At 53.1% G+C, this 461373-nt stretch carries 355 protein-coding genes, 5 tRNA genes, 14 pseudogenes, 1 riboswitch and 2 other annotated features (2 of these 377 running past the window's edge); of the genes and pseudogenes, 182 read left to right on the top strand and 192 right to left on the bottom strand.

Features of this window, described 5'->3' with window-relative positions:
* Positions 1-315 carry the beginning of a radical SAM protein gene (locus EH207_RS11535; RefSeq protein ID WP_137714113.1) on the bottom strand. 909 nt of this gene lie to the left of the window's left edge, so 315 of the gene's 1224 nt are visible here — the first part of the coding sequence; it begins with the start codon at positions 313-315; its stop codon lies off the left edge, out of view.
* Positions 316-723: 408 nt separating this feature from the next.
* On the opposite strand from EH207_RS11535, the gene EH207_RS11530 reads away from it, so the two are divergent.
* Positions 724-1965 carry an MFS transporter gene (locus EH207_RS11530; protein WP_137714112.1) on the top strand — a complete coding sequence of 414 codons (1242 nt, stop codon included), beginning with the start codon at positions 724-726 and terminating at the stop codon, positions 1963-1965.
* Between the two features lie 521 nt (positions 1966-2486).
* Here the strand turns inward: EH207_RS11530 and EH207_RS18520 are convergent.
* From EH207_RS18520 to EH207_RS11520, 4 genes are all read right to left on the bottom strand, one after another.
* A complete protein-coding gene (locus EH207_RS18520) occupies positions 2487-2792 on the bottom strand; it encodes a pyridoxal-phosphate dependent enzyme (RefSeq protein ID WP_281279123.1) in 306 nt (101 codons plus the stop codon).
* Entirely contained in the window at positions 2702-3040 is a 339-nt protein-coding gene (locus EH207_RS18515; RefSeq protein WP_281279122.1) for a pyridoxal-phosphate dependent enzyme, read from the bottom strand. Before EH207_RS18515 ends, EH207_RS18520 begins: the two co-directional genes overlap by 91 nt.
* 9 nt (positions 3041-3049) lie before the next feature.
* Positions 3050-3208: a hypothetical protein gene (locus EH207_RS18395; RefSeq protein WP_246048883.1), complete on the bottom strand. Its 159-nt coding sequence runs from the start codon at positions 3206-3208 to the stop codon at positions 3050-3052.
* A gap of 114 nt (positions 3209-3322) precedes the next feature.
* Entirely contained in the window at positions 3323-3733 is a 411-nt protein-coding gene (locus EH207_RS11520; RefSeq protein ID WP_246048882.1) for a zinc-binding dehydrogenase, read from the bottom strand.
* A gap of 65 nt (positions 3734-3798) precedes the next feature.
* Here EH207_RS11520 and istA (EH207_RS11515) point away from each other — a divergent pair, with 65 nt between their 5' ends.
* On the top strand, positions 3799-4971 hold the full coding sequence (istA, locus tag EH207_RS11515) for an IS21 family transposase (RefSeq protein WP_009113448.1): 1173 nt from the start codon (positions 3799-3801) through the stop codon (positions 4969-4971).
* Complete coding sequence (gene istB / locus EH207_RS11510) at positions 4971-5765, top strand: IS21-like element helper ATPase IstB (protein WP_137712891.1); 795 nt, start codon at positions 4971-4973, stop codon at positions 5763-5765. The genes istA (EH207_RS11515) and istB (EH207_RS11510) overlap by 1 nt, the downstream gene beginning before the upstream one ends.
* A 67-nt stretch (positions 5766-5832) precedes the next feature.
* Here the strand turns inward: istB (EH207_RS11510) and EH207_RS11505 are convergent.
* Positions 5833-5973, bottom strand: a pseudogene (locus EH207_RS11505) (zinc-binding dehydrogenase); the annotation flags it as partial.
* Positions 5974-6346: 373 nt separating this feature from the next.
* Here EH207_RS11505 and EH207_RS11500 point away from each other — a divergent pair.
* Positions 6347-6831 (top strand): annotated as a pseudogene (locus EH207_RS11500) (ArdC-like ssDNA-binding domain-containing protein); the annotation flags it as partial.
* Positions 6832-6870: 39 nt separating this feature from the next.
* Here EH207_RS11500 and EH207_RS11495 read toward each other — a convergent pair.
* Together EH207_RS11495 and EH207_RS11490 are read right to left on the bottom strand one after the other, a co-directional pair.
* A pseudogene (locus tag EH207_RS11495) lies at positions 6871-7236 on the bottom strand (Arm DNA-binding domain-containing protein); the annotation flags it as partial.
* Positions 7237-7398: 162 nt separating this feature from the next.
* Positions 7399-7474, bottom strand: a tRNA-Asn gene (locus tag EH207_RS11490).
* A 535-nt stretch (positions 7475-8009) separates the two neighbouring features.
* Here EH207_RS11490 and EH207_RS11485 point away from each other — a divergent pair.
* Positions 8010-8213 (top strand): annotated as a pseudogene (locus tag EH207_RS11485) (LysR substrate-binding domain-containing protein); the annotation flags it as partial.
* A gap of 91 nt (positions 8214-8304) precedes the next feature.
* Here EH207_RS11485 and EH207_RS11480 read toward each other — a convergent pair.
* Complete coding sequence (locus tag EH207_RS11480) at positions 8305-9606, bottom strand: dicarboxylate/amino acid:cation symporter (protein ID WP_137714110.1); 1302 nt, start codon at positions 9604-9606, stop codon at positions 8305-8307.
* 869 nt (positions 9607-10475) lie between these two features.
* On the opposite strand from EH207_RS11480, the gene flhA reads away from it, so the two are divergent.
* Complete coding sequence (flhA, locus tag EH207_RS11475) at positions 10476-12647, top strand: formate hydrogenlyase transcriptional activator FlhA (protein WP_137714109.1); 2172 nt, start codon at positions 10476-10478, stop codon at positions 12645-12647.
* A 36-nt stretch (positions 12648-12683) separates the two neighbouring features.
* On the opposite strand, the gene fdhF is transcribed toward flhA, so the two are convergent.
* Complete coding sequence (fdhF, locus tag EH207_RS11470; RefSeq protein ID WP_137714108.1) at positions 12684-14834, bottom strand: formate dehydrogenase subunit alpha; 2151 nt, start codon at positions 14832-14834, stop codon at positions 12684-12686.
* A gap of 39 nt (positions 14835-14873) precedes the next feature.
* Complete coding sequence (locus EH207_RS11465; RefSeq protein ID WP_137714107.1) at positions 14874-15416, bottom strand: 4Fe-4S binding protein; 543 nt, start codon at positions 15414-15416, stop codon at positions 14874-14876.
* Positions 15417-16069: 653 nt separating this feature from the next.
* On the opposite strand from EH207_RS11465, the gene EH207_RS11460 reads away from it, so the two are divergent.
* Positions 16070-17746: a methyl-accepting chemotaxis protein gene (locus EH207_RS11460; protein ID WP_137714106.1), complete on the top strand. Its 1677-nt coding sequence runs from the start codon at positions 16070-16072 to the stop codon at positions 17744-17746.
* Positions 17747-17781: 35 nt separating this feature from the next.
* Here the strand turns inward: EH207_RS11460 and hycI are convergent, their stop codons facing one another.
* Genes hycI through EH207_RS11405 form a run of 11 tightly spaced genes read right to left on the bottom strand, consistent with a single transcriptional unit; the run spans position 17782 to position 29113 of the window.
* Complete coding sequence (gene hycI, locus EH207_RS11455; protein WP_137714105.1) at positions 17782-18258, bottom strand: hydrogenase maturation peptidase HycI; 477 nt, start codon at positions 18256-18258, stop codon at positions 17782-17784.
* Positions 18251-18691 carry a formate hydrogenlyase maturation HycH family protein gene (locus tag EH207_RS11450; RefSeq protein ID WP_137714104.1) on the bottom strand — a complete coding sequence of 147 codons (441 nt, stop codon included), beginning with the start codon at positions 18689-18691 and terminating at the stop codon, positions 18251-18253. Before EH207_RS11450 ends, hycI begins: the two co-directional genes overlap by 8 nt.
* Entirely contained in the window at positions 18688-19479 is a 792-nt protein-coding gene (locus EH207_RS11445; RefSeq protein ID WP_137714103.1) for an NADH-quinone oxidoreductase subunit B family protein, read from the bottom strand. Before EH207_RS11445 ends, EH207_RS11450 begins: the two co-directional genes overlap by 4 nt.
* Positions 19476-20060: a hydrogenase 4 subunit H gene (hyfH, locus tag EH207_RS11440; RefSeq protein ID WP_137714102.1), complete on the bottom strand. Its 585-nt coding sequence runs from the start codon at positions 20058-20060 to the stop codon at positions 19476-19478. The genes EH207_RS11445 and hyfH overlap by 4 nt, the downstream gene beginning before the upstream one ends.
* Before the next feature lie 11 nt (positions 20061-20071).
* Positions 20072-21811 (bottom strand): hydrogenase large subunit, encoded by a 1740-nt coding sequence (locus EH207_RS11435; RefSeq protein WP_137714101.1) that lies wholly within the window; start codon positions 21809-21811, stop codon positions 20072-20074.
* Entirely contained in the window at positions 21804-23372 is a 1569-nt protein-coding gene (locus EH207_RS11430) for a hydrogenase 4 subunit F (RefSeq protein WP_137714100.1), read from the bottom strand. The genes EH207_RS11435 and EH207_RS11430 overlap by 8 nt, the downstream gene beginning before the upstream one ends.
* A 5-nt stretch (positions 23373-23377) precedes the next feature.
* Complete coding sequence (gene hyfE, locus EH207_RS11425; protein ID WP_137714099.1) at positions 23378-24028, bottom strand: hydrogenase 4 membrane subunit; 651 nt, start codon at positions 24026-24028, stop codon at positions 23378-23380.
* Between the two features lie 9 nt (positions 24029-24037).
* Positions 24038-25492 carry a hydrogenase 4 subunit D gene (locus EH207_RS11420; RefSeq protein ID WP_137714098.1) on the bottom strand — a complete coding sequence of 485 codons (1455 nt, stop codon included), beginning with the start codon at positions 25490-25492 and terminating at the stop codon, positions 24038-24040.
* Between the two features lie 15 nt (positions 25493-25507).
* Entirely contained in the window at positions 25508-26485 is a 978-nt protein-coding gene (locus EH207_RS11415) for a respiratory chain complex I subunit 1 family protein (protein WP_137715333.1), read from the bottom strand.
* 10 nt (positions 26486-26495) lie between these two features.
* A complete protein-coding gene (gene hyfB / locus EH207_RS11410; protein ID WP_137714097.1) occupies positions 26496-28514 on the bottom strand; it encodes a hydrogenase 4 subunit B in 2019 nt (672 codons plus the stop codon).
* Positions 28511-29113 carry a 4Fe-4S dicluster domain-containing protein gene (locus EH207_RS11405; RefSeq protein WP_137714096.1) on the bottom strand — a complete coding sequence of 201 codons (603 nt, stop codon included), beginning with the start codon at positions 29111-29113 and terminating at the stop codon, positions 28511-28513. Before EH207_RS11405 ends, hyfB begins: the two co-directional genes overlap by 4 nt.
* A gap of 414 nt (positions 29114-29527) precedes the next feature.
* Here EH207_RS11405 and hybG point away from each other — a divergent pair, with 414 nt between their 5' ends.
* The 12 genes from hybG (at position 29528) to cbl (ending at position 49322) form a co-directional block, all read left to right on the top strand.
* Complete coding sequence (hybG, locus tag EH207_RS11400; protein WP_137714095.1) at positions 29528-29797, top strand: hydrogenase maturation factor HybG; 270 nt, start codon at positions 29528-29530, stop codon at positions 29795-29797.
* 88 nt (positions 29798-29885) lie between these two features.
* On the top strand, positions 29886-31799 hold the full coding sequence (locus tag EH207_RS11395) for an FTR1 family protein (RefSeq protein ID WP_137714094.1): 1914 nt from the start codon (positions 29886-29888) through the stop codon (positions 31797-31799).
* A gap of 119 nt (positions 31800-31918) precedes the next feature.
* Positions 31919-32446 (top strand): iron transporter, encoded by a 528-nt coding sequence (locus tag EH207_RS11390; protein WP_137714093.1) that lies wholly within the window; start codon positions 31919-31921, stop codon positions 32444-32446.
* A 179-nt stretch (positions 32447-32625) separates the two neighbouring features.
* The gene (locus EH207_RS11385; RefSeq protein ID WP_137714092.1) at positions 32626-34023 is read left to right on the top strand and encodes a Fe-S-containing protein; all 1398 of its coding nucleotides are present in this window, start codon (positions 32626-32628) and stop codon (positions 34021-34023) included.
* Positions 34024-34025: 2 nt separating this feature from the next.
* Positions 34026-35315 carry an ABC transporter permease gene (locus tag EH207_RS11380; RefSeq protein ID WP_137714091.1) on the top strand — a complete coding sequence of 430 codons (1290 nt, stop codon included), beginning with the start codon at positions 34026-34028 and terminating at the stop codon, positions 35313-35315.
* A 16-nt stretch (positions 35316-35331) separates the two neighbouring features.
* Entirely contained in the window at positions 35332-36444 is a 1113-nt protein-coding gene (locus EH207_RS11375) for an ABC transporter permease (RefSeq protein ID WP_175413730.1), read from the top strand.
* A 3-nt stretch (positions 36445-36447) separates the two neighbouring features.
* Positions 36448-37167 (top strand): ABC transporter ATP-binding protein, encoded by a 720-nt coding sequence (locus tag EH207_RS11370; RefSeq protein WP_137714090.1) that lies wholly within the window; start codon positions 36448-36450, stop codon positions 37165-37167.
* Positions 37154-37648, top strand: coding sequence for a TlpA family protein disulfide reductase (locus EH207_RS11365; protein ID WP_137714089.1), 495 nt, complete (start codon positions 37154-37156; stop codon positions 37646-37648). Before EH207_RS11370 ends, EH207_RS11365 begins: the two co-directional genes overlap by 14 nt.
* Positions 37649-38479: 831 nt before the next feature.
* Positions 38480-39424 carry an AEC family transporter gene (locus tag EH207_RS11360; protein WP_137714088.1) on the top strand — a complete coding sequence of 315 codons (945 nt, stop codon included), beginning with the start codon at positions 38480-38482 and terminating at the stop codon, positions 39422-39424.
* A 395-nt stretch (positions 39425-39819) separates the two neighbouring features.
* Entirely contained in the window at positions 39820-46287 is a 6468-nt protein-coding gene (locus EH207_RS11355) for a non-ribosomal peptide synthetase (protein ID WP_137714087.1), read from the top strand.
* Between the two features lie 105 nt (positions 46288-46392).
* Complete coding sequence (locus tag EH207_RS11350; RefSeq protein ID WP_137714086.1) at positions 46393-47757, top strand: MATE family efflux transporter; 1365 nt, start codon at positions 46393-46395, stop codon at positions 47755-47757.
* 611 nt (positions 47758-48368) lie between these two features.
* Positions 48369-49322 carry an HTH-type transcriptional regulator Cbl gene (gene cbl, locus EH207_RS11345; RefSeq protein ID WP_137714085.1) on the top strand — a complete coding sequence of 318 codons (954 nt, stop codon included), beginning with the start codon at positions 48369-48371 and terminating at the stop codon, positions 49320-49322.
* 96 nt (positions 49323-49418) lie between these two features.
* On the opposite strand, the gene EH207_RS11340 is transcribed toward cbl, so the two are convergent.
* The 4 genes from EH207_RS11340 to EH207_RS11325 all read right to left on the bottom strand — a co-directional run bounded on the left by EH207_RS11340 (position 49419) and on the right by EH207_RS11325 (position 53433).
* Complete coding sequence (locus EH207_RS11340) at positions 49419-50528, bottom strand: iron-containing alcohol dehydrogenase family protein (RefSeq protein WP_137714084.1); 1110 nt, start codon at positions 50526-50528, stop codon at positions 49419-49421.
* 121 nt (positions 50529-50649) lie between these two features.
* Positions 50650-51516, bottom strand: a complete 867-nt coding sequence (locus EH207_RS11335) for an ABC transporter permease (RefSeq protein ID WP_137714083.1) — start codon at positions 51514-51516, stop codon at positions 50650-50652.
* Entirely contained in the window at positions 51476-52342 is an 867-nt protein-coding gene (locus EH207_RS11330; RefSeq protein ID WP_137714082.1) for an ABC transporter ATP-binding protein, read from the bottom strand. The genes EH207_RS11335 and EH207_RS11330 overlap by 41 nt, the downstream gene beginning before the upstream one ends.
* 68 nt (positions 52343-52410) lie before the next feature.
* The gene (locus EH207_RS11325; RefSeq protein WP_137714081.1) at positions 52411-53433 is read right to left on the bottom strand and encodes an ABC transporter substrate-binding protein; all 1023 of its coding nucleotides are present in this window, start codon (positions 53431-53433) and stop codon (positions 52411-52413) included.
* A gap of 338 nt (positions 53434-53771) precedes the next feature.
* Here EH207_RS11325 and EH207_RS11320 point away from each other — a divergent pair, with 338 nt between their 5' ends.
* From EH207_RS11320 to cuyB, 3 genes are all read left to right on the top strand, one after another.
* Positions 53772-54794: a malate/lactate/ureidoglycolate dehydrogenase gene (locus EH207_RS11320; RefSeq protein ID WP_137714080.1), complete on the top strand. Its 1023-nt coding sequence runs from the start codon at positions 53772-53774 to the stop codon at positions 54792-54794.
* Between the two features lie 243 nt (positions 54795-55037).
* Positions 55038-56051 carry a D-cysteate sulfo-lyase gene (gene cuyA, locus EH207_RS11315; protein WP_137714079.1) on the top strand — a complete coding sequence of 338 codons (1014 nt, stop codon included), beginning with the start codon at positions 55038-55040 and terminating at the stop codon, positions 56049-56051.
* Positions 56048-56791 (top strand): cysteate racemase, encoded by a 744-nt coding sequence (gene cuyB, locus EH207_RS11310; protein ID WP_137714078.1) that lies wholly within the window; start codon positions 56048-56050, stop codon positions 56789-56791. The genes cuyA and cuyB overlap by 4 nt, the downstream gene beginning before the upstream one ends.
* A gap of 46 nt (positions 56792-56837) precedes the next feature.
* Here cuyB and EH207_RS11305 read toward each other — a convergent pair whose 3' ends face one another.
* The 4 genes from EH207_RS11305 to EH207_RS11290 all read right to left on the bottom strand — a co-directional run bounded on the left by EH207_RS11305 (position 56838) and on the right by EH207_RS11290 (position 63483).
* Positions 56838-58178 carry an anaerobic C4-dicarboxylate transporter gene (locus tag EH207_RS11305; RefSeq protein ID WP_137714077.1) on the bottom strand — a complete coding sequence of 447 codons (1341 nt, stop codon included), beginning with the start codon at positions 58176-58178 and terminating at the stop codon, positions 56838-56840.
* A 740-nt stretch (positions 58179-58918) separates the two neighbouring features.
* Positions 58919-60274 carry a TolC family outer membrane protein gene (locus EH207_RS11300; protein WP_137714076.1) on the bottom strand — a complete coding sequence of 452 codons (1356 nt, stop codon included), beginning with the start codon at positions 60272-60274 and terminating at the stop codon, positions 58919-58921.
* A gap of 2 nt (positions 60275-60276) precedes the next feature.
* Positions 60277-61635, bottom strand: coding sequence for an HlyD family type I secretion periplasmic adaptor subunit (locus EH207_RS11295; RefSeq protein WP_137714075.1), 1359 nt, complete (start codon positions 61633-61635; stop codon positions 60277-60279).
* A 24-nt stretch (positions 61636-61659) separates the two neighbouring features.
* Positions 61660-63483: a type I secretion system permease/ATPase gene (locus tag EH207_RS11290; RefSeq protein ID WP_137714074.1), complete on the bottom strand. Its 1824-nt coding sequence runs from the start codon at positions 63481-63483 to the stop codon at positions 61660-61662.
* Between EH207_RS11290 and EH207_RS18145 the strand changes: the two genes are divergently transcribed.
* The gene (locus EH207_RS18145; RefSeq protein ID WP_175413669.1) at positions 63482-63631 is read left to right on the top strand and encodes a hypothetical protein; all 150 of its coding nucleotides are present in this window, start codon (positions 63482-63484) and stop codon (positions 63629-63631) included. The genes EH207_RS11290 and EH207_RS18145 overlap by 2 nt on opposite strands.
* Before the next feature lie 8 nt (positions 63632-63639).
* On the opposite strand, the gene EH207_RS11285 is transcribed toward EH207_RS18145, so the two are convergent.
* The 4 genes from EH207_RS11285 to EH207_RS11270 form a co-directional block, all read right to left on the bottom strand.
* The gene (locus EH207_RS11285) at positions 63640-64257 is read right to left on the bottom strand and encodes a heme acquisition protein HasA (RefSeq protein WP_137714073.1); all 618 of its coding nucleotides are present in this window, start codon (positions 64255-64257) and stop codon (positions 63640-63642) included.
* 130 nt (positions 64258-64387) lie between these two features.
* Positions 64388-67078 (bottom strand): TonB-dependent receptor, encoded by a 2691-nt coding sequence (locus tag EH207_RS11280; protein WP_137714072.1) that lies wholly within the window; start codon positions 67076-67078, stop codon positions 64388-64390.
* Between the two features lie 265 nt (positions 67079-67343).
* Complete coding sequence (locus EH207_RS11275) at positions 67344-68279, bottom strand: FecR family protein (protein WP_137714071.1); 936 nt, start codon at positions 68277-68279, stop codon at positions 67344-67346.
* Positions 68280-68360: 81 nt separating this feature from the next.
* Positions 68361-68870 (bottom strand): RNA polymerase sigma factor, encoded by a 510-nt coding sequence (locus tag EH207_RS11270; protein ID WP_137714070.1) that lies wholly within the window; start codon positions 68868-68870, stop codon positions 68361-68363.
* A gap of 172 nt (positions 68871-69042) precedes the next feature.
* Between EH207_RS11270 and EH207_RS11265 the strand changes: the two genes are divergently transcribed.
* From EH207_RS11265 to proP, 4 genes are all read left to right on the top strand, one after another.
* Positions 69043-69225 carry a hypothetical protein gene (locus EH207_RS11265; protein WP_137714069.1) on the top strand — a complete coding sequence of 61 codons (183 nt, stop codon included), beginning with the start codon at positions 69043-69045 and terminating at the stop codon, positions 69223-69225.
* A 109-nt stretch (positions 69226-69334) separates the two neighbouring features.
* The gene (gene patD / locus EH207_RS11260; RefSeq protein WP_137714068.1) at positions 69335-70759 is read left to right on the top strand and encodes an aminobutyraldehyde dehydrogenase; all 1425 of its coding nucleotides are present in this window, start codon (positions 69335-69337) and stop codon (positions 70757-70759) included.
* Positions 70760-71156: 397 nt separating this feature from the next.
* Complete coding sequence (gene ygjG / locus EH207_RS11255; protein WP_217496085.1) at positions 71157-72563, top strand: putrescine aminotransferase; 1407 nt, start codon at positions 71157-71159, stop codon at positions 72561-72563.
* Between the two features lie 483 nt (positions 72564-73046).
* Positions 73047-74519: a glycine betaine/L-proline transporter ProP gene (gene proP, locus EH207_RS11250; RefSeq protein ID WP_425456727.1), complete on the top strand. Its 1473-nt coding sequence runs from the start codon at positions 73047-73049 to the stop codon at positions 74517-74519.
* A gap of 41 nt (positions 74520-74560) precedes the next feature.
* Here the strand turns inward: proP and EH207_RS11245 are convergent, their stop codons facing one another.
* From EH207_RS11245 to EH207_RS11220, 6 genes are all read right to left on the bottom strand, one after another.
* Complete coding sequence (locus EH207_RS11245; RefSeq protein ID WP_137714065.1) at positions 74561-76021, bottom strand: AMP nucleosidase; 1461 nt, start codon at positions 76019-76021, stop codon at positions 74561-74563.
* A gap of 163 nt (positions 76022-76184) precedes the next feature.
* Positions 76185-77429, bottom strand: a complete 1245-nt coding sequence (locus tag EH207_RS11240; protein WP_137714064.1) for an MDR family MFS transporter — start codon at positions 77427-77429, stop codon at positions 76185-76187.
* Between the two features lie 261 nt (positions 77430-77690).
* Entirely contained in the window at positions 77691-79307 is a 1617-nt protein-coding gene (locus tag EH207_RS11235) for an ABC transporter ATP-binding protein (protein ID WP_137714063.1), read from the bottom strand.
* A gap of 11 nt (positions 79308-79318) precedes the next feature.
* Positions 79319-80152 carry an ABC transporter permease gene (locus EH207_RS11230; RefSeq protein WP_137714062.1) on the bottom strand — a complete coding sequence of 278 codons (834 nt, stop codon included), beginning with the start codon at positions 80150-80152 and terminating at the stop codon, positions 79319-79321.
* 6 nt (positions 80153-80158) lie between these two features.
* A complete protein-coding gene (locus EH207_RS11225; protein ID WP_137714061.1) occupies positions 80159-81142 on the bottom strand; it encodes an ABC transporter permease in 984 nt (327 codons plus the stop codon).
* Between the two features lie 5 nt (positions 81143-81147).
* Complete coding sequence (locus EH207_RS11220; RefSeq protein ID WP_137714060.1) at positions 81148-82779, bottom strand: ABC transporter substrate-binding protein; 1632 nt, start codon at positions 82777-82779, stop codon at positions 81148-81150.
* Between the two features lie 285 nt (positions 82780-83064).
* On the opposite strand from EH207_RS11220, the gene EH207_RS11215 reads away from it, so the two are divergent.
* The 3 genes from EH207_RS11215 to EH207_RS11205 all read left to right on the top strand — a co-directional run bounded on the left by EH207_RS11215 (position 83065) and on the right by EH207_RS11205 (position 85621).
* A complete protein-coding gene (locus EH207_RS11215) occupies positions 83065-83826 on the top strand; it encodes a VOC family protein (RefSeq protein ID WP_137714059.1) in 762 nt (253 codons plus the stop codon).
* Between the two features lie 47 nt (positions 83827-83873).
* Positions 83874-84677 (top strand): pyrroline-5-carboxylate reductase family protein, encoded by an 804-nt coding sequence (locus tag EH207_RS11210; protein WP_137714058.1) that lies wholly within the window; start codon positions 83874-83876, stop codon positions 84675-84677.
* 293 nt (positions 84678-84970) lie between these two features.
* A complete protein-coding gene (locus EH207_RS11205; RefSeq protein ID WP_137714057.1) occupies positions 84971-85621 on the top strand; it encodes an acyl-homoserine-lactone synthase in 651 nt (216 codons plus the stop codon).
* Here EH207_RS11205 and EH207_RS11200 read toward each other — a convergent pair.
* On the bottom strand, positions 85602-86336 hold the full coding sequence (locus EH207_RS11200; RefSeq protein ID WP_137714056.1) for a helix-turn-helix transcriptional regulator: 735 nt from the start codon (positions 86334-86336) through the stop codon (positions 85602-85604). The genes EH207_RS11205 and EH207_RS11200 overlap by 20 nt on opposite strands.
* 823 nt (positions 86337-87159) lie before the next feature.
* Positions 87160-89355: a catalase/peroxidase HPI gene (katG, locus tag EH207_RS11195; protein WP_137714055.1), complete on the bottom strand. Its 2196-nt coding sequence runs from the start codon at positions 89353-89355 to the stop codon at positions 87160-87162.
* A gap of 470 nt (positions 89356-89825) precedes the next feature.
* Between katG and EH207_RS11190 the strand changes: the two genes are divergently transcribed.
* The 6 genes and pseudogenes from EH207_RS11190 to EH207_RS18620 form a co-directional block, all read left to right on the top strand.
* Positions 89826-90392 carry an RBBP9/YdeN family alpha/beta hydrolase gene (locus EH207_RS11190; protein ID WP_137714054.1) on the top strand — a complete coding sequence of 189 codons (567 nt, stop codon included), beginning with the start codon at positions 89826-89828 and terminating at the stop codon, positions 90390-90392.
* Positions 90393-90869: 477 nt separating this feature from the next.
* Positions 90870-91868 (top strand): Fe2+-enterobactin ABC transporter substrate-binding protein, encoded by a 999-nt coding sequence (fepB, locus tag EH207_RS11185; protein ID WP_246048880.1) that lies wholly within the window; start codon positions 90870-90872, stop codon positions 91866-91868.
* Between the two features lie 30 nt (positions 91869-91898).
* Positions 91899-92939 (top strand): FecCD family ABC transporter permease, encoded by a 1041-nt coding sequence (locus EH207_RS11180; RefSeq protein ID WP_137714053.1) that lies wholly within the window; start codon positions 91899-91901, stop codon positions 92937-92939.
* Positions 92936-93991 carry a FecCD family ABC transporter permease gene (locus EH207_RS11175; RefSeq protein WP_137714052.1) on the top strand — a complete coding sequence of 352 codons (1056 nt, stop codon included), beginning with the start codon at positions 92936-92938 and terminating at the stop codon, positions 93989-93991. The genes EH207_RS11180 and EH207_RS11175 overlap by 4 nt, the downstream gene beginning before the upstream one ends.
* 140 nt (positions 93992-94131) lie before the next feature.
* Positions 94132-94950, top strand: coding sequence for an ABC transporter ATP-binding protein (locus EH207_RS11170; protein ID WP_137714051.1), 819 nt, complete (start codon positions 94132-94134; stop codon positions 94948-94950).
* A 587-nt stretch (positions 94951-95537) separates the two neighbouring features.
* Positions 95538-96127: pseudogene (locus EH207_RS18620) on the top strand (NAD(P)-dependent oxidoreductase); the annotation flags it as partial.
* A gap of 54 nt (positions 96128-96181) precedes the next feature.
* On the opposite strand, the gene EH207_RS11155 reads toward EH207_RS18620, so the two are convergent.
* From EH207_RS11155 to EH207_RS11145, 3 genes are all read right to left on the bottom strand, one after another.
* On the bottom strand, positions 96182-97849 hold the full coding sequence (locus EH207_RS11155; RefSeq protein ID WP_137714049.1) for a cyclic peptide export ABC transporter: 1668 nt from the start codon (positions 97847-97849) through the stop codon (positions 96182-96184).
* A 189-nt stretch (positions 97850-98038) separates the two neighbouring features.
* Positions 98039-115828 carry a non-ribosomal peptide synthetase gene (locus EH207_RS11150; protein WP_137714048.1) on the bottom strand — a complete coding sequence of 5930 codons (17790 nt, stop codon included), beginning with the start codon at positions 115826-115828 and terminating at the stop codon, positions 98039-98041.
* On the bottom strand, positions 115821-141611 hold the full coding sequence (locus EH207_RS11145; protein ID WP_137714047.1) for a non-ribosomal peptide synthase/polyketide synthase: 25791 nt from the start codon (positions 141609-141611) through the stop codon (positions 115821-115823). The genes EH207_RS11150 and EH207_RS11145 overlap by 8 nt, the downstream gene beginning before the upstream one ends.
* Positions 141612-142043: 432 nt before the next feature.
* On the opposite strand from EH207_RS11145, the pseudogene EH207_RS11140 reads away from it, so the two are divergent.
* A pseudogene (locus EH207_RS11140) lies at positions 142044-142145 on the top strand (transposase); the annotation flags it as partial.
* Positions 142146-142445: 300 nt separating this feature from the next.
* Positions 142446-143407 (top strand): annotated as a pseudogene (locus tag EH207_RS11130) (transposase).
* Positions 142755-142871, top strand: a sequence feature (AL1L pseudoknot). (Overlaps the previous pseudogene by 117 nt.)
* A gap of 42 nt (positions 143408-143449) precedes the next feature.
* Here the strand turns inward: EH207_RS11130 and EH207_RS11125 are convergent.
* Positions 143450-143918, bottom strand: a pseudogene (locus EH207_RS11125) (Y-family DNA polymerase); the annotation flags it as partial.
* A 151-nt stretch (positions 143919-144069) separates the two neighbouring features.
* On the opposite strand from EH207_RS11125, the gene xopJ reads away from it, so the two are divergent.
* A complete protein-coding gene (gene xopJ, locus EH207_RS11120; protein ID WP_137714046.1) occupies positions 144070-145158 on the top strand; it encodes a YopJ family type III secretion system effector XopJ in 1089 nt (362 codons plus the stop codon).
* Positions 145159-145256: 98 nt separating this feature from the next.
* Here the strand turns inward: xopJ and EH207_RS18385 are convergent, their stop codons facing one another.
* Positions 145257-145556, bottom strand: a complete 300-nt coding sequence (locus EH207_RS18385) for a hypothetical protein (RefSeq protein ID WP_246048878.1) — start codon at positions 145554-145556, stop codon at positions 145257-145259.
* Positions 145557-145679: 123 nt separating this feature from the next.
* On the opposite strand from EH207_RS18385, the gene istA (EH207_RS11110) reads away from it, so the two are divergent.
* From istA (EH207_RS11110) to EH207_RS11100, 3 genes and pseudogenes are all read left to right on the top strand, one after another.
* Positions 145680-146852 (top strand): IS21 family transposase, encoded by a 1173-nt coding sequence (gene istA, locus EH207_RS11110; protein ID WP_009113448.1) that lies wholly within the window; start codon positions 145680-145682, stop codon positions 146850-146852.
* Positions 146852-147646 (top strand): IS21-like element helper ATPase IstB, encoded by a 795-nt coding sequence (gene istB, locus EH207_RS11105; protein WP_137712891.1) that lies wholly within the window; start codon positions 146852-146854, stop codon positions 147644-147646. The genes istA (EH207_RS11110) and istB (EH207_RS11105) overlap by 1 nt, the downstream gene beginning before the upstream one ends.
* A gap of 57 nt (positions 147647-147703) precedes the next feature.
* Positions 147704-148021, top strand: a pseudogene (locus EH207_RS11100) (zincin-like metallopeptidase domain-containing protein); the annotation flags it as partial.
* A gap of 210 nt (positions 148022-148231) precedes the next feature.
* Here EH207_RS11100 and mobC read toward each other — a convergent pair.
* Both mobC and EH207_RS11085 read right to left on the bottom strand, forming a co-directional pair.
* Positions 148232-148960 carry a MobC family replication-relaxation protein gene (mobC, locus tag EH207_RS11090; protein ID WP_137714044.1) on the bottom strand — a complete coding sequence of 243 codons (729 nt, stop codon included), beginning with the start codon at positions 148958-148960 and terminating at the stop codon, positions 148232-148234.
* An 8-nt stretch (positions 148961-148968) separates the two neighbouring features.
* Positions 148969-150831, bottom strand: a complete 1863-nt coding sequence (locus EH207_RS11085; RefSeq protein ID WP_137714043.1) for a type IV secretory system conjugative DNA transfer family protein — start codon at positions 150829-150831, stop codon at positions 148969-148971.
* Between the two features lie 977 nt (positions 150832-151808).
* Between EH207_RS11085 and EH207_RS11080 the strand changes: the two genes are divergently transcribed.
* On the top strand, positions 151809-152414 hold the full coding sequence (locus EH207_RS11080; protein ID WP_137713201.1) for a LysE family translocator: 606 nt from the start codon (positions 151809-151811) through the stop codon (positions 152412-152414).
* 2 nt (positions 152415-152416) lie between these two features.
* Positions 152417-153043 (top strand): LysE family translocator, encoded by a 627-nt coding sequence (locus EH207_RS11075; protein WP_137713202.1) that lies wholly within the window; start codon positions 152417-152419, stop codon positions 153041-153043.
* Between the two features lie 130 nt (positions 153044-153173).
* Here EH207_RS11075 and EH207_RS11070 read toward each other — a convergent pair whose 3' ends face one another.
* The gene (locus EH207_RS11070; protein WP_137713203.1) at positions 153174-153512 is read right to left on the bottom strand and encodes a MerR family transcriptional regulator; all 339 of its coding nucleotides are present in this window, start codon (positions 153510-153512) and stop codon (positions 153174-153176) included.
* A 76-nt stretch (positions 153513-153588) separates the two neighbouring features.
* Here EH207_RS11070 and EH207_RS11065 point away from each other — a divergent pair, with 76 nt between their 5' ends.
* Positions 153589-153960, top strand: coding sequence for an EthD domain-containing protein (locus EH207_RS11065; protein WP_137713204.1), 372 nt, complete (start codon positions 153589-153591; stop codon positions 153958-153960).
* Positions 153961-154024: 64 nt separating this feature from the next.
* Here EH207_RS11065 and EH207_RS11060 read toward each other — a convergent pair whose 3' ends face one another.
* The 32 genes from EH207_RS11060 to mtfA form a co-directional block, all read right to left on the bottom strand.
* Positions 154025-154330, bottom strand: a complete 306-nt coding sequence (locus EH207_RS11060; protein ID WP_137713205.1) for a TrbM/KikA/MpfK family conjugal transfer protein — start codon at positions 154328-154330, stop codon at positions 154025-154027.
* 65 nt (positions 154331-154395) lie between these two features.
* Positions 154396-154800 carry a cag pathogenicity island Cag12 family protein gene (locus EH207_RS11055; protein WP_137713206.1) on the bottom strand — a complete coding sequence of 135 codons (405 nt, stop codon included), beginning with the start codon at positions 154798-154800 and terminating at the stop codon, positions 154396-154398.
* Complete coding sequence (gene virB11, locus EH207_RS11050) at positions 154784-155812, bottom strand: P-type DNA transfer ATPase VirB11 (protein ID WP_137713207.1); 1029 nt, start codon at positions 155810-155812, stop codon at positions 154784-154786. Before virB11 ends, EH207_RS11055 begins: the two co-directional genes overlap by 17 nt.
* Positions 155802-157037, bottom strand: coding sequence for a VirB10/TraB/TrbI family type IV secretion system protein (virB10, locus tag EH207_RS11045; protein ID WP_137713208.1), 1236 nt, complete (start codon positions 157035-157037; stop codon positions 155802-155804). The genes virB11 and virB10 overlap by 11 nt, the downstream gene beginning before the upstream one ends.
* Entirely contained in the window at positions 157034-157927 is an 894-nt protein-coding gene (gene virB9, locus EH207_RS11040; RefSeq protein ID WP_246048877.1) for a P-type conjugative transfer protein VirB9, read from the bottom strand. Before virB9 ends, virB10 begins: the two co-directional genes overlap by 4 nt.
* Complete coding sequence (locus tag EH207_RS11035) at positions 157924-158607, bottom strand: VirB8 family type IV secretion system protein (RefSeq protein ID WP_009113433.1); 684 nt, start codon at positions 158605-158607, stop codon at positions 157924-157926. Before EH207_RS11035 ends, virB9 begins: the two co-directional genes overlap by 4 nt.
* On the bottom strand, positions 158594-158740 hold the full coding sequence (locus EH207_RS18140; RefSeq protein ID WP_009113432.1) for a hypothetical protein: 147 nt from the start codon (positions 158738-158740) through the stop codon (positions 158594-158596). The genes EH207_RS11035 and EH207_RS18140 overlap by 14 nt, the downstream gene beginning before the upstream one ends.
* An 86-nt stretch (positions 158741-158826) precedes the next feature.
* Positions 158827-159855, bottom strand: coding sequence for a TrbL/VirB6 family protein (locus EH207_RS11030; RefSeq protein WP_137714042.1), 1029 nt, complete (start codon positions 159853-159855; stop codon positions 158827-158829).
* An 11-nt stretch (positions 159856-159866) separates the two neighbouring features.
* Positions 159867-160091 (bottom strand): EexN family lipoprotein, encoded by a 225-nt coding sequence (locus tag EH207_RS11025; protein WP_137714041.1) that lies wholly within the window; start codon positions 160089-160091, stop codon positions 159867-159869.
* A 10-nt stretch (positions 160092-160101) separates the two neighbouring features.
* A complete protein-coding gene (locus tag EH207_RS11020; protein WP_137714040.1) occupies positions 160102-160818 on the bottom strand; it encodes a TrbJ/VirB5 family protein in 717 nt (238 codons plus the stop codon).
* 12 nt (positions 160819-160830) lie between these two features.
* Positions 160831-163578: a VirB4 family type IV secretion/conjugal transfer ATPase gene (locus EH207_RS11015; protein ID WP_137714039.1), complete on the bottom strand. Its 2748-nt coding sequence runs from the start codon at positions 163576-163578 to the stop codon at positions 160831-160833.
* 9 nt (positions 163579-163587) lie between these two features.
* Complete coding sequence (locus EH207_RS11010; protein WP_137713212.1) at positions 163588-163869, bottom strand: TrbC/VirB2 family protein; 282 nt, start codon at positions 163867-163869, stop codon at positions 163588-163590.
* Positions 163866-164531, bottom strand: a complete 666-nt coding sequence (locus EH207_RS11005; protein ID WP_137713213.1) for a lytic transglycosylase domain-containing protein — start codon at positions 164529-164531, stop codon at positions 163866-163868. Before EH207_RS11005 ends, EH207_RS11010 begins: the two co-directional genes overlap by 4 nt.
* Before the next feature lie 57 nt (positions 164532-164588).
* Positions 164589-164810 (bottom strand): hypothetical protein, encoded by a 222-nt coding sequence (locus tag EH207_RS11000; RefSeq protein ID WP_137713214.1) that lies wholly within the window; start codon positions 164808-164810, stop codon positions 164589-164591.
* Positions 164811-165250: 440 nt separating this feature from the next.
* Positions 165251-165460: a TraR/DksA family transcriptional regulator gene (locus EH207_RS10995; RefSeq protein ID WP_121554687.1), complete on the bottom strand. Its 210-nt coding sequence runs from the start codon at positions 165458-165460 to the stop codon at positions 165251-165253.
* Positions 165450-166034 carry a DUF2857 domain-containing protein gene (locus EH207_RS10990; RefSeq protein ID WP_175413652.1) on the bottom strand — a complete coding sequence of 195 codons (585 nt, stop codon included), beginning with the start codon at positions 166032-166034 and terminating at the stop codon, positions 165450-165452. The genes EH207_RS10995 and EH207_RS10990 overlap by 11 nt, the downstream gene beginning before the upstream one ends.
* A gap of 16 nt (positions 166035-166050) precedes the next feature.
* Positions 166051-166245 carry an AlpA family transcriptional regulator gene (locus EH207_RS10985; protein ID WP_009113423.1) on the bottom strand — a complete coding sequence of 65 codons (195 nt, stop codon included), beginning with the start codon at positions 166243-166245 and terminating at the stop codon, positions 166051-166053.
* A gap of 133 nt (positions 166246-166378) precedes the next feature.
* Positions 166379-167305: a hypothetical protein gene (locus EH207_RS10980; RefSeq protein ID WP_137714038.1), complete on the bottom strand. Its 927-nt coding sequence runs from the start codon at positions 167303-167305 to the stop codon at positions 166379-166381.
* Between the two features lie 269 nt (positions 167306-167574).
* The gene (locus tag EH207_RS10975; RefSeq protein ID WP_137714037.1) at positions 167575-168762 is read right to left on the bottom strand and encodes an MFS transporter; all 1188 of its coding nucleotides are present in this window, start codon (positions 168760-168762) and stop codon (positions 167575-167577) included.
* Positions 168759-169991, bottom strand: a complete 1233-nt coding sequence (locus EH207_RS10970; RefSeq protein ID WP_137714036.1) for an ATP-grasp domain-containing protein — start codon at positions 169989-169991, stop codon at positions 168759-168761. The genes EH207_RS10975 and EH207_RS10970 overlap by 4 nt, the downstream gene beginning before the upstream one ends.
* A 46-nt stretch (positions 169992-170037) precedes the next feature.
* Positions 170038-170490 carry an FAD-binding oxidoreductase gene (locus tag EH207_RS10965; protein ID WP_246048876.1) on the bottom strand — a complete coding sequence of 151 codons (453 nt, stop codon included), beginning with the start codon at positions 170488-170490 and terminating at the stop codon, positions 170038-170040.
* A gap of 51 nt (positions 170491-170541) precedes the next feature.
* Positions 170542-171336, bottom strand: a complete 795-nt coding sequence (gene istB / locus EH207_RS10960; RefSeq protein ID WP_009113449.1) for an IS21-like element helper ATPase IstB — start codon at positions 171334-171336, stop codon at positions 170542-170544.
* On the bottom strand, positions 171336-172508 hold the full coding sequence (gene istA, locus EH207_RS10955; protein WP_009113448.1) for an IS21 family transposase: 1173 nt from the start codon (positions 172506-172508) through the stop codon (positions 171336-171338). Before istA (EH207_RS10955) ends, istB (EH207_RS10960) begins: the two co-directional genes overlap by 1 nt.
* A gap of 73 nt (positions 172509-172581) precedes the next feature.
* Complete coding sequence (locus EH207_RS10950) at positions 172582-173523, bottom strand: FAD-binding oxidoreductase (RefSeq protein WP_246048875.1); 942 nt, start codon at positions 173521-173523, stop codon at positions 172582-172584.
* Positions 173524-173566: 43 nt separating this feature from the next.
* The gene (locus EH207_RS10945; protein WP_217496084.1) at positions 173567-174571 is read right to left on the bottom strand and encodes a hypothetical protein; all 1005 of its coding nucleotides are present in this window, start codon (positions 174569-174571) and stop codon (positions 173567-173569) included.
* A gap of 62 nt (positions 174572-174633) precedes the next feature.
* Entirely contained in the window at positions 174634-175359 is a 726-nt protein-coding gene (locus tag EH207_RS10940; protein ID WP_137714035.1) for an alanyl-tRNA editing protein, read from the bottom strand.
* A gap of 68 nt (positions 175360-175427) precedes the next feature.
* On the bottom strand, positions 175428-176501 hold the full coding sequence (locus EH207_RS10935; RefSeq protein WP_137714034.1) for a pyridoxal phosphate-dependent aminotransferase: 1074 nt from the start codon (positions 176499-176501) through the stop codon (positions 175428-175430).
* Entirely contained in the window at positions 176501-178084 is a 1584-nt protein-coding gene (locus tag EH207_RS10930) for a phenylalanine aminomutase (D-beta-phenylalanine forming) (protein ID WP_137714033.1), read from the bottom strand. The genes EH207_RS10935 and EH207_RS10930 overlap by 1 nt, the downstream gene beginning before the upstream one ends.
* 26 nt (positions 178085-178110) lie before the next feature.
* Entirely contained in the window at positions 178111-179121 is a 1011-nt protein-coding gene (locus tag EH207_RS10925) for a TauD/TfdA family dioxygenase (protein WP_137714032.1), read from the bottom strand.
* Between the two features lie 411 nt (positions 179122-179532).
* Positions 179533-180795: a tyrosine-type recombinase/integrase gene (locus EH207_RS10920; RefSeq protein ID WP_137714031.1), complete on the bottom strand. Its 1263-nt coding sequence runs from the start codon at positions 180793-180795 to the stop codon at positions 179533-179535.
* A gap of 162 nt (positions 180796-180957) precedes the next feature.
* Positions 180958-181033 (bottom strand) — tRNA-Asn (locus tag EH207_RS10915).
* A gap of 108 nt (positions 181034-181141) precedes the next feature.
* Entirely contained in the window at positions 181142-181939 is a 798-nt protein-coding gene (mtfA, locus tag EH207_RS10910; protein ID WP_137714030.1) for a DgsA anti-repressor MtfA, read from the bottom strand.
* A gap of 94 nt (positions 181940-182033) precedes the next feature.
* Here mtfA and EH207_RS10905 point away from each other — a divergent pair.
* The 3 genes from EH207_RS10905 to EH207_RS10895 all read left to right on the top strand — a co-directional run bounded on the left by EH207_RS10905 (position 182034) and on the right by EH207_RS10895 (position 183038).
* Positions 182034-182123, top strand: a tRNA-Ser gene (locus EH207_RS10905).
* 179 nt (positions 182124-182302) lie between these two features.
* Positions 182303-182470, top strand: coding sequence for a YqaE/Pmp3 family membrane protein (locus tag EH207_RS10900; RefSeq protein WP_137714029.1), 168 nt, complete (start codon positions 182303-182305; stop codon positions 182468-182470).
* A gap of 322 nt (positions 182471-182792) precedes the next feature.
* Positions 182793-183038 (top strand): antibiotic biosynthesis monooxygenase family protein, encoded by a 246-nt coding sequence (locus EH207_RS10895; protein WP_175413668.1) that lies wholly within the window; start codon positions 182793-182795, stop codon positions 183036-183038.
* A gap of 61 nt (positions 183039-183099) precedes the next feature.
* Here EH207_RS10895 and EH207_RS10890 read toward each other — a convergent pair whose 3' ends face one another.
* A complete protein-coding gene (locus tag EH207_RS10890) occupies positions 183100-184608 on the bottom strand; it encodes a sensor domain-containing diguanylate cyclase (protein WP_246048874.1) in 1509 nt (502 codons plus the stop codon).
* A 241-nt stretch (positions 184609-184849) separates the two neighbouring features.
* On the opposite strand from EH207_RS10890, the gene EH207_RS10885 reads away from it, so the two are divergent.
* Positions 184850-185758, top strand: coding sequence for a lipid kinase (locus tag EH207_RS10885; protein WP_137714028.1), 909 nt, complete (start codon positions 184850-184852; stop codon positions 185756-185758).
* Positions 185759-185885: 127 nt separating this feature from the next.
* On the opposite strand, the gene EH207_RS10880 is transcribed toward EH207_RS10885, so the two are convergent.
* The 4 genes from EH207_RS10880 to moeA form a co-directional block, all read right to left on the bottom strand.
* Complete coding sequence (locus EH207_RS10880; RefSeq protein ID WP_137714027.1) at positions 185886-186485, bottom strand: nitroreductase family protein; 600 nt, start codon at positions 186483-186485, stop codon at positions 185886-185888.
* Between the two features lie 136 nt (positions 186486-186621).
* On the bottom strand, positions 186622-187017 hold the full coding sequence (locus tag EH207_RS10875) for an acyl-CoA thioesterase (protein ID WP_137714026.1): 396 nt from the start codon (positions 187015-187017) through the stop codon (positions 186622-186624).
* Between the two features lie 128 nt (positions 187018-187145).
* A complete protein-coding gene (moeB, locus tag EH207_RS10870) occupies positions 187146-187898 on the bottom strand; it encodes a molybdopterin-synthase adenylyltransferase MoeB (protein ID WP_137714025.1) in 753 nt (250 codons plus the stop codon).
* A gap of 2 nt (positions 187899-187900) precedes the next feature.
* Positions 187901-189136, bottom strand: coding sequence for a molybdopterin molybdotransferase MoeA (gene moeA / locus EH207_RS10865; RefSeq protein ID WP_137714024.1), 1236 nt, complete (start codon positions 189134-189136; stop codon positions 187901-187903).
* A gap of 430 nt (positions 189137-189566) precedes the next feature.
* Between moeA and EH207_RS10860 the strand changes: the two genes are divergently transcribed.
* The 4 genes from EH207_RS10860 to gsiD all read left to right on the top strand — a co-directional run bounded on the left by EH207_RS10860 (position 189567) and on the right by gsiD (position 194960).
* The gene (locus EH207_RS10860; RefSeq protein ID WP_137714023.1) at positions 189567-191468 is read left to right on the top strand and encodes a dipeptide ABC transporter ATP-binding protein; all 1902 of its coding nucleotides are present in this window, start codon (positions 189567-189569) and stop codon (positions 191466-191468) included.
* 33 nt (positions 191469-191501) lie between these two features.
* Entirely contained in the window at positions 191502-193040 is a 1539-nt protein-coding gene (gene gsiB / locus EH207_RS10855; RefSeq protein ID WP_377805050.1) for a glutathione ABC transporter substrate-binding protein GsiB, read from the top strand.
* Between the two features lie 84 nt (positions 193041-193124).
* Positions 193125-194045, top strand: coding sequence for a glutathione ABC transporter permease GsiC (gene gsiC, locus EH207_RS10850; RefSeq protein ID WP_137714021.1), 921 nt, complete (start codon positions 193125-193127; stop codon positions 194043-194045).
* 9 nt (positions 194046-194054) lie between these two features.
* The gene (gsiD, locus tag EH207_RS10845; protein WP_137714020.1) at positions 194055-194960 is read left to right on the top strand and encodes a glutathione ABC transporter permease GsiD; all 906 of its coding nucleotides are present in this window, start codon (positions 194055-194057) and stop codon (positions 194958-194960) included.
* A gap of 54 nt (positions 194961-195014) precedes the next feature.
* Here gsiD and EH207_RS10840 read toward each other — a convergent pair whose 3' ends face one another.
* From EH207_RS10840 to bioA, 5 genes are all read right to left on the bottom strand, one after another.
* A complete protein-coding gene (locus EH207_RS10840; protein ID WP_137714019.1) occupies positions 195015-196712 on the bottom strand; it encodes an NAD-dependent malic enzyme in 1698 nt (565 codons plus the stop codon).
* Positions 196713-196888: 176 nt separating this feature from the next.
* Positions 196889-197779, bottom strand: a complete 891-nt coding sequence (gene cdd, locus EH207_RS10835; protein WP_137714018.1) for a cytidine deaminase — start codon at positions 197777-197779, stop codon at positions 196889-196891.
* A 142-nt stretch (positions 197780-197921) separates the two neighbouring features.
* Entirely contained in the window at positions 197922-198620 is a 699-nt protein-coding gene (locus tag EH207_RS10830) for a CidB/LrgB family autolysis modulator (protein WP_137714017.1), read from the bottom strand.
* Complete coding sequence (locus EH207_RS10825; protein WP_137714016.1) at positions 198620-199027, bottom strand: CidA/LrgA family protein; 408 nt, start codon at positions 199025-199027, stop codon at positions 198620-198622. The genes EH207_RS10830 and EH207_RS10825 overlap by 1 nt, the downstream gene beginning before the upstream one ends.
* A gap of 110 nt (positions 199028-199137) precedes the next feature.
* Positions 199138-200433: an adenosylmethionine--8-amino-7-oxononanoate transaminase gene (gene bioA, locus EH207_RS10820; protein ID WP_137715328.1), complete on the bottom strand. Its 1296-nt coding sequence runs from the start codon at positions 200431-200433 to the stop codon at positions 199138-199140.
* A gap of 96 nt (positions 200434-200529) precedes the next feature.
* On the opposite strand from bioA, the gene bioB reads away from it, so the two are divergent.
* From bioB to uvrB, 5 genes are all read left to right on the top strand, one after another.
* Entirely contained in the window at positions 200530-201567 is a 1038-nt protein-coding gene (bioB, locus tag EH207_RS10815; RefSeq protein WP_137714015.1) for a biotin synthase BioB, read from the top strand.
* Positions 201568-201618: 51 nt separating this feature from the next.
* On the top strand, positions 201619-202767 hold the full coding sequence (bioF, locus tag EH207_RS10810; protein ID WP_137714014.1) for an 8-amino-7-oxononanoate synthase: 1149 nt from the start codon (positions 201619-201621) through the stop codon (positions 202765-202767).
* Positions 202757-203518, top strand: coding sequence for a malonyl-ACP O-methyltransferase BioC (gene bioC / locus EH207_RS10805; protein WP_137715327.1), 762 nt, complete (start codon positions 202757-202759; stop codon positions 203516-203518). Before bioF ends, bioC begins: the two co-directional genes overlap by 11 nt.
* A complete protein-coding gene (bioD, locus tag EH207_RS10800; protein WP_137714013.1) occupies positions 203511-204188 on the top strand; it encodes a dethiobiotin synthase in 678 nt (225 codons plus the stop codon). Before bioC ends, bioD begins: the two co-directional genes overlap by 8 nt.
* Positions 204189-204906: 718 nt before the next feature.
* A complete protein-coding gene (uvrB, locus tag EH207_RS10795) occupies positions 204907-206919 on the top strand; it encodes an excinuclease ABC subunit UvrB (RefSeq protein WP_137714012.1) in 2013 nt (670 codons plus the stop codon).
* Between the two features lie 145 nt (positions 206920-207064).
* Here the strand turns inward: uvrB and EH207_RS10790 are convergent, their stop codons facing one another.
* Positions 207065-207973, bottom strand: coding sequence for a gluconeogenesis factor YvcK family protein (locus EH207_RS10790; protein ID WP_137714011.1), 909 nt, complete (start codon positions 207971-207973; stop codon positions 207065-207067).
* 302 nt (positions 207974-208275) lie between these two features.
* A riboswitch (molybdenum cofactor riboswitch) is annotated at positions 208276-208424 on the top strand.
* Between EH207_RS10790 and moaA the strand changes: the two genes are divergently transcribed.
* From moaA to EH207_RS10760, 6 genes are all read left to right on the top strand, one after another.
* Complete coding sequence (gene moaA / locus EH207_RS10785) at positions 208415-209401, top strand: GTP 3',8-cyclase MoaA (RefSeq protein WP_137714010.1); 987 nt, start codon at positions 208415-208417, stop codon at positions 209399-209401. It overlaps the preceding riboswitch by 10 nt.
* Before the next feature lie 34 nt (positions 209402-209435).
* Positions 209436-209948, top strand: coding sequence for a molybdenum cofactor biosynthesis protein B (moaB, locus tag EH207_RS10780; RefSeq protein WP_137714009.1), 513 nt, complete (start codon positions 209436-209438; stop codon positions 209946-209948).
* An 8-nt stretch (positions 209949-209956) separates the two neighbouring features.
* The gene (gene moaC, locus EH207_RS10775) at positions 209957-210439 is read left to right on the top strand and encodes a cyclic pyranopterin monophosphate synthase MoaC (RefSeq protein ID WP_137714008.1); all 483 of its coding nucleotides are present in this window, start codon (positions 209957-209959) and stop codon (positions 210437-210439) included.
* The gene (gene moaD, locus EH207_RS10770; RefSeq protein ID WP_137714007.1) at positions 210436-210681 is read left to right on the top strand and encodes a molybdopterin synthase sulfur carrier subunit; all 246 of its coding nucleotides are present in this window, start codon (positions 210436-210438) and stop codon (positions 210679-210681) included. Before moaC ends, moaD begins: the two co-directional genes overlap by 4 nt.
* 2 nt (positions 210682-210683) lie before the next feature.
* Entirely contained in the window at positions 210684-211136 is a 453-nt protein-coding gene (gene moaE, locus EH207_RS10765) for a molybdopterin synthase catalytic subunit MoaE (RefSeq protein ID WP_137714006.1), read from the top strand.
* Positions 211137-211232: 96 nt separating this feature from the next.
* Positions 211233-211943, top strand: a complete 711-nt coding sequence (locus EH207_RS10760) for a Bax inhibitor-1/YccA family protein (RefSeq protein ID WP_137714005.1) — start codon at positions 211233-211235, stop codon at positions 211941-211943.
* On the opposite strand, the gene EH207_RS18615 is transcribed toward EH207_RS10760, so the two are convergent.
* Positions 211897-212307, bottom strand: coding sequence for a TetR family transcriptional regulator (locus EH207_RS18615; RefSeq protein ID WP_137714004.1), 411 nt, complete (start codon positions 212305-212307; stop codon positions 211897-211899). The genes EH207_RS10760 and EH207_RS18615 overlap by 47 nt on opposite strands.
* Positions 212308-212635: 328 nt before the next feature.
* Between EH207_RS18615 and rhlE the strand changes: the two genes are divergently transcribed.
* A complete protein-coding gene (rhlE, locus tag EH207_RS10750) occupies positions 212636-214003 on the top strand; it encodes an ATP-dependent RNA helicase RhlE (RefSeq protein WP_137714003.1) in 1368 nt (455 codons plus the stop codon).
* A gap of 60 nt (positions 214004-214063) precedes the next feature.
* Here the strand turns inward: rhlE and EH207_RS10745 are convergent, their stop codons facing one another.
* Complete coding sequence (locus EH207_RS10745; RefSeq protein ID WP_137714002.1) at positions 214064-214963, bottom strand: DMT family transporter; 900 nt, start codon at positions 214961-214963, stop codon at positions 214064-214066.
* 113 nt (positions 214964-215076) lie between these two features.
* Between EH207_RS10745 and EH207_RS10740 the strand changes: the two genes are divergently transcribed.
* Positions 215077-215952: a helix-turn-helix domain-containing protein gene (locus EH207_RS10740; RefSeq protein ID WP_137714001.1), complete on the top strand. Its 876-nt coding sequence runs from the start codon at positions 215077-215079 to the stop codon at positions 215950-215952.
* Between the two features lie 129 nt (positions 215953-216081).
* Positions 216082-216414, top strand: coding sequence for a YegP family protein (locus tag EH207_RS10735; protein ID WP_137714000.1), 333 nt, complete (start codon positions 216082-216084; stop codon positions 216412-216414).
* Between the two features lie 53 nt (positions 216415-216467).
* On the opposite strand, the gene EH207_RS10730 is transcribed toward EH207_RS10735, so the two are convergent.
* Positions 216468-217139 carry an epoxyqueuosine reductase QueH gene (locus EH207_RS10730; protein WP_137713999.1) on the bottom strand — a complete coding sequence of 224 codons (672 nt, stop codon included), beginning with the start codon at positions 217137-217139 and terminating at the stop codon, positions 216468-216470.
* A 216-nt stretch (positions 217140-217355) separates the two neighbouring features.
* On the opposite strand from EH207_RS10730, the gene dusC reads away from it, so the two are divergent.
* The 4 genes from dusC to EH207_RS10710 all read left to right on the top strand — a co-directional run bounded on the left by dusC (position 217356) and on the right by EH207_RS10710 (position 221544).
* Positions 217356-218294 (top strand): tRNA dihydrouridine(16) synthase DusC, encoded by a 939-nt coding sequence (gene dusC / locus EH207_RS10725; RefSeq protein ID WP_137713998.1) that lies wholly within the window; start codon positions 217356-217358, stop codon positions 218292-218294.
* A gap of 305 nt (positions 218295-218599) precedes the next feature.
* Positions 218600-219139, top strand: a complete 540-nt coding sequence (gene cyaB / locus EH207_RS10720; RefSeq protein WP_137713997.1) for a class IV adenylate cyclase — start codon at positions 218600-218602, stop codon at positions 219137-219139.
* Between the two features lie 508 nt (positions 219140-219647).
* Positions 219648-221057, top strand: a complete 1410-nt coding sequence (locus EH207_RS10715) for a flavocytochrome c (RefSeq protein WP_137713996.1) — start codon at positions 219648-219650, stop codon at positions 221055-221057.
* Between the two features lie 136 nt (positions 221058-221193).
* Entirely contained in the window at positions 221194-221544 is a 351-nt protein-coding gene (locus EH207_RS10710) for an FMN-binding protein (RefSeq protein WP_137713995.1), read from the top strand.
* A 157-nt stretch (positions 221545-221701) separates the two neighbouring features.
* On the opposite strand, the gene EH207_RS10705 is transcribed toward EH207_RS10710, so the two are convergent.
* Positions 221702-222610, bottom strand: a complete 909-nt coding sequence (locus EH207_RS10705; RefSeq protein WP_137713994.1) for a hypothetical protein — start codon at positions 222608-222610, stop codon at positions 221702-221704.
* A 376-nt stretch (positions 222611-222986) separates the two neighbouring features.
* Here EH207_RS10705 and EH207_RS18375 point away from each other — a divergent pair.
* Positions 222987-223138: pseudogene (locus tag EH207_RS18375) on the top strand (ABC transporter substrate-binding protein); the annotation flags it as partial.
* Between the two features lie 175 nt (positions 223139-223313).
* On the top strand, positions 223314-224261 hold the full coding sequence (gene pbpG / locus EH207_RS10695; RefSeq protein WP_137713993.1) for a D-alanyl-D-alanine endopeptidase: 948 nt from the start codon (positions 223314-223316) through the stop codon (positions 224259-224261).
* A 100-nt stretch (positions 224262-224361) separates the two neighbouring features.
* Here the strand turns inward: pbpG and EH207_RS10690 are convergent, their stop codons facing one another.
* A complete protein-coding gene (locus EH207_RS10690) occupies positions 224362-225048 on the bottom strand; it encodes a glutathione S-transferase family protein (RefSeq protein WP_137713992.1) in 687 nt (228 codons plus the stop codon).
* A gap of 292 nt (positions 225049-225340) precedes the next feature.
* Here EH207_RS10690 and bglX point away from each other — a divergent pair, with 292 nt between their 5' ends.
* Together bglX and idi are read left to right on the top strand one after the other, a co-directional pair.
* Positions 225341-227647, top strand: a complete 2307-nt coding sequence (bglX, locus tag EH207_RS10685; protein ID WP_137713991.1) for a beta-glucosidase BglX — start codon at positions 225341-225343, stop codon at positions 227645-227647.
* Between the two features lie 154 nt (positions 227648-227801).
* Positions 227802-228347, top strand: coding sequence for an isopentenyl-diphosphate Delta-isomerase (gene idi / locus EH207_RS10680; RefSeq protein WP_137713990.1), 546 nt, complete (start codon positions 227802-227804; stop codon positions 228345-228347).
* Positions 228348-228382: 35 nt separating this feature from the next.
* Here idi and EH207_RS18370 read toward each other — a convergent pair whose 3' ends face one another.
* Positions 228383-228490, bottom strand: coding sequence for a hypothetical protein (locus EH207_RS18370; protein ID WP_246048873.1), 108 nt, complete (start codon positions 228488-228490; stop codon positions 228383-228385).
* Positions 228491-228626: 136 nt separating this feature from the next.
* Between EH207_RS18370 and dinG the strand changes: the two genes are divergently transcribed.
* From dinG to EH207_RS10660, 3 genes are all read left to right on the top strand, one after another.
* Positions 228627-230726 carry an ATP-dependent DNA helicase DinG gene (dinG, locus tag EH207_RS10675; RefSeq protein WP_137713989.1) on the top strand — a complete coding sequence of 700 codons (2100 nt, stop codon included), beginning with the start codon at positions 228627-228629 and terminating at the stop codon, positions 230724-230726.
* A gap of 261 nt (positions 230727-230987) precedes the next feature.
* Positions 230988-231956: a DNA-binding protein YbiB gene (ybiB, locus tag EH207_RS10665; RefSeq protein ID WP_137713987.1), complete on the top strand. Its 969-nt coding sequence runs from the start codon at positions 230988-230990 to the stop codon at positions 231954-231956.
* Positions 231957-232017: 61 nt separating this feature from the next.
* A complete protein-coding gene (locus EH207_RS10660) occupies positions 232018-233877 on the top strand; it encodes a M3 family metallopeptidase (protein WP_137713986.1) in 1860 nt (619 codons plus the stop codon).
* Positions 233878-233920: 43 nt separating this feature from the next.
* On the opposite strand, the gene glnQ is transcribed toward EH207_RS10660, so the two are convergent.
* The 5 genes from glnQ to rhtA all read right to left on the bottom strand — a co-directional run bounded on the left by glnQ (position 233921) and on the right by rhtA (position 238474).
* Positions 233921-234643: a glutamine ABC transporter ATP-binding protein GlnQ gene (gene glnQ / locus EH207_RS10655; RefSeq protein WP_137713985.1), complete on the bottom strand. Its 723-nt coding sequence runs from the start codon at positions 234641-234643 to the stop codon at positions 233921-233923.
* Complete coding sequence (glnP, locus tag EH207_RS10650; RefSeq protein WP_137713984.1) at positions 234640-235299, bottom strand: glutamine ABC transporter permease GlnP; 660 nt, start codon at positions 235297-235299, stop codon at positions 234640-234642. The genes glnQ and glnP overlap by 4 nt, the downstream gene beginning before the upstream one ends.
* A gap of 212 nt (positions 235300-235511) precedes the next feature.
* On the bottom strand, positions 235512-236261 hold the full coding sequence (gene glnH / locus EH207_RS10645; RefSeq protein ID WP_137713983.1) for a glutamine ABC transporter substrate-binding protein GlnH: 750 nt from the start codon (positions 236259-236261) through the stop codon (positions 235512-235514).
* Between the two features lie 427 nt (positions 236262-236688).
* Positions 236689-237192: a DNA starvation/stationary phase protection protein Dps gene (gene dps, locus EH207_RS10640; protein WP_137713982.1), complete on the bottom strand. Its 504-nt coding sequence runs from the start codon at positions 237190-237192 to the stop codon at positions 236689-236691.
* Between the two features lie 391 nt (positions 237193-237583).
* Complete coding sequence (rhtA, locus tag EH207_RS10635; protein ID WP_137715326.1) at positions 237584-238474, bottom strand: threonine/homoserine exporter RhtA; 891 nt, start codon at positions 238472-238474, stop codon at positions 237584-237586.
* A gap of 391 nt (positions 238475-238865) precedes the next feature.
* On the opposite strand from rhtA, the gene ompX reads away from it, so the two are divergent.
* Positions 238866-239381, top strand: a complete 516-nt coding sequence (gene ompX, locus EH207_RS10630) for an outer membrane protein OmpX (RefSeq protein ID WP_137713981.1) — start codon at positions 238866-238868, stop codon at positions 239379-239381.
* 117 nt (positions 239382-239498) lie between these two features.
* Here ompX and EH207_RS10625 read toward each other — a convergent pair whose 3' ends face one another.
* Positions 239499-240917, bottom strand: a complete 1419-nt coding sequence (locus EH207_RS10625; protein ID WP_137713980.1) for an EmmdR/YeeO family multidrug/toxin efflux MATE transporter — start codon at positions 240915-240917, stop codon at positions 239499-239501.
* Positions 240918-241135: 218 nt separating this feature from the next.
* Between EH207_RS10625 and EH207_RS10620 the strand changes: the two genes are divergently transcribed.
* Positions 241136-241672, top strand: a complete 537-nt coding sequence (locus tag EH207_RS10620; protein WP_137713979.1) for a rhodanese family protein — start codon at positions 241136-241138, stop codon at positions 241670-241672.
* Between the two features lie 290 nt (positions 241673-241962).
* On the opposite strand, the gene EH207_RS10615 is transcribed toward EH207_RS10620, so the two are convergent.
* The 5 genes from EH207_RS10615 to EH207_RS10585 form a co-directional block, all read right to left on the bottom strand.
* Positions 241963-242397, bottom strand: coding sequence for a type II toxin-antitoxin system HicB family antitoxin (locus EH207_RS10615; protein ID WP_137713978.1), 435 nt, complete (start codon positions 242395-242397; stop codon positions 241963-241965).
* 886 nt (positions 242398-243283) lie between these two features.
* A complete protein-coding gene (locus EH207_RS10600) occupies positions 243284-243529 on the bottom strand; it encodes a CopG family ribbon-helix-helix protein (RefSeq protein WP_137713977.1) in 246 nt (81 codons plus the stop codon).
* Positions 243530-243831: 302 nt separating this feature from the next.
* Positions 243832-243908: transfer RNA gene (locus EH207_RS10595), tRNA-Pro, on the bottom strand.
* 78 nt (positions 243909-243986) lie between these two features.
* A complete protein-coding gene (gene yejM, locus EH207_RS10590; protein WP_137713976.1) occupies positions 243987-245726 on the bottom strand; it encodes an LPS biosynthesis-modulating metalloenzyme YejM in 1740 nt (579 codons plus the stop codon).
* A 14-nt stretch (positions 245727-245740) separates the two neighbouring features.
* Complete coding sequence (locus EH207_RS10585) at positions 245741-245971, bottom strand: YejL family protein (protein WP_137713975.1); 231 nt, start codon at positions 245969-245971, stop codon at positions 245741-245743.
* Between the two features lie 185 nt (positions 245972-246156).
* Here EH207_RS10585 and yejK point away from each other — a divergent pair, with 185 nt between their 5' ends.
* The gene (gene yejK / locus EH207_RS10580; protein ID WP_137713974.1) at positions 246157-247167 is read left to right on the top strand and encodes a nucleoid-associated protein YejK; all 1011 of its coding nucleotides are present in this window, start codon (positions 246157-246159) and stop codon (positions 247165-247167) included.
* Between the two features lie 125 nt (positions 247168-247292).
* Here the strand turns inward: yejK and rplY are convergent, their stop codons facing one another.
* The 3 genes from rplY to EH207_RS10565 all read right to left on the bottom strand — a co-directional run bounded on the left by rplY (position 247293) and on the right by EH207_RS10565 (position 249767).
* Positions 247293-247577, bottom strand: coding sequence for a 50S ribosomal protein L25 (rplY, locus tag EH207_RS10575; protein ID WP_137713973.1), 285 nt, complete (start codon positions 247575-247577; stop codon positions 247293-247295).
* Between the two features lie 186 nt (positions 247578-247763).
* Positions 247764-249524: a DNA repair helicase RadD gene (gene radD / locus EH207_RS10570; RefSeq protein ID WP_137713972.1), complete on the bottom strand. Its 1761-nt coding sequence runs from the start codon at positions 249522-249524 to the stop codon at positions 247764-247766.
* Positions 249525-249527: 3 nt separating this feature from the next.
* Positions 249528-249767 carry a YecH family metal-binding protein gene (locus tag EH207_RS10565; RefSeq protein ID WP_137713971.1) on the bottom strand — a complete coding sequence of 80 codons (240 nt, stop codon included), beginning with the start codon at positions 249765-249767 and terminating at the stop codon, positions 249528-249530.
* Positions 249768-250029: 262 nt separating this feature from the next.
* Here EH207_RS10565 and rsuA point away from each other — a divergent pair, with 262 nt between their 5' ends.
* Positions 250030-250722, top strand: coding sequence for a 16S rRNA pseudouridine(516) synthase RsuA (gene rsuA / locus EH207_RS10560; protein ID WP_137713970.1), 693 nt, complete (start codon positions 250030-250032; stop codon positions 250720-250722).
* A 446-nt stretch (positions 250723-251168) separates the two neighbouring features.
* Positions 251169-251513 carry a YejG family protein gene (locus EH207_RS10555; protein WP_137713969.1) on the top strand — a complete coding sequence of 115 codons (345 nt, stop codon included), beginning with the start codon at positions 251169-251171 and terminating at the stop codon, positions 251511-251513.
* A 108-nt stretch (positions 251514-251621) separates the two neighbouring features.
* Here the strand turns inward: EH207_RS10555 and yejF are convergent, their stop codons facing one another.
* The 7 genes from yejF to yeiP form a co-directional block, all read right to left on the bottom strand.
* Positions 251622-253214, bottom strand: a complete 1593-nt coding sequence (gene yejF / locus EH207_RS10550) for a microcin C ABC transporter ATP-binding protein YejF (RefSeq protein WP_137713968.1) — start codon at positions 253212-253214, stop codon at positions 251622-251624.
* Between the two features lies 1 nt (position 253215).
* A complete protein-coding gene (locus tag EH207_RS10545; RefSeq protein ID WP_137713967.1) occupies positions 253216-254241 on the bottom strand; it encodes an ABC transporter permease in 1026 nt (341 codons plus the stop codon).
* Positions 254238-255335 carry a microcin C ABC transporter permease YejB gene (locus EH207_RS10540; protein WP_137713966.1) on the bottom strand — a complete coding sequence of 366 codons (1098 nt, stop codon included), beginning with the start codon at positions 255333-255335 and terminating at the stop codon, positions 254238-254240. The genes EH207_RS10545 and EH207_RS10540 overlap by 4 nt, the downstream gene beginning before the upstream one ends.
* A 9-nt stretch (positions 255336-255344) precedes the next feature.
* Positions 255345-257153, bottom strand: a complete 1809-nt coding sequence (locus EH207_RS10535; RefSeq protein WP_137713965.1) for an extracellular solute-binding protein — start codon at positions 257151-257153, stop codon at positions 255345-255347.
* A gap of 318 nt (positions 257154-257471) precedes the next feature.
* Complete coding sequence (mepS, locus tag EH207_RS10530) at positions 257472-258053, bottom strand: bifunctional murein DD-endopeptidase/murein LD-carboxypeptidase (protein WP_137713964.1); 582 nt, start codon at positions 258051-258053, stop codon at positions 257472-257474.
* Between the two features lie 382 nt (positions 258054-258435).
* Positions 258436-259419: a CobW family GTP-binding protein gene (locus EH207_RS10525; RefSeq protein ID WP_137715325.1), complete on the bottom strand. Its 984-nt coding sequence runs from the start codon at positions 259417-259419 to the stop codon at positions 258436-258438.
* 149 nt (positions 259420-259568) lie between these two features.
* The gene (gene yeiP, locus EH207_RS10520; protein ID WP_137713963.1) at positions 259569-260141 is read right to left on the bottom strand and encodes an elongation factor P-like protein YeiP; all 573 of its coding nucleotides are present in this window, start codon (positions 260139-260141) and stop codon (positions 259569-259571) included.
* A gap of 158 nt (positions 260142-260299) precedes the next feature.
* Here yeiP and EH207_RS10515 point away from each other — a divergent pair, with 158 nt between their 5' ends.
* The gene (locus EH207_RS10515; RefSeq protein ID WP_137713962.1) at positions 260300-260554 is read left to right on the top strand and encodes a YkgJ family cysteine cluster protein; all 255 of its coding nucleotides are present in this window, start codon (positions 260300-260302) and stop codon (positions 260552-260554) included.
* 21 nt (positions 260555-260575) lie between these two features.
* On the opposite strand, the gene EH207_RS10510 is transcribed toward EH207_RS10515, so the two are convergent.
* Complete coding sequence (locus tag EH207_RS10510) at positions 260576-261754, bottom strand: sugar efflux transporter (RefSeq protein WP_137713961.1); 1179 nt, start codon at positions 261752-261754, stop codon at positions 260576-260578.
* A 335-nt stretch (positions 261755-262089) separates the two neighbouring features.
* On the opposite strand from EH207_RS10510, the gene fruB reads away from it, so the two are divergent.
* From fruB to fruA, 3 genes are read left to right on the top strand one after another with little or no spacing between them, the layout of a single operon-like run.
* Entirely contained in the window at positions 262090-263223 is a 1134-nt protein-coding gene (gene fruB, locus EH207_RS10505) for a fused PTS fructose transporter subunit IIA/HPr protein (protein WP_137713960.1), read from the top strand.
* A complete protein-coding gene (gene fruK / locus EH207_RS10500) occupies positions 263220-264158 on the top strand; it encodes a 1-phosphofructokinase (RefSeq protein ID WP_137713959.1) in 939 nt (312 codons plus the stop codon). The genes fruB and fruK overlap by 4 nt, the downstream gene beginning before the upstream one ends.
* Before the next feature lie 16 nt (positions 264159-264174).
* On the top strand, positions 264175-265860 hold the full coding sequence (gene fruA / locus EH207_RS10495; protein WP_137713958.1) for a PTS fructose transporter subunit IIBC: 1686 nt from the start codon (positions 264175-264177) through the stop codon (positions 265858-265860).
* 76 nt (positions 265861-265936) lie between these two features.
* Here fruA and nfo read toward each other — a convergent pair whose 3' ends face one another.
* Both nfo and EH207_RS10485 read right to left on the bottom strand, forming a co-directional pair.
* On the bottom strand, positions 265937-266776 hold the full coding sequence (gene nfo / locus EH207_RS10490) for a deoxyribonuclease IV (RefSeq protein ID WP_137713957.1): 840 nt from the start codon (positions 266774-266776) through the stop codon (positions 265937-265939).
* A gap of 79 nt (positions 266777-266855) precedes the next feature.
* Positions 266856-267932 carry a YeiH family protein gene (locus tag EH207_RS10485; RefSeq protein WP_137713956.1) on the bottom strand — a complete coding sequence of 359 codons (1077 nt, stop codon included), beginning with the start codon at positions 267930-267932 and terminating at the stop codon, positions 266856-266858.
* Positions 267933-268048: 116 nt separating this feature from the next.
* Between EH207_RS10485 and yieE the strand changes: the two genes are divergently transcribed.
* From yieE to EH207_RS10465, 4 genes are all read left to right on the top strand, one after another.
* On the top strand, positions 268049-268921 hold the full coding sequence (gene yieE, locus EH207_RS10480; protein WP_137713955.1) for a DNA-binding transcriptional regulator YeiE: 873 nt from the start codon (positions 268049-268051) through the stop codon (positions 268919-268921).
* 142 nt (positions 268922-269063) lie between these two features.
* Complete coding sequence (locus EH207_RS10475; RefSeq protein ID WP_137713954.1) at positions 269064-270539, top strand: amino acid permease; 1476 nt, start codon at positions 269064-269066, stop codon at positions 270537-270539.
* Positions 270540-270870: 331 nt separating this feature from the next.
* Positions 270871-272985 carry a TonB-dependent receptor domain-containing protein gene (locus EH207_RS10470; RefSeq protein ID WP_246048872.1) on the top strand — a complete coding sequence of 705 codons (2115 nt, stop codon included), beginning with the start codon at positions 270871-270873 and terminating at the stop codon, positions 272983-272985.
* 587 nt (positions 272986-273572) lie between these two features.
* Positions 273573-274535 carry a 2-hydroxyacid dehydrogenase gene (locus EH207_RS10465; RefSeq protein ID WP_137713953.1) on the top strand — a complete coding sequence of 321 codons (963 nt, stop codon included), beginning with the start codon at positions 273573-273575 and terminating at the stop codon, positions 274533-274535.
* Between the two features lie 307 nt (positions 274536-274842).
* Here the strand turns inward: EH207_RS10465 and EH207_RS10460 are convergent, their stop codons facing one another.
* Entirely contained in the window at positions 274843-275763 is a 921-nt protein-coding gene (locus tag EH207_RS10460) for an ABC transporter permease (RefSeq protein ID WP_246048970.1), read from the bottom strand.
* Between the two features lie 71 nt (positions 275764-275834).
* Complete coding sequence (locus EH207_RS10455; protein ID WP_137713951.1) at positions 275835-277349, bottom strand: sugar ABC transporter ATP-binding protein; 1515 nt, start codon at positions 277347-277349, stop codon at positions 275835-275837.
* A gap of 266 nt (positions 277350-277615) precedes the next feature.
* Between EH207_RS10455 and EH207_RS10450 the strand changes: the two genes are divergently transcribed.
* Complete coding sequence (locus EH207_RS10450) at positions 277616-278704, top strand: oxidoreductase (protein ID WP_137713950.1); 1089 nt, start codon at positions 277616-277618, stop codon at positions 278702-278704.
* 39 nt (positions 278705-278743) lie between these two features.
* Here the strand turns inward: EH207_RS10450 and EH207_RS10445 are convergent, their stop codons facing one another.
* The 5 genes from EH207_RS10445 to ptrR all read right to left on the bottom strand — a co-directional run bounded on the left by EH207_RS10445 (position 278744) and on the right by ptrR (position 282550).
* Entirely contained in the window at positions 278744-278956 is a 213-nt protein-coding gene (locus tag EH207_RS10445; protein WP_137713949.1) for a KTSC domain-containing protein, read from the bottom strand.
* Positions 278957-279187: 231 nt separating this feature from the next.
* Positions 279188-279322: a hypothetical protein gene (locus tag EH207_RS18365; RefSeq protein ID WP_246048870.1), complete on the bottom strand. Its 135-nt coding sequence runs from the start codon at positions 279320-279322 to the stop codon at positions 279188-279190.
* A 276-nt stretch (positions 279323-279598) separates the two neighbouring features.
* Positions 279599-280435 carry an S-formylglutathione hydrolase gene (gene fghA, locus EH207_RS10435; RefSeq protein ID WP_137715323.1) on the bottom strand — a complete coding sequence of 279 codons (837 nt, stop codon included), beginning with the start codon at positions 280433-280435 and terminating at the stop codon, positions 279599-279601.
* Between the two features lie 50 nt (positions 280436-280485).
* The gene (locus EH207_RS10430; RefSeq protein WP_137713948.1) at positions 280486-281607 is read right to left on the bottom strand and encodes an S-(hydroxymethyl)glutathione dehydrogenase/class III alcohol dehydrogenase; all 1122 of its coding nucleotides are present in this window, start codon (positions 281605-281607) and stop codon (positions 280486-280488) included.
* 76 nt (positions 281608-281683) lie between these two features.
* Positions 281684-282550, bottom strand: coding sequence for a putrescine utilization regulator PtrR (ptrR, locus tag EH207_RS10425; protein WP_137713947.1), 867 nt, complete (start codon positions 282548-282550; stop codon positions 281684-281686).
* Between the two features lie 866 nt (positions 282551-283416).
* On the opposite strand from ptrR, the gene EH207_RS10420 reads away from it, so the two are divergent.
* The 3 genes from EH207_RS10420 to yeiB all read left to right on the top strand — a co-directional run bounded on the left by EH207_RS10420 (position 283417) and on the right by yeiB (position 287401).
* Positions 283417-285099 carry a methyl-accepting chemotaxis protein gene (locus tag EH207_RS10420; protein ID WP_137713946.1) on the top strand — a complete coding sequence of 561 codons (1683 nt, stop codon included), beginning with the start codon at positions 283417-283419 and terminating at the stop codon, positions 285097-285099.
* A 262-nt stretch (positions 285100-285361) separates the two neighbouring features.
* Complete coding sequence (gene folE / locus EH207_RS10415) at positions 285362-286024, top strand: GTP cyclohydrolase I FolE (protein WP_137713945.1); 663 nt, start codon at positions 285362-285364, stop codon at positions 286022-286024.
* Between the two features lie 213 nt (positions 286025-286237).
* Positions 286238-287401, top strand: a complete 1164-nt coding sequence (yeiB, locus tag EH207_RS10410) for a DUF418 domain-containing protein YeiB (RefSeq protein ID WP_137713944.1) — start codon at positions 286238-286240, stop codon at positions 287399-287401.
* Here yeiB and sanA read toward each other — a convergent pair.
* Positions 287398-288168: an outer membrane permeability protein SanA gene (gene sanA, locus EH207_RS10405; protein WP_137713943.1), complete on the bottom strand. Its 771-nt coding sequence runs from the start codon at positions 288166-288168 to the stop codon at positions 287398-287400. The genes yeiB and sanA overlap by 4 nt on opposite strands.
* Positions 288169-288359: 191 nt before the next feature.
* Positions 288360-289667: a 30S ribosomal protein S12 methylthiotransferase RimO gene (gene rimO / locus EH207_RS10400; protein WP_137713942.1), complete on the bottom strand. Its 1308-nt coding sequence runs from the start codon at positions 289665-289667 to the stop codon at positions 288360-288362.
* Between the two features lie 327 nt (positions 289668-289994).
* Here rimO and EH207_RS10395 point away from each other — a divergent pair, with 327 nt between their 5' ends.
* The 4 genes from EH207_RS10395 to EH207_RS10380 all read left to right on the top strand — a co-directional run bounded on the left by EH207_RS10395 (position 289995) and on the right by EH207_RS10380 (position 294084).
* Complete coding sequence (locus tag EH207_RS10395; protein WP_137713941.1) at positions 289995-290840, top strand: MetQ/NlpA family ABC transporter substrate-binding protein; 846 nt, start codon at positions 289995-289997, stop codon at positions 290838-290840.
* Between the two features lie 97 nt (positions 290841-290937).
* Positions 290938-291954 (top strand): methionine ABC transporter ATP-binding protein, encoded by a 1017-nt coding sequence (locus tag EH207_RS10390; RefSeq protein ID WP_137713940.1) that lies wholly within the window; start codon positions 290938-290940, stop codon positions 291952-291954.
* Positions 291947-292606: a methionine ABC transporter permease gene (locus EH207_RS10385; RefSeq protein ID WP_137713939.1), complete on the top strand. Its 660-nt coding sequence runs from the start codon at positions 291947-291949 to the stop codon at positions 292604-292606. The genes EH207_RS10390 and EH207_RS10385 overlap by 8 nt, the downstream gene beginning before the upstream one ends.
* A 272-nt stretch (positions 292607-292878) precedes the next feature.
* Positions 292879-294084, top strand: a complete 1206-nt coding sequence (locus EH207_RS10380; RefSeq protein WP_137713938.1) for a serine hydrolase — start codon at positions 292879-292881, stop codon at positions 294082-294084.
* On the opposite strand, the gene deoR is transcribed toward EH207_RS10380, so the two are convergent.
* On the bottom strand, positions 294081-294854 hold the full coding sequence (gene deoR, locus EH207_RS10375) for a DNA-binding transcriptional repressor DeoR (protein WP_137713937.1): 774 nt from the start codon (positions 294852-294854) through the stop codon (positions 294081-294083). The genes EH207_RS10380 and deoR overlap by 4 nt on opposite strands.
* 163 nt (positions 294855-295017) lie before the next feature.
* On the opposite strand from deoR, the gene EH207_RS18135 reads away from it, so the two are divergent.
* Positions 295018-295200: a hypothetical protein gene (locus EH207_RS18135; protein WP_175413666.1), complete on the top strand. Its 183-nt coding sequence runs from the start codon at positions 295018-295020 to the stop codon at positions 295198-295200.
* A 10-nt stretch (positions 295201-295210) separates the two neighbouring features.
* On the opposite strand, the gene EH207_RS10370 is transcribed toward EH207_RS18135, so the two are convergent.
* On the bottom strand, positions 295211-296899 hold the full coding sequence (locus tag EH207_RS10370) for an aspartate:alanine antiporter (protein WP_137713936.1): 1689 nt from the start codon (positions 296897-296899) through the stop codon (positions 295211-295213).
* A 468-nt stretch (positions 296900-297367) separates the two neighbouring features.
* Between EH207_RS10370 and EH207_RS10365 the strand changes: the two genes are divergently transcribed.
* A complete protein-coding gene (locus tag EH207_RS10365) occupies positions 297368-297760 on the top strand; it encodes an inner membrane protein YbjM (RefSeq protein ID WP_137713935.1) in 393 nt (130 codons plus the stop codon).
* Between the two features lie 64 nt (positions 297761-297824).
* Here EH207_RS10365 and EH207_RS10360 read toward each other — a convergent pair whose 3' ends face one another.
* Positions 297825-298094: a GrxA family glutaredoxin gene (locus tag EH207_RS10360; RefSeq protein ID WP_137713934.1), complete on the bottom strand. Its 270-nt coding sequence runs from the start codon at positions 298092-298094 to the stop codon at positions 297825-297827.
* A 306-nt stretch (positions 298095-298400) separates the two neighbouring features.
* On the opposite strand from EH207_RS10360, the gene nfsA reads away from it, so the two are divergent.
* The 8 genes from nfsA (at position 298401) to EH207_RS10320 (ending at position 305921) form a co-directional block, all read left to right on the top strand.
* Positions 298401-299120 carry an oxygen-insensitive NADPH nitroreductase gene (gene nfsA, locus EH207_RS10355; protein WP_137713933.1) on the top strand — a complete coding sequence of 240 codons (720 nt, stop codon included), beginning with the start codon at positions 298401-298403 and terminating at the stop codon, positions 299118-299120.
* Positions 299121-299136: 16 nt separating this feature from the next.
* Positions 299137-300048 carry a 30S ribosomal protein S6--L-glutamate ligase gene (gene rimK, locus EH207_RS10350; protein WP_137713932.1) on the top strand — a complete coding sequence of 304 codons (912 nt, stop codon included), beginning with the start codon at positions 299137-299139 and terminating at the stop codon, positions 300046-300048.
* A 140-nt stretch (positions 300049-300188) separates the two neighbouring features.
* A complete protein-coding gene (locus EH207_RS10345) occupies positions 300189-300668 on the top strand; it encodes a type III secretion system chaperone family protein (protein ID WP_137713931.1) in 480 nt (159 codons plus the stop codon).
* Positions 300669-301046: 378 nt separating this feature from the next.
* The gene (potF, locus tag EH207_RS10340; RefSeq protein WP_137713930.1) at positions 301047-302156 is read left to right on the top strand and encodes a spermidine/putrescine ABC transporter substrate-binding protein PotF; all 1110 of its coding nucleotides are present in this window, start codon (positions 301047-301049) and stop codon (positions 302154-302156) included.
* A 151-nt stretch (positions 302157-302307) separates the two neighbouring features.
* Complete coding sequence (gene potG, locus EH207_RS10335) at positions 302308-303441, top strand: putrescine ABC transporter ATP-binding subunit PotG (RefSeq protein ID WP_137713929.1); 1134 nt, start codon at positions 302308-302310, stop codon at positions 303439-303441.
* 20 nt (positions 303442-303461) lie between these two features.
* Entirely contained in the window at positions 303462-304442 is a 981-nt protein-coding gene (potH, locus tag EH207_RS10330) for a putrescine ABC transporter permease PotH (protein ID WP_137715322.1), read from the top strand.
* A complete protein-coding gene (gene potI, locus EH207_RS10325) occupies positions 304439-305284 on the top strand; it encodes a putrescine ABC transporter permease PotI (RefSeq protein ID WP_137713928.1) in 846 nt (281 codons plus the stop codon). The genes potH and potI overlap by 4 nt, the downstream gene beginning before the upstream one ends.
* A gap of 184 nt (positions 305285-305468) precedes the next feature.
* Positions 305469-305921, top strand: a complete 453-nt coding sequence (locus EH207_RS10320) for a YbjO family protein (RefSeq protein ID WP_137713927.1) — start codon at positions 305469-305471, stop codon at positions 305919-305921.
* 122 nt (positions 305922-306043) lie between these two features.
* Here the strand turns inward: EH207_RS10320 and artM are convergent, their stop codons facing one another.
* Genes artM through artP form a run of 4 tightly spaced genes read right to left on the bottom strand, consistent with a single transcriptional unit; the run spans position 306044 to position 308920 of the window.
* Positions 306044-306712 carry an arginine ABC transporter permease ArtM gene (gene artM, locus EH207_RS10315; RefSeq protein ID WP_137713926.1) on the bottom strand — a complete coding sequence of 223 codons (669 nt, stop codon included), beginning with the start codon at positions 306710-306712 and terminating at the stop codon, positions 306044-306046.
* Positions 306712-307428 carry an arginine ABC transporter permease ArtQ gene (artQ, locus tag EH207_RS10310; RefSeq protein ID WP_137713925.1) on the bottom strand — a complete coding sequence of 239 codons (717 nt, stop codon included), beginning with the start codon at positions 307426-307428 and terminating at the stop codon, positions 306712-306714. The genes artM and artQ overlap by 1 nt, the downstream gene beginning before the upstream one ends.
* Positions 307425-308171: an arginine ABC transporter substrate-binding protein gene (gene artJ / locus EH207_RS10305; protein ID WP_137713924.1), complete on the bottom strand. Its 747-nt coding sequence runs from the start codon at positions 308169-308171 to the stop codon at positions 307425-307427. Before artJ ends, artQ begins: the two co-directional genes overlap by 4 nt.
* A 20-nt stretch (positions 308172-308191) precedes the next feature.
* Positions 308192-308920, bottom strand: a complete 729-nt coding sequence (artP, locus tag EH207_RS10300; protein ID WP_137713923.1) for an arginine ABC transporter ATP-binding protein ArtP — start codon at positions 308918-308920, stop codon at positions 308192-308194.
* 146 nt (positions 308921-309066) lie between these two features.
* Here artP and EH207_RS10295 point away from each other — a divergent pair, with 146 nt between their 5' ends.
* A complete protein-coding gene (locus EH207_RS10295; protein WP_137713922.1) occupies positions 309067-309390 on the top strand; it encodes a heavy metal-binding domain-containing protein in 324 nt (107 codons plus the stop codon).
* 50 nt (positions 309391-309440) lie between these two features.
* Positions 309441-310271, top strand: a complete 831-nt coding sequence (locus EH207_RS10290) for an N-acetylmuramoyl-L-alanine amidase (RefSeq protein WP_137713921.1) — start codon at positions 309441-309443, stop codon at positions 310269-310271.
* Between the two features lie 60 nt (positions 310272-310331).
* Here the strand turns inward: EH207_RS10290 and EH207_RS10285 are convergent, their stop codons facing one another.
* On the bottom strand, positions 310332-311231 hold the full coding sequence (locus EH207_RS10285; RefSeq protein WP_137715321.1) for a LysO family transporter: 900 nt from the start codon (positions 311229-311231) through the stop codon (positions 310332-310334).
* 175 nt (positions 311232-311406) lie between these two features.
* Between EH207_RS10285 and EH207_RS10280 the strand changes: the two genes are divergently transcribed.
* Positions 311407-313074: an ATP-dependent endonuclease gene (locus EH207_RS10280; RefSeq protein ID WP_137713920.1), complete on the top strand. Its 1668-nt coding sequence runs from the start codon at positions 311407-311409 to the stop codon at positions 313072-313074.
* A gap of 114 nt (positions 313075-313188) precedes the next feature.
* Here the strand turns inward: EH207_RS10280 and cspD are convergent, their stop codons facing one another.
* Positions 313189-313410, bottom strand: coding sequence for a cold shock-like protein CspD (gene cspD, locus EH207_RS10275; RefSeq protein WP_137713919.1), 222 nt, complete (start codon positions 313408-313410; stop codon positions 313189-313191).
* A gap of 349 nt (positions 313411-313759) precedes the next feature.
* Between cspD and clpS the strand changes: the two genes are divergently transcribed.
* Together clpS and clpA are read left to right on the top strand one after the other, a co-directional pair.
* On the top strand, positions 313760-314080 hold the full coding sequence (gene clpS, locus EH207_RS10270; protein WP_137713918.1) for an ATP-dependent Clp protease adapter ClpS: 321 nt from the start codon (positions 313760-313762) through the stop codon (positions 314078-314080).
* A gap of 29 nt (positions 314081-314109) precedes the next feature.
* The gene (gene clpA, locus EH207_RS10265) at positions 314110-316389 is read left to right on the top strand and encodes an ATP-dependent Clp protease ATP-binding subunit ClpA (RefSeq protein WP_137713917.1); all 2280 of its coding nucleotides are present in this window, start codon (positions 314110-314112) and stop codon (positions 316387-316389) included.
* A gap of 177 nt (positions 316390-316566) precedes the next feature.
* Here clpA and infA read toward each other — a convergent pair whose 3' ends face one another.
* The 5 genes from infA to trxB form a co-directional block, all read right to left on the bottom strand.
* Positions 316567-316785, bottom strand: coding sequence for a translation initiation factor IF-1 (gene infA / locus EH207_RS10260; protein ID WP_002211347.1), 219 nt, complete (start codon positions 316783-316785; stop codon positions 316567-316569).
* A gap of 110 nt (positions 316786-316895) precedes the next feature.
* Positions 316896-317606 (bottom strand): leucyl/phenylalanyl-tRNA--protein transferase, encoded by a 711-nt coding sequence (gene aat, locus EH207_RS10255; RefSeq protein ID WP_137713916.1) that lies wholly within the window; start codon positions 317604-317606, stop codon positions 316896-316898.
* Positions 317607-317646: 40 nt separating this feature from the next.
* The gene (gene cydC, locus EH207_RS10250) at positions 317647-319377 is read right to left on the bottom strand and encodes a heme ABC transporter ATP-binding protein/permease CydC (protein ID WP_137715320.1); all 1731 of its coding nucleotides are present in this window, start codon (positions 319375-319377) and stop codon (positions 317647-317649) included.
* Between the two features lie 31 nt (positions 319378-319408).
* Positions 319409-321175 (bottom strand): heme ABC transporter permease/ATP-binding protein CydD, encoded by a 1767-nt coding sequence (gene cydD / locus EH207_RS10245; RefSeq protein ID WP_137713915.1) that lies wholly within the window; start codon positions 321173-321175, stop codon positions 319409-319411.
* Between the two features lie 240 nt (positions 321176-321415).
* Entirely contained in the window at positions 321416-322378 is a 963-nt protein-coding gene (gene trxB / locus EH207_RS10240; RefSeq protein WP_137713914.1) for a thioredoxin-disulfide reductase, read from the bottom strand.
* A 528-nt stretch (positions 322379-322906) separates the two neighbouring features.
* Between trxB and lrp the strand changes: the two genes are divergently transcribed.
* The 6 genes from lrp to EH207_RS10210 all read left to right on the top strand — a co-directional run bounded on the left by lrp (position 322907) and on the right by EH207_RS10210 (position 331585).
* Positions 322907-323401 (top strand): leucine-responsive transcriptional regulator Lrp, encoded by a 495-nt coding sequence (gene lrp, locus EH207_RS10235; RefSeq protein WP_010277211.1) that lies wholly within the window; start codon positions 322907-322909, stop codon positions 323399-323401.
* A gap of 115 nt (positions 323402-323516) precedes the next feature.
* Positions 323517-326576, top strand: coding sequence for a DNA translocase FtsK 4TM domain-containing protein (locus EH207_RS10230; RefSeq protein ID WP_137713913.1), 3060 nt, complete (start codon positions 323517-323519; stop codon positions 326574-326576).
* A 179-nt stretch (positions 326577-326755) separates the two neighbouring features.
* Positions 326756-327367 (top strand): outer membrane lipoprotein periplasmic chaperone LolA, encoded by a 612-nt coding sequence (gene lolA, locus EH207_RS10225; protein WP_137715319.1) that lies wholly within the window; start codon positions 326756-326758, stop codon positions 327365-327367.
* A 7-nt stretch (positions 327368-327374) separates the two neighbouring features.
* Positions 327375-328718, top strand: a complete 1344-nt coding sequence (locus EH207_RS10220) for a replication-associated recombination protein A (RefSeq protein ID WP_137713912.1) — start codon at positions 327375-327377, stop codon at positions 328716-328718.
* Between the two features lie 106 nt (positions 328719-328824).
* The gene (gene serS, locus EH207_RS10215) at positions 328825-330120 is read left to right on the top strand and encodes a serine--tRNA ligase (protein WP_137713911.1); all 1296 of its coding nucleotides are present in this window, start codon (positions 328825-328827) and stop codon (positions 330118-330120) included.
* A 313-nt stretch (positions 330121-330433) separates the two neighbouring features.
* A complete protein-coding gene (locus EH207_RS10210) occupies positions 330434-331585 on the top strand; it encodes an MFS transporter (RefSeq protein ID WP_137713910.1) in 1152 nt (383 codons plus the stop codon).
* A gap of 6 nt (positions 331586-331591) precedes the next feature.
* Here EH207_RS10210 and EH207_RS10205 read toward each other — a convergent pair whose 3' ends face one another.
* Positions 331592-332512 carry a LysR family transcriptional regulator gene (locus EH207_RS10205; RefSeq protein ID WP_137713909.1) on the bottom strand — a complete coding sequence of 307 codons (921 nt, stop codon included), beginning with the start codon at positions 332510-332512 and terminating at the stop codon, positions 331592-331594.
* Positions 332513-332782: 270 nt separating this feature from the next.
* Between EH207_RS10205 and EH207_RS10200 the strand changes: the two genes are divergently transcribed.
* Genes EH207_RS10200 through EH207_RS10190 form a run of 3 tightly spaced genes read left to right on the top strand, consistent with a single transcriptional unit; the run spans position 332783 to position 336879 of the window.
* Positions 332783-334087, top strand: a complete 1305-nt coding sequence (locus tag EH207_RS10200) for a cytosine permease (protein ID WP_137713908.1) — start codon at positions 332783-332785, stop codon at positions 334085-334087.
* A 46-nt stretch (positions 334088-334133) separates the two neighbouring features.
* Complete coding sequence (locus tag EH207_RS10195; RefSeq protein WP_137713907.1) at positions 334134-335243, top strand: S-methyl thiohydantoin desulfurase family protein; 1110 nt, start codon at positions 334134-334136, stop codon at positions 335241-335243.
* Between the two features lie 28 nt (positions 335244-335271).
* Positions 335272-336879 carry a hydantoinase/oxoprolinase N-terminal domain-containing protein gene (locus EH207_RS10190; RefSeq protein ID WP_137713906.1) on the top strand — a complete coding sequence of 536 codons (1608 nt, stop codon included), beginning with the start codon at positions 335272-335274 and terminating at the stop codon, positions 336877-336879.
* 13 nt (positions 336880-336892) lie between these two features.
* Here the strand turns inward: EH207_RS10190 and pflA are convergent, their stop codons facing one another.
* The 4 genes from pflA to ycaO form a co-directional block, all read right to left on the bottom strand.
* Complete coding sequence (pflA, locus tag EH207_RS10185) at positions 336893-337633, bottom strand: pyruvate formate lyase 1-activating protein (protein WP_137713905.1); 741 nt, start codon at positions 337631-337633, stop codon at positions 336893-336895.
* Between the two features lie 352 nt (positions 337634-337985).
* On the bottom strand, positions 337986-340268 hold the full coding sequence (gene pflB, locus EH207_RS10180) for a formate C-acetyltransferase (RefSeq protein WP_137713904.1): 2283 nt from the start codon (positions 340266-340268) through the stop codon (positions 337986-337988).
* A 57-nt stretch (positions 340269-340325) separates the two neighbouring features.
* Positions 340326-341183, bottom strand: a complete 858-nt coding sequence (focA, locus tag EH207_RS10175; protein WP_137713903.1) for a formate transporter FocA — start codon at positions 341181-341183, stop codon at positions 340326-340328.
* A 467-nt stretch (positions 341184-341650) separates the two neighbouring features.
* On the bottom strand, positions 341651-343414 hold the full coding sequence (ycaO, locus tag EH207_RS10170) for a 30S ribosomal protein S12 methylthiotransferase accessory factor YcaO (RefSeq protein WP_137713902.1): 1764 nt from the start codon (positions 343412-343414) through the stop codon (positions 341651-341653).
* Between the two features lie 293 nt (positions 343415-343707).
* On the opposite strand from ycaO, the gene serC reads away from it, so the two are divergent.
* The 6 genes and pseudogenes from serC to tnpA all read left to right on the top strand — a co-directional run.
* Positions 343708-344796: a 3-phosphoserine/phosphohydroxythreonine transaminase gene (serC, locus tag EH207_RS10165; protein ID WP_137713901.1), complete on the top strand. Its 1089-nt coding sequence runs from the start codon at positions 343708-343710 to the stop codon at positions 344794-344796.
* A 91-nt stretch (positions 344797-344887) separates the two neighbouring features.
* Positions 344888-346177, top strand: coding sequence for a 3-phosphoshikimate 1-carboxyvinyltransferase (gene aroA / locus EH207_RS10160; RefSeq protein WP_137713900.1), 1290 nt, complete (start codon positions 344888-344890; stop codon positions 346175-346177).
* A 178-nt stretch (positions 346178-346355) separates the two neighbouring features.
* On the top strand, positions 346356-347033 hold the full coding sequence (gene cmk / locus EH207_RS10155; protein WP_137713899.1) for a (d)CMP kinase: 678 nt from the start codon (positions 346356-346358) through the stop codon (positions 347031-347033).
* Positions 347034-347151: 118 nt separating this feature from the next.
* On the top strand, positions 347152-348828 hold the full coding sequence (gene rpsA, locus EH207_RS10150) for a 30S ribosomal protein S1 (protein ID WP_137713898.1): 1677 nt from the start codon (positions 347152-347154) through the stop codon (positions 348826-348828).
* Between the two features lie 88 nt (positions 348829-348916).
* The gene (ihfB, locus tag EH207_RS10145) at positions 348917-349201 is read left to right on the top strand and encodes an integration host factor subunit beta (protein WP_121576156.1); all 285 of its coding nucleotides are present in this window, start codon (positions 348917-348919) and stop codon (positions 349199-349201) included.
* A 102-nt stretch (positions 349202-349303) separates the two neighbouring features.
* Positions 349304-349613: pseudogene (gene tnpA / locus EH207_RS10140) on the top strand (IS200/IS605 family transposase); the annotation flags it as partial.
* 156 nt (positions 349614-349769) lie between these two features.
* On the opposite strand, the gene EH207_RS10135 reads toward tnpA, so the two are convergent.
* From EH207_RS10135 to hisL, 15 genes are all read right to left on the bottom strand, one after another.
* Positions 349770-350417: an aspartate/glutamate racemase family protein gene (locus tag EH207_RS10135; protein ID WP_137713897.1), complete on the bottom strand. Its 648-nt coding sequence runs from the start codon at positions 350415-350417 to the stop codon at positions 349770-349772.
* 55 nt (positions 350418-350472) lie between these two features.
* Positions 350473-351168, bottom strand: coding sequence for a dipeptidase PepE (gene pepE / locus EH207_RS10130; RefSeq protein WP_137713896.1), 696 nt, complete (start codon positions 351166-351168; stop codon positions 350473-350475).
* A 19-nt stretch (positions 351169-351187) separates the two neighbouring features.
* The gene (locus EH207_RS10125) at positions 351188-351868 is read right to left on the bottom strand and encodes an AroM family protein (RefSeq protein WP_137713895.1); all 681 of its coding nucleotides are present in this window, start codon (positions 351866-351868) and stop codon (positions 351188-351190) included.
* Positions 351869-351881: 13 nt separating this feature from the next.
* The gene (locus EH207_RS10120; protein WP_137713894.1) at positions 351882-352811 is read right to left on the bottom strand and encodes a DUF1177 domain-containing protein; all 930 of its coding nucleotides are present in this window, start codon (positions 352809-352811) and stop codon (positions 351882-351884) included.
* Positions 352812-352880: 69 nt separating this feature from the next.
* Positions 352881-354503 (bottom strand): OPT/YSL family transporter, encoded by a 1623-nt coding sequence (locus EH207_RS10115; protein ID WP_137713893.1) that lies wholly within the window; start codon positions 354501-354503, stop codon positions 352881-352883.
* A gap of 61 nt (positions 354504-354564) precedes the next feature.
* Positions 354565-355308, bottom strand: a complete 744-nt coding sequence (locus EH207_RS10110) for an IclR family transcriptional regulator (RefSeq protein WP_137713892.1) — start codon at positions 355306-355308, stop codon at positions 354565-354567.
* A gap of 326 nt (positions 355309-355634) precedes the next feature.
* The gene (hisIE, locus tag EH207_RS10105; protein WP_425456726.1) at positions 355635-356201 is read right to left on the bottom strand and encodes a bifunctional phosphoribosyl-AMP cyclohydrolase/phosphoribosyl-ATP diphosphatase HisIE; all 567 of its coding nucleotides are present in this window, start codon (positions 356199-356201) and stop codon (positions 355635-355637) included.
* A gap of 44 nt (positions 356202-356245) precedes the next feature.
* Positions 356246-357022, bottom strand: a complete 777-nt coding sequence (gene hisF, locus EH207_RS10100) for an imidazole glycerol phosphate synthase subunit HisF (RefSeq protein WP_137713890.1) — start codon at positions 357020-357022, stop codon at positions 356246-356248.
* Positions 357004-357741 carry a 1-(5-phosphoribosyl)-5-[(5-phosphoribosylamino)methylideneamino]imidazole-4-carboxamide isomerase gene (gene hisA / locus EH207_RS10095; protein WP_137713889.1) on the bottom strand — a complete coding sequence of 246 codons (738 nt, stop codon included), beginning with the start codon at positions 357739-357741 and terminating at the stop codon, positions 357004-357006. Before hisA ends, hisF begins: the two co-directional genes overlap by 19 nt.
* 6 nt (positions 357742-357747) lie before the next feature.
* Positions 357748-358338, bottom strand: coding sequence for an imidazole glycerol phosphate synthase subunit HisH (gene hisH / locus EH207_RS10090; protein WP_137713888.1), 591 nt, complete (start codon positions 358336-358338; stop codon positions 357748-357750).
* A complete protein-coding gene (gene hisB / locus EH207_RS10085) occupies positions 358338-359405 on the bottom strand; it encodes a bifunctional histidinol-phosphatase/imidazoleglycerol-phosphate dehydratase HisB (RefSeq protein ID WP_137713887.1) in 1068 nt (355 codons plus the stop codon). The genes hisH and hisB overlap by 1 nt, the downstream gene beginning before the upstream one ends.
* Positions 359406-359421: 16 nt before the next feature.
* Positions 359422-360492, bottom strand: a complete 1071-nt coding sequence (gene hisC, locus EH207_RS10080) for a histidinol-phosphate transaminase (RefSeq protein WP_137713886.1) — start codon at positions 360490-360492, stop codon at positions 359422-359424.
* Positions 360489-361841, bottom strand: coding sequence for a histidinol dehydrogenase (gene hisD / locus EH207_RS10075; RefSeq protein WP_377804960.1), 1353 nt, complete (start codon positions 361839-361841; stop codon positions 360489-360491). Before hisD ends, hisC begins: the two co-directional genes overlap by 4 nt.
* 5 nt (positions 361842-361846) lie before the next feature.
* Positions 361847-362746 carry an ATP phosphoribosyltransferase gene (gene hisG, locus EH207_RS10070; RefSeq protein ID WP_137713884.1) on the bottom strand — a complete coding sequence of 300 codons (900 nt, stop codon included), beginning with the start codon at positions 362744-362746 and terminating at the stop codon, positions 361847-361849.
* A 53-nt stretch (positions 362747-362799) separates the two neighbouring features.
* Positions 362800-362920, bottom strand: a sequence feature (His leader region).
* A complete protein-coding gene (gene hisL, locus EH207_RS10065) occupies positions 362896-362943 on the bottom strand; it encodes a his operon leader peptide (RefSeq protein WP_116362349.1) in 48 nt (15 codons plus the stop codon). Its footprint overlaps the feature before it by 25 nt.
* Positions 362944-363125: 182 nt before the next feature.
* On the opposite strand from hisL, the gene EH207_RS10060 reads away from it, so the two are divergent.
* Both EH207_RS10060 and EH207_RS10055 read left to right on the top strand, forming a co-directional pair.
* On the top strand, positions 363126-363953 hold the full coding sequence (locus EH207_RS10060; RefSeq protein WP_137715318.1) for an SDR family oxidoreductase: 828 nt from the start codon (positions 363126-363128) through the stop codon (positions 363951-363953).
* A gap of 140 nt (positions 363954-364093) precedes the next feature.
* The gene (locus tag EH207_RS10055; RefSeq protein WP_137713883.1) at positions 364094-364849 is read left to right on the top strand and encodes a flagellar brake protein; all 756 of its coding nucleotides are present in this window, start codon (positions 364094-364096) and stop codon (positions 364847-364849) included.
* A 95-nt stretch (positions 364850-364944) separates the two neighbouring features.
* Here EH207_RS10055 and sbcB read toward each other — a convergent pair whose 3' ends face one another.
* The gene (gene sbcB / locus EH207_RS10050; RefSeq protein WP_137713882.1) at positions 364945-366372 is read right to left on the bottom strand and encodes an exodeoxyribonuclease I; all 1428 of its coding nucleotides are present in this window, start codon (positions 366370-366372) and stop codon (positions 364945-364947) included.
* Between the two features lie 243 nt (positions 366373-366615).
* Between sbcB and EH207_RS10045 the strand changes: the two genes are divergently transcribed.
* The 5 genes from EH207_RS10045 to tmaR all read left to right on the top strand — a co-directional run bounded on the left by EH207_RS10045 (position 366616) and on the right by tmaR (position 370743).
* The gene (locus tag EH207_RS10045) at positions 366616-367563 is read left to right on the top strand and encodes a siderophore ABC transporter substrate-binding protein (RefSeq protein ID WP_137713881.1); all 948 of its coding nucleotides are present in this window, start codon (positions 366616-366618) and stop codon (positions 367561-367563) included.
* A gap of 21 nt (positions 367564-367584) precedes the next feature.
* Positions 367585-368544, top strand: coding sequence for an ABC transporter permease (locus tag EH207_RS10040; RefSeq protein ID WP_137713880.1), 960 nt, complete (start codon positions 367585-367587; stop codon positions 368542-368544).
* A complete protein-coding gene (locus tag EH207_RS10035; protein WP_137713879.1) occupies positions 368534-369541 on the top strand; it encodes an iron chelate uptake ABC transporter family permease subunit in 1008 nt (335 codons plus the stop codon). The genes EH207_RS10040 and EH207_RS10035 overlap by 11 nt, the downstream gene beginning before the upstream one ends.
* Entirely contained in the window at positions 369538-370296 is a 759-nt protein-coding gene (locus EH207_RS10030; protein WP_137713878.1) for an iron ABC transporter ATP-binding protein, read from the top strand. Before EH207_RS10035 ends, EH207_RS10030 begins: the two co-directional genes overlap by 4 nt.
* A gap of 129 nt (positions 370297-370425) precedes the next feature.
* The gene (gene tmaR, locus EH207_RS10025) at positions 370426-370743 is read left to right on the top strand and encodes a PTS system regulator TmaR (protein ID WP_137713877.1); all 318 of its coding nucleotides are present in this window, start codon (positions 370426-370428) and stop codon (positions 370741-370743) included.
* Between the two features lie 44 nt (positions 370744-370787).
* On the opposite strand, the gene EH207_RS10020 is transcribed toward tmaR, so the two are convergent.
* Entirely contained in the window at positions 370788-371000 is a 213-nt protein-coding gene (locus tag EH207_RS10020) for a hypothetical protein (RefSeq protein ID WP_137713876.1), read from the bottom strand.
* Positions 371001-371049: 49 nt separating this feature from the next.
* Between EH207_RS10020 and EH207_RS10015 the strand changes: the two genes are divergently transcribed.
* From EH207_RS10015 to EH207_RS09990, 6 genes and pseudogenes are all read left to right on the top strand, one after another.
* A complete protein-coding gene (locus EH207_RS10015) occupies positions 371050-373332 on the top strand; it encodes a ComEC family protein (protein ID WP_175413665.1) in 2283 nt (760 codons plus the stop codon).
* A 38-nt stretch (positions 373333-373370) separates the two neighbouring features.
* Positions 373371-375119, top strand: coding sequence for a lipid A ABC transporter ATP-binding protein/permease MsbA (gene msbA, locus EH207_RS10010; RefSeq protein ID WP_137713875.1), 1749 nt, complete (start codon positions 373371-373373; stop codon positions 375117-375119).
* Entirely contained in the window at positions 375116-376102 is a 987-nt protein-coding gene (lpxK, locus tag EH207_RS10005; RefSeq protein ID WP_137713874.1) for a tetraacyldisaccharide 4'-kinase, read from the top strand. The genes msbA and lpxK overlap by 4 nt, the downstream gene beginning before the upstream one ends.
* A 78-nt stretch (positions 376103-376180) precedes the next feature.
* Positions 376181-376363 carry a Trm112 family protein gene (locus tag EH207_RS10000; protein ID WP_137713873.1) on the top strand — a complete coding sequence of 61 codons (183 nt, stop codon included), beginning with the start codon at positions 376181-376183 and terminating at the stop codon, positions 376361-376363.
* Positions 376360-377112: a 3-deoxy-manno-octulosonate cytidylyltransferase gene (gene kdsB, locus EH207_RS09995; protein WP_137713872.1), complete on the top strand. Its 753-nt coding sequence runs from the start codon at positions 376360-376362 to the stop codon at positions 377110-377112. Before EH207_RS10000 ends, kdsB begins: the two co-directional genes overlap by 4 nt.
* Before the next feature lie 345 nt (positions 377113-377457).
* Positions 377458-377871 (top strand): annotated as a pseudogene (locus EH207_RS09990) (transposase); the annotation flags it as partial.
* A gap of 243 nt (positions 377872-378114) precedes the next feature.
* Here EH207_RS09990 and EH207_RS09985 read toward each other — a convergent pair.
* Positions 378115-378501, bottom strand: coding sequence for a hypothetical protein (locus tag EH207_RS09985; RefSeq protein WP_246048869.1), 387 nt, complete (start codon positions 378499-378501; stop codon positions 378115-378117).
* Positions 378502-379121: 620 nt separating this feature from the next.
* Here EH207_RS09985 and EH207_RS09980 point away from each other — a divergent pair.
* The gene (locus tag EH207_RS09980) at positions 379122-380015 is read left to right on the top strand and encodes a YcbJ family phosphotransferase (RefSeq protein WP_137713870.1); all 894 of its coding nucleotides are present in this window, start codon (positions 379122-379124) and stop codon (positions 380013-380015) included.
* Positions 380016-380028: 13 nt separating this feature from the next.
* Here the strand turns inward: EH207_RS09980 and elyC are convergent, their stop codons facing one another.
* Positions 380029-380805: an envelope biogenesis factor ElyC gene (gene elyC / locus EH207_RS09975; protein ID WP_137713869.1), complete on the bottom strand. Its 777-nt coding sequence runs from the start codon at positions 380803-380805 to the stop codon at positions 380029-380031.
* 170 nt (positions 380806-380975) lie between these two features.
* On the opposite strand from elyC, the gene cmoM reads away from it, so the two are divergent.
* From cmoM to EH207_RS09940, 7 genes are all read left to right on the top strand, one after another.
* The gene (gene cmoM / locus EH207_RS09970) at positions 380976-381761 is read left to right on the top strand and encodes a tRNA uridine 5-oxyacetic acid(34) methyltransferase CmoM (protein ID WP_137713868.1); all 786 of its coding nucleotides are present in this window, start codon (positions 380976-380978) and stop codon (positions 381759-381761) included.
* Positions 381758-383083: a chromosome partition protein MukF gene (mukF, locus tag EH207_RS09965; RefSeq protein ID WP_137713867.1), complete on the top strand. Its 1326-nt coding sequence runs from the start codon at positions 381758-381760 to the stop codon at positions 383081-383083. Before cmoM ends, mukF begins: the two co-directional genes overlap by 4 nt.
* On the top strand, positions 383064-383792 hold the full coding sequence (gene mukE / locus EH207_RS09960; RefSeq protein ID WP_137713866.1) for a chromosome partition protein MukE: 729 nt from the start codon (positions 383064-383066) through the stop codon (positions 383790-383792). The genes mukF and mukE overlap by 20 nt, the downstream gene beginning before the upstream one ends.
* Entirely contained in the window at positions 383789-388228 is a 4440-nt protein-coding gene (mukB, locus tag EH207_RS09955; protein WP_137713865.1) for a chromosome partition protein MukB, read from the top strand. Before mukE ends, mukB begins: the two co-directional genes overlap by 4 nt.
* A gap of 669 nt (positions 388229-388897) precedes the next feature.
* The gene (locus tag EH207_RS09950) at positions 388898-389704 is read left to right on the top strand and encodes an SDR family NAD(P)-dependent oxidoreductase (protein WP_217496083.1); all 807 of its coding nucleotides are present in this window, start codon (positions 388898-388900) and stop codon (positions 389702-389704) included.
* 22 nt (positions 389705-389726) lie between these two features.
* Positions 389727-390632, top strand: coding sequence for an alpha/beta hydrolase (locus EH207_RS09945; RefSeq protein ID WP_137713864.1), 906 nt, complete (start codon positions 389727-389729; stop codon positions 390630-390632).
* A gap of 59 nt (positions 390633-390691) precedes the next feature.
* Positions 390692-391507, top strand: coding sequence for an SDR family NAD(P)-dependent oxidoreductase (locus EH207_RS09940; protein ID WP_137713863.1), 816 nt, complete (start codon positions 390692-390694; stop codon positions 391505-391507).
* 475 nt (positions 391508-391982) lie between these two features.
* Here the strand turns inward: EH207_RS09940 and EH207_RS18360 are convergent.
* Positions 391983-392480 (bottom strand): annotated as a pseudogene (locus tag EH207_RS18360) (transposase); the annotation flags it as partial.
* Between the two features lie 275 nt (positions 392481-392755).
* On the opposite strand from EH207_RS18360, the gene ldtD reads away from it, so the two are divergent.
* The 3 genes from ldtD (at position 392756) to EH207_RS09920 (ending at position 396010) form a co-directional block, all read left to right on the top strand.
* On the top strand, positions 392756-394513 hold the full coding sequence (ldtD, locus tag EH207_RS09930; protein ID WP_483995147.1) for a L,D-transpeptidase: 1758 nt from the start codon (positions 392756-392758) through the stop codon (positions 394511-394513).
* A 178-nt stretch (positions 394514-394691) separates the two neighbouring features.
* Complete coding sequence (gene mepK / locus EH207_RS09925; RefSeq protein ID WP_137713860.1) at positions 394692-395240, top strand: peptidoglycan L,D-endopeptidase MepK; 549 nt, start codon at positions 394692-394694, stop codon at positions 395238-395240.
* Positions 395241-395365: 125 nt separating this feature from the next.
* Complete coding sequence (locus EH207_RS09920; RefSeq protein ID WP_137713859.1) at positions 395366-396010, top strand: MBL fold metallo-hydrolase; 645 nt, start codon at positions 395366-395368, stop codon at positions 396008-396010.
* 76 nt (positions 396011-396086) lie between these two features.
* On the opposite strand, the gene EH207_RS09915 is transcribed toward EH207_RS09920, so the two are convergent.
* The 4 genes from EH207_RS09915 to pncB form a co-directional block, all read right to left on the bottom strand.
* Complete coding sequence (locus EH207_RS09915; protein ID WP_137713858.1) at positions 396087-397277, bottom strand: amino acid aminotransferase; 1191 nt, start codon at positions 397275-397277, stop codon at positions 396087-396089.
* 245 nt (positions 397278-397522) lie between these two features.
* Positions 397523-398599, bottom strand: a complete 1077-nt coding sequence (locus EH207_RS09910; RefSeq protein WP_281279168.1) for a porin — start codon at positions 398597-398599, stop codon at positions 397523-397525.
* 295 nt (positions 398600-398894) lie between these two features.
* A complete protein-coding gene (gene asnS / locus EH207_RS09905) occupies positions 398895-400295 on the bottom strand; it encodes an asparagine--tRNA ligase (protein WP_137713857.1) in 1401 nt (466 codons plus the stop codon).
* 179 nt (positions 400296-400474) lie between these two features.
* Positions 400475-401680: a nicotinate phosphoribosyltransferase gene (gene pncB / locus EH207_RS09900; RefSeq protein ID WP_137713856.1), complete on the bottom strand. Its 1206-nt coding sequence runs from the start codon at positions 401678-401680 to the stop codon at positions 400475-400477.
* Between the two features lie 211 nt (positions 401681-401891).
* Here pncB and pepN point away from each other — a divergent pair, with 211 nt between their 5' ends.
* The 3 genes from pepN (at position 401892) to EH207_RS09885 (ending at position 406457) form a co-directional block, all read left to right on the top strand.
* A complete protein-coding gene (pepN, locus tag EH207_RS09895) occupies positions 401892-404507 on the top strand; it encodes an aminopeptidase N (protein WP_137713855.1) in 2616 nt (871 codons plus the stop codon).
* A gap of 187 nt (positions 404508-404694) precedes the next feature.
* On the top strand, positions 404695-405705 hold the full coding sequence (gene pyrD, locus EH207_RS09890) for a quinone-dependent dihydroorotate dehydrogenase (RefSeq protein WP_137713854.1): 1011 nt from the start codon (positions 404695-404697) through the stop codon (positions 405703-405705).
* 182 nt (positions 405706-405887) lie between these two features.
* Positions 405888-406457 (top strand): cell division protein ZapC, encoded by a 570-nt coding sequence (locus tag EH207_RS09885; protein WP_137713853.1) that lies wholly within the window; start codon positions 405888-405890, stop codon positions 406455-406457.
* A 21-nt stretch (positions 406458-406478) separates the two neighbouring features.
* On the opposite strand, the gene EH207_RS09880 is transcribed toward EH207_RS09885, so the two are convergent.
* Positions 406479-407582: a YcbX family protein gene (locus EH207_RS09880; RefSeq protein WP_137713852.1), complete on the bottom strand. Its 1104-nt coding sequence runs from the start codon at positions 407580-407582 to the stop codon at positions 406479-406481.
* Between the two features lie 112 nt (positions 407583-407694).
* Here EH207_RS09880 and rlmKL point away from each other — a divergent pair, with 112 nt between their 5' ends.
* The 5 genes from rlmKL (at position 407695) to pqiC (ending at position 415270) form a co-directional block, all read left to right on the top strand.
* Positions 407695-409812 carry a bifunctional 23S rRNA (guanine(2069)-N(7))-methyltransferase RlmK/23S rRNA (guanine(2445)-N(2))-methyltransferase RlmL gene (rlmKL, locus tag EH207_RS09875; protein ID WP_137713851.1) on the top strand — a complete coding sequence of 706 codons (2118 nt, stop codon included), beginning with the start codon at positions 407695-407697 and terminating at the stop codon, positions 409810-409812.
* A gap of 3 nt (positions 409813-409815) precedes the next feature.
* A complete protein-coding gene (locus EH207_RS09870) occupies positions 409816-411729 on the top strand; it encodes an ABC transporter ATP-binding protein (RefSeq protein ID WP_137713850.1) in 1914 nt (637 codons plus the stop codon).
* A gap of 106 nt (positions 411730-411835) precedes the next feature.
* Positions 411836-413074: a membrane integrity-associated transporter subunit PqiA gene (gene pqiA / locus EH207_RS09865; RefSeq protein WP_246048968.1), complete on the top strand. Its 1239-nt coding sequence runs from the start codon at positions 411836-411838 to the stop codon at positions 413072-413074.
* Positions 413061-414704 carry an intermembrane transport protein PqiB gene (gene pqiB / locus EH207_RS09860; protein WP_137713848.1) on the top strand — a complete coding sequence of 548 codons (1644 nt, stop codon included), beginning with the start codon at positions 413061-413063 and terminating at the stop codon, positions 414702-414704. The genes pqiA and pqiB overlap by 14 nt, the downstream gene beginning before the upstream one ends.
* Positions 414701-415270 (top strand): membrane integrity-associated transporter subunit PqiC, encoded by a 570-nt coding sequence (gene pqiC / locus EH207_RS09855; RefSeq protein WP_137713847.1) that lies wholly within the window; start codon positions 414701-414703, stop codon positions 415268-415270. Before pqiB ends, pqiC begins: the two co-directional genes overlap by 4 nt.
* Here pqiC and EH207_RS09850 read toward each other — a convergent pair.
* Positions 415267-415452, bottom strand: coding sequence for a hypothetical protein (locus tag EH207_RS09850; protein WP_137713846.1), 186 nt, complete (start codon positions 415450-415452; stop codon positions 415267-415269). The two genes, pqiC and EH207_RS09850, sit on opposite strands and share 4 nt — an antisense overlap.
* Before the next feature lie 68 nt (positions 415453-415520).
* On the opposite strand from EH207_RS09850, the gene rmf reads away from it, so the two are divergent.
* Complete coding sequence (rmf, locus tag EH207_RS09845; protein WP_137713845.1) at positions 415521-415691, top strand: ribosome modulation factor; 171 nt, start codon at positions 415521-415523, stop codon at positions 415689-415691.
* Positions 415692-415828: 137 nt separating this feature from the next.
* Here the strand turns inward: rmf and EH207_RS09840 are convergent.
* Positions 415829-415918: transfer RNA gene (locus EH207_RS09840), tRNA-Ser, on the bottom strand.
* Positions 415919-416107: 189 nt separating this feature from the next.
* On the opposite strand from EH207_RS09840, the pseudogene EH207_RS09835 reads away from it, so the two are divergent.
* Positions 416108-416332, top strand: a pseudogene (locus EH207_RS09835) (phosphatase); the annotation flags it as partial.
* Positions 416333-416375: 43 nt separating this feature from the next.
* Positions 416376-416948: a TorD/DmsD family molecular chaperone gene (locus EH207_RS09830; protein ID WP_137713844.1), complete on the top strand. Its 573-nt coding sequence runs from the start codon at positions 416376-416378 to the stop codon at positions 416946-416948.
* Between the two features lie 67 nt (positions 416949-417015).
* Here EH207_RS09830 and EH207_RS09825 read toward each other — a convergent pair whose 3' ends face one another.
* From EH207_RS09825 to mdtH, 3 genes are all read right to left on the bottom strand, one after another.
* The gene (locus tag EH207_RS09825) at positions 417016-417579 is read right to left on the bottom strand and encodes a lipoprotein (RefSeq protein WP_137713843.1); all 564 of its coding nucleotides are present in this window, start codon (positions 417577-417579) and stop codon (positions 417016-417018) included.
* A 194-nt stretch (positions 417580-417773) separates the two neighbouring features.
* Positions 417774-418421 (bottom strand): glutaredoxin 2, encoded by a 648-nt coding sequence (grxB, locus tag EH207_RS09820; protein WP_137713842.1) that lies wholly within the window; start codon positions 418419-418421, stop codon positions 417774-417776.
* Between the two features lie 227 nt (positions 418422-418648).
* A complete protein-coding gene (gene mdtH, locus EH207_RS09815) occupies positions 418649-419854 on the bottom strand; it encodes a multidrug efflux MFS transporter MdtH (RefSeq protein ID WP_137713841.1) in 1206 nt (401 codons plus the stop codon).
* 309 nt (positions 419855-420163) lie between these two features.
* On the opposite strand from mdtH, the gene rimJ reads away from it, so the two are divergent.
* Both rimJ and murJ read left to right on the top strand, forming a co-directional pair.
* Positions 420164-420742, top strand: a complete 579-nt coding sequence (rimJ, locus tag EH207_RS09810) for a ribosomal protein S5-alanine N-acetyltransferase (protein WP_137713840.1) — start codon at positions 420164-420166, stop codon at positions 420740-420742.
* Between the two features lie 305 nt (positions 420743-421047).
* Complete coding sequence (gene murJ, locus EH207_RS09805; protein ID WP_137713839.1) at positions 421048-422586, top strand: murein biosynthesis integral membrane protein MurJ; 1539 nt, start codon at positions 421048-421050, stop codon at positions 422584-422586.
* Between the two features lie 95 nt (positions 422587-422681).
* Here murJ and argS read toward each other — a convergent pair whose 3' ends face one another.
* Positions 422682-424412 (bottom strand): arginine--tRNA ligase, encoded by a 1731-nt coding sequence (argS, locus tag EH207_RS09800; RefSeq protein ID WP_137713838.1) that lies wholly within the window; start codon positions 424410-424412, stop codon positions 422682-422684.
* A 625-nt stretch (positions 424413-425037) separates the two neighbouring features.
* On the opposite strand from argS, the gene EH207_RS09790 reads away from it, so the two are divergent.
* Positions 425038-425583, top strand: coding sequence for a VOC family protein (locus EH207_RS09790; protein ID WP_137713836.1), 546 nt, complete (start codon positions 425038-425040; stop codon positions 425581-425583).
* A 218-nt stretch (positions 425584-425801) separates the two neighbouring features.
* Positions 425802-426563 carry a copper homeostasis protein CutC gene (gene cutC, locus EH207_RS09785; protein ID WP_137713835.1) on the top strand — a complete coding sequence of 254 codons (762 nt, stop codon included), beginning with the start codon at positions 425802-425804 and terminating at the stop codon, positions 426561-426563.
* Between the two features lie 113 nt (positions 426564-426676).
* On the opposite strand, the gene cmoB is transcribed toward cutC, so the two are convergent.
* The 4 genes from cmoB to EH207_RS09765 all read right to left on the bottom strand — a co-directional run bounded on the left by cmoB (position 426677) and on the right by EH207_RS09765 (position 429909).
* On the bottom strand, positions 426677-427648 hold the full coding sequence (gene cmoB, locus EH207_RS09780) for a tRNA 5-methoxyuridine(34)/uridine 5-oxyacetic acid(34) synthase CmoB (protein WP_137713834.1): 972 nt from the start codon (positions 427646-427648) through the stop codon (positions 426677-426679).
* Entirely contained in the window at positions 427645-428388 is a 744-nt protein-coding gene (gene cmoA / locus EH207_RS09775; protein WP_137715314.1) for a carboxy-S-adenosyl-L-methionine synthase CmoA, read from the bottom strand. Before cmoA ends, cmoB begins: the two co-directional genes overlap by 4 nt.
* 189 nt (positions 428389-428577) lie before the next feature.
* On the bottom strand, positions 428578-428973 hold the full coding sequence (locus tag EH207_RS09770) for an MAPEG family protein (protein ID WP_137713833.1): 396 nt from the start codon (positions 428971-428973) through the stop codon (positions 428578-428580).
* Positions 428974-429093: 120 nt separating this feature from the next.
* Positions 429094-429909 (bottom strand): DUF72 domain-containing protein, encoded by an 816-nt coding sequence (locus EH207_RS09765; protein ID WP_137713832.1) that lies wholly within the window; start codon positions 429907-429909, stop codon positions 429094-429096.
* Between the two features lie 731 nt (positions 429910-430640).
* Between EH207_RS09765 and lpxL the strand changes: the two genes are divergently transcribed.
* Both lpxL and EH207_RS09755 read left to right on the top strand, forming a co-directional pair.
* Positions 430641-431564, top strand: coding sequence for an LpxL/LpxP family Kdo(2)-lipid IV(A) lauroyl/palmitoleoyl acyltransferase (gene lpxL, locus EH207_RS09760; RefSeq protein WP_137713831.1), 924 nt, complete (start codon positions 430641-430643; stop codon positions 431562-431564).
* A gap of 261 nt (positions 431565-431825) precedes the next feature.
* Entirely contained in the window at positions 431826-440471 is an 8646-nt protein-coding gene (locus EH207_RS09755; protein WP_137713830.1) for a glycoside hydrolase family 94 protein, read from the top strand.
* A gap of 125 nt (positions 440472-440596) precedes the next feature.
* Here the strand turns inward: EH207_RS09755 and EH207_RS09750 are convergent, their stop codons facing one another.
* Entirely contained in the window at positions 440597-441814 is a 1218-nt protein-coding gene (locus EH207_RS09750) for an EAL and HDOD domain-containing protein (RefSeq protein ID WP_137713829.1), read from the bottom strand.
* A gap of 592 nt (positions 441815-442406) precedes the next feature.
* On the opposite strand from EH207_RS09750, the gene aspS reads away from it, so the two are divergent.
* From aspS to ruvB, 6 genes are all read left to right on the top strand, one after another.
* On the top strand, positions 442407-444212 hold the full coding sequence (gene aspS, locus EH207_RS09745; protein ID WP_137713828.1) for an aspartate--tRNA ligase: 1806 nt from the start codon (positions 442407-442409) through the stop codon (positions 444210-444212).
* Between the two features lies 1 nt (position 444213).
* Positions 444214-444657, top strand: coding sequence for a dihydroneopterin triphosphate diphosphatase (gene nudB, locus EH207_RS09740; protein ID WP_137713827.1), 444 nt, complete (start codon positions 444214-444216; stop codon positions 444655-444657).
* A gap of 23 nt (positions 444658-444680) precedes the next feature.
* The gene (locus EH207_RS09735) at positions 444681-445424 is read left to right on the top strand and encodes a YebC/PmpR family DNA-binding transcriptional regulator (protein ID WP_137713826.1); all 744 of its coding nucleotides are present in this window, start codon (positions 444681-444683) and stop codon (positions 445422-445424) included.
* Between the two features lie 63 nt (positions 445425-445487).
* Positions 445488-446009, top strand: coding sequence for a crossover junction endodeoxyribonuclease RuvC (ruvC, locus tag EH207_RS09730; RefSeq protein WP_137713825.1), 522 nt, complete (start codon positions 445488-445490; stop codon positions 446007-446009).
* Between the two features lie 86 nt (positions 446010-446095).
* On the top strand, positions 446096-446716 hold the full coding sequence (gene ruvA / locus EH207_RS09725) for a Holliday junction branch migration protein RuvA (RefSeq protein ID WP_137713824.1): 621 nt from the start codon (positions 446096-446098) through the stop codon (positions 446714-446716).
* 7 nt (positions 446717-446723) lie between these two features.
* On the top strand, positions 446724-447728 hold the full coding sequence (gene ruvB, locus EH207_RS09720) for a Holliday junction branch migration DNA helicase RuvB (protein WP_137713823.1): 1005 nt from the start codon (positions 446724-446726) through the stop codon (positions 447726-447728).
* A gap of 36 nt (positions 447729-447764) precedes the next feature.
* On the opposite strand, the gene znuB is transcribed toward ruvB, so the two are convergent.
* Both znuB and znuC read right to left on the bottom strand, forming a co-directional pair.
* A complete protein-coding gene (gene znuB, locus EH207_RS09715; protein ID WP_137713822.1) occupies positions 447765-448550 on the bottom strand; it encodes a zinc ABC transporter permease subunit ZnuB in 786 nt (261 codons plus the stop codon).
* Positions 448547-449305: a zinc ABC transporter ATP-binding protein ZnuC gene (znuC, locus tag EH207_RS09710; protein WP_137713821.1), complete on the bottom strand. Its 759-nt coding sequence runs from the start codon at positions 449303-449305 to the stop codon at positions 448547-448549. The genes znuB and znuC overlap by 4 nt, the downstream gene beginning before the upstream one ends.
* Positions 449306-449381: 76 nt before the next feature.
* On the opposite strand from znuC, the gene znuA reads away from it, so the two are divergent.
* The 3 genes from znuA to lpxM all read left to right on the top strand — a co-directional run bounded on the left by znuA (position 449382) and on the right by lpxM (position 452822).
* Positions 449382-450362: a zinc ABC transporter substrate-binding protein ZnuA gene (znuA, locus tag EH207_RS09705; protein WP_137713820.1), complete on the top strand. Its 981-nt coding sequence runs from the start codon at positions 449382-449384 to the stop codon at positions 450360-450362.
* 12 nt (positions 450363-450374) lie between these two features.
* A complete protein-coding gene (gene mepM / locus EH207_RS09700; RefSeq protein ID WP_137713819.1) occupies positions 450375-451697 on the top strand; it encodes a murein DD-endopeptidase MepM in 1323 nt (440 codons plus the stop codon).
* A gap of 153 nt (positions 451698-451850) precedes the next feature.
* Positions 451851-452822 carry a lauroyl-Kdo(2)-lipid IV(A) myristoyltransferase gene (gene lpxM / locus EH207_RS09695; protein WP_137713818.1) on the top strand — a complete coding sequence of 324 codons (972 nt, stop codon included), beginning with the start codon at positions 451851-451853 and terminating at the stop codon, positions 452820-452822.
* Between the two features lie 84 nt (positions 452823-452906).
* On the opposite strand, the gene pyk is transcribed toward lpxM, so the two are convergent.
* Both pyk and EH207_RS09685 read right to left on the bottom strand, forming a co-directional pair.
* Complete coding sequence (gene pyk, locus EH207_RS09690) at positions 452907-454349, bottom strand: pyruvate kinase (protein ID WP_137713817.1); 1443 nt, start codon at positions 454347-454349, stop codon at positions 452907-452909.
* A gap of 298 nt (positions 454350-454647) precedes the next feature.
* A complete protein-coding gene (locus EH207_RS09685; RefSeq protein ID WP_137713816.1) occupies positions 454648-455517 on the bottom strand; it encodes a MurR/RpiR family transcriptional regulator in 870 nt (289 codons plus the stop codon).
* A 371-nt stretch (positions 455518-455888) separates the two neighbouring features.
* Here EH207_RS09685 and zwf point away from each other — a divergent pair, with 371 nt between their 5' ends.
* Together zwf and EH207_RS09675 are read left to right on the top strand one after the other, a co-directional pair.
* A complete protein-coding gene (gene zwf, locus EH207_RS09680; RefSeq protein ID WP_137713815.1) occupies positions 455889-457364 on the top strand; it encodes a glucose-6-phosphate dehydrogenase in 1476 nt (491 codons plus the stop codon).
* 65 nt (positions 457365-457429) lie between these two features.
* Positions 457430-458071 carry a bifunctional 4-hydroxy-2-oxoglutarate aldolase/2-dehydro-3-deoxy-phosphogluconate aldolase gene (locus tag EH207_RS09675; RefSeq protein ID WP_137713814.1) on the top strand — a complete coding sequence of 214 codons (642 nt, stop codon included), beginning with the start codon at positions 457430-457432 and terminating at the stop codon, positions 458069-458071.
* A gap of 59 nt (positions 458072-458130) precedes the next feature.
* Here EH207_RS09675 and purT read toward each other — a convergent pair whose 3' ends face one another.
* On the bottom strand, positions 458131-459309 hold the full coding sequence (purT, locus tag EH207_RS09670) for a formate-dependent phosphoribosylglycinamide formyltransferase (RefSeq protein WP_137713813.1): 1179 nt from the start codon (positions 459307-459309) through the stop codon (positions 458131-458133).
* 265 nt (positions 459310-459574) lie between these two features.
* On the opposite strand from purT, the gene EH207_RS09665 reads away from it, so the two are divergent.
* Positions 459575-461373, top strand: partial view of a S9 family peptidase gene (locus EH207_RS09665; protein ID WP_137713812.1) — the 5' portion only. It continues 244 nt past the right edge of the window; only the first 1799 of its 2043 coding nucleotides appear in the window; the start codon lies at positions 459575-459577; the stop codon falls past the right edge of the window.

Raw genomic sequence — 461373 nt, 5'->3', positions numbered from 1 at the left:
GGCAAGCCAATCGAGAATGTTTTTTCTCAGGTAAATACCATTGGTTATAAAATATATGTTGCGATATCCATTTGAGATGGCATATTCAATAAGTTCTTTACTGTCCGGGTGCATTAAAAATTCGCCCCCAGTAAAAGTAATGCGCGTGGCTCCTTTTTGAGCAGTCGCAAAAATTGTTTTTTTGAGTTGACTTAATTTGTGATGTTCAAAGTTATCTGAGGCTGAAATATAACAATGTTCGCAAAGCAGATTGCAGCGCTTCGTTGTTTCCAGATGTAACCGATGCGGTGAATTATATTTTTCTGTTAATTGCATATGAACCACCTGAGCATCATGTCGATAAAATCAAGGACATAAGACCAGGACCTGAGCCCTGGTCTGTACACAACGTAAGTTAAGCTTTCACTTAACCCCCGATAGGACCAGTATCAGCACTATCTACCAGGTGTCCGTTGAGCCCGTTATGTACACCGAAGTGCCGGACAGGTGATACACACATCTTAAGGATTTTTGAAAGTACGTTCATTCTTACTACCTCACGTTTCACTGTTTGGTTAAGTTAAACTAGATGATAGTTCCAGAACTATTTCAATGCGCGAACTAATGCGCGACACCTATAATCCATATAAGCTGTGTGGGTTTGTTGATTTTGATCACAAAACGTACAATTTGTTTTATGTTGTGATACCTGACATTGATTTCCGGCGGAGTTCGAGGTGGCAAATGAACAGCAGACTTGGCAGAGATTTTTGGATCTACAGATGTGGGCAAATAGCCACCGCGCTGGGATATAGTGCATCATCCATCGCCGTTATCTGGTGGATTTTGGGTGAGTATCAAAAAATGATATATGTGTCCTATGTTATTGTTCCTCCGTTGATCATTTCAGCATTATCGCAACCATTAGTTGCCCCTCTGGGTGACCGATTCAATAAGAAAAGATTACTGCAATATGGATTGGCTATACAGTTTGTCAGTTATCTCATCGTTGCAGTTATCTTTATGGTTGGGGAAATGAATATCGCTGTGTTGATTGCATTTGAAATGTTGTCGACGACCGGGAAAATAATTTTTAACTCTGGTTCTATAGGGATACTTCCTCATCTGGTTTCAGAAAGTAAAATTCCAGATGGTATAAATATTACACAAAGAATAAATTCCGTTATGTCTATATTGGGTGGGGCGCTCGGCGGTTCGATGGTCACATTTTTAGGCGTGGCAAATTCTTTTTTGTTTCTTTCTGTATGTTTGCTTCTGGCATTCCTTCTTTGTATGATGATAAATTATTCAACACAAAGTGAAAATTCCGGCGTCAATGTTTCAACCTGGATGAATGATGTTAAAGATGGCTTCAAATATACAATCCAAAATCCTGTTGTCTCTGGGTTTTTTATATATAGTCTTATTATAGGTATTGCCTTTGCTCCAATGACACTGGCATTTCCTTATATCATAAAGGAAATAAATGGACTTCCCCCGCTTTTTGTCGGTTTTTTGACGACAAGTATGGGAGGTGGAGTTATATTGGGGTCCTTATGTCTTCCTTATTTAAAGAAAATATTTGACAATAAATATATTGTATATTTTTCATCCACTCTTTTTTTTCTGTCATTATTAATGGTGGGTGTATATCGTCATGTTATGGTATTGTTTATAGGGCAATTTATCATTGGTCTGTCCAGAAACTGGATAAATGTAACTGTTGATTCGTTATTAATGGTTAACTTACCTAAAGAGCTGCGGACAAGAGTTTTATCGAATCTTATGTTTTTTGCTATGATTAATATGCCACTAGCAATGATTATATTTGGTGGATTAATGGATGCATTGGGTGTGTATAATATATTCTTGGTTCTCTCTATGTTATCTTTCGCCGGTATGCTGGCGATTGTTTCTAACAAGGGAGTAAGAGGGTTTCTTTCCGCGAAACCAGAGGAAGCAATGGCGATGTTATCCAGAGATTGAAAGCTTACCTTAGCAATTTTTTTATTATTAAGGAATATATGTGCAAACGCCTCGGTGATAACGCTTCCGTATTGCCGGATAAAATAAAAAGCCCTATCAGTGCAAACTGATAGGGCTTCAGACTATGATCTAATTAAGGTCAGTGCAAAAAACGGACTGACCGCCATGCTCAGAGAACCTTCCCCGCATCAATCGCTCATAAAACAGAACCCTACGTTAAAACATGGGGTTCGTCAGCAATCTGACGAATATCTGTATTCGTTTTTTTATGACGAAATTTAACTAACATCAGAATTTTTTACCCATACATTCATCTCCGCGTGTGTAATGTTACTTCCACATATGATAAGTCCAATGACCGTGTCTTTGAGACGCTGGGGGATAACAGAGAGCGCTGCTGGCATGAGTGTCCCGGTTGCGGGTTCAACCCATTGTCTGGCTTTCTCGTCGAATGAAATCATGCCTTGTAAGGCGTCGCTATCCGACACGATGATGGCCTTCTTAAGGTAGCGTTGGGCGTATTACAGCATCAGGCAATCAATCACAGGAGCGCCAAGGGTTGAAATCGCGGAGGTGATGTCCACGTTCACTGGCTTTCCTGCTTTTGATGCCTGATACATTGAACTGGCACCCATGGTTTTCACCCCCAATATCCGAATGTGTGGGTTACGGGATTTCAGTACCGTCGCGATGCCAGCCAGCATTGCACCGCCGCCCACCGCAACAAATACATCGATTAATGAAGGACAATCCTCAATAAGTTCGCGTCCAAGGGTTCCATATCCTTCCGCGACAAGTGTATCGCTACAGTCATCATGACATGGCATCCCTGTTCTGCAAGTTTCCTGGCCCGTTCAAACGCGGAACTGACATCTTCTTCGATAAGCACTGTGCTACCCAAATAGCATATTTTTTCAACTGATGAGGCCGGGGCAGTTTTTGGTATAATGACGGTCACGTTTACATCAAGCGCTTTTGCGGCATCTGCTACTGCGATACCGAAGTTACCGCCACTGACGGCAGTGAACCGGTAATCTTTCAGATCGCCGGTGAAAACGGAAAGCAGGTTAAGCACTCCCGGGCTTTAAGAGCCGCCAGTCTGTAAATTCTCCAGTTTCAGAAAAACCTTTCTTCCCAGCATATCCGGCAATCCCGGAGACAAAACCATGGGGGTACGAATGACCGAATTTTTAATCCTTTCGGCAGCGGTGATAATTGAAGACAGAGTAATGTAAGTAGCCATCAGTATGTCTCTTATGAAAGTGGTCTGGTAAAAAGGACATGAGAAATAAGGGGGACAAGATCCCCCTGCACGTTATAGGTGATAGTAAACTTTTTCTTTTTATGCCCCAGATAATTAACTGATTCGGATGACGATTTTCCCGAATGCACCTCTCTCCAGATGCGTGAAGGCTGCTCTCGCGTCGGAAAAATCATATACTTTATCAATCACGGGTTTGATCTGATGGCGGTCAACAGCCTGACATAAATCTTCAAGAGCCCGTCGGTGACCCACGGTAATCCCTTGGATAACCGCTCTTTTAAGCATCTGGGAGACGGCAGGAAGCACCATCTCACTGCCTCTAAGGAAACCAATCTGAGCAATCTGACCTTCCGGGGCAAGGGCATACGCAGACTGGCGCAGATTATCCCCGCCAATAAGCTCCAGGATATGATCAAATCCATGCCCCCCGGACAGCTCAGCAGCCTGTAACGACCATTCCGGTGTAAGTGTCAGCGCCAGTGATATAAGACGGTAATTCACCATTTGGCTTGTCCGCTCCACCCAACATGTTGTTTCCTTGAGGTTCTCACACCAGAAAGGACATCAGCATGCTGAGCAGAGAGGACTTTTACATGATAAAGCAAATGCGCCAGCAGGGTGCGTATATTGTCGATATTGCCACTCAGGTGGGTTGTTCTGAGCGAACCGTCAGACGGTACCTGAAATACCCGGAACCTCCGGCCAGAAAAACACGCCACAAAATGGCTAAACTCAGGCCGTTCATGGACTATATCGACATGCGTCTGGCAGAGAACGTCTGGAACGGCGAGGTCATCCTCGCGGAAATCAAAACGATGGGTTATACCGGCGGCCGCTCCATGTTGCGTTACTACATCCAGCCCAAACGTAAGATGCGGCCATCGAAGAAAACAGTTCGCTTCGAAACCCAGCCCGGCTACCAGCTCCAGCATGACTGGGGGGAAATTGAGGCTGAGGTTGCCGGACAACGATGCAAAGTTAGCTTCGCGGTTAACACGCTGGGGTTCTCCCGCCGCTTCCATGTCTTCGCCGCACCAAAGCAGGATGCTGAGCATACCTATGAGTCTCTGGTTCGCGCCTTCCGCTACTTCGGCGGCAGCGTGAAAACCGTGCTGGTCGATAATCAGAAAGCCGCGGTGCTGAAAAATAACAACGGGAAAGTGGTGTTCAACTCCGGGTTCCTGCTGCTGGCCGACCACTATGGCTTCCTGCCACGGGCCTGCCGCCCGCGAAGGGCCAGAACCAAAGGTAAGGTGGAACGGATGGTGAAATACCTCAAGGAGAACTTCTTCGTCCGGTACCGCCGGTTCGACAGCTTCGCCCATGTTAATCAGTTACTGGAGCAGTGGATGGCTGACGTTGCTGACCGACGGGAACTTCGCCAGTTCAGGCAGACACCGGAACAGCGCTTCACGCAGGAACAGGAGCATCTTCAGCCGTTACCGGATACTGACTTCGATACCAGCTACTTCGATATCCGCCATGTCTCCTGGGATGGCTATATCGAGGTTGGCGGAAACCGTTACAGCGTACCGGAAAGCCTTTGTGGTCAGCCGGTCTCAATACGGATCTCGCTGGATGATGAGCTGCGGATCTACAGTAATGAGCAGCAGATGGCATCGCACCGGCTCTGTTCGGCTTCATCCGGCTGGCAGACCGTGCCGGAGCATCACGCCCCGCTCTGGCAGCAGGTCAGTCAGGTGGAACATCGCCCGCTAAGTGCGTATGAGGAGCTGTTGTGATGCACGAACTGGAGGCACTGCTGGGTCGTCTGAAAATGGAACATCTGGGCTACCACGTCGAAAGCCTGCTGGAGCTGGCGGCCAAAAAAGAGCTGAACTACCGCGAGTTCCTGTGTATGGCGCTGCAACAGGAATGGAACGGGAGACATCAGCGAGGTATGGAGTCTCGGCTAAAACAGGCACGGTTCCCGTGGGTCAAAACGCTGGAGCAGTTCGACTTCGGCTTCCAGCCAGGTATAGATCGTAAGATCGTCCGGGAACTGGCCGGGCTGGCGTTCGTGGAGCGCAGCGAGAACGTGATCCTGCTGGGGCCGCCAGGTGTGGGTAAAACCCACCTGGCAGTAGCACTCGGGGTAAAAGCGGCTGATGCTGGTCACCGGGTGCTGTTCATGCCACTGGATAAGCTGATCGCCACACTTATGAAGGCAAAGCAGGAAAACCGGCTGGAAAAACAGCTACAGCAGCTTGGTTACGCCCGGGTGCTGATACTGGATGAGATAGGCTATCTGCCAATGACCCGCGAGGAGGCCAGTCTGTTCTTCCGGTTGCTGAACCGTCGGTATGAGAAAGCAAGTATCGTACTGACGTCAAATAAAGGGTTCGCCGACTGGGGAGAGATGTTCGGCGATAACGTGCTGGCAACGGCAATCCTGGATCGGCTGCTACACCACTCAACCACACTGAACATCAAAGGAGAAAGCTACCGGTTAAAGGAAAAACGCAAAGCCGGAGTGCTGGCAAAAAACGCCACGCCAATCAGTGATGATGAAATGGCGGAAAGTGGGCAACATTAATGACCAATAGCGGACATTAAAAATGGCGAAAAACGGCCAACAATCCTAGCGTTGACATAAGGCGGGTATTAATCAGACCTGATGCCCCGAGCGCCTTTGCACGCCGTAGTTTCTCTTCACTACCTGAGATAACGGTCACTTCCGCACCAATAGCGCTCGCCAGTTGGAGCCCTGCCAGTGCCACTCCGCCGGTTCCCTGGACCAGCAGTTGTGATTGATGCCGGAACGAGACAATTTAAAGAACAAACCGCCCCGGTTAGCAGGATTGTCTCGCCCGGCAGGAAAGCTTGCTAGCACCAACACGAAGTTCCTGTCAGTGCCAATCCGCGACGCATTACCACCAATCTATTTTTCACCGCTGCGGAGCAAGGGGCGGTAAGTCCGGCTATACAGGGGCAGTTTTTTCTCCGGTGTGCTTTCCGTTCCCGTATCTGCTTCCGGTTAATCGTTTCCTGGCACAACCCGCCCCCGCAAGGGGAAATAGCACGCATGCTGCGCCCTTGCGGGCCAGAACGATGCCGGTAAAGCGAACTGTCAGGCGATACGAAGACGAAAATCACACCACTGACGGAAAAAAAACCATGACGATTTCCCTGCATACCACCCGAACAAGCTCTCCTAACATCGCAGCGGCGACCAGCGTATCCCCGCTGGAGTAGTCAGGCGCCTCAAAAACGAAATTTTCCATAACCCAAACCAATATTTATCAGACCGTCACTGACAACATCATTTCTGCACTTGAAGCAGGCGTTAAGACGTGGTCTTGACCGTGGCTGCGGGGGCTGGCATGTCAGGATTACCTTCAAATTAAGCGACTGGCGCTTCTTACAGCGGGATGAATATCATGTTGCTGTGGTGCAGTGCGTCAGAACAGGGATTCAGCGACTCACGATTGATGACCGACAAGCAGGCGCAAGCGGAAGGCGGGCAGGCGCGCAAAGGGGAGCAGGGCACAACCGCTATTTTCTATTCCACGCAGGAGAAGGAAAACGATGCCGGGGAAATCGAATATATCCCGATGCTGAAAACATTCATCATTTTTAACGTTGAGCAGATCGACGGTCTGCCCGTACTTGCTCTGGGTCGGTGTCCATATAAGTTATTTAGCAAGCAGGCGGGCGGCATGGTTCTCCGACCATGTTTTATTGCTTTTATGCCAACCCAGCGCCACAGTCTTGAAATTCTTAACCGGTGAACGCGCTGCCTGCTCAGCGGCACGTTGTTGCGCCGGATTGATATTCTGCGCCAGCATCTTGCGGATGCCGTCACGCTGTTGCCGGGCATCGGCCAGCGATACATTAGGATAAGCGCCTAAACCGAGACGGGACTCTTTGCCGTCGATACGATATTTGAGATACCAGAGACGTGAACCGCCGGGATTGACCAAAAGGTACAGGCCGTGAGAATCGGAAACTTTGAAGGGTTTAGCGGATGATTTTAAGTTGCGGATTTTTGAGTCGTTAAGAGACATTTGGGGGTCACTCCGTCATCGAACCAACTTGACCCCAAATCTGACCACCATTTTTTCCCGATGCGCAGGGAAAACTAGAAACGCATCGGGAAGGATTTTCACGCTAACCTGTTGAATTAATGTACAAATAGGGATTCGTAAGGATGCATGAAAACAGGAAAATGGCTCCTCTGACTGGACTCGAACCAGTGACATACGGATTAACAGTCCGCCGTTCTACCGACTGAACTACAGAGGAATCGTGTGAACGGGGCGCATCATAACGGGGCATGTAGCGCATGTCAAAGGCGGAAACGATAATTTTGAACAGTTCGGTGAGAGAATGTGCAATCTGTCGAGATTTTTTGCAATGGCTGACAATAAATGGTCAGTATGACCACCATCAGGATGGAATCATGGACGATGCTCATGCTCATGCTCATGCTCATGCAACGGATGAGTATTGACCGATCACCTGAGTATTATATTTCTAATATCCGTATCACCTTTCTGCTATTCAAATGAGTGAGGAGATACCGGCTGCGATTAGGTTTTTCAGACGATGATGTCGCGTTGGTGATCATGAGAAAAATACCACTAAACCGTTTTCTTGAGCAGTTCTTCCGTCGCGTCAATATAGTTCTCTGCCGTTGCCTTGATTTGGTGATCCAGAATAAAACGAGTGAAACATCATGCTGAATCATATTGAGACAAAGTGGCTTTACGATTTTATCGCGCTGGAGGAGTAACGCCGTTTTACTCGCGCCGCCGAGAAAAAATATTTCACAGTCTTCATGAAGCGAATGACCAAAAGCGGTTATGGCATTGCATGGTTGCCGGACTATTCCAGTAAAGAAGAGCTGGAAGGTCATGAACTGGTGATTCTTGATAGGGCAAGCGCGGTATTGAGCATGGGGGTATACCTTTACCGACTGCATGCCAGGCTGAATATGGCGTCAGAAAAATTCTGGCGAGATATGAAAGCGTTACAGCATTAATCCGAAAGCGGCGGGATAGCAATGGGAGTTGGCGGTGTTGCCGGCGGACTATCTGGCGGTCATGCGGCCGCCAGATAGTCCGTTCAGACCATCAGGTGGAGCGAGTGGTCTGAGGTTCATCATAGGAGGCGGATGGCGCTTCGCTCTCCTTTTTGTCGTCATGAGCGTCTTTTTCCATACTTGCCACGACAGCGGTAGAGATACTGTTGCCAATCACGTTGGTTGCGGTACGGCCCATATCCAGGAACTGGTCAATACCGATAATCAGCAGGATACCGGCTTCCGGCAGGTTGAACATGGGTAAAGTTGCCGCGACCACCACCACCGCAGCGCGCGCCACACCCGCCATACCTTTACTGGTGATCATCAGGGTCAACAGAATCAGAATCTGCTGGGTCAGGCTCAGGTCGATGTTGTATGCCTGCGCGATAAACAGAATCGCAAAGGATTGATACATCATTGAACCATCAAGGTTGAAAGAGTAGCCCAGCGGCAGCACGAAGCTGGTGATTTTTTTCGGTACGCCGAATTTGGTCAGCGCCTCCATGGTTTTCGGATAAGCGGACTCGCTACTGGCGGTGGCGAAGGCCAGCGTGGTGGGTTCGCGAATCAGTTTTGCCAGTTTAACGATTGCTTTGCCTAAAAACGCATAGCCGACTGAGAACAGGGCCAGCCACAGCAGCGCCAGACCCAGATAGAACACGCCAATCAGTTTACCGAAGTCATAAATCAAACCCAGACCCTGAGTTGTGATGGCGGAGGCAATGGCAGCGAAGGCGGCGATCGGTGCCAACGCCATGACGTAGTCGGTCACACGGAACATCACTTTGGCCAGTTCTTCAATCATCGAAATGATGGTCGTCGCCTGTTTGTTATGGTGTTTGACGTAGGCGAGGGCAGAGCCGAAGAACAGCGAGAAGATCAGAATTTGCAGAATTTCGTTGTTGGCCATCGCTTCCACAATGCTTTTCGGGAAGATGTGGCTGATGAAGCTTTTAAGCGAAAATCCATCGGTGTTCAGGCCGGTGGCGACAGGGGCGGCGTCTGGGATCTCCAGATTCATGCCTGCGCCGGGCTGGAAGAAGTTGGCCAGCATCAACCCGATGAGCAGTGAGAGGAAAGACGCGGTGACGAACCAAATCATCGCTTTCATCCCGATGCGGCCGACTGCGGCGGATTTGCCCATGCTCACCAGACCGGAAACCAGCGTTGAAAATACCAATGGCGCAATGATCATCTTGATAAGACGAAGGAATATGTCAGTGATCATATTGAAGTAAGACGCGATTTCTTTTGCGCGTTCTGCGTCGAGGTATTGATGGCATGCCCATCCAATGAGTACGCCTAATAAGATAGCGATGAGTATTTGTATAAGTAACTTCTGCCTTTGCATATTAACCTCATGTTGGTGAATTCATTCGGGCAGCACAATATTATTGCAGTGTGATCAGGACAAGACGGTGTTTATAAATTGACCACACCGAACTTATCGCCCTGATCTGTTATTGGGATGCTGTGTCTGCGATGCCGATATTACAACGATTCGAACATTTTACATTTATTTTTTTCTGTTTTGCGCGGGTAATAGCGAATTTTGTCATGTAAAAATGAACGTTAATAGGTAATTCAATATGAAATTGAGACCGGCTGAAATGTGTTGGTTTTGATTTGAATTAATTTTTAAAAACAGTTAGTTATTGTTTTTCTTGTCAGGTTGCCTTGAGTGGGCGGGGGGGAGAAATAATTTTCCTCAGGGATTAAATCGTGCATATTTTGAACAAGGTGATATTCAGTTTGCCCCGCTTGACACTTTTGGTTACTTTAATTTTAAAAATCCGGTTTGGTTTGAATTCTAATCATTTTTATGGATGGGTATTGTTGTGATTTTATTCAATAAATATATCTGTTTATTGCTAATAATATTTAATTTATTGGTGATCGTATTTAGAGGAAATTCTATTTGCTGAAAATTCATAGCTGACTTGTAATATTTTTGTTTCAATTTTGTAGTCCTTTTTTGCTTTGCAGGGGATGAGAATATTTTCACCAGATGGGGAAGTCGGAGGAAATTTCCGCTTTCCGGCGGTCTTTTATCACGCGATAAAACGACCGTTATTGCTAATAATAGTTATCGCTTTTTTGACTATTCTTCGGGGTAATAACGATTCAGATCAAGCTATCGGCATGACGACATAGGATTTCAGTTCGTTACTCTTTACACTATATCTCCCTGACGATCATGTTGACATTATTGCGGTGGTTATGGTGATACAACGGACAGACCTCCCTTCACGGTTGTCGATTCTATGGCAGGATGCCCTGTTGAAGGTGTCACAAACCTTGCTGAAACAGCGCAGCATCGAGGCGCTGCTGGAGGTGCTGGACAGCCTGTCTTTTTCAGTAGTGCGATTCGGGCGCGTCAATCTGCTGCTGATCGATCCGCTTCATAACCAAACGTTGCTTTACCGCCGTGATCGCAAGGCAAATAAAACGCTTTGCAGCGAAGACACCTTCCTGTTATTGGATGGGCCGGGCGGGGTGGTATGGCATACCCATTCGCCGTTGCGCTGCGACCGGGTACATTTCCAGCGCGATTTCGCCCATCTGATGGGCCAGCCCGACTATGCCGGACTCAGCGACTACTGTCAGTTTCCCCTGTTGACGCCGCAGCGTGCAATGGGCGGCGTCGAATTCATCAAAACGGACGGAAGCCGGTTCGATGACAGCGAGATCGCTTTCTTTCAGGCCCTTACCGATGTGATTACGCTGGCGCTGGAGAATATCAGCGAACGTGAGCAAGCCCGGCTTGAGGCAGAGCGCTTGCGCCACGAACGCGATCACTTCCGCGTTCTGGTCGATGTGACCAATACCGTCATTTCCAAGCTGGAGCTGAAAGCGCTGGCGCAGGAAGTTTCTAAGGAAATTCACCGTTTTTTCGGTATTGATTTCGTCGCGCTGGCATTACGCGACAGCGATGACGACGATAAAACCCTTAAATATTTCGCTACGCATTATTGTGCCGGGCGCTCGCCGCATTTGGACGAGGGCGCGCTCAGGCTGTCGGAGACGCGGGCGGAGGCCGTGATGCGGAACAACGACGTTCTGTTAATCCATCGAGACGACGGGCTGAATTCGCCGGAGCATCCGTGCTATCTGGCGCAGTGGTTTGACGGTGGCCTGAAGCATGCCTGTCTGCTGCCGCTGGCGTTTGGTAATCGCGTGTTGGGCGTGCTGGAGCTGGCGCACGGCGGCGATTTACCGGTCAGCAAGGCGGACATGAAATTGCTGCGTCAGATTGCGGCGCGAATTGCTATTGCCCTGGATAACGCGCTGGCGTATGAGCAGATTACCCGTCTGAAAGACAGCCTGATCCATGAAAATTTCTATCTGACGGAGCAGCTTACCGAGCATACCCAAAGCGTCGGGGGAGAAGCCTTCGGTGAAATTATTGGCCGCAGTGCGGCGATCCGTCAGGTGTTGGAACAGGTGGAAATGGTGGCCGCCAGCGACAGCACCGTCCTGATTCTGGGGGAGACGGGGACAGGAAAAGAACTGATCGCGCGCGCGATTCACCGCCTGAGTCCGAGAAACGCGCACCGTATGGTGAAAATGAACTGTGCGGCGATTCCGTCCGGTTTACTGGAAAGCGATCTGTTCGGCCATGAGAAAGGCGCTTTTACCGGCGCGTCAAGCCAGCGTCAGGGACGATTTGAACTGGCGGACAAGAGTACGCTGTTTCTGGATGAGGTAGGCGATATCCCGCTGGAATTGCAGCCTAAACTGCTGCGTGTTTTGCAGGAGCGGGAGATTGAACGCTTAGGGGGAAACAAGGTGATTCCGGTAGATGTTCGTCTGATTGCGGCCACTAATCGCGATCTGAAACAGATGGTGGCCGACCGGGAATACCGCAGCGATCTGTATTATCGTCTGAACGTGTTCCCGATTGTGATCCCCCCGCTGCGCGAGCGGCCGGAAGATATTCCGCTGCTGGTGAAGTTTTTTACCCGCAAGATTGCGCGGCGTATGAATCGGACGATTGACAGTATTCCGTCGGAAATGCTGCGTCAGTTAAGCAAGCGCCCCTGGCCGGGGAATGTGCGAGAGCTGGAAAACGTGATTGAAAGGGCGGTGATCCTCACCAGAGGCACGACGTTGAATTTGCAGTTGGCTGAGCTGCAACCTGATCTTTCGCCATTGGAAACCCTGAAACCCTCCCCGGTTGCGGTGCAAGACGCGCCAGTTGCGCCAACGGCGCGGGAAGATGACGGTGATGAGTCTGAACGTCAGCGTATTATCCGGGTATTGAGAGAAACCAACGGCATTGTCGCCGGGCCAAAAGGCGCCGCCGCCAAACTTGGCCTGAAGCGAACCACGCTGCTGTCACGCATGCAGCGCATGGGGATTTCGGTCAAAGCGATTGAGGATATGGAGTGAGCGCGGCCACGCCGCGCGTGGCCGCACATGGTGAGTTTAGCTTATCTCTTCCGCTGCCCTGCGCAGGCGCGCCTTCAGTTCACTGTATTCCTGTTGCACATAATTTTCCGCCGCCTGCTGGTCTTCAATGGCTTCCAGTCTAACGGCGCAATATTTGTATTCCGGCGTTTTGGAAATCGGATCGAGGTGATCCAGCGTCAGTTCATTACAGGCGCCGATCCACCACTGATAGGTCATGTAAACCGCGCCCTTGTTGACCCGCTCACTGACGGAAACACGGGTGATGACTTTGCCGCGGCGTGAAGAAACCCAGGTCAGTTGCTGATCGCGCAGACCGATTCTCTCGGCATCCTCCGGGTTGACCTGCACATAGCCGGGCTCGTCCGCCAGTGTTTGCAAGGCGGTGCAGTTACCGGTCATCGAACGGCAGGAATAGTGGCCCACTTCACGTACGGTACACAGCACCAGCGGATAATCCTCATCCACCAGCTCCATCGGCGGCCGCCACTCGGTGGCGAACAGCAGACCTTTGCCGCCGGGACGGTCAAACTGGTTGCCTTCGTACAGCCACGGCGTACCCGGACTGTCTTCCGTGGCGCACGGCCACGGCACATAGCCGAGTCCGGCCATTTTTTCGTAGGTCGCGCCATAATACAGCGGACAGAGATGGCGCAGCTCGTCCCAGATTTCCTGCGTGTTGTTGTAGTGCATCGGATAGCCGAGCGCCGTCGCCATCAGGCTGATGATTTCCCAGTCCGGCTTAACGTCGCCCTGCGGTTCGACCGCTTTATAGAAACGCTGGAAGCCGCGGTCGGCGGCGGAATAAACGCCTTCGTGTTCACCCCATGAGGTGGCGGGCAAAATCACGTCCGCCACCGACGCGGTCTTGGTCATAAAAATGTCTTGCACAATCAGCAATTCCAGTTCACTGAAAGCCTGACGCATCATGGACAAATCCGGTTCGGTTTGCAGCGGATCTTCTCCCATCACGTAGTTGGCTCTGATTTTGCCTTCTTTGATCTTGTGCGGCACATCGGTGAGGGAATAGCCAATTTTGTCGGACAGGCTGGTAACGCCCCAGGCTTTGGCAAACTTGTCCAGGACTTCGTGATCCGTGACGTTTTGATAACCGGGGAACATATTGGGCAGCGCCCCCATATCGCAGGCGCCCTGCACGTTATTCTGACCGCGCACCGGGCCAACGCCGACATTCGGACGGCCCAGATTGCCGGTCAGCAATGCCAGACCGGACAGACCTTTCACCACGTCGACGCCCTGACCCCATTGAGTCACGCCCATGCCCCACAAAATAGTGGCGGAAGGCGCGGCGGCGTACATCCGCATGGCATCGCGAATTAGCGCCGGCGCCAGGCCGGTGATTGCGGCGACATATTCCGGCGTATAGTTGGCGACGATCTCACAATACGTTTCAAACCCTTCGGTATGGCGCGCGACGTACTCCTTATTATACAGCCCCTCATTGATCAGCACGTTGGCGAAGGCGTTGACCAGCGCCATATTGGAGCCGTTTTTCAGCGGCAGCCACAGATCGGCGATTCGTGCGGTTTCAATGTGGCGTGGGTCGCACACGATGATTTTGGCGCCGCGTTCTTTGGCTTTCAGGATGCGGCGGGCAACGATAGGATGCGAATCGGCGGCGTTATAGCCGAATACCAGAATGCATTCGGTATGCTCGATTTCGCAGATGGAGTTGCTCATGGCCCCGTTGCCCAGCGTCACTTGCAAACCGGCGACCGACGGGCCGTGGCACACGCGGGCGCAGCAGTCGATATTGTTATTGCCGGTTACCGCGCGAGCAAATTTCTGCATCACATAGTTGGTTTCGTTACCCGGCCCGCGGGATGACCCGGTATGCATGATGGACTCGGCGCCGTATTTCTCTTTAATCGCTTTCAGGCGGGAACTGGCGAATTCGATGGCCTGATCCCAGGATACGGCCTCAAACGGCGCACCTTTGCGGCGGCGAATCAGCGGTTGCTTCAGGCGTGGCGTCAGCAATTTGGTGTCGTTGAGAAAATCCCAGCCGTAATAGCCTTTAAGACAGAGTTCGCCTTCGTTGGTGACGCCATTGGCGCCTTCAGCGCCAACCACCTTGCCGTTTTCAACCAGCAGGTTAATTTTGCAGCCTGATCCGCAATAAGGACAGACAGTGATCACTTTCTGCATGATGATTATTCTCCTTCAGCGTGCCTTGAGCGGCACCGTTCAGAACTGCATTCCCGCGGCTTCATCGAACGCCGCCCGCCGTTGCTTTTGTTGGATCATGGCCTGAATGTCATCATGGCTGATCATATGCAGTGCTTTGGTCGGGCAAACCTCGATACAGGCCGGTCCCGCGGCGCGCCCCGCGCACAGGTCGCACTTCTGCGCTTCGGCTTTCACACAGTTACCTAACACCTGATGATGACTGATACGGGCAACCGGTTTACTGATCACGGTCATGGCGCCGTAAGGGCACGCCACCACGCAGGTTTTACAGCCGATACAGTTTTCCTGCCGGACCTGAATACAGTCATCGGCATGGATGATGGCGCCGCTCGGACAGACATTGGCGCAGGGCGCGTCTTCACATTGGCGGCACTGAATGGTGGTGCTGACGTGCAGCCCTTTAACGACTTTGAGGCGCGGCGAAAAGTGCTCCGGGGATAACGACGCCGTCTTCCCGTCACCGTGAGCCAGCACACAGGCGACTTCGCAAGTGCGGCAGCCAATACACTTCCTGGAATCTGCAATAACGAACCGGTTCATGACATCCTCTCCGACCTGGGTTCAGATAAACATCATGGTGTCGAAATCATGGCGCAGCGACACCGCTTCTTTAATTAAAGCAGGGTTTGTGCCAGGAGAGGCGTAAGTAATCTAATGTATTAGATGATAAGTATTTTTAATCTGTTGGTGGCAAAGGTTGCACCCGCGCTGTCGAGGGTGACGATGGCCAAGCCGGGGGGAATCGGCAGATTTGACGAAAACTGATGAAGCTAATCGTTATGACTTAAACCGCCCGCGTAACAGGCGGATGACGGGTTAAACTCTTTTTATAACAACATAAAATAAATTTGGTATGAAAGGGCTGCGTTTTTCTCACCTATGGCCGTTAGTGCCTATAATCGTTTTATAAGCAGGAGCGATACCCATTGTCTTTCAAGTTGCCGCCTTCCCGCATCTCGAAATCTATGTGTATTTGAAATAGGGAAGACATTCTCGGTTGCCTTATCAATAAGTTTTCAAATTTATCCCACTGTCTTTTGGTCAGTATCTGAATCAGGGATTCCAGCGCGTCTGTGTGTTCCCGCTGCTCAGCCGGATGGGGAACCAGGGCGATACAGAAATGTTCAAGACGTCAATACATTCCAGGTATCTTCCCTGCCTGGGAAGTAGTGAATAAATCCACGGAGTTTATTATGAGCTTCCTAAAAAATACCAGCATAAGGGTTGTGGTACTGATTATCGTTGCCTTGCTATTAATTATTTGGGGGGTGGCGGCGGGGTTTCATTTCTATTCCTTGAATCAGGTTTCGAATTTACTTGATAAAAGTGAATTACAAAAGAAAACCTATGCGCAGTTGCTGCATGGAAACGACCAGCGTTTTCAATCAGTTACCCATATGGAGCGGGCAATGAATTATTTGCAGAACGACGATCCGGAAAATGCCAGGAAATCCCTGGAAACGGCTCAGGTTGCGATAAACAATGTCCGTGGCGCGATGGAAAGCTTCATGTCGTCAGACCATATCGGCGTGGGGCGTTCGACGGTGGATTCACTCAATAAAACCTGGTCGTCGTTAATGACGTCGGTGATTGAGCCAATGAACAATGCGTTGCTGCGTAATGATATCACCGCGTTTCGTCAGCTATTTCGTTCGGTTTATCCTCAACTCAGCCAGTCCTTCAGCAACGAGGTTAAGCGATACACCGATGAAGTGACGGCTTCCTCGCTGATCCCATTGGTGAATAATCACAACCGGAATAATCAAAATATGATGATTGGCGTAATGATTGCGGGGCTTTTGCTCCTGCTGTTTACCGAGTTCTATCTGAAAAACTATCTGGTTAAACCGATCGGCATGATGAAGTCGAATCTGGCGCAACTGACCGATGGTCAACTGGGGGTCGAATTCGACGAATTCGGTCAGAACTGTGCGGGAAGGCTGGTGCCGGATATCAAACGGTTGCAAAAAAGCTTGCGTGATACGGTGCAGGTCATTCGTCAGGGCGCGGCGCAAATCAGTTCGGGAACCTCGCATATCAAGGAAGGGAATGAAGACCTCTCCAGCCGCACCGAACAGCAGGCCGCCGCCTTGCAGCAAACGGCCGCCAGCATGGAGCAAATCAGCTCCACCGTGAAACAAACCACTGATCATGTTCATCACGCCCGCGGGCTGGTGCAGAATGCCGCTGATATTGCGCAGCAAGGCGGTAAAATCAGCGACAGCGTCATGGAAACCATGGAAAACATCCGCGCCAGCTCGCACAAAATTTCAGATATTACCAGCGTTATCAACAGTATCGCGTTTCAGACCAATATTCTGGCGCTTAATGCCGCGGTGGAGGCGGCCCGCGCGGGTGAACAGGGCCGGGGGTTTGCGGTGGTCGCCGGTGAAGTGCGCATTCTGGCGCAACGTAGCGCACAGGCGGCAAAGGAGATTGAGGCGCTTATCGCGGAGTCGGTGTCCAGAGTGGCCGAGGGCGCGGAACGGGTGAAACAGTCTGGCGATGCGACAGCCTTGATGATCAATGCCATTTCAAAGGTGAACGATCTGATTACTGAGATCGCCGCCGCAACCGATGAGCAAACCCGAGGGATTACCCAGATCAGCCAGGCGGTTCACGAAATGGATAGCGTCACCCAGCAGAACGCGGCGCTGGTGGTGGAAGCGGCGGAAGCCGCGGCGCAGTTGGATATCCAGACCAGCGAGCTTAGGGCGGCCGTGGAAGTTTTCAACCTTGAAGGGGATGACGACGCGACGTTGTCACACTCGCCGGATTCGGCCGGGCTGAAACGGCCGGTGATGGTGAGCAACACGGCTCACTTGCTCTCCGCTGGCGGCCGCCATGACGACAACTGGGAGAAGTTCTGATAGCGCAAGGCCCGGCGCGAGCGTCGTCCGGGCCGCTACAACGCCTGCAAACCGCCATCTCCCCGCCAGTCGGCCAGGCGCTGGTAAAGCCGTTCCACCGCCAATTCCACTTCCACGCTGACGGGATAATAGAACGCCGCCAGCGCGGGTTGGATACCGATAAAAATCACGTCGGGGATCTCTTCCTTTAGCCGCGCGATCAGAAAATTGAGCGGCAGATTGTGGGTATTCATCAACATATCTTCCGCGATGCGCTGTGGGTTGACGATACGGATTTCACCGGGAGCCAGCCCCATCTCCGTGGCATCGACGATCAGCAGCCGTTTGGGGCGTAACGCACACAGCGTATGCACCGCATTTTCTGGAATGGCCCCGCCGTCAATCACCGACCAGCCCGCCACGGGCCGTTGTATCATCCGTTCCGCCAGCCGTGGCCCGGCGCCGTCGTCGCCCATCATGGAGTTGCCCACGGTCAACACCATATTTTCACTGGTCTGATTAGCGTCAGTCATCAAGGCGTTTCACCATTAAATAGAGTGCCGTTTCCCGCTCAATCGCGCCCAGGTACGCCAGCAGCGTTTGAGTCCACGCCGCATAGTCGTCCTGTTCCGCGCGGAGTGTGCCAAACGCATGCCCCAGCAATCGGGTGTGACTGATATCAATGGTGATTTCGCCGAATTTCAGCAATCCCGCCATTTTACGCTTCGCTTCTCCTTCGGGAAGTTGTGCTATCCAGCGCTGATAGTCGGGCTGGGGACAGATGAGGATTTTCTTCAAACAATCGATAACGCCAACGTGATGACCGATGGCCAGTGAGTAGTACATGACCTGCTGAGCCTGTTGCGGCACCGGGTCTTTGATGTCAGCAGCGCCTTTGGCGTCGGGGTTGTCTTTCGTATCGAGAAACTTCTGGCTCAATGCGTAAAAAATGACCTTTGCGCTCATTGATACCGTTCTCCCTGCAACAGCGATAAATAGATGTGCTGCAATTGTCCGACGATCTCATTCAGGCGCGGATCGTTATGCGTTTGCAGCCAACTGGCGATACGCCGATCCAATCCGTCCAGCGGCTGATTTTCCAGCCGCGCCAGAAACGCGTCGCTGATTTCCCGTCCCTGACGATAGCCCGCCATGCGCCGGGCTTCCCGCTCCAGTAAAATGCGCAGATCCAACGGTACGTCAGGATGAATCAAGGCGGCTTTTTCATTATCGGTTTGCCGATGGTCGCTGCCGTGCAGTTTCTGCTCCAGCAGGCCGAGCGCGACGGCAAAGCCATACAGGGTGGCGGCGGGCGTCGGCGGGCAGCCGGGAATGTAGACATCGATCGGTACGATGGCGTCGCTGCCGCCCCAGACGCAATACAGATCGTGGAAGATCCCGCCGCCGCAGCCACAAGCGCCGTAGGCGATACAGATCTTCGGATCGGGGGCGGATTCGTAAGCCCGCAGCGCGGGCGTCCGCATCGCCCGGGTCACGGCGCCGGTGAACAGCAGAATATCGGCGTGCCGTGGCGATGCGACGACTTTGATGCCAAAGCGTTCTGCGTCAAACACCGGCGTAATGGCGGCGAAGATTTCAATTTCGCAACCGTTACAGCCGCCGCAGTCCACGCGGTAAACGTAAGCGGATCGCTGAATGTCCTTCAGCAGTGTTTGCTTGAGTTGTTGCGCTGGTTCATCCAGCGCAATGGGCGCGGTCCGGTAGTGACCGGCGCCGGTCGGCGAGGCGCTCATGAGGTGCTCCCATTCTGGGCGGCGGATGACAGGCTGGCTGGCGAAGAGAGATGCTGGCTCAGCATAACATTGCCGCTGTGGTTCATATTTTGTTTACGTTTGCATTCCGGGCAGGTTTCAAAGTGCAAACGCTGTGATTGCACCGCCTCTTCGGACAGGCCGGATTGCACCAGTAGCGCCATGACGTATTCCACCTCTTTTTTTGGGGCGAAAGGGCGGTGGCAAACCCGGCAGTCCAGCAGGGTAAAGGTGGCCCGCTGGTAGAGATCGGCCTTGCTGCCGACGGCCATCTCGAACACTTGCGACAGCACGATGGCGCGCGTCGGGCAGACTTCCTCACAGCGTCCGCAGAAAATGCAGCGTCCCAGAAATAACTGCCAGGTTCGTGTGCCGTTGACGATGTCGGTTTCCATCGTCAGCGCATTGGCTGGGCAGGCGGTGGTGCAGGCAGCGCACGCGATGCACTGTCTGGCGTCGTACTGCGGCTTGCCGCGAAACCCCGCCGAAACCTCAAGCGGTTTGAACGGGTATTTCACCGTACTGTTGCCTGCCTTGAGGAGGGTTTTAAACAGTTTCAGCATGATTCATCCCTCTACTTGAGCGGCGAGCGGGTGCGTTCCAGACCGTAACGTTCCATCTCTTTATAGGGCACCGTGGTGATTTTCCGTTTGCGCACATCGATTAGCGTCACCCGGTCGGTGCAGGAGTAGCAGGGATCGAGACTGCCGATGATCAGCGGCGCGTCGGATACGGTATTGCCGCGCAACATATAGCGCAGTACCGGCCAGTTAGCGTAAGTGGCGGCGCGACAGCGCCAGCGGAACAGTTTTTGGTTATCGCCGGTCATACTCCAGTGCACATCTTCCCCGCGCGGCGCTTCGCAATAGCCCAGCGCGAACTTGTATGGCTGATAGGTGAAATGTTCATTCAGCAGCGGGCCTTCCGGCAGATTGTCCAGACCGTATTCAATCATCGCCAGCGACGTGAACACTTCGCGGACCCGAATCAGCACGCGGGAATACACGTCGCCCGCGTCCAGATGATGCAACGCCATCGGCAGGTCAAGATAACCGGCGTAAGGATGGTCGACGCGCATATCCCGGTTGAAGCCGCTGGCGCGGATCACCGGACCGACCGGGCTGTAATCGCGGGCGACGCGCTTATTCAGGATGCCGACCCCCTGCGTGCGTTGCAGCATGTTCGGCGTGTTGAGCAACATATCGCATAGCTGGGTGATTTCGGTTCGCATCGTCTGAATCAGACGGAGGGTTTTCAGCCGGTCATCTTTCAGGATATCGCGGCGTATACCGCCAATCAGGTTGAGTCCGTAAGTTTTACGCGCCCCGGTCAGCATCTCGGCGATGGTCATCGATTTCTCCCGAATGCGGAAGAACTGCATGAAACCGGTATCGAAACCCGCAAAATGGCTGGCGAGCCCGATGTTCAGCAGATGGCTGTGCAGGCGTTCCACCTCCAGTAAAATGCTGCGGATGCTGTGCGCCCGCGGCGGCACCACGATCCCCAGCGCGTTTTCAACAGACGAGGCATAGGCCACGCTATGGGTGAAACCGCAGATACCGCATACCCGGTCCGACAGAAACGTGACTTCGTTGTAGCCCATGCGTGTTTCCGCCAGCTTTTCCATACCGCGGTGGACATAAAACAGCCGGTAGTCCGCATCGACTATTTGTTCGCCATCGACGAACAGACGAAAATGGCCGGGTTCGTCGGAGGTAATATGCAATGGACCGATAGGCACCACGCGCGCTTCGCTGCCGCCATCGTTAATGAACGGGTAAGACTCATCATCCCGCGTCGGGGCCGGACGCTGGCGGTAGTCCATGGCGTCCTTGCGCAGCGGATGGAGATCGTCCGGCCAGTCGTCCGGCAGCACCAGCCGCCGCTCGTCGGGCAAGCCCACCGGGATCAAACCATACATATCGCGGACTTCGCGCTCTCCCCAGACGGCGGCCGGCACGCGAGGCGTCACCGAGGGGAATTCCGGGTTATCCGCATTGACCAATGCTTTGACGATAACCCAACACTTCTCTCCGGCTTCCATCGACAGGGCATAATAGAGGGCGAAACAGCCGTTCAGCGAGCGTTCGTCGTTACCGAACAGCACGGGTAACCAGCCGCCCAGCGGGTAATAAAGAAATTCCACCACTTCTGGCAGCCTATTCAGCTTCACCGTCAGCGTAAGCTGGTCAGGGGTTTGCCACTCGGTGTCCAGAATGGCTGCCGGAAATTTCTGTCTGACCTGCGCGACATAGCCTGCGCCGAGTTTGTCGGCGGAGGAGCGCGAGCGGGAAACCGGGGGTTCATTAATCACGGTACGTCTCCTGACGGGAAGGGGTTAACGACAAATGCTCTGCCAGTGGAGTAAGGGGGGCATCGGGTGCGGCGTTCTGCACCACCGTGGCCGCGTTTTCCAGCAGATGAAGCACCGGTTGGGGAATTTGCGTTCCCATCACCAGCATCAGTGCCATCAGCAACACCATCGGCGCGGTGGTCAGAATGCCCAGTTCTCCCTTGCCGACCGCTTCCGGGCTGTTGCCCAGCACCGTACCGGCGACCATGCGCACCAGCCCGGCCAGCACAACCGTCAGCAGGATCAGCAGCGTGACGATCAGCCAGGGGCGTCCGGCGCTGATGCCGGCGCTGATCATCATGAACTCGCTGAGGAACATGTTGAACGGCGGCATGCCGCCGAGCGCCAGCGCGCCGCCGGCCAACAACGCGCCGGTAAGCGGCGTCACGCGCAGGATGCCTCTTACCGCGTCCATATCGCGCGTACCGTATTTCAGCAGTACATTGCCGGAACCGCAAAACAGCAGCGTTTTCGCCAGGCTGTGATTCAGGGTATGCAACAGGGCGGCGAAAATTCCCAGTGGCCCGCCGATCCCCAGCGCGACGGCGATCAGCCCCATGTTCTCCACGCTGGAATAGGCCAGCAGGCGTTTCATGTCGCGCTGAACCAGGATCAGGAACGCGGCGACCGCCACCGACAGCATGCCGAACACCAGCAGCAGGCTACGAGGAAACCCGGAACCAATCGCCGCGCTGACGATAATGTAATAGCGCACGATCACCAGCAGCGCGCAGTTCAGCAGCACCGCGGAGAGTAGCGCACTGGTCGGACTGGGGGCTTCGCTGTGGGCGTCCGGCAGCCAGGCGTGCATCGGGAACAGCCCGGTTTTGGTGCCAAAACCGATCAGGATAAAGATAAAGGCCAGATGCATCAGGGTAGTGTCCAGCTCACTTGCATGTTTCAACACCTCCGTCCAGAAAATGGCGTTGCCCGGCTCGGCCATGATGCCGGCGGCGTTGGCGTATACCAGCACCGTACCGTACAGCCCGAACGCCACGCCGACGGTACAGATAATGATGTATTTCCAGGCGGCTTCCAGTGAAGAACGCTGTCCGTAAAGCCCCACCAGAAAAGCGGAACTGAGCGTGGTGGCTTCGATAGCGGCCCACATCAGGATCAGGTTGTTGCTGGTAATCGCCAACAGCATGGTGGAAAGGAAGAGATGGAAAAAACCGTAGTAATCACACAGGGTGGCGAGGGTAATCTCACCGCCGTCCACTTCGTGGCGCATATAGCCGATCGAGTAAATGCCGGTGATGAAGCCAATCACGCCGAGGATTGCCAGAAACAGCGCGCTCAGGCTGTCGAGATGCAGCCAGTTATGCATCGCCACTATTTCGCCGTCCTGATACACCTGCCAGACCAGCGACAGGCAAACCAGCAGCAGGGCGGTGATGCCGAGCAGGTGGATCACGCTTGCCAGCAAGCGGGACCCATCGCCCGCGAACCGGCAGAGAAAGGCCAGCAGCGCGGTAATAAACGGCGTCGCCAGCAGGGTAAGGAGTAAATCGGTCTGGGTCATGACAATCACCCTTTCAGCGCCGTCAGTTGCCGCACGTCCAGCGTGTGGAGGGTCCGGTAGATTTTACGGGCCATCAGCGCCATCACGATCACCGCGAAAATCGCATCGGTGGCAATGCCGATTTCCACTAGCTCCGGCGCACGGTTCGCCAGCAACGCCAGCGTCAGGTGCGCGCCGTTTTCCATCAGGCAATAGCCGAAAACCTGTTTGAGAATATTGCGTTGCGTCACGATGCACAGCAGGCCAATCATAAAGTGGCCGAGCGACACGGCCAGCGCGGGTTTCAGCGAACTGACCATCGGCAGTTTGACCGGTTCCGTCACGAAGTAGCACAGCACCACGATCAGGGTCGCCAGCAGGATGATGATCGCCGGGCTGACCACGCCGCCATCGGCGCGCGGATCGTCCAGTTTACGAAACGCCCGGTGCATAATGACGGGAACCAGCACGACTTTGGTGATGAACGCCGTCAGCGACCAGAGATAGAGCTGATGAGCCTGTAACAGATCGGCCAGCGAGACGAAAATCAGCACCAGAACCAGCGACTGCCCGGCATAGAGCCAGGCGGAAAGGGTGGGGCGACGGGCGGCGATGACCAACAGAGAGGTAATAATCAGCAACCCGGCCAGGTTATTCACGATCAACGATCCCATCATTATTCCTCCTTAGCTCAGCCAGACGGCGGCAATCACGCTTGAACAGAACGACATGACAATCAGCACGATGAGTACGCCCTGCATGGCCCGGGGCACGGGCGTGGCCGCCGCGATATCTTCGGATGGTTCTCCCGGCACGGTGCGGCCAAACCAGTAGAGGAACCAGGCAAAACTGGCTACCGACTCAATCAGCGTGATAATGAGCAGCGGCAGCAGCCAGAGGTAATCCCTTGAGAGGGCGAAACCCGCGGCAAACAGAGGGAACTTGCTGAAGAAACCGTTAAGCGGCGGCACGCCGGTGATCGCCAGGGCTGCGACACAAAATCCGACGCCCAGCAGCGGCATTTTCCGCATCATGCCTTTCAGCTTCGGCAGCATACGGGTTCCGCAACTGTAGCTGAGCGCGCCCGCCACCAGGAAAAACAGGCTTTTGGCGAAAGCATGGTTAAAGATGTAGGCTACGCCGGCATTGAACGCCATACGCGAACCGAACGTCGCCAACGACAGGGCGAAAAAAATGTAGGAGAGCTGGGTAATGGTGGAATAGGCCAGCAGTCGCTTCATGTCTTTCTGCGGCAGATACATGATAAAACCGTAAATCAGCGTGATGGTCGCCATCACGACGCCGACGATGCCAATGAGGTGCGGTACCTGCTCCGCCGACAAGATGGCGCGGGCAAAAATATACACCCCGACTTTCACCATCGACGCCGCGTGCAGATAAGCACTGACAGGGGTCGGCGCGTCCATCGCATCCGGCAACCACATGTGCAGCGGGAACTGGGCGGATTTCCCCCACGCGGCGAACAAGATGCCGCCGAACACGATAATTTTGTCATCGGTAGCCAACTGTGACAGGGCGCTCAGCGCGAAAGTGCCGGCGCTCACAAACAGCCAGGCGGCCGCCAGATACAGCCCGATTGAGGCGACGTGGGTAATCAGTAAAGCTTTCAGCGCCGAACGCAGGGATTTCGGTTGCTGGTAATAGCCGATTAACGCCCAGGAGCAGCCACCGGTAATTTCAAAAAACAGCAACTGTCCCAGCAGCGTGGAGGAGAGCGTCAACCCGGCCATTGCGCCGATAAACACCAGCAGGAACGCGTAATAACGCGGGGTGCCTTCATGCGGGTGTTCGCGGTTGCCCAGCGTCAGGTAGCCTGTTGAGTAAATGCTCACCAGCAAGCCGAGAAAAACCACGGCAAAACCAATCAGCAGGCTGAGCCTGTCTAACTGCAACCCGAATAATTCAGCCTGACCATAGCGGTATAAGGTGAAGACCACATCGATTTTGCCGCTGAAAACATAGTTACCGGCCAGCCACCCCATGCCAAGCGTCGCCAGCAGGGAGAACAGACAGCATAACCCCCTGGACTGTCGTTGCGGCAGGACGGCGATCAACACTGCGCCAATGAATGGCAGCAGGATGGTCGTAAGGGCGACATTCTTGATGATAACCGTCTCCATGATGAATGCTTACTCCTATAGACCGGTAAGATAAAAAACAAACGCCAGCGCCGCGACGCCAAAGCCCAACCACGTCACATGGCCCGTGAGCAAAAACCGCCCGCGGGCCAGACTGTTCTCTATTAACGCGGCCACGAAAAACACCGCGCTCAGTTTGATGACAAACGCGATGGATGCGATAAGCAGCGCGGTCGGCGTGAAGCTTTCCGCCTTGCCGAAGGGAATGAAGATCGACAGAAACAGCGCCGCCGCCACCACTTGTTTCAGGCTAATGCCCCATTTCACCAGCGCCAGTCCCGCCCCGGAATATTCGGTTAACGGCCCTTCCTGCAACTCCTGCTCGGCTTCCGCCACATCGAACGGAATTTTTCCCATTTCGATAAAGGTGGCGAACGCGAAGGCCAGCAACGCCATCAGGGTGGCGGTGGGGGATACCCAGGTGTGGCTGGCCAGCATGAGGCTGATGTTGCCGATATTGGTGGAGCCCGCAATCAGCGCGACCACCAGCAGCGCCAGCATCAGGATCGGTTCGACCAGAATACCGAGCGACAGCTCGCGGCTGGCGCCGATACCGGCAAACGTGCTGCCGGAATCCAACCCGGCCAGCGCAAAGAAGAAACGGAACAGGGCAAACAGATAGAGCAGCGTAATCACGTCTCCCCCGGAACCGAACGGGGAGATCCGCGTCACGATGGGTAATGTCATGGCGACCACCAGCATCGTGCCGATCAGGATATAGGGCATCAGCCGGAATACGCCGCCCGCATGCTGCGGGGACACATCCTGACGTTTCAGTAATTTGAAAATATCGCGGTAATCCTGTAGTACGCCCGGCCCTTGCCGTGAGTGCATTTTGGCGCGGATCACCCTTGCCATGCCGGACATCAGCGGCGCGATGGCCAGCAGGCATAAAGCCTGAAGGACGGCACAGAGAATCAGCACGGGAGCGTCTTCGGCGACGAGTGTTCCGGCGATGACGTTTTCAGCGATCATCATGTTCTCCTTAGGCCATTGTCACCAACAGCAAGATCACCAGTGCGGCGACGACATACAGGCAGTAGAGCCGGAAGTCGCCATGCTGAATCCATTGCATTGCCCGGCTGGTTTTCTGCACGCCGTTTACCAGCGGCAGAATGAGGCGGGTATCCCAGAGCGGTTCCGTTCGTTCGGCGGCCAGCGTGGTTTGCTCCAGCGCGCGGTGCATCAATGGCGCGGGGTCGAGCGTTTTACGCATCCGGTAGAGCGGCGCGAACATCACGCGCAGCGGCTGGGTAAATCCGGCGGCGGAGGCGGCCATCGCGGATTCATAAGCGTAGCCGCAGGCCCACGGCGCGCCGCGCTGACGGAAATTCAGGCGTGCGCCTTTACAGCCGACATACAGCAGCAGCGGCAGCAGCGGTAACGCCAAGAGCAGAATGAAAATCAGCGGCGTCGATAGCGCGGTCTGGCCGGGATTGCCGGGGAAGACCAGCGAGCCTTGCGCCACCACCGGCGCGGCGCTTTTGGTCAGGGCGGCGGCGACCTGGGCGATCGCGGGCGCGATTTCACCGGCGCCGACGCCGAGTAAGATGCACAACAGCGCCAGCAGCAGCATAGCGGCGGTCATCGGCCAGGGGACTTCTTTGGCCTGGGCCGCTTTTTCACTGCGGGGCGCGCCGGAAAAACCGATGCCGTACACTTTGACAAAACACATGGCGGCCAGCGCGCCGGTCACCGCCAACATCACGATGGCGATAGGCGCGATCAGGCGCAGCGAGAAACCGCCTTCGTGACTGAGGGTAAACAGCGCCTGATAGGTAAACCATTCGCTGACAAATCCGTTCAGCGGCGGCAGCGCTGAAATCGCCATACAGCCGACCAGGAATGCCATCGCGGTATAAGGCATGCGGCGCGACAGCCCGCCCATTTTCTCCATGTCTTGGGTGTGCAGCCGGTAAATGACGGCGCCTGCGCCCAGAAACAGCAAGCCTTTGAAGACCGCATGGTTTAGCAGGTGGTACAGGCCGCCCAGCAGACCCAGCGTCGCCAGCAGCGGTTGGCGGGTCGCGATGCCAATCATGCCAACGCCGATCCCCATCAGAATGATGCCGATATTTTCAACGGTGTGATAGGCCAGCAAACGTTTGATATCGTGTTCAGCCAGCGCATACAGCACACCCAGTACGGAGGAGACGGCGCCAAACGCCAGCACCATGACGCCCCACCAGATCGCGGTTGCGCCCAGCAGGTCAATGCCCACTTTGATGATGCCGAAGATACCGATTTTCACCATCACGCCCGACATCAGCGCCGACGCGTGGGACGGCGCCGCTGGGTGCGCGCGCGGCAGCCAGCCGTGTAAAGGCAACATCCCGGCTTTGGCGCCGAAACCAAAGAACGCCAGCAGGAAGACGATGGAAGCCTGAGGCGCGGAGAGTGACGCCTGCCGGAAATCGGCGAAATCAAGGCTGTTGCTGTCTCGATAGAGCAGGAAAAACGCAATCATGATCAGTACGGAACCGGCATGTGCAATCAGGAAATACAGCAGCCCGGCATGAATGGCGTCGTCATCCTGATCGGCAATCACCAGGAAGTAAGAGCTGAGCGACATCACTTCAAACAGGATAATGAAGTAGAAGGCGTTGTCGGAAACCACCAACGCCACCATTGAGGCAATAAACAGGTTCATAAAGAATCCCATCGCCCACGCCCGCCCGCGGTATTCGTGCAAATAGGCCAGCGAGTAAAGCGAGGTGACCACCACCATCAGGGAAATCACCAGCACCATGAATGCCGCCAGCGCGTCCAGCCGCAGGGTTAAATGCGCAATGTCGGCAAACGGCCCGGCGGCGCTTGCCGTCAAGGTTTGTCCGTCGAGCAATACCGGCAGCGCGGCGGCGATGCCGCACAGTCCGCCGAGCGCCGCGCTGACGCCGCTGAACAGAATGGCCAGCGATTCATGACGGGACAGACACAACGATAGCGCCGCGCCCGCGCAATACAGCGTCAGCGCCGCCGCCAGCCATTCCAGCGAGGTCATCATGGTTCCATCCCCCGCGTGGACCCGGCAGGCCACGCCATGGCTTGCCGGCGTTTCGCGGCGGCGGTCTGTTCGATTTGCCGATCGTCGATAATGAACAGCGCATTGGTCGGACAAACGCGTACGCATTCCGGCCCCTGGGCCTGGAAAGCGCACAAATCACATTTCACCGCGACGCTGCGTATCCCGGTATTCCATGACAGAAGCGGGTTAATGGAGGCGACGCTGAGAGGAACATCGGAAAGTTCGGCGCGTGGAATGTGTTGGCGGAAGGTTTCGGGGATAGCCAACGGCTTGCTGCCTGACGGGGTAATCGCCCCGAAAGGGCAGGCGATGGCGCAGAGTTTGCAGCCGATACAGGTATTTTCATCGAGCGCCACCGCCTGGGCCTGATGCGTAATGGCGTTGACCGGGCAGACTTTGGCGCAGGGCGCATCCTCGCAATGCCGGCACAGCACCGGCGAGGTGCCTGCAAGGTCGCGCTCCACCGTCAGCCGCGGATGCGTTTGTAACCCCTGGCGGCGGTGTACCTGGGTACAGGCGGCCATGCAAGTGTTGCATCCGATACAGCGCTTGGGGTCCGCAATGACAAAGCGGTTCATAGCCATATCCTCCGGGGGAATCCAGTACAGTAAGGTTGGCTGCGTCAAAGCATATTCTGTGCCACGTCATGGCGCTTGCGCGGCAGGCCGCGTGGCATAAGGGATGCGTGAAAAGGCGTTATCGCAAAGGCAGGGGGGGATGAGGCGTTCGACATTCGTGTCGACATTTTTGACGAAGCAAGCGAGGCCCCGGCGGTCACCCTGGTGCTGCGGGGAGCGGCCTGGGGGGATTTTGCCATGCCGTGCGTGGGAAACGCGGCGTGCTTATGCCCTGGCACGCCCGCTCAATCCGCCAAAGCACGTCATCATTGACGCGATCGCGCTATTGGTAAGGCTTTTACATAGGGTGAAAATCATCTTGGCTTAAATATTGCTGGGAAAATAACTCACTTTCGGTGCGACTGGAAAATCATCATGTGTTTAGGGATTCCCGGAAAAGTGGTGGCAATAGCCAACGCGGAACAACAACTGGCGTGGGTTGAGGTATGCGGCGTCCGGCGTGAGGTGAACATCGCGCTGGTGGCGGACGGCATCGGCGGTGACGCGTTAATCGGGCAGTGGGTTCTGGTTCACGTCGGGTTCGCCATGAGTCGTCTGGATGAGGAGGAAGCGCATGCCACGTTGGACGCGTTACGGCAAATGGAGGAGCTGGAACAAGACGTTACAAAATTTCTGCGTCAATAAAGCGCGGTTAGTGATGTAAATCAAGGTATCTGAATTGGGCTAAGTGATAATAAAAATAACTATCATTAGCACAATCATCCCAACGCTTATGTCTCACTGGCAAAAGATTTTACTCCTGCTGTGCTGGCTGTTTACCAGTTGCGTGGCTGTCGCGGCGGTGGATTACGCTACTTTTATTCAAGATATCCAGTCCAGGCTGGATAAAACGGCGCAACTTTACGAGCAGCAAAAGCCGGACGAGGCCCGTATTGAAGTGCAAATGGCCTATTTCGAGGTGTTTGAAAACCTTGAGGGGCCCATCCGCATCAATATCTCCGCGCAAAAAAGCTATCAACTGGAAGCCACTTTCGCTGAAATTCGCCGCATGATCGGCGAAGGTAAACCGCTGGCCGAGGTTCAGGCAAAAATCGCCTGGCTGAAAGGCGAACTGACCGCGGTGCTGCCTACCTTGTCGGAGGGCCATCAACTGGTGGCGCAGGAGCAGCACGGCGCCTATGACAACGCCGATATCGCGCTGTACTGGCAACAAAGCTTCAAGATCATTGACGATCAACTGGCGCAGGCGGTAAGTGACTATCAGGACGGCGATTACAAAAAGGCCGCTCTGAGCGTACAAAAGGCCCACTATGAAGGATTCAAAAACTCTGAAATGGAAATGTCGGTGCGGCAGAACCGCTCTGCTCAGCAGGCCGCGTCCATCAATCAACAATTCACCGCGCTGATTGCGCTGGCCAGCCAGCCCGATCAACTCAACGACGTGGCTTATCGCGTGACGACATTATTGCAGGATATTGAAGATGTGCTGCCGGGGTTGCCGACCACCCGCGATAGCCAGCCGGTCACGGCCGCGCCCGCGGGCGCGGATAGCGCCGCAGGCCCTGACGCGATCCCCGACGCGAACTGGGCGAAAGTGAGCGACGATATCAATCAGGCCATTGCCGCCGCGCTGGAAAAATACCGTCAAGGCCAGGTCAAACCCTCCATCATGGCGGTGCAGGATACTTACTTTGATCTGTTTGAAGCCAGTGGCATGGAGAACAAGATCGGCTCCCGCGATGCGGCGTTTAAATCCACCCTGGAAGGGTATTTTACCCGGTTGGTCAGCCAGATGAGCGCCGGGCGGCCGATTGAGCAACTGCAAGCGCAGGCGGATGCGTTGCGACAGGATCTGGCGAAGGTGGTCGCCATGCTGGGCGAGGGCGGCGAAACACACTGGAACCTGCTGCTATATAGCCTGCTGATCATTGTGCGCGAAGGGCTGGAGGCATTGCTGATTGTGGCGGCTATCGTTGCCTATCTGGTGAAGAACCATCACCACGACAAGCTGCCGCTGATTCGTCAGTCCGTCTATGTCGCGCTGGTGTGCAGCGTCATCACCGCCGTCGTTTTCCAACTGCTGTTTTCCAACGCCGGGGCCAGCCGCGAATTGCTGGAAGGCGTCACGATGCTGATTGCCGTCGTGATGCTGTTCTTCATGAGCTACTGGCTGCTTTCAAAAGTGGAAGCCCGGCACTGGAAAGCCTATCTGGAAGGCAAACTGTCGCATTCGCTGAGCAGCGGTTCAATGGTGGGGCTGTGGCTGACCAGCTTCCTGGCGGTTTATCGTGAAGGTGCGGAAACCGTGCTGTTCTATTATGCGCTGGTGGGCGATGCCAGCAACATGGCCGGTCACCTTTCTATTTTAACCGGGTTCGTCATCGGATGTGTGATTCTGGTTATCGCTTATCTGATCATGCGTTTTACCGTGGTCAAATTGCCGCTGAAGCCTTTCTTTATGTTTACCGGCTGTTTCATGTATCTCATGGCGTTTGTCTTCGCGGGCAAAGGCGTGCTGGAACTGATTGAAGGGAAACTGTTTGAACCGACCCTGCTGACCGGCGCGCCGGAAATCAGCGGGTTGGGGATCTACCCCTATGTGGAAACGTTACTCCCGCAAGGGGCACTGTTGGTCGCCGCATTGGTTGCGCTGTGGGTGATGAAGCGGCGATCCGCGGCGATCTGATTCAGGAAGCAATGCAAAGCAGAAAAACAACCGTTACGACACACCCGACAGTTTTTCAGGCATAGGCAGCTTGCGGCTTTAAAGACCGAGGGAACATTGATGATATGAGGAAGGGTTTGATGAATATGCAAAAAAGTCTAGTTGCTGGCGCGGTAATCGCCAGTATTTTCACCGTACCGGCAGTGTTGGCGTTTGAAGAATATCCGGCTGGAGAGGCCGTCACCATCAATGAAATGGAGATCGCGGCGGTTTATCTGCAGCCGATCGACATGGAACCCCGCGGCATGGGGTTGCCCGCAGCCAAATCAGACATTCATCTGGAAGCGGATATCCATGCGGTGGAAGGCAACAAAAATGGTTTTGGCGCCGGTGAGTGGGTGCCGAACCTGACCATCGCCTACACCCTGACGAATACCGATACCGGCGCCAAGCAGGAAGGAACCTTTATGCCGATGGTTGCCAGCGATGGCCCGCACTACGGGGCGAATATCAAAATGATGGGCGTGGGCAACTACAAAGTGGTTTACTCCATTGAGCCGCCCTCCAAAGCCGGGATGCACCGTCATACCGACAGTGAAACCGGTGTCGGCCGCTGGTGGAAACCGTTTGACGTCAGCTTTGATTTCAAATACGTCGGTATCAAGTGATGACGATGTCCTCTCCGCTCACGGCGTAATCGTGGTGGCGTTCACGCCTCGGTGGGGCATGTCGCCGGCAGTCTCTCCACCAGGGGCGTGTTTTCTCGCTTGAGTGTGCGTGGTTATAACCTGATAGATTTCAAGGGGCCGGAAGCCAACGCACCTGCAACTTGAAAGATGAAGGAAATATGAGTTATTTCTTTGTTGCCACACTACAGGCCTTTTTACCGATAGCGTTGCTGTTGGGGGTGAACTGGAGCCATCGCGCCGCGCCTGAAATCAGACCGCTGGGTTGGATAACCCTGCTGGCACTGATTGCCGGGTTGATGGCGGGAGCCCGCTTGCCCAACGGATCGCAGGTTCAACTGTGGATAACGGGCGCCCAGGCGATCGGCCTGATACTGTTTTTTGTCAGTCAGTTCTTTTCTCATCGTCGTCTCGGTTATCTGTGGCAGGCGATGTTGGTCGTCGGCGCGGCGGTGCGCTGGGGCAGCGATCCCAACCTGAGCGCATTGACCACCACGCACGTCGTTAACACCGATTTGCTGCTGAATTGCAGCGCGATCGTCGCGGCGCTGGCGTGGCTGATATTCAGTGCGGTCCTCTGCGGCTTGATGGTGCGGCGCGTGCCGCGACTGCGCTGGCCGCTGCTGATCCTATTACTTACGCTGTTGATGTTGCCGATCAGCGGTACGCTAATGCTATTGTTGATGAAATTACAGGCGCTGGGGCTGACCAAACCGCGCCTGAGCTATGTAGCGCAGGTGACCAATAACGCCAACGCATTGAATTATCTCAGCGCGTTGCTAATGACGGCGTTGGCGGGCGCTTATTTACTGCCTTTAAAACGCGCCAGCCGACGGATCGATGAAAGCCGCGAGCCGATAGAGAAACGTCAGGCAACGGCGGAATACCGTAATATTCTTCGTACCGTGCTGGCGGTGCTGGCGGCTTTGTTGGTCGTACTGCTAAGCCAGCTTTACTGGGACAAAGTGGCGTCGCAGCCGCCCCGGTTATCTGAAGCGTTGCCGGTAAAGGCAGCGGCGGACGGCAAGGTGCACATCCCGCTTGAACAGGTGCGCGACGGCAAACTGCATCGCTTCGTCTGGATTGCCGACGACGGCAAGGCCGTGCGCTTTTTTGTCATCAATCGCTACCCGGACCGTCTACGGCTCGGCGTGGTGTTTGATGCCTGCCTGCTGTGCGGCGATCAAGGCTACGTGATGAAAGGCAATCAGGTGATTTGCGTGGCCTGCGACGTGCGCATTTTCATTCCCTCCATCGGTAAAGCGGGCGGCTGTAACCCGGTGCCGATCGAAGGCTGGCGTAACGATGATAAGGAACTGATGATCGGTCAGGCGTCGTTGGCGGCGGGAACCCAATATTTCAGCACCGTCGTTTCGATGGAGGTGGTTGATCCGGTGGATGGATCAAAACTCACCAATGTGAAAGCGGAACATAAGTACCGCTACGCGGGTAAAACCTATTTCTTCTCGACGGAAGCGAACTACAACCGTTTCCGTGAAAGTCCCGGAAAATTTGTCGCCGCGCCAGCGACGGCAGACGATCACGCGGAAGGGGAATAACAATGTTAGGGCGCATGTTGCGTCAATCCTGGCGCAGAAATATCCGGCGTAAATCGCTGGCGGTGCTGACGGTCTTTCTGGCTGCGGGGTTGATTTCGGCGCTGCTGGCGGTTTCGATCGATATCGGCGACAAAATGGCGCGTGAATTGAAGTCGTATGGCGCGAATATCCTGATCGAACCGGCAGGACAGGCGGCGTTGCCCGCGCTATTCGGCGAGCGCAGCAATCCGCTGGATGGTCAGGATTTTCTGGACGAGTCGGAACTGCCCAATATCAAGGATATTTTCTGGCGCAACAATATTGTCGGGTTTGCGCCTTTGCTGAGCGGCGATATGGAGATTAACGGCCAGCCGATCGCCGTGTTGGGCACGTTTTTCTCCCAGCCCGTGGCGGTGCCGGATGAAGAGGATTACCGCACCGGGCAGCGGATCGTCAGTCCTTACTGGCAGGTGGCGGGCGCCTGGCCGCAGGAGCCGATCGCGCAAGGTAAACCGGTTGAGGCGTTGGCGGGTAAACAACTGGCGCAGCAAAACGGCTGGCAGGTGGGTACTGAACTGCGGCTGCGCGGGCCGCAAGGCGAAACCACGGCGCGCATCAGCGGTGTTCTCACCAGCGGCGGCGAGGAAGAGAGCCGCCTGGTCATGCCGCTGGCGGCGGTTCAGGCTTTGCTGGGGCTGGAGGGGAAGGTGCAGGCGATCCGCGTTTCGGCGCTGACCGTCCCGGAGAACGAACTTTCGCGCCGGGCGCGTGAGCATCTGGACGCGCTGAACGCCGAAGAGTATGACCTCTGGTACTGTACCGCTTACGTTTCCTCCATCGCGCATCAACTGGAAGAGGCGATTTCCGGTTCCGTGGTGCGTCCTATCTGGCAAGTGGCGGCATCGGAAGGCGTGGTTATCGACAAAATTCAACTGTTGCTGGCGGTCGTCACCTTCGCCGCGCTGGTCGCTGCGGCGATGGGGATCGCCTCCCTGATGACCAGCACTATTATGGAGCGGGCCAACGAGATCGGCCTGATGAAAGCGCTGGGCGCGCGGCAGTGGCAGATTATGCTGTTGTTCTATCTGGAGGCGGCGCTAAGCGGGCTGATTGGCGGGATGGCGGGCTGCGTGGCCGGATGGGGGCTGGCGAAGGCCATTGGTCTGATGCTGTTCGGCGTGCCGCTCAGTTTTGCCTGGATCGTCATTCCCTGCGTGCTGGTCATTTCCATGCTGATTGCGGTGGTTGGCACCTGGTTCCCGGCGCGGCGCATCGCCAAACTCTATCCGGTGGAGGTGCTGTATGGCCGCTAATGTCTGGATGAACGGCATGTTCTGGCGGCTGGTGTTGCGCGCGCTGCGTCTGCGTAGGCAACGGGTGGGGGTGGTGTTTGCCGCCCTGACCGTCGGTGCGGCCATCGTGACCGCCATGTCCGCCGTCTATTTCGATATCAACGCCAAAATGAGTCAGGAACTACGCACCTTCGGCGCCAATTTCTATATCGGTCCCGCGCGGGGAAATTCGCTGCCGCAACGTACTTTTCAGCCGATCTTGGAAAACGCCCCGGCCGGATTGATCAAGGCCGCCAGCCCTTATCTGTACGGGATGGCGCGCACGGAACTGGAGAAAGTCGTTCTGATGGGCGTGTGGTTTGAGTCGCTGCGCCCGCTGGCCCCATACTGGCAGGTGACCGGCAACTGGATTGGCGTCAGTTTTGACGATCGTAATGCGATGATTGGCGTCAAGCTGGCGGAACGGCTGAACCTAAAAGTGGGCGACGGCGTCACGCTGGTGGGCGACGGCGGCAGGCAACGCTTGCTGATTAAAGGCATCGTGGAATCGGGCGATGCCACCGACAATATGCTGATCGTCAATCTGGCGCTGGCGCAGAAATGGCTGGATAGAGCAGGGACGATCAGTAACGCGCTGCTCAGCGTCAGCAACGATCTGGGACAGGTGGATCAATTTGCGGCCAGCTTGCAGCGGCAGTATCCGCAGTTGGACATTCGCCCCATTCTCAAAGTTTCGGCCTCGGAAGGTCAGGTGCTGAATAAGATCAAAGGGCTGATGGGGCTGGTTTCGGCGGTCATTCTGGTGCTGTCGTCCCTGTGCGTCAATACGACGCTGATGGCGATTGTCGGTGAACGCGCGCGCGAGTTTGCATTACAGAAAGCGCTGGGCGCCAGCGGGCGGGATATCATCCGTCAGATGTTGGCGGAAACCGGCATTATTGCACTGGCGGCAGTGATCTGCGGTTCGCTGATCGGCTATCTGTTGGCGCAGGTGTTGGGCATGGCGGTGTTCAACGCCTCAATTTCATTGCGAGCGCCGGTATTTCCGTTAACGCTGGCGCTTTCTTTGCTGGTGGCGGCGGTGGCGGCCATTGTTCCTACCCGGCGGGCGATTTATGTCGACCCCGCCAACGTTCTCAAAGGAGAGTAGTCGATGTGCTTAGTCACACAGGATCAAGCGGCGAAACCAGCCCCGGAAGACGCGGTGATCGAAACGCGCCGGTTGTATAAACGTTTTGGTCAGGTGACCGCGCTGGAAGATATCAACATCCGCATTACCCGTGGCGAGTTCGTGGCCGTTATGGGGGCGTCCGGTTCGGGTAAGACGACGCTGATGAACATACTTACCTGTCTGGATACGGTCAGTGACGGACAGGTGCTGTTGGACGGGATTGATGCGGCGGCGCTGGATGAAGAAGGGCGGCGCAAATTCAGGGCGGATAAAATTGGTTTGGTCTTTCAGCAGTTCCATTTGATCCCTTTCTTGACCGCGCTGGAAAATATCATGCTGGCCCAGCATTACCACAGCATCGTGGATGAAGCGGCGGCGCGGCGGGTGCTGGAGCAGGTTGACCTGGCGCATCGCGTGGATCACCTGCCAAGCCAGCTTTCCGGCGGCGAGCAGCAGCGGGTGTGTATTGCCCGTGCGCTGGTAAATGAGCCGCCCGTTATTTTCGCTGATGAGCCGACGGGGAATCTGGATGAAGAGAATGAGCGGCGGGTGTTGGATCTGTTGAGGGACTTGCACCGTCAGGGGCGGACCATCGTGATGGTGACGCATAACCCTGAACTCGGCAAGTTTGCCGACCGCATTATCCGTTTGCAGCATGGCAAGTATTTAAGTGAGGAGATTAACCATCATGCAATGGCGTAACTCGCTCAGCGTGGTCTGTCTGGCCCTGGCGCTGCTGGGCGGCTGTAAAGAGGAGCAGGTGAGTATTGGCGCCAAAGCGCCAACGCTGGCGGCTTACGATTTGACCGGTCAGCAGGTGGCGTTGACCCGCTGGCAGGGAAAAAGCGTGTACCTGAATTTCTGGTCTTCAAGCTGCGGCGGCTGTTTGTCCGAAATGGACACGCTGGAAAAACTCAGTAAAACCTACAGCGATAAAGTGGTCGTGGTGGCGGTCAATACCGATCCCGACAGTGTGGATCTTACCCCGCTGCTGGCGCAGCACAACGTGACGTATCCGGTGATCCGCGATCAATTGGGGATCACCCAGGCGCGCTATCAGGTTATCGGCACCCCGACTTCGTTTATCATCAATGCCAACGGCAAGGTCGTGGAACAGTATCAGGGCGCGAGAAATGAGGAACAATTGCTTTCGTTGTTTGAGCGGCTGGCGCGGGGCGTGTGATTCGCCTTGCCCTGAAGCCGACACCGGCACGACGATTGGGCGTGGTTTTATCCGCAGGGTATCAATGACGCCCGCAATCAGGCAGCCTGTGCCGCACAGCGTGATAAAATCCGTCAGTTATTGAAATTGTAGGCAAGGTGTCATGTTCCTATCCGCGATCTGCCTGAATTAACCTGCTCACCCGGCGGTATAACAGGCAGATCAATACGATTTTTTATTCGCCCCGATCTAAATTGCCGATGCCTGTCCGTTGCATGAAAATAGCCTTTTTAACCGGCGATATCCATGCCTGGAGAGTGGTATGCCGCCAGTCATCCATTTCCTGTTTTATGCCGTGAGATTTTAATACGCGTGATTGCATTTAAGTCAGTGGCTTCTCGTATTTGGTTTTTATATTTATACATTAATTTCGATGTGGCGCTTATTTTTTAATAAAATGCGGGCACGAAGAGAAATTAAATATAAATAACAGGCGAAATTGAGAAAGTGGACTGAAAATAGCTTTGCGTATGCGGATACGCCAGGCGAAACCGTCACGGTTATGTTATTAGTATGAAAAATAAGCAAAAAAAGCTTTTTTTCGTGAAGTGGATTGCTGAAATTGGCGTTCATTGGTTAAAGAAATGGGGTTCACGGAAATATTATTTATATAAATATATTAACCGTTATGGTGATTTTAATTTTTATTAATTCCTTATCTTAGTTTGTTTTGTGTTTATTAATTATTGAAAACTAAATATAAAAAATCGTGTGACGATAATCACAATAGAATTTTTTAAAAAAAGATAAAAACTGAATCCTCTTATAACGTAGATAAAATATAGGTTTTTTATGTCTTCATTATTATTATCATCTTTGTTCCCGTTAGTTTTTATTATGATTATGGGTTGGCTTAGTGGGAAATTAAACTACACGAAACGCGAAGACGCTGGCGTATTAGCGACAGTCGTGATTCGATTTGCCTTGCCGTTGCATCTGTTTATCGGCGCTTTAAATACCGACCCCGAAAAAATTAAAAACTTCTCTTTCATGGCGGTGCTGTTCATCGGTCTGATGGGCTCTTATCTGCTGACGCTGTGCATTTCCCGCTTTGTCTTTCGTCAGGATATCAAGACCGGCGCGATTCAGTCGCTGGTGTGCGCGTTTCCCGACATGGCTTACTTTGGCGCACCGGTTCTGGCTGTGCTCATCGGCCCCGAAGGGTTCCTGGGGGTATTGATCGGCAACCTGATTACCAGCGTGTTCATGATCCCGTTGACGATTGTGCTGATTCGTATGGGAGACAGCGACAAGGATGGCGCTAATCAGGAGAGTCTGGGCATTATGATCCTGAAAAACCTGTTTAAAGCCGCGCGAAATCCGATTGTGTGGATTCCGATTCTGGGGGTGATACTCAGCCTGCTGGGGATCAAAATTCCAGAACTGCTTTATTCGTCGATTGACACCATGGGTAAAACCGCCGGCGGGATTTCACTGTTTGCGCTCGGTTTACTGTTTTATGGTGAAAGCCCGAAATTCAATCGGCATACCTTTACCAACATCAGCCTGAAAAATCTGGTGCAGCCGGCGATTATGGCTGCGGCGGGCGTGGCCTTCGGATTGAGCCCCACCCTGATGCAGCAGGTGGTGATTATCGGCGCCACGCCGTCCGCCATCGCCGCCGGCATGTTTGCGGTACGCAGCGAGACCTATGTGGAGTCCGCTTCTTCCTCAATATTGATTGGCACTGCGATAGGGATTTTCACCGAAGGTCTGGTGATTTATATGATGACCTAGCGTTAAAAACCCTCTTCCCCCTTGTTACCCGGCAGGAGTGACGCCGGGTAACACAGCCAACGCACGATTCTGTTGAACTCCGCCTGCATGAGTAGGTTTCATATCTGATTTATTCAATAATACTACTTGAACACTCTCCTCTGAGGAGTATATTGTTCAGTCATATCTCATTAAGAAAAAATAAACTCACTCAAAGAATCATTAGCCAGTTAATATTTATTATTGGTATTTATTACAATGTTAAAAATAACGGTATCGATTGTACTCACATATTGTTATAGCGCATATATTTCAAACTTGAAATATATGCGCGTTCATATGACTCATCCTATATATAATTATGCTTATTATTATGGCTTTATTAATGACGAAAAAACCATTCACAGAGGTAGCTAATGGGAACCATCAACATGGAAGATGTTAGGCAAAAGGGTGTTATCAATCATTTCCGAAAATACGTTATAAACCATCCATCAAAAATAGCTGTTATCGACGAAAGCGATGCATTAACCTATCAGCAGTTAGACTCACTATCAAATAATATTGCCGGCAATCTGGCTCGCCGTGGCGTGCGGCAAGGTGATATTGTTGGCGTCATGATTGAGCGAAGTTGTAATTTATTAGCTGTCATGCTGGCTATATTCAAGCTGCGTGCTGTATATCTTCCTTTAGACTCTTCCTACCCCTCTGAACGCCTGGCGTATATGTGCCAGAAAAGTAATTGCAAAACTGTTTTAATAGAAGAAAAACACGAAAAACATAATGAATTTTCTAATGAAACAGAAATCCTAAATTTGGATGTGTTATTAAATCCAGTCGATGAAAAAACGGATTATTGCTACGATGATAATGATCTCGCCTACATTATATTTACCTCTGGTACAACAGGCGAACCGAAAGGCGTCATGATTCAGCATAAAGGTTTAGCAAATCATTTGGTGGCGAAAGTAAAGGATTTGTCGCTTAATGACCAGGATACCCTGGCACAAACCGCCTCTCAGTGTTTTGATATATCATTATGGCAATTTTTATCAGCATTAATGGTCGGTGGAACCACAAGTATCATCTCATCAGAAACAATACGGGATATACCCTGCTTTTATGCAGCCTTGAACCGATTTGCAATCACCGTGGTTCAATATGTTCCTTCACTATTAAATCAATTTATTGAAGGTATTCGCAAGATTGATCATTGTGCCTCTCTTTCAACAATCAGAGTTATCGCCACTGTAGGCGAACCATTACAACCCTGGTTGTGCAAGAAATGGTTTGCTATTTTTCCGCATATTCCAATTTTAAATCATTATGGGCCAACTGAATGCGCCGATGGCGTGATGCACCATCTGATTACATCAACGCCAACTTCCGGGTACACCCCAATAGGAAAACCCATAGAGGGATTGACAGCCTATGTTATTGAACCTGCTTCAGAGGGCGATTTGAAACAGGTGGCTGACGGTGAAATCGGCGAGCTGTATGTCAGTGGCGTCGGTGTATCCTGTGGTTATATTAACGACGCAGAGAAAACAGCCTCGGCTTTCTTGTCCAATCCGTTTCAGCAAGGGGAACAAGTTTCCCGACTATACAAAACAGGCGATCTAGTCAAAATAAGGTCTGATGGTCTTTTCGAATGTCTGGGCAGAACGGACAGGCAAGTAAAATTAAGAGGTTATCGCATTGAATTAAATGAAGTAGATAATGTGATAAGCAAATTTGAAAAAATAAAAATCAGCGCAACAAAACTGATAAATGAGAATAAAATAAAAATTACGTCACGGGAAAATCTGGAAAATAAAACAGAACAAGATTATCTTCCTAGATTAGTTACCTTTATTGAAGTGTTGGCGCCGGTTACACGAAAAGAGTTAGTTGATTTCATCCGTGAGAAATTGCCTGACTACATGGTTCCTGACGCGTTTTATCAATTAGGCAAGATACCGACGAACAGCAATGGCAAGCTTGATTACAATGCATTACCCTCACCCGATAACATTAGGCCGGTGATTGATACGGAATATTCTCCACCACAAAGCAGCCAAGAAAAGCAGCTATGCTCTATTTTTAGCAGAGTGCTACACTTGGATAAAGTCGGTATAAAAGATAAATTTATTGAATTAGGCGGAGATTCTCTGCGCGCTATGTTGGCAATTAATTTTATCAATAAAGAAATGTCATGCGGCGTCCAACTCTTTGAATTATATAACCTCACTATAGATGAATTGGCTAAAAAAATTGAGAATGGTGACAACCGTGTGATGTTGCCTGAGATTACACAATCATCTGCTTCCCCGGATGGAAATTATCCGTTGAGTCAGACACAGCGCCATCTGTGGTTTTTATGGAAACTTGAACCAGAAATAAAAAATTATATCCTTCAAACAAGTTTTGAACTGACAGGCCATATCGATAGCAACAACATACGATCTGCATGGGGTGAATTAATTGAAAGCTATGACACGTTCAGCATAAGATTTCTGGAAGAAGGGGGGGAGCCTTTTATCCGGTTCAGTACACCCAATACCACGCTGGATGAATTAGATTTTTCCCCATATTCAGAAGAAGTTCAGGCGGAAAAGTTAAAAGAAATAAAGTTAAAGAATGCAGAATATGAATTTGATTTAGAAAAAGGTCCTATTTATAAAGCATTGCTCATCAAAATGAGTGACGCCAGAGCAATGATATTGTTTACCACGCATGAGATTATAATGGATGCCTGGTCTCTTTCTCTGTTGGCTAAGAAGTTTTCATCTTTTTATCATCATCTTCCAGTGGAAAAAGAAAAGATAGCATTTAAAGACTATGTTTCCTGGGAAAAAAATCATATCAACAAAAACTCATTATCGGAGCAAAAGCGCTTTTGGGAACAATCGCTTAGTGGCGAACTGCCTAAAATACTCTTACCCAGCGATAAGAAAAGACCGGCAATACGGTCATATCGTTGTGACTCAGTAGGTTTTTCATTATCCTCCGATGACCGTAATAATCTTCATGCTGTGGCTAAATCGGCTAATGCAACACTATTTTCCACAATACTGGCCATTTTTGATTTGCTGATTTACAACTATACTGAGCAAACCGATGTTATCATCGGTGCACCCCATGTGATCAGAGAAAAAAGCGGCACTGAGAACCTTATTGGTTTTTTCTTGAACATGCTTCCTCTAAGGGTGAAGATAGATGAGGAAAATCATTTCATTGATTATCTCAGCCAGGTCAACGAAAAAGTCAGTCACTCTTTATCGCATGCGAATTATCCTTTTAGTTGGATGCTGGAGTCATTGAATTTTTCTCGCGACAGTAATGTTTCTCCAATATTTCAAATTATGTTCAATATGTATTCTGAACAAGCAGAAAATATTTCTACATCACAAAAGCGTCAAGAGTTACTTGTTAGGGTCAAAGAAATAAATAATCATTACAGCAAATATGATTTAGTCTTATATTGTCAGGAAGAAAACGATACATTATATTTTCAGTTCACTTATTGTGTAGATCTTTTCAGTAGAGGGTATATCATCCGAATGGCTGAAAATTTCAAGGAACTGATAACAAATATCATTAAAAATACGACAAGTCCTATCGGTGACTATCCATGCCTATCAAGTTCTGAAATTAATTTTCTGGAGGAATATAATAATATTCAAAAAGCACGTTCCGGTGAACTGATCTCTCTTTCAAATACACTGAATGAAGCTTTAGAAAAGTATAAGCATGATACCGCTTATATTTGGAAAGATGGCAGCATAACGTATAGTGAACTTGATTGCTATATCAATTCCATTTGCTTTTACCTGGAAAGTAAGGGATGTCATGACGGGGCGCGAATTTTAATCCAAAATGATAGGGGTATTCATTGTATTGCGCTAATCTTAGCATGTTGCAAAATGGGAATAACCTACGTGGTAGCAGGAAGCTATAATTCTCAGAAGAGAGTCGTGGCTATCGCTGAATCCCTTAACCCTATCGCCATTGTCACCGACAGACTCGCCACGGGTTTTGACAAAAAATATGTGATCATCAGTACTGATGAGATCGCCGCTTTATCTTCCGAGCGAAATGTGACCCCCTGGCGGAAAGCGCCAGAAAATACAACACTACAAATTGTCTATACATCCGGGTCTAGCGGGGTTCCAAAAGGCGTTATCATTCCAGTAAAAGCGTGTGTTAATCGATTACAATGGATGTGGGATACCCATCCTTTTCAATCCAATGATCGTGCTATCGTACAAAAATCGGCTTCTCTGGTTGCTAGTGCTTGGGAAATTTACGGTGCTTTACTTAAAGGCGTACCGAGTTACTTATTAAGCGAACAGGAGTTGCTCGATCCCGAACGTTTTGTTGACGTTTTAGTGTTTAAGAAAATAACCCATCTTTTATGTTCTCCCAGCGTCATCTCTTTATTATTATCCTTTGAGGATAAAGCGTTATTAGCCCGCCACTCACTAAGATTTGTCACCTCAAGTGCCGAACCGTTGTCGCCATCTCTGGCAAAAGATTTTTATGAAACCTTCCCGGACGTCCCTTTATTTAATTTCTATGGCTCAACGGAATGTTGTTCTAATGCGGCGACTTGCTTAGTTGATAAGGAAACATTAACGGATACCGATATCATTCCTGTCGGTGTCCCGTTGACAAATGTTGGCATCGCCATCGTTAATAGAAAAAATAAATTGGTGCCCAGAGGCGTCTCAGGAGAGTTGGTGATTGCGGGAAGATGCTTATCCGATGGCTATCTTTTAGATTCAACACTCACTCAAGAAAAGTTTGTTCCTAACGATATTGATGTATTGAAAGATTTCGGATCGCTCATGTATAAAACCGGCGATATCGGGCGCTTCAGAGAAGATGATTTACTCGAATTAATTGGAAGAAAGGATAATCAAGTAAAATATAGAGGGTTTAGAGTCGAACTTGAAGAAATTGAATTGGTATTAAAAACCCATCCTCAAATAAAGGATGCGGCAGCAAAGTTAATCACCCATCACGATACTGTTCTTCTTGTCGCTTTTCTCGTAACCGATATGTCCCCAGTGTCTGAAGATACCCTCAAACAATATATGAGGAATAGACTGCCCACTTATTCGATACCGAATAAAATTGTATTTCGCAACGAACTGCCACGTTTGTCTGGTGGTAAGCTAAACCGAGCAGGTCTGGTATTCGAGGATGATGAAAATCTTACACACTCTATCAGTGCGAATAATTTTACCACCACAGAACGCATTATTGCAGACATATGGGAAAAACTGCTTTTAACCAATAACATTAATAAAAAATCAAATTTTTTCGACCTCGGTGGAAACTCTATGCTGAGTGTACGGTGCGTTGCGCTGGCAGCGGCAAAAGGCGTTAATTTTACCGTCAGTCAGATTTATAACAATCCCGTATTGGATACGTTGGCCGCCTCCATAAAAGAACAGTGTTTTAAAAATGAGTATGTTTCATCCAATGAAAATAACAGGTTAAAAACGCTTCCTATGGTGCGATTTTTTTATCACCGTGTGAAGTTGATGGAGCATTTTAATATTTCGGAGATGTTCATTGATACTGAAAATGTATTAGATAAGTCTGTATTGATTCAAGCCATAAATCAGCTTACTCAGGACTATAGCTTGTTGCGTATGGTGGCTGATCAAAAGGATGATGATATTCAATTCTATTCGCTGGTTTCCGCCGAAGGGCTTCATATCCAACAAATAGGGTGCTTTTCTTCCAGGGTTGAGGCTGACGCGGCGCTATCCTATGCTGCGGCCAATGAACAGTATTCATTTAAGTTTGATCGTAATGTGCCACTCGCGAAATGTATATTATTCGAAGCAAAAGTAAATGAACATTGCTATAACACGTTATTTATTTTAACGCATCATTACATTGTTGATGGATACAGTTTTAGGTTATTATTGGATGAGATAGAACGTTATTATTTTTTGATAATGAACGGGGAAAAACCTGTTCCTGTTTACCGTGATATCTATTATTTGAATAATTGGTATGATGACCTTGAGCTTTATACTACTAAATACTATCAGGACATTCTAAAATATTGGCGCGAACAGCCGTGGGATATGTTATCCAGTATTAGCGGTGATTGTTCGGTAAATCGGACTGAATATTATAAGAGCATTAACAATGAAGAAATTTCTACGTTAAAAAATCTTCACGCTGAAGAATACAGTTCTTTATGTCATGATGTCGGGATAAAGTATATTAAATTCAACCAAGAGATGAGCAGCGTTTTCTTTAATATACATTTATATGAAGTTAATGTTGACGTTATAGATGTGTTGTTGTCGTTATTGACATTTTCCTTTGGAAAAATTAAAGATGATAAAATATCGCTCTTTATTGACAATGTAGACATGTGCCGGATACCGTTTGGAAAAAATGATGATCTTTCTACAGTGTTGGGACAGTGTATTGAGTTTTTACCGCTGCCAATTGTAGTAGATAAAACGGATAGCATTTTAAATAGTTCTATTAAGATTAATGCATTGAGAAAATCCATCTCCTTCAAAGGACTTGGATTGCGCAGTTTAACTTATTTGAAGAATATTAACCCTGAAGTCGCCATTCCCGGATTTACTTGGCCATCAGTCATGATTAATTACCGGGGATCATTGGATAATGGACGGTATTCAAACTTTATAGGTTTAAAAAAATCCAACCTATGGAAAGGTGTATCCTTTGGGACGATTCATACTTATAAAGTATGGGTTAACATTGATAAAATTGATGGTAATCTTCTCATAGAGTTACTTTACGATAAGACAAAATATTCACGTGCTGAGATAGATGTCATCTCAACAATAATAAAAAGTGATTTTATGTCTTTCGCCGAAAATTTAACGGCTCAAAATGCATGATCAATTTTAACTAATTGTGATCAAAGTGTTATAGGTATAAAAATAGAATCCCGGCTTATCATTTCAAGGCGGGATTAATTTTGAATTCCTTGTTTAGAGGTTTTTATGAAAACGCCTGTCAAAAATTCACAAAATCTGGATGGGTTAGCCAACGATGACATTTTTCCATTAATTTTAAAATTAGCTATACCTACCATTATTGGCGTGAGCGTCAGTGCATTATACCAGCTTTTAAACGCTTTTTTTATTGGCCGTTTGGGTACGCACGCTATCGCAGCGATGGCGCTGACATTCCCTTTCGCGATAGCGATCTCCACCATTGGGATCTGTTTTGGCGCGGGAGGTGCGTCTTTTGTATCCCGCAGTCTTGGCTCGGGAAAAATAAAGGAAGCAGGCCGCTATGCGCTTTCCTCGTTTTTAGGCGGGCTGATTACTGCTTTATTACTTAGCTTTTTGATTCGTTCAGCCTCATTAAAAATATTCGTCTTTATGGGCGCGGAGAATGAGACGTTAATTTTGTCGCAGCGTTATCTTCGATGGCTGCTAATGGGTTACATACTGGTCGTCATCAATATGATTTCTGGGTTCATTGTTCGGGCGGAGGGCAATACCCGCATGAGTATGAAAACGCAGTTGATGGCGTTTGGGTGTAATGCCATTCTCGATCCGATTTTTATCTTTTATTTTAATTTTGGCATAGAAGGCGCCGGTATCGCAACGCTATTGGGGCAATGCGCTTCGGTCGCAATGTATATTATTCATTTTTCGACAGGGAAAAGCGCCATCAATCTAACTCAAGGTTTAGCCGCCAAAAAAGATGTTTTCGCGATCCTCGGCATAGGATTTCCCACGGCGCTAAACGCATTGTTACAGGTGGTGTCGATATCATTTTTAAACCGGGTTGCTTTACAGTACGGCGATGCGGTTGTCGCCGGCATTGGCATATCTTCCCGTTTACTGATGGTCGCGGCATTACCTTTGAATGGGCTATGTATGGGGGCGCAAGTCCTTGTCGGTTATAATATCGGCGCAGATAAATTTCAGCGGGTGCGCGATGTAATAAAAACGCTCTCTCTGCTTGCCTGTGGTAGCGCATTGCTTTATTCGCTTATCTGTTTAGCTTTTTCAGAACAGATGGCATCATTTTTCTCCGATGATAAGCAAGTCATTGATGTGGCGTCACTGTCAATTCAAATTTTTCATCTGGCAATGCCATTTATCGCGTTACAGCAAATTTTTCTCATGTACTTCCAGTCAATTGGCGTCGCTAAAATCGCGCTCTATGTCTCTTTGCTGCGTTATTTAGTATTAACTCTCCCTCTATTATGGATTCTCCCCTGGTACTGGAATGTTTCGGGGATATATTGGGCATTTCCTCTTGCAGATATTGTGACCGGCTTAATAGGCTTCGCTATTTTGCGTGCGCAGATGTCGTCTTTGAAAAGGACTGACAGCGCCAGATTGTGGTAATTCATTGTTTAAATAGCTTTATTGAGCACATCGAACCCTGGACAGCGCTACGTTCAGAACGTTACCGTTCCCTGTACTTTCTGATGCGCTTTGGCGACGCAAAAGTTTAGAATCGTCCACGGCAAAACCTGCAACAAGGCGCTTATCCGGTTCGACGGGGATGCACCTGCGGCCCGAATGCTGTCGGGCATAGAATGGAAGGTTATAAACAATAGCGAAAAAGTTTCCAGAGTAGGGGGAGTCAGCGCCCATGTTGTTAATGACTATTAATTGATTGAATTCATGTGAATTATTTTCAGATTTAACCGCTGCTTTTATCCCGGCCGCGCTTTAGCATAAAAAAATATAATCAAATCTAATTACTTATTTGTCTTGTTCACGGTTCCTTCGTATCTATATACCCGTCATCATTCAAGTGCAGATGCGCTGGCTGGTCAAATTCGCTTGCGATGAATTTGTCGCCTGGTTGCGGCGTTACGAGGCTCATGAATGTGTCTTACCCGTAAGCAACCAACGCTGGGTAGGGTTTAAAAACCACAGCGTTTCGTCCGCATCTTGAAGTCTATTGGGTATAACTGCCTAACGTAAAAAACAGAACAGTGGAGTGAAGGGTGAATTTTCAGCAACTGAAGATTATTCGCGAATCAGCGCGGTGTAATTACAACCTGACCGAAGTGGCGAATACGCTGTTTACCTCTCAATCCGGTGTGAGCCGTCATATCCGCGAGTTGGAAGAGGAACTGGGGATTGAAATCTTTATTCGCCGTGGTAAACGACTACTGGGAATGACAGAACCCGGTAAAGAGCTGTTGATTGTAGCAGAAAGGATTTTGAACGACGCCAGCAATATCCGTCGTCTGGCAAATGTTTTTACCAATAACGACGCGGGTCAGTTGGTGATTGCGACCACCCACACCCAGGCCCGCTATAGTCTGCCTCAGGTGATCAAAGCGTTTCGCTCGCTGTATCCGCAGGTTCGCCTGGTGCTGAATCAGGGGACGCCTGATGAGATCGTGGCGATGCTGAATGCCGGGGAAGCCGATATCGGTATTGCCAGTGAACAACTGATTGATGATGCTTCGTTGGCCGCTTTTCCTTATTACCGCTGGCACCATTCGGTCATTGTGCCGGAAAATCATCCGTTGGCGAGCGAACCGCTACTCACGCTGGAGAAACTCAACACCGTGCCGTTAATTACCTACCGTCAGGGAATTACCGGTCGGTCCCGTTTGGATCGCGCATTTCAGGCAGCCGGTATGTCGCCGGATATTACCTTGAGCGCGCAGGATTCGGATGTGATTAAAACGTATGTTGAACTGGGGCTTGGCGTCGGGATTGTAGCGGATCGCTGTTACGATCCCGTGCGTGACCAAGGGTTGATCAGGCTGAATGCGGAACATCTTTTTGAGGCGAATACAGTTTGGCTGGGGTTAAAAAAGAATCAGTTACAACGTAACTATACCTGGAAATTCATCCAGCTCTGTAATACTGAATTGTCATTGACGGAAATTAAGGACAAGGTCTTCTCGGACAATGACGAAGCGGCGATTGATTATCAAATCTAAGGCGTTGAGATAACCGGGAACCTGTCAATCAGCCAGCTTTTTCGCTGGCTGTTTTTTTTCAGACGATGAGCGGTTTACCCGGTTATGCCGTGGGCGTTACGCGGCGCGATTATCCGCGGCGGCAGGGCGCGCCGTTAATTGCCGTGTACTCAATAACGCGGTCTTGATGCGTTCAGACTCGATAGAGAACGGCAACAAGGCGGCAATCGCGGGGGATATTTTCACATTGTTGGCGATCTCGTCGACGCGCAGACGTTGATCGTCAAGGCCGAGCGCGTCCAGCGTCAGTGGACTACCATAGCGGCGGAGCTGGGATAACAATTCCTCCCTGTCTCGCTGGTTATCATGTTCAAGAAATGCCTGTGCCGCCAGGCCGAATCCCACTTTTTCCCCGTGTAACCAGTGATGGAGCTCAGGCAAACGCGTCATGCTGTTATGAATAGCATGCGCGACGCCAACGCGGGGGACATCGTCTTTCATGCTGTTCGCCACGCCCGCCAGGGCGATAACGGCGTCAATCACTTTACGTAACGCCGGCGTAACCTGCCGTTGCTGATTATCATTAATGGCTTGTTCGCCGTCGGTATTAAAGATGTCCACGGCCAGTTTTGCCGCCTGAGCCTTCAACGCCAACGCCAGTCCGTCATCGCCATTGCGCAGGTAAGGCTGGAACTCATACCACTTCGCCAGCGCGTCAACGATGCCCGCCTTGAGATAACGCGGCGGACTTTGCACAATCACTTCGCTATCGACCAGTACCCATACCGGCAGACGCTTCAACGGGATTGAGCCTTGATGCGCGCCTGTCTCGCTGTAAATCACGCTGATAGGCGACCAGGCCGCGCAGGTGGCGGCGATGGTGGGAACGGTAATCACCGGTATCTGCCCCAATACTTCGCCAACGGCTTTGGCGGCGTCTAATACCCGCCCGCCGCCAATCCCCAGGATCAATTCAGCCGCGAACGTTCGCGCCTCAGTGGTCAACGCTTCGATTGCGGGTTTGGTGCAGTCGCCCGGTAAAAATTCAACCTGATAAATAAGACCGTGTTGACGCAGGCTGTGCTCGACCTGTTCCGCCGTGGCTTTCCAGGCCTGCGGGCTGGTAACGATGAGAAGGGTTTTGGCCAAAGGGGTAATAAATTCACCAACAGAACGGATAACCCCATTACGATTCAGATAGGTATCCGGTGCTTGTATTGCAATCATGTACACGACCTCTAAGGTGTCGGAGGATGAGCCGTTGTAGCAGTTATGCAGAACTCTGTAAAAGAACAATTCTGGTTATGCATAAGTGAATTTTGCATAACCAGCAGGTGGTAACGATGACTTAACGTTGCATTCCCCAGCGTTTTACCGTGAGTTTCTCTATGCTGGAAAAGATCAGACCCTCCACCAGCAAACCAATGATTATGACGGTTCCCAGACCGGCGAAAACCCGGTCGGTATACAGTTCATTTCGGTTCTGGAAAATATACCAGCCCAGTCCGCCGTTGCCGCTGGATGCGCCGAAAACCAGTTCGGCGGCAATCAACGTACGCCACGCGAACGCCCAGCCGATTTTCAGACCAGACAGAATAGAAGGCAGCGCCGCGGGAACCAGAATATGCATAACATACCGCCGGCCGGTTAAACCGTAATTTCGTCCTGTCATACGCAGTGTTTCAGACACGCTGAGAAAACCGGAGTACGTATTGAGCGCCATCGGCCACATCACGGAATGGATGAGCACAAAAATCAGACTCTTCTCTCCCAGCCCAAACCACAACAGCGCCAGCGGCAGCAAGGCAATGGCGGGCAGCGGGTTAAACATCGACGTTAACGTCGCCAGCAAATCGCGTCCGATACGGGTCGATACGGCCAGCGCGCTTAATCCCAGCGCCAACAGACTGCCCACGACATAACCTTTGAGCAAAGTGCCAAGCGAAATGACGACTTTGGCAGGTAATTCACCGCTGGCAAGATCCGCTTGGAAAGCATCCACGGTTTGCAGGAAACCAGGCAGCATCAGCTCGTTGTTTTGCCAGCGGGCGCCGAACTCCCATAATAGGATGAGTCCCAATAGGATCGTCAGCTTACGTAACCACGCTTGATTCCATAGCCGCGTCGCCAGCGGTAAAGGCAGCGCCAGCGTAAAATTTTTGAGCGGGGCAAGCTCACGCTGATACTCGGGACGGACGGGGGGTTGTATGCTCATAATGTTTACCTTGATGCAAAGTGGCGGAAGAGGGCGCCGTGCCTTCAGCCGGAAACAGAAGATGGTGAATACGCTGAGCGGTCGCCTGAAATGCCTCACTGCCCTGATCGTTCATGGCGAACTGGTGGCAGTTGATTTCTGCGCGAACCCGCCCTGGATGGGGCGAGAGCAACAGCACCCGGCTACCGACAATCAACGCCTCTTCGATGGCGTGCGTCACAAACAGCAGAGTGAAGCGAACCTCGTCCCACAGGGCAAGCAACTCTTCCTGCATTTTACGGCGGGTTAGCGCATCCAATGCGGCGAACGGTTCATCCATCAATAACACTTTCGGCTGCATCGCCAGCGCTCTGGCAATCGCGACGCGCTGTTTCATCCCGCCGGATAACGTATGCGGATAGGCGTCGGCGAATTTGGTTAACCCCACTTTATCCAGAAAATACCTTGCTTTTTCAATGGCTTCCGCCCGGTTCGCCTGACGGCTGGCAATCAGCGGAAATAGCGTGTTTTCCAGCACGGTTTTCCACGGCGGAAGTTGGTCGAATTCCTGAAAGACCATAATCCGATCCGGCCCCGGTTTCGTGACGCTTTTGCCATCAAGCCGGATGTCCCCTTCAACCGCCGGTAAAAATCCGCCGATGGATTTTAACAGACTGGATTTTCCGCATCCTGACGGCCCCAGCAGCACAAAGCGGTCTGCGGGGTAAACGTCAAAACTGACGTCGTGCGTGGCGCGCACCTGACTGCGGCGAGTCCGGTATTCCAACCCGACGCGGTCGATTTGTAACAGCGGTGTCTGAAGCGCATTGTAATCGTCGTGGCTCATAAATCCTCCGGTGCGCGGCTGACGGTATCGTCAACCTCGCAGGTTAAATATCACCGTTATGCGGTGGGCTAGCTGCCCGGCCGATCGTGAATTTCGCTAAAGAAGTAGTCTTTCCAGCCGTCAGCCTTATGTTTCAGTACGCCGAGCTGGTGTAATTTTTCGGCGTAGACGTAAGTCCGTTGTGGCGTAATGGTGAAATCGATCTCCGGGTCTTCAACGATTTTTTTCACCAATGCCGGGTCGAGTCGTGATTTTTCTACCCGGATATAGGTTTCAGCCGCCGCAGGTTTATCCGCTTTGATGATTTCAGATGCTTCGGCGAGCGCGTCATAGAAAGCGCGGTAGGTTTTCGGGTTCTCATCATGAAACTTCTGGGTGGTGTAAAGGACATTGAACGTTGCCGGGCCGCCCAGAACATCATAAGAGCTGAGGATCTTATGGATATTGGCATGTTCCAAAGCCTGATATTGGAATGGCGGGCTGGAGAAATGGGTGCTGATTTCGGATTTGCCCGCAATCAGCGCAGCGCTGGCATCGGGATGAGGCAGGCTGACCGTGATTTTGTCGAAGCGCTTGAAGTTGTCAGCGCCGTATTGTTTAGCCGTTTCAATCTGTAACGTGCGCGACTGGTAGCCCACCCCGGCGGCGGGGGTGGCAATGCGATCTTTATCGCTCAGGTCACCAATGGTTTTGACCGCAGGATTATTGGTGAGCAGATAATTCGGCATCGATCCCAGCGAGGCGATCGCTTTGACGTTCTGCTTACCGCGCGTGCGATCCCACACCGTCAGCATCGGCGGCACCCCGGCCGAGGCCACATCCAGCGCCCCTGACAGCAGCGCCTCATTGATGGCGGTTGCGCCGGAAAGCGTGCGCCATTCGACTTTGATATCAAGACCCTGCTGTTTACCGTGTTTTTCGATCAGATTTTGATCGCGCACGACATCCAGTACCAGATAACCAATACCAAATTGCTGAGCGATACTGATATTTCCTTCCGCGTTGGCGGCGCTTGACGCCAGCGTTAATCCTATTATTGCCGCAGCACGAGTTAATCGATTGAACTTTTTATTTTTTGATAGGTTATTCATTTTCCCTCTCTGGTTTTTAATAAACGGTTAACGGTAATATTTATTTCAATAATCCAGTCAATTGTTTCGACATAACGCATGATGGGCTTTTTTTAATGAGATAAGCTTTTTACCTTTACAGGTTCATTGCATCCTATTTTCTTCGCCTGTTATTGATAAAGTACTTTTTGGAATAAGTTAGACAAAATATGCACTGTCTCAACATAAATGGTTGGATTGCGCGGAATGATTGTTTTTAGCAAATTATTAGCTATTAATAGTCTTATTTCGCAGTTAGGGATAAAAATCTCCGCGCTATAGTGAAGCCTGTTTTTTTAACGGTATTCAGAGGCAATATTATGCCAGTATTTAGTCATCATTATTTGCGCGATTATTTACGTGCCAGGTTGGTTGATATTGAGGTTGACGCCGTCATTGCCGATATCGTGGCGGATAACCTGGTTGAATCAAGTCTTAAAGGTCATGACTCGCATGGCGTCAGCATGCTGCCGCGCTACATTGCGGCAATTCAGGAAGGGGGACTATCGCCCCATGCCAATGCTGAAAAGACACTGGACTTTGGTCCCCTGATTTCTTTTGACGGTCATCAGGGCTTTGGTCAAGTGGTCACCAGACAGGCGCTGGCACAAGGCATTGAACGGGCGCGGTCACAGGGGGTGGCGGTAGTCAGTCTGGCGGATGCTCATCATCTGGGGCGCCTCGGCGCCTGGGCCGAGCAGACCGCCGAGGCCGGGCTGGTTTCACTGCATTTCGCCAATGTGTATACCAAACCTGTGGTCTTGCCGTGGCAGGGGCAACGCCCGCGTTTCGGCACCAATCCTTTCTGCGTGGGGATTCCGGTTGAAGGCGAAGAGCCGGTCGTTCTGGATTTTGCCACCAGTATGATAGCCGGTAATAAAGCGAGAATTGCCTGGAATGAGGGGAAACAACTGGCGCCGGGGTGCATTGTGGATAGTGAGGGAAATCCATCCATTGATCCGCGCTGGCTGATGGAGGAGCCACTGGGCGCGCTGTTGCCTTTTGGTCAGCATAAAGGCTCGGGGTTATCGCTGATTTGTTCTCTGCTGGGCGCCGCATTGACCGGCGGAAAAACAGAACGTACCGCAACGGGCGAAGGTAAAAAAATCATTAACAGCATGCTGTCTATTTTAATTGACCCGCAACGGCTGGGCGGGGCCGATACCTATCAATTTGAGATCCCGGCATTATTGGCATGGGTCCGTCAGTCGCGGGATGATGGTGAATTATTATTGCCGGGAGATGCTGAAAAACAACATTATCGCCGGCGTATCGACGAAGGGATATATGTTGATGAAACCAGTTGGAAACAACTTGTTGATCTGAATAAACGGGCTGCCTGAACGGATAATCAGTGATTAACGTATTATATTTATGAATATATTTAAGCGTATAAAACGCGTATGTTGAAGATAATGTAGCAATTATTACTTATTCCTAAATAATTCGCGTTGCAGGAAGACGGCGACATCGCGAATCCCCAGGCGCTTATACCAATACGTGCCCAGGGCGAGCGGGTAAAGCCAGCGCACAGGCAACTTGAAATATGATGGGTATAGATAAATAGAATTATTAAGGAGAGAGTCATGCACCTTGCCCGTTTTCCCCGGCTATCGCTGGGGCATTTTCCCACACCGTTGGAACCGTTACCGAACCTGTCAAAATATTTAGGCGGACCGACCTTATATATCAAACGCGACGACGCGACGGGATTAGCGACCGGCGGCAACAAGACGCGCAAGCTGGAGTTTCTGTTGGCTGACGCACGGCAACAGGGCGCCGATGTCATCATCACCCAGGGAGCCACGCAGTCTAACCACGTCCGGCAAACGATTGCCGCCGCCGCGAAGCTGGGGCTTAAGACCCAGGTGTTGCTGGAAAAACGCGTTACCGATTATGGGGATGACTACCAGCGATCTGGCAATATTTTGCTGGATAATCTGCTGGGCGGCGAGATCGTCGACCATCTGCCTGCCGGCGCCGATATGCAGCAAGCAATGGAAGAACTGGCCGACACGCTGCGTAAAAAGGGATTGAAACCCTATGTGATCCCCGGCGGCGGCTCCAGCCCTGTCGGTGCATTGGGCTATGTGGCTTGTGCGGAAGAGTTGCTGTTTCAGTCCAGCCAGCAGCGTTTACGCATCGATCGCATTGTGCACGCTACGGGCAGCACCGGCACACAGGCTGGGCTGATTACGGGGTTGACCGCAACCCACAGTCAGATTCCTTTGCTGGGCATCAGCGTCAGAGCGCCCAAAGAGAAGCAAGAGGAGAATGTGTATGCGCTGGCGCAACGTACCTGGCAACTGCTTGGCATACCGGGTGAGATCCCGCGCAGCGCCGTAAATGTGAATAGCGACTATGTGGGGAAGGGATATGGAATTCCCACCGCAGGCACCCTGGAAGCGCTGACGTTGCTGGCGCAACTGGAAGGTATATTGCTTGACCCGGTCTATTCCGGCAAAGGTATGGCGGGACTTATCGATCTGATCCGTCAGGGACGTTTTCGCGCGGGTGAGAATATTGTCTTTATCCATACCGGTGGTTCCGCCGGATTGTTCGGCTATCGCCAGCTTTTTGAGCAGACGCCATCCCAATGAATATCCGGACAGATAGCGCGATCCTGATTGGTGTCCTGGGGGGAATGGGGCCGCTGGCGACGGTTGATCTGATGCAGAAGATAATTGAAGAAACGCCCGTCAGCCGCGATCAGGATCATGTACCGGTGGTGGCCTGGAGCGTGCCGCAGATCCCGGATCGCCAGCAGGCGCTGGCAGGGACCGGCGCATCCCCGCTGCCTGCGTTATTGGCTGCGGTTGGTCAGCTTAATCGGTTGGCTGTCAGCCATATCGTGATCCCCTGCAACACGGCGCACCACTGGTTTGATGCGCTGGCCACGGAAAGCCGTGCGCCTCTGATTCATATTGCCGATGCAACGTTGGAGTCGCTCGCTCGTACGGTAAAAAATCAGGTTCAGGCGCCGTCGAAAATCGGGCTGATTGCGACGCATGGCACGCTTGCTGCCGGGTGGTATCAGCAGCGATTCGCCGGGTTGGGCAGCGCTACGCTGGCGCCGACCGAACAGGAAATGGCAACGCTGTTCGTGCCGGGTTGTTATGCGGTAAAACGCGGTGAGTTACAGCAGGGAGGAGCGTTGCTTGAGCGGCTCGCCCAGCGGCTGGTTGATCGTGGGGCGGAGCGGCTGGTACTGGCGTGTACGGAAGTTGCCCCGGCGCTGGCCGCGGTGAAATCGCGCTGGCTGGACGTCAGCATCGATCCGGCGCGGGCGTTGGCGCAGTGCTGTGTGCGGCAATGGCTAAGTTCGGAACGGCGGCTATAAAAAACCGTTCGGGAAGCCCGAACGGTTTTTGGTGCGGACTTCAGCATTACAGGAAGCCGTACATTCCCGCGAACACCCAACCAAAGACGCAGGAGGTAAACACCCCGATCAAGCCTGGCAGGATAAAACTGTGGTTAATGACAAAACGGCCAATCTTGGTGGTGCCGGAACGGTCAAACTGAATGGCCGCCAGATCGCTCGGGTAGGTCGGCAGAATGTAATAACCATAGCAGGCGGGCGCCGATGCAACGATATAAGCCGGATTAACGCCGATTGCCAACGCAACGGGCACGATGGCGGCTAACGCGGCGGCCTGTGAGTTAACAAATTTTGAAACCAGCAACAGAATAACAGCGTAGGCCCACGGGTATTCTTTTACCAACGAACCCAGCGTCGCTTTTATCTGTTCCAAATGCGCCCCGAACATGGTTTCTGCCATCCAGGCAATCCCATAAACAGCAACGATGGCGATCATACCTGAGCGGAAGACCTCGTTTTTCGAAATGGACCCCGGATTGGTTTTGGTCGCAATAATGATGACTGCGCCAGCGAACAGCATAAACATCTGGATAACCAGTACCATGGACAGGGGCTTGCCGCCAAACTGTGGACGTAATTCCGATACCGCCCCCAGAATGGCGACGGCGGCAATGGCGCACAAAAAGATCCACATGGCAAGCCAGTTGCTGCGAGGCAACTTTTTGTCCAGCAGGGTCGCGGTATCGCCGTAAACATATTCTTTGTTTTCCGGTACAGAGATAAATTTCTGGAAATCAGGATCTTTATCCAAATCTTTACCTCTGAACCAACTGAAAATACCGATTGCCAGAATCCCCATAAGGGTAGATGGAATGGTAATCGACAACAGGTCAAGAAACTCCAGATGCTGACCGTTAAAGGTAAAGTTCGCCAGCATCGCTACCAGCGATACCACCGCCACGGAAACAGGACTGGCGATGACCCCCATTTGCGCGCCGATGGAACTGGCCGCCATGGGTCTTTCAGGGCGGATATTATTCTTGATGGCGACATCATAAATAATCGGCAGAATGGTATAAACCACATGGCCAGTACCGCACAGGATGGTCAGAATACAGGTCACGAACGGCGCGATGATTGACACATATTTCGGATTACGGCGCAGCAGTCGTTCCGCGATTTGCAACATCACGTCCAAACCCCCTGAGGCCTGAAGCGTTGCCGACGCAGCGACCACGGCGATAATTACCAACATGACGTCGACCGGTGGTTTACCTGGTTGAAGTTTGAAGACAAACACCAGAATAACGAGTCCTATGCCGCCTAATAATCCCAGCGCGATCCCGCCTTTTCTCGCACCGTAGAAAAGACAGATCAGGACAATGACTAATTGAATGATAAAATCCATAGATTTCCTACCCCATTGCTCAGAATGACGAGTTAATTAATTCGGTTGTCTTACTTTCGTCGCTGGTACTATAGGGATTGTTTATTATTAATTTTCTTGATCTAAGTCTATTAATTTTTATGTTTATTTTTTTTTGCTTTAAATAAAAGAAGTAGCTCCCAATAATTATTTTATGTTGATTTTTTTAGTTTTTAAAGTATAAAATTAGTTTTTTAATAATCATCAAAAACTAATTTATGATTATCGGTTAACCAACATTTAAAATATTACATACCTATCATTTCATTGTTCTATTTATGTTGTTAATAGGTTTTAATTTTGAATTTATCAGGTTTAATTTTTTGCCAAAAAAACCATTCATTCTGTGAGGTCAATCAGTGTTCAATGATTGAAATTTGTTATCTTCATGATTAAAAGGGATAAATATTTTGTTTTTTTGGCGGTATGCTTTTCGGGATCAAATGTCAATTATCACATCATTTTAATATTCCAATAAATGATAATAATCTGTTCATCACTATGATTTTTTATCTAATAAGATTTGTATAGCCTAATTTTTATTTTTTACCCAAACGCGTTGCGCGTTAATATATAGTTTCATAAGTTATATAAATAATGCCATTATATATCTAATGGCTTCTAAAATACCGACCGAAAGCGAAAGAAATCTTCTGGCGGCGGGGCAACCGCAAGGGGAAAAGCCGACAAGTCTGCAAGGTGAATTATTCAGGGTATATTCGTCAGGCAGAATGAAAATAACCTGCCAATTGACGCAGCATGGCGTCATCCAGAGTGCCCGCATAATAGCGTAGCTGGAGCCAGGATGTCAGCCAGGCGTAGCGGGCTTCGCTTAGATCGCGCCGGGCCCCGTAGAGCTGTTGTTCCGCATTTAACACGTCCAGATTGACGCGCTCTCCACCCTGAACGCTTTTACGCGTCGCGTCCACCAGCGCCAACGCTGACTGTTCCGCTAACTCGAACGCCCGGATTTTGGCCTGACTGCTGGTGACCAGATTGAACTGGCGGCGCAGTTCAATCTGAATCGCCGCAGTCTGTTCATCCTTCTGCTGCGCGGTTTGCTGATAGCGTTCTTTCGCCTGGCGCGTAGCGGCGGAGATGCCGCCGCCGGCAAAGATCGGTACGCTGACCCGAATGCCGATTGAACGCGTATCATATTTTTGGTTATAGCTGCTTTCCGTCTCTGACTGAGTGTTCCGCGTACTGGCAACCAGCGTGACCTGTGGCAGATGACCCGCCCGGTTGCGGGCGATGTCGTATTTAGCCACTGCCAGCGATTGGCTCAACGCCATCAGTTGGGCGTTGTGGCGCACCGCCAGCGCCTGCCAGTGCTGATAGTTCGCCGGCTGAAGCCGGCGCGGGGTGAAGCGGGGGGCCAGCGGCGCGAGCTGTTCTGCCGTGACGGGCATCCCCAGCAAGGTTTCCAGCTCCCGCAGGCTGATATCCAGATTATCCTGCGCTTCAATCAACTGGGCTTGCGTTAAATTCATTCTGGCCTCGGTTTCCAGCAGGTCGGTGCGGGTGCCTTCTCCTTGCTGAAACAGACGCTGATTGAGTTGAAACTGTTCCCGATATGCCCGTTGTTGCGCCTGAACCAGCGCAATCTGTTCATGACTGAACAGCACATTGCTGTAGGCCTGAAACAGACGTACCAGGAGCTGCTGGCTGGCATCGCGCAACTGCTCATCGGCCAGCACCGCCGTCGCATCGCCCTGCTGGTAGCGCGCCCAGGCGTCGTAGTCCAGCAGGGGCTGCTGTAGCGAAAGGCTGGAGGCGTGGCTGTTATAGTCGCGTTCTGCCTTGCGCCCGCTGGCGGTAACCGTGGAGTCATTGCGCGAATGACTGTAGTCGTAGCTGATTTTTGGCAATAGCGCGGCGCGGCCGATATTCCTTTCCTCCCTGTCGGCGTTACGCGCATGAATCGCCTTCTGAAAAGTGGGATCATGAATCAAGGCCCGCTGCCAGGCTTCGATTAATCCCAGCGCCTGACCCGGTAGGCTGTAGCTCAGTGTGAAAACCCCTAACAGCAGATAACAATGACGGATCACGGCGTGGCCGGTGCGTAAAGAGCGGGGCATGATTACTCCTCGGTCAAGGCAATATGCAAACGATCGAATAACGGTTTGAACAGGTAATTGAGCAATGACCGCTCCCCGGTTCGCACAAAGGCTTCCACCGGCATGCCGGGACGAATATCCAACCCGGCCAACTGCTGTTTTCCCTGCTCATCAACACGGATACGCAGGGCGTAGTAGGGGGTTCCGGTTTGTTGGTCGAGCAGCCGGTCGGCGCCAATCAGCGCCACCACGCCTGAAATACGCGGCGTCGTGGCCTGATTGAATGCGGAAAACAGCAACTCGACCGGCAAACCTTCTTTCACCCTGTCGACCAGTTCGATGGGTAACTGAGCGTCGATCAGTAGCGGTTGTCCGTCAGGCACAATTTCCATCAGCATTTGCCCGGCGCTGACCACGCCGCCTTCGGTATGCAGCGCCAGCCCGACAACCGTACCGCTGACGGGCGCGCGAATTTGCGTATTTTGTAATTCATATTCGGCGGATTTTAGCCGATGCGTGATGTCCTGAATCGAAAGCTGGATATCCGCAAGCTGGGTTCGCACCTCTTTCTGATACTCGTTCTGACGCTGGTCGATTTTTTGTTCCAGTTCGATGATCTGCTGCTGAATTTGCACCACATTGTTGCGCTCCTGCGCGATGGCGCCGGCCAACTGTGCCGCCTGACGTTCCACATCAAGCAGACGGTTACGGGCGATATAGCCCTCCCGCGCCAGCGGGCGTAATCCCTGTAGCTGTTCGTTGATGAGGCGGTATTGCGTTTGGTTACTGTTGAGTAACGCCAGAGCGCCCTGCGACTGCGCCTTTGCGCCGATGATTGCCGCCCGCATCGCCGCGATCTCCTGTTGCAGCGCCGCCCGGCGGCTTGTGAACAGTTGCTGCTGTGAGGTGCGGATCTGCTGTGCAATCTGCGGCGGTGAGGCGGGGGCGTCGGGGAAAGTGATCGCATCCAGATTGTCGCGCTCGGCCATCAAGCGGGCTTCGCTGGTCAGGGCTTCCAACCGCTGGGTGGACAGATTATCGCGCTGAGCCAGCGCCGGGGTTTGATCCAGCGTCGCGAGCGGCTGGCCGGCCTGTACCCGCTGGCCGTCACGCACCGCGAGTGTCGCAATGCGTCCGCCGCTGACGGGTTGCACGGCTTTTCGGTTGTCGGCAACGATAACCTGCCCGGATACCGGCACGCCTTTATCCAACGGGGCGAATCCGGCCCAGAGCAGCACGCCGCCGAATCCGAGCAGTACCAGCAGCATTCCCCATTTCAAATAGCGACCGGCATCGGCGTGAAGGGGCAGCACCTGGTCGTTTGCCGTGGCCTCGGAGCATGACGGGTTCGGTTGATGTTTCAATTCGGGTAAGGCAGACATCGCTATCCTCGTGGGCAAACTTCGTTACTGATCCGGTACGGTTTTACGCGGGCCTGACGCGTTGTAAACCATACTCAGCCCGAACGAACCGGGCAGGGATGGGCTGAACGCATTAGCCGCTTTGGTGCTCTTCACCGGGGTCGCCTGCTGTTTAGCCGTCTGGGGGCGCGGTCGCTCTTTCAGTACCTGATCGGCCGCGCCGAAATACTGGATTTGCCCGGCTTGCAGCACCAACAGTTTGTTGGCGCAGGAGAGCAGGCTGGATTTATGGGTAATCAGAATTTGGGTGCTCAGGGCTTGCTGCTGCGCTGCGATGGAAGCCAGCAGCGCTTTTTCGCCATCTTCATCCAGACTGGCGTTGGGTTCATCCAGCACGATCAGTTTAGGTTGGCCGTAAATGGCCCGCGCCAACGCCACTCGCTGTTTCTGCCCGCCGGAAAGCCCGGCGCCGTCTTCACCCAGCGGCGTATCGTAGCCTTGCGGCAAGCGCAAAATCATGTCGTGCACGCCCGCGGTTATGGCCGCCGCGACGATTTTTTCAGCATCCGGCTGGCTGAAACGGGCAATGTTCTCGGCAATGGTGCCGGTGAACAGTTGGACATCCTGCGGCAGATAGCCAATGAAGTGGCCGAGGTGTTCTTTATCCCATTGGTGCAGGTCTGCGCCATCCAGCCGGACTTTGCCGCCGAGCGGTGAGAGCGCGGCAACCAACAGCCGCGCCAGCGTTGATTTACCCGAACCCGAATGTCCCAGAACGCCCAGTACATCGCCGGGGGAGAGTTCAAACGTCAGGTTAGCCAGTATCGGCGTACGGGAGTGCGGCAAGCTGGCGCTTAACTGCTCCACCTGCAATTTTCCCTGCGGGGCGGGTAACGTCATACCGGCGACTCGCGCCGGGTTTTGATCCAGCACGTCGTTCAGACGCTGCCAGGCCAGCCGCGCCTGCATCCACTGTTTCCAGACGGCGATAAGCTGATCGATAGGGCTAAGCACCCGACCAATCAGAATTGAACCCGCAATCATCATGCCGGGGGTAATTTCACCGTTGACGGCCAGCAACGCGCCCAGCCCCAGCATCAGCGACTGAAGGGCCAGCCGGGTGCTTTTCGCCAGTGAGGTCATCGTCGCGCTTTTTTCACTGGCCACATTTTGGTAGTGCAGAAATTGATGATGCTGCGTCAGCCAGCGCTGACGCAGAGCGCTCAACATGCCCATGGCTTCAATGGCATCGGCGTTGCGCAGGTTGGCGTTGGCCTGTTGGGTGGCCTGGGCGGTAACTTTCGCCGCCTGCGCCAAAGGCGCGCGCGTCAGCCGCTGGTTCAGCCATGCCAGCAGAATCAATACGCCGCCGCCGCCAAGCGCCATCAGCCCCAGCCACGGATGCAATAAAAAAATCACCAGCAGATAAACCGGGAACCACGGCGCGTCGAAAAAAGCGAACAGCGCGTTGCCGGTCGCGAATTGGCGTAACGTGGTGAGATCGTTCAGCGTCTGTCCGGCCCTGGCCGAACCACTTTTCAGGCTGCTTTCAAACGCGGCGTTGTAGATACGCTGGTTGAGTTGCATATCCATTTGCGTACCGAGGCGGATCACCACGGCGCTGCGTACCCATTCCAGCAATCCCATCAATAAAAACAGTCCCAGCATAATGGCCGTGAGCATCGCCAGCGTCATGGTATTACCGGAAGGCAGGACGCGATCATAAACCTGCAACATATAAATAGCGGGAACCAGCATCAGCAGATTAATGACGGCGCTGAACACGCCGATACCCCAGAATCCCTGACGGTACGTCGCCAGCGCGTCGATGATTTCTCTGCCTGATGTGGCTGAACGGGGAGAGGACATGCAATGTTCCTTCTGCAATAAGCGAGACATTCGCCGTACCGCTATTCACGGCTATTCCCGGCGTTCACACGCCAGTCACCGCTACGGCGCCGGTTCTCTCTGTGCCGTAGCGGTATTTGCTCAAACGGCTGAAAGTCTCATCTTTTAGCCGTTTTCTTATGCCGCCAACAGCGTGTCCGTCGTTTCGGCGACGCCGACGACGTCCACCTCTGCGCTTTCTGCTGTTATGGCCGCGTCAGCCGTACTTTCGGCGGCAAAGCTCAGGCTGTCGAGGCTGGAGGTCAGATCGATGCCGGCGGAGGCCAGCGCGTCCAGCAGCGGCTGTACGTCGCCGCTCATCAGGCCGTAGACCACTTTATGCACCGTGCCGTCCTGTCCTTCATCTATGGTGCTGGACAGATCCAACCCACTGAAGGTGACTTCAGGCGCTGCGAGATAATATTCGGTTCCGACCGCCGAACCACCCTGCAAACTATTGCCAAAGGCCAGACTATCCAGCGAGCCATACAGGGTATGCGCCGGCTCTGCGAACAGAGTATAGGTCAGATCGCCTCCGGCGATTAGCGCGGAATAATCATTTTCGGTGCTGGTAATGGCATACTGCGTGCCGTCTATAAAGGTATCGCCGCCGTAGAAGCCGCCGGTGTTGTTACCCCCGACCTCGGTATTTCCTGCGGTATGGTTAACGTCGCCAAATGCGTTCGACCATTCGGTCAGATAATCGGTAATGCTGTAGTCGGCGTAGTAGGCATCGTAAGTAATTGCAAAACTCATAGCAGATTCCTCATTAACACACGATTGATATACACGGGCAGGCCGTGTATGCCGCTAAAGACCGGGAAGCGTTATCGCCGGTCTTTGTTTTCCCATCACCTGAATCGGTATTCCTCAGATAACGGAGAAATCAGAATCTATATTCCACTCCGGCCTGCACGGTTCTGCCCCGGCTTAGCGTATAGCTCAGCGATTCGCCGTAGCTAACCACGTAGGCGCGATTGGCGATATTTTCCACCGAGCCGCGCAGCGTCAGGCTGTCGGTCAGCCGGTAGCTGGCGTACAGGTCATACACCTGGTATTTGGGCCAGTCAGCCAGATAAGCGGAGTTGGTGGGCGCAGAAGTATCCTGATAGCCGGGGGCGAAACGCAGGGTAATGCCCATATCCAGCTTGCGATCGAAAGCGCGTCCGCCCAGGGTTACCGAACCACGGTCGCCCGGCAGATAGGCGGCATTGCTGAATAGCAATGTTTTTTCGCAGTAGAAATTGCTGGCTGAGGTATCTACGGGGATTGAATAATAGTTACCCCGTGATCCGCCGACTGTTGTTACACCTCCTAGCCAGGCGATCGGCGCACAGAAATCGTTATTGCCGAGCATCCGGGTGAAGGTTGCGTCGATATAGAGAAAACCTGCGTCGTAATTGAGCTGATACTCCAGGCCGCGGAAGCGGCTCTTTGCCAGGTTGTTCTGGAATACGGCGTTGCTTAATGAATAACCGTTGTAGCCCGGTTTCTGTCTGGCCGCATTGAGGCTGATATAGTTGCTGATCTTGGTATCGAAATAGGACATTTTGGCCACCAGCCGGTCGCCTTTGAGTAGCAGGTCGGGCTGCTGGATATTGAAACCCACTTCCCAGGCGCGGGAGCGTTCCGGCTTCAGGTAGGGATTGGGGTAGACGTAATAGTTGCCGGCGCTGTAGGTGCCGTTGGCGAAAGTCTCACTCACCGAGGGCGGACGCCAGGAAAGGCCGTAGCTGGTGAACAGTTGCAGCCAGTCCAGGCCCGGCCTGACGCCGGCAAACAGGGTGGGCGACAGCTTGCCGTGTTCGTCGTTCACATCCCAATACTCTGTTACGGTGGTTGTGCCGGGGCAGCGTGCTATCGATCGCTCCGTGCAAGGATTCTCAACAGTAAAGGGTAATTCTCTATAGCTGAGACTGGTGGTGCCGCGCAGTCGGTAACGGTCATAGCGCATTCCCCCTTGCAGGGTGAGCCAATAGTCATAAGCGTAGTTCAGGTTGGCGAACAGGCTGGCCATCGTGCGGTTGCCCGCGGGCGTGGCGCCGGCAGTGCTGCTGCTATTGCTGTCCGCCGTTATCTTGTCATAGTAGAGTTCCAGCCCGGCGTCGGCGCTCAGGTCGTGGGCGCCGCTTTGCCACAGTTTGGCGGTGTTCTGCGCCTGCAAACCGTAAGTGCGCAACCGGGTGCGGTCGCTGTAGGCATCGTTTCTGGCGGTGGCATAGTTATAGGTATCGTTATCGGTATCCGCGTAATAGATCTTGGCCTTAAAATCCAGCCAGTTCTGGTCGTCCGGTTTCAGGCTATAGTCCAGCGCCGTGTTGCGCGCCATGATGTCGCTATGGCTGGTTCTGTTCCAGCCCATTTCATAAGGCCAGGTATTGCTCAGGTTGGTCAGCGTACCGGCATTGTCCGTCGAGGTCTGGGTTTGCATATAGCTGAGTTGGATGCGTTGATTAGCGGGGAGATTCCAGCCGATTTTAGCCAACCGCGAGCGCATGGTATAGCCGGAATAGTCGACCTTACTGTGTTTCAACTGATCGGCCAGTTCATCGTAGCGGCCCGCGTTATCGTTGATGCGGACGCCGCCGATGCTACCGTCGTTGCCCGGCCAGTAGTCCCCTAAGTGACGTTCGCTGGCGCCAACCAGAATACCCCCGCTTTCGTTGCCCAGCGCCAGAATGCCGCTGCCGATAAACCGGGTGCCGTTGTCGCCGGTGCTGGCGTGCAGTTTGCCGCCGATTTCCTTGCCGGGCGCCAGAAAGTCGCTGGCGCTGGCGGTATTAAACGTGGCGACCCCGCCTAATGTGCCCGCGCTGCCCATCATGTTGGTGGCGCCTTTCTCAACGGTAACGCCGGAGAGCAGCTCGGAATCGATATATGTCTGGCCGTTACGCTGGCCGTAGCCGGTTTTCTGATAGTTCTGACGTATGCCGTCAATGTTCATATTGACGCGGCCGAAGTCCTGAATACCGCGGATATTGACTGATAATGCCGGATCTTGCTGGCTGACGCTGGAATAGACCCCGGCCGATTGCTCCAGCATATCGGCGGCGTGGCGGGCGGGACGATTGTCCATCTGCTCGCGGGAGATCACGCTGATGGCGCGCGGCTGCTCGTAAATCCAGTCCCCCGGATTGGCCACGCTCACCGCCCGTACCACCATGATGTCGTTGACCGAGGCGCCGTCGACATTAACCGGGCGGGGACGCAGCGTAATGACGCCAGCCGCGCTGATTTGAAAATCAACCGGGTTATTGCCAATTAACCGGCGTAACCCTTGTTCCGGGGCAACGCGCCCATGAAGTGAAGTGGCCTGCATGTTCTCCAGTTTTACGTCGGCGAAAAAAACTTGTAGTCCAGCTTGTTCGGCAAAACGCAGCAAGGCCATGTGCAGTGGTTGTGCGTTGATGGAAAATGCTCTCTCCTGGCCGGAGGGCGCCTGACCTACCGACGCGGCAGGGGGGGCCGCCAGTGCATTATCCAGCGGGGTGAGTAATGAAAACGCGGTGCCAACGACCAGGAATAGCTTACTAAACGGTAATAAACGGATTTCTTGAAATTGTGATTTTTTGTTCATTTCACCTGTTCTTCCGTCAATGAATTTAGCATTAATCCTTAAAAAACAGTCGGATATGCGCTCTTTGTTTATTAATGGAAATGATAATAAAAATCATTACCTAAATATATAGACGGCCGGTCGCGCGTAACCCGTAAAAAAAAATTAAATTTATCTGGTAAGCCGCCGCCAGGCGACGCCGGAAATCACCCGGCGTGGTTTTTTATCAGGCGTGGGAAGAGGGAGAAACCCGCGCCCGATGGCAAGCCCCAGGCGCGGGTTGATATCAGTACAGGATGGTGACGCCGGGCAATGACAGCGTTTTGGCGCCCAGTTCGGCGGTGATGATTTTCAATGCGTCATCCAGCCCGGAGAGAGAGAAAATACCACTGACTTTGCGCTGTCGCAGCGGCTTCCCGGAAACGATAAGCACCTTGTCGTGATAGCGGTTGATACGGTTAATCACCTCCGATAGCGGCCGTTGCTCAAAAATCAGCAAACCCCGAGTCCAGTCGCCGTCAGTCGCGCTATTCCAGTCAGATAACCGGACCATTCCCTGTGGGTTATAACCTGCCGCCTGTTGTTCATCCAGGGTCAACGTCTGGCCGCCCGCCGTCACTTGAACACGGTGTTCGATGACACCGACGGTGGTCATCTTCGGGGTATTTTGAATAATAAACTGGGTTCCCAGTGCCTGTGTGGTGCCCGCGGCCGCTGCGACCAGAAAAGGACGCTTTTCCTGTGCGTCAACCGGGGCGGCGCTGAACCTGGCGTTACCTTGTAAAAGTTTTACCCGGCGCTGGCCCGAACTGTAGTCGAGGGCAATGGCGCTGCCCGCATCCAGATCGACCCGGCTGCCATCAGGCAGCGTTACGTGGCGAACCTGATGTTCGGCGCGGTAATCTGCTCGCAGCATGAGAAATCCGTCAGATAGCCACGCGGTGGCGAAACTTAACCCCAGCAATAACAGGGCGGCCACCCGCCAGTAGGCAACACGTTTTTTCGGCGTCACCGCAGGCTGAAACGCCTGTTTTTGTTCAGCGCTGAGCGAGCCGAGTTCTTGCCAGAGCTGCCGCGTCTGTTGCAGGACGAATTGATGGCGGGGATCTTGTCGCAACCATTGTTGCAACGCCTGTTCTTGCTTATCCCCCAGTGGGGATTCAGCCAGCCGGACTGCCCAAAATGCCGCCTGCTGTCTGATTTCGGGTGGATAATCTTTCATCTGATGGGCCTGATTTTAATAGGGTCTCTAATGATGTAGACGTTTGATGGCGGTAAAGCCGTAAAAAATTTGTGATTATTTTCAGGACAGGCGAATGTTCATCATGGCATCCAGGGTGTTGGCAAGATGTTTTTCAACCGTGCTGAGTGAAATCTTCAGATGTTGGGCGATTTGCTTCTGCGTCATGTGTTCCAGACGATGTAAGCGGAATATCTGTTGGGTACGTTCGGGCAAGGTTGACAGAATGATCGCCAGCAATTCCAGTTCCTGTTGGGCGATCGCCATTTGATCAAGCTGCGGGGTGTGATCCGCTACTTCATCCAATGGGTGTTCCGTGGTGTTGGCCGATGAGGTCGACTGCCAGCGCTGTTGGTGGCGGAGATGATCAAACAGCAGATTATTGGCGGTTTTAAACAGATAAGCCTTCTTATCGGCGACATCGTTATTCTGTTCCAGCCGCTGAGCCAGTCGCAGAAAACTTTCCTGGACCAGATCTGCCGCTGTCTGGGGATCGTGCAGTTTATGATTGAGATACCTTTCCAACTGTTGAGCATAATGATGAAAAAGGATTCTGAGTTCAGACGCTGACATCACAACTTCCCGCCAGGCTAATTCGACCTGAGTCATAAAAGCAGTGTAATTGATAATTATTATCACATATGAGCGGGGCAATAGAGAGTTAAATATTCTTCAGATTGGTAGTCCGTCTGGTTCGGCTACACTTATATGTTGACCCGTCATAATTTTCTGGAGACGAAATAACATGACTAAACCCGACCCAAAAGACGTGACAGTCGGCGAAGGGCTTGCCAAAGTGCGTGAAGCCGCCGATCAACTGACGGAAGAAGAGATTGACGCGCTGGCCGAAGAAGCGAAGCAGGCCGCAATCGAGACACAAAAAGCCATTCGGATACAAAAGGAGAAAGCGGCGGGAAAAACCCCATAGCCAAACTTGTTGCTAGCGTTTTCGTCGATCCGGCAAAGTGGCAGATATTTTGCACACCTCTTTTATATAAGTGAAAAACCCGTGATTTTCTATATATAAGGAAAGTGTTATGCACGATAAATTGCTCATAGAGGGGAAGCTGGTTGTGGGGCAGGGCGAAGCGCTGGCCGTGTTTAATCCGGCGAATGGCGAGGAGATTGCCTCGATTGCGCAGGCGAATCTGCACCAGGTTGATGCAGCCGTACAAGCGGCGGATGCGGCGTTTGCGCAGTGGGGGCAGACCACGCCCAAAACGCGTTCCATTTTGTTACTGCAAATTGCCGATGCTATCGACGCGCATGCTGAGGAATTTGCCCGGCTTGAATCGCTCAACTGCGGTAAGCCCTATCATGCGGCGCTGAACGATGAGATCCCCGCGGTGGCGGATGTGTTCCGTTTTTTTGCAGGTGCGGCGCGCTGCCTGAACGGTTCGGCGGCGGGTGAATACCTGGAAGGGCATACGTCAATGATTCGGCGCGATCCGGTAGGGGTGGTCGCGTCAATTGCGCCGTGGAACTACCCGCTGATGATGGCGTCATGGAAACTGGCGCCGGCGCTGGCGGCAGGGAACTGCGTGGTGCTGAAGCCGGCGGAACAAACCCCGCTCACAACCTTTTATTTGGCGCACTTGCTGGCGGAGATTCTGCCTGCCGGGGTCGTCAATATCCTGTTCGGACGCGGGGCGGATATCGGCGATGCCCTGACCGGTCATGAACGGGTGCGTATGGTGTCGCTGACGGGGTCGATTGCCACCGGCGCGCACATCCTTTCCCATACGGCTTGCGGCGTGAAGCGCACCCATATGGAGCTGGGTGGGAAAGCGCCGGTGATTGTATTTGATGATGCGGATATCGATCAGGTGGTCGATGGTATTCGAAGTTTTGGTTTCTATAATGCCGGGCAGGACTGTACCGCGGCCTGTCGTTTGTATGTGCATCGCGCCGTTTATGACGATGTGGTTGTTGCGTTGGGTAAAGCGGTCGCCACGCTGAATATGGGCGATCCGCAGGACGAAGCCACCGAGCTTGGCCCGTTGATCACCGAAGCGCAGTTGGAAAGGGTGGCGGGGTTTGTCGAGCGGGCCAGGGCATTGCCGCATATTACCGTGGTCACCGGCGGCGAACGGGTAAAAGGCGCGGGATATTACTTCCAGCCGACGGTGCTGGCGGGGGCGCGTCAGGAAGATGAGATCGTGCAGAAAGAGGTGTTCGGGCCGGTAATTTCCATCACGCCATTTGATGATGAAACGCAGGTGGTCGGCTGGGCCAATGCCTCGAATTACGGGCTGGCTTCATCCGTCTGGACGCGGGATATCGGCCGGGCGCACCGTCTGGCCGCGAGCCTGCAATACGGTTGCACCTGGGTCAACACGCACTTTATGCTGGTCAGCGAAATGCCGCATGGTGGACAGAAACTGTCTGGCTACGGGAAAGATATGTCGATGTACGGGTTAGAGGATTACACTGTCGTGCGGCACGTGATGATTAAGCATTAACCGGGCGGCGATATTGTTTTCATCATTTTGCTGGCTTGACCGGTATTCGTGCCGGTCAAGTCAGACGCAGCGCCGTTTCTTACGCTGAAAGAGACAATATCGGATTTGTTTTGATACCCGATGAGGTGATTCACCTTCGATAATCGATTTATTGCCCTATTTTGGCACAACGCATGCAGCCAAAGGGCGTTTTTCCTTTCTAGCCTTCTGTCTTCCCCAATTCACCGGTATCGCTAAATTTTTCATTCTATATGTAAAGATTTATTTTGATTTTTGTTTCAGTTTTACCGGTTAAGCCAGATTTTAATATTTAATTCTTAATTTTAGCGGTCAATTGGCGTGTTATGTGCATTAATTAAATGGATATCGCGTGATATCCGTTAACAAGGAGTTCATTTTGTCCAGATTACACGCACACCTCAACCCGCTAGAGTGTACTCAGCAGGCGCTGGATTGGATCAACAGTGAGACGTTAACCCACGATGAAACCGTCTCATTGAATCGGGAAGTGTTGAGTTGTTTTCGTGAATATGTCAATCCGGGTTTTCTGGAATACCGAAAATCTGTCACCTCAGGAGGCGATTACGGCGCGGTCGAATGGCGCGCGAGTGGCCCGAATACGTTAGTCGATACGCTGGGAAATGAATATCTCGACTGCCTCGGCGGTTACGGTATTTTCAACGTTGGGCATCGCAACCCCAAAGTTATCGCGGCGGTAGAGCGACAGCTTGCCAGACAACCCTTGCACAGCCAGGAACTGCTTGACCCATTACGCGCTTTGTTGGCGAAAACGCTGGCGGCATTAACGCCGGGCGATCTGAAATACAGCTTCTTTAGCAATAGCGGAACGGAATCGGTTGAGGCGGCGCTGAAGCTGGCCAAGGCTTATCAGTCCCCGCGGGGTAAATATAGGTTTATTGCCGCAACGGGCGCGTTTCACGGTAAGTCATTAGGGGCATTATCCGCGACCGCCAAGTCCACGTTTCGCCGTCCTTTTATGCCGTTACTTCCCGGTTTCCACCATGTCCCCTTTGGCGATATCAGCGCTATGCATAAGCAGGTTCATCAATGCGGGAAGACCGGGGATGATGTGGCTGCCATTATCCTTGAGCCTATTCAGGGAGAAGGCGGCGTAATAGTGCCGCCGGATAATTACTTGCCTGCGGTCAGAGCGTTGTGCGATGAGGTTGGCGCATTGCTGATTCTGGACGAAGTCCAAACCGGTATGGGACGGACCGGGAAAATGTTCGCCTGTGAGCATTATGGGGTTCAGCCCGATATCCTGTGTCTGGCGAAGGCATTGGGGGGCGGCGTGATGCCGATTGGCGCGACGGTGGCCACGGAGAAAGTCTTTTCCGTGCTGTTTGAAAATCCGTTCCTGCATACTACGACGTTTGGCGGCAACCCATTGGCGTGCGCGGCTGCGCTGGCGACGATCAACGTCTTGTTGAGCGAAGAACTGCCGGATCAAGCGGCGTCGCAAGGTGCGTTTTTATTAAAAGGGTTGAAACGGCTTGCAACTGATTATCCCGAGTTGATTATTGAAGCTCGCGGTGTCGGTTTATTGCAGGCAATCGAGTTCAGCCAGAACGAGATCGGTTATGCGTTTGCGAAAGAACTTTTCCAGCGCAAGGTGCTGGTTGCGGGAACGCTGAATAACGCGAAATCAGTCAGAATCGAGCCGCCGCTCACCATCACACGCACGCAGTGCGAGCGCGTGCTGAACGACGCCGGCGAAGTGCTCAAAAAGCTCGGAGGCATGATGACTGACGGAAAAAAACTGAAGGAATATGCGGTAGAGTGAAACGTGCGCGACAGACATGCAGCATAAGATTGCCGTCACACCGAAGGCCAGTCAGATAAACCTGACTGGCTTTTTTTTTTTACAGCAGTCGTCACACCCTACGCGAGGAGTTAATGTTTATATTTTTCAACGTAAACTATTATCTTGTTAGTTATATTTTCCATGATTTTCAATCATTATTTTCAATCATTATTTTCAATCATCGGGTGTCATTTTCCTCGTTTTTTTAAAATCTTCTATAATCAGATAGCATTTTTAAATGCCTACTGTAGCGAGTGGCCTATTTCGTCTTATACCCGTCGACTTCAAACTTGCAGGCGTGTTGAGTTTTAGCGCCCAGCTACTCCTGGAGTAGCTGATCATTGGGGCATGTCTTGAACGCTGCGGCCTGCGCGTTGAAATCCTGAGGGGATCGACCAACATTGTCATCCTGCAAACAAAAGGAAATGAGGTATGAGATCAAAAAATAAACGCAATGAGCCGATGAAAATACAGGATATCACCATCATCGATGACACCAAGCTGAAAAAGGCGATCACCGCAGCCGCGCTTGGCAATGCGATGGAATGGTTCGATTTCGGTGTTTATGGATTTGTGGCGTTTGCGCTGGGCCAGGTATTTTTTCCCGGCGCCGATCCCGGTTTACAAATGATTGCGGCACTGGCAACGTTCTCAGTACCTTTTCTTGTCAGGCCGCTGGGCGGGATATTTTTTGGCGCAATGGGAGATAAGTTCGGTCGCCAGAAAGTCCTGTCGATAACCATTATTATCATGGCGGTGAGCACCTTCTGTATCGGGCTCATCCCCTCTTATGACGCCATTGGCATCTGGGCGCCGATATTACTGTTGTTGGCAAAACTGGCGCAGGGCTTTTCCGTTGGCGGGGAATATACCGGGGCGGCCGTTTTTGTGGCGGAATATTCACCAGACAGAAAACGGGGCTTTTTAGGCAGTTGGCTGGATTTTGGTTCGATTGCCGGTTTCGTCATGGGGGCCGGCGTTGTGGTTTTGATCTCCTCGATTGTTGGAGAACCGAATTTCCTGGATTGGGGATGGCGTATTCCTTTCTTTATCGCTGCGCCATTAGGGTTGATTGGAATTTACCTCCGTCACGCGCTGGAGGAAACGCCGACCTTTCAGCAACATGTGGATAAGATTGATAAAGAATCTAAAGATAGCCTTCAGTCGCCGCCCAAGATTTCTTTCCGTGAAATCGCCACCAAACAGTGGCGGAGTTTACTGGTTTGCGTGGGGCTGGTGATTACTACCAACGTCACTTACTACATGTTATTGACCTATATGCCGAGCTATCTCTCGCATAGTCTGAATTATTCAGAAGATCATGGCGTTATGATTATTATTGCCGTCATGATCGGCATGCTGTTCGTGCAGCCGGTAATAGGGTTGATGAGCGACAGATACGGGCGTAAGCCGTTTGTTATCTGCGGCAGTATCGGCCTGTTACTGTTGTCGGTGCCCAGTTTCATTTTGATCAACAGCGATGTCATCGGGCTTATTTTCTGTGGTTTACTGATTCTGGCGGTGTTGCTGAACGCGTTTACCGGCGTGATGGCGTCGACGCTGCCGGCAATGTTTCCAACTCACATCCGCTATAGCGCGTTGGCGCTCGCCTTCAACATATCCGTGCTGATTGCCGGTTTTACGCCAACCGCTACGGCGTGGCTGGTTGAGTCGACAAGCAATCTCTATATGCCCGCTTACTATTTGATGGTTGTCGGCATTATTGGATTGATCACGGGAATGGCGATGAGGGAAACCGCGAACCAGCCGTTAAAAGGGGCGACGCCCGCGGCATCCGATCGGGTCGAAGCAAAAGCGCTGTTGCAAGAACGGTTCGATGATATTGAGCAGAAAATAGAAGACATTGACGAACAGATTGCAACGCTGGAGCAGAAAAGAAAAGCGCTCGTCGATCAGCATCCCGAAATAAATTAAGAAAATGGCGGAGCGCTAAACGCATTGCTCCGCCGCCGGGATCACCGGAACGGTGGCTCATTGAACGTGCGCAACTTGCGGGAGTGCAATTGATCGGCTTGCGCGCGCAGCAAATCGATGGTGCAAATGCCAATTTGCAGATGTTCTGAAATCGCCCCTTCATAAAAGCGGTTTGCCTGGCCGGGCAATTTAATTTCACCATGCAGCGGTTTGTCGGAGACGCACAACAGCGTGCCGTACGGCACCCGAAAACGGTAACCCTGTGCGGCGATGGTGGCGCTTTCCATGTCGACGGCCACCGCGCGGCTGAGATTGAAACGCAGGGCGGAAGCGGAATAGCGCAGTTCCCAGTTGCGGTCGTCCGTGGTGACGACCGTACCGGTACGCAGGCGCTGTTTTACCTGCTCGCCCGGCATCCCGCTCACCATTTTGGTGGCGTCATAAAGCGCGCGCTGCACCTCGGCGATGCTGGGGATCGGTATATCGGGAGGCAGCACCGCATCCAGTACGTGGTCATCGCGCAGATAAGCGTGCGCCAGCACATAGTCGCCAATCGTCTGACTTTCCCGTAGGCCGCCGCAGTGTCCAATCATCAGCCAGGCGTGGGGGCGCAATACCGCGAGGTGATCGCAGATGGTTTTGGCGTTGGATGGGCCGACGCCGATATTGACCAGCGTAATGCCCTCGCCGTTGCGGGAGATCAGATGATAGGCCGGCATCTGGTGTTTTTTCCAAGCCAAATCGGACACCTTCTGCTCAGGATTGGGCGTTTCCGCCGTGATGTAGATACCGCCGGCACAGGATAAGGCTTCATACGGGCTGGCGGGATCGGCAATCTGACTACAGGCCCAACGGACAAACTCATCCACATAGCGGGTGTAATTGGTAAAGAGAATGAAAGACTGCACGTGTTCTACCGGCGTGCCGGTATAGTGGCGCAGACGCGCCAACGAGAAATCAGTCCTCAGTGCGTCAAAGTGCGACAGCGGTGAAGTCGTTGTCGCGTGAAACAGGCCATCGGCGGTTTCATCGCCGATTTTCGAGAGTTCCGTTGTTGGAAAACACTTGGCGATACTGGCGCTCATCGACCGATCCAGCAGCAGGTCGGAGCCGTCCAGCACGTAAGGGAATGGAATCTCCTGCTGTGAGGGCCCTACTTCAATATGGGCGGCATAATCCTTTGCCAGCAGGGTGAGCTGTTCGGTCAGATACTGGCGAAAGACTTGCGGACGGGTAATGGTGGTGGAAAAGCAACCGGGATGGGTGAAACGGCCATAGGCGCGGTGCCGCGCATGCTCGGCGGGCTCACCGTCCCATTTCACCCGCAGTTCGGGGTAGGAGAAGAGTCCTGCCGCGCGCGCGTTTGCATCGGGCGGGCTACTGTTGCTGACGAACTCCCCGATGGCGTCGCGCAACTCGGAGACGGCTTTGTCGTACATCGCCTCCAGTTTATCAATTGCCTGAGACACGGTGAGGTTTTCGCCGGAAACGCTGTCATGCATATTCTCTCCTTGGTACAAGTATTATCTCGCTGCGTTAGGGTGAAGCATATGATTCGGTTATCCCGTAGGCTAACCGAATATGCGATGAAAGCTCAATAAAAGAGAGATAAACGGCGGCAGGAAGCGAACCAGGAGTAGGCCCGCATGTTCATCGGATCGCCTTTCATCCGTTCAGGGCGGAGGAGGTAAACGGACGGCAAATCAGCGTCATGGCTATCGCGCTGCACAAGGGCACCGCCGCCAGCAGCAGCCAGGGGATCGCCGCCAGCGGCGACGGCGTCAGCGCCCGATCGAGCTGTCCGCCGAGCAGGAAATTCCCGGCCAGCACCGCCGCGCCGCCCATTGATGCCAGCGCGCCGTAATGCGCGCCCAGATTGTGGTTATGGGCAAAACGGGGAACGAGATCCATGCCCACGGGAACAATCAGCATCTGCCCCAGCGTCAGCAGCGTAATCAGCGAAACCGCCGGCAACAGGCGCTGCCAGCCGTCCGGCGGCGTGGTGTGGGCAAACAAGGCCACGCTGACGAAAGACAGCGCCAGCAGCGTGAACCCCAGCGGCAGCATACGGGCTGCGCCGTGACGACGGGCAAAACGTGCGAGCGGCAGTTGCAGACAAATCACCAGCAGCGAAGCCAGCACAAACAGCGGCCCGAGGTCTTTTTCATCGCCGCCGGCGCGGTGCAGTTCTACGGGCAACGCCAGATAAAGCTGGTTGTAGCTGAATAAATAGGCGCTATAGGCGATGATAAATGCCACAAAGCGGCGCTGGCGGAAGGTTTGCCACCAGGGTGCGATGTGCAACGCACCCTGATGTCGCGGCGTGGCCGGCAGGCTGAAAAACAGAATGAACAGTGCCAGTAAAAACACTCCGGCGCCAATCAGCGCGACCCGCTGAAAACCGTATCCCACCAGCAGAGAGCCGAGCAACGGCCCCAGCACCGCGCCCAACTCGCCGCAAATGGCAAACAGGGCGAACCATTCTGAACGGCTGCGTTTGCCTTCTTCTTCACTCTGCGTACCGGCTTGCGCCACCAGCGCTTCAATGGCGGGCGAGAACAGCGCGCCGCCAACGCCGGTCAGACAGGCGCCAAGAATAATCGGCCAGAGGGAACCGCCCAGCGCCAGCAGCAGGTAGCCGGCGATCCGCACCACGCAGCCACACAAAATCACGCCGCGCGCGCCAAAGCGATCGGCCAGCGCCCCGCCGACCAGAAACATGCCCTGTTGTGAAAAGGTTCTCAGGCCAATGACCAAACCGATCGCCCAGCCGGACAGCCGCATGTCGTCACGCAGGAAGATAGCCAGAAACGGCACCACGGCATAAAAACCGATGTTGAAAACCAATTGGCTGCCCAGTAACAACGGCGGATAGAGCCGTAAAGGGCGAGAGGCGATCGGGTCTGACATAACATGTTATCCGTTAAAGCGAGTGGCTTACGAAGGCATGACGGGTGATTGCCGGGCGGTGTGCCGCGATCGGGGACTCAATAACGCCACCGCCATCCTTGACCAATGTGCGGTCGCACAGACCCGCACTATCAACAGCTCTCTATTATTTTGCCAGGCGGCCTGTATAAGCAATGCTTTTATCGGTTTACACAATGCTAAACCCTTTATCCCGGCCGCTTTTTCCGGGCGGCGGCACCTCCCCGAACCGCGGCAGAAAAATCAGGGGGCGGGAGCCTGCCATTCCCGCCCAGGGATAGCCGCAATTAACTGTTGTGTGTAGGCGTGCCGTGGGTGCTGGAACACCTGTTGGGTAAGACCTTGCTCCACGATGCGGCCTGACTTCATCACAATAATGCGGTCGCAAACCTGAGCCGCAACGCGCAAATCATGGGTAATGAATATCAAAGACAGCCCCAGGCGTTCACGCAATTCCGCCAATAGCGCCAGTACCTGTGCCTGTACCGATACGTCCAGCGCGGAAACGGGTTCGTCGGCCACCAGAATCTTCGGTTCCACAGCCAACGCGCGCGCCAGCCCGATACGCTGACGCTGACCGCCGGAGAATTCGTGCGGGTAGCGATGAACGGCGGCGGGATCAAGGCCGACCAGGGCAAATAACGCGTTGACCTTTTCTTGCGCCTTATTGCGCGGGACGCCCTGTATCAGCAAGCCTTTGGCGACAATTTCGCCCACTTTCTGTCTGGGGTTCAGGGAGGCGAAAGGGTCCTGAAACACCATCTGAATATGGCGGCGGTATTCCCGCAGCCTCTGAGGAGGCATGGTCGTCAGTTCACGATCGGCAAAATGCATTTCGCCCGCGTCAGGCTGGTACAGCCGCACGATACAGCGCGCCAGCGTTGATTTTCCTGAGCCGCTTTCCCCGACTATGCCCAGCGTGCTGCCTTGCGGCAACTCAAGGCTGACATCCTGCACGGCGTTGACGACGCGTTTATTGCGACTGAACCATTCCGACTGGCGGAAGGTTTTGGTCAGGTTTTTCAACTTCAGAATCGGCGGATGGTTCGCGGCATGGCGCGGCGCGGCCGGATGCAACGCGGGCACGGCGGCGATCAACGCGCGGGTATAGTCATGTTGTGGCGCATAGAGCACGCGGCTGGCCGGCCCTTGTTCCACCAGTTGACCATGCTGCATCACCGCCACCCGATCGGCAATATCGGCCACCACCCCAAAGTCATGGGTGATAAACAACACCGCGGTGCCCTTGCGCTGTTGCAACTCGCGAATCAGTTGGAGAATCTGCGCCTGCGTCGTGACATCAAGCGCGGTGGTCGGTTCGTCGGCGATCAACACTTGTGGTTCAAGCGCCAGCGCCATTGCGATCATCACGCGCTGACGCTGTCCCCCGGAGAGTTGATGAGGATATGCTCGCGCGGCGGTCAGCGGATCGGGGAGGCGGACATCGGCCAGTAGCTGATTCACTTTGGCGTTCAGGTCGCGCCGCGCCAGCCCGGGCTGATGGGCGAGAAACATTTCGGCAATCTGGTCGCCCACCCTGTGCAACGGATTCAGGGCCGTCATCGGATCTTGAAAAATCATCCCGATGCGCGCGCCGCGCAACTGTCGCAGATCGTGTTCCGTTAGACGCAACAAGTCGCGTCCTTCAAACTCAATACTCCCTTCCGCCGGTCGCACCCGATCGGGTAATAGCCCCATGATGGCGCTGGCGGTCATGGATTTCCCCGAACCGCTTTCCCCCACCACGCACAGGATTTCGTTGGCATACAGGTCGAGTGAGACGTGGCGCAGCGCCCACTGCCGATCGGCGTCGGCCGGCAAAGCGACGCTGAGATGGTTAATCGATAACAATGGGTTCATCAGCACGGGGTTCATCGGTTTTTCAGCCTCGGGTTCAGCGCGTCATTGAGTCCCTGTCCAACCAGCGAGACGGACAGCACAGTCAGGAGAATGGCAATGCCGGGAATGGCGGAAACGTACCACTCCTGACGGAGTACGCTCCGCCCGCCGCCAATCAGATTGCCCCAGGAGGGGACGTTGGGATCGGATAAATTGAGAAATGCCAACGCGCTTTCCAGCAGAATGGCGACCGCCATAATCACGCTGGCGTACACCACGATGGGGGGGAGCGCGTTGGGCAGAATTTCACGAAAGACGATCGGCATATCGCGCATGCCCAGCACGCGCGCGGCCTGGACGAATTCACGTTGTCGCAGCGACATGAATTCGGCGCGGGTCAGACGGGCGGCGGGCGGCCACGAGACAATGCCAATCGCCAGTATCACAGTAGGCAGCGTCGAGCCGAACACCGCCACCAATACCAGCAACAGCAGGAAATTAGGCAGGATCTGGAACGCTTCGGTTAGCCGCATCAGAATATCGTCAATGATCCCGCCGTAGAACCCTGACAGTGCGCCGACCACGATACCGATAATAATGGCGATGACGGTAGCGACCAGGCCGAGGGTCAGCGAGATGCGGGCGCCGTGGAAAATCTGTGCGGCGATGTCACGTCCCGAATGGTCGGTGCCAAGCAGGAAGCGCGGGTTATTCAACGGCCACTGAAGCGGCCTGCCGGCCAGCCGCAGCGGATTTTCAGGGAAAAAGAAATTGGCGCTGAGTGCCATGCCGATAACCACCAGTAGCAGCATCAGGCCAAAAAGGGCCGCGGGATTGCGGGCGTAACGTTTAAAAAAATGGCGCATGACTGTTCACCTGAACTGCTCACTTGAAATACGCGGGTCGAGCCTGGCATAAAGCAGGTCCACCAAAAAATTGATCCCAATCACCAGCAACGCGGAGACAAACACCACGCCTAACAGCGTATTGAGATCGCGTTGCATCACGGATTCGTAGGCCAGTCGGCCAAGTCCGGGCAGGGCGAAAACGCTTTCCACCACCACCGAGCCGCCCAACATGGTGCCAGCCTGTAACCCAATCAGCGTGATCAGCGGCAGTAGCGCGTTGCGCAGAATATGTCTCACTACAATGCGGTATTCGCTAAGCCCTTTAGCTCGGGCGGTACGCACGAAATCCAGCGTGGCGACTTCCAGCATGGAGGCGCGCATGATGCGCAGATAGACAGCGAGAAAAATCAGCGCCAGCGTCAAGGTCGGGAGTATCAGGTGCCGGGCGATATCCAGAATGCGGTCGATACCGGTCAAGCCGCTGGCGAGGGTTTCAAAGCCGCCCGAAGGCAGCCAGTCGAGATAGATGGAGAACAGGAAAATCCCCATCAGACCAAACCAAAAAGAAGGCGTGGAGTAAAAAATCAGCCCCAGCAGCGAAATCAGCGTATCCGGCCAGCGATTGACCTGCCGTGCGGCGATAATCCCCAACGCCATACCTGCGGCAACCGCCAGCGCCAGCGAGGTTGCCATCAGCAGCAGCGTGACGGGCAGACGCGCCAGAATGACGTCCGCAACGGGTTTGCCATAAATGGCCGACTGCCCCAAATCCAGATGCGTCAGCCGCCACAGGTAATCGCCCAACCGCAGAGCGGTAGACTGATCGAGCGCATAATAACGACGTAACGCCTCAATCATGGTGGGATCGCCGCCGCCCATCTGCGCCACCAGCGCATCCACCGTATCTCCTGGCGCCAACTGTAACAGCAGAAACAGTCCGGTCAGAATAATCAGCAAGGCCGGGATCGCCGACGCCAGCCGACGGCCCGCGAGCAGTAATGATTTCATCCCGCTCAAGCCTCCAGCCAGGCGTCATGCCAACTGCCGGATGGCCAGCGCGATGTGTTGAGCGCATTTTTCAGTTTTTTGTTCACGACACTGTAAAACTGGCGTTCGGTTACGAACCACACCGGGAATTGTTCGTTCGCTTCCGCCACCAGTTGCGCGTACAGTGCGCGGCGCTTGACGGGATCGATTTCCGAAGCGGCATCGTCGATCAGTTTATCCACCACGTCGGATTGCCAGCCGTACTGGTTGGTCCACGGCGATCCTTCCGGGCTGCCCGAACGTAACCAAACGGTAGTCGATACCGCCGGATCGCCCCGGTATTGATGCCAGCCGGTGGCGATATCAAAGTTATGCTCCTTGTAAACCGCAGACAGCGAGCCCGCATAGTCGAAGTTGGTGATATCCACTCGGATACCCACTTCCGACAGCGCCTGTTGGATAAAGGTCGCGAACAGCGTGACGTCTTCCCCGTTGGTAATGGGAACCAGTGTCAGCTTAAAACGCTCGCCGTTGGCCTGACGCGGATAGCCGGCTTCGTCCAGCAGGGCTTGCGATCTCTTACGATCGAACGGGTAGGGCGGTTTGCTGTCGACCGGGTAAAACGGCGTGGAGGTGGAGGGAATCATCCCGGTCGCCGGTTTACCCTGACCATATAAAAAGTTTTCGATAAAGAACGCTACATCAATGGCATGGGCGATGGCGCGTCTGACCCGCACGTCCGCGATCTCCTTGCGTCGAAAATTGAATTCCAGCGTGTTATTAAAGACGTTCGCTTCTGAACCTTGCGTGGTGACGTCAAAATCCGGGTGTTTCTTCAGCCGATCCAGATCCGCCAGTGAAAGCTGAGAGTAAGCGCTGAGCTGGAGTTGCCCGGTCTCCAGCGCGGCGGCCGCGGCGGATTTATCGGTGATAATGCGCCAGACAATCCGTTCAACATAGGGCTGATCCTGACGCCAGTAATCCGGGTTGCGGGTGGCGATGATGTACTGACCCCGTTCATATTGGACGAATTTGAACGGCCCGGTGCCGATAGGGGCGGTATTGGCCGGGTTTTCCAGAATGTTGGTATTTTCATAGAGATGACGGGGGACGACATAGCCGAGATCGGCCAGCGCCCGCAGCAGCAGTTCAATCGGCATCGGGCGTGAGTAACGGAACACGGCGGTATGTTCGTCCGGCGTATCCACCGCGTCCAGATACTGTTGCAGCGCGGTGCTGTAATTAAGCTGCCGCTTCCATAACACCAGCGCATTGTACTGCACGTCTTTGGCGGTAAACGGCCTGCCGTCGTGCCATTTCACCTGCTCGCGCAGTTTGAACGTAATGGTCTTGCCATCCGGCGTGGCGTGCCATTCGGTTGCCAGTTGCGGAACGACGTTGCCATGCGCATCTAAATCGACCAGCGACTCGATGATTTTGCTGGTAACGATATAAACGCCGGTGGACGCCCGCAGAGCCGGGTTGAGAATGCGTTGTTCCGAGGCCAAATGAACCCCAAGCGTGCCGCCTTTGATGGGCGTGCCGGGCAGGACGTTGGAAGCCGTCTTGCCTTGCGCGGCTGAGAGAAAAGAGGTGAAAGGCAAAGTGGCCGTCATAGCCGCGGAAGAGATTAGCAATTGTCTGCGTGAAATATTCATAAAGACCCCGGTGAAAGGCGAATAAGCCAATAAGGGCAAAAGAATAATGTCAGAGATAAATATGAGTAAAATGATGATTTATTCTATCACATTGTATTATTGATATATGTAAAGTGAGAGTTTGATATATCTATTTTCCGGTAAAGCTAATATAAATAAATCACTAACCAAAAGCGGTAATTAAATTTCTAATGTCGCCGTCTTGTCTATTTCGAGAGCGCAGGCGCAACATCGGCTGCTGAATTAAGAGGTAGACCTTAATATATCCGTATCTAAGGGTTTTTTATGGCAAATCTACTGTGGGATCACGTGGTTCATTATGTGAATAATCTGGATGATGCTGTGTCGGCGTTTACCGACCGCCAACTGGCGGCGTTTCCCGGCGGCGCCCATCCGGGGTGGGGAACCCATAATGCGCTGAGCTATTTCGGTCTGACCTATATTGAGTTTTTGGGCATCCGCGATGCGGATGAACTGGCCGCCGCCCGGGACAGCTTCTTGTTGTCACGGGACGCGCAAACCTTCTTGCCGCAACAGCAGATATTGCATCGCATCGCCCTGCGCAGTGATGATATTGACGCCAGCTACGCCGCGCTCCGGCAGTACGATCTGGCGCTTTCCCCAATCGTGACGGGACAACGCCGAGATGCGCAGGGCAATCTCATTGAATGGCGCATATTCACCATTACGGGAGACTTTCAGGGTGTTGCGTACCCTTTCATTATTCAGTGGGGCGAGACGGACGTCGAACGTTTGCGGTCACTCCGGCAGCGTGGTATCGATCGGCCTCATCCGGCTGGCCGCGTGACCCTCCAATCCGCGCAGTTCTCGGTCAAACAACCGCGCCAGGTTGCCGCGCACTGGCAGCATCTCTTTAATTTACAGAGCAGTGAACAGAACCCGGCTCACCTGCTGATTGGCGAGCAGCAGTTTATTTTTCAGCTTGGCGAATTAAATCGGCTGGCGTCGATTCAGTTGCAGGTTGACAACCCTGAATTAAAACAGCGCAGCCTGATTATTGGTGACGGTGAGTATCAGTTTGTTTGATATTTATTTAATGTTAATTTCACATAAAATATTAACGGGAGACCTACATGGCAAACGTTCATTTTATTGGCGCCGGACAAATGGCGGAAGCCATTATTCGTGCCTCGCTGACGCGAAAAACGCTGACTGCCGGGCAAATCAGTATTGAGGATATCGATGCAGGCCGCATTGAAACGGTAAACCAAACCTATCAACTGCCCGCGCAGCGTGATGTGACGGATGCGCTGAGACAGGCCGATTTAGTGGTGATTGGCGTGCGTCCTCAGGATGATCTTGTCGGCGTGACGAAACGCATTCAGCGGGAAGCCGCGCCTCACGGCACGGTGGTGTCGATTGTGGCTGGGGTCACGCTGGAACAGTTGGCGTCGTTACTGGGTTCGGCGCGGGCCATCGCGCGGGTGATACCCAATACCCTGACGGATACTGGCTATGGCTACAGCGGCGTGACGCTCAATGCCCATGCCCGTGCGGAGAGTATTGAGACGTTTCTGTCCGGTTTCGGCAAATTTTTGTATCTGGACGAGCGGTTAATCGACGTCTTTACCGGTTTTGGCGTGGCAGGGCCAAACTACATTTACTATTTTATCGAGTCCTTGACGGACGCGGGCGTACTGGCGGGATTGCCGCGTGCGCAAGCCACTCAGGTGGTGTTGGAAAATCTGGTTGGCGCGGCTGAAATGCTCAAGATCAGTAAGAAACATCCCCGTCAGTTGCTGGACATCAATAACTCACCTGCCGGGGTGGGCATGCATGGGCTTTATGAATTGAACAACAGCGATTTTGCCGCGGGTTTGCAGCGTAGTGTATTAGCGGCGGTAAAAAGAACCACAGAACTGGCGAAGGTTCACTAATACTGACCAGTCGGCAGTCTCCTGCCGACTGGGTTGCTCTCCGTGAAAGGCAGCGGATTTTTCATCGCTGAATCTAGGCCCCATCTTCAACCTGCGAGTTTCATCTTACTTTTAGACCAATCTCCCGGCCTATAGCGCGTTATGCTGTCGCGTTCTGCCTTATTTGTTCGCATTGAAATGAAAACAATCGAGTATAGTGGTGCTGGAAAAATCCGTGATAAAGACGCTAATATAATGGACGGATGGGCGCATTCGATGCTGTTGCGATATAACAAACGCTTATAGGAGGGTGAATGTTAGAAATATTCGATGTCAGTTTCAATCTGATTTCTAATAAAGAAATAGATGAACTGTTTACTCTACGCAAAGAAACGTTCAAGGATCGATTAAACTGGTCGGTGAATTGTATTAATGGGATGGAGTTTGATGAATATGACGGAGAGAATACCAATTATATATTGGGTGTAAAAAATAAAACTATCGTCTGTAGTGTGCGAATGATAGAAATGAAATATCCCAATATGATTACGGGAACATTTTTTAATTATTTTAATGAAATAAAAATCCCAGAAGGGAATTATATCGAGTCCAGTCGTTTTTTTGTCGACCGGGAACGTGCAAGAGCATTAATAGGGAATAACAATCCAGTCTGTTTAATGCTGTTTCTGTCTATGATCAACTATGCCAGAAATTACCATTACGACGGTATATACACGATTGTCAGCCGCTCAATGCTCACGATATTGAAACGTTCGGGGTGGCGTCTTTCTGTGGTGGGGGAAGGTTTGTCAGAGAAAAATGAAAATATTTATCTGCTATTCTTACCAATTGATTGCGCAAGCCAACATGCGCTCATTGAGCGTATCGTGAAGTCAAAGAAAACCGAACCGGAGAGTTTTGAAAACTGGCCTTTGGTGTTCCCGATCAAAAAGGAAGAGGCTTGATTAGCTGCAATTCGACGCCAAGCCGTATGGCGTGTTTAGCATTTAAGACGCCCAGCTTTTTGACGACGTTGCCGATATGAAATTTTACCGTACTTATTTTTATACCTAAAATCAGTGCAATTTCAGGATAGGTTTTACCCATACTGGCCCAGTATAAAATCTCATTCTCTCGATCAGAGAAGATATCTTTATCACCCCATCGGTGACTATTTCCCTGGTTCATCTCTCTGTACAGAGAGATGATTTTTTCATGGATTGAGATAAGCAGCATCTGTATTTTGTCTTTATTGTCTTCGATGGCGGTTTCAACGTCGGCGCTTTCTGATTCTTCGAGCATAATCGAGAGCGCCGCCAGATTTTGGAGGTGGTCATGAAGCACAAAGGTGTAACCATTAACGATATCATACTCTCTGGAGAGATTGAAAATCTTCGAGAATCTTAATTTTGAATTGATAACCAGATTATCGTCCCAGGAGAAAGGCGATATCTTGTTTATCGCCGTCAAAATGACCGGGTCAATGTGCTGGTAATTATTTTCTTTGTAGGTTTCTACCCATTCCTGAGGATAGTTTGAGATAATCGAGACCAATGAAGGGTTCTTTTTACTCAAAATTATGTAGGCATATTTCAGATCGCCATAATGCTTTAGCTTTCGATTGAGGTAGTTTTTTATCGTGTTGTTGATGATTTCGTTTTCAGACCAAAAAAAAGACATTTACAGCCTCAAAAAGTTTTATGGATGGGTAAGATAGAGTTTGTATAAATACACAGTGTAAAACTATACTTAAGTCCAGCTTTTGTCACATCATGATATCTCCTATAATTTTCTCACAGACAGCATAGTGCTTAAAATAAGTTTTAAAAATCAAGCTTAATTGGCGTTACGTTATTGTATGGGGTATTTGCCAACCCAGGGAAATTATTTTCAACAAAAGCCCCTTCATGTCCAAAGGGCCCTTCATAAAAAGAGTGCAAACGAGACAGGCGTCGCGTGATGTAATCTACTATTTTTACCTAAAATTCAATGAGCTCACTGCCGTACCCGTTCATAATGTATGTCAGAACGTCTATCGGGATGCTTGATTACCGTTTCACCAATACTGGCAAAATAATCTGCTGGATGGGACTTCATAGGCCCCCTATAAGGCACGCTAAAGTTTCGACTGCAAAAACAGGCGAGTGCGGGTACGACGTCCTCTGATATCAAAGCGGAAAGACATCCGGCGATTCGTTAGCCGCACAAATGATTTTATACCAGGTGAAATCATGATGTTATGCCGTCGCTGAATGCAAATAGAGCCAAACTTCCGTGATGATAAATGTGAACGCCTCCGGTTCGGCTTAAAATCACAGCGGGTACGCTCCCCTTTGACCTTAGCGGAGAATGTCCTGCGACACTCCCCGGCTAATATTGTGGCGAACGGTGCTGAGCGCTGTTCTCGCTCACTTTGTCAAAACCTACCCGATAAGTTTGCCTCGGCCTGCTTGAGCGGGCCGAGGCATGTGAGTAGCCGTACGTTAAAAACCACGCATTACAATCATGCGAGATCGAAGCGATCGAGGTTCATAACTTTGTTCCAGACCGCGACAAAGTCCTGCACGAATTTCGCCTGCGCATCCGCGCTGCCGTAAACTTCGGCCAGCGCACGCAACTGAGAGTGCGAACCGAAGATCAAATCGACGCGTGTCGCTGTCCACTTGATCTCGCCCGTCACGTAATCGCGGCCTTCGAACACGCCTTCGTTACCGGTTGCTTTCCATGTTGTGTCCATATCAAGCAGGTTCATGAAGAAGTCATTGGTCAGCGCCATCGGACGTTTGGTAAACACACCGTGCTGGCTTTGATCAACATTGGTGTCCAGAACGCGCATACCGCCTAACAGAACCGTCATTTCCGGCGCGCTCAGGGTGAGTAACTGCGCTTTATCCACCAGTAACGCCTCGGCGGAGAGCGTGTAGCGGCCTTTAAGGTAGTTGCGGAAACCATCTGCGATCGGCTCCAGTACCTCAAATGATTCGACATCGGTTTGCTCCAGAGACGCGTCCATACGGCCTGGCGTAAAAGGAACGGATACCGGGTGACCGGCGTTTTTCGCCGCCTGTTCCACCCCGGCGCAGCCTGCCAGCACGATCAGGTCAGCTAATGACACTTTTTTGTTGCCGGACTGGGTACGGTTAAACGCATGCTGTATGCCTTCCAGCGTATTCAGCACAAGAGACAGTTGCTCCGGCTGATTGACTGCCCAATCTTTCTGCGGCGCCAGACGGATACGGGCGCCGTTTGCGCCGCCGCGTTTGTCGGAGCCACGGAAGGTCGAGGCTGATGCCCAGGCGGTGGTCACCAACTGCGAGACAGACAGGCCGGATGCCAGAATGTTGCCTTTGAGGTCGGCGATATCCTGTTCGTTAACCCGTTCATGATCGACCGGGGGGATAGGGTCCTGCCAAATCAGTTCTTCCGCAGGGACTTCCGGGCCGAGATAACGGGCGCGCGGCCCCATGTCACGGTGCGTCAGCTTGAACCACGCACGGGCAAAGGCGTCGGCAAACTCCTCTGGATGTTCGTGGAATCGGCGGGAAATTTTCTCGTAGATCGGATCAACACGTAAAGAGAGGTCTGTGGTTAGCATGGTCGGCACATGACGTTTCGACGGATCGTGCGCATCCGGTATTTCACCCGTGCCCGCGCCATCTATCGGCTGCCACTGATGAGCGCCGGCAGGGCTTCGGGTCAGTTCCCACTCGAAACCGAACAGGTTATCGAAGAAGTAGTTACTCCAGCGGGTCGGCGTTTGGGTCCAGGTGACTTCCAGACCGCTGGTGATGGTATCCCCGCCCTTGCCGCTGCCAAAACTGCTCTTCCAGCCCAGCCCTTGTTCCTCAATTCCTGCGGCTTCCGGTTCTGGGCCGACCAGCGCTGCATCGCCCGCGCCATGGGTTTTACCGAAGGTATGCCCGCCTGCGATCAGCGCGACGGTTTCAACGTCGTTCATCGCCATGCGCTTGAAGGTTTCGCGAATATCTTTGGCGGCGGCCAGCGGGTCAGGGTTCCCGTTCGGGCCTTCCGGGTTCACGTAAATCAGCCCCATCTGCACGGCGGCCAGCGGGTTTTCGAGATCCCGCTCGCCGGAATAGCGTTTTTCGCCACCCAGCCAGGTGGTTTCAGAACCCCAGTAAACATCTTCTTCCGGCTCCCACACGTCAGGGCGTCCGCCTGCAAAACCGAAGGTTTTGAATCCCATGGACTCCAGTGCGACGTTGCCGGTAAGGATCATCAGGTCGGCCCATGAAATTTTACGGCCATATTTCTGTTTGATCGGCCACAGCAGCCGGCGCGCTTTATCGAGGTTGGCGTTATCGGGCCAGCTGTTGAGCGGTGCGAAACGTTGCTGACCCGCACCGGCGCCGCCGCGTCCATCGCCCATGCGATAGGTTCCCGCGCTGTGCCAGGCCATACGGATGAACAACGGCCCGTAGTGACCGAAGTCTGCCGGCCACCAATCTTGCGAATGGGTCATCAGGGAATGGAGGTCTTCTTTAACGGCAGCCAGATCGAGGCTGTTGAATGCTTCGGCGTAGTCGAACGCTTCATCCATCGGGTTGGATAAGGAGGAATGCTGGTGCAGGAGTTTCAGATTCAGTTGATTTGGCCACCAATCTTGGTTCGAGGTGCCGCTGTTGGTCGTTACTTTGTTCCCGCCGCCCGAAAATGGGCACTTACTTTCAGTTGTCATGCGTGCTCTACCTCTGCTTGTATGTCCCGGCCATTCGGTCTGCCTGACGTCCGAGTGCTGAACCGTTGACGTGAGATTGCTCGTAATTTCGCCTTGGGTGTTGCGCTAATGGTTAGCGTAATGCTTGGAATTTCATTGGATAGTTATCAAATAACCGACATTTCGATGGTAAGTCTTCTCGGCTGAAATTCGCAATCAATCTTATTAAGTATGGGGTGATAGATAAAATCGAATTATATGAATATTGTGATAGTCGTTGGCTATCTCATACATTTACCTGCGTCATACCCTGAAGCGGAGAGGGGACGCGTCGTGGCGTCCGGCTGTTGGCTGGCGATGACTGAAGCGTAGAGAGGGACAGTCTGACATGTCCCTGACACAGAGGTGGGCCATAATTGAAACGTTGTTTACGCATACGATAGTGATAGTCACTTTCAACGGGGACTTTCCTGAGTGAATCGGGGGGAAGTATGAACGATGTCAACAATGTTATTATCGTGCATGGATTTTTATCAACGCCCCGCCATCATTGGTTTCAATGGCTGCGGCAGCAGTGTGAAGATGACAATATCCGCGTTTTTATCCCCAAAATGCCGATGCCCAGGGCGCCCAAGCCCGATAAATGGCTGGCGCAATTGAGTAATACGGTTTCATTGCCTGATGAAAAAACATGGTTTATCGGACATAGCTTGGGCTGTATTACCGTTTTACGTTATTTGTCTTCTTTACATGAGCAACTTGTCGTCGGCGGCGTTATATTGGTTTCCGGTTTTTCAGAGCAGGTCGAAAAATACCCTGAACTTAATGCTTTTACCGAAAAAAATATTGATTTCAGCCTGTTGCGTAAAATAATAAAACATAGAATTACGATTTTATCGTCTAATGATGAGGTCGTTGCGCCTCATTATACGATGAAACTGCGGGAGCAGTTGGATGCGAAATTATATCGCTTTACGGGGTGTGGACATTTCGCGGATTGTGATGGTTTTGATCAATTCCCGGCATTAAATAACATCCTGCGTGATTATTTAAACTAATTCAGGCGGCTATTTGCGCTGGCTCCAGACAATGATGCAAATAGCCAACCTTTAACGAGCGGATGCTCCGTACTGCCGTTAGCGTTAATAATGAACTGCGGCGCCGCAAAACCAGTAGCCGGTATATTGTCCGGTTTCCCCCCCATTTTCCCCAAATAAGTGCGTATTTGACGCTTATCATTTGGTCCGCACGCCTTTGCTGATACCGTTCACACTTCGCGCCGGGTTTTGCCAGTTGGCGTCTCAAGGGCGATTGGCGGATAGGTTATTGTGGTAATATGCGAGTGAATAATATACTGCTGCGAAGTTAACCGTACCGGTTGAGCGCTATTTTGCGGTTATATCCTTGTCAATTCGGGCCGTAGCGGGCTATTGGTGTCGGTCCCACGGACGGTGCGAGTAACCTGGGCCAACGCACCTGCAACCTAAAGCAAGACGGGGATAGTGCAAATTTATCATGACAATGGTCGGGAGATTATGAACGGACGGAAAGGTATTGCGGGTATTGGCCGCCTGATAATGGTGCTGGCGGTGATGGCGGGGCTAATCGTACCGGGCGCGAACGCCAGCCAGCCAGCCGATTCCGACCCGGCAGGCTGGCCGCGAGAGTTTCACAATGCCGACGGCACCACAACAACCCTGACCTCACCCCCTAAACGCATCCTGTCCACCTCGGTAACCATCACCGGTACATTACTCGCTGTTGACGCGCCGGTGGTGGCCAGTGCGACTGCGGCCAACGGCCGTTTTTTTGCTCAGTGGGACAAGGTGGCGCAGACGCGCCATCTGGAAAAACTATGGCCGGCGGGCAGCGTGGATCTGGAAGCGGCCTATGCGGTGGTGCCGGATCTGATCGTGGTCGCCGCCACGGGCGGGGATTCCGCGATAGGTCAGATCGACGAACTGAAAGCCATCGCGCCGACCATCGTGCTGGATTACGGTGGTCAGACCTGGCAGGATCTGGCGCGGGAAATCGGTGCGGCAACCGGTCTTGAAGCGCAAGCGAACGCACGCATTGCCGAGTTTGATGCCTCGGTGGAAGCGTCTCGCAAAAAAATCACGTTGCCAGCCGGGAAAGTGAACATTATAAGTTACAACGGACCCGGTGCCAGCAACCCAATCGCCACCCCTGACGGGGTTCACGCCCGGCTGCTCAGATCGCTCGGCTTTACCCTTGAAGCGCCCGACCTGGCGTGGCAAAGCAATATGGCCCCCCGGCAGGATTTTGTTTGGGCGCAGTATGAAAACCTGACTCGTCTGAGTGCGCCCTCCACCTTTCTGCTCAGCGCGGGTGATGACAACGTTGCGGCGTTTCTGGGCGATCCAATGCTGGCCAACTTACCTTCGGTTAAAAACAGGCAGGTCTATGGTTTGGGTGTCAATTCGTTCCGCATAGATTATTTCAGCGCCAAAGAAATTATTGAGGGGATCGTCAGACGGTTTGGCAAGGTGGAACAGACAGTGCCGTCGCCGTAGTTGCTTCGTTATATACGCAGGATATTCGCTATGTCTCCACTCCTTCAGGCCGCTCTCCGCTCGCGCAGCGGCAAATTCAGGTTTCGTCGCCGGGGCCTAATTTTCTGTACGTTGCTGCTCGCCGCGCTGACCGTGTGGAGTGTGTTCATCGGCACGCGTCCCATCCCGGCGCATGTGACCTGGCAGGCGCTGGTGGCGTTCGACGCCAGCGACAGCGAACATCTGCTGGTACGCTACCTGAGAATCCCGCGAACCTTGCTGGCGATAGTGGTGGGAGCCGCGTTGGGCGTCTCCGGGGCCATCATGCAGGCGCTGACCCGTAATCCGCTTGCCGATCCCGGCATTCTCGGTGTAAATGCCGGGGCGATGGTGGCGATTGTTGCGGCTATCGCTTTTTTGGGGATTTCCGATGTCGCCGGGTATATGTGGTTTGGGCTCTTTGGCGCCGGACTGGTCGGTGGGAGCGTGTACTTGCTGGGCGGCGGCTGGCGGGGAATCAATCCGGTGCGGTTGGTGCTGGCGGGCGCCGCGCTGACCGTCGTGCTGTTGGCACTGGCACAGTTGATTACCGTGAATAGCGAGGATGAAGTGTTCAATCAGTTCCGGCACTGGGTCGTCGGCTCCTTGCAGGGACGCGGTTATCCGGTACTGGCGCCGGTATCCATTGTCGTTGCGGCAGGGTTGCTGGCGTCGCTTACCCTGGCGAAATCGCTGGATATGATGGCGCTCGGCAACGATTTGGGACAGTCTCTCGGTATTAATGCGGTCTGGGTATGGCTGCTGTCGGCGCTGACTATTATCGCTCTGGCGGGCGCTGCGACAGCGGCGGCCGGGCCGATCAGCTTTGTCGGGCTGACCGCGCCGCATTTCGCCCGCGTTGTCGCCGGAGCGGACCACCGCTGGGTTTTGCCCTGGTCGATGCTGATTTCCGCGATCCTGATGGTGGCGGCCGATATTTCCGGCCGACTGATAGGCTATCCGGGGGAAATCAGCGTTGGCATTATGGTGGCGCTGATTGGTGGACCGGTGTTTGTGGTTCTGGTTAAACAATGGAAAATCATACAGCTATGAACGCCAGACATGACGCAGGCAGAACGACTGGCGCAGTCTGGCGCAGCGGACGTGTGTCGCTGCTGGTCTATCCCCGGGAACTGGCAGTGTGCGCAGGGCTGCTGGCGTTGCTGGTATTGCTGGCCGCGTTTGCTATGACGGCGGGGCGGATCGATATCAGCGTCGCACAGATTCTGCATGCGATCTTCGGCAATGGCGATGGCGGCCCCGGCGATCGTATTATCCGTAATATTCGCCTACCGCGCACACTGACCGCTATCTTCGTCGGCGCGGCGCTAGGCATTTCCGGGGCGATTTTCCAGTCCGTTTCTCGTAATGCGCTCGGTTCTCCCGATATTATCGGCTGCACCACCGGTGCGGCGACCGGCGCGCTGATTCAGATTATCCTGTTCGATCCCGCGCCGATGGCCGTCGCCTTTGCCGCGGTAACGGGTGGTATCGCGGCCTCGCTGCTGGTCTATTTGCTGTCGGTGAAAGCGGGCACGGTCAGGGGATATCGCCTGATCCTGACCGGCATCGGCATCGGCTCGGTGCTCAGTGCGTTGAATGGCTTCCTGCTGGTGAAAGGGGATCTGGACAATGCGATAATGGCGAATCTATGGCTCGCGGGCACCGTGCAATCTCGTACCTGGATGCATCTGATCCCGGTAATGATTGGCGTGGCCGTGCTGCTGCCTGCGATCCTGCTGTCCGCCAGAAAGCTCACCATGATGGAGATGGGGGATGATATGGCCTGCCTGCTGGGTATCCGCGTGGAACGCGTTCGCCTAATGATGATCCTGTGTGCGGTCATTCTGGCGGCGTTGGCCACCGGCGCCACCGGCCCCATCGCGTTTGTTGCCCTGGCCGCGCCGCAACTGGTGGCGCGTTTAACCCGGTCGCGGACGCTGCCCGTGATCGGCGCCGCGTTGATGGGCGCCAGTCTGCTTTTGCTGGCCGACTTGATCACGCTGCTGCTTCCTCTGACCGTCGCCATGCCTGTTGGACGCATGACCGGCATTCTTGGGGGCGTTTATCTGCTTTGGCTGTTGAACCGCATGCGACGCTTCTGAGTACGATCTCGTCTTGACGCGAGCCCACTGTCGACAGAGAGCGTGACGGTCAGCCAAGATAGAGGACGGGGTTGTGGATGATGATTCTGTTAATGCGTGAAACGCATTGTTAATCCGTCTGAATGAAGAGTGAATTCGCCATGAAACCGCAATTGCACGCCGAGAACCTCACGCTGGGATACGATCGTCATATCATCGCCGAGAAACTGAGCGTAGACATCCCGGCAAATCAGTTCAGCGTCATTATCGGTCCCAACGCCTGCGGCAAATCGACCCTGCTGCGCGCGCTATGCCGTCTGCTGAAACCGCAGAGCGGAGAAGTTTTGCTCGACGGCAAGAATATTCACCAGATCCCCACCAAAGCGTTGGCGCGTCTGTTGGGATTGCTGCCGCAGCACGCTATCGCGCCGGATAACATCAGCGTATTCGACTTGGTGGCGCGGGGGCGCTATCCGCACCAGAGTCTGTTGCGGCAATGGAGTCGGCAAGACCAGCAGATTGTGGAGCAGGCGATGAAGGCAACCAACGTTGACGCGCTGGCGGATCGCAGCGTGGATTCGCTGTCCGGCGGACAGCGCCAGCGGGTATGGATCGCCATGGTGCTGGCCCAGCAAACGCCGCTGCTGCTGCTGGATGAACCCACCACCTGGCTGGACATCGCCCATCAAATCGAATTGCTGGACCTGTTCCGCGAATTAAACCGCTATCATGATCGCACCCTGGTGGCGGTGCTGCACGATCTTAACCAGGCATGCCGCTACGCCGATCACCTGATCGTCATGCAAGACGGCAACGTGATGGCGGCTGGCAAGCCTGCCGATGTCGTCAATACCGGGCTGATAGGACAGGTGTTCGGCATGAACTGCGTAATTATCGACGATCCGGTATCCCATACGCCGTTGATCGTACCCTGCGGGCGTTATCACACCACATCTGAAATGGCCTCGGCAATAAGATAGGCTCAACGTAATTTGTTGTATAATCATACTTTTTAATGCTGGCCTTATCAGAATAACAGCCTGACCGGGAGACTAGGACTTTAGAAAATTTCGTTATCTGCAAGATGAACGGATTGGAATGATTTGAATGCTAACTAATTAGTAATGCAATCAATGCTAAGGGTTAATAAAAAAACACCCATCATTCTGCATATATAGGCCATGAGAATCGGCGACTTTGCAGGGTTTGGATGTTGGCTTGAGACTGCGAGTTTGCGCGTTGGGAAGGGGCATATGGGGGTCACTCCGTTATCGAAGCGGAAAGACCCCAAATCTGACCACCGCTTTTTCCCGAGGCGGAGGGAAAACCAGAAACGCATCGGGAAGGTTTTTCACGCTAACTTGTTGAATCGATATACAAGTAGGGGCTCGCCAGGATGCATGAAAACAGGGAAATGGCTCTCTGACTGGGATCGCCTTTGCTTTTAAGAGGCTAAATGGTAAGGGCATTTCTGTCATGACCACCAGAACGACGACCAATAGTCTCTGGTTACATAATACTGGTTCAAGCGCTCCCGCTGCATGTTACGATTGCGCCCCCTGCAAGGGAGATGGGAACCATCGGCGTTGAGTCGACGGACAAGCCGGCGCAAGCGCTGGTCGCTTATTGACAGGAAATTACGTTTCTTGATGCGCCGGTATCCGGCACCAAGGCGCCTGCTGAAAATGCCCAGATTTTGCTCCTTGCCAGTGGCGACAGAGAACGGGCCGCAAATGCGGAACCGGTGTTCGCCGCAATCGGCAAGGGTACGCTTTGGCTGGGCGAGGCCGGTAGGGGATCGCGCATGAAACGTGTGGTAATACCTGGCTGATTCTGTTGATGCAAGGGCTATCGGAAAGCTTGTTATTGGTCGACCAATTCGGCTTTTCAGAAGATGACTTGTGGTCCGTTCTGGACGGAGGGCCGCTTGCCGTGCCTTATGCTAACGCGAAAATGGAGATGATTAAATCTGGAAATTATGCGCCGCAGATGCAGTTGAACTGGGCGCTTAAAGACGCCCGGCTGGCGCTCTCATCCGTATCCGGCGGTCAGACTCTGACTTGCCTGCGGAAAGCGGCATCGCTATGACGCCAGGCGGTTGATGCCGGCTATGGCGCGGACGAGTTGTCCGTGGTCTATCATTTTCAGCATCAACAAAAACAGTCAAACGGATGTTGCCCGCTATCGTTCGGTCGATCGCGGGCGGCAATATTACTGAACAGCGATGTCGACATGAGCAATAAGGCGGCCGCTTTCCAGTTTAAGGCAATGATCGGCCAGGTGGAAAAAACGATCGTCATGAGTGATTGCCAATACGGCTTTACCACGCACTGCTAACTCAGGCAGAAGCTCCTGATAAAATACTCGTTTAAAGAGCGGATCCTGATCGGCCGCCCATTCATCGAATAGATAAAACGGTCGGTCTTCCAAATAGGCCACGACCAGCGCGAGGCGTTTGCGCTGCCCCTGCGACAGGTCGCGGGTGGAAAAATAGCCATTCTCAATTTTTACCTTGTGATCCAGATGCAGTTTGGCGAGGAGCGCATTCGCGCGGGCATCCAATGTAGAACCGGCGTCATTCAGGCCAATCAGCGATTCAAACAGATGAAAGTCTGAGAAGATGGCGGAGAAAAGTTGTCGATAGTTCGCCCGATTGCCGTCGGTGATCCCGTGACCGTCGACGGTAATGGTTCCCTTCTCCGGCGTATATAGCCCGATCAGCAATTTGGCCAGCGTCGTTTTACCACAGCCATTGCCGCCGATCAGAAAGGTGATTTCTCCTCGCTTAAGCGTCATGTCAATGGGGCCGAGCTGAAATACGCCATCCTCTTTCTCACGGTAATAGCTGTGGGTCACGCCTGACAAACGGAGCGTTGCGGCTTCACCGAATTCGCTGGCCGAAATCGCTTTATCGATATTCTCCCGCTCGTCGAGTTCGGAAAGTATTGCGCCAATCCGCCTGAGCGAGACGCGAGCCGAATTTAGCGTGGGTATGCTGTTGAGCAAACCTTCCAAAGGCATCAGCATAAAAAGGAACACGATCACGTAGCCAGCCAGTTTTGTTGATTCGAGACCGGGTATCACCGTCGGTGAGAAGATGACCAGTCCCAGGAATGCATAAAATAAAAACAAGATCCAGCCGACGCCGAAAGCGTAAACACCGAAAGCGCGAGTGCGGTTTTTGCGTACGGCTTCAATTTCACGACCGAGCGATTGGTTGAGGAACGTATGAGCGCGGGAAACGTGCAGTTTCAGTTCTTTGGCGCCGGAGAATAGCGCATTGAAATGGGAGAACAAGCGATCTTGTGCCTGACCTGCCGCTCTAAGCGAGGCGATCGCCGTAGAGCCGCCGAAGCTGTAACCGAGCGAGCCGATAATCACCACCGCTAGCGCCAGAAAGAAGATGGGCAACGACAGCCAGGCAAGGTATCCCAGACAGCCGAGGACGATCGAACCCTGCATCACGATATTGGGTAGCGTGAAAAATAGCATGGATACGCTGGTTGAATCATCGGTGATGATCGACTGCGCGCGGGATGCGCCCAGCGTTTCAATCTGGCGAAAAGGCGCACGGGCGACGCGATCCGAAATGAGCTTGCGCATTTGGGCCATGGTTCCCTGGCTCAGTTTGGCGAAAATGACGCCGCTGAGTATGCGGCAGACAATGGCGACGACAATCAATACACTAAAGTAGCAGGCGAGCGGGGCGTAGTTTTCTTTGTCGGTAAGCAACGCTTTGTTGATTACTGTAATCAGTAAGACGCTGGAAATCCCATTGACGACGCTGGCGAAAGTGGCAATGGCAAGTACCCCGCGCGAACCACGCAAGAGTGAAAGTAAAAGCCGCGAGGCTGGATTTTTAGCAATTGAATTACTCATGTAATGTCCATCCGTGATGATGTAAGCAGCGGTAAAAACAGCGATTTTTTCAATGCAGGGTAATCGCGCGGATGATTACCCTGTCGGATCGTCCAACCGTTATGTCATATCGCCAAATCAGAACGCCTGCATAATGAAGGCGCAAACGCCAGCCCGTAAGGGCTGGTAAAGTGGCGGCAGCGGCGTAACTCACCTCACAAGGGACAGATTTACCCGCAGCCAAGCGGCCAACTTTTCGACCTGCGGAGCGGACAACATCGTCATGTGATTGCCTGGCATGAGCAGCATCTCAAATTGAGCGGCATGCGAGCGCCATTGCTTTTCATTGGTTTCTCTCTCAACGGCGTCCCCCTCTTTGGCGCTGATCAAATGGACTAGCCCCTCATAGCGCGCGCGCGGCGTATACACCGTGTTGAGATTTGCCTGCATGACCTGAACGATGCCCAACAGCACCGATGTCGTCATCTGGGGCGAGAAAATACCCGCGCTCACCAAAGCGCCATGCAACTTCTTAATCTGCTCATCCGGCGTCATCTCGTCGAAATCAGAACGTGTCAGGGCCAAGGGGTGAGTCAGTAGCATGTTGTAGATAGCGATTAACTTCAGCAGCGTCTCGATACGATCGATAGACTTCGGCGGGCAGTTCTGTGCGTCGGGCGCATCGGTATCGACCAGTATCAGATTGGCGACCGATTCACCCCGCGCCTGCAACTGCAAGGCGATTTCAAACGCTATCCATCCGCCGAAAGAATGGCCTAAGAGGTGATACGGTCCATAAGGCTGCGTTTGGCGGATCGCCTCAAGGTAGGTTCGGGCCGCGCCTTCGACGCTGACATAAGGCGGCAGACCGCTTTCTGTCAGACCTCGCGCTTGCAGAGCGTTCAAGGGCTGTTGAGTCGGCAATGATAGCGCCAGCTCAATAAAACTGGATGCGTTGGCGCCGGCGCCAGGAATACATAGCAGCGGCGGTGTCCCTGGGGTGCCGTTTTGGATAACGATATTCGGGGTATAGTTGCCGGATAAGAGATACTCGCTAAACGAATCGACTACCTGATTCAGCAAGGGCGACTGCATGATCGTATAGTGCGTTCCGCCTACAGGATGAATCACGGAATCCTTGCCGACAGTGCCTTGCCAGCCGCGCCACGGATCGTCGCTGACCGATAAATCACCCGCGGTATAAAGATGAATCGCCAGGGGTGATGCCGGGGGGATATGATCTCGAACACATTGCAAAATGGTTTTCCTGGAGGATATTCGCAGCAGAATGTCCTCTTTGGTCACCCCGGCTGGTAGCCATCCCCGACTTTGGCAAAACGCGACGGCGAAGTTTAACTTTTTGATCTTACATAGTTTATCCAACTCCTCTTCATCGGTTATTTTCAAAGAGTTACGTAGATATTTAATAATCGTGGTAATACTTTCTCGCTCATCATTTACCGGCGCAACGCGCGGTTTATTTTCCGTATCGCGATTGATCCCACTAAAGTTGTAGGAATCGATCATGCCAAGGAAATCAACGTATTCACCGCTGTCAATCAACTGGATTGCGATTTCATAGGCTAGGGTGCCCCCCATTGACCACCCGGCGAGACGATAGGGGCCGTGAGCCTGAATGCGGCGAATGGCCTGAATGTGATAATCGGCCAGTTCCTCAATAGACGTCGGCGGATTATCCGCCGTATGGATGCCAAGCGCGTGCAGTCCGTAGACCGGTAGCGACGATGGCAGCAAGGCGGCTAGCTGCGAATAAACTACCGGATCGCCTGTTGTTTCGTGTACCAGGAACAATGGCGGCAGATCTCCGTCAGGACTCAATGGCACAGGGTTTTCAGCGATGGGGAAACTGGGTTTGATGATGTCGTCATTAATCTCCAGCGCGAGATCGCATAGCGTTGGATGAGCGAATAAGGTGGACAACGCTAGCTCTATACCTTGTTGGCGCATGGCGTTTAACAATTTCACGGCTAACAGCGAATGCCCGCCAATTTCAAAAAAGCGATCATGACGCCCCACTCGCGTCAGCCCCAGTATATCTTGCCAGATTTGTGCCAACGCGGTTTCCACCTCGCCCTGCGGCGCGTCATAACTGCGGCTGACCACCGCCGTCTGGTCGGGGGCGGGCAGCGCCTTGCGGTCGAGCTTGCCGTTCGGGGTGAGCGGGAAGGCGTCGAGGGTGACAAAGGCGCTCGGCACCATATACTCGGCCAGAGACTCGTTAAGCTGCCGGCGCAGGTCGGCGGGGAGTAATTTAGCGCCGGCCTGCGGGCAGAGATAAGCCACCAGCCGGGTATCGCCGGGGTTTTCTTCGCGGGCGACCACCACCGCTTCCTGTACGCCGGGGCACTGCGTCAGCCGGGCTTCGATTTCACCGGGTTCAATACGGAAACCGCGCACTTTGACCTGGAAGTCGTTACGTCCCAGATACTCAATATTGCCGTCGGGCAGCCAGCGGCCGAGGTCGCCGGTCTTGTAGAGGCGGGCGTCAGACGCCGTTGAGAACGGGTCGGGGATAAAGCGTTCGGCGGTCAGTTCGGGGCGGTGGAGGTAGCCGCGCGCCACGCCGACGCCGCCGATATGGATTTCTCCCGCCACGCCGAGCGGGGCAAGCTGCCCTTGCGCATCCAGAATATAGATTTTGGTGTTGGCGAGCGGTTTACCGATGACCGGCAGCGGGTGTGCATGGTCGATGACGCAGGCGGTGGCATCGACGGTACATTCGGTGGGGCCGTAAACGTTGATAAAGCGGGTGGCGGTGAGCGTGGCCAGGCTTGACCAGGTGTGCGGCGGGATGGCCTCTCCGCCGATTAATACCCCAGCGGGCTGGTAGGCCGGGTCGGCGCCGAGACCGGCATTGAGCAGCCAGTGCAACTGCACGGGGGTGCAGTCGAACCAATCGACGGCGTGACGGGAAAAGTAGCGCCAGAGCTGTTGCGCATCGGCGCGGAGGGCTTCAGGGATAATGACCAGCGTGTGTCCCGACAGCAGTTGGAGCCAGTTTTTAACCGAGGCATCGAACACGATACTGGCGTTGAGGGCGATGCGGCTGGGCCGTTCGAGTGCCAGCAGCGGCTGTAGTGCGCAGGCGAGGTTGAGCACGTTGCGGTGGGCGACCATGACGCCTTTGGGTTTGCCGGTGGAGCCGGAGGTGTAGATGACATAGGCCAGATGGCGTGAGTTCAGCCCCAGCGTCCGGGCATCGGGATTACTCTCCGCATAGGCGGCGGACGCCGGGGTATCCAGCAGCAGAATAGGCCGGGTATCGTCGAATGTTTCCCGCTGTGCGGTCTGGGTAAGCAGGGCGACGGGTTGGGCGTCGTCGAGCATATAGCGCAGGCGTTCGGCGGGGTAAGCGGGATCGAGCGGTAGATAGGCGGCGCCGGCTTTGAGAATGGCGAGCAAACCGACCATCATGTCCAGTCCGCGCTCGACGCAGATGGCGATGCGGTCGTCAGGCCGGACGCCCAGCGAGATCAGATGATGCGCCAGTTGGTTGGCCCGGCGATTGAGTTCGTCATAGGTAAGCGCGTTGTCCCCGAACAGCACGGCGATGGCGTCAGGGGTGCGCGCCGCCTGTGCTTCAAACTGTGGGTGGATCAACGTCTGTTGCGAGAAGTCGACGTCGGTGGCGTTAAAGTCCCCCAGCAGTTGCCGGCGCTCGTTGTCCGGGATTATCGGCAGGCTTAGCGCTGCCTGATGAGGCGCGTCCTCCAAAGCCGCGATCAGGTTACTTATCGCGGTGAGCATATAGTGCATCAGACGAGCAGGATCAATCTCTGCATCGCTTCGGGCGGTGAGACGGAAGCTTTCCCCCAGATCGTCCACCGACAGCGAGAGTGGATAGTTGGTGCGTTCTTCTACGGCTAACAAGCGCATACCGTATCCCCCGGCATCCCCATCGCTTGAATCAGACCTGCTATGCCGGTAGTTAAGCAGCGCGCTGAACAGCGGTATGGGCGGCTCGATGCTGCTACAGCGCTGGGCCAGCGCCAGCGGGGCTTGTTCATGCTCCAACAGCGCCATCAAGTTGCGGTAGGTATCCGGAACAAGATCCAGTACGCTGCGGTCATGGAGGGAAATTCGTACCGGTAATGTATTGATAAAAAACCCCATTACTCGATCAGCCCCGGAGACGCCATGAAAACGCCCGGACAGCACCGAACCGAAGACCACATCATCACGACCGCTGGTGTGCGCCAGCACCAGCGCGTATGCCGCGTGGAACAGTACGCCCGGACTGACGTTCAGACGACTGGCCTGAGCGCGTATCGCCGAAGCCAGTGTCGTATCCAGCTTCAGGCGTGATTCGAGCACATTGTCGCCATTGCCCTGTACGTTCAGTAAACCAAAGGGAGCGGTAGGGGCATCCACATCCGCCAACTGGGTGTGGAAGTAGGCCTCATGAGCCTCGGTCGGCGCACTGCGTATCCGGGCAATAAAGTTTCGATAAGGCGGCGGAACGGGCAACGCATCGGTACGTTTCTGCAACAGCAATCGGATCTCCTCGGTAATAAGCACCAGCGTTATGTGGTCGCTGACCAGATGATGAAGGCGCAGCGCCAACAGCCACTCATCGTGATCCGGGTCGTAGGCGATATCGGCGGCTAATAGCGGCGCCTGACGCAGGTCGATCCGATGTCGACGCGGGTCGATATGCGCCCGTAGCTGAGCCGGAACAGCGTCTTCCCCACTCGGTATGAACGTGTTCACCGACAGCGTTGCGTGCCGCCAAACCACCTGCACGGGCTGGCTAAGCGCCTGCCAGCAGATGGCGGTACGCAGGATATCGTGACGATCAATGACTTGTTGCAGCGCGTCTAGAAAGGCGTTCAGCCGTTCCCTGCTATCAAAGGCGCTGAGGGCGGTAAGCAGATAAGTGTCGCCTCGCGCCTGCAACAGATGGTGGAACAAGATCCCTTCCTGTAATGGGGCGAGCGGATAGATATCCTGCACATTAGCGGCGCCGCCGGATACGGTATCGACGAGGGTATCGATCTCCGCCTGGGTGAGCGTCACCAGCGTCAGCAGATCCGGGGTAATGGCGCTACACCCCTTGGGAATGCGATTGGGCGGTATGACGAAAGCCGGCTTATCCTGATGATCCTGTATCGCCGCCGCCATCTCATGGAGCACCGGCGTGGAGAAAATGCCGCGTACATCAAGCGTCCAGCCCCGGTCATTCAGCCGTTCAATCAGGCTGACCGCCATCAGCGAATGGCCGCCGAGTTCGAAAAAATTGTCGTGGCGGCCGACGCGCGTGACGCCCAACAGATCTTGCCAGATCTCAGCCAACGCGCTTTCCACCTCGCCCTGCGGCGCGTCATAACCCCGGCTGACCACCGCCGTCTGGTCGGGGGCGGGCAGCGCCTTGCGGTCGAGCTTGCCGTTCGGGGTGAGCGGGAAGGCGTCGAGGGTGACAAAGGCGCTCGGCACCATGTACTCGGCCAGATGTTGGCTGAGCTGTCGGCGCAGGTCGGCGGGCGTCGGTTGGGCGTCGGAGCGGGCGCGAAAATAGGCCACCAGTCGTTTCTCTCCCGGGGTATCTTCACGGGCGACCACCACCGCTTCCAGGATACCCGGACACTGCGCCAGCCGGGCTTCGATTTCGCCAAGTTCGATACGGAAACCGCGCACTTTGACCTGGAAGTCGTTACGCCCCAGATACTCAATATTGCCGTCGGGCAGCCAGCGGCCGAGGTCGCCGGTCTTGTACAGCCGAGCGCCGGGTGAGCTTGAAAACGGGTCGGGAATAAAGCGCTCGGCGGTCAGCTCGGGGCGGTGGAGGTAGCCGCGCGCCACGCCGACGCCGCCGATATGGATCTCCCCCGCCACGCCGAGCGGGGCAAGCTGGCCCTGTGTATCGAGAATATAAATCCGGGTGTTGGCAATCGGGCGGCCGATGGGCGGGATCTGCTCATCCTGTGCATCACAGAAGTAGACGGTGGCGCAGATGGTGCCTTCCGTCGGGCCATAGGCGTTGATCACCCGGCGTCCGGCGGCCCAGCGTTTGACCAGCGCCGGCGGGCAGGCTTCGCCTGCCAGAGCCAGGGTCTTCAGGTCGGGCAATTCCGCATTGGGGTCCAGCGCGCCGGCCGCCACCGGCGGCAAGGTCACATGGGTGATGGCCTGGGTTTGCAAGGTGTTGAGCAGGGCGGGACCGGGCAACAGGGCGTCACGGGCCGCCAGCACCAGGCACGCTCCCTGAGTGAGCGCGGCGGCCACTTCAAAGAAGCAGGCGTCAAAGCTGAAAGAGGCGAATTGCAACAGGCGGCAAGCGGGCGTCACGTGCAGGATGTCAGCCTGCGCGCGGGCCAGATTGCACAGGCCGCGATGTTCAATCATCACGCCTTTGGGCTTGCCGGTGGAGCCGGAGGTGTAGATAACGTAGGCCAGATGGCGTGGCGTCACCCCCAGCGCCCGGGCATCGGGATTGCTGTCCGGGGTTTTCTCACCGACGGTGTGCGGATTGTCGAGAATGACGGTAGGCAGAGTGACGCCCAATCGGTCCACCAGCGCGGACTGGGTAAGCAGGGCGACGGGTTGGGCATCGTCGAGCATAGCGGCAAGGCGCTCGGCGGGGTAGCCGGGGTCGAGCGGGACATAGGCGGCGCCGGCCTTGAGGATACCGAGCAGAGCGACGACCATCTCCAGACTGCGTTCGACGCAGAGGGCGACGCGGTCATCGGGCCGGACGCCGAGCGTCAGCAGATGGTGGGCGAGGCGATTGGCGCGGCGGTTGAGTTCGGCATAGGTGAGAACGTGCGCTTCAAACGCCACGGCGATGGCGTCGGGGGTGCGTTCAGCCTGTAGTTCGAATAACTGATGGATCAGGGCATGCTGCGGGAAGTCGGCGTCGGTGGCGTTGAACTCCACCAGTAGTTGCCGGCGCTCAGCCGGCGGCAGAACCGACAGTGAGAGAATAGAGCGCTGTGGTTCCGTTTCCAATGCGCCGACCAGACCGTCGATCGCCGTCAGCAGATAGTGTGCTATTCGCGCGGGATCAATTTCCGCGGTGGTTTGAACAAGTAGGCTGACGTCGTCTCCCTTATCATCCACTGAAAGGGTAAACGGATAGTTGGTACGTACATTCTCTGCCAGCATACGCATGCCGTCCCACGTTGTGACATATTGGCTTTTCGGCGTATGGCGATAGTTGAGCAAGGCGCTGAACAGCGGCATCGGCGACGCCACGCCGCTGCAACGCTGGGCCAGCGCCAGTGGCGTCTGCTCGTGTTCAAGTAGCGTAGTCAGGCCGCGATAGGTGGCTTGTACGACGTCGAGTACGCTGCGGCCCGCCAGGGGAACGCGCAGCGGCAGGGTGTTGATAAACATCCCCATCACCCGATCGGCGCCGGCAGAGCCCTGTAGACGACCAAGCAGCACGGAGCCGAAAACCACGTCATCACGACGGCTGGTGTGCGCCAATACTTGCGCCCAGGCAACATGGAACAGTACGCCGGGGCTAATCCCCAACTGTCGGGACTGATGGTATATCGCGCTGGATAACGAGAGCGGAAGCGGTACGCGGATCACGGCTATGTTTTCGCCCTTGCCCTGTATATCAAGCAGATCAAAAGGAAGGGTCGGCGCATCAACATCGGCCAACTGGTCGCGGAAATAGGCTTCATGTTCCGCAACGGGTACGCTCAGCGTCTGGGCGATAAAGTTACGGTACGGCAGGGGAACCGGTAACGCATCGGCGCGGTTTTTCAACAATAAGTCAATTTCGCCGATGATAAGCGCCAACGTCATATGGTCGCAGACCAGATGGTGCAAGCCCAGCGCCAGCAGCCATTCGTCGTGTACCGGATCGCGGGCGATGTCGGCGGAGAGCAGCGGTGCCTGATTCAGATTAAGACGCCGGGTGCGCGGATCGGTATGCGTCTGCAACTGACGCGTAACATCGTTCGGCGATGCGGGAACAAAGGTGTTGATCGGCAGGACGGCCCGACGCCAGACCACCTGTACCGGTTGGCTCAGTCCCTGCCAGCAAACGGCGGTACGCAGAATATCGTGACGGTCAATGATCTGTTGCAGCGCATCCAGAAAGGCGTCAAGGCGCTCGCGGGTCTGAAAAGCGATTAAATGGTATAGCAGATAGGTATCGCCTTGCGCCTGAGAGCGATAATGGAACAGCATCCCCTCCTGCAACGGAGAAAGCGGGTAGATATCCTGCACATTGGCGGCGCCGCCGGATACGGTATCGACAACGGTATCGATCTCCGCCTGGGTGAGTGTCACCAGCGACAGCAGATCCGGGGTAATGGCGGTACAACCTTCGGGAATACGGTTGGGCGGGACGACGAAGGCCGCTTCACCCTGACGGTCGTGTATCGTCGTCGCCATCTCATGAAGTACCGGGGTGGTGAAAATACTACGGACATCAAGCGTCAGGCCCCGGTTGCGCAGTCGTTCAATCAGGCTGACCGCCATCAGCGAATGGCCGCCGAGTTCGAAAAAGTGGTCGTGGCGGCCGACGCGCGTGACGCCCAGCAGATCTTGCCAGATATCGGCCAGCGCGGTTTCCACCTCGCCCTGCGGCGCTTCATAGCCTCGGCTGACCACCGCCGTCTGGTCGGGGACAGGCAGCGCCTTGCGGTCGAGCTTGCCGTTCGGGGTGAGTGGGAAGGCGTCAAGGATGACAAAGGCGCTCGGCACCATATACTCGGCCAGATGTTGGCTGAGTTGCCGGCGCAGGTCGGCGGGGTCTAGTACGGCGTCGGCCTGCGGGCAGAGGTAGGCCACCAGCCGGGTGTCGCCGGGGCTGTCTTCGCGGGCGACCACCACCGCTTCCTGTACGCCGGGGCACTGCGTCAGCCGGGCTTCGATTTCGCCGAGTTCGATACGGAAGCCGCGCAGCTTGACCTGGAAGTCATTACGGCCGAGGTATTCGATGCTGCCGTCGGGCAGCCAGCGGCCGAGGTCGCCGGTCTTGTAGAGGCGGGCGTCAGACGCCGTTGAGAACGGGTCGGGGATAAAGCGCTCGGCGGTCAGTTCGGGGCGGTTGAGATAACCGCGCGCCACGCCGACGCCGGCGATATGGATTTCCCCGGCCACGCCAAGCGGCGCAGGCTGGCCCTGCGTATCCAGAATATAGATTCGGGTGTTGGCGATGGGACGGCCGATGGGCACAAAGCTGCGCGTATCGTCGCGGCGGCAGGCCCAGTAGGTGACGTCGATAGCGGCCTCGGTGGGGCCATACAGGTTGTGCAATTCGGCGTTGAAGCGGGCAAAGAAACGCTGTTGCAGGTCAGATGGCAGGGCCTCGCCGCTACAGATGACGCGTTTAAGCGAGTCGCAGGGAGAATCGGCCCATTGCACGAACTGTTGCAGCATGGAAGGCACAAAGTGAAGGGTGGTGATGCCGGCGTCCTCAATCAGTTGAGTGAGATAGCCGGAATCCTTGTGGCCGTCGGGACGGGCCATCACCAGACGGGCGCCGTAGAGCAGCGGCCAGAAGAACTCCCAGACGGAGACGTCGAAACTGAACGGCGTTTTTTGCAGCACGCGGTCGTCGGGGGTGAGGTGATAGGCATGCTGCATCCAGACCAGACGGTTGCAGAGACCGCGATGATGGTTCATCACGCCTTTGGGCTTGCCGGTGGAGCCGGAGGTGTAGATAACGTAGGCCAGATTAGCGGCGCTCAGCCCCAGCGCCCGCGGGTCTGGGTTGCTGTCTTGACAGGCGTCGAAATCCCCGGTATCCAGCAGGACCACGGGAACGGTATCGGTGTGGACGGCCGTCTGTGCGGACTGGGTAAGCAGGGCGACGGGTTGGGCATCGTCGAGCATAGCGGCAAGGCGCTCGGCGGGGTAGCCGGGGTCGAGCGGGACATAGGCGGCGCCGGCCTTGAGGATACCGAGCAGAGCGACGACCATCTCCGGGCAGCGTTCGACGCAGAGGGCGACGCGGTCATCGGGCCGGACGCCGAGAGAAACCAAATAATGCGCCAACTGATTGGCGCGGCGATTGAGTTCGGCATAGGTGAGAACGTGCGCTTCAAACGCCACGGCGATGGCGTCGGGGGTGCGTTCAGCCTGTAGTTCGAACAGTTGATGGATCAGGGCATGCTGCGGGAAGTCGGCGTCGGTGGCGTTGAACTCCACCAGTACCTGCCGACGCTCGGTGTCCGGCAATACCGATATCGTCATGATAGGACGTTGGGGTTCGACTGCCAGTGCCTCGACCAGACCATAAATGGCGGTTTCCAGATAGTGAGCCACTCGGCCGGGGTCGAGGGTGGCGACGGTTTGAGCCACCAGACTGAAGCCCTGCCCCAGATCGTCCACTGACAGGGTGAGCGGATAATTGGTGCGCTCGTCTGCGGCGAGTCGGCGCATGCCATTCCAGACTGGGTTGTCAGTCATTTTGGGTTGGCTATGGCGATAATTAAACAATGTACTGAACAGCGGTATAGGGGGGATGACGCCGCTGCACCGCTGAGCCAGCGTCAGCGGCGCCTGTTCGTGGGCCAGCAGCGCCGTCAGATCGCGGTAGGTGGCCTGCACGACGTCCAGTACGCTACGGTCTCTAAGGGAAATCCGTACCGGCAGGGTGTTGATAAACATCCCCATCACCTGGTCAGCCCCGACGACGCCCTGCAAACGCCCGGACAGCACCGAGCCGAAAACCACATCATCGCGACCGCAGGTGTGCGCCAGCACCTGCGCCCAGGCAACATGGAACAGTACGCTCGGACTGATACCGAACTGACGAGCCTGATGGCGGGTGGCTTTAGCTAACGCCGTATCCAATGAAAGACGTACTTCGTTAACAGGCTGATTGCCCTCTTGCGTTTTTAGCAGACCGAATGGGGCGGTGGGCGCGTCAATATCGGCAAGTCGCGTGCGAAAATAGTCTTCATGTTCCGAAGCCGGCATGCTCAGGATCTGGGCAATAAAGTTACGGTAAGGCAGTGGGACGGGCAGTGCCTCCGCGCTATCCTGTAACAATAGCGTGATTTCGGCAATGATGAGATCCAGCGTCACATGGTCGCCGACCAGGTGGTGGAAACCGAGAGCCAATACCCACTCGTTAGCGGCTGGATCGAAGGTGATATCGGCAGAGAGCAACGGGGCTTGATTCAGATTAAGACGGCGCTGACGCGGGTCGGTGTGCGCCTGTAATTGAGCCGATATATTCTCCTGCGAGGCGGCCTTAAAGATATTCACCGGCAGCGGCGCATGGCGCCAAACCACTTGTACCGGTTGGTTAAGTCCCTGCCAGCAGACAGCGGTACGTAAAATATCGTGGCGGTTGATAACTTGCTGTAGCGCCTCCAGAAACGCATCAAGACGGTTGCGGTTCTCGAAGGCCAGCAAATAATTGAGCAGATAAGTATCCCCTTGCTCCTGCATGCGGTGGTGAAACAGAATGCCTTCCTGTAATGGAGAAAGCGGGTAGATATCCTGCACATTGGCGCCGCCGCCGGGTACGGTATCCATCATCGCATCGATCTCCGTCTGGGTAAGCGTCACCAGCGGCAGCATATCCGGGGTAATGGCGGTACAACCTGCGGGGATGCGGTTGGGCGGCACAGCGAAAACCGTCGACGTCTGGGTTTCCTGTATCGTCAGCGCCATTTCGCTGAGTATCGGCGCGGCGAAAACGTTACGTACATCAAGCCTGAACCCGAGCTTGCGTAATTGTTCGATCAGACTAACGATCATCAGCGAATGGCCGCCCAGCTCAAAGAAATGATCGTGACGGCCGACGCGCGCCAGCCCCAGAAGATCTTGCCAGATCCCGGCCAGCGCGGTTTCCACCTGGTTCTGCAGGGCTTCATAACTCCGGGTAACCACCGCCGTCTGATCTGGCGCCGGCAGCGCCTTACGGTCGATCTTGCCGTTCGGGGTAACCGGAAAGCTTGCCAATGTCACAAATGCCGCCGGGAGCATATACTCGGCCAGATGCCGGCTAAGCTGCCGGCGCAGGTCGGCGGGAATCAATTCAACGCCGGGCTGGGGTTGGAGATAGGCCACCAGCCGTTTCTCTCCCGGCGTATCTTCGCGGGCAATCACTACCGCCTCCCGGATACCCGGACACTGCGCCAGCCGGGTTTCGATTTCGCCAAGTTCGATACGGAAGCCGCGCACTTTGACCTGAAAATCGTTACGCCCCAGATACTCAATATTACCGTCGGGCAGCCAGCGACCGAGGTCGCCGGTTTTATAGAGTCGGGCGTCGGGACAGTCGGTGAACGGGTCGGGGATAAAACGTCCGGCGGTCAGTTCAGGGCGGTTGAGGTAGCCGCGCGCCACGCCGGCGCCGCCGATATGGATCTCGCCGGCGACGCCGAGGGGGACAGGTTGTCCTTGGGCGTCAAGGATGTAGATCCGAGTATTCGCAATCGGACGGCCGATGGGCGGGATCTGTTCATTCTGCGCATCACAGACATAGAGCGTGGCGCAGACAGTGCCTTCCGTCGGGCCATAGGCGTTGATCATCCGGCGTCCGGCGGCCCAGCGTTTGACCAGCGCCGGCGGGCAGGCTTCGCCCGCCAGAACCAGGGTCTTCAGGTCGGGCAATTCCGCATTGGGGTCCAGCGCGCCGGCCGCCACCGGCGGGAGGGTCACATGAGTGATAGCCTGCGCTTGCAGCGTGTTAAGCAGGGCATCGCCGGGCAATAGCGCCTCACGGGACGCCAGGACAAGGCAGGCGCCTTGACACAGCGCTGTCGTCACTTCAGACAGACAGGCGTCAAAACTGAAAGAGGCAAACTGCAACAGGCGGCTATTCGCCGTGATGCGGAATGCGTCAATCTGCGCATAGGCCAGATTGCACAGGCTATGGTGTTCGATCATCACGCCTTTAGGTCGGCCGGTCGATCCGGAGGTATAAATCACGTACGCCAGATGGCGTGGCGTTAATCCTAAACGCCGACCGTCAGGATTATTGTCCGGTAGGTCGCCGAAGAGCGTGGACCTTGGTTCATCCAGCAACACGGCGGGCAGATTGCTGTTCAGCGCATCCAGCAGGGGAGCTTGAGTGAGCAAGGCCACCGGTGCGGCGTCGTCGAGCATGTAGGCCAAACGTTCGGCTGGGTAAGCGGGGTCAAGCGGCACATAGGCCGCGCCCGCCTTAAGGATGCCCAGCAAACCGACGATCATCTCCAGACCGCGCTCCACACAGATGGCGATACGATCGTCGGGCCGTACCCCCAGCGAAATTAAATGATGCGCCAGTCGGTTGGCTCGGCGGTTAAGTTCGTCATAGGTGAGCGAGCGCTCCTCGAACAGCGCGGCGATGGCGTCAGGGGTGCGTTCAACCTGATTTTCGAATAACTGATGAATCAAGGCATGTTGCGGAAAGTCGGCGTCGGTGGCGTTGAAATCGACCAGCAGTTGCCGGCGCTCGGCGTCCGGCAGCATCGGTAGGGAGGCGAGAGGCCGCGTCACATTCGTCGCCATTGCCGTCAGGACATTTCTGAGGTAGCCGGCCAGACGGACGATGGTTTGCCTATCGAATAGATCGGTTGCATATTCCAGCCCGCCTTTCAGACCTGATTCAGTTTCAGTGAGTGACAGCGTCAGATCAAAATGGGCGCTGTGCCCTGTCTGTTTAATGGCGGAAAGTTCGAGGCCTGGAAGCGTCAGGGTTTGCGCCGGGGTGTTATTCAGCGACAGCATGACCTGAAAGATCGGGCTATAACTGAGACTGCGCACAGGTTGTAGCGCTTCCACCACCTGTTCAAAAGGCAAATCCTGATGCGCATAGGCCGCCAGCGCCCGTTCGCGCACCTGAGCAAGCAGGTCGGCTACAGTCTTGCACTGTCCGGGTTCAATACGTAAAGCCAGCGTATTGACGAAGAAACCCACGATGCCTTCGAGCTCGCTGCGTGTGCGGTTGGCGACCGGCGTACCAACAACGATATCGTCTTGACCGCTAAGACGAGAGAGGACCAGCGTCCAGGCGGCGAGCAGCGTCATAAACAGGGTGGTTCCCTGTTGCTGACCCAGTGCGCGGAGAGCGGTTAATTCTGTGCTATCGATATGTATCGGCACCAGGCTACCCACGTAACGTTGCACCGACGGACGTGGCCGGTCAGAGGGCAGCCTCAGCAGCGCCGGTGCGCCTTGTAGCTGGTTATGCCAGAAGTCGTGCAGGCTGGCGAGCGTCTCTCCCCTAAGCCAATTACGCTGCCAGACGGCATAGTCGGCGTACTGGATGGGCAGCGGGGGTAAATGTGCATTTTCTCCATTAATAGCGGCGCGGTAGAGCGCCGCGAGTTCGCGTACCAGGATGCCGAGGGACCAGCCATCGGAGATGATGTGGTGTTGGGTGAGCAGCAATATATGCTCCTCGTCGCTGAGTTGCAGCAACTGTCCGCGAACAAGCGGGTCTTGCGTCAAATCGAACGGGTCGCGCGCCTCGTGCGCGGTGAGTTCGGCCACGCGTTGGGGACAGGCGGCGGCGTCAAGCGAACGCAAATCGAGACAGGACAAACTGAAGCCGGTGCTGTCGGGGGAAATCTGCTGGCAGGGCTGTCCGTCGACCAGCGTAAAGTGAGTACGCAGGCTTTCGTGGCGTGCGACCAGACTATCGAGAGCCGCGGTGAGCGCCGATTTATTAAGCTGACCGACAAGCCGCAACGCCGCGGGGAGATGATAGGCTTGACTGGCCACTGGGTCGAGATGCCCGATAAACCACAGCCTCTGTTGGGCAAAAGAGAGCGGAAGCGGCGTGTTTCGCTCGGCTACCGGGATGCGGGATGGCTCGGTAAACGACGCGCGCGTTAGCACCGAAGCCAGATCGCACAGCGTTGGATGAGAGAATAAAGCTGCGAGCGTCGCGTCCATACCTTGCACTCGCAGGTGATTGATTAATTGTACGGCCATCAGCGAATGACCGCCGAGTTCGAAAAAGTGGTCGTGGCGGCCGACGCGCGCTAACCCCAGCAGGTCTTGCCAGATCTCAGCCAACGCGCTTTCCACCTCGCCCTGCGGCGCTTCATAGTCTCGGGTAACCACCGCCGTCTGGTCTGGCGCCGGCAGCGCCTTGCGGTCGAGCTTGCCGTTCGGGGTGAGCGGGAAGGCGTCGAGGGTGACAAAGGCGCTCGGCACCATATACTCGGCCAGAGACTCGTTAAGCTGCCGGCGCAGGTCGGCGGGGAGTAATTTAGCGCCGGCCTGCGGGCAGAGATAAGCCACCAGCCGGGTATCGCCGGGGTTTTCTTCGCGGGCGACCACCACCGCTTCCTGTACGCCGGGGCACTGCGTCAGCCGGGCTTCGATTTCACCGGGTTCAATACGGAAACCGCGCACTTTGACCTGGAAGTCGTTACGCCCCAGATACTCAATATTGCCGTCGGGCAGCCAGCGGCCGAGGTCGCCGGTCTTGTAGAGGCGGGCGTCAGACGCCGTTGAGAACGGGTCGGGGATAAAGCGTTCGGCGGTCAGTTCGGGGCGGTGGAGGTAGCCGCGCGCCACGCCGACGCCGCCGATATGGATTTCTCCCGCCACGCCGAGCGGGGCAAGCTGCCCTTGCGCATCCAGAATATAGATTTTGGTGTTGGCGAGCGGTTTACCGATGACCGGCAGCGGGTGTGCATGGTCGATGACGCAGGCGGTGGCATCGACGGTACATTCGGTGGGGCCGTAAACGTTGATAAAGCGGGTGGCGGTGAGCGTGGCCAAACTTGACCAGGTGTGCGGCGGGATGGCCTCTCCGCCGATTAATACCCCAGCGGGCTGGTAGGCCGGGTCGGCGCCGAGACCGGCATTGAGCAGCCAGTGCAACTGCACGGGGGTGCAGTCGAACCAATCGACGGCGTGACGGGAAAAGTAGCGCCAGAGCTGTTGCGCATCGGCGCGGAGGGCTTCAGGGACAATGACCAGCGTGTGTCCCGACAGCAGTTGGAGCCAGTTTTGGACTGAGGCATCGAACACGATGCTGGCGTTAAGGGCGATGCGGCTGGGCCGTTCGAGTGCCAGCAGCGGCTGTAGTGCGCAGGCGAGGTTGAGCACGTTGCGGTGGGCGACCATGACGCCTTTGGGTTTGCCGGTGGAGCCGGAGGTATAGATAACATAGGCCAGATGGTGTGAGCTCAGCCCCAGCGCCCGGGCATCGGGATTACTCTCCGCATAGGCGGCGGACGCCGGGGTATCCAGCAGCAGAATGGGCCGGGTATCGTCGAATGTTTCCCGCCGCGCGGTCTGGGTAAGCAGGGCGACGGGTTGGGCGTCGTCGAGCATAGAGGCAAGGCGTTCGGCGGGGTAAGCGGGATCGAGCGGCAGATAGGCGGCGCCGGCTTTGAGAATGGCGAGCAAACCGACCATCATATCCAGTCCGCGCTCGACGCAGATGGCGATGCGGTCGTCGGGCCGGACGCCCAGCGAGATCAGATGATGCGCCAGTTGGTTGGCGCGGCGATTGAGTTCGTCATAGGTAAGCGCGTTGTCCCCGAACAGCACGGCGATGGCGTCAGGGGTGCGCGCCGCCTGTGCTTCAAACTGTGGGTGGATCAACGTCTGTTGCGGGAAGTCGACGTCGGTGGCGTTAAAGTCCCCCAGCAGTTGCCGGCGCTCGTTGTCCGGCAGCATTGTCAGCGATGTAATAGGTTGGGTTATCTCGGTGGTCATTGCCGTAAGGACATTTTTGAGGTAATCGATAACGCGGACAATGGTTTCATGATCGAACAGGTCGATCGCATAATTGATCTTGCCCGCCAGTCCCGCATCGGTCTCGGTGAGCGCCAACGTCAGATCAAAATGAGTGCTGTGCTGCGGTTTCTCAATGCTGGATAGTTCGAGGCCGGGCAGCGTCAATCGCTGTGCCGGCGTATTATTCAGCGACAGCATGACCTGAAAGATCGGGTTGTAGCCAAGGCTGCGAACGGGTTGCACTGCCTCCACCACCTGCTCGAAAGGCAGATCCTGATGTGCATAGGCCGCCAACGCCCGTTCACGCACTTGAGCAAGCAGGTCGGCTACGGTCTTGCACTGACCGGGTTCAATACGTAAAGCCAACGTATTGACGAAGAAACCCACGACGCCTTCGAGCTCGCTGCGAGTGCGGTTGGCGACCGGCGTACCGACAACGATATCGTCCTGACCGCTAAGGCGGGAGAGGACGAGAGTCCAGCCGGCAAGCAGCGTCATAAACAGGGTGGTGTTGTGCTGTTGGCCGAGTGTCTTGAGTGCATTGAGTTCGCCTGGGGTAAGGTGGAACAGCGCCTGGCTGCCCGCATAGCGTTGTGCCGAAGGTCGGGGGCGATCAGTGGGCAGCGTCAGTAGCGCCGGCGCATCCTGTAGGTGTTTTCGCCAGAAATCGCGTTGTTCGGCGAGTTTGTCTTCTTTGAGCCAGTTGCGCTGCCAGACGGCATAATCGGCATATTGGATGGGTAGCGCGGGCCAATGCGCGCTACTGCCATTGAGAACCGCACGGTAGAACGCCGCGAGTTCGCGTACCAGGATGCCGAGGGACCAGCCATCGGAAATGATATGGTGCTGAGTGAACAGCAATACATGCTCATCATCGCTGAGTTGCAGCAACTGGCCGCGAATAAGCGGGCCGCGCATAAGGTCGAAAGGCTCACGCGCCTCGCGTTCGGTTAGCTCGGCCACACGCTGTGCGCGAGCGGCGGCGTCCAGTGAACGCAGGTCGAGACAAGATAAGTGAAAGCCGATGCTGTCCGGCGCGATCTGCTGGCAAGGCTGTCCATTGATCAATGTAAAATGGGTGCGGAGACTTTCATGACGCTCGACCAGCCGATTAAGCGCGGCGGTGAGCGCGGGTTTATCGAGCTGACCGATAAGTCGCAGCGCCGCCGGAAGGTGATAAGCCTGACTGGCGGCAGCGTCGAGTTGTCCGATGAACCACAGGCTTTGTTGAGCAAAAGAAAGAGGGAGCGGAGCATCGCGATCCGCCCTCTTGATCGCGGGGCGTTGTTGGCTTCCACGAATTTGTAGCTGTTCTTTAACCTTTTTCTCTAAAACAGCGCGTTTTAGCGCCTCAATGTCGATGCCGGTTTTACTCATTAATCTGTTCTCCATCTAAAATCGCCATTAACTCTTCTACGGACATTGAATCGAGGTCGTTCTTGATTGATTCCGTATCGCTGTCCCACGCCGAGCGTATTTGCGTAGCGAGAATGACCTCCGCCAACGCGGATAACTCAGGGAATTGAAAAATTGAGACGACAGGCATCTCGACGAAAAATTCGGCGCGGATATGCGTGATCAATTGCATCGCCAGCAGCGAATGGCCGCCGAGTTCGAAGAAATGGTCGTGGCGGCCGACGCGCGTAATTCCCAGCAATTGCTGCCAGATCTGTGCCAGTGCGATTTCCAACTCGCCCTGCGGCGCGTCATAACCCCGGCTGACCACCGCCGTCTGGTCGGGGGCGGGCAGCGCCTTGCGGTCGAGCTTGCCGTTCGGGGTGAGCGGGAAGGCATCAAGGGTGACAAAGGCGCTCGGGATCATATACTCGGCCAGATGTTGGCTGAGTTGTCGGCGCAGGTCGGCGGGGTCTAGTACGGCGTCGGCCTGCGGGCAGAGGTAGGCCACCAGCCGGGTGTCGCCGGGGCTGTCTTCGCGGGCGACCACCACCGCTTCCTGTACGCCGGGGCACTGCGTCAGCCGGGCTTCGATTTCGCCGAGTTCGATACGGAAGCCGCGCAGCTTGACCTGGAAGTCATTACGGCCGAGGTATTCGATGCTGCCGTCGGGCAGCCAGCGGCCGAGGTCGCCGGTCTTGTAGAGGCGGGCGTCAGAGGTTGTTGAGAACGGGTCGGGGATAAAGCGCTCGGCGGTCAGTTCGGGGCGGTTGAGATAACCGCGCGCCACGCCGACGCCGCCGATATGGATTTCCCCGACCACGCCAAGCGGCGCAGGCTGGCCCTGCGTATCCAGAATATAGATTTGGGTGTTGGCAATCGGGTGACCAATATCGGGAAGAGGCCGGGTCAGACCGTTTAGCGCGGACCAGATCGTCGTTTCTGTCGGGCCGTACATATTCCACAGCGTAACGACCTGTTGGAGCAACTGCGTGGCCAGCTTTTCAGACAACGCCTCTCCGCCGCACAGCGCCTTGAAGCCGACGGGCAGGGAAAAATCAGGCAGTTGCAATAAAATACGCCAGGTTGAAGGCGTGGCCTGCATAAAGGAAACCTTATGGTGAGCAATCAATGCGGCAAGTTGCTGCGCATCGGCCGCCTGTGTCTGCGTCGCCAGAACGAGTTGCGCGCCGGATAATAACGGCAGGAATAGCTCCAGAATGGAAATATCGAAAGAGAGAGAGGTAACGCCAAGTAATACATCTTCTTGCGCCATACCCGGTTCCTTGCTCATTGAACACAGGAAGTTGACCAGATTGACGTGTTCAATCATGACGCCCTTGGGCTTGCCGGTGGAGCCGGAGGTATAAATGACATAGGCCAGATGGCGCGGCGTCAGCCCCAGCGCCCGGGCATCGGGATTGCCGTCCGGCGTCTCCTTACCGGCGGTGTACGGGGCGTCGAGTATCACGGTAGGCAGGCCGCTATCCAGCCGGGCGATCAGGGCGTGCTGAGTGAGCAGCGTGACCGGTTTGGCATCATCAAGCATGTAGCGCAGGCGCTCGGTGGGGTAGGTTGGGTCGAGGGGTATATAGGCGGCGCCGGCTTTAAGAATGCCGAGCAGACCGATAACCATCTCCAGACCGCGCGCCACACAGATCGCGATGCGATCGTCGGGGTGAACGCCAAGCATCAGCAGATGATGTGCCAACTGATTGGCGCGGCGATTGAGTTCAGCGTAACTCAGGGTCTGTTCGCCGAAGACGACCGCGATGGCGTCAGGGCTTCGCGCAGCCTGCGTTTCGAACAGTTCATGAACCAGTAAATGCTGCGGAAAGTCGGCGTCGGTGGCATTGAAATCAACCAGCACCTGCCGACGCTCGGTATCCGGCAATACCGATATCGTCATGATGGGGCGCTGTGGATTGGTATTCAGCGTGGCGATCAATCCGCTGATTGCCGTGACCAAATAGTTAGCGACTCTGGAAGCGTCGATACCTGTGAGAGCCTGAACCACCAGACCAAATTCATCACCCCGGTCGTCTACCGAAACCATGAGCGGGTAGTTGGTGCGCTCTTCCGAGGCCAGGATACGTATGCCGTCCCAGCTTTCAGCGCCGGGATCGGACAGGCTATGGCGGTAGTTGAATAATGCGCTGAACAGCGGCATGGGTTGAGCCACCCCGCTACAGCGCTGAGCCAGCGTCAGCGGCGCCTGCTCATGCTCCAGCAGGGCCGTCAGCGCATGCGAGGCGGCTTGCACGACTTCCTGCGCACTCTGCCTGCCGAGGACGATGCGCAGCGGCAGGGTATTGATAAACATCCCCATCATCCGGTCAGCCCCGGCGTTGCCCTGCAAACGCCCGGACAGCACCGAGCCGAAGACCACATCATCACAACCGCTGGTGTGCGCCAGCACCTGAGCGTAAGCAATGTGAAACAGCACGCTCGGGCTGACGCCCAGACGGCGAGTCTGATGGCGGAGGGCGTCGACGAGTGAGTCCGCTAACGACAGACGCGCTTCGGTTATGTTTTTACCCTCACCCCGCACATCAAGCAGGCCGAAAGGCGCGGTCGGGGTATCGACGTCCGCCAGCCGTTGGCGGAAATAGGCTTCATGCACCGAGAGCGGTACGTTCAGGATCTGGGCGATAAAGTTGCGGTACGGCAACGGCGTCGGTAACGCCTCTTTACGTCCTTGAACCAGCAGTCGGATCTCCTTAACAATCAGCGCCAGCGTCACATGGTCACTGACCAGATGGTGGAAACGCAGCGCCAGCAGCCACTCATCGTAAGCTGGGTTGTGGGCGATATCGGCGGCGAATAGCGGCGCCTGATTGAGATTAAGGCGGTGTGAGCGTGGATCGGTATGCGCCTGCAATTGACCTGGAACATCGTCTGGCGAGGCGGGAGAAAAGGTGTTGACCGGCAGGGCGGCCTGTCGCCAGACTACCTGAACGGGCTGATTTAGCCCCTGCCAGCAGATAGCGGTACGCAGAATATCGTGGCGGTCAATGATCTGTTGCAGCGCATCCAGAAACGCATCAAGACGTTCACGCCGGTCAAAAGCCACCAGGCTTCTTAACAGATAGGTATCCCCCTGCGTCTGTAATTGATGATGGAACAGAATGCCTTCCTGTAGCGGCGCGAGCGGGTAGATATCCTGCACATTGGCGGCGCCGCCGGATACGGTATCGACAACGGTATCGATCTCCGCCTGGGTGAGTGTCACCAGCGGCAGCAGATCCGGGGTAATGACGGTACAGCCTTCGGGGATGCGGTTGGGCGGGACGACGAAGGCCGCTTCACCCTGATGGTCGTGTATCGTCGCCGCCATCTCATGCAGTACCGGGGTGGTGAAAACGCCGCGTACTTCAAGCTGATAACCCCGGTTGCGCAGTCGTTCAATCAGGCTGACCGCCAGCAGCGAATGGCCGCCGAGTTCGAAGAAATGGTCGTGGCGGCCGACGCGCGTGACGCCCAGCAGATCTTGCCAGATGTCGGCCAGCGCGATTTCCAACTCGCCCTGCGGCGCGTCATAACCCCGGCTGACCACCGCCGTCTGGTCGGGGGCGGGCAGCGCCTTGCGGTCGAGCTTGCCGTTCGGGGTGAGCGGGAAGGCATCGAGGGTGACAAAGGCGCTCGGGATCATATACTCGGCCAGATGTTGGCTGAGCTGCCGGCGCAGGTCGGCGGGGTCAGGCACGGCGTCGGCCTGCGGGCAGAGATAGGCCACCAGCCGGGTGTCGCCGGGGCTGTCTTCGCGGGCGACCACCACCGCTTCCTGTACGCCGGGGCACTGCGTCAGCCGGGCTTCGATTTCACCGGGTTCGATACGGAAGCCGCGCAGCTTGACCTGGAAGTCATTACGGCCGAGGTATTCGATGCTGCCGTCGGGCAGCCAGCGGCCGAGGTCGCCGGTCTTGTAGAGGCGGGCGTCAGAGGTTGTTGAGAACGGGTCGGGGATAAAGCGCTCGGCGGTCAGTTCGGGGCGGTTGAGATAACCGCGCGCCACGCCGACGCCGCCGATATGGATTTCCCCGGCCACGCCAAGCGGCGCAGGCTGGCCCTGCGTATCCAGAATATAGATTTGGGTGTTGGCAATCGGGTGACCAATATCGGGAAGAGGCCGGGTCAGACCGTTTAGCGCGGACCAGATCGTCGTTTCTGTCGGGCCGTACATATTCCACAGCGTAACGACCTGTTGGAGCAACTGCGTGGCCAGCTTTTCAGACAACGCCTCTCCGCCGCACAGCGCCTTGAAGCCGACGGGCAGGGAAAAATCAGGCAGTTGCAATAAAATACGCCAGGTTGAAGGCGTGGCCTGCATAAAGGAAACCTTATGGTGAGCAATCAATGCGGCAAGTTGCTGCGCATCGGCCGCCTGTGTCTGCGTCGCCAGAACGAGTTGCGCGCCGGATAATAACGGCAGGAATAGCTCCAGAATGGAAATATCGAAAGAGAGAGAGGTAACGCCAAGTAATACATCTTCTTGCGCCATACCCGGTTCCTTGCTCATTGAACACAGGAAGTTGACCAGATTGACGTGTTCAATCATGACGCCCTTGGGCTTGCCGGTGGAGCCGGAGGTATAAATGACATAGGCCAGATGGCGCGGCGTCAGCCCCAGCGCCCGGGCATCGGGATTGCCGTCCGGCGTCTCCTTACCGGCGGTGTACGGGGCGTCGAGTATCACGGTAGGCAGGCCGCTATCCAGCCGGGCGATCAGGGCGTGCTGAGTGAGCAGCGTGACCGGTTTGGCATCATCAAGCATGTAGCGCAGGCGCTCGGTGGGGTAGGTTGGGTCGAGGGGTATATAGGCGGCGCCGGCTTTAAGAATGCCGAGCAGACCGATAACCATCTCCAGACCACGCGCCACACAGATCGCGATGCGATCGTCGGGGTGAACGCCAAGCATCAGCAGATGATGTGCCAACTGATTGGCGCGGCGATTGAGTTCAGCGTAACTCAGGGTCTGTTCGCCGAAGACGACCGCGATGGCGTCAGGGCTTCGCGCAGCCTGCGTTTCGAACAGTTCATGAACCAGTAAATGCTGCGGAAAGTCGGCGTCGGTGGCATTGAAATCAACCAGCACCTGCCGACGCTCGGTGTCCGGCAATACCGATATCGTCATGATCGGGCGTTGGGGTTCGACTGCCAGCGCCTCGACCAGACCATAAATGGCGGTCTCCAGATAGTGAGCCACCCGGCCGGGGTCGAGGGGGGCGGCGGTTTGAGCCACCAGACTGAAGCCTTGCCCCTGATCGTCGATCGACAGGGTGAGTGGATAATTGGTACGTTCCTCGGCAGCGACTACGCGTATATATCCTTCGTCGGCCGGGCCTGACTGACTATGACGATAGTTGAGCAGGGCGCTAAACAAGGGAACCGGCGGCGTAATGCCGCTACAGCGCTGGGCCAGCGCCAGCGGCGCCTGTTCATGCTCCAGCAGCGACGTCAGATCGCGGTAGGTGGCCTGCACAACGTCCAGTATGCTGTGGTCGCTGAGAGACATTCGCACGGGTAAGGTATTGATAAACATCCCCATCACCCGGTCAGATCCGGCGATCCCCTGTAAGCGCCCTGACAGCACCGAGCCGAAGACCACATCATGGCGACCGCTGGTGTGTGCCAGTACCAGCGCGTAGGCCACGTGGAACAGCACGCCGGCGCTTACTCCTAAACGTTGCGCCTGAGTGCGAATCGCCGTAGCCAGAGTGATATTCAGTGACAGACGGCACTCCCTTATCTCCGCGCTATCGCCTTGTACATCCAATAAATCAAAAGGCGTCGTAGGAGTATCAACATCAGCCAGCCGATCGCGGAAATAGGTCTCATGTACCGAGAGCGGTACGTTCAGGATCTGGGCGATAAAGTTGCGGTATGGCAACGGCGTCGGTAACGCCTCTTTACGTCCTTGAACCAGCAGACGGATCTCGTTAACAATCAGCGCCAGCGTCACATGGTCACTGACCAGATGGTGGAAACGCAGCGCCAGCAGCCATTCATCATTCTCGGGGTCGGGAGCAATATCCGCGGCAAACAGCGGTGCCTGATTAAGATTAAGGAGGTGTGAGCGTGGATCGGTATGCGCCTGCAATTGGCCCGCAACATCGTCTGGCGAGGCGGGAGCAAAGGTGTTGACCGGCAGGGTGGCCTGTCGCCAGACTACCTGAACGGGCTGATTTAGCCCCTGCCAGCAGATAGCGGTACGCAGAATATCGTGACGGTCAATGATCTGTTGCAGCGCCTCCAGAAACGCATCAAGATATTCACGCCGATCAAAAGCCACCAGGCTTCTTAACAGATAGGTATCCCCCTCCGCCTGTAACAGGTGATGAAACAGTATCCCCTCCTGCAACGGTCCAAGCGGGTAGATATCCTGCACATTGGCGGCGCCGCCAGGCACGGTGTCGATAATCGTGTCGATTTCGTGCTGAGTGAGCGTCACCAGCGGCAGCAGTTCCGGGGTAAGGGCGGTACAGCCCTCGGGGATGAGGTTGGGCGGGACGACAAAGGCCGCTTCACCCTGATGATCCTGTATCGTCGTCGCCATCTCATGGAGTACCGGGGTGGTGAAAACGCCGCGTACTTCAAGCTGATAACCCCGGTTGCGCAGTCGTTCAATCAGGCTGACCGCCATCAGCGAATGGCCGCCGAGTTCGAAGAAATGGTCGTGGCGGCCGACGCGCGCTAACCCCAGCAGATCTTGCCAGATCTCAGCCAACGCGGTTTCCACCTCGCCCTGCGGCGCGTCATAACTGCGGCTGACCACCGCCGTCTGGTCGGGGGCGGGCAGCGCCTTGCGGTCGAGCTTGCCGTTCGGGGTGAGCGGGAAGGCGTCGAGGGTGACAAAGGCGCTCGGCACCATATACTCGGCCAGAGACTCGTTAAGCTGCCGGCGCAGGTCGGCGGGGAGTAATTTAGCGCCGGCCTGCGGGCAGAGATAAGCCACCAGCCGGGTATCGCCGGGGTTTTCTTCGCGGGCGACCACCACCGCTTCCTGTACGCCGGGGCACTGCGTCAGCCGGGCTTCGATTTCACCGGGTTCAATACGGAAACCGCGCACTTTGACCTGGAAGTCGTTACGTCCCAGATACTCAATATTGCCGTCGGGCAGCCAGCGGCCGAGGTCGCCGGTCTTGTAGAGGCGGGCGTCAGACGCCGTTGAGAACGGGTCGGGGATAAAGCGTTCGGCGGTCAGTTCGGGGCGGTGGAGGTAGCCGCGCGCCACGCCGACGCCGCCGATATGGATTTCTCCCGCCACGCCGAGCGGGGCAAGCTGCCCTTGCGCATCCAGAATATAGATTTTGGTGTTGGCGAGCGGTTTACCGATGACCGGCAGCGGGTGTGCATGGTCGATGACGCAGGCGGTGGCATCGACGGTACATTCGGTGGGGCCGTAAACGTTGATAAAGCGGGTGGCGGTGAGCGTGGCCAGGCTTGACCAGGTGTGCGGCGGGATGGCCTCTCCGCCGATTAATACCCCAGCGGGCTGGTAGGCCGGGTCGGCGCCGAGACCGGCATTGAGCAGCCAGTGCAACTGCACGGGGGTGCAGTCGAACCAATCGACGGCGTGACGGGAAAAGTAGCGCCAGAGCTGTTGCGCATCGGCGCGGAGGGCTTCAGGGATAATGACCAGCGTGTGTCCCGACAGCAGTTGGAGCCAGTTTTTAACCGAGGCATCGAACACGATACTGGCGTTGAGGGCGATGCGGCTGGGCCGTTCGAGTGCCAGCAGCGGCTGTAGTGCGCAGGCGAGGTTGAGCACGTTGCGGTGGGCGACCATGACGCCTTTGGGTTTGCCGGTGGAGCCGGAGGTGTAGATGACATAGGCCAGATGGCGTGAGTTCAGCCCCAGCGTCCGGGCATCGGGATTACTCTCCGCATAGGCGGCGGACGCCGGGGTATCCAGCAGCAGAATAGGCCGGGTATCGTCGAATGTTTCCCGCTGTGCGGTCTGGGTAAGCAGGGCGACGGGTTGGGCGTCGTCGAGCATATAGCGCAGGCGTTCGGCGGGGTAAGCGGGATCGAGCGGTAGATAGGCGGCGCCGGCTTTGAGAATGGCGAGCAAACCGACCATCATGTCCAGTCCGCGCTCGACGCAGATGGCGATGCGGTCATCGGGCCGGACGCCCAGCGAGATCAGATGATGCGCCAGTTGGTTGGCCCGGCGATTGAGTTCGTCATAGGTAAGCGCGTTGTCCCCGAACAGCACGGCGATGGCGTCAGGGGTGCGCGCCGCCTGTGCTTCAAACTGTGGGTGGATCAACGTCTGTTGCGGGAAGTCGACGTCGGTGGCGTTAAAGTCCTCCAGCAGTTGCCGGCGCTCGGCGTCCGGCAGCACCGGCAGGTTGAGCGCCGGTTGCTGAGCGGCGCTCTCCAGCGCGGCGGACAGCCCACGTATTGCGGTGACCATATAGCGAACCATGCGTACCGGGTCGACGCCGGCGACGGTTTTGGCCGTCAAACGGAAAGCCTCGCCGAGATCGTCCACCGACAGGGTGAGCGGGTAGTTGGTGCGCTCTTCCGAGGCCAGGATACGTATGCCGTCCCAGCTTTCAGCGCCGGGATCGGACAGGCTGTGGCGGTAGTTGAATAATGCGCTGAACAGCGGCATGGGTTGAGCCACCCCGCTACAGCGCTGGGCCAGCGTCAGCGGCGCCTGCTCGTGCTCCAGCAGGGCCGTCAACGCATGCGAGGCGGTTTGTACGACTTCCTGCGCACTCTGCCTGCCGAGGACGATGCGCAGCGGCAGGGTATTGATAAACATCCCCATCACCCGGTCAGCCCCGGCGTTGCCCTGCAAACGCCCGGACAGCACCGAGCCGAAGACCACATCATCACGACCGCTGGTGTGCGCCAGCACCAGCGCGCAGGCCACGTGGAACAGTACGCTCGGGCTGACGCCCAGACGGCGAGCCTGCGTCCGGATCGTCGCGGCCAGCGCGGTATCCAGCGACAGATGTGCTTCGCTGATCGCCTCGCCGTTGCCCCGCACATCAAGCAGGCCGAAAGGCGCGGTCGGGGTATCGACGTCCGCCAGCCGTTGGCGGAAATAGGCTTCATGCACCGAGAGCGGTACGTTCAGGATCTGGGCGATAAAGTTGCGGTACGGCAACGGCGTCGGTAACGCCTCTTTACGTCCTTGAACCAGCAGTCGGATCTCCTTAACAATCAGCGCCAACGTCACATGGTCACTGACCAGATGGTGGAAACGCAGCGCCAGCAACCATTCGTCGTGAACCGGATCGTGGGCGATGTCGGCGGCGAACAACGGTGCATGACTCAAGTTGAGCCGGTGCTGGCGCGGATCGATATGTGCTTCCAACTGAGTCGGGATATTCTCCAGCGAAGCAGGTACGAAAGTATTGACTGGCAGGACGGCCCGACGCCAGACCACCTGCACCGGTTGGCTCAGTCCCTGCCAGCAGACGGCGGTACGCAGGATATCGTGGCGGTCAATGATCTGTTGCAGCGCATCCAGAAACGCATCAAGACGTTCACGCCGGTCAAAAGCCGCCAGGCTCTTTAACAGATAGGTATCCCCCTGCGTTTGTAACTGATGATGGAACAGAATGCCTTCCTGTAGCGGCGCGAGCGGGTAAATATCCTGCACATTGGCGGCGCCGCCGGATACGGTATCGACAACGGTATCGATCTCCGCCTGGGTGAGCGCCACCAGCGGCAGCAGATCCGGGGTAATGACGGTACAGCCTTCGGGGATGCGGTTGGGCGGGACGACGAAGGCCGCTTCACCATGATGGTCGTGTATCGTCGCCGCCATCTCATGGAGTACCGGGGTGGTGAAAACGCCGCGTACTTCAAGCTGATAACCCCGGCTGCGCAGTCGTTCAATCAGGCTGACCGCCATCAGCGAATGGCCGCCGAGTTCGAAAAAGTGGTCGTGGCGGCCGACGCGCGTGACGCCCAGCAGGTCTTGCCAGATATCGGCCAGCGCGGTTTCCACCTCGCCCTGCGGCGCGTCATAACCCCGGCTGACCACCGCCGTCTGGTCGGGGGCGGGCAGCGCCTTGCGGTCGAGCTTGCCGTTCGGGGTGAGTGGGAAGGCATCGAGGGTGACAAAGGCGCTCGGCACCATATACTCGGCCAGATGTTGGCTGAGCTGCCGGCGCAGGTCGGCGGGGTCTAGTACGGCGTCGGCCTGCGGGCAGAGGTAGGCCACCAGCCGGGTGTCGCCGGGGCTGTCTTCGCGGGCGACCACCACCGCTTCCTGTACGCCGGGGCACTGCGTCAGCCGGGTTTCGATTTCGCCAAGCTCGATACGGAAGCCGCGCAGCTTGACCTGGAAGTCATTACGGCCGAGGTATTCGATGCTGCCGTCGGGCAGCCAGCGGCCGAGGTCGCCGGTCTTGTAGAGGCGGGCGTCAGAGGTTGTTGAGAACGGGTCGGGGATAAAGCGCTCGGCGGTCAGTTCGGGGCGGTTGAGATAACCGCGCGCCACGCCGACGCCGGCGATATGGATTTCCCCGGCCACGCCAAGCGGCGCAGGCTGGCCCTGCGTATCCAGAATATAGATTCGGGTGTTGGCGATGGGACGGCCGATGGGCACAAAGCTGCGCGCATCGTCGCGGCGGCAGGTCCAGTGGGTTACCTCGATCGAGGCTTCAGTAGGACCATACAGGTTATACAATCTGACGTTATCAAAGCGGGCAAAGAAGCGCTGTTGTAAGTCTGATGACAGTGCCTCACCGCTGCAAATAACCCGTTTAAGCGATGTGCCGATGTGCTGTGTTTCCAGCGTTTGCAAAAACAGTTGCAGCATGGAAGGCACAAAATGCAGGGTGGTGACGCCGGCGTCCTCAATCAGTTGAGTGAGATAGCCGGCATCTTTGTGGCCGTCGGGACGGGCCATTACCAGACGGGCGCCGTAGAGCAGCGGCCAGAAGAACTCCCCGACGGAGACGTCGAAACTGAACGGCGTTTTTTGCAGCACCCGATCATCGCAGGTCAGCGCGTCGATACCTTGCATCCAGACCAGACGGTTGCAGAGACCGCGATGATGGTTCATCACGCCTTTGGGCTTGCCGGTGGAGCCGGAGGTGTAGATAACGTAGGCCAGATTAGCGGCGCTCAGCCCCAGCGCCCGCGGGTCTGGGTTGCTGTCTTGACAGGCGTCGAAATCCCCGGTATCCAGCAGGACCACGGGAACGGTATCGGTGTGGACGGCCGTCTGTGCGGACTGGGTAAGCAGGGCGACGGGTTGGGCATCGTCGAGCATAGCGGCAAGGCGCTCGGCGGGGTAGCCGGGGTCGAGCGGAACATAGGCGGCGCCGGCCTTGAGGATACCGAGCAGAGCGACGACCATCTCCAGACTGCGTTCGACGCAAATGGCGACGCGGTCATCGGGCTGGACGCCGAGAGAAATCAAATAATGCGCCAACTGGTTGGCGCGGCGATTGAGTTCGTCATAGCGGAGGAACTGCTGTTCGAACAGCACGGCGATGGCGTCGGGGGAGCGTTCAGCCTGTAGTTCGAACAACTGATGGATCAGGGCATGCTGCGGGAAGTCGGCGTCGGTGGCGTTGAACTCCACCAGTACCTGCCGACGCTCGGTGTCCGGCAATACCGATATCGTCATGATAGGACGTTGGGGTTCGACTGCCAGCGCCTCGACCAGACCACAAATGGCGGTCTCCAGATAGTGAGCCACCCGGCCGGGGTCGAGGGTGGCGACGGTTTGAGCCACCAGACTGAAGCCCTGCCCCAGATCGTCCACTGACAGGGTGAGCGGATAATTGGTGCGCTCTTCCGCGATCAACGTGCGTATCCCATCCCAGCTTTCGTCCGTTGGATCTGACGGGCTGTGGCGGTAGTTGAGCAGGGCGCTAAACAAGGGAACCGGCGGCGTAATGCCGCTACAGCGCTGGGCCAGCGTCAGCGGCGCCTGTTCGTGCTCCAGCAGCGACGTCAGATCGCGGTAGGTGGCCTGCACAACGTCCAGTATGCTGTGGTCGCTGAGAGACATTCGCACGGGTAAGGTATTGATAAACAACCCCATTACTCGGTCCGCCCCGGCGATCCCCTGTAAACGCCCTGACAGCACCGAGCCGAAGACCACATCATGGCGACCGCTGGTGTGTGCCAGTACCAGCGCCCAGGCAACATGGAACAGCACGCCGGCGCTTACTCCTAAACGTTGCGCCTGAGTGCGAATCGCCGTAGCCAGAGTGATATTCAGTGACAGACGGCACTCCCTTATCTCCGCGCTAGCGCCTTGTATATCCAATAAATCAAAAGGCGTCGTAGGAGTATCAACATCAGCCAGCCGATCGCGGAAATAGGTCTCATGTACCGAGGTCGGTACGTTCAGGATCTGGGCGATAAAGTTGCGGTATGGCAACGGCGTCGGTAACGCCTCTTTACGTCCTTGAACCAGCAGACGGATCTCGTTAACAATCAGCGCCAGCGTCACATGGTCACTGACCAGATGATGGAAACGCAGCGCCAGCAGCCATTCATCATTCTCGGGGTCGAGAGCAATATCCGCGGCAAACAGCGGTGCCTGATTAAGATTAAGGCGGTGTGAGCGTGGATCGGTATGCGCCTGCAATTGGCCCGCAACATCGTCTGGCGAGGCGGGAGCAAAGGTGTTGATCGGCAGGGCGGCCTGTCGCCAGACTACCTGAACGGGCTGATTTAGCCCCTGCCAGCAGATAGCGGTACGCAGAATATCGTGACGGTCAATGATCTGTTGCAGCGCCTCCAGAAACGCATCAAGATATTCACGCGTATCAAAAGCCAGTATGCTGCTTAATAGGTAGGCATCCCCTTTTTCCTGTAATTGATAATGGAACAGAATGCCTTCCTGTAGCGGCGCGAGCGGATAAATATCCTGCACATTGGCGGCGCCGCCAGGCACGGTGTCGATAATCGTGTCGATTTCGTGCTGAGTGAGCGTCACCAGCGGCAGCAGTTCCGGGGTAAGGGCGGTACAGCCCTCGGGGATGCGATTGGGCGGGACGACAAAGGCCGCTTCACCCTGATGATCCTGTATCGTCGCCGCCATCTCATGCAGTACCGGGGTGGTGAAAACGCCGCGTACTTCAAGCTGATAACCCCGGCTGCGCAGTCGTTCAATCAGGCTGACCGCCATCAGCGAATGACCGCCGAGTTCGAAGAAATGGTCGTGGCGGCCGACGCGCGCTAACCCCAGCAGATCTTGCCAGATCTCAGCCAACGCGGTTTCCACCTCGCCCTGCGGCGCGTCATAACTGCGGCTGACCACCGCCGTCTGGTCGGGGGCGGGCAGCGCCTTGCGGTCGAGCTTGCCGTTCGGGGTGAGCGGGAAGGCGTCGAGGGTGACAAAGGCGCTCGGCACCATATACTCGGCCAGAGACTCGTTAAGCTGCCGGCGCAGGTCGGCGGGGAGTAATTTAGCGCCGGCCTGCGGGCAGAGATAAGCCACCAGCCGGGTATCGCCGGGGTTTTCTTCGCGGGCGACCACCACCGCTTCCTGTACGCCGGGGCACTGCGTCAGCCGGGCTTCGATTTCACCGGGTTCAATACGGAAACCGCGCACTTTGACCTGGAAGTCGTTACGTCCCAGATACTCAATATTGCCGTCGGGCAGCCAGCGGCCGAGGTCGCCGGTCTTGTAGAGGCGGGCGTCAGACGCCGTTGAGAACGGGTCGGGGATAAAGCGTTCGGCGGTCAGTTCGGGGCGGTGGAGGTAGCCGCGCGCCACGCCGACGCCGCCGATATGGATTTCTCCCGCCACGCCGAGCGGGGCAAGCTGCCCTTGCGCATCCAGAATATAGATTTTGGTGTTGGCGAGCGGTTTACCGATGACCGGCAGCGGGTGTGCATGGTCGATGACGCAGGCGGTGGCATCGACGGTACATTCGGTGGGGCCGTAAACGTTGATAAAGCGGGTGGCGGTGAGCGTGGCCAGGCTTGACCAGGTGTGCGGCGGGATGGCCTCTCCGCCGATTAATACCCCAGCGGGCTGGTAGGCCGGGTCGGCGCCGAGACCGGCATTGAGCAGCCAGTGCAACTGCACGGGGGTGCAGTCGAACCAATCGACGGCGTGACGGGAAAAGTAGCGCCAGAGCTGTTGCGCATCGGCGCGGAGGGCTTCAGGGATAATGACCAGCGTGTGTCCCGACAGCAGTTGGAGCCAGTTTTTAACCGAGGCATCGAACACGATACTGGCGTTGAGGGCGATGCGGCTGGGCCGTTCGAGTGCCAGCAGCGGCTGTAGTGCGCAGGCGAGGTTGAGCACGTTGCGGTGGGCGACCATGACGCCTTTGGGTTTGCCGGTGGAGCCGGAGGTGTAGATGACATAGGCCAGATGGCGTGAGTTCAGCCCCAGCGTCCGGGCATCGGGATTACTCTCCGCATAGGCGGCGGACGCCGGGGTATCCAGCAGCAGAATAGGCCGGGTATCGTCGAATGTTTCCCGCTGTGCGGTCTGGGTAAGCAGGGCGACGGGTTGGGCGTCGTCGAGCATATAGCGCAGGCGTTCGGCGGGGTAAGCGGGATCGAGCGGTAGATAGGCGGCGCCGGCTTTGAGAATGGCGAGCAAACCGACCATCATGTCCAGTCCGCGCTCGACGCAGATGGCGATGCGGTCATCGGGCCGGACGCCCAGCGAGATCAGATGATGCGCCAGTTGGTTGGCCCGGCGATTGAGTTCGTCATAGGTAAGCGCGTTGTCCCCGAACAGCACGGCGATGGCGTCAGGGGTGCGCGCCGCCTGTGCTTCAAACTGTGGGTGGATCAACGTCTGTTGCGGGAAGTCGACGTCGGTGGCGTTAAAGTCCTCCAGCAGTTGCCGGCGCTCGGCGTCCGGCAGCACCGGCAGGTTGAGCGCCGGTTGCTGAGCGGCGCTCTCCAGCGCGGCGGACAGCCCACGTATTGCGGTGACCATATAGCGAACCATGCGTACCGGGTCGACGCCGGCGACGGTTTTGGCCGTCAAACGGAAAGCCTCGCCGAGATCGTCCACCGACAGGGTGAGCGGGTAGTTGGTGCGCTCTTCCGAGGCCAGGATACGTATGCCGTCCCAGCTTTCAGCGCCGGGATCGGACAGGCTGTGGCGGTAGTTGAATAATGCGCTGAACAGCGGCATGGGTTGAGCCACCCCGCTACAGCGCTGGGCCAGCGTCAGCGGCGCCTGCTCGTGCTCCAGCAGGGCCGTCAACGCATGCGAGGCGGTTTGTACGACTTCCTGCGCACTCTGCCTGCCGAGGACGATGCGCAGCGGCAGGGTATTGATAAACATCCCCATCACCCGGTCAGCCCCGGCGTTGCCCTGCAAACGCCCGGACAGCACCGAGCCGAAGACCACATCATCACGACCGCTGGTGTGCGCCAGCACCAGCGCGCAGGCCACGTGGAACAGTACGCTCGGGCTGACGCCCAGACGGCGAGCCTGCGTCCGGATCGTCGCGGCCAGCGCGGTATCCAGCGACAGATGTGCTTCGCTGATCGCCTCGCCGTTGCCCCGCACATCAAGCAGGCCGAAAGGCGCGGTCGGGGTATCGACGTCCGCCAGCCGTTGGCGGAAATAGGCTTCATGCACCGAGAGCGGTAAGTTCAGGATCTGGGCGATAAAGTTGCGGTACGGCAGAGGAGCCGGTAACGCATCGGCGCGATGTTGCAACAATAAACCGATTTCACTCACGATAAGCACCAGCGTCATATGGTCGCAGACCAGATGGTGCAAGCCCAGCGCCAGCAACCATTCGTCGTGTACCGGATCGTGGGCGATGTCGGCGGAGAGCAGCGGCGCCTGATTCAGATTAAGACGCCGGGTGCGTGGGTCGGTATGCGTCTGCAACTGACGCGTAACATCGTTCGGCGATGCGGGAACAAAGGTGTTGATCGGCAGGACGGCCCGACGCCAGACCACCTGCACCGGTTGGCTCAGTCCCTGCCAGCAAACGGCGGTACGCAGGATATCGTGACGATCGATAACCTGTTGTAGCGCAGTAAGGAAAGTATTGAGGCGATCGTGAGTATTAAAGGTCGCCAGATTGCTTAGCAGATAGGTATCGCCCTGCGTCTGTAACTGATGATGGAACAGAATGCCTTCCTGCAACGGAGAAAGCGGGTAGATATCCTGCACATTGGCGGCGCCGCCGGATACGGTATCGACAACGGTATCGATCTCCGCCTGGGTGAGCGCCACCAGCGGCAGCAGATCCGGGGTAATGACGGTACAGCCTTCGGGGATGCGGTTGGGCGGGACGACGAAGGCCGCTTCACCCTGACGGTCGTGTATCGTCGTCGCCATCTCATGAAGTACCGGGGTGGTGAAAATACTACGGACATCAAGCGTCAGGCCCCGGTTGCGCAGTCGTTCAATCAGGCTGACCGCCATCAGCGAATGGCCGCCGAGTTCGAAAAAGTGGTCGTGGCGGCCGACGCGCGTGACGCCCAGCAGATCTTGCCAGATATCGGCCAGCGCGGTTTCCACCTCGCCCTGCGGCGCTTCATAGCCTCGGCTGACCACCGCCGTCTGGTCGGGGACAGGCAGCGCCTTGCGGTCGAGCTTGCCGTTCGGGGTGAGTGGGAAGGCGTCAAGGATGACAAAGGCGCTCGGCACCATATACTCGGCCAGATGTTGGCTGAGTTGCCGGCGCAGGTCGGCGGGGTCTAGTACGGCGTCGGCCTGCGGGCAGAGGTAGGCCACCAGCCGGGTGTCGCCGGGGCTGTCTTCGCGGGCGACCACCACCGCTTCCTGTACGCCGGGGCACTGCGTCAGCCGGGCTTCGATTTCGCCGAGTTCGATACGGAAGCCGCGCAGCTTGACCTGGAAGTCATTACGGCCGAGGTATTCGATGCTGCCGTCGGGCAGCCAGCGGCCGAGGTCGCCGGTCTTGTAGAGGCGGGCGTCAGAGGTTGTTGAGAACGGGTCGGGGATAAAGCGCTCGGCGGTCAGTTCGGGGCGGTTGAGATAACCGCGCGCCACGCCGACGCCGGCGATATGGATTTCCCCGGCCACGCCAAGCGGCGCAGGCTGGCCCTGCGTATCCAGAATATAGATTCGGGTGTTGGCGATGGGACGGCCGATGGGCACAAAGCTGCGCGTATCGTCGCGGCGGCAGGCCCAGTAGGTGACGTCGATAGCGGCCTCGGTGGGGCCATACAGGTTGTGCAATTCGGCGTTGAAGCGGGCAAAGAAACGCTGTTGCAGGTCAGATGGCAGGGCCTCGCCGCTACAGATGACGCGTTTAAGCGAGTCGCAGGGAGAATCGGCCCATTGCACGAACTGTTGCAGCATGGAAGGCACAAAGTGAAGGGTGGTGATGCCGGCGTCCTCAATCAGTTGAGTGAGATAGCCGGAATCCTTGTGGCCGTCGGGACGGGCCATCACCAGACGGGCGCCGTAGAGCAGCGGCCAGAAGAACTCCCAGACGGAGACGTCGAAACTGAACGGCGTTTTTTGCAGCACGCGGTCGTCGGGGGTGAGGTGATAGGCATGCTGCATCCAGACCAGACGGTTGCAGAGACCGCGATGATGGTTCATCACGCCTTTGGGCTTGCCGGTGGAGCCGGAGGTGTAGATAACGTAGGCCAGATTAGCGGCGCTCAGCCCCAGCGCCCGCGGGTCTGGGTTGCTGTCTTGACAGGCGTCGAAATCCCCGGTATCCAGCAGGACCACGGGAACGGTATCGGTGTGGACGGCCGTCTGTGCGGACTGGGTAAGCAGGGCGACGGGTTGGGCATCGTCGAGCATAGCGGCAAGGCGCTCGGCGGGGTAGCCGGGGTCGAGCGGGACATAGGCGGCGCCGGCCTTGAGGATACCGAGCAGAGCGACGACCATCTCCGGGCAGCGTTCAACGCAGAGGGCGACGCGGTCATCGGGCCGGACGCCGAGCGTCAGCAGATGGTGGGCGAGGCGATTGGCGCGGCGGTTGAGTTCGGCATAGGTGAGAACGTGCGCTTCAAACGCCACGGCGATGGCGTCGGGGGAGCGTTCAGCCTGTAGTTCGAACAGTTGATGGATCAGGGCATGCTGCGGGAAGTCGGCGTCGGTGGCGTTGAACTCCACCAGTACCTGCCGACGCTCGGCGTCCGGCAGCATCGGCAGAGTGGCAACCGGTTGTGTCGCGTCGGCGGCCATCGCGGTCAGAACATTTTTCACGTAGCCGACCAGACGGACGATGGTTTCTCGTTCGAACAGGTCGGTCGCATAGATCAGTCCGCCCGCCAGACCCGCCTCGGTTTCAGTGAGCGACAGCGTCAGGTCAAATTGGGTGGCGCTCAGCGTGGGTTCAACCAGAGAGAGCGCCAGCCCGGGGATCGTCAGTTCCTGTGCCGGCGTGTTGTTCAACGCCAGCATCACCTGGACAATCGGGCTATAGCTCAGGCTGCGCACGGGTTGCAGCGTTTCCACCACCTGCTCAAAAGGCAATGTCTGGTGGGCGTAGGCCGCAATAGTCCGTTCACGAACCTGGGAAAGCAGTTCATCCAGCGTACGGCAGCGCCCTGGCTCGACGCGCAGCGCCAACGTATTGACGAAGAAACCAATAAGTCCTTCCGTTTCGCGATGCTGCCGGTTGGCAATCGGGGTGCCGATAACAATATCGTCCTGGCCGCTGAGACGGGCGAGGACCAGCGTCCAGGCGGCGAGCAGCGTCATAAACAGGGTTGTTCCCTGTTGTTTACCAAGCGCCTTGAGTGCGGCGAGCGCCGCGGTATCAATATGGAAAGGGACGACATCGCCGGCATAGCGCTGTACTGAGGGACGAGGTTTGTCCGTAGGGAGTTCCAGCAGCGCCGGCGCGCCCTGAAGCTGGCTTTGCCAGAAGCGGCGCAGTTCTTCAAGCGCCTCGCCTTGCAGCCGATTGCGCTGCCAGACGGCATAGTCGGCGTACTGGATAGGCAGCGGGGGTAAATGTGCTTTTTCTCCATTAAAGGCGGCACGGTAGAGCGCCGCGAGTTCGCGTACCAGGATGCCGAGAGACCAGCCATCGGAGATGATATGGTGTTGGGTGAGCAACAGCAGGTGCTCCTCGTCGCTGAGTTGCAGCAACTGGCCGCGAATGAGCGGGCCTTGCGTCAAATCGAACGGTTCGCGCGCCTCGTGCGCGGTGAGCTCGGCCACGCGTTGGGGGCAGGCGGCGGCATCGAGCGTACGTAAATCGAGACAGGACAAACTGAAGCCGGTGCCGTCGGGGGAAATCTGCTGGCAGGGCTGTCCGTCAATTTGCGTAAAGTGGGTACGCAGGCTTTCGTGACGCGCCACAAGGCCATCAAGCGCGGACGTCAGCGCCTGATGATCAAGCGGCCCGGCGATCCGTAGTATCGTCGGGATATGGTAGGCCAGGCTGGCGGCAGGATTGAGTTGTGCAAGGAACCACAGGCGCTGCTGGGCAAATGAAATAGGGAGTGGACGGCGGCGATCGGCGGCAGGGAGGGTCGTCTGAGCGGCCGGTGCGGTTGCCGTCAGCGTCTGAGCCAGTTCGGTCAGCACCGGATGAGCGAAAAGCTGCTGGATGGTCATGTCCAATGCCAGACGCTGGCGTACGCGTGTCGTGCATTGAACGGCCATCAGCGAATGGCCGCCGAGTTCGAAAAAATTGTCGTGGCGGCCGACGCGCGTGACGCCCAACAGATCTTGCCAGATCTCAGCCAACGCGCTTTCCACCTCGCCCTGCGGCGCGTCATAACCCCGGCTGACCACCGCCGTCTGGTCGGGGGCGGGCAGCGCCTTGCGGTCGAGCTTGCCGTTCGGGGTGAGCGGGAAGGCGTCAAGGATGACAAAGGCGCTCGGCACCATGTACTCGGCCAGATGTTGGCTGAGCTGCCGGCGCAGGTCGGCGGGCGTCGGTTGGGCGTCGGAGCGGGCGCGAAAATAGGCCACCAGTCGTTTCTCTCCCGGGGTATCTTCACGGGCGACCACCACCGCTTCCAGGATACCCGGACACTGCGCCAGCCGGGCTTCGATTTCGCCAAGTTCGATACGGAAGCCGCGCAGCTTGACCTGGAAGTCGTTACGCCCCAGATACTCAATATTGCCGTCGGGCAGCCAGCGGCCGAGGTCGCCGGTCTTGTACAGCCGAGCGCCGGGTGAGCTTGAAAACGGGTCGGGAATAAAGCGCTCGGCGGTCAGCTCGGGGCGGTGGAGGTAGCCGCGCGCCACGCCGACGCCGCCGATATGGATCTCCCCCGCCACGCCGAGCGGGGCAAGCTGGCCCTGTGTATCGAGAATATAAATCCGGGTGTTGGCAATCGGGCGGCCGATGGGCGGGATCTGCTCATCCTGTGCATCACAGAAGTAGACGGTGGCGCAGATGGTGCCTTCCGTCGGGCCATAGGCGTTGATCACCCGGCGTCCGGCGGCCCAGCGTTTGACCAGCGCCGGCGGGCAGGCTTCGCCTGCCAGAGCCAGGGTCTTCAGGTCGGGCAATTCCGCATTGGGGTCCAGCGCGCCGGCCGCCACCGGCGGCAAGGTCACATGGGTGATGGCCTGGGTTTGCAAGGTGTTGAGCAGGGCGGGACCGGGCAACAGGGCGTCACGGGCCGCCAGCACCAGGCACGCTCCCTGAGTGAGCGCGGCGGCCACTTCAAAGAAGCAGGCGTCAAAGCTGAAAGAGGCGAATTGCAACAGGCGGCAAGCGGGCGTCACGTGCAGGATGTCAGCCTGCGCGCGGGCCAGATTGCACAGGCCGCGATGTTCAATCATCACGCCTTTGGGCTTGCCGGTGGAGCCGGAGGTGTAGATAACGTAGGCCAGATGGCGTGGCGTCACCCCCAGCGCCCGGGCATCGGGATTGCTGTCCGGGGTTTTCTCACCGACGGTGTGCGGATTGTCGAGAATGACGGTAGGCAGAGTGACGCCCAATCGGTCCACCAGCGCGGACTGGGTAAGCAGGGCGACGGGTTGGGCATCGTCGAGCATAGCGGCAAGGCGCTCGGCGGGGTAGCCGGGGTCGAGCGGGACATAGGCGGCGCCGGCCTTGAGGATACCGAGCAGAGCGACGACCATCTCCGGGCAGCGTTCGACGCAGAGGGCGACGCGGTCATCGGGCCGGACGCCGAGCGTCAGCAGATGGTGGGCGAGGCGATTGGCGCGGCGGTTGAGTTCGGCATAGGTGAGAACGTGCGCTTCAAACGCCACGGCGATGGCGTCGGGGGTGCGTTCAGCCTGTAGTTCGAATAACTGATGGATCAGGGCATGCTGCGGGAAGTCGGCGTCGGTGGCGTTGAACTCCACCAGTACCTGCCGACGCTCGGCGTCCGGCAGCATCGGCAGAGTGGCAACCGGTTGTGTCGCGTCGGCGGCCATCGCGGTCAGAACATTTTTCACGTAGCCGACCAGACGGACGATGGTTTCTCGTTCGAACAGGTCGGTCGCATAGATCAGTCCGCCCGCCAGACCCGCCTCGGTTTCAGTGAGCGACAGCGTCAGGTCAAATTGGGTGGCGCTCAGCGTGGGTTCAACCAGAGAGAGCGCCAGCCCGGGGATCGTCAGTTCCTGTGCCGGCGTGTTGTTCAACGCCAGCATCACCTGGACAATCGGGCTATAGCTCAGGCTGCGCACGGGTTGCAGCGTTTCCACCACCTGCTCAAAAGGCAATGTCTGGTGGGCGTAGGCCGCAATAGTCCGTTCACGAACCTGGGAAAGCAGTTCATCCAGCGTACGGCAGCGCCCTGGCTCGACGCGCAGCGCCAACGTATTGACGAAGAAACCAATAAGTCCTTCCGTTTCGCGATGCTGCCGGTTGGCAATCGGGGTGCCGATAACAATATCGTCCTGGCCGCTGAGACGGGCGAGGACCAGCGTCCAGGCGGCGAGCAGCGTCATAAACAGGGTTGTTCCCTGTTGTTTACCAAGCGCCTTGAGTGCGGCGAGCGCCGCGGTATCAATATGGAAAGGGACGACATCGCCGGCATAGCGCTGTACTGAGGGACGAGGTTTGTCCGTAGGGAGTTCCAGCAGCGCCGGCGCGCCCTGAAGCTGGCTTTGCCAGAAGCGGCGCAGTTCTTCAAGCGCCTCGCCTTGCAGCCGATTGCGCTGCCAGACGGCATAGTCGGCGTACTGGATAGGCAGCGGGGGTAAATGTGCTTTTTCTCCATTAAAGGCGGCACGGTAGAGCGCCGCGAGTTCGCGTACCAGGATGCCGAGAGACCAGCCATCGGAGATGATATGGTGTTGGGTGAGCAACAGCAGGTGCTCCTCGTCGCTGAGTTGCAGCAACTGGCCGCGAATGAGCGGGCCTTGCGTCAAATCGAACGGTTCGCGCGCCTCGTGCGCGGTGAGCTCGGCCACGCGTTGGGGGCAGGCGGCGGCATCGAGCGTACGTAAATCGAGACAGGACAAACTGAAGCCGGTGCCGTCGGGGGAAATCTGCTGGCAGGGCTGTCCGTCAATTTGCGTAAAGTGGGTACGCAGGCTTTCGTGACGCGCCACAAGGCCATCAAGCGCGGACGTCAGCGCCTGATGATCAAGCGGCCCGGCGATCCGTAGTATCGTCGGGATATGGTAGGCCAGGCTGGCGGCAGGATTGAGTTGTGCAAGGAACCACAGCCGCTGCTGGGCAAATGAAATAGGGAGTGGACGGCGGCGATCGGCGGCAGGGAGGGTCGTCTGAGCGGCCGGTGCGGTTGCCGTCAGCGTCTGAGTCAGTTCGGCCAGCACCGGATGAGCGAAAAGCTGCTGGATGGTCATGTCCAATGCCAGACGCTGACGTACGCGTGTCGTGCATTGAACGGCCATCAGGGAATGGCCGCCGAGTTCGAAAAAATTGTCGTGGCGGCCGACGCGCGTGACGCCCAACAGATCTTGCCAGATCTCAGCCAACGCGCTTTCCACCTCGCCCTGCGGCGCGTCATAGCCCCGGCTGACCACCGCCGTCTGGTCGGGGGCGGGCAGCGCCTTGCGGTCGAGTTTGCCGTTCGGGGTGAGCGGGAAGGCGTCAAGGATGACAAAGGCGCTCGGCACCATGTACTCGGCCAGATGTCGGCTGAGCTGCCGGCGCAGGTCGGCGGGCGTCGGTTGGGCGTCGGAGCGGGCGCGAAAATAGGCCACCAGTCGTTTCTCTCCCGGGGTATCTTCACGGGCGACCACCACCGCTTCCTGTACGCCGGGGCACTGCGTCAGCCGGGCTTCGATTTCACCGGGTTCAATACGGAAACCGCGCAGCTTGACCTGGAAGTCGTTACGCCCCAGATACTCAATATTGCCGTCGGGCAGCCAGCGGCCGAGGTCGCCGGTCTTGTACAGCCGAGCGCCGGGTGAGCTTGAGAACGGGTCGGGGATAAAGCGTTCGGCGGTCAGCTCGGGGCGGTGGAGGTAGCCGCGCGCCACGCCGACGCCGCCGATATGGATCTCCCCCGCCACGCCGAGCGGGGCAAGCTGCCCTTGCGCATCCAGAATATAGATTTTGGTGTTGGCGAGCGGTTTACCGATGACCGGCAGCGGGTGTACATGGTCGATGACGCAGGCGGTGGCATCGACGGTACATTCGGTGGGGCCGTAAACGTTGATAAAGCGGGTGGCGGTGAGCGTGGCCAGGCTTGACCAGGTGTGCGGCGGGATGGCCTCTCCGCCGATTAATACCCCAGCGGGCTGGTAGGCCGGGTCGGCGCCGAGACCGGCATTGAGCAGCCAGTGCAACTGCACGGGGGTGCAGTCGAACCAATCGACGGCGTGACGGGAAAAGTAGCGCCAGAGCTGTTGCGCATCGGCGCGGAGGGCTTCAGGGACAATGACCAGCGTGTGTCCCGACAGCAGTTGGAGCCAGTTTTGGACTGAGGCATCGAACACGATGCTGGCGTTAAGGGCGATGCGGCTGGGCCGTTCGAGTGCCAGCAGCGGCTGTAGTGCGCAGGCGAGGTTGAGCACGTTGCGGTGGGCGACCATGACGCCTTTGGGTTTGCCGGTGGAGCCGGAGGTATAGATAACATAGGCCAGATGGTGTGAGCTCAGCCCCAGCGCCCGGGCATCAGGATTTTTCTCTGGATAAGTGTCAAGCCTATCGGTATCGAGCATGATCACCGGAATGTCGCCGGTGGGTATTTCTACCTGGTTGGTCTGGGTAAGCAGCGCCACAGGTTTGGCATCATCAATCATATAGGTCAAGCGTTCTACCGGATAGGACGGATCGAGTGGCACATAGGCGGCACCTGCTTTCAAGATCCCCATCAGGCCAATTATCATCTCTAGACCGCGCTTGATGCAGAGGACTACCCGATCATCAGGCTGAACGCCTAGCGCAAGCAGACGGTGCGCTAATTGATTGGCACGACGATTGAGCTCCGCATACGTGAGCGACTGTTCCTCAAATACGACAGCGATGGCATCGGGAGTACGTTTTACCTGTTGTTCGAAACGCTTGTGTATCAAGGTGTGTTGTGGGAACTTGGCGTCGGTGGCATTGAAATCCACTAACACCTGCCGACATTCCGTTGGTGGTAGGATAGGCGCGTTCTCAACCTGCATATCCAACGATGTGATGGCGGCGTCGACTAACATGGCTAAGCGCGACTGAATGGCTACAACTTCATCACGGGTCAGATAGTTGGTATCGAAATTGAACTCGATGGTGACGGGGTGGTTTTTATCTTCAAAATTATATTGATAGATGCTGATAGCCAGGGGAAATTGTGTCGCACGATGTGGTGTCTGGAATTCGGTATCCGTACCTTCCACATGAATGTTAAAGCCAAACCATTCAAGCGATAACGTGATATCGAAAAGCTGAGTTCGACCTGTTTTTTGTCTGATTCGCGTGTGCTGATTAATTTCTGTGATGGGTAGGCGTTGATGTTTATAGCAATGGCGCAGTTCCACTGCTACCTTTCGCATGATATCAAGAAAAGAATCCCCTTTAATAATGTTCACACCTACGGGAATGACGGATGAGAACATCCCTATCGTATTCTTTTGTTTGGCATTTCTACGATTATGTATAGGAATGCCAATGACAATGTCTTCCGCTTTTGAGGTTCGAGAAAAATAACACGCCAGAATAGCGTACATAAAATGGAGAATGGAGAACCCCTGCTCGGCCACAATACTTTCGATTTGCTGAAAGTATTGATTTTCTAATTCCCATAGATGGGGTGAGGATAACTTGTATATGTGTTTGTGGCTTGGGTTTGATAGGGGTAGCAATGCCGGAGGTAAGGTCTTAAAACGAGTCAGCCAGAATTTCAGGTCGGATTGATAATTCTTGGTGTTGAGATAAGTCAGATCTTCAGTAACAAATTCAAGATAGGAAGGGGCGACGCCTTTCATTTCCTCCCGGTTAATTAACCGGTTGTAAGTATCTGTCAGATCGTTGAAAAGCAGTTTTAAACTCCAACCATCTGCGACCAGATGATGGCAGCAAAATTGCCAGTACCAACGCGTGCCGCTTACTCGCATCAGTTCGGAACGCCATAGCCTTTCACGCAGATTGAACGGGCGCCCAAATGTTGTATGGATGTGCTGCTGAGTCTGAGTTTCTGCATCATCATATTGTGAGAAATCATACGTGCTTATAGGCTCTGAAATCGCATCAGTGAGTTCCTGAAAAGGTAAGCTATCGGTGTGAACAAGCTGTAAACGCAATGCATCATGACGCGATACAAGAATGTCGAAAGCCTGGCCAAAAAGCGCTTCATCCAGATGCCCGTCGATACGGAGCCGTATGCCGATGTTGTAATTAGGAGAGTCTGGATTAAGCGTCTGGTCAAGCCACACCACTTGTTGAGTAGAACTCAGTGGTAATCTGCAAGAGTTGGAGGAATATTCGTTATTAATTACAGGCTGGCTTTCCTGAGAATGGTTTTGAATAAATGACATTGAAATACTCCAATTCCGATATAATTGAGGCTGTTTTTTAACTACGAGCGCATTCCTGCCGAATTATTATTCCGACGGATTATTAGTTAATTTAATTAATGAATTTTTTATAGGCATGGGAAAGGAGCGAGATATCTTCGCCTGAAAAAATCCATAAAAATCAGTGTAAAGCCGATTTTATTTATTTTTATCTAAAATATAACGCCTGTGCTTGCTAAAAAGTATGGGTTAAATATAGACGCTAATTTTGGTTTAACCATTAAAAAAATTAATCAATATATGGGTGCACTAAAAACAGGGAGAGAAGGAAGATGCGAGTATTTGGCGGTTGGTGCGTTGACGCGGCTTGCCCGATAAGTCGGTGATGATGCCCAGTGATTGATGACATAAAATAAAGCAAACTCATTGTGGCAAAATGTAGCATCAATGATGGGGCTTGAGGACATTCTGATCGCCGGTATGGATGGTCTGAAAGGCTTTCCAGATGCGATAAACAGCGTGTATCCGCAGACCCACATTCAACGCTGCATTATCCGCTAGGCAATGTATACCTCGAACGCCATTGAATTACTGAACAGCGTCATTGAAGTGATGTGATGGACGCCCCTTCCTAAGATAGTCAGTGCCATACTTTTACTGACTGCATTAATCTGGGAGTAACATCACATGAATACGAGCAGCGTTGTTGGTATCGATATTGCCAAATCTGTTTTTCAAGTCTGTGTCTGGATGGTTGATGGTTCAGTTGCCCGGAACAGAAAAATATCGCGCTAGAAATCACTGAACCGTACCGGGTTTCCTGGAGACTAAACTCTCAGTGGAAGGCGATCCTAAATGAAATCAAAATCAGCAAACCGTTATCCGCCAGAGCTACGTGAACGTGCCGTCAGGATGATTCTTGAACACCGCGCTGAATATGACTCCGAGCCGGATGCCATTCGCGCCATCTCATCAAAAATTGGCTTGTCATTACGATACCTTGCGGGCCTGGCTGCGACAGCACAGAACTGATACTCATGGCGATGTTTCCCCCAGAAATTTTGATGATGGGAGACTGACTGTTGATGAACGCTGGCGTTTAAAAGAACTGGAGCGTGAAAATCGGGAACTCCGCCGAAGCAATGACATATTGCGTCAGGCCTCTGCTTATTTTGCGCAGGCGGAGATCGACCGCCACTGGAAAAAATAATGCCACTTATGGAACGTCTGAGTGGTACGCACGGGGTCGGGCCGGTATGTCGCGAGCTGGATATTGCCACGTCGACATATTACTGGCATCAGCAACGCCGGCAGCACCCCGAAAAATGTCGCCAACGAGAAAAGCGTGATGCTCAGATCAGCCTGGAGATAAAACGCGTTTATGAAGAAAATTACCGTGTTTACGGGGCACGAAAAGTTGCTCCGCGAGGGCTTCAGCGTTGCACGATGTACTGTGGAGCGTCTGATGAAAATGATGGGTCTGCGGGGCGTACTCCGTGGCAAGGTCATCAGGACTACGATCAGCCGCAAAACAGCGGCGGCAGCAGAGCGGGTAAACCGTCAGTTCGTGGCAGAGTGCCCCAATCAACTTTGGTGGACGCCTACGATAATGCTCTGGCCGAGAGTATCAACGGCCTTTACAAAGCTGCATACACCGTAAAAGCTGGAAAAATCAGGTAGAAGTGGAGTTGGCAACGCTGGCGTGGGTGGACAGGTACAACAATCGACGGTTGCTCGAACGCATCGGTCACATACCACCAGTGGAAGCCGAGAAAGCATATTATGCTTCCAGAAAATGTAACAATCTGGCAGCCTGAGCGTCCTGCTTTAACCCTCTCCAAGAAAACCGGGGCGGTTCACTCCCCGTTCAATTCCCGGACCGTCCTCTCCAATACCACGTTGAAATTTTTGCGAACAAACCAAGGCGAGCAATCTGCAAGCTGTAGCGCCTTAGTTATCCCCAGCACACCCAGTTTCTTGCTGATCCGCCTTCCACCCCCCCAGACTTCATCGACTGGCATGTGCCCCAACAACTTCCTTTGCCGGGTCGGACAAATCCACCACGCCGCCGGTTTTGCTCCATTTCTTGGCCGAGAAGTTAGCCGCCTTTGCCAGGGTTTTTGTCTGCGCGATCCCTATAACAACTGTCAAACCCGTTTCCATGAGAATGCGCTCTCTCACTTCACGACCAAACTGCTCAAGTTGCCTGCACTGGCTCACACCCGTCAGATCAAGGAATGCCACATCAATCGAATAGATTTCCAATGCAAGCGCCATCTCTTCAAGCAAAGCCATCACTCTGCTCGACATGTCCGCATTTATGTGGAATAGAAAGTCAACACACTGATGTGCCCTGTAGCTCACGGTCTCTGGTTGGCTTGATAGGCAGGATGACCATCGTTCATGGAACCACGGTAGCTTAGCTGACCACTCAAGGGCGTTTAATCCAGAAGCCTTCTATGCAGTAAGGAACATCACGATGGGAATTTGCGTTTCCAAACCTAGCGTCCGGCATGACTATAACGAAGATTATGGGAGAAATTATGGCGCTGATACCGACCAAGCATCTTCAAGCCCTTCAAGTTCCGACAGCGAATGGGAGCAATTCCCTACGCACTCGCCTAGGCAACCTGTAGCTGCTGACATACCCGACAGAGCCAAGTACAAGATTTCAGCGCTCCGCGAGTCGTACTACAGATCACTGATGAGTTCAAATCCGGATCTCTTGCATTATGCAAAAAACATACTCGACAATATAGAATACCGACAGTCCAACATTGATACACTCCAACTTGACGTTCAAAGCCTGGGATCGCTTGTCTCAGCTTATAACACAAGCTATTCACAACTTAACCTTCATTGTTTCGACTCGCGCTTCACATTCCTCGATCATTTACAAAGTCATAATGAGCCTGGCGCGTGGCGTGGCGTTTTTCGGCTAAATCCGCCCTCGCTTCACCACGTTGCGGTGGACGTACGTAACCACGCCAATGGTCAAAAGACGCTGATCGTATTGGAGCCCATTACCGCCTATAAGGATGATGTTTACCCTCCTGCTTACTTACCGGGCTATCCTCAACTGCGCGAGGAGGTCAATACGCGATTTCGAGGAAATGCTAAGATGTCTGTCATAGAGACTGATGCACAACGCTCATGGCACGACTGTGTTATATTTTCGCTTAACTTTGCTTTGTGCGCCTACCAAAAAGATAGTGTCTTTGACAGTCTTCATGAAACTTTGGCTGATAGTGGCTATTGTTTTCCAGAGACTGAAGATAGCCGATCGCGACTTGCCAGAGGAATAGAATTGGTTGACGGAAAGCAAGTGCTGCCTGCCGTATTTTATAAACATGCGCATTCCCGTGGCACAGTGACTGCTGTAGCGAACGCTCAGCCCCACATAGCAAACGATATTGTCAGCACAAACCGGTCCTCTTCCAGAGAAACGTTAAACGAACGTGCTGAGGCATTCCGTGTCTATCGGGTGGGGGGTGATCCAGAAAATTATAGTATGTCTATCGAGTCGTCCCGAGCGCGGAAGATAAGAAAAGCCCTGGATAGCCAATAACCCGTTGCATCGACTCATTTAGATGGGCCTCCGTGAGAGAAAAGACACGCTAGGGAAACGCTGATTTATTCAAAACTTAGTTATTGACCCGTTATAAATCAAGGTTTCCAGAGAGTTCTCGGGGCAAAAAACGAGTAAATCAGCGGCTCCTTGGGACGCCCACGATTATTGGCTTTTTTTGCCGCGATCTCGATGGGCGTTTTGCCATCCAGCGTCGGTACATCATCGAGCTTTCGTATAAGTCCATCCAGCTTTTCCAGGTCACCCTCAACAATAGCCCGCTCATCCGCCGTCAGGGGCACGGCCTCCAAGTAATGTCCGATTGATGCTTTACTTTCTAAAGCCTGCGCTCTGGCGCTGGCTTTGGGAACATTAAAATCACAGCCGGCACATGCCATTCGATGGGGGCAACTGCTCAAGTGTCAGCGCCAGTGATATAAGACGGTAATTCACCATTTGGCTTGTCCGCTCCACCCAACATGTTGTTTCCTTGAGGTTCTCACACCAGAAAGGACATCAGCATGCTGAGCAGAGAGGACTTTTACATGATAAAGCAAATGCGCCAGCAGGGTGCGTATATTGTCGATATTGCCACTCAGGTGGGTTGTTCTGAGCGAACCGTCAGACGGTACCTGAAATACCCGGAACCTCCGGCCAGAAAAACACGCCACAAAATGGCTAAACTCAGGCCGTTCATGGACTATATCGACATGCGTCTGGCAGAGAACGTCTGGAACGGCGAGGTCATCCTCGCGGAAATCAAAACGATGGGTTATACCGGCGGCCGCTCCATGTTGCGTTACTACATCCAGCCCAAACGTAAGATGCGGCCATCGAAGAAAACAGTTCGCTTCGAAACCCAGCCCGGCTACCAGCTCCAGCATGACTGGGGGGAAATTGAGGCTGAGGTTGCCGGACAACGATGCAAAGTTAGCTTCGCGGTTAACACGCTGGGGTTCTCCCGCCGCTTCCATGTCTTCGCCGCACCAAAGCAGGATGCTGAGCATACCTATGAGTCTCTGGTTCGCGCCTTCCGCTACTTCGGCGGCAGCGTGAAAACCGTGCTGGTCGATAATCAGAAAGCCGCGGTGCTGAAAAATAACAACGGGAAAGTGGTGTTCAACTCCGGGTTCCTGCTGCTGGCCGACCACTATGGCTTCCTGCCACGGGCCTGCCGCCCGCGAAGGGCCAGAACCAAAGGTAAGGTGGAACGGATGGTGAAATACCTCAAGGAGAACTTCTTCGTCCGGTACCGCCGGTTCGACAGCTTCGCCCATGTTAATCAGTTACTGGAGCAGTGGATGGCTGACGTTGCTGACCGACGGGAACTTCGCCAGTTCAGGCAGACACCGGAACAGCGCTTCACGCAGGAACAGGAGCATCTTCAGCCGTTACCGGATACTGACTTCGATACCAGCTACTTCGATATCCGCCATGTCTCCTGGGATGGCTATATCGAGGTTGGCGGAAACCGTTACAGCGTACCGGAAAGCCTTTGTGGTCAGCCGGTCTCAATACGGATCTCGCTGGATGATGAGCTGCGGATCTACAGTAATGAGCAGCAGATGGCATCGCACCGGCTCTGTTCGGCTTCATCCGGCTGGCAGACCGTGCCGGAGCATCACGCCCCGCTCTGGCAGCAGGTCAGTCAGGTGGAACATCGCCCGCTAAGTGCGTATGAGGAGCTGTTGTGATGCACGAACTGGAGGCACTGCTGGGTCGTCTGAAAATGGAACATCTGGGCTACCACGTCGAAAGCCTGCTGGAGCTGGCGGCCAAAAAAGAGCTGAACTACCGCGAGTTCCTGTGTATGGCGCTGCAACAGGAATGGAACGGGAGACATCAGCGAGGTATGGAGTCTCGGCTAAAACAGGCACGGTTCCCGTGGGTCAAAACGCTGGAGCAGTTCGACTTCGGCTTCCAGCCAGGTATAGATCGTAAGATCGTCCGGGAACTGGCCGGGCTGGCGTTCGTGGAGCGCAGCGAGAACGTGATCCTGCTGGGGCCGCCAGGTGTGGGTAAAACCCACCTGGCAGTAGCACTCGGGGTAAAAGCGGCTGATGCTGGTCACCGGGTGCTGTTCATGCCACTGGATAAGCTGATCGCCACACTTATGAAGGCAAAGCAGGAAAACCGGCTGGAAAAACAGCTACAGCAGCTTGGTTACGCCCGGGTGCTGATACTGGATGAGATAGGCTATCTGCCAATGACCCGCGAGGAGGCCAGTCTGTTCTTCCGGTTGCTGAACCGTCGGTATGAGAAAGCAAGTATCGTACTGACGTCAAATAAAGGGTTCGCCGACTGGGGAGAGATGTTCGGCGATAACGTGCTGGCAACGGCAATCCTGGATCGGCTGCTACACCACTCAACCACACTGAACATCAAAGGAGAAAGCTACCGGTTAAAGGAAAAACGCAAAGCCGGAGTGCTGGCAAAAAACGCCACGCCAATCAGTGATGATGAAATGGCGGAAAGTGGGCAACATTAATGACCAATAGCGGACATTAAAAATGGCGAAAAATGGCCAACAATCCTGGCGTTGACACCGGAGCGCCATCTTTTCGCTGATGCGGCCAACTTCTACGCTACCGGCCTGCATGAGCTGGTTCACTGGAGTGGGGGTAAAAAACGCCTGAACCGTGAAATGAAAGGGAAGTTTGGCAGTGCGGATTATGCAGAGGAAGAACTTGTCGCGGAGCTGGGAAGTGCTTTTCTGATGGCGGATTTGGGGATTGTCGGAGAGGTGCAGCATGAAAGCTATATTGCCTCATGGCTCGAGGCGCTGAAAAACGACAAGCGCTATGTTTTCAAAGCGGCCAGCGCCGCCTCAAAAGCGCATCGTTACCTGATGGATAAACTTTGATTCTGGGACCGGACACCGCAAAGGAGTGCGGTTTCATGGTTTTTAACCGGCAACGCGGCGAGGCGCAGACTGAGGCGGAACGCAGTGCAGCGAGTACCGAACAGTCTGCACCTCGCAGTGGAATAAAAATTACCCGGCTTGTCGGTATTGCCGCCAAGCCGGGTAAGGTCATCATGATGACCTGGGTAAAACTTACATATAGTTATCTAATTACAGGTGTGTCAGTTCATCAAGCGTATAAATGCGAAAAACATTGCGGTGACGTGCTTCCAACGGTATGTGCTGATGATTGACGATGACGTGTTTGATGCTGCCAAACAGCAGTTCAAGCGCCCGTTTTTTCTGTAGGTCCGGTACGATATAAAAGACGTAAATCCAGTTCTTTTGTGTCCGGGCCAGCAAATGGCTGGCGATAATCGCCTGGTAGCGAGCTTTGGTTTTCAGGCGGCGCTCGGTTTCTACTGCGATGACCTGTCCGTCAGGGAGTGTGATGAGTCCATCCGGACGGTGTTTGACCTGATACTGGCTGAGGAACGTTGAGCGATCGCCGTTTACCCATCCGGATGCGCCTTTTTTCTCCAGGATGAGCCTAGCAACCTGATTATCAAGGTGGTGCTCCAGCGTCCAGCCGGTGATTTTTGACGGTTCAAAGCGTGCCGGGAAAATGTCATCGTCCGGCGTTAAAACGATAGCCAGTCCGTCGCTGGTTATGCCCCACAACGACATTTTCATCGTCCGTGATTCAAACACATGCTTTTGTATTAACCCCATTCGTTCAGTTTTTGTCAGCAGCGTATACAGCGATTTGTGATCCCTGAAGCCAAACAGCAGCATCAGCGTTTTAAAGTCGCTGTAGGTTTCTTCCTTCAGGAAATTCAGCAGCCTTTTTATCTTCTCGCTGTTGCGAGCGATGCGCTCGTTATGCGTGGCGATAAGCATGACTCCTCCTAAAAATTGAGCAAGGACGGTGTTTCGTCATCATCAGATCTCGGTTTTGTTGATTTTCTTTCCCCTTCAAAGAAAAGGTCTGGCTGGGTTACGGTGACATTGGGCGTTGAAACGGGAGGTACATTTTCCTCGTCGAAGTCCAGCGCGACTTTTGCCGGCGCTGCCGACGCGGCAATATCCGGAGAAACGGAACAGATCTCCAGCTCGCGTTTTTGTACCTTGATGGGGGAAATCAGTGAGGCCGAGGGTAGCGTTGTCGTCGTAAAGATAAAGCTGACAAAATCGGGCAGGTTCAGGATCATATTGCTGTCGATAAAGAAACGCTCGGCCTGCCTGATGGTGCGTTCACTGTCGATAGTCTCTGTTAGCACGGCATCGGTTTTCGCCTTGCGGACTTCATCATCCACTAATATGGTGCCGGACATTCTCGCCACCCATTCCGCTGTATCCGGGTCCATAACGCGGTATACCAGCTTGAATTTGGCGTTTTCAACGACGGCGCCGACAACAGCATCGCCTTTTAAATCCGCCGGGCAGTCTTTTAAATCGGCGACGGACTGATGCGCCATGATGATATGCACGCCTTTATCCCGCGCCGCGCCTAACCCCTCCAGAGCTGGTTTTGACAGATGGTATTTCAATTCGTCGAGAAAGATGGCTATGGATCGGGGCGTTTCTTTTACCCGGTCGCGCCTTTCTGCTAACTGGTAAAGTCGCACCAGCAGCATGCGCTGGGCGGTGATAATCTTGCTATTGCGCATTGAGCCGATGACATAGCAGCAGCCACCTTCATCAAAAACCGATTGGAGTGAAAATCCTGTCGGCGCGTTGATGGCATTGAGCAACGCCAGCTCTTCAATCTTGCCGAAAAAGGCTTTGATATTTTCCGCGATACCTTGAACATATTCGCCGTTATAAATATCGCGGATAGTCGAGGATGGGTGATGACTGACAAATTGCGCCGCCATGCGTGCGGCCTTTCTATCGTCGATACGGTAAAAGTCCGATTCCTGCCCTTTCTCCGCCAGACTGAAACCGGCGACAAAAAGCTCTTCCAGTTCATCGGGCGTGATATCTTCAATCAGATTTAACTGGTATTGCGGTTTTCGCAGGTCAATTAAGGCAAAGGGTTTGCCTGCATCCTCGCAGGCTTTGCGGTAAAGGTGCGGTGCCCATTCATCATCCTTTGGGTCCATAATAAATACACCTTCACCCGCCAGGATACTTTGGTAAAGCAATATACCGGTGGCAACCCCTTTACCGGCTCCAGTTGTGCCGATAATATCCGCATGTTGTCTTTGCCAGTCTTTTAACGGGAGATGCATCGGTTTTTCATCACGGTCTATCCCGATAAAAATACCCTTATTTAGGTTGATATAATCAAGCGGATTATAATGCAGCGTTTCCGGCAGCAGCGATTTTACCGTGCGGACATCTGTGCGTAATTCTCGTTCAAGACTGGTCTTTTTGATGAGTCGTTTCTTTATTTTATCCAGCTCGGGGGTTAATACTCTGCGTAGCAGAATATGGAAAATAAAACCCGTTACGGTAAAGGCAATCAGCACCAGCCATGCTAGAACGGGAATGCTGGCGACTACACGGCCTTTATAAAGCCACTGGAAAATCCAGATAACAACCGGGGCCATCGTACCGTAAAGAAAACACTGTATGGAAAAAGCAATAATCAGCTTTTGCCACAACGGGGCTTTTTGCCGTTCTTCGCTTTTCATCGAAGCGAAAAACGGCATCGTCAGCCCCGATAACAGCGCCAGCATCAGCTGGTGCTGTTGCATAAAAGCAATGAAGCTCAGCGCGCCATTCACTATCGGCGAGAGTGAAACTGCCAGCTTATTCAAAATCACGATGCCTCCTTTGTCAGCAGTTCGCCCCATGACATCGCCCCATCAGTTCGCCCCATGGTGTCGGGCGAAAAGGCGGGGCGAGAGTATGGGGTTAAAGAAGGTGGCCGCTGTGCGGCCATGTTCAGGAAAGCATGCTTCCCTGCCCGAACGGCGTGCGCCAGTTCATGCGGGCTGGACGCCCTTATGATATGTCACATGGGGGTAATGTCGCGGCTGTACGCCGCGCCAAAACCCCCAAGGTCAAAGGCGGCACACCGTCGCCCGCTACGCGCGACCACCCCCTTTGAGACGCCGTTTTTCGCCTATTTTTTCTTTTGTCCGTTCCGGCCAAGCGAAAAAATGGGAAAACGCCTTCAAAGCGGGTGGTCGCGCCACGTTACCGGCTTTGGGCCGGAGACTTAGCCGCGACGGTGTGCGGGGCTGCGCCCCCCAAATAAACCGCTATCGTGGGCGATAGCTTTTCGCTCGCTGGGGCGGCGAAATTTATTCGGCTCCCCCCGCCAGCTCGGTTCACCTGGGGGTGAGCGCTCGCTGGTGGGTTCGGCGACGCAAATTAACAATTTCTTTGAAATTGAATTTACTCGCCTTACGCCACTTTAAAATTTTTGCTGACGCATAAATTTTAAAGCCCAAAAATCGCCGTCTGCTCGTAATGTATATCTGGTTAAAGGCACGTATTCCTGCGGCAGTATTTGATAGGCTGAGAATTCGTCTGTTGTCTCGTGTATGCCACTGTATTCGTAAGCTTTTTTTACTAAGGAATACGAATGAAAAAACAAAGCCGGCATTCTCTGGATTAGGCCTGTGCAGAATAGCGTTAAGCCTTATCCGTTTTCTTGATAGTATTTCTCAAGGTAATCCACATCACTTACACAGTTTACCAGTCAGACGAGCCTGCTGTCGGGTGGGAATATGTTCTTTCCACTCTGGGCCCATCGATGACGACAAATAATATTCGATATACCAGAGGGGGATGCATGACTATTGAGTATCTCGTCACTGTCTTCATTATATGCCTGTCGCCAGGGATAGGCGTGGTTTATACGCTTTCGGCAACATTAGGGGGTGGTTTGCGGGCGGGGTTTTGGGCCGCAATCGGATGCACCATTGCTACCATCATTCACCTTATGGTCGCTATGGCCGGTTTGGCCGCTATTCTGCATACCAGCGCGTTATTGTTTCAGAGCATTAAGTTTGCTGGCGTGGCTTATCTGCTCTGGATGGCATGGGCGGTGCTGAATGACCGGGGAGGCCTATCCGTGAAACCCGGGACGTCGGCTACGTCCATACGGCTGATCTGGCGCGGCATTTTGCTGAACATTCTCAACCCTAAGCTCCCGTTATTCTTCGTGGCGTTTATCCCCCAGTTTGTGCCGGTTGGCAGCACGCCAAGCCTGCTGATCGAGCTTGGCCTAGTTTTCACACTGATGACATTTGCTGTGTTCATGGGCTATGTTCTATTGGCATCCACCGGCCGCCAACGCCTGCTGCAAAGCGCCCGGGCGATGGGGTGGATGCGGCGGGCATTTGCCGCTTCTTTTACCGCTCTGGGATTAAAGCTCGCCATCGAAGGGGGACGATAGCCATGATCGACTACACAACACTTTTGACATACTGCGCTATCGTACTGGGCTTCGTTTTCATTCCCGGTCCGGCGACGCTGCTAACTATCGCGCGTGCGACAACATCAGGAACGAAAATCGGTATCGTGACCGGTGCGGGCATTTCAGTTGCTGATATCATCCACACCTTGTTCGCTGTCGTGGGTATTTCCGCTATTATTGCTGCATCGTCCACTCTGTTCGGCATCATAAAATATCTGGGGGCAATCTATTTGCTCTATCTTGGCGTCAGGACCATCAGACAAAGGGAAACAGTCATACCTGAGCAGGAACGGGTACGCTTGTCGGTGGGGCGGGCCTTTCGACAAGCGGTATTAACCGAGTTGTTTAATCCCAAAACGACACTCTTTTTCCTGGCTTTTTTGCCGCAATTTGTACGCCCGGAAAACGGTGTCGTTTTCCTGCAACTTCTATTGCTGGGCGTACTGTTTGCGATGATAGGGTTCGGGAGTACGCTTATCTTTGCGCTGGGGGCGGGTAAAATGGGGAATTTCCTGCGTCGTTATCCGAGCGTGCTAAAGTGGCAAGGTAAAGTTGTCGGCTGTATTTACTGTGGTCTCGGGATCCGACTCGCGCTTCAGCAGCGTTAAGTTAATGAGCGGCATTGCCTTGTCGATTCCACCATCGGTGGTATGAATGATGATTCTAAAATTCATTATCTGATTGAAAAAAAATCATCTTTCTTCCTTCAATCCATTTATACAAGAAGTGCCAATTGAGCTAGCGAAGCAAGCCAGTAAGACGCTGGCGGCTCTTGTTCAAGGATGCGATCTGCCGATCGATCTGTTCAAGTTGTTCTCTGATCCGCGATTTCAGCGCATAGCACAAAGGCGCGGGGTTCGCGCCTGATGGTACGCAGGCTAACAAATCTCGAATAGCCGCCAGCGGGAGACCTGCCCCGTTGAGCAGGGCAATGTCTTTGATTCTTTGTACGTCTTCGACCCCATAACGACGATAGCCTGATTCAGATCGCGAGGGATTAAGTAAACCTTTCTGCTCGTAGTAGCGCAACATCCGTATGCTGACGCCGGTTCGTGATGAAAGTTCGCCGATTTTCATTTTCGCTCTTGACTCTGACAGTACTGTCAGAGTCTAACATTGGCTCAATTCAACAACAATGAAAGGAGCGACAACCATGCTTAAACTTATCATGTGCGTGAAGCGCTTGCCTGAACTCACCAGAGAAGAGTTCGACGCCTATTGGCGCAACAGCCATGCATCGTTGGTACGCAAGTATGCGGCGATACTGGGTATTCGTAGATACATTCAGACCTATCCCTTGTGTAATTTAGCGGCCCAACGCGCATTAGAACAAGGGAGAGGGAGTGATCGCGCCGATTTTGATGGCTGCGCGGAATTGTGGTGGGATGATCTGGACGCCCATCTGACGGCGAGAAAAACGGTAGACGGTCTTAAAACGCTGCAAGCGCTTATTGACGACGAACGCCGGTTTGTGGATCTGTCACGGTCCCAACTTTGGTATGGTGAGGAGCGCGCAATTCTTTAACCAAGCCGGCAGGAATTGAGCGGCTTTCAATGCCATCGTTCCTTTATCCTGTCGTGGAACGTGGTCAGCCGCGCACCCGACCATAGCGCGATAATATTTGACTGACGGCGGCCGGATCGGCGCCGGCGCACTGCGCGAGAAAATCCCGGCGCATCTCAAACGTCTTGCCCGGATTGAAGCGATGGTGTTTTTTAAAGGCGTTGATGCTGAAAAAGGCGCGCTCCGCCTGGCGGCATTCGCTGCCGCCGCCGTTGCCGGTTGCCTTTCCATACATGCACAACACCGCTTCGCAGGGATCGGCCGCCAATGACGGCGCGGAAAAGCCGGCGGCCAGGCACAGGAGCGCCGCCGCGATAAGGGTATTTTTCATGGTGGTATCCTTTTATTGCAGCAGATAAAGGTCGGGGGAATTGCGAACGTGGATGACCGTCGCGGTCAGCGGTAAAAATATATCTCGACGGCATGACCGATGAAGCGGTCGGCGGCTTTAGGCTGATAAATTACGACGGCGCGATAACCGTGTTTTCTCAGCCAGGTTTTCGCTGTGAAATAACTTGCCCCATCGGACGCACTGACGACGGCCTGTTTTGAGTGCGCGACGGCATACCAGACGCCGGGCGGATATATGGCCTCGGGGCTGAACACCATGGACATCGACCAGCTGCCGTCGACATGGGCGGACGGTATGACGATGCGGTTTTCCGACCACTGCGGCAGCGTGGCGTTAACGGCAACGCCGGGGGTATCCCAGGCGGGCTGAACCGGCTCCGGCGGCGATGCGCAGCCGGAAAGCGCCGCCAGCGCCGCGCCGGCGTACAGTATCTCAACGGCTCGCCTCATTGAAGACCTCCTTCATTCTGCTCAAGTGAAGCGGTTTAAAATAAATCGCGCCCATGCGGCGAATATCGCCGTGAATATCGACGCTGACGATCACGTCCACGCTGTTAAGCACCTTGCGCAGCAGCACCGCGAACGGAATATTCCGGCAGTCGGGATGTTCATAACAGCGGTCGATAATCCCTTCGATGCAGGCTTCGGGGTTGCCCGCGTGCATCGAGGTGATCAGCCCCTCATGCCCGGAACCGATGATTTTCAGCGCGTCCCAGGCCTCCCGACCGCGAATTTCCGCCAGCAGGATCCGATCCGGATTCATGCGGTAGTTGGCGCGGATCAGCCTGCCGGGGGTGACGATGGCATCCGCTCCGGCGTCCGCCGGATAGAACAGGTGGACATAATTGGCGTGGCGGTAAAAGCGGATTTCCGGATTGTCTTCGATGGTGGTCAGCCTGAGATGCGGCGGAATATAGTGCAGCAGCGTTTTCATATAGGTGGTTTTACCCGACCCGGTTTCACCAACGATAAAGAGGGTTTTGCCGTATTCGACGGCTTTTTCCATAAAGCGCGGGATTTCTCCCCGATGATAGTAACCGGCCAGCTCATCGTCCTTGCTTTCAATTTGCTCCTTACCGGTCACCCGCTGATAAAACCCGGCGTCTATCCAGGACCGATGCGTTCTCTGCGCGAATGAGGGTTTGCGCAGCGTGATGGAAACGGTGTCGCGCTCGCAGGCCGGGGGCATAATGGTCTGGATGCGCTCGCCGGATCCCAGCGTGGCGGACAGGATCGGCGAGGTTTCATCCACGTTGTCCTCATTCCAGGAAGCGAGCGCCTTGGCGAACGCAAGGCACTGACGCAGCGTTACCGGGGCGTCGCGCTTTTGCCATTTTCCGTGGATCTTGACGTGGATTTCGCCGGGGCGGTTAATGGCGATCTCGGTCAGACCCGCCAGCGGCAGTAAATCGCCGAACAGCCGGTTTTTCATAAACTCAAGGGACAGATTCTCAGCGCGCATACCACCTCGTTTTCAGTCGCAGTTGATAAACAGAAGAGAAATCGATATCCGTGCCGGTCATGATGCCGATAATATCGCCCTGATTCAGGTACATCGTGGGCGGGATATTGATGCTGTTTTCCAGCGTCGTTTTCGCCATTTCCGCCGTGGCCGCGCGGGTGTTTTCGGTGTAGTCGGTATTGCGATCTTTGCCCGGCGCGGAATCCGACGCCGCGGCGGCCACATCCTGCACGGTACTCAGCATCAGGGCATTGCCGAACCGCGTCCAGAAATGGCTGTCGACCCAGCCGGCGATGCCGGCTTCGCCCAGTTGGCCGCTGGCCTGCGTATCGACCAGCGGGATTTGCAGGCTGCCGGGCTCCGGCGTGCGCAGTTCCGTCCAGAGGACGAACAGCCGGCCGCGGCCGTGTTGCAGCGCGCCGGTGCGATAGACGCCTCTGGCGACGGTGCCCGCCGGGATCAGCTTCACATGGTGGCTGGCGCTGTAGACGTCCTCGCTGATAAGGCAGGAAAGCGCGCCGCCCACGTCGGAAACGAAGCGGCGCATCATCGAGCACGGAATATAGCGGTCGACCGGGATATAGAGATCCGGATCGAGGTTCAGCCGCCGAACGCCGGTGACTTTCGCCACGCCCGGATTGTCCTGATCACCGTCGGCGCGGGTGGCGGCGGCATGCGGCTCGCGGGCGGTGGCTGCGCTGTTGCGCGGTTCGCTTGGTGCGCTGCGCGTAGCGCCGGGTTGCGCCGTTTCGGCGACGTTGCCCGGTCCGTCAGCCAGCGCCGCCGCCTTGTTCAGGACAGATGGCGTTGGTGACGGCGGCGCGATGCTTTGCGGCCGAGCGTTGTCCGCCATCGTTTCCGGCTTTTGGGGAGCGAACAGGCTGAACGGGTTCTCATCCATGCCGAGGTCGGTTCGTGGCGGGCGCGCCGCGCCGGCCGACGGCGGACCTGCGGCGTCGGCCGTCTTTTCATCGCCGTTTTTCATCGCCGTAAGAAAGTAATCGCCGCCGAGCGCCAGCGCCATCAGTAAGGCCAGACTCAGCAGGCTGACCAGCAGCGTTCGGCGACCGGCAGGTTTGCGAAAACGCGTCACTTCGGGCTGGCCGGGGGGCGTTTTCTGCTCCGACGCCTGGCCGGCCATTGCCGCGCGGGCGCGTTCGCGCGCCTCGGCTTCCAGCTCCGCCGTGGTTTTCGGCGCGTCTTCCGGGGGAAATTTATCGGTCATTTGGCCTCCAGCGTGACGTCGGGGGAGACGGTATCGCCGTTAGCCGCGGTCGCGTTGCCGAATGCCGAGTTCTCAATCCCGACGACCGCATTGCCGTAGCGCAGCACCAGGCGCGGCGACAGAGAACGCACCACCATCACGTTGTAGTTGCCCTGGCTGACAATCCGGGGCGTCACCGCTTGCTCCCGGCCGTTAACGACCGTAAAGGCGGAAGGCAGGATTTTCACGGGTGAAAAGCCGAGGTAGGTAAATCGGCCGTCGTCATAGGCGAAGTCCGGCGCGATGGCCGCCGATCCCGCCGCCACCCGTTTGGTGTAGCGCCAGTTGCGCGGAGTGCCCGCCTGCCGAAACGCCGCCGTTATCCGTTGCTTTTCCTGCGTTTCCCGTAGCTGTTTCTGGCGGGCGGCGCTGGCTGATGCGGATTGCTCGCGGACTTCGTCGGGATAGCGATAGAGGATAACGAAGGCCTGCGCGGGCGAGTCATGCTCCAGCACGTTCAGCTCCAGGCTGTAATCGCGTTTTGACGTCACCACAAACAGATTGGTTTTCCAGTCCTTCGCGGTCGGCAGAAACACCTGACTGACGTTGTTGCCGTTGGCATCGGTTACCGGCTGGGCGATGGGATTGGGGCTGACGGCCACCCGGTTATCGCGCCGGGTTACCGTCCAGCCTTTGGGAAAGCCCGCCTGCGCGTCGATAACGGTTTCATCGTCATCAAACAGCAGCGTGGTGACGTAGCCGGGGCGGGTATTTACAACCGTGGCGTTCCGGTTGTTATACGAGACGCTCTGCATCCGGCTGTCATACGCGCTGCCGCGCGGCGTCGCCGCGCCCCAGACCGTCAATGACGTCAGGAGAAAAACGCAGGTCAGCATTCTTTTCAGCATCATTCGCTCCTTAGCTCTTTATCGCGCTGGTAGCTGGTGACGATGAACCCCAGCGGATTGACTTCACGCTGGCTGTCCGTCAGTTGTTTGCGCGGGAGGTAGCGGTAGGTCAGGCGAATATTCCAGATATCGGTTTTCACCGAATTATCCGCAATGCGGCGGAGAGTCCGCTTGATGCGTAACGTCGCCAGACGGTCGGGGGCCGTGGCGGGCGCGTGAACGTTGGAAATAATGTCGATGGCGACGACATAGTCCGCTTTGTTGAAAACAACGTCCGGCGCCTGGTCGCCGTTAAAGCCGTCCAGATAATCCTTGTTCACGCCGTCGCTGTTGAATAACTGCACATCGTCATAATCGCGCTGAAGGGAAAAATAGTTATAGCCTTCGCGGAGGCTGACGTACTGCGCCGCGAGGGAATGCGCGAGAGCCTCTTCCGTAGAGATATCCCGCTCTTTGATGCGGGTCATAAAGTCATAACGCCCGGTCTGTTTATCCACCGACCAGAGTTCGATTTCGGTGGTTTTCAGCGGCAGCAGGATGATAATGGCCGCAATCGCCATCGCGGCCAGAAAAAATCCGACCGCCGCCATCAGCCAGGCACGCTTTTTCTCGCGGGCGTCTCTCTCCAGGATGACCGATTCAAAGGCCCTGGATGCGCCAATAACGTCGTTAATCTCGGGCATGGTTTGTCAGTTCCTGGATAGTGGTCGGGGAATTCACCGGCTGTGGTTCGCCGGATACCGGCGGCAGGCCGCCGTTGTGCCGTACGCAGCCCGTGAGCGCGCACAGCATCAGCAATAACAGGCTGAATTTCATGTGGATTCCTCTGTTTAACGGAGACAGGGATGCCGCACCGGCAGCGATCGCTACGGCGCTATGCAAAGGTGGGGATTAGGGAAAAATCAGCGGTTACGCTGCTGGTTGAAGCGTTTCATATTCGCTATTGCGGCGGTGCGCTTTTGCCAGGCGCTGACGGTGTTGTTCACGCCGGCGCCAATCAGTTGGCCCGTCATAACGCCGCCTTTGGCGGCCAGCCGAGCGCCGGCAGCCCCGGCCTTCAGCGTCGGTTTGGCCGCGCCGGCGGATTTTTTCACCAGCCCGCTTAAACCGCTCATGGCCGCGCCCTGTAACGCGGCCTGAACGGCGACGCCGCCGAGTGCGCCGGCGATCTTTGCGGAGAAGAAGATGATGACGCCGGAGAGAACACCGGCGACACAACACTGAACGCCAAGCGTAATAATATTGGCGTTATCAGCAAAATTAACCGCTTTATCCAATATGCCATTGAGATAGTTAATGACGATCCGGATCGACAGCGCCGAAAATAATATCGTCAGGATGACGGTGAATATGATTTTCAGCCAGTTATTAAACATGGGGATCAAAAAACCATACAGCAGGCAGAAAATAAAAAGCGGCGCGGTGGTGGTCATTAATATTATCGTAAGTTCAGCTAAAAGGTTAACGGCCGAACCGAATAGCAAGGTAACGATAGCGCCGCCCCAGACCAGCAGTTCGGCAAGCCCCCCATTGAGTTTCACATAGGCGGCGTCATCCAGTTGATAGAGCTTTTGCCCGATGGTCTGCGCTTTGGCCCAGACGGTATCCAGCAACACCCAGACATTTTCATCACCGCTGACGCCGTCTTTTAATCCGTTGATGGCTGAAATGGTGAGATCCAGCCAGCCCCCCAGATTTAAAACGAATGTCATGATGAGTAACATTCGCCCGACATCCCAAATGACATCTTCTACGGGCGTTTGAAGTTTTCCGGCCAGGGTTTGATAACCCCGGTATGTGACAAATAACGTGAAGGAGCTGACGGCGATAACGCTTATCATATCGCCGTACACGGAAGTTTGCCCCCGCAGTACGGCATGTAAACCGTCAGTGATCGTGTTGTTCATGCCAACAAACATACCACCTGACATAGATTACCCCTTTAATTCAAATCGGGAACCTTGGCATTTTCCTGACGGAGTTCGAATCGCGCTTCACGGGCATTTTTGCAATCCTGGGAATCTTCACCGGACGCTTCGCAGGCCGTATACCGGGTGTTCATCTCATCCTGATGTTCTTTATACCATTGCTTCGATTTAGGGCTATCACACCCCGTCAGAAGCAAAACGCCTAAAATAATCGGGAATAGGTAAAGTGACGTTTTCATTTTTGCCCTCTCAATCATTAAAGTCAGGCACGGGTGCGGCGAGCTGCTGTTCATTAAATGCTTTTTGCCGCTGTTGGGCCAATAGGTTGGAGCGCTGTTCCGCCTGCCTGACGAACATTTCCCACTGGCTGGTCAGCGCGTTCAATTGTACGCTTCTGGCCGCCACGGCGTTAGCCAGGTCCTGCGACTCTTTCGAGTCCTGCGCATTCGAAATGCGGTCGGATAACGCGGCGATATCCTTGAGCGTGTCGGCGATTTTGCTTTCAACGTCGGCGGTGTTTTCTATCGCCACCGCCTGATTCAGGATGATCTGTTTGCAACTGTCCAGATAACGCCGCGAGGCGCTGGATTGATTACAGGTATCGAAAGATTGATATTTGCTGTACAAGCGCTGAAGCTCGGCGGAATAGGCACCGTCCTGATGGGTCAGCAGATCATCCAGCGAGACGCCGTTTTTGCGCAGCGCGTCAATCTCGCTTTTGAGGCTTTTCGCCTCGTTAAGGAAGCCCTGAATATCCCGGATCCCCGTCGCCGTGGCTAATTGCCGCTTGTAGGCTTCCAGCTCGCTTTTATAGTGGACGACGGTATCCTGCCACTGCTTGAGCTTTTCCGTCCACTGGCTAATGGATTCCGCATTCTGCACGGCGTCGAAAACCGCGATCCCGGCGCTGAAGGTCGGAGCGGAGAGAAAGATGGTTAACGCCAGCACGGTATTTCGGGTACGCATTGTTATCTCCTCTCAGATAGCCCTTTCAAGAAACCGTTCTTTCCACTCTTCAGGCTTCATGCCCTCCTGATAAAGGGCGTCGAAGATCTTCAGGTTGTCCTCGCTGCCGCTCAGCAGTTTGCCGACTTTCCCCAGCCCCGACAGGTCCATTTTCGCCAGCGCCACGAACGGCCGGGTTTCGCCGGCCCGCAGCGGCGTTTTCAGGATCACCATATAGCGCTCGCCCGGATCCAGATTTTTGATGATGTCATAGACGTTTTCCGGCACCTTCATTTTCTCCACGTAGTCCGCATGGCCGGCCTTCGGGTTGGCGAGGAAGATCTGCGTGCCGCACTGTTCGATGATCGCCGGGGCGATGGGATGCCTGACGATCTCATCGGGCGACTGGGTGGCGGGAACGAAGATGCCGTTCAGCTTGCGAATGACCTTGAGCATATTGAGCGAGAACCGGGAGAACTCGACGTCGGCCAGCCAGCGCCAGAACTCATCCATAAACATCACCAGCCGGCGGCCGTCCAGCAGGCTGGTGACGCGGTACAGCAGATAAAAGGTAATGGGCCCCCGGATATCGTCGTCATCCAGAAACTCCGTGCCGTCGATGCCGAAGTTGTCGATATCGCTGATATCGAACGTATCCGCCTCGTTATCGAATACCCAGCCGAACTCGCCGCCTTGTGCCCACTGTTTCAGCCGGATGCGCAGCCCGTTGGCGCGGGCCTCTCTGGTCGGCGGCTCCGGCAACACCTCCAGCAGCCGGGTGATGCCGTAACGGCGGTATGCCGCCGGATAGTCCAGCATGATGGTGTCCACGGCGGCGCTGATGCGCGCTTCGTCGCGCGGATCGAGCGGCTTGCCGTTGCGCCGGCACAGCATCCGCACCAGCCGTTTGATAAAGTGGATGTTCCGCCGGGTCGGCGCCAGCGAAAACGGATTGAACCCGGTCGGCTCGCCGGTACGGATGCGGAAGTAACGCCCGCCCATCTGGCGGATCGCCATCTCCGCCGCCCGATCCTTGTCGAAATAGACGGTGGTCAGCCGCTTGATGGCGGCCGACGCGGCAAAGGTCGCCGGGTTGCGGTATTTCTGCATCAGCTGTTGCATCACGGTCATCAGCATCGTTTTCCCCGAACCGGTTTTCCCGATAATCGCCGTATTGCCCGGTGTTTTCTCGTTAAAGTCATCCCGTCCGGCCTGGCTGTCGTGCAGGTTGAGGTAATAACCGCCGCCGCCCGGCGAGCGGAGGATGGCGATGGCTTCGCCCCAGGGATTGCCGTCGCGCTTGTGGGGATGAAAGTTGTGCAGGCTCGCCATATCGGCAAAGTTCTGGCTGCTGACGGCCACCAGCCGGGGGCGCAAGGTATAAACGCCCGGCAGTTGCGCCAGATAGGCGGCGGGCAACGACAGCGTGGAGAGCGTCGTCATGATGCCGAGGTCGGCGAAGGGCTGCGCCAGCGTTGTGGCGTCCTTCACCACCTGGTCGGCGTCGGCGGATGAAACCAGCAGGGAGAAGTGGTATTTGCCGCACGACACATGTCCGGACTGAAGCAGGTCGCGCAGCACAATCAGCTCTTCGCGCTGCGACAGGGCGTCGTCGTCCGCCGAGTTCAGGCGTTTTTCCGCCAGCCGGATATGGTTCTGCGCTTCATCGCGCGCCATGCAGCTAAAGGACTGCGTCAGCACATACTCGCTTTCGGCGTATAACAGCGCATCCAGCAAGCCCGTGGCGGTGTCGGGCGAATAGTCCTTGATTTCCAGACTGCGGAAGAAGCGGGAGCCGCCCACCGTCTGGCATTCGGCGGTATCGGTGGTGAAAAATATGTCCGCCGTGCCAAGTTGGTGGTAAAACGGCGCGCGCGTGACCGCCACCTTCTGCCACTGGCCGGTAAGCAGGCGATGGTAGAACGCAAGCTGCGAGGAGTACACCCGCCCATTTGCCTCATAAACGCCCAGCGGCGTCGCCGTATAGCGGGATAAGGCGGCGTTCAATGACGCCCAGTGCTCCAGCATCGCCTTCAGGGCATTATCCAGCGCCGCCTGCCGTTTGCCGACCGGCTGCCTGCTCAGCGCCTTTTTCTCCAGCGGCGAGAGCGGCGCAAAGCAGACGGTGAAAAATAACCGGTGCCGCCAGCGCGGTTTATTTTTGAGGGGCCGATAGTACAGTTCCGCCACCTCATCGGCAAAGGGAAGGCCCGATTGTGCCGCAAAGGCGTCCTGGTAGGGTTCGCGAATGCGGTGAAGATAAAAAGTGATCGGCTGCCCTTCATACGACCGGATCAGGTTATTCAGGTGAGTCGCCAGAAAAGTAAGATGATGTTCATCTTCGCATTCGAAAACGGCGCCGCCGAGTTCCCAGGTCGCCACCAAATCCCGGTGACGGTTGCTGATGACGTGAGGGTGAATATGGGAGGAATACGGAATGTATTTATCCAGCGTGATGCGCGCGTTTAATTTCATCTTGTCGGTAAACTCCGCAATATCGACGGCGTCATAGCGGTTCGCCAGGATGGCGTTGGCGCCAAAATGGCGGTTGGCGGCCCACTGGCCGCGCGTTTTAAACGCCAGCCAGAGCAGCCCGAAATAGTGGATGTCCTTACGGGCCCTGGCCTTCATCTCCATCCAGGCGGGGATCAGCAGCAAGGCCAGGTAATAGCTGAGGTAAACCGCCAGCAGGACGATAGCCCCGCTGACGATCACGAACGGTACGAGGGGAATGCCCATGACGGCGGCGGGCCGCGTCAGCGCCTTGTTCAGCGTGGTCATCGGCTCCCCCTACGCGGCCCAGTAGGCGCCGAAGCCGGACGCGCCGACAATCAGGATGGCGCCGATAATGACGTTGCGCATGTCTGAAAGGCTCTTGCCGTCGAACAGCACCTTGTAGCCGATCCACATGGTCGCCAGCGTGATGGTGACGGCGGCCAGCCCCAGCAGGCCGGTGGAGGTATTGCTCAGCGTCTCGTTGGCTTTGTTAAAGCCGCCGCCAGCCGCCAGTACGCGCGAGGAAAGTAATACGACGGTAACAGCGGACCAGAATTTACCTTTTTTCATCGTCATTTCTCCTTATCAGTTTCAGGGATGGGTAACGCGCCGCGGATAACGGCGTTCGGGTAGCGCAAGGACGGTGGCGCTGGCGTGGCGAGACCGGCCGCGTCGCCGCGCAGGACGACGGCGGGGTAACGGATTGCCGGGATGGCGTTGTCGGTTGGGCCGCGCCGTTTCTCTTCCCGCGTCGACGGGACGGCATAGCCGATACGCTGGACATAGCTGGTGCGGTTAAAGGCGGCTTCCGGCCGTTGGCCGCGATTAAAGTCGCCAGAGTAGTAGCAACTGAGCGCGCGTTGCAGGGAGCCGCCGCGCCGGTAGCAGTCGGTGAGGATGCGCTCGAAGACCGACAGATTGACGCAGGGATCGAACAGCTCGCGGGCGGTGACGCCGTAGCGACGGAAATTGCTGCTGGTGATTTGCATCAGCCCGACCGAATAGCGGCGGCCTTGCGCGGTCAACCGGCTGGCGATGTCGACGGCGTCCGCCTTGTCGGCGGGATAATGAGAAATCACCCCATGGCCGCCGGGCGCGCGCCGAGGCTTCGGCACGATTTCCGCGATGGCGTAAGGGTGAAAACCGGATTCCACCCGCGCGACGTCGAGCGCGGTGGCCGGGTGAACGCTGGCGGCGCACTGCATGGCCGCCGCCAGAAAGGCGGAGGTGGAAAGCATGGCGACCTCAGAAGGGTAAATACAGGAGGGCTGCGACAGAAAGGAACGGGAAGCGTATTAATCGGCGGCAATATTTTGCGGCGCGGGGCTGTCCTCTCTGGGCTCGAGCAGCACCAGCTTGCCGGAGACGGCGATGCCGGGGGTGAGTACCACATTCAGACCGGGTTTGCCGTGATGGGCGAAGGCGACGCCGACTTTGGTCCAGTAAGTGCTTTTTTCGCCCTGCGCATCGGGCTGACTTTCCTGCGTGACGAAGACGTGATATAGGGGTTTTCGCATGATTTTTCCTCTGATAAAAAAGCGCGTGAAACATCGGTCACATCCCGATCCTGCATTCCGGTTTTAACGGGTCAGCGAGAACATTCAGCGGCACCCTGAATTGTGGTTGCGTGACAGCCCGATCCCGATTGTTAAAGAGCGTATTCAGGCAATCCTGGCCCGGTGAAATAAACGTCCTGAACATCGTCGGCAAATATCGACGTGGTCAGGGTGCGCTTTCTGATTCAGGCGGGTAACAAGAAACTCAAACTGGAAAATAAAAGAAAAAAGACGGGAAATTATCTTGATGTGATTTTGATTTTTATCTTGCGGGGAATATTTTTTTGAGAATTAGTTTGGTTTTTTATTTTTTTCGACACTCTTGCCAATAGTAAAAATCAGGATGTTCTTGCTGAAGAAAAATAAAAAGCGTGCGGAACATCCTTGTTCTCCGCGCGTTTTTATCGCCTGCGGCGTTCAATTTTTGCCTGGCATTGTGTGCAGGTCGTCACGCCCGGCAACGTCTGCCGCCGTTTCTCGGGAATAGGCTTGCCGCAGAAACGACAATGCAACAGTGACGGCGTGGGTGCCGGTTTGAAGCGGCTCTGTTCGATCATCTCTTCCAGCCGCTGCTCGTTAAATTCCTGGTCGCGATCGATCTCATCCGGCATGCGACCCCCTCCTGTCCGACGCTTCCCGTTCGCAAAGCGTGATGCGATTCCAGACGCTGGTCAGCGAAGGTCCTGCCGTCGGCGCGGACAGCGCCTCGGTGACCTGCATCATCGCCGTCAATGCTTCGGGCGATTCAAGGTTCGCCACGCGGCGTTTTTGCCATTGCCGCCAGATCTCGGCGTCGGTTTGTTCATCCGGGATGGGCGTCCGGCCTTGCGGGATCGCGATGCCCAGCAAACGGCGGCGCACGCAGATTTCATTGGAGGTGAGGCCGAAATAGCGGTTCAGCAGCGTAATCGAGCCGCCCAGCCGGATGGCCCGGTTAATCTGCTGCTGGCGCTGAACTTCCTGTCGCGACAGCGCCAACAGTTGGCGTAGCGCATCATGGCGAACGCTGACGGCCATAAACTGCGCCGACGCCCGGCTGAGGATAAACAGTTCGTCAAGGGACAACTGATTAAGGGCGTTCATTTCATCGAACGTAAACCCCAGCGCTTCGCAGTGACGAATATCGCCCTCCTTCAGCGCGTGCAGGGCATCGGTTAATATGGCGTAATTCAGTGACGGGATCATGATTCGGCTTCTCCCTTCAGCGCGTTAAGCGGTTGGCTAATTTAAGGCTGATCCATTCGTCCACTTCAGATTCCAGCCAGGCCACGCTGGCCGGGCCGATCTTGATGGAGCGGGGAAAGCGACCGCTTTTCATATAGAGGTAGATTTGCGAACGTTTCAGACCGGTTTTTTCTTCAACCTGTTTCAAACGTAATAATTGATGGGATGTCACGGTGTTCTCCTGTAGCAAAGAGGGGTTTGCCCGGAGATGACACGACAGCACAAAGCCGCGGCGGGGATAAAGTTGATGAGCCCGTATTACGGGTGGCAGAGTCCTTAATACGGGTTTTTATATCGGAGAACTATCATCTTTTTGATGCCGAAACAGATGTAGGCGAGCCGCGCTCAAGCGCTGTTTTCAGCGTGTCGCCGCTGAATCTGTCTGTGATGCCTTCGTCAGAGGCCCATTGCTCGAAAATCGGCAGAAGCTTATAGGGATGTCTGAGCAGAGGACTAATGGAGTCATTATATTTACATGCCAGCCAGAACAGACGTGACAGGGGCGTTGTGATTCGGGTGGATGAAGAGTGAGTAAACCTTTCTGCAGGTATACAGAGTAATTTATCAAGGTCTTCCTGTCGAATGACAAAGCAAGCATCCTCGGGAAGGTCATAAATTGGAAAATACCCCTTTCCTGAGCAATCTGAAAGATCACGTACTGAGTCCTGCGTATAAATATCTGGGATTATATGTTCGGGTAATCTCATAATTTGCTGCTTTATTCTTTCCTGCCATGCCATTTTTTCAAAAACCTGATACGTCTGACCTGACATGGTGACGGTGATACCATAATTTGCATCGTTTGCACCTGTAACGGGTAAAGGCATTTTTAGAGAGTGTGCAAGTAACCGTTGAACGAGAACGAATTCGTACCCTCGCAACCCGGAGTTCAAGACTAACTGGTCAGGTATGATATATCTTCCCTCTGTACTAAGGATTAAATCATTCCCATTCATAAAACCATCCATGTCAAGCATGCAAAGCCGGTATCGCAGTGATTTTTCCGCCGGGCGTAGTTTTATTTTATTTAGGGATAACTTTATCTTCCGTAATATTGGCGGAGACTGGAAGTATATAGAGAGACAAATATTTCCATATAAAGCATGTCGGTAAATATCACGCTCTGCCATTTTGATGTCTCTCAATTTATTTGTTATCTTAACCGCTTCCCTAATAGTAACCCAGGCTGGTTTCGGTAAGGAATCGTTGACTTTACATACGCTTTTTTGCATAAAGGAAACTCCTTGAATGCCACATAACACACATGATAGTTTATGATAACCAACTTAATAATTACTCCGCTATTATTTATTGGGGTGTTTAAATTAAGGTTGTACTTCAGTTTAATGAGTTGAGTTATATTTAACCCCCTCTTTCTTACCATAAAGGACTGTGTGCTTAAATTTGCAATATAAGATAGGGCTTACGCAAGAAATGACAGATTTGTGGCAACGATTGTTACCACAATAATCGCGTTATTTTATATCAATACTTTGTCTTCTTATGAAGAATCGGCGATATCTTTATCAGTTTCAATGCCAATAAAAGGGCGTCGCCAGATTATTGACAGCCATGCCCCTATTGCTGCAATAAAGCATACCAGTGCCCCCAGAAGAAATGAGATAAGGCTCATACCCCGTGCGATAAGCATCAGGCCAGTCACTGCGGCAGCAGCTTCTGCCGCACCCCAGACGCAGGTTTGTATTGCCATCACAACAGATCGGCGTCCACGCCAGATTTTAACTGCTTGCGCCTGATACAACGGACCGCAAATCATTTCTCCTGTGACGATCAGAACCACAACCAGATAAAGCGTAGATTGTTGTTCAGACGAAGCACTTAATAAAGCACAACCACCACCAATGCATAAATTTGAAATAACAACTCTCCACAAGCGGCTCACTTTCTGTGAGGCTGAAGTGATAAAAATCTGACCAACGATGATGATCCCGCTTGAGAGCAGAAAGAGGGAACCAACCAGTTCACTGGAATATTTTTCCACGGCATAAGTCGGAAAGACATAATAAAATTGGGCATAGCCGATCATCGTCATAAAATTAATAATCAGGAAAGCGATAATACGATATTTATTATGGGAAATAGCTGAGTCCCCGGTAGACGTTTTTGTGTTTATCAACGATGAGTTATGTGGGGAATACTGCAACGTCCGGGTCGCTATTGCTGCCATCACTCCCAGTAACAGAGGAAATGAGGCGAACCAGTATCCTGTACCAGAAAGAAGAAAAGAGGCCAGAAATGGCGCGATCCCCGCACCCGCATTCGCGGCCACGTTTTCATACGAGAGAACACGCTCATGTTCATTCTCACGGAAGACATGAACGATGTACGATATCTGCGAGATAACCGATACAGAGTTGGTGAGGCCAAATAACGTAGCGAGAACAATCCAGACCAGGGTGTCTGAAACCCCCGTTGCTGCCGCGATGAGCATTAGTGAGGCAGATACTGCAACGCCTATTAATGAAAAGGCGATCTCCCTTTTCCGTTCAGTTTTATCCATAAGGCGATGGAAAGCGAGTGCCCCAGTGCGATTGGCAACAATAGCAAATCCGACGACGATGCCAGCAGAACTGCTGCTCAGTCCTGCAACGGTATTGAGCCAGATAGCCATAAAGGGATAAAAGAAACTCCAGGCTGCTGATGAGAAAAAACGAATAATATATATCATTTGAATACAGGAAGCCTGTCTCCGCGATCAGTTTTGATGCGTATCAGTTTTATCTCGTCCTGAACTATTTCAGTGTAACCTGCCAGCATACCGACCCAGGAATAATCAGAAACGCCGACAGGCTGGATTAGGTTGCCAGGACTGGCGATCGGTGTATGAATGGATACCAGTGGCGGAATGTCCCATCCACAGATGAGCGATTCTTCCTCCAGGCAATACCAGTACCCAAGCGTATTTTTGCGTTTCCCGGAAGGGGCATATACTGGGATGGTATTTGCCAAACCCAGAGGGAGTAATGCTGCGTGCTGAAGAACAACTGCTGGGGAAAGCTCACAGGATAATGCGATCTGTTCTACAACTGTCGCACCACCTAAACGCCCCATATTGGCATCAATAAGATAAGCAGTAGCGTCAGTGGTGATAAACTCACAATGGAAGTATCCATTATCAAACCCTGATCGACTGATAAGGTCGTCAATGGCGGTCTTAATTTTTACCAGTACAGAGGGTTGAATACTGTTATCAGAAGGGAAATGGTTGGCAACCTCAGTGAATTTGACTCTTTCTCGCCTAGACAGACCGAGAAAGACGACTGTACCCTCTTGGACAAATCCTTCCATGCTCACGAGTATACCTTCACAATAAGCCTGAATAATCCAGAGCGTTTCAGGGTGCTCAATTCTACTTTCAGAAATAGCAGACTTTATTATCTGGATCGGATCCTTGCCCGGTTCGAGAGTCAGCGTTGAGGTTGCAAGCGCCCCGGAGCCAATAGCGGGTTTTAAAATGACAGTATTGTTTTTATCCATCTCCAGCCATGGAATGGAGAATTCTTTGTCGGAAATGGAGATTTGTAATTCTGGAGGAACATGTTCAGGGATAAACTTTCCGACCACTTCTTTTGATGCCAGTTCTGCAAATATGCGAGGTGGGCCATTATATCCGAACTCCTCTGCGGTTGCGGTAATCATCGGGAATAACTCATCAAAGAACGTTGTAATACTATGTATTTTTTGAGAGATATCAGGATGAGATCTCAAATAATCAGATAAATTCTCATGGTCAGTAAAAGGGGGAATACAGATTACGTCGCTGATCGCGTGGCGAGCATCGTCACAAAGACCTAATGTTTCAATGGAAAGTATGGGTTCGTAACCTGCATTGTGAATCGCATCACAGATATATTTTACTGAAATCTTATTTATTCCAACAATTAATATGTGTCGCATGCTGTTTACCCCGTTTTTAGTAACCTGAATCTTCTGCTGATATTGATCAATACATTTTTGCCGGATTTAAAATATTGAGAGGATCCAGGGCTGACTTAATAGTCTTCATCAGTTCCAGTGCAGTTCCATGTTGTGCCGACATCCATTTGATTTTTCCCTGTCCGACACCATGCTCTCCGCTGATTGTTCCACCATATGACAATGCACGTTCAGCTAAACGGTTCAGAAATTCCTGTACCCGGGATGTTTCTTCTTCCCCCTCATGAAGCATTAGTAGAAGGTGGAAGTTACCGTCCCCGACATGTCCGATAAGAGGTGCATTGAGCCCTGTCTCTGCAATATCTCTTTCTGTAGCAGCAATGCAGGCACTCAGGCGTGATAAGGGCACACAAACATCAGTGGGGATCCCCTGACAACCTTCATAAAAAGCGTGGAATGCCCACCATGCATCATGACGCGCTATCCACAGTATTTCTCTTTCTGCTGGATCCTCTGTCAACGCCAGGATTGTTGGCCATTTTTCGCCATTTTTAATGTCCGCTATTGGTCATTAATGTTGCCCACTTTCCGCCATTTCATCATCACTGATTGCCGTGGCGTTTTTTGCCAGCACTCCGGCTTTGCGTTTTTCCTTTAACCGGTAGCTTTCTCCTTTGATGTTCAGTGTGGTTGAGTGGTGTAGCAGCCGATCCAGGATTGCCGTTGCCAGCACGTTATCGCCGAACATCTCTCCCCAGTCGGCGAACCCTTTATTTGACGTCAGTACGATACTTGCTTTCTCATACCGACGGTTCAGCAACCGGAAGAACAGACTGGCCTCCTCGCGGGTCATTGGCAGATAGCCTATCTCATCCAGTATCAGCACCCGGGCGTAACCAAGCTGCTGTAGCTGTTTTTCCAGCCGGTTTTCCTGCTTTGCCTTCATAAGTGTGGCGATCAGCTTATCCAGTGGCATGAACAGCACCCGGTGACCAGCATCAGCCGCTTTTACCCCGAGTGCTACTGCCAGGTGGGTTTTACCCACACCTGGCGGCCCCAGCAGGATCACGTTCTCGCTGCGCTCCACGAACGCCAGCCCGGCCAGTTCCCGGACGATCTTACGATCTATACCTGGCTGGAAGCCGAAGTCGAACTGCTCCAGCGTTTTGACCCACGGGAACCGTGCCTGTTTTAGCCGAGACTCCATACCTCGCTGATGTCTCCCGTTCCATTCCTGTTGCAGCGCCATACACAGGAACTCGCGGTAGTTCAGCTCTTTTTTGGCCGCCAGCTCCAGCAGGCTTTCGACGTGGTAGCCCAGATGTTCCATTTTCAGACGACCCAGCAGTGCCTCCAGTTCGTGCATCACAACAGCTCCTCATACGCACTTAGCGGGCGATGTTCCACCTGACTGACCTGCTGCCAGAGCGGGGCGTGATGCTCCGGCACGGTCTGCCAGCCGGATGAAGCCGAACAGAGCCGGTGCGATGCCATCTGCTGCTCATTACTGTAGATCCGCAGCTCATCATCCAGCGAGATCCGTATTGAGACCGGCTGACCACAAAGGCTTTCCGGTACGCTGTAACGGTTTCCGCCAACCTCGATATAGCCATCCCAGGAGACATGGCGGATATCGAAGTAGCTGGTATCGAAGTCAGTATCCGGTAACGGCTGAAGATGCTCCTGTTCCTGCGTGAAGCGCTGTTCCGGTGTCTGCCTGAACTGGCGAAGTTCCCGTCGGTCAGCAACGTCAGCCATCCACTGCTCCAGTAACTGATTAACATGGGCGAAGCTGTCGAACCGGCGGTACCGGACGAAGAAGTTCTCCTTGAGGTATTTCACCATCCGTTCCACCTTACCTTTGGTTCTGGCCCTTCGCGGGCGGCAGGCCCGTGGCAGGAAGCCATAGTGGTCGGCCAGCAGCAGGAACCCGGAGTTGAACACCACTTTCCCGTTGTTATTTTTCAGCACCGCGGCTTTCTGATTATCGACCAGCACGGTTTTCACGCTGCCGCCGAAGTAGCGGAAGGCGCGAACCAGAGACTCATAGGTATGCTCAGCATCCTGCTTTGGTGCGGCGAAGACATGGAAGCGGCGGGAGAACCCCAGCGTGTTAACCGCGAAGCTAACTTTGCATCGTTGTCCGGCAACCTCAGCCTCAATTTCCCCCCAGTCATGCTGGAGCTGGTAGCCGGGCTGGGTTTCGAAGCGAACTGTTTTCTTCGATGGCCGCATCTTACGTTTGGGCTGGATGTAGTAACGCAACATGGAGCGGCCGCCGGTATAACCCATCGTTTTGATTTCCGCGAGGATGACCTCGCCGTTCCAGACGTTCTCTGCCAGACGCATGTCGATATAGTCCATGAACGGCCTGAGTTTAGCCATTTTGTGGCGTGTTTTTCTGGCCGGAGGTTCCGGGTATTTCAGGTACCGTCTGACGGTTCGCTCAGAACAACCCACCTGAGTGGCAATATCGACAATATACGCACCCTGCTGGCGCATTTGCTTTATCATGTAAAAGTCCTCTCTGCTCAGCATGCTGATGTCCTTTCTGGTGTGAGAACCTCAAGGAAACAACATGTTGGGTGGAGCGGACAATCCAAATGGTGAATTACCGTCTTATATCACTGGCGCTGACATCCTCAGAAAGTTGCACGTCTCCCCCATGTTTGTGTACGTGTTCCGTGAAAGACGCAACGTTGCCTGCCATTGAGAGCATGTTGCTGTGTAATTCCACGAAGAGATGAGGCTTTTTAGGTAAGCCAAGACCGGAGTAAGTATTACAAGCGCGAACAGCGGGGATATTAAGTAATTCAATACGCGCAATGGGTAATCCTGACTTGAGCGAGCTGGTTACGGTCTTCACGGCATTCCTGACAGAGTCGAATGCGCAGACACCTGAAAAAATCATTTCCGGGACAGGATGAAGGTTGACGGTTAATTCACTGAAAATTCCCAGTGTACCCTCAGAACCAATCGCAAGTGAAAGCAGGTCTAATCCCATTGCAGATTTTACGGCTCTGGAGCCGACTTTTGCCACAGAGCCATCCGCCATGACAAGACGTGCGGCCTGGACATTCGTCGCCATCGTTCCATAACGGACAGAGTTTGTACCAGATGCACGGGTTGCAGCCATTCCACCGATGGAAGCATTCGCGCCAGGATCAACGGAAAAAAATAATCCGGTATTTTGCAGGGCATCATTTAACTGCTCTCGTGTAACGCCGGGCTGGATTGTTGCCGTCATATCTTCAATGTTGATATCGGTGATAGCATTCATTTCAGAGCAATCAATGCTGATACCACCTTGTGGGGCATTTATCTGCCCTTCGATGGACGTCCGTGCCCCACAGGGAATAACCGGTAGCCCTGTCCGAGAACAAAGCGACACTATATCAACAATATCCTGCTCATTACGCACGGTCACCACCACGTCGGGAGGATTTAAGGCTATGCCTGTAGGAGCTTGGCAATATTTTTCCCGGAATGTTTGTTCGGTGTGAAAACGGTTCTCAAATTTTTCCCGTAATTTTTCGATGGCTGACATGTTCATTACATTGTCTCCATGGTAAAGTTAAAAATAAGAGCTACACGCCTCAACTATTTTTTACTTTGGGTCCTGCTGATTTCCGGGCCGACCGTCCATCGTACTCAGGTCTGCCTGAAATGATTAATTCCAGAAAATAGGGATGGGCTTTTTCATCCTCCAGTTGTTTTCCTGATTTATTGTGCACTTCGATAACGGAGAAGAGATCAACAAGTCGATCCTGTATCTGCTCAATCTCCGGTTCTTTAAGCGTGATCATTGAACTGAATTTAAAGGTACCATTCAGGTCAAAATATTCACTTCTTTCAGGTTTGGATAATGATTTTTCTGTTTCATAACACAGGAACTTATCTTTGAGTCTGATCGCCTCATTTGTTCTGGGCATTCTGAGTGTCGGTGCATAGCGGATGAAAGGCGCTTCATCATGACTGCGTTCTTTTGAAATAAGGCTCAGGAAATCCACCACGCGGGAATCGAATATAATATCAAGCTGCTGGCATACTTTTTTAATTTCTGAAACAGACGCTTTCTCTACCATATAGACATATGTCATAAGCGGTAGTAAATCGAAATTGTTATGAAATGCTTTTATAACTTCATCAGAAATTATAAATTCGCGTTCATACCGGCTTGAACTAAAGGCGCGACGTAATATTTTTGAATCATGATCTCTAAGCTCAAGTCGGGAGGAAAGATCTTTTGTCTCAATACCTTTCCCAAATAACATCTCATGAATGTCGGAAGGTAATAAATCCTTAAAATAATGCCAGAAGTAGTCAAAGCTTGATTTAGTGGATGCTTCTACACCTAGCGAATCATGAAGCTCTACGGCAGAATCAATGCTGAGGTATTTTCTTCCCGCTTCGATATCACGATAATAATTAGCAGAAAAAGGGATGTTTATCTCATTAAGAAACGTCGAAACTTTCAGATGCCCCCTTTCGATCCGAAGCTGCATAAGGTATGAGCCTAGGGCCCGTTTTTCATCTGCTTTACGTAATGCGTTACCAGAGGAAGTATTACCACGTGTTGCTTTATTTTGTTCTGCTTTCATATCAGAAGTCACCATCGTCATGATTTGTAGTCCGGATATTGACTATATATTGATTTTCCGGCCTATCCGGATTCATCAGTAAGCCAGAGTGTAATGCGCGTCATGTTCTTTTTAACTTTCAGCGTGGAAAAAATCGTCCCTGTTTCTCTTGTGTTTTTTATATGCGTCCCGCCACAGGGAATGACCCATTTACCGCATTTCCACAAGCGGAAACCGTTTCTCCGTTCAGCATCAGACTCAGTATGTATTTCATGACCTGTAGTGCAGAATGCATTCAGTTTTATCGTAACCATATTAAGAACATTTGCGTCAATATCGTCGAGCAGGAGATTGTAGTGGTTCTCTCCATTATCATCACTGAGTGGCGAGCGTACAGGATGGGGTATTGAATGCTCGCTAACTTCCTCAAGCACACAATGGATGAGGTGTACTGCTGAGTGAATACGCATCTGGTGATACCGTCGCGACCAGTCAAGAATGGCTGTTACGTTCTGACTTGCAAGTTCCTGCAGATAGCTGAACTCGCTGTCGTCTATATCAAGGTAATGCCTGATCTCATCGCCCTTGCGCTTTGTTGTGGCAACTTTTACCTTTTGTGGCGATGTATGGGCGGTCGGTAACATCAGGTAACCCCGATCACCCAGTTGCCCGCCGCCTTGCGGATAGAATACTGTTTCATTGAGGAGGCAATATGGAAGACCTGACTCATCACGGCAGACATAACTAATCTGCGTATCAACTTGGTTAAGATAGGCATCTTTATAATATAAAGCTGATGTTTTATTCATCGTGCGTTACCTTTATTACATAGTCATTTATAGGACGTGCCTGTTTGCTTTCTAAAACGTGAAATGACTTATTCTAATAGATGCCGGTCTATCAGTTCTCTCTGTAAGACAGAGAATAACTTTTCCATCTGAGTAGGAGTGCCGAAAGAAATTCTCAGGCAATTTTCAAGGGAGTAATCGGTTAATCTTGATGTAAGAAAACCTTCACGTTCAAGAATATTGTATATTTCCTGACAGCTCGCATCATTCCCGAATTCGACAAATACAAAATTGACATATTCACTTCTGGCCTTTATCCCAAATGCGTCAAATAAATCAACCAGTCTTTTTCCCCAGTTCCCGCAGTATTCTGTTGTTCTGTTCAGATGTTCAGTATCCTGAAGCGCATATTCTCCGGCCAGTGAAGATAATGCGCTGACGTTGTAAGGTGCCCGACGGGTTTCCAGTTTCGGGAGTAAGTCTACACTTAAATAAGCCCAACCAAGGCGTAGTCCTGCAAGCCCATATGCTTTTGAAAATGTCCTTAAACATACGCTATTAATCCGGTTACGTACTATCTGCAGTCCGGCCGTATTTTCACGATCAGGCGTAAACTCTGCGTAGGCTTCATCAATGATAACTGTCGTACTCAGCGGTATTTCTTCAACCAAAGATAATAAATATGAAGGCTCAATATAGTTAGCTAATGGGTTAGACGGATTAACCAGAACTAAAATATCGGTTTGATTGTTAGCGATCTCATTTATATCATTCGAGGTAACCTGACCGTTATTATCAACCGGGATCTCATTGTATATTGCGCCGAGGATGTGAGCTCTCTTTTTATACATCATAAAACTATGCCGGAGAGCGACAATCCGTGAGCCCGGTTTCAACAGACTACGCAGTGCTATATCTATCAGTTCATCAGAGCCATTACCAATGATGAGTTGCTCCGGTTCAACATTCCAGCGATGCCCAATAGCTGAACGAAGCGACCGATAGGTGGGATCGGGATACTGGTTCATTAGTAACAGATCGCTCATGCACTGATTTTGTACCTGGTCTGACATTCCAAGCGGATTTTCATTTGCATGCAGGCGAATACATTCATCTTTACGTTCAGGCAGTTCTGCATCGCCTTGGGTCTTATCTGATAACATCAACGTCGTCCTCCTAGTAACCGGGATACGATATCTTCCAGATATGGCGTTAGTGATTCATCTTGGTCAAGATAGGGAACGGATTCCCGTACTTGCTCGTACCAGTGGAGGCCTGTGCCCGCTAATTTTGTTATCCCTCTAATATCTGCTGCCTGAGCTGCACAGATTAATTCAAAGGCAATAACGTAACGGGTATTCTGAAGCACCTCTGCAGTCCTGCGGGCCGCAACCAAGCCGAAAGAGACAACATCCTGAAAATCGCCGGTTGTTGTGAGTGTCTGGATTGACAGTGGTGTTGCCAGCGCACGGTTTTCCGCAGTTAAAGAAGAGGACATAAACTGACCGCCCATAAGTCCGAATCTTAGCCCGCCATTTTCAGCGCACAAAAAGGAGGGCAGACCATTACTGTTCGCGCTGGTCAGGAATCTGTCCGTGCGGCGGTCAGATAAATTACACATGGTGATTATTGATATTGCCAGGTAATCCATCGCCGCTGATATATACTGCCCGTGAAAGTGCCCGTTATGGAAGACCAGGCCATTTTCAGGTGTTACGAGAGGGTTATCGTTTGAAGAGTTCAGTTCGTTAGTCACTATTCGTTCTACGAATTCTGTAGTTTCCAGTACGGGACCAAGGATTTGCGGTGTGCAGCGTATGGAATAAGCATCTTCAATAGGCATATCTTCCTGCCTGATGCTGTCTGTAAGCCTGCTACCGAGTTCTGATGAAAGCTGTATGTCGTCAACTGCCAGTTTTGTTCCCTTTAGGTCATTCCATATCATTTCTGCAATCTTACGTTGACCTGTATGGGGCTTCAGTTGATGAACATCGGGGTGGAACGGGCGGACCCTAGCAAGAAGTGTTTCTGAGGAAAAGGCGGAGATTGACGTGTATTTTTCAAGAAGATCTTTGGCTTCAGTGACATTCAGGGCAGCAAGCGCGACCATGCAGGAGGTGCCATTAATGAGTGCCAACCCTTCCTTATAGCTAAGCTCGAGTGGTACAAGAGCTAATTGATGTAGAACGTCGGCAGCAGGCAAACGTTTATTATTAAACCAGGCATCGCCTTCTCCGGTAAGCACTCGGGCCATCGCTGCCAATGGACCTAGATCACCGCTGGTGCCAAGGGAACCTTTGCTTGGGATCTCTGGTATTATCCCCGAATTATAGATAGCAATAAAACGGTCGAAATTTTCGAGCGATATTGCTGAGTTACCACGAGAAAGCGAGACGATCCGCGCAAACATAGTTGCCCGGCAGATAATATCTGAAAATCTGTCACCAACATTAGTTGCAACACCACGGATGAGGTTTTTTTGTAGCTCCGGCGCTTTGTCAAGCGGGACGAGATGATCAACAAATCCACCCATGCCGGTATTGACGCCATAAATCACAGCGCCTTCGTCGACAAGTTTTTCCAGAGCATGCCTTGATGCTCGAACTCTGTTTCTGGTGGCCTCAGAGGCAGCGATTTTTTTACCTGGTTGCGAGAAAGCAATAAACTCTTCCAGGCTAACAAGACGCTCTGGGCTAAGAATGAAGGTATCACTTATGGATGAACCATTGTGTTGATTAACACTCATTATGCTTCTCCTTGTGTGGGATTAACTTAATTCTCACCCCAGTCGGCAATGATTACGTTAATTTCTCTTTTTCCGGAGAATGCACGCCTGCCGTGCGCAAACTGTAAATTATCCAGAAGTAATATATCCCCGCTGTGCAGGCTCACCTCCTGCTCAACCCCCTGGACCAGATTAAATAAATTGAGCGTTAGCTCTTCTGGAAGAGGGTCCCCATCCCCAAAACACATAGATTCCAGAAGTTCGGGATTCGTCTGTGTAGCCTTTGTTAATTCATTTTCATCATCATATCTGGAATCAATCCGGGCCCATTCGATCATTGCTGCAGCACCCCAGAAATGAGCCTGGTTGCACCAGATGAGCTCGCTTTTGAGGGGGTGTTGCCGCATTGGGGAAATACAATCCTGCCAGAGAATTAAATCATCATTCCACCACTCAAAGTCCCAGCCTCGAGAGCGACAAACAAATTCAGCTTCTTCTTTCGTTATTGCTGAAAGTGCCTCCTGCCAGCTTTTTTTAATACCGGGTTTTAAATGAACCCGTTTTTCGCCGGGTAATGTCCTGCGTAGTTTTAGACCCCGTTCCGTCAGTAATTGTAATGTGGTGGGGTCGACCAAATGTTTAATTCGGCGCATATCACCAATAGTTGAGAAGCCGCCTTTACGGGCAGGTTCGACGCAGGAAAAAGCAATAATTTCGGGTGGGTGTTTTACATAGGTCATTTCCTGGTGAAGGATAATTGACCATGAAGGAGGTGTCCGAGTAGCTTCCATTACTTTGCCCTTAACTGACGAGCGTGGGGAAGAACCCCCGATATAATCCCTGGTAGGGAAGCCTAAAGATGCCATGATTCGTTCAAAAACATCTGGATCCCGGCTTTCTTCCACACCACGGATGATGACGGCTCCACGGTCAAGTAGTTGAGTACGGATTTGTGCTGCTGATTCAGTAAAAAAATGTTGTATGCCAGTAACAGGTAACCCTTTGACTATAAAGCTGAATACATTTCCATCTTCACATTGACTCATCAAAATTGCCATTTCAACCCCCTGCAAGTTTGAAGGATTTATTAGCTTATTGATTAATAATTAACCACTCATGTGCTTAAAGTCAACATTTAGAAATATATTTCTTTTAAAAGAAATTTTTATTATGCACGACACAAAATGAAAATAAAAAACATCAAAAAATCAATAATCTATGTGTTTTTTGTGACTTATGGAAATATTTTTTAGATATGTGTTTTCCCCTAATAGTGCTGTTTAACGGCTCTTCAGCTCTACTGAAACACCCTGAGAATGATGTTGACCGATTGTTGGGTTTGCAGAATACCGCCAGAAAAACTGTTGTCTTGCGTGTTGAGAATGGGATGTAAGGGGAGCGTTATGGAGGTGGCGATGAGATATCTGGAAGCCCGGGGTAGGTCCCCAGGCACTAACATGGGATTAGAGTCAGGCAATTTTATATTGTTTTGCATATACGTACGGTGGAACAAAGCCTTCACTGTTTATTTCAATAAAATCCGACCACCACTGCATCATCGCTTTGCGGACTTCAAGATGTGCGGCTTTGTGGATATAGGCCGCCCGCACGCTGTTGCGCTCCTGGTGGCTCATCTGGCGTTCGACAGCATCTTGCGACCAACGCTCTGACTCCATTAATGCGCTACACGCCATTGCGCGGAATCCGTGACCGCAGACATCCTTTTTGGTGTCATAGCCCATTAGTCGCAATGCTTTGTTGACTGTGTTTTCGCACATGGGTTTATACGGGTTATGGTCGCCGGGAAACACCAGTTCCAGATGGCCTGAAATCGCTTGAATCTGCTTCAGTATATCGATGGCTTGCCTGGACAGCGGCACGATATGCGGCGTACGCATTTTCGCGCCACGCCCGGAGTAGCGGACGCCGGCAATAGCGTCGCGGGTAGCGGGAATGGTCCAGATTCTGTTTTTGAAATCAATTTCACTCCACCTTGCGAAACGCAGTTCGCTGGAACGGATAAACAGGTGCAGGGTGAGCAGTACCGCCAGCCGGGTTAACTCCCGGCCTTGCCGATAGCCTTCAATGCGTTCCAGCAATTCCGGCAGACACTCCAGCGGCAGGGCCGGATAATGGCGCCTGACCGGCGGAGCCGTTACGCCGACCAGATTCAGCGCCGGATTATTTTCCACCCATCCTTGTTGAACTGCGTAACGCATAATATTGCACAGGTGCTGTCGGGTACGGGACGCCACCTCCAGCAGGCCTTTTTCTTCGATACCTTTCAGCAGGACGGTGAAGTGCCGGGTTTTGAGTTCCGTTATCGGCTGATGACCCATCGCCGGGAAAACGTGATTGTTCAGGCTGGCAAGCAGGCGGGCGGCATGGTTCTCCGACCATGTTTTATTGCTTTTATGCCAGCCCAGCGCCACGGTCTTGAAATGCTTAACCGGTGAACGCGCCGCCTGCTCAGCGGCACGCTGTTGCGCCGGGTTGATATTCTGCGCCAGCATCTTGCGGATGCCATCGCGTTGTTGCCGGGCGTCGGTCAGCGATACATTAGGATAAGCGCCTAAACTGAGGCGGGACTCTTTGCCGTCGATACGATATTTGAGATACCAGAGACGTGAACCGCCTGGATTGATTAAAAGGTACAGGCCGTGAGAATCGGAAACTTTGAAGGGTTTAGCGGATGATTTTAAGTTGCGGATTTTTGAGTCGTTAAGAGACATTTGGGGGTCACTCCGTCATCGAACCAACTTGACCCCAAATCTGACCACCATTTTTTCCCGATGCGGAGGGAAAACTAGAAACGCATCGGGAAGGATTTTCACGCTAACCTGTTGAATCAATGTACAAATAGGGATTCGCAAGGATGCATGAAAACAGGAAAATGGCTCCTCTGACTGGACTCGAACCAGTGACATACGGATTAACAGTCCGCCGTTCTACCGACTGAACTACAGAGGAATCGTGTGAACGGGGCGCATAATATCCGGCACCCGCTATGCTGTCAACGGCAAAATCGGCGTTATCATCTGACTGTTTAGGCTGTGTACAATTCTGTCTTTATTCCGGTCAGTAGATAATTGGTGGATTGTAGTGAGTACTGTTTTGCCAGGTTTTGAGACGGCTCAGCGGATCTTGACGGTAGAAACCCTGAAAACAGTGATACAGCGCCGGGAATCGATCAGACAAGAGTTCCGGGGCGCTAAAGAAATACTCGGAAAGGACTGCGAAACACTCGACGGGATCTTGAGCGGCATAGGGATCCATGCTGGCGGCATCCTCGCCCACTAAATCAATTTCTTCCTGTAATGTATCCATCGCGGCATGTAAATGTTGCTCCCAGGCGGCGACGTCACGCAAGGCAATCGGTGGGACACCCGTAGCAGCGCCACCGCCTCGGATATCCAGCTTATGGGCGACTTCGTGAATGACGAGGTTGAAACCAGACAGGTCGAACGAATCCTGCACCTCCTGCCAGTTAAGGATTATCGGCCCCTGATCCCAGCTCTGTCCCGACTGAACGATTTTACCTGTGTGTACCAGCCCGATATCATCTTGCCATTCATCATCAACAATGAACGGACCGGGATAAACCAGGACTTCATGGAAACCATCAAGACACTCAATACCCAGCTCCAGCACAGGCAGGGAAAACAGTAATGCAATGCGTTGCTGCATGATTTCCGTTAATGCCAGCCCTTGCAGCGGTATCAGACGCTTTAGCTTAAGGAACTGATCGGCAATGGATGTCAGACACTGCCGTTCGGCAGCGTTTAACGGGGCCAGCAGAGGGATGGATATTGCCGCCTGCCAGCGTTCAAGCGTTTCCGTTTGAGATATATTCGTTTTCCACGGCCACTTAATCATCGCTGTTGCTCGCTAAGTCATCACTTGAATTTAAAGGCGAGGGCTAATGCTGTTAAAATGCCGCAAAAGCGGGCATCATAGCAACCGCTTAAACGGAGAGATGCCGGAGCGGCTGAACGGGACGGTCTCGAAAACCGTTAAGGGAGCAATCCCTTCGAGGGTTCAAATCCCTCTCTCTCCGCCACTATTCAAGCAGTTATCGTCATTCCATTCTGTGATAAAAATCCCGGTGAGAAAATCATCTGTAAAACGGTTTTTCGTTTATCTCTTCCTGACGTATATCGCCGATCTCCCCCTTTGATGCTGACAAATCATATCGCCTGTACTAATGTCATAAGTCCTCATCACGTTACGGAGATTGATATGGGTTTTTGGCGAGTCGTATTTACCATTCTTTTACCCCCTTTGGGTGTGTTGCTGGGGAAGGGGGTGGGGGGCGCATTTATCCTGAATATTCTTCTCACTCTATTGGGGTATTTCCCCGGACTGATCCACGCCTTCTGGGTTCAGACCAAAACGGACAGCATTTAGTGATATCCGCATACTGGGCGAAGAGGCGCGCCGCATCGGATGTCTTACACCTGGAATAATGACTAGCGGGTGTCGCCGGCGGCGATGCCCGTTACTTTAAATACACAATCCCACCTTTGTATTGCGTCCGTTAATCCAATGTATTAAAAAAATATTCTGTTTTGGATATATCTGAAGCAGATAAAGTCAGCGCGCTTTTATTCACCTCCACATTCAGAGGCTGTTCATGTCGAATACCCCATTTTCTTGTTTGCCAAAACCGCCTTAATTTGCGGTTATTTTTTCATCTCAGCGCACAGAGGGTGATAATGGATATGATGCCATGTCGATCCGGATGGTGGAATTGGCTATGCAGCAACCCGGTTATCTGGGGGCGGAAAGCGCGCGCGATAGTCAGGGGTTTAGCATAACCGTTTCTTACTGGGATTCGCTTGAAGCCATCAAACGCTGGAAAAACCACGCAGAGCATCGTATTGCGCAGGAATTTGGTATTGCCGAGTGGTACAAACACTATGAATTGCGTATTTCTGAAGTGCAATATGCCTATGGCAAACGGAATAGGGAATGAGTCAGGCGGCGATGAAATCCTCGAAGGCGAGATAAGTCGGCCATTTGTCCGTGTTTAACCCCTATTCGGATTTGACGACCCGATTGCGGCCCTGCTGTTTCGCCTGATAAAGCGCAATATCCGCACGGTTAATCAACATGTCCAATGTTTCACTCTTTTGATATTCCGCGACGCCACAACTGATGGTGACCTGAACGGTGTCGTCTACGGATCTGATTTGCGCCGATTCAATCGTCTTGCGCAGCGTGTCGGCTCGCAGCACTGCGTTATCGAGATTACAATCATCCAGCAACACCACGAACTCTTCTCCTCCCCAGCGGCAGGCTTGATCGCTGTATCTGACGGTTTGCTGTAGCAAGCTGGCAATCTGTGCCAGAACCTCATCGCCGACGCCATGACCATAGTGGTCGTTTATCTGTTTGAAGTGGTCGAGATCAAGCAGCACAAGGGCGATGGGGCGCTGTTGAGCAATACGTTTGGACAATAATTGTGTGAAATAATAGTCAAAAGCTTGCCGATTCATAAGGCCGGTCAATTTATCGGTGGTTGCCATCTGCTCCAAACGGCGTTGGTAGCCGCCGATGGTCAGCCACAACACAAATAAGAACAGCAGGCTAACGCTAATACTGACGCCGAGATTTTTCATCAGCGTGTTGAAGAGCCGCTTCTCGCTGGGATGATTGCTTTGCTCTACCATCAGATACCAACCAAACTCAGGCAGAAAGCGCGTGTTAAGGAAAATCTGTTTGCCGTTTAACTGATACTCGTATGCCCCGCCGGGGACCGTCAAAATAGCGGTAGCCAGCGGGGACAGTCCGGGTTGTTCCTGAATTTTCAAAGGGCGGTCGTAGGTGTTTCCGTGTAATGCCACGTTGCCGGTTTTATCAATAAAATAGATGTTGCGGTTATAGCGCTGCTCGTATTTTTCAATCAAGAGTTTTACCCGTTCAACGGGAATACCCACGCCCGTGACGCCGATGAAATTACCGCGGTAGTCCATCACCCGGTGGCTGATGAAAATATCCATACGAGTGCGATTTTCAGGATCGACTAAAATATCAATGGCATAGGGCATTTCATCCGATAACGTCCTGGCCTGAAAGTACCACCGATCGTCGGGAGATTGCTCAGAAACGGTTTTCAGGATACGTTGCGGATCGTAATAATGTTTTGTTTGATCCGAAATGAAAAAGGTGGATATGGTGTTGAAGCGATCATCGATTTCTTTCAAATAACGGATCATCGCCTGTGGATCGGTTTCGTTATTGATAACCCAGTCGCGTAAAAATGTGTCATGCGCCATCAGTGAGGAGATAAAAATGGGTTTCAGCAGGTCTTGCTGGATCTCGGAGTAAACATTGTCGCTGGTCAAGGGCAGGGTGTTTTCTTTTATTTCTTCTTCCAGCGATTCTATGGCGACTTCATAGCTTGTCCAGCTAATAATTAGAAAAGCGGTGAAGAGCATAGCGGTAAACAGGACGATTGCCCGGGGCTTATTCAACCAGCGTGAGTTTATCATCAATCCAATTTGCAAGATATCATCCTCAATGTTGGAACCAAATGTTAACATAGGTAAAGTCTATCCTGCACTTAACGGATACCGTTGCATGTCTTATTGAAGTTAAGCAGCCGCCCTAAAAAACATCAATGCAGTGATGCACAAAGAAAGGCCAACGAAAGCAGACCGGGGGAATTTTTTTAATGTAATTTTTTGTATTTAATTGTGGGCTTGTTAAAGCCGCCTTGTGAAGTTTATTGTGTCTATGCTTAGATTCAATTCGATTGTTCTGAACGGATTAAGTTGATAAACGATGGCGAACTACGATTCAGAGAATAGGAAAGCATGCCCAACGGCGCTGCTATTTATAAATAAAAAAGCACGTAATGGCGAATCATCCGCGCACGTTGTGAAACAACTATTACAGGCTAGGAATATCAATATTATCGAACCGGATGAAAAAGAGACGGGAACCTGTAGCGACATTATTCGCTGTTATGCCAGGCAAATTGATTTCGTGATTATTGGCGGGGGAGATGGCACGCTGAATGCGGCGGCGCCGGGGCTGGTGGAGACGGGACTGGCGCTCGGTGTTCTCCCGCTGGGAACGGCAAATGATTTTGCCCGTACGCTGGGTATTCCAAAGGATATCAGGCAGGCGGTGGAGATCATTGCCGAGGGTCATTTACGCACTATCGACCTGGGTGATGTGAATGGACATCTGTTCTTTAATGTTTCCAGCATCGGTTTCTCCGCGGCATTGGCGCGCAACCTGTCGGCTGAGTCCAAAAAGCGTTGGGGGACATTAGGTTATGCGCTGGCTGCGTTTAAATTGCTGAAACAAAGCCGTCCGTTTCGGGCAGAAATCGAACACGATGGCGTGAAGGAACGCGTTCGCACGGTGCAAGTTTCCGTCGGGAATGGACGCTTTTACGGCGGTGGGATGGCGATACAGCATAACGCCGCGCCGGATGATGGCCGCCTCGATATCTATAGCCTTGAAGTGTCTCACTGGTGGGAGATGATTGCGCTTATTCCTTTTATTCGTCGGGGAACGCATGGCCGCTGGCGCAATGTCCGCTCTTTTTCCGGCAAACATTTATCGCTGCATACGTCAAAACCCCATGATATTAATGCGGATGGCGAGTTAATTGGTAAAACTCCAGCGGTGTTCAATATTCGGGAAAAAGCGATTCGGGTGTTCGCCCCGAAACCGAATTAATGAGCACCGCGTTATTGGGATGCAATAATCCGTTTCAATCGTGACGAAAAGGGTAAATGCCGGTATTAAAAAAGGGACGACCGCATGAATGCGTTGTCCCTTTTTTTATTAACGTTTGTATCGAAAGTTACTTAAAGATACGAAAGCGTTCTTCATCCGCGATATAGGTTTTTTCACCTGCGGGTTGTTCGATAGCGCCAAAAGGCAACTCGGCGCGCAGTTGCCAACTGGCCGGTAGCCGCCATTGTTTTTTCACATCGTCATCAATCAGCGGATTGTAGTGCTGGAGCGAGGCGCCAATCTTTTCCTGCGCCAGTGTGGACCACACGGCGAACTGGGCAATGCCGGTGGAGTGCTCAGACCAGATAGGGAAGTTATCCGCATAAAGGGCAAACTTCTGTTGTAGATCTTCAATGACTTTCGTGTCTTCAAAGAACAGTACGGTGCCTGCGCCCGCGGCGAATGACGCCAGCTTTTGTTCTGTGGAGGCAAAGGCATCTGCGGGCACGATTTGCTTTAACTGTTGTTTAACGATATCCCAGAGTTTTTCGTGCTGTTCACCGAACAGGATCACTACGCGGGAGCTTTGTGAGTTAAAGGATGAAGGGCTTTGCTTTACGGCTTCGGTAATCAGCGCGGTTACCGCATCCTCGGAGATGGGTAATTTATTCCCGATGGCATAGATGCTGCGGCGGGCTTTGATAGCTTGCAAAAAAGCATTACTCATGATCTGGTCCCCTCTACATGGTTGCTTATCTCTACACTGTGATACGGATATCTATGGCGTAGTAAGACGTGTTGTTTCAAACACTATTTCGCCATAACACTATTTTTCTATAACACCACCCAATCAATACAGCCATTTAAAATAATGGAATCGGGCGGCCTTCGTCATTCACGGCGACAAAATTGAACTGCCCGGAGATCACTTTGGTCCGGCCATCCGTATACATCTGTTCCAGAAAAACACTGACGTCAACGGTGAGGCTGGTTCTGCCGACCCGACTGACCTGCCCGATAAGTTCGATAATCGTGCCGGAAGGAATCGGTGTATTAAAGTTAATCTTTTCTGTGGAAACCGTCACCAGCGGTTTATGGCAAAAACGGGTCGCAGTGATGAAAGAGATCTCGTCCATCCACGACAACGCCGTGCCGCCGAACAGGGTGGAGTGATGATTGATATTGGTAGGAAAAACAACTTTGGCGACTTTGGTTACCGAGTTCTGGATTCTTTCGTCGATGGAAAGAAGCTGGTTCATAGTGAGTCTGGCCCGCTTAAGAAGCAAATGAATATTACATCATAAATAGAGCCAGGATCATAACAAGATAGCGGACGCGGCAGAGCGTCACCCTGTCTATCGGCATCGTTGGAAATCGCTATGTCTGGTCATCTGCCGCATACCTCACAGTCCGGATTTTTCGGCAGCTTGGTTTCGCGGAATTGCAGCGTCATGGCATCGAATAGCAGTAAACGGCCCGTGGCGACGCGACCATAACCGGTTAGCAGCTTGATCGCTTCCATCGCTTGCAGACTGCCGATAGTCCCCACCAGCGGCGCCATCACGCCCGCTTCCGCGCAGGTCGGCGCGTTGTCGCCAAAAAATCGGCTAAGGCAGCGGTAACAAGGCTCCTCAGGGCGATAGGTAAACACGCTGATCTGTCCTTCCATGCGAATCGCCGCGCCGGAAATCAGGGGTCTTTTAAGCTGAAAACCCAACTGATTCAACCTGTCGCGGATAGCCACATTATCGGTGCAGTCCAGCACGGCATCGTGCTTTTCCATCAGCGCGCCCAGCGCTTCATCATTCAGACTGGCGTTGACCGCATCCAGCGACAGATGCGGGTTGATTTCAGCCAGTGCGATCTGCGCCGATTCGACTTTCGCCATGCCGATACGTTGGTCGCGGTGTAATATCTGGCGTTGCAGGTTGGACAGTGAAACGGTATCAAAATCCAGCAGCGTCAGATGGCCAACACCCGCCGCCGCCAAATATTGCGACGCCGTACAGCCCAGCCCGCCAAGCCCGACAATCAGCAAGCGGGCGGCTTTCAGCTTCTCCTGTCCGTCAAAGTCAAAACCGCGCAGCACAATCTGACGATTGTAACGCAGCGTCTCGGCATCACTGAGTTCAGGCAGCATTTTTAATATCCCAGGAGAGAATTGAACGGTTCTATTTCGACCCATTCACCGGCGCTGACAGGGCCTCGTTCGGCCTCCAGCACGATAAAGCAGTTCGCGAGGCTAAAGGAACTGAAGACATGCGAGCCCTGATGTCCGGTCGTGCTGACCTCCAAATCGCCCTGCGCGTTACGGCTGAAGACGCCGCGCTGAAAATCAGTGCGACCGGGCGTCTTTTTCAGGGCGCGGGTGGTTTTTACCCGGATACGGGCTGGCAAATGCCACGCCGTGTGCCCGCCTAAACGGGCCAGCAGCGGCTGAACCAACTGGTAAAAAGTAAGAACCGCGGAAACCGGATTCCCAGGCAGGCCGCAGAACCAGGCCTGCTTTAACTTGCCGAAGGCGAACGGCTTGCCGGGTTTGATCGCCAGCTTCCAGAAATGGATATCGCCTGACTCTTTCAGTATCTGCCTAGTGTAATCCGCTTCGCCCACGGAAACGCCGCCGCTGCTGATAACCAAATCGGCGCTGTGGCCCGCGCGCTCAAAGGCGTCGCGCAGCGCGACCGGGTCATCAGCAATAATGCCCAGATCGTTGATCTCGCAGCCGAACTGTTCCAGCATCAGGCGCACGGCGAAGCGGTTGGTGTCATAAATCTGTCCGGCCTGAAGGGGGGCGCCGACAGGCTGAAGCTCATCGCCGGTGGAAAAGATGGCCACTTTCAAACGGCGGTATACGTTAACCCGGACGATCCCCAACGAAGCCAGCAGCGGCAATTCCGCGACGCTCAGTTTTCTCCCGGCGGGCAGGACGGTCGCGCCTGCGCGGATATCTTCGCCGGGCAGACGGACATTCTGTCCGGGTTTGACGTCATGGGTAAAACGCACGCCTGCGTCGCTGACTTCCGCCTGTTCCTGCATGATAACGGCGTCAGCGCCCTCAGGGATCGGTGCGCCGGTCATGATGCGAATACAGGTGCCGACAGGCCATTCGCCATTGAACGGCGTCCCTGCTAAGGATTTGCCCGCTACCGGCAGCGGCGTCGGGGCTGCGAGGTCCGCACCGCGAATGGCATAACCGTCCATAGCGGAATTAGCAAAAGAGGGGACGTTGATGGGGGAGGTTATCGCGCTGGCGCTAATCCGGCCGGCGGCGTCATGCAGAGGAACATTTTCCGTTTCCGGTATCGCTGATACCTGTGAAAACATTTTTTCCAACGCCTGTTCGAGAGTTAATAAGCCTAAGGTAACGCTTTCCATTTGCACTCCATGATTGGTTTCGCGGGGGAAAGTCTGCGGGCGAAAATAAGGATCGTATGCCAATATTATGTCAGAGAACGCCTTTACGGAGAATGTCGGCGAGTCAAGGAATCGGGTGTTTGTGCGTCAGGCGATGATGCTAAATGGACGTTCATTAAGCGCAGGCGCCGATAGATTGTTTTTTTGCTTTTATTAACTTAATGTTATAAAAGAATTTTTATCAAAGCCTTGATCAAATTTCCGCTTTACAACATACCTCGCGCTAAATATAGTCAAAAAGCGAGTGTGGTGGCGACGTGGCTTTGGGCCACCGCCGGTAAAGGGATGACTGCGATAAACAATTCGCGCCACAGTCTGAATACGTTAATCATTCGTTCCTGATGGAACAGCCGTAAGCGCGGCTCCCTGTAAATATGGAGATTCACAGTTAATGGCTTTAACACGGTACCGTTCTGTATCGCCGCTTATCTCTTCACCCAATCTTTCCCTGCCTGACCAACGGATATTGGCAGTTCGCAATCTGAGCGTTTATTTTGAGCAGCAGGGGCAGCGAACGGATGCGGTACGCGATTTAACCTTTTCGGTGGATCGAGGGGAGACGTTGGCTATTGTCGGCGAGTCCGGATCGGGGAAGTCGGTGACGTCACTGGCGTTGATGCGATTGATTGAGCAGGCAGGTGGGGTGATTCAGCAGGGGGATATGCTGTTTCGCCAACGTAACGGGCTGGTGCTGGATTTGCGGCTAACCCGTCAGGGGCTAATGCGTAAATTGCGCGGCGCCGATCTCGGCATGATCTTTCAGGAACCGATGACCTCGCTGAATCCGGTCTTTCCGGTCGGTGAGCAGATTGCCGAATCCATTCGTTTGCATCAGGGGATGGAACGTCGTGCCGCGCGGCGTGAAGCCTTGCACATGCTGGATTTGGTACGGATTCCTGAAGCGCGTAACGTACTGAACCGTTATCCCCATCAGCTTTCCGGCGGGATGCGTCAACGGGTAATGATTGCCATAGCGCTTTCCTGCAAACCGTCGCTGCTGATTGCCGACGAGCCGACCACGGCGCTGGATGTCACCATTCAGGCACAAATTTTGCAACTTATACGTGTATTGCAACGTGAAATGAACATGGCTGTCATCTTCATCACCCACGACATGGGCGTAGTAGCCGAAGTTGCTGACCGGGTGATGGTGATGTGTCGCGGAGAAAGCGTGGAGGCCGGAAGCGTTAATCAGATTTTCAATGCGCCGTCGCATGCATACACGCAAGCGCTGCTTGCGGCGGTGCCGACCCTGGGATCGATGCGAGGTCATGCGTTTCCGGCAAAATTCCCGCTGCTGAATCAGGAAACACAGCAGATCGCCGATAGTTCGCCGCAGGATACCATTCCCGCGAAGGCCACGCCCATTCTCCAGGTGAAGAATCTGGTCACGCGGTTTCCGGTGCGCAGCGGCGTGTTTAACCGGGTGACGCGTCAGGTGCACGCCGTCGAAAACGTGAGCTTTGATCTCTATCCGGGCGAAACGCTGTCGTTGGTCGGCGAGTCGGGATGCGGCAAGTCCACTACCGGCCGCACCTTGCTGAAACTGGTGGAAAGCCAGAACGGAACGATTGTTTTTGACGGTCGGCAGATTGATCGACTGCACGGTTCGGTGCTACAGCATTTGCGCCGGGACATCCAGTTTATTTTTCAGGACCCCTACGCTTCGCTTGATCCGCGTCTGACCGTCGGGTTTTCCATTATGGAACCACTGTTGATTCACGGGGTTGGGAACCGGCAGGCGGCTGAACGGCGCGTTGAATGGCTACTGGCGCGGGTCGGGTTGCAACCCGAGCATGCCCGCCGTTATCCGCATGAGTTTTCCGGCGGACAGCGTCAGCGTATCTGCATCGCCAGAGCGTTGGCCCTGAATCCCAAAGTGGTGATTGCGGATGAAGCGGTTTCCGCGTTGGATGTTTCCATTCAGGCGCAAATTATCAATTTGATGCTGGATCTACAGCGCGAATTCGGCATCGCTTTTTTATTCATTTCGCATGATATGGCGGTGGTGGAACGGATTAGCCATCGAGTTGCCGTGATGTACATGGGACAGATTGTGGAAATCGGCCCGCGCAGCGCGGTGTTCGAGAATCCCCGCCATCCTTATACCCGCAAGCTGATGGCGGCGGTGCCGATTGCCGATCCTGCGCGACGTCATCGTGAACGTGTTTTACTGGTTGATGAAATACCGAGCCCGATTCGGGCAATAGGCGATGAACCTATCACTGCGCCTCTGGTTCAGGTTGGTGAACGACATTTTGTCGCGCATCACCCGATTGCCGGCGCTTACTGACGGGACTGACAAGGAGAAGGTAACACAATGAATATGATAATTTTAAAGCGTAACTGGTTAGTCGCCGCGGGTGTTGCGGCGACAATGGCGACGGCGCCCGTCTGGGCGGCGAAAGATGCGGTGATCGCGGTGGCTTCCAACTTTACCAGTCTCGATCCTTACGATGCCAACGACTCGTTGTCACAGACTGTCGCTAAGTCGTTCTATCAGGGATTGTTTGGTTTTGACAAGGATATGAAACTGGTCAATGTGCTGGCTGAGAGCTATAAAACCAGCCCCGATGGGCTGGTTTATACCGTCAAACTGCATCCGGGCGTGAAGTTTCATGATGGTACGGATTTCAACGCTGAAGCGGTCAAAGTCAATCTGGATCGCGCCAGCAACTCGGAAAACCGACTGAAACGCTACAACTTGTTCAAGATGATTGACAAGACTGAAGTGATTGACGCGCAGACGGTGAAAATCACGCTGAAGTCGCCCTTCTCGGCATTTATAAATAATCTGGCGCATCCGGCGGCCGTGATGATCTCGCCGGCGGCCTTAAAACAGTATGGTAAACAGATCGGCTTCCACCCGGTGGGAACCGGACCATACCGCTTTGTCACCTGGAACCAGACGGATTACGTCAAAGCCGAGAAGTTTACCGGTTATTGGAAAGCGGGCCTGCCGAAGCTCGATAGCATCACCTGGCGCCCGGTCGTAGATAACAACACCCGCGCCGCGCTGCTGCAAACCGGCGAAGCGCACTTTGCCTATCCGATTCCGTTTGAGCAGGCCAAAGTGCTGGAAAAGAATGACCAGTTGGCGCTGGTGTCATCCCCTTCGATTCTGCACCGTTATATCAGCCTTAATGTGACGCAGAAGCCGTTTGATAATCTCAAGGTGCGTCAGGCCATTAACTACGCCATCAACAAAGACGCGCTGATCAAAGTGGCCTTCTCCGGCTATGCCACACCCGCGGAAGGGCCGTTGCCGCCCAGCATTGATTATGCGGTGAAGTATCAGCCCTGGCCCTATGATCCGGCGAAAGCCCGCGAGCTATTGAAAGAGGCGGGGTATCCGAATGGTTTCACCACCACGCTGTGGTCATCGCATAACCACAGCACGGCACAGAAAGTGTTGCAGTTTACCCAGCAACAGCTGGCGCAGGTAGGCATTAAGGTGGAAGTCACTGCAATGGATGCTGGCCAGCGTGCGGCGGAAGTTGAAGGCAAAGGCGTGAAGGAGACCGGGGTGCGCATGTTCTACACCGGCTGGTCCGCGTCAACCGGAGAAGCGGACTGGGCCTTGTCTCCGCTGTTCGCCACCTCGTCCTGGCCGCCTGCGCTGTTCAACACGGCTTTTTACAGCAATCCACAGGTTGATGCGGATTTGACGAACGCGCTGAAAACCACCGATCGGGCGGAAAAACAGAAACTGTACAAAGACGCACAGGATAAAATCTGGGCCGATGCGCCGTGGGTTTTCCTGGCAACGGAAAAGCTGGTTTCGGCCAACAGCAAAAAATTGACCGGTTTCTATGTGATGCCCGATACCGCGTTTAACTTTGACGATGCCGATCTGAAAAATTAAGCCGGTTTGATTCGCGTAATCAGGGAGACCGTGCGGTCTCCCTGTTCTTTAGTATTGATGGGGGATAGGGGTAGAAACCAATCCATGCTGAATTATTTTATTAAACGACTATTGGGTCTGATTCCCACGATGTTGATCGTCATGGTGCTGGTATTTCTGTTCGTCCACCTTCTACCGGGCGATCCGGCACGCCTGGCGGCCGGACGGGAAGCGGATGCGACGGTGGTTGAACTGGTCCGCCAGGATTTGGGGTTGGATAAGCCGCTGCCGGAACAATTCTGGCGCTTCTTCACGCGTAGTCTGCAAGGCGATTTTGGTCACTCGATGGTATCCAAAAGGCCGGTGGTGGAAGAGATTGCCACGCGCTTTATGCCGACGTTCTGGCTGACCGTCAGCAGTATGGTCTGGGCGGTGATTTTTGGCATGGCGATCGGTGTGATATCGGCGGTGTGGCGCAATGGCTGGCCGGACAGAATCGGCATGACGCTGGCGGTATCCGGGATATCGTTTCCCGCCTTTGCGCTTGGCATGCTGCTGATGCAGGTGTTTTCCGTTGAGCTGGGCTGGTTACCCACCGTCGGCGCGGACACCTGGCTGCACTATATTTTGCCTTCCATCACGCTGGGGGCGGCGGTGTCGGCGATCATGGCCCGCTTCACCCGCGCGTCTTTCGTCGAGGTGATGCGGGAAGACTATATGCGTACGGCGCGGGCAAAAGGAGTGCCTGAATTGATGGTGGTGATTAAGCACGGTTTGCGAAATGCGTTGATTCCGGTCGTGACCATGATGGGCCTGCAATTCGGCTTTCTGCTGGGCGGTTCGATTGTGGTCGAGAAAGTATTTAACTGGCCGGGACTGGGGCGGTTGTTGGTGGATGCGGTGGAGATGCGCGACTATCCGATCATTCAGGCGGAGGTGTTGCTGTTTTCATTGGAGTTTATCCTGATCAATTTGTTGGTCGATATGCTGTATGCCGCAATTAACCCGTCGATTCGTTATCAATGAGGAAAGGGAATGAAAAACTGGCGGCGTAACGCGGTGTTATCCACTCTGCCGACAATCGGGGAGAATCAAATTCGTACTCCGTGGCATGAATTCTGGCGACGCTTCCGTTGCCAGCATGTGGCTTTGCTGGCGGGTCTGTTCGTAGCTTTGCTGATCCTTGTTGCACTACTGGCGCCTTATCTGATCCCCTATGACGCCGAAAACTACTTTGATTACGATCGGCTGAATGAAGGGCCGTCCGCGACGCACTGGCTGGGGGTGGATTCGCTGGGGCGTGATATTTTCAGCCGAATTTTGCTGGGTGCACGAATTTCGCTGGCGGCGGGCATTTTTTCCGTCCTGATCGGGATGCTGATCGGTACGTCACTCGGGTTATTGGCGGGTTACTATGAAGGCTGGTGGGATCGGGCAATCATGCGCATTTGCGATGTATTGTTCGCTTTTCCCGGTATTTTGCTGGCGATTGCAGTGGTGGCGATTATGGGCAGCGGGATGGCGAATGTGATTTTCGCGGTAGCGATTTTCAGTATCCCGGCGTTTGCCCGATTGGTCAGAGGCAATACGCTGGTACTGAAACACCAGACTTACATTGAATCGGCGCGCAGTATCGGGGCGTCCGACTGGACGATTGTCTTCCGGCATATTCTTCCCGGCACGGTGTCGTCGATTGTGGTGTATTTCTCCATGCGCATCGGCATGTCGATTATCACTGCGGCCAGTTTGTCGTTTCTAGGGCTGGGCGCTCAGCCGCCAACGCCGGAATGGGGGGCGATGCTCAATGAAGCGCGTTCCGATATGGTGATTGCACCCCACGTGGCGATTTTTCCCAGCTTGGCGATTTTCCTGACGGTGCTGGCGTTTAATCTGCTGGGGGATGGCTTGCGTGATGCGCTTGATCCGAAGCTGAAAGGCTAGATGCAAAAAGCGCGGCCTAAAATCGGGCCGCGCTTTTTTACTACAGACTATTAATTAGAAAGAAGTTCGTTTGTAGTTACGGTACTGCGGCTGCCAGAAATTGTGCGCAATCGCCTTTTCCAGTGCGTCGCCTGACGTCACGACCGCGACACCTTGCAACTGTGCCGCTTTACCCACTTCCAGCGCGATACGCTTGGATACTTCCTGAATATCCTCGAGATCCGGCAGTAACGCGCCGTCACCGTTGTTGGCCATCGGTGAACAGTCGGCCAATGCGCGGCTGGCTGCCATCAGCATGCCGTCGGTAATGCGTTTCGCCCCGGAGGCCAGTACGCCCAATCCAATGCCTGGGAAGATAAAGGAGTTGTTGCACTGGGCAATCGGGTAAACCTTGTCCTGATAGGTGACCGGGCTGAACGGGCTGCCTGTCGCGACCAGCGCGGTGCCGTCGGTCCAACGAATAATGTCTTCCGGGCGGGCTTCCACACGGGAGGTCGGGTTGGACAGCGGCATAACGATTGGGCGGGCGCAGTGTTTGTGCATTTCACGGATAATTTCTTCCGTAAACAGACCCGGCTGGCCGGAAACCCCGATCATGATGGTCGGTTTGGCGTTGCGAACCACTTCCAGCAGGGAGATGGCATCGCTGGTCACGTCCCAGGAGGTCAACAGATCGCTTTTCTGCACTAGCTTGCTCTGGAAGTCGAGCAGGTTCGGTAATTTATCCGTCAGCAGGCCGAAACGATCAACCATGAAGACGCGGGCGCGCGCTTCGTCTTCGCTCAGACCTTCGGATTTCATCTGGGCAACGATTTGCTCGGCGATACCGCAACCGGCGGAGCCGGCGCCCAGGAAGACCACTGTCTGATCGCGCAACTGGCTGCCCGCGGCGCGGCTGGCGGCAATCAGGCTACCCAGTGCGACGGCGGCCGTGCCCTGAATGTCGTCGTTGAAGCTACAGAGTTCATCACGGTAGCGGTTTAGCAGCGGGGTCGCATTTTTCTGTGCGAAGTCTTCAAACTGCAACAGGACGTTCGGCCAGCGGCGTTTGACGGCCTGAATGAATTCGTCGACGAACGCATAGTATTCGTCATCGGTAATACGCGGATGACGCCAGCCCATGTACAGCGGATCGTTCAGGCGCTGCGGGTTGTTGGTGCCCACATCCAGAACAACCGGCAGGGTGTAAGCCGGGCTGATGCCGCCACACGCGGTATACAGCGAGAGTTTACCGATAGGAATCCCCATACCACCGATGCCCTGATCGCCCAGACCCAGAATACGTTCTCCGTCGGTCACAACGATGACTTTTACATTCTGCTTGGTGGCGTTTTGGAGCATATCGTCGATATGCGCGCGGTTCGGGTAGGAGATAAACAGGCCGCGGGCCCGGCGATAAATATCGGAGAAGTGCTCACAGGCTTCGCCCACGGTCGGCGTATAGATGATTGGCATCATTTCGCTCAGATGAGCGTCCAGCAGGCGATAGAACAGCGTTTCGTTAGTATCCTGGATATTGCGTAAATAGACATGCTTCTCAATATCGTTCTTGAATTCCTGGTATTGACGCCAGGCGCGTTCGGCCTGTTCTTCAATCGTCTCAACGGCTTCTGGCAGCAAACCGTGCAGATTAAAGTCAGTGCGCTCTTCTTCAGTAAAAGCACTGCCTTTATTCAGCAACGGAAATTCAAGTAATATTGGACCAGCGTAAGGGATGTAGAGAGGTCGTTTACTTTCGTATTCTAATTCCATGACTTTTTTTACTCTTCGGGTAACAGAAACGAATTGATATGATATTAGCAAAAGCTGAACGGATCTTAAATTACCCAGAAATTATGTACAGGAATTGTTAATTTAAATAGTTACAGATAACTTGAATCTGGGCATTAAAATAGAATGAATCGATTCACTTCACAAAATTGTTGCCATTATTTGTCAATGAAATGCAGGGCAACGTCCGTGCACCCAAATTCAGCCAGCATGATTTGCGATATCGTCCCCTGGACAATCGCGGCGTTGCGGCATTCGACAATCACCGCCCGGCGGATGGCGGTTTGCGCTTCGCCGGCGAGGTTCATCAGATTCAGCGCAGCTTGCAGAGGCGGCAGGCTGGGATTGAACGCGGCGTTTTCCGCATAACGACCAGTATAGAGACGGCCGTTCACCGTTTCCAGAGCGATACCGCTGATGGCATGACTGTATGGCGCGTGGCTGAGGTTGGCGGCTTCCAGTGCGTGCAGCGTAAGCCCGTCCGCCTTCTCCAGCACAAAGCCGTGATTCACATCATCCAGCAATAATGTCTCGATTTGTAAATCGCCCGGGCCGAAGGCGTCTGGCAAATAGTGGCTGAGCAGGGCGGGCTGGCGTCCAGGGAGTTGGATACGCAGTGAAGCCGCGCAGTTCAATTCATTCATGAATTGCCGGCAGTGGCCGCAAGGCGTGTGATTCACCGTAATGGAGTTCAACCCTCTTTCATTACGTAACCAGGCGTGGGCGATGGCGCTTTGTTCGGCGTGCACCGTTTGCTGAAGCTGACCGTGAGCAAACTCCATGTTAGCGCCGAAATAGAGATTACCGCTTATGCCTTGTGCGATCGCGCCAACCTGAAAATGGGATATCATCGCCTGGGCGCAGGCGGCGGCTAGTGGGAGCAAAGCAAACGCCAGCGTATCACGATCCAACCGGCTGGCGCGGCACAAACTTTCCACTTCATCGGCAGTCAGCATGGCGGAAAAATCCGGGCGGTGCAGGATCGTCGCCAGGGGGAATTGCAGGCTGGCGGGTAATTGTTGAAAGGCGGTTTCAAAACGTGGATGCATGTCGGCGTACTCTTTTACCAGTCAATAAATCATGTCAGCGATCAAAGTAGCAATAAATTGTGACTATTATCTCTTCATATGTGAAATTAATGAAAATTAAATATTAAATACGCGATATATTTCAAAAAATTTCTTGTTCACGTTATTTCCCAAATAAATGTAACAGGACGGGAAATATAAAGGGCGCAATCAGCGAGGTGATAATTCCACAAATGACCAGCGCCAGTGAACTGAATGCTCCTTCCTGAAAATCCACTTCCACACTACGTGCCGTGCCCAGAGCATGTGAAGCGGTTCCCATTGATAAACCGCGCGCGGCTTTGGTTTTGATACCGAGGCGATCAAAGAGGCTGTGCCCTAACACAGCGCCCAGAATACCGACAAAAATCACGCAGACGGCGCTGATAGCCGGAATGCCGCCGATAGCGTCGGCCACCGCCATGGCAATGGGTGTCGTAACGGACTTGGGCAACACGGAAGCGGCAATCTCAGGCGATGCGCCCATCCACAGAGCGATCAGCGTACCGGAAACGATCGCGGTCACGCTGCCGATAAAACAGGCGCTGATAATCGATTTCCAGCGGGCGCGGATCTGGTGAAGCTGTTCGTATAAAGGAAAAGCCAATGCGACGACGGCGGGTTGCAGTAGGTCATTGAGCACTTCACTTCCTTTGAAATAGCGATCGTAAGGAATATGCAGTAGCAGCAGCAGCGGGATAATAATGACCATTGAAATCAGCAACGGATTCAGCAACGGTATTTTGGTCCATATCGCCAGCTTACGGGCGGCAAAAAAAACGCACAAAGTGAGCGGCAACGACCACCATAAAGAGGCCAGCATTATTCTTTTTCCTTACCTTGCAGACGATTGTTTCCGATGATCTGTTTACGTTGCATGAGTTGTGTGCTGAAGCCGACGGTGATCATCACCACCAGCGTACTGATCACACAGGAGACGACAATCGGGCCGAACTGTTGACTGAGCAAGTCATAATAGTTCATGACGCCCACGCCAATCGGCACGAACAGCAGCGCCATATAACGGATTAACAGGCGGCAGGCGGGTTTCACCCACTGGGCGGGCAGGATCTGCGAGGCGAGAAGTGAGAACAGAATCAGCATCCCTATGATGCTGCCGGGAATCGTCAACGGAAGTAACGCGGATATCGCATTGCCTGCCAGCAGACAGAGGTAAATCAATGCGAAAGCGCGTAAATACTGCCAGCATAGTGTGAACGTATTACGCATAGGAAATTCCTGATTAACCGAGGTCATCATCATAGCGCTTATGGAATTAGCGTGCCACAGCTCACAAGTTTTCCGAGCAAGATGTTTGAGTTGCAATCTTATGGTGTGATTCAGGACTCATTGTTAAACAGGCTGGCGTCCGCAAGCGCTTCGCCAATTGCCGATGTGAGCCGATACAACTGCGAGGATTGGATGATAAACGGCGGCATCAGGTAAATCAGCTTGCCGAATGGGCGAATCCATACGCCGCGTTCGACAAAAAAGTGTTGCAGTCGCGCCATATTCACCGGGCGGCGGGTTTCCACCACGCCGATCGCGCCCAGCACCCGAACGTCGGCGACCTGCCCGGACCCGGTAAGCGGCATAAGACCTTGGCGCAGTTGTTGTTCAATCGCTTTTACCTGCGGTTGCCAGCGATTTTCCGCCAACAACGATAGGCTGGCGTTGGCGGCGGCACAGGCCAGCGGGTTGGCCATGAACGTCGGGCCGTGCATGAAACAGCCTGCCGCGCCGTTGCTGATGGTTTCAGCTACCGCGCGGGTGGTCAGCGTGGCGGATAACGTCATATAGCCGCCGGTCAGCGCTTTCCCCAGACACAATATATCCGGGGCGATCGCCGCGTGTTCACAGGCGAACAGTTTACCGGTACGGCCAAATCCGGTGGCAATTTCGTCCGCGATCAGTAACACGCCGTGCTGGTCGCACAGTTCACGCACCTGCCGCAGATAAGCCGGATGATAAAAACGCATACCGCCTGCGCCCTGAACGATCGGCTCCAGAATGACGGCGGCAATCGTGTGAGACTGTTCGTCCAGCGCGGTACGCAGTGGCGCAATGTCTGTCTCCAGCCAATCGGCGTCAAAGCCGCATTGCGGCGCGTCCACAAACAGATGCTGGGGGAGATAGCCTTGATACAGACTGTGCATGGCGTTTTGCGGGTCGCACACCGACATCGCGCCCAGGGTATCGCCGTGATAGCCGCGGCGCAGGGTAAGTAAACGCCGGCGCGCTTCGCCACGCGCCTGCCAGTATTGCACCGCCATCTTCATGGCCACTTCAACCGCGACGGAACCTGAGTCGGCCAGAAACACGCACTCCAGTCCGGCCGGGGTGATATCCACCAACCGGCGGCACAGCGCGACGGCCGGGGGATGGGTAATGCCCCCGAACATCACATGTGACATTTGCGACAGTTGATCCTGCACCGCCTGATTGATCGCCGGATGATTGTAGCCGTGGATCGCCGCCCACCAGGAGGACATGCCGTCGATCAGTCTACGTCCGTCATTCAGTTGCAGTTCGGCGCCATTGGCCGATACCACCGGATAACAGGGGAGCGGCTGCGTCATTGACGTGTAAGGATGCCAGATATGGCGCTGGTCAAAGGCTAAGTCTTCCGGGGTCATCATGGTACGCTGTCAACCAAATTGAGTTCCATTTGGTTGACAGTATATCGGGTTAATTTAAACTGACGAAACGTTTTTTATTTTGGAGATGCCGAGATGGCTGACCGTATTAACTGGACGCTTGAGCAAGCGCAAAAGCTCTTCAACACACCGTTTCTGGAACTGATGTTTGAGGCCCAGCAAGTGCATCGTCGGCACTTCGATCCGCGTCAGGTGCAGGTTAGTACCCTGCTATCCATTAAAACCGGCGCTTGCCCGGAAGACTGTAAATATTGTCCGCAAAGTTCCCGCTACCGTACCGGAATTGAAACCGAACGACTAATGCAGGTGGAGCAGGTGCTGGCGTCGGCGCGTCAGGCAAAAGCGGCCGGCTCGACCCGTTTTTGCATGGGCGCGGCCTGGAAAAATCCCCATGAGCGCGACATGCCCTATCTGGAGCAGATGGTACAAGGCGTAAAAGAACTGGGGATGGAAACCTGCATGACGCTCGGTACGTTGAATAACCATCAGGCGGAGCGTCTGGCCTCCGCCGGGCTGGATTTTTATAACCATAATCTGGACACCTCACCAGAATTCTACGGCAGTATCGTCACCACGCGTAGCTATCAGGAGCGTCTTGATACGTTGGATAAGGTTCGCCAGGCGGGGATCAAAGTCTGTTCCGGCGGGATTGTCGGCCTGGGGGAAACCGTGCGCGACCGGGCCGGATTGCTGGTACAACTGGCCAACCTGCCGACACCGCCGGAAAGCGTTCCCATCAATATGCTGGTCAAAGTAAAGGGCACGCCGCTGGCCGATAATGATGATGTCGACCCGTTTGATTTTATCCGCACCATTGCCGTCGCCCGTATTATGATGCCGTCTTCCTATGTTCGGTTGTCCGCCGGACGCGAGCAGATGAGCGAACAGACGCAAGCCATGTGTTTTATGGCGGGCGCCAACGCCATTTTCTACGGTTGCAAACTTCTGACCACGCCGAACCCCAAAGAAGACAAGGATCTGGCACTGTTTCGTAAGCTGGGGCTGAATCCGCAGCAGACCGACGTCGAATATGGCGATAACCAGCAGCAGCAGCGGCTGACGGATCAATTGATCCATAGCGACAGCGAGCAGTTTTATAATGCCGCTGTATAACGTCGATCAGTTATCGCTACCCAGGGGCAGGATAATGCGGAGCAACGCGGGATGAGCTGGCAAACGCGTATTGAACAGGCGCTGGCGCAGCGGCGGCGGGATGAGGCGTATCGTCAGCGGCAGAGCAATCAGGGCGGCAGCGGGCGCTGGATGATGCAGGGCGATCGCTGTTATCTCAATTTTTCCAGTAATGACTATCTGGGGTTAAGTCATCACCCCAAGATCATCCGGGCCTGGCAGCAGGGGGCGGCGCAATACGGCGTCGGCAGCGGCGGTTCCGGGCATGTGACGGGCTATACCGATGCGCATGCCGCACTGGAAACCCGGTTGGCCGACTGGTTGGGATACCCGCGCGCGCTGCTGTTTATTTCCGGTTACGCGGCTAATCAGGCGGTTGTCGCGGCCTTGACGCAGGCGGGCGATCGCATTCTGGCCGACAAGTTCAGCCATGCTTCCCTGCTGGAAGCGGCGGCGCATTCCCCGGCGACGTTGCGGCGCTTCCGGCATAATCAAGTGGATAGCCTGCAAAAACTGCTGGAAAAGCCGGTGGACGGGCAAACGCTGGTGGTGACCGAAGGCGTGTTCAGCATGGACGGTGATATGGCGCCGTTGGCGCAAATACACGCGCAATCGAAAGCGCACGGCGCGTTGCTGATGGTGGATGATGCCCACGGTATTGGCGTGTTGGGGGAAGAAGGGCGCGGAAGCGGCTGGCGACAGGGCGTAAAACCGGAACTGCTGATTGTGACATTCGGTAAGGCTTTCGGCATTAGCGGCGCTGCGGTGTTGTGTGATGAACCGCTGGCGGAATACTTCTTGCAGTTCGCCCGGCATCTCATTTACAGCACTGCCATGCCCGCGCCACAGGCTTGCGCGCTGAGTGCCGCATTACATTGTATCCGCGATGAGCAGCAACGGCGGGATGCACTGCAACGCAATATCGCCCAATTCCGCGCCGGTTTATCCGCGTCGGCTTTTCAACTGATGGATTCCCTGAGCGCTATCCAACCGCTGGTGGTGGGGGAGAATAAACGAGCGCTGTCCTTGATGAACACGCTGCGCGAGCAGGGGCTGTGGGTGAGCGCGATACGTCCTCCCACGGTGCCCCCCGGCGGTGCGCGTTTGCGCATTACACTGACGGCGGCTCATCAGCCGGAGGATATCGAACGACTGCTGGCGGGGCTGCATGATGCTTATTGATGCACGTCACAAGCAGGCCATTGCGCAGTCGTTTGGCCGCGCGGCCGCCAGCTACGATCGGTTTGCCGAATTGCAGCGCGCCAGCGGAGAGCGATTGCTTAACCTGATGCCGCCGCACGATGGGCAACAGCTTCTGGATGCCGGCTGCGGAACCGGTTATTTCAGCCGCTACTGGCAGCAACAGGGAAAAAGGGTAATTGCACTGGATCTCTCTCCGGCTATGTTGGCCCACGCCAGCGAGCAGCGGGTGGCGGAACGTTACGTGCAGGGCGATATTGAGCATCTGCCCCTGGAAGATCGCTGCGTGGATATCAGCTACTGCAATCTGGCGGTGCAGTGGTGTGACGATTTACCCCGTGCGCTGGCTGAGTTGTATCGGGTCACGCGTTCGGGGGGGATCGTCGCTTTTTCTACCCTGGCGGAGGGGTCGCTGGAAGAACTTGCCCATGCCTGGATGCGGTTGGACGGCACCCGACGGGTTAACCCTTTTCTTTCTGTGGCGACGATTCAAGCGGCCTGTCGCCCTTATCGTCATCAGCTCCGTCAGGAGTGTGTTACCTGTCATTTTCCCGATGTGCTGACGTTGATGAAATCGTTGAAGGGGATCGGGGCGACCTGGTTGCATCAGGGGCGCACGCCGGGATTATTGAGCCGTTCCCGTCTTAACCGGCTGTCGGCGGTTTATCCGCAGCGCCCAGAGGGGTATCCGCTCAGCTATCAATTGATTTACGGCGTGATTTATCATGACTAAACGCTGGTTCGTTACGGGAACGGATACGGAAGTCGGCAAGACTATTGCCAGTTGCGCGTTGTTGCAAGCCGCGAATCGTGCCGGATACCGCACGGCAGGGTATAAGCCGGTAGCGTCCGGTTGCGATATCACCCCGGATGGCGTTCGCAACGGCGACGCGCTGGCGCTTCAGGCGAACAGCAGCGTGCCGCTTGATTATCAGGTGGTCAATCCGATGGCCTTCGTCGAGCCGACGTCGCCGCATATTGTCAGTGCCGGGGAGCGGCGGCCGATTAAGTTGGCTGCGCTGTCCGACGGTTTGCGGCGACTGGTAACGCAGGCGGACTGGGTGCTGGTGGAAGGGGCGGGCGGCTGGTTTACCCCGCTGTCGGCGCGGGAGACATTTGCCGATTGGGTTTGGCTGGAGCAGTTACCCGTCATTCTGGTGGTGGGGATCAAATTGGGCTGCATTAACCACGCGCTACTGACGGCTAATGCAATTGCGCAATCGGGATTAAAACTGAGCGGCTGGATCGCCAACAACATCGCACCGCCGGGAAAACGCCATCGGGAATATTTGACCAGCTTACAGCAGCGCCTCTCCGCCCCGATGCTGGGCGAAATTCCGCATCTGGCTCCGCTGAAGCTTCAAGATCTGGGGCAATTTATTAATCTGACACGACTGGACTGATGGTTTGTATTCGGGCGAGATGCGAAGCGTTTCCGTGGTGGGACTCATTTCGTTCTGTCAATAGAAAAAAACGCTTGAAATTTCCGCTTAACCCTTGCTGCGTTTAGCGCCGCGCCTGCATCACGGTTTCTGTTTTAACTGTTTTTCAGTTTAATACTTATAAAATAAATTGCACAAACATCGTTAAAAAAATTTTTATCCATCGTGATATAAGATGACGGTAGTATTTCAGCAACTCAATGCGGGTGCGGTGTTGTGGGAGTTATCCACCATTTCTGTGGATAACTGTGTGTATTAGGGATAGAAAAATCGCGCCAACCGAGAGCTGACGCGGGTTGGCGACCGGTTGACGTTATTCTCTGCTTTTTTATTAATCTTCTTTAAATCATTACGTTATTCAAAATCAAGCGCCTTGATTACGATAAACGGGCCGTTGCATAAATTAACCGCGTCGATGGTTTATTTTCGTTAAAAAATCCCAGGGCTGGGGATAAATAATGCTGCTTCTACTGGTAGATTATCAACTATTGTGCTAGCGAATAAATTTGCTGATTAATCGAACTACCCGTAAATAATTTCCTTGATGCTGTTTTTATATCCAGTATCATGACGGAAGTAAAATCCGCAATTGTTTACCATAATAGCTATGTGTCACGGAACGCTGTTTCGTTCCCTTCGTTCGTCATTAACCGTCCATTCACGAGTAGCGTGTTCAACCATGAGTAAAGTCTTTAAGCTGAAGTCCGAATTTAAACCGGCAGGCGACCAGCCAGAGGCCATTCGTCGTTTAGAGGAAGGGCTGGAGGATGGGTTGGCGCATCAGACCCTGCTGGGCGTGACCGGTTCCGGGAAAACATTCACCATTGCCAATGTGATCGCGGATTTAAACCGTCCGACCATGGTGCTGGCGCCGAACAAGACGCTGGCCGCACAGCTTTATGGCGAGATGAAGGCGTTTTTCCCCGATAACGCGGTGGAATATTTCGTCTCCTACTATGATTACTACCAGCCGGAAGCCTATGTTCCGAGTTCCGATACCTTTATCGAGAAAGACGCATCGGTGAACGAACATATTGAGCAGATGCGTCTTTCGGCCACCAAAGCGCTGTTGGAACGCAGAGACGTGGTGGTGGTGGCCTCGGTTTCCGCGATTTACGGTTTGGGCGATCCCGACCTCTATCTGAAAATGATGCTGCATCTGACGCAGGGGATGCTGATTGATCAGCGCGCCATTTTACGGCGGCTGGCGGAGTTGCAATACACCCGTAACGATCAGGTGTTTCAGCGTGGCACCTTTCGCGTGCGCGGCGAAGTGATTGATATCTTTCCCGCCGAATCGGATGATGTGGCGCTGCGTGTCGAGTTGTTCGATGAAGAGGTCGAGCGGCTGTCGTTGTTCGATCCGCTAACCGGACAAGTTATCCAGACGATGCCCCGCTATACCATCTATCCCAAAACGCACTATGTGACGCCGCGCGAGCGTATTTTGCAGGCGATGGAAGATATCAAAACTGAACTGGCCGAACGCCGTAAAGTACTGTTGGCGAACGACAAGCTGTTGGAAGAGCAGCGGATCAGTCAGCGAACGCAGTTTGACCTGGAAATGATGAATGAGCTGGGCTATTGCTCCGGGATCGAGAACTACTCCCGTTTCCTGTCCGGGCGCGGTCCAGGCGAACCGCCGCCCACGCTGTTCGATTACCTGCCCGCCGATGGATTGCTGGTGGTGGATGAATCTCACGTGACCATTCCGCAGATAGGCGGGATGTACCGCGGCGACCGGGCGCGCAAGGAAACGCTGGTGGAGTACGGTTTCCGCCTGCCTTCCGCGCTGGACAACCGTCCGATGAAGTTCGAGGAATTTGAAGCGCTGGCGCCGCAGACCATCTACGTTTCTGCGACGCCGGGCAACTACGAACTGGAGAAATCAGGCGGCGAAGTGATCGATCAGGTGGTGCGTCCGACGGGGCTGCTGGACCCGGTGCTGGAGGTCAGGCCGGTCGCTACGCAGGTGGACGATTTGCTGTCCGAAATACGCCTGCGCGCCGTAGTGAATGAGCGTGTGCTGGTGACTACGCTGACCAAACGCATGGCGGAAGATTTAACGGAATATCTGGAAGAGCACGGCGAACGCGTGCGTTATCTGCACTCGGATATCGACACCGTCGAACGTGTGGAAATCATTCGCGATTTGCGGCTTGGCGAATTTGATGTACTGGTGGGGATCAACCTGCTAAGGGAAGGGCTGGACATGCCGGAAGTGTCGCTGGTGGCGATTCTGGACGCCGACAAAGAAGGCTTTCTGCGCTCGGAGCGTTCGCTGATTCAGACCATCGGCCGTGCGGCGCGTAACCTGAACGGCAAGGCGATTCTTTACGGCGATAAGATCACGCCGTCAATGGCGCGCGCCATTAGCGAAACGGAACGTCGCCGGGAAAAACAGCAAGCCTACAATTTGGAACACGGCATTGTGCCGCAAGGGTTGAACAAGAAAATTGCCGACATTCTGCAAATTGGTCAGCCAAGCAGCGCCAGAGGCAAGGGACGCGGCAAGAAAGCCGCCGAGCCGTCAGCTCACTATGCGTTACTGACGCCGAAAGCGCTGGAACAGAAAATCCGCGAGCTGGAAAGCAAAATGATGACGCATGCGCAGAATCTGGAATTTGAAGAAGCGGCCAGCCTGCGTGACGAAGTGCAGGCGCTGCGGGCGCAGTTTATCGCCGCGTCCTGACGAATGCTGTTAACCGAAACGTTTTGGGAAATCAGCATGAATTTTACGCGACCCGGTGTGGATGTGTTGTTTATGGCAGATTTCGGCCAGGATCGACGGCCGTCGGATTTGCCCGCGACTCCTACGTCCTGGCTGCGGGATTGAATTACCCCAGTCTTTGCAACACCGTTTCCAGCGCCTGACAAAGCATCTGGCGGTCATGGTGATGGGGGACGTCTGCCGCGGCCAGCGCTTGCTGTACGACCGTGCGATCGCATAGCTGGCTGACGTCCGCTTTCGGGCCGACGATGACGGCGTCAATAACCCGTCGCCCAATCTTTTCCTCCATCAGTCCCAGCTTTTCGCCCAGTGACAGACGGGTCGCCGGCAGACTTTGTTCCTCGCCTAAATTGTCGATATACACCTTCGCAGCCTGTGTTTGGCACAGTGCGCGCGTGAGATCGGCGAGCAGCAGCGGCGGCATCAGGCTGGTCAGAAAGCTGCCGGGGCCGATTAAAATCAGATCGGCTTGCGCAATGGCGGTCAGGGCTTCCTGCGTCGCCTGCACCGGGGGAAACAGCGTCAACGCCTGCGGTAAGGCCGATAGCTGATCGATGGCGACTTCGCCGTAAACCGGATTTCCCTGTTCATCGGTCGCCCGTAAATCAACGGGCTGCTCGGACATGGGGATCAGATAGGCGTCAACCTTGAGCAGATTACGTACCAAATTGATGGCTTCGAGCGGACGGACGCTCAGATGATCGAGCGCTTTTAACATCAGATTGCCCAGATTATGTCCCGCCAGTTCTCCGCTGCCGTTAAAACGGTATTCAAACATGGCGGACGCGAGGCTGGGGGCGGTAATCAACTGATTCAGGCAATTGCGGGTGTCGCCCCAGGCGATACCGCCTTCCGAGCGACGGATTCGGCCGGTTGACCCGCCGTTGTCCGTTGTCGTGACAATGCCCGTTAGCCGCGATCCCAGAAAAGGAAGGGAAGACATGACCCGGCCCAGTCCGTGTCCGCCGCCAAGGGCGACAACCCGGTCGAGGTCGGCCAACGTGCGATTGCGCATAGTAATCCTTAATAACTGAAATAGCTGAATAAATATGACGATGGAAGGGGAAAGTGCCCCGCTGTCGGTAAGGTAGCCGATTTTTGTCAAAAAGGCGAAAAATCCTCTCTCTGGTGTGACCTGGAACAATTTATTCTGTTGATTTTAAAGTAAGCTTATCCAATATAACATATTGAAAATTCGTTATATATTTATTTATATATCGACTTTTTAAGTGACTGTCGGCTCGGGTTGGCGGTAGACTGAGCCGTGAAAATCACGGTTTCCGTTCCGCACGATCTGGCGTGTTCGCCGTTGTGCCGCCGGGAACCAAACTCCTAGCCCTGGCGCCTAAGTGATGCATCGACAACGCATGATAAGGCGCCCCGGCCGTGGCCGTAATGGTCACCAGGGTGCGAGGTAGAAATGCCTGCATCTCCCGTATTTGGAAAGGTGTTTATAGTGAGTCAACTGACTGATGCGTTTGCGCGCAAGTTCTACTATTTGCGTCTGTCGATCACCGACGTCTGCAATTTTCGTTGCACCTACTGTTTGCCGGATGGCTATAAGCCGAATGGCAACACTCCCCGTCATTTTTTATCCCTCGATGAAATCCGCCGCGTCAGCCGTGCGTTTGCGGAGCTGGGAACGGAGAAAGTCCGCCTTACCGGGGGAGAGCCGTCTCTGCGCCGGGATTTTGTCGACATCATCGCGGCGATCCGTGAAAACCCGGCGATCCGTACACTGGCGGTGACCACCAACGGCTATCGTCTGGCGCGCGACGTCGCCACGTGGCGTGAGGCGGGGCTGACGGCGCTGAACGTCAGCGTGGACAGCCTCGATGCCCGCCAGTTTCACGCCATTACCGGGCAGGATAAATTCCGTCAGGTGATGGACGGCATTGATGCGGCCTTTGCGTGCGGTTTTGCCAGGGTGAAGGTGAATACCGTACTGATGCGCAATGTCAATGATGCGAGTCTGCAAACCTTCCTGGACTGGATCAAAGCGCGTCCGATTCAGTTGCGTTTCATTGAACTGATGGAAACCGGTGAAGGCGGTGCGTTGTTCCAGAAGCATCATGTTTCCGGCGAGGCGATCCGCAAACGTCTGTTGCTACAGGGCTGGGAACACCAGGCGCGCGGTCGCAGCGACGGGCCGGCGCTGGTGTTCCGGCATGCGGACTATCTGGGTGAGATTGGGCTGATCATGCCTTACGCGAAGGATTTCTGCCTGAGTTGTAATCGTCTGCGTGTCTCTGCCGTCGGTAATCTGCATCTTTGCCTGTTTGGAGAGCAAGGTATTCCGTTGCGTGACCTGATGGCGGACGATCGGCAACGGGAAGCACTGAAAATGCGTATTTCCGGTGGTTTATCCGCCAAAAAACAGACCCACTTTCTGCATCAGGGCAACAGCGGCATTACGCAGAATCTGTCGTTTATTGGCGGCTAAGCCCCCCTTAACGTCTCTTCGTCAGGAGTTTGGTATGAGCAAAGTCAGCAGCGAATTTATTCCTCTCAATATTGCAGTGCTCACGGTGTCCGCGCGACGTACGGCGGCCGATGATACGTCTGGCGACTATCTGCGTGAGGCCGCGCAGTCCGCCGGACACCGGATTATTGCCGGCAGTATCGTCAAAGAGAATCTGTATCAGATCAGAGCGCAGGTTTCGCACTGGATCGCCAGTGACGATGTGCAGGTCATTCTGATTAATGGCGGAACCGGGTTCACCGAGGGCGATCGAGTGCCGGAAGCGATCCGTGTGTTGTTCGATCGTGAAATCGAGGGGTTTGGCGAATTGTTTCGTATGGTGTCCTACGAAGATATCGGCACCGCCACAATACAGTCGCGGGCGACGGCGGGGGTGGCCAATCAGACGGTCATTTTTGCGATGCCGGGCTCGACCCGCGCCTGCCGCTCCGCTTGGGAACGCATTATTCAGACACAGTTGGATGCGCGCCACAAGCCCTGTAATTTTTATCCCCACCTGAAAAAGTAACCTTATATATGTCACAACTGACTCATATTAACGCTGCCGGTGAAGCCTCTATGGTGGATGTCTCCGCCAAAGCGGAGACCGTGCGTGAAGCGCGCGCGGAAGCCTTTGTCGAAATGTCCCCGCAGACGCTGACGATGATTATCGATGGCAGCCACCACAAAGGCGACGTGTTCGCCACCGCGCGTATTGCCGGTATTCAGGCGGCGAAGCGTACCTGGGAGTTGATCCCGCTTTGCCACCCTTTGCTGTTGAGTAAAGTAGCGGTAGAGCTTGAAGCACAGCCTGAACATGGTCGTGTGCGCATCGAATCGCTGTGCCGCCTCACCGGTAAAACCGGCGTGGAGATGGAAGCGCTGACGGCGGCATCGGTAGCGGCGCTGACGATTTATGACATGTGCAAAGCCGTACAGAAAGATATGGTGATTGGTCCGGTGCGCCTGTTGGCGAAAAGCGGTGGAAAATCCGGCGATTTCCGGGCGGAGGCATCATGATTAACGTGCTGTTTTTTGCTCAGGTGAGGGAGTTGACCGAAACGGATAGCCTTACCTTGCCCGCCGACTATGCCACGGTCGACGCATTGCGGCAGGGACTTTGTCAACGAGGCGCGCGCTGGGCGCTGGCGCTCTCTTCCGGCAGGCTGCTGGCGGCGGTGAATCAATCGCTGGTGGAGATGCAGCATCCGCTACAGGACGGCGACGAAGTGGCCTTTTTTCCACCAGTAACCGGAGGATGAAAATGGCGCAAACCCGGATTCGCATCGGCGAAGAACCTTTTAACGTCGGTGATGAGTATCAATGGCTGGCGCAGTGCGATGAAGACGGCGCGGTCGTCACCTTTACCGGTAGAGTGCGTAACCACAACCTGGCGGTCAACGTCAGCGCGTTGACGCTGGAGCACTACCCCGGCATGACGGAAAAAGCGCTGGCGGAGATTGTTGAACTGGCCCGCGCGCGCTGGGATCTTCCCCGCGTTAGCGTTATCCATCGGGTCGGCGCCCTCTATCCGGGCGATGAAATTGTATTTGTCGGCGTCAGCGCCGCTCACCGCAGCGCCGCGTTTGACGCCGCGCAGTTTATTATGGATTATCTGAAAACCCGCGCGCCGTTCTGGAAACGTGAAGCAACGCCTCAGGGTGAGCGCTGGGTTGACTCCCGCGATAGCGACAAACAAGCGGCGGCGCGCTGGTAGCGGGCGGTTTCGGCTGAACTGACATTTATGTGTTACCATAAAAACAGGTGAGACGTAGATGTCTCTTACGTAACAACTCAATGCAAAGGTAAGGTCATGGATAGGTATCCACGCTCGAGTGATTCTCTAGTTGAACGCGCACAGTCCGGCCTTCAGGCTTATATGGCGCAAGTCTATGGTTGGATGACCTGCGGGTTGCTGCTGACGGCGTTCGTTTCCTGGTATACCGCTCATACTCCGGCGGTGCTGAATTTTATTTTCTCCAGTCAGATCACGTTCTTTGGTCTGATTATTGCCCAACTGGGGCTGGTGTTTGTGATTTCCGGTATGGTGCAGCGATTGAGCGGCGGGGTGGCAACCAGCCTGTTTATGCTCTACTCCGCGTTGACCGGGCTGACGATTTCAAGCATTTTCATCATGTATTCCGGGGCATCCATCGCCAGTACCTTTGTGATTACCGCCGGGATGTTCGGTGCGATGAGCCTGTATGGTTACACCACCAAACGCGATCTGAGCGGTTGGGGCAGTATGCTGTTCATGGCGCTAATCGGCATTGTGCTGGCCTCGTTGGTGAACCTGTGGCTGAAAAGCGAGGCGCTGATGTGGGCGGTGACCTATATCGGCGTGGTGGTATTTGTGGGATTAACCGCCTATGACACGCAGAAACTGAAACGCATCGGTGAAGAATTGTCCGTGGATGACAAGGATAATTTTCGCAAATACTCGATCGTCGGCGCGCTGACGCTCTACCTGGACTTCATCAACCTGTTCCTGATGCTGTTGCGTATTTTCGGCAACCGACGCTAAGTTTTCTTTCGGTATTCCTTTTCAAAGGCGCGGATTCCGCGTCTTTGTTTTGCTCCTCATTCACGCAATATTGCGCCGCATTAAATGGCATAAACCGCGCTGCCGGTGACGGCGCGGCCTGAGTCCTTAGCGGGCGATAAGTCTGATGGATGTCGTCCGCAATCCAGTTGGCGACCGCCAGATAAAGCCCTTTCTTCGACTGGAAGTGATAGGCAATAGCGGCGATGTTTTGCCCGGCGCGATTGGCGATTTCATGCGTCGTTGCCGCTTGCGGGACGTATTCGCCAAAAACGTCCAACGCGGCACTGACGAGTTGCCGCCGGGTTTGATTGCAGCGGCTGGAAAACGCGGGTTTTAAAGTCATAGGTCTATTTAACTTTATTAATCAATTAGTTGATTAATATTAGGCGAATTTTGAGGGTTTTTATCGATGTTGATCACAAATAAAGTCTTCAGACGTCCTGGCGATTGAAATAATAAATCTGGTGATGCATAGATAAAAATCTCTTAACGTTCAGAATCTCTGCTACAATCGTCGGCAGTTACGCACCGTAGTTGTGCTCGTTCATCGTGGCTATTGCTTATGTCATTATTATTGCGTTATTGGTGACCCGGCAAACACGTCTTATCATCCCCCTGAAAACTACACCGGTTGTTATCCGGTCAGGGCGGATCTGGAGTTGTTTTCTATTATGTCATTTGATTCTCTCGGCCTGAGCGCCGACATCTTGCGCGCTGTTGAAGAACAGGGCTACCGTGAGCCTACGCCTGTACAACGTCAGGCGATTCCTGTGGTGCTGGACGGCCGTGACCTGATGGCCAGCGCGCAAACCGGCACCGGCAAAACGGCCGGCTTCACGTTGCCTTTGTTGCAATTGCTGAGCAGCCGCGAGCCGCAGACGAAAGGCCGCCGTCCGGTACGGGCGTTGATCCTGACCCCAACCCGTGAGCTGGCCGCACAGATTGATGAAAACGTGCGTGCCTACAGCAAATACCTGCGGTTACGTTCGCTGGTGGTGTTTGGCGGCGTCAGCATTAATCCGCAGATGATAAAGTTGCGCGGCGGTGTGGATATTCTGGTGGCGACGCCGGGCCGTCTGCTTGATCTGGAGCATCAGAACGCGGTTGATCTGTCTCAGGTTGAAATTCTGGTGCTGGATGAAGCGGATCGCATGCTCGATATGGGCTTCATTCACGATATCCGCCGGGTTCTGGCCAAGCTGCCGGCGAAACGTCAGAACCTGTTGTTCTCGGCGACCTTTTCCGATGAGATTAAAACGCTGGCGAACAAACTACTGACCAATCCGGCCTCGGTTGAAGTGGTGCGCCGCAACACCCCGTCGGAACTGGTTACGCAGCATGTACATTTTGTGGATAAGCGCCGTAAGCGCGAACTGTTGTCTCAGTTGATTGGCGAGAATAACTGGCAGCAGGTGCTGGTATTTACCCGAACCAAACACGGCGCCAACCACCTGGCCGAACTGCTGGAAAAAGACGGCATCACCGCGGCGGCGATCCACGGCAATAAAAGTCAGGGAGCGCGTACCCGAGCGTTGGCGAATTTTAAAGATGGCGGCATTCGCGTATTGGTGGCGACAGATATCGCCGCTCGCGGTCTGGATATCGATCAACTGCCGCATGTGGTCAACTATGAGCTGCCGAACGTGCCGGAAGACTACGTTCATCGCATCGGCCGCACCGGTCGGGCGGAAGCGACCGGCGAAGCCCTGTCGCTGGTGTGTGTGGACGAGCATAAACTGCTGCGTGACATCGAACGTCTGCTGAAGCGTGAAATTCCGCGCATTGCGGTGCCGGGCTATGAGCCTGACCCGTCGGTTAAAGCCGAGCCGATCGTTAATGGTCGTCAGGGCAATCGCGGCGGCGGCCGTTCCGGTGCGCCACGCGCGCAATCCGACCGAGGGAACGGCGATCGCAAACCCGCCGACGGCGCTCGTCAGCCGCATAAACCGGCAGGCAATGGCGAAGGTCCGTGGAGCGCCAACGACGGTCAACGCCGTTCGCCGCGTCCCAAAAACCGCGGCAAGCCCGCTGCGCGCTAATCTTAGTTTAAAGGAGCCGTTAAGTTCGGCTCCTTTTTTTCATTTATCTTGCCTTACCGATTATTTCGCCTGCGCGGTCTGTGCCGCCTGACGGCGCGGACGGTAGAACATCACGGCGTTGCCCACCAGGATCATCAGCAAACCAAAGATGGCGTTTGCCTGCCAGCGGTAGTCCTCAAACAGGGTGGAAATGGATAGCGCAATCAGCGGAAACAGCAGGGTTGCGTAGGCCGCCTGACTCGCCCCGATACGTCCCACCAAGATGAAATAGGCGCCGAAAGCAATCACCGAGCCAAATACCGCCAGATAGAACAGCGAGCCCAGGTAACGCGCCGTCAACGCCAGCGTAAAATCATAGCCCTGAAACAGACTGAATAAACCCATCCACAACGCGCCGTAGAACATTCCCCAACCGTTGGTGGTCATCACGTCGCGTCCCTGCCGCTGGTGTCGGGTGCTGATCATATTGCCAAGCGAGAAACAGTAAGTACCCAGCAAGCTCAGCCCCACACCCCACAGAAAATACGGGTGGGTCTCCAGACTCATCAGGTCATGCCAAAACAGCGCCACAATACCGATGAATCCAAGCGGCGCCGCGATAACGACATTGCGCGTCAGACGCTGACCGAAGAATAGCCGGCTGTTGAAGGCATTGAACAGCACCGCCATGGAAAAAATGACGGATTCCAGGCCGCTCGAAATCCAGGCGATAGCATGGTAAAAACAGAGAAAGTTGATGCCGAAAACACACAATCCCTGGATCATGCACAGCAGGTGCGCCCGTGTGGATAGGGGACGAAGGCGGCGGGTGAGCGCCAGGAACGCCAGCAAAATGGCGGAAGCGAACAGGAAACGCCAAAAAATAGACACTTCCACGGCAACCGTGCCCTGTTGCAGACTGATGGCGATCCAGGTGGTGCCCCAAATCAGCACCACGGAAAGATAGAGTAAAATATTCATAGCAGACTCTCGTGATTATCCTGTCCGGCAGTATGATATTTTTGCCCCGATGTTGGCTTTCAGCGAGTTGCGCTCAATAGCATAATCTTGCGGTTTATTGGAAGGAGACGTTAATGCACCGGTATAAAGTGTTCGATACACTGCAACATCATAAAGCTCAATTGCGTGATACCGTTGAACTGGCGTCTGGCGTGCGGTTGGCTTCATGGTTCAATCGCCACGACCGTGTGACTGTGGAAAATAGCGATCACCATACCCTTAGCCTGTATATTGCCGACGGCTATGAGAGCTACCATAAAACGCCGGATGGTTGGCGCAACGGCGGCGGACCGGATCGTTTCTGCCTGATGCCGAAAGAGAGCGTATCAACCTGGGATATTCGCGGCGATCTCTCTTTTGTGCACCTCTACTGTGATGATAACCACCTGCGTCGTCTGGCTGAACAAACCTGGGATCGCAGTCCCGCATCGATTCGTACCGAAGAGCGGATTTTCTGCGACGATGCGCAAATCACCACCCTTTACCGGCAGTTTTTACTGAACAATCGCTGGTCCGATCCGGCTAACCAACTGGTGCTGTCCAGCGCGGCGACGCTGCTGATGATCCACACCCTGCGCGAGTACACCCAACTGCAATGGTCGCTGCCGGACGTGCGCGGCGGTCTGGCCCCGGCGGTGCGGCGAAGAGTAAAAGAGATGATCGAAAGTCGCATCGGCGAAGCGCTGACGCTGGCGGATCTGGCGATGGAAGCCGGTTTGAGCGAGTTTCACTTTGCCCGCATGTTCCGGCAAAGCGAGGGTATGGCGCCGCACCAGTATGTGCTGAAACGGCGGCTGGCGCGCGCCGAAGACATGCTGCGCCACTGCACCCTGTCGATCACCGCGATTGCGCTGGCCTGTGGATTCAGCTCCGCCAGCCACCTCAGCCATCGGTTCAAAAGCGAGCGCGGCATCACGCCATCCACATTGCGAAAGACGGCTTCGCGTTGAGAGTGCGCCGGCGGCAAGCGATTGACTTTCCGGGTTGACAGATTGTTATCCTCTACCAACACTTATTTGAACCTGCCTTCAGGTGATGCCTGGAAAATTAATGATTTTTATGATCGTTGGGGGTGAAAAATGAGTGGAAAGTACGAAATCTTCAATGGGAAAAACGGCGAATTTTATTTCCGCCTTAAGGCGGGAAATGGTGAACCTATTCTTGTTAGTGAAGGCTATACCAGCAAAAGTAGTGCGAAAAACGGGGTTGCGTCGGTAAAAGAAAATTCACCGCACGATAGCCGGTATACGCGTTTAACCGCAAAAGACGGTTTGTTCTACTTCACACTGAAAGCGGCCAATCATCAGGTGATTGGTCATAGCGAAACCTATCGTTCCGCTCGGTCGCGCGATAATGGCATTGAGTCGGTGAAAAAGAATGGCCCGGCTGCGCCAACCGTCGATTTGACCTAACAACACTACCCAATACATTGGCAGGGTAATATCTTACCCAGCGGACTGTCAGCTTATTTGGCCTCATCGCCGTAATACAGTTTGCCGATGCGGATAATATCCCGCCCTTGAGATTTTCGGTGTTTATTGCTGTCGCGCAGTGAATAGATACAGCCGCAATACTCTTGCTGATAGAAATGTTCACGCTTGCTGATTTCTATCATCCGCGCCGATCCCCCCCCTTTGCGCCAGTTATAATCCCAGTAGGCGACGCCCGGATATTTTTTTGCCGCGTTGTGCCCGCAGTCGTTAATCTGCTGCATGTTTTTCCAGCGTGAAATGCCCAGCGAACTGGATATGACGCTGAAGCCGTTTTCCGCGGCGTACAACGCTGTGCGTTCAAATCGCATCTCGAAACACATGGTGCAGCGAATACCGCGTTCCGGTTCCCACTCCATGCCTTTCGCCCTTTCAAACCAATTGTCCGTATCGTAATCGGCGTCGATGAACGGCACGTTGTTTTTTTCGGCGAAGCGAATGTTTTCTTCTTTACGAATCAGGTATTCGCGCTGTGGATGAATGTTCGGATTATAAAAGAAAATGGTGTAATCAATGCCGGATGCGGTAATGGCTTCCATGACTTCACCTGAACAGGGGGCGCAGCAGGAGTGCAATAGCAGTTTATCTGCGTTGTCAGGGAGTGAAAGCCGGGGGCGGTGAAAATCTGCGGTTTTGATATTCGACATAATGTTGTGTATTTCGCCAAAAATAGGGGGGGGTAACAAATCAGTTACGAATTATTGACGATATGCCACGCTGTGGCAACCTGGTTAACATTCATACGCGTTATGTTTCTCGTTGCGCTATCCTTGCGTTGAACAGTACTATTGCCTGCTTTTATTGACCGCCTGTATTTTATATAGCGTTGATTTTATCCATGGTGTTTGTCGCTGAGTAGTGTTATGCGTGTTCTGCTTGCCCCGATGGAAGGTGTTCTCGACGCGTTAGTGCGGGAATTGCTGACCGAAGTTAATGATTATGATTTGTGCATCACCGAATTCTTGCGGGTGGTGGATCAGCGCCTGCCGGTTAAATCGTTCTATCGCCTTTGCCCTGAACTGCGGCATGCCAGCCGTACCCCATCGGGGACGCGGGTGCGTGTCCAACTGCTGGGACAGTATCCGGCGTGGCTGGCGGAGAATGCGGCGCGTGCCGTGGATCTGGGTTCCTACGGCGTCGACCTGAACTGTGGCTGTCCTTCAAAACTGGTGAACGGCAGCGGAGGCGGGGCGACGCTGCTCAAAGATCCCGAGCTAATTTATCAGGGCGCAAAAGCCATGCGGGAAGCGGTGCCCGCCCATCTGCCGGTAACGGTGAAAGTGCGCTTGGGCTGGGATTCCAGCGAACGCCGGTTTGAGATCGCGGATGCGGTGCAGCAGGCTGGGGCGAGCGAGTTGGCGGTGCATGGGCGTACCAAAGAAGATGGCTATAAGGCTGAATGCATTGACTGGGAGGCGATTGGTGAAATCCGCAAACGCCTGACCATTCCGGTGATTGCCAACGGGGAGATTTGGGACTGGCAAAGCGCGCAGGATTGCCTGGCGGTAACCGGCTGTGATGCGGTGATGCTTGGCCGGGGGGCGCTAAACGTGCCGAACCTGAGCCGGGTGATTAAGTACAACGAACCGCGCATGGCGTGGCCGGCGATCATGGAACTGCTGCGAAAATATGTCCGTCTGGAAAAGCAGGGCGATACCGGAATGTACCACGTGGCGCGTATCAAACAGTGGCTGGGCTATCTGCGTAAAGAATATGCCGAGGCCGGCGCGCTGTTCAGTGATATTCGGGCGATGAAAACCTCTGCCGATATCGCGCGGGCGATCGACGCCGTGGTGCATTAGCCCGCATTGGCTACCGAGTGGGTTCCCTGGGGATATCGCCCGATGCGGTCATCATTAAACTGCTTGCTCTCCCGATAGGCGATAACGCTTTGTTCGCCGCCGCCGTGAAGAACTAGCGATTTCCCTCGTCTTAGCTACTATTAACCGCCGATGACCTATAAAAAGTCTCGGCGGTTTTTCTGTCCGGGAGGATGAGATCGGGTAGTGAATTTGGAGAGCGCCCTCGTTTAATGACTTGATAAAGCGTTGTTATCAGGCGTGGGCGTTCAAGGGAACTGTCAGGCAGTCAAGTAAGGAGAAAGCACATGGTTGAACATTTCACCGGGAAATATGAGGTTGAGCTAAAATTCCGTATCCAGGATATTGTGGTTTTCCGCGAAACGCTTTTTAGCCTTCATCCTGAAGCATTCGTTTTTGAAAATAAAGAGCATGATGTTTACTACGATGACGATCAATGTCGTTTACAACAGCAAAACATCAGCATGTTGCTGCGGGGCATGGAGCCGTCAGGCATCAAGCTGTGGATTGTCAAAGGCCCGGAGGCGGGGCGCTGTGAAGCCGTCAATGTCGAGTTGTTCGAGAAGGCGGATAGCATGCTGAATACGTTGGGGTATAAACCGCTTTACCAAATCAATAAAACGCGCAGTGTCTATTTTATGAATATTTTTCATATTACCCTGGATTTTATCGAGTCGCTCGGTCACTTTGTCGAAATATCCGTGATGACGGATGATGAGACGCAATTGGCTTCATTGCGGGATAAATGTATCGAATGCGCATTGCGGCTTGGTTTATCGATGGATAATATTGAAAACCGCTCTTATCGGGAATTACTGGGTTTTTAATTGGTTGTCATATCGAAATGAATTGGTATGACCGCGATGTGTTTTTTATGTTGATTGGATGTTGAATTAATGCGAATTATAGATGTGCTACGGGTAAGTCTCTGTTGGGTTGATGCCCTAAGTTGACGGAGGAATGTATGTTAAGGAAATACACTCCTCCGATTCTTGTCTTAATTTTCCCCGTTCTTTTTTAACCGGCCGCCATTTTCCCGCCTTGTGACATGGATAAAAGATAAATTTATAATTATATGATCGAGTTAAAATTTTCGTAGGGAAATTAGAGTAGGATTTGTCTCGGCATAGTTTTCTTCGTGGTTACGGAAAAATTAATTTTTTGCGGTTTGGATTAAATTTGTACCGGATAAAACCGGGTTCGGCTAATAACCCTCGGCGTTGGGGATTTCATTGAAATGAACGAGCTTTTGAATGTAAAAAATGGGTAATGATGATGGTCATTTCGATTATTTGTATCCCTGATTAAAGATAACAAAATATAGGTTCATATAATATGAAGAAGAACATTCTAATATTGAGTGCACTGGCATTGACCTTTTCCTTTGTTGTTTACGGTGAAACCACGGATATAGTGATTATTGGCGCGGGTGGCGCGGGGATGTCCGCCGCCATCGAAGCGCATAATCAAGGCGCAAAAGTCATTTTGCTGGAAAAAATGCCTTTTGCCGGAGGGAATACCGCCCGGGCGGAAGCCGGGTTGAACGCGGCGGGAACCGAGTTGCAAAAATCCCGAGGTATCACGGATTCCCCGGAAATGTTTTATGAGGACACCATGAAAGGCGGCCGGAACATTAATAACCCGGAGGTGGTGAAAACGCTCACTGAACACGCCAAAGACTCCGTGATTTTCCTGAAGGAAAATGGGGCGGATTTATCCGATCTGACCCGGACCGGCGGATCGCGCGTCGACCGTACTCACCGTCCGGCAGGCGGTGTGGCAGCCGGCAGCTTCATCGCCACCGCGCTGATCAAAAAAGTTAAGGCGCTGGATATCGATCTGCGAACCAATACGTCGGCAACCGATATCCTTCAAAATGACAAAGGGCAAGTGACAGGGGTAATAGCCAAAGGGAAAGACGGTAAGGCATTCACCATCGACGCCAAAAAGGTGATGATCACCAGCGGCGGCTTTGGGGCCAATTTCGACATGATCAAACAGTATGATCCCAAACTGGTCGGCTTCAAAACCACCAACGCGCCCGGCTCGTTGGGCGAGGGCATCAAAATGGCGACGAAGCTGAAAGCCAAACTGGTAGATATGGAGTACATTCAGATTCACCCGTCAACCGTACCGGGTAAAGGCATTCTGATTACGGAAGCGGTGCGCGGTGATGGCGCGATCATGATCAATGAAAACGGCAAGCGTTTTGTCAACGAACTGCTGACCAGGGATGTGGTGTCGCAAAGTATTCTAAAACAGCCGGGCGCACATGCTTATCTGGTTTTCAACGATGAACTGGTGAATCAGAATCAGGCAACGAAATCCTACTTTAAGCAAAAGCTGGTTGCGGAAGGTGATACGCCCGACGCGCTGGCCAAAGCGATTGACGTGGATGGCAACCAACTGACACAGACCATCAACACCTACAGTGCCGCGGTTAAGGCGAAAAAAGACAGTGAATTTGGTCGCGACAGCATGAAGCTCGCGCTGGATAGTGGTAAATACTATGCCATTGAAATCACACCTGGTATCCATCACACGATGGGCGGCATTGCGATCAACGACAAAGCGCAGGTGCTGGATGTGAACGGCAAGGTTATTCCCAACCTGTTTGCCGCGGGTGAAGCGGCAGGGGGCGTCCACGGCGCCAATCGGTTGGGGGGCAACTCGCTGGCGGATATTGTGACTTATGGCCGTATCGGTGCGGCTGAGGCGGTCAAAGAGATCAAAGCGGGGCAATAACCCTTGCTTATCCCTCTTTATGCTTAATCGCTTTCGAGTTGCAGGGCGCCGCCGCGCGGCAGTCGATCACGGCGGCGCCGTCAATCATCATCAACGCTGCCAACAGGGCCAGCGACGTTATTTTTATGGGAAAATTATGAAGAAATTGATTCCGGCCATGCTGACCGCTTTGACGCTTTCATTCTCGCTGTCTGCGCACAGCAGCGCTACCGCGCCGTATAAAGATGGCACCTATACCGGCAAGGGGCAGGGAAAAGAGGGGGAAATTGAGGTCAGCGTCAGTATCAAAGACGGTCAAATAGTCAATGCAGAGGTGGTGAAACACGAAGACACCGAAGCGCTGATGATGGGGGTGGTGGATAACGTTGTCCCAGAACTGATTGAAAAGCAGGATATCAATGACGTGGACGCGGTGACGGGCGCGACAATGTCGAGCGACGGCGTGATTAATGCGATTAAGCAGGCGCTCGAACAAGCGAAAAACTGATGTAGCATGTTTGATGGCAACAAAAATGGGCGCAGGGTGTGACTGCCTTATAGGGAGACGCGCAGCATGTTCTCCTGACGCCTTCATTTTACTTTGCCTGTGCGCATTGTTAAATACGGTGTCCGGTCACCGTCAGGTTATTTCCCCTAGCGGCAGATTAAAGGCTGAAAACCAAAGAGACACCCTGCGCATAATCATTGAATAAATAACCTATGCCCATGCGGATTTTATTTCCTTTCAAAAACGGATCGGTGGGGATCTCGATCGCCATTTGCGTTTCATTGACAAATCCAAATCCGAGATCGCGATAGTCTGAACCATTAAATCCGCCAAACTTATTCGACACTACAAAATTGATGCGCCGGTTGAACGTATGAAAGAGATCAGTAAAGGTATAGTCTGTTTTGATAGAGTAGCTGCCGGAATTATCAGAAATTTTAAGACCGTTGTTGTGATTATTAAAGCTTGAAACATGCGTGAATGAGAGATTGGTCATTAGGTCGAACACATTGCCTGAATTGAGTATATTTTTATATTCAATGCCAATTGATGGAGAAACAGTGTACGCGTCGATTTCCCAATCTAATAATTTTGCCTCTTTTAACGCGTTATGGATCTCGTTGTCGCCTGAATACAGCGAATTATCAATTAACCGTGAATAGCCGACGCCAAGCTTGCCAACCAAATTAAACCGTTCTTGAATCCGGTATTTGAATGATGGCCCGGAAACAATGGAAAACGCGCGCCAGCGAGGTGTGAACAGACTTTCATCTACAGGGATGGCATCGCCTTTCACCTCCAAAAAACCGGCTTTTATAAACCAGGCCACAGAGCTATCCGTAGCGAGTGGATAATAGTCGGTAGTGTATGGGATCGCGATTTTCGAATAGTTAAATCCATCATCCACACGTAATTTAGAGCTACTTACGTCATCAACGGAGGATAAATCAAGAAGTTTGGCATAAGAACTTCTCATGTCGTCATCGTCATCATCATTATTTTCAGCAGCAACAGCAGGCGCGGATAACAAAACCAACATACTGAAAATAAGTAATTTTCTCGCCATTCTTCGTCCACAAACGCCCAAACTCATAGACCATCACATTTTCAATATACTTAATCATAAATTAAGTATATGCAGCGTTCCGCAAAGTTGCTCTGTTCTTTTTGCTAAACTGCATCACAATCACGCTGTGTGGAAACCGCGTGGGCTGCTTGATTTTATAAGGAATAAAAAACGGCCACCCTGGACTTTTTAACCTATCCAGAGAGCTGGTTTACCCCGTCGCTGTTGGTGCTGTCAGGGTAAACGGGTGAATGGAGGGCACAGCCAGTAAAAAAGAGAGCTTCATCCCGCCATCGTCAGCTATCCAGCAAACGGTAGCGCAGCGCACGCACCACCTGAACGTGGTTGCTGCGCCAAGTTTACCGGCCGCTGTCTCAGCCTGAGTTGGGACATCCTCGTGGCGGGGAAATACGGTATTTCGGTAATGAACGGGACTAATGATATTTTGATCACGACCAGAAAACCACGTTCGTGCCGGGTCATGACGCCAACATCTGCATGACCAACGACCGGAATGACAAGGTGAAGTGTTGGCGGCCGTTGAGCGTATGCGTCGTTTTATTTAGCAGGAAAATACGGTAAGACTCATTAAACTTTGTCACAAAGCTATTTTGCCGGAAGGGTGCGCAGCAGGGATCGGTCAATTATAATGCGGCGCACGCGCTCCTTTTATTTAACAGACTACCATTTGATTTATTGAATAATGAACAAAAAATTGACTCTTCCTTTACTGGGCCTGCTGTTGCTGTCAACGCATGCGCTGGCCGCATCTTCTGTCATCGTGAAAGACTCCGCCCCATCCGCGGCGATCGCTCATCAGGAAATTGCGTCCGGTAGTGCGATGGTGGTGGATCTGCGTGATAACCGCATCTTGTATTCAACCAATCCAGACGTGGTGGTGCCGATCGCCTCGGTGACCAAACTGATGACGGCAATGGTCGTGCTGGATGCGAACCAGCCATTGGATGAGGCGATTACCATTGATATCCGCCACACCAAAGAAATGCAGGGCGTTTATTCGCGCGTGCGCTTAAACAGTGAAATCAGCCGCCGTGATATGTTGCTGCTGGCGCTGATGTCCTCGGAAAACCGTTCGGCCGCCAGCCTCGCGCATCATTATCCCGGCGGCTATCAGGCTTTTATCAATGCGATGAATGCCAAAGCCCGATCGCTGGGGATGCTGCACACGCGTTACGTCGAACCGACCGGACTGTCGATCAACAATGTATCTACCGCCCGCGATCTCACCAAACTGCTGATAGCCAGCAAGCAGTATCCGTTACTCAGCCAGCTCAGCACCATGCGTGAGAAAACGGCGACCTTTTCGCACCCCGCGTACAGTTTACCGTTCAGAAATACCAATCATCTGGTTTATAAGCCTGACTGGGATATTGAATTAACCAAAACCGGTTTCACTAATCAGGCCGGACACTGCCTGGTGATGCGTACCGTTATCAATCAGCGCCCGGTGGCATTGGTTGTGCTGGATGCCTTTGGCAAGTACACCCATTTTGCCGATGCCAATCGCCTGCGTAACTGGCTGGAAAGCGGCAAAATCACGGCGGTTCCCGCCGTGGCGCTGAGCTATAAAAAACAGAAAGCGCTGTCGTCACGCCAGCCGCAAAGTATGGCCAGTTTGGATTCGGAGTAAGCGGACCGCTTTTGCGCACGAAATTATACTGAACTTATCTGCACTGTTTTCAATAACTATTTAAGTTAAAACGGGGCGAAGCTGAAGCGGACTTGGTCTTTTACGCTTTCGCCCGCAGGTCTTCGATAATTTCTCCCGCGCTGGCGATATCTTCTTCGTGCGAAGGTTCACGCCAGGTTTCCGCCAGCGCGTCCTTCAACCAGATCTGCATGGCAGGCTGTGACAGCAGATGTTCACTGTAGGCGGTCGTCGTTGGTGATACCGGCAACTGATACGTTTTGATCCGAAACACCACCGGGGAGAAAAACGCATCCACCGCCGTGAAGCTTTTCCCGGCCAAAAACGGGCCGCCAAATCGCGTTAACCCCTCCTGCCACAGCGCATCAATCCGCTGTATTTCGCTGCTCAGGGCAGGAGAGATCGCGTTTATTTTGACTGTTACGCCACAGCTCATGGCGCAATTATTCCGCAGCGCGGTAAAGCCAGAGTGCATTTCCGCTGCGGCGCAGCGAGCCCAGGCGCGAGCGTGGGGATCGGCAGGCCAGACCTGCGGATGCATTTCGGCCAGGTATTCGGATATGGCCAGTGAATCCCACACGGTGATAGCGCCGTCAATCAGGCAAGGCACTTTGCCGGTCGGTGAAAAAGCCTTGAACGCCGCCTGTGTCGCGCCGGGCGCAAACGCGACTTTTTTCTCTTCAAACGGTATAGACAGCGCCTTTAACAGCACCCATGGCCGTAGCGACCAGGACGAGTAATTTTTATTGGCGATATAAAGTTGGTACATGGTGTCTGAACTCCTTGGATGGAAGTCATCGTGTTGACGGCATATCCCCGCAATTTGCACGTTGCGGGCGCATTAATCGTATTATTCTTTCAGTTTTTATTAAATGGAACGTATGTAAATAAACTATGATTACGCGCTGTGTAGTTAAGTACGTTGGCGTTGTAGGTGAATGCCGGGTTCGGCGGCCTTCACTCTGCCAGATAGTATGGCGCAGTTGCCGACATTATTTTCAACCTGTCCTGTGCCTCAGCGACGCGTCCTGGCGCCTGGAATGATTGGGTTTGGATAAAGAATGAAATGGCTTACTTCTCTGATTTTCGCAATTGGACTTGCGTATAACCCGGCTTTCGCGCAGGAAATGACGTCTGTAACGGCATCGGTTACGTCGTCACATCAACAGCGTGACGCTTTTGTCTCTGATTTAATGAAAAAAATGACGCTGAATGAAAAAATCGGTCAGTTGCGGTTAATCAGCGTCGGGACGGATAACCCCAAAGAAGCGATTCGCGAGATGATCAGGAACGGTCAGGTCGGCGCGATTTTTAATACCGTAACGCGTCATGATATTCGCGCAATGCAGGATCAGGTGATGCAACTCAGCCGCCTGAAAATTCCCCTGTTCTTCGCTTATGACGTGGTGCATGGTCAGCGCACCATTTTCCCGATCGCGCTGGGGCTGGCTTCCAGTTGGGATATGGAGGCGATTGCCGGCAGCGCGCGCGTGGCGGCGTATGAAGCCACGGAGGACGGGCTGAATATGACCTGGGCGCCGATGGTGGATATTACCCGCGATCCGCGCTGGGGGCGGGTGTCTGAAGGTTTCGGCGAGGATACCTGGCTGACCAGCAAAATCGCGGGCGTGATGGTCAAAGCGTTTCAAGGGGATGACGTTACCGCCCGTCATTCACTGATGACCAGCGTAAAACATTATGCGCTATACGGCGCGGTGGAAGGGGGGCGAGATTACAACACGGTGGATATGAGCCCGCAGCGCATGTTTCAGGAGTATCTGCCGCCGTATAAAGCCGCGATTGATGCCGGCAGCGGCGGCGTCATGGTGGCGCTGAACGCCATCAACGGTACGCCGGCGACCTCAAATAGCTGGTTATTGAAAGATATCCTGCGCGATCAATGGCGATTTAAAGGGATCACCATTACTGATCACGGCGCGATCAAGGAGCTGATCAAACACGGCGTGGCGGCCGACGCGCGCGACGCTTCACGCTTGGCGTTGAAATCCGGCGTCGGCATGAGCATGAGCGATGAATATTTCATCCGCTACCTGCCGGGGCTGGTGAAAAGCGGCGCGGTGACGGAGCGGGAGATCGATGAGGCCTGCCGTCAGGTGCTGAATGTGAAGTACGACATGGGGTTGTTTGCCGATCCTTACCGCCACCTGGGACCGGCGGGTTCCGATCCGGCGGATACCAACGCGGAAAGTCGTTTACACCGTCTGGAAGCCCGTGAGATGGCGCGAAAAAGTCTGGTGTTGCTGAAAAACCGGCTGCAAACGCTGCCGTTGAAAAAACAGGGCGTTATTGCCGTCGTCGGGCCGCTGGCCGACAGCCAGCGTGACACCATGGGCAGTTGGTCGGCGGCAGGCGTGACCAAACAAACCATCACCGTCTATCAGGGCATGAAGAATGCCGTTGGCGACAAGGCCGCCATTCTGTATGCCAAAGGCGCCAACGTCAGTAACCATCAGGGAATTATCGATTTCCTGAACCAATACGAAGAGGCGGTGCAGATGGATAAGCGCCCTCCCCAGGTGATGATTGACGAAGCGGTTCAGACGGCGAAAAAAGCCGATGTCGTGGTGGCGGTGGTGGGGGAAGCGGCAGGTATGGCGCATGAAGCCTCCAGCCGTTCCAATATCGATCTGCCGCAAAGCCAGCGTGATCTGATCGCGGCGCTGAAGGCCACGGGCAAACCGCTGGTTCTGGTATTGATGAACGGCCGTCCGCTGGCGCTGGTGCGTGAAAATCAACAGGCGGATGCGTTGCTGGAAACCTGGTTCAGCGGCACCGAAGGGGGCAATGCGATTGCGGATGTGCTGTTCGGCGACTATAACCCTTCCGGCAAGCTGCCGATGTCTTTCCCCCGTTCTGTCGGTCAAATACCGATCTATTACAATCATTTACCCTCAGGACGACCGTATACGCCGGAAAACCCCGGCAAATACACCTCCCACTATTACGATGAGGCTAATGGACCGCTCTATCCATTTGGGTATGGCCTGAGCTACACCACATTCAGCGTTTCGGATGTGCGTCTGTCCAGCCAGACCATGAAGCGTGATGGTTCGCTGACGGCCAGCGTAACGGTAAAAAATACCGGCGATCGGGCAGGGGAAACTGTGGTACAGATATATCTGCATGATGTGGTGGCGTCTGTCAGCCGTCCGGTGAAAGAACTGCGCGGCTTCCAGAAAGTCATGCTGCAACCGGGCGAGTCCCGCACGATTCGTTTCCCCATCGATCAGGAGGCGCTGAAGTTCTACAATGCCCGCATGCAGCAGGTGGTTGAGCCGGGTACATTCGATGTGTTTATCGGTTTGGATTCGCAACGTGTGAAGAGCCAGCGTTTCACGCTGCTGTAATCAACGTCCAGCGACCGCAGGTCAAGACCTGCGGCCACACCGGTGACAATGTCGTAGATGACTCGCTCCATCTATTTTGATCGCACGCGATGGGTTTGTTATCAAACATGGGTGTGTTATACCGTGTGGAACCTTACAGAGAAGGGAGAGCGGTATGCCGTTGACGGAAGTGATTCTGGTTAATGAAAACGATCAGCCAACCGGCGTGATGGAAAAGCAGGAAGCGCACGAGAAGGGGTTATTACATCGTGCCATCACCGTTTATGTGTTCAATTCCCGCCAGCAATTGCTGCTTCAGCAACGGGCGGTTGATAAATATCATAGCGGGGGGTTGTGGAGTAATACCTGTTGCAGCCATCCCGCACCGGGAGAAAAGACTTTGCAGGCAGCGCATCGCCGGCTGTATCAGGAAATGGGGATACGCTGCCCGCTGACGCCCATGTTTACGCTGACTTACCGGTTGCCGCTGAATAACGGCCTCACTGAACATGAGGTGGGGCATGTCCATTTTGGCATAACGGATGATATTCCCCAGATTAATCCTGCAGAAGCGGCGGATTATGAGTATCTGTCGCTGGAACAGATTAGACGCAGTATGGATGCGTCGCCGGAGCGTTTTACCGCCTGGTTCAGGCTGACATTTTCACGCATTCCCGCCTACTGGAAACAATTTCAGGTTGAACTCGCCCGCCGCGGATAAATGCCGATGCGGTTGCTGATGGCGCGGTGTTGTCGTCAACCGCCGTGAACAATAACAATGTAACCCACCAGCATTACGCCGCCGATCCCGCCGATGGCGCACAGAGCGAACAGCCCGATCACACCCAGTTTGCTTAAATTCATCAGGTTATCCTTTTGTAGCTTGCCACGAATTATAAAGCCTTCCGCAGTTGAAACAAGGCATGTTGCGTGATATCGGCTGACGGGCTGGTTGGTCTGTGGGACAATGTTCGCCAGATTCCATAATCACAGAGAATGCATGGCGCTGTCCCCCGCAATAAAATTGCAGATTGGTCAATGGTATAAGGCCCTGCAACAGCAGATCCCGGATTTTATTCCTCGTATTCCCCAGCGACAGATGATCGCCGAAGTCGCTAAGACGCTGGCGGGAGAATATCCGCGCCACCTGGTGATTGAAGCGCCTACCGGGGTGGGGAAGACGCTGTCCTATTTGATCCCCGGCATTGCGATCGGGCGCGCGGAGGAAAGAACGCTGGTGGTCAGCACCGCGAATGTGGCGTTGCAAGATCAGATTTTCAGTAAAGACCTGCCTTTATTGCGCAAATTTATCCCTGAACTGACCTATACCGCGGCGTTCGGCCGCGGGCGCTATGTGTGTCCGCGTAATCTGGCAAGGCTGGCGACCGATGTCGATGCGCAAGGCGATTTAACGCTGTTTCCGGGGGACGAACTGGCGCCTTCCAGCCGGGAGGAACAGGCGCAGTGTTCACGGGTTGAGAAAGCGTTGCAAAGCGGCACCTGGGACGGATTACGCGATCATTATCAGGAATCGATTAACGACAGCCTGTGGCGCAAGCTGAGCACCGATAAGGCGAACTGTCTCGCACATCACTGTCATTACTTCCGGGCGTGTCCATTTTTCGTTGCCAGGCGTGAGATTGAGCAGGCGGACGTCGTGGTGACCAACCACGCGCTGGTGATGGCGGCGATGGAAAGCGAATCGGTTCTGCCCAATCCGAAAGATCTGCTGCTGGTGCTGGATGAAGGGCACCATATTCCCGATGTCGCCCGCGATACGCTGGAGATGTCGGGCGATGTGACGCCAGAGATGATCACCGTACAGTTAGAACAACTGGTGCAGTTGATCGGGCTGTGTATGTCGCAGTTTGCGCCAAAATCGCCGCCGCGATTGGCGCACAGCGAAAGGTTGACCAGCCATTGCGAAGAACTGCGTGAGCAGGTACGGATGTTCGCGCAATGTTGCGGACAATTCTTGCCGGGCGACGGCCACGAGGCCGGGTATCGCTTTGCAATGGGGCAAATGCCGGAAGAGATGCGTGAAATCTGTGTCCGGCTGTTCAAGCTAACCGACACGCTGCGCGCGCTGACGGAGTTCATGCTCAACGATCTCAGTGAGAAAACCGCCAAGCATGATGCCGTACGTCTGCATCAGTCGCTGCTGAAAATGAGCCGGGCGCTTGGCTACCTGGAGTCGCTGACCAAGCTGTGGCGTTTGGCGGCCATGGAAAAATCCTCTAATGCGCCGGTTTCCAAATGGCTTACCCGTGATATTCGCGACAAACAGCTCCATTTGCATCTGCACTGCGCTGGTATCCGGGTGAGCGAGCAATTGGAAAAACTGCTGTGGAGCAAGGTGCCGCACGTGGTCGTCACCTCGGCGACCTTACGTTCACTGAACAGTTTTGCCCGGATACAGGAATTATCAGGTCTGAGCGAGCGCGATGGCGACCGGTTTATTTCGCTGGACTCGCCGTTTAATCACCGTGAACAAGGGCGCCTGGTGATCCCCAAAATGCGTTATGAACCGTTGATGGCGAGCGAAGCACAGCATGTCGCGGAAATGGCCGCCTTTTTCAGAGCGGAACTGAAGAAGGAGACGCATCGCGGTATGCTGATGCTGTTCGCCAGTCAGCGCGCCATGCAGCTTTTTTTGACGCAGGTGACCGATTTACGGTTGATGCTGCTGGTACAGGGAGACAAGCCGCGTTACCGACTGGTTGAACTGCATCGACAGCGCGTTGAAGCGGGAGAGTCCAGCGTGCTGATTGGGTTGCAGTCATTTGCCGAGGGGTTGGATCTGAAAGGTGAACTGTTGTCGCAGGTTCATATTCACAAAATCGCCTTTCCGCCTATCGACAGCCCGGTGATTTTGACCGAAGGCGAATGGCTCAAAAGCCTGAAACGTCATCCGTTTGTGGTACAAAGCTTACCCAGCGCGTCGTTCAGTCTGATACAGCAAGTGGGACGTTTAATCCGCAGCCATGAGTGCTTTGGCGAAATTGTGATTTACGATCGTCGTTTGGTCAGTAAAGGCTATGGCGCTCAACTGCTTGCCGCTTTACCGGTTTTTCCGATCGAAGAGCGGGAAATGCCTTGAGTAACAAGAGTAAAAAGCGCAATAAGGATTATTACATCGAGCGTAACCGGGCGGGACATTTGCCGACGTTGTCGCTGGTTGACGGTTCAAGTCATCGTCGTTCGGAAAGTGAGTGCAACGCTAGGAAATACGCTACACAAAGCTGGCGGAACAAGCGCGCTATGACGCCCGACGGGAACCGACCGAGACCAGACAGGGTTGGCGACAGTCGTGGTTGCGGGTATAAGCCATCAACGGCATTGCCGTTAACGGGAGGGCTGCATGGATTACACCAAGGTTATTAAAGAGGTCGGGCGTGGTAAAAACCATGCCCGCGATCTGGATCTGGCCACCGCCTATGCGCTTTACTGCCGGATACTGCGCGGTGAAGTCCCCGAGCTTGAACTGGGGGGGTTGCTGATCGCCTTTCGCATTAAAGGCGAGTCCGAAACAGAAATGTTCGGCTTTTATCAGGCCATGAGCGAGCGGGTTCTTCATCTTCAGCCGCCGGCCAACCGCCCTCTGCCGGTGGTTATCCCCAGTTATAACGGAGCGAGAAAGCAGGCGAATCTGACGCCGCTGTTGGCGCTGTCGCTGACCAAACTGGGCTTTCCGGTGGTGATTCATGGCGTCAGTGAAGACCCGACGCGCGTGACCAGCGCTGAAATACTGCGTCATCTTGGCGTCGCGGGGGCGGAGAGTGTGGAGCAGGCGCAGCGGCGGCTTGATGACGATCAACCGGTATTCATCCCGGTTTCGCTGCTCTGTCCTGAGATTGACCGGCAATTGCAGTTACGCTGGCGCATGGGGCTGCGTAACAGCAGCCATACCCTGGCGAAAGTGGCGACGCCTTTCGCACAGGCCGATGTATTGAGGATCGCCAGCGTGTCGCACCCTGAATATATCGACCGCGTCGGGACCTTTTTCAAAGCTATTCATGGCCGCGCCTTATTGATGCACGGAACGGAAGGCGAAGCGTACGCGAACCCGCGGCGCTGCCCGGAAATTCATTTTATTCACCAACAGAAAACCCAGGTGCTGCAACTGCGGCAGGATACCCTGGTCGCGCCTGACGGCCTGCCTACGGCGAAGGACGCAGCCACCACCGCACGCTGGACGGCGCAATGTCTGGCGGGAGAAATTGCCTTACCGCACGCGATTCGTTCGCAGCTAGCCTGCTGTCTGGTGGCGGCTGGCGAAGCGCCGACAATGGAGCAGGCGGTCGCGACGATTAGAAAACGTTTGGGATAAGCGATTGAGCGTCACATACTGTGCCAATCGATCTTATTTTCCTCTTTAAAGAAGGAATATCATGCAACAGACTGAAGAGTATTTTAATGCGCTGAACCGTGATTATCTTGCCGTTCATCAGGCGAAAGAAGATCTGTTCTGGCAGCTTTATATGGGCACGGGCAATGACGAAGTGTCCGCGCAGTTTTCGACGGCGGAAAGCGCTTACAAACGTTTTATTGCTCAACCGCGGCGTTTAGTGGAATTACGCCAGCATCTATCCGCGCTGGAAGCGCATCCTGCAAGCGATAATCAGCAGGCATTGCTGCACGGTCTGCAAGGGTGGTATCGGTTTTTTGACTGCAACGTCATCGAAGACCCTCTGGCGCAAGGGTTGATGGATGACATTATCGCCGCGGAAAGCGCGCTGTATGAGAAACGCAAAGCCTATGAGATGACGCATCTGGATGCCAACGGTAAACGGGTTGCAGCCTCATTGGGCGAGTTGCTGACCAATCAGGCGACGAATGATACGGAAGCCTACCGGCAGAGCTCCCAGCAAGCGTTGCGCGATCTGGAGCAGTGGTTATTGCATAACGGTTTTCCTGAGCTGATAAACCTGCGTAACCGTTTCGCCCGCCAGATGGGTTACCGTAACTATTTCGACTATAAGGTCAACAAAACCGAGCGCATGTCGCCGGAGCAGCTTTTCGCTATTCTCAATCCTTTTGAGGAGCAGACCCGCGACGCAAATGATCGAAGTCTGCGTGAACTGGCGGCGTTGAAAGGGCAGGCTGCGTTGCAGCCGTGGAACATTCGTTACGCCAGCGCGGGGGATGTCACCCGTCAGCTCGATCCCTATTTCCCGTTTGCCGCTTCGCTGGCGCGCTGGGTCAACAGTTTTAAGCGTCTGCATATTGGTTTTAACGGGGCGCGAATGCAGCTTGATTTGCTGGTGCGCAAGGGCAAATACGAGAACGGTTTTATGCATGCGCCGGTTCCCGCTTTTGTTCAGCAGGGTGAATGGATACCGGCACGCATTAATTTCACCAGTCTGGCGAAGCCGGATCAGGTTGGCAGCGGCGCCGGCGGCATCAATACGCTGTTTCATGAAGGGGGACACGCGGCGCATTTTGCCAACATTCGTCAGAATGCGCCCTGTTTCTCACAGGAATTCCCGCCCACATCCATGGCTTACGCGGAAACGCAATCCATGTTTTGCGATAGCCTGTTGCATGACGCCGACTGGCTAAAACGTTATGCCAAAAACGCGCAGGGAGACGTCATCCCTGATGACCTGATCCGTGCGGATATTCATACCCGGCAGCCGATGCGCGCATTCAATGAACGGCATATTCTGCTGGTGCCTTACTTTGAGTGGGAACTCTATTCGTGGGACGATGAGCAGCGTACGCCGCAGGCGATAACGCAACTGGCGCGCGATGTTGAACAGCGTATTTTAGGCATCAGCGGAAGTCCGCGGCCCACGCTGGCGATCCCGCATCTGTTGTCAATGGAGTCGGCCTGTTCCTATCAGGGATACCTGCTGGCGCTGATGGCGGTGGAGCAAACCCGGCACTATTTCCTGCAACGAGATGGCTATCTGACGGATAACGCCGCCATTGGCCCCGATCTGGCAAAACATTACTGGCTGCCGGGAAACAGTGTCAGCCATGACGCCACCTTAATCAGTCTCACCGGGGAAGGGTTTAATCCCGGGTACCTGGCGCGCGCCTGTAATCTGACGGTTGATGAAGCCTGGCAACACGCTCAGGCCACCATGACGCAGGCGCGATTACGCCCTCAATCGGCGGCGGATTTTGATTTGTCCGCGCGGATACAGATTGTCGATGGCGATCGGGTTCTGGCGGATAATGAAAAAGGCGATGAGAAGATGTGTCAGGATTTTGCCGCGTTTATTGAGCGGGAATATCCGCGGTAATGAGTAAGTTTAAGGGTGCGAATGCACCCTTAAACCAACCGGCTCAGGAAACGTGTTGCAGGAATTCGCGCAGGCGTTCGCTGGGTGGATTGGTGATCAGCGTTTCAGGATCGCCATCTTCCGCGATACGGCCTTTATCAATAAAGATAAGGCGTGAAGCGACTTTGTGGGCAAAACCGACTTCGTGGGTGACAATGACCATCGTCATGCCTTCTTCGGCCAGATCTTTCATCACCGTCAGCACTTCGTGGCGCAGTTCAGGGTCGAGTGCGGATGTTGGCTCGTCAAACAGCATCAGCTTGGGTTTAACGGCCAGTGCGCGTGCAATCGCGACGCGCTGCTGTTGTCCGCCGGAGAGTTCGGAAGGATAGTGGTGCGCCCGTTCGGACAAACCCACTTTGGTCAGCAGTGTTTTCGCCAGCGCCTCCGCTTCTTTTTTACTGGCGCCGCGCACCCGGATAGGGCCGAACGCCACATTTTCCAGCGCAGTCAGATGCGGAAACAGATAAAACTGTTGGAACACCATGCCGGCTTCCTGGCGAATCAATCGCTCATCAACATGCGGGTCGTTAACATTCAACCCATCCACCACCAGCTCTCCGCTGGTGATTTCTTCCAGCTTGTTGATGCAGCGCAGCAACGTGGATTTACCGGAGCCGGAAGGCCCGATAATCACGACAACTTCACCTGGGTTAATTTTCAGATCGATATCGTGTAACACTTTCGTCTGACCGAAGTGTTTAGAAACATTTTTAAATTCAATCATATAATTTTAAGTCTTCTTTCCAGACGACGCAGGATGAAGCTGAGTACCAGCGTGATGAACAGATAAATTACCGCTACCGCGCTCCATATCTCCAGGGCGCGGAAATTACCGGCAATGATTTCCTGACCGGAGCGGGTCAGTTCCGCTACGCCAATCACAATAAATAATGAGGTGTCCTTGATGCTGATAATCCACTGATTACCCAGCGGCGGCAGCATACGGCGCAGTGCCAGCGGCGCGATAACATAGCGGAGCGTGTCGCGTCGAGATAAACCCAACGCCAACCCGGCTTCTCGGAAGCCGTTATGGATAGACAACACGGAGCCACGGGTAATTTCCGCGATGTAGGCGCCTGAATTGATCATGATAGTCACTACTGCGGCGGCAAACGGGTCGATCCGCACCGAGGTCAGAATCATGGGTAACGCGAAGTAGATGAACATCACTTGCACCACGATCGGCGTGCCGCGGATGAGTTCAATAAATATCAGTGCGATGCGGCTGGAAAACCAACCGCCGTAAGCGCGGGCAAAGCCCGCGAACACACCGATAACCACACCGCCAAGCAGACCCAGCACTGAGATCAGCAACGTCATTTTTGCCCCGTCCAACAGAAGGGGCAGAGAAGGCCAGATGGCGCTCCAGTCAAACTGCATTGAATATCTCCAGATTAAATCGGCAATGACATATATTCGTCATACTTAGAGTGGCATGCGCGTTGGCTTTCCTCGCTTATCCCAGCCACTTACTGGTGTAAGCGCCAGGGTTCCCTGCATCGCTGCGTGAGTAGGGGCGTGAAAACGCCTCGCCCGTTAAGCGCCAACGCTTTTCGTTATTCAAAAGCTAACGCTTTGTCCTGCCGCACGAATTATTTAGATGTCGGTTCTACGCCAAACCATTTTTTGTAGATCGCAGCATAAGTCCCATTTTCTCGCAGCGTGTTGAGCGCGCCGTTCACTTTTTCGCGCAGATCGCTGTTTTTCGGGAATGCGATACCGTACTGCTGTGCCTTAATGGAGTCACCGACAACTTTGAACTGGCTGTTACCGGCAGTTTTAATGAAGTAGAGGATGTTCGGCGTATCGTGCAGGACGGCGTCAGCACGGTTGGTGCCTAATTCCATATAAGCATTGTCAATGTTCGGGAACTGGCGCAGATCTTTAGTCTTGATATTGGCTTTGGCGTAATCAACGGAGCCCGTGCCGCTTTTCACCGCCACAACTTTTCCCGTCAGATCTTGGACGCTTTTGATCTCATTGTTGTTGGCTTTCACCATGACCAGCAGGCCACTGTTGTAGTAGCCGTCAGAAAAGTCGATGGCTTTTTTACGCTCATCGGTAATGGTGATACCTGCCAGAGCCAGATCCACATTGCGGGTTTGCAGCGCAGGAATAATACCGCCGAAATCCATAGGTTTCAGGGTGTAGGTCAGATTCAGTTGTTTGGCGATAGCATCCCAAAGATCGATGTCGAAACCGACATATTTAGCACCCTGCTTAAACTCGAACGGAACGAAGGCGGTGTCAGTGGCGACAATCAGTTCTTTTTCTGCGGCGTAGCTGGAAATGCTCATCGCTAGCGTTAGTGCAGTCAAAGAAGCTTTAAGTAGTGATTTCATCAACTCTTTCCTATTTATACCCATTGTGGAAGCCTTTTGCTTCACAGGCGTGGTCAAGAATAGTACGAAAATATTAATCGCACGAAATATAAAAGCCTGTAAAAAAACATTAAGTTAGTAACAAAGTGTTTTACTTAACCGGCTGTTTTTATTTAATTGCGTTGCTGAAAATGAATGTTTTCTATTCAACATCATCGCGCAGTTATGATTAACTAATTCATGCGGGTGAAACAACCGTTGATTGCCGTTATCTTGCATAATTGCGGACAAAAGCTAATTTTTTGAGCGCTTTAACAGATAAAATGGTGAGGTTAATGGTGCATCAGGTCAAATCGTAATCAAAGTCACGATGTGACGCTGGACGAAGAAATGTTTTTGAGTCGGAAATAAGATAACGAAAGGGCTGCCTGAGCAGCCCTGATAACGGTCATTCAATATTGGATTCGATGAACCACAGAAATTTGTCCAGATCGCGTGATGCGGCGGTCAGAATATCGGCGGTATCTTCGTCTTCCACTTTGGCTATTGCCTTGCGAACGCTGTTGGCGACGATGGCATAGCGTTCCGCCAGCGCTTTCAAATGGTCCTGCACGCGTTGAATATCGGTCGGATAGCTTTTCAGCGAAGTCTGTTCGTTAACGATTTGTACTGTACCCAGCGCGACGCCGCCGAGCTGAACCACACGTTCAGCCAGGGTATCCTGATGATCGATGATTGCGGTACGGAATCCATCAAGCATCTCATGTACGGCGATGAAGTTGGCGCCGCGCATATTCCAGTGCGCTTGTTTAGTGATCAGCGACAGATCGATAAAGTCCACGACAAGCTGATTCAACAGATTGATAGTAGAGGACTTTACGTTATCGTCTAAATCGTTGCGAGTGAAGATAAGTTCAGAAGATGCGGATTTTACTAGTTTAGCGGTGCGCATAATATAATCCTCTTGTTTAATTTTGATCATTTAGCTGTATAACCCGATCAATTATAACAGTAATCAAATAGAATATTGAAAAAAGTTGCCTATCAAATGAATCGCTTTGACAGATAAATTATGGTTTTTCTAACAGCCGTCGCCATCGCTCACAAGGCGTCGCCAACCCGAGTGGGATTGGCGTGGGTTGTAATCGAAATTATCTATACTTTTATAAACGATAGCCCTTCTCTTTTCATTCCCATCGTAAGGCGAAAATAACAATTACTTTGTAAAAACACAGCATAATTAATATCAGATAAAATAAAAGTCTACTGAAATGCAGGCATATGATTCTATTCAGTTGGTAAAGTGATGCTTTTCCGCAACATTTCCCGGAAGAGGCGAGGGATCACGCGGTACGATTATTTTTATCTTTCAGTGGCGTGGCTGTTTTTATCGTCATGGTTGTACCGATGGAAGCGGTAATAATAAACAATAGCGCTATCCACTGAATAAAAGACAAATGTTCATTGAGAAATAGCAGACCAGAAATGGCTGCCATCGCTGGCTCCATACTCATGAGCGTGCTAAAAGATCTGGCCGGCAGGCGGGTTAATGCCAACATTTCAAGAGAGTAGGGGAGCGCGGTGGAAAGAATGGCAACGGCAATACCCAGTGGTAATATTGAGAGAGAAAATAATGCGGGTTCCGAATAGATAATCCCGATTGGACAAAATATTATCGCAGCAATAAGTGAACCGATGGCAACCGTGCCTGACCCATGATTTAATCCTGCTTTTTTCCCATAAAGTATATATAACGCCCAGCATGTGCCTGCACCAAGCGCGCAAAGCACGCCGGTCATCTCGATATTGCCGGTATCGCGTCCCAGTGGTAATAGAAACCACAATCCCAGCATCGTCAGAATAACCCATAAAAAGTCAATCAACCTGCGTGACAGTGACATCGCGACCGTAAGCGGACCAATAAATTCCAGCGCCACGGCAATGCCGAGAGGAATGGTACGCAGTGAAAGGTAGAAGAGAAAATTCATTCCTCCCAACGTCAAACCATAAACGATCAACGGTAGGCGGTTACTATTAAAACGCACCCGCCAGGGTTTGAAAATGGCACAAAGGATCAACGTGCCAATGCCCAGACGCAATGCGGTTATTCCTGGCGCGCCTATCACCGGGAACAGGCTCTTGGCTAGTGCCGCACCGCTCTGGACAGAAACCATCGAGACAATGAGCAGCAGTACGGAGAGTAATATAGATACACGCGGAGAAGATAGGGTCATGCTTGAAGCCTTAATAGCAACAAAAATATAATGACGAAAAAGCATCATTATGAGACTAATCAATCATAAAGGATTTACTCGGTTAAATCTTACTTTTGTTTACTATTGTTTACGTTATATTTAATCGGTATATATTTGTGCGAAATAATTAGTCTGAAAACTGTGCCATAAATTAAGAATTATCTGTTTTTAATATCGGTATGGAATTTATTTTTAATCTTATTGTCATATAGGAAAATCTAATATAATTAGTATGATAGCTTCATTATGAAAGCAATTTTTACACCTGGTTAGGGGTTGAAATATATTTACTCGGCGGCAGTTTGAAATTTTTTTGTTATATTTATGACGCTAGGTGTTCTTTCGTATAATGAAATTTGAGGCTGTCTCTATGAAAAAAATTGCGTGTCTTTCAGCATTAGCTTGTGTATTAGCCGTTGGAACAGGTTCTGCACTGGCAGGACAAAGTACGGTATCGGCAGGCTATGCTCAAGGTGACGCTCAAGGCGTCGTTAATAAAGCAAAAGGTTTTAACCTGAAATATCGTTACGAGCAAAATAATAATCCGCTGGGGGTCATTGGTTCTTTCACCTACCTGGAAGATAGCCAGACTAACGATGGTCTTTACACCAAAGGCCGATACATGGGCTTTACCGCCGGTCCTGCTTTTCGTCTGAATGATTGGGCGAGTATCTATGGCGTGGTTGGTTTTGGCCACGGTAAATACACGGGCAACGCTACGGATGGCTCTTCCCATCAGAGCAATGACGACTACGGCTTCACCTACGGCGCCGGCCTACAGTTCAACCCGATCCAGGACGTCGCGCTGGATGTGGGTTACGAGCAAAGTCGCATCCGCAGTGTTGATATCGGCACCTGGGCTGTTGGCGTCGGTTATCGCTTCTGATTTAGTGCGTGTCGTTTTTACCCGTAATGTTGGTTGTGTGAATGTGTCTATAAAATCCGTCTCTTGAGGCGGATTTTTTTACGGTGTAAGTCCATCCTCACGCTCAGAACTGCGGGGTTACTGAGAACGGTAACGCCACAGCCAACGTCCGCTCTCCATGCGCCGGTAGTAAAAAAAGCCGCGAATGATCCAGTCCAGAAACATCCCCATCCAAACGCCAATGACGCCGAAACCGAGCATGACACCGAGTATATAGCCAGCGATAACACGACAACCCCACATGCCGCCCATGGCGATCCACATGGTGTAGCTGGCGTCTTTTGCGCCTTTTAGCCCGGCAGGCAGAACCCAGGAGGCTGCCCAGACCGGCATAAAGAGCGCATTGAGCCATATGAGATGTTGAACCACTCTAATCACTTCTGGCTCATCGGTATAAAGCGAGGCCAAATAGCCCGCGCCGGGGATGGACAAGACCGCGAGGATGCACAGTCCGATATTGGAAAGCCAGAAGATATAATTCAACTGCCGAATAGACTGCATGATTTGCCCTTTACCTAACCGCGTACCGACAATAATGGTTGCGGCGGCGCCCAGCGAGTTGCCGGGAAGGTTTATCAGCGTCGTGATTGAAAAGGCAATGAAGTTCCCGGCAATGGCTTCGGTTCCCATGCCTGCAACAAAACGCTGGGTGATCAGCTTTCCGACATTAAACATAACGGATTCAATGCTGGCGGGGATACCAATGCTGAACACTTCATACAAGATTGAGGCGGTGAAAGGCGCGAAATAGGATTTAAACGGTATTCTCAACGCACCGTTAAAACCGTGCATCAGCGTCAGGATGACACACAGCGCGCCAATATAACGGGAAAGCGTCATCCCAAGACCTGCGCCGATAAACCCAAGACCATCCCAGGAAAAACAACCGTAGATCAGCAGGCTACTGATGGCAAGATTGAGAATGTTCATACCGATGTTAATCACCATCGGTATTTTGGCCTTTCCCGCGCCGCGCAAGGCGCCGCACCCTACCAACGTGATGGCTAATGCAGGGTAACCCCATACCGTCCAGCGCAGAAACGTTAACGCGAGACTTTTGACGCGTTCTTCAGCTTGTGCGGCCATCATATCTATAAGCCATTCGCCGGCAAATTGAACCAGCACAACCAGCAGGAAGGAGACGAGAACGAGCAGAGAGATGGATTGCCGGGAGGCCGCGCGCGCCTGTTTTCTGTTTCGTTGCCCCAGACTGAAGGACACGACGACGGCCGTACCTAATGCCACGGCAGTAAAAAAGGCGATTATAAGCAAGTTAAAATTATCTGCCAGACCCACGGCCGCCATTGCTTCTTTACCCAGCCAGCTTACCAGCAATGTGCTGAATATCCCCATCAAAACCACGCACAGCCCTTCAATGAAGATAGGGAAGGCAAGCGGCGCGATTTCACGCCAGAATAGTACCCGGTTTGAAAACCGTTTTTTATACCAGTCTGTATCTTTGAGCCTGCTGATAAAACGATCTTGGTGGTATCCCATTTTTCCCCGCTGAATTCATTAGAAAACAAAACGATGAGACGGTCATCTGGTCAACGCACCAGTACAATGGGTGATTAATATTAATTTAGGTGGATCTAAATTAATATCAATCATGATTGAACATGCTACCTAACACTTGCTATCTTTGTTTGTGGATGCGAGGTATTGTATGTTGCAGCTTATGAACCCTCTTTAATCGTTAATCGAGGTACATTACCATGTCAACCCCACTCTACGTTCCGCCCTTAGATGCCCGGAAGATGTTGGATGAAGGCGCTGTTCTGATTGATATTCGGCAGCCAGAAGAGTTTGCACGTGAACATATTGCCCAGGCAAGATTATACCCTTTGGGGTTATTAACCACTCAACCACACCAATCGCCTGCACCTGATGCATCAACGGTTATCTTCTACTGCCTTTCCGGTATGCGCTCAGGTAAAAATGCGGATTTACTGGCTGAATCCGTTGCCCCTGCGCAGGCCGTACTCATAGACGGTGGTCTGAATGCATGGAAAAAATCGGGTCTTTCAACCGAAGTGAACCGCAAGCAGCCGATAGAAATCATGAGACAAGTTCAAATTACTGCGGGTGCGTTAATTATTTGTGGTGTTTTGCTGGGTTTCGGTGTGAGTAGCGCTTTTTTCCTGCTATCTGCCTTTGTCGGCGCAGGACTCATGTTCGCAGGTATCAGTGGCTATTGCGGTATGGCTAAATTACTGATGAAAATGCCGTGGAACAACACCACTACAAGCTGATGGGCGACGGTGTTGAGTGAATTTTCACCAGATTTGGATATCGTTTTTTTATATCAATCTGTCTAACTGATGAAAAAACCGTAGACGCAATGAGAATACGGTTTTTCCATTCGGTTAAGGTGCTTTTAACGATTTTAAATAATACTAAAGCATGTGCTAAACATCGAGCAGTGATGTCCCCAATAGTTATGAAAATAATTACTATAGGGAATAGGGTAGCGCCTGAAAATAATGGTCTGTCTATTTATCTTGAACTGGCTAATCTGTTTTTATTACGTATATCCGGTAAATTAAGATTCTACTTTTGCAATAGAAACGGATACTTCATAGCCGAGTAAATATAAAGCCTGCTCTAGAGTTTCAACTTTTGACGCATGACTCACATCCAACAAGCGGTCTATTTGTGGCCCTTTCTGATTAAGCTTACGAGCCAGATCCGCTTTTCGTGTACCGGTTTGTATCATTGCGTTATGCAAAGCCGCTTTCAGATTAACAAGCACGGGGAGGTGAACCGGTATTTCGTTGTGCTGCAACGCCGACGGTTTGGGAACCGGTATCCTTGTGTCAATGTATTCTCCAATAATCCCCGTCAACCAACTCGCCGCTTCAAGATCTATATCCTCTTCTGCGTATGCGATGGATTTTAAATTTTTGAAATCTCGATAAAGAATTTCATACTGACCTGAGTCTTCATTAAAACTCACTGATGCCGGGTATGTGAACATATAACGTCTCCGTTTTATTGAAATCGATAACAGAATAGCATGAAAGTTATGTAATGCAACATTTATGTTGTTTTTTTGATTGACAGTGAAGAGATTTTCCGTTTGGCAATCTCGTGATGGCAAGTGGCTATATCGGGGTGAATATTATAATTATTTGATTATAATGCCTTTTATTTACCCTCATAGTCCAATAGCGGAACATCACTACCGACGCAGTCGAGTGGCTACGATTAAGCAATTTTTTTATCAATAAATTTTGCTTATTACTGACTCAACTTACGTCATGCTGGTGCTGGTGGTAATTCCCGAAGCAGCAGATTTCTTGCACGCAGTAGTACCAGTGGCGTGAGTTGTTCGTTATCACCGGCCAAAGCAAAGAATACTCGGCGGCTGCTTCCGCCATGTTTTACTGCATTGGTGTTACCAACAAGCGCGCCGGCATCGGCACGTTTCCCGCTCCAACCGGACGATCTTGATCGATGGTTATGTTTTTTATCGTTTTCTTGGCGCGTGGCTGTTGGTCGGTGGATGTACGTTCGGTAAAATCCAGAAAGTGCGACAGTAAAGATATTCACCTGTCCATTTAGGCTTATTTTTTTGAAGGCTCGCTGTTCACCATTTTGACGGTAAACGCCTGTGAATATGAAAGACGCGTAGAATCTGGAGCAGATTATCTTTCACTGGGTTTGGGGTGATGTAGGGATAGTGTGTCAACACAAGCTCACGCGGTCCTGACACACAGCCAGGTCTTCCCATTGCTGGCCGTTGCGGGAGTAATTCCGTTACTCACTGAACTTCATCCACAAATTGGCGGGCAGCTTGTGGATCGTGTTGCGCAATATAGAGGTGCTTGGCTTCCAAATTGGCCGCTGCTTTGCGCAGCCATTTAATTTCCTTCTTTTGCCGTACCTAACTTTTCAAACAGGTTGCTCATCTCATCTGATGAGAGAAAATCACCAGCATCGGCTTCTTCGATCGCTTGTTCGATCTCTGCAATTTGCCAGACTTCTCGCGCAAGATAGTCATCAATGACTTGACCGGCCAGAAAAGAGCGGGTGCGCCCTGTGGCTTTAGCCAGCGCATCAAGTTGCGCGGTTGTTTCATCATTCAATCGAACGGACATGACACCCATACTACTTCCTCACTGCATTGTGTATTTTGTATACATTGTGGTTATCTGAGGGGAGTGAGGCAAGCTGACTTATCCCCCAGTGATTGATACACCCAGAAGAATGTCTGTCGTGCCAGGATTTATCGCCAGGCATACGTGGTTGAGGCATACAGGCACCGTATGCCCAATCGTATGCCTAAACTTTTCGGCTGAAAACGTAGTAAACCGATAGATAACAAACAACAAAAAAACCCGCAAACTCAGTGAGAATGCGGGTTCTTGCGGGGTTTCCGGTAGTAAACGATACTAACCGAATATATATTTGGTCGGCACGAGAGGATTTGAACCTCCGACCCCTGACACCCCATGACAGTGCGCTACCAGGCTGCGCTACGTGCCGATGCTATGGGCGCTTATACTACCTTTTCCTGACCTTATTGCAATAGTCTGACGAAACGACTGCTTTAGATTTAGGCAGTTAGTTGGCAATAAAGCGCCTTTCGTTAGTGAGAACCTGTAAGAGCAGGGCGAGCTGGGGCCTTTCATCGTTCAGTTTATTTCCATCCCGATCGTAAGCCCGGTAATTCCCGTTATTCTCCAACATGATCATCTGTTCCGGGGTAACGATCATCAACGCGCTGCCGTTACCATTCGCCAGCCAGTTATTGCGCCGTTGGGCGGCAAACAGATCCTCGCCCTGAGAGTAGTCATCTGTGGAATTTCTAACGTGGAGTAAACGCTGCATCAGCGTGGCCATCACGTCTTTCTGATCCGTCATTTTAGTAATCGTCTGGGCGGGAGTGTCCGGCCAATGAACGATGAGAGGTATTTGCCACTGCGAGCGACGGAAAACCATTTTGTTGTCATCGTCTGGACGATAATTTTGCATGGTGATCACAACAACCGTTTTTTCCAGTTCATTTTTTTCTTGTAGCGTGCTGATGATTTTGCCGATTTGCTGGTCAACATTCTGAATGCGCTGTGATTTTCCAGGCGTTGAAACCAGGCTGCTGGCGTCATCGGCTGAACCGGCACTGTTCAACTCAACATAGGAGAACCAGGGCGCGACACTGTTATCACGGTTTAACCAGTTTCGCCATTGCGTGATGATTGTTTCATCGCTCTGTTCCTGTGGCGCAGGCAGTGAGAAGTCGGACAGCAACGCTTGGCGGTAAAGAACATTGTTGAAGCCATTGGAAGAGAACAGACCAAACTGGTAGCCCTGTTGATTCAACGCGGTCATCAGCGCTGAAGGTTTGCGGGCAACTAACACCCCATCCATGTAGGTTGTTGAAATACCATAAAAAAGGTTAAACAATCCGGCGTTTGGCCGTGTACCGGAGTCATAGTGATCGCTGAAACGGATATTTTGCTCCGCGAAGCGCGACAGATTGGGCATGTCGCTGATCTGTGCATTATTGATGACAATCATCAGTAAGTTATAACCACTGCCGCCATCACGGAACCTAATGTCATTCAACGGATATTCCACGGTCATCGCTTCAGGATTGCCTTGCTGCGATAGTCGGCGCTGATATTCCTGCGCATCCAGCAAGCCATGCTTTTCCAAAAAGCGGCGCGCCGTCATGGGATAAGAGAGCGGCAGGTTGGCGCGCTGCATGGTAATCGGGCGATAGAAATTGGCATCCGCCCAGATATACATCAGGTGTGAGGCAAAGAACGCTGAAATAAACACCCCCGCCAGAGGTTTGCCAAAACTGCGGCGATTCAGGCTGCGCAGCTTTTGCCAGCACCAGGTGCCAAACAGCATTTGCACCATGAAAATCAGCGGAATACCGATGAACATCAACTGCCAGTCACGCGCCAGTTCGCTTTGGTCGGGGTTGATGACCAATTGCCAAACGGTCGTATTGAGATGGAGATGGAAACGAGTGAAAACCTCAATATCGACCAGCAGCAACGTCAGGCCGGCGGTGGCCAGCGCAGCGGAAAGAAACCGCATCAGACGCTGTGACAGAACGATAAAGGTCAAGGGGAAAATGATCAGTAGGTAAGCGGCAAAGCCAATAAAACTGAAATGCCCCAGCCAGCTTACCAGTGCGTAAATGCGGCCAAACAGAGAGGAAGGCCAGTCAACAACAAACAGATAGCGGCTACCCAGCCCTAGGCTGAGCACAATATTAAACAAGGCGAACCAGTGTCCCCAACTGATCATCTGGGAAACTTTTTCGCGGTAGCGCTGGCGGTTGGTTACCATAAGTTGGTCAAAAATTAGTGAGCTTTATCTGCTTTTTTAATCGAAGCCTGTAGTGCTTCGGCGAAAGAACGGGCCAGAACCTGACGTTGAGCAGGTGCGACGCTGGTATTGATCAGGTTAGTCACCATATTGCCCAGCACCATCAAAGCGAGATCGGTTGGAGCATGGTGCTTTTCCAGAACATTGACCATCTCAGAAAGCAGTTGTTCAACGTGTTCGTCACTATAACGGGATGACTGTGGCATAAAATGGCGCTTCTCAAGCTGTTAAAGTCGCATATCTTACCGTATCGACTCATCCTTTTCCGCTCTTTTATCATTTATCATTTTAGGCTGCCAGTGCATTTATTACAGAGTATGGGATGGCTTTTCAGTTGCAGCCCTACCGCTTCGGTGTTTGAATACGCACCTTGCCAAAAGGAGAGTTTATCATGAGTCTGGATATCGACCAGATTGCCCTGCATCAGTTGATTAAACGTGATGAACAAACACTGGAAATGGTGTTGCGTGATTCCCTGCTGTCAGCCAATGCGACAGTAGAAGAAATGATGGCTGAATTGCATCGCGTCTATAGCGCCAAAAGTAAAGCTTACGGTCTGTTTAATGAGCAAAGCGAACTGGCGGATGCGCTCAGCGCTTGCCGTAAAGGGGATGAGGACTTTCTGGGGTTTACGCGGGCGGCCACCGCACGTTTGCGTGATGAACTGGCCAAATACCCGTTTGCTGAAGGCGGTGTCGTGCTGTTTTGCCAGTACCGTTATCTGGCCGTGGAATATCTGCTGGTCGCGGTGCTCAATAGCTGCAACAGCATGCGTGTTAATGAGCAGTTGGATATCAGCAGTACGCATTATCTGGACATCAGTCATGCGGACATCGTGGCGCGCATCGATTTAACCGAATGGGAAACCAATCCCCAGTCAACACGCTACCTGACGTTCCTTAAAGGGCGGGTGGGGCGAAAGGTTTCTGATTTTTTTATGGATTTTCTGGCCGCGGCGGAAGGGCTGGATACCAAAGCGCAAAACCGTGGCTTGCTGAAAGCGGTTGATGAGTATTGCGATGATGCGCAACTGGATAAGAATGAGCGTCAGAATTATCGTCAACAGGTGTATAGCTACTGTAACGAGCAGTTGCAGTCGGGTGACGAAATCGAACTGGCCGCGCTGTCGCAGGAACTGCCGCCGTTGGGCGACAAATCCTTTCAGCAGTTTTCGACGGAACAAGGCTATGAGCTGGAAGACCGTTTCCCTGCCGACCGCAGTACATTGCGTCAATTGACTAAATTTGCCGGCAGCGGCGGGGGAATCAGCCTGAATTTTGATGCGTTATTATTGGGCGAGCGGATCTTTTGGGACCCGGCAACCGATACGCTGACGATCAAAGGGACGCCGCCTAATCTGCGCGATCAGTTACAGCGCCGTTTAACGGGGGGTGATCAGTAGGCGGGCAGGTTTGCCCATCATAGAAAACGCGGTAAAAGATGTTCAACGTCGCTAGCGGCGTCCCGCATAAAAAAACGCCGCAAAAGCGGCGTTTTTCCCGGCGTCCCGGATTGACTTCCGCGTGATTAAACGCGAATGAAGTCGATATGAGTCAGTTTTGGCTTGAACACGTGACGCTGTACAGCCTGAACTTTGACCTGAACTTCTTGGCCATCGATAGACAGGATAATGGTTTCGCCGTAGAAACCGTCTTTCAGTTCCTGGTTTTTAACGGTGTCGTGATCCAGTTCGATGGCAACCGGCGCTTCTGAACCACCATAAACGATGGCTGGGAATTTGCCAGCGGTACGCAGGCGGCGGCTCGCACCCTTACCCTGCTCTTTACGTGCTTCTGCTTTGATAGTAATCATTTTTTTCTCTACTCAAGAAAGTAACCCTGCTACAGGCGACCCAGCAGCAAGTCGGATTGTTCAGCTTTTGCGGTACAAAAGCGGGCTGAATTCTAGCGGAATATGGCTTGCCGGGCAAACAAAACCGCGATCTACCCTTCAACTTTCACGTTGCGGGAAGGCGGTAACGTGAAAGTTGAAGGGGTATTAACCCCGCAGTTCGTTGGCGCGGCGAAAACGCCCCTCATAGTCGAACATTTTTTCCCGCAGTTGCCAGAATTTTCCCTGCTTGCGCGCCACCACAAAATCGGGCGGGCGCAACAGGCTTTGCTGGGCCACAATGTCGTTCACGGTTTGCCAAACGAAAGGGACGCCGGGCGCACGCTGATGAAAGCGTAAAAAACCGAGCCGGAAAACATGACGCTGTGCTGGCGTATGCAGGCGAAAACGTTCGCTGACCTGGGCGCCGTCCTCATCATGATAGGTAATCTTCAACCACTCACCTTTGGCGTCCTGACCGGGGGTAAGCTCCATTCCGCTACAACGTATTATCAGCGCATCTTTTAGCTTTAACGCGGCTTTCAACATATCGTCCGGGTCGACCAGCACCGCTTCGCACTGATGGCAGCGTCGGGCGGCGATATCGTTCTCCGCGCCGCAATGAGGGCACACCTTAAAGCGGAAGCGGTAGCCGCACTGCACGCGCTGTCCCTTCTCTCCAGTCTCCCATCCCTGACAGCGGCGGCCGTAGTGTTCGATCACGCTGCCATCCGGCGTGGTTATTCCCCAGAATGAATTGGCAAAACCGCACTGTGGACAAAAGACCTGAACGGGATGACTGTCGGTATGAGGCTTGCCGCTTCCGATTTCTGGCGTGTAAAGGTCGTGCGCATTGCCAGCATAATCCAGTATCAGACAGTCTGTTTTCCCTGGGAAGAGGCGTAAACCCCGGCCGACAATCTGCTGATAGAGGCTGACGGATTCCGTTGGGCGCAGGATGGCGATCAGGTCAACATGGGGCGCATCAAACCCCGTGGTTAGAACCGCCACATTCACCAGATAGCGCAGTTGTCGTTGTTTAAAGGCTTCGATATACGCGTCACGCTGCGCAGGGGGCGTTTCAGCACTGACCAGCGCGGCGTGGCCTGCTGGCAAAAGCGCGTGAATTTCGCGGGCATGCTCGACTGTGGCGGCAAAAATCATGACCCCGGCTCGCGTCTGGGCATAATCGATAATCTGCTTAATGATGTGCGGCGTAATGCGCTGCTGGCGTTTTAGCTCGCGATTTAGATCGGCTTCGCCGAATAAACCGTTGTTTCGGGCGATGAGTTTACTGAAATCGTATTGTACTACAGGCATATCCAACCGCGTCGGCGGTGTCAAAAAACCGTGCTTGATCATGTAGCGTAGCGGTAGCTCATAGATGCAATCCCGAAACAGGCTGTGTTCATCACCACGCACCATTCCGTGGTAATGATATTGATAAATCCAGCCTTTTCCCAGTCTATAGGGTGTAGCGGTCAGGCCCAGCAGCCGCAGTTGCGGATTGGTTTGTCGCAGATGCTGGATGATCTGCTGGTATTGGCTGTCATCGTCATCGCTGACGCGGTGGCACTCATCAATAATCAGCAACGAGAAGGATTGCCCGAATCGGTCCAGATTACGGGCGACGGACTGAACGCTGCCAAAGACCACCTTCCCCTGACTCTGCCGCTGTTGCAGCCCAGCGGCGAAAATATCCGCTTCCAGCCCCCAGGCGCAATATTTGGCATGGTTTTGCGCAACCAGCTCTTTCACATGGGCTAAAACCAGCACCCGGCCGCGCGCGAGTCTGGCTAGTTCGGCTATGACGAGACTTTTTCCGGCGCCCGTGGGCAGCACAATCACCGCCGGTTGGCTATGATGACGAAAATATGTCAGCGTCGCGGCGACGGCCTCTCGTTGGTATGGTCGCAGTGTGAAAGGCATAACCTAGTGCTGACAGATTTTACGGGCGCCGGTCGTAAAACCGCTTTCGAGCGGAATGAACTTTCCATGGACGGCCAGATATTGTACCAGCATCGCGGCGGTCATGTTCCCGGCTGAACAGGTATGGAAACGGACATCGCTGCCGAAGCGGTTTTCAATGCGGGCAATCAACTGTTCGGTAGCGAAAGATTCGCCGCTGGCGAGCATCATTTGCAAAACTTCATGGACGTGAATTGATGACATGGGATACCTCTCAACAATGAACAATTGTCCCTATTATGCCTGTTGCTCAAGGCCGGAGCGAGTGAGGGGATGGCATATTCTTCGGTCACGGCGTCAGCAAAACAGAATAGCGCCGTTGAATTCTAGGATGTCGGGCAAGGCCTCGGTATACTGTGATATTCCGGCAACCTATGCTGTTGCCTTATCTTCATTTTCATGCCGCAGGCGGTGTCTGAACTCACCTGCATCAGCGTCATGGCTTAAAACAGGCAGTTGGTTTTTCATGCGATTGGACAAATTTTTATCTCAGCAGTTGGCTATCAGCCGTTCATTGGTCGCGCGTGAACTGCGCGCCCAACGCGTCACCGTGGATGGCGAAATCGTAAAGAGCGGGGCCTTCAAGGTGTTGCCGGAACATGAGGTGGTATTTGATGGCCATCCGCTGGAACAGCAGCATGGTCCTCGTTATTTTATGCTGAATAAGCCGCAGGGCTATGTGTGTTCGACTGACGATCCCGATCATCCAACCATTTTGTATTTCATGGATGTGCCCGTCGCATATAAGTTGCATGCGGCAGGACGTTTGGATATCGATACCACCGGTCTGGTGCTGCTGACCGATGACGGAAAGTGGTCGCACCGCATCACATCACCCAAGCATCACTGTGAGAAAACCTATCTGGTGACGCTGGAACTGCCGTTAAGTCCAGATACGGCCAGCCAGTTTATGGCGGGTGTGCAACTTCACGGCGAGAAAAACCTGACCAGACCCGCGGCGCTGGAGAAAATCACCGACTATCAGGTTCGCTTGACTATCAGCGAAGGACGCTACCATCAGGTTAAAAGAATGTTTGCAGCCGTCGGTAACCGTGTCGTGCAGTTACATCGCGAGCGAATTGGCAGCATCAGCCTTGACAGTACATTACAGCCAGGTGAATACCGGGCGCTGAGCAGCCATGAGGTTGAAAGTATCTGACGATAATTATTTATTTCCCATTCCTGATACCCTGATGAAATGGCGGCAGGCGCAAGCCTGTCGCCGCAGCCCAGCCCCGACGCGATTTCTTTTGCAACAGACATCTCACACACGTCGCTCTTTAGCGGAGGCAGATCACTGCTTGCGCCTGTTTGTTTATGATATGTAAAATATATGAATTGAAGGTGAATAAATAAGCCTAAAAGGTTGAGATGTTAGCGAGTAAAAGTTACATACAGCCGGAAAAAGAAGAACAGTTCATGATCGTTCTGACATTAATAGCGCTTACAATCGTTCAAACCTTCTTATCAATGTCTATTAAAATCACTCATGTTGATTTTTTGTACATAAAAAAAGTGGAAAAAGACGCTGTGGTCACGTTACTATAACAAATGTGTTATTATTTTGTGAACTTTAGGTAAAGCTTACTCTGAGGAAAAACGGCAGTGGATAGTTTCCAACTTTCGGTAGTTCATCGTTTGCCGCGAAGTTATCGCTGGTTATCGGGCTTTACAGGCGTCAAAGTTGAACCGATACCGCTAAGCGGTAGAGAGGAAGACAATAATCTGATTGGTTTTAAGCTATTAAGCCATGACGGGGAGATGGCATGGAAAATCATGGATCAGTTGTGTCAATCTCTGGATGAAATTCAGGTTGAATGTGCTGTACTTGAATGGGAAGGCGAGCCTTGCCTGTTTTTACACCGTAATGATGAAAGCACGGCCATGTGCCGCTTGAAAAATGTCGGTGTAGCGATTGCCGAGACTGTCTCCGCACAATATCCTTTTTGAACGGCAACGTCAGTAAGTTGACGTTGCCGCCTCTTCTTTCCTACCCGCTGTTCTCCAATCGTTCTTTGCGTTGCGCAGATAGCCAGTCGGATCACCGTCGCATTTGGATCAGGATGAAAGTTGCAACAGTTCCCGCGTGTAGTCTTTTTCCGGGTAGCTGAATACCTGCCGGCATTCGCCTTGCTCCACCACTTCGCCTTGCTTAAGCACAATGACCTGATGACAAATCGCTCGTACGACCTGAAGATCGTGGCTGATGAACAGGTAAGCCAATCGGTGCTTTTGTTGCAGTGATTTCAGCAACGCCAGAATTTGAGCCTGTACCGTGCGATCCAGTGATGAGGTGGGTTCATCCAGAATCAGGAGTTCCGGTTGTAGGATCAGCGCGCGGGCGATGGCAATACGCTGACGCTGACCGCCAGAAAATTCGGCGGGATAGCGATGCCGCGTTTCGGGCGCCAATCCGACTTCCTGCATCGCGGCAATGACACGCTGTTCACGTTCTTCATTGCTCAGTTTCTGATGGACGGTCAATCCTTCCGCAATAATCTGCTCGGCGTTCAGCCGCGGATTCAACGCCGAGTTGGGATCTTGAAAGACAACCTGAATACGTTGGCGGAATGGCAGCATCTGTTTACGGGTAAATTCATGCAGCGGTTGACCGTCGAACCAGATAGCGCCTTTGGAATGAAGCAAGCGTAGCAGCGCCAACCCGGTGGTGCTTTTCCCGGAGCCGGATTCGCCGACCAATCCGATGCTTTCACCTCGGCGCAGGGTGAAGTTGATATCATTGACCACCTGTTTTTCCGCAACGGTACGCCGTAGCAATCCCTTCTTGATTGGGAAGGATACCCGTAATTGCTCGACGCGCAGAATAGGGGCGTCGCCCGCCGTAATGGGCAAGGGATCGCCCGACGGCTCGGCGTCTAGCAATTGCCGGGTATAGGCGTGCTGCGGGGCGGAGAACAGATCGCGACAGGTGTTGCGCTCTACGCACCGGCCGGATTTCATCACGGCGACGTTATCCGCCAACAGTCGGACAATGTTTAAATTATGGGTGATGAACAGCAAGCTCATCCCCAGTTCGTGCTTGAGCTCGTTAAGCAATTTCAGAATCTGTGCCTGTACGGTGACATCCAACGCGGTGGTCGGCTCATCGGCAATCAGCAGGTCGGGTTGGGTCAGCAGGGCCATGGCGATCATGACACGCTGGCGTTCGCCGCCGGAAAGCTGGTGCGGATAATCGCTTAACCGGCTTTTAGCCTGCCGGATACCCACGCGATCCAGACAGGCGAGTACTTCGCTGCGCGCTGACTCGTTACGCATGCCCCGGTGTAGCGACAGCACTTCGGTTAGCTGTTTTTCAATGCTCTGTAGCGGATTAAGCGACACCATGGGTTCCTGAAAAATCATGGCGATTCGGTTACCCCGGATCTGACGCAGCGTTTTTTCATCCGCATGCAGCAATGATTGCCCCGCAAAACGGATATCACCTTGCTGATAGATAACCGGAGGGGAGGGCAATAGCCTGAGTACGGAAAGCGCGGTAACGCTTTTGCCCGAACCGGACTCGCCCACCAGCGCCAGCGTCTCGCCCGAGTTGACTTCCAGCGAGAGCCGATCGACGACCCGCTGCTCTTGTTTCCCGCTGCGAAACGCAATGCTGAGATTTTCAATCTGCAATAAAGGTAAACTGGACATATTAGTGCGCCTTGCCGGGGTCAAAGGCGTCGCGTACCGCTTCGCCGATAAAGATAAGTAAAGACAGCACAATGGACAGCACCATAAATACGGTAATGCCCAGCCAGGGCGCCTGAAGGTTATTCTTCCCTTCCAGCAATAACGTACCCAATGACGGCGACCCCATCGGCAGGCCGAATCCCAAAAAATCCAGTGACGTTAGCGTGGTGATCGAACCACACAGAATAAAGGGCAGATAGGTCAGGGTGGCGACCATGGCGTTCGGCAGCATGCAACGGTACATGATGATCCGATCGCTGACGCCCATCGCCTGCGCCGCGCGGATATAGTCGAAATTGCGGGTACGGAGAAACTCCGCGCGCACCACGCCGACCAGACTCATCCAGCCGAATAACACGGTTATCCCCAGCAGCCACCAGAAATCCGGCTGAATCACGCTGGAAAGCAGAATGATCAGAAACAGAGTCGGCATGCCGGACCAGACTTCAATAAAACGCTGCCCCCACAAATCCAGTTGTCCGCCGTAATATCCCTGTGTCGCACCCACCGTAATCCCAATCAGACTGGAAAGAATAGTGAGCGCCAAACCGAACAGCAGTGAGAGGCGGAAACCGTATAACACCTGTGCCACGACATCTTTTCCCTGACTGTCCGTCCCCAGCAGATTTTGCCAGGAAGGTGGAGAAGGGAACGATACCGTGGTGGCGTAGTTGATGGTGTCGTAGCTGTAGCGGATAAGCGGCCACACCGCCCAGCCGCGGCTTTCAATCCGCTGCTCAATGTAAGGATCGCGGAAGTCGGTGGTGGTATCAAACTGGCCGCCAAAGGTGGTTTCCCGGTAATCGGTGATAAAAGGCGTATAGAACTGCCCGTTGTACTTCACCAGTAGCGGTTTATCATTGGCGATCAATTCCGAGAACAGCGTGATAACGAACAGCGTTAGAAAAATCCACAGCGACCAGTATCCGCGACGGTTGCTTCTAAAACGCGCCCAGCGCGCCTGATTAATGGGGCTTAATCGGCTCATTGGCGTCCCTCAAAATCAATACGCGGGTCAACCAGCGTATAGGTCATATCGCTGATAATATTTAATAACAGACCGATCAGCGTAAAAATGTACAGCGTCCCGAACATCACCGGATAATCGCGTTGCAGCGTGGCGTCATAGCCTAACAAACCCAGGCCGTTGAGAGAGAACATCACTTCAATCAACAGCGATCCGGTGAAAAACATACTGATAAAGGTGGCCGGGAACCCGGCAATCACCAACAGCATGGCGTTGCGGAATACATGACGATAGAGAATGCTTTTTTCATCCAGCCCTTTGGCCCTTGCGGTCACCACATACTGCTTACGGATTTCGTCCATGAACGCGTTTTTCGTCAACATGGTCAGCGTGGCGAAGCCGCCAATCACGGTCGCCAGCACAGGTAGGGCAATATGCCACAGATAGTCGGTAATCTTGCCGTACCAGGGCAAGGTATCAAAATTGCTGGACACCAGCCCGCGCAGTGGGAACCAGTCCAGATAGCCGCCGCCGGCAAACAAAACAATCAGCAAAATTGCAAACAGAAAAGCGGGAATGGCGTAACCGATGATAATCAGCGTGCTACTCCAGGTATCAAAGGCGGTGCCGTTTTTGACTGCTTTTTTGATCCCCAGCGGTATGGATACCAGATAGATAATCAGCGTACTCCACAGCCCCAGCGTGATGGAAACCGGCATACTTTCTTTGATTAACTGCATCACAGAGGAACCACGGAACAGGCTGTCGCCGAAGTCAAAACGCGCATAATCCCACAACATTTTGAAATAACGTTCATGAATCGGCTTGTCAAAACCGTAACGCCGGGTGATTTCCTCGATTACTTCGGGATCGAGTCCGCGAGAACCCCGGTAGGCGTTCTCAATATTCGGCGCACCGGCGTTGCCTGAGCGGGCCATGCCTGCATCCATTCCGCTGCTGGCGGTATATCCGCTGCCGTGGCCCATTTCAATCGCGGCAATCGCCTGATCAACCGGACCGCCCGGCGCGATTTGCACAATAAAGAAGTTAATGGTGATAATCGCCCATAATGTCGGGATCACCAGTAACAGGCGGCGTAATAAGTAAGTTCCCACGTCGACTCCTTAACGTTGCTCTGCCGGCAGCGTAGCGGCCTGTTTAGCATCGTACCACCAGCCATCAAAACCTAATGAATAAGCCGGGCGCACCGCAGGCATGGCAAACTTGTTCCAATAGGCGAAACGGTCATGATTGGAATACCACATGGGGATCATAAACTGATTCCAGGTCAGCACTCTGTCCAGCGCCCGACCCAACGACAATAGCGGCGTTTTTTGTCCCTGGCGTCGGGTAATCTCATTAACCAGCGAATCAATTGCCGGATCGCTCACGCCAGACGTATTGTAGGTGGAGTCAATATATTGCGAGCTCCACCACATTTGCAGGTTATCGCTGGGGTAGAGAAAGGCGGGGTACAGTGTTGCTGTCATATCAAAGTCGCGGCTGCGCACACGGCTATTAAACTGGGCGCTGTCGATGTTGCGTACCGTCATGGCGATACCCAACTTTTTCAGGCTCTGCTGGAAAGGTAATACGTACTGGGAATTCGCCGCGCTGGGCAACAGCAATTCAAAGGTGAATGGCTTACCTGTCTGACGGCTGACCAAACGCTGATTTTTCAATTCCCATCCCGCTTCTTTGAGCAGCGCCAATGCTTTTAGCCAGTTTTTTCGATCGTAGCCGCTGCCATCGGATGAAGGCGGCTGATAACGCGGGCCGAACACTTCCGGCGGTACTTTATCTTTCAGTGGCGTCAGCCAGACTAATTCTTCAGCACCTGGCTCACCCTGCGCGGCATATTCGGTATTCTGAAAGTAGCTATCGGCACGCTGATAGGCACCGTAATAAAGCGCTTTGTTCATCCAGTTAAAATCAAAGGCCAGCGTCAACGCCTGCCGAACCCGACGATCGCTAAATATCGGTCGCTGGATGTTAAAGGCCAGCCACCGGGTGTCCTGTGCTGACTGATTTTCCTGATCCTGTTTAATGATGTAGCCTCGCTCAAAGTTGCCGCCCTGATATTGCGTCGCCCAGTGCTTTGGCGAACTTTCTTCCCGCAGATCGAATGCGCCAGCTTTAAAGGCTTCCAGTGCAACACTGTCATCAAGATAGTAATCGTAGCGAATCTTATCGAAGTTGTACTGTCCTTTGTTGACTGGGAGATCGGCGCCCCAGTAATCCTTAACGCGAGAGTAGGTGACGTATTGTCCCATACGGTAAGCGGTAATGCGGTAGGGGCCGCTGGCTAGTGGAGGATAAGATAACGGTTCGCTAAAGTTGTGATTTTTCCAGAACTTCTCCGGCATGATTGGCAGTGTGAGCAGGCTGAACATGCGGTTCTTATCGGGAACCGGAAAGTCGAAACGTACGGTAAGCGGAGCGACGACTTTCACGGTGACGTTTTTGAAATAGAGGCGAAACTGCGGCACCCCTTGTGTCATAAACATGTTGTAAGTGAAAGCCACATCCGCAGCGGTAATTGGCGAGCCATCATGGAAACGTGCGCGTGGATTCAGGCTGACTTCAATCCATTGGAAATCATGAGAGTGACGGGTTGATAGCGCCACCAAAGGATAATAGCTGCCTGGTTCGTCATCGGATGGCACGAACAGCGAATCATAAAGCCGGTCGGTGCGCACGGCAGCTACGCCGCGCAGTGCGAAGCGGTTGAAGTTATCGAATGTACCAAGCGCGCTAAGCGTGATACTGCCGCCTTTCGGCGCGTCAGGATTGACATAGTCAAAGTGGCGGAAGTCCGCGCCGTACTTAGGTTCGCCCAAAAGTGCAAAAAACGTGCTTTGGTCGATTGCATCGGCATAGCTTCCCAAATGCACGGCGTAAAACAACACAGCAGTAAGGACGCGTTTCAACATCTTAACGGTAATCTCCTGCGATATGACTTCAATTGCCTTATGGCCTGCGTGCAGGCGTGACGTTCTATTAGCCGTTTCTCACAGATTAAAGCTTATTGAAATAATTAGCATTATCTTTAACAAATCTGATTTGGTCTTTTTATCATGAAACCGTTTGGCAAACCTACCATAAAAATACCAAGGGTGTTTATTAACTACGCGCAGCAATGGTCTGAGGTGTCGGGCTGAGATAGCAAAAAAGCGCCGCTTATTGCTAATTGGCGCTTTTTTTAGTCTCGTTTGGTATGTATTAAAGCACATCAAGGGAGAGAAAATCGGTTAGCTGTTAGTCCCTTTACTCAGCACGCGACGGGCTTCCTGATAACGTTTGTTCCAATAAGTGTCGCCCATGTTGGAAATCATAACGCCACTGCTGGTTGACGCATGTACAAATTGATTGTTGCCGAGAAAAATCCCGATATGGCGGCCGGTAGAGCCTGCGCGGAACAGAACCAGATCGCCGGGGCGCAATTTCGTGCGCGCGACCTTTTCGCCGATGTCCCGTTGTTCATAAGTTGAACGAGGTAAGTCCATACCGAACTGTTCACGGAAAGTCCGTTGAACAAATGCTGAGCAATCAATGCCACGGCGGCTGTCACCACCTAAGCGGTAGCGTACACCTTTCCAACTGGCGTATTGATTCAGTAATTTGGATTTGATATCCACATTACGAACCATCGCTTCAAATTCATCCTGAGAGGCTTGAAGTAAAAGACTGTCTTTATCATTCACTGCGAGCATATCAGTTTGCGCTTTCTGATTTGAAACATTGTTGCTACTACAAGCGGAAAGCGTCATCGCAATCGCAACAGCAGGCAGCGCCCGCCAGATATATCTCAGAATCGGTTGAGATTTGACCATTGTTGGAATGTTCCCTTGCTGTCCTTAACGATACTTATCGTTATGCAATAAATGCCAAACTAAAACGAGAATCAGACAAAAGCAGTATTACTTTTAACCAAACAGCCAGCGATGAAAGTGTGGACTAAGGCACACGATTTCTTTTTCAACCGCTAGCCTAGCGGGTGGGGAAAAAGCAAACTTTCCCGAGACTACCGCAACAATAAATGGATTGCGAGTAGTTTTAGTTATTTTATTTATAAAATTCGATGATGAAACAAGCAAATGTATGCCGATGTAAAAACGCTGAAATCGCGGTATTTTTTATTGAGGAGAGGCGACGGAGAGAACATCTCGTTTTAATCCGGCGGCGCGAAAAGGACATTCGAGGCTAATCCCTAGTTCAAGACAACGCCAAACGGGCTTTTAACAAGGCGGTTTGCAGCGTGTTCCATTCCGCTGCCGTTTCGTTAATCACTTCAATGCGGCTGTCGAGCGGTGCCACGGATTTGATCTCGATGTGCAGGTCGTCTCCCTGACGATTGACGATCAATGTCCCTTCCTTGATTCGCATTATCCCTTTCACACGATTGACGGGCGACAGTCGAACCCAGTCCAGCAAGGCTGCCGTATCAAAGGTGGTGTCGCGAGAGAAAATCCAGCCGCAGGCGTGATAACCCTGACCGTGAGTTAGGGAACGTCGCCAGGTTTCTCCGCCGGGGAGTTTTAGCGCGGCCAGTCCCTGACCCGGCAGGTTGGAATGATGATGTGCGCCGTCAGGTAGTTTGCGTAGGTTATGTCGTGGCCGATCGATCAGTTGTCGGTCTACCCGTCCCTGGCTTGCGCTGACGACTGGACGATCGTCGCCGTTCGCCTGCCGCCATTGTTTAAGGGCGGTAATGTCGGCATCCAGGTAAGTTTCCTGTTTGTTGGCGATAATAATGTCGGCCGCAGCCAGTTGATCGCGAAAGTTTTCATTCGCGGTATAACGGGCATCACTCAATTGGCGCGCATCCAGCAGACACAGCGTCGCCTGCAATGTTAGCCACGGTTGATAACTTTCGCCGGTCAGCAGGGAGAGAATTTGTTTGGGATGACCGAGGCCGGTAGGTTCGATCAACAGGCGGTGGGGCTTTTTCTGCTGTAACAACATGTTCAGCCCGACTTGCATAGGTAACCCATTCACGCAGCACATGCAGCCGCCGGGAATTTCTTTCACGAATGCGCCGCAGTCATTCAGCAACGCGCCGTCAATGCCGATTTCACCAAATTCATTGACCAGCACCGCCCAGATTTCATTTTCAGATTTTTGTGATAACAGGTGGCGGATGGTGGTGGTTTTGCCGCTTCCTAAGAAGCCGGTGATGAGATTGACTTTAGTTGGCAACATAGACTCCCAAACGAAAACATAGCCGCAAAGTTAAACCGATACACTATATAGGAGATAAGCGCTGAGGTTAATGTTTGAGGGCGCGGCGGATGGATGAGGTGCGGGGAAAGCAACACCGCTGTGCCTCAGCGGTGTTGTGACGGAGATTACTCCGCGCGGCCCATATAACGGCGCTCAGGAATATGAATGCGGATTTTATCACCCGCGCTCAGGTATTCTGGAACCTGAATGGTCAGACCGGTGCTCATGGTCGCCGGTTTGTTGCGGGCGCTGGCGGAGGCGCCTTTGATGCCGGGCGCCGTGTCGGTAATTTCCATATCTACCGTTTGCGGCAATTCCAGCGCAATAATCTGTCCGTCCCAGGTCAGTACCTGAATACCCGGCATACCGCCTTCAGGTATGAACAGCAGCTCTTCCTCGATCTGATCTTTCTTGAAGTTATAAGGCGTGTAGTCTTCATCATCCATAAAGACATATTCGTCGCCATCAATATAGGAGAAGGTGACTGAACGGCGGGTCAGGGTGATGGTGTCGAGAATATCATCACCTTTAAAACGCTCTTCCACTTTCAGCCCAGTACGGACGTCAGAAAAGCGCATTTTGTATAATGTACTGGCGCCGCGGGCGCTAGGGCTTTGGATATCGACATCCTTTACCAATAACAGCTTGCCGTTATCGTTCACGACCATGCCGCGTTTAATTTCGTTCGCTCTTGCCATAAAAATTACCTGAGTAAAAGGAGTAAAGTTTTTGTGGCGACACGTTACTCGCGCCGCAGGATTCAGGCAAGCGGGAATTAAGCATTGGGGTTTCTTTGGCGGGCTGTTATCGTGGTTCCACTTATCCTTACTTGGTCAGCCCACCGGAGTGTTTGTTGATGGACTGTCGCCCCGATTGCGGCGCCTGTTGTATCGCACCTTCCATATCCAGCCCGTTACCCGGCATGCCAAATGGCAAACCGGCGAATACGCGTTGCCTGCATCTGGAAGCGGATATACGCTGCGGACTGTTTCATTCCCCGCTCCGGCCGGCAGTTTGTTCGGGCTTGCAGGCGAGGGCCGACATGTGCTTCAGCCACCGCGACGACGCGCTGATTTACCTGATCAAACTGGAAACGCAGACGGCCCCTTGAATGGCGTTACTTCCTGTTTCGTCAGGCGTCTTTGATACGCCACATGCAGTAACCCGCCCCGATGATCATCACCAGCGCGATATAAAACACGGCGTGATAACTCCAGATTTCCGCCACCAGGCCCGCCAGCGAACCCGAGATAATCCAGCCCACGCGGGTGGTATTGGTGAACAACGTGGTGGCGGCGCCAGCCTGACCGGGCATCAAATCTTGAAAATACAGCATGCCGATCCCCGCGAGGATGCCGATGAAGATCGCGTTCAGCAACTGTAATGTCAGCAAGGCTATTTCGCTGTCGAGTGACAGTAAGGCGGCATAAAACAACAGACCCGCAGAAATAGCCAGACGCATGAGAAAGCGTTTACCAAAACGTTTGGCGACAAATACCGCGATCAGCATGGTTGGAATTTCCAGCCCGGCGGCGGTTCCCATCATGATGCCCGCCAGTTTTTCAGGTAGCTGTAGCTCATGCACCAGATAGAGCGGCATATTGATGATGTAAATGCCGTTACAGGTCCACATCAGCGTACAGGCGGTAAATAGCAACAGGGTATCGCGGCGGTTTCGGCGCGGGGCTTCAAGCGTGGCGCTGGTTTTTACCATGACCTTCGGCATGGAAGGCAGAAACAGTTTGACCAGCGTGCCGCAGAGCACGAAAACCACGGCGGCCGCCAGATACATGGAAGTAAACCCGAACCCCAGGGCCAACGCAAAGGCTATCGGCGGCCCGACCACCCACGAGAGGGAGATCTGAGCCCGCAGAATCGAACTGAACATGGCTGCTTCACGCCCGGTTCGATCCGCATGTTCACGCGCCAGTGCAAACAGTTGCGGGTTGGCGGTCGAACCAAAACTGCTGAGCAGCACGCCTATAAACAGCAGAATAAAGTAATTCCGGTTCCAGGCGAACAGCACACAGCCCAACGCACCCAGCAGACAACATTTGAATATCAGTGTCTTACGATCGCCTCGACGATCTGAATAGGTCGCCAGCAACTGGCTGACAATAATGCCGATGACCGCGTTGCCGGTATAGAACATGCCGACCAGAAAGGGCCGCACCTGCACTTCGTTGGAGAGGAAAAGGCTGAGCGTCGGTAGCTGTAACGCGCCTGCAATCCCGGTCAGAAAAGCGATGACTAAAAATGCGGGCGAAGTCAGGTCGGAATGACGTCGGGGTGTGCTAACGGGTGTGTGCATAATTTGATAACGCTTAAAAGAAAGGCTAAGGAGACGTTCGGGCGTAATATTACTCTGATTGATGGGAAAACAAAAAAACTGTTTCTTGATTTCTCTTCAGCAAAGTTTCAGCTAAAGGCGATTTTTATTAGATGCAACTGTTTATGCGGGTAAAATGTGCGTGATGTCAAAGTTTCGTTACGTCAATGGTGCAGAGTACTTGCATAAATGGCGTATTTGGAACAGATTCATTGAAACGTTTCAGCGATGTTTTTTTTGAAACGAATTTTCTCAAATAGATCCTTTTTTTCTCATAGTGGCTGAAACGATTCAATTTTCAGCAAGAAAGGTGAGCCATGTTCCAGTTGTCACAGCAAGATATTCATTTGGGCGCAGCGGCCGATAGCAAGCAGGAAGCCATACGGCTTGTCGCCGCCGCGCTGACCGAAGCCGGCTGTGTTGGCGCAGCGTATGTCGATGGCATGTTGCAGCGCGAACAGCAAACGTCTACGTATTTGGGAAGCGGTATCGCCATTCCCCACGGCACGACCGATACTCGCGACCTGGTATTGAAAACCGGCGTACAGGTTTTCCAGTTTCCCCAAGGTATCGCCTGGGGGGAGGATCAAACCGCTTACGTGGTTCTGGGGATTGCCGCGCGTTCCGATGAGCACCTGGCGTTGTTACGTCAGCTCACGCATGTGCTCAGTGACGATCGCGTCGCCACCCGTTTGGCCAGTACCGACTCGGCGGAAGAATTGCGCAGCCTGCTGATGGGCGAGCAGCAACTGGCCGATTTCCGTTTTGACACTTCGCTGATTGCACTGGATGTGGCGACGGACAATCTGCTGACGCTCCAGGCGCTGAACGCAGGACGCCTGCAACAAATCGGCGCTGCGGATGCCGGTTTCGTCAGCGCGGCCGTCAGCCACAGGCCGCTAAATCTGGGCCAGGGCATCTGGTTCAGCGGCAGCGCAGAAGGGAATCTCGGCAGCGCGGTCGCGGTTGCCCGTCCTGCCGAACCGTTTAGCGTTGACGGTGAGTCGGTGGCGTTGCTGGTAACGGTATCCGCCGTGGATGAACAAGCGCGGGTACCGATTGATTACCTGAGCAATCTGTTGGTTGCGCGCAAAGCTGAACGTCTGCTGACCGCGGATGCGGCGACATTACTGGCGCTGCTGACCAGCGATGTGCCGGAAGAAAATGAAGTGCTGACGGCAGAATTCACGATTTGCAACGAACACGGCCTGCATACGCGCCCAGCTACGATGCTGGTCAACGTGATCAAAAAGTTCAGCAGTGAAATAACTGTAACGAATCTCAATGGCACCGGGAAACCGGCGAATGGGCGTAGTCTGATGAAAGTTGTCGCATTGGGTGTGAAAAAAAGCCACAAACTGCGCTTTACTGCAAGTGGTAGTGATGCTGAACAAGCCCTGGCCGAGATCGGCGAGGCCATTACTTCTGGTTTAGGCGAGGGTTCAGCATGAGCAGGCGCGTTGCCACCATTACCTTGAATCCGGCCTATGATCTGGTCGGTTATTGCCCGGAGATTGAGCGGGGCGAGGTCAATCTGGTCCAGACGACGGGGCTGCACGCTGCCGGCAAAGGCATTAACGTTGCTAAGGTGCTGAAAGACCTCGGGATTGATGTCACTGTGGGGGGGTTCCTGGGTAAAGACAACCAGGACGGTTTTCAGCAGTTGTTCAGTGAACTGGGTATTGCAAACCGTTTTCAGGTTGTACCGGGACGTACGCGTATCAACGTGAAATTAACCGAAAAAGACGGTGACGTTACCGATTTCAATTTTTCTGGTTTTGAAGTTACGCCGCAAGATTGGCAGCGTTTTGTCAATGACTCGCTGAGTTGGCTTGGGCAGTTCGATATGGTCGCGGTCAGCGGCAGTTTGCCGGCCGGCGTCGATCCCGACGCATTTACCGACTGGATGTCCCGACTGCGCAGCCATTGTTCGTGCATCATTTTTGACAGCAGCCGCGAGGCGCTGGTGGCAGGTCTGAAAGCGGCTCCCTGGTTGGTGAAGCCCAATCGTCGGGAGTTGGAAATCTGGGCGGGGCGTAAGTTACCGACGTTGGCGGATGTGGTCGATGCCGCTAACGCGTTACGTGAGCAGGGTATCGCGCATGTTGTGATCTCACTGGGGGCGGAAGGCGCCTTGTGGGTGAATGCGTCGGGTGCCTGGCGGGCAATGCCTCCCGCCTGTGAAGTGGTAAGTACGGTAGGTGCGGGTGACTCCATGGTTGGGGGGCTGATCTATGGCTTATTAATGCGTGAGTCAAGTGAACATACTTTGCGTCTGGCAACGGCGGTGTCCGCACTGGCCGTGAGTCAAAGTAATGTTGGTATTACCGATCGTCCTCAGTTGGCCGCAATGATGGCCCGTGTCGATCTGAAACCCTTTAATTGACAGCAGGAGATAAACGATGAAAACGCTGCTGATTTTAGATAAATCACTGGGTCTGGCGAAAAGCCATCTGGTGAAGAACCTACTCGGCGCAGCTGCGGCGAAGGCAGGGCTAACGTTTACAGAACAGGCTGATGAGTCTGAACTGGTCATCATTCTGGGTGCGGCGGCGGCGGACAGCGCGCTGAATGGCAAACGTGTATTTATAGGCGATGTGGAACTGGCCGCCAGCCAGCCGGAAGCGTTTCTGGCTAAAGCTCAAGCTGAAGCCGCTACGTATCAGGCAGCCGCGTCCGCCCCCGCTCAGCAAAGCGCGGCGGCTAAACGTGTAGTAGCGTTGACGGCGTGTCCGACCGGTGTTGCGCATACGTTTATGGCTGCGGAAGCGATTGAAACCGAAGCGAAAAAACGCGGCTGGTGGGTAAAGGTTGAAACCCGCGGCTCGGTGGGCGCCGGGAATGCGATTACGCCGGAAGAGGTTGAACAAGCCGATCTGGTGATTGTTGCCGCGGATATTGAAGTCGATTTGAGTAAGTTCGCCGGTAAGAAAATGTACCGCACCTCAACCGGGCTGGCATTGAAAAAGACCGCTCAGGAGCTGGACAAGGCCCAGGCCGAAGCCAAAATTTATCGACCGGGTGGTCAAACAACGGCGGCGGCAGGTGATGAGTCTGCTCAGAACGGGGGCGGCGGGCCATATCGCCATCTGCTGACGGGCGTGTCTTACATGCTGCCGGTGGTGGTTGCTGGCGGGCTTTGCATCGCTCTGTCGTTCATGTTTGGTATTGAAGCGTTCAAAGAGCCTGGAACATTGGCAGCCGCATTGAAAATGGTTGGTGATTCTGCCTTTGCATTGATTGTACCGGTGTTAGCGGGATATATCGCATTCTCAATTGCCGACCGTCCCGGCTTGGCGCCCGGCTTGGCCGGGGGGATACTGGCCGTCACGATGGGGGCCGGATTCTTAGGGGGCATTATTGCTGGTTTCCTGGCGGGCTATGTGGTTAGGGCTATCAATAACTATATTCACTTGCCGCAGAGTATGTCAGCGCTGAAACCCATTTTGATTATCCCTTTATTAGCAACGTTGATCATGGGGCTGATAATGGTGTACGCCGTTGGTACGCCAGTGGCGAAAATCCTGACTGGTCTGACTCACTGGCTGCAATCGATGGGAACGGCGAATGCGGTGATTCTGGGGGCGATCCTGGGTGGGATGATGTGTACGGATATGGGCGGGCCGGTAAACAAAGTGGCCTATGTATTTGGTACGACGCTGCTCAGTAGCCAGATTTATGCGCCAATGGCCGCAGTGATGGCGGCCGGTATGGTTCCGCCGCTGGCGATGGGGCTGGCAACGTTTCTGGCGCGTAACAAGTTCAACGCGACCGAGCGTGAAGGCGGTAAAGCCGCGCTGGTTCTGGGGTTGTGCTTTATTTCTGAAGGGGCCATTCCTTACGCCGCACGCGATCCGATGCGTGTACTGCCGTGCTGTATCGTTGGCGGGGCGCTGACAGGCGCGTTGTCTATGGCGGTCGGCGCGAAACTGATGGCCCCGCACGGCGGTCTGTTTGTTCTGCTGATCCCCGGTGCGATTACGCCGGTTATCGGCTATCTGCTGGCCATCATTGCCGGAACGGTCGTGGCTGGCGTGCTGTATTCGCTGCTAAAACGTCCTGACGAACAACTGGTGAAGGCGGCATAACCGACTGCGCGATTTATTCGGCATGTTGTCAAGATAGCGCCAGCGGACATCGGTTCGCTGGCGCTCTTTTTATCTCTCAAGCCTGAGATTTCAGCCAGGCAATCTCTTGTGCCCAAATATCCGGGTTGACGGTTTCCAGAATCATCGGGATACCATCAAAACGCGGGTCTTTCATGATATAGCTGAAAACCGTCTTGCCGATATTGCCTTCGCCCAGACTATGATGCCGGTCGACACGGCTATTGAATTCGCTTTTCGCATCATTTAGATGCATTCCCCGCAGATAGCGGAATCCGACGACGCGTTCAAATTCGGCAAAAGTCGATTCGCAGCGCTCTTCTGTGCGCAGGTCGTAACCCCCCGCGAAGGCGTGACAAGTATCGATACAGACGCCTACGCGGGATTTATCTTCCACACCGTCAACGATCGCAGCCAGATGCTCGAAGCGAAATCCCAGATTGCTCCCTTGTCCGGCGGTATTTTCGATGACGGCGGTTACCCCTTCCGTTGCCGCCAGCGCGATATTAATTGACTCGGCAATCCGTGCCAGACAGCGATCTTCACTCATCTGTTTCAGATGACTGCCGGGATGAAAGTTGAGCAAGCTCAAGCCGAGCTGTTGGCAGCGGTTCATTTCATCATTAAAGGCGACGCGAGACTTCTCCAGCGCCGCTTCGTCGGGATGGCCGAGGTTGATCAGATAACTGTCGTGGGGCAGGATCTGCGCCGGGGTGTACGCATAGCGTTCACAAGCCGCTTTAAAACGCGCGATGGTTTCCTGACTGAGTGGTGCGGCTTCCCATTGGCGCTGATTTTTGGTAAATAGCGCAAACGCCGTTGCATTCAACGCGTGCGCGCGAATGACCGCCTGATCGACGCCGCCGGCTGCGCTGACGTGGGCACCTACATATTTCATGTTCTTCTCCTCTTGATGGCGGAGGCATTATGGCATTGTCCGGTCAGTTAATGAGAGGTTAAGGGACAAATTATTCACGTCAGAGGAAGACGTGCTCAGCGGCCAGATTGATACCGGCTCCGCCAACCAGCAGCCAGATAAACAGCAGCAGCGCCAGCAACAGCGGTTTGGCGCCGGCCTGATGGATTGCACTGAAACGGGTGGTCAGCCCGAGTGCTATCATGGCCATCATCAGCAGGATGTTATCCAGCTTGACCAATTCGTTCACCACGTCGATGGGGAGAAGCTGAGTGGAATTGAAAGCCGCGACAGCGACAAACCCTAAGGCAAACCAGGGAAACATCAGGGAAACCGGTGCCGCCGACGCGTTTTTTCGCTGTTTATTTTTTAAAACGGCGCTAAGGAGAAGCAAAAAGGGAGCCAGCAGCATGACGCGCAGCATCTTACCAATAACGGCAATATTTTCTGTCTCGCCATTAATGGCGTGTCCCGCAGCCACGACCTGGGCCACTTCATGAATGGTAGAACCCAGATACATGCCAAGCGTCCGCGGCGTTACCGTTATCCAGTGATAATAAAGATTAAGCTGATACAGCCACGGATAAAGAAACATCGCTGTCGTACCAAAGATGACTACCGTAGAGACGGCGACGGCGATTTTATCGCTGGAGGCGTTGACAACCGGCGCCGTCGCCAGAATTGCGGCCGCGCCACAGATGCTACTGCCTGCGCCGATCAGGAGGGTTGTTTCGCTGTCAAGTTTAAAAAAGCGGCGCCCCAGCCAGCAGGCGAGCAAAAAAGTAGACGCGACGATCGTCAGATCGACCGCGATGCCGGCGATGCCGACGGTAGTAATTTGCTGAAAACTCAGGCGAAATCCGTAAAGCACGATACCCCAACGCAGGAGGTTCTGCTTTGCCCACAGCACACCCGGATCGCAGAAGGTATGCCAGCGGGGATAGACAGTATTACCAAGTAAAATCCCTGATAATATCGCCAATGTTAATGATCCTGGTCCCCATTGTGACACTTTGGGAATATTAGTCAGCCAGAGAATGAGAAAAGCCATTAGACTTATTGCAAATAAACCGGGCAGCCACGTTATCGCTTTGTAATAGAGTTTGATGTGTTGCTGCGCCGCAGGAAGAGCGATCATTTTGTATACCTGTTCTGAGAATACCGAGCTGAGGGCTCAGCCTATAATCAGAAGAGTTAAAAGAGAAATTGATTATATATTTATAACTTATAGATATTTCCGATAAAGAGCCCACTATGCATATCACCTTACGTCAATTGGAAGTTTTTGCGGAAGTACTGAAGAGTGGTTCAACCACCCAGGCTTCAGTTGCGCTTGCTCTCTCTCAATCCGCTGTTAGTGCAGCATTGGCCGATTTGGAAGGGCAATTGGGCGTTCAGCTATTTGACCGCGTCGGTAAGCGGCTTGTGGTGAATGAGCATGGGAGATTGCTCTATCCAAAGGCGTTAGCCTTGCTTGAGCAATCGCTGGAGATTGAACAGCTTTTTCGCCATGACAATGGCGCATTGCGTATTTATGCCAGTAGCACCATTGGCAATTACCTGTTACCTGCGATGATGGCCCGCTACCGTCAGGATTTTCCCGATATCCCACTGGAGCTGCATGTCGGGAACACGCAGGATGTCATTAGGGGCATTTCGGAATTCAGCGTCGATTTTGGGCTGATTGAAGGGCCGTGCCATCGTACTGATCTGGTCACACAACCCTGGTTGGAAGATGAACTGGTGGTCTTCTGTTCGCCGACGCACCCGCTCAGTCAGCAGAAGGTTTCATTGCAGGCATTGTCGGAGGCGTCATGGATCTTGCGCGAACGGGGCTCGGGCACGCGCGAAGTGCTGGATCATCTGTTGCTGACTCAGTTACCCCATTTTCATCTGGTGATGGAGTTGGGGAACTCTGAAGCGATTAAACACGCGGTACGACACGGTATCGGCATCAGTTGTCTGTCACGGTATGTGATTGCGGAACAATTGGCAACCGGGGCGTTGCGGGAGCTGGCGGTGCCGCTGCCCAAACTTACGCGCACGCTGTATCTGGTTCATCATCGACAAAAGCATATTTCAAATGTCTTGCAGAGTTTTCTCAGTTATTGCCATGAAACAACATAATTAGATGTAAATATATTTTATCGCTAATAATTTGCTTTGAGTTATGAACCTCTCTTATAACTCGACGATCTTATCTATCCTGCAAAAAACGATTTGCTACAATCCCGCCTCGTTTTTTTTGGCAAGAGCATGCAGGATAATAATGTCTCAGAAAGATATTCAATCTCAGGGCACACCCGCCCTGCGCCGTGAGCTTAAAGCGCGGCATCTGACGATGATCGCCATTGGCGGTTCAATTGGTACTGGATTATTTGTCGCCTCCGGTGCAACGGTTTCACAGGCTGGTCCGGGCGGGGCGCTGTTATCTTATGCCTTGATTGGTTTGATGGTCTATTTCCTGATGACGAGCTTGGGCGAGCTGGCGGCCTTCATGCCGGTTTCCGGTTCCTTCTCAACCTACGGCGCACGCTATGTGGAAGAAGGGTTTGGTTTCGCGCTGGGGTGGAACTATTGGTACAACTGGGCCGTTACCATTGCGGTTGATCTGGTTGCCGCACAGTTGGTGATGGGATATTGGTTCCCGGATGTGCCCGGTTGGGTGTGGAGCGCGCTGTTTCTGGCCCTGATGTTTTTGCTGAACGCCATTTCCGTGAAAGGATTTGGCGAAGCGGAATACTGGTTCTCACTGATTAAGGTGACGACGGTCATTCTCTTTATCGCTGTTGGCATCCTGATGATCGCGGGGATTCTGCGCGGCGCCGAAAACGCGGGTTTCCAAAACTGGCAGATTGGCGATGCGCCTTTTGCGGGCGGTTTCTCTGCCATGATCGGTGTGGCGATGATTGTCGGTTTCTCGTTTCAAGGAACGGAATTGATTGGGGTTGCCGCAGGTGAGTCTCAGGCGCCAGCCAAAAATATTCCGCGCGCGATCCGTCAGGTGTTCTGGCGTATTCTGCTGTTCTATATTTTCGCTATCCTAATCATCAGCCTGATCATTCCCTATACCGATCCCAATCTGTTGCGTAATGATGTTAAAGACATTACCGTCAGCCCGTTCACGCTGGTTTTCCAGAATGCCGGTCTGCTGTCTGCGGCGGCGATTATGAACGCGGTTATCCTGACGGCGGTGCTGTCCGCGGGTAACTCTGGTATGTACGCCTCGACGCGCATGCTGTTTACGCTGGCTTGCGAAGGCAAGGCGCCGCGTATTTTTGCGCGGCTGTCAAAAGGCGGTGTGCCGCGTAATGCGCTGTATGCCACGACGGCAGTGGCCGCGATCTGTTTCCTGTCATCCATGTTCGGCAATCGGACGGTCTACCTGTGGTTGTTGAACACATCAGGCATGACCGGCTTTATTGCCTGGTTGGGCATCGCAATCAGCCATTATCGTTTCCGCCGTGGCTATATTATGCAGGGACACGACTTGAACCGATTACCCTATCAGTCAGGATTCTTCCCGCTGGGGCCGATTTTTGCTTTTGTTCTCTGTCTGACGATTACGCTGGGACAGAACTATCAGGCGTTTCTGGAAGATAAAATTGACTGGTATGGCGTCACGGCGACGTATATCGGTATCCCGCTATTCTTACTGATCTGGTTTGGCTACAAGCTGTATCGAGGTACGCGCTTTATCAACTATCAGGATATGACCTTTCCCGGACATGATCCCGTAAAATAGCGCTGTCTGTTGCCTGGTATCCGCCAGGCAATTTTTTCGCCTGCCTTTCGACTTCCTCCGTCTTTTTGCGACTTATATCGCGCGATTTCGAGTAATTAGGTTCCTCTGAGCAAATTTATTGATCTCCGTTTTACATGATTGTTTCTGTTTATTTCAGTTCTCTGTGTATGGCTATTTCTTTTATATCAACTGGTTGTATTTATTTTTGATGAATTCATTAATGATTATATTAATGATAATCATTTTTATTTACATTATTAGCGTTTTGCTTAAAATCAATAAGTAAAAAAAATTAAAAAGTCGTCATTCATAGCTAAGAGGAACCCAAAAAGTGTTAATTAATTTAAGAAAATCAGTGACATTGGCTATTGCAGCAGCGGCATCGGGACCTGTATTCGGGGAAACGCCGGAAGACACCATGGTGGTGACGGCATCGGCCATTGAACAGCGGCTGAAGGACGCGCCGGCAAGCATTTCAGTCATTACGGCGGAAGATCTGCAAAGGGATATCGGAAAGTCCGCCACGGATTTAGCCGATGTGCTTGAGCAGGTCGCCGGCGTATCCAAATCGATTAATACCGATGTCGGTTCCGGTATTCAGCTCCGCGGCATGCCGGCGGCCTATACGCTGCTGTTGGTCGATGGTAAGCGAGTAGGATCGAGCAACGGTGTAAAAAGCACTCAGCAGAACTATTTTGATGACATTAACTGGATACCCATTGAGTCGATTGAACGGATTGAAATTGTTCGTGGCCCGATGTCCTCTCTGTATGGGTCCGATGCCATGGGCGGGGTGGTGAATATTATCACCAAGAAGAATACCAGCGTATGGAACGGTTCATTGACGGCGGGCACTCGTCAGCCGGAAGGATCGAAACGCGGTGATACCAACACCTATACCGCCACGCTCGGCGGGCCTTTGGGCAATGGTTTTTCATTGCGCCTGAACGGTTCGTGGAATAAGCGAAATCCAGATACCACCGATACCAATGCCTTGCGATTTGGTTCAGGTCTGGAAGGGAAAAAACGCCATAACTATGGCGCGGAACTGTCATGGGATATTAACGATAATCATCAGCTCAGCATCGGGGCCACCAAAGGAACGGAAAAGGGGATTCAGGGCACGTCCTCATCGGGCAGCATGGTGAATCTGCGTGGCGTTACCGAGATGGAGCGTGAGAACTATACGATTGATTATCGTGGGTTGTTTGATTTCGGCAGCGCTAAGTTATCCGCTTATCAAAACAAATATGAGAACTTCGCCAGCAATGTTCCGATCGTTTCCAATGGCGTGGCGATCGGCTCGCAAGATACCAAGCTGTGGAATAAGGACCAGATTGTTGAAGGGAATATCAATATTCCGTTTGAATTGCTTTTCCCCCATAACATCACCTTCGGCGGGCTATGGATGAAGGAGGAGCTTTATAATCCTCGATCTATTGGTTCTATCGCCGGCTCGCCGACCTATGGTTCTCATCAGGGCGAAGCCACCAGCAAGGGCATATTTTTTGAAGATCAGGTCAGCCTGTTGGATGATTTAGCCCTGACTGTGGGGCTGCGTTATGATGACACCGAATATGGTAGCCAGACCACGCCAAGAGCATATCTGGTCTACCATGCCACTGACCATTTGACGCTGAAGAGCGGTTATTCCGAGGGGTTTAAAGCGCCGTCAATCCGTCAGGCGAGTTTAGGCTTTATCGAAACCTCGCAAGGTGCGGGTTGTAGCGGCTATGCGGATTATACCGGCGGCGGGTGCTATACCACCGGTAACGATAATCTTAAGCCAGAGACATCTGAAAACTGGGAAATCGGCGCAATGTTCGATTATAACGGTTGGAGTGCCGGGATGACTTTCTTTGACAGCCGTTTTAAGAATAAGCTGGCCACCTCGCCAATCGGCTATATCGAGGGCGATACCTCCGGCCGTTATTGGCTGGAGCGCGTCAATCTGGATTCTGCGCGCACGCAAGGGATTGAAGGAAATCTGGATATTCCGTTGGTGCGGGAACCGGTTACTCCGTGGCTAAACAGATTAACCTTACGCAATAACTTTACCCGGATGATTAAAGCCGAGGATACCGAGGGCGTGATGCTGGTGACGACGCCGAAATTTACCACCTACTCGTCATTGGATTGGACGGTTGATGACAAACTGAGCCTGGCGTTTTCCGCACATTATTACGGCAAGATGCTGGGGCTGAACAGCGCGGCAGATCAGGCCGCGCGTAGCTCGACGGCAACCGCCAGGATCCGTAACTCCTATTTTATTTACGGCCTGTCCGGGCAGTATCGCGCGACCAAAAACCTGAAGTTTAACGCTGGGATTGACAACCTGTTTGATAAAGATCCGGTATCGGAGAATCCGTCAGGCGGCGCTACCAGCGGCAATAACTATTATGTTCCGGGCAGAACATTTTATGCTTCTATGACGGCATCGTTCTAATGATTACCCTAAATTAACCACACTGTATTATCCTGTGTTCATGCCGGCCAGCATAGATTACTGACCGGCATTTTTTTATCGTCCGGCATGAGGTGCGTTCAGCTTTGAGTTTTAGGGAGGAAAAATAACGAACAATGTATTGTTAATTCCGTTAATGCTGTCTACGCTGAACACGTGATGACGCAGTCTGAATTGCTTATTTGAGTAAACGCATCGGGATTAATGAGAGATATCCTGTCATTCATCGAAAGCCAGCATAGGCTGGCAGGATTCGTTCCCGACGAATTGGTCCTTCTGTATGCCGCGTTACGAGGCTTATTAATGAGCTCCCGCATCTAAAGGTCCAGCGCTTTGCGTTTTTTAAAACGGTAACGAGTGTCCTGAAAATTGAATTATTCAGGGTACAAGCGTTAATTGGATGAGATGGTTTTGTTAAATAAAGTAAGTTAACTACATCTTTTTTAATAGCGGAATTAAATTTAATTTATTGTTTGAAGAAGAAATTTCACGAGTCTGGTTTCGTGATTCGGCATTTTTACCGCCGATAATAGGGATTCAATGTATGAATAATAATCAGGTTAGACATTATGCTAAAAATTACCTTTTTAGATAAAGGCGCGTTGCCTGAAACTATTTTCCTGAAAAAGAATAATTTCAGGCGGCCGCAGTGCCGCCATGAATGGGTTGAATATAGCTACACGTCTCCAGAGCAGGTTATTGAGCGGGCGAAGAACAGCCACATTATTATTACCAATAAGACCCTGTTGACGCGAGAAACGCTATCGGCATTACCTGAACTGAAGCTGATTGCAGTCACGGCCACAGGGACAAACAATATTGACACCGCGGCGGCGGCCGAGCTGGGGATTGCGGTGAAGAATGTGCCTAACTACTCAAATCAGGCGGTTTCCGAACATGTGATCGCCATGATTTTCGCGCTTAAGCACAGCCTGATGGGATGGCATCGCGATCAACTCGGCGATCGGTGGGCCAGCCAGACGCAGTTTTCCTACTTTGACTATCCGGTCAGGGATATTGCCGGCTCTACGCTGGGGATTATCGGCGCGGGGACAATCGGCCGCGAAGTGGCGCGGCTGGCGACGGCGCTGGGAATGAAAGTCGTTTTTTCCGAGCGCAAAGGAAGTGTGCCGTGCCGACCAGGGTATCTGCCGTTTGAGCAGATCTTACCGTCGGCGGATATTATTTCGCTGAATTGTCCGTTGACGAATGAAACCCGCTGTCTACTGAATTCGGAAACGCTGGCGTTGTGTAAACCGACGGCGTTTATCGTCAACACCGCCAGAGGCGGCCTGATTGATGAAGACGCATTGCTCGCGGCGTTAAAGCGACACAGCATTGGGGGCGCGGCACTGGACTGTTTGACGCAGGAGCCGCCGGCTAAAAACAATCCGCTGATGCTGGCGGCGAAAACATTACCTAATCTGTTGATTACGCCTCATATAGCCTGGACATCTGCATCGGCGCTGCAAACGCTAATGGAAAAAACGATTGAAAATATTGATGAGTTTGTTCAGCAACGCGGATTTTAATAGATCGATGTGACGATAAATAAGCCCGATTAATTAGTGGTACATATTATTATTTAAAGCCTAATGATCTCGCCACCGTTATTTTGTGCTCTCTTTTTTCATGGAAAGTGATATTTACCTGTATCTGTTATGACATTGAATAACGGGTAATGGAAACACGCATTTCTGTGATTTTGAGAAAATAACACCATTGAGGTTATTTTTTCAGGTGGGCAACAACCGGAAGCGGGAAAGGTATCCAAATATAATTTATAAGAGCAGATTCCGGTGACTCACCGCCCTTGCAGCGGTGAGTGAACAGCATGAATCAACGTTTCTGAATGTAGGTTATCGCCAGTGCCAGCGCTAATACCAACCCCTTGATGATATCCATGGCATAGTAGGGCACCGAAAGCATAACCAGCCCGTTCTGCAGTACCCCGAGAATAACGGCGCCCACCAGCGTTCCCAGCGCATTCGGCTTGCCTGACCCTGCCAGTGAAAAGCCGATATAGGCCGCCGCGACCGCATCCATCAGATAGCCGCCACCCGCATTGACCTGCGAGGAGCCAATGCGTGAAGCCAGCAGAATGCCGCCCAGCGCCGCCAGCAACGATGAAAAAACATAGGCCTGAACACGATAGCGGGCCGTGCGGATCCCCGCCAACCGCGCGGCTTCCGGGTTACCGCCGATGGCATACATCCTGCGGCCATGCTTGGTCAGTGACAAATACAACTGCACCACCAGCGTGACGACGAGCATGACCACGACAATCACCGGCACCTGTCCCAGCGTGGCAAAGAATTCAGGAATCACGCCCTCCGCCATTTCGCCGCTCGGCAATACCATATTCTGGGTAATGGAACCGCCGTAGCTATAAGTCATCGCCACGCCCTGAATCACAAACAGACTGGCAAGCGTCGCCAGCATGTCAGGGATCTTCAGCATGACGATCAGAAACGCATTAAACAGCCCGACCAGCATACACAGCAGCAGCGTCAGGACAATGGCGCCGGTGGAGCTAAATCCGTGCCAGACGAACAGGGAAATGACCAGCGCATTCGCCAGCGAAGCGGTTGAGCCGACTGACAGGTCAAACCCGCCGACCGACAGCGAAATGGACACGCCAATGGCAATGACCGTCACAATGGCAATCGAGCGCAAAATGTTAATGATATTATAGGGATCGAGAAAATTATCCGATGCCAGCCCGAACAGGGCGATCAAGGCTACAACGGTAATCAGCATGCCCCATTTGTACAGAAATTCAAACAAGCGGTGGCGAAAGGGGATCACCCCGTTGGGTGAAAGTTGGTGACTCACGCGGGAGTTCCTCCGGTTGAATACAATAAGAGCGTTTCTTCATCAATTTCGGATGCATCCAGTTCTGCGACAATACGGCCGTCCCACAGCACGCAGATCCGGTCGCACAGGCCGACCAGTTCGGAGAATTCGCCGGAGGCGTAAATAATGCCTTTGCCCTGCCGCGCCAAACTGTCGATCAAGGTAAACAAATCCTGTTTCGCTTTGATATCCACCCCCTTGGTGGGTTCATCAAAAATCAGCAACTGCGCCTCGCTGCGTAACCATTTGCCAATGGCGACTTTTTGCTGGTTGCCGCCAGACAAGCGGGCGAGCTTTTGCATCGGACCGGTGGTACGAATGGCCAGTTGTTGAATGATATGTCTGGCCCAGCGGAGCGCCCGGCGGTGGCGGAATATGCCCCAATGGGAAAAGCTGTCGCCGGCGCTGACGCTGAGATTCATCGTGACCGTCTCATCAATAAAGATCCCTTCTTTGCGTCGCTCTTCCGGCACCAGCGCAATGCCTTGTTCCACCGACTGATGGGGGGAGTGCGGTTTCCAGGCCGCTCCGCGATACTCGCCGCTGGCGATGTGACTGGCTGCGGCGCCGAACAAGGCTTTGCACAGTTCCGTTTTACCCGCGCCGGCTAGCCCGGCAATGCCCAGAATTTCACCTTTGCGCAGCGTCAGAGAGATATCGCGCAGCAGGGTTTCATCGTGCAGCTCGCTAACCTGAAGCAGCACCTCTGGTGACGGCGCCGAACGGCGGGGCGGGAAAATATCATCCAGACGATGGCCAAGCATCCGCTCAACGATCTGCTCGCCGCTTAAACCTTGCATGGGGCCGCTGCTGACAAATTCGCCGTCGCGCAGTACGGTCAACGTATCGCAGATTTCACTCAGTTCATGGATGCGATGAGAGATAAATACAATGCCGATCCCATCCGCCTGCAAGCGGCGAACTACCTGAAACAGCCGCTGGCTTTCCGCCTGATCGAGCGGGGCGGTCGGTTCGTCCAGAATTAAAAAACGGCACTCGTGAGACAGCGCTCTGGCGAGCAGAATTTGCTGTTTTTCGGCGAGAGAGCAACGGTCCAGACGCTGGCGCGCATTCAGACGCACGCCGAGCTGATCGAGCAGCGCCTGCGCCCGTTGGTACAACTGGGACCAGTTGAGCATGTGGCCGGTCTGCGCCAGCGTATCCAGCATGATATTTTCAGCGACGGACAACGTGGGAACCAGCGCCACATCTACCTCCTGCTGCACCAGATGAATGCCGTGGCGTTTGGCGACGCGCGGCGAGTGAATATCCACCCGCGCACCGTCGATCATGATCTCGCCACGGTAATGGCTGTAGGCGCCGGACAAAATGGTCATCAGCGTCGACTTACCCGCGCCGTTTGCGCCGGTTAACGCATGAATGGAGCCCCCTTCCAGCGTAAAATTAACCTGCTTTAACGCGTTAAAGCCGGAGAATGAGATGGAGATGCCCCGCATTTCCAATCGGGATGGTTGGGTGGTAGAGATCATGGGTCGGTAACGCTCTTGGCGGTAAATATCGTCAGAAAACGGATGTGAAAGGTATCACATAACCGGCAGAATTTAATACAGATTCAGCTCAGGTAAAGCCCCGGGTTATGAATGAAAAAGCATAAGTTAAGTAAAAAAATTCTTAAATCGCGGGAGGTAAGTGAATAAGATGGAAATATCAATAGGCTAGGTCAGCAGATTTGTCTTTTACGTCCATTATCTGCAAAACGTTTTGCCAGAAATGGCGCCCGAGGAACATCAAACGTATGAACACAACGGCAATCCGCGTACAGGTCGGTCCGGCTAATTATTTTTCTTTCCCTGGGGCAATTGAGAAGTTGCTGACATTTTATCCTGCCGAGGTGTTGAACAACGCCTTGTGGATCTACGGCGCGCGCGCGCTTGCGGCGGCGCGGCCTTACCTGCCCGCGGAATTTGATGCCCTCTCAGCCCGGCGTGCGCTGTTCACCGCGCACTGTAGCGAAGGTGAAGTTGCACGGCTGGCGAACCAGGCGGGAGAAAACTGTCAGGTAGTGATTGGTGTCGGCGGCGGAGCTGTGCTGGATACGGCGAAAGTGACGGCCCGTCAGTTGGGCGTCCCGCTGGTGGCTATTCCGACGATAGCGGCAACCTGCGCCGCGTGGACGCCCCTGTCTGTCTGGTATGACGATGACGGGCAGGCGCTGGGTTTTGAAATTTTCACCGATGCCAATCATCTGGTGTTGGTCGAGCCGCGCGTCCTTCTGGCCGCGCCGCCCGAATATCTGCTGGCAGGCATTGGCGATACGCTGGCGAAGTGGTATGAAGCCCAGGTGCTGAGCCCGCAGCCGGACACGTTATCGTTAACGGTACGTCTAGGTCTGCAAACCGCGTTGGATATCCGCGACGTGTTATTGAAGCAGGGCGCCCCGGCAATGGCGGCTGTCACCCGCGGCGAACTGACGCAGGATTTTCTCGACGTTGTGGATGCGATCATTGCCGGCGGCGGTATGGTTGGTGGACTGGGCGAGCGTTATACCCGGGTGGCGGCCGCCCATGCGGTACACAATGGACTGACGGTATTGGCGCAGACTGAACCGTTCCTGCATGGAACAAAAGTCGCTTACGGTATTCTGGTTCAAACTGCCTTGCTGGGCGATGACGCAACGCTGCATCAGTTACGCCACGCGTTCAACGTACTGGGATTGCCGACGTCACTGGCGGCGCTGGCGGTGGATATCAATGATCGCGCCGCGATCCAGGCGATGATTGAACGCACCCTGAAACCTGGCGAGTCGATTCACTATTTGCCTTTGGCGCTGAATGAGCGCGTCATGCTGGACGCTTTGCAAAAGGTGGAGGCATTGGCGGGCTGATACGGGACAATAACGGGCGGATTCTCCGCCCGCAGATGACTACTGTATCTTTTCATAGTCAAACGAGTTTCTGATGTAGCGTGAGTAGTATTGGTATTTGGCCGAGCTTGCCATTAATTCCTCATAGATCATCTGCGCCACGCCGAAATACTGATATATGCTGCCATTGAGTAATTCGACTTCCAACATACTCTTTTCCGCATCGTATCCGATAGCAAACAGCTCTGATGATGCAACGCGTTTTCTTTTCAAAATAAACCACCCCTAACGTTCAATATCCAATTCCAGATGGTGAAACAGTCTCGCTTTTATTATTGCTGCTGGCACGAAATTGCTTATCAAAATAGAATGTATAACACGTTATTCATTCAACGGGAAAAACGTGATACTTATCGGCAGCGGCTATCGAGTCGTAGGTAAATTCGGCGTTGCCGTGATGAGTCCCCCGCTGTTAATCCCGGCGATAGGTGCGTTAATACGCGGTCAAATGTTCTGCTCGTTTGATGTATTGGCCGAAGCGAGTCTTGAGCGAAACTGGCCCGCGTCTTCGCCATAGTTATCGATTAAATATCCGATAATGTTCCTGGATTCGGCGATGGTCAGTTCGCCATCGGACATCACTGGCGCTTTTCCCGCGGATGAATTTCTTTCAGGGTGTCGTGGGCGGCAAAAGTTTTCGGGTCGCGTGAATCTCTAATCACCTCATATTCAACGCTCAACGCTTCCAATAGCCATAACACTCAGGTCGAACGGAATTTTTCCAAATGATGTACGCGTGTCATGCGTCAGCCCTTGAATTCGGCAGAGAAAGACGCTGGAACCGTTCAACACCGGCTCCAGCGTTTTCCCATATCGCCTGCGACGGCCTGAAAGATGGCGGGCAGGGATAGCCCGCTATAAATATTGTGCGTGAAAGCGCAGATGATCCTCAATAAAGCTGGCAATGAAAAAATAGCTATGGTCGTAGCCAGACTGCGTACGTAACGTCAGCGGCCATCCGTGCTGACGGGCCAGTTCCGCCAGTTTCGCCGGCTGCAACTGGTCTGGTAAAAACTGGTCGCAGTCGCCCTGATCCACCAGTATGGGCAGCTTGTGCCGGGTGTTGGCCAGCAAATGACAGCTATCGTATTGCAACCACTGCGCTTCGTCATTGCCCAGATAGTTCTCGAACGCCTTACGTCCCCAGGGAACCTGCGATGGATTGACGATCGGCGCAAAGGCGGAGGCGGAGAGATATTGCCCCGGATTGCGCAATGCCAGCATCAGCGCGCCGTGTCCGCCCATGGAGTGCCCACTGATTGACTGACGGTCATTTACATTAAAGTGTTGCTGAATGAGGGCCGGCAATTCCTCACGGATATAGTCATACATACGATAGTGCGCGGCCCAGGGCTGCCGGGTGGCGTTAACGTAGAATCCGGCGCCTTGTCCCAGATCGTATCCCGTGTCATTGGCAACGTCTTCGCCCCGTGGGCTGGTGTCCGGTATGACCAGAACCAGTCCCAGTTCGGCTGCGGTGCGCTGAGCGCCAGCTTTGGTGGTGAAGTTCTCGTCGTTACAGGTGAGTCCGGACAACCAATAAAGCACGGGCGGCGGCGTATCGTCAGGCGTTGGCGGCAGGTAGATGCTGAATGTCATGTTGCAGTTAAGCGTATCGGACACATGGCGGTAGCGCTGTTGCCAGCCGCCAAACATGCGGTGTTCTTCCAGAAGTTCCGGTGACGGGATCATCATCTGTGCTGCCTCCTTTATAGGGGTAATTCCCTTGGGTGATAATGGTGTTAGCTGAAATGGATGACCGAGCGGATCGATTTCCCTTCATGCATCAAATCGAACGCGGTATTGATTTCATCCAGACTCATGGTGTGGGTGATGAAATCATTCAACTGGAATTCACCGTCCATATAGCGCTGGACAATGCCCGGCAACTGGCTGCGGCCTTTAACGCCGCCGAAGGCGGAACCTCGCCATACGCGGCCGGTGACCAGTTGGAATGGACGTGTGGAAATTTCTTCTCCGGCCCCGGCAACCCCGATGATCACGGACTCGCCCCAGCCCTTGTGACAGCATTCCAGCGCCGAACGCATGACGTTCACGTTGCCGATACATTCAAATGAGAAGTCAACGCCGCCGTCGGTCAGTTCGACGATCACTTCCTGAACGGGCTGGTTATAATCTTTTGGGTTGATCAGATCGGTGGCGCCCAGTTTGCGCGCCAACTCGAATTTGCTGGTATTAATGTCAATCCCGATGATGCGGCCGGCGCCCGCCATTTGCGCACCGATAATGGCTGACAACCCAATACCGCCGAGGCCAAAAATCGCCACCGTGTCGCCTTTTTTCACTTTGGCCGTATTGATTACCGCGCCCATGCCGGTGGTAACGCCACAGCCTAGCAGACAGACCTCTTTCAACGGCGCGTCTTTGCTGATTTTAGCCAGCGAGATTTCCGGTACCACCGTGTGCTCTGCAAATGTCGAGGTGCCCATATAGTGGAAAATCGGCTGACCGTTTTTAGAGAAACGCGTGGTGCCGTCCGGCATGAGCCCTTTGCCTTGTGTGACGCGGATGGCCTGACACAGGTTGGTTTTTCCTGAACGGCAGAATTTACATTCGCCACATTCAGGGGTGTACAGCGGAATAACATGATCGCCGACGGCCACGCTGGTAACGCCTTCGCCGATGGCTTCAACGATGCCGCCGCCTTCATGACCCAGAATGGCTGGGAAAACGCCCTCGGGATCTTTACCGGAAAGGGTATAGGCATCAGTGTGACAAACGCCGGTAGCAACAATGCGCACCAGGACTTCGCCTTTCTGGGGGGGCATTAAATCGACTTCTTCAATCGATAATGGCTGGTTCGGACCCCAGGCGACAGCGGCGCGGGTTTTGATCATTTGCATGGTGTAACTCCTCTAGCGGCAGTATGTTGCGCGAACATTTACAGTTGGTTGTGGATTGGTCTCAGTAAGCATGATGTCAGATTGAAGATTGTTCAATAAGGAGCGTTTTAAGCGCCTCGACATTGGGACCGAAAGCATCGCGCCGCCATATCAGCCAGGTGGCGGTTTCTGCGATTTCCGTGGGTAGCGTATGCACTTGTACGCAAGCATGGGCCGGTAACAATTCAAGTACGGAAGCGGGAATAAGCGCCAATCCCGCTCCGCTGGCGACGCAGGCAAGCAAGGCATGGTATGACGGAACCTCCGTGATGTTACCGTGCGCGATGCCTTCCTGTGTGAACCACTTCTCCAGCCGGGCACGGTAGGCGCAGCGCGGCGGGAAAGCGAACAACGTCTCGTCCCTGGCATCCCGCGCACGGTGAATCGGTGAATGATGGGTATCCGAGATCAGCACCAGATGTTCGGGATATGATTGGCAGCCGTTCAGCTCATCGTAGAAAAGCGGGCCGTCCACAAATGCCGCGGCCAGCGTTCCAGCCCGAACCCTATCGACAATCTCCCCGGATGTTCCCGTTGTAAGTGAAAGCACCACGCCGGGATAGCGCTGATGATAGGCCGCGAGCACCCCCGGCAGCCGGGTCGCGGCCATACTTTCCATTGATCCTAGCGCGAAGTTGCCGGCAGGTTCGCCGTTGCGGGTCATGTTGATGGCTTCTTCACTGAGAACCAGAATACGTTGCGCGTAGCAGAGAAAATTGTGTCCGATAGGGGACAGCCGTAAGCGCTGCTTTTCACGGATAAAGAGATCGGCCCCCAGTTCCTGCTCAAGCTGACGAAGACGCGTGGTCAAATTTGAGGGCACGCGATGAAGCTGTTCCGCCGCACGAACGACTGAACCCGTTTCGGCAACCAGACAAAACATGCGTAGCTGGGTGAGATTCATGGCTTTCTCTTTTCGTAATTAACTTTGTTCTAATTATTCACTATTCGTGAGTTTATCGAGAAGTCACATTGTTCGCAACTTTAATGCAACACGCGGGGGGATGGCATGGGTTGAGCCGTTTGGGGCGTCAATAATTGCCATTAATACTTTCTTTTACCTATTGGTAAAAACAATTCTACTTTAAAGCTAATTTAAGTTTTAATATTTAACACTGAGACAATTAAATTCAAAAATTGATAACTATAATGACCTCTCCTACTATTACCATTGACGGTGATTAGAAGACCTGTTTTATCTGAAAGATGAGACGGCGAAGTTATTGCAAGGTAAAAACACTGGCCCACTAGCCTAATGATGATAGCGGTAATGATTAATATCCAGCTATTGATTCAATAGATATTTCTACAAAAAAACAGCGCTGTCATTCTTATCGGCAGCGTGCATTCCTTTACCTGATAAAATATGACAATTTTTTCCGACAAAGTCATGTCGAATAAGTCAGCAGGCATGGAGATAGGTAGTTAAAAAGAAATAGACAAAATAATTAGTTGAGTAGAGAATAAATGGGTGTCATCGGTCAATAGCTTTGGGCTATCATTTTCTTTATTTTTGGTTATATTGACGATAATATTGGGAAGAATATCAGCCCGTATGACCGGTAAGAGCGATGGATGACTGAGCATGTTTGTCGATCACATCAGTTAAGCCTGTCTTTTGCCGCAAACGCAAAGTGGGAGAACTTAAGCGGGTGATGATATTTATTCGCCATGCAATTACACACGATCAGTCGGTTTTCAATTAAAAAATGTGCATCCGCATTTAAAAAGCACAGATGAAAATCACTTAATAATTTATAGGAGTCTTCTGTGAATTTTTTAAAAAACATCACCATCAGGGCCATGCTTTTAATCATACTGGGAATATTCATCCTTTTATGGGGAGGGGTATCCCTTTATATGTCATCGTCACTCAGTGAAATGACAAAATTATTGGAAGCCGGGGAGTTACAGAAAAAGAATGCTGACACGATAGCCGACGGTAACGATCAATATTTTCGTGCTATCAGCCGATTAGTTCGGGCAATGGATTATAACCAGAGTGGCGACGCGGTTGAAGTTGAGAAATGGCTTACCTCAGCGGAAGAGGGGATTAAAAACACCTCGGATAAGCTGGCGGAATTTAAAACCGCCGATCATGGCGACGTCGACAAAACCACCACCGAAAACATGGAAAAAGCCTGGGCACAGGTGATTGATAACGGGTTGAAGCCCTTGTTCGCCGCGGTTCGCGATAATCGTCCTGATGAGTTCCGGCGTCTATTCAGAGATGTTTATCCTGCTCAGAGTATCGCGTTCGGCAACAGCATGGATAAATATCAAACCACCGCGATCGCTTTTTCCGGCACGTCATTATCTAAGGTGTATGAATTAGTCAGTTGGAATAAAAACATCCTGATGATTGCAGCGCTCATTGGGCTGCTGATTCTGTTCCTGACCGATCGCTATCTGGTAAATTATCTGGTTAAGCCGTTAAACATGATCAAAGGTCATTTCAGGGTTATGGCCGAGGGTCAACTGGGGCATCCGCTGGAAACGTTCGGCCGTAACTGTGCCGGCCAGTTGATTCCTTATCTGAAAGATATGCAAAACAGTCTGATTAATACAGTCGCAGCGATACGCGATAGCGCTGGCGCCATTTATCAGGGCGCGAGCGAAATCAAAAGCGGCAACAACGATTTGTCTGTTCGAACCGAGCAACAGGCGGCTGCACTGGAACAAACGGCGGCCAGCATGGAGCAATTAGCCGCAACGGTGAAACAGAACGCGGAAAACGTGCACCAGGCCAGCAAACTTGCCCAGGATGCGTCGATTGCGGCGAAGAGAGGAGGGAACGTCGCGAGTGAAGTGGTGGAAACAATGGCGAATATTACCACCAGTTCGAAGAAGATCGCCGATATTACCAGCGTCATTAACGGGATCGCCTTCCAAACCAATATTCTGGCGTTGAACGCGGCGGTTGAAGCGGCGAGAGCCGGTGAGCAAGGTCGGGGTTTTGCGGTAGTCGCCGGGGAAGTGCGTAATCTGGCGCAGCGCAGCGCACAGGCGGCCAAAGAGATCGAAGGGTTGATTGCCGAGTCGGTTGTGCGCGTCAATACGGGGTCGCAACAGGTCGCGCAGACGGGTGAAGCGATGGAGTCCATCATTGTCGCCATTACGCGCGTGAACGATCTGATGGGAGAAATCGCCTCGGCGTCGGATGAACAGAGCGGTGGTATCAGCCAGATTGGTCAGGCCGTGACGGAGATGGACGGGGTAACGCAGCAGAATGCTTCTCTGGTGCAGGAATCCGCCGCCGCCGCTGCTTCGCTGGAGGATCAGGCCCGTCAATTGACTGAAGCGGTTTCTGTCTTTCAGCTTGCCGCCGGTGAGAAACGTCGACGTAGTGAAAGTCAACAGTTAGGCAAGCCGGTGTCGCCGCTGCTGGGCGCGGGGACGGTAAACAGTGGCAAGTCAGGTAGAAATGATCACGCTGGCTGGGAAAAATTCTGATTAACAGCGGGTGGCCGTTATCCATTGGGCAGGATGGCGGCCTGTCCCCTTTAAAAGCGAGAGGCACCAGGCGAGGGCTTGGTGCCTCTATTTTTCTTCGCGGACCGAGGCATTGGGCGAATCTATAACGGATGATAACCTGAATCTATTTCAACAATCATGATGCACAATCACTGGATAATCGTTTCTCACTCAACTACAGTGTGCACGGCGTTTTGGCCGGACCAACGCCATCATAAGCAACACCAGCTGGAGAATAAGAATGTCATCATTGAGTAAAGAAGCCGTCTTGGTGCATGAAGCGCTGATGGCGCGTGGTCTTGAAACGCCGCTGCGCGGACAACTGTTGGATCGGGAAACGCGTAAACAGCGGATCACCGAACATATGACGGAAATCATGAATCTGTTAAGCCTCGATCTGGAGGACGACAGTCTGGCAGAGACACCGCATCGCATCGCTAAAATGTATGTCGATGAAATATTCTCCGGTTTGGATTATGCCAATTTCCCGAAAATCACCATCATTGAAAACAAGATGAAGGTGGATGAAATGGTCACCGTGCGTGATATCACGCTGACCAGCACCTGCGAACACCACTTCGTGATGATTGATGGCAAGGCGACCGTCGCTTACATTCCAAAAGACGGCGTGATTGGCTTATCCAAAATCAACCGTATCGTGCAGTTTTTCTCCCAGCGGCCGCAGGTTCAGGAGCGTCTGACGCAGCAGATCTTGATTGCGCTGCAAACCTTGCTGGGCACCAGCAATGTGGCCGTTTCCATCGATGCCGTTCACTATTGCGTCAAGGCCCGTGGCGTCCGTGATGCGACCAGCGCCACCACCACGACCTCGCTGGGCGGGTTATTCAAATCCAGTCAGAATACCCGTCAGGAGTTCCTGCGCGCGGTGCGTCACCATAGTTAATCTCGCCTTCTCTGAATAGACGTTGGGAGCAGAACGCCCAGCGTTTATTTCATGTTACTGTCTCGCGATGTTGATGCTTTCTTTACACGTCAGCAAGGGGTACGGATTATTTTGCTATGCTGAAACCTGTCGGCCAGGCAGAAAATGCGTAGGATTTCCAGTAATCTGTTAATACAATCGGCATTCCGATGATTTAATTACAGCTCAAGCGCTATGCCTTCTCAACCCATGCCGCCATCACGTATTGCCGCACTGGATTTCGCCAGAGGGATCGCCCTACTCGGCATTTTGTTACTCAACATCACGGCGTTCGGGCTGCCAAAAGCCGCTTACCTTAACCCGGCCTATCAGGGATTGCCTTCCCTGAGCGATGCCCTGACATGGGCGGCAATGGATCTCCTGGTGCAGGCGAAATTTTTGACCCTGTTCTCTATCCTGTTTGGCGCGGGCTTACAACTGTTGTTACCGCGCGGGAAGCGTTGGGCTCATGCGCGCCTTTTCTGGCTGATGCTGATCGGGTTGGCGCACGCTATTTTTTTATGGGACGGCGATATTCTGCTCGATTACGGCCTGATCGGACTGGTGTGTTACGGCATGATTCGCCATGCCGATGACAGCCGCGCTTTACTGCGCACCGGCGCTGTCATGTATCTGGTCGGCATCGGCGTCCTGTTTGTGCTAAGTCAGTTGCTTAGTCCGCAACCGGGACGTTTCTGGCTGCCCGGCGAGGCGGATATTGCGTATGAAATTGCCTGGCAAACCTCGGGCGGGCCGGAAGCCTGGCGTAATCGGGTCGATTTGCTGACGCAGAGCCTCTTGTCATTAGGCGTACAATACGGCTGGCTGTTAGCCGGCGCAATGTTGCTGGGGGCCGGCCTGATGCGCAGCGGTTGGCTGCGAGGGGAATTCAGCCACAGCCACTACCGCAAAGTTGCCCTGTGCTTTATCCCGCTGGGGATAGCGATAAACAGTCTTGGCGTCATTGCACAGTGGCTGGTGCAGTGGGAATATCAGTGGAGTGGGTTGCTGTTGCAGATCCCGCGTGAACTGAGTGCGCCGTTACAGGCGGTCGGCTATCTTGCATTGTGTTATGGCTTTTGGCCGACGCTCTGCCAGTGGCGTATCGTGTATTGGATCAGCGATATCGGCCGCATGGCGCTGACCAATTATTTGCTGCAAACCTTACTGTGCATCCTGCTGTTTAACCATTTAGGCTTCTTCATGCGTTTCGACCGTTTGCAACTGCTGGCTATCGTGCCGGGCATTTGGGCGGTGAACCTGATTTTTTCCCACTACTGGTTACGCTATTTTCGGCAGGGGCCGTTTGAGTGGCTGTGGCGTACACTGACGGCAGGCGTTGCCCGAACATCTGATTAAGGCGCCTTATTCTCTGCTGCCGCAAGCGGTTTTTCAGGCGTCTTACCGATACCGGTTTGCACTGACGGCGGATTTATCACTTGTTCAGCGGGAACAGCGGGGTAATCCGGCGTGTCAACCGGGACTTTATGTTCGGCGGGAATTGGAATGTGCGGCCCCAGAAAACGGGGCTCCCGTTTCAGAATATACAGATCGGTCAACGCGCCGAGTCTGGCGCCAAATTCCCGCAGACGCACCGTCATCATATTTTTGGGCGAAGGTACGGCATAGCACTGCGCCTGAATCCCCAGATGCAACGCGATAAATAATGCCCGCTCACAGTGAAAACGCTGGGTAATAATCGTGAACTCATTGGTATTAAAGACTTTCCGCGTTCTGACGATGGAATCCAGCGTCCTGAACCCGGCATAGTCCAGCACGATATCCTCAGGAGGAACGCCTGCGGAGATCAAATCGCGGCGCATGGTCATGGGTTCATTATAACTTTGCAGCGCATTATCGCCGCTCAGCAACAGATAGCTGATCTTGCCGCTGTTATAGGCATTCAATGCACCCTGAATACGGAAAAGGTAATACTGATTTATGACGCCGGTCCGGTAATACTTCGCGGTTCCCAATACCACGCCGACCTGTCGGATTGGCAGCGCTTGCAGCTCATCATAAACAAAAGGCGCGGTTTTCCAACTGATCCAGCGATCAAGAGCCACAGCCGACAGCACCAGCACGCCAATGGTGAGTAACAGGCCGATGATCAGGCGTTTCCACATGCTTATGTCTCAGGAAGGCTATAGGGGTGGTTATGCTTTCAAGGCTACTTTACCTGAAAGGGGGACGCAAGGCGCAGGCGGTATCGGTGGGGGTTATTGACTGATTTTTCAGCGGTAGCGCATAAAAATGACGGATGAAATATGCCGGTCGTTTGCACGGGCAAGCAACCGGCTAAGCGTGGCGACATCGGTTAAATCCGGCTGCCCCACAAATCGTATTCGTCGGCGTGTTCGATTTTGACTTTCACGATGTCGCCCACATTGACGCTGGTTTCGCCATTCAGGTAGACCGCGCCATCGATTTCCGGGGCGTCGGCCATGCTGCGTCCGATGGCGCCTTCTTCATCAATTTCGTCGATCAGCACCAGCAGCTCGCGGCCAATTTTGTCTTGCAGACGCTGAGCGGAAATGCGCTGTTGCAACTGCATAAAGCGGTGGTAACGCGCCTCTTTGATCGCTTCCGGCACCTGATCCGGTAACTGATTCGCCGCCGCGCCTTCCACCGGGCTGTACTTGAAGCAGCCAACGCGATCCAGTTTGGCTTCTTGCAGGAAATCCAACAACGTCTGGAAGTCTTCTTCCGTTTCGCCGGGGAAACCGACAATGAAGGTGGAGCGCAGCGTCAGCTCCGGGCAAATCTCCCGCCAGTGCTTGATGCGCTCCAGCGTTCTTTCCACTGCGCCAGGGCGTTTCATCAGTTTCAGAATGCGCGGGCTGGCGTGTTGCAGCGGAATATCCAGATACGGCAGGATTTTGCCCGCGGCCATTAGCGGAATCACGTCATCTACGTGCGGGTAAGGGTAAACATAGTGCAGACGGATCCACACACCCAGCGATGACAGTTGCTCGCACAGGCTCACCATAGTGGTTTTCACCGGTTGCCCGTTCCAGAAACCGGTACGTTGCTTCACATCCGCGCCGTAGGCGGAGGTATCCTGTGAGATGACCAACAGCTCTTTCACGCCGGCATCCACCAGACGTTTCGCTTCATCCAGCACGGAACCGATCGGACGGCTATCCAGATCGCCACGCATGGACGGGATAATACAGAAGGTGCAGCGATGGTTGCAGCCTTCGGAAATCTTCAGATACGCGTAATGACGCGGCGTCAGCTTCACGCCCTGTGCGGGGATCAGGCTGGTAAACGGGTTATGTTCGGGTTTGGGCACGTATTGATGTACGTGCGACAGCACCTGTTCGTAACTGTGGGGGCCGGTAATCTCCAGCACTTTCGGGTGAACTTCGCGGATTTGATTCTCTTTGGCGCCCAGACAGCCAGTGACGATCACCTTGCCGTTTTCATTCAACGCTTCACCGATGGCTTCCAATGATTCCTGCACCGCACTATCAATAAAACCACACGTATTGACGATCACCAGTTCGGCATCATTGTAACGTGGAACCACCTGATAACCTTCAGTACGCAATTCGGTCAGGATTCTCTCGGAATCCACCAGGTTCTTCGGACAACCGAGTGATACGAATCCAATCTTTGGCATTTTTGAACAGTCCAGTCTTATGACGATAAAAATAGTGGGGGATTATACCTGTGACTAAACTGTACAGCTACACTCGATGGTCTTCAGAATGGCATCCGCTACGCACCAGAGAACTCGCTTAACCTTGCTCGAATTTCACGGCCCCGAATCGTTATCATAGTTAACCTCACTTCAGGCGGGAAGAAGATGTATTCTGCCACTGACCCTATCTCTCGGTCAGCGCGTGACCGGTGAGGGCGAAATAATGATATGCCTTTTTAATCTTTATGATTTAATTTGTCATTCTTGATAATGAGGCAAATTGCCTCTAGATGGGAAAGTGACACAATGAAACTCACACATTCAGTTAGAGCGGTTCTGGGTATCGCGCTGTTGGCGGCCGGGATTCAACTGGCTTGCGCCAGCAGCGATCCGAAAACCATCGTCTTTGGCGTCGCGCCGGGGCCGTACGGCGATATGGTCAATCAGGCGATTAAACCTGAACTGACAAAGAAAGGTTATAAAGTGGTGGTGCGCGAATTCAGTGACTATGTGCAGCCCAATCTGGCGTTGGCTAATGGCAGTATCGACGCCAATCTGTTTCAGCATACGCTGTATCTGGAGAAATTCGCCGCCGATAAAGGTCTGAAAATCTCCCCTCTGATCACCGTGCCGACGGCCAGTATGGGACTGTATTCCAACAAGATTAAATCGCTGGATGAACTGAAAAAAGGTGACGTTATTACCTTGTCCAACGACGCGACCAATCTGGCTCGCGGCCTGCGTTTTCTCCAGTCGCTGGGGCTGATCACGATTAAAGCCGATATCGATGCGACCAAAGCGTCAGAAAAAGACATTGTTGCAAACCCGCGTGGACTGGTGTTCAAACCGCTGGAAGCCGCACAGTTGCCGCGTACGCTGGATAGTGTCACCGCATCGCTGGTTAACGGTAATTTCGCGTTTGCCGCCGGATTGAAGCTCTCTTCCGCGATGAAGCTGGAAACGCTGGACGAAAATCTGAAAAACGTTATCGCGGTACGTACCGACGATCTGGACAAGCCATTTGTGCGGGATACCAAAGCGGCCGTTGAATCACCGGCGTATGCCGCGGTGATCGATCAGCCAGGTTCGATGTTCAGCCAGTTCCAGAAACCGGAGTGGATGAAAGCGAACACGCAGGCCGCCGCCAGGTAGTTTTGTAGCACACTTTGGCGGGGTTGGTGACGAAAGACATCGGGCTGGTCTGTGACCGGCCTTCTTCTTTTCCGCGTAGGCCAGGAGTTTGCGGATAATGATTCAGTTAGACGGAGTATGTGTTGATTTTCCTCAGGGAAAACAACAGGGAAACCGCGCGGTTGATAATGTGACGTTGCACATTCGTCAGGGCGAGGTTTACGGTATTGTCGGCACCAGCGGGGCAGGAAAAAGCACGCTGTTACGCACCATCAATTTATTGCAGCGCCCCACGGCGGGGACGGTGCGGGTCAATGGGGTCAAAGTCAGCGACCTGAAGGGTAAAAGCCTGCGGGAGCAACGTCAGAAGATCGGCATGATCTTCCAGCATTTCAATTTAATGCAGACGCGAAGCGTGGCGGAAAACGTGGCGTTCAGTCTGAAAGCCGCGGGTAAATCCGCGGACGAGATTGCGCGGCGTGTGCCTGAGATCTTGAATCTGGTTGGGCTGTCCGATAAGGCTGCGGCGTTTCCGTCGCAACTGAGCGGCGGGCAGAAGCAGCGCGTCGGCATTGCCAGAGCGATCGCCAATCACCCGGAGGTTTTACTGTGTGATGAGCCGACGTCCGCGCTGGATTTGGAAACCTCGGCCGCCATTTTGGTGCTGCTCAAAGAGATTAATCAGAAACTGGGCATTACCATCATATTGATATCCCATGAAATGAGCGTCATCAAGTCCGTCTGTGACCGGGTGGCGGTGATGACGGCAGGCAGGGTGGTGGAAGAGGGCGAGGTATTTGATATTTTCGCCGCGCCGCAGCATTCGTTTACTCGCCAACTGGTGTCACATACGTTGAACCTCGAACTGCCTTCCCGACTGTTGGAGGATCTGCAAGGCACGTTGCTGAAGATTCTGTTCGTTGGCGAATCGGCCGAACAGCCGGTGCTGTCTGACGTCGCGATCCGTTATGGCGTCTCCGTTAACATCCTGCACGGGAAAATTGAATACATTGGCCCGCGGGCGTTGGGTATTCTGGTGGCGCTGTTAACCCATCAAACCGAGCCTGCCAAAGTAAAGGCGGCGGTGAAACATATTCAGGAAAGAACGGCTCACGTGGAGGTGCTGCATGGCTGATTTATGGGTCGATCTGATTGCGGCTTTTGGTGAGACATTCCAGATGGTGGGCATCTCTACGTTGCTGGCGATTATTGGTGGTTTACCGCTGGGTTTTCTTATCTATGTCACTGATCGTCATCTGTTCTGGGAGAGCCGCGCGGTTTATCTGCTTAGCACCGTGCTGGTCAATATCATTCGCTCTATTCCATTTGTGATTTTGCTGGTGCTGCTGTTACCGCTGACGCAGATTTTGCTGGGTAACACGATTGGCCCGATTGCGGCGTCAGTGCCGATGTCCGTGGCGGCTATCGCGTTTTATGCCCGTCTGGTGGATAGCGCGCTGCGTGAAGTCGATCCGGGCATTGTCGAAGCGGCGGAAGCCTTTGGCGCCAGCCCGCTGCGTATTATCTGCACCGTCCTGTTGCCGGAAGCCAAAGCCGGATTGTTGCGCGGCTTGACAATTACGCTGGTGAGCCTGATTGGATATTCGGCGATGGCGGGCATTGTGGGCGGCGGCGGGGTCGGTGATTTGGCGATCCGTTTTGGCTATTATCGCTATGAAACCGAGGTGATGATTATCACGGTTATTGCGTTGGTGGTGTTGGTGCAAATGGTGCAAACGCTGGGCGACTGGCTGTCAAAACGCGCAGACAAACGTGAACGCCGTTAGATTTACAGTTGGCGCATGATTTAGAAAATGGGTTGAGGTCTTTATTCTGGCAGTGCCTCAACCTGCGTTAAACCTGGCTATTTCCTCACTCTTTAACAGGGTTACGCCCTTGTTTATCTTTGATTTTTAGACCTTTTCATTTTTTTGACTATCTTTACAGATTGAATGGTTTCCATAAAGGAGATGACACGTTACCTTATATGTTGCCAGAGTTTTCAAAACATGTTGAAAAACAATTGCTTTTAACAACTTATGGATATCGCGGCGATCTCATGAAGACAACTATTTTCCTCACCAGGCTAAAATCCATTACGGTGGGCACGGTATTACTCGCAGGGCTGTCAACGGCACCGCGCGCGGAGCAATTGCCCGCAGCGCCTCAGATCGAGTCTAAGGCATTTATTCTGATGGATTATCACAGCGGTAACGTGCTGGCGGAATCCAATGCGGATGAACGTCTTGACCCGGCCAGTCTGACAAAAATCATGGCGAGTTACGTGATCGGACAGGCGATCAAAGCTGGAAAAATTCGCCCGACGGACGAAGTCACGGTAGGTAAGGATGCCTGGGCGACGGGCAACCCGGCGCTGAGTGGTTCATCGCTGATGTTCCTCAAACCCGGTGACCGTATCCCGGTGTCTGAATTAAATAAAGGCATTGTCATACAGTCAGGCAATGACGCCAGCATCGCCTTGGCAGATTATGTCGCGGGCAGCCAGGACTCATTTGTCAGTTTGATGAACAGCTATGCCAAAGCACTGAAACTCACCAATACCCATTTCCTTACCGTGCACGGTCTGGATGCGCCAGGGCAGTACAGCACCGCGCGTGATATGGCGCTGCTGGGGCAGGCGTTGATCCGTGATGTACCGGAAGAGTATGCGCTGCATAAGGAAAAAGAATTTACCTTCAATAATATTCATCAGCTTAACCGCAACCGGCTGCTGTGGAGTAGCAACCTGAACGTCGACGGTATTAAAACCGGGCATACCAGCGGGGCGGGGCACAATCTGGTTGCATCCGCGACGCAAGACGGCATGCGTTTGATTTCAGTGGTGCTCGGCGCCGCGACGGATGGCATCCGCTTTCGTGAAAGTGAAAAATTGCTGACCTGGGGCTTTCGCTTCTTTGAAACCGTCACGCCGGTCAAGGCCGGCGTTCCCTTCACCACGCAGCGCGTCTGGTTTGGCACGCGCAAGGAAGCGCGTCTAGGCGTGGCCAATGATGCGGCGCTCACCATCCCCAAAGGCCAGATGAAAAACCTGAAAGCCAGTTTTACGCTGATCCAGCCGCAACTGTCCGCACCGTTGGCAAAAAATCAGGTGGTCGGCACCATTGATTTCCAACTTAATGGCAAAAGCGTCGAGCAGCGTCAACTGGTGGCGCTGGATGACATTTCAGAGGCCGGTTTCATCAGCAAATTATGGGATAGCGTGATGATGAAACTACAACAATGGTTTAGTGGCTGGTTTGGCTAGCCGTCGGCGTGCAAGAACAGAATCCCGTTATTGTTGAAATAGCGGATATATTCCGCAGGTGGCGCTCGGTCGCTGATCAGAGTATCAAACAGGGTAAGAGGCCCAATGCAGGCGGATTTAATCTTGCCGAATTTGCTGCTGTCTAAGACCAGAATGGCGCGCTGTGACATGGCCAGCGCGCGCTGCTTCATGCTCAGTTCGGCGAAATTGAAGCAGGTGGCGCCAGCGTTCAGATCAATGCCCGCCGCGGAGATAAATGCTTTGTTCGGGCAGATATTATCCAACTCATTGCACTGGCTGAGCGGGGTGAAGATGGCGTTATCCGGGTGAAACTGACCGCCGCATAAAATCACTTTGCTGGCGGATTTTCCCTGCAATGCCCGAAAGGTGTTGAGTGAATAGCAAATGGCGGTGAACGACAGATTGTCAGGAATGGCGTCGATGATAAACGGCGTGGTGGTGCCGCAATCGAAAAATACCGTATCGCCGTGGTCAATCAGGCGGGCGGCCAGTTCACCCGCCGCCTGCTTCTCTTCCACATGCTTGCTCTGTTGTTCGGAAACGAAATAGTTGGTGACATTGTTGCTTTTCAGATCGCCGACAACATAGCCGCCAAGCAGTACCACCGCCGAGGATTTTACATTAAGATCGCGGCGAACGGTCATTTCGGATACGCCCAGCAATTGCGCCGCGTCTTTAAGGTGAAGCTTGTCGGCTTTTTTCAGGGCCAGAGCCAGTTTCTTGATCCGTTCCGATCGTCGCGTTTCCATGTGGTTTCCTGATAATAACCCCGGTTGGCGTGAGATTCTGCTTATCGTCAAGCAGGCCGATTTCTAATATTACCTTCTACGGCCTAGCGGCGTAAACCTCGCGAACCCAAAGGGAAACCGATAACAGAACAAACCTTGATAGACGGGCTGGCAGGGTGCAGTCATGTTGGAACTGGCGTGGCGTTCGGAAGATTTACCCGGATTCAGAAAAAGAAAAGGCCCATCGTTCTTGAACCTCAATGGCGTGAACGACGGGCTCCTCAATATGGGGATATCAAAGAAAAGCAGTGGCACCTATTCAGACTGCGCCCCTAAGGAAAAGTTCTGCCGCTTTGAGAAAAATTGATGATTAATCACTAACCCGGCAATTGCGGCCAGATAACAACAATCAGCGAACCGGCCAGCGTCAACAAAACATTGGCGATAGCATAGGTACCGGCGTACCCCAACGCCGGAATATTACTGCGGGCGGTATCGCTGATAATTTCCATTGCGGGGGCGCAGGTGCGGGCGCCCATTATCGCACCGAATAATAACGCCCGGTTCATCCGCAGCACATATGCCCCGAACAGAAAACAGATCACTACCGGCGCCAGACTGACCACCAAACCGGAAATCAGCATCTGCACGCCGATATCACCCAAGCTGACGCCAATCGTACTGCCTGCGCTCAAGCCGACGCCCGCCATAAAAACCATCAGGCCGAATTCTTTCACCATATTCAGCGCGCCCTGCGGAATATAACCAAACGTTGGGTGGTTGGCCCGCAGAAAACCCAGCATGATCCCGGCAAACAGCAGACCGGCGGCGTTGCCTATGCCGAAGGTGAAGTTACTGAACTGGATAGTGATCAGGCCGACCATCATGCCGATGATGAAGAAAGCGCAAAAAGCCAGCAGGTCAGTCACTTGACTGTGAATCGAAATAAAACCGATGCGGTCGGCGATGCTTTTTACCCGGCGGGCGTCGCCACTCACCTGTAACACATCGCCTTTATTCAGCACAACGGCATCATCAATAGGCATCTCGATCTGGCTGCGGATAATGCGGTTGAGAAAACAGCCGTGATCGGTCAGTTTGAGCTGGCTGAGGCGTTTACCCACCGCGTTATGGTTTTTCACCACGATCTCTTCGGTGACAATGCGCATATCCAGCAGGTCGCGATCGAATACTTCTTTTCCGTCGCGGAAGTTCGGGTTCAGCCGGGCGTGAGCGTCCGGGTAACCGACCAGCGCGATTTCGTCACCTATTTGCAGCACGGCATCACCATCCGGACTCGCCAGAATACCGTTCCGGCGAATTCGTTCAATGTAGCAGCCGGTCTGACGATAAATTCCCAGCTCGCGCAAATTCTTGCCATCGGCCCAGGCAACCAGTTCCGGCCCGACGCGATAGGCGCGTATCACAGGCAGATAGACCTTTCTTTGGCTATCGGTATCCAGTCCGCGTTCTCGGGCAATTTGCTGGGCGCTGGTCGGCAGATCCTGATGTTGCAGTTTAGGCAGATAGCGCGCGCCGAAGATAAGACTTACCAGACCCACCAGATAGGTCAGGGCGTAGCCGAGGCTGAGGTGATCCTGCTCAATTCCCAACTGCGAACCCATGCCGATGGTATTGCGCAGCGTATCGCCCGCGCCGACCAAAACCGGCGTCGAGGTCATCGAACCGGCGAGCATCCCGGCCGTTAAACCGATGTCCCAGCCGAAAAGTTTACCCAGCCCCAGCGCTATAAGCATCGCGCTGCCCACCATTACCAGAGCCAGCATGAAATAATTTTTACCGTCGCGGAAAAAAATAGAAAAGAAATTAGGTCCGGCTTCAATCCCGACGCAAAAAATAAACAACATAAAACCCAGGCTGAGCGCTTCGGTATTAATCGAAAAGTGCTGTTGTCCCAGTAATAATGAGACGACTAAAACACCAATAGAATTACCGAGTTGTACTGAGCCCAGGCGTAATTTCCCCAAACAGAGTCCTAATGAAAGAACCACGAATAGAAGCAGAATGTAATTCCCGTTTAACAAATCAGCGACGTTTATATTCATGGGATGTAACTTGTTGTTTACCAGTAAGTTCTTGATATAAATGACTATGTGAACTAGATTTAGTCATTGGAAATAGCGGTTCCTTTAACGCCGTTAAATTCGTTAGCTGAAAGGAATCCGTCGCACGAGTATAAATTATTCAGCAAAATTGTTCAGTCAATTATTGTTTCCGAAATGATTATGTGGCGTTGCTATTGTAGCAACTTGTAAGTTATAGAACCAGCATAAGGCAAATAATGATCAGGGATTTAATAAAACCCTGATCATTATTAAACAGAGCAAAACCTCGCTTTAGTCATATTGGGGATATTTAGACATCCATATTTTTGTGCCGATTTATACCCAATCGTTTTCAATATGGAGGAAAACCGCGGGTAAACCAATCCCGATGAGCTGACGGAAGTTAACGGCCTGGTGCGGCAAACAAATATGGCGTGGAAGTGTGAGCATGTTAAAGGGAGGAGAAGTATGGTAAACGACAAAGGTTGGGTAGGTGTTGCCTGCTGTTTTTTATTGTTTATCGCGGTTTTTATGAGCCAAAAAATGGATGTGTCCGACGCGGCGGTGGGGGAAAGTTTGCATGGCGGTCCCGGTATGCTGCTTTTTTTATTGCCCGGTGCGATCGCCGGCTGTCTGTGCGCGCGAGGGCGCCTGCTATATCCGCTGTTCGGTGCGCTGTTGGCGACGCCATTCTGTCTGATTATTTTGCACTTTTGGCGTATGCAGCAGGGCGCTTTCTGGCAAGAACTGGCCTATTTCTTAAGCGCGATTTTCTGGAGCGTGCTGGGGGCGTTAGGACTCTTATTTCTGAATGGGGTGTATCGACGTTATTTTCACGGCCATCCTCGGGAAAAAAGATGATGGCCAATGCCGGGTGAATCCATAAGACAAAAGGCGCATATCGCGCCTTTTGTTATTAGATTGGTTACGGCTGTTGGAGCAGGTCGGGATTTGCTTTGACGTAAGCTTCGAAATCAGTGTAGCCGCCAATGTGTTTTTCATTGAGGAAAATCTGCGGTACGGTTTCAACTGGCTTACCGATGGTTTTGGACAGATCGTCTTTCGTTATGTCTTCCTCATAGATATCCACATAACGGAAACTGAAGTCATTACGTTGTTCTTTCAGCCTTTCTGCTAATTCTTTAGCGCGCACGCAATAAGGACAGCCAGGCCGCCCGAAAATAACAGCGAACATGTTAACTCCTTAGTAAAGTTAGAGATTTTTTCAAAAAACCATTAGCATAATGCTTGTCTCAGAATAAAATTTACTATGCTCGCATTGATTGATGAACAAAAGCAGTAATTACCTGTTGCATTAATTTGTTTTATCTATGATTGGCGGTGAAGCATCGGAGGGCGTTGGCCCGGTCGACAGCCTGACCTATAATCATCAACCGTATTATGTGGTTATTAGATGTGTCCCCGCGCCGGTCGATGCGGATGACTAAAGAGAGTCCCATTTATCAACGGTGCATGACTTAATGCCCGAAGGATATGCAAAGTGACGCCGACTATTGACTTACTACAACGCCATCGTTCCATTCGTTCTTTTACTTCACAGCCGCTGACGGATGAACAGCGCAGTGCGATTATCGCCGCCGCCCGGAGCGCATCCAGCTCCAGCTTTTTACAGTGTTCTTCAATCATTCGTATTACCGACCCGGACAAACGTCAAACGCTGGTTCACTATAGCGGTGAGCAGGCGTACGTCGCTCAGGCGGCGGAGTTCTGGGTCTTCTGCGCAGATTTTCACCGGCATCTGGCCATTTTCCCGCAGGCGGAAACCGGGCTGGCGGAACAGTTGCTGATTGGTTGCGTGGATACCGCCATCATGGGGCAGAATGCGCTGGTCGCCGCGGAGTCTCTGGGGCTTGGCGGCGTATTTATCGGCGGTATCCGTAATAACATTGCCGATGTGACCACATTACTGAAATTACCGCGTCACGTTTTACCGTTGTTTGGACTGTGTCTGGGATACCCGGATGCCGAACCGTTGCTAAAACCGCGTATGCCAGTGGAGATGCTGGTGCATGAAAATGTTTATCAACCGCTCGACCACGACAAACTAGCGGAATATGATCGGCGAATAGTGGAGTATTATCTTCAGCGCGCCAGCAATCGGCAAGAGAGCTGGAGCGAACATGTTCAGCGCACGCTGAAAAAAGAACTGCGTCCGTTTATGCTGGACTACTTACATCAACAAGGATGGGTGATACGTTAGTATCTTTAGGACATATATGAAGATAGCCATTCTGTCTCGCGACAGTTCGTTGTACTCCTGTAAGCGCCTGCGGGAAGCGGCCGAGGAGCGCAGGCACAGCATTGATATTATTGATCCGCTCTCCTGTTATATGAATATCAATTCGGCCGCGCCCTCTATTCATTATCGCGGCCGACGATTGAACCAATATGATGCGGTAATTCCGCGTATTGGTTCATACATCACGTTTTACGGCACGGCTGTGCTACGCCAGTTTGAAATGCTGGGAAGCTATCCGTTGAATAACGCCGTGGCGGTGATTTGTGCCCGTGACAAACTGCATTCGCTGCAATTGCTGGCTCGCGAGGGCATCGATTTGCCCGTCACGGGTTTCGCGCACTCCCCGGATGATACCGGCGACCTGATCGAAATGGTGGGCGGCGCGCCGCTGGTGGTGAAACTGGTGGAAGGCACGCAGGGCATCGGTGTGGTGTTGGCGGAAACCCGTCAGGCGGCGGAGAGCGTGATTGATGCATTCCGGGGGCTGAATGCTCACATATTGGTGCAGGAGTATATCAGGGAAGCCCAGGGCAGGGATATTCGCTGTCTGGTGATCGGCAACCGGGTCGTGGCGGCGATTGAACGGCAAGCAAAGCCGGGGGAATTTCGTTCCAATCTGCATCGCGGCGGTTCAGCCAGTAAGATCAAGATTACGGCTCAGGAACGTGCAATGGCGGTTAAAGCCGTAAAAACGTTGGGTCTGTGCGTAGCCGGGGTGGATATTCTGCGCGCCGATCGGGGGCCGCTGGTGATGGAGGTAAATGCGTCTCCGGGTCTGGAAGGGATTGAATCCATCACCGGAGTGGATATTGCAGGCATGATGATTGAATTTGTCGAACAACACGTGCGCTCGTTATCGGTATCATCGGAGGCGATAAATAAAAACTAGCTTATTGAATATCCGGCATAAGCGTATTGCTGGATATTTAATCAACATGATTTAGGGCGCTTTTATCATGGCATCAGACTAAAATATTACGTAAGCTATGAGCCTATTTTTAAGAATACTTCAGTATAGGGCCAATAATCATGGATTCACTCATCGTCCCGGATCTGAATATGCTACGGCGGTGGCTGGATCAATTAAACATTCTGTTTTTTGAATGTGATTCCTGTCAGGCGCTTCATCTACCCCATATGCAAAATTTTGACGGCGTGTTTGATGCGAAAGTCGATCTGGTGGACGGCGTTATCCTGTTTTCCGCACTGGCGGAAGTGAAGCCCAGCGCGTTGATTCCGCTGGTGGGTGATTTAAGCCAAATCAATGCCAGTTCCCTCACCGTTAAGGCGTTTATTGATGTTCAGGATGATAATCTGCCCAAACTCATCGTCTGCCAGTCGTTCAGCGTCGCTGCGGGGATATCGCTAGAACAGTTCCGGCATTTCATGATGCAGTCGGAAGAACAGATTTCGATGATTATTCTGGAAGCGGGCGCCAATAATCTCCTGTTTATCAGCGATGATGAAGAGGTCTCTGCTGGAAGAGTCCACTACTCCAATCTGCATTAATTCCATTGCTTTCAAGGGTAGCAATCAGTTTTACTTATTTTTGTTGCCCGCTGTTTATTCTGCCTTTTATTTTTGTTGCCGGATATTTACCGGTATTTGCGGCTTATAGCCGTATCACATAAATAAACTGTGAATAAAAAATCGATAAAAACCATTTTTTACTTCCGACTATGGTATGCGCGAGGCGCTACGGTTATGCTTGATTTCTGTAACAGTCTGGCGAGACGCTCGTTTTTATGTCTGTGTCTACTATGATGAAATTAGTGCATAGCCATTCACTGATGCATATCGTGGCTGTTCATGCGCAGGAAAAGTTCTGTATCGAAACGATACAAGTTTACTCCCATGAATCACACCCTTGTATGGAGGAAGGAACGGATGTTCACCCAACGTAAAAAATGGCTATCGGGTGTTGTTGCCGGCTTGCTGATGGCCGCGTCCGTCACCGCGTCTGCGGAAGATAAAACACTGCATGTCTATAACTGGTCTGACTATATCGCGCCGGACACGCTACAGAATTTCCAAAAAGAAACAGGCATAAAAGTGGTTTATGACGTGTTTGACTCCAATGAGGTCTTGGAAGGCAAACTGATGGCGGGCAGCACGGGGTTTGATCTGGTCGTTCCCTCCGCCAGTTTCCTGGAGCGTCAACTCGCCGCCGGAGTATTCCAGCCATTAGATAAGAGTAAACTGCCGAATTATAAAAACCTGGACCCGGAACTGCTGAAACTGATTGCTCAGCACGATCCGGATAACAAGTATGCGCTGCCTTACCTGTGGGCCACCACCGGGATTGGCTACAATGTGGAGAAAGTCAAGGCAGCGCTGGGCGCGGATGCGCCAGTCGACAGTTGGGATCTGGTGTTGAAGCCGGAAAACCTGGAAAAACTGAAAAGTTGTGGCGTCTCTTTCCTGGATGCGCCGGAAGAAATTTTCGCGACCGTGCTGAACTATCAGGGTAAAGATCCTAACAGTACCAAAGCGGATGACTACACCAAGTCGGCCACCGATTTGCTGCTTAAACTGCGCCCGAGTATTCGCTACTTCCACTCGTCACAATATATCAACGATCTGGCGAACGGCGATATCTGTGTGGCCATCGGCTGGGCGGGCGATATCATGCAGGCGGCCAGCCGCGCGCAGGAAGCTAAAAATGGGGTCAACGTTCATTACAGTATCCCCAAAGAAGGGGCATTGGCTTTTTTTGACGTCTTCACTATGCCGGCCGATGCTAAGAATGTCGATGAAGCCTATCAATTCCTGAACTATCTGCTGAAGCCGGATGTGATAGCCAACATCAGCAACCATGTGTATTACGCGAGCGCCAATAAGGAATCAGTATCGTTGGTAAATGAAGAAGTCCGCAATAATCCGGGGATTTATCCACCAGAGAATGTTCGCGCCAAACTGTTTACGCTGAAAGTTCAGTCACCGCAGATTGACCGCACTCGGACACGCGCCTGGACGAGGGTGAAAAGCGGTAAATAAACGTTTTTCGTTCTGACGCTATATGAAATAACAGGCGGTTGATATCCGCCTGTTCGCGCTGTCTATGTGTCACAACGTGCGGATGCAGGAAGTAATCGGTTTTGCATCAAACGTTGTGATTTGTTTCGCTTTTGCTGGAGAGCAATGCTAAGTGAATGACGCTATTCCCCGTCCCCAGGCCAAGCCTCAAAAAGCGGCTACCCCGTTGCTGGAAGTGCGTAACCTGACCAAATCTTTTGCGGGTCAGCTTGCTGTTGATGACGTAAGTCTGACGATTTACAGAGGTGAGATATTTGCCTTGCTGGGGGCTTCCGGCTGTGGGAAATCCACGCTGCTTCGCATGTTGGCTGGGTTTGAACACCCCACTCAGGGACAAATCGTGCTTGATGGTCAGGATTTGTCGCTCGTGCCGCCTTATCAGCGGCCTATTAATATGATGTTCCAGTCATATGCGCTATTTCCCCATATGTCGGTGGAAAAAAATATTGCCTTTGGTCTGAAGCAGGACAGGCTGTCTCGCGCTGAGATCAAGGATCGTGTCGAAGAGATGCTGACGTTAGTGCATATGCAGGAATTTGCCAGCCGCAAACCGCATCAGCTTTCCGGCGGTCAGCGTCAGCGCGTTGCGCTGGCGCGCAGTCTGGCAAAACGCCCGAAACTGCTGCTGCTCGATGAACCTATGGGCGCGCTGGACAAAAAGCTGCGTGACCGTATGCAGCTTGAAGTGGTCGATATTCTGGAGCGCGTTGGCGTGACCTGCGTTATGGTGACGCACGATCAGGAAGAAGCCATGACCATGGCGGGGCGTATCGCCATCATGAACCGCGGTAAGTTTGTACAAATTGGTGAGCCTGAGGAAATCTACGAGCATCCGAACACCCGTTTCAGCGCTGAGTTTATCGGTTCGGTGAACATGTTTGAGGGTATGCTGACCGAGCGCCGCGATGATGCGCTGATTATCCAAAGCCCGGGACTGGTGCATCCGCTGAGAGTGGATTCGGATGTTTCCGTGGTGGACGGCGTACCGGTGTACATTGCGCTGCGCCCTGAAAAAATCATGCTGAGTGAGACGACGCCGGCTGACGGCTGTAACTTCGCCGTCGGTGAGGTGGTGCATATCGCCTACCTGGGCGATCTGTCTATCTATCATGTCCGGCTCGCCAGCGGACAAATCATCAGTGCGCAGCTACAGAACGCTTACCGTTACCGCAAAGGCGCGCCCACCTGGGGCGACGAAGTGCGTCTGTGCTGGGATGCCGATAGCTGTGTGGTGCTGACGGTGTAGTGAGGAATAACGCCATGACAATGTTTCCTGAACAAAACACCGGGTTTCCTGAACATCACGCCGCACAACCGCCAGGAAAAACCAGGGGACGTCTACACCTGCTGATGGCCCGCTGGCGTCAGGCGCACGGGCGCAAACTGGTGATTGCGTTGCCGTACTTGTGGCTGCTGTTGCTGTTTATGCTGCCGTTCCTGATTGTTTTCAAAATCAGTCTGGCTGAAATGGCGCGGGCGATCCCGCCTTATACGGATCTGGTTTCCTGGATGGACGATAAATTAGATATCTCCCTGAATCTGGGGAACTATCTGCATCTGTTGGACGACCCGCTGTATTTCGATGCCTATCTGCAATCGTTGCAGGTTGCGGCCGTCTCCACGCTGTGTTGTCTGTTTATCGGCTATCCATTGGCCTGGGCAGTGGCGCACAGTAAGCCAGCTACCCGCAATATTCTGCTGCTGCTGGTGATCCTGCCGTCCTGGACATCGTTCCTTATTCGCGTCTATGCCTGGATGGGGATTCTGAAAAACAACGGTATTCTGAATAACTTCTTGCTGTGGCTGGGCGTTATCGATGAGCCGCTGGTGATCCTGCATACTAATCTGGCCGTTTATATCGGCGTGGTCTATTCCTATCTACCGTTTATGGTCTTGCCGATTTACACCGCGCTAACCCGGCTGGATTACTCGCTGGTCGAAGCGTCTCTGGATTTAGGCGCGCGTCCGCTAAAAACCTTTTTCAGCGTGATTGTGCCGCTGACTAAAGGCGGAATTATCGCGGGCTCCATGCTGGTCTTTATTCCGGCGGTGGGGGAATACGTGATCCCGGAACTGCTCGGCGGGCCGGACAGCATAATGATTGGCCGTATTCTCTGGCAGGAATTCTTCAATAACCGGGATTGGCCGGTGGCCTCGTCGGTTGCGATTATCATGCTGTTGTTGTTGATTATGCCGATTATCTGGTTTCATAAACATCAGAGCAAAGCAACGGGGGATGAGGTATGAACAATCTGCCGGTCGTACGCTCACCGTGGCGTATTGTGATTTTGGTTTTCTGTTTCACGTTCCTCTATGCTCCCATGCTGATGCTGGTGATTTATTCTTTCAACAGCTCAAAACTGGTTACCGTCTGGGCGGGGTGGTCGACGCGCTGGTATACCGAACTGTTCCACAATTCGGCGATGATCAGCGCGGTTGGGCTCAGCCTGACGATCGCCGCCGCCTCAGCGACGATGGCGGTGATTTTGGGGACGCTGGCGGCGGTGGTGATGGTGCGTCTAGGCAGTTTCCGGGGATCGAACGGGTTTGCCTTTATGCTGACGGCGCCGCTGGTGATGCCGGACGTGATCACCGGTTTGTCGCTGCTGCTGCTGTTCGTGGCGCTGGGACACGCCATAGGATGGCCCGCTGAACGCGGCATGTTGACCATATGGCTGGCGCATGTGACTTTCTGCACGGCCTATGTTTCGGTGGTGGTCAGTGCGCGGTTGCGCGAGCTGGATCGCTCCATTGAGGAGGCCGCAATGGATCTCGGCGCGACGCCGCTGAAGGTATTCTTTATCATCACGGTGCCGATGATTGCGCCCGCCCTGATTTCCGGCTGGTTACTGGCATTTACCCTGTCGCTCGACGATCTGGTCATCGCCAGCTTTGTGGCTGGTCCCGGTTCAACCACGCTGCCGATGCTGGTGTTCTCCAGTGTCAGAATGGGGGTGAATCCGCAGATTAACGCGCTGGCCTCTTTGATATTGCTAGTGGTGGGGATCATTGGTTTTATTGCCTGGTGGTTTATGGCGAGAACCGAAAAACTGCGTCAACGCGATATGCAAAAAGCGAGACGCGGCTGATGCGGCGAACCAATGAAAGTGGATCTAAACCGTGAGTCAGGCACAGTAACGCCCTTTTGCCGGGGTGTTGCTGGGCTGTGAAGGCGCAAATTTGCTGGTTTATGAAGATGACCGCTAGACGAATGTCAGATAACAGGGTTTTGCGCGAGGGGAGAACATTGCAATTTCGTACGCCAGGTTGGACATGACTCAGCGAAATATCTACGCCCCGGTTCCGGTGATGGTGGCGGGGATCGCAATTATTGCGACCCGTTTTCTGGGGATTTTACTGTTGATATGGGAACTGGGGCCAAGCGAACTGGGCGGTTGGATCGGCACCAATGCCGAATCCTGGGATTCAACGCTGGTGTTGCTGCTGTCGCTCGTTATTGTCTGTATCGAAATCCGCTGCGGATTTGCGGTGCTGTCCGGGATCGGTTGGGGGCGTTGGGGGTATGTGGTCTGCCAGTGCCTGGTAACCCTATATCTGTTGCTGGCTTCATTGAGCGAGTTTCTGCCGGCGATATTCCACATTTCCGGGGATGATAACACCGCTGTCCTGCACCAGTTGATGCTCCAGAAAATACCGGACTTTTTGGTTATCGTCTTGCTGTTTTTACCCCGTCGCAGCAAACGGTTTTTCCTGCGTCAGAAATAAGCGTGCGGTGAACTGTGGCCCTACCTAGCCGGATGGCACCGGACTACATTCTTTATTCCTGCTGTAATGATAAAAAAGCAGGCTGTCGTCAGCCTGCTGGAGAGGTGGCGGATGATATACGATCAATTTCGTCGTTCAAACACCAGCGCGCGGCGCTCGAGAAAACGCATTAACAGAGTAAGTAACCCATTGACGGACAGATAGATAATACCGGCGGCTCCGAAAACCATCACGTCATAAGTTCGCCCGTACATCAACTGGCTGTAGCCCATCACCTCCATCAGCGTAATGGTATAAGCCAGCGAAGTGCTCTTAAATACCAGTACGACTTCATTAGAATATGATGAGAGTGCGCGTTTAAATGCGAAAGGCAGCAAAATTCGCAGCGTTTGCCGTTGCGACATGCCCAGCGCGGCGCAGGATTGCCATTGCCCGGCAGGGATCGCTTTGACCGCCCCGTAAAACAACTGAGTGGTATAGGCCGCACTGTTTAGCGCTAGCGCCACCATCGCACAGAGCCACGGCTGTGAAAGCAGGTTCCATAGCCAGGAAATTTGCTGGATAAAGGTGAACTGACCGGGACCGTAGTAAATCAGGAACATCTGAACCAGCAGCGGCGTCCCGGTGAACAGCGTGATATAGCCTTTCGCCAGATGTTTAATCACGGGCGTTTTCAAAGTCAGAACGACGGTAAGCAGCAGTGACAGCGCCAGCGCCGCCGCGATTGCCGCCGCCGTTAACGTTAGGCTGGTTTGCAGGCCGCTCAACAGCTCAGGTAAATAAGCAAGCATCAGGAAGGCCTCCGTTCAAAACGCGTGGTGCGTTGCTCAATGCGTTTCAGAACGTACTGGCTTAATAGGGTGATCGCTAAGTAAATAGCCGAGGCAATCACATACCAGGTAAAGGGTTCCTGCGTTCGCGTGGCGATGCTTTTTGTTTGCAGCATCAGATCGTTGACGCTGATCAGCGAAACCAGTGCGGTGTCTTTGAGTAGCACCAGCCACTGGTTACCCAGTCCCGGCAGGGCATGCCGCCACATTTGCGGCATAATCAGGCGAATGAAAATCGCTGATTTTCTCAGTCCCAGCGCCTGACCGGATTCCCATTGTCCCTGCGGAATGGCTTTCAGCGCGCCACGTAGCGTTTGCGACGCGTAAGCGCCGTACAGCAGCGCCAGGGCGATCACACCGCAAAAAAACGGACTCACTTCGAACGTCTCAATATTCAGTTTTACCGCAACCTGCACCAGATAGAGATTCAGGGTAAAACCGTCCGCCAGCATCAGCAGTAATTGGGAAGAGCCGAAATAGATAAACAGCACCACCAGAATTTCCGGCAAGCCGCGCAATAGCGTCACCAGTGCGGTTCCACTCCAGCTTACGATTTTCCACCGGGCGGTTTCCCAGACGGCAAACAGCATAGCAAGAATAAGACCGAGCGCCAGTGCGCAAAGGGCAAGGCCGACGGTCATCCCGGCGGCGCTTGCAAGAGGGTGAAATTCAATCATTGTGCGTCGGATGACTGCTGAAACCATTTTTGATAGAGGGTCTGATAGGTACCATCCTGCTTGATTTTATTCAGCGCATCGTTGAACTTTTTCAACAACTCATCGTTGTTCTGACGCACCGCGATGCCCAGACCGATACCGAAGTAATCTTTGTCGGTGACGCTCTGGCCGACGGCGGACAGATTATCGTTCTGTTTCAGCCACTCGTTTACCACGGCGGTATCGCCAAACACGGCGTCAAGGCGGCCATTTTTCAGATCGAGTACCGCATTCTGATAGCTGTCGTAAGGCACGGTGACGATTTCGCCGTGCTTATCCATCAGGTATTTCTGATGTGTGCTGCCATTCTGCACGCCAACGCGTTTGCCTTTCAGCGCGGCGACATCAGCCGCTTTCCCTTTTTGCGCGATAAACAGTGCGGAGTTGTCATAGTAAGGCTGGGTAAAAGCGACCTGCCGCTGACGCTCCGCCGTGATATCCATCCCGGCGATAACCGCTTCAAATCGACGAAATTTCAGACCGGGGATCAGGCTATCGAATGCCTGATTATGGAATGTACAGGTGGCCTGTATCTCTTTGCACAGCGCGTTGGCAAGGTCGATATCAAAGCCCTGAATGTTGTTGCTGGCATCAACGAATTCAAATGGAGGATAAGAGGCTTCGGTTGCGAAGCGAATAGTGTCGGCGGCGCTGACGGAAGCGCTCAGACCTGCCAGGAGTACGGCAACGAAGACTTTTTTCATTATGATTTTCCTGATTTTAATCAATGTGATAAGTAGCTGGTGAATTCGGGGGTCTGCGGCTGGGTGAAATGAGCGGCGTCCCCTTGTTCTACGATGTGCCCATTTTCCATATAGACCACCCGGCTGGCGGTTTTGCGCGCGAATTCTACTTCGTGCGTCACGATAACCTGCGTGATGCCGGTTTGCGTCAGCTCATGGATGATGTTCACCACCTGCGCGGTGATTTCAGGGTCCAGCGCGGCGGTTGGCTCATCAAATAACAGAACTTGCGGTTCCATCATCAGGGCGCGGGCAATCGCAACGCGCTGCTGCTGACCGCCCGAAAGATGAAGAGGATAACGATCGGCAAAATCATTCAGACGCAACCGGGTGAGCAACTTGTTCGCGCGCGCCTGTGCCTCACTCTTGCTTAACCCAAGCACGCGGCAGGGTGCTTCGATCAGGTTTTGCGCGACGCTCAGATGCGGCCACAAATTGTATTGCTGGAAAACCATGCCGACATTCTGCCGTAATTCACGGATAGCGCTATCGGGGGGCGCATGATTGAAATCAAACTGATTACCGGCGATGGACAAATGGCCTGAACGCGGCATTTCCAGCAGGTTAAGCACGCGCAGCAGAGAGCTTTTGCCGGCGCCGCTTGGACCAAGCAAAACCAGCGTTTCACCTGCCGGACAGTCGAGTGTGATATTAAACAGCGCTTGATGCGCGCCATAGAAACAGTTAATGCTGTTTAGTTGAATACTCATGCGTAAGAATTGAATAGACATTGAAGCGGCGAATGTTAACGTCGGCACTAGCGTTATGCAATCGCCACCGGGTAAAATTTGCCAGCAAGCGATTTAATGCTTAAATAATAGCACAACATAGCCGCTGGCGGTCAGGGGAGTCGACGATGCAATTATCTACAACACCGAGTCTGGAAGGCTTTACCATTACGGAATACTGTGGCGTGGTGACGGGAGAAGCCATACTCGGGGCCAATGTTTTTCGTGATTTCTTCGCCAGTATCCGCGATGTGGTGGGCGGACGTTCCGGTGCCTATGAAAAAGAGCTGCGCAAAGCACGGCAGATAGCGTTTAAAGAGTTGCAGATGCAGGCTGAGGATGTGGGGGCAAATGCCGTTGTGGGCATTGATATTGATTACGAAACCGTCGGCAAGGACGGCAGTATGCTCATGGTGACCGTGAGCGGGACGGCGGTGAAAGTGCGTCGTTAGTCATGGGTTAATCGCTTATTAAAGGAAAATACGTTGCGGCAGAAACGCCAATGATCAGATACATGGCTATGCTGATGCTGCTTGTACTGGCTGGGTGCCAGTCAGTTCCGCCTCCGCTTGATCAAAGCGAGTATCAGTTGGTCACGACACAGGCGAGTCGTGCTCAGGAACCGCGCATTCGTTTTCTGGTGATTCACTATACGGCGGAGAATTTGCCGACGTCGCTTGATATTCTGACGAATCATCAAGTCAGCTCGCATTATCTGATCCCAGCCAGTCCGCACCTGGAGAAGGGCAAACCCGTCGCCTGGCATCTGGTGCCGGAATCACAGGCGGCCTGGCATGCCGGCGCTGGCGGCTGGCGTGGATTTACCCACCTGAACAACGCGTCGATTGGCATTGAACTGGAAAATCCGGGCTACCGGCAAACGCTGATCGGTCCGCACTGGACGCCATTCGCTTCAGCGCAGATTGCGTTGCTGACGGCAATCGCCCGTTCAATTGTCGCACGATATCAGATTGCGCCGCAAAACGTGGTGGCCCACAGTGATATCGCACCGCTACGTAAACAGGACCCCGGCCCGCTTTTCCCGTGGAAAGCGCTGGCGCAGGCGGGTATCGGCGCCTGGCCGGACGAGGCGAGGGTGTCGTTTTATCTCAATGGCAGACCTTTCACCCAGCCGGTGGACTCCGGTCGCTTGGTGGATAAGCTGGCGCGCTACGGCTACATGTTGTCCGCTGACATGACAGAGCGTCAGAAACGGCAGGTGATTGCGGCGTTTCAACTGCATTTCCGTCCGGAAAACCATCAGGGATACGCGGATGCGCAAACCGAAGCCATTGTGGATGCCCTGCTGGAAAGATATGGCGCCGGGCAGTAACGTGATTGACAAAAAACCGCTCGTTGTCTTTTCACCCAGGCAGCGTGCTTTAGCGGCAGATTACGACAAAAATACCGCCATCAGTATCGGGGTTGCAAGGCTTAACAGAAAACCGTGCACAATGGCTGCCGGAACCATCTCCACGCCAGCGCTGCGTTGCAACACCGGCAGCGTGAAATCCATTGACGTGGCGCCGCAAAGCCCCAGCGCATAGGCGAGGTTACGTTGTGCCAGAGTGGGGATCAGCGTAATGGCCAACAGTTCACGCGCCAGATCGTTAAAAAAGGCGGCGCTGCCGATCACCGGGCCAAAAGCATCGGTCAGCAGAATACCGGATAGTGAATACCAGCCATAACCGGACGCCATCGCCAGCCCGGTCGTCAGCGGCAGACCGAGAACCCAGGCCGCGATCAGTCCGCCGACCAGCGCGCTGCTGCCGATAACCAGCGCAACCGCCGCCCCCCGACGGTTCAGGACAATCTGACGTAGGGTCATTCCGCTGTTGCGCAACTGTACCCCCACGAAAAACAGTAACAGAATCAGCGCGTATTCGCTGCCCTGACTGGCGTAGGCGAGTCCCGGCCACTGGGATAATCCCAGCACAAAGCCGCCAAACACCACCAGGCACAGCGTTAAGGAATCCAGAAGCATATGCAGGCGTGAAGGGGGCGCTTCCTGCCTCAATTTCCCCACCCAGACATCATGTTTTCCCCAGAGCCATAAAGCAACGGCATTAGCCGCGATGATGCACGCAAAGAAAACCGCGACGTAACGAAAGATCAGCAACAGATTGCTGCCGAGATTTTCCAGAAAAGCCAGGCTAATCCCCATTAAAAACAGAATCACGTACACCATCCAGCACTGCAATCGGTTAATTGACCGTAATGCTTTTTTCGCGCGTAACGGCACCAGATAGCCAACGATAAGCGGCAACAAAATGATTAATAATCCCGAATACATCACAGAATTGACGTCCTTAAAAAGAAGCGCGGGCAGCCGAAGGGGTAAAAAGGCATAATCTCTTAAAATTAAACAATTAATTATTTTGAGTAAAGCATCGTATGGCAGCATAACCCCTGTAAGAGGTTGTTGTGTTATCTTGCCCCTATCAGCGAAACGGAAACGGGAGACGCGGATGTATCTGGAAAATATAGAGATACTGGGATTCCGGGGGATTAATCGTCTCTCATTGATGCTGGCTGATAATACGGTGCTGATTGGTGAGAACGCCTGGGGGAAATCCAGCCTGCTTGATGCGCTGTCGTTACTGCTGGCTCCCGCAATGCCCCTTTATCATTTCGGTTTGCAGGACTTCTATTTTAAGCCGGGGGATGAAAACAGCCGCGAACGTCATTTACAGGTCATTTTCACCTTTTGCGAAACCGCGGCAGGCCACCATTTGACACCGCGCTATCGTTCGCTCAAACATGTCTGGGTCAAAGGCGGCGATGCATCGCTGCACCGGATTTTCTATCGGTTGGAAGGTGAAGTCGACGAAAGCCAGGCCGTGTGTACCTGGCGCAGTTTTCTTGATGCACAGGGGCATCCGATTTCACTGAACGACATTAATGCTCTGGCGCGGGAAATCATTCGTCTCCATCCCGTACTGCGTCTGCGGGACGCCCGTTTTATGCGGCGCTTACGCGCAGGTTCGCTGGCGGTCACCCTAGATAACGGCAGTGAAAAGCTGGCGCAACAGTTTGAACAACTGATGCGTGAACTTGCCAAAAATCCGCAGAAACTCTCGGATAAAGAACTGCGGCAGGGGTTGGTTGCGATAAGGCAATTGCTGGAGCACTATTTTTCTGAACTGAGTGCGGTTTCCTGTGAGCGTCATCAGCGGCATGAACGGGTGCATAGCGGTAAATCCTGGCGTTCGCTGGATAACATCAACCGGCTGATTGCCGACCCTAATAGCCGCAGTCGCCGGATTATTTTGCTGGAGCTCTTTTCCACGCTGCTACAGGCGAAAGGATCGGTGGTACTGGACCCGCACGCCCGTCCTCTTCTGCTGATCGAAGATCCTGAAACGCGTCTGCATCCAATCATGTTGTCGGTGGCATGGAGATTGCTGATGCAGTTGCCGCTACAGAAAATCACCACGACGAACTCCGGCGAACTGTTGTCGCTGGTGCCGATGGAGCAGGTGTGCCGTCTGGTGCGTGAATCTTCACGCGTGGCGACATTTCGCATCGGCCCGCAAGGGATGAGCGCGGAAGACAGTCGACGAATCGCCTTCCATATCCGCTTTAACCGTCCAGCGTCACTGTTCGCCCGGTGCTGGTTGCTGGTGGAAGGGGAGACGGAAGTCTGGATGCTTAATGAACTGGCGCGCCAGTGCGGGCATCATTTTGAAGCGGAAGGCATTAAGGTGATCGAGTTTGCCCAGTCGGGGCTGCGTCCGTTAGTGAAATTTGCCCAGCGGATGGGTATAGAATGGCATGTGCTGGTGGACGGTGACGACGCCGGGAAAAAGTATGCGGCTCTTGCGAAAAGCATGCTGTCTGTTACGCAGGGGGACAGCGAGCGGGATCATCTGACGGTGCTGCCTGCGTCGGATATGGAGCACTACATGTACCGTGAAGGCTTTAGTCATGTCTACCACCGCATTGCGCAACTGCCGGAAAAAGTCCCGCTCTCGATGCATAAGATTATCGTTAAAGCGATCCATCGCTCGTCAAAACCCGATTTGGCGATTGAAGTGGCAATGGAAGCGGCGAGAATGGGAAGTGATGCGGTTCCGCCGTTGATTCGCAGCACGTTTTCCCGCGTATTATGGCTGGCTCGCGGACGCGCCGATTAACTCGTCATGACGGGCAACGCGTCAGCCCGCAAAAAAAATGCTGACCACCAGGTGACCAGCATTTTTGTCTTATCCGAGCACACGTCAGAAATTTTTGCGGGCCGGCGGTAGGCGTCAGGTAACCGCTTCGCTCACCAATGGCACGATCAGACTGGCATGATTGCCTTTCGGACCTTGATGAACATCAAACCTGACAACCTGCCCGGCTTTTAGGGTTCGGTATCCGTCCATTTGAATAGTTGAGTAGTGGGCGAAAATATCTTCGCCGCCGCCTTCAGGACAGATAAAACCAAAACCTTTGGCATTATTGAACCATTTAACAGTACCTGTCTCCATGAATCGACATCCTTCGCAAGCGCGTTTTTTTAATTAAAGGAGAGGTTATTTGGTTAAAGTAAATGCGAATCGATTAAAACATCATCAATTCAACAGTACACTCTAGTGAAATTGCTTCCGGCGTCAAGTAATCCGCATTACAGGTGCAGGGGGACTTTTTCAAAGTTTGATACAGATAACGCTATTGAGGATGACGGTTCAAGAGAGGCGCAGTGAATTCGCGAGTTGACAGCGATTGATTTTTTGTTTTCCGGTCATCATTTCATTGCCCGGATGGTAAAATAAAAACCAGACGTGCTACTGTAAACACAGTGACAAATGATGCTATTCAGATGATGTTGGACACAGAATGGGAAAAAACAGCACGGGTTCACAGTCAGAGAATCTGACGGTCGATCAACACAAAGAAAAACTACAGCCTCCATCAATGTATAAAGTGTTGTTGAACAATGATGACTATACACCGATGGAATTTGTTATTGACGTTCTGCAAAAGTTCTTTTCTTATGATATCGAACGTGCGACACAATTGATGTTGACCGTTCATTATCAGGGAAAGGCGATTTGTGGCGTGTTTAGTGCTGAAGTGGCCGAGACTAAAGTTGTACAAGTAAATCGTTATGCCAGAGAAAATGAGCACCCGTTGCTCTGTACGCTGGAAAAAGCCTGAAGTCAGGCAATTTATTGGGGGAGGTGCCTATGCTCAATCAAGAACTGGAACTCAGTCTCAATATGGCTTTCGCCAGAGCGCGTGAGCACCGACATGAGTTTATGACCGTGGAGCATTTGCTATTGGCACTGCTCAGTAATCCGGCTGCGCGTGAAGCACTGGAAGCCTGTACCGTAGATTTGACCGTATTGCGCCAGGAGCTTGAGGCTTTTATCGAACAAACCACGCCAACGCTACCGCAGAGCGACGAGGAGCGTGAAACGCAACCGACGCTCAGCTTTCAACGGGTGTTGCAGCGCGCGGTCTTCCACGTTCAGTCATCGGGGCGGAGTGAAGTGTCCGGGGCCAATGTGCTGGTTGCCATTTTCAGCGAGCAAGAGTCACAGGCAGCTTACCTGCTGCGCAAACATGATGTCAGCCGTCTCGACGTGGTGAATTTTATTTCACACGGAACCCGCAAAGAAGAATCCGGGCAGGCGCCAAGCCCGGAAAACCCTGTCAATGAAGAACAGGCCGGAGGGGAAGATCGTATGGAAAACTTCACCACCAATCTGAACCAACTTGCGCGCGTTGGCGGTATTGATCCCCTTATTGGCCGGGAACGGGAACTGGAAAGAACCATTCAGGTGCTGTGTCGTCGCCGTAAGAACAACCCGCTGTTGGTGGGGGAGTCCGGCGTGGGCAAAACAGCGATTGCCGAAGGTCTGGCATGGCGGATTGTGCAGGGTGATGTGCCTGAAGTAATGGCGGATGCCACGCTTTACTCGCTCGACATCGGTTCTCTGCTGGCCGGCACCAAGTATCGCGGCGACTTTGAAAAACGTTTTAAATCGCTGCTGAAGCAGTTGGAGCAGGATCAAAACAGTATTCTGTTCATTGACGAAATTCATACCATCATTGGCGCGGGGGCGGCGTCCGGTGGTCAGGTTGATGCGGCAAACCTGATTAAGCCGCTGCTTTCCAGCGGCAAGATTCGTGTTATCGGCTCCACCACTTATCAGGAGTTCAGCAATATCTTCGAAAAGGACAGGGCGCTGGCGCGGCGTTTCCAGAAAATTGACATTACGGAACCGAGCGTGGATGAAACGGTGCAGATTATTAACGGCCTGAAACCGAAATATGAAGCTCACCATGACGTTCGTTATACGGCGAAAGCGGTGCGTGCGGCGGTGGAACTGGCGGTGAAATACATCAATGATCGTCATTTGCCCGACAAGGCGATTGACGTGATCGATGAAGCCGGGGCTCGCAGTCGCCTGGTGCCGATCAGCAAGCGTAAGAAGACGGTCAACGTGGCGGATATTGAATCTGTCGTCGCGCGGATTGCTCGTATTCCTGAGAAAACGGTGTCCGCCAGCGATCGCGACGTACTGAAAAATCTGAGTGACCGTTTGAAAATGCTGGTATTCGGTCAGGATAAAGCGATCGAAGCTTTGTCTGAATCCATCAAGATGAGCCGGGCAGGGTTGGGCCATGAGCGTAAACCGGTTGGCTCTTTCCTGTTTGCCGGTCCGACTGGGGTGGGTAAAACGGAAGTGACGTTGCAGTTGGCTAAAGCGCTCGATATCGAACTGTTACGCTTCGATATGTCTGAGTACATGGAGCGTCACACCGTCAGCCGTCTGATTGGCGCGCCTCCGGGATACGTTGGCTATGATCAAGGCGGACTGTTGACGGATGCGGTGATCAAACATCCGCATTCCGTACTGTTGCTTGACGAAATCGAAAAAGCGCATCCAGATGTGTTTAACCTGCTATTGCAAGTGATGGATAACGGCACATTGACGGACAACAACGGACGCAAGGCCGACTTCCGCAACGTTATCGTGGTGATGACCACCAACGCCGGGGTCCGGGAAACGCAGCGTAAATCCATTGGGATTATCCATCAGGACAACAGCAGCGATGCGATGGAAGAGATCAAGAAAGTGTTTACGCCTGAGTTCCGTAACCGTCTTGATGGCATTATCTGGTTTAACCACTTATCTCCAGAAGTGATTCAGCAGGTGGTGGATAAATTTATTGTCGAATTACAGGCACAACTGGATGCCAAAGGCGTCTCGCTGGAAGTCAGCGATGAAGCCCGTGATTGGCTGGCGGAGAAAGGTTACGACAAAGCTATGGGAGCACGCCCGATGGCGCGCGTCATGCAGGAAAACCTGAAGAAACCGCTGGCCAACGAGCTGCTGTTTGGTTCATTAGTCGACGGTGGATCTGTCAAGGTGGAACTGGATAAAGCGACTCAGCAACTGACTTATGGTTTCCAGAGCGCGCAGAAGCGTAAAGCGGATGAAGGGGCTGTTCATTAATTCGTGATGTGGTGAACTGAAGGGGTCATGTTGGAAGGGTGATGCTAACGCATTGCCCTTTTTTATTGGCGTGATGCCTTGCCCACAAACACAACAACCCTTGCCGATAACGGAAAGGGCTGCGGAGATGGAACATCCTCGGAAATCGCCGTACTTCGTCAGCGATGGGCGAACCGGTTAACGGCTGCGGAAGACAATGCGGCCTTTGCTCAGGTCGTACGGGGTCAGCTCTACAGTGACTTTGTCACCCGTCAGGATGCGGATATAGTTTTTACGCATTTTACCGGAGATATGAGCGGTAACCACGTGCCCGTTTTCCAATTCAACGCGGAACATGGTATTGGGCAGCGTATCTAGCACGGTGCCTTGCATTTCAATATTGTCTTCTTTGGCCATCGAATCCTCTAGGTCTAACTACCTTTGTTTTTAACCGGCAAGATAATGCCGAAAAACCCACATTATGTAAAGAAGCGTTCATAAACCGAGTCCGATTTAAAAATGACGCATCAACGCTGTTGTGCTGGTTCAGCCAGCGTTTGCGGCAACCAGCAACGCTCATCAACAGGGATATCCTGTAGGTGAAAAAGAAATTGCAAAAAGTGTTCGCGGGGGATTTCACAGACGCCAAGCGAGGCGGTATGTGAGTTAAGTACCTGACAATCAATCAGGACGCCACCATGATAAATAAAATGTTGCTGAAATCTCAGCAAAGCATACTTAGAGGCGTTATCCGTACGGCTAAACATCGACTCGCCGCAAAACAAGCCGCCTTGCGCGATACCATATAGCCCGCCAACAAGTGCGCTATTCTGCCACACTTCCACGGAATGTGCTTGTCCTGACTGATGAAGTTCACCATAAGCCGAGATAATTTCCGGCGTAATCCAGGTTCCTCCCGCATGTTCGTCGGCGCAGGCGACAATAACTTCATTGAACGCATGATTAATGGTGACCTTAAGATCATGTTTACGCAAAAATTTCTTCATACTGCGGCTGATATGGAATCCATCGGGAAATAATACGGCGCGCGGGTTTGGCGACCACCATAAAATAGGTTCACCCGATGAGTACCAGGGAAAAATGCCTTGCCGATAGGCCATTTTCAGCCGGGCAGGGGAAAGATCGCCGCCAAAAGCCAACAGTCCGTTGGGCTCATCCAAAGCGTTGGCCGGATCAGGAAAGTCAAGCGAGTCTGAAGAAAGCCGATACAGTCGCATAATGTTCCAGTAATAAAAAGAAAGTCATCTATTTTGAAATTTAGCGGGCGCCGATATGTTGACGAAATTGCCAGTAACGCCCTTGCCGCGCCATTAACGTCTGATGATTACCTTCCTCAATAATCTGCCCGCCATCCATCACGCAGATGCGATCCATGAATTCAAGCTCATAGAGACGATGGGTAATCACAATGAGCGTTTTCCCTGCACAATGCTGACGCAGTAACCGTAAAATACGCTGTTCAGTTTCGGCGTCCAGACCTTCTGTCGGCTCATCCAGCAGCACCAGCGGCGCGTCATGCAACAACGCCCGCGCCAGCCCGATACGGCGCTGTTCCCCCCCTGAAAGCTGACGCCCGCCTTCGCCATACCAGCTATTCAGTCCTTCGTTTTCCAACAGTTTATCCAGACCGACCTGTCGTAGCGTGGTGGCAAGCCGCTCGTCATTGGCGACTGGCGCGGCAAGCAAGAGATTATCACGCAGCGTGGCGCTGAAAATATGTACGCGCTGAGGGACGACGCTCATCATGGCGCGCAGTTCATCTTCCGTCCAGGTGGAAAGAGGCTGGCCGCTTAATATTATCTCGCCTCGTTCACAATCCCACGCGCGGGTAAGCAGTTGCAACAGGGTTGATTTACCGCACCCGGTGCGGCCAAGCAGGGCAATGTGTTCGCCTGCGCGAATATTCAGGGAGATTCCCTGTAAAGCCGGCAGGGGCTGCTCAGGATAGGTAAAACCAACCTCCTCTAATACAAGGGGCGCGTCGGCGACTGCGGGCGGCCCCTGCTGCGGGAAGGTCACCATTGGTACCTGGCGGATGATCTGATCGATGCGGGTGGCGGAGGCGATCACCTGTCCCATATGCTGTAACGCGGCTGCAACCGGGGCCAGTGTTTCAAAGACCGCCAGCGCAGCAAAAACAAACAGTGCGATCAGGGCACCGGGCCGTGTATCACCGCCCACGCCTCCGGCGGCAAGCCAGAGAATAAGTGTAACTGTCAATCCGCTGCACAAGATCATCAGCGCCTGCGACAACCCCGTTAACGTGGTTTGCTGCTGCTGACGGCGCAGCCATCGGCTTTCCAGCAGCGCTAGTTGCTGGCGGAACGCGGACAAGGCGCCAAATACCGTCAGTTCTGCCTGCCCTTGTAGCCAGGTCGTTAATTGAATACGGTATTGGGCGCGCAGTGCCGTTAAATCTTGTCCGATGGATTTGCCTGCCCGGTAAAACACCACAGGCAAAATCAGCAACAGCGCCAGCGTGATGGCGCATAGCGTCAGCGCCAGCGAGACGTCCAGCCAACTGAGGCCATAGGAAACGATGAGGATAACCAGCAGCGCGCTGATCAGCGGAGAAATGACGCGTAGATATAAGTGATCAAGCGTATCGACATCGGCAACCAGTCGATTCAATAACTCAGCCTGACGGAATCGGGCGATGCCTCCCGGAGACAGCGGCAGGATGCGGGAAAAGGTGAAGACGCGCAGGTGCTGCAATACGCGAAACGTCGCATCGTGGCTCACCAGCCTTTCGGCGTAGCGTCCTGCGGTACGGGCAATCGCCGCTCCCCTGACGCCCGCCGCGGGCAGCATATAATTGAAGGTATAAAGTCCGGCGATGCCCGCCAGTGCCGCGCCTGCCAGAAACCAACCGGAGAGGGCGAGCAGCCCGATACTCGCCAGCAGGGTGGCAATGGCCAAAACAACGCCGAGGCTTAAGCGCCAGAGGTGTCGGCGATAGAGTGCCAGAAAGGGTTTTAAAATCTGCATTGTTGTTCGGGATAGGGTGAGACGGGACATATTATAGCTCTCCCTGTCGTTGTGCCAGCAGGTCGGCAAAGACGCCTGATTGCCTACTGAGAGACGGATAATTTCCTTGCTGAATCAGACGGCCATTGTCCATGACCCAGATAGCATCATAGTCGATAATATCATTCAACTGATGCGTTACTAACAGCGTTGTCTGATGGTGTGAAGCCTCGCTTAAGGCACCCATCACTCGCTGCTCGCTGTGGGCATCGAGACTGGCGCTGGGTTCATCAAGCAGCAGCAGGGCGCAGGGTTTGATCAACGCGCGAGCAACCGCGACCCGTTGAGCCTGACCCACCGAAAGCCGGGCCGCGCCATCGCCAATAGCGGTTTCCAAGCCTTGCGGCAGTTGTGGGAGGAACTCATGCACATAGGCGCGTTCAATGGCCAACCGTAGCTCCTCATCGGTTGCCTGCGGCTGGCCCAGTAGAATATTCGCCCGTAGCGTCTGTTCCGGCAGATGAGGGTTTTGGCCGACCCAGCTTAACTGTTTACGCCATGAATCCGGCGACAGCGTATTCATCTCGACACCGTTAACGGTAAGCGAGCCGCGATAGGGTAGAAAGCCCAGCAACACATTCAAAAGAGAGCTTTTACCCGCGCCGCTGATACCGACCAGCGCGATACGTTTTCCGGCATCTACCCTGAAGGTCAGCGGCTGGGTCAATGGCGTGCCGGTCGGCGCCAGCACCACCAGATCGGTTGCGCAAATTTCAATCGGACCATGATGTTCGAATTCCTGTACCCCAAATCCGACTGTTTCGCCTTCCGCCGCCAGAAAAGTGACCAGAGATTCTGCCGCGCCCACCGCTTGTGCTTTTGCGTGATAGAACGTACCCAGATCGCGTAATGGCTGGAAAAACTCCGGCGCCAGAATCAGAACCAGAAAACCAGCGAAGAGCGTTACGCCCGCCCCGTAGTGACCGAAATTCAGTTCGCCCAGGTAGGAAAAGCCAAAATAAACGGCTACCACCGCAATAGAAATCGAGGCAAAAAACTCCAGTACGGCTGAGGAGAGAAAGGCCATACGCAGGACTTCCATTGTCCGGCTGCGGAACTCTTCAGAGGCGTCGCTGATGTGCGCTGTTTCCGCGCGGCCGCGATTAAATAAACGCAGTGTTTCCAACCCGCGCAGACGATCAAGGAAATGACCGCTCAATCGGGCCAGCGCTTGAAAGTTGCGTCGGTTGGCATCGGCTGCCCCCATGCCCACCAGCGCCATGAACAGCGGGATCAGCGGGGCGGTGACCAGCAGGATCAGGCCGGCAGCCCAGTTGATGGGGAAAATCGCTACCAGAATCAGCACCGGAATCAAGGCGGCCAGATACATTTGCGGAAGATAGCGGGAATAGTAATCCTGCATATCTTCGACCTGTTCCAGGATCATGGTGGCCCAGCTTCCGGCGGGTTTTCCCTGCACCCAGGCCGGCCCCAGTTGTTGCAATCTATCCAAGACCAGCTTGCGGATTTGCTGCCGCACGGTTTGTCCGCACATAAAACCGACGCGTTCACGCAACAGGCTATTGAGCGCGCGTAGTACAAAAGTTGCAACGAGCAGTAAAAAAGACGTAATTAATGATTCGCGGGACGCGTGCTCAATAATCAATCCATTGAGCAGCGCTGCCAGCAACCATGCTTGCACCACGATTAGTGCGCCACTCACAAAACCAAGTAAAAGTGAAAAGCGTAACCAACGCTGCGCCAGCTTGCCTTGTTGCCGAAGCCAATGGGTCAATTCTTGCTGTCTGGTTTTATTCATCAGGCACCAGGTCGTCGTATTGCATGAAGAGTGTTAATGGAAATGACGCTTATATAACTGTTACTTAACAAGCTGGTCCGCTGACACTCAGAATGCCGCCATGTTACCTCGACAGCAACGGGCTGCAAATCAAAAGGAAGCGTGAAATAGGGAGCGCGATCAATTTTTGCGTGTTGGCAATCGTAAAAAGGAAAATGCATCCGGGAAAGAGAAACGCCGCCCGGATGCAGGAAGTGGGGGTTATTTGACCGCGGTCAAACCATCCAGATAACGCTCGGCATCCAGGGCCGCCATGCAACCTGTCCCCGCGGAGGTAATCGCCTGACGATAGATATGATCCATCACATCGCCTGCGGCGAAGACGCCGGGAATACTGGTTTGGGTCGCATTGCCATGAATGCCCGACTGTACCTTGATGTAGCCGTTTTCAAGTTCGAGCTGACCGCCGAACACGGCAGTGTTGGGGCTGTGACCGATCGCAATAAAGACACCTGCCAGCGCCAGCTCTTCCATTGTGCCGCTACTGGTATCACGCAGGCGCACTCCGGTAACGCCCATGTTGTCACCCAGAACTTCATCCAGCGTGCGGTTGACATGAAGCACGATATTGCCGTTTTTCACTTTATCCATCAGCCGGTCGATCAAGATTTTTTCTGAACGGAAACTGTCACGGCGGTGGATCAAATGCACTTCTGCTGCAATGTTGGATAAATAGAGCGCTTCCTCAACGGCCGTGTTGCCGCCGCCGACAACGGCGACTTTCTGATTGCGGTAGAAGAAACCATCGCAGGTCGCGCAGGCGGAAACGCCTTTACCTTTGAACGCCTCTTCAGAAGGGAGACCCAGATAGCGCGCTGATGCACCCGTTGCGATGATCAGCGCATCGCAGGTGTATTCGGCACTGTCGCCGAATAAACGGAATGGACGGGTTTGCAAGTCAACGCGCTGAATGTGATCGAACACAATCTCAGTTTTGAATTTCTCAGCGTGAGCGTGCATACGCTCCATTAGCAGCGGACCGGTTAGATCGTCCGCGTCGCCCGGCCAGTTTTCCACCTCGGTGGTGGTAGTCAACTGACCGCCTTTTTCCATACCGGTGATCAATACCGGATTGAGGTTAGCCCGTGCAGCATAAACCGCGGCGGTGTACCCCGCCGGGCCTGAACCCAGAATCAATAGCTTGTGGTGTTTAACGGTACTCATGAGTTCCTCATTTCACGATGACGGACAATGGCGATGATTGTAAGTAAATTACCAGTGTAAAAAAAGTGTGAGAAAAAATTGTTAGCTATTTGTTTAATCGCTGATAGCTATTGGGAGACACAATTTGCTGGTAGATCAGCCACATTCATAGAAAAAATGATTGAGATGGGGACTGGTGGGCGCTTTATCTTATCTAATCTGGTATTTTCTTCTGATTTTCATTGTTTTGCTTTGACAATCGGCTGGGCTTTTGCGAAAACATCTGGGTAAGAGGAAATTTTTTGTATGTGAATAGTTAAAAGCTCGGCTTTTCATTCATGTGCTATCCGGTAGGTCTTTGCGCCATGGAAACATCGCTTTTGTCTGGTCTGATGTTGACCAAAGAGACAGGGTGGTGACGGATAAGTACTGAAGGATAATGACTTTTGATATACAAAATAGACAACGGATCTTCTTTGGGGCGGCTCTGATGCATTTAAGTCTGTCGGAGTGTAGCAAGGCAGGGAAAAGTGAAGAGAGACAATAATAATGGTAGACACTAAAAAACGACCAGGAAAAGATCTTGATCGTATCGATCGTAATATTCTGAACGAATTGCAAAAAGATGGACGGATTTCCAACGTCGAGCTTTCCAAACGGGTAGGACTGTCGCCGACGCCTTGTCTGGAGCGCGTGCGCCGTCTGGAGAGACAAGGTTTCATCAACGGCTATACTGCGCTGCTCAATCCACATTATCTGGATGCCTCGCTGCTGGTGTTCGTTGAAATCACGCTAAACCGCGGTGCGCCGGATGTCTTTGAGCAATTCAATGCGGCGGTGCAAAAGCTGGAGGAAATTCAGGAGTGTCATCTGGTTTCCGGTGACTTTGACTATCTGCTGAAAACGCGTGTGCCGGATATGTCCGCTTACCGTAAGCTGTTGGGCGAGACGTTGCTGCGTCTCCCAGGCGTTAACGATACGCGTACCTATGTGGTGATGGAAGAAGTTAAGCAAAGCAATCGGCTGGTCATTAAGACACGATAAAAGCATGGATGCAAAACCCGATAAATTCAGCTACACTCCTGTGAATTTATACAGTTCCAGCGCCGGGTTTTTCTCGGCGCTTTGTCATAAACCTTTACAGGCCCTGGAGAGACACTTGAGCCAGGAATATACAGAAGATAAAGATATTACCCTGAAAAAACTCAGCGGTACTCGTCGTTTGCTTGAAGCGATATTGATCGTCGTGGCGCTTTTTGCCCTCTATCTCGGTGTCGCGTTGCTCAGCTTCAGCCCTTCCGATCCCAGTTGGTCACAAACTGCCTGGCATGAGCCTATTCATAATTTTGGCGGTGTGGCTGGCGCTTGGCTTGCCGATACCCTGTTGTTCATTTTTGGCGTGCTGGCTTATGCCATTCCCCCCATCATGTTATCCCTGTGCTGGGCGGCGTTCTGTCAGCGCGATAATCAGAATGTCATTGACTATTTCACCCTTTCATTGCGCCTGATTGGTGCACTGGCGCTGATTCTCACCTCTTGCGGTCTGGCCGCGTTGAATGTTGACGATCTCTACTATTTTGCTTCCGGCGGTGTATTGGGAAGCTTACTGAGCAGTTCCATGATTCCCCGTTTTAACAGCATGGGCGCCACCTTGATTCTTTTGTGTGTCTGGGCGGCGGGATTGACGCTGTTCACCGGTTGGTCGTGGTTGACGATTGCGGAAAAAATAGGCGCTGGCGTTTTAGGTTGTTTGACCTTTATGTCTAATCGCTCGCGTCGTGATGAAGACGATCGTGATGTCCTTGAATCTTCGACTGAAGTGGAAATGCCTGAACCGCCGGGTTCTCCGGCGCTAGCGGCAAATGCCGATGATGACGCGCTTTTTTCTGCCCCATCAGTGGCGCAAATCCTGACGGCGGCTAATACCAAGCCTGAAAATATAACCGCGGGAGATTCGACGTCTCAGATATCTGCTGAAATTGCGCCAATGACGCTGGGGCAACCCACGTCTCCCTCAGCAGAGCAACTGCTCGCGGCACAGCAGAAGATCGATCGGGGCTCCTCAATGAATCCGCCGTTATATTCGTTTGAACTGCCTTCCACTTCGGATAATCATCACGACCGTGCCGATGCGTATACGCCGTACGGTAGCGACGATATGCCGCCAGTCATCCAGCCAGTCGCATCGCCGCCTGATGAACTTAGGTCAGGTCTGACGGATGCGGCGGCGGTAAGCGCGGCTTCATACAAGGTAAACAATACCTTCATGCCTGCCGTCGGCGCGACGGAGGATGAGAATCCGAAGATGAAACAAGGTGCCGGCCCGGAACTGCCTCGTCCGAATCCGGTGCGTATTCCGACGCGTCGTGAACTGGCCTCCTACGGAATCAAATTGCCCTCACAGCGGTTGGCGGAACAGCAGGCAAAGCTGTCCCAATCCCCAAATGAGCCGGGTGAGAACAATGACTCGGACGATCAGGATGATATCGCGTTGCAGGAGGCGGCATTGCAGCAGCAATACATCGCACAGCAACGCCAGCGCTATGGCGAAGATCAACCGCAGCAGGAAGACCATGCGGAACCGGCACAGGAAGAAGATGAGGATGCGGCCGAATCCAGCGCAGAGCCGTCAATGCCCGCGCCGCAGGAAGAACAATCCCCCGCACGCGCGCCCATTATGGATAGCCTGATTCATCCTTTCCTGATGCGCAACGATCAGCCTTTGCAAAAACCGACGACGCCGCTGCCGACATTGGATTTATTAACGGCCCCGCCAGCCAGCGAAGCGCCGATAGACAATTTTGCGCTTGAGCAAACCGCCCGTTTGATTGAAGCCCGGCTAGCGGATTTCCGGGTAAAAGCCGATGTTGTCGATCACTATCCCGGCCCGGTGATTACCCGCTATGAACTGGATCTTGCGCCTGGCGTGAAAGCGGCGCGTATCTCCAATTTGTCACGTGATTTGGCGCGCTCCTTGTCCGTGGTTGCAGTGCGTATTGTCGAAGTGATCCCGGGAAAAACCTTTGTAGGTTTGGAATTGCCGAACCAGCATCGGCAAACGGTTTATCTGCGGGAGGTGTTGGATTGCGCGCGTTTCCGTGAAAGCGCATCGCCGCTGACTATCGTGTTGGGTAAAGACATTGCCGGGGAACCGGTGGTTGCTGATCTTGCGAAAATGCCGCATTTGCTGGTTGCCGGTACGACAGGTTCCGGTAAGTCGGTCGGCGTCAACGCGATGATTCTCAGCATGCTGTATAAAGCGACGCCGGAAGATGTGCGTTTCATCATGATCGACCCGAAAATGCTGGAGCTTTCCGTTTATGAGGGTATCCCTCATCTGCTGACGGAAGTGGTGACGGATATGAAAGACGCCGCTAATGCATTGCGTTGGTGTGTGGGTGAAATGGAACGTCGCTATAAACTGATGTCGGCGCTGGGGGTTCGTAATCTGTCCGGGTATAACGATCGGGTCAGGGAAGCGGAGGCGATGGGACGTCCGATCCCCGATCCTTTCTGGAAGCCAGGCGATAGCATGGATATGACGCCACCGGTATTGGAAAAACTACCGTATATCGTGGTGATGGTCGACGAATTTGCCGATCTAATGATGGCGGTCGGCAAGAAGGTTGAAGAGCTGATCGCCAGACTGGCGCAGAAAGCCCGCGCTGCCGGTATCCATCTGGTGTTGGCGACACAGCGCCCTTCGGTGGATGTTATTACCGGTCTTATCAAAGCGAACATCCCGACTCGTATCGCGTTTACCGTATCGAGCAAGATAGACTCGCGTACCATTCTCGATCAGGGCGGCGCGGAATCCTTGCTGGGGATGGGGGATATGCTCTACATGGCGCCCAACTCATCCATACCTGTACGCGTTCATGGCGCTTTTGTCCGCGATCAGGAAGTGCATGCGGTGGTTCAGGATTGGAAAGCCCGCGGAAGACCCCAATATATCGATAATATCGTCAGCGGCAGTGATGAAGGGGAAGGCGGCAGCTTGGGCCTGGATGGTGATGAGGAACTCGATCCCTTGTTTGATCAAGCGGTTGCATTTGTTGTCGATAAACGCCGGGCGTCTATCTCCGGGGTGCAGCGACAGTTCCGTATTGGCTATAATCGCGCCGCGCGAATCGTTGAACAGATGGAAGCGCAAGGGATTGTCAGTTCACCGGGCCACAACGGTAACCGGGAAGTGTTGGCTCCGCCGCCAATAGAGTAAAAATAGATAAGGACTGCGTTTGCCGTTCTTATGCAAAGAAGCGTAAAAACCGCCATTAACAGACGATTTTCCCTATCACTGTCCGAGTCGCTTTGGCTATAACGTATCGACCACGCAAACGGTCTGATGGCTTCACCATGATGGTGCGTGATATCAGAAAATTCGAAGGATTTTGTATGATGAAGAAATGGTTAGTCGCTTGTTGTCTGATGTCGGGAGTGGCATCAACCGCAGTCTATGCCGATGCAGCCGGGGATTTGCAAAACCGTCTCAATAAGGTAAACAGTTTTCATGCTAGTTTTAGCCAGACGGTGACCAGTGCGGATGGCGCCACCGTGCAGGAGGGTGAAGGTGAACTGTGGTTGAAACGTCCTAATCTGTTTAACTGGAAAACGACTTCTCCAGATGAAAGCGTATTGGTTTCTGATGGTAAAACGCTGTGGTTTTACAATCCGTTTGTTGAGCAAGTAACGGCGACCTGGTTAAAAGATGCGACAGGCAATACGCCGTTTATGCTAATTACCCGTAATGATGCCGGCGATTGGGACAAATACGCGGTGCGGCAGAGTGGTGACGATTTTGAGTTGACGCCGAGGTCTGCCAACGGGAATCTGAAACAGTTTGCGATTAGCGTGACGTCGAGCGGAACGATCAAGACATTCACCGCAACGGAGCAAGACGGGCAGCGCAGTACCTACGTGCTGAAAAATCAGCAAAATAGCGCGGTTGATTCAGCGAAATTTACCTTTACTCCACCGAAAGGGGTGACGCTGGATGATCAGCGTCAGTGAGGTCTGAGTGAGCAATCTGTCACTGGATTTTTCCCACAGTGCATTCCAGCCCCTGGCCGCACGTATGCGGCCAGCGACACTGGACCAGTATATAGGCCAACAGCATTTGCTTGGAACGGGTAAACCTCTGCCACGTGCGATTCAAGCCGGCCAACTCCATTCGATGATTCTATGGGGGCCGCCAGGTACGGGGAAAACGACGCTGGCAGAATTAATCGGTCGTTATGGACAGGCTGATGTTGAGCGGATCTCGGCGGTGACATCCGGTATCAAAGAAATTCGTGAAGCGATCGAACGAGCGCGGCAGAACTGTAATGCAGGTCGTCGGACGATTTTGTTTGTTGACGAAGTTCATCGATTCAATAAAAGTCAACAGGATGCTTTTTTACCGCATATTGAAGATGGCACGATCACGTTCATTGGCGCGACAACGGAAAATCCGTCTTTTGAGCTCAATTCCGCACTGTTATCCCGCGCCCGAGTGTATTTACTGAAAGCGCTTACGGCAGAAGATATTGAACAGGTACTGCGGCAAGCGATGGAAGACCGTGAGCGAGGCTATGGCGGACAGAATATTGTTCTACCGGATGAAACCCGCCGTTTGCTGGCCGAACTGGTCAATGGCGATGCCAGAAGGGCGCTGAACAGCTTGGAAATGATGGCGGATATGGCGGAGGTAGATGAGCAAGGTAACCGTACATTGACGCCATCGCTGCTTAAAGAAGTGTCTGGTGAACGGAGCGCTCGCTTCGATAATAAAGGCGATCGTTATTACGACCTGATTTCAGCTTTGCATAAATCGGTCAGGGGATCGGCGCCGGATGCCGCCCTCTATTGGTATGCGCGCATTATCACGGCAGGTGGCGATCCGCTTTATGTGGCCCGTCGCCTATTGGCGATTGCCTCCGAGGATGTCGGAAATGCCGATCCCAGGGGAATGCAGGTTGCTATCGCCGCGTGGGATTGTTTTACCCGCGTAGGGCCGGCAGAAGGGGAAAGAGCCATTGCGCAGGCTATTGTTTATCTGGCGTGTGCACCAAAAAGTAACGCGGTCTATACCGCTTTTAAGGCTGCGATGCATGATGCACGCGAAAAACCGGATCACGATGTTCCCGAACATTTGCGCAATGCGCCCACTCGCCTGATGAAGGAAATGGGGCTTGGGGCAGAGTACCGCTATGCGCATGATGAACCCAACGCTTATGCTGCCGGAGAGAACTATTTTCCGCCGGAAATGGCGCAAACTCGTTACTACACCCCGTCATCGCGTGGGCTTGAAGGTAAAATTGGTGAAAAGCTCGCCTGGCTCTCGGCCCAGGATCAAAATAGCCCGACAAAACGCTACCGCTGAACTAAGCGTTGCGGTAAGGTTAACGCGACATTTTCAGCAACCCGGTGAAGTGTGATTTACCGGATTCAATAACATTTCATTTGATAATCATAAGCACAGGATTAGCATGCTCGATCCCAATTTACTGCGTAATGAGCTAGACGCGGTCGCCGAAAAGCTACTGGCTCGCAGAGGCTTTAAACTGAATGTTGATACCCTGCGTAAGCAGGAAGAACGACGTAAAGTTCTACAGGTAGAAACTGAAAATTTGCAGGCTCAGCGTAATTCTCGTTCGAAAGAGATTGGTGTGGCAAAAGCACGTGGCGAAGATATTGAGCCACTCCGCCGTGAAGTTAACGAGTTGGGTGAGAAGCTGGATGCGGCGAAAACAGAGCTGGATCAACTGCAAAACGAAATCCGAGATGTGACGTTGACAATCCCCAATTTGCCGGATGACTCGGTGCCTCTGGGGAAAGATGAGAAAGATAACAAAGAAATCAGCCGTTGGGGGGAACCTCGCAAGTATGATTTCCCGGTGCGCGATCATGTTGAACTGGGCGAGATGGCGGCAGGTCTGGATTTTGCCGCCGCCGTGAAATTGACCGGCGCCCGTTTTGTGGTGATGAAAGGACAGATAGCCCGTCTGCACCGTGCGCTCTCTCAGTTTATGCTGGATCTGCATACTCAACAGCATGGTTATCAGGAAGCCTATGTGCCTTATTTGGTCAACCATGCTTCGCTGTTTGGGACAGGGCAATTGCCCAAGTTTGGTGAAGATTTGTTCCATACTAACCCACTGAGCGAAGAAGCGGAAGACAGTGCATACGCTTTGATTCCGACCGCAGAAGTACCGCTGACCAACCTGGTGCGCGATGAGATTCTTGATGAGGATTCGCTACCGCTGAAAATGACGGCTCATACTCCCTGCTTTCGTTCAGAAGCGGGATCTTATGGTCGTGATACGCGCGGTTTGATCCGCATGCATCAGTTTGACAAAGTTGAACTGGTACAAATCGTGAAACCTGAAGATTCGATGCAGGCTCTGGAAGAGCTGACCACGCACGCGGAAACGGTCTTGCAGTTACTGAAACTGCCTTATCGCAAGGTGTTGCTGTGCACCGGGGATATGGGATTTGGCTCAAGCAAAACCTATGACCTGGAAGTATGGCTGCCCGCGCAGGATACCTATCGTGAGATCTCTTCCTGCTCAAATATGTGGGACTTTCAGGCTCGCCGCATGCAGGCGCGCTGCCGCAGCAAGAGCGACAAGAAACCCCGATTGGTGCATACGCTCAATGGTTCAGGTTTGGCGGTAGGGCGTACGCTGGTTGCCGTGCTGGAGAATTATCAGCAGGCTGATGGGCGAATTGAAATTCCTCATGTATTGCGCACTTATATGGGCGGTCTGGAATTCATTGGCTGAATATTTTCTCATTAAAAGCGCCTGTTGGCGCTTTTTTTACGTATGGCTCGGCAATATTTTTTAATCGAGAAATTTATTTTTCAGCTTCATCCGGCTGTTTTGAACTCTGTTTTATCTGCCAAATATATTTAAAATCATCATCATATAAATGGCTTTCATTTGCGGGCGATAGGTGTCGACGTTTCATTGATTAATTATTCAAATCAATGTGTTTGTGCAACCTGTTTCTCTCATTCCGCCCTGATTGACTTTCAAATACGCAGTGGCATGATGCGCTCACTCATCTCCTGGTCGTCTGGTTATCCATTTCATTATGTCTGCTTATTTTTCCCCAGTGCGCTGTTTGCTCTGCGGTCTGCTGTTGCTGACGGTCTGTATTGCTGTATTGAATACACTGGTACCGCTTTGGCTCAATGATCAGCAACTTCCTATCTGGCAGGTGGGTATGGTTGGCTCATCTTATTTCAGTGGCAATCTGCTAGGGACGTTATTGGCGGGTAAGTTAATCAGGCGTTACGGATTTAATCACAGTTATTATTTTGCCGTCTTGTTGTTTGGTATCGCCACTATCGGGTTGGGTATCTCGGTTGATTTCTGGAGTTGGCTAATTTGGCGTTTTATGGCCGGGGTTGGATGTGCGCTGATATGGGTCGTAGTAGAGAGCGCAGTGCTTTGCAGCGGTGCGCCCTCCCAGCGCGGACAGTTGTTAGCCGCCTATATGATGGCCTACTATCTTGGCAGCGTGATTGGCCAATTGCTGCTCGGCGCTTTGCCAACGCAGTTATTAAGCGTTTTGACCTGGGTTACTGCGTTAATTATTCTGGCGATATTGCCATTGATGTTTACTCGGATTCCCAGGCCCGCTGTTCAGACGAGTCAAGTGAATGTATGGCAGATGCTCAAATATCGAAGTGCCAGGCTGGGCGTGCGCGGCTGTGTGATTTCCGGGGTGATTTTAGGTTCGCTGTACGGTTTAATGCCACTTTATCTTTCACATCAAGGCATGAGTGATGCGCAGGTTGGCTATTGGATGGCACTATTAATTAGCGCAGGTATTGCAGGGCAATGGCCCGTCGGGCGAATGGCCGATCGATATGGCCGCTTGCTGGTATTGCGGGTATTGGTTTTTGTGGTGATTATTGGCTGCCTCGCGATGTTGAGTATCAGCCACTATGCTATGGCGCCTGCACTGTTCATGCTTGGATGTGCTGGTTTTACTCTTTATCCTGTGGCGATGTCATGGGCGTGTGAAAAGGTACGCTCGGAAGAGCTCGTGGCAATGAATCAGGCATTATTGCTGAGTTATACCCTTGGCAGTCTGTGTGGCCCAAGCCTCGCAGCCGTACTAATGCAAACTTATTCCGATCGGTTGCTGTTTGTGCTGATTGCCGTGGTTTCGCTGGGTTATCTGATCATGCTGCTTAAAAAAGCCGACCACCATCCGACGCCCCTGGCCGCAGCCTGAGTCTTTTTATTTCAAGCTGGCCAGCCAACTCTGGCCAGCTTCAATGATATTATTCCATAACGCTTCTGCTACCGGACTTAGGCGCTGTTTGGTATTTTTTATCAAATAGAAAATACTGGTCAGTTTAAGATGATCGGGAGCGATAGCAATGAGTTTCCCTTTTTCAACCCACGGTGATGCGTAGTGATCGGGCAGGAAGCCAATGTGTGTCCCTGCCAGCAGGAGTAATAGACTGCTTTCAAGATTCCATGCTGTGCACTGTAATCCTTTTTTCGCTACCGGACCCAGTTGTTTGCTAATTTCATGAAGTGCATGAGCACCGATCAATAATCTTTTCGGATTTAATGTACCGTCTCGCCATTCTTTTTCGATACGAGATGCGTTTTCTGCAATAGAGTAAAAATAACTTTGTTCAACAAAAGCGGGCTGAAAGATTATATCGGGTGGAACATCATCGGGTAATACGCTAAGCATGATGTCGATATGGCCGTTTTTTAAACGCTCCGACAGCGGTGTATAATCACCTATCTCAAGTTCAACGGCGACATCCGGGCTTTGATTATAGAGTTTTCCAATGGCATTTGAGACAACTTTAGCCGGGTGCGTGACGGTATTATCCAGACAGCCTAATCGTGCTTCACCGATTAATTGATTCTTAATTCCTGCCAGTCGGTTAGCAAAGTCATCCAATGTAGCGATTACCGATAGGGCTTCTTGATAGACAAGTTCCCCTTCAGTCGTTAAAGAGAAACCACCGCGTCCACGTTCACAGAGCACTAACCCGAGCGTGTCCTCAAGTCGGGACAAATAGTGGCTCAGTACCGGCTGGCTTAACCCGGTTGCGGCTTGTGCATTTGTAATTCCTTGTTTTTCAACTATTTTGCAAAAGAGCTTTAACCAGCGGATCTCCAACTTATCCAAACGCATAATATTCCCTTACTTACAATATATCTTTGAATGTTAACATCAAAATATATCTGTATTAACCAAATATGATTCCTGTTTATATTGCTGCCATGCTACATGGTATGTGGCTACCACAAAAAGCGTGGTTTGTGCGTCACATCAGGGCTTCTCTCTCATAAATAATGGCGCTGCTAATATTCAGCAGCGCCATTATTCTATGAGGCATACCACGACCACTATAAAATATCATCAATGTAAAATAAGCATTTTTCTTAATTATATGGGGGTGGTATGTCTCACCGCGGCGCTGCGTCAGGAAAATCTCAGGTAAATCGGCAATTATATGATTATGAGTATGAAACAGTGCCCGCCGAAGCGCGTAAACGCTGGTACGTTATTGCCTTGATCTGGCTGGCCATCGGCATCGATATCTCCGGTTTGTTTCTTGGTTCGTTTTTGAGCGGGGGATTGCCGTTTGTTCAGGCGGTAAGCGCGACGCTGATAGGGTCGGCGTTGTTAGGTATATTGGCAGCATTGTGCGCTAATGTCGGTTATGGCTGTGGGTTGTCCACGACGTTATTGAGTATTTCTGTATTTGGCCGTTTGGGTGGGAAATTAGTTGGTATTTTATCTGCGGTTTCTTTACTCGGATGGTTTGCTTTTCAGCTCGATTTTTTTAGCGTAATGCTGCAAAGAGCACTGGTGCATTATCAACTGGATTTTGGGCGTTTACACATATTGTTATTTGGTATGGTATTAATGGCGCTTACGGCTGTCTGGGGCGTCAGAGCATTGGGCAAGTTAAGTATATTCAGCGTGCCGTTGATGCTGATTCTGATAATCTCGGGCATTGTGCTTGCTGCGACAAGTACTCCTATATCGCCTGTCATCCTTATCAAAGAGCCTATCGACATGGGAACGGCTATTTCCTATGTGGTATCCATCTGGATTGTTTCTGCTGTGTTGTCACCTGATATTTCCCGTTATGCGAAAACCCGTAATGATGCTTTATTGGGTGCTGGCTTGGGTTTTTTCCTGGGTAATAGCTCCACCATATTGGTTGCTTTGATTTTGACTCATCTGGTAGGGAGTGAAGATCTGGTTGAGGTATTTTTCAGTATAGGCTTGGGGCTGTCAGCTATATTGGTACTGATATTTGCTCAATGGACCACCAATAGTTTCAATCTCGTATCTGCATCTTTGGGGTTATCTGTCGTGATAAGCATTTTATCGCGGCCAGTGCTGGTTGTATTAATCGCATTGGTTGGTTTGTTATTAGCTTACAACGGCATGATTAATAATTTCACCCGGTTTCTATCACTGTTAGGCGTACTTATTTCTCCAATAGCAGGTGTTTACCTCGTTGAATATTACATTTTTGATTCAGCGCGCTTAAAACAGGATATATCCCCATCTCCGGCTTTGAATTTGGCGGCGGCGGCGGCATGGTTTTGCGGTAGTGTTGTGAGTTTATTAACGTCACCCGATTTTTTTAACCTGTTTAGGATAAGTTCAATTTCTGCCCTGGACGGGGCAATGAGCAGTATGGTGGTTTATATCGCCGTGCATAAAACTTTCCCGCAATTGGCAGATTGATCGCGTCTCTTGCCCATTAGTGGGCGGACGTGGCCCTGGATAAATTATGGTCCGTTATATTGATGCCAGTACGATTGATGATATTGCCCTAGGCGCTGCGGTATTAGGTACTGGCGGTGGGGGAGATCCCTATATCGGTTCTTTGATGGTAAAACAGGTTTTACAACAGACAAGCCCCATTCCTATCCTCAATCTGGATGATATTGAAGATGATAACTTGTTGATCCCATGCAGTATGATTGGGGCGACAACCGTTGTTGTCGAGAAGATCATGTCGGCAGGGCAGTTTGTATCAGCATTTGACGCAATGGAGAGCGTGCTTGGGCAGTCTATTTTCGCAACATTCCCCATTGAAGTCGGCGGTATCAATTCATTGATTCCTTTTATCGTCGCGGCGCAAAAAGGGTTGCCCGTAGTGGATTGCGATGCCATGGGCAGAGCGTTTCCTGAGGCGCAGATGGTGACTTTTTTTCTGGATGGCCTCACGTCGGCGCCTAATACGCTGGCCGATGAAAAAGGCAATTCGGTTATCCTGAATCCTATTGACGGCATCTGGTCGGAACGCTTGTCCAGAGCCATTACGGAACAGATGGGCGCCGCCTGCGCCATGTGCGACTACCCTTTACGTGGCCATCAACTGAAGCAAAGTGCAATTAAGGGAACGCTTTCGCTGGCCCAGAATATTGGCCGAATCCTTCGCCTGGCATGTCAGTCAGGCAGCAATCCTATTCAAGCCTTACAGTCCGTCCTCAATGCACATGTTATTGCTGCCGGTAAAGTTGTGGATATGGAACGTCGCACGACCGGCGGCTTTGCGCGAGGAAAAGTCTTGCTGGAGGGAATGGGAAGTTTCAAAGGCGAGTTGTTTACTGTTCTTTTCCAGAACGAACTGTTGCTGGCTTATCGATCTTCTGAAAACCACGCGCCGACGCAGGATAATCTGCTGGCAGTGGTACCCGATTTGATCTCTATACTGGATAGTGAATCGGGGCGACCGATTATCACCGAACAGCTACGCTACGGTCAGCGGGTCAACGTCATTGCCTATCCGTGCAATGAGAAGTGGCGTACCCCTAAAGGGCTGGACGTTGCCGGGCCTGGCTATTTCGGCTATCCGGTAGATTTTGTGCCGATTGAACAGCTTGCGAGTCGCTGAGGTTATCCCCCTTCCGAGGAAAGAAAGAATGTTAAGAAAAATCGATTATCGCCTCGGTATTGATGTGGGGGGCACTAACACCGATGCGGCGATTCTGGACTCGAATCTTCAGTGTGTAGCGACGGCAAAGTTTCCTACCAGCGATGATATCTATAGTGGTATTGAGCAGGTTATCGAACATGTCCTGATGCAGTCAGGCATCCATCCAGAACAAATTCACTATGCGATGTTGGGGACAACCCAATGTACCAATGCGATCGTCGAGCGAAAAGGGTTGGATCGCGTCGGGCTGTTGAGATTGAGTCTACCAAGCAGTGACAGCATTCCACCGCTGTTTGGCTGGAGTGATGAATGGCGCCAGACGTTTGGTTCGCACTTCTATCAGCTTCACGGCGGTTACGAATTTGATGGCAGAGAGATTCATGGCGTCCAGTATGAAGAAGTGATGGCCGCCTGTGACAAAATGCGCGGGCAGGTGGCGTGTATCGCCATATGTGGCGTATTTTCTCCCGTGAACAATGCTCAAGAACAGCAGGTTGCAAGCTGGGTCAAGGCGGCTTTACCTGATGTTTCGCTGTCGTTGTCTCACCGCATTGGAAGTATCGGCCTGCTGGAAAGAGAGAATGCGACGATCCTCAACGCCTCGTTACAGAGTACGGCCCGCCGCTTTGTGCAAGGTTTTACACAGGCGCTCTCATATCATGGAATTCAAGCCACGCCATTTTTTGGACAAAATGATGGCACCTTGATGTCCGAAGAGACGGTGAAACAATATCCCATTCTGACCTTGACCTGTGGGCCGACCAACTCAGTTCGAGGCGCCTGCCATTTGTCCGGGCTGGATAATGCACTAGTCATTGATGTCGGCGGTACGACAACGGATATCGGCGTGTTGGTCAATGGTTTTCCGCGTGAGTCGGCCATTGCGGTCGACGTGGGTGATGTGCGCACTCATTTCCGTATGCCGGATATTGTGTCCATCGGTATTGGCGGAGGAACCTGTGTACGTCAAAGTAACGAGGGTGATATCGAACTAGGCCCGGACAGCGTGGGTTATCGATTGCTACAGGAAAGTATCAGTTTCGGTGGCGAGACATTGACGCTGAGCGACGTCATATTGCAATTGGATGCCAGCCGGTGGATACCCGAACTGACCGAGGCGCTTCCCGAACTAGATAAGGAACTCTGCCGGAAAGCGTATGCGAAAATGATTGAGCAGGTTGAGAATGCGATCGATCGTATGAAATCATCGGGTGCTCCGGTGCCTGCGATCTTAGTCGGGGGTGGCAGTATTCTGTTGCCGGATACGCTATGCGGCACCAGCCAGGTGGTTCGGCCACAGCATTTTGATGTGGCGAATGCGATCGGGGTGGCGCTCGGACAGGTTGGCACTCAGATCGATAAAGTGATCAGAATGCCCGATGGTGAGCGGGATGGCATCAGGGATGCGTTATATCAACAGGCCATTGCGCTGGCAGAAGAAAGCGGTGCGGTGCCAGGTAGCGTGGCGATTATCGATTATCAGGAGATTCCTCTGGCTTATTTGCCGGGGAACGCGGTGCAGGTGAAGATAAAAGCAGCCGGGCAGTTGGCACAACGCATTGCCCATCAGCCCGGCGGGGACGATGGGCGGTGACCCCGTTGGTGCATCAATACATGACCTTATGCCCATACCCTTCCAGAATTGACTTGATGCGATCCATGGTTTCGGACTTGGGTGGTTTAACACCATCCAGCATGTATTCCTCGCCCATCGCTATCCATTTGTGTTTGCCGAGTTCGTGATAGGGCAGTAACTCGATTTTCTCGATATTCGGCATATCTTGTGTAAACTCACCCAGCATATGCGCGGATTTGTCATCATCTGACCAGCCAGGTACAACGACATAGCGAATCCAGGTTCTTTGATTACGCTTTGCCAGATAACGGGCGAAATCCAGTGTCCGATGGTTTGATACGCCCACCAGATTTTGGTGAATGTCGTCGTTCATCTGTTTCAGATCAAGCATGACAATATCGCTGACGTCCAGCAATTCATCAATGACCGGATCATAACGACGTACAAAGCCATTCGTATCCAGACAGGTATTAATCCCTTCTTTCCGGCAGGCGCGGAACCAGTCGCGTACGAATTCCGCTTGTAGGATCGCTTCTCCACCCGAAGCCGTCACGCCACCGCCTGACGCATTCATAAAATGCCGATAGGTCACGACTTCTTTCATCAATTCTTCAACGGTAATCTCTTTGCCGCTGTGCGTATCCCAGGTATCCCGATTATGACAATACAGACAACGCATCAGGCAGCCTTGAAAGAAGACGATGAAGCGAATACCCGGACCATCAACAGTACCGCAGGATTCAAAGGAGTGGATGCGACCGATTATTGACATTGCAAGGTTTTCTCCAAGTTTGACCGATCAAGAGCGGTCTTTATGAGCACAGTCATAATAAGCCGGACGAACGACCTGTCAGAAATGCCTGACCGCGGCACGCCCGTTGACCAGATGCTGCGTCGAATCAGTTTTGCAAGCCATCCACGCGGCCGCTGCGATAGGGCGCATAGCGGGCTGGCAAAACAGGTTAATATTGTAAGGTTAACGAGGCTGTCTGCATACTGCGGTTATCGCTACAATAAACAGGGTTGCTACCGGTTTAATACGTAAAGGCATAACCCATGAGGTGAGAAAAAGGCCCCACAGTCGTGGAGCCTTTATTTTACGCCCTTTCAGACAGCCATGGAAATTACATTGACTGAGTAAAGGTACGAGTAATTACGTCTTGCTGTTGTTCTTTGGTCAGTGAGTTGAAACGCACTGCATAACCCGATACGCGGATGGTCAACTGCGGATATTTCTCCGGGTTTTCCATGGCATCAAGCAGCATTTCACGATTCATCACGTTAACGTTCAGGTGCTGACCGCCTTCAATGCTGGTTTCGTGGTGGAAGTAACCATCCATCAGGCCAGCCAGGTTAGCTTTACGAACGTCGTCATCTTTACCCAGTGCGTTCGGCACGATAGAGAAGGTGTAGGAAATACCATCTTTCGCATAGGCGAACGGCAGTTTGGCAACGGAGGTCAGAGAAGCTACGGCGCCTTTCTGGTCACGACCGTGCATCGGGTTGGCACCGGGACCGAATGGCGCACCAGCGCGACGTCCGTCTGGTGTGTTACCTGTTTTCTTACCATATACCACGTTAGAGGTGATGGTCAGAACAGACTGAGTCGGCGTCGCTCCACGGTAAGTCGTCAGTTTCTGAATTTTCTTCATGAAACGTTCAACCAGATCGCAAGCCAGTTCGTCGACGCGTGCGTCGTTGTTACCGAACTGCGGGTATTCGCCTTCGATATCAAAGTCTACAGCCAGGCCGTCTTCGTCACGAATGGGTTTGACTTTGGCGTATTTAATCGCGGACAGAGAGTCGGCGGCAACAGACAGACCGGCGATACCACACGCCATGGTACGGTAGACGTCACGGTCATGCAGCGCCATCAATGATGCTTCGTAGCTGTACTTATCATGCATGTAGTGAATGATGTTCAGCGCGGTGACGTACTGTTTTGCCAGCCAATCCATAAAGTGATCCATACGTTCCATCACTTCATTAAATTCCAGAACATCGCTTTTGATCGGATTGGATTTCGGGCCAACCTGCATTTTCAGTTTTTCGTCCACGCCGCCATTGATGGCATACAGCATGGTTTTCGCCAGGTTTGCACGGGCGCCGAAGAACTGCATCTGCTTACCGACAATCATTGGGCTGACGCAACAGGCAATGGCATAGTCATCGTTGCTGAAATCAGGACGCATCAAATCATCATTCTCATATTGCAGAGAAGAGGTATCGATGGACACTTTCGCCGCGTATTTTTTAAAGCTCAGCGGCAGTTTTTCTGACCACAGAATGGTCATGTTCGGCTCTGGAGACGGCCCCATGGTGTACAGGGTGTTCAGGAAACGGAAGCTGTTTTTAGTTACCAGCGTACGACCGTCCAGACCCATACCGGCAAGAGATTCGGTTGCCCATATCGGGTCGCCGGAGAACAGTTCATCATATTCAGGTGTGCGCAGGAAACGAACCATACGCAGTTTCATAACCAGATGGTCAATCAGTTCCTGAGCGTCTTCTTCAGTGATTTTACCGGCTTTGAGATCGCGTTCGAAATAGATGTCCAGGAAAGTGGAGACACGACCGAAGGACATAGCGGCGCCGTTCTGCGATTTAACCGCGGCCAGGTAGCCGAAGTAAGTCCACTGTACCGCTTCTTGCGCAGTGGTGGCCGGGCCGGAAATGTCACAACCGTATTTGGCTGCCATTTCTTTGATCTGGCTTAGCGCATGATGCTGATCGGCGATTTCTTCACGCAGACGGATAGTGGCTTCAAGATCTTCACCGTTTTCCAGTTTGGATTGCAGAGAGGTGAACTGGGCGAACTTGTCTTTCATCAGATAGTCGATACCGTACAGTGCTACACGACGGTAGTCACCGATGATGCGACCGCGGCCATATGCATCTGGCAGACCAGTCAGAATTCCTGATTTACGGCAACGCAGGATGTCAGGGGTGTAAACATCAAACACGCCCTGGTTGTGTGTTTTACGGTATTCAGTGAAGACTTTTTTCAACTGAGGGTCCAGCTCACGGCCATAAACCTTACAGGAGCCTTCAACCATTTTGATGCCACCGAATGGAATCAGTGCGCGTTTCAGAGGAGCTTCAGTTTGTAAACCAACGATTTTTTCCAGGCCTTTGTTGATGTAGCCTGCATCGTGAGAAACGATGGTGGAAGCGACGTGGGTGTCAAAATCAACAGGCGCATGTGTGCGGTTTTCCTGTTTGATGCCTTCCATCACGCTGTCCCACAGCGCTGTGGTTGCTTTGGTTGCGCCGGCCAGAAAGGATTCGTCACCTTCATACGGTGTGTAGTTTTTCTGAATGAAGTCACGAACGTTGACTTCATCCTGCCATTCACCTTTGCTGAAACCTTCCCACGCATTAGCCAGTTTTTCATTCAGATCGGTCATTTTACACCTACCTTTTGTATGGATTTTTTAGAACCCGACGTTGCGGCTGATAGCACCTTAGTGCTTGACTCCACCGCGCAAATAAATTACCCAGTATGTTAAGCCTACCAATAAACCACCACCGATGATGTTCCCGATCGTAACAGGGATCAGGTTATCGGTAATGAAGTGGCTGACGGTTAAATGCTCAAACTGAGACGGCACCATACCGATGGCGTTCCAGAATTCCGGCGCCGCGAAATTTTTGATGACGATCCCCATGGGAATCATGAACATATTCGCGATGCTGTGCTCAAAACCGCTGGCGACGAACATAGCGACGGGTAAAATCATCGCAAACATTTTGTCAGTGAGAGTACGGCCCGAATAGCTCATCCACACGGCCAGACAGACCATTAGGTTTGCCAAAATCCCCAGGCTCAGCGCTTCGACGAACGAGTGCTCAAGCTTGTGTTCAGCAGTTTGCAGGACGTTGAGCCCCCATGCGCCGTTAGCGACCATGTGCTCGCCAGAGAACCAAATAAGGGCGACAAAAAACAAGGCGCCCACCAAGTTTCCGATGTAAACATTGGCCCAATTGTAGGCCAGTTGCTTCCAGGTAATACGTCCACTTGCTTTGGCAATGACAATCAATACGGTAGAGGTGAATAAATCCGCGCCACAAACGACAACCAGCATTAACCCCAACGAGAAACATATACCACCGATCAATTTGGCTATACCAAATGGTATCGTCGAAGTGCCGGTGGTAGAGGTAATATAAAAAACAAAGGCAATTGAAATGAAAACGCCAGCGGTAATTGCCAAATAAAAGGTTGTCCACGGTTGTTTTGTTGCTTTATAAACGCCGGCATCTTCGGCAACTTTTGCCATCGCGGCCGGTAGTAATAGCGTAAAGGGGTTGTCAGCTTTCACACTAACTCTCTCTTGAAAATTATTAGCATAGTGATATTAACAAAGCAATATACGGCAGAATTTGACGTGGATCATATTGCGCGAAACTAGCCAGTGTTAAAGCAAAGCAAAATGAAGGTTTTTTGCGTGTAATATCATGATTTTTAATGAGAAAAAATAGTTTAATCTTTGCAATAAGATTTGAATTTAAGGTCGATGACACATAAATCTGGCGTTAATTAATATCATGCTTTGTGTAATTTAAGTACCGCTTGCATGAAGTAATTTAATTGAATATTCACCATTCAGTAACAACACGTATTTAATAATGCTCCATCCGCAGAGAAATATTTCTCTGCGATAAAATAGCCCTTACATAAATAAGGGCTATTACAAAAATTTTATTGAGAAAAATCGGCGGGTTAAAAAGAGGTCTACGGAATGCTTATGTACACCGTCCTCGTTATTTTCTGCCGTCAAAAGCGGTATCAGTTTTTCTGCCAGTGCCGGCGTTTAGCCTGTTGCAGCTTTTCGTAAGCCGCCAGCAGAGACTGATGCGCAGGCAGGGCGCTGAAGTCAGCATCCACCGCGAAAAGTCCGTGGAAGCACTGTTCACCATAAATCGCGGCGCTGGCGGCATCGACCGTTTCACGTCCGTACATTTTGACAAACGCATCATAGTATTCGGAGGGGTCGCGCTCCGGCTCCAGCGCCAGCAGCAAGAGGGTTTGCAGGCAACGATAATAGTTGCTGCGTTGTGCTGTAAACACGGAATCATTAAAGTCCTGTGTCCACTCGGTCCAGCTCAATGCCAGCTCCAGATCGCCTCCCGCCAGCGCCAACATGGATTTCAACTCACCGACACGCAGCGTGAACCAACCGTTATCCTTACCGGTTGCGATACCAAGTAATTCGCGAACGCGGGTGAAGTCATCAAGGCCTTCGTCGTCCAACTGTTGGATCAACGCCAGATAGTCTTCTTTTTCCCAATGGCTGTCAGGCAGGGCAAGCAGCGTTTCACGCAGATGCGCGCCCATGCTGTTATTCGCCAGCAGCAGGTCTTCCGCGGGATAAATGTCTGACATGCCCGGAACCAGTATACGGCAAGCGTAAACGGACAGATGTTCATAGTCAGCAATATAAACTTCTTTATCTTCCTGCTGGAATATCGCCATTAATGTGGCGAATTCTTCTTCCGTGGTGCCGCTGAAGCTCCAGTCGGCAAACGCGTAGTCGGCTTGCTTTTTGAACATGTCCCAGGAGATCATACCGCTTGAGTCGATAAAGTGGGTTTCCAAATTCGCGTGTTCAGCAACTTCTTCATCATCGAATGTCGGCGGAGTGAAAACATCCAGATCTTTCAGGCCGCGTCCCTGCAACAACTCGGTTACGGTACGCTCAAGCGCCACGCCAAAATCCGGGTGCGCACCGAACGAGGCGAAACAGGTGCCGTTGGCGGGGTTAAACAACACAACGCAAATAACTGGGTATTTCCCGCCCAGTGACGCATCGTAAGCGAAAATGGGGAAGCCTTCTTTTTCCAGCGTGGCAATGGCTTCAACGACGCCCGGATAGCGGTTCAACACGTCTTGCGGAATTTCCGGCAGACTGATGGATTCGGCAATAATGCGGTTTTTGATACTGCGCTCGAACACTTCTGACAACCCCTGAACGCGGGCTTCATTGGCGGTGTTACCGGCTGACATACCATTGGAAACATAAAGATTGCCGATAATGTTCATCGGAATATAAACGGTTTGCTGATCGGACTGACGAGTGAACGGTAGAGCGCAGATGCCGCGCTTCTGGTTACCGGATTGCAGGTCGATCAGATCGCTGGCGCTCAGTTCTTGCTCCGGATCGTAGAATTTGCGCAGGCGAGCATCCAGAATGCCTTCAGGCAGTGAGTCATCCGCAGGAACAGGAAACCATTTTTCATTCGGATAATGAACGAACTCGCTGTTGGCAACAGTTTTGCCAAGATAGAAATCGGCAAAAAAATAGTTGGTCGACAGGCGCTCGAAGTACTCACCTAGTGCCGAGGCTAGTGCGGCTTTCTTGCTGGCGCCTTTACCATTGGTAAAACAGAGCGGACATTCGCGATCGCGAATATGGACTGACCAGACATTTGGCACAGGATTCAGCCATGAGGCCTCTTCGATGTTGAACCCCAGGTCTTGGAGCTGCCGTTGAAAACGGGCGATGGAAACTTCCAGGGCGGCGTCTTTGCCTGGGATAAATGTTTGGGTCATGTTTTTCACTTAGGTATGTATGTAGTAACAGGATGTGCATAATACGGGGTTTTTAACCCAGACTCTAATATTCTAAACAGATTGATAACAGAGTCTGTGGGTCCGACTAATGCGGTGTTTTGTTGGCCAACGTGTTTTGTACTATAGAGAACGATAAGCGTTGCAGCCGCGAGTGGCGAGTGATAAAACCGATAGTAGGTAAAACAGTGCGTTTGGCGCGTTGAGTTTATAACCGACGTGTATTCAACACTTGTGATAAAACGGTCGCTATTTTTCAGATGTGGTGAGGGGAAATGACTCAGGTTTTTAATTTTAGCGCCGGTCCAGCTATGCTGCCGGTTGAAGTATTGCGTCGGGCTGAACAGGAATTGTGTAACTGGCATGGCCTGGGTACATCGGTAATGGAAATCAGCCATCGCAGTAACGAGTTTATGCAGGTGGCGGCTGAGTCCGAACAAGATCTGCGCGATCTGTTGAAAATTCCCTCCAACTATAAAGTCCTTTTTTGTCATGGCGGCGCCCGGGCGCAGTTCGCCGCGGTTCCGCTCAATCTGCTGGGGGATAAATCTCACGCAGACTATGTTGACGGCGGTTACTGGGCCCACAGTGCGGTCAGCGAAGCAGAAAAATACTGTATTCCCAATGTCATTGATGTAAAAAACCGCGTGGGTGACAACTTGCGCGCCGTCAAGCCAATGCGTGAATGGCAATTGTCTGACGATGCCGCGTTCGTGCATTATTGCCCGAATGAAACGATCGATGGCGTGGCGATTGAGGAAGAGCCTGATTTCGGCGACAAGATTGTCGTGGCGGACTATTCATCCAGCATTCTGTCAGGTCCCATTGATGTCAGCCGTTATGGAGTCATCTATGCGGGCGCACAGAAAAACGTTGGTCCGGCGGGCCTGACGCTGGTTATCGTACGTGAGGATTTATTGGGCAGCGCTCGCCGCGAGCTGCCTTCCATCCTTAACTATCAGATTCTTGCCGATAATGGTTCTATGTATAACACCCCGCCGACATTTGCCTGGTATCTCTCCGGCATGGTCTTTAAATGGTTGAAAGAGCGGGGCGGCCTAGTCGAAATGGAAAAATGCAATAAAGATAAGGCGAATCTGCTTTATGGCGCGATCGACAACAGCGATTTCTACCGTAATGATGTCGCTGTCGCTAACCGTTCTCGCATGAACGTGCCGTTCCTGCTGGCCGATGCCGCGCTGGATAAAGTGTTTCTTGAAGAAGCCCAGAGCGCTGGACTGCATGCACTGAAAGGACACCGCGTGGTTGGCGGTATGCGTGCTTCCATCTACAACGCGATGCCCATTGAAGGCGTCAAGGCGTTGACCGAATTTATGGCTGACTTTGAGCGTCGCCACGGTTAATGGTCTAATGGCGTTTTACGCTTGCTTTTTAGAGATTGAAAACCCCGGGTAACCGGGGTTTTTGTGTTCACGATTGGAGAATATATTTCGCATGCAGGAATCCCTGACGCTACAGCCGATTAAACTGATTGACGGTACGCTTAATCTTCCGGGTTCGAAAAGCGTATCGAATCGCGCACTTTTACTGGCGGCCTTGTCTGAAGGGACAACCCGGCTGACCAACCTGCTGGATAGTGACGATGTCCGCCACATGCTGAATGCCTTAAAAGTATTGGGCGTGAACTACCAGCTTTCCGCCGAGCGTACGCAGTGTGAAATTACGGGACTGGGCGGGGCATTGAAGGCGTCCCAACCTATCGAACTGTTTCTGGGGAACGCCGGCACCGCGATGCGTCCGCTGGCGGCGGCGTTGTGCCTAAGCGAAGGCGATATTGTGTTGACGGGCGAACCTCGGATGAAAGAACGTCCGATTGGGCATCTGGTTGATGCGTTACGTCAAGGCGGCGCGAAGATTGATTATCTGGAGCAGGAAAATTTTCCGCCTCTGCGTTTGCGCGGCGGCTTTCAGGGGGGCGAAATCAGCGTCGATGGCAGCGTTTCCAGCCAATTTCTCACCGCGCTTCTGATGACGGCGCCACTGGCGGCGCAAGACACGCAGATTGGCATTTTGGGCGAACTGGTTTCCAAGCCATACATTGATATCACATTGCACATGATGAAAATGTTTGGCATTGAGGTTCGCAATGAAAACTACCAGCGATTTTATGTGACAGGGCGCCAGCAATACCGCTCTCCGGGAGAGTATCTGGTGGAAGGTGATGCGTCTTCCGCATCTTATTTTCTGGCTGCCGCGGCAATCAAAGGAGGCACGGTGCGCGTTACCGGCGTAGGCCGCAATAGCGTGCAAGGTGATATCCGTTTTGCCGATGTGCTGGAAAAAATGGGGGCACAGATCCGCTGGGGCGATGACTATATCGAATGTCAGCGCGGCGAGCTTCGCGCCATCGACATGGATATGAACCACATCCCCGATGCCGCCATGACTATCGCGACAACTGCGTTATTTGCCCAGGGCGGCACCACGATGCTCCGCAATATTTACAATTGGCGGGTAAAAGAAACCGATCGTCTGGCTGCCATGGCGATTGAACTGCGTAAAGTCGGCGCCGAGGTTGTAGAAGGTGAAGATTATATTGGTATTACGCCGCCCGACGTGCTGAAGTTTGCAGAAATTGGTACGTATAACGATCATCGGATGGCCATGTGCTTTTCTCTGGTCGCGTTGTCCGATACGCCGGTCACCATTCTTGATCCCAAATGCACGGCCAAGACGTTCCCGGACTATTTTGAACAATTGGCGCGTTTGAGCAAACAGGCGTAACCATTGCGCAACAGTCCCGGTGAACCGGGTCTGATTCTTCTCTGCGCCAGGTGTGATAATCAGGCGCAGTCTTATTTTCCCCTGTCGATATAACCTTTCTCGTCATTGATGCGTATAATGGAACACCGTAATGTCTAAAACGACATCAACGGGATTTCCCAGTGTTAAGGAGAGGAAGATGGCGGTGACTGCACCGGTGATTACGGTTGACGGACCGAGTGGCGCAGGCAAAGGCACGTTGTGCAAAGCGATGGCGGAAGCTTTACAGTGGAATTTGCTGGATTCGGGCGCGATTTATCGTGTTCTGGCATTGGCGGCTTTACACCATCAGGTGGATATTGGTTCGGAAGATGCGCTGGTTCCATTAGCTTCTCATCTGGATGTACGTTTTATTTCAGCAGACGGGCTGCTGAAAGTGATTTTGGAAGGTGAGGACGTCAGCAATGAAATCCGCACTGAAACGGTAGGCAACACAGCCTCTCAAGCTGCTGCGTTCCCTCGGGTTCGTGAAGCATTGTTGCGCCGCCAACGCGCTTTTCGCGAAGCGCCGGGACTGATTGCGGATGGACGTGACATGGGAACCATTGTGTTTCCCGATGCGCCAGTGAAGATTTTCCTGGATGCCAGCGCGGAAGAACGTGCTCAGCGACGCATGCTACAGTTGCAGGAGAAGGGCTTTAGTGTTAACTTTGAACGTCTTTTATCCGAGATAAGGGAACGGGATGACCGTGACCGTAATCGATCTGTCGCGCCTTTGGTGCCCGCCGCTGATGCATTGGTGTTGGATTCAACGGGAATGGCGATTGATGAAGTGATTAAGCGCGCGCTGGCTTATGCCCGTGAGGTTTTAGCGTAACTATTGCAAATAACTGAATTTTTACCTCTCTGTAAGGATGAACAGCGGGGCATTTAAACAACCCCATCGAGCAGGATGCCAGATGGACGTTAAATTGAAAACTCCTAAGATTATCAACATGACTGAATCTTTTGCTCAACTCTTTGAAGAATCCCTGAAAGAAATCGAAACCCGTCCTGGTTCCATCGTGCGCGGTGTTGTGGTTGCCATTGATAAAGATGTGGTACTGGTTGATGCCGGTCTGAAGTCTGAATCTGCCATTCCGGTAGAGCAATTCAAAAATGCACAAGGCGAACTGGAAATTCAGGTTGGCGATGAAGTCGACGTCGCGCTGGATGCTGTTGAAGACGGCTTCGGTGAAACGCTGTTGTCTCGTGAGAAAGCTAAGCGTCATGAAGCATGGCTGATGCTGGAAAAAGCTTACGAAGAAGCTGCAACGGTTACCGGTGTTATCAACGGTAAAGTTAAGGGTGGTTTCACTGTTGAGCTGAACGGAATTCGCGCGTTCCTGCCGGGTTCTCTGGTAGATGTTCGTCCGGTACGTGACACGCTGCATCTTGAAGGCAAAGAGCTTGAGTTCAAAGTTATCAAGCTGGATCAGAAACGCAACAACGTTGTTGTTTCCCGCCGTGCGGTTATTGAATCTGAAAACAGCGCTGAACGCGATCAATTGCTGGAAAACCTGCAAGAAGGCATGGAAGTTAAAGGTATCGTCAAGAACCTCACTGACTACGGTGCATTCGTTGATCTGGGTGGCGTTGACGGCCTGCTGCATATCACGGATATGGCTTGGAAACGTGTTAAACATCCGAGCGAAATCGTCAATGTGGGCGATGAAATCACGGTTAAAGTGCTGAAATTCGACCGCGAACGTACTCGTGTGTCCCTGGGCCTGAAACAGTTGGGCGAAGATCCGTGGGTCGCTATCGCCAAGCGTTATCCTGAAAGCACTCGTCTGACTGGCCGCGTGACCAACCTGACTGATTACGGCTGCTTCGTTGAAATCGAAGAAGGCGTTGAGGGTCTGGTACACGTATCCGAAATGGATTGGACCAACAAAAACATCCATCCGTCCAAAGTTGTTAACGTTGGCGATGTAGTGGAAGTCATGGTTCTGGATATCGACGAAGAGCGTCGCCGCATCTCCCTGGGTCTGAAACAATGCAAAGCCAACCCATGGCAGCAATTTGCTGAAACCCACAACAAAGGCGACCGCGTTGAAGGTAAGATCAAGTCCATCACTGATTTCGGTATCTTCATCGGTCTGGATGGCGGCATCGACGGTCTGGTTCACCTGTCCGACATTTCCTGGAACGTGGCTGGCGAAGAAGCCGTTCGCGAATACAAGAAAGGTGACGAAATCGCCGCTGTTGTATTGCAGGTTGACGCAGAGCGCGAACGTATCTCCCTGGGCGTGAAGCAACTGGCTGAAGACCCGTTCAATAACTACCTGTCCGTAAACAAGAAAGGTGCTATTGTTACTGGTAAAGTTACAGCAGTTGATGCCAAAGGTGCTACAGTTGAATTAGCTGATGGGGTCGAAGGCTATCTGCGAGCTTCCGAAGCTTCACGCGACCGCGTTGAAGACGCTACACTGGTGTTGAACGTTGGTGACAGCGTTGAAGCGAAATACACCGGCGTCGATCGTAAAAACCGCGTTGTCAGTCTGTCTGTTCGTGCTAAAGACGAAGCTGACGAGAAAGATGCCATTGCCACTGTGAACAACAGCAAGCAGGAAGAAGGCAATTTCTCCAGCGCTATGGCTGAAGCGTTCAAAGCAGCAAAAGGCGAGTAATAACGGTTGAATGAGCGACTGAGGTTGCTCATTCTTGAAACGGTAGTAAGTTATTGTGGTTATCTATAACCGCGCACTTGGAGGAACTATGACCAAGTCTGAACTTATTGAAAGACTTGCTGGACAGCAATCTCATATCCCGGCCAAATTGGTTGAGGATGCAGTGAAAGAGATGCTCGAACAGATGGCTACGACACTGGCCGAAGGTGATCGTATCGAGATCCGTGGGTTCGGCAGTTTTTCACTTCACTACCGTGCACCGCGTGTTGGCCGCAATCCTAAGACGGGGGAAAAAGTTGAGTTGGAAGGTAAATACGTCCCTCACTTCAAACCAGGCAAAGAACTACGTGATCGCGCAAATATCTACGGATAAATCGCTACCGTAATAGAGCGCAACGTCTTATGGTATTACTTGCAACTAATTTTTAAATAAGAGTTTTGAAACGGCGCCTGTTAAGGTGCCGTTTTTTTTATCGTGAACATTCTGGAGGCAGAATGTTTGCAGACCATATACACATGCTTCTGGAGATCCCGCCAGAGATGGGTGTATCGAGTTTTATGGGCTATCGGACGGGGAAAAGTAGCCTGATGCTCTATGAAGCATTTGGAAAGCTGAAGTCAAATATAGAAACCATGAATTTTGTGTCGGGGGGTATTACGTTGAAACAGTGGGTAAAAGTACAACAAAGAGACAGGAATAGATAAAGCACCAACTGGCGCAGGATAAATTAGGGGAACAGCTATCGAGTCCGTATCCACGAAGCCCGATTAGGGGCGGTAGGTGACCCTAAGAATGCAAATGTCAGATTGCGATGCGTCTGTTAGGGCGCGGCTGGTGAGAGAGCCTTACAGGTGCATATGAAAACCCCCGACTACGCCGGGAGGACTTAGTTTAAATGGCTTTCCTTTAACGCTATAATTTTGCTTATCTTTGATAGAAGCTATGCCACTGTGCGTTTTCCCAACCACTCCACTATGAACATGCCCGAAGTACTAACCGCGTCTATGGCAACACAACCGATAGTTTTGCGAATTTGCTCTGCCAGACCGATGGTGGACAATCCGGTACAAGAAAAAGCAATGACTACGGCGCCTTGCTCATACAGCGTTTTAGCACAAGCTAGTGCGCTGGCGCGACCCTCTGGTGTCAGCAGATGGGTGGTTTGGGTCACGCCTTCAGGCCGAGCGTAGAGTACATCTTCTCCCAGCAGGCGGCGAAACGGTGCCGGTGCCTGGTCGCCGATGCCTATAACGGCGACAGGCAGCTTTAGGTTGGCGGCTAGACGTGCGCAGGCGCTGCCTGCGCTGATTACTGGAAGAGAAATCGCCCGACGTAATTCGTCCAGTCCCGGATCGGCGGCACAGCTCAGGAAAATAGCCTGACAACCTTCCCGTTCGTAGGCTTGTCCAAGAGCGATGATTTTGGGAAGGGCTTGTGCCTCACTGCTTGCATCGAAGATGCCGTGAGGCTGATCGGGGATGCAGCGGCTGACTGTCTGCAAGCCGTATTCTTCGGCCAACAGGCGGCCATGCTCTTCCAACAGCAAGGTGTCCTGTGTGGTGAGGACACGAATAATACCCAGCGTCATGAAGAACTCCTTCTCGGATTGAGGACGGCGGCCATTTGCTTGCCCGCCTGACATGTTACAGCGCGAATGGATGGTTGACGGCCATCGTCACCGGTGGCTGCTGGGCCCGGAACAGTACCGCATCATAAGGACCGGCAAGATAGGCCGCTACCTCATCGATACGGATCCAATCGCCTTCCGGTAGGCCGACCACGACCGTATCAGATTGAATACACAGCAGTTCCTCAATACGCTGATCGCGGGTTTCTCCCTGATGTCCTTCAGGGAGCTTATTGGTGTAGTGTGGATTGATTTGAAAATCGATCAGGTGTAACGCATCGAACCCCTGCGGATCGACAATCGGCATGTCATTTGTGGTACAGATGGTCGGGCAGGCCAGATTTGCGCCTGCGCTCCAGCCGATATAAGGGGTCCCATCCGCAACGCGCTGGCGGATAGTCGTCAGCAGATCGCGTTCTCTACAGTGTTTCAACAGACTGAATGTATTACCGCCGCCGACGATAATAATCTCCGCCTCGCGCACGGCTTGTACGGCGTCGTCCACCGCATGCGCCGAGGTGAGGATAATGTCGGTGTCCGTCAGGGCGGCTTGAACTTTAGCGGCGTAGTCGTCCCAGCTTACGGTGACGCCGGCGAAAGGGATAAACACCGCCCGGCGACGATGTTGGATCAGTTGGCTAATCGGGGGCAACGCGTGTTCGAGGTAGCTTTTCCCCGGCAGTGTGCCATTGCTGAGCAGTAGTAATTGCATGTTGATTTCCTGTTTTCTGTCAGAGCAGGCTGGCGATCAGCCGGGCGATCAGCGCATTGGAAAGCAGCACCGGCAGACCGGTAGCCTGGCGCACCACATCGCGGTGACTTTCGCTATAGCCCATGCAGTCCATGATGATCGCGTCGGCCTGCTGGCTCTTGAGCGCGTGGGCCGCCGCGACCAGCTCCGTATCACTACCGTCGTAAGGAGACACGGCGGCATAGACCGGGAGTTTTCGCATTGCTTGCCATTTATGGCCTTCACTGTGCATTTGTTCCGCCAGCGGCACCAGAATGCCGGGCTGACGATCGCCCAGCAGGGCGGCTGCTACCGGCGGGACGATCGTATCTGGTTCAATCAGCCATGCCTGCCGACAATGCAGACCGTGAAACTCGCCCGTACACAACAGCAGAATGATGCCACAGCCCTGTTGTTCCAACTGATTCAGCTTTAGTTGCACCGCGTCGCGCACGGCGTTTTTACCGAGAATGACGGCGTTGCCGTCCAGCAATCGCGTGGTGAGAATGGCTTCGTCGGCCTGCGGTGCAAAGCGCTGTGCGATCTTCTCTCTTGAAAGTTCGTCCAGCACACCGACGTGAGTGCACTCCACTGTTGCGGGCAGGTGGCTCTCCAGTATCGGTGTGATATCGGGACGGGGAGCCTGACCGATGGTAAGCGTCCCCAGCCTGGTATTAAACATGGGCGACGCTCCGTTATTGGCGCTGTTGCAGGTGGGCCAAAGATCCATACAACGACAGCAGGCGCTGATATTCGTCTACGTTGTAGAAATGGCAGGCGCCACGCGTAAATTCTTTGGCAACCTCGACGACGAAACGGACGGCGTCGGCGATATCGACTTCGTGACTTGCGCCGGTGCCGCAACCGGGGACGGTGCTCTCAGTGGTGATGGCGACGCCAACGACAGGTGCAGACGTGGCGATAGATGGCTGGAGGATGCTGTTTATGTGGAACACGTCATTACCATAAGGGGTAATATCCTGCGTGGTAATTGGGAAAGTCATCGGCAGACGGCCCGTCGTCATCTCCATGATGCGCAGCAGATCTTCGGCAACGCGCAAGATATAGCCTTCTTTTACCGTCGGGGACAGCGCAAATCCTTTGTGATTAATAACGCGGTTGCCTTTGGTGGTATCGATAGACAACACGGCGTCCATTTCCGGCGACACTTCCTGTTCATTCATGTCTTCGGTTTCAACCGGAGAATCCATGAAATCCACCGGTTCATGAGGGCGGGTTGGCGCATCCGGACAGATATGGGTGCAGACAATCACGTCGCCGGGCAGACTGTCGCCCAGCGTTTGCATTTTTGCCAGTTTCATCGCCGCGGCGACGGCGGCCACGGCGCCATCGCCGTCGGAAACCAGTCCGATACGCCCAGGGCGGGCGCCGATGCCCCCTAAACGGCCGATAATGCCTAATGTCGGTGCCTGTCCGCCGTGGCGTTTGCCGACCGTACCGGGGATGACCACTTTGACGAAGTCGGTCTTCCCTTTCGGTCCGATAATTTCGCTTACGGTAACCTCGGCCTGTGGGTAGTGGGACAACAGTTCAACCACGGTCTGACCGCTGGCGTTCGCGGAATCAAGAACTTCAATCGCATTTAATGTATGTAAAAGACTCATAACCTATTCTCTTGTTGAAAAGTGATGTATCAGATGCGTTGCAACATCATGATGGCTTACCCCTTTATTTTATTTGCCTGTCCTGCTGGCGAAAATAGAGTGGAAGAAGTTATAGATAGCGTCACCGGCAATCAGACCGGCAGCAAAGACCTCCATCTGGCTGCGCATTGCCGCGCTTCCCCATTTGAGGATGGCCAGTCGCAGTGTAATCCCCAGTATCACGGCCCAGCCTGCCAGCGGGTTTGCAATCAGCAGGCCGGTTGCTAGCAGGACGCCTAACTGACGGCGTGAGCCGCCCAGCCATTGAATAATGGCGCCTGGAACCGCCCACAGCAGCAACGATGTGGCGATATCGCCTGATACGCCGGCTTTGATGGTGGCGACATACACTTTAGCGACAGGGGGAATCAATCCCTGCTGAAAGTAACTCTGGTAGGAAAAATAGACCACGGGGATAGCAACCACAAACGCGACCATGGCGGCAAACAGTTGCTGGCGGCGGCCATCCAGTTCAAAAGCGGCGTCACGTCCGTTGTCCCGCAGAATAAATCCGGCTTTGAGGTCGTATCCCATGTCGGCGAAGGCCGGACCGGTGGCGACGGAAAACGCGCACAGTACCGCCAGCGCTTGCATCGGGAAGCCGATCATCATGCCGATGATCAGCGTGATCAGCGCTACGGCGAATGCCGGAAACCAACCGGAATGCATCGCCGCAAGTCCTACGATCAATTCATGAATAAACGCGGCGAACGCGGCATAGAGCACGAAGATCAGCAACATGGTAAGCGACATTTCATTGTATAGCCCGGTACCGAAGGCAATCAGGGCGGCGAGTCCGATATAACCGATTGCGCCCATGCGCAGCGCGGAAAGGATATGGCGGCGGTCATCGTTGGCCGCTTGCAGAGCCTTGGCGGTCAATACCGCCTGCGACCCGCGTTTTCCCCGGATCAGCGCAATCACCTGAAACAGCGCTACGATCCCCGCGCCAATCATCATTCCGTGAGGAATATAGTGCTGATTGATATCAATGCCCAGTAACGGCTGGCTGTAACCGCGCAGTAAAAGGCCGATGCCGAACATCGACAGCGCCCAGATGTTGCCGATAAACGCGGTGCCCAGGGCGGACATCGGTAATTTGAAACTGGAACCGATGACGCCCAGCGCCAATCCCGCACTCAGCAACACTGCCTGTTTCCCCCCTGTATCCCCGGCTTTAATGGATTCAGCCGCGGCGACGCCGGGAGGCCAGGTGCCGGTCGCCGGAAAAATGGAAGTGTTGAACATGCGGTAAAGCAGATAGCCGTCCAGCAGCATCGCCAGCGCGACACCAATAAACATCGGCAGAATCAGGTCTGGCCGATCGAACAGCCAGGGTATGCCAATCGGCAGCAGCAGGCTGTTTGCCGCGCCGAAAGTCGCCGATGAAATGGCGGTTTGCGCCAAATTCTGCACATGAATGGAGCGAAAGCGCTGCATAAGCTGTAGCGGCACGCGTGCGATCAACATGGCAATTAACGCGCCGATGATCGACGTATTGGGGGTAACGCCGAGCGTGGTCAGCAGTTGGATGCCAATCACGGCCCCGAACAGGCTGAGGATGACCAGAAACAGCAAGGTTAACGGATTGAATGTCCGGTGATGCGCCCTGGATAATGTTTTATCCTGGTGAAAAGGTGAAGGTTGTGACATGTGATACCACTCCTGTAAACGTAATAAATGTGAGAGCGCGGTGTTGTTATGATTATCCGCATCAGCTCAACCAGTAAGGGTCGCCGTACTTCTTGCCAATCGGCATCGCCGCCTGATAGAGCTGTTCGGCCAACAGCAAGATTTCCTGCTGATCCGCCATGGAGGACGGAAAGGTGAGGCAGAACGCGATGCTCTCTTTTGTCTGTGGGTTGTGAACGGAACAACTTACGGAAGCCGTGCCAGGTACGGCCTCATTGACCGCATACGACCAGCGCTGCTGGCGAATGGTATGAATACGTTTCCGTTGCGCAGTGAAGTCGAGGGTGGTCGCGGCCTGCGGCGTCGAACAGTGTTCGGCGAGTTGTTCGTCGGAAAAACGGGAAAGCAACGCGCGGCCGGTCGAGGTTTCCCAGGCGGGAGAACGTGTACCGGGATGGGTAATAACGCGCAAAGCGTGGCGGCCGGGGATCACGCGTAATACCAGCACCTCATCGCCATCCAGTACGGAGAGATAGCCCGTATGTCCGGTACTCTGGCACAGGGCGCGCAAGGCTTGTTCAATATCGTCGGTCAGGGAAGAAACACGATGCACCAGATAGGCTGTTTCTATCAGCAGCAATCCCGGCTGATAACTGCCCGTTGCAGGATCGCGTTGCAGGAATCCGGTTTCACACAACTGTTTCAGCACCCGTGAGGCGGTGCTTTTGGGCATTTGCAAATGAGTGATGAGATCGCCTGCGGTAATGCCGCGCTTAAGTTGGCTCATCAATTTCAGGATATCGGCGGTGGTATTTAAAATGCTCATTGCATGTCTCAAAAAATGGAACATGGTTCTTATATATGAGACTTAGCAGAAAGTATGCCAACACGAGAAGGCCGTCACAAAATGGTATTGCGCAATGGAAATAGTATGGATAAATCAATTTGTTAAAAATTAAAGGGAAGACGAGCTTTTGCGGCGGCTGGGGTTGAGGGAAAAGCGTAACTGCACCAAAAACAAACGCTCAGCTTCAATATGACTCATTCAGTGCATTATTTTGGTGCTTCGTGCTAATCGTTACTTGCTGACGGCAGGGCGCATGAAAAGGGGAGGGGAAAACCGCGCACATCATCCCATGTGCGCGGGGGACGTTACTTGCTGGTGTGGCGGGCTTTCAGGCGATTGATGATGGTCGACAGATCCAAATCCTGATCCTGCAACAGAACCAGCAGGTGATACATGAGGTCGGCCGCTTCATTGGTTAACTCTTCCCGATCGTGAACCGTTGCCGCCAGTGCGGTTTCCAGACCTTCCTCGCCAACTTTCTGCGCAATACGCTTGGTGCCGCTGGCATACAAACGCGCGGTGTAAGAGCTGGTTGGGTCCGCATGTTTGCGTTCGGCTAGCAACTGCTCCAATTGATAGAGGAATGTCCAGTCGCTGGCGGCGGGGGAAAAACAACTGCTGTTGCCCAGATGGCAGGTCGGCCCAATAGGATTGGCCAGAATCAGCAAGGTATCGTTATCACAATCCGGCGTGATTGAAACCACGTTCAGAAAATGACCGGAAGATTCGCCTTTTGTCCATAACCGCTGTTTAGTACGTGAAAAGAACGTCACTCTGCCGCTTGCTTCGGTCGCGTTCAGCGCGTCCTGATTCATATACCCCAGCATCAATACTTCGCCGGAGACCGCATGTTGCACCACTACCGGCAGCATTCCGCCTGTTTTTCCCCAATCGAGTTGGTCTTTTTGCTCGTTGCTTAACACACCCGAATCTCCACGCCTTGTTGCTTAAGATATTGTTTCAGCTCACCGATATTAATGATCTGTTTATGGAACACGGACGCAGCTAGTGCGCCGTCAACATGAGCCGACTGGAACGCATCCAGGAAGTGCGCCATCGTCCCCGCGCCACCGGAAGCGATGAGCGGAACGTGGCAAACGCCGCGTACCAGATTTAACTGGTGCAAATCATACCCATTGCGTACGCCATCCTGATTCATCATGTTCAGGACAATCTCACCCGCACCGCGTTTTTGCACTTCTTCAACCCAGTCCAGGGTTTCCCAGGTCGTGACTTTAGTACGCGACTCATCGCCCGTGTATTGATTGACGTGATAGCGGCCAGTGACCGCGTCGTGCCAGGTATCAATCCCGACAACGATGCACTGCACGCCGTAACGATCGGCCAGCCGGGTAATTAATTCTGGATCGGCCAGCGCAGGGGAATTGATGGAGATTTTGTCCGCCCCGAAAGAGAGAATCTGCCCCGCTTCTTCAACGCTTTTAATTCCGCCCGCGACACAGAAAGGAATATCAATGACTTCCGCTACGCGGGATACCCAGCTCTTGTCGACCACACGGCCGTCAGATGAGGCGGTGATATCGTAAAAGACCAGTTCGTCCGCGCCTTCCTGAGCATAGCGCTGCGCCAGCGGCACGATATCGCCGATGATTTCGTGGTTGCGGAACTGCACACCTTTGACAACCTGCCCGTTACGCACGTCCAGGCAAGGAATTATCCGTTTTGCCAGCATGAAATAGCCTCCGCTACGTTAAATTTTTCTTCCAGCAACGCTCGCCCGACAATCACGCCCTGAACGCCGCTATTGCGCAGATTGGCGATATCCGCCAGGTTACCGATGCCGCCAGAGGCTTGAAAAGCGACCCGCGGAAAGCGCCGGCTGATTTCACGATAGAGTTCGACGTTTGAGCCGCTCAGCGTGCCGTCACGCGAGATGTCGGTACACAGCACATGTTTCAGGCCGAACGGCAAATACAGTTCGACGATTTGTTCAAGCGTCGCCTCTGAGTTCTCCTGCCAGCCGCTGATCGCCACCTGCTTGACACCGTCGGCGCCAATGCGCACATCCAGGGCGAGAACCAGCGCTTCGGCGCCATAGCGCGTGAACCATTGCTGCACCCGCTCTGGCTCTTTGACGGCGGTGGAACCAATCACCACACGGCGGGCGCCGGCTTCCAGCAGCGCTTCAACGTCCTGTTCATTACGGATGCCTCCGCCCACCTGAACCGGGACATGGACGCCCGACAACAATTTTTTGAGCAGCGGGATCTGACGGGCGGCAGGATCTTTGGCTCCGGTCAAATCAACCAGATGTAAAACCTGTGCGCCCTGCCGCTGATAATCCTGTAACCGCGGCAGCGGATCGCTGCCGTATTGACGCTGTTGACCGTAATCGCCCTGATGTAAACGGACGACCTGCCCGTCAATCAGATCCAAAGCGGGAATAATCATGACGATTTACATCTCCAGAAAGTTTCTCAGCAACTGAGCGCCGGCGGCGCCGGAGCGCTCAGGGTGGAATTGGACGCCAAAGAAGTTATCTTTTTCCACGGCCGCGGTAAACGCGTCGCCATAACGGGTCTGGGCGATGGTATTGGCGCAGACCGGCATGGCGTAGCTGTGCACGAAATAGAAATAAGCATTGTCATCGATATCGCGGAATAGGCGATGTCCCGCCTGCGGGAACACCTGATTCCAGCCCATATGGGGTAACGGCAGTCCGCGATCGCACATGCGTTTCACGGGTTCATCAACGATGCCCAGCGTTTGGATGCCGCCGTTTTCATCGCTGGATGTTCCGAGCAACTGCATACCCAGACAAATGCCGAGCACCGGTTGGGTACAAGCTTTGATGAGGTCGATCAGATTGCGTTCAGCCAGTTGACCCATCGCCGCCTGCGCGGTGCCCACGCCGGGTAGAAACAGCTTATCGGCATGCAGCACAATCTCGGCTTCAAGGCTGACAACCGGGTCGTAGCCCAGGCGTTGTACGGCGTAGTTGACCGAAGAGAGGTTGGCGCAGCCAGTGTCCAGAATGACGACATTCATTACAGCACCCCTTTCGAACTCGGCAACGTGTCGCCCTCTACCCGGATAGCCTGGCGCAGCGCACGGCCAAACACTTTGAATAGGCTTTCCACCCGGTGGTGATCGTTGCGCCCTTTGGTTTTCAGATGCAGGGTGCAACCCATGGCGTAAGAAAGCGAACGGAAGAAGTGTTCCACCATTTCCGTGCTCAGATCCCCCACGCGCTGGTAGCTGAACTCCGCTTTATATTCCAGATGCGGACGCCCGGAAATATCCAGCGCGCAGCGCGCCAGACATTCGTCCATCGGCAGAACGAAACCAAAGCGGCCGATGCCGCGCTTGTCTCCCAGTGCTTTGTTCAACGCTTCCCCCAGCGCCAGACCGGTATCTTCCACGGTGTGGTGGTCGTCAATGTACAGATCGCCCTTGACTTCAATGTGCATGCGGAAACCGCCGTGGGTGGCGATTTGATCCAGCATGTGGTCGAAGAAACCGACGCCGGTGTTGATTTTGCTGCCGCCTTCCCGATCCAGCCAGACGTTAACGTCAATCGCCGTTTCTCGCGTCACGCGGTTAACCTCCGCGTGCCGGTCGCGTTTCGTCAACTGGCGGGTAATATCCTGCCAGTTCAGCGTTTCACGTTGATAACGCAATCCGCTGATGCCCATGTTCTGCGCCAGTTGCAGATCGGTTTCCCGGTCGCCGATGACATAGCTGTGAGCAAGATTGATCACGCCATCGTGCAGATACTCGGTCACCAACGCGGTTTTGGGTTTACGGCACTCGCAGTTGTCCGCCGGCAGGTGAGGGCAAATCAGAATTTCCTTAAACTGAATACCCTGAGACGTCAGAATCTGCATCATGAGATTGTGCGGGGGATCGAACGTTTCCCGCGGGAAACTGGCGGTGCCCAGACCGTCCTGATTGGTGATCATCACCAGCGCATAGCCTGCTTTTTGCAGCGCCAGCAGTGACGGAATGACATCTGGCTCAAACGCCAGCTTGTCCAACCGGTCGACCTGGAAATCCTCAGGCGGTTCGGCAATCAAGGTTCCGTCACGGTCAATAAAAAGGTATTTCTGGCCCACATTGGCTCCTTAACGATTAAGCGTTGATGCCCGGCAGTGATTGCAACGCGTTGATCACGCGCTCACATTCATAACGGTTGCCGATTGTAATGCGCAAGCAACCGGTAAGTCCGGGTTGCTTATTTTGATCGCGCAGGATAATGCCTTGATCCCAGAGCGTCTGGAACACCTGGCTGGAGGTGGTAAAACGCACCAGCAGGTAATTGCTTTCACTGGAGAAAACGGTTTCGACACAGGTCAGCGCAGCCAGTTGCTCAGCCAGCCAGCGGCGGTTTTTCACCATCTCGGCCACGTTTTGCCGCATTCTGGCCACACCTTGCGCGCTCAATGCCTGCGCGGCGATGTCGGCAACCGGCAGGGAGAGGGGATAAGGGGCGATGACTTTCAGCAACATCTGGATCACGTCAGCATTCGCCAGCGTAAAGCCACAGCGCAGTCCGGCGAGAGAAAAGGCTTTTGACAGCGTACGCAGAATGACCAGATGCGGATATTCTTCAAGCCAGCCAACGGTCGATGCCTGCACACAGAACTCGATATAGGCCTCATCAATGACGACCAGCGCTTTGCCTTGCGTCAACGCCAGCAGGCGGCGCAGGTCTGGCTGTTTTATCAGATTGCCGGTCGGGTTGTTGGGGCTGCAAACATAAACCAGCTTCACGCCGTCCAGTTGCCGTTCGATTGAAGCCATGTCCAATTGCCAGTCGGCAGTGGATTGCGCTGCGCGGCGTTCAACACCAAAGGTTTCCGCACTGACGGCATACATGCCATAGGTCGGCGGACAGAAAAGGATGGCGTCTTTGCCGGGCTCGCAGAAAGCGCGAATCAGCAGTTCGATGCCTTCGTCCGCGCCGCGGCTGACCAAAACCTGCTCAGGCTGGACGCCCGCATATTCCGCATAACGGTTTATCACCGCTGCGGGCTGACACTCCGGGTAGCGGTTCAGCGTCTGCAACGTGAGTTGAAATTCCGGGGCCTGCGGATATTCGTTGGCGTTAAGCCAGACATCGCCATTGCCGCCCAGCCTGCGGGCTGACTGATAAGGTGTCAGGGCGCGTACATTGGCGCGAGCCAGTTCTTCAATACTCATGCTTGCTCCTTCAGCGCGGCGACGCGGAGAGTGACGGCGTTTTTGTGGGCGGTGAGCTGTTCGGCCTGCGCCAGCGTTTCAATGGTCGGCGCCAGTTGCAGCAACCCTTGTGGCGTTAACTGTTGCACCGTCATTCGTTTCTGGAAGTCGGCCAATCCCAGGCTGGAATAGGTCGAGGTATAACCGTAAGTCGGTAACACATGGTTAGTGCCGGAAGCGTAATCACCAGCGGATTCCGGCGACCAGTCTCCCAGAAAAACCGAACCGGCGCTGGTAATGCTGTCGACCAGCGATGCCGCGTTGCGCGTCTGGATAATCAAATGTTCCGGGCCGTACTGGTTGCTGATCTCGATACATTGCGCCAGATCGCGGGCCACAATCACGCGGCTGCTGGATAACGCCTGGCGGGCAATCTCGGCGCGGGAAAGCTGGGTAAGCTGTTGCGCCACCGCGTCGGCAACGGCTTTGGCGATGGCAGCATCGGGTGTCAGCAGGATAACCTGTGAGTCCGGGCCATGTTCCGCCTGTGAGAGTAAATCGGCCGCCACGAACGCCGGTGTCGCGCCGCTATCGGCGATCACCAGCACTTCGGAAGGTCCGGCGGGCATATCGATCGCCGCGCCATCAAGCTGTTGGCTGACCTGACGCTTGGCTTCCGTGACGAAGGCGTTGCCGGGACCAAAGATTTTGTCCACTTTGGGGACGCTTTCGGTGCCGAAAGCCATAGCGGCAATCGCCTGGGCGCCGCCGAGCTGGAACACTTCCTGTATACCGCACAGTTGAGCGGCATACAAAATTTCATCGGCAATCGGCGGCGGAGAACATAAGACAACGCGTTTGCAACCGGCGATACGCGCTGGCGTACCCAACATAAGCACCGTTGAGGGCAGAGGGGCCGATCCGCCCGGAATGTATAACCCGACGGTAGCCACCGGACGCGTGAGCTGCTGGCAGCGCACGCCAGGCTGAGTCTCAACATCGACGATGGGTAATTGCTGAGCATTGTGAAAGGTTTCGATATTACGTACGGCCACCGCCATAGCCTGTTTCACCTCTTCGCCCAGCCGGGCTGAGGCGGCGGCTATTTCCGTTTCGGTGACGCGGATGGCGTCGACCTGAATTTTGTCGAACATCGCGCTGTACTCGCGAAGTGCCCGATCGCCGCTGCTTTTCACGTTTGCCAGAATATCGTTGACGATACCGGTGATGCGCTCTGACTCGGTAATAGCCGGGCGCGTCAGCAGGTTGCGCTGCTCTTCAACGGAGCAACGCTGCCAGTCAATGAGCGTATTGAAACTACCGGGAGTACTGAGATTGACAGTACTGAGATTGGTCGTGTTGTTGGGCATCGACATCACTCCATCATTTTTTCAATTGGCAAGACCAGAATTGAGCTGGCGCCGAGCGATTTGAGTTTTTCCATGGTTTCCCAGAACAGGGTTTCGCTGCTGACCATGTGCATAGCGACGCGGCTTTGATCGCCAGCCAACGGCAGAACCGTTGGACGTTCGGCACCCGGCAATAATGAAATGACTTCTTCCAGGCGCTCGCTTGGCGCGTGCAACATAATATATTTTGATTCACGGGCCTGAATAACGCCCTGGATACGCGTCAGTAATTTGTCAATCAGCGTTTGTTTATCGGCGGGCATTTCACCATCACGCTGAATCAGGCAGGCTTTGGAACGATAGATGACTTCTACTTCGCGCAGGCCGTTCGCTTCCAGTGTTGCACCGGTTGACACCAGATCGCAAATCGCGTCTGCCAGCCCGGCGCGCGGCGCGACTTCAACGGAGCCATTCAACAGGCAGGATTTGAAGCTGATGGATTGACGATCGAGATATTGCTTGAGCAGGTGAGGATAGGACGTGGCGATGCGTTTGTTTTGCAGACACTGCGGCCCGGTATACTCATCGTCAAGCGCCACGGCCAGAGACAGGCGGCAACCCCCGAAATCCAGACGGCGCAGGGTAAAGTAGCGCGGATCTTCGCCCTGAGCGCGGCGGTTGAGCAACTCTTCCTCCAGAACGTTTTCCCCAATAATCCCCAAATCGACAACACCATCCATAACCAAACCCGGGATATCATCATCGCGGACGCGCAGAATATCGATCGGCATGTTCTCAGCTAAAGCGATGAGACGTTGTTGCTGTAAATTGATTTTAATGCCACAACGAGCCAACAGTTCGCGTGAGTCGTCGCTCAGACGACCAGACTTTTGCATTGCTATCCGTAAACGTGTTTTATCCAGCATGGAAACCTCATTAACCTGTCAAATTAAATACTTTTTTTAAAAAACATGGGCCAATAAAAAAGCCCTCGGAAGCAATCTTCCGGGGGCTCTCTTTTCGCTCTACACCACTGGAAGATCTGAACGTCTTCCAGCACCAATCGCCTGAAAGACTAGTCAGGATGATGGTGATGATGGTGGTTAAATAGAACGCATGTCATAAATTGTCTCTTGGTGATACCAGTCTACTACTGCCTGCCGGATAACCTAAACCATGTAGTGGTCTTTGCGCAACACTTTTTTACTTAAGAGGACGATTGGCAAGGCAATGTTGTTACAGGCTATAGTAGCGAGACGAATCGTAGCGAGATGGATGCCGCGTTGGATTTGGGGGGAGTAAATGATGAAAAAAGTGGCGATTGTCGGATTGGGCTGGCTGGGTATGCCGCTGGCATTAGCGTTGAACGGGCAGGGCTACCAGGTTGTCGGCAGTAAAACGACGATTGATGGCGTTGAAGCCGCCCGGATGAGCGGTATCGAGTGCTATCTGCTTCAACTTACTCCCGAATTGGCATGTGATGCCGATGAACTGAACGCGTTATTGCAGGTGGATGTGCTGATTATCACGCTTCCCGCCAGCCGAACCGCGAAAGGCGGGGAAGGTTATGCCCAGGCGGTGCGGCAATTGGTTAATACGGCCCGCGTTTTTCATGTGCCGCGCATTATGTTCACCAGTTCGACGTCCGTCTATGGCGGCACCGTGGGAACGGTAAAAGAAAACTCGCCGTTAAACCCGGTCACTCGCGCGGGCAACGTGCTGGTATTGCTTGAGCAATGGTTACAACATCTGCCAGACACCGACGTCGATATTCTGCGTCTGGCGGGACTGGTTGGCGGTGAACGTCATCCTGGCCGTTTTCTGGCGGGGAAAACGGGATTACCTGACGGGGCTCACGGTGTGAATCTGGTTCATCAGGAAGATGTGATATCGGCGATGCAACTGTTGCTGAAACGGCCGCATGGCGGGCATCTTTATAATCTTTGCGCGCCAGCGCATCCCGCCAGACAGGATTATTATCCCGCTCAGGCTCGCAAACTGAATTTGCCGCCGCCGCAATTTGCTGCGGGTGACAACACGGTTCCAGAACGTCTGGTTGACGGCCAGCGGATTTGTCATGAGCTCGGGTTTGAATATCAATACCCCGACCCGATGACGATGCCGCTAAATTAATCAGTTCGGCTGTTCGGACGCTTGGCTGGTTGATTTTCCTAAAGTTGGATGCCCGTTGTGCCGATACCGTTTGTACCGATTTGTATCTTGTGGTTCATTAAGGATATGCATCAATATATACCATTGGTTATAGGGCGGGGATGAAAGCAGTGGATGAAAATATAAATGAACAGTTTGTTAAACGAAATAAACTGGCTATCTGCGCGACGCTACGCGAATTAAAGAAAAATGACACGGCCGTAATGATTAATCACTCTCATGGTCAGTTTATCAGTAAAATTCTCGAGGTGATGCCCAATAATGATATCTTTGTTTTTGACCTAGGTAGTGTGGAGCACGAGAACAGTCGGGCGTTGTATGCCGGTTCGCTGTCTTTTGTCGCTGAACCGGCGGGCGCTAAAGTCGAGTTCAAGGCGGAAATAGTTCGTACTGTCGATTTTCAAGGATTTCCGGCGTTTACCGCAGCCATTCCCGAGCAGCTTTATTTTATTCAACGCAGAAACTATTTTCGCATCAATACCCCATTATGGCCGCCGCTAATCTGCCGTGGGGAATTACCCGATGAAAGTCATTTTCAATTCACGATCAAAGATCTCTCTCTGGGGGGACTGAGTTTGTGCACTGATCGTGATACGTCAGATTTGTTGAAACAAGGCGATATTATTGAAAAGGTTGAGATGGACCTTGATGAATATGGATTCTTTTGTGTCGACTTACAGTTTATCGGCCAGTCTGCGGTGAAAGCTGTCGATAACAAAGGTGAAATTAAACTCACCCAGCGCCTGAGCTTTAAATTTCTGGCTTTATCCGCCGCGCAGGAGCGCGATTTACAGCAGATTATTTTTGATCTCGAAAGATTACAGATTGAGAAAAAGAAGAAATTTCAGGATATGTAATTTTTTGCTACCACCTTTTCTTCCGCTTTACTATGGCGGGTATCCAGCCCGCCACCTTATCAAACCGCCGTTCGCCATGATTGGAAGACTAGCCGTCAACGGGTCAATGCCTGGGCATGGGCAAAGAGCGCTTTAATTAATTCGGTTTTTTGTTTATCCCCCTCGTAGCGCTGATAAAGCGTATCCAATTCCGCAATGTATTCTTGTAGCCGCTCAGCGGAAAATATCGCCTGCCGGTGACGTAACCAACGCTGTTGTTCACCATGATCGAGCGTGCTGGGGAAGTTACGGGCACGATAGCGGAACAGCAGCGGCTCCAAACGGTTATCAACAAATTTGAGATCCAGCGCCGGGAGATTCTGTGGCGCCGTTTCTTGGATAATTTTCATGGACATACGATCCGCATCACCGAAAAAGCCATCGTACAGCCGGAGATCGACATCGCTGGCGGGCGGGAACGCCGCAGATTCGGCAAACAGTTCAACGACTTTTTCCCTGACCTGCGTGTTCTGTCGCAGCAGAGCCAGATTATCCAGACAGCGCTGACGTTCAATCCCCAGCCGAGCGGCGTCTTCCGGCCGCAGCGTGCTGGCAGGCGCAAGAACCGGACATTTGTTGATATGAACCAGCTTGATCGGCACCGGGCTCTGATCGTCGGCCAGTTGTTCCCGCCGCGTATACAGGCGTTCACGTAACGCGTCGACGGTCAGGGTCATCAAGGGGGACATATCACCAGTCAGATCGCACATGATGACGGCATTCCGGTTATCCGGGTGCCAGGCGAGCGGCACTACCCAACTGGTGTTGCCTCTTGCCGCGCCGAACATACCGGAAACATGCACAAGCGGCTTCATTCGCGGAATATCAATCAACTGGCTGACTTTGTTCTTATTACGTAGCTGGAACAGATAATCGAAAAGCTTGGGCTGAGCCTGTTTCAGCAATTTTGCCATGGCAATTGTGGCATAGACATCGGACATCGCGTCATGAGCGTGTTCGTGCGCAACGCTGTTGGCTTTAGTCAGATGCTCCAGCCTGAAGCTGGGTAACCCCTCCTCGTTTTCAGGCCAGATAATGCCTTCAGGACGCAAGGCGTAACACGCACGCAACGCATCGAGTAAATCCCAGCGGGAATTGCCGTTCTGCCAACTGTAAGCATAGGGATCATAAAAGTTGCGGTAAAAAATATTACGGCTGACTTCATCATCGAACCGGATATTGTTGTAACCCATAATACAGGTGCCGGGCACGCTGAAAGCATCGTGAATATGGCGGGCAAACTCGGCTTCATTCACCCCTTTGATCATGGCCAACTGGGGGGTGATCCCGGTGATCATCACTGCTTCGGGTTCAGGCAGATAGTCATCGGTCGGCTTGCAGTAAATAATCAGCGGATCACCAATGATATTGAAGTCCATATCAGTGCGGACACCGGCAAACTGTGCGGGACGATCGCGTGCCGGATGCTTGCCGAACGTTTCGTAGTCGTGAATGAAAAAAGTGGGGAGTGTTTTATTGGCCATATTTACATTTGACGAAATATACATTCTCAGGCGAAAACCGGTAACAAAGTGCTAAGGATAGCATTGAATAACGTTTTCTATCGCGCTTTCCTGATGTGTGTCAATTTCCACGATCCCATAATCGCTGGTCATCTGTACGCGCGTTCGGTTACAATTTTATTTCTTAATACGAATGATAATTAAATGCTTTACTGCTTGAAGATCTCTTAGACAGCCATAAGAAAAAACGACCAGGAGGGGAAAATGCGGGTAAACGTAGCGATTGCGGTGAAAGCAACATTAGTGGCGTCAATGCTGGCGCTGGCCGGGTGCGATCAGCCATCATCAACGAGCGAAGAAACACGTACGATCAGTATCGAGCATGCTCAGGGAACGACTCAGGTGCCGCAGCCGCCTAAAAAGGTCATCGTTTTTGACCCGGCGATCCTGGACACGTTGGATGCACTGAAAGTGAATGTTGCCGGGGTGCCGAAGAGTGGTACGCATTTACCCGATTTTCTCTCCAAATATAGCGGCGCTGACTATCTTGACGCGGGTACGTTATTTGAGCCGAAATATGAGGCGCTTAGCAGCGCCGAGCCGGATCTGATTATTGCCGGCGGACGTACCCGCGACGCCTATGACAAACTGAGCGCCATTGCGCCGACCATATCCATGGATGTTGATGAACATCAGTTCATGAACAGTTTTGCCCAGCGTATCGAACAACTGGGCGCGATTTTTGATAAAGAAGAGGAAGCCAAAAAACAACTGGCGGACTTCAGGCGGAGTATCGCCCAAACACGCGAAAAAGCGGCTAACGCAGGCAATGCGCTGGTGCTGATGGTAAGCGGTGGAAAGATTTCTGCCTATGGTCCTAAATCCCGTTTCGGCTTTGTTTTCGATGAGCTGGGATTTAAGTCGGCGACCGAATTCCCTGACGCCGGACGTCATGGCAATGTGGTGACGTCTGAATTCTTGCTGAGCGTAAACCCTGAGTGGTTGTTCGTATTGGATCGCGACAGCGCGATCGGTCGTCCCGGCAACGAGTCCGCACAGCAGGTGCTGAATAATCCGCTGATTAGTAAGACGGCGGCATGGCAGAACAATCGTATTGTCTACCTTGATTCCGCTTCGCTTTATATCGCGGGCGGTCTGCAAAGCTATCAGGCGCTGATTCGTGATGTGAACGCCGCGCTGGATGAAAAATAACGGTCAGGTCGCGGCAGCATAATGAGATCTCTCTACTTTTTGCTTGGTATGGTGTTACTTGGCGGCATGATTATCATCAGCCTATGCATTGGCGCGGGGCAGATGAACATGCAGGCGGTTTGGCGCGATCCGGCAATGCGCGATATTTTCTTTATCAGCCGCGTACCGCGTACGCTGGCGTTGCTTCTGGCAGGCAGCGCCATGAGCGTGGCCGGTTTGATTATGCAATTGCTGACCCAGAACCGTTTTGTCGAGCCCTCGCTGGCTGGCACTACCCAGTCCGCCGGTCTGGGATTGTTGGTGGTCATGGTGCTGGCGCCGAGTGCGTCTATCTTTATCAAGATGATGGTCGCCAGCCTTTTTGCCCTGGCCGGCGCCTTGCTGTTCATGCTGTTGCTGCGGAGCGTGGTGCTTAAATCGGCACTGGTTGTGCCGCTGGTGGGCATCATGCTGGGGGCGGTGATTAGCGCGATCACCACATTTGGCGCGATGCATTTTGATTTGTTGCAGGCATTGGGAAGTTGGGAGTCAGGCGATTTCTCCGGTGTGCTGCAAGGACGTTATGAATTGCTGTGGGTAGTCGGTCTGCTGATGCTGGTGGCTTGCTGGATTGCGGACCGTTTTACCGTCGCGGGAATGGGGCGGGAATTCTCCGTCAACGCCGGGCTTAATTACCGGCAGGTGATGTTAATGGGGCTGTCGATCATCGCCGTCATCAGCGGCGTGGTGGTGGTGGTGGTCGGCAGTCTGCCTTTCCTCGGCCTTATCGTCCCCAATTTGATCAGCATGTTATTAGGCGATAACGTGCGTAAAACCCTTCCCTGGGTGTGTCTGCTTGGTGGTGGTTTGGTGCTGTTCTGCGACATCATCAGCCGGGTAATTCGTTATCCGTTTGAAATTCCCGTGAGCGTGATTCTCGGTGTTATCGGCGCCTCCGTTTTCCTTCTTTTACTGTTAAGCCAAAAACGTCATGTCGGTTAACGAACGTAATACAGCACTGTCTGCTGTCTGCTGCAAAAGGCAAGCGGGGTTGTCTTCTCGCCAGCGTCTGGGGTGGTTGGCGGCAATATCGCTGGGGCTGATGGTGATATTTATGACGATCAACCTCGGCAGCAACCTGCGCTACATTATAGTTCATCGCGGGTTGATGATGACCACCATGTTGCTTGTTGCGTTTGCCGCCAGCGCCTCGACGGTACTGTTTCAAACGGTCACCAACAAACGTGTTTTGACGCCGTCGATTATGGGATTTGAAGCGCTGTTTGTACTTATTCAAACGGTACTGGTCTTTGTGTTTGGGGGAGGGGGTGTACCGTGGCTGGGGGTGGAGGGCAAATTTGCTCTTGAAGCGGCGCTGCTGATTCTGTTTTCTGCGCTCCTTTACCGCTGGTTATTTACCGGTAGCCGTAACAATCTTCATCTGGTGCTGTTGGTGGGGATCATTTTCGGTACGCTATTTCGCAGTATGTCGGGACTGATGCAGCGTTTACTGACGCCAAGCGAGTTTGCCATTTTGCAGGGAAGGATGTTTGCCACCTTTACCCGGGCGGCGCCTGAATTGATAGCCTTGTCTGCGGTAATTACCGTGATAGTTGCATTGGCCATATGGCGCATGCGTTATCGTTTCGATGTGCTGGCGTTGGGGCGCAATACGGCCATTAATCTGGGAATGGACTATAAACGCAGCGTAACCATCATCCTGCTGCTGGTCTCCGTGCTGGTGGCAATATCAACCGCGCTGGTGGGGCCCTTAACCTTCCTCGGATTCATGGTCGCTAATTTGGCGTATCTGGTTGTCGGTTCCAGCCAGCATCGGCTTTTACTGCCTGCGGCTTTTCTGCTGGGCGTGATCGCGCTGTTGGGGGGACATCTGATTCTGGAGCACCTTCTCGATATGGCCGGCGCGTTGTCCGTTGTCATTGAATTCATCGGCGGTTCGCTGTTTATCTTTTTGTTGCTTAAGAAGGTTTCCGTGTGATTGAGATCGGTAATGTAACCAAAACTTACAATAATGTGGCAGTATTGAAAAATGTTAGCGCCACCATTCCCCGAGGCGGCGTCACCTCGATTATTGGTCCGAACGGCGCGGGGAAATCGACGTTATTATCCATCGTCAGCCGACTGTTGGATGCCGATCACGGTCGGGTAAACGTCAATGGCATGGATGTGACGACTACGCCGAGCGATAAACTGGCGACCTGCCTGTCGGTGTTACGGCAGGAAAACCAGTTTACCAGTCGGTTAACGGTTGAGGAACTGGTTGGGTTTGGACGCTATCCTTATACTAAAGGCCGCCTGAATGCGGACGACCGCGAGCGCATCGCCGCTGCGCTGGCGTTTCTCAATCTGACCGAACTCAAAGACCGTTTTTTAGATGAGCTTTCCGGCGGACAGCGGCAACGGTCCTACGTGGCGATGGTGTTGTGTCAGGATACGGAATACGTGCTGCTGGATGAACCGCTGAATAATCTGGATATGAAGCATGCGGTAGCAATGATGAAGCAAATCCGTCGTGCTGCGGATGAGCTGGGTAAAACGATTGTGCTGGTTATTCACGATATCAATTTTGCGTCCGCTTATTCCGATTACATTATCGCCATGCGAAAAGGGCAGATTATATACAGCGGCAAGCCGGAAGAGATAATGGTGTCCGAGATCCTTGAGGATATTTTTGATACTGAAGTCGCGATTGAGCAGGTTCATAATCAGCGCATCGCTGTGTATTACCGATGATTAACCGATAGATGGCATAAAAACGTTCGGTCGCTGACAGTGAAACACCTGTAACTTGAAAGGTGGCGGGGTTAAACTGTATGGTGAGCACATAAAGAATCTATGTATGACTTAAGTAAGGGTAAAGAAATGGATAAGGACACTAAGCCGTGTTTCCAGGATGTGCTGGAATTTGTGCGCATGTTCCGTCGTAAGAATAAATTGCAGCGCGAGATCGCTGATAATGAAAAGAAAATCCGTGACAACCAGAAACGTGTTTTGCTGCTGGATAACCTTAGCGAATATATCAAGCCGGGTATGAGCATTGAAGATGTACAAAGCATCATTGCGAATATGCGTAGTGACTACGAAGACCGTGTTGATGACTACATCATTAAAAATGCTGATTTGTCGAAAGAGCGTCGTGAACTGTCCAAGAAACTGAAAGCGATGGGTGAAGTGGAGTAACCTCATCCTTCTTAATGCCGTCTCTGTCGACGGGACGGCCATTGTCAATGGGATCGCATCAGCGATCCCTTTTTGTTGTCATCCGCTTTATTCTTTTGTCCCAAACGATCCGCTCCCCCACTCAGTGTAACGCCGCCATTGGATTCCCCTTCGCCTGCTGCCTGCAACGCCTTGCAATCGCGAATGTTTGTTGCGTAACGGATTCCGGTTTTTATCTTTTTCTCTGGTCTGAGTGCAGAGGGGGCGACATGATTCATGGTGAAGCGCGCATTAAAGGGAATGCGTATTTTTCCAGGGACAGGCGCAATGAAAAAAATATCGGTAGATTGCCTTGCCATCGCGGTTGTTTTAGGGGTTTTGCCCCTGGCGATACTGCCTGCCGTACCCCCATCCGCTGTATTAGGGCTGGGGATAATCCTGGCTGTCACACGGGTGCTGACCGGCAAACGCTGTTTTCTACAGGTCATGGCGGCCGTCACCCTTTTCGGTTTTTGTTGGGCGGGGTTGGCGGCTCAGACGCTGCTCAAACAAGTCGATCGGCTGGCGTTACAAACCGTGAATGCCATCGTCACCCTTAGCAGCGTACGTTTTAACGAGCTTGATAAAAACCAGGTCATTGTCAGACTGGATAAAATTAATCAACGTTGGATATTTCCACCGCTCTATGCGCGGGTAACCCTGTCGAACGGCATGCGGAACTGGTGTGGCGGTCAACGGTGGGCGGTGAGCGCGAACTTGCGTCCTGTCCATAGCCGCCTGAATGAAGGCGGGTTCGACAGCCAGCGATGGGCACTGTCGAAACGCCAACCCCTGACGGGAAGAATTGTGTCAGCGCAGGTTCTCGATTCTGAATGTGGTTTTCGCCAGCGTATTTTTTCGCTGGCGGAGCAGCAAACGGCGGCGTTGCCGTGGCGCGCTATTTTGCTGGCGTTAGCGTTCGGCGAAATGAAAACGGTGAAGCCGGCAACCAGGGAGATTTTACAGAAAACCGGAACCCTGCATTTGATGGCGATTTCCGGCCTGCATATTGCGCTGGCCGCAGGGTTTGGCTGGGCGCTGGCGCGGGGCATGCAATACGGTTTTCCCTCGCATCGAATAGGCTATCGATTTCCCTTGTTAACCGGCGTGATAATGGCCTGGATCTATGTCTGGCTGGCAGGCGGGAATCCCCCCGCGGTCAGGGCGGCATTGGCGCTGTCTGTATGGATGGCGCTGAAAATCAGAGGCGTGCTCTGTTCGCCGTGGCAAGTCTGGCTGTGGTGTGTGGCGATTATTTTGCTCTGCGATCCCCTCAGCGTGCTGTCTGACAGCTTCTGGCTCTCCTGTCTGGCCGTCGCCTCGCTCATTTTCTGGTTTCAGTGGGCGCCATTGCCCCTTCGTTGCCAAACGCGATTTCGCTGGTTCTGGTTACGATGGATACATTTGCAAACGGGGATTTCTCTGCTGCTGATGCCTTTACAACTCACCATGTTTCATGGCTTCAGCCTGATGTCTTTGCCAGCCAATCTCTGGGCGGTTCCCGTGGTGTCGCTGATTACCACGCCGCTTATTTTGCTGGCCTTGCCCATGATGCCTTTCACGACATTGAGTCACTGGTTATGGAGGATGGGAGACGGGTCGTTGAGCGTGGTGTTTATTCCGCTTGCCTATTTGCAGGCTGGCTGGGTACACCTTGAATCATCCCTGTTGATGGGCAGTGTTGCAGGTTGGCTGATGGTCGCTATTTGGCGTTTTGAATGGTGGAGAAACTGTCCCGCCGCGGTAGGGAGTTTGGTCGTCCTTCTGGTGATGTCGCGGGTAAAGAGTGATGTCCCCAATTGGCGGGTCGACATATTGGATGTGGGGCATGGTCTGGCGGTTGTCATTGAGCGTGACGGCAAAGCGGTTCTTTATGATACCGGAAATCGGTGGGAGGGCGGCGATATGGCGGGGCGGGAGATATTACCCTATTTGCGCTGGCGCGGCCTCAGCGTGGAAAAAATTATTTTGAGCCACAGCCATACGGATCACTCCGGTGGTTTTGAAAGGCTTCGTCAGGCTTATCCCGCAGCAGCTATTTATAGCTCCTTTAACCAGGAGGGGCACTTGCCTTGTTTGCAAGGTGATGTCTGGAACTGGCGGGGACTAACCTTCACCGTATTGTGGCCGGCTACTCTGGTGGACAGAGCGGAAAATAATGATTCGTGCGTGATACGTATCGATGATGGTAAATATCGGGTTCTGCTGACGGGGGATATTGAGTCTGATACGGAGAAAAAGTTGGTTAAATGGCAGAGAAATGCGTTAACGGCGGATTTGTTACAAATTCCGCATCATGGAAGTCGCAGTTCTTCTTCCCCGCCTTTTATTCGTGCCGTTAATGCCCGGTACATCGCGGCGTCGGCAGCGCGTTATAATCCGTGGCGGCTGCCTGCGCCGAAAGTCGTCGAGCGATATCGGCAGCAGGGTTACGGATGGTTGGATACGGCGGCCTATGGGCAACTGAGCGCTCGTTTTTTCAACGATTCATGGCAAATTTTACGTTTCAGGGAGCAAATATCACCCCGTTGGTATCATCGGTGGTTTGGCGTAAAGCATTATAATGAGTAAAATAGGCGGCTATTTCTCTTTGGTTCAGGTTTTATTGCATGCTGAATGATAAAGATCTCTCCACCTGGCAGACATTCCGTCGCTTATGGCCGATGATCTCTCCTTTTAAAGCGGGGCTGGTTGTAGCCGCGATCGCACTGGTTGTTAATGCGGCTGGCGACACGTTAATGCTGTCTTTGCTTAAACCCCTGCTGGATGAAGGAATTGGTAAAGCCGATCGTTCGGTATTGCTCTGGATGCCACTGGTGGTGATTGGTCTGATGCTGATGCGTGGCGTCTCCGGTTTTGTTTCCGGTTATTGTGTGGCTTGGGTGTCCGGGCAGGTTGTGATGAACATGCGCCGCCGCCTGTTTGCCCATATGATGGGAATGCCGGTCGCTTTTTTCGACCAGCAGTCTACGGGAACGCTGTTATCCCGTATCACTTATGATTCAGAACAGGTGGCGGCGTCTTCCTCGGGCGCGCTGATTACGGTCGTCAGGGAAGGGGCGTCTATCCTCGGCCTTTTCATTCTGATGTTCTATTACAGTTGGCAGCTTTCTCTCATCCTGATTGTCATTGCGCCGACCGTGTCGATGGCCATTCGTCTTGTCTCCAAACGTTTTCGTATTATCAGTAAAAGCATGCAGGACACCATGGGGCATGTGACCACCAGCGCAGAGCAGATGTTGAAAGGCCATAAAGAAGTGCTGATTTTTGGTGGTCAGGACGTGGAAGCAAAGCGTTTTGACAAAGTCAGCAACCGCATGCGCCGACAGGGAATGAGATTGGTTTCCGCTTCTTCAATCTCTGACCCGATTATTCAATTGATCGCTTCTCTGGCGCTGGCCTTCGTCCTCTACGCAGCCAGTTTCCCCAGCGTGATGGAGACGTTGACGGCGGGGACGATCACGGTGGTCTTTTCCTCGATGATTGCGCTGATGCGTCCGCTGAAGTCATTGACCAACGTCAACGCGCAGTTTCAGCGGGGGATGGCGGCCTGTCAGACCTTATTTGCCATACTGGACACGGAGCAGGAGAAAGATAATGGCACGCTGGAGATTGATCGGGCGAAAGGCGACCTCGAATTTCGCAATGTCAGTTTTTCCTATCCGGGAAGAGAGAATCTGGCGCTGAATAATGTCAGTCTGCACATTCCTCCGGGGAAAACGGTCGCACTCGTCGGGCGCTCAGGTTCCGGCAAATCCACGATTGCCAATCTGATCACGCGCTTTTATGACATTCAGTCAGGCGAGATCCTGCTGGATGGACACGATCTTCGTGAATATACGCTGGCCTCGCTACGTAATCAGGTGGCGCTGGTTTCACAAAGCGTGCACCTGTTTAATGACACCATCGCCAACAATATTGCCTATGCCTGTAATGACCGTTATAGCCGTGAGGAAATCGAGCGTGCGGCGACAATGGCGTATGCGATGGATTTCATCAGCAAAATGGAAGATGGACTGGATACCATGATTGGCGAGAATGGCGTGTTGCTTTCCGGCGGTCAGCGTCAGCGTATCGCCATTGCACGCGCACTGCTGCGCGACTGCCCTATACTGGTGTTGGATGAAGCGACGTCCGCATTGGATACGGAATCTGAGCGGGCGATTCAGTCCGCGCTGGATGCATTGCAGAAAGACCGTACCGCGTTGGTTATCGCGCACCGCCTCTCTACCATTGAAAAGGCTGGCGAAATCCTGGTTATTGAAGATGGACGTATTATTGAGCGCGGCGATCATACTACGCTGCTGGCCAATAACGGTGCTTACGCACAGCTACATAAAATGCAGTTTGGCGAATGATTGAGCGTATCTGGTCGGGGCGTTCGCCGCTTTATTGGCTTCTGATTCCCTTTTCACTGTTATATGGGGGCATCGCCTATTTGATTCGCCATAGTTATCGGTGGGGCTGGCGTAAAAGCTGGCGTGCGCCGATACCGATAGTCGTGGTGGGGAATTTGACCATCGGCGGCAACGGTAAAACGCCGGTGGTCATCTGGCTGGTCGATCAACTGCAAAAAAAGGGCTATCGGGTGGGGGTGGTGTCCCGTGGTTATGGCGGCAAAGCGGAGCATTATCCCTTGCTGGTGGATAATGACGTCACAACCTCGCAGGCCGGTGATGAACCGGTGCTGATTTATCAACGCACGGGCGCGCCGGTTGCCGTTGCGCCCGTGCGTCGTCTGGCCGTGGAAGCGCTGCTGGCGCGCTATCCGTTGGATGTGGTGATTACCGACGACGGACTACAGCATTATGCTTTAGCCCGCGATATGGAGTTGGTAGTGGTGGACGGTATTCGGCGCTTTGGCAACGGCTGGTGGCTACCCGCCGGCCCGATGCGCGAGCGGGAAAGCCGGTTAGCTTCCGTGGACGCGATCATCGTGAATGGCGGTCTCCCGCGTGACGGCGAAATCGCGATGACGTTAATCGCAGGCATGGCGATTAATCTGCTTTCGGGGGAAAAGTGTCAGGTTGCGCGCTTGCAAAATGTCGTGGCGATGGCGGGAATTGGGCATCCGCCCCGTTTTTTTGCTACTTTGCGTCAGTCCGGCGTCGGCATTTCGCGTGAGATAGCTTTCGCCGACCATCAGGACTATCAGCCTGAGCAACTTAAACAATTAACGTCCGATGACAGGCAGCCGCTGTTAATGACGGAGAAAGATGCCGTGAAGTGCAGGGCGTTTGCCTGTGCTAACTGGTGGTATCTCCCGGTGGATGCGGCGTTGTCCGAGCCGCACGCGACGCAATTGCTTCGACAATTGGAAACCCTTTTGGGCGGGCATTAATTTAAAGACGGGGTGCTGGCTGAACGCGCCTGCGGTCCTATCATAACCTTGTTAGCTGGCTTCTATGATGGAGGAAGCATGGATCACCGTTTACTTGAGATCGTAGCCTGTCCGGTATGTAACGGACGTTTGTACTTCAATAAAGAAAAACTGGAACTGATATGCAAGGTTGATGGGCTGGCTTATCCCGTGCGTGACGGCATTCCTGTTTTGCTGGAAAATGAAGCGCGTACATTAGATGCTGATGAGAAGACGCAATGAATTTTAATGTCATTATTCCAGCGCGCTTTGCGTCGAGCCGTTTGCCTGGTAAGCCCCTGGTGGAGATAAATGGCAAACCAATGGTGCTTCATGTCATGACGCGGGCGCTGGAGTCGGGGGCCGAGCGGGTGGTTGTCGCCACCGACCATCCTGATGTAGAGGCGGCGGTCCGGCAGGCTGGCGGAGAAGTGTGTCTGACCAGTCCGGCCCATCACTCTGGGACGGAGCGACTGGCCGAGGTGATTGAACGTTATGGTTTTGCCGATGACGAAATTATCGTGAATGTGCAGGGTGATGAGCCTATGATCCCGCCGGTCATTATTCGTCAGGTTGCGGAAAACTTGGCTTCCTGTAGTGCTGGCATGGCGACGTTGGCGGTGCCGATTGAAACCAGTGAAGAAGCCTTCAACCCTAACGCGGTTAAAGTGGTCATTGATGCCGAAGGGTATGCGCTGTATTTCTCACGGGCGACCATACCCTGGGATCGCGAACGTTTTGCGCAATCCAGGGAGACTATCGGCGATCATTTTTTACGGCATATCGGCATCTACGCATATCGTGCAGGTTTTGTCCGGCGCTATGTCAGTTGGGCCCCCAGCCCATTGGAGCAAATTGAGCTGCTGGAGCAACTGCGCGTCCTGTGGTACGGCGAAAAAATTCATGTTGCCGCGGCAAAAGCGATTCCCAGCGTCGGCGTGGATACACCACAGGATTTAGCGCGAGTGCGGCAGATGATGGCGGGGCATTGAGGAGAGGGTATTCATCCTTATCCCGGCAGCCTCATTGTGAACGTGTGTCAGGAATAAATTATTTTATTTCCAATAGTCAATTTCATCAATTTGGATTCATAAAAAGATATAAAAAATTCCTAACGACATCTATAGGAAGATATATTGAATAAAGTCTGTGTTTTCGTTATTGAATTAAAGAGTCGTTAACTGATGACTTAAAAGCAAAGAACCATGAGGGATGCTGATAGGAATCAATCAGCATTGACCCCAAGGATGGGGCTTTTCAATATGTTATGTCATCAATTCTATACCCGTGATCATTGAAGATGCCTGATTTTATGCAGCTAAAAGATCATGCTCTCAAAACCGACGGGTGTGCCGCATCAATTTAATGAAGAAAAGCAGAAGCAGCTCATTGAATATTATGAAGATTTAAAGAAGACAGCAGGTGATGAGCCGAGACTGTTTATCGATGTCATTCATCCGACACAGGCGACAAAGCTTAGCTAGGGAGGGATACAGAAAAGGCATAAAAAGTCAGTTAAAATAACGGGAAGCCGAACTCGCCTAAATATTCTGGGTGTACTGAATCTAAATGATATCGGCGGGACGGTTATTCATGACTATAAAACGATTAATGACTACAATGTTACTCGTTTTTTTAATGAGATACGAAAACGTTATCTCGGTTATCGACAAAAAATCCACGTTATTCTGTATGGAGCGGGTTATCACCGAACCCAGTTCATTAAAGATTGGGCCTTTGTAGTGAAGATTGTGGGGAAAAGTTTTTTGTGCTCAAAACCGTAACGGTGCAGTCATTTTTCCATGCCCGGAATATTGAAGCGGAGAGTTTAGCGCGGTACAAAATAAACCGTGACTTCATGCATATGATGAAAGAAATTTTGAGATCAATCATTGATTAGATTTTTGTATGCTCAGCAGTGACAAATATTCTATGCCGGAAAGCGCGCTCCTCTTGACACATAAAACCAAACCTCTTCAATGTTCAAGGATATATTATTCTCTGTTAACCCCTCCGCTCTTCTGAACGGAAAAAGAAACAGTATATTCAGTATCATTCTGGGTTATATTAATAACACTATCTTTTCTTCTCCAAAACGCATTGCTATTATATTCACTCCAGATTTTATCTTCATATCTTTGAAACCCCAGATTTTCAATGTAGTTAACCAGTTCTGACTTACCGCTTGGGTTAGCATTAGAAAAAACCACACTATTGGTCATTGGCGTTGTTCCATCCGGTGAATTATAATAAATGATATAATCATCTGAAATAAATGGCATTTTCTTTATTTCATCAAAGGTAAATATATTATATTTAATATAATCATTTTTCGTATATGAAAAATCAACGTTAACGAATAAAACAGGAACAGTTACCACCACCCCCCCAAAATACTAATACCAGAACTGGCTTTTTTATAGAATTACTCGACCTCAATATAAACACCTCTTTCTACTCCTAGGTTATATCCTGTTTTATCGTCAATATGTATTAGTATTTAGCTTTTGTCTATATCACATTACGATGAGTAAAATTCGAACTTGAACATATCGATGATGCCGGATGTGATAAGTAAGTATACTCACCTACTGAATTAACGATCATTTGCAGGTACTACACCCTGAATCCTAAGGTTTATTGGGTATATGTCATCAGCTGTTTAGTCTTGATACAAGGTAGGCAGTTATTAACGGAAATCAGTGCAATAACGGGCCTCAGAAATACCGACTACCTTGGATTTAAAAGCGGTGATGATCTGGTGTTCAGTGAATCGAGCTTTACGCATAGTGATCTGCTCAAGGGGATATAATCAGTATGCTGGAAGATTTCTAAAAGTGTATGGTTCGGTGTACCGGGATACTTACAAGAGTGACTTCTTTGGGTGGGATAAGCAGTGGCCGCGGATGTATCTTTATTTGATCTGCATTGGTGAAATTGTCTTTTTCGGACCGCATTATAATAATTGAAGAAATTAGGCTCAGTAGAGGTTTTGCCGTTTATGGAACAGTTAAAGGCGGAATTAAGCACGGTGCTGGGGGAAAACCTAAGCCGTCTTGAGCGGATTAGCGAACAACCTTATGCGGATTTATATGCTTTGTACGATAGAAAAGGCAATGCGATTCCCTTGCTCGCTAAAAGTTATATTTGTCAAGGCATTGCGCAACAGGAAGCCTACAAGTTATCCATGCTGGCGCGTGAAGGGGATGTGCGCCTGCCGACGGTATATGGTCTGGTCATTACCCAACAACCGCCGTATAAAGAACTGTTACTGATTGAACGTCTGCGCGGCGTTTCGGTTGAAGCGCCGCCCCGTACGGCACAGCGCTGGACGTTGTTGATGGATCAAATCGTGGAGAACATGATGGCCTGGCATCGCATTGATAGCCACGGCTGTGTCGGCACTGTCGATAGCACGCAGGAAAATAACTGGTTTAGCTGGTATCAGCAGCGTCTGGAAGTGATATGGTCCACACTGCTCAATGTCACCGCCCCTCTGCTGACCCAGGCCGATCGCAGCCTGCTTTACCGTTCCCGTCAGGCATTGTCGGAATTATTTGATGATTTTAATGACGGTTGTGTGTTGGTACACGGCAACCTCTCGTTGCGCAGTATGTTGAAAGACGCCCGCAGCGATCAGCTACTGGCGATGATTAATCCGGGAATGGTGCTTTGGGCTCCCAGGGAGTATGAGCTCTTCCGGCTCTGTGAGTCAGGGATGCCGGAGCAGTTGTTATATCACTATATTAAGAAAGCGCCGGTTGCGGAATCTTTTATCTACCGCCGCTGGCTGTATGTCATCTGGGAAATCGCTTCCCGCTATATTCACACCGGGCAACTGGAGCGGCGGTCCTTTGATGTGGCCGCCCGCGAACTTTCGCCCTGGCTCGAATAGTCAGGCGGGCTTATTACTCCGCCGCGGGTTTTGTTCCTTTCAGGTTTTGCCAGATATGCCCCAGTGTTTCATACCAGGCCCGTTCGCTATGCGACAAAAAATAGGCTGAAGGGAAGATTTTTTCCCACGGGTTCAGCGCGGTGGTAATGGCCAATTGATTCGCCGGCGCTGGCATGGGACGAAGCCCTTCCGCCTGGAAAAAACGCATCGCCCGAGGCAAGTGACTTGCCGATGTTACCAGCCAGAAAGGTTGATTGCCGACGATTTTCGCCGTGCCGATCGCTTCTTCTTCCGTATCCCTTGCGGTATCCACCAGCACGATATCCTGCGGCGGAACCCCAAGGCTCTCGGCGACTCGCGCGGCGGTGCTGGCGCTGCTGACCGGATTGCCTTGCGCCGCCGCACCGGTAAAAATCATTTTAGCCCCCGGATTGGCGTGATAGAGGCGAATGCCTTCGGTGACCCGTGACAAACTGTTGTTAATGAGATTGGAACTGGGCGCCCAGTCGGGGTTATAGGTATAACCTCCGCCCAGCACCACGATATAATCGGCCAGTGGGCGATCGGGTTGCCAGGTGGGATAGCGTGTTTCCAGTGGCAGCAGCAGGCGATCGGCAATAGGCTGGATGCTGATCAGCGCCAGGGTAAGCCAGCTTGCCGAAATCAGCGTTTTGCCGGTGCGTTGCCGCTGTGTGAACCACAGGAGCAGCAAGCCTGCTCCCATCACCAACAGCAGTAATGGAAGAGGCTGTAACAGACTGCCGACAAATTTTTTAAGCGCGAAAAGCATAAAATGGCGTTCCTTTGGGTGAAAAAACCGCATTCGGGCAGATATTATGGGGTAAGACGATTTATTCTAAGTCAGGCTGTGCCAAAATGCAGTCTTCAACGGCGTCCGGCGAGCCGGATTGCTATGCGCTTTTTATTCGTCCTGAATCTATGACGCGGAATCATTGACCCATGCAGGATCGCAACTTTAACGATATCGCAGAGAAATTTTCCCGGAACATTTATGGCACGACAAAAGGCGCACTGCGACAGGCGGTGCTATGGCAGGATCTTGATGGTTTGCTCGCCCGGCTTCCGGCACGGCAATTAAAGGTTCTGGATGCCGGCGGTGGGGAAGGACATATGGCGTGTCGTTTGGCGGGTTTAGGACATCAGGTATTGTTGTGCGACTTATCCGATGAGATGATTCAGCGCGCTAAAGAGGCCGCCGCCGCGCAGGGTGTGAACCGGAATATGCGCTTTGTGCAAAGTGCGGCGCAGGATGTCGCGCAATATATGGATCGGCCCGCCGATCTGATATTGTTTCACGCAGTGCTGGAGTGGGTGGCCCAGCCACGGCAGGCGCTGGAAAAATTGAATGACTGTCTGTCTCCGGGGGGCGCGTTATCCCTGATGTTTTATAACCATCATGGTTTGTTGATGCGCAATATGGTGCTGGGTAATTTTGCCTATGTACAAGCCGGTATGCCCAAGCGCAAGCGGCGGTCGTTGTCACCGGATCATCCGCTGGCGCCTCAGCAGGTTTATGGCTGGCTTGAGGAGATGGGCTTGTCCATCAGCGGTAAAACGGGCGTGCGGGTATTTCACGATTATTTGCAGAATAAACAGCAACAACGTGATAATTTTGCCGAGATTCTTGAGCTTGAACAGCGTTACTGCCGGCAGGAACCTTTCGTGAGTTTGGGTCGTTATATCCATGTCATGGCGCATAAACCCCATTTGAAGGATGCATTATGAGTGATTTTTCCCAGACTGTACCCGAACTGGTCGCCTGGGCACGAAAAAATGATTTTTCCCTTTCCCTTCCCACTGAGCGCCTGGCTTTTTTACTGGCGATAGCCACACTCAATGGCGAACGTATGGATGGAGAAATGAGTGAAGGCGAACTGGTCGATGCCTTTCGGCATGTCAGTCAGGGGTTCGATCAAACGGACGAAACCATTACCGTCCGTGCCAATAATGCCATCAATGATCTGGTTCGCCAGCGGTTGCTCAATCGTTTTGTCAGTGAACAGGCGGAGGGCAACGCCATTTACCGCCTGACCCCGTTGGGAATCGGTATCACCGACTACTACATTCGTCAGCGTGAATTTTCCGCGCTGCGCCTCTCTATGCAGCTCTCGATTGTGGCTCAGGAACTTAAGCGGGCGGCGGAGGCGGCGGAAGAGGGCGGCGATGAGTTTCACTGGCATCGTAATGTCTTTGCGCCGCTGAAATACTCGGTCGCAGAAATTTTTGACAGTATCGATTTATCCCAACGGGTGATGGATGAGCAACAGCAAGGGGTAAAAGAGGATATTGCCGCGCTGTTGAATCAGGACTGGCGCGCGGCTATCAGCAGTTGTGAACAACTGTTGACGGAAACCTCGAGCACCCTGCGCGAATTGCAGGATACGCTGGAAGCCGCCGGCGACAAATTACAGGCCAGCCTGCTGAGTATTCAGGATACTATTCTCAACAACCCGCACAACCTGGAGTTTGTCGATAAACTGGTCTTTGATTTACAAAGCAAACTTGACCGTATTGTCAGTTGGGGCCAGCAAACCATCGACTTATGGATTGGCTATGATCGGCATGTTCATAAATTTATCCGTACCGCCATTGATATGGATAAAAACCGGGTGTTTGCGCAACGTTTGCGCCAGTCGGTGCAGAGTTATTTTGACTACCCCTGGGCGCTTACGTTTGCCAATGCCGATCGATTGCTGGATATGCGTGATGAAGAGTTGACGTTACGCAGCGAAGAAGTCACGGGCGAACTGCCGCCAGATCTGGAATATGAAGCGTTCAGCGAAATGCGCGAACAGTTGATCGCGTTGGTGGAGCAGTCGTTACAGAAATACAAAGCGCAGCAAATACCGCTTAATTTAAGCGATGTAATGCGCGAGTATCTTGCACAGTATCCTCGTTCCCGGCACTTTGATGTTGCCAGAATCGTGGTCGACCAGGCGGTGCGTCTGGGAGTGGCCGAAGCAGATTTCACCGGATTGCCCGCGCTGTGGCAGGTAATCAATGATTACGGAGCCAAGGTACAGGCCCATGTCATCGACAAATATTGAACATATCATGCCAGTCAGACTGGTTACCGCGCTGTCGAATATGCTATTTCCCGCGCTGGACAGTCAATTGCGGGCAGGCCGTCATATCGGCATTGAAGAGCTGGAAAATCACGCTTTCCTGATGGATTTTCAGGAAGAACTGGAATCGTTCTACAGCCGGTATAATGTCGAGCTGATTCGTGCGCCGGAAGGGTTCTTCTATCTGCGTCCGCGTTCCACCACGCTGATCGCCCGTTCAGTCTTGTCCGAGCTGGATATGATGGTGGGGAAAATTCTTTGCTATTTATACCTCAGCCCGGAGCGGCTGGCGCACGAAGGCATTTTCAGCCAGCAGGAACTGTATGAAGAGCTGCTCGGCCTGGCGGATGAAAGCAAATTGCTGAAGCTGGTTAACCAGCGCTCGACAGGCTCCGATCTGGATCGCCAGAAATTACAGGAAAAAGTCAGAACCTCCCTTAACCGCCTGCGGCGGCTGGGAATGATCTATTTTATGGGCAGCGATAACAGCAAGTTTCGGATCACCGAGTCGGTTTTCCGCTTCGGCGCCGATGTGCGCAGCGGCGATGATGCGCGCGAGGCGCAGTTGCGGATGATCCGCGATGGTGAAGCGATGCCTGTCGACGGTAATCTGTCACTGAAAGATGAGAGTGACGAGAACGATCGCCCAGACGATACCCCGCCAGAAAGTGTTGAGGATGAACAGGAATGATTGAACGCGGTAAATTTCGCTCGCTGACACTGGTTAACTGGAATGGTTTTTTCGCTCGCACATTTGATCTCGATGAACTGGTTACCACGCTGTCGGGAGGCAACGGCGCCGGAAAATCCACCACAATGGCGGCGTTTATTACGGCGCTGATCCCCGATCTGACACTGTTGCATTTCAGAAACACCACTGAAGCCGGCGCCACCAGCGGTTCCCGTGATAAGGGTCTGCACGGTAAACTGCGCGCTGGCGTGTGTTACTCCACGTTGGATATCGTCAACTCCCGTCATCAGCGCGTGCTGGTGGGCGTGCGCTTGCAGCAGGTTGCCGGCCGCGATCGCAAGGTCGATATCAAGCCGTTTGTCATTCAAGGATTGCCGACCGCGATGCAGCCGACGCAGTTGCTGACCCAGACGGTGGGCGATCGTCAGGCGCGGGTGCTTTCTCTACAGGAACTGAAAGAGCGCGTTGAAGAGATGGAAGGCGTTCAGTTTAAACAGTTCAACTCCATCACGGATTATCACTCCCTGATGTTTGATCTGGGCGTGGTGCCTCGTCGTCTGCGCTCCGCCGCCGATCGCAGCAAGTTTTACCGCCTGATTGAAGCTTCGTTGTACGGCGGTATTTCCAGCGCCATTACACGTTCATTGCGTGATTATTTGCTGCCGGAAAACAGCGGCGTGCGCAAAGCGTTTCAGGATATGGAGGCGGCGTTACGTGAAAACCGCATGACGCTGGAAGCCATTCGCGTTACCCAGTCCGATCGTGACCTGTTCAAGCATTTGATTTCTGAGGCGACCTCTTATGTGGCGGCGGACTATATGCGTCATGCCAATGAGCGCCGTATTCACCTGGACGGCGCGCTGGCGCTGCGCCGCGATCTGTTCAACAGCCGCAAGCAACTCTCCGCCGAGCAATATCGCCACGTTGAAATGGCGCGTGAACTCGAAGAGCAAAGCGGGGCGGAAGACGATCTGGAAACGGATTATCAGGCAGCCAGCGATCACCTGAATCTGGTGCAGACCGCGATGCGCCAGCAGGAAAAGATCGCGCGCTACAACGCGGATCTGGAAGAGTTGAGCTACCGCCTCGAAGAACAGAATGAGGTGGTTGAGGAAGCGCGTGAGCAACAGGCTGAAAATGAAGCCCGTGCCGACGCCGCCGAGTTGGAAGTGGATGAACTGAAAAGTCAGTTGGCCGATTACCAGCAGGCGCTGGATGTGCAGCAAACCCGCGCCATTCAGTACCAGCAGGCGCAGCAGGCGCTGGAGCGCGCCCGTACGCTCTGCCAAATACCGGATCTGACCCCGGACAACGCCGATGAATGGCTGGACAGTTATCAGGCGAAAGATCAGGAAGCCACAGAAATTCTGTTGATGCTTGAGCAAAAGCTGAGCGTTGCCGATGCTGCTCACAGCCAGTTTGAGCAGGCTTATGAGCTGGTTTGCCGGATCGCCGGCAGCGTAAGTCGCAGTGAGGCGTGGCAGGTCGCGCGTGACCTGTTGCGCGATAGCTCGTCACAGCGCTATCAGGCTGAGCGGGTGCAACCGCTGCGCGTGCGTTTATCGGAACTGGAGCAGCGCCTGGGCGAACAGCAAGACGCTGAGCGGTTGCATCAGGATTTTAACAAGCGCAGCGGTCAGGCGTGTGAGCCGGAAGCGCTGGATTCGCTTCAGCAGGAGTTGGACGCGAAGATTGAAACCCTGTCGGCGCTGGTGGCTGAGGCAGGCGAGCGCCGCTTGGCGTTGCGTCAGGAGCTTGAGCAGATCCAGCAACGTATTCAGCAACTGACGGCGCGTGCACCGATTTGGCTGGCGGCGCAGGAAATGCTGACCCAACTGAGCGATCAAAGCGGCGAAACATTTGACGACAGCCGTCAGGTGACGGAATTCATGCAGCAACTGCTGGAGCGTGAGCGGGAAACCACGGTGGAGCGCGATGAGATCGCCGCCCGCAAACGGCATATCGAAGCGCAGATTGAACGCCTTAGCCAGCCAGGTGGGGCTGAAGATCCGCGCTTAAATGCATTGGCGGAACGATTTGGCGGCGTACTGCTGTCGGAGATCTACGACGATGTCACGTTGGACGATGCGCCCTATTTCTCCGCGCTTTACGGTCCTTCGCGTCACGGGATCGTGGTTGCGGATCTGTCTTTGGTTCGCGAACAACTGGCGGGGCTGGAAGATTGCCCGGAAGATTTGTATCTGATCGAAGGCGACCCGCAATCGTTCGACGACAGCGTTTTTGCGGTGGAAGAGCTGGAACGGGCGGTGGTGGTGAAAGTCGCGGAGCGCCAGTGGCGTTACTCACGTTTTCCTGCGGTTCCGCTGTTTGGCCGCGCGGCGCGAGAAATGCGGCTGGAAAGTCTGCGTGATGAACGTGAGGCGTTGGCGGAACAGTATGCGACGCTCTCTTTTGACGTGCAAAAAACTCAACGTCTGCATCAGTCGTTCAGCCGTTTTATTGGCACCCATCTGGCCGTCGCGTTTGACGACGATCCTGAGACGGATATTCGTCGCTTAAATTCTCGCCGTAGCGAGCTTGAGCGGGCTATCGACAACTTTGATGGCGAAAATCAGCAGCAGCGCCAGCAGTTCGAGCAGGCAAAAGCGCTCAGCGCAATGCTGAACAGACTGATTCCTCGCGTTAGCCTGCTATGTGATGACACACTGTACGATCGGGTTGAAGAAATTCGCGCGGAGCTGGACGAAGCGGAAGCGTCGGTAGGTTTTCTTCAGCAACACGGTGCTACGCTGGCAAAACTGGAGCCGATGGTTTCAGTGCTGCAAAGCGACCCTCAGCAGCATGAGCAGCTCAAAAAAGATTATACGCAGGCGCAAAACGCGCAGCGTCACGCCAGGCAACAGGCATTTTCCCTGACGGAGGTCGTACAGCGCCGGGCGCACTTCACCTATACCGATTCCGCCGGGATGCTGGGTGAAAACGCTGACCTGAACGACAAGCTGCGTCAGCGTTTGGAACAGGCGGAAGCGGAGCGGACCAAAGCCCGTGAGCAACTGCGTCAGCATCAATCGCAGCTTACGCAATATAGCCAGCTCCAGGCATCACTGAAGAGTTCTTATGACGCCAAACGTGACATGCTGAAAGAGCTGACTCAGGAGCTTCAGGACATTGGCGTGCGGGCCGATGCCGATGCCGAGTCGCGGGCCCGTCAGCGCCGTGACGAGTTGCATGCCGCGTTGAGCGCGAATCGTGCGCGCCGTAACCAGTTGGAAAAACAGCTCACGTTTTGTGAAGCGGAGATGGATGGCCTGCAAAAGAAACTGCGTAAGCTGGAACGTGATTATCATCAGATGCGCGAGCAGGTGGTAACGGCGAAGGCAAGCTGGTGTGCGGTGATGCGTCTGGTTAAGGATAACGGCGTGGAGCGCCGTTTGCATCGTCGTGAACTGGCCTATATGGATGGCGACGAACTGCGTTCAATGTCGGATAAAGCGCTGGGGGCTCTGCGCCTGGCGGTGGCGGATAACGAGCATTTGCGCGATGTATTGCGCCTTTCGGAAGATCCTAAGCGGCCTGAGCGTAAAATTCAGTTTTACATCGCGGTATATCAGCACCTGCGCGAGCGTATCCGGCAGGATATCATCCGCACCGATGACCCGGTCGAAGCCATTGAACAGATGGAAATTGAGCTTAATCGTCTGACGGAAGAGTTGACGGCCCGCGAACAAACGCTGGCAATCAGTTCGCGCAGCGTGGCCAACATTATCCGCAAGACGATCCAGCGTGAACAGAACCGAATTCGAATGCTCAATCAGGGGCTGCAATCCGTGGCGTTTGGTCAGGTAAAAAGCGTGCGGCTGAACGTCAACGTGCGTGAAACGCATACAACCCTGCTGAATGTGTTGTCTGAACAGCAGGAGATGCATCAGGATCTGTTTAATAGTAATCGTCTGACCTTCTCGGAAGCGTTGGCGAAGCTGTACCAGCGTCTGAACCCGGAAATCGATATGGGACAGCGGGCTCCGCAAACCATAGGTGAGGAACTGCTGGATTACCGTAACTATCTGGAAATGGAAGTCGAGGTCAACCGCGGAGCCGATGGTTGGTTGCGCGCCGAGAGCGGTGCCCTGTCGACCGGGGAAGCAATCGGTACCGGGATGTCGATTCTGGTGATGGTGGTTCAGAGCTGGGAAGAGGAGTCCAAGCGGCTACGCGGCAAAGATATCTCACCGTGCCGTTTACTGTTTCTGGATGAAGCGGCCCGTCTGGACGCCAAATCAATCGCGACCCTATTTGAACTTTGCGATCGTCTGGAAATGCAGTTGATCATCGCCGCGCCGGAAAATATCAGCCCTGAAAAAGGGACAACCTATAAGCTGGTGCGTAAGGTGCATCAGAATCATGAGCACGTTCATGTGGTGGGTTTGCGCGGTTTTGCAGATGAACCCCCGGAAATTCAGGAACGGGCTTCTTAGCGTATGGTGGATACTACCCTGCATCGTTACCGGAAGCAGGGTAGTATTGTTTGGCGAAGAGCCGCGGCGACACGGAAAATAAAAGGCCCGCATTATAAGAAAAATACGCCGCTGTCGCTCGGGATTTTTCTAAATAATAGATTGATAATACAGTGTTTTATCAAGATGAAGTGGCGTTGGCTTTACCAAGTCGAACTGATCGGCGAGCCAGAAACATGATGCGGATCGTAGAGAATGACATTGTTCACAAAAGCTGCAAAGTTGAATGCTGACTGACGATCAATTAGACGTTCACCGACTGTTTTTGCCGGTGTAGTCATTGTGGCGAAATCTGATAGAGCGATTGTGGTTGTTGTCACTATTATCGTGCTAATAGTTGCCAAAATTCTCAAGTTTCGAATACGGCGAAAATAACTCGCGTCCCTTTTACCCTCATAATTACATTATACTTTTTGATAATAATTATTCTGTGTTACAGAAAAACACATAAAGAAATATTGTCATGTCCTGCCTGGTTGTGATAGCCCTGTTAGCTATTCTTTAGACTCCGGATTTGAAGATTGTATGGGCCGGCAATGCGAAGATCGTGAGCGACGGTGAGACTACGCCGCTTTGACGGTGGCGCGCGTGCCGGGACGAATCTCACTATCATCGATGTGGAGGTAGAACGTGTCTTCATTACAATTGCAAGGAATGACCGCCGTCGTCACTGGCGGCGGGTCCGGCATGGGCCGGGCGATCGCGCTGGAACTGGCGGCGCAGGGCGCTTCGGTACTGGTCGCCGACATGCGCGCCGGGCCCAAGCCGGGCGGCTATGACGTCGAGCCGGAGTTCGATACGCACGAGCTCATCCGCCGTCGACACGGCGCGGCGCAGTTCCAGCAGACCGACGTGTCCAAGGCTGCGCAGGTGCAGGCGGCGGTCGCGGTCGCGGTCGAGGCTTACGGCAGACTGGACATCATGGTCAACAACGCCGGGGTCGTCACGTCGCTGGAGACGGTGGTCGATCAGAGCGAGGCCGACTGGGACCTCACCATGGCGGTGAACGCCAAGGGCGTGTTCCTCGGCTGCAAGTACGCGGTCGCCCAGATGATGGCGCAGCCGCCGCGCGCGAATGGCGCGCGCGGGCAGGTAATCAACATCGCCTCGGTCGCGGCGCAGGCCGGGCTTCCGCTCGAACCGGCCTATTGCGCCTCCAAAGGCGCGGTGCTCGCGCTTACCCGCCAGGTGGCGGCCGACTTCGGGCCGCAGCACATCCGCGTGAACGCTATCCTTCCCGGCATCATCCAGACCGCGATGTCCCGCGAGCCGCTTTCGGACGAGAAGACGGTCGCCGCGCTGCGCCAGATCAATACGTTCCCACGCTTCGGAACCGTCGACGACGTTGCCGCCGCGGTGGCCTTCCTCGCTTCCGATGCCGCTGGCTTCATCAATGGCGCGGGTCTGGCGGTCGATGGCGGGAAGCTTGCCCTGTGATCAAACTTGCTCGGAGCCGATTATGAACTTTGAACCGATTGAATTCGCCACTGCCGACGGTATCGTGCTGCGCGGCCGCCATTATCACGCCCGCGGCGTCACCGGCCCCGCGCCGGTGGTAGTCATGGCCCACGGTTTTTCCGGGGTCGTGGAGCTGTCCCTGGCGCCGTTCGCCGAGGCCTTCGCCGAGGCCGGGCTGGGGGTGCTGGTCTACGACCATCGCAATTTCGGCCACAGCGACGGCGTGGTGCGCCAGGAGGTCGATCCGACCCAGCAAATCAACGACTGGCGCGAGGCGATCACCTTTGCCCAGGGCCTGCCGGAGGTCGACCCCGAGCGTGTAGGTATCTGGGGATCGAGCCTGGCCGGTGGGCATGTGCTGGTGCTGGGGGCCACCGACAGCCGGGTCGGGTGCGTCGTATCGCAGGTGCCCTTCACCAGCGGCAGCCGGCAGTCCCGGCTCAACCTCACCCCAGTGATGCAGGAAATGAGCGCCAAGGGCTTCGCCGCCGACCGCGCCGCACGCATGCGCGGCGAAGCGCCGGTGATGCTCCCGGTCACGCACCAGGACCCGACGCATCCGGCGGTGCTGTCCACCCCGGAAGCGCATGACTGGACGGTGCGCAATGCCGCCGACGCGCCATCGTTCCACAACGAGGTCACGTTGCGCTCGCTGGAACTGGCGGCGGCCTACGAACCGGGCGGCTACGTCGGCCGGATCGCGCCGGTGCCGCTGCTGATGATCATCGGGCGGCGGGACGATCTGGCGTCGGCGGAACTGGCGCTGGAAACCTATGCGCAAGCGCTCGAGCCGAAGCAGTTGCTGCTTCTGCAAGGAGGGCATTTCGCGCCCTACGACGAGGAATTCGTGCAAGCCTCCAGCGCCGCCGTCGACTGGTTTAGCCGCCACCTGACGGGCGCGGGCTGAATGGCAGCGGCGAGGCCGCTTATCGACATCAATTCGACATCAATTGCGGAGTAAAGCAGATGACAGAGCTTCTGGCAGGAAAGACTGCGGTGGTGACCGGCGGCGCGACCGGCATCGGACATGCCATCGCCCTCGCCCTCGGACGTGCAGGTGCGCACGTGGTGATAGGCGACCTACAGCCGAGCCCCCGGTCCGGCGGCTACGACGAGAGCCCGGATAGGGATGTCGTCGACCTACTCGCGTCCGAGGGCCACTCGGCAGAGTACCTGAAGACCGACGTGACCTCCCCCGAGGCTGTCGCGGCCCTGGCTGAGCGTGCGCTGACCGCGCGGGGGAAACTGGACATCTGGGTGAATAACGCGGGCATCGTGGCTCCGCAGAAACGCATGCACGAGTACGGCGATGAGGAACTCGAGCGCGCCCTGGCCGTCAACACCAAGGGCACCTGGAACGGGATGCGCGCGGCGATCCGGCGCATGCTCGAGCAGGAGTCCGGCGGGGTGATCGTCAACGTCCTCTCCATGGCGGCCGTCCGCCCGCACATCAACCAGGCCGTCTACGACATATCCAAGGCGGCCAGCGCGCAGGCTACCCGCGTCGCGGCGCTCGAGTACGGTCCGCAGCGGATCCGCGTCAATGGCGTGTGCCCGACCCTGGTGAAGACGGCGCTCAGCCGCGCGTTCGTGGAGACGCCGGAGTTCCATGCCTGGTTCCGGCAGCAGGTGACGCTGGGCGAGCCGGTCGAGCAGCGCCAGGTCGCCGACGCGGTGCTGTTTCTGGCCAGCGATGCCGCCAGTGCGATCACCGGCGTGCTGCTGCCCGTGGATATGGGGGAGAGTCTCGGGCCGATTGGCATTGAGTTGAAGCAGAACTGATCGGCGCCGGTGCAGGTCCGTGGGCAGGAGGCGAGGCATCGGACGCTGGTTTGGGGCCGATTGATGAATACTCTTTATCAAAGCATTCTTCCGAGTGAATAGCATGGTGGTGATTATTATCCCACCGTGGGGCGTAGCGCCTGGACGATTAATGGCTTAGAAATCAGGCCCGAATTCAATAAACCCCCGTAACGAGATGGCGGGGGTTTATTGTTTTTTGCAGTATATAATGTAAGGGAGCAGAAGATGAAGAGTCGTTATTCCCGCAAGATGCAGAGGAAATAACAATGAGTGGGGCTTTCGGGTGCCCTTGCAACGATGGCGTTATGATCATCCGGGACAGGCGATTTATGCGCCTGCATTGCTGAAAGTCATCTCGGATCGCAACGTGACGTTTTGTAAATGATGCAATTCTCTACGACCTGCGTAATGCTTCTGGCGCACTGATCGGTTCGTCATGGCATACTAACATCGCTTCATCCTTATAATACTTTGGATTATCACGCTGTTCTTTAGCTAAATCCCCAGCGTAGCGGCTCGTTTTCCTCTTTATGCGGGTCTTTTATTTTCAGTGTCGGCGCGGCTATGCGCCAAACTATACCTGCCTGCTTCAGGGAGTGGTGCGGGTAGCGAAATGAAGCGTGGCGCCAAAAAGTCGATTGACGATGAGCGGCAGAAGTTCCGTATTCCATCGAAAGCGCAACCAGCCAAAGTCTGGGGTGACCGTTGTATCAGAAGCGGCAAAGTCTGCAGGATATCATCAACGGGCCGGCGGGGAGCGCGTCCGGGCCTGAAGCCTTTTAGTCATTTAATGCTCTGTAAAGTAACCAATTTATCCATTTCGAACGGAGTAACCCGCGGCGCAAAGTTTTCTGGCAACGTAGGTAACGGTCATTTCCTGATGCAACATCAGCATGGCTATCAGTCGTCGGGAAAGAGTTTTTATCACGGGTTGCTGGGCCTTTGTTCTCATCAGGCGCCGTTCTTCATCCGGGATAAATGCGATGATCGGCGTAATTTAGTCCGGTTGGTGATTGGGGAAATTTGGCGATTAATCAGATCGCACAATTTGGGCTGAATTCCCTTCAAGTGATATACTATTTGGCAAAGTTATCTATTCTCCGCACAGAATAACGTCACTTAAAACATAATTTTTTTTTGCCATAATGAATTTGGTTGTTTTATTTCCACTCTTAAAACCGTTCGTAGTGGAAGGCATGGTCGTTAATGTGTACAGGGGATAAATGGGTGTTGTTATATAAACGAAAAAAGCAGAGGCTACTGTGGAGCGCCGGTTGTATCTGGGTATGTAGCCTGTCTCTTTCTTTTTCGGTGCTGGCAGCAGCTTCCTCGGCTTTATCTGGCGTTCTGCAAAGTGCCGGGACGGTTTCGACAGAACAAAGCAGAGCGTCATTATTGGCGGCATTACCTAAATCGGCGACGCCGAAATATCTCTCCGAACTGTCGTTATTATATGCCAGCCGTTCTATGCAACCCATGTGGGCCGACCAGCGTGCTGTTCAGCAATTTCAGCAGCAACTGGCCGAATTAGCCATCTCTGGGATACAACCGCAGTTTACTACCTGGGTTTCCTGGCTGACCGATCCGCAAATCACCGGTTTTGCTCGCGACATCATATTATCCGATGCCATGCTCGGTTATTTGCATTTTGTTTCCGATGTTGGGCGCAACGGTAATAACTGGTTATACAGCAGTGTGCCTTATCGTCTGCAATCGCCAGCGCCAGATGCGGTCAGCCAATGGCAACAGTCGGTGGCATCGGGGAGCAGCGCTGCGTATGTCGACTCGCTGGCGCCCAGGCATTCACAATACGCCAAGATGCACGATGCGTTGAAAAGCATGTTGGTGGATACGCGTCCCTGGCCGGCATTAAATCTGTCTGAAACGTTACGTCCGGGACAACAAAGCCGGGAACTGACGGAGCTGCGCGAAATTTTGCAACGGACTGGCATGCTCACGACTACAGAGAATATTACGCTGTTCAATGAACAGACAACTGCGGGAGCATCCGTCACGCAACAAACAACACAAGCGCCAATGGCGAGCATCGGCGACAGCGCCGAGGTGAATTCTGAAAACCGCTATGGCGGTGAACTGGTTGAAGCGGTCAAGCGTTTCCAACGGTGGCAGGGGCTGGCGGATGACGGCGTGATCGGAAAACGAACCCGTGACTGGCTGAACGTTTCGCCACAGATGCGGGCAGCGTTGCTGGCGCTGAATATCCAGCGACTGCGTTTGCTGCCGGATAATGTCAACACTGGCATTTTGGTAAATATTCCCAATTACTCGCTGATTTACTATCAGGATGGCGCGGAGCGACTGTCATCGCGGGTGATTGTCGGGCAGCCTAAACGTAAAACGCCATTGATGAGCAGTTCGCTTAATAATGTGGTGGTCAATCCGCCGTGGAATGTACCCACTAAGCTGACGCGTCAGGATATTATTCCGAAGGTTATTCAAGACCCTGGCTACTTGCAGCGTCATGGTTATACGGTGCTGTCCGGCTGGAGTCAGGATTCAGAAGTGATTGATCCGACGATGATTGACTGGTCCATGGTTTCGCCGGCGCGTTTTCCTTATCGACTGCGCCAGGCGCCAGGCGCTAACAACTCGCTAGGTCGCTATAAGTTTAACATGCCGAATTCGGAAGCCATCTATCTGCACGACACGCCGAGTCATGATCTGTTTCAGCGTGATGTCCGGGCGCTGAGTTCGGGCTGCGTACGCGTCAACAAGGCATCTGAACTGGCTGGCATGTTGCTACACGATGCGGGATGGAATAATGCACGTATTTCCGCAACGCTTGAGCAGGGCAATACCACCTATGTACCGATGAAACACCGAATTCCGGTCAGCCTGTATTATTTAACCGCGTGGGTCGCAGAGGATGGTAAACCGCAGTTCAGAACAGATATTTACAATTATGATGACACGGCGAGTTCGGGTACGCACATACTGTCAAAAGCCGGATTATTATTACTGTAATTACTGAAAATAGCGCGATTTAGCGAAATAGATACAGACTTTCCTCCAGGGGATCGTTGCGATCCCTTTCAAACCCTGAATAAAGCAGGTTGACTCGCTTTTCATAGGCGGTTAAGGTTCAAAACGGTGCATTTTATGTACTCCCATTGACATCGTTTTTTCCAGGATAATTCGCGCTATGGAACACATTGACAATCATCGACGCAAATGGCTTGCGCTGGGTGGGGTTGCATTAGGGATGACTCTGCTTCCCGGTCAGGCGTTCGCCATGTTATCGACCCCGCGTCCACGTATTTTAACGCTTGATAACCTTAATACGGGCGAACATCTTAAAACAGAGTTTTTCGATGGCAGACGCTACAATAAAGAAGAGTTGTCCCGTTTGAACCATTTCTTCCGTGACTACCGCGCAAATAAAGTCAAAGCAATCGATCCGCTACTTTTTGATCAGCTTTACCGTTTGCAGGTGATGCTGGAAACGAATAAACCAGTGCAGCTAATTTCTGGATATCGGTCAATCAACACCAATAACGCGCTCCGGGCGCATCATACTGGCGTTGCCAAGCAAAGTTATCACACCAAAGGGCAAGCGATGGACTTTCATATCAACGGGGTTCAACTTGCTAATCTGCGAAAAGCGGCACTAAAGATGCGGGCTGGTGGCGTTGGTTACTATCCTCGTAGTAATTTTGTTCATATCGATACCGGCCCTGTTCGCACTTGGTAGCGTTTCTGATTACGATGGATTGGCTTAAGGTCGTTTACCCTGCCGGTTACGGCTAAGTCTGACACCGCTTCATTGCGGATTTTTACGGCGGCTAAATCTGTCAGGTTGACTCAAAATGGAGCGGTATGAAATATCAAATAGTTCCTGTGACGGCGTTCAGCCAGAACTGTACATTACTGTGGTGTGAGGCGACTAACGATGCCGCCATTGTCGATCCCGGTGGTGATGCGGATAAAATCAAACGCGCGGTGACGAATGCAGGCATCAAAGTAACGCAAATATTACTGACTCATGGGCATTTAGACCATGTTGGCGCCGCGGCCGAACTTGCGGAATACTATCAGGTACCGATTGTTGGTCCCCACATTAAAGATGCTTTCTGGTTGGAAGGATTATCGGCACAGAGCCATATGTTTGGTCTGGGTGAATGCAAACCGGTAACGCCGTCACGCTGGTTACAAGAAGGGGATACGGTCAATGTGGGTAAGCTGGCGTTGGCCGTATTCCACTGCCCTGGTCATACGCCCGGTCATATCGTCTTTTTTGATGAGGTTTCACGGCTGGCCCAGGTTGGCGACGTGATTTTTAACGGTGGCGTGGGGCGTACCGACTTTCCGCAGGGCGATCATCAGGCATTAATCTCCTCGATCAAAAATAAACTGTTTCCTCTGGGTGACGATGTCACTTTTATTCCCGGACATGGGCCTATGTCGACGTTGGGCCAGGAGAGGAAAACCAATCCTTTTGTGCGTGATGAACCTACAATTTAGTCTTTTTTATCAAAGACACCCGTAAAAAAGCCGGCTTATTCGCCGGCTTTTTCGTTAACCGCTATCGGGTTGTTTGTTATAGCACCGCGACAATGGCCTCACACAACGGGGCCATGTTTTCAGGCGTCATGCCTGCAACGTTGATACGGCCGGAATTAACGGCATAAACGCCAAATTCATCACGCAGGCGCAGTACCTGATCTTTATTCAGTCCGCTGAATGAGAACATGCCATTTTGGTCAATAATAAAAGAGAAGTCCTGTTTGGCACCTTTTTCCTGTAGCGTATTCACAAACAATTGACGCATGCGTTGAATACGTTCGCGCATTGCCGTCAGTTCTTGCTCCCAGATAGCGCGCAGCGCGTCGTTACCCAGAATGGTTGCAACTACGGTTGCACCGTGTGACGGCGGGTTGGAGTAGTTTGCGCGAATAGCGGCTTTCACCTGACTGAACGCTTTATCGGCGATCCCTGCATCAGCGGCAACCACCGTGCAGGCGCCCACTCGCTCGTTATACAGACCGAAGTTCTTGGAATAAGAACTGCAAACGATCAGTTCGCGGTGTTTTGCTGCAAAAATGCGTAGACCTTCCGCGTCTTCTTCCAGTCCGCGGGCAAAACCCTGATAGGCGAAATCAAACAGCGGCAGCCAACCTTTTTGTACGGAAAGCTCGGCCAGTGTGGTCCACTGTTCTGCCGTAGGATCGATACCCGTAGGGTTATGGCAACAACCGTGGAAAAGCACCACATCGCCTGCCTGAGCCGCGTTAAGGCTGCTGAGCAGGCTATCGAAATCCATTGAATGGTTGGCTGCATCGTAGTAATGGTACTCGCAGATTTCCAGACCGACGGCAGAAAACACATTTTTGTGGTTCGGCCAGGTAGGGGTGCTGATCCAGATGCGTTTTGCTGACGTCTGGTTAGCAATGAAGTCGGCAGCGACACGCAGACCGCCAGTACCGCCCGGCGTTTGCGCCGTACGTGCGCGTTTATGGGTGATGATGCTGTTTTCTTTGCCAAACAGCAATTCCTGTGTGCAGTGGGCAAAAGCGGGTAGACCATCAATGCCCAAATAGTTTTTTGTCGTCTCGTTTTCTAACAGAAACTGTTCTGCTTTTTTAACGCTGGTCAGTACCGGTGTTTTGCCTGTTTCATCTTTATAAACACCGATTCCTAAGTTGATTTTGCCCGGACGATCATCAGCGCGGAAAAGATCGATCAGCCCAAGAATAGGATCGGCGGGTGCGGCGGAGATATTTTCAAACATTGATAGGGTGTTCCATGACAGAGGTTAAGCAAGAAATCTCAGATTACCGCCAGTAAAAGGCTTTGCCAACCATTGAATCAAAAAGAAGGGGAAATAATAAAGGGACAAGGGGAAACAAAATAATAGTCTGGTTAAAAAGAGATTATGGAGATTTAGGCATAAAATGCACCAACAAAAAGACAGAACCGAAGCTCTGTCTTTTTGGAACGATAAACGGTTAAACCGTTACATAATGCTCTATCAGATTAGAACTGATATTTCACACCAACTGCAACAACGTCATCATCATGAGTATCGCCACTCACAACATATGCATTATCACTGTCAAGCAGGTTAATTTTGTATTCGGCGTAAGTCTGGAAGTTCTTGTTGAAATCGTAGTACGCGGCAACGCTAACATATTTGTTCACGTATTCGTCTATGCCGCTGTTGTCTTGCTTACCTTTACCCTGAACGTACGCCAGAGAAGGCGTTAAGCCGAAATCAAAAGTATATTGAGCGACAGCTTCAAAGATTTCAGTTTTGTCCAGCGGCAGACCCCCGTCTAGGGCCAGATTACGGAATTCGCCGTAAGTCGCGGCCAGATAAAGGTTGTTAGCGTCATATTTTACGCCGGTAGCCCAGGTTTCAGCTTTCTTGCCGCGACCGTCAGCAGTAAGGTTCTGACCAGTAGTGCGTTTTACTGTGGCATATGAACCAATAAAGCCCAGACCCATGTCGGAGTCATAGCTCAGAGAGGTACCCCAGCCGTCGCCGTTAGCTTTTCTATCCGTAGCAGAACGGCCAGCGCTCGTGTCGTCGCTATCTTTACTGATAGCCTGCAAACCAAAATTCAAGCCGTCTACCAGACCAAAGAAACCGTTGTTGCGGTAAGTCAGCAAGCCGCTTTTACGACCGGTCAAGGTGTCGGTATAGCTATGATCGCCGCCAAAAGCCGGCAGAACGTCGGTGTAGGAAATACCTTCATAACCGATACCCTGGTTACGACCGTAATCCAATGAACCAAAATCGGCAAATTTAAGACCAGCGAAGGCAAAACGAGTTTTGACGTTATTGCTTTCAGAGCTATTGGCGCTGAATTCAGATTCGAAACGACCATAGCCAGTCAGCTCACTATTAATCTGAGTTTCGCCTCTGATACCCAGACGAGCACGAGTCCCATCGCCATTGTCGTCATCGGCTTCAGAGAAGAAATGACGGCCTTCCATACGGCCATAAATATCCAGCTTATTGCCGTCTTTGTTGTAGACTTCTGCTGCGTTTGCCGCGCCAGCAGCTAACAGAACTGGGATTACCACTGCAAGAACATTGCGTTTCATCATTATTACCCTCATTGGTGTTTTGTAGACACCTGCCACTGCCATAAAAAATTCCTTACGGAACTATTCCTGAAAGTTTGGTGTCGTCCTGTGTCTGAACGCAGTTTTCCATTCGCTCGCTAGTTAATCTACCCCGAATGTGCTACTAACTTCGCAATCAAGTAACTAATAGAAAATATGTATTACAAAATGTAAATATCGCGGAACTTTGTGAGGCAACTCTAGAATTAAAAAAAAAGAGCCGGAACACTCGACTCTATTTTTCTACATATTTGTTTTACTTATATTAAATTTTTATTTAGAAACTGGCGTTGCGGGGTGTCCGAGGGAACGGGATGACATCCCGCACATTTTGCACTCCGGTAACGTAGGCAACCAGACGTTCAAATCCCAATCCGAAACCAGAATGCGGTATCGTGCCGTAACGACGCAGATCCCGATACCACCAGTAGTCTTCTTTATCTAAACCCATCGCCTCCAGACGGCTATCCAACTGTTCCAGACGCTCCTCACGTTGTGAACCGCCGATAATTTCACCAATGCCCGGCGCCAGAACATCCATAGCGGCAACGGTTTTACCGTCGCTGTTCATGCGCATATAAAATGCTTTGATGTCTTTAGGGTAGTTTTTGACCACCACCGGTGCTTTGAAATGTTTTTCCGCCAAATAGCGCTCATGTTCGGACGAGAGATCGACGCCCCAGTAAACCGGGTTTTCAAACGGTTGACCGCAGTTCAGCAATATTTCCACGGCATCGGTATAGTCGACCTGAGCAAAATCAGAGGTGATAAAGTTTTCCAGACGGCTGATCGCCTCTTTATCTACGCGCTCGGCAAAAAACGCCATGTCATCGGCGCGTTCGTCAAGAACGGCTTTAAAGACGTACTTCAACAGGCTTTCTGCCAACCCGGCGATATCGTCCAGCGATGCAAAAGCCACTTCCGGCTCGATCATCCAGAATTCAGCGAGATGACGGCTGGTATTGGAGTTTTCTGCGCGGAATGTTGGACCGAAGGTGTACACTTTGGAAAGTGCGCAGGCATAGGTTTCGCCGTTCAACTGACCGGATACGGTGAGAAACGCTTCTTTGCCAAAAAAGTCTTCGCTGAAATCCACTTTGCCTTGTTCTGTACGCGGCAGATTTTCCAGATCGAGGGTGGAAACGCGGAACATTTCGCCCGCGCCTTCCGTATCGGAGGCCGTAATCAGCGGCGTTGATACCCAGAAGTAACCATTTTCATGGAAGAAACGGTGAATTGCCTGAGCCAGCGTGTGACGAACGCGGGTAACGGCGCCAATCAAATTGGTGCGCGGACGCAAATGCGCCACTTCACGCAGATATTCGATGCTGTGGCGTTTGGCCGCCATCGGGTAGGTATCTGGATCGTCCACCCAGCCGACAACGCTGACAGAGGATGCCTGCAACTCAAAGCTTTGGCCTTCACCCGGCGAGGCGGCGACTTTGCCGGTGACTTCCACGGAACACCCCGTGGTCAGACGCAGAACTTCATTCTGGTAATTGGAGAGATGATTATTAACGACAGCCTGTAATGGATTAAAGCAGGAACCGTCATAAACGGCAACAAAGGAGATACCGGCTTTAGAATCTCTCCGGGTACGTACCCAGCCGCGCACGGTGACTTCGCTGTCAACGGCAATACGGCCTTGCAGTACGTCGACTACAGGCACTACGCTCATAAAATTCTCTCTTCAATTAATCGTTTCAGAAATAAATCAGTGGATGCCCTGAAAAGGGTAATTCGCTATGTTACTAGCCGTCTGGCAGGACACAAGCAGAAATCACCGGAATGCAACAAGTTTTGCGCATTCCTGCTTATCCGGGCTAAAAGTTAGGCAGTCTTTCAGAGTTAAAGGGATTAACTGGCTTTTCTTATGCGGGGCAGATCGAATGCTTTGCGCAATTCACACACAAAGGCTTGATCCTGACAAATGGTTTTTCCCGGGCTATCGGAAAGTTTCGCCACTGGTTTGCCATTGCATTCCACCAGCTTGATCACGATATTCAACGGTGTAGTGCCCGGAATATCGCAAGTCAATCGAGTACCGATGCCAAATACCAGATTGATGCGCTGCCGGAAATGACCATACAGCTTGAGCGCTTTATCAAGATTCAGATTATCGGAAAACACCAGCATTTTGCGCATTGGATCAATGTTTAAACGCTGATAATGAGCAATCGCTTTTTCTCCCCAATCCACCGGGTCGCCAGAATCATGACGTAACCCCTGATAGGATTCGGCGAACCGGGCGTCAAAATCGCGCAGGAAGGCGTCCATGGAAATGCAGTCAGTCAGCGCAATGCCCAGTTGATTGGGATATTCGTTTAACCACATCTGTAACGCCGCTCGCTGACTGTTGGCAAGATCCGGGCTGATTCGCTGATGCGCCTGGAACCATTCGTGAGCCTGAGTACCAACGGGCGTCAATGTTAAACGACGCGCTAAATCATAGTTGCTGGTGCCGATTAAGTACGGAAACTCAGATTGCAGTTTACTGACGATTGCATGTTGCACATCGCGCGAGAATCGACGACGAGTGCCAAAATCCATAAGTTTAAATTGGCTGATATCTATACCGGCGCTGTTACGCTGGAAATGGGCCAGGGTTTTATCAAGCTGAGCCGTAGCCTGTTCCGCGCCGAACTGTGGGGTTCGATTCCGGTGAACCACTTCGCTGATCACCGCCAGCAGCGGCACTTCCCACAGAATGACTTCGCGCCACGGTCCGGCAATCCGGATATCAAGATTGCCGTGGTTATTCTTGATACTTACCTGCTGCGGATTAAAACGAAACGTTTTCAGCCAGTTCAGATAATCCTGCTTGAAAAACGGCAAGGAAGAAAGGTAGGTAAACTCTTCGTCGTTTAACGATAAAAAGCGCATAAGAGCAACCTGCTCGGTTATCTCTTCGGCATAAATTCCCAACAAATCATCGCCGCGACAGCGGAATTCGGCCGCAACATCGACAGAGTAATAATGGTGATACACCGCCTGCTGCATATGTAGCTTGTAAGCATCGGTATCCAGTAATGAAGTCAGAATCGGAGACGTGTGTAAGGTCATAATGCGTTACAGCATCCTCGTTAGACGCATATCCGCGTTCGAGACAATCGCAAGGTTCGGTTAGTATACCTTGATTCTCATTTTTTTACCTTATCACAACATTGATGGTGTACCCGGGCGAGATTCAAACATGCTGTATATTGTCTTGGTAACATCGACGTAACAGGAATAGACTTTGTTCCTAATGCTAATGAGGAGATGGAAACGTAATATGAATCGACAGCCGCAAGTGAAATATCGCCACGATTACCGCGCGCCGGATTACACCATTACGGATATCGCCCTGCATTTTGATCTGCATGCGGAGAATACGCGTGTAAAAGCAGAAAGCCAGGTGGTGTTGCAAGGGGAAGCGGACGCGCCGCTTAAGCTGGATGGCGAGGGGCTGACGCTGATGAGCCTGAGTGTTGATGGCGTGGCCTGGCCGCACTACGAGCAACGGGATGACGGTTTGGTACTGACGAAATTACCCGCCAGATTTAAACTCAGCATTGAAACTTACATTAACCCGGCGGCCAACAGTGCGCTGGAGGGGCTGTATCAGTCAGGTGACGCGCTGTGTACCCAGTGTGAGGCCGAAGGATTTCGCCACATTACCTATTATCTTGATCGCCCGGATGTTTTGGCCAAATTTACCACGCGCATTGTTGCGGACAAAGCCCGCTATCCTTATTTATTGTCCAACGGCAACCGCATCGCCCAGGGTGAACTTGAAGGGGGGCGTCACTGGGTTGAATGGCATGATCCATTCCCTAAACCTTGCTACTTGTTTGCGCTGGTTGCCGGTGATTTTGATGTGTTGCGGGATAGCTTTACCACTCGCTCCGGCCGTGATGTGGCGTTGGAACTCTACGTTGACCGCGGTAATCTCGACCGTGCCGGCTGGGCCATGACTTCATTACAGAATGCAATGAAGTGGGATGAAACCCGTTTTGGTCTCGAATATGACCTCGACATCTATATGATTGTGGCGGTGGACTTCTTCAATTTGGGGGCGATGGAAAATAAAGGTCTGAACATTTTCAACTCCAAGTATGTGCTGGCCAAAGCGGAAACCGCCACGGATAAAGACTACCTGAACATTGAGGCGGTGATCGGTCACGAATATTTTCATAACTGGACGGGAAACCGCGTTACCTGCCGCGACTGGTTCCAGCTCAGCCTTAAAGAAGGGCTGACGGTGTTCCGCGATCAGGAGTTCAGTTCGGATTTAGGCTCGCGTCCTGTGAATCGCATCAACCACGTGCGTATCATGCGCGGCGCCCAGTTCGCCGAGGACGCCGGTCCAATGTCGCATCCGATCCGTCCCGATCAGGTAATAGAAAAGAACAACTTCTATACTCTGACCGTGTATGAGAAGGGGGCGGAAGTGATCCGCATGATGCATACCTTATTAGGCGAGGCGAAGTTCCAGGCCGGGATGCGCCTCTACTTTGAGCGTCATGACGGCAGCGCCGTCACCTGCGACGATTTCGTTCAGGCGATGGAAGAGGCGTCCGGCGTGGATCTCACGCAGTTCCGCCGCTGGTATAGTCAGTCCGGCACGCCGGTGCTGACCGTGCGTGATGATTACGATCCGCAAACGCAGCAATATAGATTGAGCGTTAGCCAGATAACGCCGGCAGGCGCGGATAAGCAGCCCAAGCCGCCGCTGCATATTCCGCTGGATATTGAGCTGTATGATCAGCAAGGGCAGGTCATTCCATTACAGAATGAGGGAGAACGGCTGTCCTCGGTATTGAATGTCACTGAATCTGAGCAAACCTTTATTTTCGATCGGGTTTCCAGCCAGCCGATTCCTTCTTTATTACGTGAATTCTCCGCCCCGGTAAAACTGAATTATACCTGGAGTGATGCGCAACTGACTTTCCTGATGCATCACGCCAGCAATGCGTTTTCCCGCTGGGACGCGGCGCAAAGCCTGCTGTCCAATTACGTTCGCCTGAATGTTGCCCGTTATCAGCAAAAGCAGGCGCTTTCATTACCGATGCACGTGGTTGATGCATTTCGTGGCATATTGCTGGATGACAAACTGGGGCCGATGCTGGTATCGCAGATCCTGACATTGCCCAGTGAAAATGAGATCGCCGAGTTGTTTGAGATTATCGATCCCACGGCGATTGCCGCCGTCCGCGGCGGTATTGTGCGGGCGCTGGCAAAAGAGATGGCCGATGAATGGCTGGCGGTTTATCACGCTAATCTTACGCCTCAATATCGGGTTGAACATGCGGACATCGGCAAACGCGCGCTACGCAATGTCTGCCTCGATTATTTGGCATTCGGGGATGATGCCCTGGCTGACAAACTGATCGTGGCGCAGTTTGAACGGGCCGACAACATGACCGATTCGCTGGCGGCATTGTCTGCCGCGGTGAGCGCCCAGTTGCCGTGCCGTGAGGAACTGCTGTCCCGGTTTGATGAGCGCTGGCATCAGGACGGCCTGGTTATGGACAAGTGGTTTACTTTGCAGGCCACCAGTCCGGCGGCGGAGGTATTGGGCCGGGTACGTGAGCTTTTGGGCCATCGCTCGTTCAGCCTGAATAACCCGAACCGTCTGCGGTCGTTGGTCGGCGCGTTTGCCGCTTCCAATCCGGCGGCCTTTCACGCGGATAATGGCAGCGGTTACCGTTTCCTGACTGAGATACTGGCCGATTTGAACACGCGCAATCCTCAGGTCGCGGCGCGGTTGATCGAGCCTTTGATCCGGTTGAAACGCTATGATGCAAAGCGGCAGGCGTTGATGCGTGAGTCGTTGGAACAGTTGAAGGCGTTGGAAAATCTGTCGGGCGATCTGTTCGAGAAGATCGATAAAGCCCTACAAGATTAAAACTGTTTATTAAAGGGAAACGCCACGCGCGCATTTGCCGTGCCGCGTGTGGCTGCAAGCGCCATATCGCCGTTTCCCTTACCCCTAAACGTTTTACTTTCCGCTACGATAGAATTACCATCACGCCGGTGCGCGAAACCGTATTCCGACTTTATTTATTACGATTGGGGTCCCAGCAGGAGACGATATGTTTTATCCCATTATCAGGAAAGCGTTATTTCAGCTCGATCCAGAACGAGCTCATGAACTGACCTTCCAACAATTACGCCGTATCACCAACACGCCATTTGAATTTCTCGTCCGTCAGTCTGTTCCTACCAAGCCGGTCACTTGCATGGGGCTGTCATTTAAAAATCCACTGGGTTTGGCTGCCGGTCTTGATAAAGATGGAGAATGTATTGATGCGCTGGGCGCGATGGGATTCGGGTTTATTGAAGTCGGAACTGTAACGCCGCGCCCACAGCCGGGAAATGACAAACCGAGATTGTTTAGAATGATTGAAGCGGAAGGTTTAATTAACCGGATGGGTTTCAATAATAAGGGGGTGGATTACCTGGTTGAGAATGTCAAAAAAACACGTTTCGGCGGGGTATTAGGGATCAATATCGGTAAAAATAAAGATACGCCGGTAGAACAGGGCAAAGATGATTATTTGATCTGCATGGATAAAATTTATCCTCATGCGGGCTATATTGCGATCAATATATCTTCTCCAAATACGCCGGGGCTGAGAAGCCTGCAATATGGTGAAGCGCTTGACGATCTTTTACAGTCGATAAAAAATAAGCAGACCGAGTTAAATGAGAAATATCAGAAATATGTTCCGGTAGCGGTAAAGATCGCGCCGGATCTTTCTGAAGAAGAATTGATCCAGGTTGCGGATAGTCTGGCGCGCCATAACATCGACGGGGTTATTGCCACTAATACTACGCTTGAGCGAAAACTGATTCAGGGATTAAATCATTGTGGTCAGAGCGGGGGATTAAGCGGTCGGCCTTTACAATTGCACAGCACAGAAATTATCCGGCGTTTATCTCAGGAATTATCCGGCCGTTTACCCATTATCGGTGTCGGCGGTATTGATTCTCTGATGGCGGCCCGCGAGAAAATGGATGCCGGGGCGACGCTGATTCAAATTTATTCCGGATTTATTTTTCGTGGACCGGGTCTGATAAAAGATATCGTTACACATATTTAATCCTTTCTACCTTTCATTCTATCGCCGGGGGTTTATTTATTCCCTCGGCTGGTCTATATTTTATTCGTTTGTGTTAATAAACTATCAACATTGAGCTGATTTTTTGGCGACATTTTGCAATCAGTCATTTCTGATTCTTGTTTAACAGAAGAGCAAAGAACGAAAGGCGAAGGATAAATAAGATGAAGTTAAAACCCGATGATAGCTGGCGCTGGTTTTTTGACACCGAACATGATCGGCTGATGTTGGATCTGGCAAATGGCATGTTATTCCGTTCGCGCTTTCCATCCAAAATGCTGACGCCGGATGCGTTTAATGAATGCGCATTCTGTGTTGAAGATGCCGCTTTATTTTTTACCTATAACGATAAATGTCAGAAAATGGCGTTAAATCGTTCGCTGCAAAGCGAGTTAATATTGAATGCGCTGGTAGCCAGTCGGTTTCTCAAACCGTTAATGCCCAAAAGCTGGCATTTTGATCAGCAGCCTGTTTCGAATGATTATTTGCCGCAGACCGGGGATCTGGTGCAGGTGCGGGTCACTGAAAATCAGGAAACGGCCTGTTTTCTGGTAGCGGAAGCCGGCGATAAAGCCAGCCTGTGTCTGCTGGCGCAAGAACACTTAACGCTGAATGCGAAGACGATGATTCTGGGTGATGCAATAAAAATTATGCACGACAGATTATTGCCTGCTGACGCGCAGCATACGGCTGAGCAGGAATCTTCTGCGTTCCATTATGCTAAAGTCGTTTAACGGCTCTTGCCATCGCACTGCTCATTGCAGAGTGATATTGCCCTGGGGAATGCAGCTACAGGCGAGGATCGCGCCGTTTTTCCCTATCGCACTTTCCTTGAGTGCTGAAACCTCTCCACTGACCAGCGTCAGTTTACAACTCCCGCATATTCCGGCGCGGCACGAATAAGGCACGCGAATTCCTTGTTGTTCCAACTGTTCCAGCAAGATTTGCTGGTTATTACCGGGCAGACGTTTTCCCTGATACTCAATGGTTATCGCTTGTTCGCTTTGCGGTTTGACCGCCATGTTTTCAACGACGCGACCTGCGCCATAGGGACGCGGCGGTTTAGTCGCCAGGACTTCCAGCGTATCGCCAACGCGAATAATGCCGGTATTTCGGGCAATCAGGTTCTGACCAAAGTCGACATCGCCGTTTTCGGCTGTGCGGAAGGATTTCAGCGTCGCCAGTGGTTCTGAGGTCGGGTGCTTTCTGCCATGCTCAATGCTGACCGTGGTCAGCACGCAGCGGCTACAGGGGGTGATAACATCAAAAATAACATCGCCGACCCGCACGGTTTGCCAACTATCTTCGGCAAACGCCGCCGCGCCTGTCACCACCAGATTGGGGCGGAACTGCTCAATTTTGATCCCGGCCGGGCAGCGCTGGCGCAGCGCCTGAAAAGACGCTTCGTTGATCAAGAGAAAGGGATAGCCATCGGCAAAAGAGAGCGGAACCTCAGGATGGCGTTTTACACGGCGTGAGGGTTCGCGGCCAACCCAGCGCAGTTGTACCTGACGCTGAAAATAACCGCTCAACCAGGTGTTGATCGCATCCGGCGCCACCTGTGACGTAAAGTGATTACCCCAGACTTCCGTAGGCTGCGGGGTGGGGATGAAGTCAGTAAAGCGAACGCTGGCGGATTGTCCGTCCGGTGCGGAGAGACACAGTCCATCCGGTAACAGTGCGGGGGTGAACAACACCATTTGCGGATATCGGCGGGCGGTAATAAAGGTGCCATCGGTCTCGGTAATCATAAAGGTTCGGTCATGCGCCAATCCGCTGACGAAGGCCGCGGCATGGGACAGTTGCAAACCTCGCATGGATTTTACCGGATGGATATAAAGCCGCGTTACGCCGATCACTGAAGGTTCCTTACAGAAGTAAAACGGCAACTTTATGACAAGCGTCCCGGATTAGCTATAATGCGCCTCAATTTTCTTTTTGGTGCCATTTTATTTTGGTGATTGTGACGATATGAATGCTCTGTTTGCCAGCACGGGCCGTGGTCTGGAAGAATTATTAAAAAGTGAGCTTGAGGCGCTGGGCGCTCAGGCCTGTGCCGTGGTGCAAGGCGGGGTGCATTTTCAGGGCGATAGCCGTCTGTTGTATCAGAGCCTGTTGTGGAGCCGTCTGGCATCGCGCATTTTACTGCCGCTCAATGCCTTCAAGGTATACAGCGATTTAGATTTGTACCTCGGCGTACAGGCTATCGACTGGTCAACGATTTTCGCCGTCGATAAAACGTTTGCCGTGCATTTTACCGGCACCAACGACGATATCCGCAATAGCCAGTATGGTGCGCTAAAAGTGAAAGACGCCATTGTGGACAGCTTTACCCGCAAAACGGGTCACCGCCCGGATGTGGCGAAACAGCAGCCGGATATTCGCATCAACGTTTTTCTACAACGCGATACCGTCAGCGTGGCGTTGGATCTGAGTGGCGAAGCCTTGCACCAGCGCGGCTATCGCGATCGGACTGGGCTGGCGCCGCTGAAAGAAAACCTGGCGGCGGCGATTGTGCTGCGATCCGGTTGGCAAAAGGGCGATCCGATGGTCGATCCGATGTGTGGTTCCGGTACGCTTTTAATTGAGGCGGCGATGATGGCCGCCGATCGTGCGCCCGGTTTGCATCGTACCCATTGGGGCTTTAATGCCTGGTTGCAGCACGATGCCGAACTGTGGCGTGAGTTGACGGCGGCGGCGCAAAACCGGGCGCGTCTGGGCATGCGTGAGACCCCCTCCCGCTTTTGGGGTTCCGATAACGATCGCCAGGTGATTGAGCTAGCCAAAGCCAATGCCCGTCGCGCAGGCGTTGATGAATTGATTACCTTTGCGGTGAAAGATGTGGCTCAGATCCAGAATCCTTTACCTTCAGCGCCAACAGGAACGGTGGTCAGCAACCCGCCTTACGGTGAGCGTCTGGAAAGCGAACCGGCATTGATTGCACTGCACAACTTGCTGGGACGCAAGATGAAAAATGATTTTGGCGGCTGGCAACTGTCGCTGTTCAGTGCGTCGCCGGAACTGCTTAGCTGTCTGCAATTACGCGCGGAGCGTCAGTTTAAGGCTAAAAACGGCCCGCTCGAGTGCGTGCAGAAAAATTATCAGCTTGCCGAGGGCCAGAGCGCAACCTGCGGTCAAATTGCTGAGGATTTTGCCAACCGCCTGCGTAAGAACCTGCGCAAGTTGGAAAAATGGGCGAAGCAGCAGAGGATTGAGTGTTACCGTCTCTATGATGCCGACCTGCCTGAATTCAATGTGGCGGTTGATCGCTACGGCAGTTGGGTGGTGGTGCAGGAATATGCGCCGCCTAAAACCATTGATGCCCAGAAAGCGCGTCAGCGCCTGTTTGATGTGATTAACGCGACGCTGAGCGTGCTGGCGCTGCCATCCAACCGTCTGGTCCTGAAAACCCGCGAACGCCAGAAGGGGAAAAGTCAGTATGAGAAACTGGCGCAGAAGGGCGAATTTTTACAGGTGGAAGAGTATAACGCCAAACTGTGGGTCAACCTGACCGACTATCTGGACACCGGGCTGTTTCTCGATCACCGTATCGCCCGCAAAATGCTGGGCGAAATGAGCAACGGGAAAGATTTTCTCAACCTGTTCGCCTATACCGGTACGGCCAGCGTCCATGCCGGATTGGGTGGGGCGCGGACCACCACGACGGTGGATATGTCACGCACGTATCTGGAGTGGGCGGAAAAAAACCTGCGGGCCAACGGCCTGACCGGACGTCAGCATCGTTTGATTCATGCGGATTGTCTGTCGTGGCTGCGTGAGGCCAACGAACAGTTTGACGTTATTTTTATCGATCCACCGACGTTCTCAAACTCGAAACGCATGGAAGACACCTTTGATGTGCAGCGCGATCATCTGGCATTAATGAAAGATCTTAAACGGTTGTTGCGTCGCGGCGGCATCATTATGTTTTCCAACAATAAACGCGGCTTCCAGATGGATATGCCGGGATTAGCGGCGTTGGGATTGGACGCGAAAGAGATTACCGCCCGTACGCAATCACAGGATTTTGCCCGAAACCGTCAGATTCACAACTGCTGGCTGCTGACGCACGCCGGAGAGGAAAAGTAACAGATGTCATTAATCAGCGTATCGGGCGCATGGCTGTCATTCAGCGATGCGCCGCTGTTAGATAACACCGAGCTTCATATTGAAGAAAACGAACGCGTATGTCTGGTGGGCCGCAACGGTGCAGGTAAATCAACTTTGTTGAAGATACTGGCAAAAGAAATCCCACTGGATGATGGGCGTATGACCTATGAGCAGGATTTGATCGTGGCGCGCTTGCAGCAAGATCCGCCGCGTGACGTTGCTGGCAGCGTGTTTGATTTTGTGGCCGAAGGCGTGGCGGCGCAGGCGGACTATCTGAAAAACTATCACGCGACCTTGCGCCTGATTGAAACCGATCCCAGCGAAACGCATCTAAATCAGTTGGCGAAGCTACAGGAAATTCTTGAACATCAGGGACTGTGGCAGTTGGAAAGCCGTATTCACGAAGTGCTGGCGCAACTCGGTCTGAGCGCCGACGCGCCGCTGGCTTCGCTCTCAGGCGGCTGGCTGCGCAAAGCCGCGCTGGGCCGGGCGCTGGTCAGCGCGCCGAGCGTGTTGCTGCTGGACGAGCCGACCAACCATCTGGACATCGAAACCATCGACTGGCTGGAAACCTTCCTGAAAACGTTTCAGGGCAGTATCGTCTTTATCTCGCATGACCGTTCCTTTATTCGCAACATGGCGACCCGGATTGTCGATCTTGACCGCGGCAAACTGGTTTCCTGGCCGGGAAATTACGATAAATATCTGGAAGGCAAAGAAGAAGCCCTGCGGGTGGAAGACCTGCAAAACGCCGAGTTCGATCGCAAACTGGCGCAGGAGGAAGTCTGGATACGTCAGGGAATTAAGGCTCGCCGTACCCGTAATGAAGGCCGTGTCAGGGCGTTGAAGGCCATGCGTAATGCACGCTCACAGCGGCGTGAAGTGATGGGCGCGGCAAAAATGCAGGTGGAGGAGGCAGCTCGTTCCGGCAAAATTGTGTTTGAACTGGAAGAGGTTAATTATCAGATCGATAATAAAGTCCTGACCCGTCATTTTTCCGCACAGGTACAGCGCGGCGATAAAATCGCGCTGGTCGGGCCGAACGGCTGTGGTAAAACCACGCTGCTGAAGCTGATGCTGGGTGAACTGACGCCGACCAGCGGGCGTGTGCATTGCGGCACGAAGCTGGAGGTCGCTTATTTTGATCAGCACCGCGCCGAGTTGGACCCTGAACGCACCGTGATGGATAACCTGGCGGAAGGTAAGCAGGAAGTGATGGTCAATGGCCGTCCGCGCCATGTGCTCGGTTACCTGCAAGACTTTCTGTTCCATCCGAAACGCGCCATGACGCCGGTGAAAGCGCTGTCAGGCGGCGAGCGCAACCGTTTATTACTGGCGCGGTTGTTCCTGAAACCCAGCAATCTGTTGATCCTTGATGAGCCGACCAACGATCTGGATGTGGAAACGCTGGAACTGCTGGAGGAGTTGATCGACGGTTATCAGGGCACGGTGCTGCTGGTCAGCCACGACCGCCAGTTTGTGGATAATTCAGTAACGGAATGCTGGATCTTTGAAGGCGACGGCGCGATCTCCCGCTATGTCGGGGGGTATTACGACGCTCAGCAACAACGCGCTGAGTCGACACCGCTGCGCACGGTATCCGCTCCGGCAGCGTCTACGCCATCGGCGCCTGCGGCGAATACCGCACAGGCCGCTAAACGTAATTCGGGTAAACTAAGCTATAACCAGCAGCGCGAGTTGGATCAGCTACCGCTGAAAATCGAGCAACTGGAACAGCAAATTGACGCGCTGCAAACGCAGGTGAGCGATGCCGGGTTCTTTAGCCGTTCGCATGAGGAAACACAGCAGGTACTGACGGCATTAGCAGAAGCTGAAAAAACGCTGGAATGCTGCTTTGAACGTTGGGAAGAGCTTGAAACGCAAAGGAACGGCTAACATTTAGCAACAGATGGTCCTGGCGTGGTCACAATGGCGGCGTCAGGTGCATTCCTGAAGGAGACGGCTGGCAGTGTGTTCCCACGATCATCACCATGACGACTATATGCTGTGCCCACAGTGTGACCTATTGGTCAAGTTGCCGATATTGTCACATGGACAAAAGGCAGTCTGCCCGCGCTGTAAAACGGCATTGACCAGCTATCAGGCTGAGCCTCGTAAACAACCGGTTGGTTATGCGTTCAGCGCATTATTTATGTTGCTGCTGGCAAATCTTTTTCCCTTTGTGTATATGCGAGTGGCGGGCATTACCAGCGAAATTACGCTGAACCAAATCCCTCAAGTGATGTTGGCGGAAGATTATGCCAGCGTTGCAACGCTCTTTATGCTGTTTGTTCAGCTTATTCCTGCTTTTTGTATGGCCACGGTGATTCTGCTTTGTTTGCATGCTCCGTTACCTTTGGCGTTGAAAAAAATAATGGGGAAGATCCTGTTTCAGCTAAAAAGCTGGGGTATGGCGGAGATTTTTCTGGCTGGCGTACTGGTCAGTTTCGTCAAATTGATGTCCTACGGCGATATCGGTATCGGAGCCAGTTTTATTCCTTTTGTTCTATTTTGTGTCCTGCAACTGTTGGCGTTTCAAAAGCTGGATCGTCGCTGGTTGTGGAATGATATTGTGCCGCCGCCCGCGCTCTCGGCTGAACTTCAGCCGGGCGTCGGCGGGCTGTCGCAAGGGCTGCGCTCTTGCACATGCTGTACGGCGATACTCCCTGCGGAGCAGAGCGTCTGCCCGCGTTGTCACCGTCACGGGCATGCACGCAGGAAGAACAGTTTACAGTGGACGATGTCGCTGCTGATCACCTCGATAATACTGTATATCCCCTCTAATCTTATGCCCATCATGGTGACGGAATCCTTAGGGAACCGAATGGGGTCGACCATTATGTCCGGGGTCATCCTGTTGTGGGGATCGGGTTCCTATCCGGTGGCAATGGTGATTTTCGTCGCCAGTATCATGGTGCCTTCATTGAAAATGCTGGCGTTGGGTTGGCTGTGCTGGAGCGCCAATGGAAAGGGTAAACAGGATCGTGAACGCTTGCATGTTGTGTATGAAATAGTGGAGTTCGTAGGGCGCTGGTCGATGATCGATGTGTTTGTTATTGCCGTGCTGTCGGCACTGGTTCGAATGGGAAGGCTGATGAGCATTTATCCGGCAATTGGCGCCGTGCTGTTTGCTTCTGTCGTGATTCTGACTATGTTTGCCGCTATGACATTTGATCCCCGGTTACTGTGGGATCGCCGTGATAATGTTTTTCATAAGGAGGCCTCCGTTGACGAAAGATAAATACGCCGTTGCGGATGTAGAAACGATCAAACGCTGGTCGCCCGTCTGGATTGTCCCTATCGTTACCGTGCTGATCGGGGCGTGGATACTGTTCTATCATTTCAGTAATCAGGGGCCGCAGATTACCCTGGTGGCCCAAAATGCCGAGGGCATTGAGGCAGGAAAAACCACGATTAAGAGTCGAAGCGTTGATGTCGGTATCGTGGAGAGCGTAATGCTGAGAGACAATCTGAATCAGGTGGAAATCAAGGCTCGTCTGCATGAAGGCATGGGGAAGCTGATAAAGGACGATTCCGCGTTCTGGGTGGTTAAACCCCAGGTCGGGCGCGCGGGGATCTCCGGTCTTGGCACGCTGCTGTCGGGCGCTTATATAGAGCTTCAGCCGGGAGCAAAAGGTAATGAAAAAACCGAATTCTCTCTGCTTGATACTCCGCCTTTGGCCTCTCCTGACGCCAAAGGGATTCGAATCATTCTGGACAGCGACCAGTCCGGTCAGTTGAATGTCGGCGATCCAGTGTTATTTCGCGGTTATCGTGTCGGCTCGGTGGAAACCAGCAACTTCAATCCTCAGGCGCGCAAAATGCGCTATCAGTTGTTTATTTCCGCCCCGTACGACAGCCTGGTGACCGCCAATGTGCGTTTCTGGAAAGACAGCGGCATCGCTTTTGATATGTCGGCGCAAGGTATGCGCGTCGAAATGGGGTCGCTGGCGACATTGTTCAGCGGCGGCGTCAGCTTTGATGTGCCGTCTGGCTGGGATTTGGGTGCTTCCGCCAAGCCGATGGCCGAATATAAGCTCTTTGACGATCGGAGCAGCATCCAGGATTCGTTGTATACCGAATACAAAGAATATCTGATGTTCTTTAACGAGTCGGTCCGTGGCTTGCAGGCGGGCGCGCCGGTTGAATTTCGCGGCATCCGTTTAGGGACGGTGACGCAAGTGCCGTTTTTCACCAAAGGATTGCAAAAGGAAATTGACGACGATTACCGTATCCCCGTCTTGATACGTATCGAGTCCGCGCGGTTTGCCAAGAATTTGGACGGAGAATTGAATTTTGACAAACATTTGGCCAGATCGCAGAAGATGGGACTGCGGGCGTCATTGAAAACCGCCAATATCATCACCGGCGCGCTGTATGTCGATCTGGATTTCTATCCGCAGGAAAAAAATAACAAGCCGTTGATTACCATCAAAGGCTATCCGGTGTTGCCGACTGTCGGCGGCGGGCTGTCGCAAATTCAGCAAAAACTGGTGTCGGTACTGGATAAAGTCAATGGGTTGCCGCTGAACCCAATGGTCACCGAAGCAACCAAAACGCTGGCGGAGAGTCAGGCGACGTTGCGTGAAATGCAGAAAACCCTGGCGTCGTTGAATAAGATAACGTCCAGCCAGTCGATGCAGAATTTGCCGCAGGATATGCAGCAAACCTTGCTCGAGCTGAACCGCAGTATGAAGGGGTTCCAGCCGGGTTCGCCCGCTTACAGTAAAATGGTGGCGGATATGCAACGCCTGGATCAGGTGCTGCGCGAATTGCAACCGGTGCTGCGTACCTTGAATGAAAAGAGCAATGCTTTGGTGTTTGAGGCATCGGGCAGTGAGGACCCCCAACCGAAGAAGGCAAAACAATGATGAAAGGATGGACTCTGGCGCTGGTGTTGCTGCTGACGGCCTGTAGCGGCGGCAACACGCAAAAAACCTACTATCAGTTACCGGCTATGCAGGACTCTGTTGCACCGGTAGAGAAAACGTCAACTGGTCAGCAATTGTGGCTGGAACACGTCAGTGTGGCGGATTATCTCTCCAGTGCGGGGTTGGTTTATCAAACCAACGACGTGCAATATGTTATTGCCAGTAATAATGTGTGGGCCAGTCCTCTGGACCAACAGCTTCAGCAATCGTTGGTGGCTAACCTGAGTCGCAGAATGCCAGGATGGCTGGTGACGTCGCAGCCGCAAAGTAGTAGCGAACAGTCTGTGCTGAATGTCACAGTGACCGCCTTTCACGGTCGTTACGATGGTAACGCCGTGATACGCGGGGAATGGGTATTGAATCGCCACGGACAGGTGCTTAAACAGCCGTTCTCCATTGTCCTGCCACAGTCTGAAGATGGCTATGACGCGCTGGTCAGAACGCTCGCGCAAGGATGGCAGCAGGTCGCGCAATCCATCGCACAGCAGGCGAATTCGGCTTACTAGCCTTCATTATCGACGGCGTTGGTGAAGAGGGGGAATGGGCGATATGGCAAGTTCCTTTTCCCTTGTTTCGCATCGGCCAACTGCGCCATTCCTTTGTTGGGGAAAACTCTTATTTTAGTCCAAAAATGTGACGTTGGCGTGAAATTTGCGCCTTGACCTTTGACGGCAGAATCGTTATTCATACTCCGTGGTTGTCCATAAAGTGACCACTGTTTTCTTTCCACCAGACAAATAATGAGGGAAATAAGGCATGAAGAGACAGAAACGCGATCGCCTCGAAAGGGCTCATTCACGTGGTTATCAAGCAGGTATTTCCGGTAGACCGAGGGAACTTTGTCCTTATCAATCAATAAATGCCCGGTCTTACTGGTTGGGAGGCTGGCGACAAGCCATGGAGGACAAGGCGGCGGTTACAGTCTAGGCTGTCTTGTCAATACAGGGAATGCCTCCGCCCATCGCGGAGGCTTTTGCATTTATAGGGGATAGGCTGCGCTTATTCATCCCGTCACGTATAAAAGAAAATGCCCCTGACGCAAATCAAGGGCATTTTCTTTTATATGGCGGTGAGGGAGGGATTCGAACCCTCGATACGTTTTCACGTATACACACTTTCCAGGCGTGCTCCTTCAGCCTCTCGGACACCTCACCGGCGGTCATCAGTACGTTGTACCGGGGACGGCGCTAATGTAGGGAAATTGCGTAACAGCGTCAACAAACTTCTGCGCCTGAGTGACGCGTTTAGCTAAACTTAACGCAATTTGCTGCTTTACTCGTCATTTTCTCTGTTTCATTGCCTGTTCGCCATCCTCGACTCTCCTGGGGTAATGTTTCACTGCAAATTGTCGCGCGATTGTCGAAGCCGTCCGTGATGCCGGTGGCCTACTTTCTTTAGGTTCTGATTCCCATATTGCCTTTTCTCTGGGAAACTTTACCCACTGCGAGCGTATTTTGCAGGAAGTGAATTTCCCGCAGGAGCGGATTATAAACGTCAGCCCCCGACGAGTACTGGATTTCCTGGAGCAAAAGGGACAGTCCGCAATCGTTAAACTGACTTTTTTGTGACAATGTCACACACTAAGTTACTTAATAATCAATAGGTTTTTGAATGAACGAGTTTTCTATTGTCTGCCGCATATTAGGCTCCTTGTTTTATCGTCCACCGCATGAGCCGGTACTGGCGCCGGTGTTTACGCTCATTAGGGAAGGTAAGCTCCGGCAACACTGGCCGCTGGAGCAGGACGCCTTGCTCGAACGGCTGCAAAAAAGTCTCGATCTCCCCGCGATGGCAGCCGATTATCAGGCGCTGTTCGTTGGTGACGGCTGCGCCGTGTCGCCTTGGCGTTCGGCCTATGAAGCCGGTGATGTAGAGACGGATATCCGCGGTTTCTTGCAAGAACGAGGTATGCCGATGAATGCCGGACCCGTTGATCACTTCGGCGGCCTGCTTCTGGCGGCATCCTGGCTGGAAGATCACGCTCAGGAAGATGAGACGGCAGCACAGATCGCGCTGTTTGATGATTATCTGCTGCCCTGGAGCGGCCGCTTTCTGGGAAAGGTGGAAAGTCACGCAGCCACGGCATTCTATCGTTCGCTGGCAATCATTTGCCGTGAAGCGCTGGATGCAATGCGGGATGAATTGGATGAGGACGTCAATAACGCTTCGATTGACGAAGAATAGCGGGTACGGACGGAACAGTGTAAGACGTTTGCGGCACTCATACCGCAAACGTGGTTGTCCTGCGGTGTTAGTCTGTAAACAGAATAACAATTTGTCCCGGTTTGATTTCAATGCCTTTAGCCAGTTTCTTGGCCAGCGCTTCGGTAGTGCTGTTATCCGCATTCAATACATAGGCTGGCTTTTGATCAAAGTAGCTTTTCAACGATTGATCCAGATAAGGACTTAGCGTCTTAATTACCGCTTCCATTTTTTCGGGTTGCACAGTGTAGTCAGCCAACTCCATATCTTTCAGATAGATAGCACCTTGAGACTGATTAAATACCGGCTGCGCTTTCAGCGTCAGTTTGAGATCGGCGCTCTGGTTACCCAGCAAAGAACTGATATCGACTTTGGCGTTGCCAGATAGGGTAATCTTTCCCGGTTCCGCTCTACCAATCTGGCTGGACAAATCGGTCAGGACGATATCGGCATCCACCACGCCGGGAACGCCCAACTGTTTTTTGTAATCATTGTGCTTTTGCAGGTACTCGTTAACTTCCTGTTCATTCAGCGTGTATTGCGTCAGTTTGTTGCAAGCGCTTAGCGTAAAAGTAAGCAGCAATGCGGTTGCCGCCAATCCCAGCTTTTTCATTATCTTGACCTCAATCAGACTTCTTAGGTGTGTAATCCGGTTACTCAAATAGATTCACTTAAATGCAGTTTCAGGGTGCATGTTCATCCCACTCCGTACCAATCAGATAGCGCTGAAAATGAAGCATATAGCCGAACGCCTTGGTACGCGGTACAGAAAAACGCCGCTTCATGGAGAAGCGGCGCGACGTGGGGCTATTGCGCCAGACTGCTCAACAAGGTGACCTGAGTTTGTTTGGCCATGTTGTCACGGTAGTCGGCAACCCTGGACGGTGGCGTGACGCCCGCCACGATCGACAGGGAGCGCAGCAGCGGGAACAGATGGATATCATCCGTGGAAAGCTCGCCATTACACGCATTGGGGAGAACGATCAACGGATCCAGATCCAGCAGATCATTATTCAGTTTTTTAATCAATCCCGGTGAATGGCTAAGGTGTTCGGCAAAACGGCCCAACTGCGCTTCTTTTTTCCTGATGAAGTATTGGCGGGCGGGCGCGGAAGCAAACTCCTCGAATGCTGCCTGGGCAAAACGCGGAATAATCAGACGGGGCGTATAGTCGGATACCTTGCGTAACCAGGCGGCGATCGCCGGATTCGTCGGGCCGGTAAGAAGAGGTTTCTTATCGTAGTTATCAATGAAATGGACGATATCCATACTTTCGGGCATAACGCTGCCATCGTCTTTTTGCAGGATCGGCACCATTTTTTGACCAATCAGTCGCTTCGGCGTCGCCTCATCATCATTGGCCAATATTTGCAGTTCAACCGGGATATTTTTCAGGCCGAAAATCATACGTGCTTTCACACAGTAGGGGCAGTGGTCGTAAATATATAACTTCATACTGGGTATCCTCTGGTTCACTGATGTATCCGTTATCATAGACGTGGTCGCGAGGGCGACCCCACATGGGTCCATTCCACAAACCATCTATACGCGTCATACTTCAAGTTGAATGTGTGTTGGTTTTGCGGCAACTCGAATTATTTAGGTATATAACAATCAGTTGAATGTATTAGGAAAGTATGGAGCGCTTTACTGATGAGATCAAATTACCGGTAAAGACGATGCTAGTGACCGCCCAGCATCGCGGGTTCAATCCGGCGTTGATTGAACTGCCAGTAGAGTGCGGCCAGTGTGAGAAAGCCGATGGCGCCCAGCATGAACCAGGGCAGTTCAGGCTGATTCAGCGCATGCCCGCTATCAAAAAGCCACCCCCCGCCGCTGTAGCCAATGGCGCCGCCCAGCGCCAGCCCAAGACGGCTGCATCCCATGTAGCTGCCTCTGGCACGGGCGTCGGCTAACGAGGCGCTCAGCGTTTCACGGGCCGGTTCCGCGATAATGGAACCGATATAAAACAGGCCGATCAGTATCAATAATGGTTGCAGGCTGGTCGTCAGGCCGATCGGAAACATACTGAGCGACATAATAAACAGACCCGCCATCAGGCGTTGTTCCAGACGAAAACGTTTTTCACTCCAGCGCGCGATGGGATAGAGCAGCGTCAGCGATAGCGTCGCTTCAATGGCATACATCCATTTTACCGCGCCTGGCGTACCGGCAATTTCATTCACCATAATGGGCAACATCAGCAGTACCTGAACCGCCAGCATATAATAGCCGGTTAGCGTCAGCACATAGGTCAGGAAACGGCGATCGCGGATAACGCGCCTCAGACCTTCCCCGATGGGAAGTTTGATCATCGAGGTACGGTAGGCAGGCAGAAACCACATATTCAGCGCCGCTGCCAGCATAAAGATGGTCGCGCCTACCCAACAGACGATTTCAAAGTCATACTTGAGCAGCCAGCTTCCGATTAGCGCGCCGATTACCGCCCCAGCGCTATCCTGCATCATTAACAGGGAATAAAAACGGCCACGCTCCTGAGGACGGGTCAGTTTGATAACCAGCGCGGTTCTTGGCGGATCGAAAAGCGCGCCCCCAATACCGGAAACGGCGCAGGAAAGCCACAGAATCCAGGGATCGTCGGCAATTGCCATAATAACGAAGCTGGCAGCGCGCAACAGCATACCGGTCACAACCATCGGTTTTGCACCGAAGCAGTCGGCAATGGCGCCGCCGAAAATACCCAATCCCTGCTGAATGAACTGGCGTAGTCCCAGCGCAATACCCACCAATAACGCCGCCCAGCCAAGCTGATCGACAAAACGAATGGAAATAAGGGGAAAAACGACAAAGAACCCCAATACCACCAGCATATTATCCAGCAACAAAAAATATTTGCCTAAGCTTCGAGCTTGAGACATCAGAGGCATGTATCACCACAAGAAAAGAGGAGGAAAATAACGGACATGACTATTTTGTACTCTATTTCCCATCTGGGATAGCCCGTTCATAGATAATATTTTTTTATCGACAGTCGCTACCCGCGAGGCATTTTTTGTATAAAAATAAATTTATTGATTCGATCGCACAATAACTCAGCGGAGGGGGTTTTACGTCTGAGAATTTATGCGGTTATAGTAAGCATCATCGGCAATGCGCGGTATTTTCTGCTGTCAGAGAAAATTTATTTTGACCCGATGAATTTTATTTATCGTACAAACGGAAATCTGGGGGGCGGGATGTTTGGCTATCGTAATACGCCGGCAAAAGTCCATCTAACAACCGCTCGGTTGGTGGTGCGTTTGGCGCATGAGCGCGATGCATGGCGTCTGGCTGAATACTATTCGGAAAATCGTGATTTTCTTAAACCCTGGGAGCCGGTACGCGATGCCAGCCACTGCTACCCATCCGGCTGGCAGGCACGATTGAGCGTCATTAACGATATGCATAAACAGGGCTGTGCTTATTATTTTCTGCTGCTGGACCCGAATGAGAACGAGGTACGGGGCGTGGCCAATTTCAGCAATGTGCTGCGCGGGGCGTTTCACGCCTGCTATCTCGGCTACTCGCTGAGTGAAAAGTGGCAGGGGCAGGGATTGATGTTCGAGGCTCTTCAACCGGCGTTGCGCTATATGCAGCGTCAGCAGCACATGCACAGAATCATGGCCAACCATATGCCGCATAATCATCGCAGCGGAAATCTGCTGGCGCGACTGGGGTTTGAACGTGAAGGTTATGCAAAAGACTATCTGCTGATTGACGGTAAATGGCAGGATCATGTGTTGACTGTACTCACCAATCATGACTGGAAACCCTAAGGAATCAGGATGAAATATTCGCTTTGTGCCCGCGAGATTGGCGTATGCGGGGAAAGGCAATCACCACGGCGGAACCGTGTCCCAAATCATCGTCGGTAAGGGAACCGTCATATCAACGAAAGCTGAATGGTCATTATCTCCGCCCGCATGTCGGCATGATGGGGCTGGGAAAAAGCTGAAAAGATCGGCGGCGATAACAATGGCCGGTAGCTATTAAGCGTACAATGCGTAGACTAGTCGCATGCCACAATCAGATGACCTAAATGGTCGATAATCGTCCCCGGACGTTTCAGAATATAAATCGGATGAATCTACTTAAATCATTGGCAGCCGTCAGTTCTATGACGATGTTTTCCCGCGTTCTGGGATTTGTCCGGGACGCGATAGTGGCGCGGGTTTTTGGCGCTGGCATGGCAACGGATGCGTTCTTTGTGGCATTCAAACTGCCTAATCTATTGCGCCGAATTTTTGCCGAAGGCGCGTTCTCTCAGGCGTTTGTGCCGATCCTGGCAGAATACAAAAGTCAGCAGGGCGATGAAGCGACCCGCACATTTCTGGCCTATGTTTCCGGCATGCTGACGCTGATTCTGACGCTGGTGACGGTAGCCGGAATGGTGGCGGCGCCGTGGGTCATTATGGTGACGGCTCCCGGATTCGCGGCCACGCCGGACAGATTTGAACTGACCTCCGCGCTGCTGCGGGTAACATTCCCCTACATTTTGCTGATCTCGTTGACATCAATGGTGGGATCGGTGCTGAATACCTGGAACCGCTTTTCCGTTCCCGCCTTTGCGCCCACGTTGCTAAACGTCAGCATGATCGGGTTTGCCCTGTTCGCGGCGCCGTGTTTTAATCCGCCGGTGATGGCGCTTGCCTGGGCCGTGCTGGTGGGGGGAGTGCTCCAGCTTGGTTATCAACTGCCGCATCTGAAGAAAATCGGGATGCTGGTGTTGCCGCGGATAAAATGGCGTGATCCCCGTGTCTGGCGGGTGATGAAATTGATGGGACCCGCGGTTCTTGGGGTTTCCGTCAGCCAGATCTCGCTGATCATCAATACCATTTTCGCCTCATTTCTCAGTGAAGGCGCCGTGTCGTGGATGTATTACGCCGACCGCCTGATGGAGTTCCCTTCCGGCGTCCTGGGCGTGGCGTTGGGAACGATTCTACTGCCTTCGTTGGCGAAAAGTTTTGCCAGCGGCAATCAGGATGAGTATTCCCGTCTGATGGACTGGGGACTGCGTCTGTGCTTCCTGCTGGCTCTGCCGAGCGCGGTGGCGCTGGGGATTTTGGCGCAGCCGCTGACCGTATCGCTGTTTCAGTACGGGAAATTCAGCGCCTTTGACGCAGTCATGACGCAACGTGCGCTGATTGCCTATTCGGTCGGACTGATGGGACTGATCGCCGTGAAGGTTTTGGTGCCGGGGTTTTATTCCCGGCAGGATATCAAAACGCCGGTAAAAATTGCGGTCGTCACGCTGGTTTTGACCCAGATAATGAATCTGATTTTCATCGGGCCGTTGCAGCACGCGGGACTGGCGCTGTCTATCGGGTTGGCGTCCTGTCTGAACGCCGGTTTGCTGTTCTGGCAATTGCGCAAGCAGGGTATTTTCCATCCCCAACCGGGCTGGACGATCTTTCTGTCGAAGCTGTTTGTCGGCGTGGCCGTGATGTCGCTGGTGCTGATGGGCCTGCTGTGGTGGATGCCGGCCTGGGAGGTCGGCAGCATGGCAAACCGCATCGCGCGTCTGATGGTAGTGGTAGTGGCGGGCGCCGGGGCGTACTTCGCTACGCTGGCCCTACTGGGTTTCCGTCCGCGGGATTTTGCCCGGCGGGTTTTGGCCTGATACGGATAAAAAACGGCATAGCAAAAGGCCACTGGGCATTCCCAATGGCCTTTGTGTTTAGCGCTTAGCCAGATTCGGCGTTACGCCATCTCGAATTACATCTTCTCGACGGTGTCGATACCCAGCGTATTCAGACCTTGTTTGAGCGTTCTGGCGGTCAGCAACGCCAGTTTCAGGCGGCTCTGACGGATTGCATCATTTTCCGCGTTCAGGATTGGGCAGTGCTCATAAAAGCCGGAGAACAACCCCGCCAGATCGTAAAGGTAGGCGCACATCACATGCGGGGTGCCGTCTCGGGCCACGGTGTTAATCGTTTCTTCAAATTGCAGTAAACGGGTAGCCAGTGCCATTTCGCGAGCTTCTGTCAGTTGGACGGGCTGAGTCAGCGCATCTTCCTGTATGCCGGCGCGTTTAAAAATTGACGCCACACGGGTATAGGCATACTGCATATAGGGTGCGGTATTGCCCTCGAATGCCAGCATGGTGTCCCAGTCAAAAACATAATCGGTGGTACGGCTTTTTGACAGGTCGGCATATTTTACCGCCCCGATGGACACCACTTTGGCTAATGCGCTCAGTTCATCGGCGGACATATCGGGGTTTTTGGATTCGATAAGCTTATAGGCGCGCTCATAGGCTTCGTCCAGCAAATCGGAGAGCTTGATGGTGTCGCCCGCACGGGTTTTAAACGGTTTGCCGTCTTTACCCAGCATCATGCCGAACATGTGATGTTCCAGGCTGACGGAGTCGGGAACGTAGCCGGCTTTGCGGACAATGGTCCAGGCCTGCAACAAATGCTGGTGCTGGCGGGAATCAATGTAATAAAGCACGCGATCGGCATTCAGCGTTTCATATCGGTATTTCGCGCAGGCGATATCGGTGGTGGTGTAGAGGTAGCCGCCATCTTTTTTCTGGATGATGACCCCCATCGGTTCGCCTTCTTTGTTTTTGAACTCATCAAGGAAAACCACCGTGGCGCCTTCACTTTCAACAGCCAGACCTTTCGCTTTCAGATCGGCCACAATGCCGGGCAGCATGCTGTTGTACAGGCTTTCACCCATCACGTCATCTTTGGTCAGCGTGACGTTGAGACGTTCATAGGTGAGCTGGTTTTGCGACATGGTGATATCGACGAGTTTACGCCACAACTGACGGCAGTATTCATCGCCGCCTTGCAGCTTCACCACATAGCCACGGGCGCGTTCAGCGAATTCGGCATCGTTGTCATAATGCTTTTTCGCTTCGCGGTAGAAGGCTTCAAGGTCAGACAACGCCATCTCGCCGGCCTGAGCGTTCTGCACTTTTTCGAGATAAGCGATCAGCATGCCGAACTGTGTGCCCCAATCGCCGACATGGTTGGCGCGCACCACATTGTGGCCGAGGAACGCCAGCGTGCGGACGGCGGCGTCCCCAATAATGGTGGAACGCAGGTGGCCCACGTGCATCTCTTTGGCAACGTTAGGCCCGGAATAGTCGATAACAATGGTTTGTGGTTCAACGGGCGTCACACCCAGTTTGGGCGCGTTCAGCGCGTTCTCTGTCTGGGTGGCAACCCATTGTTTATCAAGAAAAATATTGATAAAACCAGGGCCTGCGATTTCTGTTTTCGTCGCAATGCCATCCAGCGCTAAACACTGGAGCACCTTTTCTGCCAACTGACGCGGGGGCATGCCCAGATGCTTTGCAACGGCCATAACGCCGTTCGCCTGGTAATCGCCAAACTGTGCTTTTGCCGACTGACGGACCTGCGCCTCGCTGTTGAGCGGCGCACCCGCGGCTACCAATGCCTGGCTGACTTTTTCGGAGAGAAGAGCCTGAATATTCACCGTGTTACCTTAATTAAAAGATCAAGCCCTTGCTTATACCATATTTACCAATATGAGTCAGCAAACGGGCTATCGTTAACGGGAAGTGACAGGTTTACAATGAAGTAGAAAGGAGAAGGTGAAAGGGTAAAAAAAGATTTTATTACGTCAGTTATTATAAAAGTGGGCGCGGCAGGAGGCTTATTTATTTAATGCTTTTTAGAACGATGATTTCCGCCAATTTTTTGTTCATTCCTGATTTTAAAATGACGGAAAATAGCATACGCCGCAATAATGACGAGTAAAATTGAAATTGCTAATAAGATCATATTTATGGCTCTCAGTGTATATTTAGCAGACACACTATACTGTTTTTTTTCATCGTACAATGGGGTTGCTTTTATTTAAGATAACTCCCAATGCAAGTTGCAAAAGCCATCTCATATATGAATGTTAATAAACACTTTTGTTAATTAATGTGATTTGTTTTTCATCTTATTGTATTTAAATGTTTTATTTTTTTTAACAAATGTATTATGAATATAAGTTAAACGAAAACCATTCTAGGAAAGTTCATGAATTTGAAGATAATTACCGAATAAAGTTATATCTTATTTAGTCACTAATAAGTTAGGAGTTTTCTTATATGTTGTCTAAGGCGTTGACCCTGGATTTAGCACGTTTTGAACAAGAAGTTATAACGCTGGCGGCGGATCTTCAACTTGATTTGAGTCTATTTCGCGCCGACCATCTCTCTTTGCGCTGTCACCAGAACACCACGGCCGAACGCTGGAAAGCCGAACTATCAGGTATAGGAACGCTTTTTTCTGAGAATAGGATTAATGGACGAAATATCTGTTTGTTTATATTAGATTCTGCAATCAGCGTTGGGCCGTGGGAAATTGAATGCATCGAATTACCCTGGCCTGGCAAGAAATATTATCGCCATGAAGGGTGGGAGCATGTAGAACTGGTGTTGCCCGGCGACCCGGAAACATTGCATCAGAGAGCATTAGCCTGTTTATCGGATGAGGCTTTACGCATGCCGGGGATAAAACTTAAATTCATTTCACCGCAGGGTGAAAAAGATCGTCTTCCCAATCCCACGCTGGCGCTCACCAATGGTAACGTCACCATCAAGTTTCATCCTTATGATATCCGGGATATTGTCGCCAGTGAGCAGGACGGGTAAATGTTAGGGGCAAAACGACAGTGACGTCACGATTCACCGCTAATTACGTTTCGATAAACGCATTAACGAAATTGTGGCTTATGCCATGTTTATGCTAAAAACACATCGCATTCATTGTGACGCCTGTCTCCTTACGTTGAGAACCGGAGTGCCATAGTTATTTGTTTCGCAATAAAGAAAACGCTTTGGACGTTCATTGGAGTGAACTGGAGGTGGCTATGCCGAAACTGGAAGTCTGCTGCTACAGCGTCGAGTGCGCGGTAACGGCGGCGCAGGCCGGGGCGGATCGGGTAGAGCTCTGCGCCGGGCAGCGAGAAGGAGGATTAACGCCTGGATATGGTTTATTGCGCCTCGCTCTCGAACAAGTAACGATTCCCGTTCATCCGATTGTGCGTCCGCGGGGCGGGGATTTCTGTTACCGCAATACAGAATTTAAAGCGATCAAGTATGAGATTGAACAAATCAGGGAAATGGGGTTTCCGGGATTGGTGGTAGGGGTCTTGGATTCTGAAGGGCACATCGACGTGTCCCGAATGCAGCGAATTATGTCGTTGGCTCAAGACATGGAGGTGACATTTCATCGTGCTTTCGATATGTGCCTGAGCCCGCGTCTTGCGTTGGAGCAATTAACGGATTTGGGCATATCCCGCATACTGACCTCGGGGCAGCAGCAAACGGCGGAAAATGGATTGGCGTTATTGCGTGAACTAACTCGCGCCAGCCGTGGTCCAATAATCATGGCTGGTTCAGGCGTACGACTGACCAATCTCCACAAGTTCAAGCAAAGCGGCATTCAGGAACTCCACAGCTCAGCGGGTCAATGGACGTCATCAGTAATGCGTTATCGAAAAGCCGGTATTTCCATGTGTGGGGATAATACCGATAGGGATGAGTTCAGTCAGTACCGCGTGGACGGTGATGTGGTTGCTGCCATGACGCGAGCGCTGGGTGGGGATCATGAAACCTCATCCCTTTCCTAATGACTGCCAGTTATCTACCCTTTGCCGCGCAGCATACCATCAGGTTTGCTTGCGAGTACCAAGCCCCGGCGTATTTCCGGGGCTTTTTTTCTTTCGCTTTATTTTTTAGATGATTAGGGTTTACGGGCGACCAGCACCGCACGCCGTGGCGCTGGATAGCCTTCCACCGTTTTGCTTCGATCGGCGGGATCGAGGAATTCCGCCAGCGATTCGGTAATCATCCAGTCGGTCCGGCGTTGTTCCTGCGTGGTGGTGGTGCAGATATCCACCACGCGGACATCAGTCAAACCACATTTTTCCAACCATTTCGTCAAGGCTGCGGCCGAAGGAATAAAATACACATTACGCATTTGCGCGTAGCGTTCTCCCGGCACCAGAACCTGATGTTCATCCCCTTCTATCACCAACGTTTCCAGCACCAGTTCCCCCCCTGATACCAACTGGTTTTTCAACTGCCACAGGTGATCGAGCGGCGAGCGGCGGTGATACAGCACGCCCATGGAGAATACGGTGTCAAATGCCGCCAGGTCGGGTAATTGCTCAATGCCGAGCGGTAACACGTGAGCGCGCCGATCGTCGCCAAGCAGCTTGCGGACCGCTTCAAACTGACATAAAAACAGTTGCATGGGATCGATACCGACGGCCATGCGCGCGCCTTCGCCCACCATGCGCCACAGGTGATAACCGCTGCCGCAGCCGACATCAAGAATCAGGCGGTCTTTCAGCGGGCTGATGTGCGGCAGCACGCGTTGCCATTTCCAGTCAGAGCGCCATTCGGTGTTGATCTCTACGCCGTAAAGGGAAAACGGACCCTTGCGCCAGGGCATTAGATTGCGCAATAGCATTTCGATACCTTCACGTTGCCCGCTGGAGAGGTCTGGCTCCATACGGGCAGTGATGCTGTGGGTGAGATCCAGCGAGGTTGGCGTTAGCGCGGGAAGATGCTCGAGCGTGTTAAACCACAGTTTGAATTTCCCATGCAGCGATGCCTGCTGCCACTGGCTTAATTGCGGCGGTAGCGTATTCAGCCAGTGGCTCAACGGGCCTTTGGCGATTTGCTGATAGAAATTGCCGAAATCGATCATGCCTGATTCTCTGTTTTGATGGCCAGCAAAGAACCAAAATTAAAGCACTGGAACCAGACTTCGCTGTGCGGGAATCCCGCCAGTTTTAAACGATTTTTATGTGTTTCCACCGAATCCGTCAGCATCACATTTTCCAGCATGCTGCGCTTCTGGCTGATTTCTAATTCGCTATAGCCGTTAGCCCGCTTGAAATCGAGGTGCATGTTGAACAGTAGCTCCCCAATGTCGGCATCGGAAAAGCTGAATTTTTCCGACAGCACCAGCACGCCACCGGGATTGAGACCCTGATAGATGCGGTTCAGCAATAATTGCCGATTGGCAGGTTCCAGAAACTGCAAGGTAAAGTTCAGCACTACCATTGAGGCGTTTTCTATTTCGATATCCTGAATATCGGATTCAACGATCGTAACCGGGGTATCGGAACGGAAGGCGTCAATATGGTTACGGCAGCGTTTGATCATGGCCGGCGAGTTGTCGACCGCGATAATGTTGCAACCCGGTAGGTGAATATTGCGTCTTATTGACAGCGTGGCCGCTCCCAAAGCGCAACCCAGATCGTAAATCTGACTTTCGGCCTGAACGAAGCGCCCGGCAAGCATGCCAATCATTGAGATAATATTGGAATATCCCGGAACAGAACGCTGAATCATGTCGGGAAAAACGTCGGCTACACGTTCGTCGAAAGTCCAGTCGCCCAGATTGGCAATCGGAACGGAAAAAAGCATATCGTGGTTTGGCATGACGGAAATAGGGCTGAGATAGATAATTGAAAGGCGATATTCTAGCAGAATGAGGTAATAAAGCATGCGCTGTTGTTGCCTTGTGACCGCGTAAGACAACAACCATGTGAGGGAAACACGCGCGTAAAGACGAATTAAGGAGCAAGGCGCTTCACCCGCAACAGGTGTTGCCTGATTGACGAGCGCCGATTAATACAGGGTAAATACAAGTTCCCAGGGCAAATAATAGAGATTGAGCAGCGTCATCAGCACCAGCGAGACACAGGTGGCCAGCATGCCGGAACGACGCCAGCGGAATTCACGGTGATACAGACCGTAATAGTGAAATAAACGTCCGACGATCAGGAGAATCCCGCACAGATGGATCGCGGCCACTATCGCGCCATTCATTTCCATAAGAACCAATAGGATAGCGCCGATGGGAATGTACTCAACAGCGTTACCGTGGATGCGGATAGCCGTCTGAAGCTCATAAAACCCGCCGTCGCCATAGGCTACGCGATACTGCATTCTGAGTTTAACGACATCAAGAGACAGTTTTATCAATAACAATGCGCCGAGCACGACGTAGAGCGCGCTTACCATTTTTAACTCCATAACCTAACCAAAAACGGCTTGCAGAATAATAGCTTTCCCGACTAGAACTGTCGCCTGCAAGATTAATTATTTTTATCTTAAATATGTTGCTGCGAATTATATGCATGATCAAAACAGCGATGCCTGCTGAGGCCAGTCTGGTATTGGAGGCAGTGACGGCATTACCTCAGCCAGCGAAGGCCAGAGGTGCTGGGCCAGCGGTGGCGAGTCGCCGATATCCGGGGTATGAATAAACAGGAACGGCCGCGTGGATGACCACTGAGGGAGCTTTTTCAGCCAGGACTGAAACCAGCGCTGATTCTCCAGTGCATTTTCACTGCCGATAAAACGAATGAGCGGTTGCGTCGCGGTTAACACGGCGTGGACCGGGAGACGCGGTTTTTTACGCTGCGCCTCCCGTATTGCGACACTATCAGGCGCCGCGTGGTGGACGGGACGGCTGTCAAGAATGACGCGGTTGACGCCACGTTGCTGCAAGCCCTGGTTCAGACTGCGCTCTTCATCCCCTTTGGCGAAAAACAGCGAATGCCTGACCTCCACGCCATAGCAGAATGCCTTTGGAAGTGCGTCGAGAAACTGCCACAGGTCGGGGAGTTGTACCGGACTAAACGCAGCGGGCAACTGGAGCCATAACTGCCCAATGCGATCGGCCAGCGGTTCCAGGCTGTGATAAAAACTCAGCACCTCGCTTTCACAGTGTTGCAGGGCTGCCTGGTGGCTGATGGCGGACGGAAATTTAAAGCAGAAGCGGAAGTCGTCGTGCGTCATATCCCGCCAGCGCATCACCAGATCGCGGGAAGGCAGGGCATAGAATGTGGTGTTTCCTTCAACGCAGTTAAAATAGCGCGAATAATCAGCCAGATTGTGTAACCCTAAACGGTTCCAGGCTGCGTGTTGCCACTGCGGTAGACCAATGTACAGCATAAGCCTTGTTCTTCATCGGTAAAAATGAGTACTGAGTTCTACATACTATACCCTTGTATCTTAAAGTTTGGATATCATTAGCCGTGTAGATTTGACTCGGTTCGTGCGGCATGTTTGACCCCAATAATTTAAGTTGTAGGAAGCCGACGCACCTGAAACTTGAAGTATTGACGGGTATAACAATGAGCTCAGAGCCATTGCCGATCATAGGGCGTACACTTTGCGTCCATACATCTATCTGGTAAAAGATCTGTCTATCTTTGATGCCGTTGGATGTTGAGCAACCGCACCGTAAAAGTTGCTTGCCCCTATATGCGCCCACGTTACTGAATAAAACAGAATCAGACTTCGTGGCTATATCACGATTATTTTCCCTAAATGCGGCCTGTGTTTTTTTGCCGAAAAATAAATAATGGAAATGTTTTGTTATTTATTTTCATAAGGTTGTCGTGTAGTCTAGGTCACCTCCAACAAGGGATGTGCTAGCAGATAACAGGATGAACTGAAAGTGTTTTTGTTTACTCAAACCCGAGTGATTCTCTCTGGCATTTAGCACGGCGTGTCATCTGCATGACATTCATTTTGGACATAATGAAAAACTACATGGATGGGGGGAATCGCCACTCTACTGGATTAAATATCACAAATTTGGATTATCACACCTGAATGATCTCATGTTATTAAATTTTTGTTGTCAAAGAGAATGCACGGATAATTTAGAGTAAGCGTATATGGTTAATCGCTGTAAAGTTTTTTTGAGCTATATTCATCCCCGATACTGGCTGCTTTGGTCTGGATTGGGCGTCTTGTTTCTGTTGGTTCAGTTGCCTTACCCCATTCTGGTCGCGCTTGGAGGCTGGTTAGGCCGTCAGTCGATGCGTTTTTTAAAAAGGCGTGCGGCGATTGCCCGGCGTAACCTGATGCTTTGTTTTCCCGATATCAGCGCACAACAGCTGGAAGATAAATTGACAGATAATTTTTCCTCTCTTGGCATCGCCCTGATGGAGACGGGCATGGCATGGTTCTGGTCCGATCGGCGGATAAAAAAGTGGATTGAGATCACCGGCCTGGAGCATTTGCTGGCCGCGCAGAAGAAACAAAGCGGCGTTATCGTTATCGGCGTACATTTCATGACGCTGGAATTGCATTTCCGCATTTTGGGCCATTGCAACCCGATGACCGTCATGTATCGGCCTCATAACAGTAAAATAATGGAGCTGGTGCAAAAATGGGGACGTTCAAGATCGGGGAATGTGTTGGTTGACCGGAAAAAACTGGTCTTAATGGTGCACACATTAAAACGCGGCGGCGTTGTCTGGTTTGCACCCGATCAGGATAATGGCGTGAGAGGCAGCGTATTTGTCCCCTTTTTAGGCGTCGAACGGGCGGCGACCAGTAATGGAACATTCATTATTGCTAAACTGGCCAGACCGAAACTGGTGACGGCGGTGGTGATCCGCAAACCCGGCGGACAAGGATATCAACTAATTATTTCTTCTGAACTGGAAAATTATCCCTATGATGACAGTCTGTCGGCCGCTCACTATCTGAATCAGGTGATAGAGCGCGAAATTATGAGGGCGTCCGACCAATATCTTTGGTTGCATCGGCGTTTTAAAACACGACCAAAGGGTGAGCAATCCCTGTATATATAATCCAATATTTTTCCTCTCCGGCTCTGCCGCTTTCTTGTTTTGGTACAACGTTCAATGGACTGACGTTTATCGACTATACTTACACACTTCTGCATTTCCACTATCGCGACGCGGTGTCTGCTTTTTTTACGGTTCGAGCGAATTGATCATACATTTCCTGTATCAAGTGCAGACAATCCTGCGCTAATAAGGTTTGCCAGCTTTCTGGAGGTTACCTTAAACATGCCGCCGTATCTTCCGCGTTTAGGCTAAAAGGCGATTATGAATAGATTCCCCCGGGCGCTTTCCTTCTTGCGCCAAACCACTTTGCGTCAAGCATCTCCCCCGTGGAATGACACTCTCCCCGTCAGAGGGGAATTGTTCGGCATGGAACGGCTGGAACAACATGGGCGCACGCTGGCTGCGGCTCAACCTGTGACATTGTCACCTCCTGATGTGACCTCATTACACCAGCGCTTAAATGATAACGCGAAGGTCTTGCTGGCGGCCTACCGCACCAGCGCGCACGAACTGGAGAGAGGCGGTAACGTGGAGCCGGCGGCGGAGTGGTTATTGGATAATTATCATCTGGTGGCGGCGCAAATTCGTGAAATCCGTGAAGATCTGCCCCCACGATACTACCGGCAACTGCCTAAATTATCACAGGGGCCTTTTGCCGGTTATCCGCGGGTATTTGGTCTGGTGTGGGCGTTTATCGCCCATACTGACAGCCATGTCGACCCCGAGGCGCTGCGCCGCTTCATCATGGCCTATCAAGAAGTTCAGCCCCTGACCATAGGTGAACTCTGGGCGGTGGCCATCACCCTGCGTATTGTGCTGATAGAAAACTTGCGCCGCCTCGCCGACGAGATGACCGTCGGCCGTCAGGCCCGCGCAGAGGCGGAGCGGGTGGCAAATAGCCTATTGCGCGCCGGCGATACCGACGCCGGACGGGATGATGACATTATGGCCGGCACGATCTCTTCATATCGTTTTTTTTCTGATAATAACGAGCCGTTGTCAGAGACGTTTGCCGCTCAACTGATAAAGCGGTTACGCGATCAGGATCCCAGGACAACGCCCGCGCTGGGATGGCTTGAACAGCGGCTTAAACAGCAAGGAAGCTCGACGGAAGACGTTGTGCAACATGTGCAGCAGCGTCTGGGAAGCTCTAACGTCACCGTGCGCAATATCATTACCAGTATGCGGTTGATTTCTGATATTGACTGGGCGACGTTTTTTGAAAGCGTCAGCCTGGTGGATGCGCGTTTGCGGGCCGGCAGCGAATTCGCGGCGATGGATTTTACCACTCGGAATTTATACCGCAGCGCGATTGAACAACTTGCCCGACGGGCGACGTGCAGCGAACTGGATATCGCGGAAAAAGCGCTCCAGTTGGCCCTTCAGGTGACCGTTACCCCCGAGTCCGACGACCTCGAACGAAAACGTGAACCCGGTTACTACCTGATAGCGGAAGGCAGGCCGCAGCTTGAAGCGATCATTGGCTTTCGGCCCGCATTTGTGCTGCGTTTTAACCGATTTACGCTACGCATTGGAATGGCGAGCTACATCGGCGCCATTGGGTTTTTCACGGCGCTGTTGCTGGCAGGCGCCGGGTTTGTCTTATCGTCTTCCGCCGTGTCAAATGCCTCGCTGCTGGTAATTGGCCTGTTGTGCGTCATTCCTTTCTCTGAAATCGCCACTGCCTGGGTCAACCGGCTGATTGTCTGGCTGTTTGGCGCCGCGCCGTTGGCCGGGCTTGAACTGTTGCAAGGCGTACCGACCTCTTGCCGAACGCTGGTAGTGGTGCCAACCTTGCTGTCCGGCGAGCAGGACATGCTGCAACAGATAGAACAGTTGGAAGTACATTACCTGTCCAGCGGACAAGGGGATATCACGTTTGCGCTGTTGACCGATGGCGTGGATGCCGAAACAGAAACCCTTGCTGGCGATCAACCTCTGTTAACGCTGGCATCGCTCGGCATACAACGGCTTAACGAGCACTATGGGGAAGGGCCGGCCGGCGCGCGTTTTTTACTGCTGCACCGCCGACGATTGTTCAATAGCAGTGAAAACGTGTGGATGGGTTGGGAACGTAAACGAGGAAAACTGCATGAACTGAACCGGTTGTTACGCGGGGCCACGGATACCAGTTTTATCCCGATTGACGGACAGGCCGTCCATGTCCCTGCCGATGTTCGCTATGTGATTACGCTGGATGCCGATACCCGTCTACCCCGTGACGCAGCTTTGAAACTGATTGGCAAAATGGCTCACCCGCTTAATCAGCCGCGCTGGGACAGCAGCGGACAGCATATCGTCGCGGGTTATGCCATACTGCAACCCCGCATTACGCCCTCCCTGCCTGCGGGACACGAGGCATCGCTGTATCAGCGTATTTTCTCCGCACCAGGCGGAATCAACCCCTATGAAGCCGCCGTATCCGATGTTTATCAGGATTTGTTCGGTGAAGGTTCCTACACGGGAAAAGGCATTTACGACGTTGACGCGTTTGAACGGGCGCTTAAGGGCCTGATCCCTGAAAATAGCCTGCTCAGTCACGACCTGTTTGAGGGGATCTATGCCCGTGCGGGGCTGGCCTCCGATGTTGAGCTGGTGGAAAGCTTTCCTTCCCGTTATGACGTGATCGTCAAACGGCAACACCGCTGGACGCGCGGCGACTGGCAATTGTTGCCGTGGATTCTGGGGCAGGTGCGTAGCGCCTCGGGTTCGGCAGTGCGTTTGCCCGTGGTCGGGCGCTGGAAGATGATCGATAATTTGCGCCGTTCGCTGCTGGCGCCGGGTCTGTTATTAATGTTGTGCGGTTGGGGGATGCTGCCGCTGGACCTGGCATGGAAAGGTTTCGTTATGGTTCTGCTGGTATTGGCGTTTCCCGCCTGTTTACCGGCCTTCTGGGATGCGGCCGCCCGCTGTCTGCGGGGCTTGACCCGACAACAGCCGCTTAATCAAAGCCATCCTTTCCGGCATTTGTATAGCGATCTCAAGCTGGCATTGATGCAGGCGTTTCTCTCACTGGCCTTTCTTGCCGATCATAGCTGGCAAGCGCTCGATGCGCTGATTCGCACACTTGCGCGGCTAACCGTTACCCGGCGACATTTGCTGGAATGGACGACGGCGGCCCAGTCTGGAAGGAGCCCGCGTCTGACCATAGTCGGTTTTTATCGTCAGATGAAGGGCGGTCTACTGCTAAGTGCGGTCGTGGTTGGCGGCGCTTTGCTGGTGTCGCCTCAGAACTGGCCGCTTTGGTTGCCTCTCGGCCTGTTGTGGCTGATGGCCCCGGCGCTGGCGCAGTGGGTCAGTCGGGAACGCGCCGTTTCGCGTCAGGAAAATATCGGCGAGCCGGATAAGCGGGCCTTGCGATTAATCGCACGACGGACCTGGCGTTTTTTTGAAACCTTTGTCACCGAGGATGAATATCACCTGCCGCCGGATAACTTTCAGGAGCGACCCAAACCGGTGGTGGCCCACCGAACCTCGCCAACCAATATCGGCCTGTATTTACTCTCTGCCGTCGCCGCGCGGGATTTTGGCTGGTGTGGTCTCTCCGCCGTGGTCGACCGGCTCAGCGCTACCCTGGCGACAATGGATCGATTGCCGCGTTTTAGAGGTCATTTTCTGAACTGGTACGGCACGCGGGATTTGCAAACGCTGCATCCTGCCTATGTGTCCTCGGTTGATAGCGGCAATCTGGCCGGTAATCTGATCGTATTGGCGAACGCCTGCGAGTTGTGGCAGGAAGAACCGGGGACGCGGGACATTCGCGAGCCGCTGGCCGACCATCTGCTTTTGATCCGCGAATCTTTGTCGTTGTATAGAGAAACGCGGGGTGAGATCGCGTTATTCAGACCGCTGGCGAAAATAAAGCACTCGCTGCATGGTCATCGGTCAATGGAACGCCTGATACCGGAAGCCAGGTCGCAACTGGAAGAATTGTTGCAACGAGTTCATACGCTGTTGCCGCCTGCCGATGATGATGAAACTATTCCTGAGCCGATCTTCTGGATTCATGCGACCCAATCGATGCTGGCTGCCCATGAGCAGGAGTTTCAATATTCAGCCGCTGAGCGCGAAGCGCTGAATCAACGCCTGCAAACGCTGGCGCAGCGCGCCCGCAAAATGGCGATGGAAATGGACTTTGCATTTCTTATCGATTCAGAACGCAAGCTGCTGTCGATCGGCTATTTAATGTCTGAAAATCAGCTTGACGTCAGTTGTTACGATCTGCTGGCCTCCGAAGCCCGGCTGGCCAGCCTGTTCGCTATCGCGAAAGGGGACGTCGGTACACGCCACTGGTTTCGGCTGGGGCGTTCGGCGGTTCATACCGCTCATGGTTCGGCGCTGATGTCCTGGTCTGGTTCAATGTTTGAATATTTGATGCCGTCATTAGTGATGCAAACGCCAGTGGGGAGTTTGCTGGAACAAACGATGCGCGCGGTCGTCGCGCAACAACAGGCTTATGGACGCGCCTTATCCGTGCCCTGGGGCATTTCCGAGTCGGCCTATAACGCGCGGGACATTGATTTTACCTATCAGTATTCAAACTTTGGCGTGCCTGGTTTGGGATTAAAGCGCGGACTGGCGGATAATCTGGTCGTGGCGCCTTATGCCACCGGATTGGCAACGATGGTTGACCCGCTGGCCGCTTGCCGAAACTATGCGTATCTAGCCGCAATGGGGGCTTCCGGTCGCTATGGCTTTTATGAAGCGCTTGATTTCACCCCGTCCCGTCTGCCGGAGAAAGAAAAGGTCGCCATTGTTTACAGTTTCATGGCGCACCACCAGGGAATGACGCTGGTCGCGATTGCCAACACGTTACACCACGGTAATATGCGCCAGCGTTTCCATCGCGAGCCCATGATTCAGTCATGTGAATTACTGTTGCAGGAAAGCCTGCCTGTGCATGCCGCTCTCGCCGAACAGCAGGTTGAAGATCTCAAAGTCGGCGGCTGGGAAAGCCGCAATGAAACGGCACTGGTGCGGCGCTTCTCCGCGTCTCCCTCTGGCGCGCCGATCACGCATTTACTCTCTAATGGCCGCTACGCGGTGATGTTAACCACGACGGGGTCCGGCTATAGCCAATGGCGCGGATTAGCGATTACACGTTGGCGTGAAGACACCACGCAGGATGCCTGGGGCAGTTTTGTATTGCTGCGCGATACGCGCAGCAATCGGATCTGGTCTGCGGGCGAGCAACGTCAGTTGAGCGAAACGGTGGGCAACCTGCCAGTCTCATCCGGTCTGATTGGCAGCAAAATTGGTGGGCCGACTCATCGTTATGAGGTGATTTTTGGCGAAGACCACGCCTCTTATATCCGGCATGAGCGCTCTCTGACCACCACTCAGGATGTGCTGGTGTCAGGAGAAAGCGACGGGGAAGTACGCCGGGTGACGCTAACCAACAGCGGACGGCGGCGGCGAGACATCGAGCTGACCTCCTACGCGGAAATTGTATTGGCCCCTGCCAGCGCCGATATCGCGCATAGCGCGTTTTCTCGCCTGTTTGTGCAAACCGAATATCTGGATGAGTTTGGCGCCCTGATCGCCACCCGGCGCCCGCGAACGCCTGATGAGCCGCCCGTCTGGGCGGCGCACTTCGTGGTGCTGGAAGGCGCGGTCGGCAGCAAAATGCAGTATGAGTCTGATCGCGCCCGTTTTATCGGGCGGGGACAGTCCGTGATGACGGCGGATGCCATTCTGGGACATCAGCGGCTGTCAAACACCACCGGTACGGTGCTTGATCCCATTTTTTCACTGCGTCAGCAGGTGCATATTCCCGCAGGCAAAACGGTGCGTCTGGCATTTTGGACCGTAGTGGCCGCATCGCGTGAGGAATTGCTTGCGGTGATTGATAAACATCACGATCGCAGCGCCTATGAGCGGGATAAGACCTTTGCCTGGACGCAGGCCCAGGTGCAATTGCGTCATCTTGGCGTGAAATCTGAAGAAGCCGCGGATTTTCAGCGTTTGGCTGCCCCGGTCATTTATACCGATCCGCGTTTCCGTGCGCCTTCCGCATCCATCGTGGATGGCGCGGGCCAGCAATCCGGCCTGTGGTCAATGTCTATTTCCGGCGATCTGCCGATTGTGCTGCTGCGCATTGATGATATTGACGATATGGCGCAAGTGCATCAGTTGTTGCGAGCCCATGAATACTGGCGAATGAAATTGCTGAACGTGGATTTGGTGATTGTGAATGAACGGTCGTCGTCTTATATCCAAAATTTGCAGATCGCCATTGAAACGGCGATCCGCAGCAGCCAATCGAGGCCGCGTCTGGGTGGCGCATCCACGCGTGGCGAGGTATTTGCGCTGCGTGCCGATCTACTGTCGAAAGAATCAAAAGCGCTGTTGCTGTCAATCGCACGGGTATCGCTGACCGCCCGCCGGGGGCCGATTTCCCATCAGTTGGCGTTGATTCCGCCTTCGCCCTGGGAAGTTCGCCCGGTTAACGCAGCATCGCCGGAGAGCCTGCCGGATAAAACCCCGCGTCCTGAGGGGTTGGCGTTCTTCAACGGGATCGGGGGCTTCGATCGGCAGGGCCGGGAGTATGTCACCGTGCTGGATGCCACCCATGCCACGCCCGCGCCGTGGATTAATGTTATCGCTAATCCCACGTTTGGATTTCAGGTTTCCGCGCAGGGAAGCGGCTACACGTGGGCGGAAAACAGTCGTGAAAATCAATTGACCCCCTGGGGAAATGATGCGGTGATTGATCCCGGCGGTGAAGCGCTGTACATCCGCGACGACATGAGCGGGGTGCTGTGGACGCCGACCCGGTGGCCGATAAATGACGGTGGATGCTACGTAGCGCGGCATGGCTTTGGCTATAGCCGATTTACCCATGATGCCAATGGTATTGCTTCAGAATTATGCCAGTACGTCCCGCTGGCTGACCCGATAAAAATCTCCCGTTTACGATTGCGCAATACCTCAACGCAGGTACGCCAACTGACGATCACGGCTTACGCGGAGTGGGTGCTGGGCACCTCACGCAGCGCCAGCGCGCCTTATCTGCTAAGTCATGTGGATGACCCCACGGGGGCGGTTCTGGTGGAGAATCCCTGGTCTGGCGGCTTTCCCGGACGGGTCGGCTTTGCCGATTTGTCTGGCTGTCAGTCATCGCTCACGGCGGACAGAACGGAGTTTCTGGGGCGCGATGGGCACATGCGCTCGCCGGCGGCATTGGTGAAAAACAGCCCGCTGTCAGGGAATACCGAGGCGGGGTTCGATCCGTGTTGCGCGTTACAGACCACCGTCACTATCGCGCCGGGTGAGCAGGCCGAGGTTGTCTGGCTTATCGGACAGGACGCCGCTGTTGAACCGGTCAGAAAACTGATTGAGAAATACCGGCAGATCGATCTGGACCAGGTGTTGCGTGAAGTTGAAGCGCACTGGGACTCGGTGACGGGGGCGGTGGTCGTAAAAACGCCCGATAGCGCCATGGATATCATGCTCAACGGGTGGCTGCTGTATCAGACGTTGTCCTGCCGTATTCAGGCCCGCTGCGGCTTTTATCAGGCTAGCGGGGCTTATGGCTTCCGCGACCAGTTGCAGGACGGCATGGCCTTAACTTTTTCCCGTCCTCAGGATACGCGGCAACATCTATTGCGCGCCGCGGGCCGGCAGTTTGCCGAAGGGGATGTGCAGCACTGGTGGTTGCCGCATTCCGGTGCCGGGGTGAGAACGCATATTTCTGACGACCGGGTCTGGCTGGCGTATGCGACCGCCACCTATGTGCAGGTGAGTCAGGATTACGATGTCCTCGCCGAACAAGTGGGTTTCCTGGAAGGCCCGCCCGTTGCCGAGGGGGAACATGACGCGTTCTTCCAGCCAACGCCGTCCACGCAAACCGCGTCGCTATTTGAACACTGCGCGCGCGGTCTGGATCAATGTCTGCGCCTGACGGGGCAGAATGGTTTGCCGCTGATCGGCGGGGGAGACTGGAATGACGGTATGAACCGTGTCGGCGAGGGGGGAAAAGGTGAGAGCGTCTGGCTGGGATGGCTGCTGATCCATACCATAGAACGCTTTGCGCCGTTGGCTGATAAACGTGACGCGGCGCGGGCGGTTCGCTGGCGCGCTCATGCGGCGTCAGTCAGGGAGGCGATCGAGCGCTCGGCATGGGACGGCGCCTGGTATCGTCGGGCGACGTTTGATGATGGCACCTGGCTGGGCAGTAAGAGTAATGATGAGTGCGCCATCGACGCAATCGCACAGTCATGGGCGGTGCTTTCGGGCGCGGCGAATGCGGAACGGGCGGCGACGGCGATGGCGTCGCTGGAGGAGTATCTTATTCGCCGCGATGACGGGCTCGCGTTGTTGTTCACACCTCCGTTTGACCGTACGGCGCGAGATCCCGGCTACATCAAAGGCTATCCGCCGGGGTTACGCGAAAATGGCGGTCAATACACCCATGCGGCGATGTGGTCGATACTGGCTTTCGCAACGTTGGGCGAAGGGAATAAGGCCGCCGGCCTGTTTGCCTTGCTTAACCCGATTAACCACGGTTCGACAGCGGAGCAGATTGCTCGTTACCGGGTTGAGCCTTATGTCATGGCGGCCGACGTCTATTCCGTGGCGCCGCATATCGGACGCGGCGGCTGGACCTGGTATACCGGATCGGGGGGGTGGATGTACCGCGCCGGCGTCGAGGGGATTTTAGGTATCCGCCGAGAGGGGAGTCAGTTGGTATTGTGTCCGTGCATTCCCGATGACTGGCCCGGTTTTGAGGCAAAAGTAACATTGGGAGAAAGTCACTACCTGATTAAGGTCGTGAATGACGCTCACCGATGCCGGGGGATCTCACGGGCAACGTTGGATGAGGTCGAGATACCGCTTGATGCGAAACAAGAACAGATAAAGATCGAATTAATAAAAGGGGAGCATTCTATTCAGCTCACATTATAAAAAGAATGATTGACGACTTATTCTCGTTATCTTTGAGTAGCCGCGCTGCGGTCACTCAAAGGTTTTGTGATGCGTTATCGTCATAGATATGCCGTTTGTCATTTTATGTTAATGCTATCAATAAATTAAAGCATTTCATCAGCCCAAAGTGTCGCATCCATTACTATGCGGAAAAAGTCCGCTTCATTTATTTGCAGACAGCTTAGGTAAAAATTAAGATGCTCCCACTGCTGTTGCTCATATTCAGAAATTAATGTCAAGTAGACGGCAAATTCACCAGTATGATTCAATAAAGCCCGATTGACCTTGTCAGATAAGGTTATCTGAGAAAGCAATAAAGGCATCGGGCAATCTAAAATGGCATCAAGCAGTGACAATAATCCGCACAAGAAGGCTTCTGTCGGATCATCTTCAAGGTTACGCCCGATATGGAGTAATTCACAAATCCTGGCCCTGATTAAACTCGAGTGATATATTTCGCTGGGTTTTTCCGCATTGCTGTTTGTTATACTGATTAATGAGATAAAACGCTTAAGTTTTTTCTGCCCAAGGAGGATAGACATCGCGCGAAAAGACATGGAAGAAGAGGTTATGCCGAACCGAGTATTGTATTTAATATTGGTAACATACCGCATTAGCTTATAATAAAGAGATAAATCTGCAAAAACTAACTCTTCAATTCTGGCATAGTTAAGTTCCTGATTATTAATTTCTTTCAGCAGTCTGATGGTGCTACTGGAATTATTAATTAATCTTTTTGATTTCATGATTTCCGGTCGACTAAAAAAATATCCTTGAAACAGCGTTATTCCGATTTTCTTTCCCTGCATATACTGTTCATGGGTTTCTACCTTTTCGGCAAGGTAGGTCAGATGATTGTGAGTGGAGGTGTTAATAAAACTTCCAATCTCATCGAATGTTGACCTTTTTAAATCAAATTTTATTATATCGACGTAAGGTAAAAATCTATTCCAGTCAGGGTTCATTATGAAATCATCAAGCGCGAACTTGAATCCTTTTTGGTGCATCTTTTTTATTGCATTGAATAATTTATCGTCAGGCGTGGCGCTTTCAAGAATTTCAATGACCACTTTTTCAAGTGGCAATATTTCCGCTTGACCATTTATTAACATTTGGTAAGGGAAGTTTACATAGCACAATTGTTCACCGGCTAACTTGATTAACGGATTTGTCAAAAATTGGTCGGATATGAGTTGAGCGGTGGCGAATTCAGCGCTGACGTCAGGGAATTTATTCGTGACATCAATGCGAAAAAGGAGTTCATAGGCAACTGTTTCGAGGCGGTGGTTTAAAATGGGTTGACGGGCAACGAATGAATACATAATTAGTCTCCATGTAAGCCATGTTTATGAGAAATTTTTATCAAAGAAATCAATATCAATGACGTAGTCCTTTTTGTCATGGCGTAGAGAAGATATAGGTCACTCGTGATTTTAGCATACTCGGTTAAACATAGTGTTTTGATATTTTGTGAATCTATATTATTTTAGTTTTTATAACCGAATTGTTTTTCATTAAAAGTTATTTGTTCTAAATATTTTGTCTACGGTAGCGGGATATCAGATGCCGGGATTCAGGCGCCGGCGTTTTTTATCCCAGGGGTAAAGATGCCGCAACTTTTTTAACAACAGGGCACGATGCGCCAACCCTCAGGCAAGTTCGGTTAACAAATTTACCCGGTATGCGCGGTCATCTTATTAGCCGATAATGAAATTTATCAAAATAGAGTGTGCTGGCGAGCCGCAGAGCGTTACCTTCATACTTATCGCGCGGGCGAATTTCCTTTATAATGCTCGCCTTTTTTCACCGGACACTAATCCAGAAAAACCATGCCGTATAACAATATCATTGCCTTTTCGATTGTCGCGTACAGCGAAAACGCGTGGGTGGTGCGGCTGAGTAAAAGGACATCGTATGCGTACTATATATTGCGGGCAGTTGAATTCGTCCCATGTGGGCCAGGAAGTGACATTGTGCGGTTGGGTTAACCGCCGCCGCGATCTGGGGGGGTTGATTTTTATCGATATGCGCGATCGCGAAGGGCTGGTTCAGGTGTTCTTCGACCCGGATCGTCAGGACGCATTTAAACTGGCATCCGAACTACGCAACGAATTCTGCATTCAACTTACCGGTACGGTGCGCGCCCGCCCGGAAAGTCAGATTAACAAAGAGATGGCCACGGGCGAGATCGAAATTTTCGCCAGCGATTTGACCATCATTAACCGCTCAGAGGCGCTGCCGCTGGACGCTAACCAGACCAATACCGAAGAAGCGCGTCTTAAATACCGTTACCTGGATTTACGTCGTCCTGAAATGGCGCAACGTTTGAAAACCCGTGCCCGCATCACCAGCTTTGTTCGCCGTTTTCTGGACGATCACGGTTTTCTGGATATCGAAACCCCGATGCTGACAAAAGCAACGCCGGAGGGCGCGCGGGATTATCTGGTGCCAAGCCGTGTTCATAAAGGCAAATTCTATGCGTTGCCGCAGTCGCCGCAGTTGTTCAAACAATTGCTGATGATGTCGGGTTTTGACCGCTACTATCAAATCGTCAAATGTTTCCGTGATGAAGACTTGCGCGCCGACCGTCAACCGGAATTCACCCAGATTGATGTAGAAACCTCGTTCATGACCGCGCCGCAGGTGCGTGAAGTGATGGAAAAACTGGTGCGTGAATTGTGGCTGGATGTTAACGGCGTGGATCTGGGCGAGTTCCCGGTCATGACCTTCGCGGAAGCGATGCGTCGCTTCGGCTCCGATAAGCCGGATCTGCGCAACCCGCTGGAACTGGTGGATGTGGCCGATCTGGTCAGGGACATAGAATTTAAAGTGTTCTCCGGCCCGGCCAATGACGCCAAAGGCCGCGTTGCCGTCATCCGCGTACCCGGCGGGGCGCAACTGAGCCGTAAGCAGATTGATGAATACGGCAAGTTTGTTGAAATTTATGGCGCCAAAGGGCTGGCCTACATCAAGGTTAACCAGCGCGCCAACGGTTTGGAAGGCGTGCAGAGTCCGGTAGCCAAATTCCTGAGTGAAACGGTGCTGGCCGCGCTGCTGGAACGTACCGGCGCCACCGATGGCGATATCCTGTTCTTTGGCGCGGATAGCGCGAAAGTGGTGACCGATGCGCTGGGGGCGCTGCGTCTTAAACTGGGGCGCGATCTGCGCCTGACCAAAGACCTGAGCTGGGCGCCGCTGTGGGTGATCGACTTCCCGATGTTTGAAGAAGATGAGGAGGGCGGTCTGGCGGCGATGCACCACCCGTTCACCGCGCCGCGCGATATGTTGCCTGCGGAACTGGCCGCCAGCCCGGTGTCGGCGATCGCCAACGCCTACGATATGGTCATCAATGGCTATGAAGTCGGCGGAGGGTCCGTGCGTATTCATAATGGTGAAATGCAGCAAACGGTATTTGGTATGCTTGGCATCAACGAGCATGAACAACGTGAAAAATTCGGCTTCCTGCTTGATGCGCTGAAATTTGGCACGCCGCCGCACGCGGGGCTGGCATTTGGTCTGGATCGTCTGGTGATGCTGTTAACCGGTACGGACAACATCCGCGACGTTATCGCCTTCCCGAAAACCACGGCGGCCGCCTGTTTGATGACGGAAGCGCCGAGCTTTGCCAATCCAGCCGCGTTGGATGAATTGTCCATTGCCGTCGTCGGCAAAGGTAAAATTGCGCAGGATGCTCAGGCTAGTCAGTCAGAGAACGAATAACATGGCATATAAGCGACCCGTTTCGGTTCTGGTGGTGATTTATGCCCGTGATACCGGGCGGGTGCTGATGCTGCAACGGCGTGACGATCCTGATTTCTGGCAGTCGGTCACCGGCAGCCTAGAAGAGGGTGAAAGCGCGTCGTTTGCCGCGCAGCGTGAAGTTAAAGAAGAAGTGAATATCGATATATCCGCCGAGGCGTTATCACTCTTTGACTGTCAACGCTGTATTGAGTTTGAGCTATTTGCTCATTTGAGACGTCGCTATGCGCCAGGGGTGACGCACAATACGGAACATTGGTTCTGTCTGGCGTTGCCCGAAGAACGTGAGGTGATCATTACCGAACACCTTGCTTATCAGTGGCTGGATGCGCCCGGTGCGGCGCAGTTGACCAAGTCGTGGAGTAACCGGCTGGCGATTGAGGAATTTGTTAGTTATCCGGCCTGAACAGGCTTTTTTCGGAGATTTTTATGGCAGGTCATAGTAAGTGGGCCAACACAAAGCATCGTAAAGCAGCACAGGACGCCAAACGCGGCAAGATTTTTACCAAGATCATCCGCGAACTGGTCACCGCCGCCCGGTTGGGCGGCGGCGATCCGGGGTCAAACCCGCGTCTGCGTGCGGCGATCGATAAAGCCCTGTCCAACAATATGACGCGTGATACCCTGAACCGCGCCATTGCCCGCGGCGTGGGCGGTGACGAAGACAGCAACATGGAAACCATTATTTATGAAGGTTACGGTCCCGGCGGCACTGCCGTAATGGTGGAATGTCTGAGCGACAACCGTAACCGTACCGTTTCCGAGGTTCGTCACGCGTTTACCAAATGCGGCGGTAACCTGGGCACCGACGGTTCGGTTGCTTATCTGTTCGCCAAAAAAGGCGTTATCTCTTATGCGCCGGGTCTGGATGAGGACACGGTGATGGACGCCGCGCTGGAGGCGGGCGCGGACGACGTCGTCACCTATGATGACGGCGCGATTGATGTTTTCACGCCGTGGGAAACCTTCGGTGAAGTGAAAGATGCGCTGGACGCCGCGGGGCTGGCGGCGGAATCCGCGGAAGTTTCCATGATCCCTTCCACCAAAGCGGATATGGATGCGGAAACCGCGCCGAAGTTGATGCGTCTGATCGACATGCTGGAAGACTGCGATGACGTACAGGAGGTTTACCACAACGGCGAGATCTCCGACGAGGTGGCGGAACTGCTGTGATGGCAGCCCGGTAATGCAGGGAAAACCACACCTAACCGACAAACGAACCGGTGGAGCGGTGCGATGACAATTATTCTGGGCATCGATCCCGGTTCGCGCGTAACCGGTTACGGCATTATCCGCCAGCAAGGGCGTCAACTGACCTACCTCGGCAGCGGATGTATACGAACCGTTGTGGATGATATGCCAACGCGTCTTAAGCTGATCTACGCTGGCGTGAGTGAAATTATTACGCAATTTCGACCGGACACTCTGGCGATTGAACAGGTGTTCATGGCGAAAAATCCGGACTCGGCGTTAAAGTTGGGTCAGGCGCGCGGCGCGGCGATTGTCGCGGCGGTGAATCAGGACTTGCCGGTATCGGAATACGCTGCCCGACTGGTGAAACAAACCGTGGTGGGCACGGGGGCGGCGGACAAAAAGCAGGTGCAGCATATGGTGCGCTCATTGCTGAAACTGTCCTCCAGCCCGCAGGCTGATGCGGCCGACGCTCTGGCTATCGCCATTACCCACTGTCATTTCAGTCAAAACCTGATTCGTAGCGTGACAGGAAAAATCAATCCGCTGGCGGGACGGTTACGCTGAAGTCTGAGGCTGGATATTCATCCAGCCTTTTTTATGCTATAAGCTATACCCTATTCTTTGCTGATAAACGTAAAAGGAAGATCAACGTGATAGGTCGTCTCAGAGGCATTATTCTGGAAAAACAACCGCCGCAGGTGCTGATTGAAGCAAACGGCGTTGGCTATGAAGTCCACATGCCGATGACCTGCTTTTACGAACTCCCTGATTTGGCGCAGGAAGCGGTGATTTTTACCCATTTTGTAGTGCGAGAGGATGCGCAACTGCTGTTCGGTTTCAACGACAGGCAGGAGAGGGCGCTGTTCCGCGAATTGATCAAGGTGAACGGCGTCGGCCCGAAACTGGCGCTGGCGATCCTTTCCGGCATGTCGGCCACCCAGTTTGTCAGCGCGGTTGAGCGGGGGGAGATTGGCGCACTGGTGAAATTGCCCGGCGTAGGTAAGAAAACCGCCGAGCGGCTGGTGGTGGAAATGAAAGACCGTTTTAAAGGTTTAAGCGGCGAGCTATTTAACCCGGTTGGAAATGTTCCGCTGGCGTCTTCTCCCGCCGAAGAGGATAAAAACGCGTCCGATCCTGAAGCGGAGGCGGCTTCCGCGCTGATTGCGCTGGGCTATAAACCTCAGGAGGCGAGCCGGTTGATTACCCGGGTCGCTCAACCGGATGCAGATTGTGAAACGCTGATCAGAGACGCGTTGCGCATTGCGCTGTGAGGTATTCATGATTGAAGCTGATCGTTTGATTTCCGCAGAAGCGATTCCCGAAGAGGAAATCATAGACCGCGCCATCCGTCCGAAATTGTTATCGGAATATGTGGGTCAACCCCAGGTGTGCGAACAGATGGAGATTTTCATCCAGGCCGCCCGCCAACGGGGGGATGCGCTGGACCACCTGTTGATTTTTGGCCCGCCGGGGCTGGGGAAAACCACGTTGGCCAACATTGTCGCTAACGAAATGGGCGTTAATCTGCGCACAACCTCCGGGCCGGTATTGGAAAAGGCCGGGGATCTGGCGGCGCTGTTGACCAACCTTGAACCGCACGATGTGCTGTTTATTGATGAAATCCATCGGCTGTCGCCGGTGGTGGAAGAGATCCTGTATCCGGCGATGGAAGATTACCAACTGGATATCATGATTGGCGAAGGGCCGGCGGCGCGATCCATCAAACTGGATTTGCCGCCGTTTACGCTCATCGGCGCGACCACGCGGGCCGGTTCGTTGACCTCCCCGTTGCGTGACCGTTTTGGTATCGTGCAGCGCCTTGAGTTCTATAAGGTTGCGGATTTACAGTACATTGTCAGCCGCAGCGCGCAATGTCTGGGGTTGGACCTGACGTATGAGGGGGCGCTGGAAGTGGCCCGCCGTTCACGCGGTACGCCGCGTATTGCTAACCGGCTGTTGCGCCGGGTAAGGGACTTCTCAGAGGTTAAATCTGAAGGGGCGATCACCGCGGAGGTGGCGACTCAGGCGCTGGATATGCTGGCGGTGGATACCGAAGGGTTCGATTACATGGATCGGAAACTACTGCTGGCGATTATCGAAAAATTTACGGGTGGCCCGGTCGGGCTGGATAATCTGGCTGCGGCGATTGGCGAGGAGCGGGAAACCATCGAAGACGTGCTGGAACCGTTCCTGATCCAGCAGGGCTTTATTCAACGCACGCCACGCGGGCGAATGGCAACCCAGCACGCATATCGCCATTTCGGTCTGACGCGCGAGGAGTAATTTTCCTCACGCGCTTTACTCACTGCATGATTTAAATCAGGCAGGCTGTCTTTTGATTAAGCTGGCAATAAACAACAGCGAGGCGCAAAGCACCACGGACGGTCCGGCTGGCGTGTTGTAGCTGGCTGAAAAGGCCAGCCCTCCCGTGATCGCAATCATGCCGGCAACCATCGCAAAGCCCGCCATTTGTTCCGGCGTTTTCGCGAAACGTCGGGCGCTGGCCGCCGGAATAATCAACAGTGATGTAATGATCAACGCGCCGACAAACTTCATGGCGATTCCGATGGTCAACGCCGTGACCAGCATCAAAATCAGTTTGGTCCGCTGAAGTTTCACACCGTCGGTATGGGCCAGTTCCGGGCTGACGGTCATGGAAAGCAGGGCGCGCCATTGCCACATCATCACCGCGACGACGACGACGACACCGCAGCCGATAAACCACAGATCGTCTGACGTTACCGAGAGCAAATCCCCAAATAGGTAAGCCATCAGGTCAACGCGGACATTGTCCATCAGACTGACGACCACCAGCCCCAATGACAGCGCACTGTGCGCCATGATGCCCAGTAGTGTATCAATAGCCAGATAGGGTCTGCGTTCAAGCCACACCAGTCCTAAAGCCAGCGCCAGCGTGACGGCAATGACGGTATAAAAGAGGTGAATATCCAGCAGCAGGCCGAAAGCGATGCCCAGCAACGACGCATGGGCCAGCGTATCGCCAAAGTAAGACATGCGTCGCCAGACCACGAACGAACCGAGCGGACCTGCCGCCACAGCCAGAAAAATCCCAGCCAGCCAGCCGGGTAAGAGAAGCTCAATCATTGCTCGCTCCCCCCTTGTCTTTTCAGCACAATTCGGCCATGCAGGTCATGACGGTGATTATGGTGATGGCGGTAAACCGCCAATTGCTCGGCACCGCGATGGCCAAACATGGCTAAAAATTCAGGGTGCAAAGAAACCTCTTCCGGGGCGCCGGAGCAACAGATATGTTGATTGAGACACAGCACCTCATCGGTTTTCGCCATAACCAGATGGAGATCGTGGGAAACCATCAGTACGCCGCAATTGAATTCCTTCCGTAGCTGGTTGATTAAATCGTAAAGGGCAAGCTGTCCGTTCACATCCACGCCCTGCGTTGGTTCATCCAACACCAAAAGCTGTGGCTGATTCAGTAATGCGCGGGCCAGCAGCACGCGCTGAGTTTCACCGCCCGACAGTTTTTGCATGGGCTGTTCCAGCAGGTGCGCTGCCTGAACGCGTTTGAGGGCCGGCAGAACATCCTGCTGTTTTACGCCGGGACGCAGACGCATAAAACGGCTGACGGTTAACGGCAGGGTGGCGTCAAGATGTAGTTTCTGCGGAACGTAACCAATGCGTAAACCCGGTGTTTTCTGTAGCGTGCCGGACGTGGGGGACAATAATCCCAGAACGACCCTGACCAGCGTCGATTTCCCCGCGCCATTCGGCCCCAGAAGCGTAAGAATTCGTCCCGCACGTAAAGACAGCGAGATATCTGACAGCACTTCCCGGCGGTCAAACGTAACGGAAATTTTATTGAGTGATACCAATGTGGACATATAATTCGTCTTGCACAGGTTTTGTAATGTTATAATATAACAACTCGTGCGTTAAAAGTCGATGGGATAACCCTCAATGCAAAAGTGTATTCAGAAAAATAAATGGTTAAAAAGAGCGTTTGCCGCCGGCGCTCTGATAATGGCAGTGGATTCGATCGGTGCGGCTTCCGCGACTATCGTGACATCAATCCGCCCGTTGGGATTCATTGCTTCGGCGATAGCGGAAGGCGTGACCCCAACAGAGGTCTTGTTACCTGATGGCGCGTCGCCACATGATTATGCCTTGCGCCCGTCTGATGTCCAGCGGTTACAGTCTGCCGATCTGGTTATTTGGGTCGGGCCGGAACTGGAAGCTTTTTTAGGAAAACGGCTGTCCCAGGTTTCTTCGGCAAAGCAAATCGCACTCGCGAACCTGCCCGCTATTAAGGCCGAACTGATAAAAGAGGCGGCTCATCAACACGGACATGATGCCGATCGTGACCATGCGGCCAGCGAAAATGGGCATGAAGAAGCGGACGATGGACACCATCAGGGTGAATACAATATGCACATTTGGCTCTCGCCGGAGATGTCAAAACAGGCGGCAATTGCAATCCACAAAAAATTATTGGAACTTATGCCTCAAAATAAAGACAAACTAGACGCGAATCTGCTTTATTTTACGGATAAAATCGCGCAGATAGATGAAAAAGTTGCTAAGATGCTAGCGCCTGTGCAGGGTAAGGGATATTTCGTGTTTCATGATGCCTATGGCTACTATGAGAAACACTACGGTCTAAGCCCGTTAGGGCATTTTACGATCAATCCCGCGATTCAACCCGGCGCACAGCGCTTACACCAGATTCGGACACAATTAGTTGAGCATAAAGCCGTATGTGTTTTTGCTGAACCACAATTCAGGCCTGCCGTTATTAATGCTGTTGCCAAGGGAACTGACGTGCGCTCGGGCGTGCTGGACCCATTGGGGAGCAATATCAAACTGGGTAGAGATAGCTATACGGATTTCCTGTTGCAGTTATCGAACCAGTATCGGAGCTGTCTGGAGGAAAAATTATGAGGATACGAATAAGTGCAGCAGATAGTCGGATCTATCGCTCTGGCGTATAACAGCTTACCAAGGCCCCATCGCGTTATGCTGGGGTCTCTTACCGTTATAACACTGGCCGTTGCTGTTTGGCGGCCTTTTGTTTATCCCCCCGCCAATGACGCGCCCGTGGTGGTGAAAGATATCACTCTGGAAGCCAATCAACTGCGTAGGCTGGCTCCTGAAGCCAGTGAACCGATCGACCAGCCTGCACCGGATGATGAAATTCCGCAAGATGAATTGGACGACAAAGTCTCCGATGAAAGCGGCGTGCATGAATACGTGGTGTCAACAGGCGATACGCTGAGCAGCATTCTTACCCAGTACGGCATAGATATTGCCGATATCACGCAGCTTGCCGAGCGAAATAGCGATCTGCGTAATCTCAAAATCGGGCAGCAAATCTCCTGGGTGCTGGGTGAAAATGGCGAATTGCGCACGTTGACTTGGCAGATGTCCCGCCGTGAAACCCGTATCTATGAACGTGTTGGTTCTGATTTCAAAGAAAGAATCGAAATGCTGAAGGGGGAGTGGCGCAACGCCGTGATGAACGGTCGTTTAAACGGTAGCTTTGTCAGCAGCGCCAGAAATGCGGGTCTGAACAACAGTGAAGTCAGCGCAGTGATCAAAGCCCTGCAATGGCAGTTGGACTTTCGTAAATTACGCAAAGACGACACGTTCTCCGTGCTGATGTCCCGTGAAATTCTGGATGGTAAGAGTGAGCAGAGCGAACTGTTGGCCGTGCGCCTGAATACCGGCGGAAAGGATTATTTCGCCATTCGCGCGGCAGACGGCAAATTCTACGATCGTGAAGGCTCAGGTCTGACCCGCGGATTTATGCGCTTCCCTACCATGAAACAGTTCCGTATTTCTTCCAACTTCAATCCCCGACGTCTTAACCCGGTCACGGGGCGTGTTGCCCCGCATAGAGGCGTCGACTTCGCGATGCCGATTGGTTCGCCGGTGCTGGCGGTGGGGGATGGTGAAGTGGTAATTGCTAAACGCAGCGGTGCGGCAGGTAACTATGTGGCTCTTCGTCACGGCCGTCAGTACACCACGCGCTACATGCACATGAACCGGATACTGGTGAAGGCAGGACAAAAAGTGAAGCGTGGCGATCGGATCGGTTTATCCGGCAATACCGGCCGTTCCACTGGGCCGCATTTGCATTATGAATTTTGGATAAACCAGCAGGCCGTCAACCCGCTTACGGCCAAGTTGCCGCGTTCAGAAGGGTTATCCGGTAAAGAACGCCGCGATTATCTGGCTCAGGTAAAAGAAATTATTCCACAACTTACGTTTGACTAATCTTGTTTGCTGTTTTTCTGCCGGTAGCGGCTTGCTGCCGGCATTTTCATTTGTGGGTCACTAATTTTTGTTGTGCTTTTTAGGGGGCGTCGCTAATTGGGAGGCGATGTTGGCAGTTATCACTATCTTGTGAGTTCTTTGAAGAGTTATTGCATGGAAAACGAGAAAAAAACCTGCGCTGAGTTTGTGCCTCAGTTCCAACGAGCCTTTTATCACCCACGTTACTGGGGCGTCTGGATGAGCGTTGGCGCAATGGCGGTTGTCGCCTATGTCCCCGCGCGTTTAAGAAATCCGATATTGGGCGGACTAGGGCGCTTTGTTGGCCGATTGTCAAAAGGCGCTCGCCGCCGCGCACGAATCAACCTGCTGTACTGTATGCCAGATCTGACCGATGAGCAGCGCGAAACCATTATCGATAGTATGTTTGCAACGGCTCCCCAAACGATAATCTTGATGGTTGAGATGGGTATCCGCAATCACGGTAATGTCGAGAAATATGTTCGCTGGCATGGCGAAGAGATTCTGAATAAGTTGAAAGCGCAACAGCGGAATGTCATCTTTCTGGTGCCACACGGCTGGGGCGTGGATATCCCGGCGATGTTGATGGCCTCGCGCGGGCAACGAATGGCTGCGATGGTTCATAATCAGAAAAATGCGCTGATGGACTTTTGGTGGAACACGTTGCGCCGTCGCTTTGGCGGCCGAATTCATACGCGTAACGCGGGCATAAAACCCTTTGTCAGTTCAGTGCGGCAGGGATACTGGGGGTATTATCTTCCCGATCAGGATCATGGTGCGGAGAATAGTGAATTCGTGGATTTTTTTGCCACCTACAAGGCAACCTTGCCGGCAATCGGCCGCTTGATGGCGATTTGCCGTGCGGACATTGTGCCTCTGTTTCCGGTATACAATGAGAAAACGTGTTGTCTGGAAATATTTATTCGCCCGCCAATGGACGATCTGGCTGGCGCTGACGATGAATATATCGCCCGCCGTATGAACGAGGAAATTGAGATTTTTGTCAGACCGAATCCAGAACAATACACATGGATTCTCAAGCTGCTGAAAACTCGCAAGCCGGGTGAGATTGAGCCCTATTGCCGGGACGATTTGTACCGGAATTAAGCCGGGTGTATGCGATTACAAAAAGGCCGGACGATGATGAACCGTCCGGCTTTTTTATCCGTGAACTTCCGTGGTGCCAGGCCGTTATTCCACGCGCAGGATACGGATCGTGTTAGTGGTGCCGACCGTGCCCATCACGTCACCTTGCGTCACAATAACCAGATCCCCGGACATCAGGAACCCTTTGTCGCGCAGCAGGATAACCGCGTCATTAGCAGCGGCTACGCCGTCGGTATAGCTGTAGAAGTGTACCGGCGTGACGCCGCGATAGAGCGCTGCCAGATTGAGCGTATGTTCATGGCGTGACATGGCAAAAATAGGCAGACCGGAACTGATACGTGACATCATCAGCGCGGTGCGCCCTGATTCCGTCATGGCGATCAGCGCCGTGACGCCTTTCAGATGGTTAGCCGCATACATCGATGACATTGCGATAGATTCTTCCGTGTTCTCAAACTGCACATCAAGGCGATGTTTGGACACATTGATGCTGGGGATTTTCTCGGCGCCAAGACAGACTTTCGCCATTGCTGACACCGTTTCCGCCGGATATTGCCCCGCTGCGGTTTCGGCGGAAAGCATCACGGCGTCGGTGCCGTCCAGCACGGCGTTGGCCACGTCCATCACCTCAGCACGAGTCGGCATCGGGTTGGTGATCATGGATTCCATCATCTGCGTGGCGGTAATGACGGCACGGTTGAGCTGACGCGCACGGCGGATCAGCTTTTTCTGAATACCCACCAGTTCGGGATCGCCGATTTCAACCCCCAAATCACCACGTGCAACCATCACGACGTCGGAAGCCAGGATAATGTCATCCATGGCTTCATCAGAACAGACGGCTTCCGCACGCTCGACCTTGGAAACGATCTTGGCATGACAGCCTGCGTCACGGGCCAGACGACGGGCGTAGTTTAAATCTTCACCCGTACGCGGGAAGGAGACGGCCAGATAATCCACGCCGATTTTTGCGGCGATGATGATGTCTGCTTTGTCCTTTTCGGTTAATGCTTCGGCGGAAAGGCCGCCGCCCAGCTTGTTGATCCCTTTATTGTTCGACAAGGGGCCGCCGACGGTGACTTCGGTATACACTTTCATGCCTTCAACCTGGAGGACTTTCAACTGTACGCGGCCATCGTCCAACAGCAAGGTGTCGCCAGGCACAACGTCCGCCGGTAGCCCCTTGTAATCGATACCGACTTTCTCTTTATCGCCTTCGCCTTTGGACAGGTTGGCGTCCAACAGGAATTTGTCGCCCACGTTGAGAAAGATTTTACCTTCCTTGAAAGTGGACACTCGAATTTTCGGCCCCTGTAAATCGCCCAGTATGGCGACATGCCGACCTAATTTGGCCGCAATTTCACGAACTCGGTTAGCACGTAATTGGTGATCTTCGGGGGTGCCGTGAGAAAAATTCATGCGTACTACGTTAGCGCCCGCGCTGATAATCTTTTCAAGATTATTGTCACGGTCGGTAGCTGGCCCCAGGGTGGTGACAATTTTGGTTCTTCTGAGCCGTCTGGACATGTGTAACTCCGTTGACTTGTGAAGCGGTAGTGTTGCGATTGATGTCGAATAAGGCTGTAGCATGTAACTTTACGACGCAACTATTTCATTTATGCGAATATGCGAATCAACGCGCTGCCGACTCCGAACGTCCGCCGTGGCGCCGGGAAACGCCGGGTTACTCTGCCTGACCGCGTTTGAACAATGAGGTATTCGGCACTCGAATGCCTGATTAAATTTGACTTTAGTTGCTATTCTCTCTGCTTTGGGTTCTGTTACCATCGTAGCGTAATAATAAAATAGCTTAAATATTAATCAATTATATGAAAGGATTGCTAAACTTTTCCTCTTTATCGAACCGCGATTCGCGCAATGCTTCCTTGACTCGCTTCAGGTTATCCCGGAATTTTGCCCCGCGCCGCAGCGTAAAACCGGTGGCCAGTACATCAATGAGCGTCAGTTGCGCAATACGCGAAACCATCGGCATGTAGACATCGGTATCCTCGGGTACATTCACCTGCAGCGTTAATGATGCTTCCCGCGCCAGCGGCGTACCTCCCGACGTGATGGCGATGACGATGGCGTCATTTTCTCTGGCCAACTGCGCCACTTCTACCAGGCCTTTCGTTCGGCCAGTGTGGGAAATCACCACCACCACGTCGCCTTCGCTGGAGTTCATGCAACTCATGCGCTGCATGACAATATCGTCAAAATAGACCACGGGAATATTGAAACGGAAGAACTTGTTCATCGCGTCATGCGCGACAACCGCAGAAGCGCCGAAGCCAAAAAAGGAAATTTTTTTCGCCTGGGTGAGCAGATCCACAGCCCGGTTGACGGCGGCAATATCCAGACAGGATTTGACATGTTCCAGACCGGCCATCGTCGATTCAAAGATTTTGCCGGTATAAGCATCAACACTATCACTTTCTTCGACGTTACGGTTTACATAAGGTGTGCCATTCGCCAGGCTTTGGGCCAGATGAAGTTTAAAATCGGGAAAACCTTTGGTTTCCAGACGGCGACAGAAACGGTTGACGGTGGGTTCACTGACATCGGACATCTTTGCCAGGGAGGCGATACTGGAGTGAATTGCTGTTTGCGGAGCGCTCAGGATAACCTCAGCAACCTTTTTTTCAGACTTGCTCAAGAGCTCCAGACGGCTCTGGATTTTTTCCAGTATATTCATATAACACGTGCCATATAAGTATTTCCAATTTTAACCAAAGACGCAATCGATATGGATTTTGTGAAAATATACTACTCCCATGGCGCGGTTGGCAGAGGAAAAAGTGTGGCGCCGAGCGCTTTTTTTGTCAGAACATGACTTGTGTCTAACTTTCAGAAAAGTGAGCCGCTGCCAGAAACAGTGAAAAGTGCTTTTTGGGGCAACTGCCGGATGTTGCAGGCGTTTCAGTCGGTATAACAGGCTGGTTTTTGATGATATCCAACGTGTCTGCTTTGGATTTTGAGTTTTTGCTACGGTTTACTGGCTGTAGTTAAAAAGAGTACATTAATTGCTGTAATAAAATTACAGCATCCAGCAACGAGGAGATGAAAATGGCGGTAACTTCAACAGCCCAGGCATGCGACCTGGTTATTTTCGGCGCGAAGGGCGATTTGGCGCGCCGAAAATTGCTGCCTTCCCTGTATCAGTTGGAAAAAGCGGGGCATATCCACCCGGAAACCCGGATTATCGGCGTTGGCCGAGCAGAATGGGATAAAAAAGCCTACATCGGCGTAGTGCATGAAGCGCTGGAAACCTTCATGAAAGAACCCATTGATGCGTCGCTGTGGGAAATGTTGAGCGGGCGGCTGGATTTCTGCAATCTTGATGTTGAAGACACGAAAAGCTTTAGCAAACTGGGTAAGCTGCTTGACCAGAAAAACCGCACCACCATTAATTATTTCGCCATGCCGCCCAGCACGTTTGGCGCGATTTGCCGTGGTTTGGGCGCAGCCGGGTTAAACAAAGCACCCACTCGCGTCGTTATGGAAAAACCGTTGGGGACGGATTTAGCGTCCTCATGTGTTATCAACGATCAGGTTGCCGAGTATTTTGGCGAGAGTCAGGTCTATCGCATTGACCATTATTTAGGCAAAGAAACGGTATTGAACCTGCTGGCGTTGCGTTTTGCCAACTCGCTTTTTTCTGCGAACTGGGATAATCGCACCATCGATCATGTGCAGATCACTGTAGCGGAAGAGGTGGGAATAGAAGGGCGCTGGGGCTATTTTGACAAGGCAGGTCAGATGCGCGACATGATTCAAAACCACTTGTTACAGATTCTGACCATGATAGCCATGTCGCCGCCATCTGATCTGACTACCGATCGTATCCGCGATGAGAAAGTGAAAGTATTGCGTTCGCTGCGTCGTATCGATACTACCAACGTGCATGAAACCACCGTGCGGGGGCAATATACCGCCGGCTTTGTTCGGGGGAATAAAGTACCGGGTTATCTGGAAGAAGAGGGCGCGAATAAAACCAGCTGTACCGAAACCTTTGTCGCGATTCGTGTCGATATTGATGACTGGCGCTGGTCTGGCGTGCCGTTCTATCTGCGTACCGGCAAACGTCTGCCGACGAAATGTTCCGAAGTTGTCGTGTATTTCAAAAACCCGGCGCTGAATCTGTTCCATGATTCCTACCAGCAGTTGCCGCAAAACAAGCTGATTATTCGCTTGCAGCCGGATGAAGGCGTTGAAATCCAGATTCTCAATAAAATCCCTGGGCTGGATCATAAGCATCGCCTGCAAACGGTCAAACTGGATCTGAGTTTCTCTGAAACGTTCAATCAGCAGCATCTGGCGGATGCGTATGAGCGTCTGTTACTGGAATCCATGCGCGGTATTCAGGCCCTGTTTGTGCGCCGTGATGAAGTGGAAGAAGCCTGGAAATGGGTGGACTCAATCATGGACGCCTGGTCGATGGATAATGACGCGCCGAAGCCCTATCAGGCGGGAAGTTGGGGGCCGGTTGCTTCCGTGGCGATGATTACCCGCGACGGGCGCTCCTGGAACGAGTTTGAATAAAATCGGGGTGATCGGGGGTGTATATTATTAACGATGCCTGAGGGCATGGCTGGAGATAACGCTTAATGAAAAACTGGAAAACGAGCGCGGAGCAGATTTTGACAGCGGGTCCGGTTGTTCCTGTTATTGTGGTCAACAAACTGGCGCATGCCGTACCAATGGCAAAGGCGCTGGTTGCGGGTGGCGTTCGCGTTTTGGAGCTGACATTGCGTACCGAGTGCGCGGTAGACGCGATCCGCGCTATCGCAAAAGAAGTGCCTGAAGCCATTGTTGGCGCGGGGACGGTAACCAACCCGCAGCAACTGGCGGCGGTAACCGAAGCCGGCGCGCAATTTGCCATCAGTCCGGGGCTGACCGAACCGTTGCTGAAAGCGGCTAACGAAGGCACGATTCCACTGATCCCCGGTATCAGCACGGTTTCTGAACTGATGCTGGGCATGGACTACGGTTTACGAGAGTTCAAATTCTTCCCGGCGGAAGCTAACGGCGGCGTCAAAGCTTTGCAGGCGATTGCCGGGCCCTTCGCGTCAATTCGTTTCTGCCCGACCGGCGGCATTACGCCGAACAACTATCGCGATTATCTGGCGCTGAAAAGCGTACTGTGCGTAGGAGGCTCCTGGCTGGTGCCGAATGACGCGCTGGAATGCGGCGACTACATGCGCATCACCGAACTGGCCCGCGAAGCGGTTGAAGGCGTGCCAGCGTAATTCCACCAAGCCGATGCGCACAAGCCACCCAGACACGGGTGGCTTTTTTGTGCTATCGCTTAACCGCTGACTTTTACCGCTGCGGCGGTTTTTTTCGCTAATGTCACCGCGTCGTCCGTGGTTTCCGCCGCCGCCAGCGCAACGCCCATGCGACGTTTTCCGCTGATGTCCGGTTTGCCAAACAGACGGATCTGCGTATGAGGCAGTAAGGCGTTTTCCAGCCCCTGATAGCGGACATTGCGACTATCAAGCTCTGGCAGAATCACGGCGGATGCCGCCGCGCCATACTGACGGATCGCGCCGATTGGTAATCCTAAAAAAGCCCGTACGTGTAAAGCGAACTCAGACAGATCCTGTGAGATCATCGTTACCATACCGGTATCGTGAGGGCGAGGGGAGACTTCACTGAAGATCACGTCATCGCCGCAAACGAACAGTTCAACACCGAACAAGCCATAGCCGCCCAACGCTTTGACCACCTGACTGGCAATCGCCTGCGCCCGTTCCTGCGCCAGCGCGCTCATTTGCTGCGGCTGCCATGATTCGCGATAGTCGCCGTCTTCCTGACGATGACCAATCGGCGCGCAGAAATGAACACCGTCAACAGCGTGGATGGTCAGCAGCGTGATCTCGAAATCGAACTTAATCAGCCCTTCGACAATCACCCGGCCACCGCCCGCCCGTCCGCCTTGCTGCGCATACTGCCATGCCTTCTCCAACTGCTGCGGTTTATGAATCAGGCTTTGGCCTTTGCCGGAGGAGCTCATCACAGGTTTGACAATGCAGGGATAGCCAATCTCAGCCACAGCCTGGCGGAAACTCGCTTCACTCTCCGCAAAGCGGTAGGTGGAGGTTGGCACCCCCAGCGTTTCCGCGGCCAGACGGCGAATACCCTCACGGTTCATCGTCAGGCGGGTTGCTTCAGCGCAGGGAACCACATGGTGGCCCTGTTGCTCCAGCGTCACCAGCATATCGGTGGCGATGGCTTCAATTTCCGGCACGATGTAATCTGGACGTTCCGCTTCAATCAGCGTCTTTAATGCTTCACCGTCCAGCATGTTAATGACATGGCTGCGATGCGCAATCTGCATGGCGGGCGCGTCGGCGTAGCGATCAACCGCGATAACTTCAATACCCAGGCGTTGACACTCAATCGCCACTTCTTTGCCTAACTCACCGGAACCGAGCAACATCACGCGTGTGGCATCGGTTCGCAGGGCCGTTCCAATTGTTAACATAACGTCTACCTGATCGGGTTGTAAAAACCGGCGCAGTATAAACGAAAACGTTTGCGTACGCATCACAGTCACTGAACGTGCGGGCTCTGCGGGGCGAACGTCGAACAAGGAGGCGTCTGGCTTGGCATCCCCGGAGAATCATGCCACTCTGCATGAAAGAAAAAGGATGCCTGTGACGGGCTATCCTGCCCGTCACCCTGACCTGATTTATTTCCGAACACATTCTTTCAAAACTGGCCTTTTCAAAAAAGGGGAACCGAACGTAATGAGTGCACCGCAAGCAGAAAAAAGACCCCATCCGCTGACCATTCATGGCGATACGCGCGTTGATAACTATTACTGGCTGCGTGACGACCAGCGAGCCGACCCGCAGGTGCTGAATTATCTTCAGCAGGAGAATCGCTACTGTAACGATGTGATGGCGCCCTACGGCGATCTTAAGCGGGCGCTGTATGACGAGATGGTCAAACGAATACCGTCTGAAGATATGTCAGTGCCTTATGTCCGCAATGGCTATCGCTACCAGAACCGCTATGAGCCGGGCAAAGAGTATCCGATCTATTTGCGTCAGCCGGAACAGGTAACCACCGAGTGGGAAACGTTGCTGGATGGTAATCAGCGGGCGGAGAACCATGAGTTTTACAGTCTGGGGGCGCTGGAAGTCAGCCCGAATAACCAGATTCTGGTGCTGTCTGAGGATTTCCTTTCCCGCCGGCAATATGACATCCGTTTCCGTGACCTGACAACCGGGGAGTGGCTGCCGGATGTGATTGAGAACGTGTCCGCCGGGGCTGAATGGTCTACCGATTCAACCACCCTTTATTATGTGCGCAAGCACCCGCAGACGCTGTTGCCGTATCAGGTTTATCGGCACCGTTTAGGCAGCGATCCTGCAAACGATGCGTTGGTGTACGAAGAATCGGATGATACCTATTACGTCGGCCTGGGAAAAACCACCTCAGAGCGCTACATCATCATTTATCTGAGCAGCACCACCACGACGGAAGCGCTGTTGATCGATGCGGATGAGACGGACGCGGTGCCGCAGGTGTTTATTCCGCGGCGCAAAGATCACGAATATGGCGTCGACCACTACAACGACAGCTTTTATCTGCGCTCTAACCGGGAAGGTAAAAACTTTGGTCTTTATTGTTCGCGGAAGCCCGGCGAAAACGAACTGGAAACAGTGATTGCGCCGCGTGAGCGTCGGGTGCTGGAGGGCTTTGCGCTGTTTCGTGACTGGCTGGTGGTCGAGGAAAGGGAACGTGGCCTGACCAGCCTGCGGCAGATCCATTGGCAAACGCGGGAAGAGAAGGACATTACTTTCAATGATGCCAGCTATGTTACGTGGCTCGCCTATAATCCATCTCCGGAAACAACCTTGCTGCGTTATGGTTACGCCTCAATGACCACGCCGAATACCCTGTATGAGTTGAATATGGATACCGGTCAGCAGAAACGGTTGAAGCAGGCCGAAGTGAAAAACTTTACGCCGGACGACTACCAGAGCGAGCGCCTGTGGGTCAAGGCGAGGGACGGCGTAGAAATTCCGGTATCGCTGGTTTATCGCCGGGAACATTTCAAACCGGGGCGGAATCCGATACTGGTGTACGGCTACGGCGCCTATGGCAGCAGTATGGAGCCCGATTTCAGCGTCAGCCGGTTAAGCCTGTTGGATCGGGGATTTGTCTTCGCGCTGACGCACATTCGAGGCGGTGGCGAGCTGGGGCAGCAGTGGTATGACGATGGGCGGCTGCTGAATAAAATGAATTCGTTCACCGATTTCATTGATGTTTCACAGGCGCTGGCCGGGCAGGGCTATGGCGATCGTCAAAACATGTTCGCGATGGGCGGCAGCGCCGGTGGATTATTGATGGGAGCCGTTGTCAATCTGGCGCCGAATCTGTTTAAAGGCGTGGTGGCACAGGTGCCTTTTGTGGATGTTCTGACGACCATGTTGGATGAATCTATCCCGTTAACGACCGGAGAGTATGAAGAGTGGGGCGATCCAAACGATCGCGCCTATTACGAGTATATTCGGCAATATAGCCCGTACGACTGCGT

Source organism: Brenneria rubrifaciens (assembly GCF_005484945.1).
Taxonomy (GTDB): domain Bacteria; phylum Pseudomonadota; class Gammaproteobacteria; order Enterobacterales; family Enterobacteriaceae; genus Brenneria; species Brenneria rubrifaciens.
The sequence above is the reverse complement of the archived record's forward strand: the minus strand, read 5'-3'. Positions and strand labels throughout refer to the sequence as shown.

Bases quoted from the DNA above. Each gene is read 5' to 3' on its own strand.
- EH207_RS11295 (WP_137714075.1), bottom strand. From the start codon at position 61,635: ATGTCTGCCTTACCCGAATTGAAACATCAACCGAACCCGTCATGCTCC.
- EH207_RS11080 (WP_137713201.1), top strand. From the start codon at position 151,809: ATGACTATTGAGTATCTCGTCACTGTCTTCATTATATGCCTGTCGCCA.
- EH207_RS10885 (WP_137714028.1), top strand. From the start codon at position 184,850: ATGGCGAACTACGATTCAGAGAATAGGAAAGCATGCCCAACGGCGCTG.
- rimK (WP_137713932.1), top strand. From the start codon at position 299,137: ATGAAGATAGCCATTCTGTCTCGCGACAGTTCGTTGTACTCCTGTAAG.
- mdtH (WP_137713841.1), bottom strand. From the start codon at position 419,854: ATGCCTCTGATGTCTCAAGCTCGAAGCTTAGGCAAATATTTTTTGTTG.
- cyaB (WP_137713997.1), top strand. From the start codon at position 218,600: ATGGTTGAACATTTCACCGGGAAATATGAGGTTGAGCTAAAATTCCGT.
- EH207_RS10600 (WP_137713977.1), bottom strand. From the start codon at position 243,529: ATGGGTGTCATGTCCGTTCGATTGAATGATGAAACAACCGCGCAACTT.
- EH207_RS11405 (WP_137714096.1), bottom strand. From the start codon at position 29,113: ATGAACCGCTTTGTCATTGCGGACCCCAAGCGCTGTATCGGATGCAAC.
- EH207_RS10295 (WP_137713922.1), top strand. From the start codon at position 309,067: ATGCAATTATCTACAACACCGAGTCTGGAAGGCTTTACCATTACGGAA.
- EH207_RS11245 (WP_137714065.1), bottom strand. From the start codon at position 76,021: ATGCATGACAGCGTTTCCGGCGAAAACCTCACCGTGTCTCAGGCAATT.
- hybG (WP_137714095.1), top strand. From the start codon at position 29,528: ATGTGTTTAGGGATTCCCGGAAAAGTGGTGGCAATAGCCAACGCGGAA.
- EH207_RS09770 (WP_137713833.1), bottom strand. From the start codon at position 428,973: ATGGTAAGCGCGCTCTACGTCGTGCTCGGCGCATTGTTATTGATAAAA.
- EH207_RS10055 (WP_137713883.1), top strand. From the start codon at position 364,094: ATGAAAGCAGTGGATGAAAATATAAATGAACAGTTTGTTAAACGAAAT.
- EH207_RS09735 (WP_137713826.1), top strand. From the start codon at position 444,681: ATGGCAGGTCATAGTAAGTGGGCCAACACAAAGCATCGTAAAGCAGCA.
- EH207_RS09685 (WP_137713816.1), bottom strand. From the start codon at position 455,517: ATGAATATACTGGAAAAAATCCAGAGCCGTCTGGAGCTCTTGAGCAAG.
- EH207_RS09920 (WP_137713859.1), top strand. From the start codon at position 395,366: ATGAAATATCAAATAGTTCCTGTGACGGCGTTCAGCCAGAACTGTACA.
- glnP (WP_137713984.1), bottom strand. From the start codon at position 235,299: ATGCAGTTTGACTGGAGCGCCATCTGGCCTTCTCTGCCCCTTCTGTTG.
- EH207_RS10620 (WP_137713979.1), top strand. From the start codon at position 241,136: ATGTCAACCCCACTCTACGTTCCGCCCTTAGATGCCCGGAAGATGTTG.
- EH207_RS10460 (WP_246048970.1), bottom strand. From the start codon at position 275,763: ATGCTGATTACCGTTGTAGCCTTGATCGCCCTGTTCGGGCTGGCATCG.
- rlmKL (WP_137713851.1), top strand. From the start codon at position 407,695: ATGAATGCTCTGTTTGCCAGCACGGGCCGTGGTCTGGAAGAATTATTA.
- ruvB (WP_137713823.1), top strand. From the start codon at position 446,724: ATGATTGAAGCTGATCGTTTGATTTCCGCAGAAGCGATTCCCGAAGAG.
- EH207_RS11000 (WP_137713214.1), bottom strand. From the start codon at position 164,810: ATGCGAAAACCCCTATATCACGTCTTCGTCACGCAGGAAAGTCAGCCC.
- EH207_RS10940 (WP_137714035.1), bottom strand. From the start codon at position 175,359: ATGAATAAAACATCAGCTTTATATTATAAAGATGCCTATCTTAACCAA.
- EH207_RS11155 (WP_137714049.1), bottom strand. From the start codon at position 97,849: ATGAGTAATTCAATTGCTAAAAATCCAGCCTCGCGGCTTTTACTTTCA.
- EH207_RS09910 (WP_281279168.1), bottom strand. From the start codon at position 398,599: ATGATGAAACGCAATGTTCTTGCAGTGGTAATCCCAGTTCTGTTAGCT.
- EH207_RS10345 (WP_137713931.1), top strand. From the start codon at position 300,189: ATGGATTCACTCATCGTCCCGGATCTGAATATGCTACGGCGGTGGCTG.
- EH207_RS11055 (WP_137713206.1), bottom strand. From the start codon at position 154,800: ATGAGGCGAGCCGTTGAGATACTGTACGCCGGCGCGGCGCTGGCGGCG.
- virB9 (WP_246048877.1), bottom strand. From the start codon at position 157,927: ATGATGCTGAAAAGAATGCTGACCTGCGTTTTTCTCCTGACGTCATTG.
- EH207_RS11480 (WP_137714110.1), bottom strand. From the start codon at position 9,606: ATGCAAAGGCAGAAGTTACTTATACAAATACTCATCGCTATCTTATTA.
- EH207_RS18145 (WP_175413669.1), top strand. From the start codon at position 63,482: ATGCAATGTTCCTTCTGCAATAAGCGAGACATTCGCCGTACCGCTATT.
- mepS (WP_137713964.1), bottom strand. From the start codon at position 258,053: ATGGTCAAATCTCAACCGATTCTGAGATATATCTGGCGGGCGCTGCCT.
- EH207_RS10690 (WP_137713992.1), bottom strand. From the start codon at position 225,048: ATGTACCAACTTTATATCGCCAATAAAAATTACTCGTCCTGGTCGCTA.
- EH207_RS09765 (WP_137713832.1), bottom strand. From the start codon at position 429,909: ATGCTGTACATTGGTCTACCGCAGTGGCAACACGCAGCCTGGAACCGT.
- gsiD (WP_137714020.1), top strand. From the start codon at position 194,055: ATGAAAAACTGGCGGCGTAACGCGGTGTTATCCACTCTGCCGACAATC.
- EH207_RS10450 (WP_137713950.1), top strand. From the start codon at position 277,616: ATGAACACAACGGCAATCCGCGTACAGGTCGGTCCGGCTAATTATTTT.
- EH207_RS18395 (WP_246048883.1), bottom strand. From the start codon at position 3,208: ATGGCTACTTACATTACTCTGTCTTCAATTATCACCGCTGCCGAAAGG.
- aspS (WP_137713828.1), top strand. From the start codon at position 442,407: ATGCGTACTATATATTGCGGGCAGTTGAATTCGTCCCATGTGGGCCAG.
- EH207_RS11075 (WP_137713202.1), top strand. From the start codon at position 152,417: ATGATCGACTACACAACACTTTTGACATACTGCGCTATCGTACTGGGC.
- EH207_RS11270 (WP_137714070.1), bottom strand. From the start codon at position 68,870: ATGTCAGCGTCTGAACTCAGAATCCTTTTTCATCATTATGCTCAACAG.
- EH207_RS10825 (WP_137714016.1), bottom strand. From the start codon at position 199,027: ATGCGTAATACGTTCACACTATGCTGGCAGTATTTACGCGCTTTCGCA.
- rhlE (WP_137714003.1), top strand. From the start codon at position 212,636: ATGTCATTTGATTCTCTCGGCCTGAGCGCCGACATCTTGCGCGCTGTT.
- EH207_RS09750 (WP_137713829.1), bottom strand. From the start codon at position 441,814: ATGTATTCATTCGTTGCCCGTCAACCCATTTTAAACCACCGCCTCGAA.
- bioA (WP_137715328.1), bottom strand. From the start codon at position 200,433: ATGACCCCGGAAGACTTAGCCTTTGACCAGCGCCATATCTGGCATCCT.
- fruK (WP_137713959.1), top strand. From the start codon at position 263,220: ATGAGCAGGCGCGTTGCCACCATTACCTTGAATCCGGCCTATGATCTG.
- pqiA (WP_246048968.1), top strand. From the start codon at position 411,836: ATGCTGTGCCCACAGTGTGACCTATTGGTCAAGTTGCCGATATTGTCA.
- EH207_RS11175 (WP_137714052.1), top strand. From the start codon at position 92,936: ATGAACGCCAGACATGACGCAGGCAGAACGACTGGCGCAGTCTGGCGC.
- EH207_RS11370 (WP_137714090.1), top strand. From the start codon at position 36,448: ATGTGCTTAGTCACACAGGATCAAGCGGCGAAACCAGCCCCGGAAGAC.
- clpA (WP_137713917.1), top strand. From the start codon at position 314,110: ATGCTCAATCAAGAACTGGAACTCAGTCTCAATATGGCTTTCGCCAGA.
- yejM (WP_137713976.1), bottom strand. From the start codon at position 245,726: ATGGTAACCAACCGCCAGCGCTACCGCGAAAAAGTTTCCCAGATGATC.
- EH207_RS11385 (WP_137714092.1), top strand. From the start codon at position 32,626: ATGAGTTATTTCTTTGTTGCCACACTACAGGCCTTTTTACCGATAGCG.
- artP (WP_137713923.1), bottom strand. From the start codon at position 308,920: ATGAGTATTCAACTAAACAGCATTAACTGTTTCTATGGCGCGCATCAA.
- moaC (WP_137714008.1), top strand. From the start codon at position 209,957: ATGTCACAACTGACTCATATTAACGCTGCCGGTGAAGCCTCTATGGTG.
- EH207_RS10195 (WP_137713907.1), top strand. From the start codon at position 334,134: ATGGTCCGTTATATTGATGCCAGTACGATTGATGATATTGCCCTAGGC.
- EH207_RS10115 (WP_137713893.1), bottom strand. From the start codon at position 354,503: ATGTCACAACCTTCACCTTTTCACCAGGATAAAACATTATCCAGGGCG.
- ruvC (WP_137713825.1), top strand. From the start codon at position 445,488: ATGACAATTATTCTGGGCATCGATCCCGGTTCGCGCGTAACCGGTTAC.
- EH207_RS11030 (WP_137714042.1), bottom strand. From the start codon at position 159,855: ATGTCAGGTGGTATGTTTGTTGGCATGAACAACACGATCACTGACGGT.
- fruB (WP_137713960.1), top strand. From the start codon at position 262,090: ATGTTCCAGTTGTCACAGCAAGATATTCATTTGGGCGCAGCGGCCGAT.
- pflA (WP_137713905.1), bottom strand. From the start codon at position 337,633: ATGTCAATAATCGGTCGCATCCACTCCTTTGAATCCTGCGGTACTGTT.
- EH207_RS10585 (WP_137713975.1), bottom strand. From the start codon at position 245,971: ATGCCACAGTCATCCCGTTATAGTGACGAACACGTTGAACAACTGCTT.
- infA (WP_002211347.1), bottom strand. From the start codon at position 316,785: ATGGCCAAAGAAGACAATATTGAAATGCAAGGCACCGTGCTAGATACG.
- grxB (WP_137713842.1), bottom strand. From the start codon at position 418,421: ATGAAGTTATATATTTACGACCACTGCCCCTACTGTGTGAAAGCACGT.
- idi (WP_137713990.1), top strand. From the start codon at position 227,802: ATGCCGTTGACGGAAGTGATTCTGGTTAATGAAAACGATCAGCCAACC.
- EH207_RS11220 (WP_137714060.1), bottom strand. From the start codon at position 82,779: ATGAATATTTCACGCAGACAATTGCTAATCTCTTCCGCGGCTATGACG.
- EH207_RS11530 (WP_137714112.1), top strand. From the start codon at position 724: ATGAACAGCAGACTTGGCAGAGATTTTTGGATCTACAGATGTGGGCAA.
- potH (WP_137715322.1), top strand. From the start codon at position 303,462: ATGTTTCCTGAACAAAACACCGGGTTTCCTGAACATCACGCCGCACAA.
- glnH (WP_137713983.1), bottom strand. From the start codon at position 236,261: ATGAAATCACTACTTAAAGCTTCTTTGACTGCACTAACGCTAGCGATG.
- ihfB (WP_121576156.1), top strand. From the start codon at position 348,917: ATGACCAAGTCTGAACTTATTGAAAGACTTGCTGGACAGCAATCTCAT.
- pyk (WP_137713817.1), bottom strand. From the start codon at position 454,349: ATGTCCAGACGGCTCAGAAGAACCAAAATTGTCACCACCCTGGGGCCA.
- rmf (WP_137713845.1), top strand. From the start codon at position 415,521: ATGAAGAGACAGAAACGCGATCGCCTCGAAAGGGCTCATTCACGTGGT.
- fruA (WP_137713958.1), top strand. From the start codon at position 264,175: ATGAAAACGCTGCTGATTTTAGATAAATCACTGGGTCTGGCGAAAAGC.
- gsiC (WP_137714021.1), top strand. From the start codon at position 193,125: ATGCTGAATTATTTTATTAAACGACTATTGGGTCTGATTCCCACGATG.
- EH207_RS10925 (WP_137714032.1), bottom strand. From the start codon at position 179,121: ATGGCAATTTTGATGAGTCAATGTGAAGATGGAAATGTATTCAGCTTT.
- EH207_RS11520 (WP_246048882.1), bottom strand. From the start codon at position 3,733: ATGGTGAATTACCGTCTTATATCACTGGCGCTGACACTTACACCGGAA.
- mukB (WP_137713865.1), top strand. From the start codon at position 383,789: ATGATTGAACGCGGTAAATTTCGCTCGCTGACACTGGTTAACTGGAAT.
- EH207_RS10395 (WP_137713941.1), top strand. From the start codon at position 289,995: ATGAAACTCACACATTCAGTTAGAGCGGTTCTGGGTATCGCGCTGTTG.
- bglX (WP_137713991.1), top strand. From the start codon at position 225,341: ATGAAATGGCTTACTTCTCTGATTTTCGCAATTGGACTTGCGTATAAC.
- EH207_RS11190 (WP_137714054.1), top strand. From the start codon at position 89,826: ATGAACGATGTCAACAATGTTATTATCGTGCATGGATTTTTATCAACG.
- EH207_RS10790 (WP_137714011.1), bottom strand. From the start codon at position 207,973: ATGCGCAATCGCACGTTGGCCGACCTCGACCGGGTTGTCGCCCTTGGC.
- EH207_RS09675 (WP_137713814.1), top strand. From the start codon at position 457,430: ATGAAAAACTGGAAAACGAGCGCGGAGCAGATTTTGACAGCGGGTCCG.
- EH207_RS11010 (WP_137713212.1), bottom strand. From the start codon at position 163,869: ATGACGATGAAAAAAGGTAAATTCTGGTCCGCTGTTACCGTCGTATTA.
- yejF (WP_137713968.1), bottom strand. From the start codon at position 253,214: ATGTCCAGTTTACCTTTATTGCAGATTGAAAATCTCAGCATTGCGTTT.
- EH207_RS11215 (WP_137714059.1), top strand. From the start codon at position 83,065: ATGGCAAATCTACTGTGGGATCACGTGGTTCATTATGTGAATAATCTG.
- kdsB (WP_137713872.1), top strand. From the start codon at position 376,360: ATGAATTTTAATGTCATTATTCCAGCGCGCTTTGCGTCGAGCCGTTTG.
- bioF (WP_137714014.1), top strand. From the start codon at position 201,619: ATGAGCTGGCAAACGCGTATTGAACAGGCGCTGGCGCAGCGGCGGCGG.
- tmaR (WP_137713877.1), top strand. From the start codon at position 370,426: ATGGATAAGGACACTAAGCCGTGTTTCCAGGATGTGCTGGAATTTGTG.
- EH207_RS10875 (WP_137714026.1), bottom strand. From the start codon at position 187,017: ATGAACCAGCTTCTTTCCATCGACGAAAGAATCCAGAACTCGGTAACC.
- hisF (WP_137713890.1), bottom strand. From the start codon at position 357,022: ATGCTGGCAAAACGGATAATTCCTTGCCTGGACGTGCGTAACGGGCAG.
- dps (WP_137713982.1), bottom strand. From the start codon at position 237,192: ATGCGCACCGCTAAACTAGTAAAATCCGCATCTTCTGAACTTATCTTC.
- pbpG (WP_137713993.1), top strand. From the start codon at position 223,314: ATGAACAAAAAATTGACTCTTCCTTTACTGGGCCTGCTGTTGCTGTCA.
- EH207_RS10320 (WP_137713927.1), top strand. From the start codon at position 305,469: ATGACTCAGCGAAATATCTACGCCCCGGTTCCGGTGATGGTGGCGGGG.
- EH207_RS10740 (WP_137714001.1), top strand. From the start codon at position 215,077: ATGCACCGGTATAAAGTGTTCGATACACTGCAACATCATAAAGCTCAA.
- istB (WP_009113449.1), bottom strand. From the start codon at position 171,336: ATGCACGAACTGGAGGCACTGCTGGGTCGTCTGAAAATGGAACATCTG.
- EH207_RS11005 (WP_137713213.1), bottom strand. From the start codon at position 164,531: ATGCTTTCCACCTCCGCCTTTCTGGCGGCGGCCATGCAGTGCGCCGCC.
- EH207_RS11380 (WP_137714091.1), top strand. From the start codon at position 34,026: ATGTTAGGGCGCATGTTGCGTCAATCCTGGCGCAGAAATATCCGGCGT.
- EH207_RS11355 (WP_137714087.1), top strand. From the start codon at position 39,820: ATGGGAACCATCAACATGGAAGATGTTAGGCAAAAGGGTGTTATCAAT.
- cuyA (WP_137714079.1), top strand. From the start codon at position 55,038: ATGCACCTTGCCCGTTTTCCCCGGCTATCGCTGGGGCATTTTCCCACA.
- znuC (WP_137713821.1), bottom strand. From the start codon at position 449,305: ATGTCCACATTGGTATCACTCAATAAAATTTCCGTTACGTTTGACCGC.
- EH207_RS09980 (WP_137713870.1), top strand. From the start codon at position 379,122: ATGGAACAGTTAAAGGCGGAATTAAGCACGGTGCTGGGGGAAAACCTA.
- serC (WP_137713901.1), top strand. From the start codon at position 343,708: ATGACTCAGGTTTTTAATTTTAGCGCCGGTCCAGCTATGCTGCCGGTT.
- ptrR (WP_137713947.1), bottom strand. From the start codon at position 282,550: ATGAATCTCACCCAGCTACGCATGTTTTGTCTGGTTGCCGAAACGGGT.
- EH207_RS10980 (WP_137714038.1), bottom strand. From the start codon at position 167,305: ATGCAAAAAAGCGTATGTAAAGTCAACGATTCCTTACCGAAACCAGCC.
- hycI (WP_137714105.1), bottom strand. From the start codon at position 18,258: ATGACTGACGCTAATCAGACCAGTGAAAATATGGTGTTGACCGTGGGC.
- trxB (WP_137713914.1), bottom strand. From the start codon at position 322,378: ATGAGTACCGTTAAACACCACAAGCTATTGATTCTGGGTTCAGGCCCG.
- pncB (WP_137713856.1), bottom strand. From the start codon at position 401,680: ATGACCTTACACACGTCTCCGATTCTGACTTCATTACTGGATACCGAT.
- EH207_RS11225 (WP_137714061.1), bottom strand. From the start codon at position 81,142: ATGAAATCATTACTGCTCGCGGGCCGTCGGCTGGCGTCGGCGATCCCG.
- EH207_RS11450 (WP_137714104.1), bottom strand. From the start codon at position 18,691: ATGAGCGCAAAGGTCATTTTTTACGCATTGAGCCAGAAGTTTCTCGAT.
- bioC (WP_137715327.1), top strand. From the start codon at position 202,757: ATGCTTATTGATGCACGTCACAAGCAGGCCATTGCGCAGTCGTTTGGC.
- ybiB (WP_137713987.1), top strand. From the start codon at position 230,988: ATGGATTACACCAAGGTTATTAAAGAGGTCGGGCGTGGTAAAAACCAT.
- hyfE (WP_137714099.1), bottom strand. From the start codon at position 24,028: ATGATGGGATCGTTGATCGTGAATAACCTGGCCGGGTTGCTGATTATT.
- cydD (WP_137713915.1), bottom strand. From the start codon at position 321,175: ATGAATAAAACCAGACAGCAAGAATTGACCCATTGGCTTCGGCAACAA.
- EH207_RS11060 (WP_137713205.1), bottom strand. From the start codon at position 154,330: ATGAAAAATACCCTTATCGCGGCGGCGCTCCTGTGCCTGGCCGCCGGC.
- pflB (WP_137713904.1), bottom strand. From the start codon at position 340,268: ATGACCGATCTGAATGAAAAACTGGCTAATGCGTGGGAAGGTTTCAGC.
- istA (WP_009113448.1), bottom strand. From the start codon at position 172,508: ATGCTGAGCAGAGAGGACTTTTACATGATAAAGCAAATGCGCCAGCAG.
- EH207_RS10615 (WP_137713978.1), bottom strand. From the start codon at position 242,397: ATGTTCACATACCCGGCATCAGTGAGTTTTAATGAAGACTCAGGTCAG.
- EH207_RS10365 (WP_137713935.1), top strand. From the start codon at position 297,368: ATGGTAAACGACAAAGGTTGGGTAGGTGTTGCCTGCTGTTTTTTATTG.
- EH207_RS11290 (WP_137714074.1), bottom strand. From the start codon at position 63,483: ATGTCCTCTCCCCGTTCAGCCACATCAGGCAGAGAAATCATCGACGCG.
- EH207_RS11150 (WP_137714048.1), bottom strand. From the start codon at position 115,828: ATGAGTAAAACCGGCATCGACATTGAGGCGCTAAAACGCGCTGTTTTA.
- EH207_RS10990 (WP_175413652.1), bottom strand. From the start codon at position 166,034: ATGATCCCGTCACTGAATTACGCCATATTAACCGATGCCCTGCACGCG.
- EH207_RS10995 (WP_121554687.1), bottom strand. From the start codon at position 165,460: ATGCCGGATGAGATCGATCGCGACCAGGAATTTAACGAGCAGCGGCTG.
- pepN (WP_137713855.1), top strand. From the start codon at position 401,892: ATGAATCGACAGCCGCAAGTGAAATATCGCCACGATTACCGCGCGCCG.
- patD (WP_137714068.1), top strand. From the start codon at position 69,335: ATGCACGATAAATTGCTCATAGAGGGGAAGCTGGTTGTGGGGCAGGGC.
- EH207_RS11145 (WP_137714047.1), bottom strand. From the start codon at position 141,611: ATGTCATTTATTCAAAACCATTCTCAGGAAAGCCAGCCTGTAATTAAT.
- istA (WP_009113448.1), top strand. From the start codon at position 145,680: ATGCTGAGCAGAGAGGACTTTTACATGATAAAGCAAATGCGCCAGCAG.
- cmk (WP_137713899.1), top strand. From the start codon at position 346,356: ATGGCGGTGACTGCACCGGTGATTACGGTTGACGGACCGAGTGGCGCA.
- EH207_RS10935 (WP_137714034.1), bottom strand. From the start codon at position 176,501: ATGTTATCAGATAAGACCCAAGGCGATGCAGAACTGCCTGAACGTAAA.
- EH207_RS10015 (WP_175413665.1), top strand. From the start codon at position 371,050: ATGAAAAAAATATCGGTAGATTGCCTTGCCATCGCGGTTGTTTTAGGG.
- msbA (WP_137713875.1), top strand. From the start codon at position 373,371: ATGCTGAATGATAAAGATCTCTCCACCTGGCAGACATTCCGTCGCTTA.
- rimJ (WP_137713840.1), top strand. From the start codon at position 420,164: ATGTTTGGCTATCGTAATACGCCGGCAAAAGTCCATCTAACAACCGCT.
- proP (WP_425456727.1), top strand. From the start codon at position 73,047: ATGAAAATACAGGATATCACCATCATCGATGACACCAAGCTGAAAAAG.
- radD (WP_137713972.1), bottom strand. From the start codon at position 249,524: ATGCCTTTCACACTGCGACCATACCAACGAGAGGCCGTCGCCGCGACG.
- EH207_RS11020 (WP_137714040.1), bottom strand. From the start codon at position 160,818: ATGCGTACCCGAAATACCGTGCTGGCGTTAACCATCTTTCTCTCCGCT.
- EH207_RS10920 (WP_137714031.1), bottom strand. From the start codon at position 180,795: ATGTCTCTTAACGACTCAAAAATCCGCAACTTAAAATCATCCGCTAAA.
- EH207_RS11265 (WP_137714069.1), top strand. From the start codon at position 69,043: ATGACTAAACCCGACCCAAAAGACGTGACAGTCGGCGAAGGGCTTGCC.
- EH207_RS10210 (WP_137713910.1), top strand. From the start codon at position 330,434: ATGTCTGCTTATTTTTCCCCAGTGCGCTGTTTGCTCTGCGGTCTGCTG.
- sbcB (WP_137713882.1), bottom strand. From the start codon at position 366,372: ATGGCCAATAAAACACTCCCCACTTTTTTCATTCACGACTACGAAACG.
- EH207_RS10625 (WP_137713980.1), bottom strand. From the start codon at position 240,917: ATGGGATACCACCAAGATCGTTTTATCAGCAGGCTCAAAGATACAGAC.
- EH207_RS10475 (WP_137713954.1), top strand. From the start codon at position 269,064: ATGTCTCAGAAAGATATTCAATCTCAGGGCACACCCGCCCTGCGCCGT.
- serS (WP_137713911.1), top strand. From the start codon at position 328,825: ATGCTCGATCCCAATTTACTGCGTAATGAGCTAGACGCGGTCGCCGAA.
- EH207_RS18140 (WP_009113432.1), bottom strand. From the start codon at position 158,740: ATGAAATTCAGCCTGTTATTGCTGATGCTGTGCGCGCTCACGGGCTGC.
- aat (WP_137713916.1), bottom strand. From the start codon at position 317,606: ATGCGACTGTATCGGCTTTCTTCAGACTCGCTTGACTTTCCTGATCCG.
- EH207_RS10190 (WP_137713906.1), top strand. From the start codon at position 335,272: ATGTTAAGAAAAATCGATTATCGCCTCGGTATTGATGTGGGGGGCACT.
- lpxK (WP_137713874.1), top strand. From the start codon at position 375,116: ATGATTGAGCGTATCTGGTCGGGGCGTTCGCCGCTTTATTGGCTTCTG.
- EH207_RS11070 (WP_137713203.1), bottom strand. From the start codon at position 153,512: ATGAAAATCGGCGAACTTTCATCACGAACCGGCGTCAGCATACGGATG.
- EH207_RS10890 (WP_246048874.1), bottom strand. From the start codon at position 184,608: ATGTTAACATTTGGTTCCAACATTGAGGATGATATCTTGCAAATTGGA.
- EH207_RS10880 (WP_137714027.1), bottom strand. From the start codon at position 186,485: ATGAGTAATGCTTTTTTGCAAGCTATCAAAGCCCGCCGCAGCATCTAT.
- EH207_RS10455 (WP_137713951.1), bottom strand. From the start codon at position 277,349: ATGATCTCTACCACCCAACCATCCCGATTGGAAATGCGGGGCATCTCC.
- mtfA (WP_137714030.1), bottom strand. From the start codon at position 181,939: ATGATTAAGTGGCCGTGGAAAACGAATATATCTCAAACGGAAACGCTT.
- EH207_RS11430 (WP_137714100.1), bottom strand. From the start codon at position 23,372: ATGACCCAGACCGATTTACTCCTTACCCTGCTGGCGACGCCGTTTATT.
- sanA (WP_137713943.1), bottom strand. From the start codon at position 288,168: ATGTGGAAACGCCTGATCATCGGCCTGTTACTCACCATTGGCGTGCTG.
- EH207_RS11035 (WP_009113433.1), bottom strand. From the start codon at position 158,607: ATGCCCGAGATTAACGACGTTATTGGCGCATCCAGGGCCTTTGAATCG.
- EH207_RS10535 (WP_137713965.1), bottom strand. From the start codon at position 257,153: ATGTTGAAACGCGTCCTTACTGCTGTGTTGTTTTACGCCGTGCATTTG.
- virB10 (WP_137713208.1), bottom strand. From the start codon at position 157,037: ATGACCGATAAATTTCCCCCGGAAGACGCGCCGAAAACCACGGCGGAG.
- potF (WP_137713930.1), top strand. From the start codon at position 301,047: ATGTTCACCCAACGTAAAAAATGGCTATCGGGTGTTGTTGCCGGCTTG.
- EH207_RS10975 (WP_137714037.1), bottom strand. From the start codon at position 168,762: ATGATATATATTATTCGTTTTTTCTCATCAGCAGCCTGGAGTTTCTTT.
- pepE (WP_137713896.1), bottom strand. From the start codon at position 351,168: ATGCAATTACTACTGCTCAGCAATGGCACACTGCCGGGGAAAAGCTAC.
- EH207_RS09825 (WP_137713843.1), bottom strand. From the start codon at position 417,579: ATGAAAAAGCTGGGATTGGCGGCAACCGCATTGCTGCTTACTTTTACG.
- dinG (WP_137713989.1), top strand. From the start codon at position 228,627: ATGGCGCTGTCCCCCGCAATAAAATTGCAGATTGGTCAATGGTATAAG.
- EH207_RS10840 (WP_137714019.1), bottom strand. From the start codon at position 196,712: ATGGAATTAGAATACGAAAGTAAACGACCTCTCTACATCCCTTACGCT.
- EH207_RS11465 (WP_137714107.1), bottom strand. From the start codon at position 15,416: ATGAACCGGTTCGTTATTGCAGATTCCAGGAAGTGTATTGGCTGCCGC.
- EH207_RS11025 (WP_137714041.1), bottom strand. From the start codon at position 160,091: ATGAAAACGTCACTTTACCTATTCCCGATTATTTTAGGCGTTTTGCTT.
- EH207_RS18615 (WP_137714004.1), bottom strand. From the start codon at position 212,307: ATGACTTTAAAACCCGCGTTTTCCAGCCGCTGCAATCAAACCCGGCGG.
- glnQ (WP_137713985.1), bottom strand. From the start codon at position 234,643: ATGATTGAATTTAAAAATGTTTCTAAACACTTCGGTCAGACGAAAGTG.
- hisH (WP_137713888.1), bottom strand. From the start codon at position 358,338: ATGAATGTCGTCATTCTGGACACTGGCTGCGCCAACCTCTCTTCGGTC.
- EH207_RS11065 (WP_137713204.1), top strand. From the start codon at position 153,589: ATGCTTAAACTTATCATGTGCGTGAAGCGCTTGCCTGAACTCACCAGA.
- cutC (WP_137713835.1), top strand. From the start codon at position 425,802: ATGCCGAAACTGGAAGTCTGCTGCTACAGCGTCGAGTGCGCGGTAACG.
- EH207_RS11335 (WP_137714083.1), bottom strand. From the start codon at position 51,516: ATGAGCATACAACCCCCCGTCCGTCCCGAGTATCAGCGTGAGCTTGCC.
- pyrD (WP_137713854.1), top strand. From the start codon at position 404,695: ATGTTTTATCCCATTATCAGGAAAGCGTTATTTCAGCTCGATCCAGAA.
- rsuA (WP_137713970.1), top strand. From the start codon at position 250,030: ATGCGATTGGACAAATTTTTATCTCAGCAGTTGGCTATCAGCCGTTCA.
- EH207_RS09755 (WP_137713830.1), top strand. From the start codon at position 431,826: ATGAATAGATTCCCCCGGGCGCTTTCCTTCTTGCGCCAAACCACTTTG.
- EH207_RS10900 (WP_137714029.1), top strand. From the start codon at position 182,303: ATGGGTTTTTGGCGAGTCGTATTTACCATTCTTTTACCCCCTTTGGGT.
- EH207_RS11390 (WP_137714093.1), top strand. From the start codon at position 31,919: ATGAATATGCAAAAAAGTCTAGTTGCTGGCGCGGTAATCGCCAGTATT.
- uvrB (WP_137714012.1), top strand. From the start codon at position 204,907: ATGAGTAAAGTCTTTAAGCTGAAGTCCGAATTTAAACCGGCAGGCGAC.
- EH207_RS18385 (WP_246048878.1), bottom strand. From the start codon at position 145,556: ATGGCATGTGCCGGCTGTGATTTTAATGTTCCCAAAGCCAGCGCCAGA.
- mukE (WP_137713866.1), top strand. From the start codon at position 383,064: ATGTCATCGACAAATATTGAACATATCATGCCAGTCAGACTGGTTACC.
- EH207_RS10370 (WP_137713936.1), bottom strand. From the start codon at position 296,899: ATGAATATAAACGTCGCTGATTTGTTAAACGGGAATTACATTCTGCTT.
- EH207_RS18365 (WP_246048870.1), bottom strand. From the start codon at position 279,322: ATGTCCGATGGCGAACTGACCATCGCCGAATCCAGGAACATTATCGGA.
- EH207_RS09830 (WP_137713844.1), top strand. From the start codon at position 416,376: ATGAACGAGTTTTCTATTGTCTGCCGCATATTAGGCTCCTTGTTTTAT.
- artQ (WP_137713925.1), bottom strand. From the start codon at position 307,428: ATGATTGAATTTCACCCTCTTGCAAGCGCCGCCGGGATGACCGTCGGC.
- EH207_RS09945 (WP_137713864.1), top strand. From the start codon at position 389,727: ATGAACTTTGAACCGATTGAATTCGCCACTGCCGACGGTATCGTGCTG.
- EH207_RS10735 (WP_137714000.1), top strand. From the start codon at position 216,082: ATGAGTGGAAAGTACGAAATCTTCAATGGGAAAAACGGCGAATTTTAT.
- EH207_RS11350 (WP_137714086.1), top strand. From the start codon at position 46,393: ATGAAAACGCCTGTCAAAAATTCACAAAATCTGGATGGGTTAGCCAAC.
- EH207_RS10390 (WP_137713940.1), top strand. From the start codon at position 290,938: ATGATTCAGTTAGACGGAGTATGTGTTGATTTTCCTCAGGGAAAACAA.
- folE (WP_137713945.1), top strand. From the start codon at position 285,362: ATGTCATCATTGAGTAAAGAAGCCGTCTTGGTGCATGAAGCGCTGATG.
- EH207_RS11365 (WP_137714089.1), top strand. From the start codon at position 37,154: ATGCAATGGCGTAACTCGCTCAGCGTGGTCTGTCTGGCCCTGGCGCTG.
- clpS (WP_137713918.1), top strand. From the start codon at position 313,760: ATGGGAAAAAACAGCACGGGTTCACAGTCAGAGAATCTGACGGTCGAT.
- mukF (WP_137713867.1), top strand. From the start codon at position 381,758: ATGAGTGATTTTTCCCAGACTGTACCCGAACTGGTCGCCTGGGCACGA.
- pqiC (WP_137713847.1), top strand. From the start codon at position 414,701: ATGATGAAAGGATGGACTCTGGCGCTGGTGTTGCTGCTGACGGCCTGT.
- EH207_RS10950 (WP_246048875.1), bottom strand. From the start codon at position 173,523: ATGAACATGTCAGCCATCGAAAAATTACGGGAAAAATTTGAGAACCGT.
- EH207_RS10290 (WP_137713921.1), top strand. From the start codon at position 309,441: ATGATCAGATACATGGCTATGCTGATGCTGCTTGTACTGGCTGGGTGC.
- hyfB (WP_137714097.1), bottom strand. From the start codon at position 28,514: ATGATGACCTCGCTGGAATGGCTGGCGGCGGCGCTGACGCTGTATTGC.
- asnS (WP_137713857.1), bottom strand. From the start codon at position 400,295: ATGAGCGTAGTGCCTGTAGTCGACGTACTGCAAGGCCGTATTGCCGTT.
- cspD (WP_137713919.1), bottom strand. From the start codon at position 313,410: ATGGAGACAGGTACTGTTAAATGGTTCAATAATGCCAAAGGTTTTGGT.
- EH207_RS11320 (WP_137714080.1), top strand. From the start codon at position 53,772: ATGCCAGTATTTAGTCATCATTATTTGCGCGATTATTTACGTGCCAGG.
- yejK (WP_137713974.1), top strand. From the start codon at position 246,157: ATGAGTCTGGATATCGACCAGATTGCCCTGCATCAGTTGATTAAACGT.
- katG (WP_137714055.1), bottom strand. From the start codon at position 89,355: ATGACAACTGAAAGTAAGTGCCCATTTTCGGGCGGCGGGAACAAAGTA.
- istB (WP_137712891.1), top strand. From the start codon at position 4,971: ATGCACGAACTGGAGGCACTGCTGGGTCGTCTGAAAATGGAACATCTG.
- fdhF (WP_137714108.1), bottom strand. From the start codon at position 14,834: ATGCAGAAAGTGATCACTGTCTGTCCTTATTGCGGATCAGGCTGCAAA.
- EH207_RS11230 (WP_137714062.1), bottom strand. From the start codon at position 80,152: ATGCGCCATTTTTTTAAACGTTACGCCCGCAATCCCGCGGCCCTTTTT.
- aroA (WP_137713900.1), top strand. From the start codon at position 344,888: ATGCAGGAATCCCTGACGCTACAGCCGATTAAACTGATTGACGGTACG.
- EH207_RS10285 (WP_137715321.1), bottom strand. From the start codon at position 311,231: ATGTATTCGGGATTATTAATCATTTTGTTGCCGCTTATCGTTGGCTAT.
- EH207_RS10485 (WP_137713956.1), bottom strand. From the start codon at position 267,932: ATGATCGCTCTTCCTGCGGCGCAGCAACACATCAAACTCTATTACAAA.
- EH207_RS09790 (WP_137713836.1), top strand. From the start codon at position 425,038: ATGTTGTCTAAGGCGTTGACCCTGGATTTAGCACGTTTTGAACAAGAA.
- lolA (WP_137715319.1), top strand. From the start codon at position 326,756: ATGAAGAAATGGTTAGTCGCTTGTTGTCTGATGTCGGGAGTGGCATCA.
- nfo (WP_137713957.1), bottom strand. From the start codon at position 266,776: ATGAAATATGTAGGTGCCCACGTCAGCGCAGCCGGCGGCGTCGATCAG.
- EH207_RS11415 (WP_137715333.1), bottom strand. From the start codon at position 26,485: ATGATCGCTGAAAACGTCATCGCCGGAACACTCGTCGCCGAAGACGCT.
- murJ (WP_137713839.1), top strand. From the start codon at position 421,048: ATGAATCTACTTAAATCATTGGCAGCCGTCAGTTCTATGACGATGTTT.
- EH207_RS11300 (WP_137714076.1), bottom strand. From the start codon at position 60,274: ATGCCCCGCTCTTTACGCACCGGCCACGCCGTGATCCGTCATTGTTAT.
- yieE (WP_137713955.1), top strand. From the start codon at position 268,049: ATGCATATCACCTTACGTCAATTGGAAGTTTTTGCGGAAGTACTGAAG.
- EH207_RS11235 (WP_137714063.1), bottom strand. From the start codon at position 79,307: ATGAACCCATTGTTATCGATTAACCATCTCAGCGTCGCTTTGCCGGCC.
- hisD (WP_377804960.1), bottom strand. From the start codon at position 361,841: ATGCCCAACAACACGACCAATCTCAGTACTGTCAATCTCAGTACTCCC.
- EH207_RS18520 (WP_281279123.1), bottom strand. From the start codon at position 2,792: ATGCCATGTCATGATGACTGTAGCGATACACTTGTCGCGGAAGGATAT.
- EH207_RS10705 (WP_137713994.1), bottom strand. From the start codon at position 222,610: ATGGCGAGAAAATTACTTATTTTCAGTATGTTGGTTTTGTTATCCGCG.
- hisC (WP_137713886.1), bottom strand. From the start codon at position 360,492: ATGAGTATTGAAGAACTGGCTCGCGCCAATGTACGCGCCCTGACACCT.
- EH207_RS10515 (WP_137713962.1), top strand. From the start codon at position 260,300: ATGGACTGTCGCCCCGATTGCGGCGCCTGTTGTATCGCACCTTCCATA.
- cmoM (WP_137713868.1), top strand. From the start codon at position 380,976: ATGCAGGATCGCAACTTTAACGATATCGCAGAGAAATTTTCCCGGAAC.
- EH207_RS10000 (WP_137713873.1), top strand. From the start codon at position 376,181: ATGGATCACCGTTTACTTGAGATCGTAGCCTGTCCGGTATGTAACGGA.
- lrp (WP_010277211.1), top strand. From the start codon at position 322,907: ATGGTAGACACTAAAAAACGACCAGGAAAAGATCTTGATCGTATCGAT.
- EH207_RS18370 (WP_246048873.1), bottom strand. From the start codon at position 228,490: ATGAATTTAAGCAAACTGGGTGTGATCGGGCTGTTCGCTCTGTGCGCC.
- gsiB (WP_377805050.1), top strand. From the start codon at position 191,502: ATGATAATTTTAAAGCGTAACTGGTTAGTCGCCGCGGGTGTTGCGGCG.
- EH207_RS10565 (WP_137713971.1), bottom strand. From the start codon at position 249,767: ATGTCATCAATTCACGTCCATGAAGTTTTGCAAATGATGCTCGCCAGC.
- moeB (WP_137714025.1), bottom strand. From the start codon at position 187,898: ATGCTGCCTGAACTCAGTGATGCCGAGACGCTGCGTTACAATCGTCAG.
- cmoA (WP_137715314.1), bottom strand. From the start codon at position 428,388: ATGCCAAACCACGATATGCTTTTTTCCGTTCCGATTGCCAATCTGGGC.
- ompX (WP_137713981.1), top strand. From the start codon at position 238,866: ATGAAAAAAATTGCGTGTCTTTCAGCATTAGCTTGTGTATTAGCCGTT.
- EH207_RS10830 (WP_137714017.1), bottom strand. From the start codon at position 198,620: ATGCTGGCCTCTTTATGGTGGTCGTTGCCGCTCACTTTGTGCGTTTTT.
- EH207_RS10200 (WP_137713908.1), top strand. From the start codon at position 332,783: ATGTCTCACCGCGGCGCTGCGTCAGGAAAATCTCAGGTAAATCGGCAA.
- EH207_RS10120 (WP_137713894.1), bottom strand. From the start codon at position 352,811: ATGAGTCTTTTACATACATTAAATGCGATTGAAGTTCTTGATTCCGCG.
- cuyB (WP_137714078.1), top strand. From the start codon at position 56,048: ATGAATATCCGGACAGATAGCGCGATCCTGATTGGTGTCCTGGGGGGA.
- hisA (WP_137713889.1), bottom strand. From the start codon at position 357,741: ATGATTATTCCCGCTTTGGATCTGATTGACGGGCAGGTCGTCCGTTTA.
- rimO (WP_137713942.1), bottom strand. From the start codon at position 289,667: ATGCCAAAGATTGGATTCGTATCACTCGGTTGTCCGAAGAACCTGGTG.
- EH207_RS11015 (WP_137714039.1), bottom strand. From the start codon at position 163,578: ATGACCACGCTGAACAAGGCGCTGACGCGGCCCGCCGCCGTCATGGGC.
- nudB (WP_137713827.1), top strand. From the start codon at position 444,214: ATGGCATATAAGCGACCCGTTTCGGTTCTGGTGGTGATTTATGCCCGT.
- EH207_RS11360 (WP_137714088.1), top strand. From the start codon at position 38,480: ATGTCTTCATTATTATTATCATCTTTGTTCCCGTTAGTTTTTATTATG.
- EH207_RS10380 (WP_137713938.1), top strand. From the start codon at position 292,879: ATGAAGACAACTATTTTCCTCACCAGGCTAAAATCCATTACGGTGGGC.
- EH207_RS10970 (WP_137714036.1), bottom strand. From the start codon at position 169,991: ATGCGACACATATTAATTGTTGGAATAAATAAGATTTCAGTAAAATAT.
- bioB (WP_137714015.1), top strand. From the start codon at position 200,530: ATGGCTGACCGTATTAACTGGACGCTTGAGCAAGCGCAAAAGCTCTTC.
- deoR (WP_137713937.1), bottom strand. From the start codon at position 294,854: ATGGAAACGCGACGATCGGAACGGATCAAGAAACTGGCTCTGGCCCTG.
- potI (WP_137713928.1), top strand. From the start codon at position 304,439: ATGAACAATCTGCCGGTCGTACGCTCACCGTGGCGTATTGTGATTTTG.
- EH207_RS10715 (WP_137713996.1), top strand. From the start codon at position 219,648: ATGAAGAAGAACATTCTAATATTGAGTGCACTGGCATTGACCTTTTCC.
- ycaO (WP_137713902.1), bottom strand. From the start codon at position 343,414: ATGACCCAAACATTTATCCCAGGCAAAGACGCCGCCCTGGAAGTTTCC.
- EH207_RS10945 (WP_217496084.1), bottom strand. From the start codon at position 174,571: ATGAAAGCAGAACAAAATAAAGCAACACGTGGTAATACTTCCTCTGGT.
- EH207_RS11340 (WP_137714084.1), bottom strand. From the start codon at position 50,528: ATGATTGCAATACAAGCACCGGATACCTATCTGAATCGTAATGGGGTT.
- EH207_RS10930 (WP_137714033.1), bottom strand. From the start codon at position 178,084: ATGAGTGTTAATCAACACAATGGTTCATCCATAAGTGATACCTTCATT.
- EH207_RS10860 (WP_137714023.1), top strand. From the start codon at position 189,567: ATGGCTTTAACACGGTACCGTTCTGTATCGCCGCTTATCTCTTCACCC.
- hyfH (WP_137714102.1), bottom strand. From the start codon at position 20,060: ATGCTGAAACTGTTTAAAACCCTCCTCAAGGCAGGCAACAGTACGGTG.
- moaB (WP_137714009.1), top strand. From the start codon at position 209,436: ATGAGCAAAGTCAGCAGCGAATTTATTCCTCTCAATATTGCAGTGCTC.
- EH207_RS11280 (WP_137714072.1), bottom strand. From the start codon at position 67,078: ATGAACAAAAAATCACAATTTCAAGAAATCCGTTTATTACCGTTTAGT.
- EH207_RS11170 (WP_137714051.1), top strand. From the start codon at position 94,132: ATGAAACCGCAATTGCACGCCGAGAACCTCACGCTGGGATACGATCGT.
- moeA (WP_137714024.1), bottom strand. From the start codon at position 189,136: ATGGAAAGCGTTACCTTAGGCTTATTAACTCTCGAACAGGCGTTGGAA.
- EH207_RS11285 (WP_137714073.1), bottom strand. From the start codon at position 64,257: ATGAGTTTTGCAATTACTTACGATGCCTACTACGCCGACTACAGCATT.
- EH207_RS10545 (WP_137713967.1), bottom strand. From the start codon at position 254,241: ATGAGCCGATTAAGCCCCATTAATCAGGCGCGCTGGGCGCGTTTTAGA.
- EH207_RS11395 (WP_137714094.1), top strand. From the start codon at position 29,886: ATGTCTCACTGGCAAAAGATTTTACTCCTGCTGTGCTGGCTGTTTACC.
- EH207_RS11200 (WP_137714056.1), bottom strand. From the start codon at position 86,336: ATGTCTTTTTTTTGGTCTGAAAACGAAATCATCAACAACACGATAAAA.
- EH207_RS10205 (WP_137713909.1), bottom strand. From the start codon at position 332,512: ATGCGTTTGGATAAGTTGGAGATCCGCTGGTTAAAGCTCTTTTGCAAA.
- znuA (WP_137713820.1), top strand. From the start codon at position 449,382: ATGCAAAAGTGTATTCAGAAAAATAAATGGTTAAAAAGAGCGTTTGCC.
- EH207_RS10430 (WP_137713948.1), bottom strand. From the start codon at position 281,607: ATGCAAATGATCAAAACCCGCGCCGCTGTCGCCTGGGGTCCGAACCAG.
- EH207_RS10125 (WP_137713895.1), bottom strand. From the start codon at position 351,868: ATGTTTAATACCAGGCTGGGGACGCTTACCATCGGTCAGGCTCCCCGT.
- bioD (WP_137714013.1), top strand. From the start codon at position 203,511: ATGACTAAACGCTGGTTCGTTACGGGAACGGATACGGAAGTCGGCAAG.
- EH207_RS10760 (WP_137714005.1), top strand. From the start codon at position 211,233: ATGGATAGGTATCCACGCTCGAGTGATTCTCTAGTTGAACGCGCACAG.
- mepK (WP_137713860.1), top strand. From the start codon at position 394,692: ATGGAACACATTGACAATCATCGACGCAAATGGCTTGCGCTGGGTGGG.
- EH207_RS09870 (WP_137713850.1), top strand. From the start codon at position 409,816: ATGTCATTAATCAGCGTATCGGGCGCATGGCTGTCATTCAGCGATGCG.
- EH207_RS11375 (WP_175413730.1), top strand. From the start codon at position 35,332: ATGTTCTGGCGGCTGGTGTTGCGCGCGCTGCGTCTGCGTAGGCAACGG.
- hisIE (WP_425456726.1), bottom strand. From the start codon at position 356,201: ATGCTGCCGGTAGTGGTGCAACATGCGGTCTCCGGCGAAGTATTGATG.
- EH207_RS11445 (WP_137714103.1), bottom strand. From the start codon at position 19,479: ATGAGCGCCTCGCCGACCGGCGCCGGTCACTACCGGACCGCGCCCATT.
- EH207_RS11205 (WP_137714057.1), top strand. From the start codon at position 84,971: ATGTTAGAAATATTCGATGTCAGTTTCAATCTGATTTCTAATAAAGAA.
- rplY (WP_137713973.1), bottom strand. From the start codon at position 247,577: ATGATTACTATCAAAGCAGAAGCACGTAAAGAGCAGGGTAAGGGTGCG.
- zwf (WP_137713815.1), top strand. From the start codon at position 455,889: ATGGCGGTAACTTCAACAGCCCAGGCATGCGACCTGGTTATTTTCGGC.
- EH207_RS09850 (WP_137713846.1), bottom strand. From the start codon at position 415,452: ATGAATAACGATTCTGCCGTCAAAGGTCAAGGCGCAAATTTCACGCCA.
- EH207_RS11305 (WP_137714077.1), bottom strand. From the start codon at position 58,178: ATGGATTTTATCATTCAATTAGTCATTGTCCTGATCTGTCTTTTCTAC.
- EH207_RS09885 (WP_137713853.1), top strand. From the start codon at position 405,888: ATGAAGTTAAAACCCGATGATAGCTGGCGCTGGTTTTTTGACACCGAA.
- EH207_RS11210 (WP_137714058.1), top strand. From the start codon at position 83,874: ATGGCAAACGTTCATTTTATTGGCGCCGGACAAATGGCGGAAGCCATT.
- EH207_RS11420 (WP_137714098.1), bottom strand. From the start codon at position 25,492: ATGGAGACGGTTATCATCAAGAATGTCGCCCTTACGACCATCCTGCTG.
- EH207_RS11460 (WP_137714106.1), top strand. From the start codon at position 16,070: ATGAGCTTCCTAAAAAATACCAGCATAAGGGTTGTGGTACTGATTATC.
- EH207_RS10510 (WP_137713961.1), bottom strand. From the start codon at position 261,754: ATGCACACACCCGTTAGCACACCCCGACGTCATTCCGACCTGACTTCG.
- EH207_RS10110 (WP_137713892.1), bottom strand. From the start codon at position 355,308: ATGAGCATTTTAAATACCACCGCCGATATCCTGAAATTGATGAGCCAA.
- dusC (WP_137713998.1), top strand. From the start codon at position 217,356: ATGCGTGTTCTGCTTGCCCCGATGGAAGGTGTTCTCGACGCGTTAGTG.
- EH207_RS09940 (WP_137713863.1), top strand. From the start codon at position 390,692: ATGACAGAGCTTCTGGCAGGAAAGACTGCGGTGGTGACCGGCGGCGCG.
- EH207_RS10465 (WP_137713953.1), top strand. From the start codon at position 273,573: ATGCTAAAAATTACCTTTTTAGATAAAGGCGCGTTGCCTGAAACTATT.
- EH207_RS11275 (WP_137714071.1), bottom strand. From the start codon at position 68,279: ATGAAAGATTATCCACCCGAAATCAGACAGCAGGCGGCATTTTGGGCA.
- EH207_RS10040 (WP_137713880.1), top strand. From the start codon at position 367,585: ATGAGATCTCTCTACTTTTTGCTTGGTATGGTGTTACTTGGCGGCATG.
- rpsA (WP_137713898.1), top strand. From the start codon at position 347,152: ATGACTGAATCTTTTGCTCAACTCTTTGAAGAATCCCTGAAAGAAATC.
- EH207_RS11240 (WP_137714064.1), bottom strand. From the start codon at position 77,429: ATGTCAGACCCGATCGCCTCTCGCCCTTTACGGCTCTATCCGCCGTTG.
- moaE (WP_137714006.1), top strand. From the start codon at position 210,684: ATGGCGCAAACCCGGATTCGCATCGGCGAAGAACCTTTTAACGTCGGT.
- yeiP (WP_137713963.1), bottom strand. From the start codon at position 260,141: ATGGCAAGAGCGAACGAAATTAAACGCGGCATGGTCGTGAACGATAAC.
- mobC (WP_137714044.1), bottom strand. From the start codon at position 148,960: ATGCTTATCGCCACGCATAACGAGCGCATCGCTCGCAACAGCGAGAAG.
- EH207_RS10060 (WP_137715318.1), top strand. From the start codon at position 363,126: ATGAAAAAAGTGGCGATTGTCGGATTGGGCTGGCTGGGTATGCCGCTG.
- elyC (WP_137713869.1), bottom strand. From the start codon at position 380,805: ATGCTTTTCGCGCTTAAAAAATTTGTCGGCAGTCTGTTACAGCCTCTT.
- cydC (WP_137715320.1), bottom strand. From the start codon at position 319,377: ATGCAGATTTTAAAACCCTTTCTGGCACTCTATCGCCGACACCTCTGG.
- EH207_RS18135 (WP_175413666.1), top strand. From the start codon at position 295,018: ATGTTGGAACTGGCGTGGCGTTCGGAAGATTTACCCGGATTCAGAAAA.
- EH207_RS10360 (WP_137713934.1), bottom strand. From the start codon at position 298,094: ATGTTCGCTGTTATTTTCGGGCGGCCTGGCTGTCCTTATTGCGTGCGC.
- EH207_RS10035 (WP_137713879.1), top strand. From the start codon at position 368,534: ATGTCGGTTAACGAACGTAATACAGCACTGTCTGCTGTCTGCTGCAAA.
- istA (WP_009113448.1), top strand. From the start codon at position 3,799: ATGCTGAGCAGAGAGGACTTTTACATGATAAAGCAAATGCGCCAGCAG.
- EH207_RS10895 (WP_175413668.1), top strand. From the start codon at position 182,793: ATGTCGATCCGGATGGTGGAATTGGCTATGCAGCAACCCGGTTATCTG.
- EH207_RS10385 (WP_137713939.1), top strand. From the start codon at position 291,947: ATGGCTGATTTATGGGTCGATCTGATTGCGGCTTTTGGTGAGACATTC.
- EH207_RS10710 (WP_137713995.1), top strand. From the start codon at position 221,194: ATGAAGAAATTGATTCCGGCCATGCTGACCGCTTTGACGCTTTCATTC.
- EH207_RS10135 (WP_137713897.1), bottom strand. From the start codon at position 350,417: ATGACGCTGGGTATTATTCGTGTCCTCACCACACAGGACACCTTGCTG.
- EH207_RS10745 (WP_137714002.1), bottom strand. From the start codon at position 214,963: ATGAATATTTTACTCTATCTTTCCGTGGTGCTGATTTGGGGCACCACC.
- virB11 (WP_137713207.1), bottom strand. From the start codon at position 155,812: ATGCGCGCTGAGAATCTGTCCCTTGAGTTTATGAAAAACCGGCTGTTC.
- artJ (WP_137713924.1), bottom strand. From the start codon at position 308,171: ATGAAAAAAGTCTTCGTTGCCGTACTCCTGGCAGGTCTGAGCGCTTCC.
- flhA (WP_137714109.1), top strand. From the start codon at position 10,476: ATGGTGATACAACGGACAGACCTCCCTTCACGGTTGTCGATTCTATGG.
- lpxL (WP_137713831.1), top strand. From the start codon at position 430,641: ATGGTTAATCGCTGTAAAGTTTTTTTGAGCTATATTCATCCCCGATAC.
- cdd (WP_137714018.1), bottom strand. From the start codon at position 197,779: ATGCATCCACGTTTTGAAACCGCCTTTCAACAATTACCCGCCAGCCTG.
- istB (WP_137712891.1), top strand. From the start codon at position 146,852: ATGCACGAACTGGAGGCACTGCTGGGTCGTCTGAAAATGGAACATCTG.
- purT (WP_137713813.1), bottom strand. From the start codon at position 459,309: ATGTTAACAATTGGAACGGCCCTGCGAACCGATGCCACACGCGTGATG.
- EH207_RS10045 (WP_137713881.1), top strand. From the start codon at position 366,616: ATGCGGGTAAACGTAGCGATTGCGGTGAAAGCAACATTAGTGGCGTCA.
- EH207_RS10660 (WP_137713986.1), top strand. From the start codon at position 232,018: ATGCAACAGACTGAAGAGTATTTTAATGCGCTGAACCGTGATTATCTT.
- lpxM (WP_137713818.1), top strand. From the start codon at position 451,851: ATGGAAAACGAGAAAAAAACCTGCGCTGAGTTTGTGCCTCAGTTCCAA.
- EH207_RS10280 (WP_137713920.1), top strand. From the start codon at position 311,407: ATGTATCTGGAAAATATAGAGATACTGGGATTCCGGGGGATTAATCGT.
- moaD (WP_137714007.1), top strand. From the start codon at position 210,436: ATGATTAACGTGCTGTTTTTTGCTCAGGTGAGGGAGTTGACCGAAACG.
- fepB (WP_246048880.1), top strand. From the start codon at position 90,870: ATGAACGGACGGAAAGGTATTGCGGGTATTGGCCGCCTGATAATGGTG.
- yeiB (WP_137713944.1), top strand. From the start codon at position 286,238: ATGCCTTCTCAACCCATGCCGCCATCACGTATTGCCGCACTGGATTTC.
- znuB (WP_137713822.1), bottom strand. From the start codon at position 448,550: ATGATTGAGCTTCTCTTACCCGGCTGGCTGGCTGGGATTTTTCTGGCT.
- EH207_RS11180 (WP_137714053.1), top strand. From the start codon at position 91,899: ATGTCTCCACTCCTTCAGGCCGCTCTCCGCTCGCGCAGCGGCAAATTC.
- cmoB (WP_137713834.1), bottom strand. From the start codon at position 427,648: ATGATCGATTTCGGCAATTTCTATCAGCAAATCGCCAAAGGCCCGTTG.
- EH207_RS11325 (WP_137714081.1), bottom strand. From the start codon at position 53,433: ATGAATAACCTATCAAAAAATAAAAAGTTCAATCGATTAACTCGTGCT.
- hisG (WP_137713884.1), bottom strand. From the start codon at position 362,746: ATGCTGGATAAAACACGTTTACGGATAGCAATGCAAAAGTCTGGTCGT.
- rhtA (WP_137715326.1), bottom strand. From the start codon at position 238,474: ATGACCCTATCTTCTCCGCGTGTATCTATATTACTCTCCGTACTGCTG.
- xopJ (WP_137714046.1), top strand. From the start codon at position 144,070: ATGGGAATTTGCGTTTCCAAACCTAGCGTCCGGCATGACTATAACGAA.
- EH207_RS09915 (WP_137713858.1), bottom strand. From the start codon at position 397,277: ATGTTTGAAAATATCTCCGCCGCACCCGCCGATCCTATTCTTGGGCTG.
- artM (WP_137713926.1), bottom strand. From the start codon at position 306,712: ATGCTTGCTTATTTACCTGAGCTGTTGAGCGGCCTGCAAACCAGCCTA.
- EH207_RS10020 (WP_137713876.1), bottom strand. From the start codon at position 371,000: ATGAATCATGTCGCCCCCTCTGCACTCAGACCAGAGAAAAAGATAAAA.
- EH207_RS10730 (WP_137713999.1), bottom strand. From the start codon at position 217,139: ATGTCGAATATCAAAACCGCAGATTTTCACCGCCCCCGGCTTTCACTC.
- fghA (WP_137715323.1), bottom strand. From the start codon at position 280,435: ATGATCCCGTCACCGGAACTTCTGGAAGAACACCGCATGTTTGGCGGC.
- EH207_RS11330 (WP_137714082.1), bottom strand. From the start codon at position 52,342: ATGAGCCACGACGATTACAATGCGCTTCAGACACCGCTGTTACAAATC.